This window comes from Enterocloster aldenensis, assembly GCF_003434055.1.
GTDB lineage: Bacteria > Bacillota > Clostridia > Lachnospirales > Lachnospiraceae > Enterocloster > Enterocloster aldenensis.
In genome coordinates, this window is the sequence record NZ_QVEX01000001.1 from 493,495 (window position 1) to 954,867 (window position 461,373).

The 461,373-nt window shown below is 49.8% G+C and carries 447 protein-coding genes, 6 tRNA genes and 9 pseudogenes (1 of these 462 only partly in view); 169 read left to right on the forward strand and 293 right to left on the reverse strand.

The window, feature by feature from the left end; genetic code table 11:
* The 3 genes in view from DWX59_RS02200 to DWX59_RS02210 are tightly spaced (at most 23 nt apart) and all read right to left on the reverse strand, a layout consistent with a single transcriptional unit that may run on beyond the window.
* On the reverse strand, positions 1-604 hold the 5' portion of the coding sequence (locus DWX59_RS02200) for a phosphatidylserine decarboxylase (RefSeq protein ID WP_166460154.1). It extends 224 nt beyond the left edge of the window; only the first 604 of its 828 coding nucleotides appear in the window; it begins with the start codon at positions 602-604; the stop codon falls past the left edge of the window.
* Positions 604-1,221, reverse strand: a complete 618-nt coding sequence (locus DWX59_RS02205; RefSeq protein WP_117555867.1) for a CDP-alcohol phosphatidyltransferase family protein — start codon at positions 1,219-1,221, stop codon at positions 604-606. The genes DWX59_RS02200 and DWX59_RS02205 overlap by 1 nt, the downstream gene beginning before the upstream one ends.
* A 23-nt stretch (positions 1,222-1,244) precedes the next feature.
* Positions 1,245-1,820, reverse strand: coding sequence for a TVP38/TMEM64 family protein (locus DWX59_RS02210; RefSeq protein WP_227116611.1), 576 nt, complete (start codon positions 1,818-1,820; stop codon positions 1,245-1,247).
* Between the two features lie 408 nt (positions 1,821-2,228).
* On the opposite strand from DWX59_RS02210, the gene DWX59_RS02215 reads away from it, so the two are divergent.
* Positions 2,229-2,744, forward strand: coding sequence for a GNAT family N-acetyltransferase (locus tag DWX59_RS02215; RefSeq protein ID WP_117555869.1), 516 nt, complete (start codon positions 2,229-2,231; stop codon positions 2,742-2,744).
* Entirely contained in the window at positions 2,734-3,288 is a 555-nt protein-coding gene (locus DWX59_RS02220) for a GNAT family N-acetyltransferase (protein ID WP_117555871.1), read from the forward strand. The genes DWX59_RS02215 and DWX59_RS02220 overlap by 11 nt, the downstream gene beginning before the upstream one ends.
* Before the next feature lie 362 nt (positions 3,289-3,650).
* Here DWX59_RS02220 and DWX59_RS02225 read toward each other — a convergent pair whose 3' ends face one another.
* The 11 genes from DWX59_RS02225 to DWX59_RS02285 form a co-directional block, all read right to left on the reverse strand.
* Positions 3,651-4,013, reverse strand: coding sequence for a hypothetical protein (locus DWX59_RS02225; protein ID WP_117555873.1), 363 nt, complete (start codon positions 4,011-4,013; stop codon positions 3,651-3,653).
* A 478-nt stretch (positions 4,014-4,491) separates the two neighbouring features.
* Positions 4,492-4,896, reverse strand: a complete 405-nt coding sequence (locus DWX59_RS29145) for a hypothetical protein (RefSeq protein WP_235844881.1) — start codon at positions 4,894-4,896, stop codon at positions 4,492-4,494.
* Between the two features lie 40 nt (positions 4,897-4,936).
* Positions 4,937-5,797 carry a recombinase family protein gene (locus DWX59_RS29150; protein ID WP_227116609.1) on the reverse strand — a complete coding sequence of 287 codons (861 nt, stop codon included), beginning with the start codon at positions 5,795-5,797 and terminating at the stop codon, positions 4,937-4,939.
* A 91-nt stretch (positions 5,798-5,888) separates the two neighbouring features.
* Positions 5,889-6,038, reverse strand: coding sequence for a hypothetical protein (locus DWX59_RS28590; RefSeq protein ID WP_166460155.1), 150 nt, complete (start codon positions 6,036-6,038; stop codon positions 5,889-5,891).
* A gap of 1,077 nt (positions 6,039-7,115) precedes the next feature.
* Positions 7,116-7,400 carry a hypothetical protein gene (locus tag DWX59_RS02245; protein WP_235844883.1) on the reverse strand — a complete coding sequence of 95 codons (285 nt, stop codon included), beginning with the start codon at positions 7,398-7,400 and terminating at the stop codon, positions 7,116-7,118.
* Positions 7,401-7,716: 316 nt separating this feature from the next.
* Complete coding sequence (locus DWX59_RS02255) at positions 7,717-8,724, reverse strand: hypothetical protein (RefSeq protein ID WP_117555877.1); 1,008 nt, start codon at positions 8,722-8,724, stop codon at positions 7,717-7,719.
* 66 nt (positions 8,725-8,790) lie between these two features.
* A complete protein-coding gene (locus tag DWX59_RS02260; RefSeq protein WP_117555879.1) occupies positions 8,791-9,177 on the reverse strand; it encodes a hypothetical protein in 387 nt (128 codons plus the stop codon).
* A gap of 502 nt (positions 9,178-9,679) precedes the next feature.
* Complete coding sequence (locus tag DWX59_RS02270) at positions 9,680-11,131, reverse strand: 4Fe-4S dicluster domain-containing protein (protein WP_117555883.1); 1,452 nt, start codon at positions 11,129-11,131, stop codon at positions 9,680-9,682.
* 268 nt (positions 11,132-11,399) lie between these two features.
* Complete coding sequence (locus tag DWX59_RS02275; RefSeq protein WP_117555885.1) at positions 11,400-12,578, reverse strand: SpoIIE family protein phosphatase; 1,179 nt, start codon at positions 12,576-12,578, stop codon at positions 11,400-11,402.
* A complete protein-coding gene (locus DWX59_RS02280) occupies positions 12,578-14,701 on the reverse strand; it encodes a [Fe-Fe] hydrogenase large subunit C-terminal domain-containing protein (protein WP_117555887.1) in 2,124 nt (707 codons plus the stop codon). The genes DWX59_RS02275 and DWX59_RS02280 overlap by 1 nt, the downstream gene beginning before the upstream one ends.
* Before the next feature lie 2 nt (positions 14,702-14,703).
* Positions 14,704-14,943 carry a (2Fe-2S) ferredoxin domain-containing protein gene (locus DWX59_RS02285; protein ID WP_008719124.1) on the reverse strand — a complete coding sequence of 80 codons (240 nt, stop codon included), beginning with the start codon at positions 14,941-14,943 and terminating at the stop codon, positions 14,704-14,706.
* 165 nt (positions 14,944-15,108) lie between these two features.
* Here DWX59_RS02285 and DWX59_RS02290 point away from each other — a divergent pair, with 165 nt between their 5' ends.
* On the forward strand, positions 15,109-16,278 hold the full coding sequence (locus tag DWX59_RS02290) for an ABC transporter substrate-binding protein (RefSeq protein WP_117555889.1): 1,170 nt from the start codon (positions 15,109-15,111) through the stop codon (positions 16,276-16,278).
* Here DWX59_RS02290 and DWX59_RS29725 read toward each other — a convergent pair.
* Positions 16,211-16,387 carry a DUF6783 domain-containing protein gene (locus DWX59_RS29725; RefSeq protein ID WP_319638825.1) on the reverse strand — a complete coding sequence of 59 codons (177 nt, stop codon included), beginning with the start codon at positions 16,385-16,387 and terminating at the stop codon, positions 16,211-16,213. The two genes, DWX59_RS02290 and DWX59_RS29725, sit on opposite strands and share 68 nt — an antisense overlap.
* On the opposite strand from DWX59_RS29725, the gene DWX59_RS29730 reads away from it, so the two are divergent.
* The 9 genes from DWX59_RS29730 (at position 16,307) to hydA (ending at position 25,189) form a co-directional block, all read left to right on the forward strand.
* Complete coding sequence (locus DWX59_RS29730; RefSeq protein ID WP_319638824.1) at positions 16,307-16,474, forward strand: DUF6783 domain-containing protein; 168 nt, start codon at positions 16,307-16,309, stop codon at positions 16,472-16,474. The genes DWX59_RS29725 and DWX59_RS29730 overlap by 81 nt on opposite strands.
* Positions 16,475-16,496: 22 nt before the next feature.
* The gene (locus DWX59_RS02300) at positions 16,497-17,234 is read left to right on the forward strand and encodes an ABC transporter permease (protein WP_117555891.1); all 738 of its coding nucleotides are present in this window, start codon (positions 16,497-16,499) and stop codon (positions 17,232-17,234) included.
* A 75-nt stretch (positions 17,235-17,309) separates the two neighbouring features.
* Entirely contained in the window at positions 17,310-17,933 is a 624-nt protein-coding gene (locus DWX59_RS02305) for an ATP-binding cassette domain-containing protein (protein WP_117555893.1), read from the forward strand.
* A gap of 349 nt (positions 17,934-18,282) precedes the next feature.
* Entirely contained in the window at positions 18,283-19,011 is a 729-nt protein-coding gene (locus DWX59_RS02310) for an aspartate/glutamate racemase family protein (protein WP_117555894.1), read from the forward strand.
* A gap of 20 nt (positions 19,012-19,031) precedes the next feature.
* Positions 19,032-20,069, forward strand: a complete 1,038-nt coding sequence (locus DWX59_RS02315) for a BMP family protein (protein WP_117555896.1) — start codon at positions 19,032-19,034, stop codon at positions 20,067-20,069.
* A gap of 46 nt (positions 20,070-20,115) precedes the next feature.
* Complete coding sequence (locus DWX59_RS02320; protein ID WP_235844884.1) at positions 20,116-21,633, forward strand: ABC transporter ATP-binding protein; 1,518 nt, start codon at positions 20,116-20,118, stop codon at positions 21,631-21,633.
* Positions 21,634-22,776, forward strand: coding sequence for an ABC transporter permease (locus DWX59_RS02325; RefSeq protein ID WP_117555900.1), 1,143 nt, complete (start codon positions 21,634-21,636; stop codon positions 22,774-22,776).
* 1 nt (position 22,777) lies between these two features.
* Positions 22,778-23,704 (forward strand): ABC transporter permease, encoded by a 927-nt coding sequence (locus tag DWX59_RS02330; protein ID WP_117555902.1) that lies wholly within the window; start codon positions 22,778-22,780, stop codon positions 23,702-23,704.
* A gap of 33 nt (positions 23,705-23,737) precedes the next feature.
* Entirely contained in the window at positions 23,738-25,189 is a 1,452-nt protein-coding gene (hydA, locus tag DWX59_RS02335) for a dihydropyrimidinase (protein WP_166460156.1), read from the forward strand.
* A 29-nt stretch (positions 25,190-25,218) separates the two neighbouring features.
* On the opposite strand, the gene DWX59_RS02340 is transcribed toward hydA, so the two are convergent.
* The 3 genes and pseudogenes from DWX59_RS02340 to DWX59_RS02350 form a co-directional block, all read right to left on the reverse strand.
* Positions 25,219-26,904 (reverse strand): Hsp70 family protein, encoded by a 1,686-nt coding sequence (locus DWX59_RS02340; protein WP_353626741.1) that lies wholly within the window; start codon positions 26,902-26,904, stop codon positions 25,219-25,221.
* Positions 26,901-30,404 carry a tetratricopeptide repeat protein gene (locus DWX59_RS02345; RefSeq protein WP_117555908.1) on the reverse strand — a complete coding sequence of 1,168 codons (3,504 nt, stop codon included), beginning with the start codon at positions 30,402-30,404 and terminating at the stop codon, positions 26,901-26,903. The genes DWX59_RS02340 and DWX59_RS02345 overlap by 4 nt, the downstream gene beginning before the upstream one ends.
* 225 nt (positions 30,405-30,629) lie before the next feature.
* Positions 30,630-30,851, reverse strand: a pseudogene (locus tag DWX59_RS02350) (manganese catalase family protein); the annotation flags it as partial.
* Positions 30,852-31,080: 229 nt separating this feature from the next.
* On the opposite strand from DWX59_RS02350, the gene DWX59_RS02355 reads away from it, so the two are divergent.
* The 14 genes from DWX59_RS02355 (at position 31,081) to DWX59_RS02420 (ending at position 44,505) form a co-directional block, all read left to right on the forward strand.
* The gene (locus tag DWX59_RS02355) at positions 31,081-31,395 is read left to right on the forward strand and encodes a YdcP family protein (RefSeq protein WP_032509787.1); all 315 of its coding nucleotides are present in this window, start codon (positions 31,081-31,083) and stop codon (positions 31,393-31,395) included.
* A 21-nt stretch (positions 31,396-31,416) separates the two neighbouring features.
* Positions 31,417-31,794, forward strand: coding sequence for a YdcP family protein (locus DWX59_RS02360; protein WP_055058888.1), 378 nt, complete (start codon positions 31,417-31,419; stop codon positions 31,792-31,794).
* 2 nt (positions 31,795-31,796) lie between these two features.
* Positions 31,797-32,042, forward strand: coding sequence for a hypothetical protein (locus tag DWX59_RS02365; RefSeq protein WP_032547033.1), 246 nt, complete (start codon positions 31,797-31,799; stop codon positions 32,040-32,042).
* 23 nt (positions 32,043-32,065) lie between these two features.
* Positions 32,066-33,463, forward strand: coding sequence for an FtsK/SpoIIIE domain-containing protein (locus DWX59_RS02370; protein WP_117555910.1), 1,398 nt, complete (start codon positions 32,066-32,068; stop codon positions 33,461-33,463).
* 152 nt (positions 33,464-33,615) lie between these two features.
* Positions 33,616-34,839, forward strand: a complete 1,224-nt coding sequence (gene mobT / locus DWX59_RS02375) for a MobT family relaxase (protein WP_117557197.1) — start codon at positions 33,616-33,618, stop codon at positions 34,837-34,839.
* Between the two features lie 51 nt (positions 34,840-34,890).
* Positions 34,891-35,112, forward strand: a complete 222-nt coding sequence (locus DWX59_RS02380) for a hypothetical protein (RefSeq protein ID WP_002570387.1) — start codon at positions 34,891-34,893, stop codon at positions 35,110-35,112.
* Between the two features lie 126 nt (positions 35,113-35,238).
* Entirely contained in the window at positions 35,239-36,198 is a 960-nt protein-coding gene (locus DWX59_RS02385) for a toll/interleukin-1 receptor domain-containing protein (RefSeq protein WP_117555912.1), read from the forward strand.
* A gap of 89 nt (positions 36,199-36,287) precedes the next feature.
* Positions 36,288-36,782 carry an antirestriction protein ArdA gene (locus DWX59_RS02390; protein ID WP_074133967.1) on the forward strand — a complete coding sequence of 165 codons (495 nt, stop codon included), beginning with the start codon at positions 36,288-36,290 and terminating at the stop codon, positions 36,780-36,782.
* Positions 36,783-36,807: 25 nt separating this feature from the next.
* A complete protein-coding gene (locus tag DWX59_RS02395; RefSeq protein WP_166460173.1) occupies positions 36,808-37,296 on the forward strand; it encodes an antirestriction protein ArdA in 489 nt (162 codons plus the stop codon).
* Positions 37,297-37,386: 90 nt separating this feature from the next.
* Positions 37,387-37,779: a conjugal transfer protein gene (locus DWX59_RS02400; protein ID WP_074134021.1), complete on the forward strand. Its 393-nt coding sequence runs from the start codon at positions 37,387-37,389 to the stop codon at positions 37,777-37,779.
* The gene (gene tcpF / locus DWX59_RS02405) at positions 37,763-40,216 is read left to right on the forward strand and encodes a conjugal transfer ATPase TcpF (protein WP_117555916.1); all 2,454 of its coding nucleotides are present in this window, start codon (positions 37,763-37,765) and stop codon (positions 40,214-40,216) included. The genes DWX59_RS02400 and tcpF overlap by 17 nt, the downstream gene beginning before the upstream one ends.
* Entirely contained in the window at positions 40,213-42,579 is a 2,367-nt protein-coding gene (locus DWX59_RS02410; protein WP_117555918.1) for a CD3337/EF1877 family mobilome membrane protein, read from the forward strand. The genes tcpF and DWX59_RS02410 overlap by 4 nt, the downstream gene beginning before the upstream one ends.
* The gene (locus DWX59_RS02415) at positions 42,576-43,580 is read left to right on the forward strand and encodes a bifunctional lytic transglycosylase/C40 family peptidase (RefSeq protein ID WP_117555920.1); all 1,005 of its coding nucleotides are present in this window, start codon (positions 42,576-42,578) and stop codon (positions 43,578-43,580) included. Before DWX59_RS02410 ends, DWX59_RS02415 begins: the two co-directional genes overlap by 4 nt.
* A 16-nt stretch (positions 43,581-43,596) precedes the next feature.
* The gene (locus DWX59_RS02420) at positions 43,597-44,505 is read left to right on the forward strand and encodes a conjugal transfer protein (RefSeq protein WP_117555922.1); all 909 of its coding nucleotides are present in this window, start codon (positions 43,597-43,599) and stop codon (positions 44,503-44,505) included.
* Between the two features lie 75 nt (positions 44,506-44,580).
* Here DWX59_RS02420 and DWX59_RS02425 read toward each other — a convergent pair whose 3' ends face one another.
* Positions 44,581-45,141 (reverse strand): TetR/AcrR family transcriptional regulator, encoded by a 561-nt coding sequence (locus DWX59_RS02425; RefSeq protein WP_074133959.1) that lies wholly within the window; start codon positions 45,139-45,141, stop codon positions 44,581-44,583.
* A gap of 179 nt (positions 45,142-45,320) precedes the next feature.
* Between DWX59_RS02425 and DWX59_RS02430 the strand changes: the two genes are divergently transcribed.
* The 4 genes from DWX59_RS02430 (at position 45,321) to DWX59_RS02445 (ending at position 48,143) form a co-directional block, all read left to right on the forward strand.
* Entirely contained in the window at positions 45,321-46,016 is a 696-nt protein-coding gene (locus tag DWX59_RS02430) for an Ntn hydrolase family protein (protein WP_117555924.1), read from the forward strand.
* A gap of 285 nt (positions 46,017-46,301) precedes the next feature.
* Complete coding sequence (locus DWX59_RS02435) at positions 46,302-47,213, forward strand: DUF2268 domain-containing putative Zn-dependent protease (protein WP_074133956.1); 912 nt, start codon at positions 46,302-46,304, stop codon at positions 47,211-47,213.
* Positions 47,206-47,973: a MerR family transcriptional regulator gene (locus tag DWX59_RS02440; protein ID WP_117555926.1), complete on the forward strand. Its 768-nt coding sequence runs from the start codon at positions 47,206-47,208 to the stop codon at positions 47,971-47,973. The genes DWX59_RS02435 and DWX59_RS02440 overlap by 8 nt, the downstream gene beginning before the upstream one ends.
* Before the next feature lie 5 nt (positions 47,974-47,978).
* Positions 47,979-48,143, forward strand: coding sequence for a cysteine-rich KTR domain-containing protein (locus tag DWX59_RS02445; protein ID WP_308464100.1), 165 nt, complete (start codon positions 47,979-47,981; stop codon positions 48,141-48,143).
* A gap of 87 nt (positions 48,144-48,230) precedes the next feature.
* On the opposite strand, the gene DWX59_RS02450 is transcribed toward DWX59_RS02445, so the two are convergent.
* Positions 48,231-48,587, reverse strand: coding sequence for a helix-turn-helix domain-containing protein (locus DWX59_RS02450; RefSeq protein WP_103900081.1), 357 nt, complete (start codon positions 48,585-48,587; stop codon positions 48,231-48,233).
* 595 nt (positions 48,588-49,182) lie between these two features.
* Here DWX59_RS02450 and DWX59_RS02455 point away from each other — a divergent pair.
* From DWX59_RS02455 to DWX59_RS02470, 4 genes are all read left to right on the forward strand, one after another.
* Positions 49,183-49,605, forward strand: a complete 423-nt coding sequence (locus DWX59_RS02455; RefSeq protein WP_022615780.1) for an RNA polymerase sigma factor — start codon at positions 49,183-49,185, stop codon at positions 49,603-49,605.
* Positions 49,602-49,841 carry a helix-turn-helix domain-containing protein gene (locus tag DWX59_RS02460; protein ID WP_074133949.1) on the forward strand — a complete coding sequence of 80 codons (240 nt, stop codon included), beginning with the start codon at positions 49,602-49,604 and terminating at the stop codon, positions 49,839-49,841. The genes DWX59_RS02455 and DWX59_RS02460 overlap by 4 nt, the downstream gene beginning before the upstream one ends.
* 501 nt (positions 49,842-50,342) lie before the next feature.
* A complete protein-coding gene (locus DWX59_RS28595) occupies positions 50,343-50,486 on the forward strand; it encodes a hypothetical protein (RefSeq protein ID WP_005427045.1) in 144 nt (47 codons plus the stop codon).
* 78 nt (positions 50,487-50,564) lie between these two features.
* The gene (locus tag DWX59_RS02470) at positions 50,565-52,136 is read left to right on the forward strand and encodes a recombinase family protein (RefSeq protein WP_074133947.1); all 1,572 of its coding nucleotides are present in this window, start codon (positions 50,565-50,567) and stop codon (positions 52,134-52,136) included.
* Positions 52,137-52,220: 84 nt separating this feature from the next.
* Here the strand turns inward: DWX59_RS02470 and DWX59_RS02475 are convergent.
* From DWX59_RS02475 to DWX59_RS02485, 3 genes and pseudogenes are all read right to left on the reverse strand, one after another.
* Positions 52,221-52,628, reverse strand: a pseudogene (locus DWX59_RS02475) (manganese catalase family protein); the annotation flags it as partial.
* Positions 52,629-52,901, reverse strand: a complete 273-nt coding sequence (locus DWX59_RS02480; protein ID WP_117555930.1) for a spore coat protein CotJB — start codon at positions 52,899-52,901, stop codon at positions 52,629-52,631. It abuts the pseudogene before it with no gap.
* Positions 52,898-53,272 carry a spore coat associated protein CotJA gene (locus tag DWX59_RS02485; protein ID WP_117555932.1) on the reverse strand — a complete coding sequence of 125 codons (375 nt, stop codon included), beginning with the start codon at positions 53,270-53,272 and terminating at the stop codon, positions 52,898-52,900. The genes DWX59_RS02480 and DWX59_RS02485 overlap by 4 nt, the downstream gene beginning before the upstream one ends.
* 170 nt (positions 53,273-53,442) lie before the next feature.
* On the opposite strand from DWX59_RS02485, the gene DWX59_RS02490 reads away from it, so the two are divergent.
* On the forward strand, positions 53,443-53,757 hold the full coding sequence (locus DWX59_RS02490) for a hypothetical protein (RefSeq protein WP_165640676.1): 315 nt from the start codon (positions 53,443-53,445) through the stop codon (positions 53,755-53,757).
* A 129-nt stretch (positions 53,758-53,886) separates the two neighbouring features.
* On the opposite strand, the gene DWX59_RS02495 is transcribed toward DWX59_RS02490, so the two are convergent.
* The 4 genes from DWX59_RS02495 to DWX59_RS02505 all read right to left on the reverse strand — a co-directional run bounded on the left by DWX59_RS02495 (position 53,887) and on the right by DWX59_RS02505 (position 56,270).
* Complete coding sequence (locus DWX59_RS02495) at positions 53,887-55,140, reverse strand: recombinase family protein (RefSeq protein WP_353626742.1); 1,254 nt, start codon at positions 55,138-55,140, stop codon at positions 53,887-53,889.
* Positions 55,141-55,164: 24 nt separating this feature from the next.
* The gene (locus DWX59_RS29735) at positions 55,165-55,533 is read right to left on the reverse strand and encodes a recombinase family protein (RefSeq protein WP_319638822.1); all 369 of its coding nucleotides are present in this window, start codon (positions 55,531-55,533) and stop codon (positions 55,165-55,167) included.
* A gap of 58 nt (positions 55,534-55,591) precedes the next feature.
* Positions 55,592-55,810, reverse strand: a complete 219-nt coding sequence (locus DWX59_RS02500; RefSeq protein WP_117555937.1) for a hypothetical protein — start codon at positions 55,808-55,810, stop codon at positions 55,592-55,594.
* A gap of 118 nt (positions 55,811-55,928) precedes the next feature.
* A complete protein-coding gene (locus DWX59_RS02505) occupies positions 55,929-56,270 on the reverse strand; it encodes a plasmid mobilization protein (RefSeq protein ID WP_117555939.1) in 342 nt (113 codons plus the stop codon).
* 214 nt (positions 56,271-56,484) lie between these two features.
* On the opposite strand from DWX59_RS02505, the gene DWX59_RS02510 reads away from it, so the two are divergent.
* The 6 genes from DWX59_RS02510 to DWX59_RS02535 all read left to right on the forward strand — a co-directional run bounded on the left by DWX59_RS02510 (position 56,485) and on the right by DWX59_RS02535 (position 61,977).
* Positions 56,485-57,102, forward strand: a complete 618-nt coding sequence (locus DWX59_RS02510; RefSeq protein ID WP_117555941.1) for a TetR/AcrR family transcriptional regulator — start codon at positions 56,485-56,487, stop codon at positions 57,100-57,102.
* A 104-nt stretch (positions 57,103-57,206) separates the two neighbouring features.
* Positions 57,207-58,982 (forward strand): ABC transporter ATP-binding protein, encoded by a 1,776-nt coding sequence (locus DWX59_RS02515; RefSeq protein WP_117555943.1) that lies wholly within the window; start codon positions 57,207-57,209, stop codon positions 58,980-58,982.
* Positions 58,979-60,709 carry an ABC transporter ATP-binding protein gene (locus tag DWX59_RS02520; RefSeq protein ID WP_117555946.1) on the forward strand — a complete coding sequence of 577 codons (1,731 nt, stop codon included), beginning with the start codon at positions 58,979-58,981 and terminating at the stop codon, positions 60,707-60,709. The genes DWX59_RS02515 and DWX59_RS02520 overlap by 4 nt, the downstream gene beginning before the upstream one ends.
* 1 nt (position 60,710) lies before the next feature.
* A complete protein-coding gene (locus DWX59_RS02525) occupies positions 60,711-60,896 on the forward strand; it encodes a cysteine-rich KTR domain-containing protein (RefSeq protein ID WP_081616014.1) in 186 nt (61 codons plus the stop codon).
* Positions 60,897-61,505: 609 nt separating this feature from the next.
* Positions 61,506-61,775: an RNA polymerase sigma factor gene (locus tag DWX59_RS02530; protein ID WP_117555948.1), complete on the forward strand. Its 270-nt coding sequence runs from the start codon at positions 61,506-61,508 to the stop codon at positions 61,773-61,775.
* Positions 61,762-61,977, forward strand: a complete 216-nt coding sequence (locus DWX59_RS02535) for a helix-turn-helix domain-containing protein (protein WP_117555950.1) — start codon at positions 61,762-61,764, stop codon at positions 61,975-61,977. Before DWX59_RS02530 ends, DWX59_RS02535 begins: the two co-directional genes overlap by 14 nt.
* 271 nt (positions 61,978-62,248) lie before the next feature.
* Here DWX59_RS02535 and DWX59_RS02540 read toward each other — a convergent pair whose 3' ends face one another.
* Complete coding sequence (locus tag DWX59_RS02540; RefSeq protein ID WP_117555952.1) at positions 62,249-63,769, reverse strand: caspase family protein; 1,521 nt, start codon at positions 63,767-63,769, stop codon at positions 62,249-62,251.
* Positions 63,770-64,236: 467 nt separating this feature from the next.
* On the opposite strand from DWX59_RS02540, the gene DWX59_RS02545 reads away from it, so the two are divergent.
* Entirely contained in the window at positions 64,237-64,677 is a 441-nt protein-coding gene (locus tag DWX59_RS02545) for a PaaI family thioesterase (protein ID WP_117555954.1), read from the forward strand.
* Between the two features lie 125 nt (positions 64,678-64,802).
* Here the strand turns inward: DWX59_RS02545 and DWX59_RS02550 are convergent, their stop codons facing one another.
* From DWX59_RS02550 to DWX59_RS02620, 15 genes are all read right to left on the reverse strand, one after another.
* Positions 64,803-65,225, reverse strand: a complete 423-nt coding sequence (locus tag DWX59_RS02550; protein WP_117557199.1) for an amino acid-binding protein — start codon at positions 65,223-65,225, stop codon at positions 64,803-64,805.
* 17 nt (positions 65,226-65,242) lie between these two features.
* Positions 65,243-66,541, reverse strand: a complete 1,299-nt coding sequence (locus tag DWX59_RS02555; protein ID WP_117555956.1) for a phenylacetate--CoA ligase family protein — start codon at positions 66,539-66,541, stop codon at positions 65,243-65,245.
* A 118-nt stretch (positions 66,542-66,659) separates the two neighbouring features.
* Positions 66,660-67,235 (reverse strand): indolepyruvate oxidoreductase subunit beta, encoded by a 576-nt coding sequence (locus DWX59_RS02560; protein WP_117555959.1) that lies wholly within the window; start codon positions 67,233-67,235, stop codon positions 66,660-66,662.
* Position 67,236: 1 nt separating this feature from the next.
* A complete protein-coding gene (iorA, locus tag DWX59_RS02565) occupies positions 67,237-68,985 on the reverse strand; it encodes an indolepyruvate ferredoxin oxidoreductase subunit alpha (RefSeq protein ID WP_117557201.1) in 1,749 nt (582 codons plus the stop codon).
* Between the two features lie 52 nt (positions 68,986-69,037).
* Positions 69,038-70,354 carry a phenylacetate--CoA ligase family protein gene (locus DWX59_RS02570; protein WP_117555961.1) on the reverse strand — a complete coding sequence of 439 codons (1,317 nt, stop codon included), beginning with the start codon at positions 70,352-70,354 and terminating at the stop codon, positions 69,038-69,040.
* A 186-nt stretch (positions 70,355-70,540) separates the two neighbouring features.
* Entirely contained in the window at positions 70,541-71,332 is a 792-nt protein-coding gene (locus DWX59_RS02575; RefSeq protein WP_117555963.1) for a class I SAM-dependent methyltransferase, read from the reverse strand.
* Positions 71,333-71,419: 87 nt separating this feature from the next.
* Positions 71,420-72,007 carry a TetR/AcrR family transcriptional regulator gene (locus DWX59_RS02580; RefSeq protein ID WP_117555965.1) on the reverse strand — a complete coding sequence of 196 codons (588 nt, stop codon included), beginning with the start codon at positions 72,005-72,007 and terminating at the stop codon, positions 71,420-71,422.
* Positions 72,008-72,183: 176 nt separating this feature from the next.
* Positions 72,184-74,151 (reverse strand): FtsX-like permease family protein, encoded by a 1,968-nt coding sequence (locus tag DWX59_RS02585; protein ID WP_235844887.1) that lies wholly within the window; start codon positions 74,149-74,151, stop codon positions 72,184-72,186.
* Positions 74,152-74,177: 26 nt separating this feature from the next.
* Positions 74,178-74,942: an ABC transporter ATP-binding protein gene (locus DWX59_RS02590; RefSeq protein WP_117555969.1), complete on the reverse strand. Its 765-nt coding sequence runs from the start codon at positions 74,940-74,942 to the stop codon at positions 74,178-74,180.
* A gap of 235 nt (positions 74,943-75,177) precedes the next feature.
* On the reverse strand, positions 75,178-76,287 hold the full coding sequence (locus tag DWX59_RS02595; RefSeq protein WP_330668294.1) for a sensor histidine kinase: 1,110 nt from the start codon (positions 76,285-76,287) through the stop codon (positions 75,178-75,180).
* An 18-nt stretch (positions 76,288-76,305) separates the two neighbouring features.
* Positions 76,306-76,980 (reverse strand): response regulator transcription factor, encoded by a 675-nt coding sequence (locus DWX59_RS02600; protein ID WP_117555971.1) that lies wholly within the window; start codon positions 76,978-76,980, stop codon positions 76,306-76,308.
* Between the two features lie 113 nt (positions 76,981-77,093).
* Positions 77,094-77,603 (reverse strand): CBS domain-containing protein, encoded by a 510-nt coding sequence (locus DWX59_RS02605; protein WP_117555973.1) that lies wholly within the window; start codon positions 77,601-77,603, stop codon positions 77,094-77,096.
* A gap of 188 nt (positions 77,604-77,791) precedes the next feature.
* Positions 77,792-78,547 (reverse strand): M23 family metallopeptidase, encoded by a 756-nt coding sequence (locus tag DWX59_RS02610; RefSeq protein WP_117555975.1) that lies wholly within the window; start codon positions 78,545-78,547, stop codon positions 77,792-77,794.
* Positions 78,548-78,587: 40 nt separating this feature from the next.
* Positions 78,588-79,541 (reverse strand): SpoIID/LytB domain-containing protein, encoded by a 954-nt coding sequence (locus DWX59_RS02615; protein ID WP_117555977.1) that lies wholly within the window; start codon positions 79,539-79,541, stop codon positions 78,588-78,590.
* Between the two features lie 260 nt (positions 79,542-79,801).
* Complete coding sequence (locus DWX59_RS02620; protein WP_117555979.1) at positions 79,802-81,298, reverse strand: gluzincin family metallopeptidase; 1,497 nt, start codon at positions 81,296-81,298, stop codon at positions 79,802-79,804.
* A 256-nt stretch (positions 81,299-81,554) separates the two neighbouring features.
* On the opposite strand from DWX59_RS02620, the gene DWX59_RS02625 reads away from it, so the two are divergent.
* The 4 genes from DWX59_RS02625 (at position 81,555) to DWX59_RS02640 (ending at position 86,026) form a co-directional block, all read left to right on the forward strand.
* Positions 81,555-82,202: a GntR family transcriptional regulator gene (locus tag DWX59_RS02625; RefSeq protein WP_117555981.1), complete on the forward strand. Its 648-nt coding sequence runs from the start codon at positions 81,555-81,557 to the stop codon at positions 82,200-82,202.
* A gap of 112 nt (positions 82,203-82,314) precedes the next feature.
* On the forward strand, positions 82,315-83,283 hold the full coding sequence (locus DWX59_RS02630) for an aminopeptidase (RefSeq protein ID WP_117555983.1): 969 nt from the start codon (positions 82,315-82,317) through the stop codon (positions 83,281-83,283).
* Positions 83,284-83,299: 16 nt separating this feature from the next.
* Positions 83,300-84,871, forward strand: a complete 1,572-nt coding sequence (locus tag DWX59_RS02635; protein ID WP_117555985.1) for an AbgT family transporter — start codon at positions 83,300-83,302, stop codon at positions 84,869-84,871.
* 15 nt (positions 84,872-84,886) lie between these two features.
* Positions 84,887-86,026 (forward strand): M20/M25/M40 family metallo-hydrolase, encoded by a 1,140-nt coding sequence (locus DWX59_RS02640; protein WP_117555986.1) that lies wholly within the window; start codon positions 84,887-84,889, stop codon positions 86,024-86,026.
* 183 nt (positions 86,027-86,209) lie between these two features.
* On the opposite strand, the gene DWX59_RS02645 is transcribed toward DWX59_RS02640, so the two are convergent.
* From DWX59_RS02645 to DWX59_RS02670, 6 genes are all read right to left on the reverse strand, one after another.
* Entirely contained in the window at positions 86,210-87,148 is a 939-nt protein-coding gene (locus DWX59_RS02645) for an AEC family transporter (protein ID WP_117557205.1), read from the reverse strand.
* A gap of 127 nt (positions 87,149-87,275) precedes the next feature.
* On the reverse strand, positions 87,276-88,154 hold the full coding sequence (gene lsrF, locus DWX59_RS02650) for a 3-hydroxy-5-phosphonooxypentane-2,4-dione thiolase (protein WP_117555988.1): 879 nt from the start codon (positions 88,152-88,154) through the stop codon (positions 87,276-87,278).
* A 62-nt stretch (positions 88,155-88,216) separates the two neighbouring features.
* Positions 88,217-89,398, reverse strand: coding sequence for a substrate-binding domain-containing protein (locus tag DWX59_RS02655; RefSeq protein WP_117555990.1), 1,182 nt, complete (start codon positions 89,396-89,398; stop codon positions 88,217-88,219).
* An 84-nt stretch (positions 89,399-89,482) separates the two neighbouring features.
* Positions 89,483-90,472: an ABC transporter permease gene (locus tag DWX59_RS02660; RefSeq protein ID WP_117555992.1), complete on the reverse strand. Its 990-nt coding sequence runs from the start codon at positions 90,470-90,472 to the stop codon at positions 89,483-89,485.
* On the reverse strand, positions 90,469-91,488 hold the full coding sequence (locus DWX59_RS02665; protein ID WP_117555994.1) for an ABC transporter permease: 1,020 nt from the start codon (positions 91,486-91,488) through the stop codon (positions 90,469-90,471). The genes DWX59_RS02660 and DWX59_RS02665 overlap by 4 nt, the downstream gene beginning before the upstream one ends.
* Positions 91,489-91,504: 16 nt before the next feature.
* Positions 91,505-93,028, reverse strand: coding sequence for a sugar ABC transporter ATP-binding protein (locus tag DWX59_RS02670; RefSeq protein ID WP_117555996.1), 1,524 nt, complete (start codon positions 93,026-93,028; stop codon positions 91,505-91,507).
* Positions 93,029-93,455: 427 nt separating this feature from the next.
* Here DWX59_RS02670 and DWX59_RS02675 point away from each other — a divergent pair, with 427 nt between their 5' ends.
* Genes DWX59_RS02675 through DWX59_RS02685 form a run of 3 tightly spaced genes read left to right on the forward strand, consistent with a single transcriptional unit; the run spans position 93,456 to position 96,375 of the window.
* Complete coding sequence (locus DWX59_RS02675) at positions 93,456-94,370, forward strand: sugar-binding transcriptional regulator (RefSeq protein WP_117555998.1); 915 nt, start codon at positions 93,456-93,458, stop codon at positions 94,368-94,370.
* A 41-nt stretch (positions 94,371-94,411) separates the two neighbouring features.
* Positions 94,412-95,977, forward strand: a complete 1,566-nt coding sequence (gene lsrK / locus DWX59_RS02680) for an autoinducer-2 kinase (RefSeq protein WP_117556000.1) — start codon at positions 94,412-94,414, stop codon at positions 95,975-95,977.
* A gap of 47 nt (positions 95,978-96,024) precedes the next feature.
* Positions 96,025-96,375 carry a cupin domain-containing protein gene (locus DWX59_RS02685; RefSeq protein ID WP_117556002.1) on the forward strand — a complete coding sequence of 117 codons (351 nt, stop codon included), beginning with the start codon at positions 96,025-96,027 and terminating at the stop codon, positions 96,373-96,375.
* A 91-nt stretch (positions 96,376-96,466) separates the two neighbouring features.
* Here DWX59_RS02685 and DWX59_RS02690 read toward each other — a convergent pair whose 3' ends face one another.
* The 16 genes from DWX59_RS02690 to ruvA form a co-directional block, all read right to left on the reverse strand.
* Positions 96,467-97,441: an MBL fold metallo-hydrolase gene (locus tag DWX59_RS02690; protein ID WP_117556004.1), complete on the reverse strand. Its 975-nt coding sequence runs from the start codon at positions 97,439-97,441 to the stop codon at positions 96,467-96,469.
* The gene (locus DWX59_RS02695; protein WP_117556006.1) at positions 97,396-98,109 is read right to left on the reverse strand and encodes a PHP domain-containing protein; all 714 of its coding nucleotides are present in this window, start codon (positions 98,107-98,109) and stop codon (positions 97,396-97,398) included. The genes DWX59_RS02690 and DWX59_RS02695 overlap by 46 nt, the downstream gene beginning before the upstream one ends.
* Positions 98,110-98,142: 33 nt before the next feature.
* Positions 98,143-99,177, reverse strand: a complete 1,035-nt coding sequence (locus tag DWX59_RS02700; protein ID WP_117556008.1) for an ABC transporter ATP-binding protein — start codon at positions 99,175-99,177, stop codon at positions 98,143-98,145.
* The gene (locus DWX59_RS02705) at positions 99,174-100,886 is read right to left on the reverse strand and encodes an ABC transporter permease (protein ID WP_117556010.1); all 1,713 of its coding nucleotides are present in this window, start codon (positions 100,884-100,886) and stop codon (positions 99,174-99,176) included. Before DWX59_RS02705 ends, DWX59_RS02700 begins: the two co-directional genes overlap by 4 nt.
* A gap of 23 nt (positions 100,887-100,909) precedes the next feature.
* The gene (locus DWX59_RS02710) at positions 100,910-102,079 is read right to left on the reverse strand and encodes an ABC transporter substrate-binding protein (RefSeq protein ID WP_117556012.1); all 1,170 of its coding nucleotides are present in this window, start codon (positions 102,077-102,079) and stop codon (positions 100,910-100,912) included.
* A gap of 34 nt (positions 102,080-102,113) precedes the next feature.
* Positions 102,114-102,836: a GntR family transcriptional regulator gene (locus tag DWX59_RS02715; RefSeq protein ID WP_166460159.1), complete on the reverse strand. Its 723-nt coding sequence runs from the start codon at positions 102,834-102,836 to the stop codon at positions 102,114-102,116.
* A gap of 293 nt (positions 102,837-103,129) precedes the next feature.
* Entirely contained in the window at positions 103,130-103,582 is a 453-nt protein-coding gene (locus DWX59_RS02720) for an NUDIX hydrolase (RefSeq protein ID WP_002567924.1), read from the reverse strand.
* A 182-nt stretch (positions 103,583-103,764) separates the two neighbouring features.
* Positions 103,765-106,083 carry a xanthine dehydrogenase family protein molybdopterin-binding subunit gene (locus tag DWX59_RS02725; protein ID WP_117556016.1) on the reverse strand — a complete coding sequence of 773 codons (2,319 nt, stop codon included), beginning with the start codon at positions 106,081-106,083 and terminating at the stop codon, positions 103,765-103,767.
* The gene (locus DWX59_RS02730; RefSeq protein ID WP_117556018.1) at positions 106,083-106,562 is read right to left on the reverse strand and encodes a (2Fe-2S)-binding protein; all 480 of its coding nucleotides are present in this window, start codon (positions 106,560-106,562) and stop codon (positions 106,083-106,085) included. The genes DWX59_RS02725 and DWX59_RS02730 overlap by 1 nt, the downstream gene beginning before the upstream one ends.
* Positions 106,559-107,353 (reverse strand): FAD binding domain-containing protein, encoded by a 795-nt coding sequence (locus tag DWX59_RS02735; protein WP_117556020.1) that lies wholly within the window; start codon positions 107,351-107,353, stop codon positions 106,559-106,561. The genes DWX59_RS02730 and DWX59_RS02735 overlap by 4 nt, the downstream gene beginning before the upstream one ends.
* Before the next feature lie 236 nt (positions 107,354-107,589).
* The gene (locus DWX59_RS02740) at positions 107,590-109,044 is read right to left on the reverse strand and encodes a peptidoglycan D,D-transpeptidase FtsI family protein (RefSeq protein WP_227116389.1); all 1,455 of its coding nucleotides are present in this window, start codon (positions 109,042-109,044) and stop codon (positions 107,590-107,592) included.
* Complete coding sequence (locus DWX59_RS02745) at positions 109,034-110,380, reverse strand: FtsW/RodA/SpoVE family cell cycle protein (protein WP_117556022.1); 1,347 nt, start codon at positions 110,378-110,380, stop codon at positions 109,034-109,036. Before DWX59_RS02745 ends, DWX59_RS02740 begins: the two co-directional genes overlap by 11 nt.
* A gap of 5 nt (positions 110,381-110,385) precedes the next feature.
* The gene (locus DWX59_RS02750; protein ID WP_117556024.1) at positions 110,386-112,662 is read right to left on the reverse strand and encodes a U32 family peptidase; all 2,277 of its coding nucleotides are present in this window, start codon (positions 112,660-112,662) and stop codon (positions 110,386-110,388) included.
* Between the two features lie 121 nt (positions 112,663-112,783).
* Positions 112,784-113,731, reverse strand: coding sequence for a cell division protein ZapA (locus tag DWX59_RS02755; RefSeq protein ID WP_117556025.1), 948 nt, complete (start codon positions 113,729-113,731; stop codon positions 112,784-112,786).
* 368 nt (positions 113,732-114,099) lie between these two features.
* Positions 114,100-115,107, reverse strand: a complete 1,008-nt coding sequence (gene ruvB / locus DWX59_RS02760) for a Holliday junction branch migration DNA helicase RuvB (RefSeq protein WP_117556027.1) — start codon at positions 115,105-115,107, stop codon at positions 114,100-114,102.
* 114 nt (positions 115,108-115,221) lie between these two features.
* Positions 115,222-115,851, reverse strand: a complete 630-nt coding sequence (gene ruvA, locus DWX59_RS02765; protein ID WP_117557209.1) for a Holliday junction branch migration protein RuvA — start codon at positions 115,849-115,851, stop codon at positions 115,222-115,224.
* A 200-nt stretch (positions 115,852-116,051) separates the two neighbouring features.
* Here ruvA and DWX59_RS02770 point away from each other — a divergent pair, with 200 nt between their 5' ends.
* Entirely contained in the window at positions 116,052-117,134 is a 1,083-nt protein-coding gene (locus DWX59_RS02770; RefSeq protein WP_117556029.1) for a ribonuclease H-like domain-containing protein, read from the forward strand.
* Between the two features lie 4 nt (positions 117,135-117,138).
* Here DWX59_RS02770 and DWX59_RS02775 read toward each other — a convergent pair whose 3' ends face one another.
* The 11 genes from DWX59_RS02775 to DWX59_RS02825 form a co-directional block, all read right to left on the reverse strand.
* A complete protein-coding gene (locus DWX59_RS02775) occupies positions 117,139-118,698 on the reverse strand; it encodes a M56 family metallopeptidase (RefSeq protein WP_117556031.1) in 1,560 nt (519 codons plus the stop codon).
* Positions 118,695-119,066 carry a BlaI/MecI/CopY family transcriptional regulator gene (locus DWX59_RS02780; protein ID WP_117556033.1) on the reverse strand — a complete coding sequence of 124 codons (372 nt, stop codon included), beginning with the start codon at positions 119,064-119,066 and terminating at the stop codon, positions 118,695-118,697. Before DWX59_RS02780 ends, DWX59_RS02775 begins: the two co-directional genes overlap by 4 nt.
* 190 nt (positions 119,067-119,256) lie before the next feature.
* Positions 119,257-120,141: a site-specific tyrosine recombinase gene (locus DWX59_RS02785; RefSeq protein ID WP_117556035.1), complete on the reverse strand. Its 885-nt coding sequence runs from the start codon at positions 120,139-120,141 to the stop codon at positions 119,257-119,259.
* Between the two features lie 219 nt (positions 120,142-120,360).
* Positions 120,361-121,767 carry a lipase family alpha/beta hydrolase gene (locus DWX59_RS02790; protein WP_117556037.1) on the reverse strand — a complete coding sequence of 469 codons (1,407 nt, stop codon included), beginning with the start codon at positions 121,765-121,767 and terminating at the stop codon, positions 120,361-120,363.
* A 34-nt stretch (positions 121,768-121,801) separates the two neighbouring features.
* On the reverse strand, positions 121,802-122,344 hold the full coding sequence (locus DWX59_RS02795) for a hypothetical protein (RefSeq protein ID WP_117556039.1): 543 nt from the start codon (positions 122,342-122,344) through the stop codon (positions 121,802-121,804).
* Positions 122,345-122,399: 55 nt separating this feature from the next.
* Positions 122,400-122,990, reverse strand: a complete 591-nt coding sequence (locus DWX59_RS02800) for an NUDIX hydrolase (RefSeq protein WP_117556041.1) — start codon at positions 122,988-122,990, stop codon at positions 122,400-122,402.
* Between the two features lie 75 nt (positions 122,991-123,065).
* Positions 123,066-123,863 (reverse strand): pyrroline-5-carboxylate reductase, encoded by a 798-nt coding sequence (gene proC / locus DWX59_RS02805; RefSeq protein WP_117556043.1) that lies wholly within the window; start codon positions 123,861-123,863, stop codon positions 123,066-123,068.
* Between the two features lie 185 nt (positions 123,864-124,048).
* Positions 124,049-125,317, reverse strand: coding sequence for a diaminopimelate decarboxylase (locus DWX59_RS02810; protein ID WP_117556045.1), 1,269 nt, complete (start codon positions 125,315-125,317; stop codon positions 124,049-124,051).
* A 165-nt stretch (positions 125,318-125,482) separates the two neighbouring features.
* Positions 125,483-126,919: a pyruvate kinase gene (gene pyk, locus DWX59_RS02815; protein ID WP_117556047.1), complete on the reverse strand. Its 1,437-nt coding sequence runs from the start codon at positions 126,917-126,919 to the stop codon at positions 125,483-125,485.
* 101 nt (positions 126,920-127,020) lie between these two features.
* On the reverse strand, positions 127,021-127,869 hold the full coding sequence (locus DWX59_RS02820) for a hypothetical protein (protein WP_117556049.1): 849 nt from the start codon (positions 127,867-127,869) through the stop codon (positions 127,021-127,023).
* A 16-nt stretch (positions 127,870-127,885) separates the two neighbouring features.
* On the reverse strand, positions 127,886-128,827 hold the full coding sequence (locus tag DWX59_RS02825) for a magnesium transporter CorA family protein (RefSeq protein ID WP_117556051.1): 942 nt from the start codon (positions 128,825-128,827) through the stop codon (positions 127,886-127,888).
* A gap of 365 nt (positions 128,828-129,192) precedes the next feature.
* On the opposite strand from DWX59_RS02825, the gene DWX59_RS02830 reads away from it, so the two are divergent.
* Positions 129,193-133,518, forward strand: a complete 4,326-nt coding sequence (locus tag DWX59_RS02830; RefSeq protein WP_117556053.1) for a 2-hydroxyacyl-CoA dehydratase — start codon at positions 129,193-129,195, stop codon at positions 133,516-133,518.
* A 308-nt stretch (positions 133,519-133,826) separates the two neighbouring features.
* On the opposite strand, the gene DWX59_RS02835 is transcribed toward DWX59_RS02830, so the two are convergent.
* Positions 133,827-134,465: a helix-turn-helix transcriptional regulator gene (locus tag DWX59_RS02835; protein WP_117556056.1), complete on the reverse strand. Its 639-nt coding sequence runs from the start codon at positions 134,463-134,465 to the stop codon at positions 133,827-133,829.
* Positions 134,466-134,695: 230 nt separating this feature from the next.
* On the opposite strand from DWX59_RS02835, the gene ytvI reads away from it, so the two are divergent.
* Complete coding sequence (gene ytvI, locus DWX59_RS02840) at positions 134,696-135,778, forward strand: sporulation integral membrane protein YtvI (RefSeq protein ID WP_117556058.1); 1,083 nt, start codon at positions 134,696-134,698, stop codon at positions 135,776-135,778.
* Positions 135,779-135,828: 50 nt separating this feature from the next.
* Here the strand turns inward: ytvI and DWX59_RS02845 are convergent, their stop codons facing one another.
* The 8 genes from DWX59_RS02845 to DWX59_RS02875 all read right to left on the reverse strand — a co-directional run bounded on the left by DWX59_RS02845 (position 135,829) and on the right by DWX59_RS02875 (position 143,236).
* The gene (locus tag DWX59_RS02845) at positions 135,829-136,746 is read right to left on the reverse strand and encodes an ABC transporter permease (protein WP_117556060.1); all 918 of its coding nucleotides are present in this window, start codon (positions 136,744-136,746) and stop codon (positions 135,829-135,831) included.
* Positions 136,746-137,813: an ABC transporter permease gene (locus DWX59_RS02850; RefSeq protein WP_117556062.1), complete on the reverse strand. Its 1,068-nt coding sequence runs from the start codon at positions 137,811-137,813 to the stop codon at positions 136,746-136,748. Before DWX59_RS02850 ends, DWX59_RS02845 begins: the two co-directional genes overlap by 1 nt.
* The gene (locus DWX59_RS02855) at positions 137,810-139,324 is read right to left on the reverse strand and encodes an ABC transporter ATP-binding protein (protein ID WP_117556064.1); all 1,515 of its coding nucleotides are present in this window, start codon (positions 139,322-139,324) and stop codon (positions 137,810-137,812) included. Before DWX59_RS02855 ends, DWX59_RS02850 begins: the two co-directional genes overlap by 4 nt.
* A 38-nt stretch (positions 139,325-139,362) precedes the next feature.
* Positions 139,363-140,469, reverse strand: coding sequence for a BMP family ABC transporter substrate-binding protein (locus tag DWX59_RS02860; protein ID WP_235844888.1), 1,107 nt, complete (start codon positions 140,467-140,469; stop codon positions 139,363-139,365).
* A gap of 14 nt (positions 140,470-140,483) precedes the next feature.
* The gene (locus DWX59_RS02865) at positions 140,484-141,143 is read right to left on the reverse strand and encodes an HAD family hydrolase (RefSeq protein ID WP_117556075.1); all 660 of its coding nucleotides are present in this window, start codon (positions 141,141-141,143) and stop codon (positions 140,484-140,486) included.
* A gap of 13 nt (positions 141,144-141,156) precedes the next feature.
* Entirely contained in the window at positions 141,157-141,936 is a 780-nt protein-coding gene (locus tag DWX59_RS02870; protein ID WP_117556077.1) for an MTAP family purine nucleoside phosphorylase, read from the reverse strand.
* The gene (locus DWX59_RS29580; protein ID WP_268878097.1) at positions 141,933-142,061 is read right to left on the reverse strand and encodes a hypothetical protein; all 129 of its coding nucleotides are present in this window, start codon (positions 142,059-142,061) and stop codon (positions 141,933-141,935) included. Before DWX59_RS29580 ends, DWX59_RS02870 begins: the two co-directional genes overlap by 4 nt.
* A gap of 149 nt (positions 142,062-142,210) precedes the next feature.
* A complete protein-coding gene (locus tag DWX59_RS02875) occupies positions 142,211-143,236 on the reverse strand; it encodes a LacI family DNA-binding transcriptional regulator (protein WP_117556079.1) in 1,026 nt (341 codons plus the stop codon).
* 286 nt (positions 143,237-143,522) lie between these two features.
* Here DWX59_RS02875 and DWX59_RS02880 point away from each other — a divergent pair, with 286 nt between their 5' ends.
* Positions 143,523-143,981 (forward strand): AraC family transcriptional regulator, encoded by a 459-nt coding sequence (locus DWX59_RS02880; protein ID WP_117556081.1) that lies wholly within the window; start codon positions 143,523-143,525, stop codon positions 143,979-143,981.
* Between the two features lie 41 nt (positions 143,982-144,022).
* On the opposite strand, the gene DWX59_RS02885 is transcribed toward DWX59_RS02880, so the two are convergent.
* The 14 genes from DWX59_RS02885 to DWX59_RS02955 form a co-directional block, all read right to left on the reverse strand.
* Positions 144,023-144,955: a CPBP family intramembrane glutamic endopeptidase gene (locus DWX59_RS02885; protein ID WP_117556083.1), complete on the reverse strand. Its 933-nt coding sequence runs from the start codon at positions 144,953-144,955 to the stop codon at positions 144,023-144,025.
* A 100-nt stretch (positions 144,956-145,055) separates the two neighbouring features.
* Positions 145,056-146,966: a sigma 54-interacting transcriptional regulator gene (locus tag DWX59_RS02890; protein ID WP_117556086.1), complete on the reverse strand. Its 1,911-nt coding sequence runs from the start codon at positions 146,964-146,966 to the stop codon at positions 145,056-145,058.
* Positions 146,967-147,162: 196 nt separating this feature from the next.
* Positions 147,163-148,122, reverse strand: coding sequence for a D-2-hydroxyacid dehydrogenase (locus DWX59_RS02895; protein WP_117556088.1), 960 nt, complete (start codon positions 148,120-148,122; stop codon positions 147,163-147,165).
* 29 nt (positions 148,123-148,151) lie between these two features.
* Positions 148,152-149,054 carry a sugar phosphate isomerase/epimerase family protein gene (locus tag DWX59_RS02900; protein WP_117556089.1) on the reverse strand — a complete coding sequence of 301 codons (903 nt, stop codon included), beginning with the start codon at positions 149,052-149,054 and terminating at the stop codon, positions 148,152-148,154.
* Positions 149,055-149,123: 69 nt separating this feature from the next.
* Positions 149,124-150,035: a sugar phosphate isomerase/epimerase family protein gene (locus tag DWX59_RS02905; RefSeq protein ID WP_117556091.1), complete on the reverse strand. Its 912-nt coding sequence runs from the start codon at positions 150,033-150,035 to the stop codon at positions 149,124-149,126.
* 55 nt (positions 150,036-150,090) lie between these two features.
* The gene (locus DWX59_RS02910; protein ID WP_117556093.1) at positions 150,091-151,026 is read right to left on the reverse strand and encodes a transketolase family protein; all 936 of its coding nucleotides are present in this window, start codon (positions 151,024-151,026) and stop codon (positions 150,091-150,093) included.
* Positions 151,026-151,973 carry a transketolase gene (locus DWX59_RS02920; protein ID WP_235844889.1) on the reverse strand — a complete coding sequence of 316 codons (948 nt, stop codon included), beginning with the start codon at positions 151,971-151,973 and terminating at the stop codon, positions 151,026-151,028. Before DWX59_RS02920 ends, DWX59_RS02910 begins: the two co-directional genes overlap by 1 nt.
* A complete protein-coding gene (locus DWX59_RS02925) occupies positions 151,970-152,635 on the reverse strand; it encodes an aspartate/glutamate racemase family protein (protein WP_117556095.1) in 666 nt (221 codons plus the stop codon). Before DWX59_RS02925 ends, DWX59_RS02920 begins: the two co-directional genes overlap by 4 nt.
* Positions 152,632-153,486 carry a sugar phosphate isomerase/epimerase family protein gene (locus DWX59_RS02930; RefSeq protein ID WP_117556098.1) on the reverse strand — a complete coding sequence of 285 codons (855 nt, stop codon included), beginning with the start codon at positions 153,484-153,486 and terminating at the stop codon, positions 152,632-152,634. Before DWX59_RS02930 ends, DWX59_RS02925 begins: the two co-directional genes overlap by 4 nt.
* Positions 153,487-153,911: 425 nt before the next feature.
* The gene (locus DWX59_RS02935) at positions 153,912-154,901 is read right to left on the reverse strand and encodes a Bug family tripartite tricarboxylate transporter substrate binding protein (protein WP_117556100.1); all 990 of its coding nucleotides are present in this window, start codon (positions 154,899-154,901) and stop codon (positions 153,912-153,914) included.
* Between the two features lie 36 nt (positions 154,902-154,937).
* Positions 154,938-156,446, reverse strand: coding sequence for a tripartite tricarboxylate transporter permease (locus tag DWX59_RS02940; protein ID WP_117556102.1), 1,509 nt, complete (start codon positions 156,444-156,446; stop codon positions 154,938-154,940).
* Positions 156,447-156,463: 17 nt separating this feature from the next.
* Positions 156,464-156,913, reverse strand: a complete 450-nt coding sequence (locus tag DWX59_RS02945; protein WP_117556104.1) for a tripartite tricarboxylate transporter TctB family protein — start codon at positions 156,911-156,913, stop codon at positions 156,464-156,466.
* Between the two features lie 22 nt (positions 156,914-156,935).
* Positions 156,936-157,937, reverse strand: a complete 1,002-nt coding sequence (locus DWX59_RS02950; protein WP_117556106.1) for a PdxA family dehydrogenase — start codon at positions 157,935-157,937, stop codon at positions 156,936-156,938.
* Between the two features lie 227 nt (positions 157,938-158,164).
* Positions 158,165-160,072, reverse strand: a complete 1,908-nt coding sequence (locus DWX59_RS02955) for a sigma 54-interacting transcriptional regulator (RefSeq protein WP_117556108.1) — start codon at positions 160,070-160,072, stop codon at positions 158,165-158,167.
* Positions 160,073-160,364: 292 nt separating this feature from the next.
* Between DWX59_RS02955 and DWX59_RS02960 the strand changes: the two genes are divergently transcribed.
* Together DWX59_RS02960 and DWX59_RS02965 are read left to right on the forward strand one after the other, a co-directional pair.
* Positions 160,365-161,390 carry a 2-keto-3-deoxygluconate permease gene (locus DWX59_RS02960; RefSeq protein ID WP_117556110.1) on the forward strand — a complete coding sequence of 342 codons (1,026 nt, stop codon included), beginning with the start codon at positions 160,365-160,367 and terminating at the stop codon, positions 161,388-161,390.
* Between the two features lie 41 nt (positions 161,391-161,431).
* Complete coding sequence (locus DWX59_RS02965) at positions 161,432-162,607, forward strand: amidohydrolase family protein (protein WP_117556112.1); 1,176 nt, start codon at positions 161,432-161,434, stop codon at positions 162,605-162,607.
* A gap of 108 nt (positions 162,608-162,715) precedes the next feature.
* On the opposite strand, the gene DWX59_RS02970 is transcribed toward DWX59_RS02965, so the two are convergent.
* The 3 genes from DWX59_RS02970 to glyA form a co-directional block, all read right to left on the reverse strand.
* On the reverse strand, positions 162,716-163,855 hold the full coding sequence (locus DWX59_RS02970) for a glycerate kinase family protein (protein WP_117556114.1): 1,140 nt from the start codon (positions 163,853-163,855) through the stop codon (positions 162,716-162,718).
* Positions 163,856-163,967: 112 nt separating this feature from the next.
* Positions 163,968-165,146 carry a CdaR family transcriptional regulator gene (locus DWX59_RS02975; RefSeq protein ID WP_227116415.1) on the reverse strand — a complete coding sequence of 393 codons (1,179 nt, stop codon included), beginning with the start codon at positions 165,144-165,146 and terminating at the stop codon, positions 163,968-163,970.
* Between the two features lie 149 nt (positions 165,147-165,295).
* Positions 165,296-166,543 carry a serine hydroxymethyltransferase gene (gene glyA, locus DWX59_RS02980; RefSeq protein ID WP_117556116.1) on the reverse strand — a complete coding sequence of 416 codons (1,248 nt, stop codon included), beginning with the start codon at positions 166,541-166,543 and terminating at the stop codon, positions 165,296-165,298.
* A gap of 387 nt (positions 166,544-166,930) precedes the next feature.
* Between glyA and DWX59_RS02985 the strand changes: the two genes are divergently transcribed.
* The 3 genes from DWX59_RS02985 to DWX59_RS02995 all read left to right on the forward strand — a co-directional run bounded on the left by DWX59_RS02985 (position 166,931) and on the right by DWX59_RS02995 (position 169,243).
* Positions 166,931-167,272 (forward strand): hypothetical protein, encoded by a 342-nt coding sequence (locus DWX59_RS02985; RefSeq protein ID WP_117556118.1) that lies wholly within the window; start codon positions 166,931-166,933, stop codon positions 167,270-167,272.
* A gap of 179 nt (positions 167,273-167,451) precedes the next feature.
* Positions 167,452-168,714, forward strand: coding sequence for a DUF2157 domain-containing protein (locus DWX59_RS02990; protein WP_117556120.1), 1,263 nt, complete (start codon positions 167,452-167,454; stop codon positions 168,712-168,714).
* Complete coding sequence (locus DWX59_RS02995; RefSeq protein WP_117556121.1) at positions 168,695-169,243, forward strand: GDYXXLXY domain-containing protein; 549 nt, start codon at positions 168,695-168,697, stop codon at positions 169,241-169,243. The genes DWX59_RS02990 and DWX59_RS02995 overlap by 20 nt, the downstream gene beginning before the upstream one ends.
* 169 nt (positions 169,244-169,412) lie before the next feature.
* On the opposite strand, the gene DWX59_RS03000 is transcribed toward DWX59_RS02995, so the two are convergent.
* The 3 genes from DWX59_RS03000 to DWX59_RS03010 form a co-directional block, all read right to left on the reverse strand.
* Positions 169,413-171,203 carry a single-stranded-DNA-specific exonuclease RecJ gene (locus tag DWX59_RS03000; RefSeq protein WP_117556123.1) on the reverse strand — a complete coding sequence of 597 codons (1,791 nt, stop codon included), beginning with the start codon at positions 171,201-171,203 and terminating at the stop codon, positions 169,413-169,415.
* Between the two features lie 94 nt (positions 171,204-171,297).
* Complete coding sequence (gene brnQ, locus DWX59_RS03005) at positions 171,298-172,659, reverse strand: branched-chain amino acid transport system II carrier protein (protein WP_117556125.1); 1,362 nt, start codon at positions 172,657-172,659, stop codon at positions 171,298-171,300.
* Between the two features lie 142 nt (positions 172,660-172,801).
* Complete coding sequence (locus tag DWX59_RS03010) at positions 172,802-173,722, reverse strand: LysR family transcriptional regulator (protein ID WP_117556127.1); 921 nt, start codon at positions 173,720-173,722, stop codon at positions 172,802-172,804.
* Positions 173,723-173,875: 153 nt separating this feature from the next.
* Here DWX59_RS03010 and DWX59_RS03015 point away from each other — a divergent pair, with 153 nt between their 5' ends.
* Positions 173,876-175,219 (forward strand): enolase C-terminal domain-like protein, encoded by a 1,344-nt coding sequence (locus tag DWX59_RS03015; RefSeq protein ID WP_117556129.1) that lies wholly within the window; start codon positions 173,876-173,878, stop codon positions 175,217-175,219.
* Positions 175,220-175,314: 95 nt separating this feature from the next.
* On the forward strand, positions 175,315-176,616 hold the full coding sequence (locus tag DWX59_RS03020) for an SLC13 family permease (RefSeq protein WP_117556131.1): 1,302 nt from the start codon (positions 175,315-175,317) through the stop codon (positions 176,614-176,616).
* 319 nt (positions 176,617-176,935) lie between these two features.
* On the opposite strand, the gene DWX59_RS03025 is transcribed toward DWX59_RS03020, so the two are convergent.
* The 5 genes from DWX59_RS03025 to DWX59_RS03045 form a co-directional block, all read right to left on the reverse strand.
* A complete protein-coding gene (locus DWX59_RS03025) occupies positions 176,936-177,919 on the reverse strand; it encodes an ABC transporter ATP-binding protein (protein ID WP_117556133.1) in 984 nt (327 codons plus the stop codon).
* Entirely contained in the window at positions 177,909-179,093 is a 1,185-nt protein-coding gene (locus tag DWX59_RS03030; RefSeq protein WP_117556135.1) for an ABC transporter ATP-binding protein, read from the reverse strand. The genes DWX59_RS03025 and DWX59_RS03030 overlap by 11 nt, the downstream gene beginning before the upstream one ends.
* A gap of 11 nt (positions 179,094-179,104) precedes the next feature.
* Positions 179,105-180,010, reverse strand: a complete 906-nt coding sequence (locus tag DWX59_RS03035) for an ABC transporter permease (protein ID WP_117556137.1) — start codon at positions 180,008-180,010, stop codon at positions 179,105-179,107.
* On the reverse strand, positions 180,010-180,933 hold the full coding sequence (locus DWX59_RS03040) for an ABC transporter permease (RefSeq protein ID WP_117556139.1): 924 nt from the start codon (positions 180,931-180,933) through the stop codon (positions 180,010-180,012). The genes DWX59_RS03035 and DWX59_RS03040 overlap by 1 nt, the downstream gene beginning before the upstream one ends.
* A 176-nt stretch (positions 180,934-181,109) precedes the next feature.
* Positions 181,110-182,798: an ABC transporter substrate-binding protein gene (locus tag DWX59_RS03045; RefSeq protein WP_117557213.1), complete on the reverse strand. Its 1,689-nt coding sequence runs from the start codon at positions 182,796-182,798 to the stop codon at positions 181,110-181,112.
* 262 nt (positions 182,799-183,060) lie between these two features.
* On the opposite strand from DWX59_RS03045, the gene DWX59_RS03050 reads away from it, so the two are divergent.
* Positions 183,061-183,134 (forward strand) — tRNA-Arg (locus tag DWX59_RS03050).
* A gap of 246 nt (positions 183,135-183,380) precedes the next feature.
* Here the strand turns inward: DWX59_RS03050 and DWX59_RS03055 are convergent.
* Positions 183,381-184,121, reverse strand: coding sequence for a M15 family metallopeptidase (locus DWX59_RS03055; protein ID WP_117556141.1), 741 nt, complete (start codon positions 184,119-184,121; stop codon positions 183,381-183,383).
* A 220-nt stretch (positions 184,122-184,341) separates the two neighbouring features.
* On the opposite strand from DWX59_RS03055, the gene DWX59_RS03060 reads away from it, so the two are divergent.
* Positions 184,342-184,488, forward strand: coding sequence for a helix-turn-helix domain-containing protein (locus tag DWX59_RS03060; RefSeq protein ID WP_227116419.1), 147 nt, complete (start codon positions 184,342-184,344; stop codon positions 184,486-184,488).
* Between the two features lie 161 nt (positions 184,489-184,649).
* A complete protein-coding gene (locus tag DWX59_RS03065; RefSeq protein WP_147325739.1) occupies positions 184,650-185,270 on the forward strand; it encodes a hypothetical protein in 621 nt (206 codons plus the stop codon).
* Positions 185,271-185,399: 129 nt separating this feature from the next.
* On the opposite strand, the gene DWX59_RS28510 is transcribed toward DWX59_RS03065, so the two are convergent.
* From DWX59_RS28510 to DWX59_RS03200, 27 genes are all read right to left on the reverse strand, one after another.
* Positions 185,400-185,678, reverse strand: a complete 279-nt coding sequence (locus DWX59_RS28510; RefSeq protein ID WP_147325741.1) for a hypothetical protein — start codon at positions 185,676-185,678, stop codon at positions 185,400-185,402.
* A gap of 95 nt (positions 185,679-185,773) precedes the next feature.
* A complete protein-coding gene (locus tag DWX59_RS03075) occupies positions 185,774-186,085 on the reverse strand; it encodes a hypothetical protein (RefSeq protein ID WP_117556147.1) in 312 nt (103 codons plus the stop codon).
* A gap of 93 nt (positions 186,086-186,178) precedes the next feature.
* Entirely contained in the window at positions 186,179-187,468 is a 1,290-nt protein-coding gene (locus DWX59_RS03080) for a dicarboxylate/amino acid:cation symporter (protein WP_117557215.1), read from the reverse strand.
* Between the two features lie 56 nt (positions 187,469-187,524).
* The gene (gene rfbD / locus DWX59_RS03085; protein WP_117556149.1) at positions 187,525-188,418 is read right to left on the reverse strand and encodes a dTDP-4-dehydrorhamnose reductase; all 894 of its coding nucleotides are present in this window, start codon (positions 188,416-188,418) and stop codon (positions 187,525-187,527) included.
* A gap of 137 nt (positions 188,419-188,555) precedes the next feature.
* Positions 188,556-189,152 carry a GTP pyrophosphokinase gene (locus DWX59_RS03090; protein ID WP_117556151.1) on the reverse strand — a complete coding sequence of 199 codons (597 nt, stop codon included), beginning with the start codon at positions 189,150-189,152 and terminating at the stop codon, positions 188,556-188,558.
* Between the two features lie 277 nt (positions 189,153-189,429).
* Positions 189,430-189,501: transfer RNA gene (locus DWX59_RS03095), tRNA-Gln, on the reverse strand.
* 37 nt (positions 189,502-189,538) lie between these two features.
* Positions 189,539-189,612 (reverse strand) — tRNA-His (locus DWX59_RS03100).
* A gap of 38 nt (positions 189,613-189,650) precedes the next feature.
* Positions 189,651-189,724 (reverse strand) — tRNA-Arg (locus DWX59_RS03105).
* A gap of 153 nt (positions 189,725-189,877) precedes the next feature.
* Positions 189,878-190,288 carry a PTS sugar transporter subunit IIA gene (locus DWX59_RS03110; RefSeq protein WP_117556152.1) on the reverse strand — a complete coding sequence of 137 codons (411 nt, stop codon included), beginning with the start codon at positions 190,286-190,288 and terminating at the stop codon, positions 189,878-189,880.
* Between the two features lie 65 nt (positions 190,289-190,353).
* Positions 190,354-191,223 (reverse strand): PTS system mannose/fructose/sorbose family transporter subunit IID, encoded by an 870-nt coding sequence (locus tag DWX59_RS03115; RefSeq protein ID WP_117556154.1) that lies wholly within the window; start codon positions 191,221-191,223, stop codon positions 190,354-190,356.
* Entirely contained in the window at positions 191,220-192,005 is a 786-nt protein-coding gene (locus tag DWX59_RS03120; protein WP_117556156.1) for a PTS mannose/fructose/sorbose/N-acetylgalactosamine transporter subunit IIC, read from the reverse strand. The genes DWX59_RS03115 and DWX59_RS03120 overlap by 4 nt, the downstream gene beginning before the upstream one ends.
* Before the next feature lie 18 nt (positions 192,006-192,023).
* Positions 192,024-192,512 (reverse strand): PTS sugar transporter subunit IIB, encoded by a 489-nt coding sequence (locus DWX59_RS03125; RefSeq protein ID WP_117556158.1) that lies wholly within the window; start codon positions 192,510-192,512, stop codon positions 192,024-192,026.
* 14 nt (positions 192,513-192,526) lie between these two features.
* Positions 192,527-193,459, reverse strand: coding sequence for an N-acetylmuramic acid 6-phosphate etherase (gene murQ, locus DWX59_RS03130; protein WP_117556160.1), 933 nt, complete (start codon positions 193,457-193,459; stop codon positions 192,527-192,529).
* Complete coding sequence (locus DWX59_RS03135; protein ID WP_117556161.1) at positions 193,453-194,133, reverse strand: PIG-L deacetylase family protein; 681 nt, start codon at positions 194,131-194,133, stop codon at positions 193,453-193,455. Before DWX59_RS03135 ends, murQ begins: the two co-directional genes overlap by 7 nt.
* Before the next feature lie 15 nt (positions 194,134-194,148).
* Positions 194,149-195,087, reverse strand: a complete 939-nt coding sequence (locus DWX59_RS03140) for a GNAT family N-acetyltransferase (protein WP_117556163.1) — start codon at positions 195,085-195,087, stop codon at positions 194,149-194,151.
* A 36-nt stretch (positions 195,088-195,123) separates the two neighbouring features.
* Positions 195,124-195,969, reverse strand: a complete 846-nt coding sequence (locus DWX59_RS03145; RefSeq protein ID WP_117556165.1) for a MurR/RpiR family transcriptional regulator — start codon at positions 195,967-195,969, stop codon at positions 195,124-195,126.
* Between the two features lie 329 nt (positions 195,970-196,298).
* Positions 196,299-196,610 (reverse strand): zinc ribbon domain-containing protein, encoded by a 312-nt coding sequence (locus tag DWX59_RS03150; RefSeq protein ID WP_117557217.1) that lies wholly within the window; start codon positions 196,608-196,610, stop codon positions 196,299-196,301.
* A 240-nt stretch (positions 196,611-196,850) separates the two neighbouring features.
* Positions 196,851-196,921: transfer RNA gene (locus DWX59_RS03155), tRNA-Gly, on the reverse strand.
* A gap of 26 nt (positions 196,922-196,947) precedes the next feature.
* Positions 196,948-197,022, reverse strand: a tRNA-Pro gene (locus DWX59_RS03160).
* 152 nt (positions 197,023-197,174) lie between these two features.
* Entirely contained in the window at positions 197,175-198,470 is a 1,296-nt protein-coding gene (locus DWX59_RS03165) for a DUF4932 domain-containing protein (RefSeq protein ID WP_117556167.1), read from the reverse strand.
* Complete coding sequence (locus DWX59_RS03170) at positions 198,451-198,951, reverse strand: YfcE family phosphodiesterase (protein WP_117556169.1); 501 nt, start codon at positions 198,949-198,951, stop codon at positions 198,451-198,453. Before DWX59_RS03170 ends, DWX59_RS03165 begins: the two co-directional genes overlap by 20 nt.
* On the reverse strand, positions 198,948-199,568 hold the full coding sequence (gene rdgB / locus DWX59_RS03175) for an RdgB/HAM1 family non-canonical purine NTP pyrophosphatase (protein ID WP_117557219.1): 621 nt from the start codon (positions 199,566-199,568) through the stop codon (positions 198,948-198,950). The genes DWX59_RS03170 and rdgB overlap by 4 nt, the downstream gene beginning before the upstream one ends.
* A 64-nt stretch (positions 199,569-199,632) precedes the next feature.
* Positions 199,633-201,288 carry a lectin like domain-containing protein gene (locus DWX59_RS03180; RefSeq protein WP_117557221.1) on the reverse strand — a complete coding sequence of 552 codons (1,656 nt, stop codon included), beginning with the start codon at positions 201,286-201,288 and terminating at the stop codon, positions 199,633-199,635.
* A 44-nt stretch (positions 201,289-201,332) separates the two neighbouring features.
* Positions 201,333-202,496, reverse strand: coding sequence for a THUMP domain-containing class I SAM-dependent RNA methyltransferase (locus tag DWX59_RS03185; protein WP_117556171.1), 1,164 nt, complete (start codon positions 202,494-202,496; stop codon positions 201,333-201,335).
* 20 nt (positions 202,497-202,516) lie between these two features.
* Complete coding sequence (yfcE, locus tag DWX59_RS03190; protein ID WP_117556173.1) at positions 202,517-203,074, reverse strand: phosphodiesterase; 558 nt, start codon at positions 203,072-203,074, stop codon at positions 202,517-202,519.
* Between the two features lie 49 nt (positions 203,075-203,123).
* Positions 203,124-203,456, reverse strand: coding sequence for a rhodanese-like domain-containing protein (locus DWX59_RS03195; RefSeq protein WP_117556175.1), 333 nt, complete (start codon positions 203,454-203,456; stop codon positions 203,124-203,126).
* Between the two features lie 287 nt (positions 203,457-203,743).
* Positions 203,744-204,022: a hypothetical protein gene (locus DWX59_RS03200; RefSeq protein ID WP_117556177.1), complete on the reverse strand. Its 279-nt coding sequence runs from the start codon at positions 204,020-204,022 to the stop codon at positions 203,744-203,746.
* 620 nt (positions 204,023-204,642) lie between these two features.
* Here DWX59_RS03200 and DWX59_RS03205 point away from each other — a divergent pair.
* The gene (locus tag DWX59_RS03205; RefSeq protein WP_008719434.1) at positions 204,643-204,846 is read left to right on the forward strand and encodes a cold-shock protein; all 204 of its coding nucleotides are present in this window, start codon (positions 204,643-204,645) and stop codon (positions 204,844-204,846) included.
* 165 nt (positions 204,847-205,011) lie between these two features.
* Here the strand turns inward: DWX59_RS03205 and DWX59_RS03210 are convergent, their stop codons facing one another.
* From DWX59_RS03210 to DWX59_RS03225, 4 genes are all read right to left on the reverse strand, one after another.
* Positions 205,012-205,734, reverse strand: coding sequence for an NlpC/P60 family protein (locus tag DWX59_RS03210; protein ID WP_117556179.1), 723 nt, complete (start codon positions 205,732-205,734; stop codon positions 205,012-205,014).
* 192 nt (positions 205,735-205,926) lie between these two features.
* Positions 205,927-206,619 carry a C40 family peptidase gene (locus DWX59_RS03215; RefSeq protein ID WP_117556181.1) on the reverse strand — a complete coding sequence of 231 codons (693 nt, stop codon included), beginning with the start codon at positions 206,617-206,619 and terminating at the stop codon, positions 205,927-205,929.
* A 175-nt stretch (positions 206,620-206,794) separates the two neighbouring features.
* Complete coding sequence (locus DWX59_RS03220) at positions 206,795-207,304, reverse strand: HAAS signaling domain-containing protein (RefSeq protein WP_117556183.1); 510 nt, start codon at positions 207,302-207,304, stop codon at positions 206,795-206,797.
* Positions 207,304-209,241, reverse strand: coding sequence for a fructose-1,6-bisphosphatase (locus DWX59_RS03225; protein WP_117556185.1), 1,938 nt, complete (start codon positions 209,239-209,241; stop codon positions 207,304-207,306). Before DWX59_RS03225 ends, DWX59_RS03220 begins: the two co-directional genes overlap by 1 nt.
* Positions 209,242-209,383: 142 nt before the next feature.
* Between DWX59_RS03225 and DWX59_RS03230 the strand changes: the two genes are divergently transcribed.
* Positions 209,384-210,187 (forward strand): MBL fold metallo-hydrolase, encoded by an 804-nt coding sequence (locus DWX59_RS03230; protein WP_117556187.1) that lies wholly within the window; start codon positions 209,384-209,386, stop codon positions 210,185-210,187.
* On the opposite strand, the gene DWX59_RS03235 is transcribed toward DWX59_RS03230, so the two are convergent.
* A complete protein-coding gene (locus DWX59_RS03235; RefSeq protein ID WP_117556189.1) occupies positions 210,174-211,004 on the reverse strand; it encodes a PocR ligand-binding domain-containing protein in 831 nt (276 codons plus the stop codon). The two genes, DWX59_RS03230 and DWX59_RS03235, sit on opposite strands and share 14 nt — an antisense overlap.
* A 197-nt stretch (positions 211,005-211,201) precedes the next feature.
* Between DWX59_RS03235 and DWX59_RS03240 the strand changes: the two genes are divergently transcribed.
* Positions 211,202-212,131: a nucleotidyltransferase family protein gene (locus DWX59_RS03240; RefSeq protein WP_117556191.1), complete on the forward strand. Its 930-nt coding sequence runs from the start codon at positions 211,202-211,204 to the stop codon at positions 212,129-212,131.
* Positions 212,131-213,276 carry a phosphotransferase enzyme family protein gene (locus DWX59_RS03245; protein ID WP_235844891.1) on the forward strand — a complete coding sequence of 382 codons (1,146 nt, stop codon included), beginning with the start codon at positions 212,131-212,133 and terminating at the stop codon, positions 213,274-213,276. Before DWX59_RS03240 ends, DWX59_RS03245 begins: the two co-directional genes overlap by 1 nt.
* Before the next feature lie 57 nt (positions 213,277-213,333).
* Here the strand turns inward: DWX59_RS03245 and DWX59_RS03250 are convergent, their stop codons facing one another.
* The 5 genes from DWX59_RS03250 to DWX59_RS03270 all read right to left on the reverse strand — a co-directional run bounded on the left by DWX59_RS03250 (position 213,334) and on the right by DWX59_RS03270 (position 219,150).
* Positions 213,334-214,731, reverse strand: coding sequence for a sulfatase family protein (locus tag DWX59_RS03250; protein ID WP_117556195.1), 1,398 nt, complete (start codon positions 214,729-214,731; stop codon positions 213,334-213,336).
* 88 nt (positions 214,732-214,819) lie between these two features.
* Positions 214,820-215,995 (reverse strand): glycoside hydrolase family 88 protein, encoded by a 1,176-nt coding sequence (locus DWX59_RS03255; RefSeq protein ID WP_117557223.1) that lies wholly within the window; start codon positions 215,993-215,995, stop codon positions 214,820-214,822.
* A gap of 22 nt (positions 215,996-216,017) precedes the next feature.
* Complete coding sequence (locus DWX59_RS03260) at positions 216,018-216,779, reverse strand: carbohydrate ABC transporter permease (RefSeq protein WP_264469816.1); 762 nt, start codon at positions 216,777-216,779, stop codon at positions 216,018-216,020.
* A gap of 79 nt (positions 216,780-216,858) precedes the next feature.
* The gene (locus DWX59_RS03265) at positions 216,859-217,776 is read right to left on the reverse strand and encodes a carbohydrate ABC transporter permease (RefSeq protein WP_117556199.1); all 918 of its coding nucleotides are present in this window, start codon (positions 217,774-217,776) and stop codon (positions 216,859-216,861) included.
* Positions 217,777-217,824: 48 nt separating this feature from the next.
* Positions 217,825-219,150 carry an ABC transporter substrate-binding protein gene (locus DWX59_RS03270; protein ID WP_117556201.1) on the reverse strand — a complete coding sequence of 442 codons (1,326 nt, stop codon included), beginning with the start codon at positions 219,148-219,150 and terminating at the stop codon, positions 217,825-217,827.
* A gap of 249 nt (positions 219,151-219,399) precedes the next feature.
* Between DWX59_RS03270 and DWX59_RS03275 the strand changes: the two genes are divergently transcribed.
* The 3 genes from DWX59_RS03275 (at position 219,400) to DWX59_RS03285 (ending at position 224,394) form a co-directional block, all read left to right on the forward strand.
* Positions 219,400-221,187, forward strand: coding sequence for a sensor histidine kinase (locus tag DWX59_RS03275; protein WP_227116427.1), 1,788 nt, complete (start codon positions 219,400-219,402; stop codon positions 221,185-221,187).
* A gap of 14 nt (positions 221,188-221,201) precedes the next feature.
* Positions 221,202-222,821, forward strand: a complete 1,620-nt coding sequence (locus DWX59_RS03280; RefSeq protein WP_117556203.1) for a response regulator transcription factor — start codon at positions 221,202-221,204, stop codon at positions 222,819-222,821.
* Between the two features lie 70 nt (positions 222,822-222,891).
* Complete coding sequence (locus DWX59_RS03285) at positions 222,892-224,394, forward strand: sulfatase-like hydrolase/transferase (protein WP_117557227.1); 1,503 nt, start codon at positions 222,892-222,894, stop codon at positions 224,392-224,394.
* Between the two features lie 15 nt (positions 224,395-224,409).
* On the opposite strand, the gene DWX59_RS03290 is transcribed toward DWX59_RS03285, so the two are convergent.
* From DWX59_RS03290 to DWX59_RS03335, 10 genes are all read right to left on the reverse strand, one after another.
* On the reverse strand, positions 224,410-225,594 hold the full coding sequence (locus tag DWX59_RS03290; RefSeq protein ID WP_117556205.1) for an iron-containing alcohol dehydrogenase: 1,185 nt from the start codon (positions 225,592-225,594) through the stop codon (positions 224,410-224,412).
* A gap of 204 nt (positions 225,595-225,798) precedes the next feature.
* Positions 225,799-226,989, reverse strand: coding sequence for a BMP family ABC transporter substrate-binding protein (locus DWX59_RS03295; RefSeq protein WP_235844896.1), 1,191 nt, complete (start codon positions 226,987-226,989; stop codon positions 225,799-225,801).
* A gap of 2 nt (positions 226,990-226,991) precedes the next feature.
* On the reverse strand, positions 226,992-227,579 hold the full coding sequence (locus DWX59_RS03300; protein ID WP_165640759.1) for a hypothetical protein: 588 nt from the start codon (positions 227,577-227,579) through the stop codon (positions 226,992-226,994).
* Positions 227,580-227,603: 24 nt separating this feature from the next.
* The gene (locus tag DWX59_RS03305) at positions 227,604-228,560 is read right to left on the reverse strand and encodes an ABC transporter permease (protein WP_117556209.1); all 957 of its coding nucleotides are present in this window, start codon (positions 228,558-228,560) and stop codon (positions 227,604-227,606) included.
* Positions 228,557-229,660 (reverse strand): ABC transporter permease, encoded by a 1,104-nt coding sequence (locus DWX59_RS03310; RefSeq protein ID WP_117556211.1) that lies wholly within the window; start codon positions 229,658-229,660, stop codon positions 228,557-228,559. Before DWX59_RS03310 ends, DWX59_RS03305 begins: the two co-directional genes overlap by 4 nt.
* 3 nt (positions 229,661-229,663) lie before the next feature.
* A complete protein-coding gene (locus DWX59_RS03315) occupies positions 229,664-231,187 on the reverse strand; it encodes an ABC transporter ATP-binding protein (protein ID WP_207660393.1) in 1,524 nt (507 codons plus the stop codon).
* The gene (locus tag DWX59_RS03320) at positions 231,187-231,729 is read right to left on the reverse strand and encodes a nucleoside 2-deoxyribosyltransferase (RefSeq protein WP_227116430.1); all 543 of its coding nucleotides are present in this window, start codon (positions 231,727-231,729) and stop codon (positions 231,187-231,189) included. The genes DWX59_RS03315 and DWX59_RS03320 overlap by 1 nt, the downstream gene beginning before the upstream one ends.
* A gap of 38 nt (positions 231,730-231,767) precedes the next feature.
* Positions 231,768-232,742 (reverse strand): nucleoside hydrolase, encoded by a 975-nt coding sequence (locus DWX59_RS03325; RefSeq protein ID WP_117556215.1) that lies wholly within the window; start codon positions 232,740-232,742, stop codon positions 231,768-231,770.
* Positions 232,743-232,802: 60 nt separating this feature from the next.
* Positions 232,803-234,293, reverse strand: coding sequence for a YjjI family glycine radical enzyme (locus tag DWX59_RS03330; protein WP_117556217.1), 1,491 nt, complete (start codon positions 234,291-234,293; stop codon positions 232,803-232,805).
* Between the two features lie 39 nt (positions 234,294-234,332).
* On the reverse strand, positions 234,333-235,343 hold the full coding sequence (locus DWX59_RS03335; RefSeq protein WP_117556219.1) for a LacI family DNA-binding transcriptional regulator: 1,011 nt from the start codon (positions 235,341-235,343) through the stop codon (positions 234,333-234,335).
* Between the two features lie 558 nt (positions 235,344-235,901).
* On the opposite strand from DWX59_RS03335, the gene DWX59_RS03345 reads away from it, so the two are divergent.
* Positions 235,902-237,128 carry a M23 family metallopeptidase gene (locus DWX59_RS03345; protein ID WP_117556223.1) on the forward strand — a complete coding sequence of 409 codons (1,227 nt, stop codon included), beginning with the start codon at positions 235,902-235,904 and terminating at the stop codon, positions 237,126-237,128.
* A 14-nt stretch (positions 237,129-237,142) separates the two neighbouring features.
* On the opposite strand, the gene DWX59_RS03350 is transcribed toward DWX59_RS03345, so the two are convergent.
* The 5 genes from DWX59_RS03350 to DWX59_RS03370 are packed head-to-tail and all read right to left on the reverse strand — an operon-like array spanning position 237,143 to position 242,545.
* Complete coding sequence (locus DWX59_RS03350; protein WP_117556225.1) at positions 237,143-238,570, reverse strand: four-carbon acid sugar kinase family protein; 1,428 nt, start codon at positions 238,568-238,570, stop codon at positions 237,143-237,145.
* A gap of 14 nt (positions 238,571-238,584) precedes the next feature.
* Positions 238,585-240,084 (reverse strand): tripartite tricarboxylate transporter permease, encoded by a 1,500-nt coding sequence (locus tag DWX59_RS03355; RefSeq protein ID WP_117556227.1) that lies wholly within the window; start codon positions 240,082-240,084, stop codon positions 238,585-238,587.
* Positions 240,085-240,094: 10 nt separating this feature from the next.
* Positions 240,095-240,571: a tripartite tricarboxylate transporter TctB family protein gene (locus tag DWX59_RS03360; protein ID WP_117556229.1), complete on the reverse strand. Its 477-nt coding sequence runs from the start codon at positions 240,569-240,571 to the stop codon at positions 240,095-240,097.
* Between the two features lie 18 nt (positions 240,572-240,589).
* Positions 240,590-241,693 carry a tripartite tricarboxylate transporter substrate binding protein gene (locus DWX59_RS03365; RefSeq protein ID WP_117556231.1) on the reverse strand — a complete coding sequence of 368 codons (1,104 nt, stop codon included), beginning with the start codon at positions 241,691-241,693 and terminating at the stop codon, positions 240,590-240,592.
* 57 nt (positions 241,694-241,750) lie between these two features.
* On the reverse strand, positions 241,751-242,545 hold the full coding sequence (locus DWX59_RS03370; protein ID WP_117556233.1) for an HpcH/HpaI aldolase family protein: 795 nt from the start codon (positions 242,543-242,545) through the stop codon (positions 241,751-241,753).
* Between the two features lie 331 nt (positions 242,546-242,876).
* Here DWX59_RS03370 and DWX59_RS03375 point away from each other — a divergent pair, with 331 nt between their 5' ends.
* Positions 242,877-244,781: a sigma 54-interacting transcriptional regulator gene (locus tag DWX59_RS03375; protein WP_117556235.1), complete on the forward strand. Its 1,905-nt coding sequence runs from the start codon at positions 242,877-242,879 to the stop codon at positions 244,779-244,781.
* A gap of 377 nt (positions 244,782-245,158) precedes the next feature.
* Here the strand turns inward: DWX59_RS03375 and DWX59_RS03380 are convergent, their stop codons facing one another.
* From DWX59_RS03380 to DWX59_RS03395, 4 genes are all read right to left on the reverse strand, one after another.
* A complete protein-coding gene (locus tag DWX59_RS03380) occupies positions 245,159-246,730 on the reverse strand; it encodes an NHL repeat-containing protein (protein WP_147325743.1) in 1,572 nt (523 codons plus the stop codon).
* A gap of 66 nt (positions 246,731-246,796) precedes the next feature.
* The gene (locus tag DWX59_RS03385) at positions 246,797-247,765 is read right to left on the reverse strand and encodes a class I SAM-dependent methyltransferase (protein WP_117556239.1); all 969 of its coding nucleotides are present in this window, start codon (positions 247,763-247,765) and stop codon (positions 246,797-246,799) included.
* A complete protein-coding gene (locus DWX59_RS03390; protein WP_117556241.1) occupies positions 247,749-249,530 on the reverse strand; it encodes a thiamine pyrophosphate-binding protein in 1,782 nt (593 codons plus the stop codon). The genes DWX59_RS03385 and DWX59_RS03390 overlap by 17 nt, the downstream gene beginning before the upstream one ends.
* A 12-nt stretch (positions 249,531-249,542) precedes the next feature.
* Positions 249,543-250,967 carry a beta/alpha barrel domain-containing protein gene (locus DWX59_RS03395; RefSeq protein WP_117556243.1) on the reverse strand — a complete coding sequence of 475 codons (1,425 nt, stop codon included), beginning with the start codon at positions 250,965-250,967 and terminating at the stop codon, positions 249,543-249,545.
* A gap of 446 nt (positions 250,968-251,413) precedes the next feature.
* Here DWX59_RS03395 and DWX59_RS03400 point away from each other — a divergent pair, with 446 nt between their 5' ends.
* From DWX59_RS03400 to DWX59_RS03485, 20 genes are all read left to right on the forward strand, one after another.
* Positions 251,414-252,388, forward strand: a complete 975-nt coding sequence (locus DWX59_RS03400; RefSeq protein WP_018112837.1) for a DUF6017 domain-containing protein — start codon at positions 251,414-251,416, stop codon at positions 252,386-252,388.
* Positions 252,389-252,412: 24 nt separating this feature from the next.
* Entirely contained in the window at positions 252,413-252,631 is a 219-nt protein-coding gene (locus DWX59_RS03405; protein WP_004611927.1) for a DUF5348 domain-containing protein, read from the forward strand.
* Between the two features lie 93 nt (positions 252,632-252,724).
* Positions 252,725-253,207, forward strand: coding sequence for a PcfB family protein (locus DWX59_RS03410; RefSeq protein ID WP_069432335.1), 483 nt, complete (start codon positions 252,725-252,727; stop codon positions 253,205-253,207).
* Positions 253,204-254,991: a VirD4-like conjugal transfer protein, CD1115 family gene (locus DWX59_RS03415; RefSeq protein WP_072848542.1), complete on the forward strand. Its 1,788-nt coding sequence runs from the start codon at positions 253,204-253,206 to the stop codon at positions 254,989-254,991. Before DWX59_RS03410 ends, DWX59_RS03415 begins: the two co-directional genes overlap by 4 nt.
* Positions 254,984-255,151 carry a hypothetical protein gene (locus tag DWX59_RS28605; RefSeq protein ID WP_018112834.1) on the forward strand — a complete coding sequence of 56 codons (168 nt, stop codon included), beginning with the start codon at positions 254,984-254,986 and terminating at the stop codon, positions 255,149-255,151. The genes DWX59_RS03415 and DWX59_RS28605 overlap by 8 nt, the downstream gene beginning before the upstream one ends.
* 19 nt (positions 255,152-255,170) lie before the next feature.
* Entirely contained in the window at positions 255,171-255,338 is a 168-nt protein-coding gene (locus tag DWX59_RS28610; RefSeq protein ID WP_162858247.1) for a hypothetical protein, read from the forward strand.
* Between the two features lie 241 nt (positions 255,339-255,579).
* The gene (locus DWX59_RS03420; RefSeq protein ID WP_009906233.1) at positions 255,580-255,795 is read left to right on the forward strand and encodes a Maff2 family protein; all 216 of its coding nucleotides are present in this window, start codon (positions 255,580-255,582) and stop codon (positions 255,793-255,795) included.
* Between the two features lie 18 nt (positions 255,796-255,813).
* Complete coding sequence (locus DWX59_RS03425; protein ID WP_032513415.1) at positions 255,814-256,683, forward strand: VirB6/TrbL-like conjugal transfer protein, CD1112 family; 870 nt, start codon at positions 255,814-255,816, stop codon at positions 256,681-256,683.
* Positions 256,684-256,704: 21 nt separating this feature from the next.
* Positions 256,705-257,109 carry a PrgI family protein gene (locus DWX59_RS03430; RefSeq protein WP_044477104.1) on the forward strand — a complete coding sequence of 135 codons (405 nt, stop codon included), beginning with the start codon at positions 256,705-256,707 and terminating at the stop codon, positions 257,107-257,109.
* Entirely contained in the window at positions 257,057-259,486 is a 2,430-nt protein-coding gene (locus DWX59_RS03435) for a VirB4-like conjugal transfer ATPase, CD1110 family (RefSeq protein ID WP_069432101.1), read from the forward strand. Before DWX59_RS03430 ends, DWX59_RS03435 begins: the two co-directional genes overlap by 53 nt.
* Positions 259,483-260,442 (forward strand): DNA-methyltransferase, encoded by a 960-nt coding sequence (locus DWX59_RS03440; protein ID WP_117556246.1) that lies wholly within the window; start codon positions 259,483-259,485, stop codon positions 260,440-260,442. Before DWX59_RS03435 ends, DWX59_RS03440 begins: the two co-directional genes overlap by 4 nt.
* A gap of 26 nt (positions 260,443-260,468) precedes the next feature.
* Positions 260,469-262,373: a CHAP domain-containing protein gene (locus tag DWX59_RS03445; protein ID WP_069432102.1), complete on the forward strand. Its 1,905-nt coding sequence runs from the start codon at positions 260,469-260,471 to the stop codon at positions 262,371-262,373.
* 31 nt (positions 262,374-262,404) lie between these two features.
* A complete protein-coding gene (locus DWX59_RS03450) occupies positions 262,405-262,674 on the forward strand; it encodes a DUF4315 family protein (protein WP_069432103.1) in 270 nt (89 codons plus the stop codon).
* Complete coding sequence (locus tag DWX59_RS03455; RefSeq protein WP_035394374.1) at positions 262,664-263,392, forward strand: DUF4366 domain-containing protein; 729 nt, start codon at positions 262,664-262,666, stop codon at positions 263,390-263,392. The genes DWX59_RS03450 and DWX59_RS03455 overlap by 11 nt, the downstream gene beginning before the upstream one ends.
* A complete protein-coding gene (locus tag DWX59_RS29155; RefSeq protein WP_005933783.1) occupies positions 263,389-263,571 on the forward strand; it encodes a hypothetical protein in 183 nt (60 codons plus the stop codon). The genes DWX59_RS03455 and DWX59_RS29155 overlap by 4 nt, the downstream gene beginning before the upstream one ends.
* Positions 263,572-263,588: 17 nt before the next feature.
* Positions 263,589-264,293, forward strand: a complete 705-nt coding sequence (locus DWX59_RS03465) for a VanZ family protein (protein ID WP_022621592.1) — start codon at positions 263,589-263,591, stop codon at positions 264,291-264,293.
* Between the two features lie 117 nt (positions 264,294-264,410).
* Positions 264,411-266,501 carry a DNA topoisomerase 3 gene (locus DWX59_RS03470; protein ID WP_069432104.1) on the forward strand — a complete coding sequence of 697 codons (2,091 nt, stop codon included), beginning with the start codon at positions 264,411-264,413 and terminating at the stop codon, positions 266,499-266,501.
* Positions 266,502-266,631: 130 nt separating this feature from the next.
* On the forward strand, positions 266,632-270,645 hold the full coding sequence (locus tag DWX59_RS03475; RefSeq protein WP_069432105.1) for an antirestriction protein ArdA: 4,014 nt from the start codon (positions 266,632-266,634) through the stop codon (positions 270,643-270,645).
* On the forward strand, positions 270,642-270,854 hold the full coding sequence (locus tag DWX59_RS03480; RefSeq protein WP_436970290.1) for a transposon-transfer assisting family protein: 213 nt from the start codon (positions 270,642-270,644) through the stop codon (positions 270,852-270,854). Before DWX59_RS03475 ends, DWX59_RS03480 begins: the two co-directional genes overlap by 4 nt.
* Positions 270,851-271,216, forward strand: a complete 366-nt coding sequence (locus DWX59_RS03485; protein ID WP_069432107.1) for a cysteine-rich VLP domain-containing protein — start codon at positions 270,851-270,853, stop codon at positions 271,214-271,216. The genes DWX59_RS03480 and DWX59_RS03485 overlap by 4 nt, the downstream gene beginning before the upstream one ends.
* Positions 271,217-271,393: 177 nt before the next feature.
* On the opposite strand, the gene DWX59_RS03490 is transcribed toward DWX59_RS03485, so the two are convergent.
* The 6 genes and pseudogenes from DWX59_RS03490 to DWX59_RS03515 form a co-directional block, all read right to left on the reverse strand.
* Positions 271,394-271,813 (reverse strand): nuclear transport factor 2 family protein, encoded by a 420-nt coding sequence (locus DWX59_RS03490; protein ID WP_011861104.1) that lies wholly within the window; start codon positions 271,811-271,813, stop codon positions 271,394-271,396.
* Positions 271,806-272,192: pseudogene (locus tag DWX59_RS29160) on the reverse strand (DUF6050 family protein). The gene DWX59_RS03490 and the pseudogene DWX59_RS29160 overlap by 8 nt, the downstream one beginning before the upstream one ends.
* A 4-nt stretch (positions 272,193-272,196) precedes the next feature.
* Positions 272,197-272,427 (reverse strand): helix-turn-helix domain-containing protein, encoded by a 231-nt coding sequence (locus tag DWX59_RS03500; protein ID WP_011861102.1) that lies wholly within the window; start codon positions 272,425-272,427, stop codon positions 272,197-272,199.
* Positions 272,428-272,519: 92 nt separating this feature from the next.
* A complete protein-coding gene (locus DWX59_RS03505) occupies positions 272,520-273,869 on the reverse strand; it encodes a relaxase/mobilization nuclease domain-containing protein (protein ID WP_069432108.1) in 1,350 nt (449 codons plus the stop codon).
* Complete coding sequence (locus tag DWX59_RS03510) at positions 273,830-274,159, reverse strand: plasmid mobilization protein (protein WP_009905253.1); 330 nt, start codon at positions 274,157-274,159, stop codon at positions 273,830-273,832. The genes DWX59_RS03505 and DWX59_RS03510 overlap by 40 nt, the downstream gene beginning before the upstream one ends.
* A gap of 248 nt (positions 274,160-274,407) precedes the next feature.
* Complete coding sequence (locus tag DWX59_RS03515) at positions 274,408-274,761, reverse strand: helix-turn-helix domain-containing protein (RefSeq protein ID WP_016728880.1); 354 nt, start codon at positions 274,759-274,761, stop codon at positions 274,408-274,410.
* A gap of 161 nt (positions 274,762-274,922) precedes the next feature.
* Here DWX59_RS03515 and DWX59_RS03520 point away from each other — a divergent pair, with 161 nt between their 5' ends.
* The 12 genes from DWX59_RS03520 to DWX59_RS03570 all read left to right on the forward strand — a co-directional run bounded on the left by DWX59_RS03520 (position 274,923) and on the right by DWX59_RS03570 (position 283,036).
* Positions 274,923-275,111 (forward strand): MerR family transcriptional regulator, encoded by a 189-nt coding sequence (locus DWX59_RS03520; protein WP_009905249.1) that lies wholly within the window; start codon positions 274,923-274,925, stop codon positions 275,109-275,111.
* A complete protein-coding gene (locus DWX59_RS03525; RefSeq protein ID WP_021360404.1) occupies positions 275,104-275,796 on the forward strand; it encodes a response regulator transcription factor in 693 nt (230 codons plus the stop codon). The genes DWX59_RS03520 and DWX59_RS03525 overlap by 8 nt, the downstream gene beginning before the upstream one ends.
* Before the next feature lie 6 nt (positions 275,797-275,802).
* Positions 275,803-276,720 carry a sensor histidine kinase gene (locus DWX59_RS03530; protein WP_069432109.1) on the forward strand — a complete coding sequence of 306 codons (918 nt, stop codon included), beginning with the start codon at positions 275,803-275,805 and terminating at the stop codon, positions 276,718-276,720.
* 136 nt (positions 276,721-276,856) lie between these two features.
* Positions 276,857-277,783 (forward strand): ABC transporter ATP-binding protein, encoded by a 927-nt coding sequence (locus DWX59_RS03535; RefSeq protein WP_016728878.1) that lies wholly within the window; start codon positions 276,857-276,859, stop codon positions 277,781-277,783.
* Positions 277,776-278,585: an ABC transporter permease gene (locus tag DWX59_RS03540; RefSeq protein WP_069432110.1), complete on the forward strand. Its 810-nt coding sequence runs from the start codon at positions 277,776-277,778 to the stop codon at positions 278,583-278,585. Before DWX59_RS03535 ends, DWX59_RS03540 begins: the two co-directional genes overlap by 8 nt.
* Positions 278,573-279,364 carry an ABC transporter permease gene (locus tag DWX59_RS03545; protein WP_231303324.1) on the forward strand — a complete coding sequence of 264 codons (792 nt, stop codon included), beginning with the start codon at positions 278,573-278,575 and terminating at the stop codon, positions 279,362-279,364. Before DWX59_RS03540 ends, DWX59_RS03545 begins: the two co-directional genes overlap by 13 nt.
* Positions 279,365-279,425: 61 nt before the next feature.
* Positions 279,426-279,602 (forward strand): hypothetical protein, encoded by a 177-nt coding sequence (locus DWX59_RS28615; protein WP_166460160.1) that lies wholly within the window; start codon positions 279,426-279,428, stop codon positions 279,600-279,602.
* A 58-nt stretch (positions 279,603-279,660) separates the two neighbouring features.
* Positions 279,661-279,918 (forward strand): hypothetical protein, encoded by a 258-nt coding sequence (locus DWX59_RS03550; RefSeq protein ID WP_022621582.1) that lies wholly within the window; start codon positions 279,661-279,663, stop codon positions 279,916-279,918.
* A gap of 542 nt (positions 279,919-280,460) precedes the next feature.
* Entirely contained in the window at positions 280,461-280,901 is a 441-nt protein-coding gene (locus DWX59_RS03555; protein ID WP_018112814.1) for an RNA polymerase sigma factor, read from the forward strand.
* A complete protein-coding gene (locus DWX59_RS03560; RefSeq protein WP_009905237.1) occupies positions 280,882-281,139 on the forward strand; it encodes a helix-turn-helix domain-containing protein in 258 nt (85 codons plus the stop codon). Before DWX59_RS03555 ends, DWX59_RS03560 begins: the two co-directional genes overlap by 20 nt.
* Positions 281,140-281,559: 420 nt before the next feature.
* Positions 281,560-281,763 carry an excisionase gene (locus DWX59_RS03565; protein WP_009905235.1) on the forward strand — a complete coding sequence of 68 codons (204 nt, stop codon included), beginning with the start codon at positions 281,560-281,562 and terminating at the stop codon, positions 281,761-281,763.
* A gap of 79 nt (positions 281,764-281,842) precedes the next feature.
* Positions 281,843-283,036 carry a site-specific integrase gene (locus DWX59_RS03570; RefSeq protein WP_044477098.1) on the forward strand — a complete coding sequence of 398 codons (1,194 nt, stop codon included), beginning with the start codon at positions 281,843-281,845 and terminating at the stop codon, positions 283,034-283,036.
* A 261-nt stretch (positions 283,037-283,297) separates the two neighbouring features.
* Here the strand turns inward: DWX59_RS03570 and DWX59_RS03575 are convergent, their stop codons facing one another.
* The 30 genes from DWX59_RS03575 to DWX59_RS03715 form a co-directional block, all read right to left on the reverse strand.
* On the reverse strand, positions 283,298-283,924 hold the full coding sequence (locus tag DWX59_RS03575) for an HAD family hydrolase (protein ID WP_117556248.1): 627 nt from the start codon (positions 283,922-283,924) through the stop codon (positions 283,298-283,300).
* A 3-nt stretch (positions 283,925-283,927) separates the two neighbouring features.
* Positions 283,928-284,986, reverse strand: coding sequence for an ATP-grasp domain-containing protein (locus DWX59_RS03580; protein WP_117557231.1), 1,059 nt, complete (start codon positions 284,984-284,986; stop codon positions 283,928-283,930).
* A gap of 29 nt (positions 284,987-285,015) precedes the next feature.
* Complete coding sequence (locus tag DWX59_RS03585; protein WP_117556250.1) at positions 285,016-285,483, reverse strand: hypothetical protein; 468 nt, start codon at positions 285,481-285,483, stop codon at positions 285,016-285,018.
* A gap of 57 nt (positions 285,484-285,540) precedes the next feature.
* A complete protein-coding gene (locus DWX59_RS03590) occupies positions 285,541-286,632 on the reverse strand; it encodes a DegT/DnrJ/EryC1/StrS family aminotransferase (RefSeq protein ID WP_117556252.1) in 1,092 nt (363 codons plus the stop codon).
* The gene (locus DWX59_RS03595; protein ID WP_117556254.1) at positions 286,616-287,047 is read right to left on the reverse strand and encodes a sugar 3,4-ketoisomerase; all 432 of its coding nucleotides are present in this window, start codon (positions 287,045-287,047) and stop codon (positions 286,616-286,618) included. Before DWX59_RS03595 ends, DWX59_RS03590 begins: the two co-directional genes overlap by 17 nt.
* A gap of 4 nt (positions 287,048-287,051) precedes the next feature.
* Positions 287,052-289,190, reverse strand: a complete 2,139-nt coding sequence (locus tag DWX59_RS03600; protein ID WP_117556256.1) for a hypothetical protein — start codon at positions 289,188-289,190, stop codon at positions 287,052-287,054.
* Positions 289,183-290,142 carry a DapH/DapD/GlmU-related protein gene (locus DWX59_RS29745; protein WP_117556258.1) on the reverse strand — a complete coding sequence of 320 codons (960 nt, stop codon included), beginning with the start codon at positions 290,140-290,142 and terminating at the stop codon, positions 289,183-289,185. Before DWX59_RS29745 ends, DWX59_RS03600 begins: the two co-directional genes overlap by 8 nt.
* Before the next feature lie 94 nt (positions 290,143-290,236).
* Positions 290,237-291,052 carry a glycosyltransferase gene (locus tag DWX59_RS03610; RefSeq protein ID WP_117556260.1) on the reverse strand — a complete coding sequence of 272 codons (816 nt, stop codon included), beginning with the start codon at positions 291,050-291,052 and terminating at the stop codon, positions 290,237-290,239.
* Positions 291,053-291,069: 17 nt separating this feature from the next.
* Positions 291,070-291,588 (reverse strand): hypothetical protein, encoded by a 519-nt coding sequence (locus DWX59_RS03615; protein ID WP_117556262.1) that lies wholly within the window; start codon positions 291,586-291,588, stop codon positions 291,070-291,072.
* 7 nt (positions 291,589-291,595) lie between these two features.
* Positions 291,596-292,855: a GT-D fold domain-containing glycosyltransferase gene (locus DWX59_RS03620; RefSeq protein ID WP_117556264.1), complete on the reverse strand. Its 1,260-nt coding sequence runs from the start codon at positions 292,853-292,855 to the stop codon at positions 291,596-291,598.
* A 1-nt stretch (position 292,856) separates the two neighbouring features.
* Positions 292,857-294,023, reverse strand: a complete 1,167-nt coding sequence (locus DWX59_RS03625) for an FkbM family methyltransferase (RefSeq protein WP_147325750.1) — start codon at positions 294,021-294,023, stop codon at positions 292,857-292,859.
* Complete coding sequence (locus tag DWX59_RS03630) at positions 293,993-295,897, reverse strand: rhamnan synthesis F family protein (RefSeq protein ID WP_117556268.1); 1,905 nt, start codon at positions 295,895-295,897, stop codon at positions 293,993-293,995. Before DWX59_RS03630 ends, DWX59_RS03625 begins: the two co-directional genes overlap by 31 nt.
* Before the next feature lie 24 nt (positions 295,898-295,921).
* Complete coding sequence (locus DWX59_RS03635) at positions 295,922-298,081, reverse strand: hypothetical protein (protein WP_117556270.1); 2,160 nt, start codon at positions 298,079-298,081, stop codon at positions 295,922-295,924.
* The gene (locus DWX59_RS03640; protein ID WP_117556272.1) at positions 298,074-299,150 is read right to left on the reverse strand and encodes an NAD-dependent epimerase/dehydratase family protein; all 1,077 of its coding nucleotides are present in this window, start codon (positions 299,148-299,150) and stop codon (positions 298,074-298,076) included. The genes DWX59_RS03635 and DWX59_RS03640 overlap by 8 nt, the downstream gene beginning before the upstream one ends.
* A 16-nt stretch (positions 299,151-299,166) precedes the next feature.
* Positions 299,167-299,886 carry an IspD/TarI family cytidylyltransferase gene (locus DWX59_RS03645; RefSeq protein WP_117556274.1) on the reverse strand — a complete coding sequence of 240 codons (720 nt, stop codon included), beginning with the start codon at positions 299,884-299,886 and terminating at the stop codon, positions 299,167-299,169.
* Between the two features lie 78 nt (positions 299,887-299,964).
* A complete protein-coding gene (locus tag DWX59_RS03650) occupies positions 299,965-300,678 on the reverse strand; it encodes an IspD/TarI family cytidylyltransferase (RefSeq protein ID WP_117556276.1) in 714 nt (237 codons plus the stop codon).
* Between the two features lie 69 nt (positions 300,679-300,747).
* Complete coding sequence (locus DWX59_RS03655; protein ID WP_147325752.1) at positions 300,748-301,698, reverse strand: hypothetical protein; 951 nt, start codon at positions 301,696-301,698, stop codon at positions 300,748-300,750.
* A gap of 288 nt (positions 301,699-301,986) precedes the next feature.
* Positions 301,987-302,136, reverse strand: a complete 150-nt coding sequence (locus DWX59_RS28625) for a hypothetical protein (RefSeq protein WP_165640743.1) — start codon at positions 302,134-302,136, stop codon at positions 301,987-301,989.
* Positions 302,137-302,239: 103 nt separating this feature from the next.
* Positions 302,240-303,478, reverse strand: coding sequence for a DUF1015 domain-containing protein (locus DWX59_RS03660; protein ID WP_117556280.1), 1,239 nt, complete (start codon positions 303,476-303,478; stop codon positions 302,240-302,242).
* 116 nt (positions 303,479-303,594) lie between these two features.
* Positions 303,595-304,758, reverse strand: coding sequence for a phosphoglycerate dehydrogenase (locus DWX59_RS03665; RefSeq protein WP_117556282.1), 1,164 nt, complete (start codon positions 304,756-304,758; stop codon positions 303,595-303,597).
* Positions 304,759-304,815: 57 nt separating this feature from the next.
* Positions 304,816-305,901, reverse strand: a complete 1,086-nt coding sequence (gene serC / locus DWX59_RS03670; protein WP_117556284.1) for a 3-phosphoserine/phosphohydroxythreonine transaminase — start codon at positions 305,899-305,901, stop codon at positions 304,816-304,818.
* A 248-nt stretch (positions 305,902-306,149) separates the two neighbouring features.
* Entirely contained in the window at positions 306,150-307,832 is a 1,683-nt protein-coding gene (gene ilvB / locus DWX59_RS03675; RefSeq protein ID WP_117556286.1) for a biosynthetic-type acetolactate synthase large subunit, read from the reverse strand.
* Positions 307,833-307,870: 38 nt separating this feature from the next.
* A complete protein-coding gene (ilvD, locus tag DWX59_RS03680; protein WP_117556288.1) occupies positions 307,871-309,535 on the reverse strand; it encodes a dihydroxy-acid dehydratase in 1,665 nt (554 codons plus the stop codon).
* Positions 309,536-309,590: 55 nt separating this feature from the next.
* Positions 309,591-310,676, reverse strand: a complete 1,086-nt coding sequence (leuB, locus tag DWX59_RS03685; protein WP_117557233.1) for a 3-isopropylmalate dehydrogenase — start codon at positions 310,674-310,676, stop codon at positions 309,591-309,593.
* A gap of 160 nt (positions 310,677-310,836) precedes the next feature.
* Positions 310,837-312,126, reverse strand: a complete 1,290-nt coding sequence (locus DWX59_RS03690; RefSeq protein ID WP_117557235.1) for an HD-GYP domain-containing protein — start codon at positions 312,124-312,126, stop codon at positions 310,837-310,839.
* Positions 312,127-312,432: 306 nt separating this feature from the next.
* Positions 312,433-313,407, reverse strand: a complete 975-nt coding sequence (locus tag DWX59_RS03695) for an N-acetylmuramoyl-L-alanine amidase family protein (RefSeq protein ID WP_117556290.1) — start codon at positions 313,405-313,407, stop codon at positions 312,433-312,435.
* A 100-nt stretch (positions 313,408-313,507) separates the two neighbouring features.
* Positions 313,508-314,143: a GNAT family N-acetyltransferase gene (locus DWX59_RS03700; protein ID WP_117556292.1), complete on the reverse strand. Its 636-nt coding sequence runs from the start codon at positions 314,141-314,143 to the stop codon at positions 313,508-313,510.
* Between the two features lie 44 nt (positions 314,144-314,187).
* Entirely contained in the window at positions 314,188-316,233 is a 2,046-nt protein-coding gene (locus tag DWX59_RS03705) for a M28 family peptidase (protein ID WP_117556294.1), read from the reverse strand.
* Positions 316,234-316,363: 130 nt separating this feature from the next.
* Positions 316,364-316,738 (reverse strand): ACT domain-containing protein, encoded by a 375-nt coding sequence (locus tag DWX59_RS03710; protein WP_117556296.1) that lies wholly within the window; start codon positions 316,736-316,738, stop codon positions 316,364-316,366.
* Between the two features lie 50 nt (positions 316,739-316,788).
* On the reverse strand, positions 316,789-317,271 hold the full coding sequence (locus DWX59_RS03715) for a GNAT family N-acetyltransferase (RefSeq protein WP_117556298.1): 483 nt from the start codon (positions 317,269-317,271) through the stop codon (positions 316,789-316,791).
* A 246-nt stretch (positions 317,272-317,517) separates the two neighbouring features.
* On the opposite strand from DWX59_RS03715, the gene DWX59_RS03720 reads away from it, so the two are divergent.
* Complete coding sequence (locus tag DWX59_RS03720; RefSeq protein ID WP_117556300.1) at positions 317,518-318,066, forward strand: DUF6323 family protein; 549 nt, start codon at positions 317,518-317,520, stop codon at positions 318,064-318,066.
* Between the two features lie 49 nt (positions 318,067-318,115).
* Complete coding sequence (locus DWX59_RS03725) at positions 318,116-318,982, forward strand: DUF6179 domain-containing protein (RefSeq protein WP_117556302.1); 867 nt, start codon at positions 318,116-318,118, stop codon at positions 318,980-318,982.
* Here DWX59_RS03725 and DWX59_RS03730 read toward each other — a convergent pair.
* From DWX59_RS03730 to DWX59_RS03755, 6 genes are read right to left on the reverse strand one after another with little or no spacing between them, the layout of a single operon-like run.
* A complete protein-coding gene (locus tag DWX59_RS03730; protein WP_117556304.1) occupies positions 318,948-319,670 on the reverse strand; it encodes a phosphatase in 723 nt (240 codons plus the stop codon). The genes DWX59_RS03725 and DWX59_RS03730 overlap by 35 nt on opposite strands.
* Positions 319,671-319,712: 42 nt before the next feature.
* Positions 319,713-320,609 carry a metallophosphoesterase family protein gene (locus tag DWX59_RS03735; RefSeq protein ID WP_117556306.1) on the reverse strand — a complete coding sequence of 299 codons (897 nt, stop codon included), beginning with the start codon at positions 320,607-320,609 and terminating at the stop codon, positions 319,713-319,715.
* A gap of 17 nt (positions 320,610-320,626) precedes the next feature.
* Complete coding sequence (gene phnE / locus DWX59_RS03740) at positions 320,627-321,409, reverse strand: phosphonate ABC transporter, permease protein PhnE (RefSeq protein ID WP_117556308.1); 783 nt, start codon at positions 321,407-321,409, stop codon at positions 320,627-320,629.
* Positions 321,406-322,185, reverse strand: a complete 780-nt coding sequence (phnE, locus tag DWX59_RS03745; protein WP_117556310.1) for a phosphonate ABC transporter, permease protein PhnE — start codon at positions 322,183-322,185, stop codon at positions 321,406-321,408. Before phnE (DWX59_RS03745) ends, phnE (DWX59_RS03740) begins: the two co-directional genes overlap by 4 nt.
* Positions 322,175-322,948, reverse strand: a complete 774-nt coding sequence (gene phnC / locus DWX59_RS03750; RefSeq protein ID WP_117557237.1) for a phosphonate ABC transporter ATP-binding protein — start codon at positions 322,946-322,948, stop codon at positions 322,175-322,177. The genes phnE (DWX59_RS03745) and phnC overlap by 11 nt, the downstream gene beginning before the upstream one ends.
* A gap of 23 nt (positions 322,949-322,971) precedes the next feature.
* Positions 322,972-323,886, reverse strand: coding sequence for a phosphate/phosphite/phosphonate ABC transporter substrate-binding protein (locus tag DWX59_RS03755; RefSeq protein WP_117556312.1), 915 nt, complete (start codon positions 323,884-323,886; stop codon positions 322,972-322,974).
* A gap of 235 nt (positions 323,887-324,121) precedes the next feature.
* Between DWX59_RS03755 and DWX59_RS03760 the strand changes: the two genes are divergently transcribed.
* Positions 324,122-324,808, forward strand: coding sequence for a cyclic nucleotide-binding domain-containing protein (locus DWX59_RS03760; protein WP_117556314.1), 687 nt, complete (start codon positions 324,122-324,124; stop codon positions 324,806-324,808).
* A gap of 101 nt (positions 324,809-324,909) precedes the next feature.
* Here the strand turns inward: DWX59_RS03760 and DWX59_RS03765 are convergent, their stop codons facing one another.
* The 7 genes from DWX59_RS03765 to DWX59_RS03795 all read right to left on the reverse strand — a co-directional run bounded on the left by DWX59_RS03765 (position 324,910) and on the right by DWX59_RS03795 (position 331,202).
* Positions 324,910-325,857: a 3-hydroxyacyl-CoA dehydrogenase family protein gene (locus DWX59_RS03765; RefSeq protein ID WP_117556316.1), complete on the reverse strand. Its 948-nt coding sequence runs from the start codon at positions 325,855-325,857 to the stop codon at positions 324,910-324,912.
* A gap of 4 nt (positions 325,858-325,861) precedes the next feature.
* Positions 325,862-326,428 (reverse strand): YcxB family protein, encoded by a 567-nt coding sequence (locus DWX59_RS03770; protein ID WP_117556318.1) that lies wholly within the window; start codon positions 326,426-326,428, stop codon positions 325,862-325,864.
* 2 nt (positions 326,429-326,430) lie between these two features.
* Complete coding sequence (locus DWX59_RS03775) at positions 326,431-327,117, reverse strand: GntR family transcriptional regulator (protein WP_117556320.1); 687 nt, start codon at positions 327,115-327,117, stop codon at positions 326,431-326,433.
* A gap of 63 nt (positions 327,118-327,180) precedes the next feature.
* Positions 327,181-328,470, reverse strand: coding sequence for a TRAP transporter large permease (locus DWX59_RS03780; RefSeq protein WP_117556322.1), 1,290 nt, complete (start codon positions 328,468-328,470; stop codon positions 327,181-327,183).
* The gene (locus tag DWX59_RS03785) at positions 328,467-328,961 is read right to left on the reverse strand and encodes a TRAP transporter small permease (RefSeq protein WP_117556324.1); all 495 of its coding nucleotides are present in this window, start codon (positions 328,959-328,961) and stop codon (positions 328,467-328,469) included. The genes DWX59_RS03780 and DWX59_RS03785 overlap by 4 nt, the downstream gene beginning before the upstream one ends.
* A gap of 35 nt (positions 328,962-328,996) precedes the next feature.
* A complete protein-coding gene (locus tag DWX59_RS03790; protein WP_117556326.1) occupies positions 328,997-330,076 on the reverse strand; it encodes a TRAP transporter substrate-binding protein in 1,080 nt (359 codons plus the stop codon).
* A 10-nt stretch (positions 330,077-330,086) separates the two neighbouring features.
* A complete protein-coding gene (locus tag DWX59_RS03795; RefSeq protein WP_117556328.1) occupies positions 330,087-331,202 on the reverse strand; it encodes a mandelate racemase/muconate lactonizing enzyme family protein in 1,116 nt (371 codons plus the stop codon).
* A gap of 365 nt (positions 331,203-331,567) precedes the next feature.
* On the opposite strand from DWX59_RS03795, the pseudogene DWX59_RS29750 reads away from it, so the two are divergent.
* A pseudogene (locus DWX59_RS29750) lies at positions 331,568-331,873 on the forward strand (DUF6783 domain-containing protein); the annotation flags it as partial.
* Here the strand turns inward: DWX59_RS29750 and DWX59_RS29755 are convergent.
* A pseudogene (locus DWX59_RS29755) lies at positions 331,835-331,933 on the reverse strand (DUF6783 domain-containing protein); the annotation flags it as partial. The pseudogenes DWX59_RS29750 and DWX59_RS29755 overlap by 39 nt on opposite strands.
* A gap of 186 nt (positions 331,934-332,119) precedes the next feature.
* On the opposite strand from DWX59_RS29755, the gene DWX59_RS03805 reads away from it, so the two are divergent.
* Positions 332,120-334,174, forward strand: coding sequence for a hypothetical protein (locus DWX59_RS03805; RefSeq protein ID WP_207660395.1), 2,055 nt, complete (start codon positions 332,120-332,122; stop codon positions 334,172-334,174).
* A 53-nt stretch (positions 334,175-334,227) separates the two neighbouring features.
* Entirely contained in the window at positions 334,228-335,079 is an 852-nt protein-coding gene (locus DWX59_RS03810; protein ID WP_117556330.1) for a hypothetical protein, read from the forward strand.
* A 102-nt stretch (positions 335,080-335,181) separates the two neighbouring features.
* On the opposite strand, the gene DWX59_RS03815 is transcribed toward DWX59_RS03810, so the two are convergent.
* From DWX59_RS03815 to DWX59_RS03835, 5 genes are all read right to left on the reverse strand, one after another.
* The gene (locus DWX59_RS03815; RefSeq protein WP_117556332.1) at positions 335,182-335,541 is read right to left on the reverse strand and encodes a hypothetical protein; all 360 of its coding nucleotides are present in this window, start codon (positions 335,539-335,541) and stop codon (positions 335,182-335,184) included.
* Between the two features lie 200 nt (positions 335,542-335,741).
* Complete coding sequence (locus DWX59_RS03820) at positions 335,742-336,326, reverse strand: sugar O-acetyltransferase (RefSeq protein ID WP_117556334.1); 585 nt, start codon at positions 336,324-336,326, stop codon at positions 335,742-335,744.
* Between the two features lie 101 nt (positions 336,327-336,427).
* Entirely contained in the window at positions 336,428-337,099 is a 672-nt protein-coding gene (locus tag DWX59_RS03825; protein ID WP_235844898.1) for a helix-turn-helix transcriptional regulator, read from the reverse strand.
* 73 nt (positions 337,100-337,172) lie between these two features.
* The gene (locus tag DWX59_RS03830) at positions 337,173-337,550 is read right to left on the reverse strand and encodes a hypothetical protein (RefSeq protein ID WP_117556338.1); all 378 of its coding nucleotides are present in this window, start codon (positions 337,548-337,550) and stop codon (positions 337,173-337,175) included.
* 30 nt (positions 337,551-337,580) lie between these two features.
* The gene (locus DWX59_RS03835; protein WP_117556340.1) at positions 337,581-337,880 is read right to left on the reverse strand and encodes a YciI family protein; all 300 of its coding nucleotides are present in this window, start codon (positions 337,878-337,880) and stop codon (positions 337,581-337,583) included.
* A 314-nt stretch (positions 337,881-338,194) separates the two neighbouring features.
* On the opposite strand from DWX59_RS03835, the gene DWX59_RS03845 reads away from it, so the two are divergent.
* The 3 genes from DWX59_RS03845 to DWX59_RS03850 all read left to right on the forward strand — a co-directional run bounded on the left by DWX59_RS03845 (position 338,195) and on the right by DWX59_RS03850 (position 339,355).
* Positions 338,195-338,353 carry a hypothetical protein gene (locus DWX59_RS03845; RefSeq protein WP_227116318.1) on the forward strand — a complete coding sequence of 53 codons (159 nt, stop codon included), beginning with the start codon at positions 338,195-338,197 and terminating at the stop codon, positions 338,351-338,353.
* 30 nt (positions 338,354-338,383) lie between these two features.
* The gene (locus tag DWX59_RS29170) at positions 338,384-338,611 is read left to right on the forward strand and encodes a hypothetical protein (protein ID WP_235844900.1); all 228 of its coding nucleotides are present in this window, start codon (positions 338,384-338,386) and stop codon (positions 338,609-338,611) included.
* 243 nt (positions 338,612-338,854) lie between these two features.
* Positions 338,855-339,355: a hypothetical protein gene (locus DWX59_RS03850; protein ID WP_117556345.1), complete on the forward strand. Its 501-nt coding sequence runs from the start codon at positions 338,855-338,857 to the stop codon at positions 339,353-339,355.
* Between the two features lie 78 nt (positions 339,356-339,433).
* Here the strand turns inward: DWX59_RS03850 and DWX59_RS03855 are convergent, their stop codons facing one another.
* A complete protein-coding gene (locus DWX59_RS03855; RefSeq protein ID WP_117556347.1) occupies positions 339,434-340,528 on the reverse strand; it encodes a DNA alkylation repair protein in 1,095 nt (364 codons plus the stop codon).
* Positions 340,529-340,858: 330 nt separating this feature from the next.
* Between DWX59_RS03855 and DWX59_RS03860 the strand changes: the two genes are divergently transcribed.
* The 3 genes and pseudogenes from DWX59_RS03860 (at position 340,859) to DWX59_RS29760 (ending at position 342,252) form a co-directional block, all read left to right on the forward strand.
* The gene (locus tag DWX59_RS03860) at positions 340,859-341,419 is read left to right on the forward strand and encodes a YdeI/OmpD-associated family protein (RefSeq protein WP_117556349.1); all 561 of its coding nucleotides are present in this window, start codon (positions 340,859-340,861) and stop codon (positions 341,417-341,419) included.
* A gap of 5 nt (positions 341,420-341,424) precedes the next feature.
* Entirely contained in the window at positions 341,425-341,622 is a 198-nt protein-coding gene (locus tag DWX59_RS03865; protein ID WP_117556351.1) for a hypothetical protein, read from the forward strand.
* Between the two features lie 199 nt (positions 341,623-341,821).
* Positions 341,822-342,252 (forward strand): annotated as a pseudogene (locus DWX59_RS29760) (GNAT family N-acetyltransferase).
* Positions 342,253-342,446: 194 nt separating this feature from the next.
* Here the strand turns inward: DWX59_RS29760 and DWX59_RS03875 are convergent.
* The 6 genes from DWX59_RS03875 to DWX59_RS03900 form a co-directional block, all read right to left on the reverse strand.
* The gene (locus tag DWX59_RS03875) at positions 342,447-343,205 is read right to left on the reverse strand and encodes an ABC transporter ATP-binding protein (RefSeq protein WP_117556353.1); all 759 of its coding nucleotides are present in this window, start codon (positions 343,203-343,205) and stop codon (positions 342,447-342,449) included.
* A gap of 3 nt (positions 343,206-343,208) precedes the next feature.
* Positions 343,209-345,527, reverse strand: coding sequence for an ABC transporter permease (locus tag DWX59_RS03880; RefSeq protein ID WP_117556355.1), 2,319 nt, complete (start codon positions 345,525-345,527; stop codon positions 343,209-343,211).
* Positions 345,517-346,812, reverse strand: coding sequence for an MFS transporter (locus tag DWX59_RS03885; protein ID WP_117556357.1), 1,296 nt, complete (start codon positions 346,810-346,812; stop codon positions 345,517-345,519). The genes DWX59_RS03880 and DWX59_RS03885 overlap by 11 nt, the downstream gene beginning before the upstream one ends.
* The gene (locus DWX59_RS03890; protein ID WP_117556359.1) at positions 346,809-347,453 is read right to left on the reverse strand and encodes a TetR/AcrR family transcriptional regulator; all 645 of its coding nucleotides are present in this window, start codon (positions 347,451-347,453) and stop codon (positions 346,809-346,811) included. Before DWX59_RS03890 ends, DWX59_RS03885 begins: the two co-directional genes overlap by 4 nt.
* Positions 347,454-347,685: 232 nt before the next feature.
* Positions 347,686-348,078, reverse strand: a complete 393-nt coding sequence (locus DWX59_RS29185) for an aldo/keto reductase (RefSeq protein WP_235844909.1) — start codon at positions 348,076-348,078, stop codon at positions 347,686-347,688.
* The gene (locus tag DWX59_RS03900) at positions 348,045-348,959 is read right to left on the reverse strand and encodes a flavodoxin (RefSeq protein WP_227116311.1); all 915 of its coding nucleotides are present in this window, start codon (positions 348,957-348,959) and stop codon (positions 348,045-348,047) included. The genes DWX59_RS29185 and DWX59_RS03900 overlap by 34 nt, the downstream gene beginning before the upstream one ends.
* Positions 348,960-349,306: 347 nt before the next feature.
* Between DWX59_RS03900 and DWX59_RS03905 the strand changes: the two genes are divergently transcribed.
* A complete protein-coding gene (locus DWX59_RS03905) occupies positions 349,307-350,197 on the forward strand; it encodes a LysR family transcriptional regulator (RefSeq protein ID WP_117556361.1) in 891 nt (296 codons plus the stop codon).
* Between the two features lie 112 nt (positions 350,198-350,309).
* On the opposite strand, the gene DWX59_RS03910 is transcribed toward DWX59_RS03905, so the two are convergent.
* From DWX59_RS03910 to DWX59_RS03965, 11 genes are all read right to left on the reverse strand, one after another.
* On the reverse strand, positions 350,310-351,482 hold the full coding sequence (locus DWX59_RS03910; protein ID WP_117556363.1) for an iron-containing alcohol dehydrogenase: 1,173 nt from the start codon (positions 351,480-351,482) through the stop codon (positions 350,310-350,312).
* A gap of 212 nt (positions 351,483-351,694) precedes the next feature.
* Positions 351,695-351,931 (reverse strand): cyclophilin-like fold protein, encoded by a 237-nt coding sequence (locus DWX59_RS03915; protein WP_117556365.1) that lies wholly within the window; start codon positions 351,929-351,931, stop codon positions 351,695-351,697.
* A gap of 248 nt (positions 351,932-352,179) precedes the next feature.
* Positions 352,180-353,733 carry a ribonuclease Y gene (gene rny, locus DWX59_RS03920; RefSeq protein WP_117556367.1) on the reverse strand — a complete coding sequence of 518 codons (1,554 nt, stop codon included), beginning with the start codon at positions 353,731-353,733 and terminating at the stop codon, positions 352,180-352,182.
* Positions 353,734-353,858: 125 nt separating this feature from the next.
* Positions 353,859-354,485, reverse strand: a complete 627-nt coding sequence (locus DWX59_RS03925; RefSeq protein WP_117556369.1) for a regulatory protein RecX — start codon at positions 354,483-354,485, stop codon at positions 353,859-353,861.
* Positions 354,482-355,648: a recombinase RecA gene (gene recA, locus DWX59_RS03930; protein WP_117556371.1), complete on the reverse strand. Its 1,167-nt coding sequence runs from the start codon at positions 355,646-355,648 to the stop codon at positions 354,482-354,484. Before recA ends, DWX59_RS03925 begins: the two co-directional genes overlap by 4 nt.
* Before the next feature lie 303 nt (positions 355,649-355,951).
* Positions 355,952-357,004, reverse strand: a complete 1,053-nt coding sequence (locus DWX59_RS03935; RefSeq protein ID WP_117556373.1) for an acyltransferase family protein — start codon at positions 357,002-357,004, stop codon at positions 355,952-355,954.
* Between the two features lie 251 nt (positions 357,005-357,255).
* On the reverse strand, positions 357,256-358,425 hold the full coding sequence (locus tag DWX59_RS03945) for a ribose-phosphate pyrophosphokinase (RefSeq protein ID WP_117556377.1): 1,170 nt from the start codon (positions 358,423-358,425) through the stop codon (positions 357,256-357,258).
* 120 nt (positions 358,426-358,545) lie between these two features.
* On the reverse strand, positions 358,546-359,526 hold the full coding sequence (locus DWX59_RS03950; protein WP_117556379.1) for an ATP-binding protein: 981 nt from the start codon (positions 359,524-359,526) through the stop codon (positions 358,546-358,548).
* 19 nt (positions 359,527-359,545) lie between these two features.
* Positions 359,546-360,928 carry a DnaD domain protein gene (locus DWX59_RS03955; protein ID WP_117556381.1) on the reverse strand — a complete coding sequence of 461 codons (1,383 nt, stop codon included), beginning with the start codon at positions 360,926-360,928 and terminating at the stop codon, positions 359,546-359,548.
* A gap of 311 nt (positions 360,929-361,239) precedes the next feature.
* Positions 361,240-362,625 carry a UDP-N-acetylmuramate--L-alanine ligase gene (murC, locus tag DWX59_RS03960; protein ID WP_117557241.1) on the reverse strand — a complete coding sequence of 462 codons (1,386 nt, stop codon included), beginning with the start codon at positions 362,623-362,625 and terminating at the stop codon, positions 361,240-361,242.
* Positions 362,626-362,775: 150 nt separating this feature from the next.
* Positions 362,776-363,300 carry a QueT transporter family protein gene (locus DWX59_RS03965; RefSeq protein WP_117556383.1) on the reverse strand — a complete coding sequence of 175 codons (525 nt, stop codon included), beginning with the start codon at positions 363,298-363,300 and terminating at the stop codon, positions 362,776-362,778.
* A gap of 332 nt (positions 363,301-363,632) precedes the next feature.
* Here DWX59_RS03965 and DWX59_RS03970 point away from each other — a divergent pair, with 332 nt between their 5' ends.
* The 3 genes from DWX59_RS03970 to DWX59_RS03980 all read left to right on the forward strand — a co-directional run bounded on the left by DWX59_RS03970 (position 363,633) and on the right by DWX59_RS03980 (position 367,645).
* Positions 363,633-364,928 carry a sensor histidine kinase gene (locus tag DWX59_RS03970; protein WP_117556385.1) on the forward strand — a complete coding sequence of 432 codons (1,296 nt, stop codon included), beginning with the start codon at positions 363,633-363,635 and terminating at the stop codon, positions 364,926-364,928.
* Between the two features lie 45 nt (positions 364,929-364,973).
* Positions 364,974-365,765, forward strand: a complete 792-nt coding sequence (locus DWX59_RS03975) for a response regulator (RefSeq protein ID WP_117556387.1) — start codon at positions 364,974-364,976, stop codon at positions 365,763-365,765.
* Between the two features lie 83 nt (positions 365,766-365,848).
* Complete coding sequence (locus tag DWX59_RS03980) at positions 365,849-367,645, forward strand: sensor domain-containing diguanylate cyclase (RefSeq protein WP_117556389.1); 1,797 nt, start codon at positions 365,849-365,851, stop codon at positions 367,643-367,645.
* 126 nt (positions 367,646-367,771) lie between these two features.
* On the opposite strand, the gene DWX59_RS03985 is transcribed toward DWX59_RS03980, so the two are convergent.
* From DWX59_RS03985 to DWX59_RS04025, 9 genes are all read right to left on the reverse strand, one after another.
* On the reverse strand, positions 367,772-368,158 hold the full coding sequence (locus DWX59_RS03985) for a NifB/NifX family molybdenum-iron cluster-binding protein (RefSeq protein ID WP_117556391.1): 387 nt from the start codon (positions 368,156-368,158) through the stop codon (positions 367,772-367,774).
* Positions 368,130-368,531 carry a DUF134 domain-containing protein gene (locus tag DWX59_RS03990; RefSeq protein WP_117556393.1) on the reverse strand — a complete coding sequence of 134 codons (402 nt, stop codon included), beginning with the start codon at positions 368,529-368,531 and terminating at the stop codon, positions 368,130-368,132. The genes DWX59_RS03985 and DWX59_RS03990 overlap by 29 nt, the downstream gene beginning before the upstream one ends.
* A 214-nt stretch (positions 368,532-368,745) precedes the next feature.
* Entirely contained in the window at positions 368,746-369,162 is a 417-nt protein-coding gene (locus tag DWX59_RS03995) for a type II toxin-antitoxin system PemK/MazF family toxin (protein ID WP_117556395.1), read from the reverse strand.
* A 70-nt stretch (positions 369,163-369,232) separates the two neighbouring features.
* Positions 369,233-369,757 (reverse strand): transcription repressor NadR, encoded by a 525-nt coding sequence (locus tag DWX59_RS04000; RefSeq protein WP_117556397.1) that lies wholly within the window; start codon positions 369,755-369,757, stop codon positions 369,233-369,235.
* Positions 369,758-369,761: 4 nt separating this feature from the next.
* Positions 369,762-371,555, reverse strand: coding sequence for an ABC transporter ATP-binding protein (locus DWX59_RS04005; protein ID WP_117556399.1), 1,794 nt, complete (start codon positions 371,553-371,555; stop codon positions 369,762-369,764).
* Positions 371,542-372,318, reverse strand: coding sequence for an energy-coupling factor transporter transmembrane component T family protein (locus DWX59_RS04010; protein ID WP_117556401.1), 777 nt, complete (start codon positions 372,316-372,318; stop codon positions 371,542-371,544). The genes DWX59_RS04005 and DWX59_RS04010 overlap by 14 nt, the downstream gene beginning before the upstream one ends.
* A 36-nt stretch (positions 372,319-372,354) precedes the next feature.
* Positions 372,355-372,957 (reverse strand): ECF transporter S component, encoded by a 603-nt coding sequence (locus DWX59_RS04015; protein ID WP_117556403.1) that lies wholly within the window; start codon positions 372,955-372,957, stop codon positions 372,355-372,357.
* A gap of 109 nt (positions 372,958-373,066) precedes the next feature.
* A complete protein-coding gene (locus DWX59_RS04020) occupies positions 373,067-374,452 on the reverse strand; it encodes a [FeFe] hydrogenase, group A (RefSeq protein WP_117556405.1) in 1,386 nt (461 codons plus the stop codon).
* 182 nt (positions 374,453-374,634) lie between these two features.
* The gene (locus DWX59_RS04025) at positions 374,635-375,510 is read right to left on the reverse strand and encodes a LysR family transcriptional regulator (RefSeq protein ID WP_117556407.1); all 876 of its coding nucleotides are present in this window, start codon (positions 375,508-375,510) and stop codon (positions 374,635-374,637) included.
* 169 nt (positions 375,511-375,679) lie between these two features.
* On the opposite strand from DWX59_RS04025, the gene DWX59_RS04030 reads away from it, so the two are divergent.
* Positions 375,680-376,720: a YeiH family protein gene (locus DWX59_RS04030; protein ID WP_117556409.1), complete on the forward strand. Its 1,041-nt coding sequence runs from the start codon at positions 375,680-375,682 to the stop codon at positions 376,718-376,720.
* A gap of 6 nt (positions 376,721-376,726) precedes the next feature.
* Here the strand turns inward: DWX59_RS04030 and DWX59_RS04035 are convergent, their stop codons facing one another.
* The 7 genes from DWX59_RS04035 to DWX59_RS04065 all read right to left on the reverse strand — a co-directional run bounded on the left by DWX59_RS04035 (position 376,727) and on the right by DWX59_RS04065 (position 381,245).
* Positions 376,727-377,359, reverse strand: a complete 633-nt coding sequence (locus DWX59_RS04035; RefSeq protein WP_117556411.1) for a hypothetical protein — start codon at positions 377,357-377,359, stop codon at positions 376,727-376,729.
* Between the two features lie 106 nt (positions 377,360-377,465).
* Positions 377,466-377,909, reverse strand: coding sequence for an ATP-binding protein (locus DWX59_RS04040; protein ID WP_117556413.1), 444 nt, complete (start codon positions 377,907-377,909; stop codon positions 377,466-377,468).
* Positions 377,848-378,270: a hypothetical protein gene (locus DWX59_RS04045; RefSeq protein ID WP_166460161.1), complete on the reverse strand. Its 423-nt coding sequence runs from the start codon at positions 378,268-378,270 to the stop codon at positions 377,848-377,850. The genes DWX59_RS04040 and DWX59_RS04045 overlap by 62 nt, the downstream gene beginning before the upstream one ends.
* A gap of 189 nt (positions 378,271-378,459) precedes the next feature.
* Positions 378,460-379,185, reverse strand: a complete 726-nt coding sequence (locus tag DWX59_RS04050) for a LytR/AlgR family response regulator transcription factor (RefSeq protein WP_227116308.1) — start codon at positions 379,183-379,185, stop codon at positions 378,460-378,462.
* A gap of 42 nt (positions 379,186-379,227) precedes the next feature.
* On the reverse strand, positions 379,228-379,446 hold the full coding sequence (locus DWX59_RS04055; protein WP_117556416.1) for a hypothetical protein: 219 nt from the start codon (positions 379,444-379,446) through the stop codon (positions 379,228-379,230).
* A 179-nt stretch (positions 379,447-379,625) separates the two neighbouring features.
* Positions 379,626-380,540, reverse strand: coding sequence for a ketopantoate reductase family protein (locus DWX59_RS04060; RefSeq protein ID WP_117556417.1), 915 nt, complete (start codon positions 380,538-380,540; stop codon positions 379,626-379,628).
* A 15-nt stretch (positions 380,541-380,555) separates the two neighbouring features.
* Positions 380,556-381,245, reverse strand: a complete 690-nt coding sequence (locus tag DWX59_RS04065; protein WP_117556418.1) for a cyclase family protein — start codon at positions 381,243-381,245, stop codon at positions 380,556-380,558.
* Between the two features lie 224 nt (positions 381,246-381,469).
* On the opposite strand from DWX59_RS04065, the gene DWX59_RS04070 reads away from it, so the two are divergent.
* Positions 381,470-382,117, forward strand: coding sequence for a GntR family transcriptional regulator (locus DWX59_RS04070; RefSeq protein ID WP_117557243.1), 648 nt, complete (start codon positions 381,470-381,472; stop codon positions 382,115-382,117).
* A 131-nt stretch (positions 382,118-382,248) separates the two neighbouring features.
* Here the strand turns inward: DWX59_RS04070 and DWX59_RS04075 are convergent, their stop codons facing one another.
* The 8 genes from DWX59_RS04075 to DWX59_RS04105 all read right to left on the reverse strand — a co-directional run bounded on the left by DWX59_RS04075 (position 382,249) and on the right by DWX59_RS04105 (position 390,587).
* Positions 382,249-383,268, reverse strand: a complete 1,020-nt coding sequence (locus DWX59_RS04075; protein ID WP_117556420.1) for a zinc-binding alcohol dehydrogenase family protein — start codon at positions 383,266-383,268, stop codon at positions 382,249-382,251.
* A 55-nt stretch (positions 383,269-383,323) separates the two neighbouring features.
* Entirely contained in the window at positions 383,324-383,776 is a 453-nt protein-coding gene (locus tag DWX59_RS04080; protein ID WP_117556421.1) for a NanQ anomerase/TabA/YiaL family protein, read from the reverse strand.
* A 64-nt stretch (positions 383,777-383,840) separates the two neighbouring features.
* The gene (yiaK, locus tag DWX59_RS04085) at positions 383,841-384,890 is read right to left on the reverse strand and encodes a 3-dehydro-L-gulonate 2-dehydrogenase (protein ID WP_117556423.1); all 1,050 of its coding nucleotides are present in this window, start codon (positions 384,888-384,890) and stop codon (positions 383,841-383,843) included.
* Between the two features lie 36 nt (positions 384,891-384,926).
* On the reverse strand, positions 384,927-385,112 hold the full coding sequence (locus DWX59_RS28520; RefSeq protein ID WP_166460162.1) for a hypothetical protein: 186 nt from the start codon (positions 385,110-385,112) through the stop codon (positions 384,927-384,929).
* Positions 385,102-385,914: a hypothetical protein gene (locus DWX59_RS04090; protein ID WP_117556425.1), complete on the reverse strand. Its 813-nt coding sequence runs from the start codon at positions 385,912-385,914 to the stop codon at positions 385,102-385,104. The genes DWX59_RS28520 and DWX59_RS04090 overlap by 11 nt, the downstream gene beginning before the upstream one ends.
* A gap of 6 nt (positions 385,915-385,920) precedes the next feature.
* Positions 385,921-388,059, reverse strand: coding sequence for a hydantoinase/oxoprolinase family protein (locus DWX59_RS04095; RefSeq protein WP_117556427.1), 2,139 nt, complete (start codon positions 388,057-388,059; stop codon positions 385,921-385,923).
* A gap of 165 nt (positions 388,060-388,224) precedes the next feature.
* Positions 388,225-389,619, reverse strand: a complete 1,395-nt coding sequence (locus tag DWX59_RS04100; RefSeq protein ID WP_117556429.1) for a citrate transporter — start codon at positions 389,617-389,619, stop codon at positions 388,225-388,227.
* Positions 389,620-389,789: 170 nt separating this feature from the next.
* Positions 389,790-390,587: a GntR family transcriptional regulator gene (locus DWX59_RS04105; RefSeq protein WP_235844911.1), complete on the reverse strand. Its 798-nt coding sequence runs from the start codon at positions 390,585-390,587 to the stop codon at positions 389,790-389,792.
* Between the two features lie 377 nt (positions 390,588-390,964).
* On the opposite strand from DWX59_RS04105, the gene DWX59_RS04110 reads away from it, so the two are divergent.
* Genes DWX59_RS04110 through DWX59_RS04125 form a run of 4 tightly spaced genes read left to right on the forward strand, consistent with a single transcriptional unit; the run spans position 390,965 to position 393,940 of the window.
* Positions 390,965-391,699 carry a GntR family transcriptional regulator gene (locus DWX59_RS04110; RefSeq protein WP_117556433.1) on the forward strand — a complete coding sequence of 245 codons (735 nt, stop codon included), beginning with the start codon at positions 390,965-390,967 and terminating at the stop codon, positions 391,697-391,699.
* A gap of 39 nt (positions 391,700-391,738) precedes the next feature.
* The gene (locus tag DWX59_RS04115; protein ID WP_117556435.1) at positions 391,739-392,518 is read left to right on the forward strand and encodes an SDR family NAD(P)-dependent oxidoreductase; all 780 of its coding nucleotides are present in this window, start codon (positions 391,739-391,741) and stop codon (positions 392,516-392,518) included.
* A 50-nt stretch (positions 392,519-392,568) separates the two neighbouring features.
* Positions 392,569-393,084 carry a NanQ anomerase/TabA/YiaL family protein gene (locus DWX59_RS04120; RefSeq protein WP_117556437.1) on the forward strand — a complete coding sequence of 172 codons (516 nt, stop codon included), beginning with the start codon at positions 392,569-392,571 and terminating at the stop codon, positions 393,082-393,084.
* A gap of 10 nt (positions 393,085-393,094) precedes the next feature.
* Positions 393,095-393,940: a M28 family peptidase gene (locus DWX59_RS04125; protein ID WP_117556439.1), complete on the forward strand. Its 846-nt coding sequence runs from the start codon at positions 393,095-393,097 to the stop codon at positions 393,938-393,940.
* A gap of 141 nt (positions 393,941-394,081) precedes the next feature.
* Here DWX59_RS04125 and DWX59_RS04130 read toward each other — a convergent pair whose 3' ends face one another.
* The 14 genes from DWX59_RS04130 to DWX59_RS04195 form a co-directional block, all read right to left on the reverse strand.
* The gene (locus DWX59_RS04130) at positions 394,082-394,909 is read right to left on the reverse strand and encodes a MurR/RpiR family transcriptional regulator (RefSeq protein WP_117556441.1); all 828 of its coding nucleotides are present in this window, start codon (positions 394,907-394,909) and stop codon (positions 394,082-394,084) included.
* Positions 394,910-394,913: 4 nt separating this feature from the next.
* Positions 394,914-395,798 carry an ROK family protein gene (locus tag DWX59_RS04135; protein WP_117557245.1) on the reverse strand — a complete coding sequence of 295 codons (885 nt, stop codon included), beginning with the start codon at positions 395,796-395,798 and terminating at the stop codon, positions 394,914-394,916.
* A 132-nt stretch (positions 395,799-395,930) separates the two neighbouring features.
* Positions 395,931-396,380, reverse strand: a complete 450-nt coding sequence (locus DWX59_RS04140) for a NanQ anomerase/TabA/YiaL family protein (protein WP_117556443.1) — start codon at positions 396,378-396,380, stop codon at positions 395,931-395,933.
* A 92-nt stretch (positions 396,381-396,472) separates the two neighbouring features.
* Positions 396,473-397,975 (reverse strand): sodium:solute symporter family protein, encoded by a 1,503-nt coding sequence (locus tag DWX59_RS04145; protein ID WP_117556445.1) that lies wholly within the window; start codon positions 397,973-397,975, stop codon positions 396,473-396,475.
* 163 nt (positions 397,976-398,138) lie between these two features.
* Complete coding sequence (locus tag DWX59_RS04150; RefSeq protein WP_117556447.1) at positions 398,139-399,059, reverse strand: dihydrodipicolinate synthase family protein; 921 nt, start codon at positions 399,057-399,059, stop codon at positions 398,139-398,141.
* Positions 399,060-399,203: 144 nt separating this feature from the next.
* Positions 399,204-399,890, reverse strand: a complete 687-nt coding sequence (locus DWX59_RS04155) for an N-acetylmannosamine-6-phosphate 2-epimerase (protein WP_117556449.1) — start codon at positions 399,888-399,890, stop codon at positions 399,204-399,206.
* Positions 399,891-400,225: 335 nt separating this feature from the next.
* The gene (locus tag DWX59_RS04160) at positions 400,226-401,413 is read right to left on the reverse strand and encodes a mandelate racemase/muconate lactonizing enzyme family protein (RefSeq protein ID WP_117556451.1); all 1,188 of its coding nucleotides are present in this window, start codon (positions 401,411-401,413) and stop codon (positions 400,226-400,228) included.
* Positions 401,414-401,472: 59 nt separating this feature from the next.
* Positions 401,473-402,831, reverse strand: a complete 1,359-nt coding sequence (locus tag DWX59_RS04165) for an APC family permease (RefSeq protein ID WP_117556453.1) — start codon at positions 402,829-402,831, stop codon at positions 401,473-401,475.
* 232 nt (positions 402,832-403,063) lie between these two features.
* A complete protein-coding gene (locus tag DWX59_RS04170) occupies positions 403,064-403,795 on the reverse strand; it encodes a FadR/GntR family transcriptional regulator (protein ID WP_117556455.1) in 732 nt (243 codons plus the stop codon).
* A gap of 139 nt (positions 403,796-403,934) precedes the next feature.
* Complete coding sequence (locus DWX59_RS04175; RefSeq protein ID WP_117556457.1) at positions 403,935-405,443, reverse strand: AMP-dependent synthetase/ligase; 1,509 nt, start codon at positions 405,441-405,443, stop codon at positions 403,935-403,937.
* Between the two features lie 64 nt (positions 405,444-405,507).
* Entirely contained in the window at positions 405,508-405,735 is a 228-nt protein-coding gene (locus DWX59_RS04180; RefSeq protein WP_117556459.1) for an acyl carrier protein, read from the reverse strand.
* A gap of 23 nt (positions 405,736-405,758) precedes the next feature.
* The gene (locus tag DWX59_RS04185) at positions 405,759-407,165 is read right to left on the reverse strand and encodes a condensation domain-containing protein (protein ID WP_117556460.1); all 1,407 of its coding nucleotides are present in this window, start codon (positions 407,163-407,165) and stop codon (positions 405,759-405,761) included.
* A gap of 4 nt (positions 407,166-407,169) precedes the next feature.
* The gene (locus DWX59_RS04190) at positions 407,170-408,234 is read right to left on the reverse strand and encodes an alpha/beta hydrolase (protein ID WP_117556461.1); all 1,065 of its coding nucleotides are present in this window, start codon (positions 408,232-408,234) and stop codon (positions 407,170-407,172) included.
* Between the two features lie 71 nt (positions 408,235-408,305).
* A complete protein-coding gene (locus DWX59_RS04195; protein ID WP_117556462.1) occupies positions 408,306-408,623 on the reverse strand; it encodes an SCP2 sterol-binding domain-containing protein in 318 nt (105 codons plus the stop codon).
* 209 nt (positions 408,624-408,832) lie between these two features.
* Here DWX59_RS04195 and DWX59_RS04200 point away from each other — a divergent pair, with 209 nt between their 5' ends.
* The 4 genes from DWX59_RS04200 to DWX59_RS04215 all read left to right on the forward strand — a co-directional run bounded on the left by DWX59_RS04200 (position 408,833) and on the right by DWX59_RS04215 (position 414,761).
* Positions 408,833-409,492, forward strand: a complete 660-nt coding sequence (locus tag DWX59_RS04200; protein ID WP_117556464.1) for a TetR/AcrR family transcriptional regulator — start codon at positions 408,833-408,835, stop codon at positions 409,490-409,492.
* A gap of 12 nt (positions 409,493-409,504) precedes the next feature.
* Complete coding sequence (locus DWX59_RS04205) at positions 409,505-411,421, forward strand: hypothetical protein (RefSeq protein WP_117556466.1); 1,917 nt, start codon at positions 409,505-409,507, stop codon at positions 411,419-411,421.
* Positions 411,422-411,601: 180 nt separating this feature from the next.
* A complete protein-coding gene (locus tag DWX59_RS04210) occupies positions 411,602-414,421 on the forward strand; it encodes a transglycosylase domain-containing protein (RefSeq protein WP_117556468.1) in 2,820 nt (939 codons plus the stop codon).
* 61 nt (positions 414,422-414,482) lie between these two features.
* Positions 414,483-414,761: a hypothetical protein gene (locus DWX59_RS04215; RefSeq protein WP_329829716.1), complete on the forward strand. Its 279-nt coding sequence runs from the start codon at positions 414,483-414,485 to the stop codon at positions 414,759-414,761.
* 122 nt (positions 414,762-414,883) lie between these two features.
* Here the strand turns inward: DWX59_RS04215 and DWX59_RS04220 are convergent, their stop codons facing one another.
* The 7 genes and pseudogenes from DWX59_RS04220 to DWX59_RS04250 form a co-directional block, all read right to left on the reverse strand.
* Positions 414,884-415,216: a hypothetical protein gene (locus DWX59_RS04220; RefSeq protein WP_117556470.1), complete on the reverse strand. Its 333-nt coding sequence runs from the start codon at positions 415,214-415,216 to the stop codon at positions 414,884-414,886.
* A 13-nt stretch (positions 415,217-415,229) separates the two neighbouring features.
* The gene (locus DWX59_RS04225) at positions 415,230-416,162 is read right to left on the reverse strand and encodes a hypothetical protein (RefSeq protein WP_117557247.1); all 933 of its coding nucleotides are present in this window, start codon (positions 416,160-416,162) and stop codon (positions 415,230-415,232) included.
* A gap of 227 nt (positions 416,163-416,389) precedes the next feature.
* The gene (locus DWX59_RS04230; RefSeq protein WP_117556472.1) at positions 416,390-417,481 is read right to left on the reverse strand and encodes a Gfo/Idh/MocA family protein; all 1,092 of its coding nucleotides are present in this window, start codon (positions 417,479-417,481) and stop codon (positions 416,390-416,392) included.
* 2 nt (positions 417,482-417,483) lie between these two features.
* Positions 417,484-418,635, reverse strand: a complete 1,152-nt coding sequence (locus tag DWX59_RS04235) for a Gfo/Idh/MocA family protein (protein ID WP_117556474.1) — start codon at positions 418,633-418,635, stop codon at positions 417,484-417,486.
* Between the two features lie 32 nt (positions 418,636-418,667).
* Positions 418,668-419,819, reverse strand: a complete 1,152-nt coding sequence (locus DWX59_RS04240) for a Gfo/Idh/MocA family protein (RefSeq protein ID WP_117556476.1) — start codon at positions 419,817-419,819, stop codon at positions 418,668-418,670.
* Entirely contained in the window at positions 419,806-421,110 is a 1,305-nt protein-coding gene (locus DWX59_RS04245; RefSeq protein ID WP_353626743.1) for a tripartite tricarboxylate transporter permease, read from the reverse strand. The genes DWX59_RS04240 and DWX59_RS04245 overlap by 14 nt, the downstream gene beginning before the upstream one ends.
* Positions 421,103-422,830 (reverse strand): annotated as a pseudogene (locus tag DWX59_RS04250) (recombinase family protein); the annotation flags it as partial. The pseudogene DWX59_RS04250 and the gene DWX59_RS04245, both read right to left, overlap by 8 nt.
* Positions 422,831-423,115: 285 nt before the next feature.
* Between DWX59_RS04250 and DWX59_RS04255 the strand changes: the two are divergent.
* The 9 genes from DWX59_RS04255 to DWX59_RS04295 all read left to right on the forward strand — a co-directional run bounded on the left by DWX59_RS04255 (position 423,116) and on the right by DWX59_RS04295 (position 428,698).
* Positions 423,116-424,099 carry a DUF6017 domain-containing protein gene (locus tag DWX59_RS04255; protein WP_002586632.1) on the forward strand — a complete coding sequence of 328 codons (984 nt, stop codon included), beginning with the start codon at positions 423,116-423,118 and terminating at the stop codon, positions 424,097-424,099.
* A gap of 23 nt (positions 424,100-424,122) precedes the next feature.
* On the forward strand, positions 424,123-424,344 hold the full coding sequence (locus DWX59_RS04260; protein ID WP_002569164.1) for a DUF5348 domain-containing protein: 222 nt from the start codon (positions 424,123-424,125) through the stop codon (positions 424,342-424,344).
* Between the two features lie 41 nt (positions 424,345-424,385).
* On the forward strand, positions 424,386-424,862 hold the full coding sequence (locus tag DWX59_RS04265) for a PcfB family protein (protein WP_002586631.1): 477 nt from the start codon (positions 424,386-424,388) through the stop codon (positions 424,860-424,862).
* The gene (locus DWX59_RS04270; protein WP_002586630.1) at positions 424,859-426,667 is read left to right on the forward strand and encodes a VirD4-like conjugal transfer protein, CD1115 family; all 1,809 of its coding nucleotides are present in this window, start codon (positions 424,859-424,861) and stop codon (positions 426,665-426,667) included. The genes DWX59_RS04265 and DWX59_RS04270 overlap by 4 nt, the downstream gene beginning before the upstream one ends.
* Positions 426,654-426,956: a hypothetical protein gene (locus DWX59_RS04275; RefSeq protein ID WP_002586629.1), complete on the forward strand. Its 303-nt coding sequence runs from the start codon at positions 426,654-426,656 to the stop codon at positions 426,954-426,956. Before DWX59_RS04270 ends, DWX59_RS04275 begins: the two co-directional genes overlap by 14 nt.
* Before the next feature lie 276 nt (positions 426,957-427,232).
* Positions 427,233-427,391 carry a Maff2 family mobile element protein gene (locus DWX59_RS04280; protein ID WP_009243792.1) on the forward strand — a complete coding sequence of 53 codons (159 nt, stop codon included), beginning with the start codon at positions 427,233-427,235 and terminating at the stop codon, positions 427,389-427,391.
* 154 nt (positions 427,392-427,545) lie between these two features.
* A complete protein-coding gene (locus DWX59_RS04285) occupies positions 427,546-427,818 on the forward strand; it encodes a helix-turn-helix domain-containing protein (protein ID WP_002584334.1) in 273 nt (90 codons plus the stop codon).
* On the forward strand, positions 427,778-428,155 hold the full coding sequence (locus tag DWX59_RS04290; protein WP_002584333.1) for a TnpV protein: 378 nt from the start codon (positions 427,778-427,780) through the stop codon (positions 428,153-428,155). Before DWX59_RS04285 ends, DWX59_RS04290 begins: the two co-directional genes overlap by 41 nt.
* A gap of 51 nt (positions 428,156-428,206) precedes the next feature.
* On the forward strand, positions 428,207-428,698 hold the full coding sequence (locus DWX59_RS04295; RefSeq protein ID WP_009266803.1) for a nucleotidyltransferase domain-containing protein: 492 nt from the start codon (positions 428,207-428,209) through the stop codon (positions 428,696-428,698).
* Positions 428,699-428,816: 118 nt separating this feature from the next.
* Here the strand turns inward: DWX59_RS04295 and DWX59_RS04300 are convergent, their stop codons facing one another.
* Positions 428,817-429,623 carry a helix-turn-helix domain-containing protein gene (locus tag DWX59_RS04300; RefSeq protein WP_002584331.1) on the reverse strand — a complete coding sequence of 269 codons (807 nt, stop codon included), beginning with the start codon at positions 429,621-429,623 and terminating at the stop codon, positions 428,817-428,819.
* A 483-nt stretch (positions 429,624-430,106) separates the two neighbouring features.
* Here DWX59_RS04300 and DWX59_RS04310 point away from each other — a divergent pair, with 483 nt between their 5' ends.
* The 7 genes from DWX59_RS04310 to DWX59_RS04340 all read left to right on the forward strand — a co-directional run bounded on the left by DWX59_RS04310 (position 430,107) and on the right by DWX59_RS04340 (position 435,300).
* Complete coding sequence (locus DWX59_RS04310) at positions 430,107-430,295, forward strand: hypothetical protein (RefSeq protein WP_117504549.1); 189 nt, start codon at positions 430,107-430,109, stop codon at positions 430,293-430,295.
* The gene (locus tag DWX59_RS04315) at positions 430,292-430,633 is read left to right on the forward strand and encodes a replication initiator protein A (RefSeq protein WP_117504551.1); all 342 of its coding nucleotides are present in this window, start codon (positions 430,292-430,294) and stop codon (positions 430,631-430,633) included. The genes DWX59_RS04310 and DWX59_RS04315 overlap by 4 nt, the downstream gene beginning before the upstream one ends.
* The gene (locus DWX59_RS04320; protein WP_097786106.1) at positions 430,626-430,922 is read left to right on the forward strand and encodes a DUF3847 domain-containing protein; all 297 of its coding nucleotides are present in this window, start codon (positions 430,626-430,628) and stop codon (positions 430,920-430,922) included. Before DWX59_RS04315 ends, DWX59_RS04320 begins: the two co-directional genes overlap by 8 nt.
* 376 nt (positions 430,923-431,298) lie before the next feature.
* A complete protein-coding gene (locus DWX59_RS04325) occupies positions 431,299-431,520 on the forward strand; it encodes a DUF4318 domain-containing protein (protein WP_006876003.1) in 222 nt (73 codons plus the stop codon).
* Between the two features lie 184 nt (positions 431,521-431,704).
* Entirely contained in the window at positions 431,705-433,285 is a 1,581-nt protein-coding gene (gene mobQ / locus DWX59_RS04330; RefSeq protein ID WP_117556478.1) for a MobQ family relaxase, read from the forward strand.
* 64 nt (positions 433,286-433,349) lie between these two features.
* Positions 433,350-433,994, forward strand: coding sequence for a CHC2 zinc finger domain-containing protein (locus DWX59_RS04335; protein WP_117556480.1), 645 nt, complete (start codon positions 433,350-433,352; stop codon positions 433,992-433,994).
* Positions 433,963-435,300 carry a virulence-associated E family protein gene (locus DWX59_RS04340; protein ID WP_117556482.1) on the forward strand — a complete coding sequence of 446 codons (1,338 nt, stop codon included), beginning with the start codon at positions 433,963-433,965 and terminating at the stop codon, positions 435,298-435,300. Before DWX59_RS04335 ends, DWX59_RS04340 begins: the two co-directional genes overlap by 32 nt.
* A gap of 28 nt (positions 435,301-435,328) precedes the next feature.
* On the opposite strand, the gene DWX59_RS29765 is transcribed toward DWX59_RS04340, so the two are convergent.
* Positions 435,329-435,568 (reverse strand): tweety protein, encoded by a 240-nt coding sequence (locus tag DWX59_RS29765; RefSeq protein ID WP_117557249.1) that lies wholly within the window; start codon positions 435,566-435,568, stop codon positions 435,329-435,331.
* On the opposite strand from DWX59_RS29765, the gene DWX59_RS04350 reads away from it, so the two are divergent.
* From DWX59_RS04350 to DWX59_RS04425, 16 genes and pseudogenes are all read left to right on the forward strand, one after another.
* On the forward strand, positions 435,542-435,739 hold the full coding sequence (locus DWX59_RS04350; protein WP_005930747.1) for a hypothetical protein: 198 nt from the start codon (positions 435,542-435,544) through the stop codon (positions 435,737-435,739). The genes DWX59_RS29765 and DWX59_RS04350 overlap by 27 nt on opposite strands.
* Positions 435,740-437,410 carry a recombinase family protein gene (locus DWX59_RS04355; RefSeq protein WP_117556484.1) on the forward strand — a complete coding sequence of 557 codons (1,671 nt, stop codon included), beginning with the start codon at positions 435,740-435,742 and terminating at the stop codon, positions 437,408-437,410.
* 90 nt (positions 437,411-437,500) lie between these two features.
* Positions 437,501-437,584 (forward strand): annotated as a pseudogene (locus DWX59_RS04360) (Maff2 family mobile element protein); the annotation flags it as partial.
* A gap of 19 nt (positions 437,585-437,603) precedes the next feature.
* Positions 437,604-438,473 carry a VirB6/TrbL-like conjugal transfer protein, CD1112 family gene (locus DWX59_RS04365; protein WP_002584320.1) on the forward strand — a complete coding sequence of 290 codons (870 nt, stop codon included), beginning with the start codon at positions 437,604-437,606 and terminating at the stop codon, positions 438,471-438,473.
* Positions 438,474-438,650: 177 nt separating this feature from the next.
* A complete protein-coding gene (locus DWX59_RS04370; RefSeq protein WP_002569171.1) occupies positions 438,651-439,052 on the forward strand; it encodes a PrgI family protein in 402 nt (133 codons plus the stop codon).
* The gene (locus DWX59_RS04375; protein WP_117534033.1) at positions 439,003-441,441 is read left to right on the forward strand and encodes a VirB4-like conjugal transfer ATPase, CD1110 family; all 2,439 of its coding nucleotides are present in this window, start codon (positions 439,003-439,005) and stop codon (positions 441,439-441,441) included. The genes DWX59_RS04370 and DWX59_RS04375 overlap by 50 nt, the downstream gene beginning before the upstream one ends.
* Complete coding sequence (locus tag DWX59_RS04380; protein WP_002585097.1) at positions 441,438-442,397, forward strand: DNA-methyltransferase; 960 nt, start codon at positions 441,438-441,440, stop codon at positions 442,395-442,397. The genes DWX59_RS04375 and DWX59_RS04380 overlap by 4 nt, the downstream gene beginning before the upstream one ends.
* A 35-nt stretch (positions 442,398-442,432) precedes the next feature.
* Positions 442,433-444,502 carry a C40 family peptidase gene (locus DWX59_RS04385; RefSeq protein WP_002585096.1) on the forward strand — a complete coding sequence of 690 codons (2,070 nt, stop codon included), beginning with the start codon at positions 442,433-442,435 and terminating at the stop codon, positions 444,500-444,502.
* Positions 444,503-444,536: 34 nt separating this feature from the next.
* Positions 444,537-444,815: a DUF4315 family protein gene (locus DWX59_RS04390; protein ID WP_002585095.1), complete on the forward strand. Its 279-nt coding sequence runs from the start codon at positions 444,537-444,539 to the stop codon at positions 444,813-444,815.
* The gene (locus DWX59_RS04395; RefSeq protein ID WP_002585094.1) at positions 444,808-445,509 is read left to right on the forward strand and encodes a DUF4366 domain-containing protein; all 702 of its coding nucleotides are present in this window, start codon (positions 444,808-444,810) and stop codon (positions 445,507-445,509) included. The genes DWX59_RS04390 and DWX59_RS04395 overlap by 8 nt, the downstream gene beginning before the upstream one ends.
* A complete protein-coding gene (locus DWX59_RS04400; RefSeq protein WP_002585093.1) occupies positions 445,506-445,694 on the forward strand; it encodes a hypothetical protein in 189 nt (62 codons plus the stop codon). Before DWX59_RS04395 ends, DWX59_RS04400 begins: the two co-directional genes overlap by 4 nt.
* A gap of 15 nt (positions 445,695-445,709) precedes the next feature.
* Complete coding sequence (locus DWX59_RS04405; protein WP_074033657.1) at positions 445,710-447,800, forward strand: DNA topoisomerase 3; 2,091 nt, start codon at positions 445,710-445,712, stop codon at positions 447,798-447,800.
* Between the two features lie 239 nt (positions 447,801-448,039).
* Positions 448,040-451,366, forward strand: coding sequence for an antirestriction protein ArdA (locus tag DWX59_RS04410; RefSeq protein ID WP_002585091.1), 3,327 nt, complete (start codon positions 448,040-448,042; stop codon positions 451,364-451,366).
* A gap of 3 nt (positions 451,367-451,369) precedes the next feature.
* Positions 451,370-452,323, forward strand: a complete 954-nt coding sequence (locus DWX59_RS04415; RefSeq protein WP_004607964.1) for a hypothetical protein — start codon at positions 451,370-451,372, stop codon at positions 452,321-452,323.
* Entirely contained in the window at positions 452,320-452,532 is a 213-nt protein-coding gene (locus tag DWX59_RS04420; protein WP_004607965.1) for a transposon-transfer assisting family protein, read from the forward strand. The genes DWX59_RS04415 and DWX59_RS04420 overlap by 4 nt, the downstream gene beginning before the upstream one ends.
* A complete protein-coding gene (locus DWX59_RS04425) occupies positions 452,529-452,894 on the forward strand; it encodes a cysteine-rich VLP domain-containing protein (protein ID WP_002585089.1) in 366 nt (121 codons plus the stop codon). The genes DWX59_RS04420 and DWX59_RS04425 overlap by 4 nt, the downstream gene beginning before the upstream one ends.
* Before the next feature lie 177 nt (positions 452,895-453,071).
* Here DWX59_RS04425 and DWX59_RS04430 read toward each other — a convergent pair whose 3' ends face one another.
* The 4 genes from DWX59_RS04430 to DWX59_RS04445 form a co-directional block, all read right to left on the reverse strand.
* A complete protein-coding gene (locus DWX59_RS04430; protein WP_002585088.1) occupies positions 453,072-453,323 on the reverse strand; it encodes a helix-turn-helix domain-containing protein in 252 nt (83 codons plus the stop codon).
* A gap of 63 nt (positions 453,324-453,386) precedes the next feature.
* Positions 453,387-454,733, reverse strand: a complete 1,347-nt coding sequence (locus DWX59_RS04435) for a relaxase/mobilization nuclease domain-containing protein (protein WP_002585087.1) — start codon at positions 454,731-454,733, stop codon at positions 453,387-453,389.
* Positions 454,694-455,023, reverse strand: a complete 330-nt coding sequence (locus DWX59_RS04440; RefSeq protein WP_002585086.1) for a plasmid mobilization protein — start codon at positions 455,021-455,023, stop codon at positions 454,694-454,696. Before DWX59_RS04440 ends, DWX59_RS04435 begins: the two co-directional genes overlap by 40 nt.
* Positions 455,024-455,290: 267 nt before the next feature.
* Positions 455,291-455,644: a helix-turn-helix transcriptional regulator gene (locus tag DWX59_RS04445; RefSeq protein WP_002569186.1), complete on the reverse strand. Its 354-nt coding sequence runs from the start codon at positions 455,642-455,644 to the stop codon at positions 455,291-455,293.
* Positions 455,645-456,028: 384 nt separating this feature from the next.
* On the opposite strand from DWX59_RS04445, the gene DWX59_RS04450 reads away from it, so the two are divergent.
* From DWX59_RS04450 to DWX59_RS04485, 7 genes are all read left to right on the forward strand, one after another.
* Positions 456,029-456,208, forward strand: coding sequence for a cysteine-rich KTR domain-containing protein (locus tag DWX59_RS04450; RefSeq protein WP_002588768.1), 180 nt, complete (start codon positions 456,029-456,031; stop codon positions 456,206-456,208).
* A gap of 23 nt (positions 456,209-456,231) precedes the next feature.
* On the forward strand, positions 456,232-457,221 hold the full coding sequence (rlmN, locus tag DWX59_RS04455; RefSeq protein ID WP_002569187.1) for a 23S rRNA (adenine(2503)-C(2))-methyltransferase RlmN: 990 nt from the start codon (positions 456,232-456,234) through the stop codon (positions 457,219-457,221).
* A 250-nt stretch (positions 457,222-457,471) separates the two neighbouring features.
* The gene (locus DWX59_RS04460) at positions 457,472-457,657 is read left to right on the forward strand and encodes a hypothetical protein (protein ID WP_009243795.1); all 186 of its coding nucleotides are present in this window, start codon (positions 457,472-457,474) and stop codon (positions 457,655-457,657) included.
* Between the two features lie 101 nt (positions 457,658-457,758).
* Positions 457,759-458,199: an RNA polymerase sigma factor gene (locus DWX59_RS04465; RefSeq protein ID WP_002569188.1), complete on the forward strand. Its 441-nt coding sequence runs from the start codon at positions 457,759-457,761 to the stop codon at positions 458,197-458,199.
* Positions 458,180-458,440, forward strand: coding sequence for a helix-turn-helix domain-containing protein (locus tag DWX59_RS04470; RefSeq protein WP_002569189.1), 261 nt, complete (start codon positions 458,180-458,182; stop codon positions 458,438-458,440). Before DWX59_RS04465 ends, DWX59_RS04470 begins: the two co-directional genes overlap by 20 nt.
* Positions 458,441-458,857: 417 nt before the next feature.
* Positions 458,858-459,085: a transposon-encoded TnpW family protein gene (locus DWX59_RS04480; protein WP_004613661.1), complete on the forward strand. Its 228-nt coding sequence runs from the start codon at positions 458,858-458,860 to the stop codon at positions 459,083-459,085.
* Between the two features lie 100 nt (positions 459,086-459,185).
* On the forward strand, positions 459,186-460,862 hold the full coding sequence (locus tag DWX59_RS04485) for a recombinase family protein (protein ID WP_002569190.1): 1,677 nt from the start codon (positions 459,186-459,188) through the stop codon (positions 460,860-460,862).
* Positions 460,863-460,925: 63 nt separating this feature from the next.
* Here the strand turns inward: DWX59_RS04485 and DWX59_RS04490 are convergent.
* Positions 460,926-461,117 (reverse strand): annotated as a pseudogene (locus DWX59_RS04490) (recombinase family protein); the annotation flags it as partial.
* A gap of 54 nt (positions 461,118-461,171) precedes the next feature.
* Complete coding sequence (locus DWX59_RS04495; protein WP_009264998.1) at positions 461,172-461,363, reverse strand: hypothetical protein; 192 nt, start codon at positions 461,361-461,363, stop codon at positions 461,172-461,174.
* Between the last annotated feature and the right edge of the window lie 10 nt (positions 461,364-461,373).

The following is a 461,373-nucleotide window of genomic DNA, read 5'->3' on the forward strand; positions in this document are numbered from 1 at the left end:
TTTGAATCACCTGACCAAAATTTTCCGTGTCAATAATTGTGTACTCCCTGGTGTTTCTTACATAAACCGGATACTTTTCCATGGCAATTGGGCGTATACAGTGCAATATTCCTGGTATCCTTTTTCTGGATTTCACATATCCATTATCTATATAGCAATAGCGGTGATAATCGGACGGCCTCAGCCGAAAAACCATGCACCAACCGCCACGGTATGTACACGCTAGTTCCCGGTTTTCCAGCAAATCCTCAATCCGATATCTTGAATATTTTGCCGGAATCCAATTATGCTCATCAATTTCATATACGCTTAGCAGTCCATCACAGGGACTGATCAGACTTTCTGCCGTCAAATCAATGTTCCGGCTCCCAGGCAGCAATGAACGTTTAAAAAAATCATTAAAGGTTTCATATTCTTCATTTTCAACTTCCGTTAAATCAATATTATGTTTTTTAACAAAAAAAGAAATGTAAGGCCGGGAAAGTCTGCTGTCCAGAACCTTCCCAGCCTGTCTTGAAATCCACGGCATTGTCAATAGTTTTAAACAAAGCCGTCCTGCCATATTTCCATATAAGAAACAGATAAATTTATTTTCATTTCCCATCAGGTACTGCCTCCCGCCAGCAAAAATAAACCACATATACCCAAAAAGGATATTATGATTTTACCTAGAAAATTCGGTTTTTCAACTTTTACCGGAATCAAAAACGCTACGGCCATAATTGACATTGTAAGCAGGGTCCCCTCCCCATTTCTGATTCCAACTATATTTTGAATATAACATACTACAGGGATAAGAATAGCCGATACCGTTACTGGAAGCCCCTGATAACAGGTTCTTGCCTCTTCCGTTGCATCCTGGCGTTTTTCTTCCATCACGTTAAAATATGCCAATCGTATCAATGCACAGAGGACATAAACCGCAGATACCATACTGCCAACCAGGCTCTTTTCAGCCATTCGGTATAAAATAATTCCAGGCAGAACGCCAAATCCGATTAAATCACTCAGGGAATCAATCTGTATTCCAAAGCGTTTTTCTTCTGCCGCCCGTTCTCTTGTCCTGGCTATCGGTCCGTCAAACAGGTCACAGACTCCCGACAGCATAAGGCACACTAACGCTCCATTTATATTTCCATTACATGCCATCAAAATTCCAGTAAATGCCGTGAGCATTCCCATATAGGTCAATACAACCGTATAATTATAATATCCAAGCATCTCTTCAATCCCTTCTATTTATATTAGTTAATTACTACTCCTACTCCAAAACTGTAAAACAAAAGACACCATGGCTTGGCAGATAAAATTATGAGTACATATTTTTTAACAGGCATCTTGATAATACCTGAAAAATAGCATAAGAAATCATCCGGAGCCAATGGGAGTAAAATACATAAGAAAAAAAAACAGGTGTAGCTGCGTTTATTTTGCAAGCGGTCAATCCATGTTTCGTACTGTTTTGCAGGAAATAAATGTTTTACAAATGGTGCCCCGTAACATCTTGCCAAGGCAAATGCTATGATGGATCCCGCACAGATTCCAATATAATTGCACCAGAATCCCCCCATGGCACCAAACAAAACCGCACCTACAATACAGCCTAAAAATCCCGGCAACACCGGTACCACAACTTGAAATGCCTGAATCAGTATCAGGATCATCGGTGCAAGTATTCCAAAACCCTTAATGTATTGCTGCAATGTTTCGACTGAATTGAATTTTCCTTCCAGACCAGCTTTTATCATAAACAGACATAGGATTACAGTCACTACCGTGCCTCCCCTGGCCAGCCATTTATATGAATACGTCTGCTCCACTCATCTCCCCTCCTTTCCTGTTTCCATTTTAAAAAGCACTTCTTAACTGTTTCTGAAGAGAATCTTAAAAGTTCTTATATGTAAAAATCCACTGCCCATATAAATAGTTCCGATTAAGGAAACTAAAAAATAGTACGGCCAACGGCTCTGACGCTCCTGGCAGCGTTCAGCCCATTCCTCTGCCTGTTATTCGGCTTGGTACTCGATATTTGGCATCCCATATATTGTTTTTTTACAGCCTTTATGTTATTATATCTACAATAGTCAGTCACCGGAGGACAGTGTGCCGTAGCACGGGGGATTGTAAATCTAAAAGGATTTGCAGGCCGCCTGTCAGATAAGGTGTCGAGTGCGCTCGATTTTTTCGTAGTAATACTATGAAAAAATCGGGCTTTTTTAGGAGGCAATATGAATCTCAATCTACAACCATTAAAAAAAGAGGAAATCGACCTGTTTAACAGAGAGGACGAACGGGCTTTCAATGTACATGCACGGTATTTTCCCAATGGCCCCATTCCCGGTGCAGCAGATGACGACCGTGATGAATATGAACTGTGCAAGATCATCGACGACCCCAAATTCACAATTTTATCTATCAAGGACGGAGAAAAATTCATTGGAGGAGCGATTATTAAGGATATGGGAAAAGGTGTTCGGGAAATTGGAATTTTCTTTCTCATTGTCGAATACCAAAGCAAAGGGATAGGGAAAACCGCTCTTGATATGGTGGAGGCATATTTTCCCGACACAGAGATATTCCACTTAATCACACCTTCGCAGGTAATACGCAACACGGTGTTCTATATCAATAAGTGCGGCTATCACATTGTAAAGGTCATGGAATTTAATCCTACATCAAACACGGCGGACTATGTATTTGAAAAGAAAAAACAGATTTTAGAGGTGAAAAGAAATGATACTTAAAACCGAAAGACTGATTCTCCGCCCATTCCTTGAAAGCGATGCAGAAGATGTATTTGAATATCTACACGAGCCTGCGGTAAATTGCTTTGCCTGTATGAAGTTGGATACACTGAATGACGCAAAAGCGGAAATGAAAAAGCGTGTCGGTGAAACCGAATATTATTTTGCGATTGTATTGAAGGAAAGCGGAAAGGTCATCGGAGAGATTGGCGGTTATCCTGAGCCAAGCGATTCAGATGCCCCGTCCCCTTCAAATGACACTTTCAGCCCATGTTGGATACTGAATCTGAACTATCAGGGACACGGATATGCTTATGAAGCGGCATACACGTTCTTTGACTTTTTGTTCCGTAAAAAGGGCGCACGACGAATCTATGCCTATACGGAAGATTATAATATTCAATGCCAAAGGCTGTGTGAAAAGCTCGGCATGCGTCAGGAAGGACTGTTTAAGGAATTCATTTCTTTTGTCAAAACTTCAGACGGAATGCCAAAATATGAAAATACTTATCAATATGCCATCTTGAAAAAGGAATGGCATTAAAAATCTTCCTGTTTAGAGAAGTCGACAACTTACAGTTTGTAGGGTTGATTCAACTATATTTTATTACATTTTCAGAATTTCTTAATTTTAAGCAGCAGGCCTATTATTTTGACCTGCTGCTTTCATTTTTACAGAAAAGTGAAAAGTAGCAGGTGGCAATTTCCAAAATAAAACCTCCAAACTGTGTAATTTTATCTTACATCAGTTTGAAGGTATACACAATCTTTGGGATAGTCCCCATACATCCCTCATTCAGCTTATAGTCTGCTCTGAAATTTTCCTGCGGCTGATTTCCTATGCCTGGTTCACTGGATTTCCACCACCTTAGAAAATATAAACTTCACCATATAAATGTTACTCACTTATAAAAATGACTGCTCAATATCCTGCACCGCAGCCGTCACCGTATAATCCAACCGCTCTGCCTCCCTGACAAAGACATGGGCAATATAAAATGTTTCCGGAACATCTGATATGGTACAGACGCTGACACAATAGTTTATCCATGGGAACTTCTTTGTCATCTGATAAATCACCGCCATTGCACTGGCTTCTGACATCGGCATAAGGGAATGATACCCGGACCCTTGTATGTGTTCAAATCCGTTTTTCTCAAAGTGGTTCCTGACTTCATAATAAGCTTTATGCCAGTCCCCTTTTGTATAATGGCGTTTCAATGCCTCAGTATCCAGGTCTAAATTTATTCCCTTCTTCGCGCTATCCATATACTAATTCCTCAGAAACTCTGTAAGCAGGTTTTCCTTTTCTGCACCATTATACCAGATACATTCCTTTAGGTTATCAGCAAGTTCGGATGATTCCTTGAGTGCAAAAATAGCAGCCCAGAAACGGCCATAGTCCTGCTTCCTGCCCTTATCTGCATAGACCCGGACCGATAGTCTGTCAATGCAGTTTAAGTCCTCAGACTCAAAGATTTCATCCGTTTTTTATATAACCGTTCCAGCACATCCTGTTCCAGTCTGTCTGAATCAAAACTAAGCTCAACTCTGTACATGTATATAACTCCTCCATCTTATGCAGTCTATACGTCTGCAAGCCTTAACACCATATTTAATCAATCTTCCGTTAATCCTCTTTTTACATTTTATCATCTAAGACAAGCGTTAGCAACATGAAACAATCATAAATCCACATCCAGCGTGATGCCTGTCCGCAACAGGATCTGAAGTTTATTTTTAGATATCACGCGTATCTCCCGGACCATCTGACGTATGAAAATGTTATCAAACGCCTTTCCTGATTCTTTACCCCCCTATCCATGATCCGGCTGATTTCCCCATCCAGATACATGTAGCCTTCCCTTACTTTCGCCTGCTCCTGTATACTTTCCTTCCTCTTCTTTAATTCCGTTATCTGTAATCCCAGCTTCCGCATCCGGTCGCCGTACCAGGCCTCACAACCATCTTCCCTTGCAGCCATGCCCACATAGTCCATAAGCTGGTCACGCAGTTCATCTATGGTCTTATCAATCTCATCCCCTGTACAGGCCCCTCCCACAACCTTAGCAGCCCGGAGGATATCTTCCTTTACTCCTTTTAAGAAGTTTCCTTCTTCCTGGTCAATTGACAGGCTGTGCAGCTTTCCCATGATTGCTTCCTGTACTACCCCTTCTTTTAATGTAGGCGATTCATGGCAGCGTTCCGTACCATATTCCAGACGGTTGATGCAGCGCCATACGATTACCTTCCTCCCCTTTTTTGCCCAGGTAGTCCGCAGTGAATGTCTTCTGCAGGAGCACGTCCCCCATGATTTTTTCGTTGGTCAGTATGTTGTAGATGGTACCCGTACTCCATGTTTTCTTACCTGTGGCGGTCTCTATTCCTGCGTCCTCCAGCCTGTGCCTGATTCCTTCCAGGCTGTCCCCGTCCAGGAACCATCGGGCCATGCTGCGGATGACCGCGGCTTCCTCCTCCACGATGCACATCTCCCCATCTGATGCCTTCCTGAATCCATAGCTCCTCTGTCTTGTGGATTCCCCTTTCTCGAACTTCCTTGCATAGCCCCACTTGACGTTGGTGCTGATGGCCCGGCTCTCCTCCTGGGCCTGGCTGCTCAGGATGGTCAGTATCATTTCCGTTGAGTCATCCAGGGTATTGATGTTCTCCTTCTCGGAGTACACACTTACCCCTAGTTCCTTCAGATGCCGGACCGTGGATAGGGTGTCCACCGTGTTCCTGGCAAACCGGGTGATTGATTTGGTCAGGATGAGGTCTATCCTTCCTTTTTCACATTCCTCCATCATCCGCTGGAAGTCCTCCCTCCCCCATCTGCTGGTTCCGCTTATACCCTCGTCCGCATAAATCCCGCAGAATTCCCAGTCCGGATTCTTCTGGATAAGGCCTTTATAATACTCCGTCTGTGCGTCATAGGAATGATACTGGCTATCGTCATCCGTGCTGACACGGCAATATGCACACACCCGGATTCCCCGTATCTGGTATCCTGTATGTTCCGGTATGGCCTTTGGAATACATAATACTTCCGCCACTCGCTGTGCCTCCTTTCCTGCGTTTTCAACAAGACACATTACCACACTTCCTGCACCATATCAAGTATCAGTTCTCATATTTCCCAAATTTTCATACAACATGTTGGGAACATATCCTTTGGTACTTCTGTAGGACCATGTCGTAAATGACAGGGTCTATCATCCTTTTGTGCAGCAGTTCGTCCAGTATCTTCTGTACTTCCCTGAAACGCAGGTATTGTAGCAGTTCAGTTGTTTCCATATTTCCTCCGGGAATACCCTATTTCCACCTCACGGATATCCTCATGCGTATACCTTTGGAGCCGTCATGGAAATGCCCGTCCTTTACCCTACCACCCATCCTGGCATCGTTCAATCCCACATCCATGCAGCTGGCCCAGGAGGACTTCTGCATGGTCTGACATTGAAACCACCTTCTTTCTGTTACATATTAGTGCTTCTATTTGATACTAATCCCCGAGGCATGTCCAGAAGGATGCCTGGACAGGGCAGCCAGTCCGCCTGCCTGCGGCTGACAGGCATCATAGGAATCCCACCTCCTCCAGGTTCTCCGGAGGCCGCCCTCATTGCGTGGTCCCCAGCCAAGGGGGCTGTGACTGGACGGAAGTATCATTGTCAGCTACCCGGGGCATGGCGATTCAACCCTGCTTATGGTTGATTTAGAGTCAGGTATGTGCCGCTCCTTCCTTAAGATGTAACACACCTCCATGGACAGGACCATGTCCTGCAGGCAGTCATCGCGCCCCCCTCACGTCGCTTCCGTTCCTCACGACCGGACAGCCAAAGTAACGGATTGGCTGGTCATACCCCTATCCTCCCCTTTTCTTTCTCCCAAAAAAATCCCCCTACTTCTAGAGGTAAAAAATAGGCCTCCTGATAACCGCAAAAATTCAACTTCGTCAAAATACATATATAACTTTAGTTACTTTTACCCAGTTTTTTGCACTGGCATCGCCTTTACTTGATTTTTTTGCCTTGTTTTTTCCATCCCAAACAAAAAGCCGCCATATAATATGACAGCAACGGTAGGGGGGGTACCCCAATCTTGATTCAATTTCTATTGTTAAAATCAATGCTTATTTAAGGCATAAGCCATCCTATTTTACCTCTGGGCGTTTCAACCCCTCCTACACATCCCCCACAGTTTGTCCTCTGGCATTTCCACTGCGGCTACCGGTCCGTCCTTATGAATGACCCTGGACATCAAAGGCTTCCTCCTCCATGCCCCGTACCCTTGACATTTATATCCGTTTTCTCCAGACAGACTGATACATGGACATCCAGGTGGCCGTCATTTGATATGACGGCCACCCTAAAATTATAACATCATATATCCTGAATCATCTTCATCAACCGTATCCCACCCCCCCCCATCCTCATACAGATGACACATCCCATTCCCGTCCAGCATTCCATCGATACAGCCCTCTATCGCATCCCTCTGTTCCATAGTAATTTCATTCATCCAATGATCCATCCGTTCGTTTAGCCTGCGGTCTGCATCCCTCTCTTCCTGTGTCTTTCCTTCCTGCCACCGGTTCACCAGCCATTCCACCCTGTCCGCTATGATATCCTCGCACTGTTCCCCCATACGCCCCTTCATCGGCTCTCCTCCTTCCGCTAACACCATATCGGATATCCTGGCGGAAGTCCATATCCATATGTCATAAAAATCCTGTCCTAAATACGGCAGAACCACCTACAGGGTGTACCTTAAAATCCTCCATTTTACTTGTATTTCCGTACTCTCCATGAGAAACCGGCCACCTGTCAGGTGACCAGGCATCCAAACAGATGCACCTCCCTTTAATCTGCACACAAATCGAACGGGGAATACTGTTTGATTTATGGCTGCGAATGTGAAGTATCGATATTGGTTGTCCTTATACAAAATGTAGAATTTTTCATATTGGGCCGATTTAGCCATATTTATTGTGGTATGGTCTATTTCTCCATTCCGTTTTAGATAATTCCAAGATAATAGGTACAACAAAACCATTATCCACATAGTGTCTAAGAAGTGACACAAAATTTATATTTCTTATCTTTGTGTACGTAGCCAATTTACGGAAAAACAAATCATCGCATAACAGAGTCGCCTTTTCTTTAGCAGACAGAACAAAAGCATCTAAATGAATTACGTGCAAACTTGCTGCTGCCATTAACTGCTCGCCATCTATATATTCCCCTACTTTGTATCCGATTCTTTCATCATCAGAAATTGATATGGTTTTACAGTCTGTACAAAAATCAATAATTCTTTCCCATATTTCTACATGTGCCAAATCATTTTTAATCAAAGTGAGCTGGTTATCTACATTAACCAACTTTCCAGGCGACACAAGACTTATCTGCTTTGCCGTCCTATATCTCTCTGCAAAGAAACCCATATATGATCCTGGCAAGAGCAAACTATCTTTTACTGCAGTTAGTACATTCAACCAGTTCATGGAACTCAGTAATACCATTGTTGACAAGGACGGAACATATTTTTGATTTTCCTCATCCTCATATATTGGATATCCTGTATAAAACGCATGATCCTTTGCGTGTAATAGCATATTTAATGCATCAACATATCTGTCGTAATCACCATTTTTGAACGAATCAATTGGTAATCCTATTTCATTTTTCTTAAAGTGATAGAGATTCAGCAATTCCTCTTTTTGTTCTGTTCTATCCGTCATAGACTTTATTTTCTCGAATAATTCTTCGGGCTTTTCTGAGGATAATACCATAACAGCTCCATCAAATTTATCTGGATGCTGATTAATCTTTTTAAAAATGAACCCTGCTGCAAAATCAGCTCTTGAACAGATCTTTGTGATTTTAAAATTAATTCCGCCAATTTTTAGTACTTGTTTTAACCGGCTACCCTGAATTTTTAAGAACAATGGATTACTCGATGTTATATGTTCAATATCCATGCTTCGATTATTTATATCAGAAAACTCACTCTCCGAATCGAGACATAATACCTTAATCTCAGGATGTCAAGAATCCGCAGGATTATTTTCTTCAAGCGTAACCACAGAATTCCCTTTTACTCTTTCTGTTTTACTCTCATCATGGTATCTGTTGAGGTTTTGATTATAATACCCAAAATAACTTTTATAGATTTCATAATCCTCCGTATCATTCAAGTAATAAAGTGCCTTATATGCATATAGGTCGGCCTCTTCTGTTCTCCCCAAACGCAACTTTGCAGATGCAACAGCCATACAATAGTAAGGATTAGTAGAACTACTCAATGCATGTATATATGGAGCATATGCAGCGTAATCTGTTTCATTACTTTCAAAAAGCATAGCAATAATATTCTTAGCCATAGCAAATTGTGCCCATGTAATGTTTGGATAATGCTTCTCTGTACTTGCCATGCACAAACCTCTCCTTTTTTAATAATTCTTATTTCATAACTTTTCCGAGCAATGCCAAATAGCTGTCTACCACATCATAAATTATACTCTCACCGCTAATAGCATAAAACGCTCTCTTTCGCAGTGAATCTTTGCATCACCAACACCTTTGAGCTCTATCGTATCCATAAATCATTTTATTATTAATCTTAAATCCGTTTAATATTACACCAAAATACTCTTCTGTTTACAATCTTATGGCTTGAAGAAGAATAAATAAAAAAGGCTCCCAGCTCTACTCCTTCGGCCATTATTTGTTCTATATTTATAATAACTGTATACACATTACAGTCTATTATCTGTGTATATAGTTTCTTTTTCCCTAACATTTTTAACGCTATATACACAATTAAAACAATACCCCATTTTAGGGAAACCTATAAACACACGATTTACTAGCAGAAGAACGAAAAAGCCCCAGGAGACTCATCTCCCAGGGCCAAGGCATCTAAACTACCATAGCTTAATGCCGATGCATCGAAAACCCATCCATCGGATACTTCTTCAGGTTCTCCAGCACGCGCCTCTCCTCAGCCGCACCAATCAGCTGGTCCCTTGCCTTCTTGGCTTCCACCTCGGTCTTATGACGGCTGGGTCCGCCTACGCAGCCGCCCACGCAGGCCATGCCTTCCACGAAGTCCTCAGGAAGCCGCCCCACCTTCATGAGCAGCAGGGCTTTCTTGCACTCGGCGGCCCCGTTGCAGCGGGCAACCTTGATGTCGGTGCTCTCTTCCATCTCTTCCAGGCACTGGAGCACGGCAGCGGTAACGCCTCCGCCGTTGCCGAAGCGCTTGCCGAACACAGAGCTTTCCTGGTAATCGTTCTCGGCGGGCTGCAGTTCCACGCCTTTGGCCCGCATCATGGCGCGGATTTCCCCAAAGGTCATGGCATAGTCAGCGTTGCCTTCTATGTTCAAATCCAGGCTTTCGCTTTTTTTGGCAATGCACGGTCCGATGAATACGGTTATGGTTTCCGGATTCTGGCTCTTTATCATCCTGGATACCGCGCACATGGGAGATACGGTTGTGGACATATTATCCAAAAGCATTGGGAAATGCTGCTTAATCATATTGACGAATGCAGGACAGCAGGAAGTGGTCATCTTCTTGCCTTCCTTGTGGGCCTGGGCCCACTCCTCAGCCTCATAGGCAGCCGTCATGTCGCCGCCCAGCCCTACTTCCACCATATCCGCGAAGCCCAGCTGCTTAAGGGCTATCTTCCAGCTGGCCATGGTGATATCAGGCCCGAACTGGCCTTCGGTGGCAGGAGCCACCATGGCAACCACACGTTTTCCAGCCTTAATCAGGCGGATTACGTCCACCATGAAGGTCTTGGAGCCAATGGCGCCAAAGGGACAGCTGTGGATACAGGCGCCGCACTGGATGCATTTCTTCTCGTCAATCACGCAGATGCCGTATTCATCATATGTAATGGCGTCCACAGGGCAGATTTTCTTACAGGGACGCTCCAGATGGGCAATTGCATTATATGGGCAAGCCTGGGAACATTTGCCGCACTCCTTACATTTGGCAGGGTCAATATAGGCGCGTTCGTGGCCCATGCTGATTGCCCCGAAATTACAGGAATTCTGGCAGGCCTTTCCCATACACTTGCGGCAGTTGTCGGTTACTATATAGGAAGCAATGGGACACTCCTCGCATGCAGCATTGATGACCTGCACCACATTGGAGGTGTCTTTGCCGGCCGGACACTTGCCCTCTGCCAGGCGCACCCTCTGTTTGATGATTTCCCTTTCCTTATAGATACAGCAGCGGTAAGCTGCCTGTGGCCCCGGTATCATGGAATATGGAATCTCGCCGCGCTTCTCTTCCAGATTTCCATCCCATGCAGCCTTAGCCACCTCATAGAGAACATCATGCTTCAGACGCAGGATAGTCGCATCATTGGTTACCATCTCTTCTCCTCCTCGTTATGAGTACCTGGCGCTGTGCCGGCAGACCCTGACGGGCAGGTCCCGACGGACATATCCTATGAGCAGGTCCACCCGGACATAGCCTGACGGGCAGCTCCACCCAGACATAGCCGTCTGACGCCGCCCGGCGCATTTACACCGGAGGGCCCAAGTACCTGCCTGGCACGGCACTAGATTGTTAATTTTATATCAACACCTGAAAATCTACTATATTTGTACTGAAAATGCAAGTATTTAATAAGGTACAATCCTAATAATAGGTTACCACCACGGTCTTTCCCATCTCTTCTATCACACGTCCCAGCTGTTCCACCAGGTTCTGGCGGATTCCCAGGTCAAATGGCAGGCCCGGATTCTGGTATGCGCTGTTGATTGCTTTTCCCACATAGAGATGTACCTCGGTACAGTCCTCAATCAATACCTTGGCCACCATGGAGCCGCCGTTGGGCTTATCCAGTTCCTGGAAAAACTCCTCGGACACAGTCTCATTCTTCACATACCGGCGCAGCAGCTGAAGCACACGGTTCAGCGTCAGCACGCCCTCCGTAACCAGGTCCACGCCGTCCATATAAGCAATGGGCGGAATCTCCGGGTCCACATAATCCAGGGATACATCCAGCTTTTTCCCCAATACCCTGGACACAATGGTGGCGCTGGTACCGCCGCACACAATGGTCTTGGCATTGGAATCCGCCATGAAATCGTGGACCATCCGCACATCGTCCTCCGGGTTGCGGGCCGGACCGGTCATCAGATGCACCGGCTTGCTGTCGATGATGCGCATGCAGGCCACCGTTGTATCGTCCCCCGGCCTGAACTGGTATAGTTCATCGCATGCCCTGCTGATGGAGGCGGCCAGACGCATGGCGGATACAGTAAGCGGATACTGGCGCACCGCGTAATCCGCAATATCCTGCCACAGCCATCCAAAGTTTAACAGCTCGCCCACGCCTGCATGGATGGTCCCGTCACTCATGAGAATCAGGGCGTCGCCCTTCTGTACCTTGAACCTGTATTCGTTAATCTCCTTGCCCTGGATGACGCGCACATTCCTCGGTATCTCCATGAGCCTGCCGTCCCGTATGAAAATGCAGCCCGGGTTGTCATATTCCACCAGATAGGCATCACCGTTATGATACACCTGAAGGATGCTGAAGGTGGAATATGCCACCTGCCTCACCTGGCAGATTGGGAGTGTCTCACTGATGGTATCCACACATTCCTCCAGCGTGGCGCCGTTAAGAAACATGGTTCCCAGTATCTTGGAAGTCAGGGTGGACAGAATATTGGCTTTGACGCCGCTGCCCATGCCGTCGGCCAGGATCATGATGTTGGAATCCGCGGTCTGAAGCAGTTCTACCTTGTCTCCACAGAGGATTTCGGTATATTTATTCAGGCTTTTATAAGCAACATCCACTGTAATTCCCATTATCTACCTCCGCTGCCGCCTGGTTTCTTCAAATCAGCGCTGTTCAGATGGACATACCCTGTCTTCCTGCCCGCCGGAGCCGCGCTTCCAATGTGGACATAGCCCTTTTTCTGTTCCGGTGCCGCGGCATTCCCCGATATCCCGGCAGCGCCTGCTGTTCCGGCATTTCCCGCCGTCCCGGTACCGCCTGCCAGTCCGGCGCTTCCTGCCGTCCCTATGCCGCCTGCCAGCCCGGCGCTTCCTGTCATCCCGGTACTGCCTGCCAGCCCGGCGCTTCCTGCCGTCCCGGCGCCAGCCCCGGTATTCCCCGGCGTCATGACGCCGCTTAAGGGCCTTGCCCCGCTGCCAAGGTGCACGTCCGGAAGCGTTATGTCTTCCTCGCCGCCCCCATAGATGCCATCGCTGCCATCTTCCAGCAGGGAATGGCAGAGCTTGGTCAGGGTGGTCTTGGTCTCAGCCGTTGTCTCTCCTAAGAGCCCGGCTATCTCCTGGGCCACCATCATCTGTTTATGGATGATTTTCTGGGCCAGGTCAATAGTCTCCAGTTTTTTCTCATACTCTTCCTTGGCCAGTTCTTCTTCCCTGGTGATATCGATGAAAGTGGCAAGGACAGCGTTTTCTTTTTCTATGTATACAATGTTCTGTAAGGTGGAAAGGCTGTATTCCGGATAATTTACCCGCTTGCCATGGATGTTCTGATGTGTGTCAAACACCCACTGGAAATTAGCCGGGTCAATCAGTTCGTACAGGTACATCTTAAGGGCCTCGGAGCGTGTCTTGCCGAAATACTTCTCACCTACATCCGAGTACTCCAGAATGCGCATGTCATCCCCCACAATCAGCACGATGTTGGGTGAGGTTTCCATTACCAGGTTGGCCATGGATTCCGCCTTCTCATGCATGAACGGGATGCACATGCTCACCTCTGCCTTGTGCTGGAATACGGCAATGGCCTTCTCACGGCAGGTAGGGTAACCGCAGGCTCCGCAGTTCAGCTCGTCTTCCGGCTTAAACTTGTTGGTCATGCGCAGGATTTCACGTATCTGCTCTTCCGTGGGCTGTAAATCCCTGGGAGAATGGTCCTCAAACCGCTTGCCGAAATCCACGTTCTCCCACACCGGCTCCATCTGGCGCCGTGCCGCGGGCTCCCGCGCAATGCTCTCCTCCATGTCCAGCTTGACCTTAAACCTGGAAATGAATTCGTCATTTACCGTAGGTCCCTTGATACATCCGCCGGAACACATATTCATCTCAATAAAGCACCCGTTTATCTCCCCCCGCGCCATGCTCTTGCACAAATCAATGCAGTTAGCCACGCCGTGGACATAGAACTTGCGGTAACCGTCGTTTTCTTCCTCGGTTGCCAGCACCGAGTTCACCACTCCGTTGGTCACTGGGTACAGGCGGTTGACCTTGGGGTCAAATGCTGTAAATGGCCGGTCCTCACAATCCTCAATGACAATGTCCTCTTCCTCCAGCCACTTATTGATATCATTAAAATTCAGCACGGCATCGATGTAGCCTTCATGCCGCGGGTCCTTGGACTCCTTTTTCTTGGCAATGCACGGCCCCAGGAATACCACCCTTACGTCCCGTCCAAGCTCTTCCTTTAAAAGCTTCCCATGGGCAATCATAGGTGACACCACCGGCGCCAGGTACGGCACCAGCTGGGGATAATAAATCTCCACCAGGTCATTGACGCTTGGACAGCAGGTGGTAATGATGTTGTCCATCTTATGTTCCTTAAGGATTTTCGCGTATTCGGCCGTCACGAAGGCAGCGCCCTCCGAGGTTTCCCTCACATCCTCAAACCCAAGGCGCATCAGGGCTCCCCGTACCTGCCCGATTGTCTTATATTTTAAAAGTCCCATGTAAGCCGGCGCAATGGATACCACCACCCGCATGCCTTCCCGCAGGAATCCCTTCACCATATCCAGGTCGCTCCGAAGGGTCTTGGCTGACTGAGGGCATATCTTGAGACAATGTCCGCACAGTATGCACCTGTCAGGCATGATGACCGCCCGCTCATCCTTGACCTGGATGGCCTTTACATCGCAGTAGCGGACGCATTTGTAGCAGTGCTTGCACTTTGTGGCTTTGAAATCAATGATTTCCATGCCCATAATCAAAGTCTCCCTTTTATCTCATTTTCGAAAAATTCCTCGGTATCTTCCGGTTTCAATGAATAGAGTTCGCCCTCCACGGTCACACATACGCCGTGGTCACAGTTGCCTGTGCAGAATGCGCCGTTTAAATCCACCTGGTCAGACAGGCCATTCTCAGCAACCAATTTCTGAAGCTTTGCAATAATCTCCCTGGACCCTTTTAAATGACAGGCACTTCCAATACAAATCGTTACTTTCATCCCTTATTCCTCCACTATCTGCGTGTATTATGAGTTCACCCCAAACGGTATCTCCATTATCTCACATTGTGATATTTATATCAATAATATTTCTCAAATATTTTATAGAAAAGGAGGGCCTGTTGTGCTATAGTAAAGGATATTTACGAAAGGAGAGATTGTATTATGAAACGTTCTATTTCCATACTTTTAACAGCATTTCTGGGCGTCTCCCTGATACTTGGCGGATGCGGCGGATCCGGACAGGGTGCCGCAGTTAAGGACACCTCTGCCAGCGCCGCACAGACAGAAACCCCTGCCCCTGATTCCCAGGAGACCACGAGCGGGACCGAATCAGAGGAAACAGGTCCTTCACCGGCCGATGAATCCGGCAGTCCGGCTGATTCAGCCAAAGAGCTTACCGCCGGCGGATCCGGCGATGAACCGCAGCTGACCTGCCAGGCCGGAATCCGCATCGGTTCCTTAAAAGGCCCTACCTCCATGGGACTGGTGTCCCTGATGGACAAGGCGGCCAAGGGCGAAACCTCCAATGTATATGAATTTACCATGACCGGCAAGGCGGACGAGCTGGTGGGCAAGATTGCAAACGGCGACCTGGACATTGCCCTGGTACCGGCCAATGTGGCCAGCGTCCTTTACAACAAGACCCAGGGAAATGTAACGGTCCTGGACATCAACACCCTGGGCGTCCTTTATGTGGTTGCATCGGATGATTCCATCAAGTCCATGGCAGACCTTAAGGGACGGACCATTTACATGACCGGCAAGGGCACCACGCCTGAATACGTGATGAATTACCTCTTAAAGGAAAATGGCCTTGGCTCCGGCGATGTGGACCTCCAGTTTAAGTCTGAGGCCACCGAGGTCGCCTCTATCTTAAAGCAGGATTCCAGCGCCATAGGCGTACTGCCACAGCCCTTTGCCACAGCCGCCTGCATCCAGAATGAGGATTTGAAAACCGTGCTGGACCTGACGGAACAGTGGAACCTGCTGAACAAAGACAGCGGCAGCATGCTGGTAACAGGCGTCACCCTGGTGCGCAGCGATTTCCTCAGGGAGAACAGGTCTCCCATTGGGGACTTCCTGAAAGACCATGCCGAATCCGCCCGGTTCACTTCCGGACACCCTGAGGAAGCCGCTGCCCTTATCGCTGCCCAGGGCATTGTGGAGAAAGCCCCCATCGCCCAGAAGGCCCTTCCTTACTGCAATATCGTATGCCTCACAGGACAGGAGATGAAGGATGCCTTAAGCGGATACCTCTCCATCCTCATGGAACAGGATGCCAAATCCATCGGCGGACAGATGCCCGGGGATGACTTTTATTATATGCCATAGGGTGTGTTTGAAAGCCGGGTTCCGTCGACTGTGCGTTCCGCTTTGCGGAAGATTTTGTCCCGATGGGGGAGTCATGGCGGGCTGCGTTAACCGAATTGGAACCAAATATGCAGCGAAGCAGGGCGTACAGATGGCGGGAATGAATTTTCAAACAGGCCCCAGGGAGCGGCGGCCTTTAGGGGCGGATACTATATGACTGGTTGTCGGAGACATTTTTCATGAATCAAAATACCCGTATAAGAAAATACTTCATCTGGCTGTTCTGGATTGCAGTATGGCAGACAGCCAATATGCTGATACACAACAACATCATATTTGTTGGCCCGCTGGATATGGTAAAGGCCCTTCTGGAGCTTGTCCGTGACAGCTCCTTCTGGGCCTCCATCTTCAGTTCTTTCGCCAGAATAAGCCTTGGCTTTCTCGGGGCATTTGTACTCAGTATCCTGTTAGGGTGCCTGGCCTATGCATTTCCCCTTATAAGGGAACTGCTGGAGCCGGTAATGCTGTTAATCAAGTCGGTTCCCGTGGCTTCCTTTGTCATACTCGCCCTTATCTGGATCGGTTCCCATAACCTGGCCGTCTTTACGTCCTTTCTGGTCGTGGTCCCCATGATATATGTAAATACCCTGTCAGGGCTGGAACACACGGACAGGAAACTTCTGGAGATGGCCCTGGTTTTCCGGATGCCCCTGTGGAAACAGGTGCGCTATATCTATATCCCCGCCGTACTGCCCTACCTTATCAGCGGATGCCGGACCGCCCTGGGCATGAGCTGGAAATCCGGCGTGGCCGCCGAGGTAATCGGAATACCGGAAGGTTCCATCGGCGAACAGCTCTACTACTCCAAGCTTTATCTGGATACTGCCGGGCTCTTTGCCTGGACCTTTGTCATTATAATTGTCAGCGCTGTATTTGAACGCATTTTCCTGTATTTTTTAGTGAAAGTAAAACATTAGCCATATCAGACAGGGCCTGCAGGAACGCTATTTTCATACACGCGCCTATAAAATGTTTAAGGAGGCATCAATAGAATGATTGAACTCAGACATATCACAAAATCATATAATGGCCTGACTGTCCTCACGGATATCAACATGACCTTCCGGGACGGCGGCTGTTATTGCCTTATGGGCCCTTCAGGCTCCGGCAAGACCACCCTGATGCGGATTCTGATGGGGCTGGAAACGCCCGATGAGGGGACCGTGGCCGGAAACCCGGACCGGAAATCCGCCGCCATATCAGCCGTATTCCAGGAGGACAGGCTGTGTGAATCCTTCTCCCCCATGGATAATGTGATGATGTGCGTTGGCCGCTCCCTGAAAGCCTCCCGGGTCAGGCTGGAGATGGGGGAACTGCTGCCTGAGGAATGCCTGGACCGTCCCGTATCCACCTTAAGCGGCGGCATGAAGAGACGCGTCGCGGTCCTAAGGGCACTGCTCACCCCGTCCGATATTCTTATTATGGACGAGCCTTTTACCGGAATGGATGAGGGCCTGAAACACAGTGTGATTGCGTATATCAGGGAAAAAAAAGATGGGCGGATTCTGATTCTTTCCACCCACCAGGAGGAGGATGTGGCGCTGATTGGCGGGGAACTGGTACGGATAAGCAGCAGTTCTCCTGATTCCTCACAAGTCTGTAAATCCTTTGCATAAAAGCCATGCACATTTCCCATCCAGTATTTCTTTTCCATAAACTTCGGTGTGGCTTCTGTCACTCCAATATATCTGCCAGTTATTATGGATTGGCGTTAATCCGGCTGCGGATATGCAGCCTTTCTGATTTGTCCGGCTCATCCCTATTTTATCCCGGTTTTTATTGTTATGCAAAAAAATTTATGGAAAGATTGTAGCTTTTTCCCATTTTGCAATGGGCAATATGCATATATTTTTGTAAATATTATATAACATTGTTACAATAGACAACAAAAAGTTTGTACGTTATAATATTTATATTACTCACAATAGTTAATATATTCTCAGTTGTTAGCAGAAAGGAGGAGGAATGAACTTATTAGTTATAAATCCCAACACCTCAGATGCCATGACGGAAGATATCAGGAAAACCGTAGAGCGTGTAAGGGCCCCTGACACGTCTGTCACAGTTACAGGATTGGATTTCGGTCCGGAAGCCCTGGAATCGTTCTATGATTATGCCCTATCCAGTTTTGGATTATGCCGCCTTTTAAAAGTGTCCGGAAACGCGTATGACGGAATTTTAATAGCCTGCTACGGGGATCCCGGCCTATATGCGGCAAAGGAAATCTGTGATTGCCCGGTTCTTGGCATTGCAGAGACATCCATTGCCATGTCATTCCTTTTAGGAAACCGCTTTTCCATCCTGGCGGCATCTGAGAAGGCAGTCCCTATGATGGAACATATGGTGGCCCAGTATGGAATGGACCATCGGTTAGCAGGTGTTTTCCCATTAAATATGAGTGTGCTGGATGCCGAAGCTAACAGGGGAGAAACAGTAAGCCGTTTAATTGAGGAGGGAAAAAAGGCCGTTTCAAAAGGGGCTGAAGTTTTGATTTTAGGCTGTGCCGGCATGACGGGATTTGGCGGTCCGGTAAGCCAGGCACTGGGAATCCCGGTGATGGATCCTGTAGAAACATCGTTCCTGACCCTGGAGATGATGTGCAGGGGAGGGTTTAAGACATCTAAAAATGGTCTTTATAAACCCCCGGGGAAAAAGAGAATCAAAAGGGAATACTTACTTACAGAAAATATTTAATGTAAAGGAGAAGATAAGTTATGAAAAAGAAATTAATATCAATTATAAGCCTGACCCTGGCAGCCGCAATAGGTTTATCCGCCTGCTCATCCGGAAGTGCCGGCGGCACAGGCACTGCTGCCGGTAAGGATACGGCAGGCAAAACCGCCGCAAGTGAACATGCCGATTCCCAGTGGGACAACAGCGTTGCCATGATCCTGCCCGGCCTGATTACAGATGAGGCTTTCAACCAGTTTACATATGAAGGCATGGTCAAGGCAAAGGATGAATTAGGGATTAAGACGGCTTATAAGGAAAATGTAACCCAGGACGAGCAGGTAGAGGTGCTTCGCCAGTTTGCCCAGCAGGGTTATCAAATCATCATTGGCCAGGGCGGCCAGTTCGGCGAAGCCGTGTCGATTGTGGCCGGAGAATTTCCTGACCGCCAGTTTATATTCTCTGTAGGCACGGACACCTTTGATCTCCCTAACATGTCTGCCGCCACCATCAGCTACAGCCATGCCGGATTCATCGGCGGGGTTTTAGCAGGTCTGACCACCAAGAACAATAAGGTTGCCATGGTGACGGGCGAATTCTATGACACACACCGCATGATGGAAGCCAGCTTCTACAAAGGCGTGGCCTATGTCAATCCGGATATTGAGACCACCGCCATCACCACAGGCGACTGGGCGGATACCGTCAAGGCGCGGGAGGCATGCCTTGCTGTCATTGCCCAAGGTTATGATGTCCTGTTCCCCTGCCTGGATGCCGCCGGCGCAGGCGTTGCTGCCGCTGCCCAGGATTCCGGGAATGTTAAGGTAGTAGGCGCTGTTGCTGACTACGCAAAGGACTACGGTGCAAAAGACGTCACTGCGGGAAGCGTTGTGTTTGCCTGGGATGAACTGGGATACCTGGAAACCAAAGGCGAGTTATGTGACGGCAAGTCCCATGTTCTTGGCATGAAAGAAAACGGCATCCGTCCGGTCATTAATATAGAACTGACAAGTGAACAGCAGGCTGTTTATGACGCGGCAGTTGCCGACCTGCTTGCGGGCAAGATTGACATTGCTGACTAGACCTCATCTGTTTCCACTTCCCATGCTCAGGAGGGTAAATTTATTTATGAACGATAATAAGTATGCACTGCAAATGCAGGATATCACGGTGGAATTTCCAGGTGTCCTGGCAAATGATCACGTTAGTATTGATTGTAAAAAAGGCGAGGTATTAGGGCTTCTGGGGGAAAACGGCGCAGGAAAGACTACATTGATGAACGTCCTGTACGGCCTTTATCCGCCAAGCAGCGGAAAAATCCTGCTGGATGGCAGGGAGGTACAGATAGGTTCTCCCTCCGAAGCGATTTCCTACGGTGTCGGTATGGTCCACCAGCATTTCAAATTAGTGGATACCCTTTCTGTCATTGAAAATGTAATTCTCGGCATCCCAACCAAAAAACAGAAACTGGATCTGGAACCTGCCAGGCACAGACTGCTGGAATTGTGCAAGGAGTATGAGCTCTATGTGGACCCGGATGAAATTGTATGGCGTCTGCCAGTAGGCAAGCAGCAGTGGGTGGAAATCCTGAAAGCCCTGTACAGGGACTGTAAGGTCCTAGTGCTGGACGAACCCACGGCTGTCCTGACTCCCGCGGAAAGCGACCAGCTCTGCTGCGCAATCCGGCATATCACGGAAAAGGGGCGCTCTGTCATTTTCATAAGCCATAAGCTGCGTGAGGTAATCCAGATTACCGACCGTGTGACAGTCATCCGCGATGGCAGATACATCGGAACCGTGGACACAAAGGATGCGACGCAGCTGACATTTGCCCAGATGATGGTTGGACGTCCAGTTTCCATCGAACGGAAGGAACGCCCCGCCTTTGCAGACAGGGAGCCGGTTCTGGTCATGAAGGATGTGAACGCGGTTGACGACCGCGGCATCCCGGCCCTTAAGAACTTTAACCTCACCGTACATGCCGGCGAAATAGTCGGCGTTGCCGGCGTCGACGGAAACGGCCAGAGGGAGCTGGCTGAATGCATCTCCGGAATGCGTAAGCTGACCAGCGGTTCCATTACCATTCAAGGGCATCCCGTTACCGGTGTCATCGCGGACCCGTCATTCCTGGGCTTTATTCCGGAGGACCGGCAAAAAACCGGTCTGGTCATGGATTTCAGCGTTGCAGATAATTTGATTATCAAAGATTATTACAATGATCCCTTTGCCCATAAAAATATTTTAAACTATAAAATCATTAAGAATCATGCCCGGAAGATGATTAAAAAATACCGTGTCAAGACACCATCCGAGGATGTGCGTGTACGCAATCTCTCCGGTGGAAATCAGCAGAAGGTTGTCATTGCCCGCGAACTGGATCCCGAACCTGTCCTGGATCTTGTTGCGCATCCAACCCGTGGTTTGGATCTGGGCGCCGTGGACAATGTCCTTGATATCCTGTTAAAAGAGCGCAACCGTGGTGCGGCCGTCCTCTTCATTTCCGCGGAGCTTCAGGAAATCATGGCTTTAAGCGACCGTATCATTGTGCTTTTCAGCGGTGGGAGTATGGGGGATCTGGACGGTGAAACGGCAGATCAAAAGATTATTGGCCAGATGATGTTGGGACAGGTTCCGGAGGTGCAGTAGATGAAAATGTTGAATAAAACGAAAATTGTAAGGCTTCCCTTTCTGGGAGATCTGGCGGTGTCATTTGGCCGCACGGTATTCGGAATTGTACTGGGATTGATTGCCAGCGCCGTCTTAATCGGAATTTCAGGCGTTAACCCATTTGTTGCTTACGGCGCCCTCATAAGAGGAGCCTTTGGCAATGGTCAGGCCCTGAGCAATGTCCTTGTCCGCGCGTCGCCTCTTTTGCTTGGCGGTATCGGGGTTTCCCTTGGAATCAAGGCCGGTGTCTGGAATATCGGCATGGAAGGTTATATGTACCTGGGAGCCATCGGTGCTTCCCTGGCAGGTGTTTTGGAATTGGGTCTGCCGCCCATTCTTCATATCCTGCTCTGTTTCCTCTGCGCTGCCGCATTCTCCGCGGTCTGGGGAATAATTCCAGGCTATCTGCGGGCATACAAAGGGGTGAATGAGGTAACCGCAACCATCATGATGAGCTATATTGCTATTTATCTCACTAACTGGGTTGTCTCCTGCCTGCCCCTGGTTGCGGAAGTGGGCGCGTTCTATCCCATGAGCAAAAAATTTGCCCCCAGCGCCTTGCTGCCGATCCTGATGAAGGGATCCAGCCTTCATCCCGGCCCGTTTATAGCGGTCCTTCTGTGTGTTGTCTTCTATTTTATATTAAATTATACATCCTTCGGCTACCGGACCAGGATGCTGGGCGCAAATCCCAATGCCGCCAGGTATGCGGGCATTGATGCGAAAAAGCAGATCATGATTATTATCATGATTGGAGCCATCCTTGGCGGTCTGTCCGGCGCGGTCGAAGTCATGGGCCTGAAGCGGCGTGTATATATGGAATTTGTAACAGGCGTGGGCTATGAAAGCGTCGCGGTTGCCCTTCTGGCAGGCGGCAATCCTCTGGGAGTGGTATTTTCCGCGCTGTTCTTCGCCGCACTGAAAGCAGGCGGCGCGACCATGTCCATTGAAACCGGTGTTATTTCATCCATGAATTCCATCATTATTGCCATGTGCATGCTGTTCGTGATTGGCGTGGGTGTTGTTGACAGCCGCCGTTTTGCAAAGATTGTGGACAACAGCAAGGATGATGACGATACAGAAGGCAGATCCGCGTCTTCTGCCGCAAAGGAGGGGAACTAATATGGCAATTGAAATTATTATGGATTGGCTGCAGGCAACCTTGCGGTGGGCGGCGCCTCTGCTCATCGTTGCGGTTGGAGAGGTATATGCCGAGCGTTCCGGTGTGATTAATATGGGAATCGAGGGCATCATGCTTTTCGGCGCCCTTACCGGTATTGCCGCTGGCTTTTATTTGGACAGCCTGGTGCTGGCTGTCATTTTTACAATTGTAATCGGGGCTTTTATGGGGCTTATTGTTGCTTTTCTGACGGTTTCCCGGCGGACGAACCAGGTTGTGACCGGTCTGATGATTAACATGATATCCCTGGGCGCCACGGACGCGCTGTTTTCCCTGATGTCCGAAACAAGGCAGTCCCGTGTAGCCACCTTCCCAATCATTTTCCCCAAGGGCATGCAAAGCATACCGCTAATCGGTCCCCTGCTGTTTGCGCAGCCGGTAAGCACATGGGTGGCTCTGATTCTGCCTGTCTTTGCCGCTTACATCCTTTACAAGACACGGTGGGGCTTAAATGTACGGGCCGTTGGCGACAATCCCAAGGCGGCCGCTACAACGGGCCTGTCGGTTATCAGGCTGAAATACCAAACCGTGATCCTCTCCGGCATATCCGCCGCTTTGGGCGGCTGTGTACTCACATTGGGCGAGGTTGGGTATTTCTCTGCCGGCGGCATGGCAGCCGGCCGTGGATTTATCGTAATGGCTGCCTGTGTGGTAGGCGGCTGGGATCCCATCCGGACAGCGGTTGTCTGCCTGGCATTCGGAGCGGCGGACGCGGCCCAGCTCCGGTTCCAGACCACCGGTTCTGTTATTCCGTATCAGTTCCTGCAGATGCTGCCCTATATCGTTACAATTATCGCGCTGACCATCATGGTAAAACGTTCCTGCGTTCCAAAGACCTGGGGTTCGGCGTATGACCCAAAGGATGTATAAGAAATGTCACATATTCACGAAAGGATGGATTTTATGTTGGATCTGATTGTCAAAGGCGGGACTGTTGTTACGGCATCTGAAACATTTAAGGCGGACATCGGCGTGGAAGGTGAAAAAATCTCGTATATCGCAGCGGCCGGGAAGCTTGATTACCTGGTAAACAAAAATGCGGATAAAGGAAACATCACCAAAGTGGTTGACGCCCAGGGCCGGTATGTAATGCCCGGCCTGATTGAACCTCATATGCACGTAATGGCCCCATTTAATAATACCATTGATATCCTTGATTTTTATACTGCCAGCATATGCGCGGCTTTCGGCGGCGTCACCACGTTTATGGATTTCAGTACCACTACAAAAGAGGTGCCCGTATTACAGGCAGTGGAGGAACGGAAAGCAGAAATGGCTGATTCGGTACTGGATTACAGTGTGCATGCCAAATTCATTAACGCAGGGGACAGCCGGGAAGACCTGCAGGGAACCGTTAAAAAACTGGTGGAGGACGGTATACCCACATTCAAGATGTTTACCATCTACCCCGGTGTCATGATAAACGACGCCGACATCCTCAAAATCATGAAAGCCGCAAAGGAGGAAGGCGCCCTGTGTGGTTTTCACGCTGAGAGCAATGCCATCGCCGATTTCATGAAACAGAATCTTCTGGATGAAGGCAAGCAGGACTGGGAGTTCTTTAATAAAGCCAAGCCCAATGCATGTGAGGCAGAAGCGGTGAACCGTATCCTTACATTTTCCGAACTGCTGGATGTTCCGGTATATTTTTACCACCTTTCCACCAAAGAGGCGGTTGAAATGGTCCGCCAGGCCAAAAAGCGCGGTGTCAAAGTCCTGGCAGAGACCTGCGGCCACTATCTGATGTTAACGGATGAAAAAAATAAAGGCGAAGATGGCATCAACTACCTGATGAGCCCTCCGCTGCGCAGCGAAGAGGACCGGATTGCCATGTGGGAAGGGCTGAAGGACGGCACCCTCAGCCTGGTTACCTCGGACAACGAGGTATTCTCCCGGAAGATAAAGGAACAGAATCTTAAGGAGGATGCCCTGACCAATGGAAAAATCCCGGACTTCAGTGTCCCGGTTAACGGTATCCCCGGCCTTGAAGAACGGTTTGGACTGCTGATGATTGGCGTCAACCACGGCATTATCTCCCTCAACAAGCTAGTCGAAGTGAGCAGCACCAATCCTGCCAAAGTGTTTGGATGTTATCCTGAAAAGGGCACCCTGGAGGTAGGAAGCGATGCTGATATCATCGTGGTGGATCCGGAAAGGACGGTTCCCTTGGTACGGGGAAACCTCCACTACCCCGCGGATCTGGATTATGATCTCTATGAAGGCTTTACCTCCAGAGGCTGGCCGGTGTGCACCATCCGCCGCGGTGAAATCCTGATTGAGGACGGCAGGTTCAAGGGTAAAAGAAAATCCGGCAGGTTTTTAAAATGCAGCCTGAAGCTCCAAAAAGAAGCTTAAGCATTTAAAAAAGTCCCCGCCGCATCCGTTCACCCTTCCAGGCATGCCTTCAGCCTGTCCCCTGCATCCCGTATACGCTCTCCATCCCGGCTGTCAAGCGCTGCCTCAAATGCCTGCATCAAGCGTTCAATCCGGCTCCGCTGTTCCCCCGTACTCTTCTCGTAACACTGTTCCCCCAACAAAAGCAGGAGACGGTTTTCTTCCTGGTCCCTGGGAGGGACTTTCAGATAGGAAAGTTCCTCCATCCTGGCCTTAATCTGCTCATCCGTCATGGTGTTATGTCTCCCCTTAATAATCTGTTTCTTCACCTTTCCGGTGGAAACCACCTTCACCTCCACTTCCAGGATTGAATTGATGTCATAGGTATAGGTCACGTCCACTGCCTCCTCCCCTGCCTTGTTCTTCGGCACCTGTATATCCAGGCTTCCCAGCAAAAGGTTGTTGGCGGTAAGACGGCTCTCCCCCTGGTAAACTTCAATGCGTATCCTGTCCTGGTTATTGCGGATTGTGTAAAACCGTTCCGTGCGGCTGGCGGGAATGACCGTATTGCGCTCAATGATAGGGCTGAAATGCCCGGCCTCATAGACGCCCTCCCGGCGCTCCCTCACCACCTCGGTCCCCAGGGTAAAGGCGCATACATCAGTCAGGATCATTTCCCTGACTTCCCTGTTCCTGCTTTTCATGGCCCCCTGTATGGCGGCCCCCAATGCCACTGCCTCATCCGGATGCACGGACACATCCGGGAACTTATGGAACAGCTTCACCACAAAATCCTTTATCACCGGCATGCGCGTGGCCCCGCCCACCAACACTACCTGGTCAATGTCCTGCAGCTTCAGATGTGAATCCGCAATGCTCTTCTGGATAGGTCTGCGTATGCGCTCCAGCAGCGGCAGGCAGAGTTCTGCATATTCCCCAGGATTCAAGGACAGGTCTTTTTCTTCTCCCTTTATCCTGCAGCGCATCCTTACCGTCCCATCCAGGCTGAACCGTTTCTTGGAATTCTCCGCCGCCTCATGGACAGCCGCCCGCTCCTCCCATTCCAGACCATCCTCATCCAGCCCGTTTTTATCGTAAAACTCCTGCTCCAATACCCTGGTAAAATCCTCGCCCCCAAGATAGTTATCCCCGGCCACGGCCCGCACCTCCAGGATGGGTCCGCATAGTTCCAGGATGGATACGTCAAATGTACCTCCGCCCAGGTCAAATACCAGGAATCTTGTGTTCTCTGTTTTATCGTACAGGCCGTATGTGATGGCGGCGGCAGTGGGTTCGCTGATAATCCGCTCCACCTTAAGCCCGGCCAGTTCTCCTGCCAGTCTCGTGGCCCTTCTGCGCTTATCGTCAAAATACGCGGGCACGCTTATGACCGCCTCATGGACCTGACTGCCCAAAAAAGCCTCCGCATCCTCCTTCAGGGAACGCAGGACCATGGCGGACAGGTCTTCGGGCCGGAATTTGTGACCGCCCAGGTCATACTGCCGCTCACTTCCCATAAAGCGTTTAAATACCTCCGCCATGCGCTCCGGATGAAGGCGGCCGTATTCCCGGGCAGTCTCCCCCACCAGTATCTGCGCCTTTTCATCCACCGCCACCACGGACGGGGTCAGGTTCTTCCTCAGGCGGTTAGGGATGATGCACGCCCGGCCATCCTGAAAGCAGGCGGCCAGGCTGTTGGTTGTCCCCAGGTCAATTCCGATTATCATTGTATTCATGTCTCCTTTTCCAGCATCTTAACAGCCATCCGGGCATCTTTGTTGCATCCCAGCCAGATTACCTGGTCGGCCCTTAAAAATGCCTCCAGCGCCTCATCCTTCTTATGGTCCAGCATAAGCAGGAATCCTCTGGCTTCCATCAGTTCCGTACATCCATCCTCATCGCACCACCAGCACATGCCCCGTTCCCTGTCCATCAGGCGGAAATATTCCCGGGCAGCCTCAAAACGTCCTGTAAAGTAAGACCAGCAGAACAGATTATAAAGCACCTGCCTGGACTCCGTGCTGGGCCTGGTCAGCAGTTCTTCCACGGAAAGGCCCAGGTCGGAACACTCCGTATAGTCCGACTCAAGCCTGGTCCTGTATAAATCCCCGAATTTCCTTGCCTGTTCCAGGTCATTCCTCCAGTAATGGGTCCGAATGAGCATCTTGGTCAGGCTCCGGTAATATCCGTATTTCTTCATCTGGCTGGCTATTTCATAGGCCTTTTTAAGATATTCCAGTGCCTTATCCAGATTGCCAAGATAATACCATGCCTCCCCCACATTCTGGCACACCAGGGCCCGGCCTTCTTTGTCCCCTGTCCTATCTGCCAGGGCCTCCAATGCAATGCCCTCTGCCTCACGGCATTTATCCCAGATTTCCCTTCCAGGGTCTTTCCGGAATTTCAGCCAGATATTTAGTATGGCTTCAATCCGCTTACCTTCTGTCTCCCAATCACTGCAGCATCTTTTATCCAGGTCCCTGCTTCCATATTGCTGCTTTATCCAGCCAAGGGCATTGTCATGGCGGCCGGCCTCCGCTTCCAGGTTCATCAGGCTTTCCAGGCATTTTTCCCGGCCGTCCGGCGTAAGGTTCCTGCCCAGGGCTTCTGTAAAATATGCAATCCCCTGGTCAAACTGCTTTCTTCTCAGAAAGCACTGGAATACCCGCTTAAAGCATTCCTCTTCATCCGCCCCGAACTGGTCGCCGGCATCCAGGCTTTTCCCGCAGCATTCAATGGATTCCTCATACCTGCCCAGGACCCGGAGGATTTTTCCCTTTAAAAGCCACATGCCGCTGTCCCCGTCCATTTCAATGCCCTGTTCAATCTCCTTGAGGGCCTTGTCATATTCCTTCATGTGCAGGTAGATATCTGCGCGCCGCCGGAAGTTTTCTGCCCCAGGGCCGAACTTTTCTTCCAGCAGGTTGGTGTAATACAAGGCTTTGTCACCATATTCCTTCTGAAGGGTCCTGGTGTATTTCTGCTTGTAAAGCACGCTGAGCCTCCAATAGCAGTTGGAGGATTCCGGATTCTTCTGAAGCGCCTTATCATAGTATCCGATGGCCTTATTCCATTCCCTGAACCGTTCATGGCACCTGGCAATATAATAATACAGCCTCTCGTAATCCATTCCCTGCTTCTCGCACTGTTTTAAATGCAGGTACGCCTGTTTCGGCCGGTTCCCATATTCAATCCAGTATCTTCCCAGTGCATATCTGGCTGACAGCGATTCCCTGAGCCTCAGCGAGATTTCCGCATACCTGCAGTCCAGTCCCAGTTTTTTATATTTATTGAACGGATTGCCGCTGTCATTTAGGAATGCCCTCTTCAGATACGCCTCTGCCAATATCTCCCGGGGCTCCTTGTTCTGTTCCAGGTGCCGGATTACCGCTGCCGCGTACTTATCCGCCCGGCGCCAGTCCTCTGCGTCCTTTGCCAGCCGGTCCAGCACCCCGATCCGCTCTACCAGCAGCTCACTGCTGTTTACCCCTGCCCGGCCCGCATCGTCAATGACCCTCAGGGCATTTTCATATTTCCCGTATGCTTTAAACACCCTTACTGCCCTTATGTATATCTCCGGATGTCCGTCATATATCTCCCTGGCACGCAGGAAGGCGTCCACCACCTCCTGGTCCTTGCCCAGCTGCTCGCAAGCCTCCTGAAGATAGAAGATGGCCCAGTAGACATCCTCGTCCAGCCGGAGGATTTCCCTGCACTGTTTTTCCATTTCCCGGTAATCCTGTCTGTCCCGCAGGACCATGACCTTGTACAACCTGTAGTCCACATTGTCCGGATCCAGCAAAACAGCCTGATTGTGGGCAGCCAGCGCCCGGTCTGAAAAGGTCCCTGCCTGCTCCTGGCTTTTTCCTTCCCGCCTTATCTCCTGATGATAGAGGTCACGCCATACGCGGCCTTCCACGTGATAACTCCCGGCCAGGCCCGCTCCCTGTCCGCCATCCTCCTCTTTCAGGCACCTGCGCCACAGCCCTATCTCCTCAAGGGCCTCCCCGCACTTGCCGTCCAGCATATGAAGCATGGCCATCTGCTCATGAAAATCCGGCGTGTCCAGCATGCATTCCGGATGTAATCCAAAAAACTGCCTTCCCTCCCCGCCCTTCCCTGAATGGACAAAGCAGCGGGCAAGAAGCAGCGCCTCCTCTGGGGCTGGTCCGTCTGTTTTGGATGTGTAAAGCCGGATTATCTCCTGGTCCGCCTTTTCCAAAAGCCCGCGCACCTCCTGGGTCTGCTTAAGCTTCCCTGCATTCCACCCATGTTCCCGGGCATTTTCCCAGTGCCCCTCCTCTGCCTCCAGCCTGGCCAGGCCCATAAGGGCTTCGTAAGCCCCATCGGACGTCTTCCTCTTCCCGCACAGATAGGCGGCATACAGCCCTCTGGCCTCCGTACGGCATCCGCAGCTTATGAGGATGGAAACAACCGGCATATAAACCTCTTCATCCTCCCGGTTTTCCATGAGCAGGGAACGGGCCATCCGGGCAGCCTCCTCTGTCTTCCCTGTCAGGGCCAGATATCCGGCCTGTTCCACGCCATACCATGGATGGGTTATGCCCAATGACGCCATCTGCAAAAGCGCACTGCCTCTTTCCTCCAGTTCCTCCGGGGTGCCTGGCTTGTCCTGATTGCGTAGTGTAAAAAGAGCACTGATGAAACGGTCATAGTCAGCCTCAGTGTCTCCTTGCAGCTTGTCCATGGGAAATTCCCGGCTTTCGTCCGTCTCCAGCCGCTCCAGCATAAAGTCCACGAACCCCTCCGGCAGATGTTCTTTAAACTCATGCTCATTCCTTTCAATGTGAAAGGTCCTGTCCAATATCTTCCATATTTTTACAGGCAGTCTGAAATGCTCTGACAGATATGAGAACATGGCCCATTTGGCAGTTTCCCCGCTGTCCACGCTCCCAAGCACCGGCTCCCTTAAAAGGCTGTCCCATTCCGCAGGGTCCAGACGCCTGGGCAGGCTGGTATAAATGTCTGCCAGCTGTCTCAGGAAAACCCCTTCCGGCCCGCTCTCCTCCATCCACTCTGCCCTTTGTATTTCCTCATTGGCAGGTGTCCTGGCATACTCAACCGCTTCCTCATAGGCCCGCCTCAGCCGTTTAAAGCCCTCTGCATCATCCTCCGGATTAGCGGCCAGCAGAAGCTTACGGTAGGCTGCCCGGATTTCATCCTCATCCCTTGTCTCTTCAATTCCCAAAATCCCGAATATCTCATCTACGTTCAAGCTGCTCCTCCTTATGGTTTCCCCTGATATTGTACTCCTTAAAATTATAACTGAGTTTTCCGGTATCTGCAAGATATCATGAACCCATGGACGGCAGCCGTTTTCCCAGACAGCGCATTTCCCGGGCAGCGCATTTCCCGGACAGACTCCAACAGAAAAATGGGGATGCCCCAAGACCCCCCGGTCTTCTGCATCCCCATCTTCCCCTGGTCCGATATCTATCCCTTACTGCTGGCAGGGATCGGTATGCATATCAAACTCAGGGTTAAACGCATAGAAATTCCGGCTGTCCAGTTTATCCTGGGTAATCCTCAGGCACTCGCCAAACCGCTGGTAATGGACCACTTCCCTCGCCCGTAAGAACTTAATCGGCTCGCATACATCATAGTCCTTGACAACCCGAAGGATGTTGTCATAGGTGCTCCTGGCCTTCTGTTCTGGGGCGACCTTGTAAGTACAACATATACAAAAATATAGAGGGTAAAGCAGATATTCCGCCTTTCCAGTGTATCAATTCAGACGTTCAGAAATGAGCGTCTATTTTTTTACCCTAAAGCCAGAAAGGATGTGATACCACGAAAAAATCACCACCGCCGGAGCGTTCCCCTCCGGCTTCCAGACCGGAACCCGAAACCAACCATCAAACACAACATTCAGAAAGGACAGGTACATCTATATGGAATTAAAATTCGTTATCCCCAACATGGAAAAGACATTCGGCAACTTGGAGTTTGCCGGAGAAGACAAAACAGAACAAAGAAGAATCAACGGACGCATGGCGGTACTCTCTCGCAGCTTCAACCTGTATTCGGACGTACAGAGGGCGGATGATATTGTGGTTATCCTCCCTGCCGAAGCCGGAGAGAAGCATTTTGACTTTGAGGAACGTGTGAAACTCATCAATCCCCGTATCACCGCAGAGGGCTATAAAATCGGCACAAGGGGCTTTACCAACTACATTTTACACGCTGATGATATGGTAAAAGCGTAAGGAAAAGGAGGACATCAGACTATGAGATTAGCAAACGGAATCGTGATTGACAAGGAAGCAACATTCGGGGCATTGAAATTTTCTGCCCTCCGCCGTGAGGTTCACCTCCAGAATGAAGACGGCTCGGTATCAGAAGAAATCAAGGAGCGTACCTATGACTTAAAATCCAGAGGACAGGGGCGTATGATTCAGGTTTCTATCCCTGCCAGCGTGCCATTAAAGGAGTTCGATTACAACGCAGAGGTGGAAATTATCAATCCTGTGGCAGATACCGTGGCAACGGCTACCTTTCAGGGAGCAGAGGTGGACTGGTACATCAAGGCGGATGATATTGTTCTGAAAAAAGGTGCTGCCATGAATCCGCAATCATCAAAGAAAGAACCGCCAGCAGAAAAATAAGTATGGACGCAATTACTGGATATGAAGAATACGAACAGGACTTCCGGCTGGTTTCTCTGCCGGAATACTGCTGGATGGCAGGTCAGCTTCTTATCGAAGCCCTAGAAGATTATCAGCCGCCGGAAAATCTGGCAGTTTATATGCCGGAATGTCTGTGCAGGGAGTCATCCGGCTATACTTTTTTATTTCAAGCCCATATGGAAGACAGCAAGAAAGGATATTCGCTGCTTTATATGGGCTATTTTTAATCATGGAAAGGAGGATTGTTCCCATGAAGCAGCTTTTCCCCCGTGGAAAACGTATCCGCCCCACGGATAAAGACCTTGTGTTCCATACTGCCCTTGCCGCCCTGTTCCCTGTCTTCCTGCTGGTTGTCCTGCTGTTTCATATCCGGCAAATTGCCGGAACCGACTGGCAGGAAGTGTCCCCCTCCCAGATAGTACAGGATGTAAATATCCCTTACCTGTTATTCAGCATGGGCGTGGCAGGGCTGGTGTGCCTTACAGCAGTTCTTCTGTTCTGGCGATACCGCAGGGATGAAGTAAAGCAGCTCATCCACCGCCAAAAGCTGGCAAGGATGGTGTTGGAAAACAAGTGGTATGAATCGGAGCAGAGAAAGGAGGACGCTTTTTTCAAGGACTTGTCTTCCAGCCGTTCCAAGGAAACCATCACTTACTTTCCAAAAATCTATTACCGGATGAAACAGGGTTTGCTCCATATCCGTGTGGAAATCACCTTGGGTAAATATCAGGAACAGCTCTTAAACTTGGAGAAAAAGCTGGAAAGCGGCTTGTACTGTGAGCTGACGGATAAAGAATTAAAGGATTCCTACGTGGAGTACACCCTGCTCTATGATACCATTGCCAACCGTATCTCCATTGAGGACGTACAGGCAAAGGACGGCAGGCTCCGGCTTATGGAAAATGTCTGGTGGGAGTATGACAAGCTCCCCCATATGCTCATTGCCGGAGGAACAGGCGGCGGAAAGACCTACTTCATCCTGACCCTTATTGAAGCCCTGCTCCGCACCAACGCCGTCCTGTCCGTGTTAGACCCGAAGAACGCCGACCTTGCGGATTTACAGGCGGTTATGCCGGATGTGTACTACAAAAAGGAAGATATGCTCGCCTGCATTGACCGTTTCTATGAAGAAATGATGAAACGCAGCGAAGACATGAAGCTCATGGAGAATTACCGGACAGGGGAAAACTACGCTTACTTGGGGCTTCCTGCAAATTTCCTTATCTTTGATGAATATGTAGCATTTATGGAAATGCTCGGCACAAAGGAAAACGCCGCTGTCCTCAACAAATTAAAGCAAATCGTTATGCTTGGGCGGCAGGCTGGTTTCTTCCTGATTCTCGCCTGCCAGCGTCCGGACGCAAAGTATCTGGGGGACGGAATCCGTGACCAGTTTAATTTCCGTGTAGCTCTGGGGCGGATGTCGGAAATGGGTTATGGAATGATGTTCGGGGAAACCACAAAGGACTTCTTCCTCAAGCAGATAAAAGGGCGTGGCTATGTGGATGTGGGAACCAGCGTTATCTCGGAGTTTTACACGCCCCTTGTCCCAAAAGGACACGATTTCCTCAAAGAAATAAAAAAACTGACAGACAGCAGGCAGGGAGTGCAGGCGGCGTGCGAAGCGGAAGCCGCAGAAACGGACTGACCTGCTGTGGCTGGTGTGCCGCAAGGCACGCCAGCATAAACCCCTCGTATCTAACAGAGGGGTACAAATCGACAGGCAACAACCAAACAACAGGGCAGAATCCCACGGTACACAAGGGATTTTCCCCATATCCGGCGTGTGTCAACAAGGCTCTGAAAGTTGACATACGCTTTTTTAGACAGGAGGGATTTTCACTGAATGAAAAAACATGGGTACGGGACATCAAAGAGAAACGGGAAGTTTACGGTATCTCACAACAGAAACTTGCCCTAGCTGCCGGAATCACCCGTCCGTACCTGAGCGATATTGAAACGGGCAAGGCTCACCCATCCGAAGCATTACAGGAAACCATCACGGAAGCTCTGGAACGCTTCAATCCAGACGCTCCTCTTGAAATGCTCTTTGACTATGTGCGGATTCGTTTTCCCACTACGGATGTAAAACATATCGTGGAAGACGTGCTGCGGCTAAAACTTCCCTACTTTATCCATGAAGACTACGGCTTCTACTCTTACACAGAGCATTACTATCTGGGTGATATTTTCGTTCTGGTATCGCCGGAACTGGAAAAAGGGGTGCTGCTCGAACTGAAAGGGCGTGGCTGCCGCCAGTTTGAAAGCTATCTGCTGGCACAGGAACGGAGCTGGTATGAATTTTTCATGGATGTTCTCATGGAGGACGGCGTGATGAAGCGGCTTGACCTCGCCATCAATGACAAAACGGGAATCCTGAACATTCCCCATCTGACAGAGAAGTGCCGGAATGAGGAATGTATCTCGGTCTTCCGCAGCTTTAAAAGCTACCGCAGCGGCGAACTGGTACGGCGTGAGGAAAAAGAATGTATGGGGAACACCCTGTATATCGGTTCCCTCCAAAGTGAGGTGTACTTCTGCATTTATGAAAAAGACTATGAGCAGTACAAAAAGCATGATATTCCCATTGCGGACGCAGAGGTAAAGAACCGCTTTGAAATCCGGCTGAAAAATGAGCGTGCCTTTTACGCCATCCGTGACCTGTTAGAACATGACAATCCAGAACGGACAGCCTTTCAAATCATCAACCGCTATGTCCGGTTCGTGGACAGGGACGATACGAAGCCCCGTTCTGACTGGCGTATCAATGAGGAATGGGCGTGGTTTATCGGGGAACACAGAGGAATCCTGAAACTGACAACCAAACCGGAGCCCTATTCCTTTGAACGCACCCTGCACTGGCTCTCCCATCAGGTAGCACCCACGTTAAAGCTGGCTCTCCGTCTGGATAAGATGAACCACACCCAGATTGTCCATGACATCATCACCCATGCCAAACTGACGGAGAAACACGAAAAAATCCTGAAGCAGCAAGCCGCCGCTGCAAAGGAGGTGGTGCTTTAACGGCGGCAATCTTGGAACCTAAGAACTCTTACAGGAAAGAAAGGAGCTTTTATGAATTTCGGACAGAATCTTTACAACTGGTTTTTATCCAACGCCCAGTCCCTTGTGCTGCTGGCAATCGTGGTGATTGGACTGTACCTCGGATTTAAGAGGGAATTTTCCAAACTTATCGGCTTTTTAGTAGTGTCCCTTGTAGCGGTCGGTCTGGTCTTCAATGCGGACGGTGTAAAGGACATCTTACTGGAACTGTTCAATAAGATTATCGGTGCATAGTTTACTACGATAAACATTTCTCTCTATAACATCTTCTCTATACGTCAAAACATTTTTATGTTATAATCTCATTAATATAATTTGTCTAAATTTATCAAAAAATGTTTTGTAAAGGGGAAGTTTATTATGAAAGTATTTGTTAGTTGGTCAGGAGAATTAAGCTGTCAAATTGCAGAAGTTTTGAAAAAATGGATTCCATGTATTATTCAATCTGTAGACGTCTTTTTTTCACCTGAGGATATTGAAAAAGGCGATAATTGGGATAAAACTATTTCTTCTGAATTATCAGAATGTAAATATGGCATTATTTGTCTTACATCAGACAATACTTCTGCACCGTGGATTAACTTTGAAGCTGGTGCAATCGCAAAATCTCTAGATTCAAAAGTCACAGCTCTAATGGTAAACATTAAGCCATCTGATATAAAAGGACCATTGTCGCGTTATCAGGCTACCAGATTTGAAAGAGCAGACTTTTTTCAACTTATTGAATCTATTAATAAAGCGTTAGATACTCCACTAGATAGCAAAGTACTTGAAAATACCTTTAATGCAATGTGGGATTCACTAGAAGCTGAGGCTATGGATTTAATCAACAAATTTTCACAAAAAGGAGATTCACAAAATAAAAAAGGACACATTACTGAATCAGAAGAAAACAATCCCCTTGAAGAAATTTTACAATTACTAAGGAAGCAAAGTGCTATATTATCTAACCCACAGCAGCTCCTTCCTCCTGACTATATGGAGCATATTCAGATGAGTATGTATAGCAGAAATAGAGAAATGTACACTGAGAATCAAATGATTTTTGAAGAATTAATAAATGTATTAGAAAAAACCTTAATAAGACTTCAAAGTTTCCCAAACCATCCTGTACTTAATCAATTTATTGAAATATTTAATTATGAAGAAATATTAATGGTTTTATTGCATAATGCTGATATGTCAAGAAATAAACGTTGGCGTATGAAATGTAAAAATTTATATGAAAAATATAGGTCTATAATTACTGAGAAGCATAATGATTTATCCCAAATTGATGAGGACTCTTACAAAAACTTTATTCAGTTTGAAAACAACTAAATAAAAATCAAGCAGCTAACCACATTTTTAATGATTAGCTGCTTTTTTATTTGAAAAGTAAAAGAAAGGACGTGATACTGATTGAGGAAATGAGAATCTACATCCTGAACACCACAAGGTTTTACCATGAGGATTTTGAGGAATACCCTGGGGCATGGTTTTCCTGTCCTGTGGATTTTGAAGAAATCAGGGAACGTCTTGGCGTTCAGAGTGAGGAAGAAATCGAAATTGAAGACTATGAGCTGCCGTTTCCATTGGAGGGCAACACAAGGCTCTGGGAAATCAACGCCCTTTGCCGGATGGTACAGGAAATGCAGGGAACGCCCCTCTATTATGAAATGGATGTGGTACAAAAGCGGTGGTTTCCCAGCTTTACAGAATTTATCGACCACAAAGACCAGATACGCTGCTATCCGGTGCAGGACGGGGAAGCTCTCGCCCGTTATCTGGTGCAGGAGGTACAGCTATTTGGAGAAGTACATCCAGACCTGTTGAACCATATCGACTACGCTGCCATTGGTCGGGAACTGGAAAATAGTGAACACTACCTGTTTACGGACAATGGTATCTTTTATTACCGCTAAAAGGAGGTGGAGGAACTTGGAGGAAATGCGGATTTACATTGCCAACTTAGGCAAATACAATGAGGGCGAACTGGTAGGGGCATGGTTCACGCCACCTGTGGACTTTGAGGAAGTCAAGGAACGTATCGGCTTGAATGATGAGTATGAGGAATACGCCATCCATGATTATGAGCTGCCCTTTGCGATTGACGAATATACCCCCATTGAGGAAGTCAACCGCCTGTGTGAGATGGTGGAGGACTTACCGGAATATATTCAGGAGGAACTATCGGAGCTGCAATCCTACTTTGGCAGTATCGAAGAACTCTGTGAGCATGAAGACGATATTATCTGCCATTCCGGCTGTGACGATATGGCGGATGTGGCTCGCTGCTATCTGGAAGAAAGCGGACAACTTGGGGAACTTCCGGCACACTTACAAAACTATATCGACTATGCCGCCTATGGGCGTGACATGGAATTGGAGGGAACCTTTGTTGTCACAAACCACGGCGTATATGAAATCTTACGGTAGACCCGTCTGTATCTCTTTCAGGAAATACAGGCGGCTTTTTTGATTCAGGGGTGGCTTTTGCTGCCCCATCTTTTAGAAAGGACGGATAACATGAAAAAAATACGAAGCTATACCAGTATCTGGTCGGTGGAAAAGGTACTCTATTCCATCAATGATTTTAAACTGCCATTCCCCATCACGTTCACACAGATGGCGTGGTTCGTGATGTCGGTGTTTGCGGTTATGCTCTTGGGGAACCTCCCTCCTCTTTCGTTCATTGACGGAGCATTTTTGAAATACTTCGGCGTACCCTTTGCCCTCACTTGGTTCATGTGCCAGAAGACCTTTGACGGGAAGAAGCCTTACGGCTTCCTGAAATCCGTACTGGCATATCTGGTACGCCCGAAACTGACCTATGCAGGAAAGCCCGTGAAGCTGGAAAAGGAATATCCGGCACAACCCATCACGGCAGTAAGGAGTGATATTTATGGCATATCCGATTAAGTATATCGAAAATAACCTTGTATTCAACCATGACGGGGAGTGCTTCGCTTACTATGAGCTGCTTCCCTACAACTATTCTTTTTTAAGCCCTGAACAGAAATATCAGGTACACGATTCCTTCCGGCAGCTTATCGCCCAGAACAGGGACGGGAAGATTCACGCCCTGCAAATCAGCACCGAATCCAGCATACGGGCAGCACAGGAACGCTCCAAACAGGAAGTGACGGGCAAGTTAAAGGACGTTGCCTGTGCAAAGATTGACGCACAGACCGAAGCCCTCATTTCCATGATAGGGGAAAATCAGGTGGACTACCGCTTTTTTATCGGCTTCAAGCTGCTTGTCAATGAGCAGGAAGTCACCATGAAGCAATTTCGCAGGGAAGCAAAGACCGCCGTTTCCGATTTCCTCCATGAAGTCAACCACAAGCTCATGGGGGATTTTGTTTCCATGAGCAATGAGGAAATCTGGCGGTTTCAGAAGATGGAAAAACTGTTGGAGAATAAAATCTCACGCCGCTTCAAAGTCCGGCGGCTTAACAAGGACGATTTTGGCTATCTGATTGAGCATTTATACGGACAGACCGGAACTGCCTACGAAGATTATGAGTATTATCTTCCGAAGAAACGGTTTCAGGAAGAAACGCTGGTGAAATACTATGACCTCATCAAACCCACCCGTTGTCTGATAGAGGAAAACCAGCGGTATCTGAAAATCGAACAGGAAGACGGGACGGTCTATGCCGCCTACTTTACTATCAACAGCATCGTGGGGGAACTGGACTTCCCATCCTCGGAAATCTTTTACTATCAGCAGCAGCAATTTACTTTTCCCATTGATACCTCTATGAATGTGGAGATTGTCACAAACCGGAAAGCCCTCTCCACGGTGCGGAACAAGAAAAAAGAGCTGAAAGATTTGGACAACCACGCATGGCAGAATGACAGTGAAACCAGTACAAACGTGGTGGACGCTTTAGACAGCGTAAATGAACTGGAATCCACCTTAGACCAGAGCAAGGAATCCATGTACAAACTGTCCTATGTAGTGCGTGTGACGGCTCCCGACTTGGAAGAACTGAAACGCCGCTGCAATGAGGTGAAAGATTTTTATGATGATTTGAACGTGAAGCTGGTTCGCCCCTTTGGGGATATGCTGGGGCTGCATGGGGAATTTCTCCCTGCCAGTAAACGGTATCTGAACGATTACATCCAGTATGTCACCAGTGACTTCCTCGCTGGTCTTGGCTTTGGGGCAACCCAGATGTTGGGGGAACCGGAGGGCATTTATATCGGGTACAGCCTTGATACAGGAAGAAACGTGTACTTAAAGCCTGCCCTTGCCAGTCAGGGAGTAAAAGGCTCTGTCACCAACGCCCTTGCTGCCGCTTTTGTCGGCTCCCTCGGCGGTGGAAAATCATTCAGTAACAACATGATTGTTTATTATTCCGTTTTATTTGGGGCACAGGCACTCATTGTTGACCCGAAAGCAGAACGGGGACGGTGGAAAGAAACCCTGCCGGAAATCGCCCATGAAATCAATATCGTAAACCTGACCTCGGAGGAACAGAACAGGGGCTTGCTCGACCCGTATGTGATTATGGATAACCCAAAGGATTCCGAATCACTGGCAATCGACATCCTGACCTTTTTAACGGGCATTTCCAGCCGTGACGGGGAAAAGTTCCCTGTTCTTCGGAAAGCCATTCGTGCAGTGACAAACAGTGAGGAACGGGGACTTTTCAAGGTGATTGAGGAACTTCGGGCGGAGGGAACCACCATCAGCACCAGCATAGCCGACCATATCGAATCCTTTACGGACTATGACTTTGCACACCTGCTCTTTTCGGATGGGGATGTCACACAGTCCATCAGCCTTGAAAAGCAGCTCAATATCATTCAGGTGGCGGATTTGGTTCTGCCGGATAAGGAAACCTCGTTTGAAGAATACACCACAATGGAGCTGCTTTCCGTGGCAATGCTCATTGTAATCAGCACCTTTGCCCTCGACTTCATCCACACCGACCGCAGCGTGTTTAAGATTGTGGATTTGGATGAAGCATGGAGCTTCCTACAGGTGGCACAGGGCAAGACCCTTTCCATGAAGCTGGTTCGTGCCGGACGTGCCATGAACGCAGGCGTTTACTTTGTGACCCAGAACACGGACGATTTGCTGGATGAAAAGCTGAAAAACAATCTGGGCTTGAAGTTTGCATTCCGCTCCACGGACATCAACGAAATCAAGAAGACCCTCGCCTTTTTCGGGGTGGATTCCGAAGATGAAAACAACCAGAAGCGGCTCCGTGACTTGGAAAACGGACAGTGCCTTATCAGTGATTTGTACGGGCGTGTGGGGGTGATACAGTTCCATCCTATCTTTGAAGACCTGTTCCATGCCTTTGACACCAGACCGCCTGTTAGAAAAGAGGTGGAGGAATGAAGATAAGAAAGCCCATCCAGCAGGGGACAGCTCTTGTCCCTTGCCGGACAAAGGGAGAAAACTCTTTTAAAAAAATCGGGAGTATAGCAGGAAAAGTGCTTCTGGCACTCCTGCTCATCCTCCTGCTGCTGGCAGTCTTCGGCACAGCCGCCCACGCTGCCGGACTGGTGGATGATACGGTAGACGCTGCCAACGAATACAGCAAATATCCTCTGGACAACTACCAGCTTGATTTTTATGTGGACAGCGGATGGGACTGGCTCCCGTGGAACTGGCTGGACGGTATCGGAAAACAGGTGATGTACGGGCTGTATGCCATCACAAATTTTATCTGGACAATCAGCCTGTACCTTTCCAACGCCACGGGGTATCTGATTCAAGAAGCCTACTCGCTGGACTTTATTTCCTCTACGGCGGATTCCATTGGAAAAAATATGCAGACCTTGGCAGGCGTTACCACAGGCGGCTTGTCCTCGGAGGGATTTTATATCGGGTTCCTGCTGATTCTCATTCTGGTGGTGGGGATTTACGTTGCCTACACAGGGCTTATCAAACGGGAAACCACAAAAGCCATCCATGCCGTTGTCAATTTCGTGGTGGTGTTCGTGCTGTCCGCTGCCTTTATCGCCTATGCTCCTGATTATATCGGGAAAATCAATGAATTTTCCGCAGACATCAGCAATGCCAGCCTGACCCTTGGTACAAAGATTGTGCTGCCGAACTCGGGAAGTCAGGGAAAAGACAGTGTGGATTTGATACGGGACAGCCTGTTTTCCATTCAGGTCAAGCAGCCGTGGCTCCTGCTGCAATACGGCAACTCGGATGTGGAAAGCCTTGGGGCTGACCGTGTGGAACGCCTGCTCTCAACCAGTCCAGACGAAAACAACGGGCAGGACAGGGAAGAAATCGTAGTGGAGGAAATCGAAGACAGGGAAAACACCAACCTTACCATCACAAAGACCATCAACCGCTTGGGAACCGTCTTCTTCCTGTTCATGTTCAATATCGGTATCTCCATTTTTGTATTCCTGCTCACGGGGATAATGATTTTCTCACAGGTACTTTTTATTATCTACGCCATGTTCCTGCCTGTGAGCTTCCTCCTTAGCATGGTTCCCTCTTTTGAGGGGATGTCAAAACGTGCCATTACAAAGCTGTTCAATACCATCCTTACCAGAGCCGGAATCACCCTGATTATCACGGTAGCGTTCAGCATTTCCACCATGCTCTACAACCTGTCTGGGGAATACCCGTTCTTCCTGACGGCGTTCTTGCAGATAGTGACCTTTGCCGGAATTTATTTCAAGCTGGGGGATTTGATGGGGATGTTCTCCTTACAGAGCGGGGATTCCCAAAGCATGGGAAGCCGCATCATGCGAAGACCCCGTATGCTCATGCACGCCCATATGCACCGTTTACAGCATAAGTTAGGACGTTCTGTGGCGGCTCTTAGGGCTGGTACGGCTGCCTACCACGCAGGAAAACAGGCTGGCTCAGACCAGAGAACTGCTTCCAGCTCCGGTTCTTCCAAACGAACACAGGCAGACCACAGCAGACCAGACGGGCAGGCAGCACCGGAAAAGGAATCCGCATGGAAACGGGCTGGCTCTGCGGTAGGTACGGTGGCAGATACCAAAGATAAGATAAGCGATACTGCCGGACAGCTCCGGGAGCAGGCAAAGGATTTGCCCGTCAATGCAAAGTACGCCCTTTACCACGGGAAAACACAGGTATCAGAGGGAGTACGGGATTTTACTTCCAGCGTGACCCAGACCCGAACTGCCAGAGCCGAACAGCGAAACGCACAGGCAGAAAGCCGCAGACAGACCATTGCAGAACGCAGGGCGGAACTGGAACAGGCAAAACAGCCGCAAAAGACAGCTTCCGAAGCACCCAAAGGGGCGGCTCCTGTCCATGAACGCCCTGTTACTGCAAAGCAGCCAGAAGATTTCCGACATCATGCAGGAAAACCAGCCATGCAGCCAGCTTCCCCATCCATCAGGGAACGGGGACAGGTTTCTTATGGGGGAACTGTGGCGGAACGGGCTTCGGTTCCGGTGGTAAAAGCAGCTTCCATCCACCATGAGCAAACACCGCCAGTAAGGACGGAACGCCAGATACTCCCTCCGGTTTCACCAGACAAACCAGAGGAAAGACAAAAGACAAGTCCCACCATCACCCCTGCTGCTCCCCATCCGGCAAGACCTGTCCAGAATGATACGGCTCCTGTGATACCGGAAAGAAAACGGGCTGCCCCTGTGGTAAAAGAATCGAACTTTACCATCCGGCGTACCACCGTCAGAAAGGAGTGGACAAAAACGGTAAAAGCGGCTGCCAAACAAAAGAAAGGGGAGAAACCATGAAGTTAAGACACCTTTTCTTTGCTTGTTCCGGCGTGTTCGTGATGATGTTCTCCCTGCTCCTTTTGGTGGTAATTGTCTTCTCGGATGAGGAAGACGGCGGAAGCGGCGGAAACCTTATCTATGGGGGCGTGAGCGTATCACAGGAAGTCCTCGCCCATAAGCCTATGCTGGAAAAGTATGCAAGGGAATATCGCATAGAGGAATACTTAAATGTGCTGCTCGCCATCATTCAGGTGGAATCCGGCGGCACGCTGGAAGACGTTATGCAGTCCTCGGAATCTCTGGGGCTTCCCCCGAACTCCCTTAGCACAGAGGAATCCATCAAACAGGGCTGCAAATATTTCTCGGAACTGCTCGCAGTGGCAGAAACAAAGGGCTGTGACTTAAACAGTGTGATTCAGTCCTACAACTACGGCGGCGGTTTCCTAGACTATGTGGCAGGACGTGGGAAAAAGTACACCTTTAAACTGGCAGAGAGCTTCGCAAGGGACAAATCCGGCGGAAAAAAAGTCACCTACACCAACCCTGTTGCGGTAGAGAAAAACGGGGGCTGGCGGTATTCCTATGGAAATATGTTCTATGTCCTCTTGGTATCGCAATACCTGACCGTGGCACAGTTTGATGATGAAACGGTACAGGCTATCATGGAGGAAGCCTTAAAGTATGAGGGCTGGACGTATGTGTACGGGGGCGATTCTCCCTCCACTTCCTTTGACTGTTCAGGACTGGTGCAGTGGTGCTATGGCAAGGCAGGAATCGCCCTGCCACGGACAGCACAGGAACAGTATAATGTGACGCAGCACATCCCCCTGTCCGAAGCAAAAGCAGGGGATTTGGTCTTTTTCCATTCTACCTACAACGCTGGAACCTACATCACCCATGTGGGGCTATATGTGGGAAATAACCGGATGTACCATGCCGGAAATCCCATTGGTTACGCAGACCTGACAGGCTCCTATTGGCAACAGCACCTTGCCGGAGCCGGACGAATCAAAAAATAAGAAAGGATGACTTGATATGATTCAGATTAGAAAAGAGGAAAACCAGAAAAAGCAGAAAGAAAAGAAGTTGAAAGTTTACAAAGTCAATACTCATAAAAAAACCGTGATTGCCCTGTGGGTGCTGCTGGCAGTGAGTTTCCTGTTTGCCGTCTATAAGAATTTCACGGCGATAGACATTCATACTGTCCATGAAACCAAAGTGATTGAGGAAACCATCCTCGACACCCACAAGATAGAGAATTTTGTGGAGAATTTCGCAGAAATCTACTATTCATGGGAACAGTCCGCCGCTTCCATTGATAACCGGACAAATGCTTTAAAAGGCTATCTCACCGGAGAGCTGCAAGCCCTGAATGTAGATACTGTCCGAAAGGACATCCCCGTATCGTCTGCCCTGACTGATTTCCAGATATGGGAAATTACAAAAGAAAAGGAGCAGCATTATCAAGTGACCTATACAGTGGAACAGCGTATCACAGAGGGAGAATCCAGTAAAACCGTCCGTTCCGCCTATCAGGTGACGGTCTATGTGGACGGCTCTGGAAACCTGACGATTATCCAGAACCCAACCATCACCAGCGTTCCTGTAAAATCCGGCTACACCCCAAAAGCGGTACAAAGTGACGGTACGGTGGATTCCATCACCACGGAGGAAATCAACGAATTTCTCACTACCTTTTTCAAGCTGTACCCTACGGCAACCGCAAAGGAGCTGACTTATTATGTAAATGAGGGTGTGCTGAAACCTGTGGGAAAAGAATACATTTTCTCGGAACTGGTGAATCCGGTCTACAACCGAAACGGAAATCAGGTGACCGCTTCCCTAGCAGTAAAATATCTGGATAACCAGACCATGACAACACAGGTATCGCAGTTTGACCTTGTGCTGGAAAAGAACGGGGAAAACTGGAAGATTGTGAAATAGTTATAGAAAAACGTGCATTTCTCATTTGAGATTTGCACGTTTCTCTTATAAAGTATTTCTTTTTAAAATTTATCATTAGTCTTTATATTTTTGATTAGCTCCCAATAGTAGTGTGTCAATTGCTTCGGATAATTCTTTTCTTACTTTATCAGGATTAGAAAAAGCATATCTTAATTGTAAAGTTGTATAACCATGAAGCATACCTGTTACCATGCTCAAAATTTCAGTGGTCTTATCTGGATTAAAGCCACATGAGCAAATAAGTGTTTTAAGTAAAGATAGATAATCATTAAAAATGATTGCTGTTTCCTCTGTTCCATTCCAACTAGCCCATTGAATTATTTCATAAACACCGGGATGTTCAATCATATAATTAAGATATTCAACTGCCACTAATTTTAACGCTGAATCCCCTGTCTTACCGATTGCTGCACGAATCATTTTTTCATTCATAGTACGCATACCACTATGTGCTATCTCCCTAAGAAGTTCATCCAAACTTCCTATATGATTATATAAGGAGGGGGTACGAATCCCTAAATTTTCAGCAATAGCTTTCAAAGAAACATTATGAAGTCCATTTCTATCAGCCATATCAGAAGCAGTTTTTATAACTTCGGCTTTTGTAACTCGCATATTCATTTTCCTCTTTCTACACATCATTTACTTCATTTTAATTAATCAAATTAATGAAGTCAATAATTTGGTTAGAAAAAATGAACTCTTGTATTGACAAACAGTCTTATAATATTTAAAATTACTAATGTGGTTAGTTTTTATACTATTTAAATTAGTTTGTGAAAGGAAATACAAATATGTGTACAAGATTTGTGTATAATGGAAAAGAAACCATTGTTGGGTTCAATTTTGATATTGACCTTTCTGAATGGGAACATACTGTAATTACCGAAAAAGACCGTTTTTTTATAGGGATAAAAATGTCCGATAATAAGTACCACTCTTTTCACGGAATCAATAGAAATGGGAATGTTGGCACATTGTTGTATGTACATGGAAATGACAATGCACAATTTTGCGGTAATGAATCATGCTATACAATAGCTGATTTGACAGAAAACTTTATAAAAGGCAATCTCTCTTTTGACGATTCATTGGAGATAGTGAAAAAAAAGAAAATTACTTATGCACCTGACACTACTATGCAGGCTATGTTTTCGGATAGAAATGGGCGTGTTCTCATTATTGAACCGGGGATTGGGTATCGCTTGGAAAAAGAAAAATATTCCTTAATAACAAATTACTCCATTCTAAAACCAGAATTGACTAATCCATATGTTTTATCTGGGGATAACAGATATGAAAAGGCAAAGGATTTACTGCAAGGATATGGAGAAAACTTCTCTATTTCCAACGCCTTTGATGTACTTAGGTCAGTACGTCAGGAAGGACTTTGGGCAACCAGAGTTTCTCTTGTATATTCCGTTGCTAAAAATAAGGTATATTATGTGTTGAACAATGATTTCAAAAATATTGCAGAGTATCAATTCTAATATCACTGCAATTATAAACAAAAGTGGAGAATTTACATTTCCCCCACTTCCTTAGATTTGACAATACCATCTGCCTATTGCAATTTTTATTTACTTTTCCATCAATATTTCAAACAACAATTTCTACTTCGACAATCAAGTTAATTTATGTTGTTTAACCTCTATTTCCTTTGTCTACTAAGACATTTAATTATTTACCATACATCTGTGATAATTTTTAATTTGCCTATTGACTTTAACGTTACGTCATAGTATATGATAAACCCAAAAGGAGGAACTAGAATTATGAAAATATCCGCTATCCGTTCTGACAAAGTTTATTCAAAAATTATGAATGCACCGTTAGACAAAAAAAATGACATTTATAGATATGAACTTATGAAGCCTTTTGAAAAAAAGTGGGCTTGTTATAGTGTTCCTATGAAAGCTCTAACGCCTAATGGATATGATGTAATTATGGCAAGCGAAATGCTTGGACATATCGCCCCAACCGCTGTTGACCAAAAGCAACAAAATAATATTAAGCTAATTTCTGATAATACACTCTGGGAAAAATGTGAGTTATCCATTCAGCAGTCGTTGAATTGCTTTGTTGAACACGGTGTTAATCTACCCATTAAAGAATATGCGTTTACAATTTTACTTGCAAATGCTAAAAATCCTTACATTATTTTAAATGATGGTTACTGTGGTGATGGTGGTATTCCAGGATATATTTTTTCTTGGTTACTACCTAATGAATACACTTTATCACATCTTCATGTAGCATTAGCACATGAAACTAATCACAACGTACGATTTCAATTTATTAAATGGAAGAATGACATCACTCTTGGTGAAATGATAGTCAATGAGGGATTGGCAGAAAACTTTGCAACATTTCTGTATGGTGAAGATAAAGCAGGTCCTTGGGTAACAAAAACTGATATAGAAACCTTAAATGAATATATTAAGCCTATTATTCGGGACGGTTTAAATGTTCAAGGATTAGAAAATCTGAATGCATACCTTTATGGTGATGAAATGGCAGCATTACAAAACTATCCTCAGGTCGGATTACCCTATTGTTCCGGATATGCGTGTGGCTATCACTTGATTAAACACTACTTGCAAAAGACTGGAAAAAACATTGTCGAAGCAACTCTATTACCTGCAAAAGAAATTTTAAATGCTACGGAGGATTTTTGGAATGAATGAAAAAGCTAAAACAGTCCATGAAGTTGCTAAATTAACAGGTATTACTGCTCGAACACTACATTATTATGATAAAATTGGTTTATTAAAACCATCTATTATAACCGAAGCAAAATACCGTCAGTATACAGACGACGATTTAACTAGGCTTCAGGAAATTTTGTTTTTTAGAGAAGTTGGATTCGCCCTAAAAGAAATTAAGGAACTGCTGGATTCACCTCATTATGTTCGTTCAGAAGCATTAGAGCGTCATGTACTGATTTTGGAAGCTCAGAAAGAACGAATAGAAGCTTTGATTTCACTTGTAAAAGACACAATCAACGGAAATAAAGAAATTAAATTTTCTGCATTTTCAAATGCAAAAATACTTGAGTTACAATCGCAATTTCAAGAAGAAGTATTAGAACAATGGGGAAATACTGAAAGTTTCAGAGAATACAAGACTATGTTTTCTTCCCATTCAAAGCAAATACAAGAGAAAGAAATAGAATCTTTTTATTCAATGGCTCGCAATATTTTTGAAAAACTAGCTATGTATGAAAATAGTCCTGCGGAAAGTTCAGAAGTACAAGCAATAGTACATGAATGGCAACAATATATTTCTGAACACTTTTATGAATGTAATAAACAAATTTTATCTAATTTGGGAGTTCTCTATATTACAGATGAAAGATTTACCACTTTTATAAATAGATTTAGTAGTGGAAATCTTGCAGCTTTTTTTAATGAAGCAATACAAATTTTTTGCAGAGGTTCAGAATGAATATGATGGAGTGGGTTATTTGTCCTATATGCAACAATAAAACAAGGATTAAAATACGAAAAGATACACAGCTAAAAAACTTTCCGTTGTATTGTCCAAAATGTAAAAAAGAAAGTTTGATATGCGTAAATAACTTCAAAATAGAAATTATCAAAGAGCCAGACGCTTAGACGCAGAGCCGATAATTTATAAGCTATTACAGCTTATAGACTATCGGCTCATTTTAGTTTCAGTCCTATTCTTGCAGACAATAGAAGTTATTTATCTTCCATTTCCTTGTATTTGACAATACCATCTGCAACGCTTTCCATGATAACAAGGTCTGCGTCTGTAAAATTGTCAATTTTGCTTTCAAGCTGTCTTCGTCTGCTGCTTTTTGCCAGACTATCAGAGGATAAAAAGAACTCATCCACTGATACATTCAGCAGAGATACAAGGTCGTAAAGCACCTGTAAACTGGGGTGCTGCCCTTTATTCTCAATATTAGTTAAATAGCGTGGGTCAATTTCAATCATTGCTCCCACCTGTTCACGGGTCAAACCCTGTTTTTTACGGGCTTCTTTTATGGCAAGCCCAAACGCCCTGAAATCATATTTATCTTCTTTTTTACGCATAATACACCACCTCTGTACATTTTACTGTTCCTGTTGTAATAGTGACAGGTATAGAAAAACGTATTACATGGTTGTACAGTTCCTATTATGCGTATCAAAGATAAAACTATACTGCCGAAACGGAAATAAAAAAAACCGTTATTTGGCAGCATACTTTCCCTGCGTCAAAAATTATATCATTATTTCCAGACGACGGTTTAACAAAAGCCGCCGTCTTTTTTTTGCCTGAAATATAGATGATTTTTAAAGTCCACTACTTGATACAGACAGCGGCTTACAGGAGGAAGCCGCTATGCAAAATATTTTCTTAAATATATCTACATTCGGTAAACCGTTAAAAAAAGCCATCCACCTACACTAGAAAAGTCTGACCCTCAATGTGGTTTTTCAGAATACATAGAAAGAACTATCGAAGCACACAAGCAGAAATATCGTCTGTTTGCGTGCTTTTTTAGTTGGAAGAAAAAGGTTTTAAATTTTTCTTCTCAAAACGCAACTGCACCCCCTGTCCTGTCGGGACTAAGAGCGAAAAGGGGGAAAGAAGCAGAAATTCCTATCAACTCGCTCCCTTTCAAGGCTGGAAAGGGGGTGAGTAATGATGAAGCCATCTGAATTTCAGACAACCATAGAGAACCAGTTTGATTACATCTGTAAAGTCGCTATGGAAGATGAACGCAAAGACTATCTCAAAGCGTTGTCCAGACAGTGCAAACGGGAAACCCTGTTCTGTGATATGGACGATTACACCGTCAACTTGTTTTCTTCCGAAGACACCTATCCATCCCACTTCCATACTTTTGAAATGGATGGATTTACTGTCCGTATTGAAAACAGCCTATTAGCAGAAGCATTAGAAAATCTGGATGGAAAGAAACGTGATGTTATCCTGAGATATTATTTTCTTGGATTTGACGATACGGAAATTTCAAAAATTCTGGAAGTCAACCGTTCTACTATCCAGAGAAGAAGACACGCCGGACTGGAATTTATCAAAAAATTTATGGAGGAAGAAGCATGACAGCAAAGCACCCTATGATTCCGTTTCCTGTGATTGTAAGGGCTGCGGACGGTGATATTGAAGCAATCAACCAGATTGTACGCCATTACAGCGGTTTTATTGCCAGCCGTTCCATGCGTCCCATGAAAGACGAATATGGCAATACCCACATGGTTGTAGATGAAACCCTACGCCGCCGGATGGAAACACGTCTGATTGCAAAGATTTTATCTTTTGAAATCAGGGAACCAAAGTAAAAATAACGCTCTCCTGTGGAAGCATGGACAAGCCCATGCTTCCCAGACAGAGCTTGCCAGCCTATTAAAGTGCATTATCACCAGTGCATTTTAACAGGCTGACAAAGCCAGATTGTTCATTGAAAAAGAAAGCGTCTAATCAACGCAGCATAAAGCAGCCGAATACGTTTCGATAGAAAGAGAGCCGTTGGGCTGGCACGCCGTAACCCACCAAAGGAGGGATGAAACCGGATAGCGATTCCTGCCAGCGTTCCATAAGCAGCTTACCGCAAAAGCTGCCGCCATGACCTTTCTATCGTGATAATGATACTTCCGTACAGCCTTAGTCCGTGTGATGATGTAGCACCGCTGGCAAAGGGTACGGCTGGATGAGAACCATGCAGGGGTGAGATTCCCATGAGCTTTAGCGAAAGCTGTTCGGTTTGCTAAGGATGATTCTTTCATAATGAACAAGCATTTTTGCATAGTCTGTAAACATAGTAAAGACTGTGAGGTGGAATTATGCCAAAAGAAGCAGAAATTTCCTGCAAAAATGTATTTAAGTGTGAAGATAAGTCGGCATTAAAAAAAGAGTTCAATCAAAAATGGATAGAACTTATCAATCAATTAGAAAAATCCAAAGGGCAGGTATTACCTGTAAAATGATAGACAAACATTTCCCAACACGGTATAATAAGTGTAGGTGGAATGTTTGTTTTATCTTCTCTTTAAGGGAGATAAAATATGATGAACACAAAGTCAAAAGTTGCTATTTATTGCCGCTTATCAGAAGAAGATAGAAACAAACAACATGAAACTGATGATAGTAACAGTATTCAAAATCAAAAATCCATGCTGATTCAATATGTATTGGAACAAGGCTGGGAAGTCTACAATATATACAGTGATGATGATTATACTGGTTCAGATAGACGAAGACCAGAATTTAACAAACTGTTAAATGACGCTGAACACCGAAAATTTGATATTATCCTCTGTAAAACACAATCCAGATTTACCAGAGAGTTAGAGTTGGTAGAAAAATACATACACGGATTGTTTCCTATCTGGGGGATTCGTTTTATCAGTATTGTAGATAATGCAGATACCGCTAATAAAGGAAACAAAAAATCAAGACAAATCAATGGTCTGGTTAATGAGTGGTATTTAGAGGATATGTCAGAAAACATCCGCAGCGTATTGGCTGACCGCCGGAAGAATGGATTTCATATTGGTGCATTTGCTCTTTATGGTTATAAAAAAGACCCTGAGCAAAAGGGACACCTGATTATTGACGAAGAAGCTGCTGCTGTTGTCAGAGAAGTTTTTACTTTATTTTCACAGGGATATGGCAAAACAGCGATTGCCCGTATGCTGAATGACCGTGGGATTCCAAACCCTACGGAATATAAACGGCTTCATGGTTTACGCTATAAGCAGCCTACCAGAAAAAATAGTACCTTATGGAAATATTTTGCTATTTCCGATATGCTGACAAATGAAATTTATATCGGAAATATGGTTCAAGGAAAATATGGCAGTGTTTCGTATAAGACAAAACAAAATAAGCCTAGACCTAAAGAGGAATGGTACAGAGTAGAGGGAACACACGAACCGATTATTGACCGTGAACTTTGGGATAGAGTACAATCTATGGTAGCTGAAAAAGCAAAACCATTTACAGTAGGAACCATAGGGCTGTTTGCCAGAAAAGCTCGCTGCATGAACTGTGGCTATACCATGCGTTCTAATAAACAGACAGATGGAAGACATTATTTACAATGTTCAAATCGCCATGTTGCAAAGGACGCTTGCATAGGCTCATTTATTTCTGTGAAGAAGTTGGAGCAGGCAGTTATTTCTGAACTGAACAAGTTATCACAAGAATATCTTGATAAAGATGAATTGGAACAGAACGTGGAATTTCACTCCAACGTAAAGGAGAAAAAAACTGCTTTAGAAACACAACTTGCTACTTATCAAAAAAAGATTGAAGAAGACGCAAAGGTAATCAGAGAACTTTATCTTGATAAAGTAAAAGGGATTCTTTCCGAAAATGATTTCCTGAATTTGTCAAAAGACTTCACAAATGACAGAGAACGGCTTGAAAAGCTGGTGATTGAAACGCAAAAACAGCTTGATGTAATTGAGAGAAAAATCCAGACAGGCGATAATCGCCGCCAGCTTATTGAGCAATACACAAATCTTGAACATTTAGACAGAGAAACCGTTGAAACTCTAATTGATTATATATTAGTAGGAAAACGGATTCCAGGGACAAGAAATGTCCCGATTGAAATACATTGGAATTTCTAAGTTCTGTAAAATCTGGTGTCTGGCACACCAGATTATATAGAACTTCTACTTAACACTTCTATGTTGCACTTATGTAGTTGCACCATCCGCGGCCAGGTCTTCATGAAGGTCCGTAATCACATCGCCCTTGGACTGGAATTCACATGCGTTAAATGGGATTCCTCCTGCTGCCTGAGGCCAGATGCCGGTTGCATGGTCAATATAGTAGGGGCCAAAGCCCTGCTCTACCAGTTGCTCCGCTGTCAGGTTCCTGGTCAGCTGATGGACGATGGCTGCCACGATTTCAAGATGGGCAAGCTCCTCTGTCCCTATATCTGTGAGCGCTGCCTTGCACTCTTTGTAGGGCATGGTATAGCGCTGGGACAGATATCTCATGGAGGCTCCCATTTCCCCGTCAGGCCCGCCGTATTGGGACATTATGAACTGTGCCATCTGTGCATTGGGTTCTTTAATATTAACAGGAAATTCCAGTCTTTTTTCATATATCCACATTTATGAGCACACTCCTTCCCAAGGCCATGGATCATTTACCCAGGACCAGTAATCTGTATCCTTGTTGGCGCCTGCGGTCAGGGGGCCGAACTGTGCCTCATAAGCCGCTGCCGCACTCTTGTACGCCGCCAGCATCTGATTATAGTAATCAATGGCCGCCGCGTCACAGGGATGGGTGTCTAAATAGAGGTTGGCGTCAACCACGGCAAACCCTGCCTCATCTACCTGGCGCAGCATGGCTCCCTGTGAAACATTATAATCGAAGTTGGTCATCTGCCGCACCTCCCATAATTAAATTGAAGATCCAGGTCAGGGAAAATGGTCCCCTGCACCAGTCCCCTTTCAGGGGCATAGGTAGTCTGCCACTGCTGCCACGGAACATAGGCCATTGCAACCGGATACTGCTGTTCCAGACATCCCGGTTCCGTTGACACACAGTCCATCTGATTCATGCCTGTGTACTGTCCGCCCGCAAAGGATTCAGCGGGAGCTACATTATAGTCATTGTTTACAGCCCAGGGAAATGTGTTCATATCCGGATAATCCGTCTGCCTGAAAGAACCGCGGCCGCTTGGTCCGGAGGTGTTGCAGGACACGTGTCTGCAGCCGCAGCACTGTCCCCTTACATCTGTATAAGAGTCCATATGATGGAAACTCCTTCCATTAACTTTTCTTTATTAATAGTTTATGTGATTCCCAAAGGACCGTTACAGAAAAATCTCCTGCGGCAATCAGTAACACTTTGTCTGACTGTCCCATATGATATAGTACAAACCAATAAAAAAGGAGATGCGATATATGTGTTGTTTTAGATTTGGATGTGGATGTAGATGTCATCGTTGCTGTTGTGGGTGTGGTTGTGGAAATAACGGCTGTGGCTGTGGCTGCGGCAACAACAGCGGATGTGGCTGCGATAATAACAGCAACTGCGGCTGTGGATGCGGTTGCGGCAATAACAACAATTGCGGCTGCGGCTGCAGGCATGATATCTGTGCCGGCGAAAGACGCAGGGCATATAGGGAAGGCTTCCGCAACGGATATTGGGAAGGCTTCAATGACGCAAGCTGGGGAAGACCCTGTGGATTCCCTCAGCCCCGTGGCGGCGCTGCCCAGGCACCGGTTGCCGTAGATGCGGGCGGGTGCGGTTGCAACAACTAAACAGCTGGACTGACAGCTGATAAAAATACAAGGGGGCTCCGGTTAGGGCGGCACTCATAAAACAGCATAAGATTGTTTTCGGGAAACGGCGTAGCTTCGGCTATGCCGTTTCTCCGTTTGATAGGTTACCCAGCAAGGACGCGGGGAGTATTCCCACAAGGTCATAGGATATATCAATCTGCTGTTCCCTATGTCCGCTTGATTTGTCGGGAGCGTGAACATATACCGCCTTTACCATGTCATTCAAGACAGTGGGCGTCAGCTCGTCCAAATCGAGATACTTCCGTACCTTGCCGATAAACTTGTCAATGTTTTCTGCCTGTTCTTCCTGCTGTATAATTTCTTCATTCAGTTGCAACAGTTTTTCCCGCAGTTCTTCCTGCTCCTGTTCGTAATCGTCGGAGAGCATTTGAAATCTGCTGTCAGAAATCTTTCCGTTGGCGTTATCTTCGTAAATACGCTTAAATAATCGGTCAAGTTCTTCAATACGCCGTTCGGCTTGCGTCAGTTTCCGCCGCTTCGCCGCGAGTTCTTTTTTCGCTTCGGCTTTCTGCTTCGCTTCCATAGCTTTTCTAAAGCGTTCCTCATGAGTAGACACACAGGCAATCACAAGCCGCATATGAGCAAGTACACCCTGCTCCAGTACAACGGCGCGGATAAAATGCGTCGGGCAGACCTCTTTCCCTTTGAGCCTTGAAGTGGAGCAAACAAAGTGGTCTTGTCGCGCTTCAAAATTCTTGCTTGTGCAGTAATACAGCTTTTCCTCACAATCAGCGCAGCGGACAATGCCGGAAAACATATTGGTTTTTCCTGTCCGTGTCGGGCGGCGTTTGTTGCGGCGTAATTTCTGCACCCGTTCCCATATGTCAAGGTCGATAATCGCTTCATGGGTATTCTCAAACACAAGCTGCTTTTCTTTGGGATTGTAACAGGTCTTTTTGCTCTTGTACGACTGCTTGTAGGTCTTGAAGTTTACCGTATGCCCTTGATACTCTGGACGCTCTAAAATATCGGCTATGGTGTCGCCCGTCCAGTTGTACGGATTGTCCGGCGGCGTGTTCCTCGTTGCTTTGCCTGTCCGCTGAAAATGGATAGTCGGCGTTATGACTTTTTGCTCTTTCAGAATCCGGGCAATCTGTGACGGCCCGTAGCCCTCTAAACAGAGAGCAAATATCCGCTTGACTACTTCGGCGGCTTCTTCGTCTACAATCCAATGCTTTTTGTTATCAGCATCTTTCATGTAGCCATAGGGCGGGTTGGTACAAAGATATTCCCCTGCTTCGCCTTTGGACTTCATCACAGCGCGTATCTTCTTGCTTGTATCACGGCAATACCACTCGTTGATGATATTCAAAAACGGGGTGAAGTCATTTTCCTGTTAATCCGCGCTGTCTACGCCGTTGCTGATAGCGATAAACCGCACACCCTTTTCAGGGAAAAGAACGTCCGTATAAAGCCCCACACGCAGATAGTCGCGTCCAAGACGGGACATATCCTTAACAATCAAGGTCGCCACTTCGCCATTTTCGATTTTCTCAACAAGTTCGTTCCAAGAGGGTCTATCAAAGTTTGCCCCAGAGTACCCATCGACCACAAAAAACAAGGTGTTTTTAAAGCCGTTTTCCTTTGCGTATTTACTTAAAATCGCCTTTTGATTTACAATGCTGTTGCTGTCGCCCTGCAACTCGTCATCTCTCGATAAGCGGCAATAAAGGGCGGTAATTTTGTTGTCAGACTGCCTTGACATAGAATGTTCCTCCTTTATCGGCGGGCAGTCTGCCAATACAGGATTGCATATTCCCATTTTAACGCTCTTTGTTTCCATTGTCATCATCTTTCTGTAAATTATCTTGGTCCATAAGCCGTAAAACCTTGCTCGGCAACGCTCTTTGTCCGTCATAATTGCCCGTAAAACGGTAGAACGTCCTGCTGGATTTTATCACGACTTCACGCTTTGGCAATTCATAGGAAAGCGGATTTTTCACCACGATATGTCCATTTTTCATAATTCGTTTCCAGTCCATTCATTTCCCGTCCTTTCCTTTGAAATCGGTGTTTATAGTTTCGTAGCAAGCATAGGGAACGGATAGCCGTTCCCGTAAAATGCTCCGCATTTTGCTTGTTGGGAAGTATCCCAAACCCTCATTTTGTCAGCCCCTTGAATTGCAGAAGCAGCCGCCTTTCCAATCTCCAGACTTCTTCCATAATCCGCTTTAGCTCGTCCATATCGTTGTCATAAATACGCCCTGTTTCGTTGATACGCTTTGCAATCTGATTGAGATTGCCGCCGATTTTCTGAAGCTGCGCCGTATGCGCTTTGACATCTTGCAAATCTAAAACAATGATGTACCCGTCAATCAGCATTTTACGGGAGTAAGCAGATAGGTTCATGGTCGGTATCTGCTTCATTTTTTCCTCAATCAACGCCCGTTCGTCCTCCGTCACTCGGACAATGATATGCACGTTCCGTTTTCTATTTTCCATTCGCAGTTCTCCTTCCACTACCTACAACACCGCAGGGGCGATTTTGACGAAGATTTGAGAAAGATTTTTCAAATTTTTTCTCAATTCTTAATACGGAGAAAATCCAAAGATGCCAATTCTATAATGCAAAATTTTCAAACTATTGACAAAGCTCCCTCTTTACTGTATCATATAACAGTGATATATAACGATGTTATATGAGAGGAGTGAGTTAATGAATGAAGTAGAGCAGACGACATTACACTTAATTCTTTCAGCCGCCATGCAGGAATTTCTTGAAAAGGGTTTCAAGTCTGCTTCCTTGAGAAACATCGTCAAAACAGCAGGGGTAACAACAGGGGCGTTATATGGCTACTACGACAGCAAAGAGGATTTATTTGAAGCATTGGTAGATGAACATTACAGCTTTTTGTTAGATTGCTTTCGCAAGGCGCAAAAAGAATTTGCAGAAATCCCACCAGAGGAACAGCCCGACAATCTTACCTCTACTTCCGGCGAATGTATGTATGAAATGCTCTTGTACGCCTATGAACATCTGAATGAATTTAAGCTCATTCTTTGTTGTTCCGAGGGAACGCGCTTTTCAAAGCTGATTGATGAAATGGTGGAAATAGAAACAAAAGGCACACATGATTATTTAATAGTTCTTGAAAAGCTCGGCAGACCTGCCCCACCCATTGATGAACGGTTGGAGCATATCTTAATCACAGGAATGTTCAACACTTTTTTTGAATTGATTATACATGAAATGCCGCTTGAAGAAGCAAAGCATTATCTAAAAGAAATGAGAGCCTTTTACACCGCAGGGTGGATGAAAATTATGGGGCAATAAGCCCTATAATTTTTACATGCAAGTTAGTTGTTGCTAACTCAAAAAGTGGATATTTGAGGTTTCCATAATCTCTTTTATCATAAAAATTTTAAGGAGGTTTTTCAATGAAAAAACAGTCTAATCTATCAAGATTGATGGGTTATGCCAGAGGGCATAAAATATTGACCTATCTTTCCTGGGTACTGTCAGTCATGAGTGCGCTGTTGGCTCTTGTGCCGTTTTGGTATATATGGCGTATCATTCACGACATACTGGAAGTTTCCCCGGACTTCTCACAGGCGGGGAATGTCACAAGCTACGGCTGGTCTGCGGTATTGTTTGCGGTACTCTCTATTGTTGTCTATATCGCCGGTCTGATGTGTTCGCACATGAGCGCATTCCGGGTTGCCGCCAATATCCGAAAAGAGCTTATGCGGCACATCACAGCCCTGCCGCTGGGGGTAACAGAAAAGTACGGAAGCGGCAATCTGCGAAGGATTGTCAACACCTCAAGCGCTGCAACGGAAACCTATCTTGCACACAGGCTCCCCGACAAAGCGGGAGCGATTGCCACCCCCATAGGGCTGCTTTTCTTACTGTTTGCATTTGATTGGCGGTTAGGGCTTTTGAGCCTTGTTCCTGTTGTGCTTGGCTTTCTCATCATGATGAAAATGACCGGAAAAGACATGGCGCAGAGAATGGAGCAATACCAAAATTCACTTTCCGATATGTCAAATGAAGCTGTTGAATATGTAAGGGGCGTACCCGTAGTAAAGACTTTCGGGCAGACAATCTTTTCTTTCAAACGCTTCAAAGACGCGATAGACAATTACGAAACATGGGTAATTGCGTACACAAAGGGGCTGCGTCTGCCTATGATGTTCTATACAACGGCAATCAACGGTGTATTCGCGTTTCTGATTGCTGGAGGTATTCTCTTTACAAGGGGCGGCGTAACAAATGAACTGCTGCTAAACCTTATCTTCTATATTGTGATTACTCCTGTCATCGGTACAACACTCACAAAAATTATGTTTATGAGCGAGGACGCAATGATTGTAGGGGACGCATTAGGCAGAATTGATGAAGTGCTAAACGAAAAACCATTGTCTGAAAGCAGCGTGAATAATACCCCTAAAGACAATGGAATTACATTAGAACACGTTAGTTACAGCTATGACGGAGAAAAAAACGCGCTGAATGATGTGTCACTTCGGGTTGCACCGGGACAGGTGATTGCATTGGTAGGTGCATCCGGCGGCGGCAAGACGACCCTTGCAAATATTGTAACAAGATTTTTTGACCCGCAAAAAGGGCGCATACTGATAGGGAATATCGACATACGCAACATTCCAAAGGAAACATTGATGAATAAGGTGTCCTTTGTATTTCAGAATAGCCGTCTTATCAAAGCGTCCATATTGGAAAATGTGCGTATGGCAAAGCCTAACGCTACACGTGAAGAGATCGCTCATGCACTGGAAGTTGCACAATGCCTGGATATTATCGATAAATTACCGAATGGCATTGATACGGTTGTGGGTACAAACGGCGTGTACCTGTCCGGCGGTGAACAGCAAAGAATAGCGATTGCCCGCGCAATTTTGAAAAATGCGCCTATCCTAATTCTGGATGAAGCGACCGCATTTGCTGACCCCGATAATGAGGTGCGTGTACAGAAGGCTTTATCTGCTCTCTCAAAGGGAAAAACTGTTATTATGATTGCACACAGGCTATCGTCAATCACAGGTGTTGATTGTATTTATGTAATGCAAGACGGCGAGATTGTCGAGAGCGGCACGCATAATGAGTTGATAGAGAGAAACGGCATATTTGCAAGAATGTGGAAGAATTATTCCGAAGCAGCAGAATGGAAAATTGCAAAGGAGGTAACAGCATGATTAAAACATTGCAAAGACGATTTGCGTTATCAAGACAAGGAGCTGTCGATTTGATAAAAGGTTGTATTGCCTGCGTTTTGCAGGATATATCGTTTATGCTTCCGGTGGGGCTGCTCTATAATTTTGTCATTGACACCATGAACGGGGGCGTAAATGGAAGCCGCATTGCTTTCTATGGGGTTGGCGTTTTGGTTTGCTTATACCTTATCTTTGTTGTAACTTGGTTTCAATATAACGCCACCTATTTAGCGACTTATGTGGAAAGCGGAGTAAGACGCATTTCGTTAGCAGAGCAGCTCCGCAAAATCCCCTTATCCTTTTTCGGAAAAAAAGACCTTGCCGATTTAACAAATTCCATTATGGGCGATTGTGCCACACTTGAACAGGCATTTTCCCATTATGTACCCGCTTTGGCAGGCTCCCTTGTTTCAACAACGCTGATTGCAATTTGTCTTTTTTCTTATGATTGGCGTATGGCTCTTGCGGCTGTTTGGGTTTTGCCGATTGCATTTACAATCGTATTCTTTTCAGCCCGCATACAGGAATATTTCAACCGTAAATCCGTAGCGGCAAATGTCGCGCTTGAAAGTGGCGTACAGGAGTGTATCGAGAGTTTACAGGACTTAAAGGCGAACAATGCAGAAGAAAGCTATCTGAAAGGACTGGACAAGAAAATTGATGATGTGGAAAAGCGGCACATTATAACAGAACTTGGAACGGCACTTTTTGTTGTTTCCTCAACATTGATATTAAAGTTTGGAATTGCTACGGTTGCGCTTGTAGGCTCTGCGCTGCTCATTCAAGGGGAGATTGATATTCCGCTGTTCTTTCTGTTTCTGCTTGTAGCCTCAAGGCTGTATGCCCCGCTGGAGGGCGCATTGCAAAACCTTGCCGCAGTCATATCCACAAAAACGAACATAGACCGCATGAATGAAATCCTTGACCAGCCAATTCAGACGGGCGGCAATACACTAACAAATAAAGGCTATGATATTGTGTTCGACCATGTAGGATTTGCTTATAATACCGGGGAAACCGTATTGAAAGATGTGTCCTTTACGGCAAAGCAAGGAGAAGTTACCGCTTTAGTCGGACCGTCCGGCGGCGGCAAAACTACGGTGTCACGTCTTGCCGCCCGGTTTTGGGATATAAGCAAAGGCAATATCACTGTCGGCGGTATGGATATATCGAAAATAGAGCCGGAAACACTGTTATCACTGTACTCTATCGTGTTTCAAGACGTGACGCTGTTTAACAATACAATCATGGAAAATATCAGAATAGGCAGAAAGGACGCAACAGATGAAGAAGTGATTGCAGCGGCAAGATTAGCAAATTGTGAAGAATTTGCGGCAAAGCTCCCGGACGGTTATCACAGTATGATTGGTGAAAACGGCTGCGAACTGTCCGGCGGTGAAAGGCAGCGTATTTCAATCGCCCGCGCTTTCCTCAAAAATTCCCCTATCATCTTACTTGATGAAGCAACGGCAAGCCTTGATGTGGAAAACGAAACATTGATACAGGCTGCTTTGTCAAGGCTGATAAAGGATAAGACCGTACTTGTTATCGCCCACCGTATGCGTACCGTAAGCGGCGCGGATAAAGTAGTTGTTCTTTCGGACGGTTCCGTTGCTGAACAGGGATTGCCGGAAGAACTGATAAAAACAGGAAAAATATATCCTCACATGGTAAAGTTGCAGATGATTAGTAGGGATTGGGGTATTTAACATGAGTACCGAATGGGTAATATGCCCCATATGTCAAAGTAAAACGAGGTTGAAAATACGGGAAGATACAATACTTGAAAACTTCCCTCTATACTGCCCGAAGTGCAAGCAGGAAACCTTAATCAATGTAAAACAACTAAATACGTCAGTTATCAAAGAGCCAGACGCAAAGACGCAGAGCCGATAACACGCAGATATAAAATGCGGTTGTCGGCTCTTTACTTTTTTGACAACCTATGTGATTGCTGACAGATTGCAACTTATAAAACCGTTGCTTGTTGGCAAATTGCGGTTGCAGCATTAGGCGACAGTTTTATGAAAATAAAGCCGCCGTTCTCCTTTTGCAGAATTGAATTTGCGGGGACGTGATAAAGTCGCCCATTTTTAAGGACATGGCGGTATCTTAGGAGGTATCGTCATGTCCGTTTTATATCAACACGGTTTTCCAATCAGTAGTTTGTCAAAAAAAGTCTGTTCCTGTCTACGGGGTATTGCGGCTATCAAGAGGAACTCTTACATCATCATAAATGCCCTATTACATCATATAGCATAACCGCCTGTTCAGTTTTACGCTGCGCAGGCAGTTTTTGTTATAGCCCTCATTCCAAACGGAAAGGGGGTGAACATGATGTTATCCATAGAATACAAGGAAAATATCGAACGCCGGTTTCACGCATTTTGCAAAGCCGTATTACACAATGAAGTTTGTAATTATTAGAGGGAACGAAAGCGCAAGGTACAGCGTGAAATATCCTTTGAGTATCTGCAAGAGAATACCTCTTTTGCACCTCGCAGTATGGACGAATACTTTGTCTTGCAGGACAAGCCGATTGCCTTTGCAGTCAACGGACAGACGGTAATTGTTGACAGTGAGAAGTTAGCAAAAGCCTTGTTGTGCTTATCGGAAGGTTGGCGGGAAATTATCCTTATGCGCTATTATCTGCAACTACGTGATAGGCAGATTGCGGCGTTATTGGGAAAACCGTGCACAACGGTCAACTATCAGAAAAATGCAGCCTTGAAGCAGTTGCGGACAGAAATGGAGAAGATAAATGATGAAGAATAGCAAATACAACCTTGTTCCCTATGAAGTGATTGAAAGAGCAATCACAGGCGATACCGCCGCGCTCCTTACGGTACAGGAACAACACAAAGCCTACATAGGTAGATTAAGCGGAGGAAACGCCGATATGCAAGAGCGATTAAATGCAAAGCTGCTCATAGCTGTTTTGAAATTCCGATTGGAGTATCAGCCGCCGCGCAAGTAGCAAAGCCAAAAACAGCCGTCAAGGATAAACTTCGCGCTTCGCGTCCTTGACGGCTGTTTCCGTCTTTGCTGTTTGGTAATCAAGAGGGCGCAAACGGATAGACCGCTTGCGCCCTCTCTAAATTATGAGGTTCTCTGTCACGCAATAGAGGTTGATAAAGCCTGTATTCATGCGGCTTTGCGAGCGCAATAATGGTGGGATAAGGGTTTTATATTTGTACCCCTCAAAATGGCGTTCTATTGCGTAACAAAACAGGCTAAATTTCATTATTTTAAATTATCTTATCTGCAACTTTCAGCTCTTCTAATTCCAATTCATATTGCTTAATTGCATTTTTCAATAACCATTTGCGATTTTCACTTTTCCATGTCTGTAAGTTTTTTCTATCATAAAAAAGAGAGAAATCATGTATTGTGCAGGAAATTTTTGTATGTATATGCGCCCAATCGTGTAGCTCTTTTGTGGGTATTGGCAACTCACTTTGTTTAAAAAACCATTTTGAAATTTCAATATTAAGAGGGGCAACGCTATCTATGAGTTGTTCCTCTGTTATAGTGTTGTTAAGGTATTCTCTAAATATTTTGATATACTGCTCTGCCGCCGATATAATATTTGCAGTGTATTCTCTTGTGATTTTAATTAATTCGTCTTTGCTCATGGTATCTTCTTTAAGGCTCTTGATTAATTCATATGAACCATGCACATCTATGTGAACCCCTTTTGCAACAATGGTATTCTTTGAACTATGATACCACCATTTTTTGTCCTGCAAATCATCAACCCATGTGGTGTGGCAAATATAATTACTATCTACCATATCGTCCTCATCATATCCGAAATAACACCATACAATATTTGCCGCATGGCCTTTATGATGTGCTTCAGCAATTTCATTCTGGTGCACTTCATAATAACAAACTTTATCCTTAATTTCTTTTGCAATTTCAGCAATTTGTTCTATCGAACTTTGAAAACGCAAAATCACTTTAACCGATAACCTTTTTGCTCCCGCATGGTGTACTGGTTCAACAGCATAGATAATATACTTGTCTGTTTCTTCATAAATTCGCGCAACTTCATAGGGGTTGTATTCCTCAACATCAAAAAACACTGTACCGCCAATACTCGAACGGAATATTGGCTGTTGAAAGTTACGCCCACTTTTTTGATTTGACACTTCTGCAAAGCGAAATATTGCTTCATTTATGGTTTCAAGAGATTTCTTTCCTTGTCTAATCAAAAAATGCGAGGTCAGAGCGTCACATACAAAACTTGTATATAAACTTATTCCTCTATCGTCATTAAAGCCAGAAAATTGTTCCACCCCGCACGAAGCCAGGACAGCAAATCCACGTCCAGCAAAATGTTCAACAGTTTCGTCAATGTCTATTTCAGGAACACCAGCAAGCGCAAAACCACCCGAATGACAACTATCTAATATTACTATTTTATTCCTTGTTTGTATTTGTTCTATTGTATCAATGAGGTCTTGCAAATCGATTAAGCTATCACTTAACACTAAGCAATTTTTACCGCCGTGACCAGAGAAGTAAAAAACAAAAGTATCCTCTTCTGTTGCACCATTAAGCACAGTATGTATTGAGGCAATAAGTTCGCTTTTTGTTACTATCCCCGTTTCGCCACACAAGAGTATATTGTCGGCGTTTACATTTAGCCCTTGAATAAGCGCAGCCCTCATTGCAAATAAATCGTTTTTACACAAGGGCAAAGAAGGACACTTAACTGTCAAATATTCACACACTCCTACTAATAAAGCTCTTATTGTTCCCATATATACCGCCTGTCTTTTAAATTTAGTTTGTTCAAGAATTTCCACTTATTATCTTAACACAAAATTATATGTTTTCCTATCCGTATTGTAACAGAACACTATATGCGGTCACCCAATAGAGTGCTAAATAGCCTTGTGCTATGCGGCTTTACAGGCATAGAAACGGGGTAGGCAATGGTTTTATACTCATTCCCTCAAAGCAGCCTTCTACTGCGTGACAAAGCGGGCGTACCGTCTTTTCTGACGATACGCCCGCTTTGCTTTGCACCCTGTATGGCAGCTACCCTTTTCAGTTGTTTGTGATACTGTCTTATGAGTAGCTACCTTCGGGGCCCCCTTTTTCATGATAGGTCCATGATTATCCGTTTCATGGCATTGACAACCCCTGCCGCCCTGGTTTATAGTGTTCTTTAGATTATTTCAGCCAGCTGTATATTATCATACATAAAGGATACGGAGGAAAAAACATGAACGCACAGAAACTTGAACAGGTACAGAAGGTCTTTGCAAATGACCGGTTTGCCACTGAAAACGGCGTTGTCATTGATGAAGTAGATGATGGATATGCAAAATGTTCGTTGGAAATACAACCGCACCATCTCAATGCCGGGGGGACTGTCATGGGCGGCGCCATCTTTACCCTGGCTGATTTTGCCTTCGCAGTGGCCTCTAACTGGAATAAGCCGTTAAACGTGTCCACTACTTCCCAAATCACATTCCTTGGCACTGCAAAAGGCGCCCGTCTGGTTGCAGAGGCACGCAAGGTAAAAGAAGGGCGGAGCACCTGCTATTACCTGGTGGACGTGTCCGATGACCTGGGCAATCCGGTAGCCCATGTGACTGCCAGCGGTTTTGTAAAAAGCGGCACCCGGCTGGTTCAGGATATGCCCACTGCCGAAAAAGGATAATGCGGATATATATCCTCTTTATAATCCCCCATTACGGCGCAGAAAGGCCGGACATTCCTCACCAAAACTGTCCGGCCCTTTCCATTGCAATGCTGATGCCATATTCATTTTAATGTAATCCACACCTACCAGCACATCTCCTCATTGGTGTACAGCACCAGTCCGCCGTCCTCCACAGCCTTTGCCGCGGCCACCCCGTCGGACGCCTTTACAATCATGGCCCTCCTGTTTGCGGATGCCAGGGCATACATATATTCAATGTTCAGTCCCTGGCTGCACAGTATATGGGTCATCTTATGCATCTCGCCCACCTTGTCCTCCAGCTTCACTGCCAGCACATCGGTCAGCATGGCGGAAAAACCCTTGCTCCTCAGACCCGCTTTGGCCTTCTCGGGGTCGGATACAATCATCCTCAGCATACCGTACTCCGTGGTATCAGCCATGCTCAGCGACAGGATGTTGATGTTCTCCTCCTTCAGCACTTCTGTTACCTGCTCCAGCCTTCCTTCGCGGTTTTCAATGAATACAGACAATTGCTTTACAAACATATCCATACCTGCCTTTCCTAAATCAGTTTCCTGTTATCAATTACATGCTTTGTCTTTCCCATGCTGCGTTCAATGCTCTTTGGTTCCACCAGCTTCACCTTGACCGCCAGCCCGATGGCGTTCTGGATCACATGGGCAATCTTGCCTGTCAGGTTCTCTAACTCCCTAATCTCATCGGAGAAGAAACGCTCTTCCACCTCTACCTGTACTTCCAGTGTGTCCAGGTTATTAATCCTGTCAACAATCAGAAGGTAGTGGGGCGTGGTCCCGCCCATTTCCAAAAGGGCAGATTCAATCTGGGACGGGAATACATTGACGCCGCGGATGATCAGCATGTCATCCGTCCTTCCCGTAAACCTTGCAATCCTGGCAGTGGTCCTGCCGCACTCACAGATTTCGTGGTTGATGCTGGTCAGATCCTTGGTACGGTAACGGATAAGCGGCAGCCCCTCCTTGGTCAGTGTGGAGATGACCAGTTCGCCCTCCATGCCGTCCCGCAAAGGTTTCAGGGTCTTCTGGTCCACGATTTCCGGCAGGAAATGGTCCTCATGGATATGAAGTCCCCTGTGGAACTGACAGTCCGTTGCCACACCCGGTCCCATGATTTCACTCAGGCCATAGATATCGTGGGCATGGATTCCCAGCTGATGCTCAATCTGGGCCCTCATCCCGTCCGTCCAGGGCTCAGCCCCGTTGATGGACGCCTTCAGCTTAATCTGGTCCCTAACGCCCATCTCTTCAATGGTTTCCGCGATGTGCAGCAGATAGGAAGGGGTGCACATGATGCCCGTCACGCCGAAATCCACCATCATGGTCACCAGCTTCTTGGTGTTTCCCGTGGACATGGGCACAACCGTGGCCCCCATTTCCTCGGCGCCGTAATGCGCGCCCAGGCCGCCGGTGAACAGGCCGTAACCATATGCCACCTGTATGGTATCCTCCTTGCCCAGGCCCGCCATGGTGATGCATCTTGCCACGCACTCGCTCCACACATCAATATCCTTCCTCGTATATCCCACCACAGTTGCCTTTCCCGTGGTGCCGCTGGATGCGTGGATACGGGTAATCTGGGAATTATCCACTGCAAACATGCCGAATGGATAGGTATCCCTCAAATCATCCTTGGTGGTGAACGGCAGCTTATCCAGGTCCTCAATCCCCTTGATATCGCCTGGCTCCAGTCCCTCTGCCTGCATTTTCTTCCTGTAATACTCCACGTTGTGGTACACACGGTCCACCAGTTTTGAAAGCCTTGCGCCCTGCAGGTTTGTCATCTCATCCCTGCTCATACATTCCTTTGTCTCATTCCAAATCATCTGACTGTAAACCCTCCGTATTTTTTAGGATGTCTGAATCAATCATCCTGCCTAGGGCGTGTCTGAAAATTCATTCCCGCCATCTGCACGCCCCTAAAACAATCATACAGCAGGACCTCTATAGTGAAAGCGCATACCCAATCTCAAAGGCCTGCTTATTCACTTCAATGGTCTTTGGCGGGACTGTTGTCTCAATCACGCGCAGCCAGTCTTCCTTCTCAAAGCCCATGTGCCTTGCCGCCGCTCCCAGGACAATGATGTTAAATGCCTTTGGCGCGCCCAGCTTCTTGGACTCGGCCGTTGCTTCCACCACAATGGCCCTGCGTTTCTCCTTCAGTGTTTCAATCACATCCTCAGGATAGGCAGCCACCCCTGTCACCACCGTGATGGGGTCGATGCGCCAGTCATTGACAATCACCACGCCGTCCTTTTTAAGGAAATGCAGGTAGCGCAGGGCTTCCAGACGTTCAAATGCAATGAGTACGTCCGCCTGCCCCTCCTCCACAATGGGTTCGTTTACCTTGTCGCCGTAGCGCACAAAGGTAACAACGCTGCCTCCTCTCTGGGCCATGCCGTGTACCTCAGATAATTTTACATCATATCCCGCATTAATTGCAAGCTTTCCAAGGATACGGCTGGTAAGAAGGGTACCCTGGCCGCCAACGCCTACAATCATGATATTCTTTGAAGTCATATTATTCACCTGCCTTTATCTGCTCGATTGCATCAAATTTACAAAGCTGCATGCACAGTCCGCAGCCGTTGCACATGGTTTCATCAATGGAAATGGTCCCGTCCTCATTCTTAGTCAGCGCTGGACATCCTGGACGTAAGCATGCGCCGCACTTCTTACATTTATCAGACAGCGGCCTGCACTTGTTGGGGAACTTGATGCCTTTTAACAGGGCGCAGGGCGCCTTTGTGATGATGACGGAAACAGCTTCCCTGGCCGCTTCGCGCTTAATGACCTCTTCCAGTTCCTTCTGGTCAAACGCATCTACCTCATAGACATGTTCAATGCCAAGGGACCTGCACAGCCCCATGATATTGATGGCCGGCACCACCTGGCCCTTTAAGGTCTTGCCGGTGGCTGCGTGGTCCTGATGCCCCGTCATGCCGGTGGTGGAGTTATCCAGGATGATGACAGTGCCGGTGGCCTGGTTATAGACCATGTTCATCAGCGAGTTGATTCCCGTATGCATAAAGGTGGAATCGCCAATCACAGCCACCCAGCTGTGGATATAATCCTTACCCTTTGCCTTCTCCATGCCATGAAGGGTGCTGATGCTGGCGCCCATGCAGATGGTGGTATCAATGACGCTAAGCGGCGCCACTGCGCCCAATGTATAGCAGCCAATATCCCCGGCCGCGTGTATTTTCAGTTTGTTCAGCACGGTGTATACGCTTCTGTGGGGACATCCCGGACAGAGGATGGGAGGCCTTGCAGGAACCTGCGCCGCCGGGTCAACCTCCAGTGTCTGGCCCAGCACGCGCTCACGGATCAGGTTTGCGCTGTACTCGCCCTGGACCGTGAATATTTCCTTGCCCACTGCCTTCTGGATTCCCCATGCCTTGACCTGTTCTTCCACAACCGGCTCCAGTTCCTCGAATATGTAAAGCTTATCAACCTTGGAAGCAAACTCCTCAATCAGCTTTCTTGGAAGAGGATTCACAAGCCCCAGCTTTAAGACGGATGCCTCAGGCATTGCCTCTTTCACATAGTTGTAGGCAATCCCGCTGGTGATAAAACCCACGGACAGGTCGTTGTATTCCACCCGGTTGATGGGCAGCCCATCTGCGTCCTCTGCCAGCTGTTTCATACGCGCTTCCACCGCCACATGACGCTTGATTGCATTGCCGGGCATCATCACGTATTTTGCAATATCCCTTTCATATGGGATATCAAAGGGTTCCGCCCTGTCCTCCAGTTCTACCAGCCCCTGGGAATGGGACAGCCTGGTGGTGCTGCGCAGAAGGACCGGGGTATCATATTTTTCACTTAAATCATAGGCATATTTCATGAAGTCTTTTGCTTCCGCACTGTCGGAGGGCTCCACCACCGGAACCATGGCAGCCCTTGCAACCATACGGCTGTCCTGTTCGTTCTGGGAACTGTACATGCCGGGGTCGTCCGCCACCACCAGCACCATGCCGCCTCTGACGCCGGTATAGGCCGCCGTATAAAGCGGGTCTGCGGCCACATTCATCCCCACATGCTTCATCACGCACATGGAACGCACGCCTGCGATGGAGGCGCCGATTGCCACCTCTGTTGCCACCTTCTCATTGGGAGCCCACTCCGCGTAAATCTCATCATACTGCACCAGAGCCTCGCTCACTTCCGTGCTGGGCGTTCCCGGATATGCGGCCGAAACCTTTACCCCTGCCTCATAGGCACCTCTTGCAATGGCTTCATTGCCAAGTAATATTTTCTTTTCAGACACTTTATCTTCCTTCCTTTCACTGTAATCTCCAATGGTATGTGTCAGCATTTCATCAGATTCCGTCCTTGTTGGCGCGAAGGTCCGTTACCCTTTTTGCCTTGCCCTCAAAACGCTGGAGGGTATTGGGGGATACCAGCTGTATCTTGGCATCCAGGCCCAGCATCAGGCGCATTTTCTCCCTCAGGCTGTAATCCAGCTTTTCCAGGGCTGCGTAGGAATCCATCATGCTTTCTGCCTCTACTTCTACTTTTATGGTAAGGAGGTCGGAGTGGTTCTTCCGGTCCACCACGATTTCATAGTTGGGTCCAATGCCTTCTGTGTTAATCAGCACTTCCTCAATCTGGCTTGGGAACACATTGACGCCGCGGATCTTTAACATGTCATCCGTACGGCCTGACAGGTTCTCCATCCTGGCCGTGGTACGGCCGCATGGGCACGGCTCGTACATGAGCCGGGTAATGTCCCTGGTGCGGTAGCGGATTAAGGGAAGGGCTTCCTTGCTGATGCAGGTGATGACCAGCTCGCCCTTTTCACCTGCCGCAAGCACCTGTTCTGTCTTGGGGTCAATTATCTCTGCGATGAAATGGTCCTCGTTGATGTGCATTCCGTTGAGCTTAAGACATTCCCCTGACACCCCGGGGCCCATCAGTTCGCTCATGCCATAGTTCTGGGTCAGGTTCACATCCTCCCCCCATACCTTGCGCAGCTCGCTCCGCATGGCCTCTGTCATCAGTTCGCTTCCCAGGACCAGGCTTTTTACATGCAGGTCCTTTTTAGGGTCAATCCCCATCTCCAGGGCCACCTCTGCAATCCTCATGGCATAAGACGGGGTGGCCACCAGCAGCGTGGTCTCAAAATCCTTCATGTACATAAGCTGCTTCTGGGTATTGCCGGTGGAGGAAGGCACAATGGCCGCGCCCACCTTTTCCAATCCGTTGTGAAGGCCAAGGGCGCCTGTAAACATGCCATAGCCAAAACAGATCTGGGCCACATCCTCGTCCGTTGCGCCGCCGGCAACCGCAAGCCTGGCCACGCACTCCTTCCATACTTCCAGGTCATTTTCCGTATAACCCACAACCGTTGGCTTGCCGGTTGTCCCGCTGGACGCATGGATCCTGCGCAGCTGTTTTCTTGGCACCGCGAACAGGCCATAAGGATAATTGTCCCTCATATCCTGCTTTGTTGTAAATGGAAGTTTTTCCAGGTCCTTCAGGGTCTGTATGTCTTCCGGCTTCACGCCGGCAGCTTCCATCTTGGCACGGTAAGCGGGCACCCTCTCATAGTTGCGGGTCACCGCTTCCTTCAGGCGGGCTAACTGAACCGCTTCAATTTCCGCTCTGGACATTGTTTCCTCTTTTGCCCATATCATTTTGTCTGACCTCCTTTTCCCTGCGTCCCTGTCTCTGTCGCACTTTGACGTATCAACGAATTGGCGCAGCGTAATGTCTGGCGATATTATATCATCTTTTTGGTGGTTTGTCTGCTGTTTTGATGCAAATTTCATGAATGAGGGTGGGAGGGTGAGGGTTACGTCCGGGAAACGGGGCAGGGTGTTTTATTTTTGGAAAATGTCCAGGGCATGGCTTGTCACGCCCAGGAGGTCTTCGCGTTCGCAGGTGGCGAAATGGTATTTCATGTATAGGTCGAATTCCTGGTCGTCCATGGCGTCTATGGATTCGCGTATGAGCAGGGCACAGCCGTCGGATGCGATGTAGTGGAGACGGGTTGTGGGGAATGTGGCCATTATGCGGTCGATGTCTTCTTTGCGGACCAGTTCGAACAGGTCTTTGGGCCGGGACCTGGCGGCGAATGTGCGGGAGTCAATCAGGCCTTCTTCTATGTATTGCGCAACATTGATGGTCTGGCGTTTGAAGCCTTCGTCCATAAGGCAGCCGTCGGATATGACGTAAGCCGCAAATATCAGGCCGCCCTTTTGGGTTACGCGGATTGCTTCGCTTAGGGCCTGGCGCTTGTCCTGTGTATTGTAAAGGTGGTATAAGGGGCCTAGCAGAAGGGTGATGTGGTATTGGTTGTCCGGGAAGGCGGATAGGTCCATGGCATTGCCCTGGGTAATGGTTATGTTTTCGCCTGGCTGCGTGTTCCGGCGGAATATTTCTATGTTGTGTCCTACCAGTTCTACTGCGTCAACGGTGTAGCCCTGGCGCGCAAGGGCGTGGGAATAACGACCGGTTCCTGCTCCGATTTCCAGTATGCGAAAGCCAGGCTTTATGTAGGTCTGGATGTACCGCATGGTGGTGAAGAATTCCACTGAGCCGTGTCTTAAGGATAGACGGGCGTCCTCGTCGTAGTGGTTGTAAAAGTCTGTTATGTATTGGTTTGTTTCCATGAACTGCTCCTTTCTTGGCGGGTGCTCCCCGGCGTAAACAGGACCACGGGCAGCACCTGCTGTCTGCGCCGTATGGTGCCGGGCCGGTCAGATGGCTGGATTCCAATCCGGGTTTTCCTGTTTTATGAAGGCGGATAAAAAATTCTTCAGCATTGTCTCGGCGGAGGTCCTGCTTAATGCAAGCTTGTTTGTTGCTGTTAAGACTGCCATGCCGTGGGTGTAGAGGAATAGGTCTAAATAAATTACTTTTGCCTGTTCCGGTCCTACTCCTATGGCTTTGGAAAAAAGGGCTGCCTTTTTTTCGTTTCCGGCTTCTTTGTAAAAGTCTTTCGCATCCGACATGTTTAAATCCATGTCGTTTATGAACAATAGCTTGAATAGATGGGTTTCCTCCCGGGCGAAATCAATGTAGGAAAGCGGCAGGAGCAGATAGGGGGTGTCTTTCACGGAATCCGCATAATTAGCTACATATTGCTCGTAGTATCCGTATGCATATTCCAGAAATCCTGCCTTTAATTCGTCCATGTTTTCGTAACAGGTGAAAATCGGACGGGTGGAGCATTGCAGACTGGCTGCAATGCTCCTGGCATTGACTGTCTCAAATCCTGTTTCTCTTGTAATGTCTAAGACAGTACGTAATATCATGTCTTTGCTTATTTTGGCTTTTGGCGGCATGGATGCCCTCCTTTCTTTGTTAGTCCAATATGCAACAATAGTTACACAACATATGTTGTGTAACTATTGTTGCATATTATTTTAGATATGTCAAGAAGCTGAGGTAAATATCTTATTGTTTTAATTGCTTTGTCCACGCAAGGCTTTACCGCATATCTGATTGTCCTGTACCTGTTTCATGAACTGACAATCCTCAGATAAACCCTTGAGGTCAGCATATATACCGCTGTATAAACCACGGCGAACACGGCCAGTGTTCCGGCTGTTGCGGCCGCGAAGAGCCTGACATTGGTCAGGTTCATGGCTGCCAGCAGTTTTGTGATGATGGGAAAAGCGGCCGTAATGTGCATGGCGGCGGCTGCCAATGGCAGGAAAAACATCAGAAGCATCTGGGAATGGATGGACTCCTTGATTTCAGCCCGGGTCAGCCCTACCTTCTGCATGATTCCGAACCGGCTCTTGTCCTCATATCCTTCCGTTACCTGCTTATAATAGATAATCAGTACGGTAGCCATCACAAACAGGGTGCCAAGGAATATTCCCAGGAATAAAAGCCCTGCGTTCAGGGAAAAATAGGAGGCCCTTCCCTCTGCCGCGCTCTCGCCCTGGATTCCTTCCGGAATAACGGATGCCTTGTGCATGATTTCATTATAAATACGGATCTGTGTGTCCTGGTCCGTATCCAGGTCGAAACCGTAGTGGTAGCGGATACTGGACACACGGCCTCCTTCCCCTGCCTGCTGGCCGGCCTCCAGAAGCTGCATTTCTTCATCGTCCGGCACAATCAGATAATAGACCTCGCTTCCAAATGTATCAGCCCCGTCCCACAGTCCATAATCCCCGGCAGGCACTGCCTGGTATGTCCTTCCAAGAACTGTCAGGCTGTCCTCCTCATATGGGCTGTATTGGGTAACCACCATACACTGGCCCTCTGACAGTTTTGCCTGATTGCCGGTCACGCGGCCGTAATCTTCCTGGGTCATCACATACATGGGCTGTATTTTTTCCAGATCCGCAGTTGTATAGGTTGTCTTTATGTCAAAGACGCCCGGCTTTTCCTCCACTGCCAGAAGTGATAAATCGCTGTAGGAGAGATGGTTCTCCTCCCCAAGGCCATTTGCTGACAGCACCTCCTGCACGGCCCCTGCAATCACTGCTTCATCTGCCGGTGAGGCATGTACGGCCTCCAGCAGGATATTGCGGGGATAACGGTTCCTTGTCACATCATCCATTCCCACATAGAGGGCCACTGTGCTGGACAGCATCACCAGCACCGAGGTGGACAGGATACAGATTCCTGCCAATCCGGCCGCATTCTGCTTCATGCGGTATAAAAGCCCGGATACCGATATAAAATGTTCTGTCCTATAATAAAAACCTTTCTTTTTCTTCAGTAACTTCAGCAATGCAATGCTGCCCGCCGTAAACAGGCAGTAGGTGCCAATCATCACAAGGATTGCCGCATAAAAAAACGCGCTGATTGCATAGGCCGGATTAGAGGTGGTAACCGCCAGATAATAACCGCCGCCCAGGGCTGCGGTACCTATGATGGCAATCCACCAGCGGGTTTTCGGTTCCCGTTCCCCCTCCTGACCGCCGCGCAGCAGTTCCACCGGGCTGCTTACATGCACCCTGGCCAGATTGCCTGCCAGTATCAGGAGGAACACGGTTCCGTACAGCAGGACGGACATCAGGGCAGCCTTCCCTGAAAAATAAAGCCCCCACTGCACCGGCGCCTGGGCCAGTCTTAACAGCAGCAGATGGACTGCCTTTGACAGGACAAATCCGCCCGTAATCCCGGCTCCAAGACTGACAGCCCCAATGATGGCGGTCTCAAAAAACAGGATGAAGCCAATATGCTTTTTACCCATGCCAAGGATATTAAAAAGCCCGATTTCCTTCTTCCTGCGTTTCATCAGGAAGCTGTTTGTGTAAAACAGGAACACGGCTGTGAACAGAGCAATGGTATAACATCCAAGCCCCAATATGGTGCGCATGTCCGAACCGCCGTGCATGGCGGCAATTTCCTTGTTATCGGCCAATGTCAGGATTATGTCAAACATCATCACAGAACCAATGCAGGTCAGTATATAAGGCACATAGGTCTGTGCATTCTTTTTGATATTCTGTAAAGCCAGCTTCATATAAAATAAACCATTCGTCACACCATTCATCGTCTGTCACCGCCTGTGGTAATCATGGTAAGCGTATCCGCTATGTTCTGATACAGCTCATCATTGGTCTTCCTGCCCCTGTAAAGCTGGTGGAACACCTCCCCGTCCTTGATGAACAGGATACGGCCCGCATGGCTGGCCGCACGGACGCTGTGGGTCACCATCAGTATGGTCTGTCCCTCCCTGTTAATCTGCCCGAACATCCGCAGCAGACCGTCCGCAGCCCTGGAATCCAGCGCCCCTGTGGGTTCATCTGCCAGAAGGATATGGGGATTGGTAATCAGGGCCCGGGCAGCAGCCGTCCTCTGTTTCTGTCCGCCGGATATCTCATAAGGGAATTTATCCAGCAGTTCCGTCAACCCCAGTTTATCTGCAAGAGGCGCAAGCCTGCACTCCATTTCCAGATAAGGGACCTTGGACAGAACCAGCGGAAGAAGGATATTGTCCCTGACGGAAAATGTATCCAGAAGGTTAAAATCCTGAAATACAAATCCTAGATTATCCCGCCTGAAAGCCGCCAGCCCGCTTTCCTTAACCGTGCTCAGGTCCGTGCCGTCCAACAGGACAGACCCTGATGTGGGCCGGTCCAGGGCAGCCAGTATGTTTAACAACGTGGTCTTTCCTGAACCTGATTCCCCCATGATTGCCACATACTCCCCCTGCTCCACGGTAAACCCCACATCGGACAGGGCCTGCACCCGGTTACCGCCAAAGCGTGTGGTGTATATTTTCTTTAAATGCTGTACTTCCAAAACAGCCATCCTCTATTCCTCCTGTCTCCGTCTTAGCATCCGAGGCTCCGGACATCCGCCGCTGCGGACACCCGCCGCTACGGTCATCCGCCGCCATGGTCATCCGCCGCCATGGTCATCCGCCTCTGCGGGCCTCTGCTATATGATACATGCATTATACAAAACCGGCCGGGAACCTGCCATTGATACGGCTTACATTTTAATATGGAAGCTTACATTTTTGTAAGGAGGCGAAACACAGGCATCACTCGACCTCCAGCCGCTCTTTTGCAAACCAGATCCTCATTATGGTCCCCTTCCCGGGTTCGGATTCCACTGTAATCTCATGGGACAGACGGTTCAGTATGCGTCTGCACAGATAGAGGCCGATTCCCGTGGACCGCTTATCCGCATGCCCATTGTATCCTGTAAACCCTTTCTCAAAAATACGCGGCTGGTCCTCCAGGGCAATCCCGGTTCCTGTATCCCTTATGGCAAGTACCGTATCTGGGCCTGGTTCCAAATAGATGGAAATACCGCCCTGCCCCGTATATTTCACTGCATTGGAAAGAATCTGTTCCACCGCGAACACCAGCCACTTCTCATCCGTCAATACCTTACGGTTTAAAGGTTCATAGGACAGGGACAGCTTTTTCCGTATAAACATACCTGCGTATCTGTGCACTGCCTGCCGTACCATCAGATCCAGGTCATTCCACTGCACAACCAGATCATTATCCCCGTCCACCCTCAGGTACTGAAGCACCATATTCACATACTCCTCAATGCGGAAAAGCTGTTCCGACAGCTCAGGGTCCTGCTCCTGGCCAGGCTTTTGCAGCAGCAGCCTCATGGCTGCGATGGGTGTCTTAATCTGATGGACCCACATGGTATAGTATTCCGTCATCTCTTCCCTGGCAGTCTCGGACAGGCCGCGTATACGCTCCCTGTCCCGTCCAAGGAGCATGAGGAAATGCTGGTATTCCTTTTCTAACAGTGACCCGGATTCAGGAAAATGCTCCAGGTAATATTGGTCCGGATTGCCAAGCAACGCATCCTGCATCCGGAACAGGATACGCATCCTTTTCCTGAATCTCCTGTAATTTAAGACCAGCACCGGGACCGCCAGGCAGAAGCACAAAACCATGCCATAAAAGACCGCCTCTGCCGGAAGACGGTACCCATATAACACGGCTCCGAACACGGCCCCCAAAAGCAAAAAGAGGACCAGCCGTCCCCTGTATTCCATCAGATACTCCATGAAGCCGGGAAGCCGGCGCCCCTTGTCCGTTTCCCGTGCCTTATAAGCCTCCTGCTCCCTATGCATTTCCCGCGCCTTATGAGCTTCCTGCTCCCTATGCATTTCCTGCCCCATCACCATTTTCCTCCTAAATCAGTCAGCAATCAGATAACCGCTGCCTTTTTTGGTCGTTATAAAATCCGTGAGCCCGTTCTCTTCCAGTTTTTTTCTAAGGCGGGTCATATTCACGGTCAGCGTGTTGTCATCCACATAGCTGTCCGATTCCCACAGGCGCAGCATCAGCGTGTCGCGGCTTACTATCCTGCCCTTATTCTCCAGCAGCACCTGAAGGATCCGGTGCTCATTCCGTGTCAGGTCAATCCTGCCATTGCCCGCATTCAGGGTTCCGTCATCCACGTTCAGAACAGCTCCCCTGTGCTCCAGCAGGCGGCTCTGTCCTGCAAAATCATAGGTACGCCTTAGCATGGCCTGTATCTTGGCGGTCAGCACATCCAGGTCAAATGGCTTGGCGATAAAGTCATCCCCGCCCATGTTCACGGCCATTACAATATTCAGGTTATCTGCGGCTGAAGATATGAATATGACCGGGACCCTGGAAACCTGGCGTATCTGGCCGCACCAGTGATAGCCGTTATAGCTGGGCAGGGAAATGTCCATCAGGACCAGCTGGGGGTCAAAGGCAGCAAACTCAGCCAGTATATTCCCAAAGTCACCCGCGCACCGCGCATCCCAGCCCCATGACCGCAGATGCCCTTCCACTGCAGATGCAATCACAGCGTCATCCTCCACAATAAAAATCCTGTACATAAGCACGGCTCCTCCCATTTGCTAAAATATGGCCGAAGAAAAACCGGCGGCCTGTTTCGGACCACCGGTTCTGCTTCCCTTCTATGTATGATCATTGTACCCATGCACAATCATCATACCAAAGCCCTTTCCTGACTGCGAAGCTTTACCACCTCGGACAGGTCTGTCTTTTTATGTTCCTTTTCCCCCTTATCCAGGCAGCTCTTTGCCTGTTCCTTTACCGTCTCACACTTCTGATAAAAATATTTGATAATATCTTTCCTGGTAATGATTCCTATAAAGCACTTCTGATCATCCAGAACCGGTACAAAGTTCTGGTTCAGGGCCTTGCCGATCAAATCCTCCATATCCGCGTCTGCCTTCACCGGACGGTTATCACACCGGCGGCGGATAGCGGTCACAGGTATCCGCTCTGCCCCTTTCAAATCCAGATTGAACTGGTTCTTAATCCCCCATAACAGGTCCCCCTCTGTCAGTGTGCCCACATACCGGCCTGTCCTGCTGACAATTGGTACGGCGGAATACTTATGGTGTTCCATCTTCTCCAAAGCCTGTCTTAACGTATCATCTTCACTTATATACGCCACGTCACTTTTAGGAGTCAGGAAAAATAATATATTCATATTTTCACTCCTTCTTCCTGTATTCTCTTTCCAGTATAATGGGTGCCTCTGAACCGAATATGAACAAATTATTATAAAACTCTGAAATTTCTTAAGAAGCGTCAAATAACCGCTCCCATCAACGGACGTGGAACGGAATAAAAACCGGCTGGTTTCCCTGCCGGTTTCCTGCACACACATTGTCCGCTTTACTGCATGTAATCCAGTGGATCCACTGTCTTATCCTGATGCTTCATCTCAAAGAATACATTGACGCCCTCCACGGAATAATACTTGGTAGGTTCTGACACATAACCAAGGGTCTGTCCCTCTTTCAGGTACTCACCCTGGGCCACGCATACTTCCTTCAGCTGTCCGCAGGTAGCAGTGTATTCATTGCCCAGGTCCATGACAACATAGTTGCCGATTTCCTCATTGCTTCCCACTTCCAGAATCCTTGCATTGGCTGGTGCCGCCACCGGCGTGCTTACATCAGACTGGATGACAATTCCAGGGTTGCATTTGTACTGGTCAAGGGTGGGGAAATAAATGGTCTGGTCCATGCTGTAATCCAGAAGCACATTGCCCCTTACCGGCCACTGCATCTTGCTGGCGTCTGAAAAGTTAAGCACCAGCGCATCTGCCGCATCTTTGCCGGCGCCTGCTTCTGCTGCCAGGTCATTGCCCTGGTTCTCGTTCTTTGCCACAGCTGCCTGGGTGGGAGCCGGGGTAACCTTCTGTGAATCCTTGACTGCATCGGATGCGCCTGCCACCTGAGCGGTTTCCGGCGTGGTCTCCTGGGCAATCATTTCTGGCTGGGGCATTTCAAGGTATGGATTTGTCTCAGTACCTTTTCCTCTTTGTACGGTAATGACACCTGCTGCGGCTACAATAGTCAGCAGGCCTAACACTAGCATGACAAGAAATAACTTATCCTTGAGCATCTGGTTTACTTTCTCTTTCACGTTTATCACCTCGGTACTATTCTTACCAAACCAGGGCGACTTATTCAGAAATGTAAGTAATATTTTTATAAAAATAACTCAGGATATCTTCTGCCTTCCAGCCTGCCTCTGCCTTCTCGTTGGCGGACTCCTGGCTCATGCCGTAGCCGTGTCCGATTCCCTTTGACACTGCCCGGATCTGGTCCTCATAGCTTTCCATTGTAAAACAGGCGGACTGGAGTCCCAGGGCATACTGCACCTCCTCGCCGGAAAAGCCGGCATTTCCAATCTGTATCTGGTCCACATAACCCGCCGTGTCCCTGGACACAATCTGTATGGTATCCGGTATCTGTGACACGTCCACTGTGCGGGCCCCTGTTTCACCTTCCGGGATCCCATTGATACGGGACACAAAGTCATCCTTGGAAAATGTGGCAATCTGCATATATCCTTCGGCTTCCACATCTCCCGGACAATCCACGTTTTCCAGATAAGGATGGGTAAAGTCACCCTTCCTTGTCATGCCGGCCGTGGCCCGGCAGAACATGGGGTCAATGCACCGGTTCTCATAGGTCATCACAATGCCGGAAGTGGCCTTTACCGCGTCCTCCAGCTTCCTGTAATACTCAGGAAAACGGCTGGAGCCCCACAGGCTTTTTAACTGGTCCGCCTCCACATAGTCCATGTCCAGGGCTGACTCCGCTATCTCATCCCCTTCCCCGGACGCCTCCATCTGACGGCAGATATAGGTGCGCGCAATGATTGCCTGGGCCTTTAATGCCTCCGGCTCATAGTCAACCGGCATCTGCCTGGCAATGACCCCCGGAAGATACTCCTCTATATCCATATAATAAGAACCGCTGCTCCGGTCCAGCAGGATCCTGCGTCTGCCGGATACTTCCTTTTGCTGTTCATAGTGCAGTTCCTCCCCCCGTATGGTGCCTGTCCATGCAAGGGTGCCCACATAGGGCACCATAAGCCCGGTCAGGGCTGCCCATAGGATGCGTTTATTCATGCCTTATCTCCCTCCTCTCCCTATGCGTGTACTTTCGTATCCCCGGCACCCATCTTAGCGGCTGGTTGTCCGCCAGGGTGTGTTTGAAACTTGCTTTCCGTCAGCCGTGCGTCCGGAAAATCCCTCTGTCATCAATATATGTCCGGGCCGGACGCCCTATGTGCCGCCTTTTGGCGCACAAAAAAATATCGCCGCACCGGGCCGGGCCCATGGGCGATATTTAGGGTATTATATGGTTTCCTGCGCATTGCGCAGCCAGGTCACTTTAAACCGTAAATCCTGGTATATTTTTCCTTCAGATACCGCACATAATATTCCGGGTTAAAGTCCTCCCCGGTCACATCCTTTAATATCTGGCGGCTGGTCTTTAATTTTCCATACTGGTGGATGTTTTCCTTCAGGTACTCACGGATGGCGTCAATGCCGCCGTCGGCCAGAAGTCCCTCGAAGTCCATGGTCTTCTTCATATGATAATACAGCTGTGCCCCGAAGGCGCTGCCCAGGGCATAGGACGGGAAATACCCAAAGGACCCCTGGGACCAGTGGATGTCCTGGAGCACGCCCTCTGCCGGGTTCTCAGGGCGTATGCCCAGATATTCCTCATATTTATCCGCCCATATATCGGGCAGCTTCTTCACATCCAGGTCCTCTTCAATGAGCATTTTCTCAATCTCATAACGGATCAGCACGTGAAGGCTGTAGCTCAGTTCATCTGCCTCGGTGCGGATCAGGCCCGGGGTTACTTTGTTGATGGCCTCCACGAACCGGTCCAGGTCCACCTGCCCCAGCTGCCCGGGGAACATCTCCTGCACCTTTTTATAGATGGGCACCCAGAACGCACGGTTGCGGCCAATGATGTTCTCAAAGAACCGGGACTGTGACTCATGCATTCCCATGCTGGCCCCCTGTCCGGCCGGGGTAAGGGTCAGGTCATCCCGGATTCCCAACTCGTAGATGCCGTGTCCGGCTTCATGGATGACGGAAAACAGGGAACTGTCCACGCTGTCCGTGTAGTGTGTGGTGATGCGCACATCCTTATTGTGCAGGTTGGTGGTAAAAGGATGGGCGCTGACAGCCATGACACCGCAGTCAAAATCAAAGCCCACATACCCTGCCAGGAAACGGGCCAGCTCCTCCTGCTTTTCCTCCGGGTAATCCCCTTTCAGGAAACCATCCTCAATCTTCTTTCCTTCCTCCATTACCTTTTTGAGGAACGGAACCAGTTCCTTTTTCAGGAGTCCGAAGAATTCATCCAGGTTCTCCATGGAGAAGCCCTTCTCATAATCATCCAGCATGATGTCGTAGGTCTTTTTCCCGTCCTTTGCCCGGTAGCCTGCAAACTTTTTCTGGAACCCGATTACCTTTTCAAGGGTTGGGGCAAATGCCTCAAAGTCCTGGTCTTTCTTGGCCCTGGCCCACACGCTGGTGGCCCTGGCCGTCAGACGGGCAAATTCCTGGTACTCCTCCTGGGGGATGCAGATGGTCTGCTCCAGTTCCTCTGACAGCTCCCGCACGTTGGCGGCCTCTGCCTCTGTCAGACCGCCCTGCTCCCGGCATTCCTTTAAAAGCTTCTTCATGCCATCGCAGGTCACTGCCTCAAAATACTCCCCTGACAATACGCCGATGACCTGGCTTGTCAGTTCCCCTGCCTCCTTTGGTGCAAGTGTCTCATTGTCCCACTCAAATAAGGTCATGGCTGTCTTGATGGCCATGGCTTTGTCCATGTATGTTTTTAATTCTTGGTATGGCTTTGACATCTTCTCTCCTTCCTGTCCGACTGTCCATGATACCGGAACAGTGATGGGACTGGAAACGTGGCTGAAACGCGCTCCCATAAATATGATACCCTGTGATTATACATCAATATACATGGGTTCCGCAAATTTAATCTGTAAAAAAATGCCTTCACGTTTTTTACTTTTTTTCGTATCAACGCATTAAAGTGCTTGCACCATTGCCTTTCATATAGTACTATATATTCTATAGAATATAAAATAAACCGGAGACCCATCCATGATAGAAGATTTAAAAGCAATCGGCAAGACCCCGCTCAGTGAAAAAGTATACAGCACCCTGGTGGAATCCATTGTTAAAGGCACCCTTCCCCCCGGGACCAAACTCCAGGAACAGCACGTGGCCAAACAGCTGGCTGTCAGCGCCACACCGGTGCGGGAAGCATTCCGGCGCATGGAACGGGACGGTTTCATTGAAAGCGTTCCTTACTGCGGCGTTGTGGTAAAGGAACTGGATTATGAGGAAATCATGGACGCCTATGCATGCCGGGCCAACCTGGAGCTGATGGCTGTCCGGGAAGCCATACATAAAATCACGGACCAGCAGCTGGATCTTCTGGTCCATCTTTCCCACAGCGCTGCCAGCGAAGATGACTTTATGAAGACTTCGGAAAACAGCAGCCGTTTCCACCAGACCATCTACCAGGCAGCGGACAATAAGGTCCTGATCCGCCTGATGGATTCCCTCAGCACCGTCATCCTCCGGGACATGAAGTACTCGGCCATGGACCCCAAACGCGAGCAGGAGATACTATCCGAACACCAGCGCATTGTCCAGGCCTTCCTGGACTGTGATGAGGATAAGGCGGTCAGGGCCATGTCCGTCCATCTGGACAACGGGCTTGCCTATATGAAAAAGAGAAGGTAATCCTTCTTTTTTTATCCTGTAATATTCTATAGAATATTTAATATTGAATATCCATCCTGAAATCCATATCAGGAAGGCACATATATAATATCATTGGAATGGAGGTAACAGAATGAAGAAAATACTGATGGCCCGCGGGGCCGACAAGGTGGTATCCACCTGTGTCAAAGTAAAACCGGGCGAGAAGGTGCTGATCATCACGGAAGCATCCCGCCTGTCCATTGCAGAGGCCATTGCCGCAGCCGTATACCGGGTCCAGGCAGAGCCCATCCTGCAGGTCATGGTCCCCCGTGACACGGACGGCCAGGAGCCGCCGGCTCCGGTTGCAGCTGCCATGAAGGCCAGCGATGCGTTCATATCCGTGGTGGGCAGGTCCATCACCCACACCCACGCCGTTAAGGACGCCATTGCAGGCGGTTCCCGGGGCGTGGTGCTGACCCAGTTCACAGAGGACATGATGATACACGGCGGAATCGAGGCTGACTTCGAGGCAGCCAGGACAGAGTGCAAAGCCGTGGCAGCCGCACTGGCCGGCTCGGAAAAGATCCATCTCACCACTGCCATGGGCACCGACCTGTACTACAGCGCGGCGGGCAGACGCGGCAACGCCCTTTACTGCATGGTGGAAAAAGGGGAATTCTCAACCATACCCACGGTAGAGGCCAATGTCTCGCCTCTGGAAGGCACTGCCAACGGGGTCATTGTGGCGGACGGCAGCATTCCTTACATAGGAATCGGCGTCCTGGACGAACCGGTGCGCTGTGTGGTTGAAAACGGAATGATCACCTCCATCGAAGGCGGCCGCCAGGCCAGGATGTTAAAGGAGGACCTGGACAGCAAACAGGACCCCAATGTCTATAATGTGGCGGAGATGGGCCTTGGGTTGAATCCAAACTGCCGCTTCATGGGCTTCATGCTGGAAGATGAAGGTGTTTACGGCACTGCCCACATCGGCATCGGGACCAGCATCACCCTGGGCGGCACGGTCAAGGCAGCCTGCCACTATGACCTGATCATGAAGGATGCAACCGTAACAGCTGACGGAAAAATGATTTTAAAAGACGGAAAAGTCGTACTGTAGGAGGAGGATGTGGAATATGACAAAAGAAAAAGCAAAGGAAAAAGCAAGGAATAAGTCCCTGTTCAACCGGTTCCTGGACGTGGTGGAACGGGCGGGCAATAAGCTGCCCCACCCAATCGTGCTCTTCGGCCTCTTCGCACTGGGCGTGGTGGTCATCTCCGGGCTGCTTCACGCCATGGGCGTTTCCGCAGAAGGCGAGTTGATCAACAGCAAAACCGGTGAAGTGGAGCACACCATCGTTACCATCAAAAGCCTGTTCAATACCAACGGCATTGTCTACATGATGACCAATGCAGTGAAGAACTTCACCGGCTTCGCGCCCTTGGGCACCGTGCTGGTGGCCATGCTGGGCGTAGGCGTGGCGGAACAGAGCGGCTGGATATCCTCCCTGCTGCGCAAAACCGTGGAAATCACACCGGCCGCCCTGATCACACCTGTGGTGGTCTTCCTGGGCTGTATGTCCAATGTGGCGGGAGACGCGGGTTATGTGGTGCTGATTCCCATCGGCGCCCTGATGTTCATGGCTTATGGCCGCCACCCCATGGCCGGCCTGGCGGCAGCCTTTGCAGGTGTTTCCGGCGGGTTCTCGGCCAACCTGCTGGTGGGCACCCTGGATCCCCTGCTTTCCGGGATTACCAATGAGGCCATCCGCATCGTGGATGCCAATTATACGGTGCAGCCCACCGGCAACTGGTTCTTTATGTGCGCCTCCACCTTTGTCATCACCATACTGGGCACCATCATAACAGACAAGATCGTGGAACCGCGTCTGGGGAAATTTCATGGCGGGACAGACACTGCCGGCTTTACCTCCAGTTCCATGTCACAGGAAGAAAGCAAAGCCCTTAAGACAGCCAATATAGTCCTGGTAATCATGGTCATTGGAATGATTGCACTGCTGATTCCCCAGTCCTCCTTCCTCCGCAACCCTGAAACAGGAAGCCTGGTGGACGGCTCTCCCTTCATGGACAGCATCATCATCCTGATTGCACTTTACTTTTTCGTGCCCGCTGTTGTTTACGGAAAAAAGGCGGGGACCTTTAAGGACCACCGGGACGTATGCGGCTCCATGAGCAAAAGCATGGCTTCCATGAGCACCTATATCTCGCTGGTATTTGTATCCTCCCAGTTCATCAATTACTTTAAATACACCAACATCGGCACCATCATCGCATTAAAGGGCGCAAACTTCTTTGGGGCCTCCGGCATCGGACCCATACCATTAATCATCCTGTTTGTCATCTTCTCCGCATTCGCCAACCTGTTCATGGGTTCTGCCTCCGCGAAGTGGACCATACTGGCGCCTGTGTTCATACCCATGTTCATGCTCCTTGGCTTCTCACCGGAGCTGACCCAGGTGGCTTACCGCATCGGTGATTCATGTACCAATGTCATCACCCCTCTTATGTCCCAGTTTGCCACCATCATCATCTTCGCAAAACGGTACGATGACAATGCCGGCATCGGCACCCTGGTGGCGACCATGCTTCCGTACAGCCTGATCTTCCTCATTGGGTGGACCGTCCTCCTGGCACTGTGGATGGTTCTTGGCCTACCGCTGGGCCCCGGCGTTTCGCTGATGCTGTAGGAAAGAGGGGCGTACATGGTTAACCGGAAACGATTATTGGAAACATTTATGGAATACGTCAGGATTGACAGTGAATCAGGAGATGAAAGGGAAATGTGCCTGAAGGTGGAAAAGGACCTGAAGGACCTGGGCGCGGACGTGATACGGCAGGGACATGGGCAGGACACCCATTCCAATGGGTGGAACCTGCTTTGCACCCTGAAAGGCAGTCCCGGCCTGTCTCCCCTGATCCTCTCAGCGCACCTGGATACTGTTTCCCCCGGAAAGGGCATCGAACCTTTGCTGGGACAGGACGGCGTCCTGCGCAGCAAAGGCCCCACCATCCTGGGCGGGGATGATAAATGCGGGGCAGCGGCCATGGTGGAACTGGCCAGGTCCTTAAAGGACCACCCGGTTCCCCACCGGACCGTCCAGCTCATCTTCACGGTAGGGGAAGAAAGCGGGCAGTACGGGGCAAAAGCCCTGGAAAAAGACCGGCGACTCCTGGCAGCGGACAATGCCCTGGTACTGGACTCCAGCGGTCCCCCAGGGCGCATGGTCATATCTGCACCCGGCCACGCCGTAATCCGTGCCGTGATTACCGGTAAGGCATCCCATGCAGGGAACCGCCCCCGGGAAGGGATCAGCGCAATCACCACGGCCGCACGGGCCGTGGCCGCCATGAAACTGGGGCAGGTGGATGATGAGACCACTGCCAATATCGGCACCCTAAGCGCCGTGGGCGCCACCAATGTGGTGAATCCCCGCATGGAGTTCATTGCCGAGGCCAGAAGCCGGAACAAGGAAAAACTCAGGGCCCAGACCGGCCATATGACGGACTGCCTGAAGGCTGCCTGCCATGAATCCGGCGCAGCGCTGGATTATGGGATTGAACAGTTATATGAGGGGTTTGATATCCCGGAGGACCACCCCTTCCTCTTGGAACTGTCCGGAATCTTCCGCTCCATGGGCATCTCCCCCTTCACCGCTGCCTCCGGCGGGGGCAGCGACGCAAACGCGCTGAACGCCATGGGAATCATGGCCGTGAACCTGGGCGTGGGGATGACCAGGGGACATTCAACAGAGGAGGAACTGGCAGAGACGGATCTGTATGATACGGCGCAGTTTCTATGGGAGGCCACCACATTCCCCGGACACGCCCCTGCCCCGGACTGAGCCGCATTTTCCAGACACCCCTGCCCCCGGATCGGGCCGCATTTCCCAGACAGACGCATCACCAGGCTGGGCCGCATTTTCCAGACACCCCTGCCCCCGGACCGGGCCGCATTTTCCAGACAGACGCATCACCGGGCCGGGCCGCATCTCCACATACACATCCCCGGACCGCCAGACCAACCATCACGCGGCGCTGTAAGCCGCAATCCCGATAAAGAACACCACGGTCATCAGCGTGCCCACGGAGAGGGTGGTGGATATATAGGCCCCATCCTCCCCTGTGTCCGCAAACAGCGGTATGATAAAGGGCGCCGGCAGGGCGTATATCAGCAGCATTGCCATGAAAAGTTCCTTATCAAAAGGTGTTGCCGCAAATATGACGGCGCTGCCCGCTGCCAGCACTGCCGCCAGTACCGCCAGGCGCAGCAAGACCGTCTTCACCACCGGGGCCATCAGTTCCCGCCGCAGTTCCAGTTCATATCCCACCACAATCAGGATTACCCCTGCGGTGGGCGCCGTGATGAAGTTTATGAGGCTTGTCACAATCCCTCCTATCTGCGAACCCAGGACGGCGCTCCCGGCCCCGGATACCCCCAGTATGATACCGGCCGCCATGCCCAGGCACGCCTTATTGGACACAAGGCCCGCAAGCACGTCCCGCGCCCCTGTCTTCTGCCCGTCCGTAATCTTCAGGGCCGACAGGTACACCGTATACGCAAACATGGTCTGGCCGATATCAACCGTTGCAAACACGGAGGTTGCGCCGCTGCCCCCAATCAGGGCAAAGAGCGCATATCCCAGCATCCCTCCCTCTGCCGAGCTGAGCAGGAAGGGCATGAAACGGTCATATGGCTTCACAAAACGCCTGGTCAGGAAACCAAATCCCAGGGCAATGCCAAATCCCACATAGACCACTGCAAACACAAGCAGTACCCGCATGCTGTACGAGGCTGTCAGGAATGCGTTGAACAGCACTGCCGGCAGGGTGATATTCCCAATCAGCCCTTTCAGTCCGGCCAGCCCCTTATGGTCAATATACTGTTTCTTCATGCACAGGCATCCCAGTCCGATCATGGCAATCACAGGCGCCACCATCTGGGTTATTTTTAAAGCCAGTTCCATTATCCATCCCCCATTTCCCTTAAAATCCTGAAACAAAAGGCAGGCCAACAACGCAGCCTGCCTTTTTACAGCTCATCTGAATCCTCTCATGTCTTAGGGCATGTTTGAAGCGCGCCCCAGCAAACCTTTAGTGGATTGCATCCTCAAAGAATTCATATGCTTCCCTATCCGTAAACCCTTCATGCACAATCTTGCCGATGGCTGCCGCCATCTCCAGGGAATGGGGGCTCTGGAAGATGTTCCTTCCCATATCCACGCCATGGGCCCCTCCTTTGATGGCATTGTAAGCCAGGGTCAGGGCATCCTTCTCCGGAAGCTTCTTGCCGCCTGCCACTACAATGGGTACCGGGCACGCAGCCACTACCTCTTCAAAGTTCTCACAGTAATAGGTCTTGATGATATTGGCGCCCATCTCCGCAACAATACGGGTGGCCAGCTTAAAGAACCGGTCCGTGCGCTCCATCTGCTTGCCCACAGCCACAACACCCATGGTTGGGATGCTGTATTTCATACCCAGGTTGATTGCCTTCGAAAGGTTCTCAATGCTGGACAGCTGCCCGTCCGCGCCGATAAAGGTCTGGATGGCCATGCAGTCTGCATTCATACGGATTGCGTCTTCAATGTCAACTGCCAGGATCTCATGGGATAAATCATCGTTGAGCATGGAGGAACCGGAAGTGGAACGCAGGGCAATGCCCTTGCCGCAGTCCGGTGACACGCAGGAACGCAGCGCTCCCCTGGTGCCCATCAGCACATCCACATAAGGAACCAGCTTGGGAATCACCAGGTCCAGGCGCTCCAGGCCCGCGGTGGATCCCATAAAGTATCCATGGTCAAATGCAAACATGACTGTATTGCCGCTTTTGGGGCTGAAAATGTTGGACAGATGTTTCTTCATGCCCCAGTCCAGATGGTTGGCCCCCTTTACATAGAATCCTTCATTATTGGCAAAAGGAACGTCCACATGATAATCCTTTGCAACCTTTACGCCTTCCAAATCAGCCATAATCAAAAATCTCCTTCCAAGTCTTTTCTTACAGTTTAATCAATTTTGTCCTTTTTTTCAACTTAGAAGTTATAATCGTTCATGTTGTCTGCATTGAATACGGTACGTTCCGGCAGCAGCACAACGCCGTTGTTCACTTCTGCTGTGGATGCGCCTTCAACCAGGCAGTCATTTGGCATAACTTCTACTTCGCCGATGCTGGGGATATCAATCTTGTCGCCTACATGTACTTCGTTGCCTGCCGCAAGGTAAGCTGCAAGGTAGCATCCCATTGCGCCCTGTACGCCGCAGTCCCAAAGGCCCCACTGCTCAATAACGCCTGCAGCGCAGTAATCCTTGATGGACATTGGGGAAGCAAAACCGGTAATTGTAACGTCATCCTTTGTAAGTCCCTTGTTCTGGGCAGCTTTACACTGTCCCGGAAGCGCGGTGGAGTCGTTACAGATGATCAGGTCAATGTCAGAGTGGGCTTCCAGGATGGATGCACCGATGGAAACAGCCTTCTCTGCATCCTGCTCTGAGTAATAGTTATCAGGAGCAACATTTTCCCAGTTGGGGAAGTTTTCCTTGATGTAAGCTTCGCCTGCAACCTGCCAGGAGTTCTGGTCAGCAACCGTTGCCTGTGAATAATGCCAGCAGTATTTGATTGTATCAGCCTTAACGTCCTTGCCGCGGTTGGTCAGGGAATCAGCGCCCATGTCAACCAGCATCTTGCCTAACAGGTCCGGTGTTCCCTGGCTTACCATCAGGGTACGGGCGGTATCGGAAACGTCTGAATCCCATGTAACAACGGTAACGCCTGCATCCTTTGCCTCTGTCAGCGCTGAATCCAGTCCGGTGGCATCCACGGAAGATACGCAGATTGCATCCACACCGCTGGCTACTGCGTTGTTGATTACGTTAACCTGGTCAGCAACCGCTGCATTGGCGCTGCCCTGGTAATCAACGGTAAAGCCCCACTCCTTGGAATATTCCTGGGCGCCGTTATTAGCGGACTCGAAGAATGCGTTGCCTGTCAGCTTGGGAATGAATGCAACGGTCAGGCCGGATACGTCTGCGCCTGCTGCCGGGGCCTCAGTTGCAGCCTCTTCCTTTTTCTCTTCTGCCTTTGTCTCTGCTGCCTCTGCCTTTGTCTCAGCCGCTGTTGTGGGCGCTGCCGTGGTAGGGGTGCTTCCGCCGCCGCAGCCTGCCAGTGAAACGGTCATTGCTCCTGCGAGAACCACTGATAACAATTTTTTCTTCATAATCTTGTTCCTCCTTAATAAATTATTATTGTTTTTTAATATGTTCGTATTTACAGGGAAATCCTGTTCCCATAATACCTTGCTTTATTTTTTCTTTTTATGGACCAATGCGATGACCTTCTGGTTATTTACCAGGGAACGTCCGATTACAACCACCAGCAGAATCAGCCCCACCGGAATATCCAGATACTGCTGGCTCACCTTAAAGCAGAGGGGAAGCCCGAACCTTAAGACGCCGATTACCACTGCTGCCAGGGCTGTTCCAAGGACGCTTCCCTTGCCGCCCGTGCTCAGGGTGCCTCCAAGCACCACTGCCGTGATGATGGGCATGGTCAGTGTTGCGCCGATATCGCTCTTGGCCGTTCCCAGATAGGAGGTCAGGACAATGCCTGCAACCGCAGCGCTCATGGCGGACAGCACATAAGTGCTGAGGATGACCAGCCTACTGTTAATGCCTGAATACTCTGCCGCGTTCTGGTTCACGCCGATAAGGAAAATCTGCCGTCCGTACTTGGTCTTATGCAGCAGTATGTAGGCAATGACGGCCAGGGCCAGGAAGATAAGCACCTGGTTGGGTATGACGCCGAACAGCTTAAACTTGGTAATCCTGATAAAGCTGTCAGGGAACCCGTTAATGCCTTTGTAGCTTTCCGTGGCCGACAGGTTGGATACCAGCAGAGCAAGGCCGGAGAACAGGAAGCTGCCTCCCAGCGTCACCACCATGGGCTGGACCCCGCAGTAAGCCACGAAATATCCGGAAAGGGCGCCGCACAGCGCTGCCACCACAATCCCCAGGCAGGCCGCTGCCCAGATGTTAAGTCCCCAGTCCTGCCATGACACGCCCAGGACAATGGAGGTCAGGCCCACAATGGATCCGGCCTGTATATCGATTCCTCCTGTTATCATTACGAAGGTGACGAACAGGGAAATGATACAGATGGAAATCATATCGTTGATGCTTCCGAATAATACGCGGGGCATCAGGAACTTGCTGTTAGCTGTTGCAAATATGATAAACTCAAGGACCAGGATACAGAGCAGGACGGTCTCCCAGCTTTTTAATGCCTTTTTCATGACTGAACCCCTCCTTTTTTATCCGCATCCGCCGCTGTCCTTGCTGACAGTATATGATGCCGGTTCTTCAGGATGGCCCTGTTCTGCGTTACGGTGTTGATGACCACGATGGTAATCAGCAGGATGCCTGTAATGGTATTGTCGTAATCAGAGGAGAAGCCCAGGAATACCAGGATCCTGCTGATGCTGGACATGATGATGGCGCCGATGGACGCGCCGATCAGGCTTCCCTGCCCTCCTGTCAGGGCAATTCCTCCCAGGACACAGGCCGCGATTGCCTTCATCTCGTAGCTGTTGCCCGCGGTGGGGGTGATGAAACCGATACGGGAGGTATAAATCATACCGGCCGCGGCAGCGAATATACCGCTCAGTATGTACGCCATGATCTTGGTCTGGGACGCAGGTATGCCTACAAGGGTTGCGCCTGCGGCGTTGTCACCCACGGCAATGAAGTATTTGCCCTTCTTGGTCTGTGTCAGTATGAGATGGCCCGCAATCACAACCAGGATTGTCACCGCGTAAAAGGCAGTGAGCTGCCCGGCTATCAGGGTATTGGACATCCTTGTATACTCAGCCGGAAGGTTCTCCACCCACGCCCCCTTTGTATACACATAAATCAGTCCGCGCACAACGCCGTTCACGCCAAGCGTAAATATAAGGGATGGAATCTGAAGCACGGAAACCCCAAGTCCATTGACGAATCCAATCACGGCCCCAATGGCCAGGGCTGCCAGTATGGCTGCCATCCAGTTGGTTCCGTCCCGGAGCAGGGTGGCACCCACCGCCGCGGACATGCCCAGGGTGGCGCCCACCGATACGTCAATCTCACCCGTCAGGATGACGAAAGCGCTGCCCACTGCCAGTAATGTAAACACCACGCTGTCGTTAAAGCAGTTCAGGATGGATGTCGGCTGCCAGAAATCCGGGTTTACACATCCCACAATGAATATCAATGCCGCCAGAAATAAAAAGCTGCTCATTTCATGGGATTTGATTATCTTTTTCATTTGATTCATGTCTCTCCACCTGCTTTCATTCTTCTGCCACACCAAAGGATGCCGCCATCAGGCTGGCCTGGCTGATTTCCGATTTGGACAGTTCTCCCTTGATACGCCCGGAAAATACCACCACTGCCCGGTCGGAAAGCTCCACAATCTCTTCCATATCAGAAGATATCAGCATGATTGCAACGCCCTGGGCCTTCAGTTTATGGATAATGGAATACACATCGCCTCTGGCCGCAGCGTCAATGCCGCGGGTGGGCTCATCCAGGATGACCAGCTTGGGATTGGTGGAAAGGGACCTTCCGATTACGATTTTCTGCTGGTTTCCTCCGGAAAGGCTTCCGGCTGTCTGGTCCTGGCCCGTGACCTTGATGCGGAAATCATCGATGTAGCGCTGGGCAACTTCTTTTTCCGCTTTCCTGTCCAGGAAAAACCCGCCCATCTTCTTATCCCTTAATAAGGAAGAGGTTGTGTTGGCAGCCACGTCGCTGATGCCGAACAATCCGTTCAGCCGCCTGTCCTCAGGCACGTAATTGATGCCTGCCTTCAGCACCTCTGCCGTGGAAAGACCGGTTACATCCTTTCCGTCCAGGATTGCCTTTCCCTTCAGCACCTTATCCCTTCCGAATATGGTGGTGGCCAGCTCGGTCCGTCCTGCCCCCACCACTCCGGCCACTCCCAGCACCTCGCCGGGGTACACCTTCAGGTTCACGTCCTCAAACCCATATCCGGAATAATGCTTCAGTTCGAACACCGGTTCCAGCCCTTCATAGTTCAGGGCCCCGGCCGTGTCCCGGCCGTCTTTTAACTCAGATTCATCCATGTTGGGAGGCAGGAGGCCCTTAACCAGCATCTCCCTGGTAAAATCAGCAACACGACCTTTTAATGTGATGATACCGTCCCTCATGATTGCCACATGGGTGGCTATCTGGAATACCTCTGCCAGACGGTGGGTTATGTAAATGATGCCAATGCCCTTCTGCTTTAAATCCTCCACTATCTTAAAAAGGCTTTCCACTTCGTCAAATGTCAGGGCGCTGGTAGGTTCATCCAGTATCAGGACCCTGGCATTCCTCAAAAGCCCTCTCAGAAGTTCAACCAGCTGCTGCTCTGCAATGGAAAGGCTCATGGCTTTCCTGGTCAGGTCCAGGTGCCAGCCGATGTCGTCCATAATCTGAATCAGCCTTTTTCTCAGGGCACCTGTATTTTCCTTAAAGCCGATCAGCACATTCTCCTCAACCGTCATGTTGGGAAACAGCATGGGTTCCTGGGGCACCATGTAAACCCCCTTTGCAAGTATAGCCGAAGGCTTGAAGGAACTTATCTTATCCCCTGCAATCACAAGCTCCCCTTCATCGGGCTGGTAGATACCCATGATGATCTTCATCAGGGTGCTCTTTCCGGCACCGTTCCCGCCTATCAAAGCCAGCACCTCGCCCTTGCCGACATCCAGGTCAATTCCTTTTAATACTGCGTTTAAGCCAAATGTCTTAAAGACGCCGCGGGCAGAAAGCAGCATGTCTTTCGGATCACATGTTCCTGCTTGACTCATGTTTACCCTCCTTAGCGCATCTGTTTTTATTGTTTTTCATAATCTTGATATTTTTGTTTGCTCACAAAACATTTGTAACACTTGTAAGTATACGGGAATGACATAAGTTTGTCAAGTGGTTTTCAGCATTTTAACATGTTTTACATGTCTGGCCCCTGTTTATTTTTAGTTGTTTATACGGTTCATTTTTCTTTTTTTCTCTGTTTTTTATCGAATTAGTGCACATCAATTCCGGTTTATCCCCCTATTTCATATGTATTTCCCCCAATTTTGCATATTGACATTAATGTTGCCCTTTGATATACTAATGTCAAAGTTAAACATTTTATTCGAATCAAAACATTTGTTTCATACAATTTCTAATGTTTGATTCCAAATGTTTTGCTTCCTAATATAACTCAGGATACAGGAGGTGTGTACGGCCGGTATGGATTATGAAGATTCCTTAATCGTTAAAACAGCCTGGTACTATTATATAGAAAACATGACCCAGCAGAAGATTTCCGAGAAGCTTGGGATATCCCGTATGAAGGTCATTAAATTGCTGGAAAAGGCCAGACAGACAGGGGTGATCCAGTTTAAGATCTCTCCGGAGCGGAGCCAGCAGCTGATGCTTGAGCAGAAGCTTACCACCCAGTGGAACTTAAAGGATGTCTTCGTGGTCCCCACCCCGCCAAACGGCTCCAATCTCAATGAGACCATTGCCCAGGCAGCCGCCATGTACATCGGAGACAGGCTGACGGAGAACATGTTCATCAATATGGGATACGGGGATACCCCCAGCAGGGTGCTGAACCATCTGGCCACCATTGCCGAATCCCCGATCTCCGTGGTGTCCCTCACAGGCGGGGTCAGCTATTACCTGCCCAACATCCGTTCCAACATCTTCAATGCCAAGCTTTACCTTTACCCGGCCCCACTTCTTGTGTCCTCTAAGGAGATGTGCAAAGCCATGCGTGACGAGCCGCCCATCCAGGAGATTGCAAGGATGGTCCGCCTGGCAACCATGACCGTTGTGGGAATCGGGGCCATGAACGAGGATGCAACGATCATCTCCAACGGTATTCTAAATCCCAATGATTTCCTGTACCTTTCCATGCAGGGAGCGGTGGGCGATATCCTGACCCACTTTTTTGACAGGGATGGCAGCCCCATCCACAGCGACATCGAGGAACGGCTGTTCAGCACCTCGCTAAATACTTTGAAGAGCCTGAACAATGTAATCGGCATATCCGGCGGCCCCCAGAAGGTGGAGGCCATACGGGCCGCCCTCAGGGGCAGTTATCTGGATGTGCTGATTACGGATGAGGATACCGCGCTGCAGCTGATTGACGCGGATTGATGTAAGCGGAATATAAAAGAATTGAAAAGGAGGAGCTACATATGTCAAAGAAATACTTTCTTGCTGTTGACGCCGGCACCGGCAGCGTCCGGGCAGTCCTGTTCGACCTGGAGGGCAGCCAGATCGCATGTGTGCAACAGGAATGGGAGCATAAGGAAGACCCCAGGTATCCGGGCAGCATGGATTTTGACTGGACATACAACTGGGAACTGACCTGCGGATGCATCAGGGGGGTTCTTAAGGAATCCGGCATTGCACCGGAAGAGATAGCGGCCATTTCCACCACCTGCATGAGGGAGGGAATCGTACTTTACGACAGGGAAGGAAATGAAATCTGGGCCTGCGCCAACGTGGATGCCAGAAGCAACGATGAAGTGGGCCGCCTGCGTGAGGCCTATCCGGGACAGGAAAAGGAACTGTATCTGGAGTCCGGACAGACCTATGCCCTGGACGCCCTTCCCCGCCTTTTATGGGTCAGGGACAAGATGCCCCAGGTCTACGAAAAGCTGGCCTATGTGGGCATGTTTAATGACTGGCTCATCTATAAGATGACCGGGGTCCTGGCCGTGGAACCCAGCAACGGCTCCACCACCGGCCTGTTCAGCCTTAAAAAGAGGGACTGGGATCCTACCATTGCCCAGCGCTGCGGGCTGCGCACCGATATTTTCCCCGAGGTACGTGAATGCGGCTCCACCGCAGGGACCGTAACCGCCCAGTGTGAGGCGCAGACCGGGCTGGCCCAGGGCACGCCTGTGATTGTGGGCGGCGGCGACGCGCAGCTGGGCTGCATCGGCGTAGGGGTGGTGAAACCGAACCAGGCAGCTGTCTTTGGCGGCAGCTTCTGGCAGTATGAGTACAATACAGGGGACGGACACACAGACCAGGACTGCCGTGTCCGCGTCAACTGCCATGCAGTGCCAGGCGTATGGCAGTATGAGGCCCTTGCATTTAAGCCCGGCCTTGTGATGCGCTGGTTCCGGGACGGCTTCTGCCAGGCAGAGAAGGAGCTTGCCAGACTGGAGGGCACTGACCCTTATGACGTGATGAACCGGTATGCCAAGGATATACCGGCCGGATGTTACGGCATGATGTGCGCATTTTCCGATGTCATGAACTTCATCAGCTGGAAGCACGCCTCACCCACCTTTACCAATTTTGAACTGGATCCGGCGCGTTTCTCCAAGTATACGTTCTACCGGGCCATCCTTGAGAACACCGCCCTGGTCACCAAGGGCCATCTGGACCTGGTCCGGGAAGCCACGGGCAACCAGCCGGAGGAAATCATTTTCGCAGGAGGCGCTTCCAAGAGCCCCCTGTGGTGCCAGATCCTCTCCGATGTGCTGGGACTCCCTGTGAAGGTCCCGGTTGTCAAAGAGGCCACTGCCCTGGGCGCCGCCATCCTGGCAGGCTATGGGGTGGGCATATACGACGACATGTCAAAGGCAGCTGAAAAGCTGGTGAAATGGGACACCACCTATGTCCCTGATATGGAAAACCATAAGATTTACTGTGAAATGTACGGACAATGGCGCAAGGTTTACAAGGCTCAGCTGGATATCTGCAACCAGGATTTAACCAAGAGCATGTGGGCCGCCCCAGGATTATAGAACCAAAATGACAGAACCAAGGTCATAGAATAGGAGGATATAGTAGGATGTTTATAGTAAATGAAAGTGAAAAAGAGTACCGCTTTGGCAACAGCGGCCCAAAATACCTGATGAAAGGCCCAAGAATGAATTTTGCAGTGGTGCAGTTCCAGCCAGGGGAGGATTTCAAGGCGCATTACCACAATATCATGGAGGAGGATTTCTTTATTCTGGAAGGGGAAATCGATATTGTGGTTGACGGGACCGTGCATCATTTAAAACAAGGGGATTTGATTCATATAGAACCTTCTGAAATCCACTACTGCGTCAACTCTTATGACAAGACCGTAAAAATGATATCCACCCTGGCTCCATATCAGGAAGTGGATAAGGTGGAGATTGAGGATTATACTTATTGATGGGATACCTTTTAGGGAAGGGCCCGGCTGTGGATATGGCCGGGCCCTTTTTCGCTGCTTTTATATAGCTGACTATTCTCTCCCATCCACTTTATATGGGAACGCACAAAACCCCCTCCCATATTGCATGCAGGGAACCAGTAGCAAGGACACTGCACCCCTTCCAAAAGTCATTCCACCGAGTCCCATACAGTCTGCAGTTATCATCCGTATTGGTAATGATTATGGTTTCAGGACTCAGGCTGTTGATAAAATCCGGGGTAAAATAAACATGACCCTTGTCATTGCGACCATGATGGGACAACTTGATAAGCGGGACAGAACCTGTAAATCCCGCCCTTTCCATGGCCGCCTGCAGGCTGCTTTCAAATATATCCCCGCAGAACAGGGCCGCTGCCTCTGTCCCGTGATTCAGCAGCCAGACAGAACTGTCACCGTTGAGATACCTGGCTGCCCGGCTCCAGGCATCCCTGACAGTTCCCGGTCTGCATTGGCCCGCGCAAAGACAGAACTCTTCAAAAGCAGTTGTCCCATGACATAAATCCGCCGGAAAAAGCTCTCTTAATGTATAGCTTCCAAAGGAAAATACAAAGGGAGCTTCCTTTCTCCCCTCCTCTCCCAAAAGCCCCTGAAAGGCCGTATGCACCACTGTATCCTGTCTTTTCAGATGCTTAATCAGGCGGCGGTAATCCATGACTGTCTGGCAGAATTCCCTTTCCATCCCTTCCCTTTCCAGATAATCAGAATCCAGACCCAAAGGTCCGTAGGGAAGCACTGCTTCTGTTACAGGAACAGAAAGGACCACCTGATCCAGCCAGCCCAGATGATCCCCGTGGAGATGGGTAAGAATCAGAAGGTCAATGGATGGAATTCCCAGTTTCTGCAGATAATCCATAAGAGGCGGATATTGCGTCTCCTTCCTTCCTCCGTCAATCAGAACATATCCGGGTGATGAACCTCCCTTCTGCAATTCCAGGAGAAAGCAATCCGCCTGTCCAAAAGGCAGGGACAGAAGGCGGCTCACAGAACACCTACCGGTTTCAAATCCGGGGTAAGTAACATACATTTGTTCTTTAGAAGATATTCCCTGTCCTTAAGAATCCGGAGCAGGCCGTCATCCGAGCAGATTGGTCTCTCTGTGATGATTCCTGCCAGGCCTGTATCTTCAGCTCTATGGCTATCACTGCCTGCCGTTGCAATCAGGTCAGGATGTTCCATGAGTATATTCTGGGTTTTCTCATTTCCGTTATCGTGCCTCGGGCTTGTGTTGAAAGCTTCCATACCATGAAGCAGTCCTGCTGCCGCCGGTTTGCAGTTGTCCTGACGGTTTGGGTGGGCCTGGATTATCAGAAACCGTTCCCTGTAACGGCGGTAGAAGGATTCTAAATTCATGGTAATCCATGTCTCCCCTTCGGCCCTGAAAAGTTCTTCCGATACCCCGTAAAGAAGATAATCATTGGGATTGCCTAGGAAGCGGATTTCAATACCAAACCCCAGATAAAAATCATCCCTGCACAAATCCTTTCCTTTTTTCCATGGCATCAGAAAACTTTCTGCCCTCTCCTTCCAAGATAGCTGTTCTGTTTTTATGAAAAATTCCTGGTGGAAATGGTTGGTAAGGCAGAAGCCCTGATACCCCCGCTCCTTATACCGCTGTATCATTTCCCCAATTGTCAGCCAGCCGCAGGGGCTGACTTCCCTGCTGTGTACATGCAAATCATAACAATAAGACATAATGCCTCTTCCTCACTTAGATGAATCATAGTTTCATGCTGTTTCCAGCTTAATCCCAAAGGTCTGGCCAGGTTTTACAGGGATACGCGAATCCAGAAGCGCCTCTATTACCGTATGGTCCTCCAGCGCCAGAAGTATCTTACTGCGAAATCCCTGATATTCCGTACTCTCCACGGTTGCCAGAAGGCCTGACTGCCCTGCTTCCACCAGGTTAACCTGCTCCGGTTTCACCGGATAGCAGTCTGCCTTGTGAAATGAATGGGGAACATGTCTATTGCGGATGACCTCTCCCTTTCCGCAGATAAAGCAGTCATCCTGCCATTTTCCCGGAATGAGATTGGTCTGTCCTACAAACTGGGCCACAAAGGGATTGGCCGGATTTGAGAATATTTCCTTTGGGGTGCCAATCTGCTGCACCACACCATCCTTCATGATGACAATCCTATCCGCCATCCCCATTGCCTCTGACTGGTCATGGGTAACATATAAAATGCTGCTGTGCGTCTCCCTGTGGATACGGCTGATTTCCTTACGCATCTCAATTTTCAGCTTTGCATCCAGATTGGACAGGGGTTCATCCATAAGAAGAAGCCCCGGTTTATCCGCCAGCGACCTGGCTAAAGCCACACGCTGCCTCTGGCCGCCCGAAAGCTCCGAGGGGTAGCGTCCAGCCAGATGGCCCATCCCTACCAGACAAAGCATTTCCATGGCACGCTCTTCCATGTCTTTCTTTGTCCAGGTCTTAATCCGGCTATGGCGCAGGGGAAACAATATCTGCTGAAATACGGTCATATGCGGCCACAGCGCATATGACTGGAACACCATGCCTATATTCCTTTGATTCGGGGAACTTCCATATCCATTTTCGGCTACCACACTCCCGTTCATGGATATGGTCCCTGCCGATGGGATGAAGAATCCCGCCAAAAGGCGCAGCAATGTGGTTTTGCCGCACCCAGATGGTCCGAGAACAGCCACAAATTCCCCTTCCCCAATATCCAGATTAACATCGTCCAAAGCGCGGTAATCGCCGAATTTCATAGAAAGATGTCTGACTGAGGTAATCATGATTGCATACTCCTTTCATTGGTAAAACATGCTGCCCTGACCGCCGGCCGCACCCGTACCCACTCTGCCAGCCAGCCGGAAAGCTTCAGTAAACCGAAACCAATAGCGGCCAAAAGCAGGATGACGGTTGAATAAGCCGAAGCCATATTGGTTTTTCCGGCAGAAGTAAAGTTAAATATCACAACGCCTACTGTTTCCGACCCGGCTGACCAGAGAATGGAGGAAGTGGTCAGCTCCATCAGGCTGCTGAGGAACACAAGTCCCATTCCCGATAACACCGGGGCGCTGGTCAGGGGCAGGATAATCTGTTTCCAGATAGAAGGCGCCGCGGCCCCACAGGACATGCCTGCTTCCTCCATGGCCGGGTCCAGGGTGGCAAAGGCGGAATTACACGCACGCAGGATAACCGCCGTGAAGCGGATGATATAAGCCAGCAGAAGAATCCAGATACTCCCATATATACTTATCCCAAACACAGGCTTTGCAAAGGTCAGGATCAAGCCCAGCCCAAGGATGATGCCCGGAATGGAATAAGGAAATGTGAGCAGATGCTGCAATATGCCGCAAAGCTTTGATTTCCTGCGTAAGGTCCCATAGGATACGGTAATTCCCAGCACGGCACACACAGACACAGACCCCATGGCCAGGACCAGGCTGTTTTTCAACCCGTTCAGGCACTTGCTGTTCCTGAATATTTTTTCAAAATTAGCAAGCGTAACTGTATCCGGCCGGAAGGGGACTCCCATTGCCTTTGTAAGGGATGTCATGACCAGCGTCATCAAAGGCATGATGTTAATCAGGGCCAGGATTAACAGCGCTGCGCACAGAAGCGGTATCCTAAATTTCCCCAGGCTGCATCGGACTGACATGTCCTCCTTTTCCGCCATCACCGAATGCAGTCCTCCTGTAGTCCTGCCGGAAGCCCACATCAGACCGAAGGCAATGAGGGACAGGAAGATTGCCCGTATGGCAGCAGAACCGAAGCTGTCATGGGAGAAGGAAGTGACGGCCTTGTAAATATCCGTGCTGAGGACCGTAATATTGGCCGGAATCCCAATAAACGCAACCGTACCAAAATTATCCAGACAGGAAAGGAATATCAGCAGCATGGCATTTATCAGGATTCCTGCTGACAGCGGAAGGGTCACATGGAAGAATACAGACCATTTCCTGCAGCCGGACACAGTTGCAGCTTGTTCCAGTTCCCGGGAAATCTTCCTGAAATTGTTCAGGGCCAGAAGATATAACAAGGGATAATTACATACCCCAAATATAAGGATGATTCCCCAATGGGAATACAGCGGAAAATGGGTCAGCCTATAAATAAGGCTGCCCTGCCCAAGGGTCTGCATCCATGCCAGGGTTATAATGTATCCCGGAATCACCAGGGGAACCAGCAGCAGGTTATGAATCAGCGGCTTGCAAGGCAGGTCCGTATAAGCAATGAGAAATGCGAACAGAATGCCCAAAGACGCTGCCAGAAGCGTACCGCCTGTATTTACAATAATTGTATTGGCAATAACCCGGTAAAAGGACGGATCCCCTAAAAGCTGAACCAGATACGCCAGCGTAAACCTCCCATCCGGTGTTTTAAACCCATCTGAGAACAGATACACCAGCGGCCAGGTAAAAACAAAAAACAGAAGTATTCCGGCTCCCGCAGCCGGTATGGACAGACGGCGGGAACGGACAGATGACATAGATGACATAGCTTACGCCTTTCTTCTTAGGGTTACTGATTGAACATGACATCGAATTTCTGTTTATCGGCTTCCTTGGTCCCCAATAGGTCCCTGGGGTCAATATAGAGCATCTTCCTATCTTCAACCGAAAGGGCTCCCTGGGGAACGGCCACATCCGTACGAGGAGCCGTCTTATAATAATTCTGTGCAGCAAACTCACGCACTTCCCTGGAAAGCATGAAATCAACAAACAGCCGGGCCATGTCACTATTAGGAGCATCCTTCATGATGGCAATGGGGTCGCAGATGGAGGAACATCCTTCCCGGGGATAAACAAAGGCCAGAGGGGAGCCATCGTTCATGGCTGACAGCGTATCTGTATCCAGACACATGCCGTAGGTGCGTTCACCGGTGGCAACAGCCTTAATAACACCACCGTTTCCATTGACTACCTGCATATCATTCTCCTTCATCTGCTCATAAAAATCCCAGCCCAGGTTATCCAGTTTTGTGTAAAGGCTCAGGTTATAAGCGGCCGTTCCTGAATACAGAGGGCTTGGCATGACACATTTTCCCTTGTTGGCCCCATCCGTGAACACGGTAAACGATTCAGGCGCCTCTGACACAAGGTTAGTATTATAGATGATTCCCGTGGATGCAATAGCCGTCCCATAATACATGTGGTCCTTATCTACAAAATCAGGGTAAAGCTTATCAATCTCCGGATAATCATAGGCTTCCAACAGCCCGTCTTCTTTAAACTTTTCAAAGGTAGGGGTATCGGCCAGCATGATTACATCACACTGAATCTTGCTGGATTTCGCCTCTGTCATCATCTTGCTTACCACTTCCTCTGTTCCGCTTCTGAAGTACTGAAAATCTATGTTTGGATATTTCTCCTGAAACATTTTACTGATATCTGTCATATAATCATCACCGGAAGAAGTATATACCATCAGTTCTCCCTGGATATCCTCCGGGGCTTTTCCATTCCCTTCAGCGCCGTTCCCTTCCCGGACCGCATCAGAGGACTTTGCTCCGGAAATATCTGCCTGCGCTGCTGCCCCTGTCTGTGCGGCCCCATCTGCCTGTGCTGCTTCATCCGTCTGTACAGCCGCTGCGGACGAAGGAGCAGAGGTTCCGGCACCTGCACTGCAGCCCGCCAGAGCCAGGCTGACAGCAGCAGTCATACCAACAAATCCAAAATATGTCTTTTTCATAACGTAATCTCCTTTTTTACCTGTGCCTGCAGCATCAGTCAACCCGCTTCTGAATTAGCTGCAGTGCCACAAAATCAGTCTGAACATAGTTGCGGGATAAAAATACAGGATAATAATTTTGATCGTAGTGAAGCTGTTCCAGCATAATCGCTGGCTCCTGTAATATTTCATTGGCCATTGCATCCCAGGGAAGCTCTTTATTCATTGCATGAATCCGCGTAATGGCATATTGAGGGGAAATGTTCCAGTTTTCTTCCAGATAATGAAATATACTTCCCTCAAATCCCTGGTCCATTTTCTGCCCCACCAGGCTTTCTGAAAAAATATTCACTGCAAAAGATACACAGCGCCTGCCTGCGAAGCGTTTCCGCCCCATTACCACAACCTCTTCCCCCGGATTCAGGCACAGTTTCTGACTCCAGGCAGCTTCCGGCTGCTGGTGGCGGACCCACTCAATATGGGCACTTGCCTTAAAACCCGATGCCTCAATCATGGTTCCGATGGAGGTCAGCAGCGTAAGCGGATTCGCAATGGCCCGCCGGGGCGCAGCCACAAAGCTTCCCACACCATTACGGACCTCTATATACTCCGACTCCTGCAGTAGGCGGAGGGCATCCCGAATCGTAGAACGGCCTACATGAAAGTCCTTTGCCAGCTGATATTCGCCGGGCAGCCTGTCCCCTGGTTTTAGATTCCCAGAGGAAATCCGCTCTATGAGTTGTTGTGCTATCCTTCGATATAGGGTATTGCGTTCCACGGCAGACCTGCTTTCCTTTTTTGTATTTGGGCACATATAAGGCGGGAATGAAATCCAAGATATGTGCCAGCGCTTTTTATCCCGCTGTCTGACAGCTTACGTATTTTATTATAAACATTGTAAAGTGCAAAAAAAAGCGAGGATAGGTTAAGGTTTGGTATACGGTGTGTAAAATAAAACCGGGAGCTGTCCGGACAGGAGATTTGTATTTTCATCCCCCTTCTGCACTCCCAATCGATGTCAAAAGGGCGCCCCGGTAATCCCGGAGCGCCCTTAAATACGTCACGATTCAATTAAAAATACTTCTTGCTTCCCCAAAGATTACTCTTCTTTAAGTCCAGATACTCATTGTATGCTTTTTCCAGTATCTGCTTCTCATTCGAAAACTTCAGCAGATGGTATGCTTCATAGAACTTATAATATCCGGAATCCAGAAAGTACTCTTCCCGCTGTGGTTTGCTGTAATAGCTGTCGGCCATCATCAGATACCAGTGTACGTCCTTTTCCACCACGTCCTGGGGGGTGTTGAACGAATATTGGCTCTTGCCGATATACTTGATAATGGATGCACTGACACCGGTCTCCTCCTTTACCTCGCGGAGCGCCGTTTCCTTATACTCTTCGCCAGCTTCTACTGTTCCCTTAGGCAATACCCATCCTTCATATTTATTCTTATAGTTCTTATAAAGGACGAGGATCTTCCCTCGAAATATAACCACACCGCCGCAGCTCGTTGCCTCAATCATTGCAATCCCTCCTGGTGTTGGTGTGAACCTGGCCGTGCTGCAGCTGTACCCGAAAATACGGCGGCACTGACCATAACTGGTCTTAGTATACAACTTTTGGAAGGGATATGCAAGGTTTATCTGTGTTTTGGGACTGGGAGGTAACTGGTAATCCATTTTAATCCATGATGGCTGTCTTCCCTTTAATCCAGTCCTTTCATACCCATAAATACCTTCTCAGCCGTGATGGGCAGTTCCCTGATTCTCACGCCCACTGCATGATACACCGCATTGGCAATGGCCGGCGACGGCGTATTGATTACAATCTCGCCAATGGATTTGGCGCCGTAAGGGCCGGTGGGTTCATAGCTGCACTCGAATTCCACCTGTATGTTTCCCACATCCTGGCGGCTGGGCACCTTGTACTGCATAAAGGAATTCTCATACACCCGTCCTGTGTCTGAATAAGTCACATCCTCGTACAGGGCCATGCCGATTCCCTGGGCCAGGCCGCCCTCGGTCTGTACCCTTGCCAGATTGATGTTAAGCGGGGTGCCGCAGTCCACCGCGGCCACGAACCGCAGCAGCTCCACCTTTCCTGTCTCTGTATCCACTTCCACCTCTGCGGCTCCTGCCATGAAGGGCGGCGGCGATACAGGCGAGGAATGGGACTCTGTTGCCTGAAGCGCATCTTCGTTGCTGCACATGATACGGTTGCCGATGTCCTTAATGGTAATCTCTTTCCTGCTTCCATCCTCCTCGCAGGACACCCGGTACACCCGCCTGCCGTCAAATTCCAGCTCATCCTCACTGCATTCCAGATATTTGGCTGCCTTATGCAGTATCTTTTTCTTTAACGTCTCACATGTCTTCACCACTGCCATGCCGGTCAGGTAAGCCGTACTGGAGGCATAGGAACCGGAATCATAGGGTGAAATATCCGTATCCGTCCCGTATACCACAATATCGTCCAAATCGCAGCCAAGGCATTCCGCCGCAACCTGGGCCAGGGTGGTGTCGCAGCCCGTTCCCATATCCGAGGCGCCGATCATCAAGCTGTAGAACCCGTCGTCATTGACCTTCATGCAGACGCTGGCCACGTCCACGCCCGATATGGCAGATCCCTGCATGGCCATTGCAAGGCCCACGCCGCGCACCTTTGAACCGCTTACCTGCTTCCTGGGGTATTTTTCATCCCAGCCAATCATTTCCTTTACCTTTGCCACGCAGCGGTCCAGGGCACAGCTGTTGGCCGGCTCGCCGTAATAGGCAGGCATGATGTCGCCTTCCTTTACCATGTTGAGCTCCCGCATCCTCACCGGGTCCATTCCTATCTCGGCTGCCAGTTCACTGATAGCGGATTCCACCGCAAATATGCCCTGGGTAGCCCCATAACCCCTGTATGCCCCGGCTGACATGCGGTTGGTGTAGACCACGTCATATCCGAACCGGAAAGCCTTGGGGGTGCGGTACAGCGGGATGGACTTGTGTCCGGAAAGCCCCACGGTGGTTGGGCCGTGTTCGCCGTAGGCCCCTGTATTGGACAGTGTATACACGTCCATGGCCTGGAGGATCCCGCTGCTGTCGCACCCGATTTTCACCCGCACTTCCATCTCATGGCGGGGGGATGAGGCAATCTGGGATTCATAACGGCTGTAAATGATCTTGGCCGGCTTTCCTGTCTTCATTGTGACAATCGCAGGATAAACCTCTGCCACCACGGTCTGCTTGGCCCCAAAGCCGCCTCCAATCCTGGGTTTGATGACCCTGATCCTGGATTTAGGCACATCCAGCGCATGGGCAAGGATCCTCCTTGTGTGGAAAGGAACCTGGGTGGACGCCACTATATTCAGTCTTCCATATACATCCATATAGGTGTAGGCGCGGAATGTCTCCATCATGGCCTGCTGGTTGGCCTTGGTATGGTAAACCCGCTCAATGACATGGCTGCATCCTGCAAAGGCCGCGTCCAGGTCCCCATGGGCCTCAGAACCGGATGCGCACAGGTTGCGGAGATTGTCAGCGCCCACGCTGCAAAGGCTCTTCCAGCTGTCCTCCGGATGCACCAGGATATGGCCGTCCTTGGCATCGTGCATATCCAGCACCGGCTCCAGCACCTGGTACTTAACGCGTATCAGACGCATGGCATGGTCCACTGCCGCCTCATCCACACCGGCCACAATGGCAACCGCGTCCCCCACAAACCGCAGACGCCGGTCCAGGAGCAGCCTGTCATAGGGGCTGGGCTCAGGATAGGTCTGTCCGGCCATGGTAAACCGCTTCTGGGGCACGTCCTTCCATGTCAGGATACACTCAATGCCGGGCATCTTAGCCGCCACCGCGCAATCTATCTCTGTAATCAGGGCGTGGGCATAAGGACTTCTTAGGACCTTGACGATCAGGCAGTCCTTTAACGCCAGGTCGTCCGTATATACGGGCTTTCCCGTAACCAGTGCCTTTGCGTCCTTCTTCACGACCGGAGCCCCCACAACGCGGTAATTCCTCTTCTGATTATTCTCCATCACCGTGCACCTCCTTCTGTGTCCGCGGCGTCCTTCCGCTCCAGGTACTTCTTCACAGCCCGAAGCTGGGACATATATCCGCTGCACCGGCACAGATTGCCTGCCAGGTATTCCTTAATATCCTCCTCATCCGGATGGTCCAGCTCCCGCTCCATGGCCAGCACATTCATGATGAATCCCGGGCTGCAGAACCCGCACTGCTCCCCGCCCTCCGCGGCCAGGAACATGCCGAATTCTTCTGCTTCTTTCTGAAGCCCTTCCAGTGTTGTCACATGACGTCCGTCCACGCGGACGGCCAGGGTGGAACAGGATAACACGGTCTTTCCGTCCAGCCACACCGTACACAGGCCGCAGTTTGCAGTCTCACAGCCGCGCTTCACGCTGTAGCATCCCAGCTTCCTCAGCAGATCCAGCAGGATTACATCCGGCTCCACATCGGCCTGCACATTCTTTCCATTTAACCGGAACTGTATATTCATCCTCTGTTCACACTCCTTCCTGTGAGACGTTCCATCAGACGGCGGGTATAGACCGAAGCCAGCTGGCGGCGGTATCCGCTGCTTCCCCTGGTATTGGTTCCATAGGAAAATGAATCAGCTGCTTCACGCGCCATCTGGGCCAGGCTGTCAAATCCGTCGTCATTGACCTTCACCACCTGGGCCCTGGATGGCCTGGCCCCCACTGACACATACCAGACATTGCCTCCGCGGGACACGCAGCATGCTATCACCGGAAAATCCGTTTCCGTATTCCTCTGGGTGGCATAGGCGGCCTTGCGTCCGTCCTTCTTTATGATGATGCGTACCAGGATGTCCCTGTCGTCCCGGCGCACAGGCCTTTTTGCAAATTCAGCCAAAGGTACGATGCCTCCATGGTAAAGTTCCACATAGGTATCCAGGGCCATCATGCAGGTGAGGATATCAGAAAATCCAAAGCGGGCAAAAATACTTCCTCCCACGGTTGCGCAGTTGCGCATCTGCACCCCTACGATATGACGGGTGCATTCCTTGAAAATGCCGCCAAAATACTGGTTCAGCCCCTGATGGACCTCCAGCTGGCGAAGGGTGCATATACACCCGATCCTGAATTCATCCCCTGTCTCCTCAATCTTATCCAGTCCCAGGCCCGACAGGTCCACAATGGTACGTTTTGTGACACCGGTCATCTTCAGCCATACATTGCCGCCCACCACCAGGCTGCTGCGCTTCTGGCACAGTTCATAAGCTTCCGCCAGACTGTCCACTTTTACATAATCTTCCGCTCGGAACACGCAAGTTCTCCTTTCTTATCATGTGCACCAGGTCAGCCGCAGTTCGGATGCCTTTGTGCGGTGTTTTCATGTAAGGTTAAAACATTGTTTCCTGTAATGTCCATATCCTGTAATGTCAATATCCTGTAAAACCAAAACAAACAGGGAGATTATAGCATGAAATCCCCCTGTTTTCTACAAATATCGTTATTCTTTTACAAGATATATACCGCTTCCCACACGTTATCTGCCATGTATTACCTGGCCATATAAATATCAAACAGCTGCCTTGCAATCGGCGCAGCCGCCTTGCCGCCGCTGCCTCCTTCTTCCACAAGGACCGTAACCACCAGTTTTGGGTTTTCCACGGGCGCAAACCCGGTAAACCATGCATGGGTTTCCTTTCCGGTCTCAAATTCTGCCGAGCCTGTCTTGGCCGCCACCGTATATGCATCGGTGCGTACCGCGGATCCGGTCCCCTCTGTCACCACTGTGCGCATCAGTTCAGTCAATCCCTCTGCCTCTCCCGCCGTCATCAGGCTGCCGTAGGAGGCTGGCATGAATTTCTTAATCTCCTCGCCGCCGGCTGTCTCAACCGAGTTCAGGAAATACGGCTTCATCAAGGTCCCGCCATTGGCAATGGCCGCTGTTATCATGGCATTGTGCATGGGCGTGACCTGCGTGGTTCCCTGTCCAATGGAGGTCTGGAGGATTTCCCAGGTATCTGCCCCGGGTCCCATCTGAAAGGAGCTCTGCTTATAGGGCAGGCCTGTTATGGGGAGCGGGGAGTTAAACAGCAGGCTTTTAGCCGTATCCCGAAAGGCGCCCAGGTTAAGCCCCAGCCCCAGACTGGAAAATGCGCCGTTGCAGGAATTGGCAAAGGACCGGGTAAAATCCTGATGCCCATGGGCCGTGCCGTGATAGCATTTTATCCTGTAGTCCCCGTTTACGTACACGCCGCTGCAGTCAAACTGATAATCCCGGTAACCGCCGGGATGTTCCCGCATATATTCCAGGGCAGTCACGATCTTGAAGGTGGAGCCCGGCGGGTATAGGCCCTGGGTGGCCCGGTTTAACAGCTGGCCTTCCCCATTGCCCCCATCGGTCAGCCAATCCCAGTCCTGGAGCAGGGTATTGGGGTCATATCCGGGCTTGGATACCATGGCCAGCACCTTTCCCGTATCAGGCTCCATGGCAATGACCACGCCTTTCCGGTCGCCCAGGGCAGCATATGCTGCCTGCTGAAGTTCCGCGTCCAGGGTGGTATAGACATTATCCCCCGGATTCTTCCTGCCTGACAGCTCATTGCCCACTTGTTCCAACAGGTTCACATGGGAGGTCAGCAGGTAAAAATTAGCCAGCGCCTCAATTCCTGTCTTACCCTTGGCGGAATAGCCCACCGCATGGTCAAACACGCTGCCATAATAATACACCCGGGTCTCATTGCCATCTGCGTCCACCTGTGTCTCAGCCAGCACCGTTCCATCCCCTGCCATGATTTTCCCCCTTACGATCCGGTCGGAAAACCTGTCCAGGCGCGCATTATAGGAATTATTAATCACGTCCTCGCTTCTCACCTGAAGGAAATACCCCATGTACACGGCCAGTCCCAGGAACAGGGCCACCATCAGGTAGGTAATGCCCAGGATGCAGCTATTCGCCTTTGGATTCGGAGCTGCTTTCCTTGGCGTGTTCTTTTTATCAGACACCATCCAGTTCCTCCTCGTCATTTCTCTTTAATATATACAGCCCCTGTATGATTCCGAAAAGGATGAACGTGCTGAGTATGGAACTTCCCCCATAACTCACAAAGGGCAGCGTCACGCCGGTGGATGGTATGAATTTGGTCACGCCTCCCACGGTCAGGAACACCTGGCTGATATATTCAATTCCAAGGCCAAATGCAATAAGCTTATAGAACACAGCCTGCATGCTGGCCGCAATCATCATGAACTGGATAAAGCAGCCCAGACAGATAAGAAGGACACAGATGGCGAAAATCCCGCCCATTTCCTCTGAAACAGCCGCGAAAATGAAATCCTTTTCCACCACGGGAATCTTGCCCGGCATGCCCTGACAAAGCCCCATCCCAAACCATCCCCCTGTTCCGATTGCAAACAGGGACTGGGTAATCTGATATCCCTTGTTGTCAATATCAGCCCATGGATTGCTCCAGGCCAGGACCCTGCGCCGCACATGGGCAAACATCTGATAGGCCCCCACTGCGGCCCCGGTTCCCAGGAGCGTTCCAAGGCCCAGATAAAACCAGTTGCTGGTGGCCACAAAGAGCATCAGCAGGTACGTGGTAAAGAAAATCAATGCCCCGCCCAAATCCTTGGACAGCACCATAATCAGCACATGGACAGCCGCCACCGCCGTTGCGGCCGCCACTGCCCGGAAATCCGTGGACTGATAGAACATGGACGCAGTGAAAAACACAAAGGTAAGCTTAACAAATTCGGAGGGCTGTATGGAAATCCCTCCTATGGTCAGGGACAGCTGTGCGCCGAAGCTTTCATTTCCAGCCGCATATACGGTAAAGAGAACCAGGATCCCCACCCCTGCATACAGCCACTGAAGCTTATAAAGCTGCCATACCCGTTCCATGATATAAGGAATGGCCCAGGCCAGGCATGCGGAAATCACCACGATGACATACTGGCGCACCGCCTTATCCAGCCCCTTATCCAGGGACAGCCTGGATAGCATGATGAAGCCAACGCACAACAGCATGCATGTATTATTGACCAGAAGCCTGGATACGTTTCTGTACAAAAAACGGTAAAGGTAGATATAACAGAGAAAAAACACCACCTGGGCAACATAAAATGCAATCAGCATCAGCCGCACGCCGTCATTTTCCGTCTTCAGGTACATGACCGCATAAGCCAGGAAATGAATGGCGTACATGGCCCGGTTCTGCCCTGCGCACACCCGCTGCTTCCGGCCCATATCCTTCAGGGAAAAGTACCGGAAGTTGGCATAGGTATAAACTGCCATCAGCAGAATCATCAGGTATTTTGAAACTTCAACAATAAGATTGGTCATAGGCGTCACTCCACTCCGCGCTTAAAATGGCCTCTGGTAAAATCCTTGAACGGCGGCTCTATTGTCTTCCCGCCCATAAAGGATGCAGAAAAGGCTTCCAGCACCTTCTCTGTCTGCTGCGCATCCTCCACCGTAAACTGCAGGCGGATGCGCGCCAGCCCCATGCGCCGTATTAAATCCTCATTGCCAAGCAGGGACACGGGGGACGGATTATAAATGGTATTGTAGCAGAACCGGCAGTGGTTCTTCACCGGCAGCATGGCCCCGGTCCGGTCCTTCAGCATCAGCAGGCCCCGGTCATGGGTGCATGATTTGACGGTCCTGGTGATGCATTGCGCCGATACCATCATGGGCGCATGCCCATATACCACCAGTTCCCCCGGAATATGGGCCTGACAGCAGGCCTGGACCACAGGCCCCATCTCCCGGCTGTTAAGCTCCCATGGCATGGTGACTGCCACGGGATTCCTTGACGCCAGTTCCTCCAGCGTCCCGCTGTTCCAGGCATAAACGGATGCGTCTGTTATGAAGGGCAGGGCAATCCGGTTATCCTCCAGCCACTGGATTTCCTCCAGCGCACGGACCAGTACCCCGTCAAAGCCAGCATCAGCAAGGAGCGCCCTGCTGTCCTTAAAGAACCTTAAGGCATGGTCCCGGAAAATGTGGGGAAGGGCCAGGTAACATGCCCTGCCTGCGGCGTGGCACCGGTCCGCTGCATCTTTCCATGAAGCCGGCCCAAAGCCGGCCGCATCCAGATATACGGCGGATACGTCCTTTTGGTTCAGTACAGGCTCCAGCTGCCAGGGCTCTTCCAGGGAGGCGGTGAGGGTGAAGGGGGCGGAGGTTGGCTGGGCGGCTGCGGACGGCTGGCCGAATCGGGCGGGGGCTGTGTCATCTGGCATCAATTGATGGTCCACTTCCCCGCTGCCTGACAAGCCTGCCAGCTCCCGTCCCGACCTATATGGCTGGAGCAGGGCGGATTCCAGGGCCTTAAGGCCGGACCTTCGCAGCTCGTTGAGTGCCTGTACAGGCAGGAACATTTCTCCTTTTAACTCTGCGCTCAGATGTTCAAAGAAAAACGGGGTATTGCCTGTCTTATTCAGCTGCTTTAACACCTTTTCCTCTGTCATGGGCTGTTTCTGCGCTGCTTCCGGCGCCTGCCCATTGACAGTCACCTCCACTCCGCTGCAGCTCAGGGTCATGACAGACGGCTTTCCCGTCTCCAATATCACATGGCCCATGACGGATTCTTTTAATTCCGCTTCCACATAGGCGCGGTCCAGGTAATCAAACAGCTTCTGGTTTCCTTCCCTGAATTCAGGCTTTTCCTTAAGGGCCACCATATCCCGCCCATTGTGCTCTTCGTAGCAGCCGGAAGTAAAGCCTCCCCTGTCAAATAAATCCAGAAGCATCTTCCGGTCCTCCGGCTCCACATGGTATCCTTCCCTTCCATGGTCCAGATACCGGTCCGTATATTTGCGGTAAATGCTTACAACTCCTGCCGTGTACCTGGGACTCTTCATCCTGCCTTCAATCTTCAGGGAATATACGCCGGCTTCCAGGATGTCCGGCAGGATATCCAGGGTACAGAGGTCCTTCAGGCTCAGGACGTATTTCTCATTCTCCCGGTTCATGACAGCTGGCTTCCCCTGGCCATGCTGTCCTTCGTATACCCGGTAAGGCAGACGGCAGGGCTGGGCACAGCGCCCGCGGTTTCCGCTTCTCCCGCCAATCAGGCTGCTCATAAGGCACTGGCCTGAGTAACAGTAACACAGGGCGCCATGGACAAAGCTTTCGATTTCCACATCCACTTCTTCGCGGACACGGCGTATCTCATCCAGGGACATTTCCCTGGACGTCACCACACGGCTGCAGCCAAAGTCTTTTAACATCCTGGCCCCGTATACGCTGGTTATGGTCATCTGGGTACTGGCATGCAGTTCAAGTCCCGGGAAATTCTCCTTCATGATTCTCAAAGCCCCCAGGTCCTGTACAATCACGCCGTCCAATCCCTGATTGTAGTAGGGCGTCATGTATTCTGCCAATTCTTTCAGCTCGGATTCCTTAAACAGTGTATTGACCGTCATATACAGCCTGCGTCCATGCAGATGCACATAGTCAATGGCTTCCAAAAGCCCCTTTTCATCCGGATTATCCGCATAGGCCCTGGCCCCGAACCGGGTGCCGCCCATGTATACGGCATCTGCCCCGGCTGCCACCGCAGCCTTCATGCTGGCCCAGGAACCTGCCGGTGCCAGTATCTCTGCCTGTTTTTTTTCCATTTTGTCCCAACCTTTCCTGAAAGAAAAGATGCCTCACGCATCATCATGAGACATCCCCCTTGTATCTGTTACAGCATTGCTCAAATGAATCTTCTGTCCCTTCTTGCAGCGCAGGATGGTCCTATCTGCGCCCGCCTCTGTGTGAATTTGCCTTTTTAGCTGCCTGCAGGGCCTTTTTGGCCAGCTCTTCATCTGATATGCCTTTGGTATGTAATGTTGCCGCCGCTTCTGTCCTGGCTGTTTCTGCAGGAGATGCGGCCTGTGTAACGGATGCGGCCCCTTTTATCGGCTGGCCGGCTGTTGCTTTGATTCCTTCTGATATCTTTACCGTGGATGTGGTTTCCCCGGATTGGGTTGCTTCACCGGCCTGGATGGTTCTTGTGGCCTGGGTGGTTTCTGTGGCCTGGATGGTTTCTGTGGCCTGGATGGTTTCCGTGGTTTGGATGGTTTCACTGGCACGGATAGTATCGCTGGTTTGGATGGTTTCCGCGGCCTGCATGGTCTCACTGGCCTCAATCTTGTCTTCCACAGTCAGCGTCTTATCTGCCCGGATGACTTCCGCCGGGATGGACTGGCCTGCGTGGGTGGATTGGGCTGCTGACGGTTCCTTGGCTGTTTCTGCCTCCCTGGCTGCTTCTGCCTCCCTGGACGCTGCCGCCTCTGCTTCCCTGGCCGCCCTTATTTCTTCTTCCATTCGGGCCGTCACCTTGGTGAGCCGGTCCAGCTCCCTTTGACGCTCCTCCAGGTCCTTTAATACTGCCTCCAGCTTCATCTGGGTACTTACTAATTCATGCTTTAAACTGTAGGTTTCTTTTTCCAGGTCGTTTTTCTGACGTTCCATGCCTTCTGCCCACTCCAATGCCTTGAAGTAGTCGTCTGCTATGTTTAACTGGATCATGACGGTCTGATAGTCCGCACTCTGCTTCGAGAAGCCGGGCAGCTTGCGCATCTGCATATTTTTGTCGTTGACATAGCTGGCTGCTTTCTGGAGATAGGCTTCGTCTTCACTTCCGCCTAAGGTGTATATTTTTCCATCTATTAATACTTGGGTGTAATTTTTTGAGTCCATTTTGTTCTCCTGTTTTTTAGGGATGGTGGGATGGAGCTTGGGCCTTGGCCGCTTTGGGACACGGTCCTGTACCCGGGTGTTCGGATGGGCGGTTGGGTGTTGTCCCAATTGCCGGTGTGTGGCTGGCTTTGGTTGGCTTGCCCGTAAGTCCGCAGTGCCCGCTCGATTCCGCTGCGCCCCATCTCGCTCACGGGCTTCGCCCTATGGAAAAAGACAAATGGAAAATTCCTTATGTGCAAGCACAACGAAATTTTCCATCCGCCTTTTTCCGCACTGCTCATTGCCTGCGTGGATATTATACCACATCCCCCCCAAAGCCTCAACCCTGTGTGTACGGCGTTTTTCTACATTTCCTGATTTGGTTTGTTTTAGGGTGTGTTTCCTTCTTTTGGACATCCCAGGTGCCGGTAGGCTGATTGGGTGGCGGTGCGGCCGCGGGGGGTGCGGTTGATCAGGCCGTTCATCAGGAGATAGGGCTCGTATACTTCTTCCAGGGTTCCGGAGTCTTCGCCAAGGGCCGCTGCAAGGGTGTCCAGGCCCACAGGGCCTCCGGAGAATTTCTCTATGATCATGAGAAGGATGTTCCTGTCGTTCTGGTCCAGGCCCAGCTTGTCCACATCCATGATATCCAGGGCAAAGTCCGTTACTTCCCTGGTGATGACCCCGTTGTATTTGACCTGGGCAAAGTCCCTGACGCGCTTTAACAGACGGTTGGCAAGCCTGGGGGTTCCTCTGGAACGCCTTGCCAGCTCCAGCGCGCCCGCTTCCTCAATCTCCACTCCCAGCACACGGGCTGAGTGGAGGATGATGGTGGTAAGCTCCTTTGGGGAGTAGAATTCCAGCCTCTGCACCACGCCGAAACGGTCCCTTAAGGGAGCTGTGAGAAGCCCGGCCCTGGTGGTTGCCCCTACCAGGGTAAAATGGGGCAGGTCAAGACGGATGGACCTGGCTGTGGAATCTTTTCCCAGCATGATGTCAATGGCAAAATCCTCCATGGCCGGGTACAGCACTTCTTCCACCTGACGGTTCAGGCGGTGGATTTCGTCCACAAACAGCACATCCCCTTCCTGGAGATTGTTAAGGATGGCAGCCATCTCCCCCGGCTTCTCAATGGCCGGGCCGCTGGTCACCTTCATGCTGCTTCCCATCTCGTTGGCTATGATTCCGGCCAGGGTGGTCTTGCCCAGCCCCGGAGGGCCGTAGAACAGCACATGGTCCAGCGCCTCATTCCGGTTCCTGGCAGCCTCTATATATACTTTCAGGGTGGATTTAAGCTTTTCCTGCCCCACGTAATCCTTAAGACTCTGAGGGCGCAGCGTTGTCTCTATACGCTCATCTTCCGCCGTTACATCTGTGGTTATAATCCTGCGTTCCATATACACCTCAACTAATCATATATCAATCTGCTGTCCCCGGGCTTTGGGCGTGTCTTAAAATTGCTGTTTGGCCCCACGGATGCCTCGCCGTGGGAGGACCCGTCCCTGATGCCCCTACAGGAAGGACAGATGCTTTAAGGATGCCTTAAGCACATCCTCGGATGTCATGCCATCTGCCACTTCCACCTGCTTCACGGCCCTGGAGGCCTCTGTGTTGGTATATCCCAGGGCCACCAGCGCCTGGACGGCTTCCTTTGCAGCCTCGGCAAGGCCCGCCATGGACGGGGCCGATGGGCCCATGCCGCTGTCCCCGGAAAGGGCCATACTGCCTAATACATCGTCCATGGATATCTTGTCCTTCAGGTCCAGGATCAGGCGCTGGGCTGTCTTATTGCCGATTCCGGGCGCCTTGGCCAATGCCTTTACATCCTCGCTCACAATGGCCAGCCGCAAATCATCCGGCCTGAGCACGGACAGGATACCAAGGGCACCCTTTGGCCCGATTCCATTGACCCCGATCAGCTGCCTGAACATGTCCCGGTCCTGGCTGTGAAGGAAACCGTACAAGGTCATGGCATCCTCCCTTACCTGGAAATAAGTGTAAATCGTCACTTCCTCCCCCAGCCGGGGCAGCTCCGGCTGCAGGGATGCAGGCACGCGGATTGCCAGTCCCACATTGCCTGCCTCCACTATGATACTATCCTCATCAATGCCCATAAGGGGCCCTTTTACATACGAAATCATAAACTGTTCCCATTCTTTCCGTGAAGCGCTGATGGCCCGCGCTCCTTCATCATTACCTGCCATCCATCATAACATACCGCTTAACCCAATGCAAGCAGGTCGAACAAATATTCTGTTTCAGGCACTTGCGCCAAAGCCCGATATAGGCTAAACTAACGGGTGTACAAACACATACTGCCATGATAAAAGGAGTGACCTGCATGATTACCATCAAACATCCCGTTGACCTTCCCGATACATATCCCCTGGAGCGCATCGGCGCCCTGAAGGATCTTTTGTTTTTTGACATAGAAACCACTGGTTTTTCCGGGGACACATCCCAGCTCTACCTGATTGGATGTACCTATCATGACGGCTTTGGCTGGAAATTAATCCAGTGGTTTGCCGACACAAGGGAATCGGAAGCCCAGCTGCTGGAAAGCTTCTTTACCTTCATGAAGCGGTTCCGCATCCTGGTGCATTTTAACGGGGACGGCTTCGACATCCCTTATCTGCTGAAATGCTGCCGCCGTCTGGGGCTTAATTATGATTTTGATTCCATCATAAGCCTGGATATCTACAAAAAAATAAAGCCCTACCGAAAACTGCTGGGCCTTGAGAACATGAAGCAGAAATCCATTGAACGGTTCCTGGGCGTGTCCAGGGAAGATAAATGCTCGGGCGGGGAACTGATCCAGGTTTACAGGGACTATCTGATGTGCCATGAATCCTTTTTATATGACCTGCTGATCCTGCACAATGAGGACGACCTAAAGGGCATGCCCTCCATCCTTCCCATACTGAATTATGCGGATATGTTTAAGTCCCCCTTCACCCTGGAGTCCCAGGAGGTCTGCGGTTCCAATCCATTCCTCAGCCTGACCTGGAAGAACCCGTATTCCATCCCTGTTCCCCTGGAATATGACAGTGCCCCGGTGAGCATGGAGCTGCACCGGGACACCCTTACCTGCAACATTTCCCTGTATCAGGGGGAACTTAAATTCTTCTATCCTAATTATAAGGATTATTATTATCTTCCCATGGAAGATACGGCCATCCACAAAAGCGTGGGCGGATACGTGGACAAGGACGCCCGCAGGAAAGCCACTGCCCGCACCTGTTATACCAGGAAATGCGGCCTGTTCCTGCCTCAGTTCGGCCCGCTGTGGGCCCCTGCGCTGAAGGAGGATTATAAGGGCCTGCTGGACTATGTGGAATACAGCCCCGACCTGTTGGCCGGTCAGGAGGCAGCGGATTCCTATGCGCGGCAGATACTGGATTACGTGAGCAGGAAGCAGGACTGAAGCCTCAGTCCCCATCCCCCCTCCAGCCGTCCCCTGCCCTGTACACGCCTATCTGCTGGCTGAGGATTCCTGACATTTCCTGTGCAGGCACCTCCTTCATATCCACGACCGCGCCATTCCCATCCCTCTCCACCAGAAGGCCGATGGTATCATCCATCCGGGTCATTGCGCCATTTACATAAATTCCGCATCCCGAGGTGTCACGGATTGCCTCCACCAGCTTCCCATGGAAGGACAGGTAACCGGTCCGGGTGTCATAAGCCATGCCATAAGGGCCATACTCCTTTATGTATCCCCTTAAGGAAGCCATGCTGCGCTCCGCGTCCGTAGCCTGTTTCAGGAAATCGGTTTCCCCTGTTTCCCGGAATCCGGCCAGGTTCCCGCTTTCATCCCGCACCGCTTCCAGGCACAGGCTTCCGGCCAGGTCGTCCATCCTGTTGGTACCGTCCCCATAATCATCCAGGAAGTACCCAACGCCCCAGGTGTCATAGAAAATGCGGTCCAGTTCGGGACTGTAACTCATTCCCAGCGCCTCGTATTCCTTAAACTGCGGCGTCCCAGCCAATATCCTGGCCGGACTTTTGCCCTCTGTGCCCAGGGACCCGGTGTTTGCCTCCCCTGCAGATGTCCTGCCTGTGGAGGCAAACACGGTCATTGACATGGTAAACACCAATATGCTGCAAACCATTCCTATCCTGGTCCGTTTATCATTTTTCATAAGTATCATTATCCTTTCTTTAACAGAACTTTTCCCAAAACCATTGTATAATAATGAAACCTTATGATTCTTCTCCGAATACCGCAGCAGGGTCATGGCGTAAGCCAGCCGTCCGTTCCTGTCCATCCCCAGCACTGCTTCCTGGTCGCATGCCAGCTCCATGTCCCGGTTAAAACAATGCCACATCACCCAGACAAGAGGGTTAAACCAATGTATGCATGCGGCTGTCAAAGCCACCATCTTCCACAGATTATCATGCCTTCTGATATGTACATATTCATGGCGCAGGATATGGTCCAGGGACCGGGCATCCTCCAGGTCCATATCCTTTGGAAATATAATCCTGGGATTCCATATGCCATAGGTGACCGGGCTTGTTATCCTGTCATAGACCAGGAATCCCACGCCGCGGCGCCGGGGATGCGCTTCTTTCCACTGCCCCAGGTATCCCCGGTCCGGCAGGGGTAAGGATTCGTTCAGATACCTTGCCTGTCTGATATAGGACCATGCAAAGAAAAGCAGCAGCCCAAGGCAGACATCCAGCCAGACCAGAAATACAATCTTCCCGAACAGCGCGTCCGTCCCCGTCCCAGACAGCCCATACGCACCCGCGTCAGGGGCCGGCTCCTGGATAAACAACATCTGCCCCTCATCCGCCCAGGCAGCCTCAGGCCCCATGGACGGCAGCTGCACAGGCAGTTCAAGGGGAAGCAGCAGCCTGGCCAGGACAACAAACCACATAAGGTACAGGAACCGTGCCGGGAACAGCCTTCTTCCTGCCCGGCGCAGGATCAGGATTGCCAGGATCAGGATTCCGGCCGAAACGCTCATCTCTAATAATCTCATGCTTCCTCCTGTCCCGCCTGCCTTAACACCTGCTTAAGCTCCTCCAGTTCCTCCTTTGACAAGGACTGGCCTGAAAGGAATGCGGCAAAAAATTTAGATTTTGAGCCTTCGAACATACGGTCAATCAGCTCCTCTGTCTCCGCTGCCTGTATCTCTTCCCTCCTCACCGCTGCCCTGCACATGAAATTAGGTTCGCAGCGCTCAATGGCGCCTTTCTCAATGCACTTCTTAATGACCGTGTAAGTGGTGTTGCGGTTCCAGCCAATCTCCTCCTTCAGAAGCTTTGCCATCTGTCCGGCCGTGCAGTCCCCATGTTTCCACAGCGTCTCCATTACCTTCAGTTCAGAGTCGAATAGTTTCAGTTTCATAAAATCTCCTTTCAGTGACTATTGCAATAGTTATCACACTTATAGACTATCACAGTAGTCACAACATGTCAATGACTATTTTGATAGTCATTTTATTTTAACATAGACGAAAAAAAGGAATCCCTTTAAAAGGAATCCCTCAGGCTTTCTATTTTCCATATGGCTATGCTGCGTCAGCAGGTGTTTAACATCACTTCCTCGGCAGCGCCGCCCTGTAATTCTCCCTCACCGTATTCCCCGAATAAGCTGCGTACATCTGGGCGGTAGTGGAGTCCGAATGTCCAAGCATGGCCTGGACCGCATGGATGTCAGCTCCCCCGCGGATCAAATGGGCTGCAAAAGAATGGCGGAGCGTATGGGGCGTGATATCTGCCTGGATACCGGCCTTCTCCCCATAATACTTGATTATCTTCCAGAATCCCTGCCTGCTCATGGCCCTGCCGCTGCAGTTGGTGAACAGCCACGGGGATTCCTTGCCCTTTAACAGCTCCCGGCGCCCCCGCTCCAGGTACAGGCCCATGGCCTGGCTGGCGGTCTTGCCAAAGGGCACCAGCCGCTCCTTCACACCGTCCCGGCAGGTAATATAGCCAATCTGCATATTCAGATCCGCCAGTTCAAGCCCAATCAGCTCGGACACCCGGATACCGGTTGCATACAGAAGTTCCATCATAGCCTTGTCCCGGATTTCCTTGGCCGATGATGTTCCAGGCTGGTCAAGGAGCGCATTGACCTCATTGACACTCAAAATAACAGGCGCTTTCTTCTCAATCTTAGGCGCTTTCAGAAGTTCGGACGGGTCCCTGCGGATGATTCCTTCCCTGAACAGATAACTGAAAAATGCCTTGATGGAAGCAAGCTCCCTTGAAATCGTTGTTGTGGCCTTGCCCTCCTTTTCCAAATAAAGGATATAGGAGTTCAAACTGGTCCTGGTCACTTTCTCAACATCCGTAATCCCTTTCCCTTCCAGGAAGGCAGCCAGCTGCTGCAGGTCCCTTTGATAGGAAATCTCTGTATTTTTTGAAGTTTGCCTCACATCCCGAAGGTAGCTCACAAAACTCTTTATCTCAGACGTCATCTCTTTATATTACCCCTACCCGTTTCTACCATAAATCACGAAAAATCCGTGTGCTGACTATCATTATATCCACATTTTCTTATAAAATCAAACACATTTTTCCCACTTTTACCCCCATTTCACGCTACTTAACATAAAACATACAATATGTTGGAAGGGGGAATTTTGGCGTGTCAATATCTTGTAAAAACAGCCGAAAACTTTTTATGTCCCAATGCCTTAAAATCCTTTATGTTTCAGTTCTTCCACCAGTTTTACGTAAAATTCCACCACGTCAAAGCCACGGTAGTCCTCCCGCTTCAAATCAATCATGTCCCCATGGGAAATACCGCGGTGTTTCCTGTTGGTGACAATCCCCCTGAACTCTCCCCACATGGCTGACTCCGGCGTCACCAGGCCGTCGCTGGCCCCGTCCACTGCCCGGATCAGCAGGTACGGAAGCCACAGCAGCGGGTCGCTTAGGCAGTCCTTCATCAGGGAGGTATAACTCTGGTAAAATACCCCGGGCATATCCGGCACGGTTTCATTGAACCGGCGGCTTAAATCCGTACTGAACTGATGGGTGGCAGTGTAAAAATCAGGATGGGAATCCCCGAAACGGCCAAACCACCGGTCAAAGCATCCGGCAATGAACCGGTACAGTCCTTCCGGCAGACGGCATGCGTAATCCACGAACCTGCATCCCCGGTGGGGCGTATTGATGGTGGTCAGGGAAGCCACCATGGGTGCTGCCCCCAGGTTGGATATGGCGTAACGTGAATCCAGCCCGCCTTTGGAGTGGGCAATGATATTCACCTTGCCGCAGCCTGTCTCTTCCACAATCCCTTCAATCTTCTTCCTGATATCCCCGGCATTATAGGCCACGGTGGCAAATGCCTCCTGGTTCCCATAGTACACTGCTGCCCCGTACCTGGCTAGTTCCCTTGGGATCCTGCCCCAGTAATTAAAATACCTTAAGTCCCTGAAGCCCACGCCGTGGACCAGAAGAAGGGGATATCTGGTCCTGCACATGTCCGACTCTGCACGCACGCTGCGGACCGACTGCTTATAGCATTCAAAGTCATACTCCTCATGGACCAGCCTCATGGCATGAAGAAGGACCAGCAGGTTCACCACCGGAACCCACATGGCCAGGACCATGATGACGCGCATCCTGAGCCTCAGGCGCCTGGAAGTAAAGAATATGCGAAGGATCCCGTTCCAGAGAAGGATCAGCAGCATGATAACCGAATAAATCCCGCCGGCCCATAGGATTTTCTTTTGGACCAGACCCTGGCCCAACCCGGGATATACCTTTAAAAGGACCAGGACCTGGACAAAGATGCCATAGATGGCGGTATAGCAGAGGCACCGGCCTCCCTCCATGATTGTAACCCTCCAGGAGGCATAGGCGTCCTTCCTCTTTGGCATGATCTGGAACACCATCCAGATGACCCAGGTAACCGCCAATGTCATGACCAGCAGCAGGTTCCTGGCAGCCGGCCCCGGGGGGCTTACGGTCTGAAAGCCCGGCCATATTCCCATATGCCAGACATAAGCAGCCACCGGGATGTTCACTGCAAAAGGAATATAGAACGCCAGAAACAGCCGTTTCAGATATGTATGTCCGTTTTTCCTTTCCTTCATCCGTACGTCCTCCTGCATTTTCCTCTAAATGTACTTAAAAGAGCCCTGACAGCAGCGGAGATACCCATATCTCCAGGAACGCCCCTGCCCCCGACATGGCTACCAGCAAAAGTCCGGGCAGGATATGGAGTTTCTTCTGCGCCTGGCCCGACCAGACAGAAAGCACATACCATATCAGAAGGTAGACAATGCCGTGGGGAAGCATGCTGCACAGGAACGCGGCAATGCCCAGGATCCCTTTCCTCATGGTCCAGATTGAAAGCACCACGGCCAGGGACATGCCTGCATAGAAGGTCAGGAAACCAAACAGCATCTGGCTGCACACGGTCAATCCGGCCAGCCAGCCGGCCCCGGTCTCAAACGCCCGCTGCTTCCACACAGCCAGGAAATCCTTGGCCCCATACCGGTTCCCGGCCCCCGCTGTCCCTGCCGCCCCAAGGATACAGCCCTGCACCACAGGGCCGCCGAAGGCCAGGGCTGCCGCCGTCCCTCCCAGCACCCCCAGCACAAAGCAGAACAGCAGCCAGTCCTGATATGTAAGCATTGCAAGGCCCAGCCTTAACCGTCTCAATCCCAAGCCCGTATCCTCCCCATGAATATCTCTAAACTACTGTATTCCGGGGAGGCGGGCATTATGCCAAGTCGTCCTTTTTATCCACGCTGCGGTATTTCCTTGCATAGGCCATGATGGCCGCAATTGTTTTGCCGTCCGTGATCTTCCCTGTGTAAATCATCTCTTCCAGGTCTGAAAGTTCACATGGCTCCACATTGATGACCTCGTCCTCATCCAGGTTCTGGTGGGACGGAATCAGGTTATGGGCAACGAAGATATCAATGGCCTCATCGCAGAATGCAACGGTGGTGGTAAGGCTCATCAGATATTCCAGCTTATCCATGGACTCCACCCTGAACCCCGTCTCCTCCTCCAGTTCCCTGAACGCACAGAGCACCTTGGGCTCACCGGGATCATCCAGCTTGCCGGCCGGGATCTCCAGCGTAAAACGGTTCAGCGCATTGCGGTACTGGCGCACCATGAGGATCTTCCCGTCTGCAGTCACCGGCAGGACGGCCGCCGCCCCGTCGTGGTGGATAAAGTCCCACTTTGCCTCGTGTCCGTTGGCAAGGACCGTGTCCTCATATATCTTAAGGATGTTTCCCTCATACTTAAGCTGTCTGTCCAGACGCACTACGGGCATGCCTTCATTCTCAACTTTGTTTCCCATTGTCGTTCAATCCTTTCCTAATCCGATTATGATCTTATTTACTTATGGCCCTGCATCCGGGCCCGGTTTCACCGCCTATTTCATGCGCTGGGTCTTCTCATAACACGCATCCGCCGCCTTGATGACAGCGCTGCGAAGTCCATGCTCCTCCAGGGCCGACACACCTGCAATGGTGGTGCCGCCCGGCGAACACACCTCATCCTTTAGCTGCCCCGGATGTTTTCCTGTCTCCAGCACCATCCTGGCGCTGCCCATAACGGTCTGGGCAGCCATGGCATAGGCGGTCTTCCTGGGAAGGCCGTACTTCACGCCGCTGTCGGCCAGCGCCTCGATGAACATATACACAAAGGCAGGTGAACTTCCGCTGACACAGCCCACTGCATCCATCAGCCGCTCCTCCACCAGTTCCATACGCCCGCAGGATGAGAAGATAAGGCTGATTTCCTCCTTTTCCTCATCTGAATACATGCCGGCCTCGTATGCAACCCCGGTCATGCCCTCTCCCAGAAGCGCCGGTGTGTTGGGCATGGCCCTGACCACCCTCACACCGCCGCCAAGCCTTGCGCCGATATCCTGTATGGAAATGCCGGGCGCCAGCGAGATGATTACCTGGTCTTTGGTCAGCACATCCTTTATCTCCTCAAACACCACATCAAAATACTGGGGCTTCACCGCAAGGACCAGATACTTTACCTGGGCCGCACATTCCCGGTTGGAGGCAGCGTGGGCCACCTTTGTCTCAGATGTGACCTGGTCCATCTTCTCCTGATGGGCCGCGGTAAACATCATGTCCCGGGGCGCATACACCTTCAGAAGCCCCTTCAGGATGGCGCTTCCCATATTTCCCATTCCGATAAATCCGATCTTAGCCATTATCAATCCTCCTAATCATGAACTGCTGGTATCCTTTTGCTCCCCGAAGCCAAAGCCGCGGGTACCGGCAAAAAACCGGCAGGCTGCGCGCTGGTGCTTCCGGTAAATACCCCGGCAGGATCCGCGCCGCTGCTTCCGGCAAAAACCCCGGCAGACTGCGCATTGCTGCATGCCGGGGTTTTTCATCAGTCAATATCTTTGAGTATATCACAAAAATCAAAAGTAGCAAAGTAGTCCTCAGGAGTTTCTGCCCTCCGTATCATTTCCACGGAACCGTCCTGCTTTAACAGCAGCTCTGCTGACTTTAACTTGCCGTTGTAGTTATATCCCATGGCAAAGCCGTGGGCGCCCGTGTCGTGGATGAACAGCAGGTCGCCTTTGCATATCTCAGGCAGCATGCGGTCAATGGCAAACTTGTCATTGTTCTCGCACAGGGAGCCGACCACGTCGTACATGTGGTCGCAGGGTCCGTCCTCCTTCCCCATCACCGTTACGTGATGGTATGCCCCGTACATGGCCGGACGCATCAGGTTCACGGCGCAGGCATCCACCCCCACGTACTCCTTGTGAGTATGCTTTTCATGGATGGCCTTTGTTATAAGGGCGCCGTAGGGTCCCATCATGAAACGTCCCAGCTCGGTGCAGATTGCCACGTCATCCATGCCCGCGGGTACCAGGACTTCCTCATAAACCTTGCGCACGCCGTCCCCAATGGCCAGTATATCGTTGGGTTCCTGGTCCGGGCGGTAGGGAATGCCGATGCCGCCGGACAGATTGATGAACTCCACATGGGCCCCTGTCTCCTCCTGGAGCCTTACCGCCAGTTCAAAGAGGATTTTTGCAAGCATGGGATAGTACTCCAGGGTCACCGTGTTGCTGGCCAGGAAGGCATGGATGCCAAAATGCTTCGCACCCTTGTCCTTCAGTATCTTAAATGCCTGAAACATCTGCTCTGTGGTCATCCCGTATTTGGAATCCCCGGGATTGTCCATGATGTCATTGCTCACCTTGAACACGCCGCCCGGATTAAAACGGCAGCTGATGGTCTCCGGGATATATCCCAGGGTCTGCTCCAGGCACTCAATATGGGTTATGTCGTCCAGGTTGATGATGGCTCCCAGCTTCTCAGCATATGCAAATTCCTCAGGCGGAGTGTCATTGGATGAGAACATGATATCATGTCCCTTAAACCCGCATGCTTTTGACATCATAAGCTCTGTCATGGAAGAACAGTCCGTGCCGCATCCCATTTCCTTTAACAGGTTTAAAAGAAAGGGATTGGGGGTTGCCTTAACTGCAAAATACTCCTTATATCCCTTATTCCATGCAAATGCCTGCTTCAGCCTGGCCGCGTTCTCCCTGATTCCCTTTTCATCGTAAAGATAAAAGGGGGTGGGGTATGTTTTCTCAATCTCTTTCAGCTGTTTCAGTGTTACAAATGGTTTCTTCTCCACTTTTTATACTCCTTTCCCTTTTTGAGCGTGAATGCCACAGTTCCTTAGATGCAAAAAGTCTGTCAGGAAGCACAATCATCCTTGCTGTATTAAGGAACGTCCATGATGCAACGGATCATGGAAACGTATTGTACTACCTGCCAGACTCCTTTGTCCAGTACTATTTTACTCGATATTGATCACACGCATGATATTGGTCTGTGTGGCTGCTTCGTGGCGCCTTGCGTAGGTCACCACGCCTGCTGTGATGACTGCCAGTTCGCCCTCGGTCACAAGACCTCTTTCCTTAAGCTCCTGGGCGGAATTCTCAATCAGTTCATCCGTGGATTCAGCGCGGCGTGACCATATGGGCACAACACCCCACTGCAGCTGCATCTGGCGTACGGTTGCCATGCTTGGGGACATGCCGATGATCCTTGCCCCCGGCCTCCACTTGGAAAGCATCTGGGTGGTAAAGCCGGTGATGCTGGGCGCGATGATTACATCTGCGCTCAGGTCATGGGCGGTGGATACGGATGCAAAGCAAACTGCGTTGGAAACATTCTTCATGTTCTGCTTGGATACCTTCCTCTGGCGGTATGCGGCATAGTCCAGATAGGACTCTGACTCCTCGGCAATGGAAACCATCATCTTGAGGGCTTCAACGGGATACTTACCCATGGCGGTCTCCCCGGAAAGCATCACTGCATCGGTTCCGTCATAAACCGCGTTGGCCACATCCGTCACCTCTGCCCTGGTAGGCCTTGGGTTGCGGATCATGGAATCCAGCATCTGGGTTGCCGTAATAACAATCTTGCATGCCTCGTTACACTTGCGGATGATTTTCTTCTGGATATGGGGAACCTTTTCAGCCGGAATCTCCACGCCCATGTCGCCGCGGGCAACCATGATGCCGTCCGCCTCCTCAATGATGGCGTCCAGGTTCTCAATGCCTTCCGCATTCTCAATCTTGGCAATCACCTTCATGCTGGAACCCTGCTCATCCAGCATTGCCTTGATTTCCCTGATACAATCCGCGGTACGCACAAAGGATGCCGCGATAAAATCAAATCCCTGCTTGATGCCAAAACGGATGTCTTCTTTATCCTTGTCGGTCAGGGCCGGAAGCTTAATCTTCACATTGGGTACATTGACGCCCTTTTTCTCCCCCAGCTCGCCGCCGTTAATCACCTTACATACAATATCCGTGCCGTTGACCTCCATCACGTCCATTTCAATCAGGCCGTCGTCAATCAGGATTTTGTTGCCTGGTACCACATCCTCGCCCAGTCCGCTGTAATTGATGTATCCTATATTCTCATCGCCAATCAGTTGGCGGGTGGTCAGCGTATAGGTCTGGCCTTCCTTTAATGTTACCTTCCTGCCGTCCTTCAGCTGTCCGGTACGGATTTCAGGGCCTTTTGTATCCAGGAGCGCCGCAACAGGGATATCCAGTTCCTTGCGGACCTCCTTTAACAATTCCAGGCGGCCCTGGTGCTCCTCATAATCGCCGTGGGAAAAGTTGAAACGCGCCACATCCATACCATTCTTAGCAAGTTCCATCATGACGTTCCTGTCATTGGTATTGGGGCCCATGGTACAGATAATCTTGGTCTTCTTCATTTTAAATCCTCCATAAACGTTGTACAGTGTGATAAGTGAATGATCTGCCGGTTCTTAAGGCCTGTCTGTGTAAATGATTCCACAATGCAGCGCTCATGATACTATTGGGGGGAATCCGGCTTTTTCACGTGCTGATGTGTATACAAATGATCCATGCAGTATTCGTAACTGCCTTCACATTTTGAACAATAACGGAATTCCATGCCCGGGCTGTCCTTGTCCGTCCTGCCGCACACAGCGCACTTATGGCCGGTCTTGTTGGAAACCATGGGCTTAATCTTTTTCTGGAAATCCTTCTGGCGCTTTTTCTGTTTGTAACTGGTCTCCCCGGCCAGCACCATCCAGCCAAAGAAGATGAACATGTGCAGGATGCAGACAAATATCTGGACCCTGGTATATATGTCGCCCTTAACAAAATAATAGATATAAACCGCTGCCTCGGCGTACGCAATCCACTTGGCCTTCAGGGGAAGGACCATCATCAGCAGGACCTGCATATCCGGGAACATGAGCGCAAATACAAAAAAGAAGGAATACACCAGGTAAACAGGCGTAAGCACCATGGGGAAGCCTACCACCAGATACATGAACAGCGATGCAGCCACGTTCAGCAGCACGCCCAGTATGATGTAGCAGTTAAAACGGAACTTTCCCCATACCTGTTCCACAATCATGCCAAAGGAACGGATGCAGTAGATGGCAAGGGCGTTAAACAGGATGTAGCCCATGGGGTTTCCTCCTGTAAATGCAGGCGGATATACAAAAAAGGTCAAAATCCTCCAGACCTGCCCATGCATGATGGCAATGGGGTCTAAAATCAGGTAATTCAGGAAACCAGGCGCCACAAGGTACAGTACCGTGCCCATGGCCAGCATGGCGCATACGTAGTTGATGATCCCGCCGATTGCAAACCGGTTCATTTTCTGCTCAAACTTCTTTAGAAAATTCATGAATACTCCTTTTATGTCAGAATAAATCCTTCTTATTAAATATATAAGCTACCAACAGTGACAGGGCCAGGGCAAACCCAAGGACTATGACAAACCCGTAGGGATGGTTTGCAAAGGGCATTCCCCTGGAATTGACATTCATGCCATAAAAGCTGGCCACCATGGTTGGGATTGACATGACAATGGTTACGGTTGCCAGGAACTTCATGACAATGTTCAGGTTATTGGATATAACCGATGCAAACGCGTCCATGGTCCCGCTCAGGATGCCGCTGTAAATGCCCGCCATCTCGATTGCCTGTTTGTTCTCCACGATGACGTCCTCAAGAAGGTCCGTATCCTCGGGATACTTTTTAATCTTCTCGGTCCTTAAGAGCTTCTCCAGCACCACCTCATTGGAACGCAGGGACGTGGTGAAATACACCAGGGACTTCTCCAGCTCCAGTAGTTCAATCAGTTCCTCATTCTTCTGGGACTGATGGAGCTTGCGTTCAATGACTTCGCTCTTCTTGTCAATGATGCGAAGGTATTGAAGGTACTGGGTTGCATTTTTATAAAGGATCTGCAGGATGAACCTGGTCTTCATGAATGTATGGAAATCCCTTACCCTTCCGTCCATAAAGGACGTGAGCACGGGCGTCTCCTCCAGGCAGACGGTTATCAGCACATCATTGGTCATGATGATGGCAAGCGGGATGGTGACAAACCAGTCCTTGCCGCTGCGCTCCTCTATGGACGGGATATCCACCAGCACCAAGGTGTATTCCTCCTCCACTTCTATACGGGAACGTTCCTCCTCATCCAAAGGCGCCTTTAAGTGGTCCGGGTCAATCTGGTATGCATCCGCAATGTCGATGATTTCCGAGGCTGTAGGGTTTGTTAACGCAATCCAGCAGCCAGGCTGCATCTCTTCTTTTTCGTGCATAGCACCGTCTTCGGTCTTAAAAATCCGTATCATGCGAACTCTCCCCCATTTTGAAATTATACGTTCTCATTATAGTGACTGCCCTGCGGTTTGTCAAATAAAATAGCCTTTCATTTTTAACAAACAATAAGATCTTACAGGAATCATGCACAATTTTTCCCATTTCTTCACGATTTTTTAACGCCTGTCCCCAATTGTATTCCTACCTAATTTATGCTAAACTTTACTATGACCATTCGCGGCTTACTGCCGTAAATTGTTGCATAAATCACAGTTTTTTCCATAAAACTGTATTATGATGAACGCAAAACAACTTCTCAGCCCGGCACACCATTACACGGATACCCTGCGTGCCGCTGCTGTAAGTCACAAAGGAGGTTAGGGTAAAACCCACGTATATGAGCTTACATACAAATACCCTTACGCTGGGAATCGATATCGGTTCCACAACCGTCAAAGTAGCATTGCTTGATCAGGACTACCATATAGTATTCTCCGATTATGAGCGTCATTATGCCAATATACAGGAAACTCTGGCAGGACTTCTGAAAAAGGCCTGCCCCATAACCGGCCCCGCCCAGGTCATTCCCGTGATCACGGGATCCGGAGGCCTTACCTTGTCGTCCCATCTGGGCATTCCATTTGTCCAGGAGGTGGTGGCGGTGGCCTCTGCCCTGCAGGACTATGCGCCCCAGACAGATGTGGCCATTGAGCTTGGCGGCGAGGATGCAAAAATCATATACTTTACCGGCGGGATTGACCAGAGGATGAACGGGATCTGTGCAGGCGGCACGGGTTCCTTTATCGACCAGATGGCCTCCCTGCTTCAGACCGATGCCAGCGGCCTCAACGAATACGCCGCCCATTACAAGGCCATCTATCCAATCGCGGCTCGCTGCGGCGTATTTGCCAAATCGGATATACAGCCATTGATTAATGAAGGCGCTACCAGGGAAGACCTGGCCGCGTCCATTTTCCAGGCAGTGGTGAACCAGACCATCAGCGGCCTTGCCTGCGGAAAGCCCATACGGGGCAATGTTGCCTTTTTGGGCGGTCCCCTCCACTTCCTGCCCCAGCTGCGTGAAAGCTTCATCCGTACCCTCCGCCTTACCCAGGAACAGATTATTGCGCCGGACCATTCCCACCTGTTTGCCGCTGTGGGCGCTGCCATGAATCCTCAGGAGAACCAGTCCACTGTTTCCCTGGAATCCATGATTGAACAGCTGTCCTCGGGTATCCAGATGGATTTTGAGGTAAAGCGCATGGAACCGCTGTTCAGGGACCAGGCTGACTACGATGTCTTTTCAAGACGCCATGCCAGCAACCACGTTAAGTCCGGGGACCTTTCCTCCTATGAGGGCAACTGCTACCTGGGCATTGACGCCGGTTCCACCACCACCAAGGCGGCCCTGGTGGGCGAGGACGGCACCCTGCTGTACCGGTTCTATGACAACAACAACGGAAGCCCCCTTGCAACTGCCATCCGCGCCATAACGGAAATCCGCAGCCAGCTTCCAAAGACAGCCCATATTGCATATTCCTGTTCCACCGGTTACGGCGAGGCCCTTTTAAAGGCGGCCCTGATGCTGGATGAGGGGGAGGTGGAGACCATTTCCCACTATTATGCGGCTGCTTTCTTTGAGCCAGATGTGGACTGTATCCTGGACATCGGCGGACAGGACATGAAGTGCATCAAGATAAAGGACGGCACCGTGGACAGCGTACAGCTTAATGAGGCATGCTCCTCGGGCTGCGGCTCCTTTATCGAGACATTTGCACGGAGCCTGAACTTCTCAGTGGAAGATTTTGCCAGGGAGGCGCTGTTTGCCAAGAACCCAACAGACCTGGGCACCCGCTGTACCGTATTCATGAACTCCAATGTAAAACAGGCCCAGAAGGAAGGGGCCACGGTGGCTGACATTTCCGCGGGCCTGGCTTATTCCGTCATCAAGAATGCCCTGTTTAAGGTAATCAAGATTACCAATGCCTCTGACCTGGGGGAACATGTGGTGGTCCAGGGCGGCACGTTTTACAATGACGCCGTGCTCAGGAGTTTTGAGAAAATATCAGGATGCCAGGCAGTACGCCCAGACATCGCAGGCATTATGGGAGCCTTTGGCGCGGCCCTGATTGCCAGGGAACGCTACCACATGAACGGGGAGGCGGAAACATCCATGCTGTCCCTGGATAAAATCATTGCCCTCAAGTATACCACCTCCATGACCCGGTGCAAGGGCTGCAATAACCACTGTGTGCTCACCATCAACCAGTTCGGCAGCGGACGCCGCTTTATCTCGGGCAACCGCTGCGAGCGGGGCCTTGGACTTGAGAAGGCCAAGAAGGAAATCCCCAACCTCTTTGACTATAAGTACCACCGCATGTTTGACTATGACCCCCTGCCCCTGGACCAGGCGGACCGGGGCACGGTGGGAATACCAAGGGTCCTCAACATGTTTGAGAATTTCCCCTTCTGGGCGGTTTTCTTTAAGAAGCTGCGCTACCATGTGGCGCTCTCACCCCAGTCCTCCAGGCAGCTCTATGAGCTGGGAATTGAATCCATTCCCAGTGAATCGGAGTGTTATCCGGCCAAGCTGGTCCACGGACATATATCATGGCTCATCAAGCAGGGAATCAAATTCATTTTCTATCCCTGTATTCCGTATGAGCGCAATGAAAGCCCGGATGCAGGCAACCATTACAACTGCCCCATGGTCACGTCCTATGCTGAGAACATCAAGAACAACGTGGAGGAGCTGGCGGAAGAACGGGTAAGGTTTGTCAACCCCTTCATGGCCTTTACCAATGAGGAGATCCTGACCCAGGCCCTGGTAAGGGAATTTGCCATGAACCACCAGATTCCCGCAGACGAGGTGAAAATGGCTGCCCACGCAGCATGGCAGGAGCTTCTGGCTTCCCGCCGGGACATGGAGGCCAAGGGTGAGGAAACACTGGCATGGATGGAGAAGAACAATAAGCGGGGCATCGTGCTGGCAGGCAGGCCCTATCATGTGGACTCGGAAATCCACCACGGTATCCCGGAGCTGATTACCTCTTATGGCTTTGCGGTCCTCACAGAGGATTCCATCTCCCACCTGGGCAAGGTGGAACGGCCCCTGGTGGTAACCGACCAGTGGATGTACCACTCCCGCCTCTATGCCGCGGCCAGCTTTGTTAAAACCAGGGATGACCTGGATTTAATCCAGCTCAACTCCTTTGGCTGCGGCCTGGACGCCGTGACCACGGACCAGGTGGCCGATATCCTGACCCGTTCCGGCAAGATATATACCGTGCTTAAGATTGATGAGGTAAATAACCTGGGCGCTGCCCGTATCCGTATCCGCTCCCTGATTGCGGCCCTGAAGGTCCGGGACCAGAAGCATTATGAGCACAAGGTGGTTTCCAGCGCCTATAACCGGGTGTATTTTACCAAAGAGATGAAGAAGACATATACCCTTCTCTGCCCCCAGATGTCGCCCATCCATTTTGACCTTTTAGAGCCGGCCATCCGTTCCTTCGGATACAGGATTGAAGTATTGCAGAACCACAACCGCAACGCGGTGGACGTGGGACTCCAGTACGTGAACAATGATGCATGCTACCCTTCCCTGATTGTCATCGGACAGATCATGGACGCCCTGCTTTCCGGCAGGTATGACCTGGACCACACAGCTGTTTTGATGACACAGACAGGCGGAGGCTGCCGTGCATCCAACTACATAGGGTTCATCCGACGCGCCCTGGAAAAAGCAGGAATGCCCCAGGTGCCCGTTGTGTCGGTCAATGCCAACGGCATGGAGACCAACCCCGGTTTTACATTTACGGTCCCCCTTATTACAAAGGCCATGCAGGCCATTGTATACGGCGATATTTTCATGCGCGTGCTCTATGCCACCAGGCCATATGAGGCAGAACCCGGCAGTGCCGATGCACTCCATGGGAAATGGAAGGCCCGCTGCATTGCCTCCCTGTCCAAACGCAGCGCCGCCATGATGGAATTTGGCCGCAACATCAGGGGAATCATACGGGATTTTGACAATCTGCCAAGAACCGGTGTCAGAAAACCAAAGGTGGGGATTGTGGGAGAAATCCTTGTAAAGTTCTCCCCCCTTGCCAACAACCATGTGGTGGAGCTTCTGGAGTCAGAGGGAGCCGAGGCCGTGATGCCTGACCTGATGGATTTCCTTCTCTACAGCTTTTACAACAGCAATTTTAAGGCAGAACACCTGGGCACAAAGAAGTCCACGGCGCGGCTGTGCAACGCCGGGATTGCCCTGCTGGAATACCTGCGCAGGACTGCCAGGAAGGAACTGTCCGCCAGCCGGCACTTCACGCCTCCGTCCTCCATCAACGAACTGGCCGAGATGGCCAAGGGCTTTGTGTCCCTGGGCAATCAGACAGGCGAGGGCTGGTTCCTTACAGGAGAGATGCTGGAGTTAATCCACAGCGGCGTGAACAACATTATCTGCACCCAGCCATTTGGCTGCCTGCCCAACCACATCGTGGGCAAGGGCGTCATCAAGGAGCTGCGCCGCCACTATCCGCAGTCCAACATCATTGCAGTGGATTACGACCCCGGCGCCAGCGAGGTAAACCAGTTAAACCGCATTAAGCTGATGCTGTCCACGGCCCAGAAGAACCTGAAGAATGAGAAGGCGCCGGAACAGCCCCGTCAGATGAAGAAGCAGAAAAAGGCCTCCAAGGCAAAGACACTGCAGACCGCCTGAACCTTGGGGCGTAGGCTGAGGCCTGGGCTGCGGCCAAGAGCGTGGCCTGGGGCCTGGGCGCGGACTGGGGCCTGGGTTGGACGTAATAAATATGGAAATCCATGTCAACCACAGTAAAAGGAGTTGCCGCAATATGAAAAACCTCATACAAGATATGGCTTCTGGTTTAAAGGCCAGCGCCAATATCCTGTAGGGGAAATTCACTTTGCGGCAACTCCTTTCATTTAAATTAAAAAGAACCTCAGACCGGAACCAAATGTTATCAGCTGCATAAAAATGCCGCGCTGCTGCTGCGCCATCCGCTGCCCTTACTTACGCACCGGCCTGATATACTTGAAGAATTGCTCCGGGTTAAAGTACATGTAGATAATCCTTCCCGGGGCAGTATCATAACAATAGCCTGTGCCTGTAAAGTCAAAGGCTGCCATGGCTTTTTCTATCTGCTCCTCCACGCTGCGGTTTTCCTGCTCATAATCAAACGGCCCATGCTCAAAAACAATATATTCCGCTTCGGGAACATCCGCCATAAGCATCTGGGGCGGCACCCCGCCTTTGTAATCCATGGGAAGGCGCACGCCATAACACTCCGTCCGCTCAATCCCCCAGTCACAGAGCCTGCCCTCCGGGTCATTGATGTACGCCATGACCTGGCCGCTGCCGCTGTTGCATTCGCTGCCCCCATGGTCGTCCAGTTTACCCACGATACTGTACAGCATGCTTTTATCACTGTCCCGCACCTCTTTCAGCGCAAAGGCCAGTTTTCTGCGCCGCAGATAATCCCTGAACTGCATACCCGATATCTCCTTGAATTTCCTGGTGGTATGGAATTCGGAATAACCCAGCCTGCCGGAAAGGCAGTGAAGGGTCAGCGCTTCATCATCATGGTTTTTTATGCATTGGTCGATTTGGTCAACAATGACCTGTATCTGTTTCTGCCATTCGTACATCCGTGTTTTCACCTCGTTTCGGCCACCCTGGACATATTATAGCAAAGCCAGGGGACCTGCGCTTGATTTTACTTGCTGTAATGATATGTTTCCCCCATCCGCATAAAGATTGTATTAAAGTTGCGCCCCCATGGCCCAAACATCTTGAAATTCTCAAAATTTTCCTTTATATTGAATGAATCAACGTAAAACATACAGGACAGCCAATCATTCAATGGAGGATACACGAATTGAAAACTGAAAAACGCAGGGCATTCATCATCCACTTTTTATACTTCATCATCATACTGTCCGTTTCCTTTGCCGTCATCAAATACGGACTTCCCATGCTCTCGCCCTTTGTCATCGCCTTCCTGATAGCGTACGGGCTGAAGGGCCCGGTCACCTTCCTTTCCAGGAAAATGAACCTGAACCCGAAGATAACCGCCATCCTTTCCGTACTCCTTTTTTACTGCACCATCGGTCTGCTGATTACCTTGCTGAGCGTCAAGGCATTTTCCTCCTTCAGTCTCCTGATAGGGAATCTTCCCGGTATCTACGCCTATCATGTGGAACCGGTCCTTAAAGGGCTGTTTGACACCGTTGGGCAGTCCGCGCTGCACATCGATGCCTCGCTGCTGTCAGCCTTTGACGAGATAGAGGGGCAGTTTGTACAGTCCCTGGGACAGATGGTCTCCAATCTTTCCATGGAAGCCATGGGATGGATATCCGGCTTTGCCTCCTCCCTTCCCGGCCTGTTCATCAAGATGCTGCTTATGATCATCTCCACCTTTTTCATTGCCGCTGATTATGACCAGCTGACCGGATTCTGCCTGCGCCAGTTTGACCAGAAGACCATGAATATCATCCTGCAGGTCAAGGAGTATGTGGCCGGGACCCTTTTTGTCTGCATCCGTTCCTATGCGCTGATCATGAGCATCACCTTTTTGGAACTTGCCCTGGGCCTTACCGTGATTGGCGTGGATCGCTCCCTGCTGATTGCATTCCTCATATCCGTATTTGATGTGCTGCCGGTACTTGGAACCGGGGGCATCATGATTCCCTGGACCATCCTTACCGCGCTCCAGGGCAATTACCCCCTGTCCGCAGGGCTGCTGACCGTATATCTTATCATAACGGTCATCCGCAATATCATTGAACCTAAAATCGTGGGCAGCCAGATCGGCCTTCATCCCGTGGTGACCCTCTCCAGCATGTTCGTGGGCGCCCAGCTGTTCGGGGTCCTGGGGCTGTTCGGCTTTCCCATCGGCCTGTCGCTGCTCAGGCATCTGAATGATAATGGGACGCTGCGGGTGTATAAGACAGGACTTTAAGAGGCGCCTGGTATATTCCCGTATCATATCCTGTTCCATCCATCTTTTCCCTAAGCAGTCTCCACCGCTCCCTTCTTCACCCTTCCCCGTATCCCGGAAACCAGCAGCACTGCTATGGTCATGAAATAAGGCAGGGCCAGGACAATCTGGGACGGGATCCCGAAGTTCTGCATGCTGGCCGCAAGGGCCTGGGCATAGGCAAACATGAAACTGTACACCGCTGCCAGCACCGGATTCCCTTTTGCAATCATGATGGCTGCAACCGCCAGGAACCCCCTGCCCGCCGACATATTCTCCGTGAATATGGAGGTGCCTCCAAGCGGAAGGACTGCGCCCGCAATCCCCACGAAAAATCCGGTAATCAAAACAGAATACCATTTATAGCGCAGGACATTGGTACCGGTTGTCTGGGCGGCCTTTTCATTGATTCCCACGCTGCGCAGCCTCAGTCCAAAGGGCGTCTTGTACATGGCGATCCAGGTCCCGGCAATGGCCAGAAGGGTAAAATACACCACCGCATTGTGGGTTCCAAGTACCTCTCCTATATAAGGGATCCTGCTTATGACAGGCAGCTTCACAGAGGGCAGGCTGACCAGCCTGGAATCCATGAACGAACCCCGCTTCCCAAAAATATTCAGGAGGAGAAAGGATGTAAACGCATCCATTCCCAGGTTCATGGCAATACTGACCACCATGCCGCTGGAGCCAAGATGGAACACCAGGATCCCGAACAGGACAGAGCAGGCCAGCCCTGCCAGGATCCCGCAAAACACCCCTGTGTATGGATTGCCGGAGTAATAGGTGCCCAGTGTGGCAAAGAATGCGGCGCACAGCATGAAGCTCTCCAGGGCAATGTTAAAGATTCCCGTCCTGTCCCCGAAGCAGCCGCCAATGGAAGACAGGATAAGGGGCACGGCCAGACGCAGGGCCGCTGCCATGGTTATGGTTCCCAGTAAAATAGAAAGCATTATCCCACCACCGCCTTCCTCTTAACAGCACCAAACAATTTACGGTAATCCACAGTGATGAACAGCACGAACAGGGCCTGGATCAAAAGCACGGTCAGGCGGTTCACATCACACATCCGTTCCATATGAAGGGACCCGGCTTTGAGGATTCCCCAGATAACGGCTACCCCAAGGACCGTTATGGGATGATTGCCCGCAATCATGGCAATCATGATGCCGTCCCAGCCCAGGTTATTGGAAAAGCTGGCAGTGAATTTCCCGTAGGTGCCCTGGACTTCAATGCTTCCGCACAGACCGGCCACGAATCCTGACAGCAGGAAGATGGCCAGAAATGTCTTTGTCACATTCACGCCCCCAATCCTTGCAAACCTGCGGTTCTCCCCCACCTGCTTCAGCTCATACCCAATCACGGTGTACCGGTAAACCATGAAAATCACGATTACCAGGGCCACGGCAATGAGGATGCCCGTGCTTGCATTGGTCTTGGGTATCAGGTTGGTCAGGCGCGCCGTATCTGCTATGGGCGGTGTTGACAAGGCTAGTGAATCCCCGGCAGCGCTGATTCCCATTACAATATAGGTGAAATACTCGGTCAGCAGCACGGCAATATAGTTAAGCATCAGGGTTGTAATCATTTCATTGACATGGAATGTAAGCTTCATCACGGCCGGGATCAGTGCAAACAGCATGCCCGCAATGCCGGCTGCCAGAAGACAGCCCGTGACATGCAGCGCTTTTGGCAGGTGCACGTAAAAGCCGAACAGGGCTGCCGCGTATGCCCCAAAGTAAAGCTGTCCTTCAATCCCCAGGTTCATGACCCCGGATTTAAACGCAATGGTGGCCGCGATACCCGTCAGGATGCAGGGCGTGATCCAGCGCAGCGTGTTGCCGAAATTGCGGATGCTGCCAAATGCGCCCTGGAGGATATACTTCATGGCCGTGGCCGGGTTTTCTCCCTGCCAGAGGATCAGTAAGCTGCCGATTACCATGACAGCCAGGAAGGAACAGGCGTATTTCATCATGTTCCACAGGGCGTCCTGTCTCATAACCTTTGCCTCTTTGTTCATGGGCAGCCACCTCCTGTCATCAATAGCCCAATATCAGTCTCTGTCTTTTCACCGTGAAGGCCCCCGTCAAACAGCTGTCCGTCGTACATTACCAGTATACGGTCCGATACCTCCATGACCTCGTTCAGTTCATGGCTGACCAGCAGGATTGCCGTGCCAGCGGCAGCCAGGCTCTCTATCTTTTTCCATATGAACTCAATGGCCCCTATATCGATTCCCCTGGTGGGGTCTTCAATGATCAGAAGACTGTTATCCTGCAAAAACTCCCTTCCCACAATCAGTTTCTGGATGTTTCCTCCTGAAAGGGTATGTATCTTAAGGTTTGCCGATGAAGCCTTCACATTAAATTCATGGATGATGCGTTCTGTAAATGATATGGCCTGTTTCCGTTTCAGGATGAACCGGTTCCCAAACCCTTTGACAATATGGTATCCCATAATGGCGTTCTCCCAAAGGGACGCTTCCCGGTTGATTCCCTCGCTGATGCGGTCCTGGGGCACATATCCGATGTGGCGCAGCCTGTGTTCCCGGCAGCCCAGATGGGTGATGTCCCTTCCGTCAAAGGCCACCTCCCCCTGGCTGCATTTCCTGAGCCCGAACAGGCCTTCCACCAGTTCCTGCTGGCCGGAGCCTGCGACGCCTGCGATTCCAAGTATCTCACCTTTCCTGATTTCAAATGAGACATCCTTCAGCTTGTCCCTTCCCTCATGGTCAGGAACACACAGATGCTTTACCTGAAGCAGCACATCCCCCTGTTTCTTGTCCTGCTTCTGGGCGGTAAGGATGACCTCCCTTCCCACCATCATGGTGGCCAGGCCATGTTCGTCTGTTTCTTCCGGCTTCACCGTGCCGACGTAACGGCCATTTTTTAAAACCGTAATGCTGTCGGATATCTCCATGACCTCTTTTAACTTATGTGTGATGAAAAGCACGGTCTTACCGTTCTTAACCAGGAAACGGACTGCCTCGAATAGTCCCTCGACTCCCTGGGGCGTAAGGACCGAGGTGGGTTCGTCAAAAATAATGATATCCACTCCCCGGTACAGTATCTTTACGATTTCCACCTGCTGGAGCATGGAGACGGAGAGGTCCTGCACCCGCTCATCCAGCGGTATGTTAAAATGATATTCCTCACAGATATCCTCCACCTTCCTGCGGGCCTTGTCACGGTTCAGGAAAATGCCCCATCTGCGCTTTTCGTAACCCATCATGATATTGTCCAGCACTGACAATTCCGGGAACAGCATGAATTCCTGGTGCACCATTCCGATACCGGCCCGGCTGGCATGGTTGGGGTTCCTGAAATCCATCTTTTTCCCATGTACAAACAGTTCTCCTTCATCCGGCCGGTAAAGGCCGCTGATGACATTCATCAAAGTACTTTTGCCTGCACCGTTTTCCCCGATAACCGCATGAACCGTCCCTTTCCTGACGGACAGGCTGATTTTATCGTTGGCCGTCAGGCTGCCGAACCGTTTGGTAATTCCCTTTAATTCCAGCACAAAGTCCATAAATGCCTCCTTTTGTACCATCGGCCCTTCTGCAGCTCCTATTTCAGCAGATCCTCCAGTTTAAGGGAGCCTGATTTTACGTCTTCGATTAATTTGTCCAAATCAGTCTTCACATCCTCTGGAAGCTTATTATAATCCCTGTCGTCAAAAATGGCTGACTGGGTCTCTATGCCGTAATTGGTCCGTCCGGATACGAACTGCCCGTTCTTATAAGCGGTAAAGGAATCAAACACAGCGCCCCGGATATCGGTTAAGGATGACCAGAACACACAGTCGTCAATATCCCCCTGCCACTCATCTACCCCGATGCACTTGATTCCCGCATCAGCACAGCCCTGGATCACGCCCAGCCCGGCCAGGTTGGCTGTCTGGAAAATCACGTCCGCGCCCTGGCTGACCATGATTTTCGTCTGCTCCCCTGCCTTTACCGTGTCGCTGTCATCCCCCACGTATGCGGTCTGTACCACCACGTCCGGGTCCGCATATGCGGCTCCGGCCAGGTATGCGTCACGGAACCGGTTGATGACAGGAATGTCCAGGCTTCCTATCCATCCAATGGTCTTTGACTGCGTGGTCCTGGCTGCCACGAAACCGGATACAAAGGCAGGCTCCAGGGAATCCACGTACACATTGGCCACATTGTCATATTTTGTATCCAGGCTGCTGTCAATGAGACAGAACATGGTGTCCGGATACTCCGGGGCCAGTTCGATGGCCACTTCATTTACCGTGTCAAACATGGTATAGATGGGATTGGCGCCCATTTCCGCCATTGCCCTTATCTGCTCTGAATATTCAGCTTTGTCCAGGGCCTCAATCAGCTTGACCGAAGCCCCGTACTCCTGTTCAATCTGTTCAAATCCGGTCCATGTCAGGTCGGTGAAAGGAACCCCTGCCGGCGCTTCGCTGATCAGACAGGTGAATAATTCCTTATCCTGCTCCCCTGTCCCTTCCTCTTCTTTCCCAGTCTCTGCTTCATCCCCTGCCTGAGCCTGTCCGGTCTGGGTCTGTCCGGTTTGGGTCTGTCCGGTCTGGGTCTGCCCGCCCTGGGACGTATCCTTTGCAGCCTCCCCTTTGCCTCCGGCACAGCCGGCCAGTACACACATGACGGCAGCAGCAGTTAAAAACAGTTTTATTTTCCTCATATCTTTCTCCTCCTTCATGACTTATCAAAAATGGAACACAAGTCCCTGATATCGTTAATCACACAATCCGGCTTCTTTTCCTCCAGGGACTTAAGAGGCCAGTTCCCCGAGGGCACCCCTACCGTATAAATCCCCGCAGCCACCCCTGCCTCTATATCAAAGGGGGACTCCCCTATGTATACACATTCCTCCCTAAGGCAGCCGCACACAATGGCCCCCTTAAGGATTGGCTCCGGGTCCGGTTTAAAGCGTACCACATCATCCCTTGTGACCAGCAGGCTGATATACCGGTCCAGCCCCATCTGCTTCAGGATATGGGACGCGTTTTTCCTTCGCTCCGATGTAATCAGGCAGATCTGACAGCCCAGATCCCAGATATGGCCCATGGTCTCCAACGCCCCGTCAATGAGCCTGGCCCCCTCCATGTGGATTGGGTACTGCCTTTTATATTCTTCTATGAAATCCCCTATGGTCCCATGGTCATCCGGGCTTATATCGGTTAATGTGGTAAGCATCACTTCCACCGGAAGCCCGAACATGCCCATGATATCCTCTTTGGCGGGCCTGCCCCCGCTTACCTTTTCAAATGCTTCTGCAAGGGCGTCACAGATACAGTCCTGGGAATGGATCAAGGTCCCGTCCAGGTCCGTGAGCAGCGCCTTATACCGCGCCATCCTCCCTCACCCCTTACTTCTTAAGGACTGCATGGTCCAGCGCATGGCTGCACGGGCAATCCCTTTCATCCGCCAGGTTTGGTATGGCCAGATATAACACCTGCTTGAAATCCTCAATGCCCTGCTTTAAAAGCCTTGGGAAATCGTCTGCCTCAATCTGCTCTCCCAGGCACCAGTTGGTGGGGACGCAGATATGCGCGTAGCAGATGGCTGCTTCCCTTGCAAAGACTGCTTCCGGAAGCGTGGTCATCCCTATCAGGTCAGCCCCCAGCTTCCGGAACATGGTAAGCTCAAAGGGAGTCTCAAACCTGAGTCCTTCATTGACAAAAATCACTGCCTTGTCATGGACATGCCCGGGTTTTACCTGGTTTGCAGCCTCAATCAGGGCACGGCGCAGGTCCGGACAGTAGGCGGGCGTCATATCCACATGGTACGCCTCCACCTCGTCGTCATACAGGGACCGGGGGAACCTTCTGGTCCAGTCGCAGAAATCATGGGGGATTACCAGGCTGCCCAGCTCTATGTCCGGATTGCTGCTGCCCACACAGTTGGTGGCCAGGATCTGTTCCACCCCAAGTTCCTTAAAGGCCCAGATATTAGCCCTGTAATTGATGCGCGGAACAATGATTTTGTGTTCTTCCCCATGTCTGGGAAGGAAATACACCTTCCGCCCCTGAATCGTGCCCTCGAAAATCTCAGAAGAACGTCCATATCTGTTATTGTGGACAAACATCCTGGGATGTTCCAGAAGTTCATAGAAGCCACTTCCTCCGATAATTCCAACTGGTTTCATTTGCATTTCTCCTTTGCATGTTTAATATTTGGAACTGAAATCGTTTTCAGTTCCTGTAAAAAAAATGTTGCCTTTGCCATGACCACATTTTTCATACTTTCATGTTTTATACTTCCATTTCCCATAAAACGTATTAACTGCAGGCGTATCCGGGGCACCGTATCGGTTATCCATGTGTCCCGGACACACCTGCCATCGCTTCCCGTCAGGCAGGCTTCCTCCCACCGGGGCGTGTTTGCCCGGCGTAAACAGCGGACGCTATATACCGGCGCATTTACGCCGGGTGGTTTAGTTTCTTTACGGACGTCCGTTCGATGAACTTCAATTCCAGGGCCTCGGTCCTTGCCCCGCCTTTTTCGCCGGGCTGCTCCATCCGTTTCAGTAAAAGCCTGACCGCGCCAACGGCAATGGCCGACGTATCCAGGCGGAAGCTGGTAATCCCATGGCGTTCAAAAGCCATGACATCCTCATCGCACTCCTCAAAGCCAATCAGGGAAATGTCCTCTCCCGGCTCCAGCCCATGATTCCTGACCGCTTCCAGCATTCCTGTGGTCAGGGTATTGTTGCCTGCTATGATGGCCGTAGGCGGTTTTTCAAGCCCAAGAAGCTGGGATGTATAGCGGATGCCGGCCTCTGTCTTCCAGCAGTCCTGTATGAAATACCCGCTCCGCCACGGAAGTCCGTACGCTGCCAGACAGTCCCTGAAACCGCGGATGCGCTCCTCTGCAATCCCATGTCCCTCGGCCCCCACCAGAAAAGCAATCCTGGTGTGGCCATTTTTTATCAGGTATTCTGTTCCCTGATACAAGGCTTCATAGTTCCGGTTCATGATGCAGTCCAGGGATGTATTTTCCTCAAAATACCGGTCAATGAGCACCACAGGTTTCTTTACCTGCTGCAGCCGCGTCAGTTCCTTTAAGGAAGTGGCGTCCAAAATGCCGTCTGCCATCTGACAGATGGAACTGCTTAAAAAGCTGCATTCCTCATCCGCTGATTCCGTTGTATAGACCACCACATAATAGCCGTATTTCTTCATTTCCTGAATCACGGTGTTAATCAGCTGGGTGAAAAAATGATTATCAATCACAGGGACAATCACCACCACCACCTGGCTTCGGCCGCGGACCATGGCTTTGGCCGTGAAGTCAGGGACATAGTGAAGCTCATCAATGGCCTTCTGCACCCGCTCTTTTACCTCTGTATTAATCCATTTATAATCGTTCAGCACACGTGATACGGTGGATGGGGATACCTGCGCATATTCCGCCACATCTTTTATTGTGATTTTGTTCTTCTTCATGTGCACTTTTCCCTCTTTTCCGAAACTGAAATCCTTTTCAGTATATCAATATTACCATATATGAATCTGTTTTGCAAGAGGTGCGGGGGGATATTCCAAGAAAATATGCATAAGGCGGAAATGGATGATACTTCCTATCAGATCCGACAACGTACAAGGCCCTGTGTCCAACCAGGATTATTTCAGATAGGGATGCCGCATAGGCCCAAAAAAGTACTGCCACCCCTATCCTCCTGTGTTATAATAAGTAAGAAACATAATTCATATATGATTAGGAGGACAACAGATGTCATACACATTAACCAGCGTAACAATCCGTACAGATAATACCCCGGAGGGCATGAAAAAGATTGGGGAATTATGGGACGACGTGACGGGCGGAAAGCTTCCCATCCTCTTTGACAGCGCGCACAACTTCCAGACCGGGATATCCCCTGTCTCCAGGTACAGCAGCTATGCCAGCGATGAAACCGGCTCCTACGACCTCTCTGTCATGGGTGTGACAGCAGACTTCTTCCAGCACATGGAACATCTGGTCAGCGAAGGCGCGTACCGCAAATATGACGAGGGCGATGAAAGCGGCGACCTGGGCGCATGTACCAGAAAGGCATGGGAACGCGTGTGGGCCGAACAGAAAGACGGCGCCATAACGCGGGCCTTTACAGTGGATTATGAAAGCAGCGTCCCTAAAGGATATGCAAAAGACGGGAAGGCCCATTGCTATCTGTATATTGCGGTGCGGTAAGGCTGCGGGGGCCTGTTGCCGCTGCGGCTTATTGCTGCTGTTTATTGCTGCGGCGGCATGAACCTGCCCTTTTTCCCGCGGTAATACCACAGTACACCTCCAATGGCCAGCAGGGTCACCAGGGTTGTGAACAGACCGCCTTCCGGTCCGAATAATCCGCCGTTCAACAGGTTTGCCTTGCCTATAGCCGTTGTAAACATGTGGGGCGTATTGATTCCGCTTACCTCAAATCCATATACAGGGCCCTGGAAATAATTCCAGGCAATGTGAAAACCGATGGGAATCCACAGCTGGCCCGTGTACCAGAAAAGAAGGCCAAGGAAAATCCCCACAAAGCAGATATTGATAAAACCCAGAAGGCTGAAATTACTGTTGGTGGAATGTGCGATGCCAAACAGCAGCGCCGGCAGGATCAGGGCCAGCCAGCCCGGTCTGGCCTGCCGCATGGCATCCATGGCATATCCCCTGAAAAAGATTTCCTCGCCAAATCCCACTGATATGAACATGACAAGATAGCCTATGAGCCACGGGTCAAAACCATCTTTCCCAAAACCCATGGACGCATTGCCGGTCAGGCAGATTCCCGCGGCAACCAATGTAATCATGACAGCGCCAAGGAGAAGGCCTTTGCCCATATCCCTCAGCCATGTCTTGCCATGTATGCCAAGATTTTTCCAGGATGAATGGAACCCCCATTTCCACAGGGCAAAGGGCAGGAATATGATGACCAGGTTCTGGATACACATCAGGATAACCATATACCAATTGTCCGCCTGCCCCCTGTATGACTCCATCAGGACGCCGTCCCCGTCCATGATTCCCATGTTCATAAGCAGGATCCGGAAGGCGAGGGTGAATGCCAGGGCAATCCCCAGTATAATTACAGGTATGACCATATCCCATATCAATATAAGACTGAAGAACTTATAGCCCCATCTGACCTGGCCCTGCTGGTTCTTAAACGGATTTTTCATTGTAATCTCCTATGCTTTCATTCATCATTTTCTTATCTGGAATCCATCACATACCGGCTGTTTCCAGAATACATCCAGTATACCATGATCTTCCTGCATTTTACAGGGGCTGGTTTTTTTCATTCTTTTCTTTTGCCATCCGCTCCATGCGCCACAGGGTTGTCCTGCTGACCCCCAGTTCCCTGGCAATATCCTGTTTTTTCTTTCTGGGTTTCAGGGATGAATATAGGTCCTCCGGTTCAGGGGGCTGGCTCCTGGCTGTTTTCTGCCCGGCAGGAGCCGTGTTTTCCCCAGGGCGGAAGATTTTAAGCATCTGTATCTCCTTTAGCCCGATTTCCTGGGAATCGCTGAGCACTACCAGACGCTCGCAGATATTGCGAAGCTCGCGCACATTGCCGGGCCATTGGTAATTTATCAGGCACTGGGCCGACTCCTGGGACAGCTTGGGTATGGGTTTTCCCATCTCACAGGCAAACCTGGTCAGATAAAAGTCCACCATTTCCTGGATGTCCCCGGACCGCTCCCTGAGAGGAGGAATGGTGATATCCAACAGGTTCAGCCTGTAATACAGGTCTGCCCGGAACCTCCCCTCCCGGATTTTTTCCTCGATGTTAATATTGGTGGCCGAAATCACCCTTACGTCTACCGGCTGAAGGCGGCTGCTTCCAATGCGGCGGATTTCCTTTTCCTGAAGCACGCGCAGAAGCTTGGCCTGGAGCGCAGTCGGTATTTCCCCGATTTCATCCAGGAAAATGGTCCCTTTGTGCGCCAGTTCAAACAGGCCGGCCTTACCGTTTTTGGATGCCCCGGAAAATGCGCCCGGTTCATATCCGAACAATTCGCTTTCCAGCAGGTTTTCAGGCAGGGCCGCGCAGTTTAAGGCCACAAAGGGTTCCGCATTCCTCCTGCTCTCCCTGTGGATGCTGTGGGCGAACAGCTCCTTGCCGGTTCCTGTCTCCCCCACAATCAGCACATTGGAATCCACCCTGCTATAGCGCTTTGCCATAAGGATATCCTCCCGGATTGCCTGGCTGGAGCCAATGATATCATCAAAGGAATACTTTGCGGTAAGTCCCTGTCTCACAAGGCTGTGGCGAATCTTTGTCTCAGCCTCCATGATCTGCTCCGTATAGCGCACCACGATGATGGCTCCTTTGCCCATCTTATCCACCACCACGGGTTTATACTCCGTGTAAAGCTTCCTGTCCTCCCACTGGATGATTTCTTCCTTTTCCCTTCCGTTCTCCACAACGTCCTGCCACTTGAAGGCGGAACAGACAGCCGCCACAGGACATCCCGTGAAATCCATCCTGGTGGACAGGTGGAATGTCCTGTATGCCTGGTTATTCAGGGCCTGGATCCGGCCGGCTGCATTGACGGCCACCAGGGCATCGGAACTGGTATTAAGGATGGCGCTGGTCATGTTGAACCTGGCCCTTTCCATATTAATGGTCCTGGCCGCGTCCATGGCCTGTCTCAGGGCCTGGTCAATGGCAATATCCTTGGTGTGGATATGGACCCGCCTCAGGTTCTCCTTGTCACAGAGCCCGCACATGGTGCCTGCCCCCACGAAAACGTCTGCCCCGCTTTCCTTTGCCATATGGATGGCCTCCAGGGTGGAAGCCTCATCGTGGATTGCATAGTATTTAATCTCAGCCTGGCACAGGCGCTCAAGTTCTGTCACGGCGCCGTTGTCCATGTAGCGGACACACAGCGCAATCTTCTTTGGCGAAAACTCCTGCCTGGCCTTTATAAGCGCCTCCAGGATATCAAAGCTGGACAGCTGTATTTCCACCACATGCTTCTGCGGAAACAGGGAGACCAGCCTGTCATATGTCATGCCCCTGGCCACCAGGATTTCCGCGTCTCCATGGCAGGACAGGGATTCAGGGGTCCCGAACACATGAAGCAGCTCAATCCTTATATCATCCTGGCCCTGGACCCGGCTGACAGCTGCCTCAAACCTGTTTTTCATATTCAAATACGGTATGAACATACGTATCGTAACCATTGACTGTCTTCCTCCTGTTCCCTTCACGCAAAAATGTACCCAACTATGAGACCATGCCAACGTGAACATTATATCATAATTGAGTACATCCGTGTACTTACGTTTTCGTGTCTGCAGATGGCAGCCTGCAGCCTTTTTCTGCCCTTTTTGTCCGCTGCCTTTTATCGGACGCCTTTCATTGGACGCCTTTCATCCGTCAACGGTTCACCACATTCTGTGGCTTCCCATCCACAAACCGGCGCAGGTTATCCACCGCGATATCCATGAGCCTCTGCCTGGATTCCCTTGGCGCCCAGGCAATGTGGGGTGTTATGATCATGTTTTTGGCGCCCAAGAGGGGATTATCTTCCCTGATGGGTTCCGAGGAAACCACATCCACGGCTGCCCCGCTTACTTTTCCACTGTTTAACGCTTCTTTCAGGTCTTCCTCCACAATCAGCGGGCCTCTTGAGGTATTAAGGATCTTAACCCCATCCTTCATCTTTGCAATGGTGTCTTTGTTGATGATTCCCTGGGTGGACGGGAACAGGGGGCAGTGGAGGCTGATGACATCCGACTGGGCCAGCAGCTGGTCCAGGGATACGTATCTGCAGTTTTCTGTTTCCAGGGCCTTGTTGGGGTACTCGTCAAAGGCCAGTATCTTCATCCCAAAGGCCTGGGCAATCTGCGCCGTCCTCTGGCCAATCCTTCCAAAGCCGATTACGCCGAAGTTCTTGCCCGCCAGCTCCACCAGGGGATGTTTCCAGAAACACCAGTCCTGGTTGTGGGTCCACTCTCCTGCCTTGACGCAGTCGGAATGCTCGCCCACATGATGGCACAGCTCCAGAAGAAGGGCCATTGCATACTGGGCCACCGCATCCGTCCCATAGGTGGGGATGTTGGAGACCACCACGCCCTGTTCCTTGGCAGCCGCCGTATCAATCACATTATACCCGGTTGCCAGGACACCGATAAATTTCATTCCGGGGCACTGGCGTATGGTCTCTGCCGTAATAGGCGTTTTATTGGTATACACGGCCTGGGCATCCCCAATCCGCTCCGCCACCTTGTCTGCCGGGGTCCTGTCATACACGGTCAGGGAGCCAAGGGCCTCAAGCCCCTCCCAGCTTAAATCCCCGGGATTCTCTGTATATCCGTCCAATACTACAATTTTCATGTTCCTGTTCCTCCTCAATTGAAATTATGTTAATCCTCTACCAGTGCCCAGGCGCGGTTAATCACACGCTTTGTGCCGGCGAGGATGATATCCCCGTCCTCATTGGCCCATGGCTTTACTTCCAGCGACAGTACATATGGATTTTCCTTGCTGAAAAATCCCTCTTCCTTTAATACGGTAAAGAAATCAGCCAGCTGCTCCGTGTCATTGGCGCTTTCCGGGAAACCGAACCTGGGATGCTGGTCCCCGTATGCCTGGCAGCCTTCCTTTACAACGGCATTGCCGATGTGCAGGTGGGTGATATATGGGCGGAGGGTCCGGATCACAAATCTGGATGTCTCGTATGTGGTGGGGAAATGGGACAGGTCCACCAGCAGCCCGAAGTTATTATGGGTAGTGCGCATGTCCGCTGCAAACCTGGCCGCATAGGGCGCTGGTCCGATAAGGGCAGCCTTATCCATGTCAAAATCAAACACCTCCAGTTCCACCGTCATTCCCAGGGATGCGGCATGGCTGCATACGGCCCTGGTGGTCTTAAGCAGCTGGGCATACGCCTGTTCTTTTGTCTCAGGCTCCCATTTTCCTGCCAGGAATGCAATCCCTCCAGCCCCCATATACTGAGCTTCATTAACAGAGTCAATGAGCACTGCCTCGGCCTTTTTCCTGCCTTCCTCATTAAGGTCATTGGGATTCAGCTTTGGCCCCAGCAGGCGGGGCTGGGCGCCATAACACACCTTCATATGGCCCTGGGCCAGCATGTCCTTTACCTTATCCCTGGTCTCCTGGTCCTCGATATGGGTAATTTCCAGCGCGCTGAAATATTCATCGCAGCAAATGGCCTTAACGGATTCAAGCAGGGGGTAATCCACCGGGGGATGGGTCATCCACTGAATGGTCCCCACCTGAAAATATTTCTGAATCGGGTCTTTCATCGGTCAAAATCCTCCTATTTCTATTTAAATTTTTATATTAAAATCTGCCATGTACTGATCCACCGTCCCTTATACCAGCTCCCAGGCCAGGTTCAAGGTGCGTTTTGCATTGGCAATCACTGCCTCCGACGGTTCATCCTTCCACGGTTTTACCTCAAAGCTGACAATGGGCCGGGTCTTCTCATTAAGGAAACCGGTTTTCAGCAGCAGCCTCAGATACCCTGCCAGCTCATTTACGTCATTTTCACTGTCCGGGAACCCGAACCTTGGATGGTTGTCACCATATGCCTCACAGTCCGGGCTTTTAATGACCGTATTGCCCATATGGGCGTGGATGATATAATCCTTTACCGGCAGGATGCTCTCCTCTATTGTCTCATGTATCATGGGAATGTGGCTTAAATCTGCCAGCAGTCCGAAGTTCCCAAACTCCTCCCTGATGATGCCTGCATATCTGGCCGCCAGGGGCGCAGGCCCTATGAGGGCTTTCTTGTCAATATCGTAATCAAACACCTCACAGCAGATGGGCATGTCTCCCTTATCCCGCGCATGGGCGCACAACTCCCTGGTGGATTTAATAAGCTGGCAAAAGGACTGTTCCTTTGTCTCCTCACAGTACCTGCCTGACAGGAAGGAAAATCCTGCGCAGCCCAGTTCATATGCCTCGTCAATTCCTTCCTTCAGGGTGTCCACCGCCTTTTGCCTTCCCCCTTCATCAAGGTCATTCAGGTTCAGGCCCGCGGACAGCGTGCGTCCCTGCCCGCCATAGGCAGAGACCATATGTCCTGTCCGTATAAGCCCTGCCGCCGCCCTTCTGACATCCGGGTCGTGGATGTGGGCCACCTCCACCGCGTCAAAGTAGTCATCCTGCACCACCTTGCCGAGGCATTCAAGTATGGGGCCGCCTCCGTCCCCCAGGCCTCTGTAGGCAGCATGAAGGACCAGTCCCACTTTCATGAACCTTCTCATGGATTGTTCCATATCCGTACCTCCTTTTGGCATTTCCCAGCCGGCGCTTTGATGCCGGGCCGCCGGTCTATCTGCGCTTCATGACAGCCCTGCACTTATCCGCAATGGCCTCTGGACTGTATCCATACTTTGCCAGCAGCGCCTCATAGTCCCCTGACTCCGCAAAATCAACGGCTCCGATCCGCTCCATGGGCACGGGCATGTGTTCTGCCAGCACCTCTGCCACCGCGCTGCCCAGGCCGCCGTAAATACTGTGTTCCTCCACCGTGACAATGGCTCCTGTGCGTCCTGCGCACTCTATGACCAGATTCCGGTCAATAGGCTTGATGGTGTGCATATCCACCACCGTTGCCCGGATACCCTCTGCCCCTAAAAGGTCCGCTGCCTGAATGGCCTTGTGAAGGACGGTTCCCGTGGTAATGATGGTCACATCCCCGCCTTCCCTTACCGTAATCCCCTTCCCGATCTCAAACTCCATGTCAGGCTGATAAATTACAGGCGCCTCCGCCCTGCTGAGCCTGAGGTACACCGGTCCCCGGTGTCCTGCCAGGGCAAATACGGCCTTCCTTGTCTCCGCCGCGTCCGCCACCGTGACAACGGTCAGGTTGGGAATGGACCGCACAAAGGCCAGGTCCGTAATGGCCTGGTGGCTGGCCCCGTCATAGGAGTCCGACAGGCCGCAGTAGGTGCCGCACAGTTTCACATTCAGGTTGTCATAGGCAATCAGGCTCTGGATGGGGTCCGCTCCCCTGGTGGTCATGAAAACCGCAAAGGTATTTACATAGGGAATCATCCCTTCCCTGGCAAACCCGGCTGCCATGGACACCATGTTAAGCTCGCTGATGCCCACGTTAAAATACCGCTCCGGAAATGCCTTCCCGAATATACCGCTTTTGGTGGAAGAAGCCACGTCTGCCTCCAGGCACACAATATTGGGAACCTGTTCCCCCAGTTCCTTTAACGCCGCGCCGTATGCATCGCGGATTGCTATCATTTCCCCCATTACCGAGCACCTCCTAATTCTGCCTTTGCCCTGGCATATTCCTCATCGTTAATGGCCTTTCCATGCCATGTGTTCCTGCCCTCCATAAAGGAAATGCCTTTGCCCTTTACGGTTGCCGCCAGGATCAGGGCCGGCCTTCCCGGCAGCCGTCTGCCGTCCGCCCCGGTTCCTGCCCCGGCATCGGTCCCGGCATCGGTCCCGGCGTCCGCCCCGGCATCGGTCCCGGCAACCGCCCCGGCATCTGTCCCGGCGTCCGCCCCGGCTGCGGCCTTTGCCTCCTTAACCGCCCTGCAGATATCCGCCACATCATGTCCGTCGCAGGGGATTACGTTCCAGCCAAATGCCTCCCATTTTGCCCGGATATCCCCCATGGGCATGATTTCTTCCAGGGTTCCGTCCAGCTGCACCCCGTTGTTGTCCAGAATGCCAATCAGATGGTCAGCCTTGAATTTTGATGCGGACATGGCTGCTTCCCAGACACAGCCTTCCTGTATTTCCCCATCTCCCATAATAACATAAGTATAGGAATCCTGTCCTTTTATTCTTGCGGACAGTGCCATGCCAAGCCCTGCCGACAGCCCCAGGCCAAGGGGGCCGGTGGACAGCTCCACTCCCGGTGTTTTGTGGACGCAGGGATGCCCCTGGAGCATGCTGTCAATGCGCCGCAGGTTCTTTAATTCTTCCCTGGGGAAGAAGCCCTTTTCAGCCAGGGCCAGGTACAGCATGGGGGCCGCGTGGCCTTTGGAGAGCACCAGACGGTCCCTTCCCTCCATATCCGGATGTTCCGGATCCACATTCATTATCTCAAAGTACAGGGCGGTCAACAGTTCCGTACAGGACAGGGAACCGCCCGGATGCCCGGTCTGGATGCTGTGAAGCAGATCAATGAGCTGGTTCCTGAACCGGCTGCACAGCAGCTCTAATTCCTCTTTTCTTTCATTTGTCATTGTCTTATTTCCTCCAACTTGTTCTTGATTTCCTCTACGCACAGCCTGGGGCTGGTAAGGACCGGACACCCGGTAACGGCCCCTATCTCCTCCTCCAGGTGGGCCATGGATGCCTGGGCCAGCACAATACAGTCATAGGCAGGAAGGGTTCCCGCCTTTTCCTTAAGGATACGGTCGTGCAGTTCCATGTCCATGGCTTTCAGGGCCATAAATGCCTCTGCGCACACACAGGTGTCAATGGAAAGCTGCCGCCCGGCCATTTCCCCTTCCCTCTGAAGCTTTGATACCGTGGGGCCCACCGTACTTCCCGCTGTTGCCATCACCAGCACACGGTCCCCATATGTAATGCCTTTTTTCGCCATGGCGTCGTCAATGGCAATGACCGGGACCTTGATGAAGGGCCGGATCATCTCCACTGCCGGGGTCAGGGTGGAACAGGTGGTAACAATCAGGTCCGCCCCGGTCAGTTCCTGGGCCTTGATGTCCAGAAACAGCCGGTTCCTGTTGTCTGCCGTAAACTCGCCGGTTTCATTGGGATTGTCAGCCAGAAAATCATCCCACAGGTTATGTACTTTCACCTCCCGGCCAACGCCCTTCCTTACCATCTCCTCAAAGCTTACCGCCACGCTCTTTACCGTGTGGATCAATGCGATACGTTTCATGTATCCCTCCTGTCTGCTGCTTTTCTTCCATAAACCCGTTCCGCAGCCGGTCCCAGACATGCCATGGCGCCCCTGGCGGCTTCCTCCATGGACGGAAGCTGGAATATTTCCGTACAGAAATTCCCATCATAACCGCATTCCTTAAAAGTGGTAAGGATTTTCTCAAAATCCAGCCCGCATTGGCCGGGATAGCGGCGGTTGTTGTCAGCCAGGTGTACATGGATGTTGTAGGGACTGTACTTCCTGATGGCTTCATACAGGTCCTTTTCCTCCAGGTTCAGATGGAAAACATCCATCATCAGCCTGAAGTTGGGCCTGTTTACCCGCTCCACCATGTCCGCGGCCTCTGCCAGCGTATTGATGAAATTGGTCTGCATGATGGTCACTGTTTCCAATGCAATCTTCACGTTCTTAGGCGCCCCATAATCTGCCAGCTCCCGGAATGCATGAACTGCCAGTTCCTCGGTCTCCTCACGTGAGAGCTGTCCGCAGTACTGTCCCCGCACCCTGCCGATATTGATATTGGCGCCAAGGTAACTGGCAAAGTCAATGATTTCCTTGCTTCTGCGGATGGCCTCCCTGCGGTTGTCTTCCACCGGACTTGTATAACTCAGCCCCAGCTGCCCGAATATTTCCCCTGTACACACCAGGACAACGTTCAGCCCGTATTTATCAGCTGTCTGCTTCACTTCCTTCCAGTCAAGGGCTCCGGGATTCAGCGTCATAAGCTCCACGCCATCATATCCAAGCCTGGACAGGCCGCCAAAGCTTTGGTCCAGCGTCCCCTGGTAGGCTGTGACGGAATCAGCAATGGCCACGTCCGGGGTGGCTGCCTGATAACATAATTTCATCTTGCTTATCCTCCTTCCATAATGTCCGGCATTTTTTTGGCAATGCCTTTCTGACCTATTTAAAGAGCAAGAAACGTGCCAACCTTCCCTGCCCGTCCATCCATTGATAAAGCGGAATGAATCCCCTGGGAATTGAAATATTCCTGTCCAAATACAGCCACAGCCCTTGTTTCATCTGTGATATGTTTCATAAACGTTTCGTTTTGTTTCCCATATATGGCTTTCAAATGTTTCATGATGTTTCACCCCATCCATTTCCCATGAAACTCCATTAAAATGCCATTGTGTCCTGCCAGAAGCGGGCCCATCACGGAATAAAAATACAAAAGCCATGGGCAGGGAACTGACCATCCGTTCCCTGCCCGTGACTTTTATCTTCCATATATATTATGGCGCCAGCATAAAACCTGCTGCCATGCCAAACCTTACTGAACGCCAATACTCTCCATATATTCTTTTTCATAGGCAGTCACATACTCTGTTGCGGCCGCCATATCCATATAGTTACCAATCAGTTTGTTTTTCTCCAGGTAATCCGTCTTCCAGGCATCTGTCTCAGACACCTTTTTAAGCTGTTCACTCCAGAATGCGGCCGCTGAATCACTCATGTCGGCCGGTGCTGCCACGCCGCGCCATACAGGTACTTCCACATTTTCATAATCACCGATTTCACTGAGGGTCGGGGCATCGGCCAGGTTGCCGGTGTAACGCTCCGTGGACAGGGCCAGGACCGGAATTAACGAACCTGCAGCCACATACTCCGTGGCAGCCGCGGGTTTGGAGATGACAAATTCAATGTGGCCTCCCAGGGCTGCCGTAATGGCATCGCCTGTGGAATCGTACGTGATATAGGACATGACATCCTTGCTGATTCCCAGCTCTGCTATCAGGGCGTCATAGGTAGCGATATCATCACCCTTGGAACCGCCGATTACTACCTTTGTACCGCTCTTGGCCGCCTCTACGGCCTGGCTGAAATCCGCATATTTTGTGTGGTCGCCCTTGAAGATAAGCTGTTTATCCACTGCCAGGATGGCCAGGATCCTAAAGTTGGAGGAGCGGTTCTTCGTGTTCTGCACCATGGGCATCAGATCCCCGCTGTTAAAGGTCAAAAGGGTATAATCCGCCTTCTTACCCTTTGTGTTGGCCACTTCATTCCTTCCTATCTCACCGCTTCCGTCTGTCTTGTTTGTAACAATGATGGTCTGTCCATTTACAAGATTTTCCTTGGTCATAATGTCAGATATCATTCTTGTATAGATATCACTGCCGCCGCCCGGGCTGGAGGTGACAATCCAGTTAATGTTATCCTTTGGCTCAAAGGGCCCGCCGCTGCCGCTGCCTTCCCCGCATCCTGTCACAAGCGCCGCTGCCGCCATCAAGGCCGCTGTCAGTAAAATACTCCTTTTTTTCATTTTGTTAACCCTCCTAATATTATTATGATAAAGCCATCAGGCCTTTGCCGATCTGGATTTCTTCCAAACTGCTTTTATGACAGGTGTAAATATAAATGCCATGAATATAAGCATCAGTACGCATGTAATCGGTCTTGTAAAGAAAATGTCCAGGCTGCCTCCGGAGATAATGAATGCCTTGCGCATATTGGATTCCAGAAGCTTTGCAAGTACAAAGGAAAGCAGCATGGGCGCTGTGGGGAACCCGCTCTTTGTAAGGATATACCCCAGGACTCCGGACAGGAACATCACAATCACTCCGTACATGGAATAGCTTGAGCTGTAGGACCCCACCACGCACACCGTGATGATGATGGGTATCATGAACTTCACCGGTACGGACAGTATCTTTATCAGGAACGGAATCACGGCAATGGATACAATCAGGGTAAATATATTGGACAGGAACAGGGATGCTATCAGCCCCCACGTGAACTCCGGTTCATTGGTAAACAGCAGCGGCCCTGGATTCAGCCCCCACATCATAAGTCCGCCTAACAATACAGCGCCTGTTCCGCTTCCCGGGATTCCAAGGGCCAGCAATGGCGCAAATGCTCCTGCCGCCGCCGCATTGTTTGCCGCCTCACTGGCAGCAATCCCCTCAATGGCGCCTGTCCCTAACTCCTCCTCGCTCTTAAACTTCTTCTGGGCCGCATACCCCATGAAAGCGCCTGTGGTCGCGCCTGCTCCCGGGAGCACACCCACAAATGTACCCATGAGTCCGGAGCGTATGGACGGGGGCAGGAGCCGTTTAAAATCATGCCTGGTCAGAAGGCTTCCCCGGATTGTCAGTTTTACATCCCTGTTCGCCTTTGTGTCCGCCCCTCTTTCCATTACCAGGTTGATGACCTGGGAAAATCCAACGGTTCCGATGATGAACGGTGTAAACGGAATGCCGCCCAGCAGATACATACTGCCAAAATCATATCTTGGCGAACCGGACAGGGTGTCCATCCCCATGCTTGCCAGAAGGATTCCCAGCATGGTGATGACAACACCTTTTATGGGGTTCTCACCCACCAGCCAGCTGATGGAGGTCATGGCAATAAACAGAAGGGCCGTCATTTCCGAAGGACCAAACTTAAGGCCCACATTGGCCAGGGCAGGACCTGTGAACGTCAGGATGATGATACCGATGGTCCCTCCGATAAAAGAAGCCATGTTGGCAGTAAACAGCGCCTGGCCCGGCCGTTTTTTCTTGGCTGCCATGGGATAACCGTCCATGGCCGTACAGATGGCCGGGGAGTCCCCGGGTATGTTCAGCAGGATAGCGCTGAATGCACCGCCGTACATATTGGAATAATAGAGCGCCCCCAGCATGATGATTGCAGTGGTGGGGTTGAACTTATAGGTAAGGGGCAGCAGCAGGGCAATGCCTGCAAGGCTTCCGATGCCGGGCATGGCGCCCACTATCAGTCCCAGGACAGCGCCCAGCATGGCGGCGCCTATGTTGCTGAACGTAAACAGGGTGGAAAAGCCTCCTAACAACAGTTCTATATTTTCCATTTTCGATTGCTCCTCTCCTATAATATGTAATCCAGCAGGCCCATGGGGAAATATACCCCCAGCCACAGGCGGAACACGCCCACGGAAATCGCCACACAGACAGCCAGCACAATCACCGTATCCTTCCAGCTTGTATGTTCAAACACCTTCAGCCATAATATGATGAACAGATAGCAGCTTGGAAGAAGGCCGATGATATAACTTCCCACTATAATCCCCGCGCCTCCCGCAATGACTAAAAGTTCATTCCTCTCATATCTGGCAGCTTCCTTATCCTTCAATGACTGAAAAAAAGAAACAATACTGGTCAGGAACATGACAATGGCCATGATGGCCGGGAAAAAGCCCGGCTGCGGACCATCCACATGGCTCCAGAACCCTAGCTGTGCGAAACCAATCACTGCAAATACCACTGCAAATACAGCAAGCACCAGCGGTACAATCTGTTTCGTCCCTATCCTCTTCATATAAACCTCCCTTTTCTATCCATTATCCCCTCAGGTGGTTGGCCATCCTTGCCGCCATTTTCACTGCATTTTCAAATGCAGAGGTTTTTACAATCCCCTTGCCTGCTATGTCATAGGCAGTTCCGTGTGCACAGGTGACAATGGGCGCCGGAAGCCCGCCGGCAATGGTGATTCCCTGGTCAAACCCCTTCAGCTTCAGCGCAATCTGCCCCTGGTCATGGTACATGGTCACCACGCCGTCAAAATCCCCGTTAAATGCTTTGATAAACAATATATCTGAAGGGAACGGGCCATTGGCATCAATCCCCATTTCCCTGGCCTTTTCAATAACAGGCCCGATAACATCAATCTCCTCCCGTCCGCATTTGCCGCCCTCGCCGCAATGTGGATTGAGGGCTGCCAGGGCAAGCCTTGGCTTTTCAATTCCTGAATTCTTCAGGGACACATTGGCAAGGCGCACAGCCCTCATGATGGTTTCTTCCGTCAGGTTCCGGCTCACCTGGCTGATAGGGATATGGCTGGTTGTCCGTGTGGTCCACAAATCCCCCAGAACATTGATTTCCCCAAAAGGCTCTGTATGGTTAAACAGGTGGGCCATGTAATGATGTTCACTTTCAAAGGGGCATCCGGCCTTAATCATGGCCTGCTTGTTTAACGGCGCAAAACAGAATCCGTCAATCTTCTCTTCCAGGTAAAGCCCGATGGCAGTCCTCAGCATGTCCAGGCAGGCCTGACCGCTTTTTATATGTATCTGCCCATAGGGCACTTCCTGAGGGTCTAAATCCTTTTGGTCCAGCACGGGGATGCCCTGATTCCAGTCCGCGTCCTCCACCTTCCCAATCACCTGCATGGGGATTTCCAGCCCGCAGACATCAGCGCCCCGCTCAAATATCCTTACATCCCCAATCACCACCGGACGGCAGTATTCCTCATAAAACCCGGATGCTGCAAGCTTTGCTATGATTTCAGCACCCACCCCGGCTCCATCTCCCAGGAGTATTCCTAATATTGGTTTTCTGTTCATATAATCATCCTTCCTTTTGATTTTACTTTTGCTTTCATGTCAATATTATTAAGCAAATACCGTGCCAACTTTTTCAAAAGGATTGATTTCTTACATCCAACCTGTTTTATCCCTTAACTGCGTTGTGTATTCTGTATATTTTCATGGATTGAAACCTGAATCCATAAGTTATTTTTTTGTTTCAGCGTTTCATCCCATACTTTTGTTTCCAAAATGTTTCATTCTGTTTATTTGTTACGTTTTGTTTCATCCAGCAGATTATACTTTTTCATTTTCCTCCACAGAGTACTTTTATCAATCTCCAGATAGGCCGCTGTCCTGGCACGGTTATAGCCAAACCGCTCCAGCGCCTCAACCAGTGCTTGGCGCTCAGCACCCGCAAGGCCGGTGTCCTTATGCATCATGCCTGCCGCGTTCTCTTTTACGGGTATGCCGGGAAGCGCCTGTCTTACCTCCACGTCCCCTGCCACAGGCTGCTCACAGAGAATGCAGATGCGCTCGCAGAAATTGCGTATCTCACGCACATTTCCCGGCCAGTCATGACGCTTGAGCAGTTCCATGCCCTCTTCTGATATCTTCTCCAGCATGCATCCGGTCCGCTCATGCTCAAATCCCGTCATCTTCCTGACCAGATAAGGTATGTCCTGTCTCCTCTCCCTAAGAGGCGGTATATGAAGCTCCAGCACATCCAGACGGTACAAAAGGTCCCTGCGGAAATTCCCCTGTTCCACCTCCTGTCTTAGATTCCTGTTGGTGGCGCAGATGACCCTTACATCAATGGGGATCACCGTGTCATTTCCCAGACGGACGATTTCCCTTTCCTGAAGCACCCGTAAGAGGCGGCTCTGAAGCTTTGGGGAAATGTCACCAATTTCATCCAGGAAAATAGTCCCCCTGTGGGCAATCTCGAAAAACCCCATCTTCCCGCCCCTGGCTGCCCCTGTAAACGCACCTTCCACATAGCCGAACAGCTCGCTCTCCAGCAGATTCTCAGGAAGGGCCGCACAGTTAATGGCTACAAAAGGGTACTTGCGCCTGGGGCTGGAGTTGTGGATGCTCTGTGCAAACAGCTCCTTGCCGGTGCCTGTCTCCCCGTGGATCAGTATATTGGAATCAGCATAGCTGTATTTTTCAGCTGTTTGAATCAGTTTTTCCATCACAGAGCTTTTATATAAGATATGTGTAAAATCATACTTAGCCGTAAATCCTGTGGAGTATATCCGTTTTCGCAGTTTCCCCTCCTCCGCCTGAATCTGTTCCGTCCCCTGGAAGGTGATGACCGCCCCAAAGTCCTGGGACTCGCCTGAAACGGGAACACAGTTCACCATAACCGGGCGGCCTGAACAGTCACAGACTTCCGAGAGTATCTTTTTCTTCTGATGGATGACCTCCTCAATCCTGATGCCGGGAAATACCTCCCTTATATCAGCTCCTGTCAGCGGCTCCTTGCGTTCTTTCATGTAGGAATAGCAGCAGCTGTTGGCAAGGGTGATCATCCCCTTCCTGTTTACCGAGATGATTCCCTGAAAAGAATAGTTCATGATACTGGCTATCTCATCCCGTTTCTCCCGCTCATACACCGTAACCGCAGCCAATGCCAGGGCTTCCGTGATGGCCTGGTTCACCGCCTCCCGGCCGGAACGTATCATGACGGCCGGGACATCGCACTGCTTTGCAAGCTCTACCGTCGAATATCCCCCTACAATGACCTGGTTTCCGTCCTCCTTTGCCCGCAGGACAGCGGTCTTGAGCATTATCTCATCGTCTTCCGCATAGCAGCTTACCCTCAGGCCCGGGTATACCTGGTTCACCTGCTCTGCCCCATAGACCATGTTAAAGGCGCCCACCACCGCAATCCTCTTTACATCCCACTGATTCAGGCACGTCTTAACCGCGGCCAGCACATCATAGCCAGTGGTTTTAAGTTCCACACACGGAATTTTCCTCCGTTTCAGGGTATGGGCCGTGAATCCCCTGGCAATGATTACATCCCCATCTACATGCTCCAGCTTATTATTGTAATAATCCTGCACCACCTGGTATTGGATGTCCTTTGATTCCGGCCGTTCGCTTATAACCCGCTGTATGACCGGCAGTATATTGGGATATGGCGCAAAAAATACAAGTTTAACCATAACACTCCTCCTGGCATTTTCATTTATTCTATCCTATCGATTGCATTAATGGAATTAAAAAGTTGCATATATTGTAAAAATGCAATCATTCCAAATCGGCACGTTTGCATCATCTCTTTTAACAGGCGGATTTTTTTATGCATACCTACTGATTTTCCCTATTAATTTTCATGTAATTATCACAAAAAACCGGATTGGTTTTTTCCATCCGGCGATTTGGCATGGGGCTTGCTTTTATAATCTGGCAGAAAACATTGCAATGGTTCGAGAAAAAAACAAAGGAGATTCGATTATGAGATTACTGGCAACTATGAAACGTTTTCCCGCAGGTGTTATGGTAATCCCCCTGCTGCTTGGATGTACCATGAATACATGTTTCCCGGATGCCCTTGCCATTGGAGGCTTTACCACCGGCCTGTTTAAGAACGGCGTGCCCACTTTAATCGGCCTGTTCCTGTTCTGCAGCGGCGCTACCATTGACGTGAAGATGGCCGGGGCCACTGTATGGAAGGGTGTTGTGCTCACCGCGCTTAAATTTCTCATCGGCTTTGGTTTGGGGATTTTATTAAATGCCCTGTTTGGGGAAGCTGGTTTCCTCGGCCTGGCGCCTCTGGCTGTTATCGGTGCCGTAACCAACTCCAACGGCGTCATCTATGCAACCCTGGCCGGGGAATACGGCGATGAGACCGATGTCGGGGCCACCTCCATCCTGGCACTTAATGACGGACCCTTCTTCACCATGATTGCACTGGGCGCCGCCGGAATGGGGAATTTCCCGGTCACGGACATCATTGCAAGCATCATCCCCATGATAATCGGATTCATCATAGGCAACCTGGACCATGAATGGAGAAAAATACTGGCTACAGGTATGATCCTCCTTCCTCCCTTTAACGGTTTTGCCCTTGGGGCAGGCATGAATTTCGGCAACATCTTAAGCGCAGGCATCTCCGGCATCGTGCTGGGCCTGTTAACAGTCCTGGCCACCGGCCTGCTTTCCTTTTTCCTCTACAGCGCGCTGCGCAGGAAGGCAGACCCCATGGGCGCGGCCATCGGAACCACGGCCGGCGTAGCCACCACCACCCCCACGGCCGTGGCAATGGCTGACCCCTCCTTCCAGCCCCAGGTAGAGACAGCCACTGCCCAGACAGCCGCTGCCGTGGTCATCACAGCCGTGCTCTGCCCGCTCATGGTATCCTGGCTGGCCAAGGTGTCAAAAAAATGGAATGAATCCCATGGAATCACAGAGGCGGTCCCTGCCATGGAATCAGGGGCCATGCCGGCAGAAGCAGGCCCCAATGTTTCCCGGCAGCCTTAACGCGCGCTTGGGATAATGACAGACGGAGGTAATGAAAACAAATGGAACGCATTATATTAAAAGCTGATTTAATCCTGCATGGAAGGGAACTGGCTCCCATGGAGAAAGGATCAATTGTGATTGAAAATGGCCGCATCCTGGATATACTGCCTCAGCATGCCCTGGCGGACTTCCCCATTGCGGATGCCTGTGAACTGTCCTTCCCCGGCCAGACCCTGATGCCGGGCATGATAGAATGCCACAACCATCTCTGTATTGACGCCACATTGCCGGAGCACCTGGAACTGCTGGCATGGAGCAATGAATGCCAGCTCACCATCCTGGCCCTAAAAGGGCTTGAGGAAGACCTGCTAAGCGGCGTCACCACAGCCAGGTGCATGGGCGATAAATATTACATTGATACAACCATGAAAAAGCTGATTGAGGACGGCAAGGCCACAGGCCCCAGGCTTCTGGCCGCAGGCACGGGCATGAAGGGAAGCCATGGCGCAGGATACATCGGAAGCCCTCACTGCGGAACAGAGGAAATCAGGAACACCTGCCGGCAGAACCTGAAAAGGGGCGTTGACCTCCTGAAACTTTTTGTAACCCCCGGAGTCCCTGACCCCACCTCATCCTTTGTCCCCAGTTTCTTAAGCCTGGAGGAAATATCCATGGCCGCCAGCGAGGGGGCGCGGCTGGGAGTCCCTGTGGCCGCACACTGTATTGGCGGACAGGGTCTTAAAGACTGTATTGACGGAGGGGTAAAGGTGATTGAGCATATGTATATGGCCACGGAACAGGACGTGGAATGGCTGGCTGCTTCTGACTGTGTGGTGGATCTGACCTCCGGCATTTTCCTGGATTCCAGCCGCGAGGCATTCCTGTCCCCTGGCAATGCAGAAAAAATCCGGCGCAACCGCCCACGCGTACGGGAAAATGCTGCCCGCATCATCCGTGCCGGCCTCCCCTTTGTCCTTGGCACGGATGCCTACCATGGGTATCTTTACCGGGAAGTGGGGTACGCAGTGGAACTGGGCGCTGATACGGTGACAGCCCTGCAGGGAGTCACTTCCCATGCCGCTGATGTCTGCGGGCTGGGCCATAGGCTTGGGCACCTGTCCTCTGGCATGGATGCGGATATCATTGCTGTAAACGGCAATCCTTTGGAGAACGTCTCCTGCCTGTCACAGGTTGGATTTGTGATGAAGGAGGGAATTGTCTTTAAGCAGATGTGATTTGGTACCGCTGTATCCATAATGCAAAAAAGGCTATAAGCACCATCATCCGGTGACTTATAGCCTTTTTTCCTTACAAACACATCCCCGTCAAACCAACACCAGACCTTACCGAAGCCCCATCCCGGCCTTTAAGATCCGGAACATCCGGTCAGCAGCGCCCGCATACAGCTCTTCGGACCGCTCAAGGGCTTCTTCCAGTTCCATGGCGCCGTTGATGGTGGTCATGATACTGTCCACGCCGTAATCAAAGATGGTTTCTGCCTTCATGCCCATGCCGCCCACAATTGCCACCACGGGTATCCCGCGTTCCTTACACCGCTGTCCGATTCCGCTGGGCACCTTTCCAAAGGCGGACTGCCAGTCCATCCTGCCTTCCCCGGTCACCACCAGGTCCACGCCCTCTAACAGTTCATTAAAATGCACCAGGTCCAGCACGGTATCAATACCGGACTTCAGGGTGGCTTTCAGGAACACGCAGAAGGCTGCCCCCAATCCACCGGCAGCGCCTGAACCAGGAATCTTATCCACATCCACGCCCAGCTTTTCCTTAATCAAAGCAGCATACCGGATCATGCCGCCTTCCAGGATATCCAGGATTTCGGGCGTGCCGCCTTTCTGCTTGCCAAAGGTAAAGGTGGCCCCGTCCGGTCCGGTAAGAGGATTCGTCACATCACACATAACCGTGAACCTGGCCTGGGACACGGCCGGATGGAGACCGCCCACATCGATATCCGCCACCTTTGTCAGGTCTTCGCCCTTACCCTCCAGCTCATGGCCCTGGGCATCCAGGAACCGCACCCCAAGGGCGCGCATGGCCCCCATGCCGCCGTCATTGGTGGCGCTTCCCCCAATGGCAATGGATATCTTCCTGTATCCCCTGTCCAGGGCGTCCTTAATCAGTTCCCCTGTGCCGTAGGTAGATGTGTTAAGGGGATTGCGTTTTTCTGCCGGAACCATGGGAAGGCCTGAGGCCGCAGCCATCTCGATAATGGCGCTGTCTCCCTCGAATTCCCCGTAAAAAGACCTGCATTCCTCCATCAGGGGTCCGTGGACCATAAGCCTGCGGTATGTCCCGTTCAGGGCCGAGATGACCGCGTCAATGGTTCCCTCCCCCCCGTCAGCCACCGGTACCCCGGCTGTCTCACAGCCAGGAAAGATACGTCCGGCGGATTCCTCCAGCAGGGCCGTGATGCGTTCCGATGATAAGGTTCCCTTAAATGAATCAGATGCAAATAAAAATTTCATGTCACGCCTCCTAAATAGTAGTAGGTTAAACCGTTTCCTTATCTACTATTTTAGCTGCCGCGGCCCCCGGCGTCAATGTTCCGCAGAACAATCATTCTGCATTTTTTATATTCTATAGCACCTCTTCCATCCCGTCCTTCACATCCCGGAAAAACAGCATTGCCATATAAAATACAGTTGACTGGCTCACAAGCCGCACATCATACCCGGTCAGCTCCTCCAGCCGCTTCAGCCTGTAGGTCAGCGTGTTCTTGTGTATATGGAGTATTTCCGACGCAGCCTTAAGGGAACCTTCCGACTGGAAATACGCTTCCAGAAGCCCCATCCACTGGCACAGCTCCTCATAACCGCATTTTTTGAATAACTTCCGTATATACTCAGCCTTCACGCCATCCCCCAGGTCCTGTGTAAACAGTTCCAGGGTAACGCTGTCATATGCAAGGATGTCCTTTTTGGCCAGGCCTGCGGAGCGCCATGCCTGATTGGCCTGGCCATAGGCTGCGTGGATGTCCTCCGCCCTTCCGTCAATCCCCACCACCATGCGGATATTGAACTTCTTAAGGACTGCCGTGCGGATACGCCCGGCCAGCTGTTCCATCTGGCGGTCCGGACATTTCTTCACCAGGATGATCTGCCTGCCGCCGCTTCTGAGCACAAGGCTGCCCCTGCCCGCAAGGGCGGCGGCCTCACGCTCCACCTGCTCCAGCAGCTTCTGCCCTGAGGCAGTGGATGCATATTCCTCCAGCTCCCTGGCGCTGGCAACCATGATGCGCCTGGGCACTGCAATGTCAATGCCAAGGGCAAACCCCCGCTCCTCCAAAATCCCTGGCTGCATCAGTCCGTTTCCAATCACCCAGTCTTCCAGGAACCGGTTTAAGACCCGCTGCCCCATACGGCGCTCATCCTGTTCTGCATTTTCCCGTATCAGGATTTCCACCATCTTCTTCACAACCTGGCCATAACCCACCACCTCGCCGTACAGGCCTGTGATCCCGATGACGCCCACAATGCTCCCGGCATGGGTAATGGGCAGGTTCAGGCCCGGCCGGGACGTGGGCGTGGCGTGCCCAACCTCCACATACAGTTCCGGCAGATGTTCCTCAATCAATTTCCTGGCGCCTTCATGGAGGCTGCCGATCCTGGTCTCATCCGTGCTGGCAATCACATATCCCCTGCGGTCCATCATGTTGATGTTCTGTCCCACCACGGCCCCTACTTCCTCCACAATGGACTGGGCTCCCTGTCTTGAGAGCTTAAGCCCGCTCTCCATTTCCAATTCATATTGTTCCATACGCCTGCCCCCGGACATGGTGGAATCCGTTTCTCCGCCATATCCCATACCTTATACCGTATCTTACTTGTCAAAATGGCTGCCCCCGAATACTTCCAGGCGCAGCCTTTTATCCATTTGTATCTGTGAATGTGTTTTAGGAATCTTTATTATTTATAAATCGGATACTTGTCGCAGAGCTTGGTAACCTCGCCCTTGATATAATCAGCCTGGTTCTCAAAATCCGTGGCTGCCAGCCAGATGCACTCTGCAATCTTAGGCATATCCTCTTCCTTCAGGCCCCTGGTGGTGATGGCCGGTGTCCCGATACGCACGCCGGATGTGACAAAGGGGCTTCTGGGGTCACCCGGAACCGTGTTCTTGTTCAGTGTGATGAATACCTCGTCACAGCGGTTCTGCAGTTCCTTGCCGGACACGTCCATGCCCCGAAGGTCAACTAACATCAGATGGTTGTCCGTGCCTCCGGTAAGCAGCTTAAAGCCCTGCTCCAAAAGAGCTTTTGCCAGCGCCTTTGCATTCAGTACCACCTGGTGCTGGTATTCCTTAAACTCAGGCTTAAGGGCCTCCCCAAAGCAGATGGCCTTACCTGCAATTACATGCTCTAAGGGACCGCCCTGGGTTCCCGGGAATATGGCCTTGTTGAAATTGAACTTCTCAGCAGCCTCCTTGTTGGCCAGGATCATGCCGCCCCTTGGCCCCCTCAGGGTCTTGTGGGTGGTCGTGGTCACAACATCCGCATAGGGGATGGGGCTTGGGTGCTCGCCCGCTGCAACCAGCCCTGCAATGTGCGCCATGTCTACCATGAGGTACGCGCCTACCTGGTCAGCTATCTCACGGAATCTCTTAAAATCAATGGTCCTGGCATATGCGCTGGCGCCTGCCACAATGAGCTTTGGTTTCGCCTCTTTGGCAATCCTCTCTAATTCGTCATAATCGATGTATCCTTCGTCATTGACGCCGTAAGGCACGATATTGAAGTAAAGGCCGGAAAAGTTAACTGGGCTTCCGTGTGTCAGATGGCCGCCATGGTCCAGGTTCATGCCCATCACGGTGTCCCCCGGCTTTAACATGGCCACGAACACAGCCATATTGGCCTGGGCGCCTGAATGCGGCTGCACATTGGCATAATCACAGCCGAACAGCTTCTTGGCGCGCTCAATGGCCATGGTCTCCACCACGTCCACGCACTGGCATCCGCCGTAATAACGCTTTCCTGAATATCCTTCCGCATACTTATTGGTAAGTACGGTGCCCATTGCCATCATGACCGGCTCAGATACGATATTCTCAGATGCAATCAGCTCCAGGTTGCGTCTCTGACGCGCGCACTCGGCCTGGATGGCTTCGCCCACTTCCTTGTCATACCCGGTGATAAAATCCATTACTTCATTAACCATTGGTCTTACCTCTTCCTTTCGTTTTAACCTATTAACGTGACAGCCTTTTGGTGCTGATTATAACCTATATGGAGGTAAAAAGCAAGACATTGAAGAAACAGCGCCCCGTTAAAGCCTGCGTTAAAATCCTGTTATTTTTTTATTCTGGGGAAAAAATATAAATTGTTCTTAATTTTTTCACATACCCCTTTGTTTTCGGGCTTTTTCAGGCAAAAGACTGACAACTCCCCGCCTGCCTTCTTAATAATTTCGTAATAAATATAGTACTTTCTTTATATTTTGGACACAATTTGGTCACAATTATAGTCTATTATCAATCTCGTTCCAGAAATTTACGTTTTATGGAAAACCTCATCGGGAGGTTTTCAAAAGGAGAGGAGAACTATTATGAAAAGATCTATCGTAAAATCCATGACAGCCATCATGGCAGCAGCAATGGTAGCAGCAGGCATAACAGCTTGCGGCGGTTCTGACAACAAGGCAGAGACCACCACAACCGTAGAGACTACTGTAGCTGCAACAGAGGAAGAGACCACCACAGCAGAGGCTTCTGAGGAAGAGACCACGGTTGCTGAGGAAACAAGCGAGGAAGCTGACGCAGAGGCTTCTACAGAAGAGGCTGCTGACGCAGAGGAATCCAAGGATGCAGAGGCTTCCGAGGAAGAATCCACAGAGGCTGCTGATGCTGCCGCTGCTCCTGTAGAGGAGACAACCGAGGCTGCTGAATAATCAGTACCAGGTAAATGGTAAAGGCCGGGGCTTAATCTGCCCCGGCCTTTTATTATCCCTTCTCCTCCCGGATTACCTATCCAAAATCGTGACAAATGTCATCCCATCCATGACAATCAACATCTATCCCATCCCCCCAAAACCAGCTATAATCATTATAACAGAAAGGGGGATGCCCAATGAATTCCAATGAACTTTACAATGAACTAAAACAGCTTACAAAACTTGGCTATCTGGAACAGGCCCAGCTGGAACGCATCCAGGATGAATACATGATATCCAGGAAGGAACACACCAACGCCTTTCTGATATTCGCCCTCATAGGCGTGGTCTTCATAGGTGCAGGAGTCATATCCATGTTTGCCTATAACTGGTCCATGTTTTCCAGGGAGATGAAGGCTTTCATTGCATTCCTTCCCCTGTTGGGTGTCCAGGGTCTCCTTTTCCTGAAAATCCGCGCCCAGGCATCTGATGTGTGGATCCAATCCCTGACCTTGGCCCTTGGCATTGCCTTCTTATCCGCACTGGGGCTGATATACCAGGCCTACCAGATTTCCTACAGCCTCCAGTCCATGCTGCTCACCGGTTTTGTGCTCATGCTGCCAGCAGTGTACCTTCTGGACGGATACTATCTGGCCCTCTTATATATGGGTGGAATCTGCTGGACCGGATGGAACAGCGACTATATGCTCCTGGCCCTCCTCCTGCTCCCCTATTATATAAAATGTGTCAGGAAAGGCAGGACCTGCCGTCTGCTGTCCCTATGCTTTTTTATCTGGATGCTGTATCTGGCAATCCTGTATGTGCCCTATGGCGCCTTTTACGCCTGTATCCTTGTGCTTCTGATTAACATGACCATTGAACGGCCGGCCCTTTATCCGGTGCTGGCAGGACGGCTGTTATATATCATGCTGTTTACAAAGGCTGTTTTCTACCTGTCCTTCAACTATTTTGCGGATTTCTTTGGTTACGCGGGCCCAGCCCCGTATTCAGACCGGCTGCCCCAGTTCCTCTTATTGGCGCTTCTGGCAGGGGTCTTAATCCGGATGTATATCTATGATACGAAAAAGGCCGGGAAGGAGCGGCTGGACCTTCTGCTGTCCGCCATCCTATGCGGGCTGCTGGCAGCCGATGTGGTTATTGCCCAGTGGACAGACATCCGCGTGTATCCTCCTGCATATGAAATCCTTGTCAACCTCTTCTTCATTGCATTCAGCCTGTATAAGCTGCTGTACGGGATAAAATCCGCCAGTCTGGCCTCTGTACGCCGTTACACGGCCGCCATCATACTGTATATCGTATTAAGGGTATCCTTTGGCAATTATCAGCTGCTGGTGAAAGGAATCGTCTTCCTGACAGCGGGCCTGGCATTCCTTGCCGTGAACTACAGGATGACCTTAAAGCTGAAAGGAGGGAATGTACATGAAAATACACCGCAATAAGATGATTCTGATTGTATTTGCATTGCAGCTTCTGATGCTGCTGGCTGTCATTGCCATGGTCTGCGCGGTATCCGGCAGAGGGAGGACCGTGACCCTGGAAATGGCCGGTTATGACCCCTATGACGCCCTGCGGGGCCGCTACCTCCGGCTCAGCAGCCCGGACAGCAGGGTCACGCTGGAACCTGGTTCCATTGAACGCTACGAAAACAGACGCCAAAGCACCATACCTGTATATGTGGTCCTGGATACGGACCCGGACAGCGGTATATCGGGCTTTTCCTATGCATCCCTGGATTGTCCGGACAGCAATACCCCCTATATCAGATGTTCCTCCCAATATCTGCGGATTTACGAAGATGGGGCACAAATCAGCATCCAGCCAAGGATTGAGCAGTATTACCTGAATGAAAGACATGCCGATGCACTGGAACAGTCCATTACCAGGGACAGTAATATCCTTCTCAGGCTTAAGATATGGCGCGGCATGTATGTGGTGGACGGCCTTACGGTTGACGGGCAGGCTTATTGAGGATGTGCCGGTTCATGATCCTTCGTTACCGGCAGTTCCCTCCTCATGTCCCTCCCTTCATTTCCGGCCAGGCGTTCCAATGCCGCATGTCTTTAGCGCGGTCTGCTTCCCGTCAATGTCCATAATTACAGGATTTTCCATGATACACAGGGCCTTCATGGCTTACATCTCAATGGAACTTCCAGTCCTTCACCACTATCTGAAGATTCCTGTTCCCATTATATTCATTTACCCCAGGATAATAGATGATATCCATGACCCTGCTGTTTCCTTTTTCCTCCATGAACAGGTCGCCTTCTGTAAATACCACCCCATTCATGGAAACACCGCGTTCATTGACCAGGCTCAGGCGCACCACATTCCGGTTCCTGCCCATGACGCTGGCGCTCCGTATCACCATATCCTTCTGTGCGAACTGCGGTTTCTCATTGCCCTGTCCGTAGGGTTCCAGCAGTTCCAGTTCCTTTACAAAGGATTCTGATATATACTCAAAAGGCATGGCCACATCAATCCAGACCCGGGGGATGAAATCCTCCTCTGTCAGACGCTCCCTGGCATTTTCATTCAGACGCCGCCGGAATTCATCCACATCTTCCTCTCTCAGGGAAAATCCTGCCGCCATGGGGTGGCCTCCGAACTTAAGAAGCAGGTCCTTAACCTCCACCAGGGCATGGAACATGTGGTAGGCCTCAATGGATCGCCCTGAACCTTTGGCGCAGCCTTCCGCACGTGTCAGGACAAAGGAGGGCTTGCCATACCGTTCCCTCAGCCGCCCTGCCACGATTCCTGCCAGGGATTCATGACAGTCCGGCAGGAACACCACCAGCACCTTGTCATCCTGGTACAGTTCATCCACCATGGCCGCCGCATCGTCAATGCCGGCCTGGGTCATATCCTTCCTCTGGTCGTTAAGCTCCTTAAGTTCCTGGGCCATGCGGTCCGCCTCCGCCTCATCCTCACAGAGCAGAAGCCCCAGAGCCAGCTTGGCGGTCTGAAGCCGTCCGCTGGCATTGAGGCAGGGTCCGATGACAAAGCCGATATGGTAGGCCGTAATGGAGTCCGCTGCCAGGTTATTTTTCTCTATAAGCTTACGCAGACCAAGATTGGATGTATGGCCCAGGCGGCAAAGACCTTCTTTCACAATGATGCGGTTCTCGCCCTGAAGCTTCATCACATCCCCTACCGTTGCAATGGCCGCAATCTCAAGCATATCCAGCCATTCCTCCATAGGTACGCCGCATTCCTCAAACAGCACCTGCACCAGCTTGTAGGCCACCATGCCGCCGCATATACCGGGAAATGGATACCGGCAGCCCCTCATCTTGGGATTCACAATGGCGTCCGCTGGCGGAAGCACCTCTGTTCCCTGACAGGAGTCCTCTGCATCCCCATGGCTCCCATCCCTGCCATCTGCATCCTTTCCCGCGCAGCTGTCCTGGCTTTCCTCCACCAATATATCATGATGGTCCGTGACCACCACGGTCATCCCCAGTTCCTTGGCCCTGGCAATCTGGCTGATTGCTGCAATCCCGTTATCACACGTAAGTATGGTATCAATCCCATCCCCTGCCGCTGCCTCAATGATCATTTCATTGATTCCATACCCATCCTTAATCCTGTCAGGGATCTCAAAATCCACATTGGCCCCAACCCGTTTCAGCGCCCGGTAAAGCAGATAGGTGGAGCAGACCCCGTCAATATCATAATCCCCCACAATGCGGATTGGTTTTCCTTCCCGCACCTTGCCGCGCAGGATTCCAACCGCCTTCTCCATGTCCGGCAGAAGGCGCGGGTCATGAAGGTCCTTTACGGAGCCATGCAGGTAATGCCCAATTTCCTCCATCCCCTCAATCCCACGGTTGCGGATTATCCTGGCCGTTACCGGACTAATCCCATATCTCTCTGCAATCTTATTAAAATCTGCCTTTTTCGCGTGAAGCATCCATTTCGTCTGTGCCATGTCCTATCCTGTCCTTTTCTATATCAATCACGTCTCTGTCGGTCACAACTCTATCTGCCATTCCATATCAGCCGTACTCCCATCAACCATACCCCTACGGCTCATTTTCCTCCTCCCGCACGGAGGAGACAACAATTCCCGCCGCCATCCCTGCCAAAGCCGGCACAACCCATCCCAGGCCGGCCCCATATCCCGGAAGGTATGTGGTGGCCTGGCTTAGGAAAGGTATGGTAACCTTACTCTGTTCCAGGGCATACACCACACTTACAATCCCTGTCAGCAGGATGCTGCACGGGAACATGGCAGGCCATCTCCTGGTCAGCGGACCTAAAAATGCCAGCACAATCAGCACGATTGCCACCGGATATATGGCGTTCAGCACTGGCTCCGATACGGTCAGTATCCTGTTAAGCCCTGCACTGGATATCACCAGGCTGACGGCTGCAAACACAAACACCCACGCCTTATAGCCAATCACCGGGATGATTGTGGTAAAATACTGGCTGCAGCAGCTTAACAGCCCCACGCATGTATTAAAGCACGCAATAAGGAAGATGACTCCCAGGATCATCATTCCTGCTTTTCCAAACAGGCTGCCTGCCACATAGGTAAGTATCCTTGCGCCGTTCTTTGTATCCGCCGCAACCGCGCCCGCAGGTGCCCCGATGTGGGCCAGGGTCCCGTATATCAGGGCCAGAAGGATGCCTGCAATCACTCCCGCCTTCACGGTTTCCCTGACAACCGCTCCCTCCTGTTCCACGCCCTTGGCCCGGATATTGATGGCAATGATAATGCCGAAGTTAAGGGCGGCAATGGTATCCATGGTCTGGTATCCTTCCAGGAAGCCCTTTACCACCGGCCCTGCGCTGTAAACCGCCTCAGGCGCCCCATATGGTCCCATGGGCCATACCAGGCACCCGGTAAAAATCACCCCAATCAATATTAAGAGAGCAGGGCAGAGCACCTTCCCCAAACGGTCTGTAAGCTTGTCAGGCCGGAAGGCCACCGCCATGGCTGCCATAAAGAACAGGGCTGAATATCCGAACTGCGCAGCTGTCTGAAGGGTAAAGCCTGTCCCTCCCGCCAATTGGCCCATCTCAAGCTTCATGCCGGTCAGGACAGGAAGCACCGTCATCTCAAAGGAGGTGCTGGCTGTCCTTGGAATGGCCAGACAGGGGCCGATGGACAGGTAAATCAGCAGCGTGAACACGAACGCAAAAACAGGATGGACCTTCTTTGCCAGGCTGGGAAGCCCGCCGGAAAGCGCAACCGCTGCCACGCCTAATACAGGAAGCCCCACCGCGCTCATAAGGAAGCCCCCCATTGCATGCCATGTAAGGCTGCCTGCCTGTGCCCCAAGAAAAGGCGGGAAAATCAGATTCCCCGCGCCAAAAAACATGGAAAATAATGTAAATCCAACAAGCAGCAGATTGTGCTTTGATAATTTCTGTCTCATATGTACGTCCCCGCTCAATACAAAATAAGAGATAAGAGCCTATCCCCCGATTTCTCTTATCTCTTCCTTTTCCTATGATACCACAAAACAGGACATGTTTCAACACCAACACCGCGCCCTTGCACACACCCGCACACACGGCTCAGTCTGCCGGTCCGTCTTCATCCTGCCGTTCAAAATATCCGCGTATGTGCTGGAACAGCGCTCTCTCCGGCTCATTCTGAATCAGGTTCTTCCTGCGCACCAGGGCATTGTAACGGTACATCCGGGGATTCAGGGAATAATAGGCAACATTTTCCCTGTCACTGACGCAGGACCTGGCAATGAACGTGACACCTATCCCTTTTGCCACCATGGCCCTGGTGGCAATGATACTGTTAGTCTCGCACATGGTACTTGGCTGGAAGCCGGCGGATGCAAATATCCTGTCAGCCAGTTCCCTCAGGGTAGATCCTTTCTTAGACAGCATGAAATTCTCATCCTTAAATTCATGGATCAGTTCTTCCCTGGTCATGATTCCGGTCCGGTTACGCAGGCAGTAACCATGGGCCGCAGGCACTGCAAAAAGCACCTCTTCCTTCCGAAGAAGGGATACCTGTTCCTCTGCAAATGCATCCGCGCAGTTCAGCGCCATGACCGCACAGTCAATGCCTTCCTCCAGGATCATCCTTGTAAGCGTGGGCACATTGGATTCCGTAATCTCAATGGTAACCTGGGGAAACACCTTCTTATAGGCAGGTATGATTTCCGTCAGCATCCTCAGGCCGAACTGGGAAGTCACCCCAATGGTGATATGGCCTTTATGATTCAGCCCCCGGATGTTATGGTAAAGGTCCTTCTGGATCTGGATTACCTTCCTGGCAGCCTCCACATACAGCTCCCCTGCCGGTGTCAGAAGCAGCTCCCCCTTGGCCCGTATGAAAAGCGGGACACCAATCTCCTGCTCCAGCCTGGACAGGTACTGGCTCAGGGAGGACTGGGATACATAAAGTTCTTCCGCCGCCTTTGTCATATTCTTTTTCCTGGCAATTGTCAGCACATATTTCAGATATTTTGTATCCAATGTAAATCCCTCCCACACATGTATGATTGGATATATTCACGATAAGCAAATGTGATTGCGCCCATTATTTTTACATATTGGCCTGTTTCTCCTAACTGTATTATAATGAAAACCGTCAGAAAAACAAGAGTTTCAAGAAAAGGAGCAGATGATATGTTAAATAATACGCCGGTCATCACAGACATGAAAGTCATTCCCGTGGCTGGATATGACAGTATGGAAATGACCTTAAGCGGGGCACACGCACCCTATTTCACGAGAAATATCGTAATCCTAAAGGACAACTCCGGCCATACGGGTATTGGAGAAATACATGGCGGGGAATACACCTGTGAATGCCTGACCAGTTACATCCCCCTGGTCATCGGGCAGGAAGTCGGTAAATACCGCTCCATTCTTGGAACCATCCACCGGGGCGGCAGGAAAGCGCCTGGTGATGACGGGGAAGGGATACAGACCCTGGACATCAGTAAGCTCAAGTTCGTGGTACAGGCAGAATGGGCCATTGAATGCGCGCTGTTAGACCTGCTTGGACAGCATCTGGGGGTTCCTGTGTGTGAACTTCTGGCTGAAGGAAAGCAGCGCAGCCAGGTAGAAGTGCTGGGATACCTGTTCTACGTCTCAGATAAAGGCAAAACCGACCTTCCTTACATAGATGAATCCCACAGCAGCGATTCCTGGTTCCGGATGAGACGCAGGGAAATGACCAGCCATGAACAGATTGTGGAGCAGGCCTGCTGCCTTCAGGAAAAATATGGTTTCCGCAACTTCAAACTGAAAGGCGGCGTATTCTCCGGCGAATATGAGATGGAAACCATACGCGCCTTAAAGAAACACTTCCCAAACGGACGCATCAATATAGACCCTAACGGGGCCTGGGGCCTTACAGAGGCCATCGGCCTGTGCCGGGGCATGGGCCATATCCTGTCCTATGTGGAGGACCCCTGCGGACCTGAGGCAGGATTCTCCAGCCGTGAGATTATGGCTGAATTTAAAAATGCAACCCATATTCCGGTTGCCACTAATATGATTGCCACCAACTGGAGGCAGTTTTACCATGCAGCCGCATTAAAATCAGTGGACATCGTGCTGGCAGACCCGCATTTCTGGGGACTTGATGGAAGTCTTCGCATGGCGGCGCTGTTAAATGACTGGGGACTTACCTGGGGCAGCCATTCCAACAACCATTTTGACATAACCCTTACCACCTTTGCCCATGTGGCAGCCGCCGCTCCCGGTTCCCCAACCGCGCTGGACACCCACTGGATCTGGCAGGACGGGCAGAACCTGTTAAAGGATACGCCTGCTATCCGGGACGGTTATCTGGAGGTTCCTGACCGCCCGGGTCTGGGCGTTACCCTGGATATGGAGAAGGTGATGGAGGCAAACCGGCTCTATCATTCCATGCCGAACCATGACAGGGATGACGCAATGGCCATGCAGTACCTGATACCAGGATGGAAATACGATTCCAAAAAGCCCTGCCTTGTAAGATAGGCATGAAACAGGCATACTGCCCCGGCATGGGGCAGGCAGCGCCTGACAGCAGACTGTGCCTGCGGCAAAAACAAATATCGGGAGGATAATGAAACATGAGTTATACCGCAATTATAGGCTTCGCGATGATGATATTAATCACCACGCTGCTCTTAAAAAAGAAAGTCAGCACCTTGTTTGCATTTACAATCATTCCCATCATTGGCGCTTTTTTAATCGGCGCCAGTATCCCGGAGATATGCGGCTATATTAATTCCGGCCTGGGAAAAACCAGGGACCTGATGTTCATCATCTTCTTTTCCCTGCCATATTTCTCCGTCATGTCGGAAGCAGGACTGTTCGACATCATGGTCGAATTCCTGTTAAAGCACACCAGACTCAGCGTGACCGTAATCTGCATCATCACGGTGCTGGTATCCCTGATTACGGAAATTGACGGAAGCGTCACCTCCACGTATCTGGTTACCATTCCCATGATGCTGCCCCTTTACAAAAAGCTGAAGATTGATCCCAAAGTCCTTCTGCTGCTGTGTTCTGCCACCATGTGCGCACTGTTCGTGACACCGTGGAACGGCAGGACCTTAAGAGCGGCCACGCTCTTAGAAGGAATTGAAAGTCCCCAGAACTATATTTTCATGAAAATGCTTCCCATGATGCTGATTTACATTGCGCTCTGCATTGTCCTTGCCGTAATCCTTGCACGGATACAGATAAAGAAAGGCGCTGGCAAGGTAAGCGCAGATGTGGATACCCAGACAATGATACAAGCCTCTGAACTGAAACGGCCTAAGCTGTTCTGGTTCAACCTGATCTGGACGGTCCTGCTTATTATCGGACTCAGCGTTGTCCCCTGCCCGGACTACTTTGTATTTGCCATCGGCCTGATTGTGTCCCTCAGTGTCAACTACCCTGACCTAAAGCTCCAGGGCAGCCTGTTAAAGAAATATTCCCAGGAAATGTATTCCACGGCCTGTGCCGTGTTCCTGTCCGGTGTAGTGGTCGGGGTGCTGTCTGAAAGCGGAATGATGGATGCCATGGTAGACTTCCTTATCCGTATCATCCCCGGTACCATGGGGCCATGGGTTTACCTTATCATTGCGCTGTTTTCCACCCCGCTCATGCTTATTTTCACCAACGATATATGGCAGTATGCCCTGGTCCCCATTGTTGCCGGGGTAAGCAGCAAATTCGGCATTCCCAATGAAATAGTGGTGCTTACACTCCTCATGAACATGGGCGCCATGATTTCCCCGGTTGCCCAGCCTCAGATTTATCTTGCCTGCGACCTGGCCGACGGCACGGAATTGGCGGATTATGTGAAATTCTCATTTGTACCGCTGTGGATCCTGTCCGTGCTTTGGGTGGTAATTGGGTATTGTATCGGGGTGTTTAGGTGATGGCTTCTGCATCCATTAAATCTGTTCCGGCAGGATGGCCAGCCGGCTCGGGCGCTTCCAATTGTTGTGTGATTCCGGCTTTGATTTTATTGGATGGGTTAGACTGTCAGAAGTTTTATCCATACTAGAAATATTAGAATGCCGCAGACCCGCAAAACGTAGTTGTGTTTATGTGGGCCTGCGGCATTCTGTCTGTTGGGATTTCTTTGAGTTTTATTTGGAATCTGACCTGCTTTTGTATCTGTCTTATTCTGTATCCGTTCTTCACTGTATCAGCCTTATTCTGTACATGTTTCATTCCCAGACATCCATGACTGCCTCATTTCCTTTCCATTAGGGGAAAATGGCAGAACACCTGGCGTTCACCTACCATTTTCCCTTCCGGCACCATCTGGCTGCAGATATCTTTTGCATAGGGACATCTTGTATGGAAGCGGCAGCCCGAAGGCGGATTTACCGGGCTGGGTATCTCGCCTGTGAGCAGCTCCTTTTCATCGCTGCGCAGCCTTGGGTCTGCTTTTGGTATGGCGTTAAGCAGGAAATGGGTGTATGGGTGCAGGGGATGGGCATACAGTTCATGGGTGCCCCCTATCTCGCAGACCATGCCCAGGAACATGACACAGACACGGTCCGATATGAACTTCACCACGCTCAGGTCATGGGAAATGAACAGGTAGGTCAGCTGATACTGTTCCTGCAGATCCTTTAACAGATTCAATACCTGGGATTGGATGGATACGTCCAGGGCGGATACCGGCTCATCGCATATAATCAGCCTGGGATGCAGGGCAATGGCCCTTGCTATGCCAATCCTCTGGCGCTGCCCGCCTGAGAATTGGTGGGGATACCGGTTGATGAACTCCCTTGGGATCCCCACCTCGTCCATCAGTGCCTTTACCTGGCTTTCAATCTCGTCCTTTGTCCTGGCAAGACCGTGGGTGGTAAGGGGTTCTGAGATGATTTCCCTTACGTTCATACGGGGATTTAAGGACGCATACGGGTCCTGGAAGATGATTTGCATCTGACGCCGGATTTCCGTGAATTCCCTGTCCTTCATCCTGGTGATGTCTGTCCCGTCAAATTCAATGGTGCCGGATGTGGCCTCTATGAGCTTAATCAGCGTGCGCCCCAGTGTGCTCTTGCCGCAGCCGGACTCGCCTACCAGGGCCAGCGTCTCACCCTCGTATATCCTTAAATTCACGCCGGATACCGCGTGCACCACATTCTTTCCTTTTTTGCCGCCTTCAAGGGCAAATTCCTTTACAAGGTCCCTGGCCTCCAGAAGTATCTTCTTACCTGCCATCTTCTGCCACCTCCCCATCCGATGATGCTGCCTGTGCGTCCGGTCCGCCTGATTCCACGGCGCCGGCGTCCTCCATGCCCCTACCTTCGTAAAGGAAGCACCTTACCTTATGGCTCATACCGTTCCCATCAGCACCAATCCCATAAAGTCCGGGCTTTTCCTTCAGGCACCTGGCTTCTGCCTTCCCGCAGCGGTTGCAGAAATTACAGCCCTCGGGCAGCCTCAACAGGTTGGGCACCACGCCTTCAATGGTATACAGCCGTTCTTCCCTGCTGTCCAGCTTGGGTATGGACTTTAACAAGCCCTGGGTGTAGGGGTGGCTGGTATTTTCAAACAAATCAAATACCTCAGCCTGCTCCATTACCATGCCGGCATACATGACGTACACATAATCGCATACCTCCGCCACCACCCCCATATTATGGGTTATCAGGATGATGGATGTGCCCTGCTCGTCCCGAAGGCGTTTCATCAGCCGCAGGATCTGCGCTTCTATGGTAACGTCCAGGGCCGTGGTGGGCTCGTCCGCAATCATCACCTTGGGCTTGCACACCATGGCCATGCCTATCATCACCCGCTGGCGCAGACCGCCCGAAAGCTGATGGGGATAGGAATTGTAGCGTTTCTCCGGCTCCGGGATACCGACCTCTTTAAAGATCTCAATCACCTGCTGCTTTGCCTCGGCCCTGGACACCTTCTGATGCAGGAGAATGGCTTCCTGGACCTGACGCCCCACCGGATACACGGGATTTAAGGAGGTCATGGGTTCCTGGAAAATCATGGATATCTCATTGCCGCGGATCCTGGCCCTCTCCCTGGGATTAAGGTAAGTAATATCCCTGCCGTCCAGGGTAATCCTTCCTCCCACCACCTTGCCGGGGTGGCGCAGCAGCCCCATCACGGACATGGCTGTCATGCTCTTTCCGCACCCGGACTCTCCTACCAGGCCGATTATCTTTCCCGCCGGCACCTCGATGGTCACATCATCTACTGCCGGGACCGTGCCCTTGGCAGTAAAGAAATAGGACTGCAGGTTCTCAATTGTCAGTACGTATTTCCCGGTCTGAGCATTGTCTCCGGTCCGGGCATGGTCCCCGGTCCGGGCATTGTCCCTGGTCCGGGCATTGCCCCCGGTCAAAGCATTATCTTGTGTCAAAACATGTTCCCTGTTCATCTGCCCGCCTCCTATTGTTCTTTTAAATACGGGTCAAGCACATCCCTGAGGCCGTCGCCAAGGAAGTTAAATGCCATAACCACAATCATGATTGCCACGCTGGGGGCAATGGAAAGCCACGGTTCGGAGAAAAGGTACTTCTTGCCCCGCACAACCGCAAGTCCCCAGCTGGCGGACGGCGGCTGGAGCCCGGCCCCAAGGAAGCTTAAGGAGGATTCCGTCAGTATGGCAGCCGGTATGTTAAGGGTAAACAGCACAATCAGGGACGGCAGGCAGTTGGGAAGGATGTGGCGGAACATGATTTTCCACTTTTTCACCCCAATGGAACGGGCCGCCTCCACATACTCCGCCTCTTTCAGGGAAAGGGTCTGGGAGCGGACAATACGGGCCGTGCCTGCCCAGTTTACCAGAATCAGGGCCGCGAAAATACTCACAAGGCCGCCGCCAATGGTATAGGTAATGACCAGAGCCAGAAGCAGGGAGGGAAATGCAAGCATCACATCCGCAAGGCGCATGATTGCAAAGTCAACCCTTCCGCCGTAAAAGCCGGCCAGAAGCCCCAGGACGGTTCCGATTGCCATGGAAATCAGCGTGGGGACAAGCCCCACCAGCAGGGACACCCTTGCCCCGTATATAATACGGCTGAACAGGTCGCGTCCCAGCTCGTCCGTTCCCAGAAGATGGGCCGCGCTGGGGGCCTGGAGCCGGTCGGTCAGGGTCTGGGCATAAGGGTCATAGGGCGCTGCCAGCGGTGCGAATATGGCTGCCAGGGCAATCACAATGATCACAACTGCCGCGAATGCGGCCAGCTTATTCTGGCGGACCATGGTTTTCATCTGGTCCAGAAGGGTCTCCGATTCCCCTATCTGTGATTCCACATCCAGGGAATTGATTGTTGTTATTTTTTCCTCATTCATCATGCGCCCTCCCTGATTCTCGGATCCAGTACCGAATACAGTATATCCGCTACCAGGTTTCCTGCAATTACAAGAATGGTTGTAAAGATGACCGTGCCCTGCAAAAGGGGCATGTCCCTTGTCTCAATGGCATTCACAGCCAGGCGTCCGATTCCCGGGATACCGAATACGCTCTCTGTCAGCACGGCGCCTGACAGCATGCTGGAAACCTGCAGCGCCATCATGGTGACCACGGGCAGCATGGCGTTCTTCAGGGCGTGATGGACAATGACGCCCCATTCCCGAAGCCCCTTGGCCCTGGCCGTGCGAATGTAATCCCCCTGCATGGCCTCCACCAGGTTGGAGCGCGTCATGCGGGCAATGCTTCCCGCCGAGTTCCACCCAAGGACAATGGCCGGCAGCACCATGGCGGCCAGTGAATCATAACCGGACACCGGAAACAATTTAAGCTTGAACGCAAACACATACTGAAGCACAAGGGCTGTCATGAATACAGGCATGGAAACCCCCAGCAGGGCGCATCCCATGAACAGGCGGTCTAACAACCGGTTCTGCTTCACAGCCGCCACGATTCCGGCAACAATCCCTATGATCCAGGCCACCACGGCCGCACACACGGAAAGCTTGACCGTGTTAGGAAATGCTTCCAGAATGATTCCCGTCACATTCCGGTTCAACCGGTAGGAGGTTCCAAAATCCCCCTGAAGGGCATTGGCCACATACCGGAAAAACTGGATATACAGCGGCTGGTCCAGCCCCATTTCACGGCTTACCTTGTCAATAACCGCCTGGTTCACATGCTCGCCCAGCATGGTGGTGACCGGATTGCCGGGTATGATCCTCAGCATGATGAAAATAATCAGGACAACGCCTATGAGGACCGGTATGGATATCAGGATTCGTTTCAGACATTTATTAAGCACTGGATTACCCCCTTCTTCCTTTTGGGAGTACTCTCAGAAACCACCTTGCCGGGCAAAGAGGTTTCTGAGGGCACTCCGCATATCTGCCAAAGGTGCCGCAGTATATGCGGCACCCAGGCATCCCGGCAGATGCCGGACTGATATCATATGTATGGCCGCGTCACGGCAGCCGTTATTTACTCTGAGATGGACAGCGGATAGAAATCATTGTCGCTGAGGCCGTTCCAGGCAACCTTAAAGTTCTGCACGCGCTTGGAAACAGCAAAGAGGTGGAGTCTGGAAAACATGGGAACCCATGCAGCATCCTCTGATATGATTTTCTCCTCCAGTGCATTATATTCCTTCATGCGTTCATCATTATCCAGAATGGTCCTGGCCGCTGCCACGCGCTCCATCACAGCTGTGTCCGGATAGTTCAGGGAACGGGCCGTGGTCTTCTCAGCATTGCCGAAGAAGGTGTAGATAAAGTTATCCGGATCATTGTAATCAGCCGTCCATGTGGAAATAAAGGAACCAAGCTCACCTGATTTCCTTGTTTCCAGCCACGTGGACTCGTCATAGTTCTTAATCTCAGCATTGATTCCCACCTGGGCCAGCTGCTCCTTGATAATCTCAAGGGCCATGGTCATGGTATCGGAGGCCGACATATCAGCCGCAATCTCCATGGTGAATCCATCCGGGTATCCTGCCTCTGCAAGCAGGGCCTTGGCGCCTTCCGGGTCATATTTGATTTCAGGCATATCCGGGTTAAAGCCAATCAGGCCGTGGGGGAAGATACCATTCTCCAGCTGGCCCCTGCCTCCGTAAAGTGTGTCAAGGATTACCTGACGGTCAATGGCCATCTGGACCGCTTTCCTGACCTGCAGGTTATCAAAGGGCTCAATCTTCTGGTTCATGGTAAAATAGGTGGTCCCAAGACGCGGTCCGGAAACCATCTGGTCCGGATATGCCTCCTGGAAACGGTCAATCTGTTCCGTCATATAGTCCATGTCCAGAAGATCCAGCTGGCCGCTCTCAAACATCATGGTCTGCGTTTCAGTATCAGGCACGATTTTAATCACAACACCCGGAAGGGCGCTGGCTCCCTGGAAATAATCATCGTTCCTTACAAGTACAAGCTGGTCATTATAAGTCCAGCTGGCAAACTTAAAAGGTCCTGTGCCAATGGTCAGGGCCGGGTCAAGGCCGAACTGGTCCCCTGCTTCCTCGGTGGCCTTTTCATTGTAAATGCACACGGCCGGGGTGGAGATACAGGCCAGGAAACCGGAATACGGTTCCTTAAGGGTAAGCTTAAAGGTGTAATCATCCAGGATTTCAAAGCCTTCCAGCTCAGTTGCCGTTCCATCAAAAAGCTCCGTGGACCCCTTAATCTGGTCCAGGAATTCGGAGTTGGTTCCTCCCTGTACCGTAAGCATACGCTCAAATGTATATTTCACATCGCTGGCCTTCAGCTCCTCGCCATTGTGGAACTTCACGCCCTTTCTCAGATAAAATGTATATTCCATACCGTCATCGCTGATATCCCACTTCTCTGCCAGACACGGTTCAATGGAAGAGGTCCCGTCATCCGCAACCTTGATTTCACAGAGACTGTCATAGATATTAATGGGAATCTGATAATCCTTGGATGTTTTCTGCATGTCCGCTGTCTGGATATCGGCATTCAGGGCAACGTAAAGGAAACCAGTTGTGTCAATGCCTGTATCGCCCACGCTCTGCCCTGCGCCCTGGGCATTTCCCGAAGCCCCGCCCTGCGCTGCGCCGGGCTCGGTTGCAGGTGTGCCGCCGCCCTGACCGCCGCAGCCCGACAGCCCCAGACCGGCTGCCATCATCAGTGCAAGTACCAGGCTTAATTTTCTTTTCATAAATTCTCCTCCTTTTTGTTCGGCCTCATACACAAAAAGACGCAGTACACCCTTTTTCTGCGTCATTTCATCCTCTTCCGAATTAATTGACTTATGAAAATAATAATACCATAGGGGATTTCTCTTTTCAATGTTTTTGTTGCAGTTCTTCATTTACCATAAATATTTTCAACCATAAATATTTTTAAAAAAGTCATTGACATTTATCTCCAAAGGGGCTATAATAACTCTTGCGCTGTTAGAGATAAACAAGCAGCAGCATGCGTCAGTAGCTCAGCTGGATAGAGCATACGGCTACGGACCGTAGTGTCGGGAGTTCGAATCTTCTCTGGCGCATGAAGAAAACCCTGTAAGCATAAGGCTTGCAGGGTTTTTGTCTTTCCTAAAATAAACCGCGGAAAATAGATACAGGGACTTTTTATTGACTACTTCCTTCTATAATTATAATAGGCGGGGACGGCTGCGGCACAGCGTCATCCGGAACAGTATAAGATTCTCCCTAAATCAAGCCTCTTTGACTATCTGGGTTTACAACTAATTGGTCTCATGTTACATCAGTCCCTCAATGCTCCCCGTTTCTTTTTAAATACTATCCAGGGCATCCACGTACCATACCCCCTGTGCCCCGTTGTCCCTGCTATGCCAGCAGGCGCCCTCCACCGGCCCATCCGGTGTCGGGTCGAAATAGTACCAGTCGCCGGAGCCGTCCTCCGGGTCGCATACGCTGCCATTCCAGCGGTGCCAGCCGGTGCAGGCATACCCATCCCGGTTAAACAGATACCAGTGATGATTGATGACATACCAGGCATTGGCAGGATAGGTCCCATCCTGCCTGCGGTACCACCAGCCGTTGTTATCCTTAATCCATCCTATGCGTTTTTCCGTGGTCCAGGTTTTCATGAACGCCTCCGGATTGGCGTATATCTTTTTAATCCCGGACGTGCTGCTTCCCCAGTCCGGAAGCTGGAAATGCGGTTTGTCCACAATGGACTTCCAGTTCCCGCCCCATTCCAGGCCCAGGGCCGCGCCGATGGCTCCCACACGGGTAAAGAAATTCCCGGAATCGTTATAGGGCCCAGCGCCGTCATTCCTGAAAATGTCGAATGCAGTGCCCCACTGATGGTAAGAACTGTAACTGCTTCCGGGCGCATTGGTCACAATACTGCCCGGCTTAGTGCGTCCCTGGGCATACAGGGCGTCCTGCTCCGCCACGGTCCGCAGCGTCTCACCGATTTTTATCATCAATCCCTGTTTTCCGCTCTCCTCCACCAGCTGCACTGCCAGAAGCTGCAGACGGGGATGGCATAATGTTATATCTCTCATAGATGGCCTCCTTGTCCCTTTTAATATAATATGAAGAAAGCCCTGGATTGTCCCAGGGCGTGAATGCATCATGGTAATAGTCAGTCCCGTGCCCAGGACCATCATACAGGGATTTAGTGGTGTCATATTCCGGCGTACCCTTCGCAGCCGCAAACTGTGTCATTTTTCTTTGCACTATTCACATTGTGTGACATCATTTAGTTAGAAACAAGGTGTGAACATGGGAAAATTTAATAATATTTTTAAATCACTACGACAGACCCATGGATATTCTCAGGCTGATTTATCAGAAGCATTGGATATTTCAAAAAGCTCTATTAGTATGTACGAAAACGGTAATAGAAAGCCGGATTATGAGACTTTATAACAAAACCTTTAACAGGTAAATTGGATGTAAATGGAGTGGAAACCCCAACAATTAAACCACCGTTTTATTCGCAAACCTGGTTTATCGTTCTAATGATGTTTTGTTGTTGCTTTCCTGTTGGTTTATTTCTCATGTGGAAATATAAAAAATTCAATAAACCTATGAAAATTATTCTTACTGTGCTATTCGCACTTGGCATTATAGCTGCAATAGCTATTAGCAATAATTCCTCCACTGAAAAACCAACCTCATCAGTTTCCTGTGAAAAAGAAGTGGATAATATAACTGATTCCCAATCAAATGAAGCCGAAACAGAAACTGAAAGTACTGTTGCCGGCAATCGGGAGGCTGCCACTGAAGCTGACAGGCAGATTTACGATATCATAATGTCTGCGGACGCAGATTATCAGACCCTTACCAGAATAATGAGTACGGATGGTGTGTCAATTGTAGATTTATATGATACAGCTAAAACTGCTGAAAATAATTTCAGGATATATTGGGGAAACATCGATTCTGTTAAATGTGATGGTATAAAGGAATATAAAGAGGCAGCTAAAAATTATATCCTTAATCTGCAATCCATTGCATCCTCAACAAAAAAATATGTGGATAAACAGAACATACAAGATTTATCTGATGCAAAAGCAGGTATGGAAAACTCAACAAATTATGCCATATTAGTTGTTGGCGCACGCCTAGGTTTTTTAACTGCTTCCGGATTTAGTGATGAGGAGGCCATGCAGATCATAGCCCCCGAGTCTGAGGATACAACAGGATAATCAAGTTCGGCCGGATGCCTGTGGGGCCATCTAAGGAATTCCAGATTGTCTGGGTTCTGCCCTATGAACCGCTGCAATCCTGAACATGAAAAATAAATAAGCGGCCCCTGTTACCGGCAGGAGCCGCCCTCACATCGATTTTCCCTTACCAGGGTGTGTTTGAGGCCCGCTGTAAGGATGCCAGGGTGTGTCAACTGAAAACCGGCCACATGGTTCCCGAATCTCCCGACCGCCTTCATAAGAGCTAAAGGATGCAATGGGATTGTCCGGTGTCACATACCGCATCCCGTCCCTGGTGGTAATCATAAGGTAAACCTCATAACGCATCCTGTCTCCCTGGGGAATATGTACACCCCGGCTGCCATTGACCTGGCAGGTAAGCAGATTGTCCAGATATATCTCGTCCAATGTTTCCTGCCTATCCCTTCCGGGGAATTGATGACAAAGGACGGTGTAATGGAATCCATCAGGCCGGTGACCATGGCGCCTCCTTTGCCGCGGCATCAGCCATTCTCATCCAGAACCTCCCGCACCACTTTAAGTATCTCAGGCGTAACCTTAATCATCCGCTGGCGTTTGGACACCTTAACCACTGCATCCTCAAAATCCATTTCATCCCGCCCTGTCATGGCGTCACGCATAAGAACATAATAGAGCATCAGCCCACGTATTTCCACCCAGGGCAGCTTAGAAGCCAGCTCCTTTTCAACCGCTTTCTTCTGCTCATTCCCTCCGGGAAAGATGCGGTACAGATAATCCCGCTCATCCCTCTCCCGCTCTTCCCTGCTTTTAAATTCAAGTCCAAATAAACTCATGGTTCCCTCCTGTGTATTCTCTGATATGCCGTGCACCAGCCCTATGACCTAATATCAGTATAAAATCCACGGCAGGGAACGTCAAGGACATCTTTACTCCCCCTCCCTCGCCGTCTCTGTTGCGTAGAACACATCACGGTCCAGTGAACCGTCCTGGCTGGCCACGATGGTGGTGCATACCGCATCCCCAGTTATATTGACAGCTGTCCTGCTCATATCCAGGATACGGTCAATCCCCATAATAAGCGCAATGGCTTCCACAGGAAGCCCTACGGATGCAAATACCATGGAAAGTGTGATAAGTCCCACCCCCGGCACGCCTGCTGTCCCGATGGAGGCCAGGGTGGCGGTGAGTATGACGGTCAGGTAATCCGCCGCCGACAGGTGGATTGCAAATGCCTGGGCCGCAAACACCACGGCCACACCCTGCATGATGGCCGTGCCATCCATATTGATGGTTGCCCCTAAGGGAATGGTAAATGAGGATACCCGCTTGGACACGCCCATTTTCCTGTGAAGGGTCTCAATCGACATGGGTATGGTTGCATTGGAGGTGGCTGTGGAGAATGCAAATCCCATGACCGGCAGGAATTTTTTCAGGAACACCCTTGGGCTTAGGCCTGTAAACATCCTGAGTATGACCATATAAACCACCACACACTGTATGGCCAGGGCAAGGATCACACCTGCCATATATTTAAGCAGCGGGACAAACGCGTCAAAACCAATTCCGGAAAATGTCCTGGCTGTCAGGCAGAACACGCCGTATGGCGCCAGCTTCATGACCATCACGGTCATCTGCATCATCACATCATTGAACTGTCCGAAAAAGTTACCTACTGTCTCAGCGCTTTCGCCCAGACCTGCCAGAATGATGCCCACAAACAGCGCAAACAGGATAATGGACAGCATGTGACCGCTTGCCAGGGCATGGATTGGGTTGGTGGGTATGATGTCCAGAAGGGTGTCTGCCAGCCCGGCCCGATCCGCAATGGATACATCCGCCACCTCAATGGATGACATATCAAGCCCCTGTCCCGGATTGATCACATTGGCGGTAAGTATGGCAGCCGTTATGGCCAGGGCGGTGGTGGCCAGGTAAAAGCCCAGGGTCTTGACGCCTATCCGCCCCAGCTTCCTGGTATCACCCATGGCCATGCTGCCGCAGACCAGGGAGCAGAATACCAATGGGACCACCAGCATCTGCATCAGCCGCAGGAACCCATTGCCAATTACATATAAAATGCCGTCTATCATCAGGGCGTCCCTGAAAGGTCCTGCCGGCACCAAATAGTGGAACAGGATTCCGGCAGCCGCCCCCAGGAGAAGGCCGATGAAAATTGCAGTGGTAAGCCCCGGTTTCCGCCTCGCACTATCTTCCATCTCCTGCCTCACCCCATCATCCGTCTCCCGCTTCAAACCATCATCCATCTCCCGCCTCATCTTCCCTGCCTCCCATCCATACCGGCCGCCCCGGGGGCCGGGCGCCTGTTCCTCCACTGCTCCATATATGCTTCCAGCATGACCCTCCAGTCAGGCAGCAGGGAAATGCCGGAAATCCGCAGCATCATGTTATCCAGTACACTGTAGGAAGGCCGCAGGGCATTCAGGCGGTCATGGCCTCCCCGGACCTGTACCACCGCTGCGCCGGTTCCTGACAGGCGCACGGCCTCCCTGGCAAATTCGTATCTGCTGCAGCTTCCCTGGCCTGTCACATGGTACAGACCGTCCTCCCCATGATACATCAGTTCCACTGCCTTTGCAGCCAGTTCCTCCGCCCCTGTGGGCGCCGCGTACTGGTCCGGGTCCGCCTGTATGACCTGACCCTGTTCCGCCATTTGGAGGATCTGCCCCAGGTAGGGGCTCCCTGCCCCAAATATCCAGGAGCTTCTGATGATAATATGCCTGCTGCAGAATTCCCTTACAAAGTTCTCCCCTGCAAGCTTTGATTTTCCATAAACGGTCTGTGGATTGGGGGTATCAAATTCCGTATACGGCACCTGGCTGTCCCCGTCAAATACATCATCCGTGGAAAACTGCACCAGCCTTGCCTTCCCCATCCTGGCGGCCACGCTGAGATTCCTTGCGCCCAGGGCATTTACCTTATACGCAAGCTCCGGATCCTGCCGGCACTGGTCCGGGTCCGTAAGTCCCGCGCAGTTAATGATAAAATGCGGTCGGTTCATCCCCGCATACTCCATCACGTCCCCGGATACCGTAATATCCACTGAATCCACATCCGTCAGGAGAAGCTCCACCGACCCTGACCTTAATAGACCTGTCATCTTACGCCCGACCCTTCCGTTTGCACCGCATATCCATATTTTCTGCATATCTTCTCTGCCTTCCTGTACTTTATCTTACTATTATTATGTACCAAAGGCGTAAAAAAACGGCATCCGGAGATAATTTCCCCGGATGCCGGTCTATATGCCGGATGGATGGCTGGTTCCAGCTGTCCCAGGCCAAGTCATTTCCTTTCATTGTGTATTTCAAATTCATTTTCAATCTCTTCCAATATATGCGCGTAACGGCAGAATTCCGCTTCCAGCCATTCCCTGTTCTCCGGCTGTTTTTTATAGCACACCCTGTGCTCCATACTGGCCCAGAAGTCCATGGCCATGGTCCTGAACTGCACTTCCACTGGGAAATACTCCATGGTATCCAGGCAGTACACGGGTATGCCTAAAACCAGGTGCAGGCTTCTGTAGCCATTGGGTTTGGGTGATTGTATGTAGTCCTTTTCCTTTATTACTACCAGATCCGTCTGCCGTTTCAGGATATTTACCATATTATAGATATCATTCACAAAATAACAAATCACACGTATGCCTGCAATGTCCTGAAGTTCATTCCTGGCATTGACGATGCTGTCCGTAAATCCAAGACGCCTGAGCTTATCCTCAATACTCCTTTTTTCCTTGAGCCGGCCCTGGATATTATGGATGGGGCCGGAAACGTTTTTTTCTTTATACAGGCTGTGATTTAAAACCTCCAGACGGGTATTCATCACACGCCTTGCATCCTCATAGGGCTTGATTAAATCATAATATTGCTCATTGGTCATCTTGGCCCCTGCCTCCCTGTCATTTTCTTTTCACCGGCATGCCTTAACACGCCCTTATCATCCACATATCCTGAACGTAATTCTGTCATTTCCATATTAAATCAGCATACAGGGGATTTGTGAGTATTTTGTGATAGGATTCTGAAATTTTCATTAGGATTCTATGGAAAAACAAAAGAAAAACAGTTGCCGCCTGTTACTGCTTAATACCACTTACAGCAAATCAAAAATAGCCGCAGCCCCTCATAAACAGGAGACTACGGCTATTTTTCCATAACTGGGCCGGCGGGATTCGAACCCTCGAGTGCAGGAGTCAAAGTCCTGTGCCTTACCGCTTGGCGACGGCCCAATAAATCCGGATAAAAAAAAATTCCCGGTAAGGGAAGGGTGAGTAGAGGGATTCGAACCCTCGGCCTCCAGAGCCACAATCTGGCGCGATAACCAACTTCGCCATACCCACCATAATGATTTTATTCGCTTTTCAGAGCTTGCGCTCAATGAGCCTGAAGGGATTCGAACCCCCGACCCACGGCTTAGAAGGCCGTTGCTCTATCCAACTGAGCTACAGACTCATGCTCGCTGACAACTTACCATGATGCCACACTTTGTCCGTCTACCGTTGTCAACGAGTCATAGTTTACCATAGGTTCTGTAAGATTGCAAGCACTTTTTTAATTTTTTTCCGGGTTTTGCCGGGAATACGCTGCCGGACAGCTTCCGCTCCCCTATATTGTTCCTTCCATCATGGCAGACACGTCCACAATCCCCTCTTTACCTGCCTGGATTACCTCTGCCGGCAGCTGTTCAAAGGGAACATTCCCACGCATGAACACGGCCTGGACAATGGACGCCATGTTGGCTCCCGCCACCACCTTGAGATTCCTGCCCATTGGTTCTGCCAGCAGCTGCACCGCCACGTTAAAGGGCGAACCGCCCAGAATGTCCGTCATCAGGAGCACGTCCTCTGATTCCAGGGCATTTATGGCCTGGATCATGTGGGACTTAAGTTCCTCCACGCCCTCTCCCTCTGTAAAGTTAACAACCTGTACCTGCTCCGGCGCTCCGGCCACCAGCCGGATGGCGCTCATCACGCCCTCCGCATACTGTCCATGGCCTGTCACTACAATCCCTGTCACTTGAATTCCTCCTGATATCTATTGTATTCTCCCCTTTTTTGGACAGCTGCCCTGAGGGCAGCCGGTTATGCGTAGAACCCGCTCATGTATCCGATACCGGTCAGTATGGCTGCCAGGAACAGGATTAGTCCCATCAGCTTAAGGGGCGACCATTTCTTCTTGGCATACAGCCAATACACGCCCAGGGTCAGCCCTAAAGGCACAAGCCGCGGGAAAATGTTGTTGATGGTAGCGTCCGCATTAAAAATTACCTGTCCTGCCAGTACCTCCCCGGTAGCGGCGTCAAACACATCCTTCACAATCTGGAACGGGATGGAACAGCTGACAAAGGACGCGGTAAGGGCGCCCACTACCAGAAGCCCCATGAAGTTCATGGAATTGGTGAGGATATCCATTTTTCCGGTTGCCATGAATCCGGACATGCCCTCCAGACCAGACTTATATCCAAAGTAGAATAATTTTCTGGACAGGATGCAGGTCAGTACCGGATAGGCCAGCAGGTATATGGCGGCGCCCACCCATGCCATGGAGCTGTCCAGACCCTGTGAAATGGACATGCATATGGTCAGGAGGATGGGGATGATGGTGGCCACCCACAGGGAATCGCCGATAGCGGATGTGGGACCAATCAGGGCCACCTTAACGGTGTTAATCACATCCGGCGTGCACTGGCCATTGGCATTGGCTTCCTCCATGCCGCATACAATGCCGTTACAGATGGAGCCTACCTGTGCCTCTGTGTTGAATAGGGTCACGTGGCGTTTCAGGGCCTCGGCTTTTTCCTCTTTGCTGTCATACAGTTCATCCACAACAGGAGCCATGGCCTGGCCAAAGGCCAGCCCCAGCATACTCTCTGCCTGCTGGGAGCAGCCATTCCAGAAAAACCAGTTCCAGAAAGATTTATCCAATGTTTTTTTACTTAACTGCCTGCTCATGCCCTTGCCTCCTTCTGCCCAATCTGAAACACATAGTAAATCACTGCCAACAGGGTTGCGATAACAGCCACTGCCATGGTGTTTAAGTTAAAATACGTTACAAGTACAAAACCCAGCAGGAAAATGCATATCTGCCACTGCTTTTTTAACAGGAACGAGATGATGATCCCCATTCCAAGGGCAGCCATCATGCCGCCGAAGGTGCTGAGCAGGGTCGTAAGCCAGCCCGGTATCATGGATGCAAAGTCAGCCTGTGCCGATGCAGCCGTCATGGTGGTAAGAAGGATGACGGCCGGGATAAAACGGCATGCCAGGCCAATCAACTGCCCGCACACAACGTTGGGGATATACATCTTTCCTGTTTCCCCTGCCTCAGCATATTTGTTGGCAAGGCGGTTTAAAGGCAGGTTCAGGGCATAGGACAGGTTCCACACCATCTGTCCCACCAGGCCGCCGATTCCCGCGAATACCACGGCCAGGCCAATTACCTGTGTGCTTTCCATACCCTTTCCGAATACCAGGGCTCCGGCCGTGCCTATGTAGGTGGCATAGGATAAATCCCAGGCCACTGCGCCGCCCGGTGTCACATTGCCCATGTACATGATCTGCAGGGCAATGCCCACAATCATGGCGGTCTGAAGGTCCCCCATAATCACGCCCACCACAAAGGATGCAACCAGCGGCCGCCCCAGGGTATACCAACCAATGGTATTGCCTACAATGGAGCCAATGGAACCCAGATACACGAACAGTGAAATTGCTATAATCTGTATGACGCTCATTTCTTCCCCTCCTATAAGCTATATTGTTTTCTTAAATGCTTCCCACGTTGTCCTGGCCGATGTGGGCAGCTGATGGAAAAATACCTCCAGTCCCTGATCTGCAAACCCGTCCAGTATCTCCACATCCTGGTCGCTTAGGTAGAATATCCCCGTGGCCCCGTCCAGCTTATGCCTGGAATCCTCCTTTTTAGCCAGGTTTCCCAGCATGATAGCCTTGGCCCCTCCTATCTCTTCCTTAAAGGCTGTCAGGACCTGGGGCTGCTTCACAATCATCAGCCGGTTTCCGCTTCCCGGGGTTTTCAGTATTTCCTTTGCCTCCTGTGTTGTGACAATGTGTGTCTTGTAGGTGCTTGGCACGCCCATGGTCATGATGGTCTTGAGCATGGGATTCTTGGCGCTCACATCGTCCACTGCCACGATTTCCTTAATCTGCAGTGTGGGGCACCATGCCACGATGGTCTGCCCATGTATCAGCCTGTCGTCAATTCTTACATACAAATCTGCCATTGCAGTTCCTCCTTTCAGGCACGGCCGTGCGCACCATCCAAACATTTCCTGACAAATCCTTTGTGGATTTCCAGACGTTCCTTTGCTTCTTTGGCGTTTATTCCCGCCAGGATCATGACAATGGCAGCTTTAATCCCTCCATCTGCCTCTAAAAGGGCTGCCTGCGCAGCCTCCTCCGTGCAGCTGCATGCCATGGATACAATCCGTTTGGCCCGCTCCACCAGTTTCAGGTTAGTGGCCCGCATATCCACCATAAGGTTACCATATACTTTTCCGATTCCCACCATGGATGCAGTGGAAATCATGTTCAGGATCATCTTCTCTGCCGTGCCCGCCTTAAGCCTGGTGGATCCTGTGAGGATTTCCGGACCAGCGTCCACCTCGATGGCAATATCCGAATACGCCGAAAGCTCTGCCGGGCGGTTGCAGGAAAGCCCCACGCAGCACGCGCCTGCCTCCCGGGCATATTCCAATGCGCCGATGCAGTACGGGGTGCGGCCGGAGGCAGAAAGGGCCACCACCACATCCCGCTCATCCACCTTCAGGTGTTCCAGGTCTTTCCTGGCTTCCTCCTTGGAATCCTCCGCCCCCTCCTGGGCGCGGACAAAGGCCTTCTCACCTCCTGCAATGATTCCCACCACCTCGTCCGTGGTGGAAAATGTGGGCAGGCACTCAACCGCATCCAGGATTCCCAGCCTGCCGCTGGTCCCTGCCCCGGCGTAAACCAGCCTTCCGCCCTGATTCAGGGCGCGGATTACAGCTTCCACGGTTTCCCGGACCTGGGGCAGCACCTGCTTTACGGCCTCAATTACATTCTTATCCTCTTCATTCATCACGGTCAGCAGTTCCCCCACACTCATAAGGTCCAGATCCAGTGTCCTGGGATTCCTGCTCTCTGTCTTTAAACCGGATAATACTTCCTTATCCTTTCCCTTCAGTCCTACCATAAGCGTTCCTCTATCTGGCTTGCATACATGTAGCCCACTGTATTGCAATCATTTCCTGATTCAATTCCCCTTACCTTCAGGTTGGTGGTATAGTAAGGGATATACGGGAAATCATTGATTTCCCCCTTAAATACCTGGTACTCCTTAAGGGCCCTGAACCACTGATCCGTCTCCTCGCCGCTGAGGCTGTAATATGCCTGGGGGATAAAGCCCTGCAGGTCCTCGAAGGTCTCGCCGTACACAAGCCTGATGGGATTCCCCTTTTTCCTTAGATGCTTTACGGCCAGGGTCACTGCGTCATGGGTATTGATATGTCTTGGGTGCATGGAACCGCGCCAGTGGGTAATCACCAGTTCCACCTTTTCCTCTTCAAAATATGCCTCCAGCCTCCCAGCAAAATCCTCCAGGGAAGGCATGCTGCTTGACACATAACCCAGCCATATGGTATCGCCGCCCAGGGCCCTGGCCGCCCTTTGGTTCTGGTCCAGCAGCGATTCAAGATACGCCTGTTTTTCCTCTTCCGTTGCATCGGGGTCCTCCAGCCTGCCCTGGGTTACATGAACCAGGGTACAGTGGCTGCCCTGCTTAGCATATTTTAAGATCAAAGGGCCGCCAAGCAGTTCCGCATCCAATGAATGTGCCCCAATACTTACCACACGTTTTGCAATTTCCATTTCCTGTTCCCTCCCTTATATATCCTTCCGGTAATCCTTAAATGTCCTGAACACATGGACCCCATGGCGTTCATAGAACCTGCGGCCAGGGTCGTCCGTGGACACAAAATACAGATGATAAATCCCCCTCTTTTCCATCTCCAGCTGGGCCAGGTCAAAGAGGATGCTGCCAAGTCCCTGGTTCCTTACACGCTCCGCTGTTCCTATGGGTCCAAAGCGCATGGGATTTTCATCAATCATCCTGGTACAGAACCCGCATATCCTATCCTCTTTATCCAGGACCAGCAGGATGCAGTCCTCGGCCCGGTCATGCTGCATGGTCAGCAGGCAGTTGCGCTTCCATCCTCCGCCGAACTCATCGCGGGCAAAATTCAGCAAATCCACCGCGTACTCATAAGAAAACATCTTAAAATGGAATCCCGCCTCATTGGCCTTTTTCAGCCTCTCCTTTGTCCCATCCGACAGCCGGTAGCCGTGCAGGTCCTTGCACATGGAATAGCTGGTCTTCCCCTGCACATAACCGTGCTTTTCAAAAAATGCCGCCCCTGCCGCATAATTTTCAGTATCCACGCCAGGGAAAAAGTAACTTGGGCTGTAGGCCGCCAAAGTGATGTTCTTTGCCCCCCTTGCCTTCAGATCCGCCTCCGCCCTCATGAGGAGCTTTGTGCCGATTCCTTTGCCCTGGTATTCCCCTGCCACGAACATCGCGTTAATCCATCCGCGCTCAGGCTCCGTGCCACGTTCCAGATACGGAAACTTCCGTTTGGTGGCCAGCAGAAATCCCGCTGTCTTCCCATCCTCCCGGGCCACATAACACAGATCCGAATCAAAGTTGTCGTCCAAAAGCGCCTGCTGGCGGAATTTATGTACGGTTATGGGGTCTGCAAAAAGCTCCTGGTTCCAAAGTTCCACCACCTGGGCTTCATATGCCTGGTTATAGGTTAAGAGTTCCATGATAGTCCCTTCCTTCCTTAATATAATTAGAAATGTTCATATGATATCCTTTGTTATTACATTGCTTTTGAGCCTGGATATATTTTTCTCATAATTATTCTTCACATATGCTGTAAACAGTATGTCAATGATGTTCAGCTGGGATATCCTGGACGCGGTTGCCGCCGTCCTCACCAGCAGTTCCTTGGCCGACACATACAGTTTGCAGTCAGCCAGACGGGTCAGTTCATTCTCCGCAAACCTGGTCACCGTGATGATTGGGACATCCTTTTCCTTCAATATCCTGGCACAGGTCAGCATTTCCTTGGTAAGGCCTGAGTAACTGAATATGACAGCCACATCCTCCTTGGTAAGGTTCCTGGCGCACACAAGCTGGGAATGCCAGTCATCATTGCAGATGCAGGGCTTGTTGAGCCTTAGGAACTTAAGATACATGTCCCTGGCAGCCAAAAGCGATGAGCCGATTCCAAACAGACCTATGGTCTTTGCCTTCTCAAGGATATCCACACAGCTTTGCAGTTCATCCAGATCCACTAATTTACGCGTGTCCTCCAGAGCCTGTATGCTTCTGTATGTGACCTTATCCACAATATCCTTCAGTCCGTCATCCCGGCTGATTTCCGTGCTGATATCCTTACGCGCCTCGCTGCGCAGTGCAATTTCATAATTCAGGGAGCTGCTGAATTCCTTATAGCCCCTGAATCCCAGCTTCTTGCACAGGCGGATGATTGTGGCTGCCGAGGTATAGGTCCTCTCAGCCAGCACATGGATGCTGAGCTTGGATGCTTCCTCCGGCTTTTCAAGCAGGTACCGGACCAGGTCCTTCTCCGCCCCGTTGGCCTGCACCCTGTATTCCTGCAGTCTTACCAATACATTTTTCATCGTATCCCCATCCTTACTTTTAATTATAAGAAATGAAACTAAATTGTCAATAAATCTATTATATAACGAAACTTTGTTTCAATCAATGTAACAATTATTCCTTTCGGAATAAATTGTTTGAAACTTCTTAACAATTCCTCCCCCTGTCAAGGCAATACCATTGTATCCCAAGCAATAAAAAACAGACAGTGGGATTCCCTTCTGTCTGTTTTCCAATCAAAGTATAAGCGCCGGCTTCACCGTCATCTGCGCGGCGGTGCAGGCCTGTCTGAACATTGCTTTCCGTCAGATACGCGTCCCACGGTCCCGGAACCGGGCATGTGGATGTCTCATTTATAAAGCAGGTATAGGAGGATAAGCACTACAATAGCTATCAGGATCACATTGGCATAGGATTTTTTCTCCTCATAACGCGTACCGGGAACGTAATCATACCTGCCGCGTCTTCTGCCAGGCGCGGGCGGCTGTTTACGATCCTTTTTCGGTCTTTCCTTCATCCTGGCCGGCCGCTTCTCTTCCAGTTCTTTTTTAATCTTCTGGCGCAGGAGAAAGTCTTCGTCAATTATATGGTCGCAATTAACACAATAAACTGCATTTTTGTCATCCGGAAGTTCGCTTCCGCAGTATGGGCATTCTCTCATAATCATCCGGGCATGTGCACAGCTTCGGTTATCCCCGTATTTCCCCTTTCCTATATTCATGTTTCAGCGTATACCATTAATACAGATAACGAAAATCTTATATCACAAACAATCCAATTATATAAAATTATACATCATATAACCGCTATTTACAATCAAAAGAATCCTGCGGATTTTCTGGGAGCGGTTTAAAAAAACGGCTTCCGGCGCATAAAAAAAAGCCCATAAGGCTTTTCCTAAAGCAGGTGATGGGAATCGAACCCACGTATCTAGCTTGGAAGGCTAGTGTTCTACCATTGAACTACACCTGCATATATGCAATTCATGCTGCTGTAAATCGGGGTGACAGGATTCGAACCTGCGACCTCCTGGTCCCAAACCAGGCGCTCTAGCCAAGCTGAGCCACACCCCGGCACCGGCATGATATACCTGTTATTCTCTCCCGTCTCACGACGCAAGGATTATTATATACTATGCCGGTAAGAATGTCAATGTGATTTTTATTTTTTATCAGCCCTGCAGCTGCCGCATCTGCCTGCTATCATCTGCCGCATCTGCCTGCTGTTATCTGCCTTCCAGGTACAGGGGAATTAAAACCTGCAGGTAATCGTCAATACACGGATATTCCTCCCGATTGCTTTCATACTCCGCCAGGCTGTCGTATATGGGATACAGATTCGCAATACCGGTCTGCCTGTCCAAAAGCTGTTTTGCCGCGGTCCCATCCCCGTGTCCGGCTTCCCTGTAAATCCTGGCCTGCACCGCACGGACAATGGCCTCGTCCGTTATCCTGTACCACGGCATATTTACATAGATGGAAGAAGTATAATCAGCAGGGTTTTTATTGCCGGCCAGCGACTGGATCAGCTCCTGCTGCAGTTCCACCCCCGGATTGATGAATGGGTGAAGGCTTTCATGGATGGTCGTTTCCAACATGTCCTGAATATGAAAGTTTCCGTCATAACCCAATGGGGACTGATAACTCAAAAAATACATGTCCCCATTGACAGGAATCTGGTGGAAGGAAGCATTATTCCGGGATTTGTATACGGAAAGGCATGTGGCGTAATGCAGGGTCTGTTGTGGAAACAACTTGTCCTTTGTTCCCGTATATGATTCCGCCGCATTAAAATACGTGATTACAGGCACGCCTGCCATCCCGCTTTGGATATGCTGTTCCAGCTGCCGGTGAATGGCCGAACGCTCAAAAAAAGCAGCGGCATGCGTGTCATCATAAAACTGGTGCAGGTTCTCCAAAAAATTATAGAATGCCTCATCGGTCTGAAAGACATAGGACTGGATGTTCCCTATGCATTCACCTTTTTCTTTTGACGACACTGCATATTGAAGAAGGGGCACATATACATTCATGGATGCATTCATCCCCTGTCCGTCCACAAATGCTCCCAGGTCCCGTATGAAGGCATGGTCTTTATAGGGCGAAAAGTATTCTATGGTTTCCTCATAGTCAACCATTGCATCTGCCGGAAAGAGATATGGGCTGCCAAAATCAAAATATAAGCCGCAGGCAATCAGATAGGTATCAATCAGCTCGCTGTAAGAGACGGAATAAGGAGCCTCGGTATACAGATCCTTCATCAGCGCATCGCTGTCCCACAAGGCGGTAGTCCTTGATTCCGGGCTGCTGTCTGAATGACCGGTGTGTGGTTCCGGGCTGCTGTCTGAATGACCGGCGGTCAGTGATGGGGCGGCAGTTCCTCCATGATTCATCTGACTGCAGCCTGTTAACAAGACCATGAATGCCAGTATCACCGAAACCATCATTCTTCTCACCATGCATACCTGCCTTTCGTCATATTGTCCGTCAGCCGCGCCGGCCTTACAGGAAATTAAGCGCAAAGTGGGCCTCCCCTTCCTTATCAATCTCCATCAGCATGTAGGATGGCCGGTGTCCGTCCTGCCTTGGATAGGAAAGACTTCCGGGATTCAGTACTATCAGGTCCTTATCCCCGGGCTTTCTGCTAACCTCATAAAAAGGCCGGTGTGTATGGCCGTACATGGCAATGTCAAAGCCCCTGGCCCTGGCCTCCTCGGCTAGATATTCAGCGCCCACGGAAACATTATAGTAGTGCCCATGGGTCAGAAGGGTCCGGTAGCGTCCGATCATGATATCCTTTTCCCTGTCCAGACAGGAGAAAAAGTCATTGTTGCCCAGGATCATCTCCAGGTCGCAGCCTTCATTGACCCAGGTGGCAATCATGTGCTCGCTGCCTTCCGCATCCCCCAGATGGATCAGCATATCCAGGGGACCTGACCGCGCAATAACCTGCTTCAGGTTTTCATCCTTTCTATGGGTATCACTGACAATTAATATCTTCATCCTGCGTCCTCCCCATCTTTCTTAAGCACTTCTTCAAGAGCCGTCTTCATGGCCCTCAGCGCCTTTCCCCTGTGGCTGATTTTATTTTTCTCTTCCATGGAGATTTCAGCCGAGGTCATGCCGTATGCGGGAAGATAAAGAATCGGGTCATAACCAAAGCCTCCCTGTCCCGCAGGCTCATCTGCAATCAGGCCTTCCATGGTCTCCTCTGTGTGGAGCACCTGGCCGCCCGGCAGGACCGCGGCTATGTTGCACACGAACCGTGCACTCCGCTCCTGCCCCGCTGCGTGCTTCAGCCTGTCAATGATATTCCTGTTCTTTATCTCATAGGAGGTATCCTCCCCCATATATCTGGCTGAGTAAATGCCCGGTTCCCCGCCGAGATGGTCCACCACCAGGCCGGAATCATCCGCAAGCACAATGTCCCCTGTCAGGTTCCACACCGCCCTTGCCTTAATCTCGGCGTTCTCCCCGAAGGTCGCCCCATCTTCCACAATCTCAGGCTCTGCCCCGGCCTCCTTCATGGACAGCACAGGCAGTCCCAAATCCGCCAGCAGCACCCTTATCTCCCGCATCTTCCCTTCATTGCCGGTTGCAAATATTATTCTATGTCCCATTTCCTCAATCCTCATCTGTTATTCCACCCTGCCAGCCGCTGGCGCGGCCCTGTGCAGCGCCACGCTAATCCGTATATGCCTTCAGGCAGAGATTGCACTTCTGTGTTTCTTCCACATGTTCCCAGACACTGCCGTTATGGCTCAGATACCCCTCCCCGTCCGACAGGTCCACCTGGGCAATGCCGTCCCCTGCATCGTATTCAATGGCAACCGGATGAACGGTTCCCGGTGTTTTTATTTTTATAATTATAGCAAATTTTTCGTTATCATCCAATCTTATTTTTTCTTTCAGGGGCACGGTATAATAACCTGCGTTGGCAAGCTTTCCCCTAACCACCGCAGTCCGGTCATTAAGGGCCCTCTCCATCCCGCGGCTCCCTGCTTCCGGCAGGTTCCGGGCCACGTATATCTCATATTCCGTATCCTTATCCGTTGCGTAGAATCCGGCAGCAGCCAGTTCTTCCCCTTTCCCGGCCTTGTAGGTATTGGCAAACCATGCCTGGTCCTGGCCGTATCCGATCTGCCCAACCCAGCCGCACAGGTCGCTTTGGTATATCTTTTTATAATTGTCCACCGGTTCCACACCTGTGTAGACAATGTTGTGCACACCGATATTGCTGTCATAGTAGGATACATAAAAATATCCCTGTTCCCCGAAATCTTCTCCCCAGCTGTTCGTACAGATAAACGCCCCATCCCCCTCAAGCTCCATGTTAAAATTTTCTTTTGGGAAATTGTCGTCCCAGCCCACGATTACAGAATCGTGATTGGGCTGTTCATTGCCAATGTAGCAGTATGAATTGGTTTCCCGGTTATAGTACACAGACTCACTTTCATAATCCCGCATGGATGTGAACAGGGAACTTTGGACACCTCCTTTTAAGTATACGGCGCGTTTAACCGCGTCATAATCCTTTGGGCCAAGGACCTGTATCTCCTGTACATGCTTTGAGGGCTTCAGATTGTCCGGTGAATACCCATCCCCATAGGGATCCTCCGATTCCGGCACAGGCCCCTGCCATGCCAGCAGATACGCCATGGACATGGTATATTCCCCGCCCTCGTCCTGTCCCAGCAGAAAGCTGTTGTGCATGGTCATATGGTCCACGGCAAAGGTCTCCCTGTCCGTTGGCAGAAGCGAGGATTCCAGAGCTGTAAGGGAGGCAAATGCCCAGCATGTGCCCAGTGAACCCTGGTTGCCGATCTGGGGCGCCCGGCCCGTTTTCCTGTAGTCATAGGACTCCGGAAGTCTTATGTCAGCTCCCCTGCCCCGGTTCCAGGTGTAGGGGAATCCGTCCCCCCGGTCCCCGCCGGATGGTCCGCCGGCTCCCGGCAGTCCATCCGTGCCAAGACTTCCCTGGCCCTCCGGTCGTCCATCCGTGCCAGGGCTTCCCTGGCCCTTCGGTTGTCCATCCGCGCCGGATATCCCTTGACCCTGGCCCTCCGGATATCCATCCGCGCCGGATATCCCCTGTCCCTGGCCCTCCGGATATCCATCTGTACCGGATATCCCCTGTCCCTGGCCTTCTGGCCCTCCTGTACCGCCATGGCCTGAATCCGCTGGTCCTGAATCTTTGTTTTCGTTTGAACCGCTGCCGTTTTCGGCCGCGCCTTCAGCTCCTGAGCCGTCCGCCGGTCCCTCTAACCCCTGCCCTCCCCCAAAAAGACGTGAACATCCGGCCGAGTTACCTGCCAGGATCAGGCCCAGCAGGATCAGCATCAGCCGTTTTCTCTGTCTGTATGATAAAAAGGTATTGCTGTGTCTCAATTCTCTCTGCTCTCCTGACTTCGTCTGGGAGGTTTGGGACCCATAAACTGGTAAAAATATGTTTTCATCATTCCATTATAAATTTTACGGTTCTTGTCCGCTTTCCGCCCGATGTATTTCTCAGCATCCTCATAGGAAGTGATAAGATACATGGACCATGCGTCAAGGGCAGCATAGCGCTCCCCGATTTCACGGTACAGCGCCGGAAGGTTGGATTTATCCTCAATCCGCTCACCGTAAGGCGGATTCGTTAAAATGAAACCATACTTCTTAGGATGGCTCAGGGCGCTGACCGGCCTCTGCTGGAAGTGTATCATATCAGCCACTCCCGCGGATTCCGCATTGGACCTGGCCGCCTTCACGATATCGCCGTCAATGTCATATCCCTGGATATCCACCTTTATATCCGTATCCACCAGTTCATTGGCCTCATCCATGGCCTCATACCAACATTTACGTTTAATCAGATTCCTCCATTCTTCTGAAAGGAAGGAGCGGTTCATCCCCGGCGCCATGTTGGCTGCCAGCATGGCCGCTTCAATGGGAAATGTCCCGCTGCCGCAGAACGGGTCCACCAGAATCCGGTCCCTGTTCCACGGTGTAAGCATAATCAGGGCAGCGGCCAGGGTCTCCGTAATGGGAGCCTTGCTGGTCAGTGTCCTGTATCCCCGCTTGTGCAGGGAATCCCCGCTGGTGTCAATGCCCACCGTCACCATGTCCTTGTACAGGAAAACGCGCAGGGGGTAACTGGCTCCATTTTCAGGGAACCAGGTGACGCCGTAATGCTTTTTCAGCCGCTCCACCATTGCCTTTTTCATGATGGACTGGATATCTGACGGGCTGAACAGCTTACTTTTAATAGAAGATGCCTTGGCAACCCAGAACTTGCCATCCTCCGGGATATACTCCTCCCACGGTATGGCCCTTGTGCCCTGGAACAGCTCTTCGAATGTTTCCGCTTTAAAACATCCTGCTTTTAACAGCACGCGTTCCGCGGTGCGCAGGAAAATATTTGCCCGGCATACGGCCTCGTCGTCCCCGATAAAGGTGACGCGTCCGTCCTCCACCTGGGAAATCTCATATCCCAGATCCAGTATCTCTTTTTTCAGCACCGCCTCCAGGCCGAAATGGCAGGGTGCAATCAGTTCATATGTCTTCAATCAATTATCCTCTCCGCATATTACAGCTTAATTTCTTTTACCATAGCCCCGTCCAGGGTAAGGATGGAGAAAACGCCGTCCTCCAGCATGGCATAGGTGTTGGGGTTGCCTCCCTTGGGTATGGAAACCGATCCCGGGTTCAGCACCGTGATGGTCCCGCAGGCCCCGGTGTCCACCCTCTCTGCCTTCAGCAGATGGGTGTGTCCATGGACCAGTATATCGCCCGCCTTCATGGGCGGCAGGTTATCCTGGTTATATACATGGCCATGGGTTGCATACAATGTCCTGCCGTCTATGACAAACAGTCCGTAATCCGCCATGATAGGGAAGTCAAGCACCATCTGGTCCACCTCCGTGTCACAGTTTCCCCTGACCGCGCAGATTTCATTCTTCATGGGGTTTAACATGGCAATGACTTCCTTGGGCGCATATTCCTTTGGCAGGTCATTGCGGGGACCGTGGTACAGTATGTCACCCAGAAGGACCAGACGCCCTGCCCCTGACCTTCCATATATATCCAGCAGCCGCCTGCAATAGTACGCAGACCCGTGTATATCTGATGCAAACATTATTTTCATAGGTTCATCCTCCAATAACAGGGTTTTGTCCTGAAATTTCAATGCATTTCTATTCTATAGCCGATGCAGGCCTTCTGTCAATGTATTTCCCCCGGTAATTCAACATTCCGCCGGCCAGATCCACTGCCTCATACCCCATTCTCCACAGGTCGCGGCAGGCCAGCATGCTCTTGGCCCCCCTGTCGCAGTAAAACACCACGGCGCCGTCCTTTCTTATCCGGTCCAGACAGCTTTCCAGGTCCTCAAAAGGAATGTTCACGCTTCCCCATATCCGGTCCCTCTCAAACATCCATGGCTCGCGCAGATCCACAAGCTGCGCCACCTTTCCCTGCTCCATCCATTCATCAAACTGTCTATATGATATCATTGGAAATGTCGTCATTTCCCATTCACCTGCCCTTTCCTTTACGTCCGGCAGGCCGGGTACCTTTCAGGATAAGCTCCTGTGAATCCGGGGCCAGCCTGTCAGACGTGTCCTATTACCAGTATATGCAGCCAGGTCCCCAAGGTGCCGGACAGGCTGCCTGGAATCAAAAAAAGCCCGGCAGGATTATGGTGATTTCCTGTTCAGGCAGCTGGATTAACAGTAGGTATACAACAGAAAAGGCCACCGTTTTCAACCGGTAGCCTTCTCCTTCCATTCCGGTATGCACCGGAATGCAGCCAATCTTAGTAGTTTGAGTCGTTTCTGCTGCTGTTCTGGCTGCTGTTCTGTGAACTGTTCTGAGAATAGTTCTGGGAGTTGTTCCTGGAGCTATTCTGAGAGCTGTTCTGGGAATTGTTCTGGGAGCTGTTCCTGGAGCTGTTCTTAGAACTGTTCTGGCTGTTGTTCTGTGAACTGTTCTGGCTGTTGTTCCTGGAGCTGTTCTGGCTGTTATTCTGCTGATTCATGTTGCTGCTGTTTCTTGAGCTGTTTTCCATGTCGTTGCTGTAGTTATTATTAGACATTTTCACTACCTCCTAAAAACACTTTTTTTGTTACAGGCTTAGTATGGCAGGAATCCGGACTGATTATTCTTAAAAATAAAAAAATCCGTCCGCGTCTGGCCCCGTCTAAGTTAAGGACCTTAAGTGACAGCGGGGATATTATGACTTTCTCACTATCATCATCCATTTTCCAACATCAGAATTCATCCATACGTGCGCGGTTAACAGCCAGATTCATCCTGTTCCGGGCGATTTTTTATAAACCGGAACAGCATCATCACACATTTCATGGGCATATCATCAAAATAAGGTTGCATTTTTCCAAAAAATATATTATAAATAATATGAGGTAAAATGGTTTCCCTTAAACCATGACCTCATCCTTATTAATTATTTATACTCCCCTTGAGTAAACACCGGATAGCTCCCCTATCCGGTGTTTCTCTGTGAACCGAACCATGGTTTTAAATTTTTTTGATTATCCCATTGACTTTTTCTCCCCCCTGTGTTATAGTGATAAAGTATTTTTGATTAAATTCTGATTTCACATATTTTTGTAAGTCATGAACACGATTGATGATTTACAAAAATATGTGATTTTATTTTATTCAAAAAAAATAATATTACAGGAGGTATCTTTCATGAACAAAGGTACAGTTAAATGGTTTAATTCACAGAAGGGCTTCGGCTTTATCACAAACGAGGAGAACGGCGAGGACATTTTCGTTCATTTCTCAGGAATCGCATCCAATGGCTTTAAGTCATTAGAGGATGGACAGTCCGTAACATTTGACATCACCAACGGCAACCGTGGTTTACAGGCTGTTAATGTCTGTGTAGCTTAATCCGGTATAGACAAGGACTTTGACTGAGGACCTGCAGGATGTTACATCCTGCAGGTCCTTTTTTGTTTCATCCAAGGCACTGCCCGCCAAAGGGGCAGGCCGGACGGAAAAGACGCGCCCCGGAACCATTCATCCCGGGACGCGTCTTTTATCTATTTGAAAATCTTATCCTAACACATTCACTATCTTAACCGGATTCCTGTAATTCCAGTTCGATATGGTAATACCTGTACGCTCAGTGGAGGCATGTACAATCTGTCCGTTGCCAATATACATGGCCACATGGTTGATTCCCCTGCCGCTTCCGTAAAACAGAAGATCGCCTGGCTGCATCTGGTCCGCGCCGATGGCCACACCCTGGCTGGCCTGTCCGCCCGAAGAACGGTTCATGCCGATGCCTGCCGAGTTCTGAAGCACGTATCTTGTAAATCCGGAACAATCCACGCCTGTGCGCGGGTCGCTGCCGCCATACTTATATCTTCCGCCCACAAACTGCAGGGCATAATCCACTACCTGCTGGCGCTTATAGCTGTTGGAAGACTCCAGTGCGTCCTGCTGCACTTCTGCAATCTCATCTTCCGTCACCTGCTTCACCGTTGCATTGCCTGATACAGGAAGGTAACCTTCGGTGTCATTCACCCGCACCTTCATCCATCCATTGCCTAAATCCTCTAATACCTCGTATGTATTCCCTGTCCGGGCGGTCATAAGCACTTCTTCGCTGTCCATGTTCCGGTTGATGTTCACACTCTCCGATGTAATGGTCGCCACATATGTACCGGCTGTAAAACCAGGTCCGATGGACGCCATGGATGTAAACGGGTTCATAATCATCAGCATACCGCACACAGCGCCTGTTCTTATCAGTTGACCTAACATACTTCTCATTAAGGAAATCTCCCATCGTGGTTTAATTTCGAATGAATGACTGTATCCTATTTGTTACATAAATGTTACATTCATTACAGATTTATTATAACACGTTTTCACGTTTCGTCAACATCTTTATATATTTTTAATATTTTTTATATCATTTTTAACAAAACCGCCATGAATCCTAACAACATAAAAGCCTGCGTCTTATGACAGCAGGCTTACAATCTTAACCGGTGTGCGGTAATCATATGGTGAAGTCTTGATTCCCGTTTTTTCAGTTGACGCATGGACAATCTGTCCGTCGCCAATATAAAGGGCAACATGGTTGATGCCGCCTGAACCGCTGTAGAACAGCAGGTCGCCTGGCTGCATCTCATCCTCGGATACCTGCCTTCCATAGGAAGACTGCCCCTTGGAAGAATGGGGAAGGCTGATGGATGCGGACTTGGAAAGCACATATCTTGTGAATCCGGAACAATCCGCGCCGCGGTTCGGGTCAGCGCCTCCATACACGTACCTGCCGCCCACGAACTGCATGGCATATTCCACTACCTGACGGCGCTTTTTTATGTTCTCATCCACGGATTCACGGGCTTTTTCCACCACCGTGGCATTGCCTGCGGTTCGGATGAATCCTTCCCGTCCGCCGGTTCGGATCTTGACCCAGCCCTGATTTGCGCCGGACAGCACCTCATAGGTCTGTCCCCTCATGACCTGCCCCTGTCTGCCTGAAAACTCACTGGCATATGTATAGACATCCACGCTGGGCGCCTCTATCTTAACAACATAGGAAGAGCGGGTCTTTACCTCGGCCTGCCTGGCCGCTGCCTGGCTGTCCTTTGGACAGGCAAGCACCAGTCCCGTACACAGGCATAATGCTCCTGTAAACTTCAACATCCCTTTACAAATCCCACTGAAATCCACTGAAAATCTCCTCACTTCGTCCTCTATATCCTGCTTCAATATGTTACGTAATTATTACATTTATTAAGATAGAGTATATAATTAATTCACATATTTGTCAATATAGGCACGGGAGATTCTCTTAATGCCGCTGCTCCTGCCAATCCTCTTATCTGCGGGGCCCCCTGAACATCCAAACCACCATCATGACTAAAAGTATGGGCCAGATATAGGACAGGATCCATCCCGCCAGGCCCATGATGCCAAAGAATACGGTCATGATCAGGAAAATGACCAGCAGCACCACAAGGCCTGCAATCAGTCTCACATACCACTTGCTGAAGTCCACATAGTGCACATGGGGGTCTGTCTGCTTACTGTGGGACGGCCCGCTTTCCCTCTGGCCATGGCTTCCCTGTCCCTCATCAAAGGCAGGGCCTGAGCCAAATGTCTCAAAGCCGTCCGGCCGGTCCTCGGTGTCCAGGGCCGCATCCACGATGGTCCTGGCAATGATCCTGGGCCCGCCCAGGCTTTCAACCACATCCTCCTCAGACTGCCCCTTGGCGGCCTCGTCCGATATATAGGAGTCATAATATCTCAGGTTCTCCTGAATGATGGAATGGGGCACACGCCCCTCCAGCTCAGCTTTCAATCCCTGCAAAAATTCTAATCTGTTCATTACTCAACCCTTTCTTTTATAGTACCTTCCCGGTAGGCAGCCGCCAGTTCCTTCAGATCGGCAATCTGCCCTTTCAGTTCCCGTCCCTTATCCGTATCAGCCACCATGACCCTGGTCTTCACCTTTTCCACCACAGATACCTTAGGCGTGCTTTCTTTCCTGGGGTCAAAGGGCATGTGTTCCGCCAGCGCCAGGTGATGGGAATTATAAATCAGGGTATATCCCGCTATCCCAGTGGTACTTTGATATGCTTTTGACAGCCCTCCGTCAATGATGAACAGCTTTCCGCCCGCTTTCACGGGCTTTTCGCCGTCCTTTAATTTCACAGGCACATGTCCGTTGATGATATGGGAACCATCCACGGGAAGGCCGAATTCCTCCAGCAGCCTGTTGCAGAATTCTTCTTTTACACTTAACTGGTAGTATGGGTTCATAACCTCTTTGTGGGTGGCTTTGTCCCCCACGAAATAATGTTCGAACGTGGTCATCTTATCCTTGCCGAACACCGGCGACTTGGCCCCGCACCAGAGATACCACATCATATCCACGGCCCTCTCCCTGCCCTCTGCCCCCTCGGGCATGAAGTATGCGTTCTGCATCTGTCTGTCAAAATAATCCATCAGGGACTTTCCCCCATAGGAAATGCCGTCAATGGTTATGGTGTCAAAGGAACCGTCCTTCTTCATGGGAATACAGCCATGGTACAGAAGATTGGAATTATAACATTTATACATGCCTCCATGGGAATATAGGAAACGGACATGCCGGTGGAGAAGCCCGCTGTGCATAAAGGAGGCCTGAAGGGTCCGCAGCAGATCCTTTTCCCCACGGCTCAGTTCCAGGGGATTCTTTGGATCCACGGTGGGAAGGTTCATATCCATCATGGGATACGCCTTACCGTCAATGTCCACTGTTCCTTTTTCATAGTCCACATTGGCCAGCATCACACGGTCATCCATCTCATATTCCGGGTGGCGCCGTATCATGGCGCCCTCCACCTTAAACTGGATAACAGCAATGGCCTTGTGCATCTTGGCTGCCAGGCCGGGGTCCACTGCGTCATAAATATTCTCGTCCAGGATTTTGGGCATGAACCTGGTACAGGGGTCATCCTGGTATACCTTGGCCGCGAACATGGACAGGGGGCGCAGGTTGATGCCGTAGCCGTCCTCCAGTACGTCAAAACTGTTGTAGCTGATTGCAATGCGCAGCACATTGCAGATACATGCCAGATTGCCTGCCGCGGCCCCCATCCAGGAAATATCATGGTTCCCCCACTGCACGTCCACATCATGGAAACACATCAGCTCATTCATGATGATATCCGCCCTTGGGCCCCTGTCATATATGTCCCCAATAATATGCAGATTATCAATGGTAAGGTTCTGGATCAGATGACACAGCGCAATGATGAACTTGTCCGCAATACCGTTATCAATGATGGAATGGATGATTTCATTATAGTATAGCTTCTTATTGTCGTCATTATAGTCCACGTGCAGCAGTTCATCAATAATGTAGGCAAATTCCTTGGGCATTTTCTTGCGGACCTTGGAGCGGGTGTATTTGGAGGATACCTCCTTGCAGCCCTGGACCAGGCGGTAGATGGTTATCTTCTGCCAGTCCTCCGTGAAATGTCCCTGTTTTATCATTCTTCCCAGATTCCGCTCCGGATAGTAGATAAGATTGGCCAGCTGCACCTGTTCCTCTTCCGGAATCAGATGTCCGAAGGTATCCTTAATCTTCTCCCTGGTAATGCCCGAGGACGAACGGAGGAGGTGGATGAACGCCTCATGCTCCCCGTGCAGGTCGCTGAAAAAGTATTCCGTTCCCTTTGGAAGGCTGCAGATTGCCATCAGGTTCACGATTTCACTGGTCGCCGCCTTTACCGTAGGGTATTCCTTTGCCAGAAGCTGTAAATATGCCAAATCCCTCATTGTCATATTCTCCCCAATCACAATTGCATTTTATTTAAAGTTATAGTAACATATTCTTAACTAAATGAAAAGTTTTTCCAGCTGAACAAAGGGCTGATATTGCTTAAGAAAATCTAAATTTTTTATAAGGAAAGGGGAATCTATGGAAAAATTGTATGTATTCGGAACCGGGAATGCCCAGGCCACCCGCTGCTACAACACCTGCTTTGCAATCCGGGATGAGGATGAATATTTCATGGTGGACGCGGGGGGAGGCAACGGCATCCTGCGTGTCCTGGAAGATATGGATGTGGATTTATGCCATATCCACAACATTTTCGTGACCCATGAGCACACGGACCACATCCTGGGCATTGTGTGGATGGTGCGGATGATTGCCACCGCCATGAGAAAGGGCACGTACCAGGGAGAGCTGCAGATCTACTGCCACCAGGGCCTGACGGATACCATCTCCACCATATGCCGCCTGACCATGCAGGGTAAATTCTTCAAGATGATAGGAAGCCGTATTTTCCTGGTTCCGGTGGAGGATGGGGAGACCGTACATATCCTGGACTATGACGTGACCTTTTTTGACATTCTGTCAACCAAGGCCAGACAGTTCGGCTTCACCACCGTATTAAAGAATGGTTGCAGGTTCACCTGTGCAGGGGATGAGCCGTATAATCCTGACTGCCGGGCCTATGTGGAGGGAAGCACATGGCTTCTCCACGAGGCTTTCTGCCTGTATAAAGACCGTGAAGTTTTTTCTCCCTACGAAAAGCATCACAGCACGGTAAAGGAAGCCTGCGAACTGGCCCGGGACCTGGGGATACCCAACCTGGTGCTGTGGCACACGGAGGACAGGCACCTGGAGGAACGGAAGACCCTTTATACGGCGGAGGGCCGTGAGTATTACAAAGGCAACCTGCTGGTTCCTGATGACAGGGAAATCATAGCCCTTTAGGGGCGTTGCACTCCCGCATCCTGCTGGGGGATATCCCATAATACTGTTTGAACCGTTTACAAAAGTAATTCTGGTCAGGAAAGCCGCATGCCACCGCTACTTCCCCCACCTTCCTGTCTGTACGTCTTAAAAGTTCCATGCCCCGCTCCATACGGCGGCTGGTGAGGTATTCCATGATGGAGGTTCCGCTGCTTTTCCTGAATGCAGTTGTGAGGGCTGCCCGGCTGCAGTAAAACTCCCTGCACAATAAATCCAGGGTTATTTCCTCCCCCATGTGCTGCTCCAGGTACATGCACACATGGTCGGCCAGGTTCTTTCTGTCCGTGCGTATATAGTTGGACAGGGACAGATAGGCTGCGCACAGCTCCATGATGGCTGCGCAGGAACGTATCTGCTCCTCTGATTTCACAGGGATGGACTGGGCTGCCCGTTTCAGCATTTCCCCGTCCCCTGTATAGCGGGATGCAAGCCTCACCGCCTCCCCCCTTCCCGGACGGACGGTATCCGTCACCTGCCCCATCATCAGGAATCCAGACAATATGCCGAAATCATACAGGGGAGCCACTGCTTCACAAAGCCCGCAGTGGCATTTGTATATGTACACTGTCCCGGTTTCCCTGGCCCGTTCAAATGCCTCGCTGTCAAATGTCCTGCATTGCCCAAGGGCCTCCCTGTTCTTCTGTACCATGGTGCAGAAGGGATTTAATTCCCTGGGATAGACGCAGACCTGTTTTCCCGAGGCATCGTATAGGCTCATGCGGAAGCCGGATACCGTATGCAGTTCTTTGAGTATGTCCGTCAGTTTCATTTCTTTCATCCGCCATTCCTCTTCTTTCAGTGGTGATTCTTCTTATCTTCTTGAATTGCTGCTTCCCCAAAGGGTGCTCCTCCCATTGGTATTTCCATTTCAGATCATCCGATTTTACTACTTATCCGGCTGATATTCCATGGCAACCCTGCACTGGTTTTTTTATAATATCCTTAACAGACAAAAACGCAAAGGAGTGTGCTACAGTGAAGAAAAAACCGGTATTGGTAATTATGGCTGCTGGCATGGGAAGCAGGTACGGGGGACTTAAGCAGATTGACCCGGTGGATGCCCATGGAAACCTGATAATTGACTTCTCCATCTATGACGCAATTGAGGCCGGATTCGAGAAGGTCATATTCATTATTAAAAAAGCAATTGAAAGTGACTTTAAGGAGCTGATCGGTGACCGTATGTCCAGGCATATTAAGACCGGATATGTGTTCCAGGAGCTGGACCAGCTTCCAAGGGGCTTCCAAAAACCCCAGGGCAGGGAAAAGCCATGGGGCACCGCCCACGCCATCCTGTGCTGCGAACCTGTGCTGGATGCTCCCTTTGCAGTAATCAATGCAGACGATTATTATGGGAAAAGCGCCTTCCGGTCCATGTACGCACAGCTTTCCTCCATGGTGGATGATGAGGTATACCACTACACCATGGTGGGTTATGACCTTTACAAAACCCTCACAGACCATGGCCATGTGGCCCGCGGGATCTGTACCGTTGATTCAAAGGGACTGCTGGCCGGCATCCATGAGCGCACCAGGATTGAGAGCCGCGACGGACAGGCTGCCTATACCGAGGATGGGGGCGCTGCCTGGGTTCCCCTTTCCCGGGGTACGGTTGTATCCATGAACCTGTGGGGCTTTACCCCCAGTATTTTCAGGGAGCTGGATTCCCGTTTTTCCGCCTTTCTTGAGGATAACCTGCCGGTAAATCCCCTGAAATGCGAATATTTCCTTCCCTCCGTGGTGGACAGCCTGTTAAAGGAGCATAAGGCCCGGGTCCAGGTGCTTACCTCCCAGGATAACTGGTACGGGGTCACCTACAGGGAAGACAAGGAACAGGTCATGAAGGCCATTAAGGCCATGAAGGAACAGGGACTTTACCCTGAAACATTATGGGAGGACAGATAATGGACTACGAAAGACTGGCAACCGGCCCATGTGCGGGCATAAGGGAGGCCATAACGGCCTTTCTTCATAAAGGCGCGGCCGTGGGCTGTGAGCGCTACGGCAACGGCCACATTAACGACACCTTCCTCCTTACCTGCCTGGACGGGGAAGAAATGCACAAATACATCCTCCAGCGCATGAACACCCATGTGTTTCAGGATCCCCGGGGCCTGATAAAGAACGTCTCCGGCGTCACATCCTATCTGCGCAGCCGGATTCTGGAGCGGAAGGGGGATCCTGACCGGGAAACCCTGACCCTTGTAAAAACCAGGTCCGGCGATGTGTGCTACACGGATTCCATCGGGTCCTGGTGGAGGATGTACCTTTTCATATCAGGGGCCACCACCTATGACACCGTGGAAAATCCGGAGGATTTTTACCAGAGCGCCCGGGCCTTTGGCCATTTCCAGGGCCTGCTGGCCGGTTATCCGGTCAGTGAACTCCATGAGACCATACGCGACTTCCACAACACCCCGGTGCGCCTTGACACCCTGAAACGGGCCGTCAGCCAGGACCGCATGGGGCGGGCCTTGGATGTAAAGCGGGAAATCTCCTTTGTCATGGACCGGGCCCTGGAAATCCCCCTGATCATGGAGCATCTGAAAAACGGCTCCATCCCTTACCGCGTGACCCACAATGACACAAAGCTGAATAACATCATGATTGACGATGCCACGGGTCAGGCCCTGTGCGTCATTGACCTGGATACCATCATGCCCGGCGCTTCTGTCTTTGACTATGGGGATTCCATACGGTTCGGCGCCAACACAGGGGCGGAGGACGAAACAGACCTGACAAAGGTGTCCCTTTCCCTTCCCCTGTTCCAGGTGTTCACAAAGGGCTTCCTGGAGGGCTGCGGCGGCAGCCTCACGGAAACGGAAATCTCCCTCCTGCCTGCCGGCGCAAAGCTTATGACCCTGGAATGCGGCATGCGGTTCCTCACCGACTATCTGGAGGGGGACACCTACTTTAAAATACACAGGGAGCACCATAACCTGGAACGGGCCAGGTCCCAGTTTAAGCTGGTATCTGACATGGAACAGAAATGGTGCCACATGGAACGGATGGTAAGGGAAGCTGCCGGCCAGGCAGCTGCCAATGTTTAAACCGCCTGGAGGAACCAGGCAGCCCTTCCATCCTCCCCTCCGCATGACAGGCAGCCCTTAAACCGGCTGCCTGTCCTTATCCCAGAGGAATGGATCCTGAATCATTTCCAGATACCCCTTTAAACATTTCCTGAAGCCAAGGATCTCAGGCGTCCGGCATCCGGCCTCTATGAGGCGGGGGCTTATCTGCCAGGGATCCTTTTCCTGGTCGTAAAGCAGCTCTGTCTGCCGGCCGCCAGGTGCGTACCCGTTGGAAACCACATAGGTATACCGGGGCGTCCTTATGCCCCTCCATCCATAGGACTTGTGGTTCAGCCCCTTTTGGGTGAAGGCCGCCACCATCTCCTCCCCGCCGGGATAAGAGCAGATGAACATGGACCCGGGGCTGTCCTCCTCCTGTCCAAGGGCGCTGTTTTTATGGCTTACCCCCTGGCAGGTTCCGGGCACCGCAAGCCCCAGCAGCTCCAGGAGGGTGGGCATATGGTCCGGGCTGGCAAAGATGACCGGATTCTCCCCGGGAGCAATCCGCCCCTTCTGGCGCAGGATCAGGGGGATGTGGAGGGATTCCTCAAACCACACATTCTTGCTCATAAGCCCGTGGGAGCCCATCATCTCCCCATGGTCTGCGGAGAGCACCACCAGGGTATCCTCCTCCATGCCCCGGGTCCTCAGATACTCCATGATCCTGCCGAACTGCCGGTCAATCCCATTCACCGCCGCAAAATACTGCCGGGCAATGACCTCCATCTCAGGCGTCCTCATGGATTTTGGCACATTGGGCCTCCAATTGATTTCCAGATTCCGGAACCTGTCATAATACCGGTCAGGCACCAGCTCATAGGGGAGATGGGGCGGATTGTAGGAAAGGAACAGCGCAAAGGGATCCTCCCCGCCCCCATGTGTTTCCATATACTCAATTGCCTTGTCTGTCTCAAACTCCGGGGACCATCTGCCCGGCCGTATCTGCTCCGGACCGTCCATCCAGTAATGGGGATCCAGATGGTTGTCACAGGCCCCGTAGGACAGCCAGTAATCAAACCCCTGCCTGCGTTCCCCCGGGGGCGTGTAGGCATCCCAGTCCCTTGCCCCGGACAGGGGATCCTCCTGGAAATTCTGCTCCGGGGCGTCCAGATGCCATTTGCCTATATAGGCCGTGCGGTAGCCATTGTCCTTTAATACATTTCCGATACAGGTCTCCTGGGGCTTTAACATGATTTTCTCCTCCAGCCCCGTCTTGCAGTTGGTCCAAAGGCCAATGGACAGCGGATACTTTCCGGTCATCAGGCAGCCCCTGTGCGGGGTGCAGAGGGGAAAGGTGCTGTAGGCATTGGTAAACACCTGCCCTTCCCCTGCAAAGGAGTCCATGGCCGGGGTGATTACCTGGTCCTGGCCCGTCACGCCAAGGGCCTGGTATCTCCATTGGTCAGCAAATATGTACAGCAGATTTGTCTTCATAGATTTCGATTCCTTTCTGTTCATGGGTTAAAACCCCGGCCTCCGTAAAAAACCGGATGGCCGGGGTTTTTGTCCGTCCTTTATGTATTTACCAGTAAGGCTCCCAGTTCCCCGTCATCCTTGTCAATGCTTCCATGTAGAAATAATCACCCCATGTATTGCATTCATCCACGCCCCTGTCCGTGCAGGTGTTTTCCTTGGAATCCCTTGCATAGGTGCCGTGAAGGAGAAGGCCGTTGGATTTGCTGTAATCCTGGTTGGCGCAGTGGTCTATAAGGGCCCTGAGCATCCTGAGGGCTGCATCCATGTATCTGTCCGCCCGTTCCCTGTCCAGATACCGCGCCATCTCCATGATGCCGCACACCGCAATGGCTGATGCAGAGGAATCCCTTGGCTCGCTGCTGCCTGTGTCAAAGTCAAAATCCCAGTAAGGCACCAGGTCCTCCGGCAGATGCCCTATGAAATAATCCGTCACACGGCAGAACAGGTCAATGTAGGAGCTGTCCTTTAAATACCGGTAACTGAGGGCAATGCCGTAGATGCCCCATGCCTGTCCCCTGGCCCAGGCCGAGCCGTTCCTGTTGCCCTGGTGGGTGACCCCGTAAGTGGGTTCCCCTGTTTCCATGTCAATAAAATAGGTATGGTAGGTGGAATCATCCGGCCTCAGGATGCATTTCATGGCTGTCTTTATATGGTTCCTGGCCTTCATGGCGTAGGAATCATCCCCTGTAACCTCAGTGGCCCAGTAAAGGATCGGCAGGTTCAGCAGGCAGTCAATGATCAGCCTGTATTCCGAGGCCTGGCCCGGATTCCCCCATGCCTGGAGGAACTGTCCCTTTTGCCTGTAGCGTCCAGCCAGATGGTCTGCCGCCAGGATGGCGGCTTCCTTTGCGTGGAGGCTGCCTGTAAGCTTATAGGCAGCCACACAGGACAGGCTGAACAGGAAGCCCATGTCGTGATGGTTTACGTCCGTCTTGTTCTTTATCCGCTCAAGGAAGCTTTCAACCTGCACTTCCCCTGCTTTTAAAAATCCCTCATCCCCTGTATGCTCGTAGGCCAGCCAGATTACGCCGGTCCAGAATCCCGTGGTCCATTCCACGTTCTCCGTTGGCTCATAAAACCCGCCAAAGCTGTTGGAGGACTGGAAATGATCCGTAAACTGCCCTAAATTGGCTTTCACAATCCTTACCGCGCTGTCAAGGGCCGCCGCTGCGCCCTTTTGGTCCAGGCCCGGATACTGTTTCAGATGTTCAAATGTCTGCATATTCTTTATTCCCAATCCTTTCTTATCCCTTAATGCCGCTGGCGGCAACGCCTTCCACGAAGAACCTCTGACAGCTTAAGAATACAATCACAACCGGAATCAGGGAACAGACCGAGGCAGCCATGATCCATGCATAGTCGGCGCCGTACTGTGAGATAAACATACGGATTCCAAGCTGCACTGTTTTCAGTTCCTTTGTCTTGAGGTAAATCAACGGCCCCATGAAATCGTTCCACACATTGGTAAAGGTGAAAATGGTAAGGGTGGCCATGGCAGGCTTTCCAAGAGGGAATATGATCCTTCTGAAAATGCCGAACTCGTTAAGCCCGTCTATCCTGGCCGCCTCACACAGCTCATCCGGTATACTGATATAAAACTGGCGTATGAGGAACACGCCGAAGGCTGAGAAAGCCTGCATGAGGATCAGCCCCAGGTGGGTGTCGTTAAGCCCCATTTTTGATACCATGATGAACTGGGGAACCATATATACCTGCCACGGCACCGCAATGGTGGTCACATACATAAGGAACAGCGTGTCCCTGCCCTTGAACCTGCACTTGGTGAAGCCGTAGGCCGCAAAACAGCTGGTGCACAGCTGGATGATGGTGGTGCACACCGTAAGCTTCGTGGTATTGGCAAAAAAGGTGACCAGGGGAAGCTTTTTCCATATCACGCTGTAGTTCTCAGGATGCATGGTTTCAGGCCACCACCTCATGGGAATTGAGAACACGTCCTTGTTCAGCTTCAGGGATGATATCACCATCCAGTAAAAGGGCACCAGCATGAACAATGACAATGCAATCAGAAGGGCGTACAATACGATTTTTGTCAGTTTCTTTTTCTTTTCCACGTTTTCCCCCTCCTTACAGGTCCTTTGACCACTTCTTCTCACCCCGGAACTGAATCAGGGTGATAATCAGTACAATCACAAACAGTATGATGGCAGCAGCGCTGGCAGGGCCGAACTCCCAGGTAGTAAATGCCTTTTCATAGATAAAGTTTACCAGGGTCTTGGTGGCATTGCCCGGGCCGCCTCCTGTCATTACGTACACAAGGTCAAATACCTTAAAGCACTGTATGGTCAGCATGATCATCACAAAGAAAGTAGTGGGGGTGAGCATGGGGATCGTTACGTACACCAGCTTCTGCCAGCCGTTGGCCCCGTCAATCCCCGCTGCCTCATAAAGGGAATTGGAGATTCCCTGGAGGGCTGCCAGGTACACGATCATATAGTAACCCATGTATTTCCATATACTGACCAGGGACACCGCCACCATAGCCCAGTCCTTGTCCACCACCCACCTGGGCGGGTTGGCAATGCCGATAAACTTAAGGAATTCGTTTACCGGGCCGAAGTCAGGCTGGAACAGCATGTTCCACACAGCGCCCACCGCCACGATGGATGCAATATAAGGAAAGTAGAATGCGGTGCGGAATATTGCAACCCCCTTGATTTTGCTGTTCAGCAGCACGGCCAGCAAAAGGGCCAGGACCAGGGTTGGCAGCACGGTCATAAGGGCGTAGCTGAGTGTATGCACCAGGGAGCCCCGAAACACCCTGTCCCCAAAAATATCCACAAAGTTCTGGAGTCCCACAAACTCCATGGGGCGTGTGGAACCGTCCCAGCTCATGACACTCATGACAAAGGAAAATATTACAGGTATGAAAACAAATACCGTATACCCAATCAGATTAGGCATGATGAATGCATACCCGGTGAGATTGGCCCTGATAGCCCGTTTCCGGCTGGATGTCAAACCTTTCGTCTTTTCTTTACTCATATCCATCCTCCTTGGAAAGGGGACCCTCCGGTCCCCCTTTGCCGGCTGTTACCAGCCCTTTATCTCTGCCACGCGCTCTTTTAATTCATTGATTCCGTCATCCACCGAATACCCATGGATCATAATCATCTCATGCACTTCATTGAGCACGGTGCGGATTTCCTCTATCTTGGAATCCAGGGGACGGTCAAATACGTAGTGGCTGTAGTTCAGGGCCTCCACATTGCCCTCCCCCTCCGGGAAAAACTCCGCGGATGCAATTGCTTCCAGGGAAGCTTCTGTCTGTATTCCTGTAAACACACCCTGCCGGGCCAGGATTTCAGCCGCTTCCTCTGATGCTGCAAACTTGACGAAATCCCAGGCCAGCTCAGGCTGGTCGCTGAATCTGCTGATGGTAATGGGGGTAAGGGCGCCGACCGTATAGCCGGCTTCCGTGTCAGAGGGATGGGGGATGGCGGCCACGCCCCATCTGAAATCCGTCTCCCCTTCTGCCTGTGACTGCATCATGGTGGCAATGAACCAGGTTCCCATGGGCATCATGGCGCACTGCTGGTTCTTGAACACAGAGATATAGTGTATGTTGGCTGTCTTAAGGGTGGAATAATCCTGTATGTATCCGTTATCCTGAAGCTTTAAGGTGTTCTCATACCAGGGCTTCAGGAAATCATAATCTGTTTCAACCACGGTATGCTTTCCGTCCTGGACCGCCCAGTTGGTTACAAGGGCCTGCCATGTGTGGTGATGGGAGCCGTAAACCTTGCTGCCGCCCTCCCCGCTTGTAAGCCTGGCAGCCAGGTCATAGTATTCATCCCAGGTCATGTCATTGGACGGGTACTCCACGCCTGCCGCATCAAACAGGTCCTTGTTGTAATAGAGTACATACCAGTCATTCCTGTATGGGAGGGAGTAGGAAATGTCATTGTAACGAAGCTGTTCAGCAGCTCCCTTATACACGGACAGGTCCAGGTTGTCCTTCTTAATAAAGTCATCCAGGGGAAGGAGCTGTTCCTTATCCGCCATCTGCAGCAGGGCTCCCATATCCTTAACCCATATGACGTCCGGGTCCGGCTGTGCGGCAGAAAGGCTGATTCCCACGGAATTGTTATACTCATCCGCAGAGGTGTCAATCACCTTTATCTCCACATCCGGGTTCTTGGCCTCGTAAGCATCAATGATGGCAGAAAACTGGGGTGTGGATTCATTGTCCCAGGTGGTTACGGACAGGACCGCCTTTCCCTCCCCTGTCTTGGCCGCGGATTCCTTACCGATTTCCCCTGCGCTTCCTGTTTCCTTGCTGCCTGAACCGCAGGCCGTAAGGGCTCCTGCCGCCATTACGGCTGCCATTGCTGCTGCTATCAACTGTTTCTTCTTCATGGTTACCTCCCGATTTAATCAGGGTTGTCTATCCCATCCCTGTACTTGTGAATCCAGCTTACCATATCCCATCCCAATTAAAAATCAAGGATTTTCTGGTTTCTGTTACAATTCTTATGTGGCGGAAATACCCCAAAAACAAAAAGATATATTATTTTCATATTGTATTACATTTTATATATTGCGGGTATTTCCGTGTTGTAAACTTGCTGCTTTTTGTGTATGATACCGTTGAGGAGGGGATGGAAAATGGAAAAAAACATGCCAACCACATTCCGCAGACGGATCATATGGTGCAATCTTCTGATTATAATCTGCATTGCAGCATCCATCAGCTTATACAATTATACATCCTACAAAAGGGATGTGATACATAATGAAACAGCCAATGCAGCCAGCCGGCTGAGCTCCCTGTCCGCGCGCCTGGGCGTTGCCTGCGAGGAGATGATTAATATTGTGCAGAACTGTGCGGAACGCAAATCCCTGTTCCTCACGGCTTCCTTCCATACCTCCCCCCAGGAGGCGGACAAGAAAACCGGGATCCACGCAGCCAATGTACTGAGGGATTTCTGCGCCATTTCCGGCTACAGCCAGTACATTTACAAGCTTACCGTATACAGCAAGGGAAGTCCCCTGCTCCAGGCGGGAACCTCCCACGGAAGCACGGACGATGTGGAGCGCATCATCCAGGCGCCGTGGTTTCAGGATCATCTGGACAAATCCATGAATGAATATTTCCTCACCCTGGAGTCCAACCCATTTTCCCTGGGGGTGTCCACGGAGCCAAGCATCCTTCCCCTGATCCGTCCCCTGCGCTATTCCCCCAGGACTGCCAGCCGGGATGCCTGGGTTTTCCTGGCCGTATCCCCCAAGCTGTTCCGGGACGCGCTGGATGTGGTTCCTGACAACAGGACCATAATGGTCCTGACCTCTGAGGGGGATCTTGTGGCCGGCCGCAACACCCAGGGCACGGACCCCCGGCTCCTGGCCCAAATGCTGGACGGACGGCCCGGGACCGGCAGCCAAAGGACCGATTTTAACGGTCTTGACAGCGTGATTGCCTGGGAAAAGCTCCCGGTAAGCGGCCTTACGGTCTGTGAGGTGGTTCCCATAAAGGATATGCCCCTGGACCAGGGCGTAATCCAAAGCACCATTGCCATTGTATTCATATTCTGCCTGGCCATCGGCCTGCTTTTGTCCCTGCTGTTCACCAGATACCTTACGGCGCCCATCAGCCGGCTCCTGGGGCACTTAGGCAGCATTTCCTCTGGGGACTTTTCAAGGAACCCTTCCATTGAGTCCGATGATGAAATAGGAATGATTGGCAAACAGATCAATGAGATGTCCGGACACATCAATGATTTGATTGAAACCCGTATCCAGGGGGAAAAAGAAAAAAAAGATTTGGAAATCCAGATGCTCCAGGCCCAAATCAATCCACATTTCCTATACAATACACTGGATTCCATCAAATGGATTGCCACCATGCAGCACAATTCAGGCATTGTCCAGGTGGTCACCGCCCTGTCAGCCCTGCTCAAGAACATGGCAAAGGGCTTTAATGAAAAGGTCACCCTGGGCCAGGAACTGGATTTCCTTGACAATTATGTGACCATAGAAAAAATCAGGTATATCGAACTGTTTGACCTGGAAATCCAGGTGGATGACCCCATGCTCTACCAGGCCGGGATCATCAAGCTCACCCTTCAGCCCCTTGTGGAAAACGCCATCTTCTCCGGCATTGAGCCAAGCGGGAATCCGGGGCTGATTAAAATACATGCCTATTCCAGGCAGGATGTGCTTTACATTACAATCACGGACAACGGGGTGGGCATATCCGAGGAGGGCATACAGGAACTGCTGTCCGACACCTCCCGGGTGGGCAGGCACTATATGAGCGGCATCGGGCTTTCCAATGTGGACCGCAGGCTGAAGCTGGTTTATGGGGAGGAATACGGACTGACCATTGAAAGCCGGCCCGGGCAATATACCACTGTTACCATTGCCCTTCCGCTGGAATTTGATTTGGACAGGTAAAAAGGAGGATTCATATGTACCGGATCATATTGGTAGATGACGAGCCTTTAATACTGGCCGGGATAGCGTCCCTGATCCAATGGGAAAGCCTGGGCTGCACCCTTGTGGGAAAGGCCACCAACGGCCCCAATGCCCTGGAGCTGATCCGTGAAACCCAGCCCGATATCGTTATCACGGATATCCGCATGCCTGTGATGGACGGGCTGGAGCTCATTGGCAGATGCAGGGAGGAGGGGATGGAATTTTCCTTCATCGTGCTTACCAACCTGGAGGAATTCCATCTGGCCAGGCAGGCGGTACGCCTGGGGGCCGTGGACTATCTGGTAAAGCTGGACCTGTCCCCGGATTCCCTTATCTCCGCCCTAAAACGGGCCAAGGAGGAATGCGGCCTGCGGGAGAGCCACCGCAACCGGGAACTGTACGACCTTTTAATTAAGGACAATGCAAAGCAGCTGGATACGGATTATTTCAAACATCTCCTGCTGCCCCGGAAAGCCGGCCCGGGGCACATGCCGGAGGGCCTGATAGGGCGTTACACCAGGCCCTTCATCATCCTCTTTACCATGGTGCCTGATACCATACAATTCGCGCAGGGAGGGGGAACTTACGATTTCCTCTTCATCCGGCAGCAGCTCATGGACATACTGTCCGGGATCATTTCCCGCTATTTTAAAGCCTGCACCATACTGGAAACGGAAAAGGACACCCTTGTGCTCATTGTCTCTTCCAAGGAAAATACCTCTGACACAAAGTCCGTCCAGGACTTCTGCCTCAAGGTGAACGGGGCATTGAAAACCTACTTTGGGCTCACCGCCGTGTTCGGTCTCAGCCCGCAGGCTGAAAGCATCGCAGGGCTGCCCCTGGCCCTTGCCCAGGCCCGTACCGCCAGGGAGCATTACTATTATAATTCCCAGACCCCGGTGGTATTTTACAAGGGACAGACCAACAGCGGGCCTGCCAAACGGGATTTTAACATCAATTTCCTGAAGCGTCCCCTGTCCTCCGCCATCAGCCTCAACGACAGCGCCCAGCTCCGGGAAATCTTCAGCCAGCTCCTGTCCCTGTTTGCCCAGTATAAGCCGGACAAATCCCAGGCCGTAAGCGCCTGTATCAACCTGTACACCTACCTTTACAGCCTTTTCCAGGCAGAGGGGGAGTCCTACACCCATATATTTCCCTGCACCATGGACATTGCACAGTATCTGGACCACCTTGGCAGCCTGGAGGACATCCTTACGTGGCTGGACAGTTTCTGCCAAAAACTGTGCAACCTCCTTCCTGAACGCAGGGAAAACCGCTCCGACAAGCTGGTGTACCTCACCAGGCAGTATGTGGATGCACATTACGCGGAAAAACTGACCCTGTCCGATATTGCAGAACATCTGAAAATCAGCTCCGGGCATCTGAGCACCACCTTCAGCAGATTCATGGACATGACCGTGTCGGATTACATTGCCCAGGTGAAGATTGAACATGCGAAACAGCTCATTGATTCCCACCAGTACCTGATTTACGAGGTGGCGGACATGCTGGGATTTGAAAATGCATATTATTTCAGCAAGGTTTTTAAAAAGGTGACCGGCATGTCCCCAAGGGAATACGAACATTGCCCAAAATGGGAGGAAGGCAGATAGGAAGGCCCGGCCGGGAATGACAGCCAGGCAGCCCCAGCTAAACGAAAACAGACAAAAGGAAGGTTATTATATGAACAAGAAAGTAATTCTGATCATGACAGATACCCAGCGCACCGATATGCTGGGCTGCTACGGGGCAGGGGACATGCGCACCCCCAACCTGGACCGGCTGGCAGGGGAAGGCATCCGCTTTGACCAGGCCTACACCACCCAGCCCGTGTGCCAGCCTGCCCGCTCCGCCATCTTTACAGGAAGCTATCCCCATTCCTGCGCAGGGTGGTCCAACTGCATGGGCCTCTCCGACAATGTGCAGAACATAGGACGCCGCCTCACGGACCACGGAGTCCACGCAGCCTATATCGGTAAATGGCATCTGGACGGCGGCGACTACTTTGGCCTTGGCCGCTGCGCTGACGGCTGGGATCCTGATTACTGGTATGATATGCGCAATTACCTGGATGAACTGACCCCGGAGGAGCGTTACCTGTCCCGCCAGACAGAGAGCATGGAAAAATACGACATCAGGGAGGAATTCACCTATGGGCACCGCTGTTCCGACCGGGCCATTGATTTCCTGAAAAACCACAGCAACAGGGACCAGGACTACCTCCTGGTGGTATCCTACGATGAACCCCACGGCCCCTTCCTCTGCCCAAGGCGGTTCTGGGAGCCATATGAAAACCACGAATTCCACCGCAAGGCCAATCTTCTTGACACCCTGGAAAACAAGCCGGAGCATCACAGGCTGTGGGCAGGGGATGACTATATGGCCGCCACCCGCCCCGGCTTTTCCATGAATTTCAAATACTACCTGGGCTGCAATACCTTTGTGGACCATGAGATCGGACGGGTGCTGGATGCCATTGACACATATGCAGAGGACGCGGTTGTGATCTATACCTCGGACCACGGGGACATGCTCTACTCCCATTCCCTGACCCAGAAAGGCCCGGCCATGTACGAGGAGATTACCCATATCCCCCTGATCATAAAAGGCTTTGGAAAGGGACTGGCTGACCCCCATCCCGTATCCCATATCAACCTGGCCCCTACCATCTTTGATGTATTCGGCATCCCAAAGGCAAAGACCTTTGAGGGCGGCAGCATCTACCAGGAGCTGCTCACCGGACAGCGGACCAATGATTATGTGTTCATGGAATTTGGCCGCTATGAGGTGGACCATGACGGCTTTGGGGGCTACCAGCCAATACGGTGCGCTTATGACGGGCGTTTCAAGCTGGTCATCAACCTGATGGGGACGGATGAATTCTACGACCTCCGGGAAGATCCCCAGGAAATGGAAAACCTAATCCAGGACCCCTCCCTCCGCACCCACAGGGAGAGGCTGCATCAGGCCCTTCTGGACAATATGTATGACACCAGGGACCCCTTCCGGGGATATTACTGGGAGGACCGCCCCTGGAACAGAATCAGGGAATACAGGACCTGGGACAGCCGCCTGATGACCCGCCAGCGGGAAAATGAGGAGTATGAGCCAAGGCAGCTGGATTATGGGACCGGGCTTCCCATCACAAAGGCCGTGAGGAAAAAGGGCGGGTGTGTTTCCAGGTAGCACAGGGACTGCTTCCTATACCCCCATGGCCATCCTGTAGATTTCCATCATCTCCTCCTTGCCCAGCTCAACAATACCGGGAAGGGTGCGTTTGCCCATATTGGTGCATTTCTCGGCCATCTCCGGGATGCGGTCCGCTTCCACGTCCAGCTCCTTTAAGGATGTGGGCATGTCCAGGCTTTTGAAAAAGTCCTCTGTTGCCTGGATGCCGGCCAGGGCCGTATTCATGGGATTCTCAAAGTCCATGTCCAGGTTCCATACATTTACCGCGTACCTGGCAAAACGTTCCACATCCCTGGGACACACATACCTGGCCCAGGACGGCCACAGGGCGGAAAGGCCTGCTCCGTGGGCAATACGGGGGTACATGCCGGAAAGCTCATGCTCCATCTGGTGAACCTGCATCATGAAGGTCCTGCCGGCACTGGTGAGCCCGTTGTGGGACAGGCTTCCCGCCCACATAAGGGTTGCCCTGGCTTCATAGTTGTCCGGCTCCCTGTCAGCTGTTTTCCCGGCTTCCACCGTGGACTTTAAAATCCCCTCGGCAATGCGGTCTGTAAGCACGGTGTCCTTTGTAGGGCTGAAATACCGTTCCAGGGTATGCATCATGATGTCCACGGTGCCGCAGCCGGTCTGGAACCGGTTCACACTGTAGGTCAGCTCCGGGTTGCAGATGGCAAACAGGGGGCGGTGGGTGACGCTGTTAAAGCCTCTCTTAAAGCCGTTCTCCTCATTGGTGATGACACAGGAAGCGCTCATCTCGCTGCCTGAGGCGGAAAGGGTAAGGATGACCCCCACAGGCAATGCCTTTTTAGGAGCCCCGCCCTGGGTAAAGTAGCTCCACACATCCGCCTCAGGGTTACCGGCTCCGTCTGCAATGCATTTGGCTGAATCAATCACGCTTCCTCCGCCCACGGCCAGCACAAAATCCACCTCTTCCTTCAGGCACAGCTCAATGCCCTGCCTGGCCATGGATAAGGTTGGGTTGGCCTGTACCCCTCCCAGGGTCACACAGCTGATTCCCTGGGCCTTAAGGGCATCCAGGACCGTGTCTAACAGCCCCGTTTTCCTGGCGCTGGCCCCACCGAAGTGTACCAGCACCTTCTTAAAACCATATTCCTTTACAATTGTCCCAACCTGCAGATGGGTGTCTTTTCCAAAAATCATTCTGGTTGGTGTGAAAAATTCAAAATTCTCCATAAATATAGTTTCTCCTCTCTGGATGTGGATGATTCCCTGGGCGTACCAGGGCATGTCTACTGGTATTTTAGCATGAAGTATCCCTGGCTTCAATCCATTATCAGCTGAAACCACGGAAGATTTCCATTTATGCCATCCGCCTTATCCCAACCGCGCGGACCGGGCCAAAAAAAGAGAGGGCCGAAGCCCCCTCAAACCCAGCCATTACTGGCAGTTCTCATTTATAAATGCCTTTACCTCATCCTGTCCCTTGCCGATGGCGCTCTTAACCTCGATGGAGCCATCTATAATCCCGGCCTTTGCTTCCTCTAATTTTGCCTTGCCCTCATCTGACAGAAGTCCGTTTAACTGGTCGCCTTCCACGATGCCTACGGCGCCGTCGGACAGGCCCAGGATTTCATACTCGCCAAATGGCAGTGTGCCGTTGTCCAGGTACTGGCCGATTACATTGTATACGGCATTGCCCACTTCCTTGATGACGGATGTGGCAAATTTTTCCTGGATGGCCTTGTCATCCACGTACTGCAGGGACTGGTCGCTGTCCACGCCAATCACGAATTTCTGCGCTTCTTCCGCCGCATTATGGACACCGTTGCCTGAACCGCCTGCACATGCGAAGATTACATCCGCGCCAGCGTCATTGTACTGGGTCATGGCCTGTGTCTTGGCCGTGTCAGGATCGTTCCATGCGCCTACGTAGTTGTAGACAATCTTAACATCCGGATTATAATACTTCGCGCCCTGGATATAACCCCACAGGAATTCCTGGATGACCAGGGACTCGTCCATACCGCCGATGAATCCGATCACATTGGTTGGGTCCATGCCCTCAGCGCCATTGGCAGCAATATCAGCTGCGGCAATGCCGCCCAGGAAAGCTGCCTGGCTTGTGGCAAAGTCAACGCCGTATGCATTGTTGTTCTCACACTGGTCAATGACATCCTCGCTGATAATGGTAAATGCAATGTCAGGATACTCATTGGCAACCTCAACCAGGTTGTCCTTGAAGTCAGAAGCAGTGATGATCAGGTCAGCGCCCTTGTCGGCAGCCTCGTACATGGCCTGCAGGTTTGCCTGAAGGTCGGCGGTGGTCTCCACCACATGCACATCCGCCCTGTCCGCATAATCCGTCACTGAACGGTCACCGCCGGCCGCCATGCTGTCCCAGTAAGACAGGTCGCCCCTGTCGCGGATGAATACATAAACCTGTTTCTTCTCCCCGCTGTCAGCTGACGCTTCCCCTTCGTCCTTGCCGGCCTCCGCGCCTGCCTCTGCCTTTGGCGCATTATCCTTGGCCGCCTCTGTGGAGCCGCCGCCTCCGCCGCAGCCCGTGAGCATTCCGCCCACCATTACGGCTGACATTGCCAGTGCTGCAATCCTCTTCCAGTTCTTCATAATTACTTGTCCTCCTTTTTCTGTTCTGCTTCTTTCTTGCACATCTCATAAAGCTTTAAACGGTAGGAATCATCATACTCATCCCAGAGGGGCTGTACCTTGCTGGCCTCATCCAGGAAATAGAAGACATCCCTTCCCATTGCCCTTCCCTTAATGGTATGCATGTCGATTGCATACTCCGGAATCTCAGGAACGTATCCGTCCGCAAATTCTCTCATGATGATATTCTTGATATGGTCGGTGGAGCGCTCCTTCTGGCACCTGCACATGTAGCGGATTGCGTGCATGAAAAAGATCGGCCTGTCGCCGTCCATGTATGGATACTCCTTGTGCAGGTCATACATGGTCTTTACAAATACCGGCGCCTGGGTGTCGCCAAAGCCCACATCCTCCACGGAAATCACCAGCAGGCGGTTCCACATCTTCTCCTCATGGAATGTGGATGTGATATAGAGCTCATATGCCATGCGCAGGGCCGTGTCCTCCTCCGCCCTTCTGATGCACTTCTGCATTGCCGAGATGACCAGGTCTGCCTCCAGACCATTTTTTGTTCTTGTGTTTGACCACGGATCATAATATTCCTGTGCCATTTTCATTGTCCTCCTTGTTATTTATCATGCGGCCTGTTGCGAGCGTAACTGCTCAAGGCTTGCAAGCTTTTCTTTTCTGCGCGCCACCATCTTCCTGATGGACTGGATGATTACCAGCACAACAATGATGAACAGGTATGGGAACGCTTCAATCAGTTTCAAATCTATCTTACTGTAGAGCTGTAAATAAACGGTGATGGTATCGGAAAATCCATAAAGCAGGGAACTTAAGCAGCCCACGATGGGGTTACCCTGGCTCATTGCATCCATTGCAAGGGACATGTATCCCCTTCCCGCCACCATTCCGGTTGTAAATGATTTCAGGGCGCCCATGGAAAGGTACATGCCCCCAAAGGCGCAGGACACGCCGCAGATGGCAAGGGCTGCAAACTGGTGCTTTAACACGCTCAGCCCCGCTGCCTTGGCAGCTGCCGGGTTCTCGCCCACGGCCCTGATATTGATGCCCAGCTTTGTCTTATAGAGCATCCACGCCGTCACTGCCACAATGGCCCATGCGATGTAGGTGACCAGGTTCTGCCCTGAGAATATGGTTCCCAGCACAGGGATGTCCTTAAGCACCGGTATATTCACAACCGGGAAGGTAAGGCTCTTTAAGGCGCTGGAATTCGCCTTGCTGCCGGTCAGCATGACCAGCACGAACACGGTCCCGCCGGTTGCTATCAGGTTCACCGCAACACCGCAGGCATTCATGGCGCCTTTCATGACCAGGGCAAAATACCCGAATATGAAGGAAATGACCACGCCCATGACCACGGCTGTCAGGCAGCCGATCCAAAGGTTCTGCGTAAACGCGCTGGCAATCACGCCGGTAAGCGCGCAGATCAGCATGGTTCCCTCGATTGCCAGGTTGAATATTCCCGACTTTGTCATCATATTAGCCGCAAGAGTTGCAAGCATAACCGGTGTTGTACTTGCCAGCACTGTTTTCCAGAATGTTGGTGATAAAAAGAACTCCATCATGCTGCCGCACCTCCTTCTTCTGCTTCTGCCTGTCTAAGGGACATTTTCTGGTCATGCCGCTTCTTTATAAAGTACAGGAACCGCTGGGATGCAACCAGAAGGATGATGATTCCCTGTAAGAAGGTTACGATCTCAGGGTCAAGGTCCGTGGACCTGGACATGATTTCCGCACCCACCCTCAGATACGCAATGAAGAATGCGGTCAGGGGTATGAAAGTGGGGTTGCCGTTGGCAAGCATGTAAATCAGGAGTCCGTCCCACACATAGGCTGTCTGGGACTGCCACTGGAACCGTTTGTAAACGCCTACAATCTCGATGGCCCCGCCCATGCCGGCAATGGCCCCGCCGATAAACTGCGCCATCAGGATGACAAAACCCGTCTTGATGCCGGAAGCCTTGGCAAACGCAGGATTGCTTCCTGTCACACGCACCTTATATCCAAAAGAGGTCTTGTTCATCAGGAAGATGACAAACAGCGTCACCACAATGACAATGACAAAACCATAGTGGAGGGTGGTGCCTTTGATCATGGTTCCCAGTTTTGCATGGTCCGGGAACTTGTAGCTTCCCCAGCTTCCGCTTTTCTCAAGAAAAAAGGAGCTGATGATGGAAAGCCCGAAATAGTAGAAGATGGAATTGGCCATGATGGCCAGCACCACCGGGTTTACCTTGGTATACTTATTCACAATGACAGGAAGCATGGAAATCACGCCTCCCACCACGGCTGCCGCCGATATGAGGGCCAGCTGGTGCAGGCCGTTGGGGAGGGGGCAGGCAATGGCAATCGCGCTGGCAACAACAGCGCCCATGTAAAAGGACGCGTCAGAGCTGATATTGAAAATACCGCTCTTCAAGCACAGGGTCAGGCCCAGTCCGGTAAACACCAGGGGGATTGCCCGCACCACCACGTTAAAGAAACTCCTCTTGGTCTCCAGAGGCCCTAACATCAGCTTCTGGATGGCAAGCCCAGGCGTCTGGCTCACAAAGAAGATGATGGTAAATACAATGAGGATGGACAGCAGCAGGGCTGCGCCGATTCTCATGACACTGAAATAATCCATTATGTCAAATCGTTTTTTATTTGGTTTTATATTCTCCATGATTTATCCCAACCCCTCCTGCTTTTTGAGGCCAAGCATGTAGAGCCCAAGCTCCTGCTCGGTAACCTTTGGCGTGTTGCTAAGGGCGCCCACCACCTTTCCCTTATGCATGACAAGAATCCGGTCACTCAGTGAAATCAGCTCATTTAAATCCGCCGATGATAAAAGGATGGCCTTGTTGTGGCTGCGCATTTCCAGAATCTTGGAATGGATGAAGGAGATGGCCCCCACATCCACGCCCCGGGTTGGCTGGTTCAGCACCAGCAGGTCGCTGGGCGCCTTAAATTCCCTTGCCACGATGGCTTTCTGGATATTTCCGCCTGACAGGCTTCCGATGGACTGGTTTTCATCCTTTGTCTTGACCATGAACTCCTTAATCTGTTCCTGGCAGTGTTCCTCTACCCTGCCCGCCTGGACCATGCCGAACTTGTTGGCAAAGGTATCGATATTGGAGACAATCAGGTTTTCCTGAAGGCTCATCTCAGGGGCGCATCCTTCAATCATACGGTCCTCCGGCACATGGGACATGCCGTTCTTACGGATGTTGGTAACGGATTCGTGGGTAATATCCCTGCCGTTCAGGGATATCTTCCCCTCCAGGGCCCGCATATTGCCTGTTATGATGGAAATCAGTTCGCTCTGCCCATTGCCCTCCACGCCGGCAATCCCCACGATTTCCCCTTTGTGCACCTCAAGGCTGACGCCTGAAAGCTTGGGGATCTTGAACTTGTCCACATATACCAGGTTCTCCACCTTTAATACCGGTTCCCCCGGCTTCACATCTTCCTTATCATATTCAAAGGATATCTCCCGGCCAACCATCAGGTTGGATATGTCTTCCTCCGACACATCCCTGGTCAGATATGTACCCTTGGTAACCCCGCCCTTAAGGACCGTGATCCTGTCGCTGATGCGCTTCACCTCGTTGAGCTTATGGGATATGAAAATAATGGTCATGCCCCTGCTTTTCAGTTCCAGCAGACGTTCAAACAGCTCCTCTGTCTCCTGGGGCGTCAGCACGGCGGTGGGTTCGTCCAGGATGATCAGCTTGGCGCTGCGGTAAAGGATTTTCAGGATTTCCAGCTTCTGCTTCATCCCCACGCTCATATCCCTGACCCTTCTGGACGCGTCAATCTCAAAGTTATACTTTTTTGCCACCTCATCCGTAATCTGGATGTCCCGTTTTTTGTTGGATACAAAACCTGTCTTATCCAGTCCCAGCATCATGTTCTCCGCCCCTGTCAGGGAATCCACCAGCATGAAGTGCTGATGCACCATGCCGATGCCGTGTTCAATCGCCTCTTTACTGGACTGCAGCTTCAGCTCCCGGCCCTTCATGTAAATGTGGCCGGAGGTAATGCTCTCCAGGCCGTAGAGCATTTTCATCAGCGTGCTTTTACCGGCCCCGTTCTCCCCCACCAGCGCATGGATCTCACCCTCGTCCACCGTGAAATTCACATTGTGGTTGGCAAGCACGCCGCCTTCATAAATCTTTGTTACGTCCTTTACTTCCAGCAAATGTTCCATCAGTTTCTCCTTTCCGCCTCTTCCCGCTCCCGCGGATTTCCCTGATGCACCACCTGGTCCCGGACTTTTGCCAGGTGTCCCTCCCGGTCCCGGATTACCCTCAGGCAGTGCTCCAGATTACCGGTGACCACGGTCATGCTGCAGCCAAGCATCAGGTTCACCGGCAGGTCAAAATCCTCCACCGTAAATCCGTTTGCGTCTGCCCTGGCCCCCACCTTTTCAAGCATGGTCCGCCCGTCATCCAGATAGCCATATATCTTTTTCCCAAGGGCATAGGCATATCCGATTTCAAAGCAGGTCCCGCTGTCCGGCTCCATTCCCCGGAAGGTATTAAGGTTGGCCACCACATACTCACAGTTGTCCAGGTAATGGATATTCTTAAGGAATATCCGCTCCCCCAGTGTCTTTCCCTCATCCGCTGCAGCCTTCTGGGCCTGCATCTCGAATCCGTATTTACTGCACAGCTCCTGGTACACAAAATACCGTTTTTCTTTCCAGTCCGGATAAAACACATCAAATCCAGCCACATAGATACGATCCATACACGCTTCTCCCTCTTTCGATACAATCCATACGCACCCTAATGTTCCCTCAGCAGCGCTTCCACTTTCCCGAAGAATTCCCTGGAAAATGCCTCTACGTCCACAAAGAGCGCAGCCTCCATCTCATAATTCCTATCATTACAGCGCAGCACGTTCTCCGTTGTCTTGCCTGCCTGTGGCCCCTCTGTAAAGCACATCATATGCATGGGTATGGTGGTCAGGATCTCCGGATGGACCGCAGCCACCGCAGCCAGCGGGTCATGAAGCCCGCAGCCGCCCAGATACGGATGGAACTTCTGGTAAGCGCCCAGATAATGCTTCAGCGCCTCGTACAGGAACAATGCGCTCTTAGTTCCGATGTCATGCCAGCGCTCATGGTCCTCAAAGCTGAACAATGTCTTGCGTGTCACATCCAGCCCCACCAGCACAACCGGCAGCTTTGAATCCAGCACCTCGGCCGTGGCCGGGATGTCCAGCCTCACATTGGCCTCACTGAGGGCTTCCGTATACGTCCCTGTATTCCCGGGGGAAGCAATGGCCCCTCCCATCACATAGACCGCCCCTGCTTTCACCGCCGTGGCGCTGTCTTTCCTCAGCACCCTGGCAATGTCGGTAAGAGGACCGCTTGTAACCCAGTACAGTTCCTGACCGTACCGCTCAATCATGCCAAGGATGAAATCCGTGGCTTCCCCGGGCTTTGCCCCGGAATGATCCTCAGGACTGCTTGGTCCCAGCACGCCCCCAAGCCCCTCACATCCGTGAAAACGGCTTCCGCCGCTGTAATCATTGGGAATGCCGCTTAAGGGCGTCTCACTTCCCATGACCACAGGGATATCCTCCCTGCCAAACAGCTTAAGCACTGCCATGGTATTCCGGTACACATTGCCGATATGCCCCATGCCGTAGGATACGGTTATCCCCACCACCTCGCATTCCTTTTGCGCCAGAAGGTAGGCAATGGCCAACGCGTCGTCGATTCCTGTGTCACAGCTGTATAATATCTTTTTTCCCATGTTAAACCCCCGGTTCCTTCGATTCTTTATTTCCTCTTATGGCATCCGCAGCCGGACCGCTCATGCCTTCCTCACACTGCGCTCAAATATGTGAAGTCCTTTGCTGGCCCCGCTGCCCAGCACAGTGGAATTGCCCAGGCAGGCCTCTCCTGCCTCATACCGTTCCATGTCCGAGCGTTTCACCAGATAACCGGTCACGCGCACCACATCGGAATTGCTGGAGTAAAATGAAAAATACCGCATCCCTTCTTTGAACGCTCCCTTTATGATATCCAGCACCGCCCCGGGATTCTTCTTTGCGGTTTCCTCAAAGGGAAACAGTTCCCCGATTCCCGCTGCAAAATGCTTCTGGGTCCTGGCGGTAAACAGAAGCTGCTCCGGCAGGGCCGGTTCCTCCCCCACCGGTATCCTGGTGTTGGGGGTCACCCCGGTATCCGTGGAAATCCCCACCTGCCCGTGCATTGCGAAACTGCCGTATCTGGGCTTATAGGCAGACACCTGGTCATGGATCCGGTCCAGGACCATGAGCGCGAAGTCCTCTGCCTCCCTGCCATGACCGTAGCGTTCTTCAGGCTTATCAAGCTTTTGCACCGTGTTCACGCACTCAGCCAGCCCCACCAGCCCGAACATGCCCACGAACCTGTCTTTATGGATCAGGCCTTCCTGGCTGAGGAAGGTATTCTCAAGGAACCGCGCCTCCTCAAATATGTATGTATCCCGTTTGTCCATCTGCTCACACTGGGCGGCCACTGCTGCCGGCAGCAGTTCATTAAGGAAATGCTCCCTGTCCACTGCCGCCTCCCCAAGGGCCCTCATATTAAGCCTTCCAAGGGTCAGGCCGCCCCCGCCGATGGGAAGGGCGTTATAACAGCTCACAATCGCATAATCCGGCCCCCAGTCAGCCGCATACATGGCATCGTTGACAAAGCTGGGCTTTGCGGTAATAAGGCCTGTCTCAATGGCCATGCAGGCAAAATCATCCGTGGTGTGCCCATTATAAATCAGGGACATGTTGGGCACCGGACGCTGCATCTGCGCGGACAGCTCCAATATAAGCCTTCCTGCCTTTGTGTCATAAGGTCCGATATCCGCATGGCAGAAGGAATCGCTGATGGTGCGGTCCACATGGGTCAGGAAAATACGGATGGCGTGTCTGGCCTCCTCCTCATCCCTTACAAAAGGCTCCAGCAGCCTGTCAATGTGGCCGATGTACACAGGTCCCCCGATAACGGAAGGCACATGCCTGTAAAGGATTAAAAGGTTGGAAACCGCGTCCCATATGTCCTCAGGCGGTTCCAACATCAGGAACCTGCTGCCCTGCTTCATGAATTTATCATAGTCAGGAAGCACGTACCTTGGGCGGTAAGGCGCATTGCCCTCCCCCATGTCAAATATAATTCCCTTATCCGCAAACCACCGTGCCTCCCTGCTAAGAGGCACCGGATCCGGCGTGTTCTCGGCCGCCTGCGCCAGGGCCGTCAGCCTCTGGGGATATGTAAGCCTTGGATCTGATAATATGCCTTTGATGGTTTCTTCGATTCCCTGTGTCATGAATAATCCTCCTAATTAAAGTACAGCCTCCTGGACGTCCTACCGCTTCTCACTGCCGCGGATGATCAGCCTGGTCCGCAGCATCACTTCCCTGCGGCGCTTTTTAGCAGCCGGTCCCTTCATGCGGTCAGTCAGAAGCCCGAAGGCAATCTCCCCCATCTCCTGCATGGGCCTGTCCATCACGGTAAGCTCATATCCAATGGAATTGAGAAGGGAGATGTCATCAAATCCCACCAGCCCCAGATCCTTGCCGGGCAGTAAGTTATGCTCATTCATAAAGCGGATGCAGCCCAGGGTGCACGAACTGCAGGTTGCCAGCACGGCCGTGGGAGGATTGTCAAGCCTCTGGAAGGCCTCGCATGCCTGGTATCCGCTTTTCTCATCAAAATCACCCGGGTAGATATATTCGTCCCTTATCTCCAGTCCATGGTCCTTCAGGCACTGTATGTATCCCTCCAGCCTTGTCCTGCCCTTTTTCACCACTTCCGGGCAGGTGATGATCCCTATATCCCGGTGTCCTGATTCAATCAGCAGTTCCACGCCGTCATACACTACTTTTTTATTGTCAATCAGTACAATATCAAAATCGCCCTCCTGGAAGTCCCTGTCAATCAGGACCACCGGGATCCCGGACTCTTCCGCGTTCCACAGAAGTTCCTCGGTCCGGATATCCGGTTCAATGACCGGAAGCAGCAGGATTCCCGACACCCGGTGTTCCATGGCCTGGGCTACCGCATTCCGCTCCCGTTCCTTGTCCTCGGAGGTATTGAAAAACAGGATGCTGTATCCCTGCATGGCTGCCTGTTCTTCTATGGCATCCAGCACATTGGCAAAAAACGGATTGAGCCTGTTTGACATAATCACGGCAATCATGGAAGTGTCATTGCGCGTCAGGCTTCTGGCCACTGCGTTTGGCCTGTATCCATTCTCTTCTATTACCGCTTCAATCTTTTTGCGGGTTTCATCCTTCACATAACCTTTGTTATTAATCACACGTGATACCGTTGCAACCGAAACCCCTGACAGCTTTGCAATATCGGATATTGTCATATCAGTCCCTCCCCCTTCTGCTGGATTTTATATTTACAGCTATCACTATGGCCTGTTTTGTGATAGCGTTTACATATGTTACCGCTTACACATTTCTGTTGAAAATCGTCCCCCTCCTGCGATTATCCTGAATAAAATGGTAGTTATGGGACTATTTTCAATCAATTTGGCGAATTCGGCAACTTGCTCCTGTAAATAGGTAACCGCTTACATATTTTCAATCATGATTCTAGCACAGTTTGCGGTTTTATTCAATAGCAATTATGCATTTTGTATATTTTTTTCATGTGCCGGCCCTGATTTTTACCCAATCCACAACATTGTACCGGCCCTTATGCCTGATTGGCAATCCATATATGCCCCCTGCATGCGCCAGGGTGTGTCCGGAAATCATGTCGGGCCGGCCGTCGGGATATCATGTCGGAGCGGCCGGGTCGGGATATCATGTCGGGCCGGCCGTGCCGGGATATGGGGCCACGGTCATATTCCAGCCCGGACCATCATAAGATTAACATAGAAGCCCTTTATATGGGGCCCCTTGTCAGGAGGCGGTATATCATGAAATTCATCGACATGCTTAAGAAGCATTTACATATCAGTACCAAGACTGTCATCTATCTGGAGATGACAGCCCTCAGCGCGCTGTGTCTCAGCATCTTCCTGTACAGGACAGACTCAGGCCAGGCCGTGATGAGCCAGGCTGCCAGGCTTGCAGGTTATATCAATCCCCTGGAGGACGCAGGCACCCCCGGCCAGGACAATGGGAAGGAAAAGAAAAAAGAGTACATTAAATGGGTGGAGTTCCATGTGACCGCGGAGGCCATGAACCAGGCCTTCCGGTATGATGTGGATACCTGCCAGGCGGAAAGGCACCTGAACTGGGTGGACCTTTTGGCTTATCTCGGCGCCAGGTACGGGGGTGATTTCAGCAAATATAAGCCGGAGCATATGAGGGCTGTGGCTGAGAAGCTGAAGACCGGTGAGACCACCATGGAAGAATTGACAAAAGACATGAAATACTACGCTTATTACAGGGAAGCCTACGGCGCCGTGTTAGACGGCATGGTGGGCCAGTTCCAGGCCGAAATACCGGCCAGCGAGGCGCCTGCGGCCTATCTCCCCTCAGGAGTGGCGGGAGGCGCTCCCGGGGACCCTGCCACTGTCTGGGTGACAAAGTACGGGCTAAAGGCATTTTCTCCCATTGCAAAGGGATTTCCCTACAGTGATTTTGATGATTTCGGGGTATCCAGAAGCTATGGCTTCAAGCGCCAGCACCTGGGACACGATATGATGGGGCAGGTGGGCACGCCTGTGATTGCAGTGGAATCCGGCTACGTGGAAGCCATGGGCTGGAACCAGTATGGCGGCTGGCGGCTGGGCATCCGCAGCTTTGACCACAAACGCTACTACTATTACGCCCATCTGCGCAAGAACTATCCCTACCAGTCAGGCCTTAAGGAAGGATCCGTGGTCCAGGCAGGGGATGTGGTGGGGTATCTTGGACGTACCGGATACAGCAGGACGGAGAATACGAATAATATTGACGAACCCCATCTCCACTTTGGGCTGGAGCTGATATTTGACGAATCCCAGAAAGAGAGCAACAATGAGATATGGGTCAGCTGCTATGAACTTGTAAAGTTCCTGAACATGAACCGCAGCGAGACAGTAAAAGTGGAGGGCACCAAGGAATGGAAGCGTCTTTACCAGACAAAGGATCCCCTGGCGCCCGCCACGCCTTCCGAGGCAGCGCCTCCGGCGCCGTCAGCCTCACACGATGAATAGGGGGGCGTCTTCCGCTATCCCATCAGGGTCTTCACCACATCCCGCAGCAGGGTATCCCCGCCCACATTCCCCGGGAAAATAATATAGGGGATGCCCGGGAACCTGCTTTCCGGCCCGGTCCGCCACACAGGCACGCCGGGCCCTATCTGCCCCTGGACCCAGGCCCGTTTCACATGAAGGGCCTTTGTGCCCACATCGCTGGAGGTAATACCTCCCTTTGCAACAATGAACCCGGGAGCTGTCCTTAAGCGGCCTGCCAGCTGCTGTACTGCCTCCGATATCCGGACCGAACGTTCCAGCGCCTGTTCCGGCGTATCGCCTTTTACGGACAGTAGGCGGCGTTTGGTATACACGGCAACGGTCATCCCCTGGCGGATGTATGCCTCCTCCTGTTTGACGACAGAATTAATCTCTTCTTCCATGGCGGCATCATCCGTCACCTTGTCTGAGTCAAACTCAATCAGACGGATTCCCGGCACTTCCTTTAGCGCTTCCAGCTGCGCCGTGGTTTTCTGCGTATGGGACCCCACCAGGATCAGGCCGCCTGACCGGCTGCGGCTTCCCATGACCTCTTCACCGGTAAGAATCCCCCGGTCCTCCACTGCCCCAAACTCCTTTAAAAAACCGGCCGCCGTCCGGAACAGGAACCGTTTTCCCCGTCCCATTGCCCGGTAAAGCGCAATGCAGAACACCTTCAGGTCCAGCGGCGTCAGGGCGTTCACCACTATTTTCCCAAAACCGGCCGCCGACATCAGCTGCCGCTCCACCCCGTCTAAATCCATGGCCCGCAGCTGCGCCACGGATATGCAGGTCACATCCTCTTTTTTGTATGCGCCCTTGGTTTTTTCCTCAATATATTTCCTTAAATCCGAGGCTTGGTAACCAAAGGTCTTATCCTTTGCAAATTCCGTCATGCCGGCCGGGACCAGCCAATCCCCTTCTTTCACATAATGCACATTCCCGTATGTATACCTGCCGCCTTCACTGAAAAACGGGCAGAACACCTCCCCGTGGATTTCCTCTCCGGTACAGGATTCCAGCGTCTCCTTAAGCACCTCGGTTTCCAGGGGATAATGCCCCCTAAGGGTAGAGTCCCCCCTGCTTACCACCGCAAACCCAATTCCCAGTTCTTTCCCTGCCGACGCCAGCTCCCGCCCGATTTCCCGGTGCACCTGCCGGGTCCGGTCCGGGCAGAAGCTTCTGGAATTGGTCAGGAGGAAAAACATTTTCCCCGGTTCCAGGAATCCCTGGCGGATGCTGTCCCGGCTCCAATCCGTATACACAGGAACATCATGTACGGTCTGCACCCCTGTGGGGTCGTCATCCAGGACAATGATTTTATGCCTGTCCTTCTTTGCCTCTTCCTTTAAGTAAAGCCGGATGGCCTGGGAATCCAGGCCATCCTTCCAGGGTAAATCATCATAATATAACTGCTTATCCATATCCGTCTCCTCCTCTATGGGGCTGTCTCCTGATTTTTCTTTTTCCTTTCCTTCAGCTCACTGCGCATGGAAAGCACCACCATGACTGCTGTCAGGATAAAGAACACCAGGGCAATGGGGGATGACAGGATGGGAAGGAAACTGCCCTCGGTGCGCATCAGGGAGCGCCGTACATTTTCCTCCAGCAGGGGCGCCAGGATGAATCCCACCACCATGGGCGCCAGCGGGTATTCCCAGCGCTTAAGGATATACCCCACCAGCCCGAAGATGACCATGACCAGTATGTCAAAAATACGGTTGTTGGCTGAAAATGAACCCACAAAGCAGCATGCAATCACCACAGGCAGCAGATAGGAGCCCGGAATGCTTAAAACCTTGGAAAACAGCGGGAGCCCCAGAAGTTCCGATACCATCATCACCAGGTTTGCGATTATAAATGCCGCAAAGAGCGCATAGACCAGGGCGGCGCTTGTTTTAAACAGCAGCGGGCCCGGGGTGATGCTGTGGATCTGGAATCCGGCCAGCACCATGGAGGTGGCGTTATCCCCAGGAATGCCCAGGGTCAGAAGGACAATCAGGGCGCCTCCAATCGTGGCATTGTTGGCTGTTTCCGAAGCCACGATGCCGTCCATTATCCCGGTCCCGAATTTCTCCGGATATTTGGAACGTTTTTTACAGAACGCGTAAGCCAGGAGATTGGAGGCATTCCCTCCGATTCCCGGAAGCATCCCCACTGCCAGGCCGATAAAAGCTGCCGGGATGGCATTTTTCAGCTGATATACAAATTCCCTGAAGCTTAACCCGAATCCCTTAACCCTGGCAGCCGGCGCCCTCTGGATGGACGTGGGGCCCTTGGCAGCGGTATCTATTATCTGGGATACGGCAAAGGTGCCGATGAGCAGCGGGACCAGGTTGAATCCAGCAGCCAGGCTGGATATACCGCCCGTGTACCTGGTATAGGAACTGAGGCGGTCAATGCCCACAAAGGAAAACCCAATGCCAAGGAGACAGGACAGGAGTCCTTTATTGATATTCCCTGCCGAAAGCCCCGACACGGTGGTAAGCGCAAACAATATGACCGCAAAATACTCATAGGGCCCAAACTTCAGCGCCACCCCTGCAATGGCCGGCCCCAGATAGGTCAGCACCAGGGCGCTGAATATACCGCCCACGAATGAAAAAACAATGGCGGTCCCCAATGCCTTGCCTGCCTCCCCTCTCTGGGCCATGGGATAGCCGTCAAAGCAGGTGGCAATGGATGAGGGTGTTCCGGGAATCCCAAGCAGGATTGCTGAGATCAGTCCCCCTGAAAGGCCGCCCACATAGATAGCTATCAAAAATGCAATGCCGTTAACCGGTTCCATGCCAAATGTAATGGGCAGGAACAATGCCAGCGCCGTAAATGCCGATAACCCCGGTATGGCGCCAAAGACAATCCCGGCAACCACGCCTCCGATAATGAGAAACAAGGTGGCGGGATGGAGCACTGCCATAAATCCTTCAATAAGCTGCATAATCTCCTCCTTATCCTAATAATCCGGCGGGAAGGAAAATGCTGAACGCACGATAAAACAGCTGGTAGATAAATATAGGCGCCACGATTGACAAGGCCGCTGTTATCAGGATTCCCTTCCTGGACTTCAAACTTTTTTCAGGCAGAAGCAGCAGGATCTGCACCATCAGATAGAAGGCAGTCATGATGATGAAGCCCACTGTCTGTACCAGCAGGGCATAGGCAAACAGGATTGCCATGGTGGCTGCCGCCCTTATGCTTATGCCCCCCTTTTCCCCATCCCCATGTTCCTTCTTCTCCTTTTTCAGGCCTCCCGCCACCTGTACCACGGCCAGAAGTCCCATGAGGACAGCCACGGTCCTGGGGAAAAACTGGGGCCCCATGGCGTCATTGGTGGTGACAACAATGGCATAAGAACCTGCATACAAAGCAACTGCAATGAGAAAAAATATCACGCCTGATAGTATTTCCTTTTTGTTATGTGACATTTTGCCTCCTTCCCAGACCTATTTGCTGCTGGTTGCCAGGAACTCGTCCTTATAGGGCACCAGTGTTTCCTCATAGAATTTATCAGCATACTCCTGGGCGTCCTTCTTGGCAATGTATTTGACCGTCAGGTAATTCTCTTCCATTGTCTTTACAAAATCCTGGTCCTTTGTCACCTGCTCCAGGGCATCTGACAGGATATCCACGATTTCATCCGGGGTATCCGGGTGTACGCCCAGCCAGAACCATTTGCTGCAGTCAATATCCTTTAACCCATATTCGGATGGCAGGGGCACGTCCGAAAGCAGTTCATTCTTTTCACTTCCCAGCAGGCAGAGCGCCTGGAATTCCCCTGTTGCAAAATAATCCTTTGCCAGTGCATAAGCCAGGACCGCCGTATCTGTCTGCTGTCCTAAAAGGGCTGTCATCTTGGCTGCATTGTTCCCAACGTCCATGGGTTTGAATTTTGCATCCCACTCCGTGTTCATGGCAATGCCGTATACCTGGTTGGCGGCGCCGATCTTCATGCCATACTCAATGGTGCCCGGGGCTGCCTGGGTGCGTTCCACCAAGTCCTTGATGTCCTCATAACCAGAAGCCTTATTGGCAACCAGGACCGTTGTATTGTCAAACAGCGGAATCCCTACGGTCTTAAAGCTGTCAATCACAATATCCGTTGTCCCCATCATGTTAGGGATATACGCATCCAGCCCGTTAATGACCATGGTATACCCATCCGGCTCACTGTCCAGGACCTGCTGCATGCCAAGGATGGTTGCACCGCCCTCCACATTGGTCACCACAACATTCACACCCAGGTATTTTGAAAGATACTGTGCAATGACGCGGGTATTGTAATCCGTGTCCCCTCCCGCCTTTACAGGGCATATGATCTGAATGGGCTTTTTAGGGAAATCCGCCCGGGCTGCGGTCCCGCCTTCCTCCTTTGGGCTGCCGGTTCCTTCTGCTTCCTTGTTCTCACTGGCTGGATCTGCTTTTTCCCCTGCCCCGGTTCCTGCCGCTGTTTCTGCGGATGTTGCCTTTGCAGGTCCGTTCCCCGCGCATCCTGCCATGGATATTGCCATGGCTGCTGCCAATGTGACTGCCACGATTTTTTTCTTCATAGTCTCAATCTCCTTCTCCTTGTGATTTATTCCTTGTGATTTATGATCAATTCCTGTTTACCGCTGCGGATACGCTTCCCTGAACCGGTCCGTCTGTTCCATTGCCATCTTGCCCAGGGTAGTGGTATCAGACATCATGACTACCATGCTATATCCTTTTTCATACAGTTCCCTGGCCTGCTCAAAGCTTCCTGCCACGGTTGCAAGGAACTTATCGGATTTGAGCACAACCGCTTCCACCCTGCGGATTGCCTCCTGCACCTCCCTGTCCCCCGGATTGCAGAAATGTCCAAAGGAAGTAGCCAGATCCATGGGGCCGATGAAAATACCGTCCAGTCCATTGGTACCCACGATCTCCTCAATATGGTCCACCGCTGTTTTGGTTTCCACGGCCACAAGCACATCCAGTTCCTCATTGGCATAATCCAGATAATCCCTCTGGTTCATGCCATATCCTCCCGCCCTTGGGCTGGGGGCAATCCCCCTGATTCCCTCCAGGGGATACTTGCATGCGCTCACTGCCCTTGCTGCCTCCTCAGCATTGTTTACATAAGGAACCAGTATGCCGCTTACGCCTGCATCCAATATCCGCTTAATTGTCACAAAATCATTCCACGGGGCCCTTACAAAGGGCACTGCCTCATAATGGGAAATGGCCTGCATCTGGCTTATAAGGTTCATTATGTCCCCTGGCCCATGTTCCATATCCACCATCAATATGTCGAACCCGGCCTTTGCCATGATTTCGGCAGTAATGGGACTGGCTGCCTGAAGCCATGCGGCCGACAGCTTCTTTTTCTCCGCCAGCAGCCGTTTTGCCCGGTTGCGGAAAGCTTCTCCTCTTCTCAGCATTTTCATCATCCTCCTGATTCTTACCGGCCAGATACAGGCACCGATGTCTGACCTGGCTTCTGCCTTTATATGAAGCAATTTCCATGCCAATCCCTGAACCGGGACAAAAACCAATCTTATTTATATAACCTGTACAAAAAAGCCCCTTTACTTTTGGCACTAATCCCATATCTTACCCTCCCTCCCCCTTGGGCACTGCCATCCATATCCTCCATAATGTTGCAACATTTTCTTTCATATAAAATATTTCGTTTCATTCCTCCGGAAAATGTGGTATCATGGTAAAAAACAGATGGGAGCATAACCGCTTTCCGGAAAGGAACAGGAAATCATGGTAAAAATAGCCCTTGTGGTGCCCTGTGAAAACTTCATAGCAGATGCCGCCCAGATATTAAGCCAGCACAACCAGTTTCATGAACAGGAGGACTCCGAAACCTATGTCATGGACGAAATCATCATGAACAATTCCGATACCGGACACGTACAGATTGACGCCGACATCATCCTGACCCGCGGCCTTCTGGCCCAGATACTGGCCAACCTTCCGGGCGACATCCCCGTGGTCCGCATATCGGTCCCCACAGCAGATATCCTTCGGACCATCCGCAAATGCACGCAGCTCTACGGGCAGAAACAGATTGGGATCATCGCTGCCGGAAACATGCTGGCAGGCATTACGGGATTAGCCGACCTGTGCGACGCCCCCATCCAGACATACCTGCTCTCCCCCAACTGGAACAACGAGGCCCTGGTGGACCAGGCTGTCCGCGAAGGATGTGAGGTCATCATCGGAGGCCTGAACACCTGCCGGTACGCACAGATGGTACATATCCCCAACATGCTGATTGAAACAAGCAAGGAAGCGTTCTGGGACGCCCTGTCCTCTGCCAAACGGTCCCTGCTCATCTTCCGCAAGGAGCAGGAGAAATCCATGCGCCTTCAGACCATACTGGATATCTCCCACGACGGCATCATCTTCATCGATCCTTCCAGGCGTGTGACCACGGTCAATAAAAAAGCCCAGTCCGTCTTCGGCCTGGACAGCAGCTGCATCGGGAAACGCATCATCGATTTCCCCTTTCCCCTGGAGCTGAAAAACATATTATCCGACAACAACGAGTACACCAATAAAATACTCCAGCATAACCGCACCCTGCTGAGCATCAGCAAAACCTTTGTAAGGACCCAGGCCTTCTTATCCGGTTCCATTGTAAACATCCAGCTGGTCAATGAGATCCAGTCCCTGGAAGGCGATATACGCAAACAGATATATGACAAAGGCCTTGTAGCGAAACTCACCTTTGAGGACATGGTGGGGACCGCCCCTGCAATGGCATCCGTGATCCGCACCGCCAGGAAATACAGCCAGACCAATTCCAATATACATCTTATTGGGGAAAGCGGGACCGGCAAGGAAGTGCTGGCGCAAAGCATCCACAATTCCAGCAGCCGCAGCCTCTGCCCTTTTGTGGCCGTAAACTGCGCGGCCATTCCGGATACCCTGCTTGAAAGCGAACTCTTTGGTTATGTCACGGGAGCGTTTACCGGAGCCCGCAAAAACGGAAAGGCAGGATTGTTCGAGCTGGCCCACACAGGCACCATCTTCCTGGATGAAATCGGCGAGATCCCCCTGCCCCTTCAGGCCAAGCTCCTGAGGGTGCTTCAGGAACGTGAAATCATGAGGGTGGGCGGTGATTCAGTCATCCATGTGGATATCCGCATCATTGCCGCCACCAATCAGAACCTGGAAAGCCTGGTCCGAAACAACCAGTTCCGTGAGGATTTATTCTACCGGCTGGATGTTCTGAGGATAAACATACCGCCCCTGAACCAGCACAGGGAAGACATCCCCCTTCTGGTTTCCAGATACATGAACAGGAACTTCCCCGGCATCATCACGGAGCCTGAAGTCATCCAGTTCCTGTGTCAGTCAGACTGGACCGGCAACATACGCCATTTATTCAATATCTGCGAGCGCATGGCCGTGTTATGCAGCGACGGCCGCATTGACATTGAATGTGCCAGACTGGCCTTTCCTGCCACGGCCTCACCTGGCACACCCGCCTCAGGCACGGCCTCCCTTGTCACGGCTGCCACAGATGCCTCCACGGAGAGACGCCAAATCATGGAGGCCCTGTCCTCCTGCCGCTTCAACAAGGGGCAGACAGCTGCCATGCTGGGCATGAGCCGGTCCACTCTTTGGAGGAAGATGAAGGAGTATCACATAGAGGGATGATCTTGACGGGATAAAAGATGGGCGGATAGAAACATTATTTCGGGATTTAAAGTATACAATTGGTCTGTTGCATTTTCACTCGAAAAAGGTGGAGTATATACTTCAGGAAATCTATGCCAGATTAATAATGTATGACTTTTCTGAACTGATTATCTAGCACGTAGATAGAAAAGAAAGATAGAAAACATGAATACAAAGACAGTTTTTCTGTTGCAGCACACATATGTCGGGAAATTCTATTAGGTAAAAATACTCCTCCTGATATTGAATCGTTTATGTTATAAATAAAACAAGGGCTGAACATCCCAAAAGGAACTTTCAGCCCAGTTATTATCATAGAAAATCGTATTTTCAGACTTTTCTTCACACATTCAAAATTATAGTTTACGTTCTTTTATCATCTTCCACACATTCCTCCCACAATTAAAATATTGTTTATCATCGTTTAAAATATTAATCGTTTTATCCTCCTTAACATTATCTTCACAAACATCTCTTACAAAGTCCTGAAGACAATCCTTAAATAACTCCAATTCTGCATTCTGCAGCAAACGCTTCTGCAAATCTGATAAATCTAAACTCAGATAGAACATATCATCTGTTTCGGTATCCAGGACAAGCTCTCCATTTGTTCTTGGAGACGTTATTAATATTTTTTTTTGACTTAATTTTATCACATCACAAAAACTTGACTGATTAGCATTGTTCTTTATAATCAATAACTCTTGAGGATAAGAAGCTAGCTTAGTGAGTTCATTTGAATCCGTCTTGATTTTTAAAATATATTCAGACGCTCCTGGAATCATCCAAACATATCCATTATAAAAATACGAATCATAAAAATACTTTCCATGTTTCAACTCTAATTCCAAAAAATCCAATTCTACCTTTTCATTACTTATTGGATTCCATTTCAATACTTTATGATAATTATATGGCGTAAACCACATCCATTCTCCATCAAATTCTATAGATGAGAAAGAGGCTACTGGGTATTCCCAAGAATATGCTGACATGGTTCCAGTATCCGTATCTATTTTTACGATGCATTGTGCTTCATATGGATTAAGCCATATTTCTTTTCCCCTCAGTGTGGCACCTGCAAAATTGTGACGTTTAAAATCCCATTTAAAAGAGTCTGGCCAACAAGAAAAGCACTGAACAATTTCCTCTTCCAAGTCAATTCTTAATACTGAAGCCGCATATGCTGGAATAACCCAGGCATATTTCCCCTGTTTAATCGCTGTATAAAATTTAAATAACGTATTCATAATTTGGCATTCTTCAGGTATTTCCAAATATGATATTTCTAATGTTTCAACATTTATCTTTGATATATAATTACCACCTTGAGGAATAAACCAGCAGTCCTTTTCATATGCTACCGCACATCTGTGAATTCCTACTGCCACCGAAGTCTCTTTGCTAAAGGTTTTCAAAAACAAAATTTCTTTAGTCAGGAAATCATACCTAAAAAAGCCATTTATATTATAACCACTAAAATAAAAATATTTTTCTATTTGAACGCCTGCAATTGTTTGTACAAACTCTATCTTTTGAATTGTTGTTAATGGATATATCGGCTTTTGAGTATAACCATAAAGAGATGTCAACGAACTTGTACAATCTCCTATATATGCATCAGAAGTTTGAAAGGCCTGATTGATATTAGGGGTATTATCATAGATTCCATTATCCATATTGGCGAAACGCCTCAAAATCTGTTGATATTTATTTTCTATTTGATAATTCAGAGAATAAATGGTTTCTAAACTTAAAGGATGTGGTCTCCATAATAAAATAACATCTTTTTTATCTTCAAAAATATCCAATATTATACACAATCTTTGAATATGCAATTCAGCTTCGTTCATCAATCCATACAAATGAGTATTCAGCAAAAAGACCTTTTGGCGTTTTAAACTCGTATTTTCTTTTTCTACTTTCACGTCAATCTCCATTCCGTTATTGATAATAAACACGCTAAACCAGAAACCTCATCCGCAGCGTAGACATTACCGTTTATAACGCAGGGTACCCTTTTTGATAACAAATACCGCCTCATCCCCATTCCCTTCATCATTCGCTTTTTCCGCAATCTTATCATATTTTATTTTTCTACTCCGTGGATAAAAATTGCATAATTCCGCATGGGACTTCTCTGTTTTTTTGTAGCCATCACTTATATGCAAAATTCCCCCCTTGGAATCATAATATATCTGCTCCAATACCAATCCAGCGCTATCGCATAAATGCTTCATGCTTTGAGGGGTATACAAATACCAGTGTCTCGGAGCGTCGATTTGACAATAGTCTAATCCAAACAGCTTCCACGAGATCCCACCACACAACGGAATTGATATTATACAAACACCTCTATCTGATAACAAACTATATACTTTCCGCAGTACTTCTAATGGATTCTCCATATGCTCAAATGAATGATTAAAGGTGATACAGTCATAAACCTGGTTATGAATTGAAAATATATCTCCGGAAATAAATTTCCACTTCCTGTCACATGAAGCTATCTCCGGACAATATAAATCAATACCAGTTACATGTTTCCACCCCATATCATATAAAGAATACAACCACCCGCCTGTAGCGCATCCAACATCCAATATTTCTGCCTTTTTTGATAAAAATAAACCATATAGACGTTTAAACTGTATATCTAAATTTTCCAGCCTGACTATATATTTAAAAAATCTTTTTCCTTTCATATGAATAATCAATTCAACCAACAATTTATTACGAAGCCGTATCCCAGTTTCCTTTTCCCGTTGCCTCCTCTTTATAAACGGATTATAATCAGGAGCATACCACCTTGACATATCCTCTATCGGCTCGTTCAACATTAAGGTACCGCAATGTGCACAATGCAAATATGCAAATACATCCCCCTTATTTAATATTCTTTCTTTTACATTGTAGATGATATTTCCATCTATGTTCCCACATATTTTACATCTGTGATTCATAAATACCTCCAAAGCTGCCTTCCAGCTCCTGTTTAATATTTTCCATTTCAGCAATAGACAGGTACGGTATCTGATTGTCCAACCTATCCTTACCTAAAAGTTCTGGCCTGACAGTTGTGTCTTGAGATAACAGACAATTAATAATATATGGCTTATCGTCTTTTATAATAGCAGATAAGCGACCTATATCTTCATATTTGGCTACTTCGAAATACCCAAGATTATATGCCCTTGCAATATATTTAAATTGGGGTTGATAAAAACCTTCAACTGAACCTATATACCGCCTACCATAATACTTTTGATGGATATCACGTATTAGACCTAACGAAAAGTTATTCATTAATATTATTTTTGCAGGTATTTTCCTACTTCCAATTAGGCAGAGTTCCTGTAGGTTCATCTGCACTCCGCCATCACCAGTAAAGCAAATGACTTTTGAAAACAATCCGCTAAAGTAAGCCCCAATACCGGCAGGCAGCGAAAACCCCATCGCGCCAAGCCCACCTGAATTTAATATACGGAATTTATTCACATTTAAACGGAGAGATTGAGCTACCCACATCTGGTTCTGTCCTACATCTGCAGTAAATATTGTATTATCCTCTACAAGTTTTCCAACTTGACCAATAAACCAATTGGGAGAAATCCCCTCTCCATTCAAATTCTGCTCTGAGTATTTCTCTTTCCAAGTTTGAAGCAATTTAAGCCATCCCTGATAATCAGGAAACATAACCGAATTTTTAATTTCACGAATAAAACAATGCATGAATGCTTTTAAATCACAGCATATGGAAATATCACTTTTCACCTTATGATTTATCTCATTTTTATCAATATCAATATGTACAATTCGTGCATGTTTTGCAAATTCCCTATAGCACTTTCCAGTTTGCCGGGTATCCAGGCGGGATCCCAGCACTAAAATAACATCCGCATTTTGTACCGCCAAATTGGCAAACCGATTTCCATAAACCCCTATAAAACCGTAAAAAAAATCATCTTTATGGCTCAACACATCTAATCCCATCAGAGTAACAACGGTTGGAATCTTTAATAATGATATTAACTCGCGAAATATACATATGGTTTCTCTCCCGGATATACCTCCTCCTGCTAACACAACCGGTCTTTTTGCTGTCTTTAAGCATTCTATCGTCCTTACTATACCTATCTTTATATCAATAGCACCATTAAATCCCTCATCTTCAATATGTTTATAGTGCCTTATCACATCTGTTTCAACTTCCATTCCCTGTACATCAACAGGTACATCAATCAGAACCGGTCCCGGCCGTCCATGAGTTGACAAGAAAAAGGCTTTTTCCAATTCATAGGCTATATCTTCTGGCTTCATAATAATAGTGGCATACTTGGTGATGCTATTCACAATTTTAGTAATACTAATTTCCTGAAAACTTTCCTGACGAATCTTTTCAGTCTTACGCATAGCATATGTACAAACTTGTCCGGTAATAAAAATCACCGGTATCGAATCGCAAAATGCATCAGCAATTCCCGTTATCAAGTTAGTTGCTCCTGGTCCGTTGGATGCGATTGCCGCTCCTACCCCCTCATTAGATACCCTTGCATATGCGTCTGCGCATAATGCAGAGGCCTGTTCATGATAATTCTGAATATAGTTTATATTAGGATTTCTCGCAACTGAATCTATTAAATGTGTCACAGAGCCCCCCTGATACCCAAAGATATGCTTTATACCTACAGACGCTAAAAAATCAATTATATAATCTGATACTAACATTCTCTACCTCTTTTATTCCGCTCCAAATCTGCTGTTGGTCAAAAATCGGATTTTATAATATCTTGAAAATTCATCTACTATTTTCCTATAAATATAGCATTCGCGTTCTGTTGCATAAGTCCCATCAAAACCTGCAATATTAACACTGAAATTAATCTGGTATTTATCTTTTAATACAAACAAAAGATTTAAAAATAAAATAACCGTATCATTTGCCAATATTCTTTCTTTGTATACAATATCCTTCAAATTAACTTCTATAATATCTGCTGTGTCTTCCTTAATATCCCAATCTGTCCGGCTAAGAATAATTTTAGGTATATTCATATTATTCTTCACTTTATTTAAATGCATCGGGCTATTTAAGAAAGCATAGCTTCTTATTGAATAATCTGTAAAATTTCCTGCATAGTGCCCATTCATAAATACCATCACTGATTCATCAAATATCATTTTCTTTATTTCGTTAATATACCCTGATACGCTTGACCCCCCAGCAATAATAAAAATATCTTTTCCATTGAATATCTCCGACAGGAATTCAAGGTTATTCCTACTATTCTCTTTATCATAAGAATGTACCATGCGATATACATCATCTAATTTGTTAATGTCACCATTCATTGGACACATGTAATAAAATAAACGCCTCTCTTCGGCTGTTAAATTGCCATAATAATTTAGCAAATTACTAATTACCAGGGATGCTATCCAACGATCTGCAATAGCAGCCGTTAAATGATTACCTGACCAGGAAAACTTGGACTTAAATATCTTAACATATCTATCTGTTAAAGCACATAACATTTCTATATCATAGGGATAGCCCCTTTTCATTAATAATTCCGAAGCCTCCTCTGTACAAAGATTCCCCGCGCCCATCCCTATTCCTCCTAGCGTGGCATCCAGTATAACCGTGCGTTGGGATTCGCCAAACATGGCAATAAGCAGTTCTGCAAAATGTAATGTTTTCCCTTTATTATTGTGTCCATGGAAGTCAATTGCAATCCCTTCATCCAAACCTGATTCTATCTTTTTAAAAATATCAAGAAATGGCCCATCCTCCATATCTCCGTATGTATCCACAACCGACACGGCAAATGGATGTATTTCATTCATTACGTTGATATAACTCATTAATTCTTCATCTGAATATGCCATTATATTAATAGCCTGGACATAAAGGTCAAATCCATTCTCCTTTATCAAAAGCATTGTCGGGATTGCTTCCTCTAATTCTTCTTTCAATATTCCTAATCGGATTCCCTGTATCATATCAGAACGCCTTAAGGGTATTGTATGATTCTGCCTTTTAAATAATACAAATTCCAGATATGCTACATAATACCCATTTTTGTTTAAAAACGGAGCCATCTCCTCCATTTCCCGAAACAGCGTAGTATTAACCCTGAATACCCCGTCAGCAATATACCACAAAAAGCCTATTTCAACTATATCAATTCCTGCATTTACTAATGAATTTGATATAAATTAGTTGATTGTCTTGAAAAATGCTTGATTTACGGGCATATTCGCAGGTTTGCAGATTGATTTTACTACTCATTTACTACTTTTAACGAATTGAGCCTTGATATGCAAAAGCACCTGCGAAGCTGCCGGATAAACCACTACACCACCTTACGCGGCACGTCGAAAAGAAAAAATAAAATAAGCACCACCTATAAGGCGGCGTTTCTCACTCCCACACAGGAGAACAGGAACGCTGCTTTTTTTATGCCCTCATGTTACGCAGTAAGGGCAAATAAAGCCTTGATTTATGCGGCTCTTAGAGCGCGGAAATGAGAAAGGCAAGGGTTGATACCTTTTCCCTCAAAACCGCGTTTCTACTGCGTAACAAATCCAACCAAAGGAGTGATGAAGCTATGGCAGTTTTCCGCGTGGAAAAGAACAAAGGTTATACGGTTATGAGCAACCACCATTTACGCAACAAGGAACTTTCCCTAAAGGCAAAGGGCTTGTTGTCGCAAATGCTCTCACTTCCCGAAGATTGGGACTACACCCTTGCAGGGCTGTCCCTTATCAACCGGGAAAGTATCGACGCTATCCGCACCGCTGTATGGGAGCTTGAAAAAGCCGGATATATCACAAGGCGGCAGGGACGCGACGAGAAAGGCAAAATGACCGCTATTGAGTACACCATTTACGAACAGCCACAGCCCCCGGCATTGGATTGTCCGGTATTGGAAAATCCAACAGCGGATAAGCCGATATTGGAAAATCCGACACCGGATAACCCGACGTCGGAAAATCCAACGCAATTAAATAAAGAGATACAAAAAACTAACTTACCAAAAAAAGAAAAATTAAATACAGATATATCAAGTACCCATTCCATTCCTTTCCATTCCCTAAATCCCTCTCCCTTAGAGGACGCGGCACAGCTGCCGGAACGGAAGCGAAAGGAAGCGACAGACGCATACAGCGTGTATGAGGAAATCATCAAGGACAATATCGAGTACGACTATCTGATACAGGACAGATACCTTGACCGGGACAGGATAGAGGAAATCCTTGCCCTTATTCTTGAAACCGTCTGCACCAAACGAAGAACAATCCGTATCGCCGGGGACGACCACCCGGCAGAGCTTGTAAAAGCAAAATTTATGAAACTGAACAGCGAACATATCCGCTTTGTACTGGACTGTATGCAGGAAAACACCACCAAAATCCGCAACATCAAGCAGTACATGAAAGCTGCCCTTTTCAATGCTCCGTCTACGATTGGCAGCTATTACACGTCCCTTGTATCTCACGATATGTACGGCGGGCGCACTATCCAGTCGGCAAGAAGCAAGGGCATACCCGATTACACCTGCAACGAGGGCGAAAGCCTGTAAACCAACCCAAAGGAGGATTTTATGATGACACAGAAAACAGGAGCTTTGATTTTTGATGAAACCGCTGACCGCTACGACATTCGCTTTGACGTAAACGACTATTACGGGGGATTGCATTGCGGCGACTGCATGGAGGTCTTTGTGCGGGGCAAATGGAAGCCGACCCGTATGGAGTACGGGGACAACTGGTATCTTGTGGGTATTCGGGCGGCAGACCTTTCCGGGCTGCGGGTACGGATTTAACAGGGCGGCGTGAAAGCGGATGCTCTTTTTTCATGCCCGTCCCGTTTCCCGGCGGCGGGCATACCACCATAGAACACGAAAGGAGGACACCCATTGCAGGAGGAAACCAACGAAAAGACCATAGCCCTTTACATCAAGACCGGAAAGCTGACCGCGCAGCAGCTCCAAAAGGCTATGAAAGCCCTGCTTGCACAGATGAAAAAGCAGCATGACAAACAGAAAATCCCGCATGGCAAGCAGACCCTAAAGCAGCTTATGAAGCAGAACGCGGGCGTTTCCAACATTGAAATCACAAAGGACAATATCAAAGCCTTTGAGAGTACGGCGAAAAAATACGGGATTGACTTTGCCTTAAAGAAAGACAGCACCGAAACCCCGCCCCGCTATCTTGTGTTTTTTAAGGGACGGGACGCGGACGCACTGACCGCAGCTTTCAAGGAGTTTTCCGCAAAGAAGCTGACGCAGGAACAAAAGCCCTCTATCCGCAAGCTGATTGTTTCCCTCAAAGAAAAGGCGGCGGCTCTGAACGCACAGAGGGAAAAAGTGAAGAAAAAGGACAGGGAGGTATCGCTATGAAGCCGGAACTTAAAAAGCTGCTTATCCTAAATGCCCCCTATCTGCTCTTTGTCTATCTCTTTGACAAAATCGGACAGGCGGTGCGGCTCTCTCCGGGGGCTGACCTGTCCGGCAAGGTGCTTTCCCTTGCAGACGGCTTTTCCGCTGCCTTTGCAAACCCGCTTCCGAGCCTTGCACCTATGGATTTGCTTATCGGTATTGTAGGGGCTGTCCTTATCCGGCTGATTGTCTATGTAAAAGGCAAGAATGCGAAGAAATACCGGAAAGGTATCGAATACGGCTCTGCCCGTTGGGGCAACGCCGAAGATATAAAGCCCTACACCGACCCGGTATTTCAAAATAACGTGCTGCTCACACAGACGGAACGGCTTACCATGAACAGCCGCCCAAAGCAGCCAAAGTATGCAAGGAATAAAAATATCCTTGTTATCGGGGGAAGCGGCAGCGGCAAGACGAGATTTTTCGTAAAGCCCAACCTTATGCAAATGCACTCAAGCTACGTTGTAACCGACCCGAAAGGAACGGTTTTAGTCGAGTGCGGGAAGCTCTTACAGCGGGGCGGGTATCGGATAAAGGTGCTGAACACGATAAACTTCAAAAAAAGCATGAAATACAATCCCTTTGCCTATCTCCGCAGCGAAAAAGACATTTTGAAACTGGTAAATACTTTGATTGCCAACACCAAAGGGGACGGGGAAAAAGCAGGGGAAGATTTTTGGATAAAATCGGAACGGCTCTTTTACTGCGCCCTTATCGGCTACATTTGGTACGAAGCCCCGGAGGAAGAAAAGAATTTTACGACGCTGCTTGAAATGATAAATGCCAGTGAAGCCCGCGAGGACGACCCGGAATTTCAGTCCCCCGTTGACCTTATGTTTGAACGGTTGGAGGAAAAAGACCCGGAACACTTTGCTGTCCGGCAGTATAAGAAATTCCTGTTATCTGCGGGAAAGACAAGAAGCTCTATCCTCATTTCCTGCGGGGCGCGGCTTGCCCCTTTTGACATTAAAGAGCTGCGCGACCTTATGGAAACCGACGAAATGGAACTTGATACCATAGGCGACCGTAAGACCGCCCTGTTTGTCATTATCAGCGACACCGACGACACTTTTAACTTTGTTGTGAGTATTCTTTACACGCAGCTTTTCAATCTTCTTTGCGACAAGGCAGATGATGAATACGGCGGCAGGCTGCCCGTCCATGTACGCTGTCTGTTAGACGAGTTTGCAAATATCGGGCAGATACCGAAGTTTGAAAAGCTCATAGCCACTATCCGAAGCCGGGAAATCTCTGCTTCAATCATTCTGCAAAGCCAGTCGCAGCTAAAGGCGATATACAAAGATAACGCCGATACCATAGCCGGCAACTGCGACACCACCCTTTTCTTGGGCGGCAAGGAGAAAACCACCCTCAAAGAAATGTCGGAAATCTTGGGGAAAGAAACCATTGACAGCTTCAACACTTCCGAGAACCGGGGGCGTGAGGTATCACATGGGCTGAACTATCAGAAGTTAGGCAAGCAGCTTATGACCGAAGATGAAATTGCAGTCATGGACGGCGGGAAATGTATCTTACAACTACGAGGGGTACGCCCGTTCTTCTCTGATAAGTATGACATTACAAAGCACCCCAACTATAAATATCTTTCCGACTATGACAAGAAAAATACCTTTGATATGGAAAAGCATTTAAGGCGCAGACCCGCCCTTGTAAAGCCGGACGAACCCTTTGACTATTACGAAATCAGCGAAGCAGATTTGCAGGAGGACACCGACCATGAATAGACGTATGCAGAAGAAAAAAGATAAGAAAATCACAGAAGCCATAAACGGGCTTGTTTTCATTGCCGAGCGACGGGAACAGCAACGGCAGGCAGCTATCCAGCAGTTTGTGAAACGGTGTGAAGCCCTGTATGAGCAGAAACGGGTGCGGCGGGAACTTTGATTTTACGGGAGGTTATACTATGAGCAGACAGAAAACAAAAACTGATGATATACGTCGTGAACATTATTTTACAAAGATGATAGAAAATGCAGAAAACGCTCTGCGGGAGTATTTGCAGGAACGCGGAGGGGAACAGACCCTTTACGTTACCGAGTATATGCAGCGTAGGAGCTATCTTTTGGAATGACGAAAAATGTGTGTTCCCGGCTGAAAAGAAAGGAGGAATTGACGCAGTAACAAAGAAAAAGACAACTTGCATGATACGCGCCCCTACAAAAATTCCTATCGCCCACACTGACAACTGAATACCGCCGCGCGGCAGAACTTTAGGCAGCGCGGGGACTTATGACCGCGGCAGTTTGAAAACTGACCGCCGTTTTTTATGCCCTTTTATAGGGCAAGCCGCATTTGCGGCAGAAAGGAGCTTTATGGAATTTTTTAACTCTGCTATCGACGTATTACAGACCCTTGTTATCGCACTGGGCGCAGGCTTAGGCATTTGGGGCGTTATCAATCTCTTGGAGGGATATGGAAACGACAATCCGGGTGCAAAATCACAAGGCATTAAGCAGCTTATGGCGGGCGGCGGCGTTGCCCTTATCGGCACTATCCTTGTACCGCTTCTTTCCGGTCTGTTCGGATAAGATTACGGAGGGTAGCCTATGGAGAGCATACTGGAAGCGATTAACGAATGGATAAAAGAAATCCTTATCGGAGCCATTAACGGCAACCTTTCCACTATGTTCGGGGACGTAAACGAAAAAGTAGGCACCATTGCAGCGGAGGTAGGCAAGACCCCGCAGGGGTGGAACGCAAACATTTTCAGCATGATACAAAACCTGTCGGAAAATGTGATTGTACCCATTGCGGGGCTTGTCATTACCTATGTCCTCTGTTATGAGCTTATCAGCATGGTAACGGAAAAAAACAATATGCACGACATAGAAACATTTATGTTTTTCAAGTGGTTTTTCAAAGCCTTTGTTGCCGTTTTCTTGGTAACACATACCTTTGATATTACTATGGCGGTGTTTGATATGGCGCAGCATATTGTATCCGGCGCGGCGGGGGTAATCGGCGGCGATACGAATATCGACGTAACCGAAGCCCTTGCCGCCATGCAGGAGGGACTAAAAGATATGGAAATCCCCGAACTACTGTTACTTGTCATGGAAACGAGCCTTGTAAGCCTTTGTATGAAAATCATGTCCGTACTGATAACCGTTATCCTCTACGGCAGAATGATTGAGATATACGCCTACTGTTCTGTTTCCCCTATCCCTTTTGCTACCATGACAAACCGGGAATGGGGACAGATTGGGAACAACTACCTAAAGGGGCTGTTTGCACTGGGCTTTCAAGGCTTCCTCATTATGATATGCGTCGGCATTTATGCGGTTTTAGTAGGCGAAATGGTCTTAGCGGACAATCTGCACAGCGCGATTTTTTCCCTTGCAGCCTATACCGTTATCCTCTGTTTCTCCCTGTTCAAATCCGGCGCACTGGCAAAATCCATATTCAACGCCCACTAAGGGCAGAAAGGAGGTTTTTTCTTGGCGTATGTACCTGTACCCAAAGACCTATCCAAAGTCAAAACAAAAGTCGCTTTCAATCTAACAAAGCGGCAAATCCTTTGTTTTTCAGTGGCACTTCTTATAGGACTGCCGCTTTTCTTTTTGCTCAAAGACAGCGCAGGGACGAGCCTTGCGGCAATGGTAATGATTGTCGTCATGCTTCCCTGCTTCTTGGTTGCCATGTATGAAAAGCATGGGCAGCCCCTTGAAGTGGTAATAAAGAACATCATTCAGACAAAATTTACCCGCCCCAAAGTGCGACCATATCAGACAGAAAACCTATATGCACTCTTGGAGAAACAGCGGGCATTAGAAAAGGAGGTATCAGCGATTGTCAAAAGGACAGACAAAAAAGACGCGGGAAGCCGCAGGAAACAGGCGTAAGCTGACCCGCGCGGAAAAGAAACAGATAGCGGCGGTTATCCGGCAGGCAAAGGGGGACGGCAAAGCCCACACCGCACAGCAGACCATTCCCTACCTTGCCATGTACCCGGACGGTATCTGCAAAGTGGCACAGCGGAAATATTCAAAGAGCATTGCCTTTGAGGACATTAACTATCAGCTTGCACAGGCAGACGACAAGACCGCCATTTTTGAAAACTGGTGCGATTTTCTCAATTACTTTGACGCAAGCGTAAATGTGCAGCTTTCGTTTATCAATCAAGGTTCACAGCAGGAACAGGCAGCGCGGGCAATCCATATCCCGCCGCAAAATGATGATTTTAACTCTATCCGCACCGAATATTCCGATATGCTGAAAATGCAGCTTGCCAAAGGGAACAACGGGCTTGTAAAGCACAAGTACATCACGTTTTCCATTGAAGCGGACAATCCGGCGGCGGCAAGGGCGCGGCTTTCCCGTATCGAAACGGACGTACTCAACAATTTCAAGGTGCTTGGCGTATCGGCGCACCCCTTATCCGGCTATGAACGCTTAAAGGTGCTGCATGGGGTATTCCACCCGGCAGGCGAGCCGTTCTCATTCTCCTATGACTGGCTGACCCCGACAGGGCTTACCACAAAGGACTTTATCGCCCCGTCCTCTTTCAAGTTCGGGGAGGGACGCTACTTTGCTATGGGGAAAAAAACGGGGGCGGTATCGTTCCTTGAAATCCTTGCCCCGGAGTTAAACGACCGTATTTTAGCGGATATGTTGGACTTGGAAACAGGGGTTATTGTCAATCTCCATATTAAAAGTATCGACCAGTCGGAAGCAATCAAGACCATTAAGCGCAAAATCACTGACCTTGACAAGATGAAGATTGAGGAACAGAAAAAAGCAGTTAGAAGCGGTTACGATATTGACATACTCCCGTCCGACCTTGCCACTTTTGGGAATGAAGCAAAGAATTTGTTGCAGGATTTACAGAGCCGCAACGAGCGAATGTTTCTGCTGACGTTCCTTGTGGTAAACATGGCAGACACGAAGCGGAAACTGGAAAATGACATTTTCGCGGCGGCGGGCATTGCACAGAAATACAACTGCGCCTTGACCCGTCTTGACTATCAGCAGGAAGCGGGGCTGATGTCCTCTATCCCTTTGGGGGAGAACCTTATCCCTATTCAGAGAGGGTTGACGACGAGCAGCACCGCTATTTTTATCCCGTTCATCACACAGGAACTATTTCAGACTGGGGCTGCCCTGTATTATGGCTTAAATGCCCTGTCAAACAACATGATACTCTGCGACCGCAAGCAGCTTAAAAATCCAAACGGGCTTATCTTGGGAACACCGGGCAGCGGAAAATCCTTTGCGGCAAAGCGGGAAATCACAAATGCTTTTCTCATTACCGACGACGATATTTTTATCTGCGACCCGGAAGCGGAGTATTTTGCCCTTGTAAAACGGCTTGGCGGGCAAGTGATACGGTTATCCCCGACAGGCAAAGGTATGGACGGTACGCCCCAGTATGTGAACCCTATGGATATGAACCTCAACTATTCCGAGGACGACAGCCCCCTTGCACTGAAAAGCGATTTTATCCTTTCTCTCTGCGAGCTTGTCATTGGCGGCAAGGAGGGCTTACAGCCTGTTGATAAGACCGTCATTGACCGCGCTGTAAGAAATGTGTATAGGGACTACCTTGCTGACCCCGACCCGGAGAAAATGCCTATCTTGGGCGACCTTTACGACGAGCTGTTAAAGCAGCCGGAGCCGGAAGCTGCCCGCATTGCCGCAGCATTGGAGCTGTATGTTTCCGGCAGCCTTAACGTATTCAACCACAGAACCAACGTGGAGCTTTCTAACCGCCTTGTCTGCTTTGATATAAAGCAGCTTGGAAAGCAGCTCAAAAAGTTAGGTATGCTCATTGTGCAAGACCAGATATGGAACCGCGTTACCATTAACCGGGCAGAGAAAAAGTCCACCCGCTACTATATGGACGAATTTCACTTGCTCTTAAAAGAGGAACAGACCGCAGCTTACAGTGTGGAGATTTGGAAGCGTTTCCGTAAATGGGGCGGCATACCGACAGCTATCACACAGAATATTAAGGACTTGCTTGCTTCACGCGAGGTGGAAAATATCTTTGAAAACTCTGATTTTGTCCTCATGCTCAATCAGGCGCAGGGCGACCGGGCTATCCTTGCAAAGCAGCTTAATATCTCCCCGCAACAGATGAAGTATGTAACCCATACCGAAGCAGGCGAGGGACTTATCTTTTATGGAAATGTGGTGCTGCCCTTTGTAGACCATTTCCCGAAAGATACCGAGCTTTACCGCATTATGACGACGAAGCCGGAGGAAGTGAGCAGCCTATGAAAACAGACGTGATTATCAACCGGGACGCGCTTTGTGCTTTGCAGGAATTACCCAGTGAAAGCGTCCATTGCTGCGTTACAAGCCCGCCGTACTTTGCGCTGCGGGACTATGGGCTTGACGCACAAATCGGACAGGAGGATACGCCGGAACAGTATATTGACAGGCTGACCTCTGTTTTTCGCGAGCTTTACCGGGTGCTTAGAAAGGACGGTACGTTATGGCTGAATATCGCAGACACCTATTGCGGCACAGGAAATAAAGGCGGCTATGCTGACCCAAAAAAACCAAAGGGACGCACCGGACAGCGGATTGCAAGGAACAGCCGCGTTACCGGCTGCAAACAAAAGGACTTAATCGGTATTCCCTGGCTCTTGGCGTTTTCCCTACGGGAACAGGGGTGGTATCTACGGAGCGATATTATATGGCAAAAACAAAATCCTATGCCGGAAAGCTGCAAAGACCGCCCGACCCGCTGCTATGAACATATCTTCCTGCTTTCAAAGGAAAAGAAATATTACTATGACGCTGCCGCCATTGCAGAACCCTTAGCACCTACTACCGCAGAACGGTATCGCAGAGCGCGCAGCACCAACAGCAAATACACACAGGAAATACCCGGACAAGGAAAGGTGCAGGGACTAAACCGACCGCGGGACGGTGGCTACTATGACGACGCGCTCATGCCGACCACGCGGAACAAGCGGGACGTGTGGCTGATTAACACTGTCCCATATAAAGGGGCGCATTTTGCAGCTTTTCCCCCGAAATTAGCGGAAACCTGTATCTTGGCGGGCTGTCCCAAAGGTGGGATTGTCATAGACCCGTTTTTCGGAAGCGGAACCACAGGATTTGCAGCAAAAAGCCTTGACCGCCATTATATCGGGATTGAATTAAATGCAGAATATTGCGCCCTTGCGAGGGCGCGGATTGGAGGTGCAGGACTATCAAGCAATTAAAACCACGCGATAAAATCACACAGAAAATGACCCGCGACGGGCTTATCGAGGTAAACGAAACACAGCAGACCGCCGAGCGTATCAGCAGCCGGGAAGCAGACAGCGACTTTTCACAGCCGGACAGTGCCGCAGCGGAACGCGTCATAGAACATCTTGACGCAGCACATACCCGAAAAGCAAACAAAAAGGAAGTCAAAAAAGAGCAGGAAGCTACTGCTTTGCGTACTTCCACTTCCCGCTTACAGTTTACCGAGGAAGAACGGGCAACGCCGGAACTGGAAACTTACATCAAAAAATCGGAAAAAGCCGCTGACCGACTGGACGCAGCAAAGGCAGCTATCCCAAAGCAAAAGAAACTGGTTAAGGAGCGCACCTTTGACGAAGCCGCAGGAAAGGCAAAGACCCGCCTGCACTTTGAGGAACAGGAAAAGCCGATACCCGGCGGCAAAGCCCACAGCAACCCGTTATCCCGCCCCGCGCAGGAAGCGGGTATTTTTGTTCACAACAAAATCCACAGCGTCGAGAAAGACAATTCCGGCGCGGAGGGCGCGCACAAATCGGAGGAACTTGCCGAGCGCGGCGCAAGGTACGGGACAAGGAAATTCAAACAGGGCTACCGCAGCCATAAGCTGAAACCCTACCGGGAAGCAGCAAAGGCAGAAAAGGCAGCGTTCAAGGCAAATGTGAACTTCCAGTATCACAAAGTCTTGCAGGAAAATCCTCAGCTTACAAGCAATCCCTTTTCCCGGTTTATGCAGAAACAAAAAATCAAACGCCAGTATGCAAAAACTGTAAAGAAAGGCGGTGCAGCCACCGCCAAAGCAACCGCCGGAGCGTCACAGACAGCAGCAAAGAAAGCGGCTGCCTTTGTAGGGCGACACCCGGCGGGCGTGATAATCGCTATCGCCGCGCTGCTTCTGTTCATCATGGTATCAGTAGGGCTTTCCTCTTGTGGGGCAATGTTTTCCGGCAGCATGAACAGCGTGTTAGGGACTTCCTACACGTCCGAGGACAGCGACCTTGTGGCAACGGAACAGAGCTATGCTGCAATGGAAAACGAACTGCAAAGTGAGATTGACAATATCGAAACCACCCACAGCGGCTATGATGAATACCGCTATGACCTTGACACTATCGGGCATAACCCACACGAACTTGCGTCTTATCTGACCGCCCTTTTACAGAGCTACACCCCACAGAGCGCACAGGCAGAGCTAAAACGGCTGTTCGGCTTACAGTACACCTTGACGCTGACGGAAGAAATCGAGATACGCACCACCACCGACGAGGAGGGCAACGAGGAAGAATACGAATACCGTATCTTGAACGTGAAGCTGACAAACAAGCCGATTGCTTCCCTTGCGGAAGAACTGCTGAACCCACAGCAGTTTGAAATGTTCAAAGTGTACTTACAGACACAGGGCAACAAACCGTTGATTTTTGGCGGCGGCTCTCCCGACGGCAGCCCCTCCGAGGATTTAAGCGGCGTGGAGTTTGTAAACGGCACACGTCCCGGAAACCCGGAGTTTATGGAGCTTGCAAAACAGCAAGTCGGAAACGTGGGCGGTTATCCCTATTGGAGTTGGTATGGCTTTAACAGCCGCGTGGAATGGTGCGCCTGCTTTGTGTCATGGTGCTACAATCAAGCCGGAAAAAGCGAACCCCGCTTTGCAGGCTGCGAATGGCAGGGCGTTCCTTGGTTCCAGTCAAGGGGACAATGGGGCGCGCGGGGCTATGAGAATATCGCACCGGGCGACGCTATCTTTTTCGATTGGGATTTAGACGGTGTTGCAGACCATGTGGGGCTTGTGCTTGGCAGGGACGGAAGCCGCGTCTATACCGTTGAGGGCAATTCCGGCGACGCCTGCAAGATAAAGAGCTATGACCTTAACTATCAATGTATCAAAGGCTATGGGCTGATGAACTGGTAAAGCAGCCCCAAAAAGAAAGGAGAAATGACCTATGGCAAACAATAAAATCGACCGTATCAATAAGGAAATCGCAAAGACCCGCGAGAAAATCACAGAGTATCAGAACAAGTTAAAAGGACTGGAAGCGCAGAAAACCGAAGCGGAAAACCTTGAAATCGTGCAGCTTGTACGAGCTATGCGTCTGACCCCGCAGGAACTGAACGCTATGCTGTCCGGCAGCGGTATTCCCGGCATGAACGCCGCACACGCTACCGAAGCGGCAGACTATGAAGAACAGGAGGAAAATGCAGATGAAGAATAAACTGAAAAAGACCATGACTGCCCTTTGTGCCGCCCTTATCCTTATGGGCGGTTTTTCTGTCCCTGCCTATGCACAGGGCGCAGCCACAGAGCCGCCCGCAGGGGACGCGACCAACGACAGCAACGTAGTTGTGGAGGAAAAAGAGGAAACGCCGCCCCTTACCCCAAAGGGAAACGCAACACTGGTTGACGATTACGGCGGCAATAAGCAGCTTATCACTGTTACCACCAAAGGCGGCAACTATTTCTATATCCTCATTGACCGCGCCGCCGAGGGCGAACAGACCGTACATTTCCTAAATCAAGTGGACGAAGCCGACCTTATGGCACTGACCGAAAACGGCGAAGCTGCCAAAAAGCCGGAAATCTGTAACTGTACGGAGAAATGCGAAGCCGGAAAGGTAAACACGTCCTGCCCGGTATGTGTTACCAGTATGACAGGCTGCACAGGCAAAGAACCTACCCCAACACCAACCGAGCAGCCGGAAGAACCGAAAGGAAAAGGCGGCAATCCCGGTGTGGTGCTTGCCTTAGTCCTCTTTGCCCTGCTTGGTGGCGGCGCAGCGTTCTACTACTTTAAGTTTCTAAAGCCGAAGCAGAATGTAAAGGGCGATACCGACCTTGAAGATTTTGAATTTGAGGACTACGACGAGGACGAGCCGGAAGCAGATACCGGGGAAACTCCCGAAGATGAAGAAACGGAGGAAGAAACCCTATGACCCTGTTTACCGACAATCCCTTTGAAAAGATGATGATACAGAAACCGAACGGGCGGCGTGATAATGCTCCGCCTGTTCCTTATCCCCCGGCTTGCGCTTCCTGCCCTTACAAGGGACAGTCCCCTTGTGTTGGGTATTGCATTAGAAAGATTGAAGCAAAACGACAGCCGGAACGATAAAAAGATGTACTTTCGATATGGAATATGATATAATTGTTCCAACCATAGGAAATGATAGAGTTAAACAAATTTTTAGAGTAAGCAAAGGAGATAAAAATATGTTACCCATTTCTGATATTCTTATTCGCTCAATAAGTGGATATGTGTTTATAGTTCCAGTTTTTATATTGTATTTCTTATACCTTAAAAAATCAGGAAGAAAGCAAAGCCTTCTCCATATTACTGCTGTATTTTTATTCTATTATTATCTTTTCGGGATTTTGACCGTAACAGGTATTGGTTATACAAGCACAATATCATTTCGTCCGAGGATTTCTCTGATTCCGTTTCTCGGTATGATAAGTGGACCAATAGATACCATACTGAATGTTGTTTTATTTGTTCCTTTTGGATTTTTTCTGCCGTTGCTGTATAAGAAATATCATCACATAAAGACTGTTGTATTAACTGGTTTTCTGTTCTCTTTATCTGTTGAAATTGTTCAGATGTTTGGTTGGGGTTCAACAGATATAAATGACCTTATTACAAATACAGTTGGAGTCTGTTTAGGATATTTGGTTTATTATTTGCTATCAAAAGTCTTGCCTAATAATTTAAGAAAACAATTTCAATCTGAGAATGTCAATGATATGGTCGAAGTGCCTTTGTTTGCAATTTACACATTTATAATCATGGTTACAGTTCAACCTTGGGTAATCCATAGTTTACTCAATATTGGATAAATTTTAGTTTTGTCAAATCATTTTACTATTTCATATCGCACAATTTTATACAATCACTTGTAGGAGCAATCGAAAAATCGGTTGCTCTTTTCTTTTACCCGAAAGGAGGATTTTTATTTGATTTTAGTTATCGCAGAAAAGCCCAGTGTGGCGCAGACAATCGCTGCCGTACTTGGGGCAAAGGAAAAGAAAGACGGATTTCTCACAGGAAGCGGCTATATCGTTTCTTGGTGTGTGGGACATTTGGTAGGGCTTGCGGAAGCTGCCGCTTACGGGGAGCAGTATAAAAAGTGGAGCTATGACAGCTTACCGATTTTGCCGCAGGAATGGAAATACACCGTTTCCGCTGACAAGGAAAAGCAATTCAAAACCTTAAAGGAGCTTATGCACCGGGCAGACGTTTCCGAAGTCGTCAATGCCTGCGACGCAGGGCGCGAGGGAGAACTCATTTTCCGTTTTGTCTATGAAATGGCAGGCTGCAAGAAACCTATGCGCCGCCTTTGGATTTCTTCTATGGAGGACAGCGCAATCAAAGAGGGCTTTTCCTGTCTGAAGAACGGCAGGGATTATGACCCTCTCTTTGCTTCCGCATTATGCAGGGCAAAAGCAGACTGGCTAATCGGTATCAATGCCACCCGCCTTTTTTCTGTCCTTTACAATCATACCTTGAACGTGGGGCGCGTACAGACCCCGACCTTAAAAATGCTTGTTGACCGGGACGCAGCGATTACCACTTTCAAGAAAGAAAAATACTACCATGTACGCCTTGCATTATCCGGCGCGGAAGCTGCAAGTGAACGAATTTCAAATAAGGCAGAAGCCGACGCATTAAAAACGACTTGCGAAGCGTCGCGGGCAGTATGTACTTCCCTTGTGAAAGAGAAAAAGACCGCAGCTCCGCCGAAGCTCTTTGACCTTACTTCTTTACAGAGGGAAGCAAACCGCCTGTTCGGATATACGGCAAAACAGACCCTTGACCTTGCACAAGCCTTGTATGAAAAGCGTTTGCTTACTTATCCGAGAACAGACAGCGCATTTCTGACCGACGACATGGGCGACACAGCGGCGGGCATTATCAAGCTGCTTTGTGGGAAGTTTTCCTTTATGGCGGGAAAAGACTTCACGCCGGAACTTGGAAAGGTGCTGAACAGTAAAAAGGTATCAGACCACCATGCCATTATCCCAACTATGGAGCTTGCAAAGACCGACCTTGCCGCGCTGCCGGAAAGCGAAAGGAATATCCTTACCCTTTCCGGGGCGCGTCTACTTATGGCGACCGCTGCACCGCATACCTTTGAAGCGGTTACGGCAGTCTTTGAATGTGCCGGACAGTCCTTTACCGCAAGGGGAAAAACGGTGCTGTCCGACGGGTGGAAAGAGATTGACCGAAGATACAGGGCAGCCTTAAAGAACAAGCCCGAAACGGACGACGCAGACAGCGACACAGAAAAGACCCTGCCGCCGTTTACCGAGGGACAAACCTTTGACAATCCGGCTGCAACGGTAACGGAGCATGACACAACACCGCCAAAGCCCCACAACGAAGCGTCGCTCCTTTCTGCTATGGAACGCGCCGGAAGTGAGGACACCGACCCGGACGCAGAACGCAAAGGGCTTGGAACTCCCGCCACCCGCGCCGCTGTCATTGAAAAACTGGTAAAGGGCGGCTTTGTGGAACGAAAAGGCAAGCAGCTACTTCCCACAAAAGACGGTATCAACCTTGTGTGCGTCCTGCCGGACACCTTGACAAGCCCGCAGCTTACCGCAGAATGGGAAAACAATCTGACGCAGATTGCAAAAGGCAAGGCAGACCCCGCCGCATTTATGGAGGGTATCGAGAATATGGCGCGGGAACTGGTAAAGACCTATCCGTTTCTTTCTGATGATAAAGCGCAGATGTTCAAGCCGGAACGGGAAGCGTTGGGAAGCTGCCCCCGCTGCGGTTCTCCTGTCTATGAGGGAAAGAAAAACTACTATTGCAGCAACAAAGAATGTATCTTTACCATGTGGAAAAATGACCGTTTCTTTGAAGAACGAAAAGTAACCTTTACCCCGAAGATTGCCGCTGCACTCTTAAAATCCGGCAAGGTAAATGTGAAAAAGCTCTATTCCCCAAAGACAGGCAAAACCTACAACGGAACTATCGTATTGGCTGATACGGGCGGGAGATATGTCAACTACCGCATTGAACTGCCGAAGAAAAAATAACTGAATAGCAAGCATAGGAAAAGAGTACCCTTTTCCGTAAAATCCCTGCTTTCTCTACCGAGAACGGCGGGGATTTTTGCTTGTTGGGAAGTTTCCCAAACCCTCTGAAACCGAAGAAAGGAGGTTACACATGGCAAGTTTACGGGACACCGTAAAGGACTATCAAGAAGAATTAAGGGACGGTATCGCTTGGGTGGCGTTTTGGAAAACGGGACGCTCTTGGAACGCAGAATATTTCCACCTTGAAATGAGCGATATTCTCTACCCGGAGGACAGAAGCCGCATGGAAGAAATCAAACAGGCTGACCCTGCCGCCGTTGTGGTAAACGGCTATTACTCCGGCTATCTTGGCGAGGATAGGAACCTTGACGAGCTGACCGCCGGGGTGCGCCGCCACTACGAAAACGGATATAGCAATATCGGGGAATTTATCGAAGCCCACGACGACAGGCTGCCGCCGGAGCTTATCGAGGAAGCAAGAGCCGCCGCCCACGCTGCGGGGCTGCCTTTCTCTGAAAAAGCCTACCGGGACGGCGAAGAACCCGACCCCTATCTATTTGACGGGAGCATGAGCATGGAGGACTACGAGCTTATGCACCGCATGATTGAGAAAGAAAGGAGCGAACACATGGAACAACCGATTTTAAGCGGGTATCTTTCTAATCTTGGAAAGTACACCGAGGGCAGACCTGCGGGCGAATGGGTATCATTCCCCACGACTGCCGAGCATTTGAAAGAAGTCTTTGACCGTATCGGCATAGACGGCAAAAACTACGGGGAGCTGCATATCACAGAATACCAGTCCTCTATTGCGGGACTGGCAGGAAAATTGACCGAGCTTGAAAGCCTTGACGAGCTGAACTATTTGAGCGAACTTTTGAAAATGCAGTTTGACGACGACAGGGAAAAATTTGTTGCAGCTATGGCATACGGCGACCATACAAGGGACTTGCAGGACATTATCAACCTTGCACAAAACCTTGATTGTTACTGGCTTTATCCGTCCGTACAGAGTGAGGAAGATTACGGGCATTATCTGATTGAAGAACTGGACGAGTTGGAGCTGCCCGAAGAAGCAAAAAAATATTTCATGTATGAGGAATACGGGCGGGACGCTGCTATCAATGACGGGGGCAGATTTACCGAGCAGGGCTATATCTACAATAACCGTAATACCTTTACAGAATGGTATGACGGGCGCGACGTGCCGGAGGAATACCGGGTAACGCCGCAGCCGCCAGTACAGGAAAAGGAACAGGCAGACCTTGACGCTTCCGCAGCTATACCGACCACCGCCACAGAGCAGCCCCCGGTTCTCCCGATTATCCTATCTTCTGAAAAGCCCGCTGACAAGATGAAAGAGATTACCGACCGACTGGAACAGGGGATTTTAGGACTGTATGAAAGCGACCGTTACGCCGACTATCTGCGTACTATGTCAAAATTCCATGATTACAGCCTTAACAATACAATCCTTATCGCCATGCAGGGCGGCAATCTTGTGAAAGGCTATAAACAATGGGAAAAGGAATTTGACCGCCATGTAAAGCCGGGAGAAAAAGCTATCAAGATACTTGCGCCGTCCCCGTTTACCGTTAAGAAACAGGTGGAAAAAATCGACCCGGACACCCAAAAGCCTGTTTTCGATAAGGACGGGAAACCTGTTACCGAGGAAAAGGAAATCAAGATACCCGCCTTTCGTGTGGTATCTGTCTTTGATATTTCACAGACCGAGGGAAAGGAGCTTCCTGCCCTTACCTATGAGCTGACGGGCAACGTGGAACAATACAAGGATTTTTTCGCTGCCCTTGAAAAGACTTCTCCCTTTGCTATGGGATTTGAAGCACTAAGCGGCGGCGTAAAAGGACGCTGCAATTATGAGGAAAAGCGTATCATCATCAACGAGGGCATGGACGAATTGCAGAATATCAAGACCGCAATCCATGAAATCGCCCACGCCACGCTGCATGATACTGCCCTTGCTATGCCGGAACGCCCCGACCGCCGTACCCGCGAGGTACAGGCGGAAAGCGTCGCCTATGCTGTCTGCCAACATTACGGGCTTGATACGTCGGACTATTCTTTTGGATATATCGCCGGGTGGAGCAGCGGAAAAGAACTTGCAGAACTGAAAGGCTCTCTTGAAACAATCCGCAGCACCGCCGCAAATCTGATTGATACCATAGACGGACATTTTGCAGCAATCCAAAAGGCACAGGATAAGGAACAGACCACCGAACAGGCGCAGCCCGCACAGGAAGCTACCAAACAGCCCGAAGCAGAAGCCGCCACGCCGGAGCTTCCCGAAGAAACAGCCCCGGTACAGGAAAAAGAAACACAGCCGGAACAGGCTGCACCCGCCGCCCCTTATTATCCTATCAATGAAGCTGCCGCCAAACGTGCAAAGGATATGAACAGCTTTTCCGATTATAAGCAAGGCAGCGCGACGGCTGAATACAGGCATTATGTAGATGAAGCCGTACAAATCGCAGAAAGGCAAAAACAGCGGGTAGACCCGATGTACCATGAGAAAATCGACAGCCTGCTTGACACCTATGCCCGGAAACTGGCGGCGAACATGAATAAAGGCTATGAGATTGACGCGCGTGTTCCCTCTATCCTGATTGCGGGCGGCTCTAACTTCCCCACAAGGAAGAAAGAAAAGCAGAACGCAGCCCGCGACAGCAATTACCGGGAATGGCAGGACATACAAGGGCTTCTTGATAAAATCCGCAGTACCGGCATGGGCGGTATCAGCGCAGACGACCCGCAGGCAGTACAGAAGTTAGAAAAGAAACTGGAAAGCCTTGAAAAATCACAGGAAACCATGAAAGCCGTAAACGCCTATTACCGTAAGCATAAGACCCTTGACGGCTGCCCGCATTTACCGCCGGAGGAACTGGAAAAACTGAAAGCAGACATGGCGAGCAGTTGGCATTTGGAGGACAAGCCATTTGCGACTTGGGCGTTATCCAACAACAGTGCAGAAATCCGGCGCGTGAAAGACCGTATCAAATCTCTTTCACAGCAAAAAGAAATCGGTTTTGTGGGTTGGAAATTTGACGGCGGCAAGGTGGAAGCAAACACCGAAGCGAACCGACTGCAAATCTTCTTTGAGGATAAGCCGGACGAAGCCACGCGGGAAGCCCTAAAAAGTAATGGCTTCCGTTGGTCGCCCAAAGCAGGGGCATGGCAGCGGCAGCTTACCAGTAACGCCTATTATGCGGCTGATTATGTCAAGGCGATTGTACCCCTTACGGGGGAAAAGCCTACCGAGTTACAACGGGCGCATATCCGGGCGCAAAAGGTAGATGCACAGGAGCAGCCGGAACAGGAAGCCCCACAGGACAAAGACACCTTTTCCATTTATCAGATAAAAGGCGGGGACGAAACAAGAGATTTGCGCTTTGAACCTTACGACCGTCTGACTGCCACAGGACACCGGGTAGACGCGAAAAACTATACACTTGTCTATTCCGCAGAGCTTACGCCGGGGACTTCCCTTGAAGATATTTACACCCGCTTTAATATCGACCACCCGAAAGATTTTAAGGGACACAGCCTTTCCGTTTCCGACGTGGTGGTGCTTCATCAGAACGGGCAGGACACCGCCCACTATGTAGACAGCTTCGGTTATAAGGAAGTGCCGGAGTTTTTCAAGGAGCAGGAAAATGCCCTCATTCCCGCCGACTTGGAAACGGGCGAAACAATCAAAACACCGAGAGGGACTTTCTATGTAACCGCCATGAGCCGCGAGCAAATGGAAGCTGCCGGATATGGATTGCACCACCAGTCCGACGACGGAAAATATCTGATTATGGGGAACGGCACTAGGGCTTTTGCTGTTCCCGTTCAGCCAGAGAACTATCTGAAAGCTGCCGAGCAGACCACAGAGCAAAACTACAACATGATTGACGGGCAGATAAACAACACCCCGACTACCGCAGAACTGGAAGCAAAGGTAAAGGCAGGAGAAACCATTTCCCTTGTTGACCTTGCGGAAGCTGTCAAGGCTGACAAGGAACGCGGCAAGGCAGCAAAAACGGAAAAGAAGCCCTCTATCCGGGCGCAGCTTAGAGCAGACAAAGAAAAAACCGCACAGAAAAAAGCGGCAAAATCAAAAAATCACGAATTGGAGGTATGAGCATGATTAGACTGACCGTTGAAGAAACAAACCTGTTGAGCATTTACAATGAGGGCGGTAAGCGCGGGCTTATGGAGAACATCAACGCTGCGCTGCCGTTTATGGACGAGGATATGCGGGAACTGGCGAAGCGCACCCTTGCGAAAATTGCACCTCTGACAGAAAATGAGTATACGGAGCTTGCCATTTTCGCCGCTGATGAGGTATGACCGGGCTAAAGCGGCTTACGCCGCCCCAAAGCCGGAAAGTCAACAGCCTTGTAAAAAAGGAGTGCTGCAACTGCGATAACGGACACTGTATTTTACTGGACGACGGGGAGGAATGTGTCTGCCCGCAGCTTATTTCCTATTCTCTTCTATGCAAATGGTTTCAGACCGCCGTACTTCCCTTTGATAAGCTGCTGTATGCAGAGCTTTTCAAGACCGAGGATAAAAAGCGTTGTACCGAGTGCGGAGCTTCTTTTGCGTCCACCTCTAACAGCGTCAAATACTGCCCGGACTGCCGGAAGCGTATTACCCGCAGACAGGCAGCGGAACGCATGAGGAAACGACGCGCCCTTGTTACGCAGTAGGGGCAAAAAAAGCCTTGATTTACAGGGCTTTCCGGGTGTGAAAATGACGCGGCAAGGGTTTTATACCTTTTCCCTCAAAAATGGCGTTCTACTGCGTAACATTTTATCGCTGTACCCATAAGAAAGCCGGGGCGCGGATAGTCTTTACCGACTGTCTGCGTCCCGGCTTTTAAAACTTCAAAACCACTTTGTTTTTTCATCTCTGAATTGTGGCATATCATTTTGGGCGTATGGATTATAGGTATTGAGATTACAACCAAATTCTTTCAACTCCATTATTTTGTTATTTTCCGTCCATACTATTAAAGAAATTCCGTCAAATTCTTCAATATTACCATTATTCATTTTGTTTTTGAAATACCATTCTACAATAGTTTGATTTTCCTTATGAAAAAATTGTTTAATATCCCACACTAAGACTTTTCCACGAGTATTCCATTCATCAAACCAATGTTTTACTGTTTTTCGACTTTCATACTTAGGACTCCAACTTTCAGTGTAAATCACATCTTCTGTAAAAATACTATCAATCCCTAAATCTTGTTGTTTTAGCCACATATCAAACCATAAATGAATAATTCTTTCTCTTTCATTCATAACTTTTAAATCCTTTCTCTATATTGATTTGAGGGGTTGCACTCTTATCTGCGGTAAGTAAACGGTATATCGTAAGGGGGATATACCACGTAGCAACGACAAGCCGCCATATTAAAATGCCCCCGCCGATAATGCCGTCCAAAATGAAGTTAATGGCAACGATACCCACCGTTCCAGCTATGTCATATCCATGCGGTACAAGCCATACGAACATACGGCGAATGCCAAAGGGGATACCGCAGCACAGCCATACATAAAAGTAATTGGTCTACCCGTCCTCTGTAAAGATGTTCTTGAACATGAAGAATAAAAACAATGCAATAACGGCGGGCAAAACGTTTCTCTTGAAAAAGTCTTTCCAAATTTCTCCGCGTGTCATGGTATCACTCCTTTTCCATTGGAAATTGTGGGATAGCTTCTAACAGTTTCATTATGAGTGTTTGCCGTAAATCTTCGTCGATTTCCTCTTTGATAGTCCCGTCCGGCTGACACTTTTTTACCATTGCAAGGCGGTTGATTTCGTCGCCGTAACAATCAAGCACCTTTTCCAACGCCCATTTTTCGCCCACAACGGCAGCGCATATCGTTTCATAGTCCGGCATTTCCTGTTCCATTTTCTGACACTTCCTTTGCTGAAAATGTATCACTTTAGTATGTGGCTACTGTCTTTGATAGGAACTATTATATCACACAAGTATGAACAAAACTACTCCCCGCGTTCTTTCCCTTTTTCCCGTTCCGGCTCTCTTGGCTGCCGTAAAATGCTGTCTATGTTCTGTTTGATAACGTCGTACTCTTTGACCTGTTTTTTCAGTTTGCCATAGTCCGCGTAAAGGGCTTCTTTCTGTTCCCGGAGCTTTTCATAGTCTACTTGTAGCGCGGCGACATTCGGGAGCTTGGAAACGCCCGCCGTTTTTAGTGCCTTTGCCGCTGCTTCATGGAGTATCAGACTGCTTTCCTGCTTTGCCCGGTATGCGTCCTTATCCTTTGCCCTGCGGTATGCTTCATAGACAGGTTTTGTCTTTTGGTAGGTGGTAACGTGCTTCATCAGCACCGCCATGTTTGCAAGACGTTTCTCCACGCTCTTTAATGCGTCTGCTGTCTTTTCATTTTCCGCATTTACTTCCTCAATCCGGCTGACTAAATCTGCGTACTGCTCAATCTTATGTTCTGTCAAGAAATTCATAGTCTTTGCAGCCAGTTTCAGATTATGGATTTTCGCCCACTGTTCATAGCCCCGGCTCTGCGCTGCCTTGATACTGTTTTCAATGTCAATAAGCAGCGATACGCCGCGCTGCTCTTTGGGAGCTTTCGCCGCCTTTGTGCGCTTGCCCTCTATCCGTTCTTTGATTGCTTCCTCTGTATAATCTGCACCGAGGGTTTTTAAGCGGGTAAACCGTTCCTGTCCCGGAGCGCGGCAGGAGATATATTTTCCCGGCTTTATCTCATAGCCCGCTGCCTGTAACCGCTGCAACAATTCTTCAAAACTTGCCACTTGGGGGATAAGCGTATCAACGGTAATTTTCAGCTTGCCTTTCCAACTTGCACCGACCTTTTCCGCTTGATATTCTGCATAGCTTTTTCCCTTGCTGCCCTTACCCGGAACGACAACGGACAGCCCGTTTTCCCGGCACAGCTTATCGCTCATGTTCCGTATGCCATAGTAGCTGCGTTTATTGGAATTGTATTTGTGGTAGTCAACAAAATTGACCGCACAAAAAATGATATGGTTATGGATATGCCCTTTGTCTATGTGGGTAGTTAAGACGTATTCATGCTGTCCCTTTGTTACCGCGTCGGCAAGCTGTTTCCCGATTTCGTGGGCTTTCTCATAATCCACTTCCCCCGGCTCAAAGGACTGTATCAAATGGTGGGCGAGATTGTTCCCTTTCTCTATGGCTTGTGCAAGCGTAAATCCAAACTCAATATCTGCCGTTTCATAGCTGCACCCAAAGGAGGACACAAGCGTTTTCCCGTCTGTTTTATCCGGGTTTTGGATATAGTCAAGGGCTTTGCTCAACGTGCTTTTAATAGGCTTAATCTTTGTAACCGCCATATCTCCGCAAGCACCCCCTTTATTTCCTCTATGTCCTCTTGGTAGACGCTGCCTGTCGCGTTGACACGCTTTGCAATCTGATTGATATTGACCCCGATTTTCTGTATCTCCGCTGTCATGGCTTTTATGTCGCTATGGTCTGTCTGAATGATATACCCGTCAATGGCAATCTTGCGAAGATACGCCGCCATGTTCCGGGTGGGGACGAGCTTCATTTTCTGCTCAATCAATGCCCGTTCTTCCTCTGTTACATAGAATTTGATTTGTACTTTTCTTTTGCGTCCATTCATGCAATCACTCCTTTCCGTTCCGAGGGTTTGGGACACTTCCCAACAAGCAATTTTCAACCGACGCACCGCAGGACGGGAGGGAGAAAATACGGAAAAGGGTACTCTTTTCCTATGCTTGCTACGAAAGTTTTTTCCTCACTGGTTACTACAACGCAATGCTCTATATGCCAAAAAAGAGCAAAAGAAAAACGCTGCAATCTGTAAAGATTACAACGCTTCCTAAATCATATTCAATTTGCCGGACACATTTATTTGTCCTCTTTTTCGACTTCTGAAATTTCTTTTGCAGTTGCCGTTACAATCCGTATGCCATTATCGCTCATATCATCAAGGAGAGCGTCGAGCTGCCGCCGCTTTGTATCTTTTTGGGTGGGCGTATCTAAAAGAAACTGGTCTACGGATATATTGTAACGAAGCATAAGCTCAAAAAAGATTTGCAGACTGGGGTGCTGTCCTTTGTTTTCGATATTTGCAAGATAGCGAGGAGAAATATACATTTCATCACTTACCTGTTTGCGGCTTTCTTTGCGCCCCGTCCGCGCAGCTTTTATAGCTTCTCCAAATGCCTTGAAGTCATATTTTTCTACCGGTCTTTTTGCCATATTTATTCACCCAGTTACATTTTACTGTTCCCCTTTCTCTTTGGATATGTCTATACAGTTCCACTAAATAGCCATAATAATTCATATTTATATACTTGCTATTGTTCGTGTGTCCGACTATAATTATTATGATAAGATTTTCAGAAAGGACGGGTGTTGTTATGGAATATATGTCTTGCCCCGAAGCAGCAAAGAAGTGGGGAATTTCTGAAAGGCGGGTACAGATACTTTGCAGGGAGAAACGCATACAGGGTGTTTCAAAACTTGGGTATATGTGGTTGATACCAAAAGACGCGGAAAAACCGATTGACGGTAGAACCAAACAAGGAAAGGAGCTATACCATGAATAAAGTTTTGATTATAGATGATGATAAGGAACTTTGTGCGCTGATTAAACGCAGCGTGCTATCAGAAGATATAGAAGCTGATTTTTGTAATACGGGAAAAGAGGGATTACAAAAATTAAAAGAGAGAGAATATCAACTTGTGATACTGGACGTTATGATGCCTGGTATGGACGGATTTGAAACATTGGAAGAAATTAGAAAAGAAAGCAGCCTGCCGATTTTGATGTTTACATCAAAAAATGACAGTGCTTCTAAAGTACGCGGTTTAAGGGCAGGAGCTGATGATTATTTGACAAAACCTTTTGACATGGACGAACTGATAGCCCGTATCGTTTCCCTTATACGCCGTTATACCCGTTTCAATCAACAGGACGGAATATCACAGCAACTTGAATTTGACGGGTTGAAAATTGATATTGAAAATCGTTCTGTTACTACGGAAAATGGAACTTTTGAATTGCCTCCAAAAGAATTTGACTTACTCTTATACTGCGCGAAAAATCAAGGGAAAATTCTGACAAAGCAACAGATTTATGAAGAAGTGTGGAGAGAGGAATATTTCTATGATGACAGCAACATTATGGCGATTATCAGCCGACTTCGCAAGAAATTAGAGGTAAATCCCGGAAGTCCAAAATATATTCAAACGATTAAAGGTATCGGTTATCGTTTTAACAAGGAGGTTTGATTTTCTATGGAAGCAGTCATTTTTCTATCCATAATAATTGCACTTTTCTCTATTCTTGTTTCCTGCTTTGCTATTCGACGTGTTAAAAAACAGATAGCCGAGATAACAGACGCATTGATTGATGTAAAAAACGGAAATGGAAACAGACGTATTTTATCTGCAACAAATGAACTGGTAGCCCCTCTTGCCTATGAAATAAATGAGATTGTTGTGTCTTATGAGAGCAGGCTTTCTACTGTCCGGCAGACAGAAGAAACAAACCGACAGCTTATGACAAGTCTTTCCCATGATGTTCGGACACCGCTTACAACGCTTATTGGGTATCTTGACGCTGCACATAAAGGAATTGTTACAGGAAAAGACAGGGACGACTATATCGAAACAGCCCGCCGCAAAGCTCACGATTTGAAAGAATATATTGATGTTCTTTTTGACTGGTTCAAATTAAATTCTAATGAGTTTGCTATGGATATAAATATTGTTGAAGCTGCGGAGCTGACACGAAATATCTTGATTGACTGGATACCCATATTTGAAGATAAGCAGATAGATTACAATATTGATATTCCCGAACAGCCTTTCCGGGTAAAACTTGATACGGACGGCTATATGCGGATATTGAACAATCTTATTCAGAATGTAATTTCTCACAGTCATGCGGATAAAATAGAAATAATCCTATCAAAGCAGGAAAAAAATATGCAAATCCGATTAGCAGATAATGGAATAGGGATTGAAAAAGAAGATTTGAAGCATATTTTTGAACGGCTCTATAAATGCGATAAGGGACGGTCTGAAAAAGGCAGCGGTCTTGGGCTTTCTATCGCACACCAACTTGTAGAAAAAATGAACGGCACAATAACAGCAAATAGCACACAGGGAACAGGAACGGAATTTACTTTGCTTTTTCCCTTAGCAAATTAAGGTTCTCCCGTTCTTTTGACGGGAGCCTTAATTATTTTTGGGACAATATTTCAAATTGCAAGGTTAATGCAAGGTTGCGGCAAGGTTAATGCAAGGTTGGTATGATAGAATAGTTTACAGAACAGGAGGTTTGAATATGGACAAAAATTATATCATTGAAACAAAAAATCTTACCAAACAGTACGGCTCACAAAAGAGTGTCGCTGACTTAAATATTCATGTGCAGAAAGGGAGAATTTACGGACTGCTTGGAAGAAACGGAGCCGGAAAAACGACCACTATGAAAATGCTACTTGGATTGACAAAGCCAACTTCCGGCGAAGTTAAAATATGGGGAAAGTCTTTGCAGGGGAATGAAAAGAAATTGTTGCCCCGTATCGGTAGTCTGATTGAGTCACCCGGTTTTTACCCTAATTTGACTGCTACGGAAAACTTACAAATTTTTGCTACCTTACGGGGCATACCCAACCGTCATTCAATTAAAAACACATTGGATTTGGTAGGATTGCCTTATAAAGACAAAAAACTGTTTTCCCAGTATTCTCTTGGTATGAAACAACGGCTTGCGATTGCACTTGCAGTTATGCACGACCCTGAACTTCTGATTTTAGATGAACCTATCAATGGGCTTGACCCGATTGGAATTGCAGAAGTACGTTCTTTTATTCGCGAGCTTTGCGATACAAAGGGAAAAACAATTTTAATTTCCAGTCATATCCTTTCGGAGATTTCTTTGCTAGCAGATGATATTGGAATTATCGACCATGGCGCACTATTGGAAGAAGAAAGTCTTGCGGAACTGGAACAAAAAAGCAGCAAACATATCCGATTTACTCTTTCTGATACCGCACAGGCAGCAAGAATTTTAGAGCGTACTTTCCATGAGAGTCATTTCTCTATACAGGACGACCACAATTTACGCTTGCATAATCTTGATTTGTCCGTAGGAAAAATCGTGACTGCTTTTGTAGAAAATGGATTGGAGGTATCAGAAGCCCATACTTGTGAAGAAAGTCTTGAAGATTACTTCAAGCGTGTGACAGGAGGCGAAGGAATTGCTTAAACTGATTAAGTGCGAATTTTGGAAATTAAAGCGAAAAAGACTGTTGTATGCACTGATGTCATTGTCGTTATTTTTTCCGTTGATTTTGGCATATATGGCAAAGGCGGGAACTGGTGCAGATACAACAGAACACTATCTTCAAACCCGATTTGATTATGTCTATACAATGATGTTGGGATATGGTTTAGTTTTTTTGCTTCCATGTCTAATTGGTATCATTGCCGCTATTTTGTTTTTTATAGAAAGAGATTGTGATACTTCCAAAAACCTTAGAACAATTCCAGTTACAAATACACAACTCATTATGGCAAAAATTTCTATGCTCTTTATTTTCAGCGTTGCATTTTGTCTGATAAGCACATTGTCTGTTGCGTTGTTTTGTAAATTGTTTCATGTAGGAATGGTTTACGGTATGACTTATAAGATATTTATGAGCCTTATTTTTGGAGTTCTTATCGTAGCAGCTTCTTTACCGATTGTATTTTTAATTATTTACTTTAACAAAAGTTTTTTACTTTCTATCCTGCTTGCTTTTTTTTATTCCATTTTTAACTGGGGCATACTGGGAACGATTGGGACATCTATAAGTGCTGCCAAAATTGCTTTCTTAAATTCTTTTCCGGTTATATGTGTTATGAACTGGACAAGCGGCTTAATGATGGATAATTTGCAAAAAGATAATCTTTTGCCGGAAGCCTATGCGATTGTACCAACTACTTTCCATACAATTTTTATTATGGCAATTACAGTTGTACTTTCTTTGTGGCTGATAATTCGCTTTTATAAAAAATGGACGAGGTAAAAGATATGAGAAATATAATAAAAACTGAATTTTTAAAATTAAAACGATATTCTGTAATAAAAGCCGGAATTATTATGACAACACTTTCTCCGTTGCTGTCACTGTTTTATTCCACAGCCAACGGTGGACCGACATGGACGTTTGACTATTTTATGCAACAGGTTATGATTAGTAATTGTACCTTATTTTTTCCGATTATTATTGCACTGATTGCAGGTTATATCATAACAAGGGAATATACAGACGATACTATGAAGAATATATTAACAATTCCTATTCCATATAAACAGTTACTTTCTGGAAAATTACTTATTCTATTGCTGTTGACAATCAGCTTTAGTCTTATAGGTTGTGTGATAGCATTAGTAATCAATATTATTGTCGGATTTCCGGGAGTTCATTTTGGCAATCTACTCAATATGTTTATTCGTGTTACTGGGGCGAATATAGGAATTTATATTTCAGTCTTGCCGATTATTCTGATATTCTGTTGTTCGGCAAATAATTTTTTGGGTGGAGTTGCACTAGCTTTTGTGTATGGATATTTTGGAACTTTTGAAGGAACACTGTTAAATTATTATCCGATTAAAGCAAGCATGATTTTAGTAGACCCTACTTGTGGTGCGGAATATGGTTATACTTATCACATTTTCCCCGCTTTCATTACAATAGTTTTGACTTTCTTGATTTCTATGATTATTCTTGCAAATAAAAAGAAAGAACCCGGTACATTGACTGTTGGTAAGAAGAAAAAAGCAGTTAGAAAAAAAGGTTGGTAAATACCAAAAAGATTGAACCGAAAATATGTATCATCTATTTAATAATTATGGAGGTAAAGATATGATGTATAGGACAGAATTATTAGAAGAAATTACTATTGAAAATGCGACAGTGAAAATCAATGCCAAAATAGAGGAAATGGAAAAGGAAAGCTATCGCCTTGTCACAATGTCATTTTGGGGAACCGAAAGGGCTGTATTGGTTTTCAAAAAAGGATTAAAGGGCAGTTTGCTTTAATATGTAGCTATCTAAATAGAAAATTACTCATTCTAAATTAACATCGGAGGTATAACTTATGGAAAAGGAAACAACAGGAACTGTAATTTCAGTTACAAAACAATGGTGGTTAAAAGTAAATCGTAAACCTGTCCGTACCCATGCTATGGATGGTGCAGCTTTTCCACATATTATCAAGGTCAAATACACGATAGGCGTCAAAGATTACACCTGCCAAAAATGGATTGGCGCAGGAAACAAAATTCCTGACAAGGGAACAACGATTAAAGTTATCTATTGTGAAGATAAACCATCAAAAGCAAGAATTGAACTCTGATTCAAATAGCTTGATATGGTAGGTTTTATTCGGTGTGGAGTAACAAGTTTTGGTAATTTGGATTCCTCACTACTGAAAAAATAGTGTCTTTTATGCACACTTCCTAATTCTACGCTACGACAGCAAAAGAAAAAAAGCCGTCGTAGCGCAGACATATTTTCACGCGCATTTGAAGCGGTGGCTTTAATTTTTAGAGCCGCCGCTTCTTTTTGTCTACTGCTAACATAAATTAGCGGCATTTAGGAGGGCTGCCGCTATGGGGATTTCTTTGTTGCTATACAGCATACATAGGTTACATTCATTAAAAAAAGTATAGCTCCCCCACCGGACAAGTCCGACTATACAGATGAACTATCAAATCAATTAAATACTGCTGTTATTTCCTATGCGTCGGTCTGCGCCTTGCAGATGGGCGCATTTTGCATTTTACAGAAGATTTTTCAAAGAAATTTTCGCTTTCGTCCGGCGTTTAAAAAAGTCGTCTGTATTATCCCGCGAAAAGGGGAGGTACTACCGCCTTTCGGCAGAAAGGAGGTGATTACATGGAACCTAATCGCAGAGAATTTCAGAAGCAATGTGTCTTTCAAAGTTTCTGTAAACGGGTGCTACACAACGAAGCCTGTAACGCCCATGATGAAATCCGGCGACGCAGGAAACGGGAAGTTTCTTTTTGTGACCTTGCCTTGCATGAGGAACGGCAGCTTTACACTACGGATAAATATTTTCAAGCTGAAACAGCCGAGCCGACTTATCAAATGGCAGGAAAAGAAATAACCCCGAAGTTATTGCTTGAAGCAATACGCACCCTGCCGGAAGAAAAGAGAACTGCTATACTTCTGTACTATTTCGAGGGCATGACTGACGTGGAAATCGGAAAAATGTTCAATACGTCGCGCAGCACGATACAGTACAGACGGACAAGCTCTTTTGAACTGTTAAAGAAATATTTGGAGGAACACGCTGATGAATGGAACGAATGGTAATCAAAACGACTACCCGGAAAATGCCCTTGTTCCCTATCCCGTTATTTTGGCGGCGAGCAAAGGCGACCCGGACGCTATGAAAATGGTCTTGCAGCATTTCAGCGGCTACATAGCAAGTCTTTCCATGCGGAAGCTCTACGACGAGCGCGGCAATGTCTATTATGGCGTTGACGAGGATATTCGGGAACGGCTGCAAGCAAGACTGATGAGGGCTATCCTCACTTTTCGGGCTGAATAACCTACGCGATATTGGAACGCTTCTTTCCCCTTTTCCGTTCCATACCGCAAGACAGCCCCCTGCTCTTTGATAAAGAAAGCGGCGCAATAGAACGGCGACGCAGCATAAGGCAAATCGGATACGTTCCTTTTGTGCCGAGCCATGCGGCGGGTACGCCATGACCTTTCTCTTAACAGAAAAGCGAGCGAGAAATACCACACCGTAAAGCAGGGATAGCAGCCTGCGGGCGATAACGCACAGAATACATAATGATACTTCCTTACAGCCATAGTCCGAGCGTTAGAAGCGTCGCAGGCAATGGGTAGGGCTTCGGCAGACCGCCGGAGGGGTGCAAGTCCCATGAGGTTACGCTAATAGCCGTCCGATTAAAGCCTATGTTACAGATTGATTTTTGACCCATTAAGAAAGGGGGACGACAAATTGAACAATAACGACGTGCCGATTTGGGAAAAGTACACTCTTACCATAGAAGAAGCAGCAAAATATTTCCGTATCGGAGAAAGCAAGCTGCGGAAACTGGCAGAAGAAAATCCCGTCCCGGACTGGGTAATGATGAACGGAAACCGTATTCAGATTAAGCGTAAGCAGTTTGAAAAAATGATTGATACGGTGGACGCAATCTAATAGTGAAATCGAGCCTTGAATGTGGTACAATGTAGTCAAGCATATCAAGGCTCTTTCCATTATGGAAAGGAGCATAACGATGTCGGAAAAAAGACGGGATAATAAAAATCGTATTCTCCGCACCGGAGAGAGCCAGAGAAAAGACGGGAGATATGCCTACAAATATATAGATACCTTTGGGAAACCGCAGTTTGTTTATTCTTGGAAGTTAGTGCCTACGGACAAAACCCCGGCAGGAAAGCGCGACGATATAGCGTTGAGGGAAAAAGAGAAAGAAATCCAAAAAGACCTTGACGACGGTATCGACCATATCGGAAAGAAAATGACGGTCTGCCAACTCTACGCAAAGCAGATACGCCACCGGGCAAATGTGCGGCATGGTACAAAGCAGGGGCGAAAACAGCTCATGCGGATTTTGCAGGAGGATAAACTTGGAGCCTGCCGGATTGAAAATGTGAAGCTCTCCGACGCAAAGGAATGGGCGTTACGCATGAAAGAAAAAGGTTACGGCTTCAAGACTATCAACAACCACAAGCGTTCCTTAAAGGCTGCCTTTTACACAGCCATACAGGACGATTGTATTCGTAAAAATCCATTTGACTTCCAGTTGAACACAGTCCTTGAAGATGATACGGAACCAAAGGAACCTCTATCCCCTACGCAGGAAGCGGCTTTTCTGTCCTTTGTACAGCATGATAAAGTCTATCAGAAATACTACGACGAGATTATCATACTGTTAGGGACAGGGCTTCGCATTTCGGAACTCTGCGGACTGACGGAAGCTGACATTGACTTAGACAAACAGCTTATCAATGTAGACCACCAACTTTTGAAGATTGCAGATGTGGGCTACTATGTGGAAACGCCTAAGACGAAAAGCGGCAACCGGGTTATTCCTATGAGTGAAAAAGTGTTGGAAGCATTTCAACGGGTGCTAAATAAACGGAAATATGTACAGCCTGTTATTTTAGAGGGCTACACAAAGTTTCTGTTCCTTAACCGGAACGGCTTGCCAAAAGTGGCAGTCAACTATGAAAGTATGTTCCGGGGGCTTGTAAGGAAATACAACAAAACGCAAAAGGTCGCATTGCCAAAGGTAATGACACCGCACACCTTACGCCACACATTCTGCACCACGTTAGCAAATGCGGGAATGAACCCTAAAGCATTGCAATACATCATGGGACATTCCAACATCAATATGACGCTGAACTATTACGCACACACAACTTCCGAAACGTCAATAACCGAAATGAAGCGGCTGATTGCATAGTAGTAAATGGAGAATTTACTACTCCACATACTACTTTTGAACACAAAAACATACGGGGATATAAGAAGATTTGAGAGTATCTTCCACAATGAAAAATGCCGGAAAAGCCTGTAACAATAGGCTATACCGGCATATAAGAACTTTTGAAAAGATAGTCAAAAATTACTTTGTGATTTAAATAGACATTTTATAACTTCATCCCCCCAGGAATTCCCAAATCCTCTCCCACCATCACGTAACGTACAATCCAATAATTTAAAATTATTCATCCAAACCTCCCCCTAACTTTACCAGATATAATTCTTCATATGAATCGGTACCGTTAAAAACATCTGGTGTGCGCAGGCCATTCGATATTCCAACAAACTCAATGTTCAACATTTCTGCTGTTCTCCTATCCGCCTCTGTATCCCCTATCAAAATTGCTTTATTGTACTCTAATTTAGATAATATTTGAAATTTCGAATCTACTTCTGATGACTTTGTACAAATTATTTTATCAAAGTTATACTTAATTCCAAATTTCTCCAACTGCCTATCCAAAGAAGATTCCTCAAACCTATTCGTTACCAACCATAACTTTTTTGTATCTTTTTTCAATCTGGATAGTGTTACTTCAATATTTGGTTTGAGGTAATCTAACATTAAATATTCGGCTTTTTCTATTCTTTGTTTCCAAATTTTTAAAAATGTTTCCTTATCACCTCTAAGGTCGGAATACTCTAATATCTTATCAAGACTAACCCTTTTCCTTTTCATTTCCCAATAGATATTAATATCTAAAGGAATTCCTTCCAATATATTCACAGTATCTGTATAACATTTATAATGCTTGTATTTTCCTTCTAATATCGTACCGTCTAAATCTAAAAAAATATAGTCATACATAATCTACACCCTGTTAATTAATTGCTTAATTTGAATTTCAGTCGTTAATATCGGTTCTCTATCCATCCCTCTAAGCCACAAAAGGCCATCAGGCAATGGATTCTTCTTTTTTTCTAAACAAGGGAATTTTTTATATAACGCTATATCTTTGTAAATTTTAGGCATATTCAACCCTGCCTCTGTAAAAAAATAAATAGTTGTAAAAAAACGGGAAATATTTATTTCTGTAGGATTGGGAAAACCAGATTTGTCATATGTCATATCAACTCCATATATACCATGGGGCCTTGAATCAATTGACAATATGGCATCTTCAGCTACTCTGTCTACAATTATATTCGAATACGTTTCACCCACCTTCGTTATACCCGTAACTCCAGATAAGGTTCTGTTTCCGAAATTCCAAAGCCTGCGTTTTCTTGTCTGGGCCACTACCAATTCCCCCTCAAACCAAATAGAACTCCAAGTAACCGTATCTGATGTTAGTAACTCCGCAGCCATAAAGTTACCCCAGCCCTGAAATCTATCAATCCATTTTTTTGCGAATTCATAGTCATTCGTAGGCAGAGCTCCTTTTCCTCCACCTCCAACAGTTGCCCGCAGCCATATGGAACCATCATTATTCCCCAAACTGTCAAATGCCTTTTTTAAATCTTTTTCTGTATGAACCAACATAGACTTCGGCAAACGTAATCCCGACTTTACCCATATTTCATAAGATTTAGATTTATTGACACAATTTTCTATCGTTTCATGAGATGGCATATAAACTTTTATTCCCATATTTGAAATATCATCTCTAATTTTAGATATCTCCCATATCTCAATATCATTTTGGAAATGGATAAAATCCGGCCGCTCCTTTTCAAAGACATGAAACAGTTTCTCTTTATAGCCCTCTTCTCCAGCATAAGGAATCTGATATTTTCGTTTTGCGGCTGACAACATCAAATCATACGGCTCACTGCCGACCCCAACCACTTCCTCCGGCTCCTGGCATATTGATTTAATAACATTTTCTGAAGGAGCGCCTCCCGCTCCGCCTATAATAATTTTAGACACCTTCATTTCCTCCCACAGCAAATAGCAGACTACAATTCACACAAAATGTCCGCCAGAGATAAAATCGGACAACTAACCCTGGCTTTCAGAACCTTCTCAATTGAATCAAAATAAGAAACCGGAGTAACAACGATAGCATCAACGCCAGACACAATCTCTCCTATTCCTTTCATCTCAATATCTCTCGTAATACAGGATGCATTTTTATCGATTCCATATACAACTTTTATATCCGTATCCCTCAACTCATTCAACAAAATTTCGCCCAAAGCGCCCATACCATAAATTGCAATAGAATTAAAATTATACTTTTCAAAGTACTGTACGATAGAATTTCCTTGCTGTTTAGCCGCAAACCAATGCTGCATTAATTGAAAAAATTCCTGTTCCTTATAAAACAGTTCTCTATAAGTCCTTGCCTTTTTTTTAATAAATTCGCCTAAAATCAACAAGCTTGTAATTCCAGTTAAAATAATTGCCTGTTCTTTTTTTTTCATGATTATAATCCTCTTCAAAAGCCTTTTAAAGCGTATTACCACTATATATGCCTAACATTAGTATCGGTTTATTACCTGTATGACATATTCCACTTCTTCATCTGACATCCCGTCATATAAAGGTAACGAAAGGACCTGTCTAGCATACTGTTCTGTAATTGGAAGTTGTCCTTCTTTTATTCCTAAATAAGAATAAGCTTCCGATAAATGAGGGGGTATCGGGTAATGTACCAAAGTCTGTATTCCATTCCTTTTTAAAAAATCAATCAAACATTCGCGCTGGCATGTCCGTATAACATATTGATGCCAGACGGGCTCCGCTTCTTTCTGGATAAGAGGTAATTTAATTCTATCATTTTTAATTTTTTCTGAATATCTTTTGCATATATCCCTTCTCCTTTTAATGAGCGTTTCCAGATATGACAGCTTTATCCTCAATAGTCCAGCCTGAATTTCATCCAATCTGGAATTTATTCCAACCACCTCATTATAATATTTAATCTTGCTTCCGTAATTCCTGTAACACTTCGCTGCCTCTGAAATTTCGCATAAATCAGTAGCCAATGCGCCGCCATCCCCAAATCCTCCCAGATTTTTAGTTGGATAAAAGGAAAAGCAGCTAATATGCCCAAATGAACCTGTCTTTTTTCCCATATAATCTGCCCCATGAGATTGGGCACAATCTTCCACTACCTTCAATCCATAATTTTGCGCTAATTCCATCAGCGAATCCATTTTTGCTGGCTGCCCATATAAATGGACGGCTAAAATAGCTTTTGTATTTTTTGTTATATGGCTTTCTATCTGATCAACATCTATATTATAATATTCATCCGGTTCTACAAAAATAGGTATGCCCCCATTTCTTGTAATGCCCATCACGCTGGCAATAAATGTATTTCCCGGAACCAAAACTTCATCCCCCGGCCCAATTCCTAATAAATAAAAAGCCATTGTCAGCGCATCCAGCCCATTTCCAACGCCAACACAGTATTTGACGCCTAAAAACTGTGCAAACTCCATTTCGAATCTTTCAAGTTCCTCACCCAAAATATATCTTCCTGACCGCAGTATCTCTATCGCCTTTTCCTCAAGTTCTTTTTGGTGCTGGAAAAACCCATAATCCAAGCGGTTACAATCTATCTCCATTTTTTTTATCCTCGCTCATTTCATAGGTATAAGATAAAAACTCTTCATAACTACGTATGTAATCCTCTTCCCTATAATAATCTGATGCCAATACCATCAAAACCGCATCTTTAGAAAAATCATACATTTCCCGCCACATATTATTAGCAACATATAGGCCTTCATATGGCTTTTCTAGATTAACCACCTTTTTCTCGGAACCATTATCCAACAACACCTTACAGCTTCCGTGAATGCATATCATAATTTGCTCAAGGAACTTGTGAGCATGAAACCCACGGCTGACGCCATCCAAGGTATCGTACATATAATATACTCTTTTAATCACAAAAGGAATATCCTTGAATTCCTCTAAAGATACCAATTGTCCTCTTTCATCTCCATGCTGTTGGAATGAATATTTTATTACCCGCATAAACTTAACCTCCAATCTCCTCATAATTGTTATAGAATTCATGGTAAGTTAAGCGTCTAATATACCCATTTATAAATTCTTCGCTGTCAACATCTTCCATGTATACATCAAACTTTGTATTTCGCTTCAATAGAATATTCAATAGCTCTTGTCTAAACTCCTGCTCCGATATTAGCAAACTTTTAAGCTTCTGTTCTTGCTTTTCCCGATATCCAGGCTCTCGCATCAGCCTATCAAGTTCTTTCATCAAGTTTTCTTTTTCCTTAAATTCAAACTGTACCTCACAGTTTTTTCTCAGAAGCAGTTCTTCCATCGACTGTCCATATACTTTCAATCCTATGGGGATTTTTCCCTCTGCAATTGCCTGTTGAAACATTAGTCCACCGTTTATAGGGTATGTCATTAAATACAAACAGCAACGCTTCATTATTTCCGGTAAGTCTAATCGTTCTTCGATACAGTAAACTCTCTTTGGAAATAAATAACTTAATTCCAATAGTTTACTATTAACTTCTGCATTGGACACGTCCCCAGCATACAAAAAATAGACTTCAGAATATTCCTTCAATATATCCTTTACAATTTCATAGTATAAATTATCGTTACTAATAGTTTTGTATAATGCACCGCCCGAAAAAATAAACCTTGTTGAATCCGGAAATGGTAGTCCTTGATATTTTTCCTTCCGAATAACAGGATAGTAAGGAAGCATCAATATCTTTTCTTTCTCAATTTTTCTTTTTTGAATTGAAATATTGTAACCGTAGACTCTAAACTCAATGCAATAGTCAAATGCAAACCGCCCAAGCCAAAACGCATGATCTGTCAAATTTATTTGGAACCTTACTCTTTTTTTGTGATACAAGGAAAAGACAGTAAGCCCAATGACATCATATGGAGTTGTATACAGAAACATATATTTAGCGGAAATTGCCTCAATTATGTCACGTAATTGTATAATACCGTCTTCTATTTCTGATGATATATACATAATAGATGAACCATTATGGGAAGCTTGTATTTCTTCTCTCAATACATCCATCCCCTCTTTTTTATCCTCAAACGTCACATAAAAAACAATAAATCCCAGACTTATCAGAGCCCTTAAATAAATCAAAGCCAATCCTCTGTATGAAAGCGCAAACGCATCATAAAATATAATATATCTGTCATTAATTCCCTCTGTGATTTTTAGATTTAAACCATATGCGGACTGCAACAATTCATTTTCCAATTCTTCGTCTAAATACTGATAATTTGTAATGTATTCAACTTTTCCTAATCGCTCTATATGTTTTAGAGCTTCTATATATTTTTCTGTTTCGACTAATAAATTTACTGTTTTACGCCCGTTTTCAATTTCCTGTTTGTATATATAATATTTCTTAAATAAGTAGTCGAGTTTAGTAATCAACGAACCCGCCAATGAATCATCTGTTCTTTCTTCAAAATGTAAATAGTTTTCATCAATCTTCTCCGTCCTCTCCATGTCCAAAATCCTACTCGCTACGTAGGATACAGAAGGGACCAGCCACCAATATGGCACATAATCATATTGTTCCTCAAGACCATATTGAGCCAGTTGTTCTTTCACCGGCAAATAATATTTTGTTCCAATTATAAAAAAGTATTTTTTCCATTCCTGATGTAATAGTTCTGACGGATGAAATATTCTAATTCCCAAAATTTCCATTCCACTTATTGCTTTGTTATTATCTAAAATAAAACTTATATCTAGCCTTTTTTTTAGATACGGGAGTATCTGATTAGCTATTTTCCCCGCGCCCCAAAAGACAATTATCCTACTTTTACTGTCCACTATCTTTTTATCCAAAAACTCAAAAATATTTTCAAGATACACATATTTAACTTCGGAATCAAAACGGGCACTATTCTGTTTTTCTACATTTAATAGTTCTTTTCTCTTTCCAATAATAATCCCTTTACATTTATTACTTTGAAATTCAGCAAAAGAGTAAACAGGTTTTCCATTATATTCTGCTAAATTAGGGGAGTCTGTAATATAGCCCCTTATATATACGTCATAATACAGAAGATTAAATGTCTCCCATATACTTGCATCTCCGAAAATCCATATATCATCTTTCTCTGACCATGGATAACTTTGTATTGATTTATACATATCTCCTTGTGTCCTCAAAAAAAAATCTCTCAACAAATTTATCTGTTTGATAGAACCACTCAATATTCTTTTCAATTTCCTCTGTCGACCAATCCCACCACTTAATTTTTAAAAGCTTAACTCGTATCCCCTCTTCAAATCTAAAACGGATTAACCTTGCTGGATTCCCACCCACAATCGAATAAGGAAGTACATCCTTAGTGACAATAGCACCGGCAGCCAGGACAGCTCCATCCCCCACGTTAACTCCCGGCAGGATAATCACATTTGCGCCTATCCAGACATCATTTCCTATGAGGACCGGCCGGTTCTTTCTCAACTTGCTGTTTTCGAATAACGCGTTTTCTTCATACTTCCCATATTTCTCTATATACTTTTCCCTATCTATTGATTGTTCATAAGAATAAAACATCCTATAATCCAGCATGGGATGTGTTGTTACACAATCAAGCGGATGGTTATTCCAAATCCTTGCAGTAGAATTAATAGAACAATATCTTCCAATTTCAGAAGCTAATGGATACGATTCCAATAACCCCTCATATCCATACGTATATCTTCCAACTTTGCATCCCCGATAAATGATGTCCGTTTTAATATATCCTTCATTATCAAATAAATAAAAATAATCGTTATCCTGATAACCTTTTACCTTTCGCAAATAAGACTCAATCTCCGTATAAACTTTTACAATACTGACAATTACATAGTCTGTTTCTTTATTCAATTCCTGTGGAGATTTTACTCTTTTTCCATACCGTTCTATAATTTCTTCATAATTGGTATCAACAAAATATGTAATATCTAACCCTAAGCGTTCCAATTTCTCCTTAACAACTCTGCCGCCTTCCCCACTCCCCCAAACCACAATGTTTTTTTTACCTATATCTGCTATTATGTCAGGAATTTTTCTATCGCAGATACTTTCAAAATCGCGGATAATATCAAGCATTATGAATCCTCCCAGCAATTTTATGGATAATGATATGTTTAATCCTGCAATTCTCCACACTGCACATTATCTGTACGATTACACATTCATACTTTCAACAAATCCTTTTGAGTATGGAAAACGGCAACATAGATACAATCAAAAGATGCTTCATGCTTTTTACAATATAGGCAAATGCCCTCTGGTTTGTATAACTAAGTTGGGACGCTCTTCCTCCCTTATGGTATAGCTCTGCACCATTGACCTGTACCTCTCTTAAACCTGCCTTTGAAGCCAAAACATCTATAATATTCTCTTCACAGTACAAAAATGTATATGGATAAAAGCCGTTATAGTATCTGAAAAAATCAGGTGTAAACATGATTGCACATCCATGTATGACCACATGTGATTCTACTTTTTCTATTTTTTGTACAAATAGTTCTGATAGCCAATTCCATTCATGGGCATTTGCTAAAAATATCAAGTAGTGCAGAATGAATCCGGACACTCCCTTATAATTTCGAACCTTGTTTTCTCCTTTTAACCAATACGATGTGATTCTCGGACCAATCACCCCCACACCAGGACAATATGACTGAAATAGTTGGGAAAAAAAATCTTCTTGATAAAATATAGTGTCATTATTTACAACAAGAACAAATTTTGCTCCCATTTGTTTTCTTGCATAGCAGATTCCTATATTATTTCCCTTTGCATAACCTAAATTTTTACTGTTTTTCAGTATAACTACAGACGGTTCCTTATTAAATCGATTCATAAGCCTGACATAAGACTCATTATCTGAACCATTTTCAACAATTACAATTCCTTTTAAACTGTAACTATTATTCAGAATAGACTCCACACATTCTATGGTATCTAAATAGTTCCGATAATTTAATATTACAGCAGCAACGTTGCACTCCATTATATTTCTCCCTCGTATTACTGATGTATCTTCGAATAATACATTATAACCTCAGATATGGGGATAATTGGAATTTCAATTCCAACATGTCGCAAACTTTTTTTTATATTATCTATCTGAGAAATAACTGTCACAATAATAACATCAATATTACCATGTATTATGGCCCCCTCAATTCCAACCACATCTATTCCAGCTCTCGTTGGTTCTCCAGATTTATCAAAATTTTTATCTATAAAATATTCAATATGTACATCTGTATCCTTTAACTCTTCATACAGGCAATCTGCTAAAGGCGTCATACCATAAACAGCTATTCTTTCGTAACCATTATGTTCAAAATATCCTGCCATCTTTGAAGCATGGTATTTTAACATAAGCCACTGAAGCAACACATTATAGAGCCCTTGAAACTTTTTTCTAGAATTCATTTCATACCTGATAATTTGCTTTAATATATAAATATACATTCCACCAATTCCAAAAGCACCCAATAGCGTTATCGATAATCTTAGTTTTCTCATTTTTATTTTCATTTCTCTTCTATATCCTAGCTATAATCTGTCCCTGATATCTATGATCTTCTAAAAACCCAGAAACCCGTCCGCCAAGCACCTCATTGACATATTTATCTGCTATGATAACCCGTTCCTTCACATTCCGCAGAAACCACTCATATTCAAGATCAATATGCCCTGTATCAACCGCCTGATAGCCTGCTTTCGCAAGGTCATATGCAAGAACCGTAGCAGAAGGGCCAAGCGATATCAAGAACATTTTGTCTTTCGTAACTGTTTTTGCAGCCGCCAGGATTTCATCATAACAACCAAAGGCATTTTCAGCCGGTCCTATTATCCTCTGTATACTTGCAGAGTTATCTAATAAATCGTTCCCAATCCCCATTCCTGTTCCGCTGCCCTCAATAATTACCACATTTTTCTTACTCCATATCTGCTTTATTTTTTCGAAGCGTTTCAAAGCATCCTCTTTATCCTTATATATAAAATACGGCCTGGTTAGATAGGCATCACAATACGTTTTATCATAGTCCATAACACTGTCCAGATACTGCCTTACCTCAGAATTCATATATAACCGGATATCATATGCAGCCTCATCTGTATATCGCTCCAGGCTTCCAAATTGATCCGGTATTCCAATCAATATTTGTTCCGAATTACTGTCAAATACCTCTTTTAACCGTTCTGATAATTTTCTGTTATATTTTTGGAATAATGGTCTCTCTTTACCTCTCATTATTTCAAATTCACCATCTCCAAACCTACATAACGAGCATCCTTCATTCATGATTTTATGTATCACTTGGTCTGTATCCAAAATAATCGGAAAACGGATGCTTTGGTTACGGATAAAATCCATGGCCTCATACATAAAATTATCCTTCCACAACCTTATTTGATTCTCCAGACGCTTAATCTGATACTTCGATTCTAAACAAGCCGCATCCCTTCCCCATCGTTCAATATCAATAACCTCCCCCCCTTCTTTTCTCTCCATCTCTGAAGGAAAGAAAAATGGGATTACCGCATAATCTGGTACACCCAGAAGTTTTAACTGCTCCTTTATTTGTTGAATATGATTTAGAAGCGAAATTATAACATAATCAAAGGATTTATTTTTAATCTCGATTGGTTCCATAACAGGCACACCGTCTAAAGGGCCTTTTTCATGACAATCCTTTTTGTTATCCAGATAACCCAGCAGCTCCACATTTTCCTTTAAATCAAATCTGACCATCTGTGATTCTTCCATTGTGCCAAATATAAATACCTTGTATTTCAATTTATGCCTCCATATCCACGCATGGTTTATACCCTCTCACAATCCCCCTGACGAATACTCTTGGAGTAGGATCCTCCATATTATCTCCATGTATATTAACCATATAACCCTTTGTACATGATATATAATAGCCATATTGCTTCATTACCATCTCAATTTTTTCCCTGTCATCCGGTTTATGATAAGAGCAGACTTCCAAACGATACTGTTTATCTGCCATGCTTTCCCTAGCGCCGTTTAGAGCCATGATTTCGGCCCCTTCAATATCCATTTTCACAAAGTCAATCCGTTCTGTCTTCATTAATTCATCAATTGTTATATGCTGATTGTCTACTGTATCTGACAGAAACCTGTTAATATAAACCACCTTGTTATCAAAGGGCAAAAATGTATATTTTAAGGCCTCCATCCAGTCTTTATCCGGCTCAACCAAAATCACCTTTTCCGCTTTTTCAATTACAGACAGCGCGAAGTTGCCTTCCGCCACCCCAGCATCCAATACCACACTCCCCCGCTCCACCTGGAAACCATCATCAAAATAACAATGAGGAGAACATCTGTCCTGTTCTACAAATAGCTGATTGCAATACATTCTAACCTGGTATTCCTGCTTAAATTTACGGCTCATATACATCCGCTTCCCCTGAAATAAAATATAATACAGGCCATTTGTATCATCATAAAACACATCAAAATCATCTTCTGTATATCGGTCTACAAACTCATAATTAAAAACATCCAGAGGGTTTGTTTTCAGATAGCAAAGAATATTGCGCATTTCATCATCCAGTCGGCTTTTATGTTGTTCATAAAATTGGAGCAGTCTTATTTTGTGAAACAGAAATGCATTCTCTATTTTTCCGACCGGAACACCTAATTCATAAACCGCCTGACTGTAAACCTGACGCCAGCCTCCCATGCAAAGAATCAGCATATCAAACGAGACATTCCCATATGACAATATCTCAGGTTTTTCTATATCCCATCTTCCAAATCTTTTGCCCTGGTTCCCGTTATTATTATCTACAAAAAATAATATTTCATAGGTGTCCAAATCAAGGCGTCTAATAAACTGTCCTGCTATATTACCGGTTCCCCATATTACAACTTTAATTGTTTTTTTACTGCATATCCCCGTCATGATATCCCTTCCATCACGCTGATCCAATTTCGGAATCCCTGTTCATCCATCTGTTTTTCTACAGCTTTCTGGTTACCCGGATTCAGTGCAAGAATGATTCCGCATGTCTGTTTTTGCTCCATTATCTCTGACAGTTCATACACTGGCATTCCCTCCATAAGCGGCTTCCTTCTGTGCCCGTCAGAAACTACATACCCCACAGGCCTGATGCCTAATCCGCAGAGCAGTTTACCGCATTTATGCCCATATGTCCCAGCTCCGTAAATATAGACCTGGGGATATCTTCTGCAAAATAATAAAATGCGTTCTTTTCTTTTTTGGTAATCCGTAATATCATCTGGTCTAAGAACAGTTGTTTCTTTTCTTATTTCGTTTAAAGCAGAAACCAATAACATTTGGAGACAATTCCCCCTAAGGGAAGCATATCCTTCATTCATCACAACCGCCGTATAATAACCTTCTGACTGTGCAACATAACCCAGGATACGTTCCACCGCATGGCTGAATGTTCCATCTGCGGCCATTGGTTCCGCCGGAAAGTCTGTATATTCAAATCTGTATGCAAATAACTTCATCATAGCTTTTGTCCTGCACCAAAAGGTGGTAGACAAAGTAAATGGATTCCGGTCTTCTCCTATATTGACATTTAATTTTAGTAAATCAGCCAATCCCTTTGCAGGTTCAAAGCATGTCCCCCATGAGTCCCCCAGACAGCCTAATAGAGAAGCATAATATGGCTCAGGCGGTACTAAAAGCCCCAGTCTTGGATTTTCTCTAAAACACTGGAAAATATGATAAAGATACATGTCACTCTTAACAATGTTTTCCCATACATTGTACTGGAACGCACCTGACGCGGATTTCACGCTTAATGAATGCCCGCTCTTTTTATCATGTACAAATCCCAGATACTCATAATCCAATAAAATATCATGGCATGCAACCAAAAGAGAACTGACATCCCTTCCACGGTTTTCCTTAAACCTTACAAAGCAGCGCTGCCTGCCCCATTGCTTAACAATACCTTGAATCTTGTCCCATGTGGCCCGGCTGCCCGTTGTGATATACAAATCTACCCATTCAGGGACCTGCCTTAAATACCAGACGCATTCATCCACCATATCCTCATAATGCAGATGCGCAATAAGAGCTGTTTTATGCGATGCGGCTTCCTCCTCATCACCATTAAAATACTTCCACGGAAAAATATACTCCAGATGCAATGCATCCTTTAATTCCTGTATATTGCAAATGCGCAGCAGATGGGCCCAAATCAAATCCACATCAAACCGGGTATATTCTTTTATGTATTCCAAAGTCCTTCTGGGTATCTCACCGGAAGACAAATTCAAGTCCACACCAAGAAATATGTTTTTATCGAGAAATACTGGTACCGGGTTGATTCCCTCCTCCGGTTCCCCTAATACCCCTCCCCTTCGTTTTTCTCTGTACAGTTTATCCGTTAATCCCTCAATCCCCAGCGACCCATCTAATATGCCTGCCCAGTCCTGATCAGATATTATATCCGCGTGATTAATCATAATAAAATGGGAAGGCACTACCTCAATAAAATCCACTGTACAGTCCTTTAGTTCCTCTAAAAAATCCTCTTCGGAATACAAAGGCCCAAAACAATTATCGTCTAATAACCATACTTCATCGTATCTTTTGTAAGCCACATCTCTAATGCCGGAATTCTTTGTATACAGCTTCTTCGTGTATAGCTTATCCGTATACGATAGCAATCCAGGAATATTACTTTCCTCAATAGCCGTACAAACTACAGCCACATCCTGTGCATATTCTTTTAAGAACCTTAGCAGACACCATATATAATCATCTATGATACCATCTTTATCATTTATACGGAGTACTCCAAGAATTGTTTTGTCCTGAACCATCTTTCTCCTTTATATGTTACAGGTTCAACCGAATATTTCATAAAACCGTGTTGAACGCCCTTCAAACCCATTATCAAAAACCAATCCATTGATTGCATCATCCATAACCCAGATATACTTCTTATCCAAAAGCCCCAAAGCCCAATCTGTATAGGCCAGGCTGATTCCCTCTTCTGAATCGCTTCCTTTAAGCAGCAAGTACCTCCTGAAATAATCCTTTACCGCATCCTGCATTGTCCCCATAGTCCTTATCTGCCCTGCGGACCGCGATTCATCTTCATAAACAGGTGTTCCATCTGCTTTAAAGCAGCGTAGGGAAGGTTCCGGGGAACTAAGAAGAATTTCCAAGAACGGGAATTTTGTGGTAAACGATAATCCACTATGGTAAAACCCCTCTGTATCATCATATAAAGCTTTAACTTTCAATCCGTCAGTTTTAATACCATCACTTAAATTCCTGTAGAAAAAGTAGAGTCCTAAAGCGCTTCTGCCAGTAATAGAAGTAAAATTTCTTTGGCATGTGCCTCTGGACATCATATCTACAAATGCCAGGCGCCGATTATCTTCATTTAGTTGTTTTGCCGCATAACTCCTGCATCCCTGCCGTTCTTCCTCTGATTGCCTGATTATTTTTTCCTTATGTTTTAAAATATAGTTATAATAACCATTCCCCTTGTCTTCATAGCCAGGAAGGATGTCTTCCTGCTTAAGGTGGAACCTCTCTTTTAGTAAATCTTCAGGCATACCGGAATATCCTTCGGCTGCCGGCAGGATGTCTTCCTCATCTGTTATGGACGCCAATACACTGGATGAACGGGAAATCAAATAGTAAACGGCTTCCGGTCCGGCCTCTATCTTATAATGCTGCATCATCATCTCAAAAAGCTGCTTAAGAAGATAACCATCCCTTGCCGAAAAAAGAATTACATCAATGGAATTTTCTTTAACCTGCCTCCACATCCAAAACATATATTTTGTAATAACAGGAGCTGCGAAACAATATGCCATATCATATGCTGTCCTTATACTAAGCTTTCCTTTCGACTCACATAATGCAAAAGGATTTTCAAACAATTGTTTTACCAATATCCCCTCCGCAATCCTGTCATCCAACGGGCATGTGCTGCCTGCAAAAGCTGCCCCTATTGCAGCAGCCTCCATATCCCTGCCACTCATAATATAAAAAGTGTCAATCCCAGCTTCTTTACCCGACTTTATATCCGCAGTCTGATGATCTCCGATATGAAGAATCCGGCAGCCTTCACCATATTGTTCATATGCCTGTGCCTTCATCACCTCGAATAAGCCCTGATTTTTCGGCATTCCATATTCACAAGAAACAAATATTTTTTCATAACCCTTTATACCGCATATAGAAAGCAATGTCTCCAGGTCCTTTGAGGTTAAATACATATCGGATACCAAATATACACACTTCCCAATACTTCTGGCATACTCAAGCGCGTCTTTTATTTGAATTCTTGAAGCCAAAAGAAGTTTTTCTGTTTCCAGTTCCAGATTTCTCCATGTATCTTTCTGCTCATCTGTAAGCTGAAAAGCGAAGGCTATCCTATCATAAATCTCATCCAATGTAGGTTCTGAAAATGCTTTCAGTTCTTTCTCTGCTTTTATGCGTTCCTTTGCAAATTCACATTTCTTTCCACTTATCTGTATGATTTTTTTTTCAGTTAAATCATACACGTCCGACGGATATAATATGTTCCTCATGATTAATGTATCAAAAATATCAAAAGAAATAACATCATAAAGAGTTATCTCTGTTTTTAGCATCTGATCATCAACATAAATGTAAGAGGATTCTGCATGGCAATCATTCATCTCTGTTTTGGTTAGCAGATTACCATTCACATCAAATACCGGAATCCCACATCTGTCCGCAAATCCCTGGATTCTACGGTATATGACTTTTACAGATACCAGATTTGCTACAATTATAATTGCATCTGTTTCTCTCTCTTCTACCTGGCTCTCAGAAAGTATTTCCTTCCCCCATAGAACTTCCCCAGTCAGCTTGGAATCCATCAAGCCAATAATTTGAAACTCATAATCCAGCTCCAAAAGCGCCTTTGTATTTGGCCCTACCCCATACAATACAATTTTCTTATTCCGGTATTCTGAAAAATTAGAAAGAAATACCTGACAAATCCCGTTCTGTTCACTCATCTGGCAATACCTCGGAATATCTCATTATTTGAAGAGTCGAATTTATACCATCTTTTAAACTGAAACGGCTTCTCCATCCAAGTGCCTTGAGTTTTTCAGTGGATAGAACTGCTATATCCATTGGGTTGAAATTCTGATTTTCCTGCGTAGGTCTTAGTTTATAGATAACCCTTTTGCCTGCAATATCAGCTATCGTTTCTGCCATCTCTGATATCGTAAAAGCATCATCCGGAGCAACATTATATGCCTCTCCGGCTTTGCCCTTAAGCAATATGGAAAAAAGCCCGCTTACGCAATCCGCCACGTAACACCAGGATCGTCTCTGTCTTCCTTCACTTTTCAATTCAATTGTTTCTTTATGTAATGCCGCATCCATACACAAGCCTGCTATCCTGCACTCCTCCGGTAACGCGGTTGGGCCATATGTATGGCTTACCCTGGCAATTATTGTCCTGATATTTCTTTCTTTTCCATAAGAAATCCATATGTTTTCCGCTGTTCTTTTCGCTACAGGGTAACAAGAGCGTGGCAAAAGATGGTCCACATATCCTATATCTCCCTCTCCATAAGCAGCCACATCCGTTTTTCCGCAGCCGTATATTTCCCCACTTGATATGAACAGGCTTTTTTTGGTACCGGCAGTCCTGGCATAGTCTAAAATGTCATAAGCCCCAGCCACTGTATTCTTTACAAATTCAGCCGGCCTTTCCATAAAAACAGAAGGCGAACCGCTGCCCGCACAGTGAATAATATAATCAACTTTAGCCGGAAACCCAACCATTCCATCTGTAAGTCCCAACTCATAATGCAAAAGATGAAGCCTTTCTTTTATCTTCCACCCCTCAAACCGATTTTCAAGCCTTTTTATATCTCTTCCCGTTGCATAAATCTGGCACTCATATCCCTTACATTCTATGCAATATAACAATAAATCCGTGAGGAAAGAACCAATAAGTCCTCTGGCTCCGGTTATCATAATACTCGCCTGAGACAGTTTTTTTAATTCAGGAACAGATTGGTATGCAATTTCAAGACTTTCTCTATATTCAGGTCGTGAATAAATCCACATCTGCCCGCCCTCCCAATCAGTTCTTATATTTTATCCAATCTTCGCGTTCCGTTGCATACAATGCTTTAAATATATCCAAATCATCTAAAGACAGAATCTTTAAATTCTTATCTGACCCTTTTGAAAAATATATTTGTTTCCCCAATCGTGTCAGTATCGTATTTGCATGAATTACTCCTCTTATCCCCTTTTCTTCCGCTTCTTTATATAAGTTAAGAAGCTGTCCATAGGGGTAAGCCTGGGGCGTCTGTATTTTCATCATTTCAAACCGTTCAAAGCTTTCTATACCCTTTAGCCCGTCCATGCTGCGGACAACAGGCTCCTGACAACGGACCGCCGCCACACCACACCTATACTCCCGGCAGACGCGGATACAATCACTTATTATGTCTTCAGTCACCATAGGCCTGATTGCATCATGAATGACAACTATATCATCTTCTTTACACCATTTATGCATATCTAATAATCCATTGACTGCTGAAGTCTGTCCGTCAGGGCCGCCAGTCACCACATCCATAAGCTTGGTAATCCCAAATTGCCTGGCATAAGCTTTGCACATTTCCTCCCAGCCATCCAGACATGATATCACAATTCCATCTATCTCTGCATGTTTCTGAAACACCTCAAGAGCATAGATGATAATAGGCTTATCATATACATTTAAAAACTGTTTTGGGATGTCCTGCAAGAGTGTTTGTCCCAGCCCGCCTGCCATTATAAGTGCAATATTCATTCTACAATCATCCTATCCAATCCAAGTCTATAGTTCGTATCTTCACAATAAAGGAGTTCTATGATTTATTTACATAACTCACTTCATCCACCCTATCTGCTTCACCGCCAGCAGCGCCCGGAAGATATCCACATCCGCAGTCGTCGTAAGCTTAATATTCTTCTCCGACCCCGCTGAAAAATGCAGTGTCTCCCCCAGCTCCAGCAACATGGTGCAGGATGCTACCGCATTGGTGATTCCACGCCTCAACGCCTCTTCATGAGCCCACAAAAGCTTACCTAAAGAAAATGCCTGGGGTGTCTGGGAATTCATCAGTTTGTCTCTATCGTAGTAGGAAGACGTAATCTTCCGATCTTCCGTGGTCAGCATCGCCGTATTGCAGGGCACTGCTGATACCGCCGACCCGAACAAACTGCATTGGCGGATACAGTCTGAGATTACCTCCTCGGAAACCATCGGGCGTATGGCATCGTGTACCAGTACAATATCATTTTCATCCATCCCTTTCTCTTTCAGGGCAAGAACCCCGTTGCGGATAGATGACTGCCCATTATCCCCGCCTTTCACAATCCCCATCAGCTTAGTGATATTAAACTGTTTCGCGTAGGCCTTCAAAATTTCTTCCCAGCCGCTTAGACAGACCACTTCAATCGCATCAATGGAAGGGTGCCGTTGAAATGCCTCCAACGTATAGATAATAACCGGACGGTTCTCAATATTAAGAAACTGTTTTGGTATATCCTGGTTCATCCGCTGGCCGCTTCCACCCGCTATAATAAGCGCTATGTTCATATCCTCCCGTCTCCTTCCATCTCACATATCCCAGCACATATCAATTCCGGACGCTCTGTCAGAAGGACACTACTCCCCATATATCTTCTCCCGCCACTCCTCCGGCAGCACAACATCTTCTCTACGGGTATTGAGCACCTTATCAATCTTGGGAGAGCCCAGCGCCTGGACCTTATCATACAGCCCTGCTTTCCTGGCCGTTTTCTCATCCCATCCAAATTCCTTGCTGAGTACACGAATATAAGTCTGCCTTACCTTTTCCGACTGCACAATTACCAGATTGGAATGGATGACCCCCGGAACCAGACAATGCCAGTCCGGCACATCATCAATACATATAAAATATGGTATATATACCAACAAATCTGTATAATTTTTTATCCGGGATGAATAAAACGCAGGATGCACGCTGGTCACATGATTGCATTCATCATAAGGATTATGTATGAATATCACATCCGGGTGTCTGGCCTCAAGATTATATTCATTAAACGACGTCACCGGCACATACTCCGGGTAAAGATTTCCTTCATAGTGAATACTTCCAAAACTATTATCCTGATTTCTGTCATAATATGGGATGGGTATCACATGACAGTCCCAATCCTTATCTTCCCTGGCTGCCAGCCACACGCTTTCCAGACTGTCCCACATACTGGCCTTATACGGAAGAAAGACCGCTTCATAACGAACCGGCACATTCTTTTTAAGTCCTTCTTCTATTTTTTCCCAACCTTCAAGAAGACTTTCAGCTATTCTCTTCCGGTCTTCGTCTTCTGTTTCCAGGCTACACTGCGCAATTAAATCACAGTGTTTCCTTAATTGCTTTACTGCCGGATGTCCCTCGCCCTCAGACTGCGCAACAATCTCAGCCATCCTCAGGGCAGACTGCCGTACATCCTCAAGGACTGACTCTGACTGGACTGCCTGACCCCGCTCCATGCAATCCACGATATAATGGCCGGCTTCCTCCACGGTGGCCGCAAGCGTTATGATTTTCTCCTTAATATGTTTACGCATACATCCTCCAAAGCTATAATAAATTGTTATAATCTGCTTTGTCTCAGGCACATCCGCTTTTCCTCCTGTTTTTGAAAAGATATACTTTTAGAAAGGCGAATAATTAAAACTTACATGTATTATTATCGACCCGATTCGACAAAATATAATAGCAGCAGCTTCTTTTTCTTTTTCCATATTTTCCCTAAAGTGTGCATTTTCAAAATAAAAAGAGCCTTAAATCTGCAATAAGATATGATACAGATTTAAGACTCTTTTGGCACTTATCCTCTATGCGTTTTTGGCTATCTATGTCATTGGGTTGCCCCACTGTTTTGCCATGCGCTGCCCCAGTCCGTCCAGTTTGGCAAGGTTTACACCTTCCTGGGCCAGTATACGGATGTAGATATCGGCGCCGTTTTGGAAACGGGATACGGAACATTTATAGCATGGCCCCATATATGCCTTACATCACACTGCAGACATGGCATCCATTATATACTAATCCCGCAGAAGCCCGTGTCCTTCAACCGCCGGCCCCTGCGGGAACTCCCTCATTTTCCTATCCCAACCTATGTATAAACAGCCCGCTCCTCAGCTTCGGCTCAAACCACGTGGACTTCGGCGGCATCAGCATTCCCGCGTCCGCCACGTCAAGCAGTTCCTGAATGGATGTGGGATACATGGAAAACGCCACTTTCATGTCCTCACGGCATCTGCGTTCCAGCTCCTTAAGCCCCCGGATCCCACCGATAAAATCCACCCTTTTATCCGTGCGCGGGTCCCCAATCCCAAGGACAGGCCCCAGTATATAATCCTGTAGGATGGACACATCCAGCCCTTTTACCGGGTCGCTGTCCAAACACTCTTCCTTTGCCCGGAGGCTGTACCACACATCCTCAAGAAACATTCCGAACAAACCTTTCTCTTCAGGCGAAAAGGCCTCCTTCCCCAGTTCCACAACATTGAACTTCCCGGAAACAGCTTCCAGGAATCCCTCTTTATCCATCCCGTTCAGGTCCTTCACCACCCGGTTATACGGCAGTATCATCAGCTCCTCATCCGGGAACAGCACGGACAGGAAGTAATTAAAGGGTTCATGTCCAGTATACCCCGGATCCTCCTCCCGCCTCTTAAGCCCTACCTTTACCGCGGAGGCCGCCCTGTGATGTCCGTCCGCAATATAGGTGGCCGGTATCTGAGCAAATGCATCCTGCACCGCCCCTACCATCGCCCTGTCCCCAATCACCCACACCCTGTGCCCGATTCCGTCATCCGACACAAAATCATAGATGGGCAGGCCGGACTTGACCTGGGTCACCAGCCTTTTGACGGTTTCATCCTGCCTGTAGGCCAGGAATATGGGACCGGTATGGGCATTGGTAGTATCCACATGGCGGATACGGTCAATCTCCTTATCCTCCCGTGTATTCTCATGCTTCTTTATGATGCCGTTTACATAATCGTCAATAGAGCAGCAGGCCACCACCCCGGTCTGGCTGCGCCCGTCCATGGTCAGCTCATACAGATAATAATTCTCCTCAGCGTCCGTCACATAGACGCCTTCCTCAATCTGCCTGTCCAGTGTCTCCCTTGCCCTTACATATACCCGGTCATCATATGTATCCACATCCTCCGGGAACTGGGTCTCAGCCCGGTCAATGTTTAAAAAAGAAAGGGGGTTCCCCTTCACAGCCTCACATGCTTCCTTCCTGTTATACACATCATAGGGAAGGGCAGCTACCTTATCCGCCTTCCCTGCCTCCGGCCTGACACACACAAACGGTCTTACAATCGCCATTTCCTCTCTCCTTTTCCACCAAGGCCCCCACAGCAGGTTTCCCAGCCATGAAGGCCCTAGAGTGTGTTTGAAAATCATACGAAACCGTGGCTTTTCCTGTCACGGACTTACAGATTTTATTTTACCACGCGCACCCGGAGGACTCCCTTGATTGCCCTCAGCTTCTCAATGGTTGATTCCTCCGCCTTGTGCTCCAGATCCAGCAGCGTATAGGCGTATTTATCACGGCTCTTATTGGTCATGTCGGAAATATTCACGCCCTGGGAAGCCAGTGTTCCGGTAACCTGGCCAATCATGTTGGGGATGTTCATGTGCAGGACGGCCACGCGGCTTTCCGTCTGGCAGATTCCCATGTCGCAGGACGGATAATTCACGGAATTCTTGATATTGCCGTTCTCCAGGTAATCCGTTATCTCCTTCACGGCCATCACTGCGCAGTTGTCCTCGGACTCCTGGGTGGATGCGCCCAGATGGGGCAGCAGGATGACATTCTTCATATTGGCAACCTTGGGGTTGGGGAAGTCGCTGACATAGTAGCGGACCTTGCCTGACTCCAATGCGGCAGCCATATCGTCGTCATTAACCAGCGTATCCCTGGAGAAATTGAGGATTACCACACCGTCCTTCATCATCTCCAGTTTTTCCGAATTAATCATGCCCTTGGTGGAATCCAGCAGCGGCACATGGATGGTGATATAATCGCAGTCCTGGAAAATGGTGTCCACGTTGGTAATATGCTTTACGTTCCTGGACAGTCTCCACGCAGCGTTGACCGATATGTATGGGTCGTATCCATAAACTTCCATTCCCAGATGGGTGGCCGCATTGGCAACCTCTGCGCCGATAGCGCCCAGGCCCACGACGCCCAGCTTCTTCCCCTTTATCTCACAGCCTGCAAATGCTTTTTTGCTCTTCTCAGTATCCTTAGTGATATTGTCATCTTCCGCATTGGCCCGGCACCACTCAATGCCGCCCACAATATCCCTGGACGCCATCAGCATGCCTGCAATCACCAGTTCCTTTACGCCGTTGGCATTGGCGCCCGGTGTGTTGAATACCACGATTCCCGCCTCTGCGCACACATCCAGCGGAATGTTGTTCACGCCCGCGCCCGCGCGGCCGACCGCCTTTAAGTTTTCAGGGAACTCCATGTCGTGCATGGATGCGCTGCGGACCAATATGCCGTCAGCCTCAGCCACATGGGCTGTCAGCTCATAGTCAGCAGGAAATAACTCAGTGCCACATTTTGCTATTGGATTTAAGCAATGGATCTTTTTCATAATGATTACTCTCCTCTTTACCGAAACTCACTGCCAGCACCTGCACCGCGCCGGCTCCTATCTGCCATGTTTCTCTTCAAAATCAGCCATGAACGCCACCAGCTTTTCAACGCCTTCCATGGGCATTGCATTGTAAATGCTGGCGCGCATGCCGCCCACGGTCCTGTGTCCCTTCAGGTTCTCAAAGCCTGCTGCCTTGGATTCCTTTACAAACAGGGCGTCCAGTGCTTCGTCTCCCGTGACAAAGGGAACGTTCATCAGGGAGCGGTCCTTCTTCTCCACGGTTCCCTTAAACAGCCTGCTCTGATCCAGGAAATCGTACAGGATTTTCGCCTTTTTCTCATTGAATTCCTTCATGGCCTCCAGGCCGCCCCTGGCTTTCAGCCACTTAAACACCTTGCCGCACATGTAAATGCCGTAGGTTGGCGGTGTATTGTAAAGTGATTCTGCGTCCACATGGGTTTTGTAGCGGAGCATGGTGGGGGTTCCCGGTAACACATCCTCACCCACCAGGTCTTCCCTTATGATTACGATGACGGTCCCGGCCGGTCCCACATTCTTCTGCGCCCCGGCAAAAATCAGGCCATACTTTGTCACGTCAACGGGTTCGGACAGGAAACAGGATGACTGGTCGGCCACCAGAAGTTTTCCCTTGGTGTTGGGAAGGGTCCAGAACTTGGTTCCGTAGATGGTGTTGTTCTCACAGATATATACATAGTCAGCATCCTCCGACACATCCAGGTCGGAACAGTCCGGGATATAGCTGAAGGTCTTATCCGCGCTGGAAGCAATGGCATTGGCCCTGCCATACATCTGGCCTTCCTGGTACGCCTTCTTGGCCCACTGTCCGGTCACGATGTAATCCGCCGCCTTGTTCTTCATCAGGTTCATGGGCACCATGGCAAACTGCTGGGATGCGCCCCCCTGAAGGAAAAGCACTTTGTAATTGTCCGGAATATGTAAGAGATCCCGCAGATCTGATTCAGCATCTTTAATGATGGCGTCATAAGCCTTAGATCGATGACTCATCTCCATCACTGACATTCCTGTCCCCTTGTAATCCAGCATTTCTGCTGCGGCTTCCTTCAGGACGTCCTCCGGCAGCACGGCCGGTCCTGCTGAGAAATTGTAAACTCTGCTCATCTTGTTCTCCTCCTTAAATGGTTGTGGCTACTGCACATTTCCTCTTTATATATATACACAGATGACTTCCACCTATGCAGCCCATTGGGGATTGTGCCCGGAAATCCATTCCGCGGCACGCCCCGGCCAGCATAAGAGGAAGCCGTCTGAACGTATACACCATCGTACATCCGTCCCATTACCCCGCGCACTTTACCAAGGTAATCTGATAACGTTCCCGAAGTATTAAAGACTACTATACACTGTTTTTAATTAATTTTCAAGTCCGTATCGTCAAAAGCATCCGCAATCGGCGCTCCCGGCGATACCATGGGGAATACCTTGTCATCGCAGCTGATCTGACAGTCAATGACAACCGGCGCATTCAGGGAAATGGCTTCCCTCAGGGTCGGCTCCAGCTCCTCCTTCTGCGTTACCCTGTACGCCTTTGCGCCCATGGCCTCTGCAAGCTTCACAAAATCCACGGAATCATTGAGTATGGTCTGCGAGTAGCGTTTGCCGTAAAAGAGGGTCTGCCACTGGCGCACCATGCCCAGCACATGGTTATTCACAATCAGTTCCACCACAGGGATATTGTAGCGGGCGGCCGTGGCTATCTCATTCATGTTCATGCGGAAACAGCCGTCCCCGGCAATATTGATGACCGTCTTATCCCTGCAGCCCATCTTGGCTCCAATGGCGGCCCCCAGGCCGTAACCCATGGTCCCCAGGCCGCCGGAGGTAAGGAGGGTCCTTGGCTGGCGGTAATTGTAATACTGGGCAGCCCACATCTGGTGCTGTCCCACCTCAGTGACAATGACCGCGTCGCCCTGGGTCACCTCATTGACCGTCTGTATGATAAACGGTCCGGTGAGCATGTTCTTGTCATAACGCAGAGGATACATATCCTTCATGCGCTCAATATGCGCAATCCACTCATCATGGTTAATGGGGTCAAGGCGTGCGTTGAGCTTGCGCAGGATTACCTTCACATCGCCGATGATGCTGGCATCCACCTTAATGTTCTTATTGATCTCAGCCGGGTCGATATCCAGCTGGAGTATCTTTGCATTCCTGGCAAACTTGGAAGCATTGCCGGTCACGCGGTCACTGAACCTGGCTCCCACCACAATTAAAAGGTCTGCCTCCGTGATGCCGAAGTTGGAGGTCTTTGTCCCATGCATGCCCACCATTCCGGTGTACAGCTCATCGCATCCGTCAAAGGCGCCCTTGCCCATCAGGCTGTCTGCCACCGGGGCCTGAATCTTGTGGGCAAATGCCCTCAGCTCCTCAGCCGCATTGGACAGCACTGCGCCGCCGCCCACAAAGATGAACGGCTGCTTGGACTTGCGGATGATCTCAATGGCCCGCTCCATGTCCTCCTCACGGATGGTGTCGCTCTGGCGCACGATTTCCTCCGGCTCCTCCTTCTCATACTCGCAGGGGGCCGCCGTCACATCCTTGGTGATATCCACCAAAACCGGACCCGGACGCCCTGTCTGGGCAATGGTGAATGCCCTGCGGATGACCTTTGCCAGCCGGTTCACGTCCTTGACAATGAAATTATATTTGGTAATGGGCATGGTCACGCCCGTAATATCAATCTCCTGGAAACTGTCCTTGCCCAAAAGGCTGTTGGTCACATTGCAGGTAATGGCAACCACAGGCACAGAGTCCATGTAGGCGGTCGCAATACCCGTAACCAGGTTGGTTGCCCCGGGTCCCGAGGTTGCCAGGCACACGCCCACCTTGCCCGTGGCCCTTGCATAACCGTCCGCTGCATGGGCAGCGCCCTGCTCATGGGATGTAAGGATATGGGTAATCTCATCCTGATGCTGGTACAATGCGTCATATATATTCAGGATGGAACCGCCCGGATAACCGAACACAGTGTCCACTCCCTGTTCCTTCAAACACTCAACTACAATCTCTGCCCCCGTCAATTTGCTCATAATTACCGCACTCCTTTTCTTGTTATCTGTTCCGTGCCCTACTTTACCTGCAGCACAGCGCCCCTGTCAGCAGATGTCACAAGGGATGCGTACCTTGCCAGGTAGCCGGTTGTCACCTGGGGTGTCCTTGGCTGCCACTTTGCCTTTCTCGCAGCCATCTCCTCCTCTGAAACCAGGACATTCATCTGATGGTTGTCAATATCAATGGAAATGATGTCGCCTTCCTCCACAAGGGCAATAGGGCCGCCCACAGCTGCCTCAGGAGAAGTATGTCCGATGGATGCCCCCCTGGATGCCCCAGAGAAACGTCCGTCCGTTATCAGGGCCACGGATGAGCCAAGTCCCATGCCTGCAATGGCGGAAGTGGGGTTGAGCATTTCCCTCATGCCCGGGCCGCCCTTTGGTCCCTCGTAACGGATGACCACCACGTCGCCTGCCTTAATCTTGCCGCCCTTGATGGCGTCAATGGCATCTTCCTCGCAGTCAAACACCCTTGCAGGCCCTTCATGCTTAAGCATCTCCGGGGCCACGGCGGAACGTTTCACAACCGCGGAATCCGGCGCCAGGTTGCCTCTTAAGATGGCAATGCCTCCTGTCTCACTGTACGGATCCTCCACCGGACGGATGACATCCGGGTTCTTGTTGACACAGCCCTTTATGTTCTCGCCAACGGTCCTGCCCGTGACGGTCATGCAGTCCAGGTTCAGAAGGCCTTTCTTGCTGATTTCATTCATGACCGCGTAAATGCCGCCGGCTTCATTCAGGTCTTCTATATAAGTGGGACCGGCCGGTGCCAGATGGCACAGGTTCGGTGTCTTTGCACTGATTTCATTGGCAATATCCACATTCAGCTCAACCCCTGCCTCATGGGCAATGGCGGGAAGGTGGAGCATGCTGTTGGTGGAGCAGCCCAGGGCCATATCCATGGTAAGGGCGTTCATGAACGCTTCCTTGGTCATGATGTCCCTTGGGCGGATGTCCTGCCTGTACATCTCCATCACCTGCATCCCGGCATGCTTTGCCAGCTTGATGCGCTCGGAATACACGGCCGGTATGGTTCCGTTGCCCTTAAGCCCCATGCCCAGCACCTCTGTCAGGCAGTTCATGCTGTTGGCCGTATACATGCCGGAGCAGGAACCGCAGGTAGGACATGCCTTATTCTCAAATTCCCTTACGTCCTCCTCCGACATATTGCCGGCAGCATATGCGCCCACAGCCTCAAACATGCTGGAGAGACTGGTCTTGTGGCCCTTAACATGGCCTGCCAGCATGGGGCCGCCGCTGACGAACACGGTGGGGACGTTAATCCTGGCCGCTGCCATCAGAAGGCCCGGAACATTCTTATCACAGTTGGGAACCATGACCAGGGCGTCAAACTGATGGGCCAGGGCCATGCATTCCGTGGAATCCGCAATCAGGTCCCTGGTCACCAGGGAATATTTCATCCCGATGTGGCCCATGGCAATGCCGTCGCACACCGCAATGGCCGGGAACACCACCGGGGTTCCGCCTGCCATGGCAACCCCCAGCTTTACCGCTTCCACAATCTTATCCAGGTTCATATGGCCGGGAACAATCTCATTATAGGAACTTACAATGCCCACCATGGGCTTCTTCATCTCTTCTTCCGTCATACCAAGGGCATTGAACAGGGACCTGTGGGGCGCCTGCTGCATACCTGTCTTCACTGCATCACTTTTCATGTTGTATCCCCTTTCATTTATCTGGTTCCATACTAGGAAAATTCATTGCCACCGTCTACCGGATCCGCTCCGCAATCAGATCCCCCATGGCCGTGGTTCCCACCCGGGTGCATCCCTGGGACATGATATCCCCTGTCCTGTACCCGTCCGTAAGCGCGGACTGTACGGCTGCCTCAATGGCGTCCGCTTCCTTATCCAGGTCAAAGGAATATCTTAAAAGCATGGCTGCCGACAGGATGGTCGCCACCGGATTGGCTATGTCCTTACCCGCTATATCCGGGGCAGATCCGTGGCTTGGCTCGTAAAGCCCGAACCTGCCCTCATTCATGCTGGCGCTGGACAGCATTCCGATGGAACCGGTAATCATGCTGGCCTCATCCGAAAGGATATCGCCGAACATGTTCTCTGTAAGGATCACGTCAAACTGTCCCGGGTTCATGACCAGCTGCATGGCGCAGTTGTCAACCAGCATATGGGAAAGCTCCACCTGCGGATAATCCTTTGCAACCTCTTCCACCACCTTGCGCCATAACCGGGAGGAATCCAGCACATTGGCCTTATCCACGCTGGTTACCTTCTTCCTGCGCTTCATGGCAATGTCAAATGCCTTGACAGCAATGCGCCGGATTTCCTTTTCATTGTATGTAAGGGTGTCGGTCGCCGTCATCACTCCGTCCACCTCTTTGGTCCACCTGTCCCCGAAATAAAGGCCGCCTGTCAGTTCCCTCATGATGACCATGTCAAACCCGCTGCCTATGATTTCCTTCTTAAGGGGGCAAGCCTCCGCCAGTTCCTTATAGAGGTAAGCGGGACGGATGTTGGCAAAGAGCCCCAGTCCCTTGCGGATGGCCAGAAGACCTGCCTCAGGCCTCAGGCTGGGCGCCACATCATACCACCTGGAGTTGCCCACATCGCCTCCTACCGCGCCCAACAGCACCGCGTCGCTCTTTCTGGCCGTCTCCAGCGCCTCCTCTGTCAGCGGGACCCCATAGGCGTCAATGGAGCAGCCGCCCATGAGTATTTCTGTATAATCAAAGGTGTGTCCATAGACCTCACCCACCTTATCCATGACTTTCTTTGCTTCCCTTACAATCTCCGGTCCGATTCCGTCGCCCGGAATCAACGTAACATTATAATCCATCTTGCACATCTCTCCCATTTTCTATTCTCTCTGGTTATGGTTATCCAGAATAATACGATTTCTTACAATCATATATCATTTAAAGTCTTATTTCAACCTTTCACGATTATTTTCCCCATAGTGGAATATACAAGTTTGGAATTATTGACATGAGCAAAAGTTATGGCTTCTCCTCTTTTTCCTCTAACTGATACAGAATATCCCAGTATCTGTCCTGCATTTCCTGATACTTTTCAAGAAGCGGCCCTGTCTTTTTCCGCACCGAATCCATAATCTCATCATAGCGTTCCACCAGCAGCCCCACAATTCCGCTGTCTAACAGTCCCTGCTGCGCCATTCCGGTCAGGACGCCCAGGGTCCTGTTCTTGGAATAAGCCCCTTTGTAACTCCTGGTGCCTGTAAGGGCGCTGACGATATCTGCAATGGCCACAATCCTCTGGGGGACATTCAGGTCAGCTGCCTTTAGTCCCCTGGGGTATCCGGAGCCATCCAGCTTCTCATGGTGGCGCAGCGCGATGTTCTTCACCGTGCCGGAAACACTGTTCCCCAGGATATACTCTGTCAGGTTCACATGGTTCCTCATCACGTTCATGGCCTGGGGACTCAGCTTCCCCGGGTATTCCAGGATTTCCACCGGAATGCCGATTTTCCCCAGGTCGTGCAGCATGGCCCCGCACATGACGTCATTTACCGTATCCTTCTGCCCGCACAGAAGGATGGCCAGTTCGGAGCTGATGACTGAGGTGGTTATGGTGTGGGTAACCGTGTGGGGGCTTCTGAAATCAATGGCGTATATCAGCATCTGGAGGATGGACTCCTTTTCCTCCTCTGTAAACGGAACTGTTTCCATTATCCTGTCAAACTGCGGGAAAATCCCTATGTAATCGCAGGAAGGAGGGACCAGGGGTGTATCCAGCAGCAGATTGATGACCTCAGAGGAGAACTTTTTGCCCCTTTCCCGTTCCAGGTAGCTGAGGAACGATTCCCTGCCCATGCGGTTTTTAGGATTCTCAAAGTAAAAATCCAGACGGTCTGCCAGCTGCAGCAGCTGCGCGGCCTTTTTCACATGACCGGGCACATCGTCCATCTGTTCCAGCTGCTTCCAGGAAGAATGGTGGAACAGGACCACCCTGGACAGTTCCTTAAACAGTGAAAAATAATTCAGGAACAGATAACCGTAAATGGAATGGTTCCAGACATGTTTTGTCTCAAATTCCACCATATGGTCGATTTCTTCTGTCTTGTACGCCCCAATGTCATGAAGAACGGCCAGGGTGAGGAGGTTCCTCATCTGTACAGGGGTATACCCTCCTTCCGCCTCCATGATCTGGAACATGATGTTGGCAACCCGTTCCCCATGGCCCATGAGCCTGGGATCCACCAGATTGAATGCGCGCTTTGCAATATTCACGATATCCTTGTTGCTTACCGGAAGAATGTAATCGTACATGACCCCCTCTTTCTGCCTGTGCCGGCCCTTGGCTGCCGGCAGCCTTTTTTTCGTTTCCCTCCCTGTATTCTTACATAAAAACAGGTATAAATCAACTGATATCAGAAAATATGACCAGGATTTCCAACATATGGAAAATGCTGCAGGAGATGGAATCCATCCCTGCAGCATCCTGTCCGTAAAATATTTTTATCAGGCTGAACCTGTCCGTCCCTTAAACATTGGGGCGATGGGGGCTTATCTCAGCCCCGTCCCCGCCTGCCCGGCGCTACCGGCTTATCTTAGCCCGTCCCCGCCTGCCCGGCGCTACTGGCTTATCTTAGCCCCGTCTTCGCCTACCCAGTAATTATCCGGTGTCATGCAGTTGACCTGCATGTCCCCGTTCTCAGAACAGTAATACTCCTTACCGTCCCACTGGATCCAGCCGGTCTGCATATAACCCTGGGCGTCAAAAAAATACCACTTGCCCCCAATCAGCTTCCAGGCATTGGCGGGATAGGTCCCGTCGCCGTTGTCATACCACCATCTGCCGTTTTCCGGTGACTGGGCCCAGGCGCCGCTTCCGCCGGTGGGGTTATCCCTGAACTGCGCGGCCTTGTCCCCGGTTATATAAACACTGGCAGATTCAACCCATTCGCCTCTTTCCCCATCCTCAAACCGGCTGACCGGACGTACCTTTACCGTATAGGAAGAGTCTCCCTTTGTCATCCGGTCACGGCAGTTGCAGGTGTTTGTATCCACCACCATGGAGGCCCCCACGGCCTTATCATCCCGGTAAATCCTCACCTCATAACTTCCCGCCGCGCTGATGGCATCCCAGGTGGCAATGCCGTTGTCTGAAAGCTTCAGGTTCTCCACATCGCGGATAGCGGTCTGGAGGGAGGGAAGCTCCACATCCATAAGCAGGGTGGAACTGGAGTCCTGGCGCGTGGCCTTCAGGAACGTGGCGCCCCCTTTTAAGGTAATCTTATCCTTTGGAAGGGACTGGAAATAATAGTCCTCCTCCGCAGTCAGCGTAATCTGGATCCTGGGCACCGAATCATCCCGCCATTCAAAGTCGTCATTCAATATGTCATATCCGTCCACGGAATACTTATTGCTATTGCTCTCAATCTCGATTTCCTCCTGGCCAAAATCCGTGTCCGGCTGGATATTGGCTTTAATGGTAAGGGCAATGGACTTGATGGGCTTCCGGCTGGCAGCATAGGACGGCACGGCCAATGACGCGGCCAGCACACCTGCCAGCAGTCCCAGGACCACTTTTTTCTTCATACGAATCATCATATTCCTCCTTCACAAACTCACTCATACCCTTACTTTATCCAGATTCATATGGTATGTCAATAAATATTTCCTTACGATTCCCACAGGATGGAAAGCCTTACTGGACCTCCCTTATAAGGCAGTACTGCTTCAATGAAAAATGCTTCTGGACCACTCCAAAGACCTTGAACCCAAAATGCTCATAAAGGGGCACATTGTCCGGGTTATGGGTTTCCAGGGATATCATCAGGTCATGGCTTGTTGCATACCGTATCACCTCGCCAAGGAGCATGGCCGCCAGCCCGTGGTGCTGCATGCTGGGGCGCACTGCCAGATAGATGATATGCAGCCGGTTCTCCTGGTGCAGCTGGGCTGTCCACCTGGAATTCAGGTAATCCCTTCCCTGGACAAAATTCCACAGCGTCTTAAGGCTGGGGTCCTCCTTAATCAGGTACTCGTCCGTGCGGATACGGGCCCATGCCTCTGTCAGATAGTATGTAAACGGATTATACGGTTCCGATTCATCCGAAACCACCAGCAGGGCGTTCATGTCCTGGCTGTCCGAATAGATTTCACAGGTTTCAAAAAACTCTTCCAGGTCACATTCAAACAGCTCCGGCATCAGCCGTATCCTTGTCTCCCGGTCCGGTATCAGCTTGCAGTACAGCGGATCACTTAAAAAGCATTGGGTCAGCAGTTCCTCCAGTTTAGGGAAATCTTCCTTCCTCACCCTGTAAAGCTTCTGGCTTTCCATAATAAAATCCTACCTCTTTTCCTCTCTTCGTATCATCCGGCGGGTCAGGCCAGGTCCATGCAGGCCAAAAGCGCCCGGGTCAGCTTTTCCACACAGGATGTCATATATTTGATATCATCCCTATAGCAAAGTTCCTGCCGGTTAGCTGCCTGCACAAGGATCTGCCGTTCCGCCTCCAGGTCCGGCGTTCCCTGCCCAAGTTTATCCTTAAGCCCTGTTACCAGTCCAAACAGGTTCTCATGGCGGACAATCCTGCCGGCTCCCCATTTCAGCCTGCAGGCGGGCTGGTTCAGCACGTATTCCGTAAAATAACAGAACACCTCCCTGTCAAAGAGGAACGCGTATCTGTTATTATCAATCCCATACACTGCTTCCAGCGCCCCCCTCACGTCCCCGGTCCCAAGGCATTCAATTGCCTTTGAGACACACTTCAGGTTGTTCTGGACCGCTTCCTGGGGGAACAGCACCTCATCCTGCCAGTTCAGACGGACAAAATAATCCTGTTCCTTCCTGAACGCCCCCAGAAGGGCCCTGTTCAGTTCCCGGCAGGACGCGGCAAAGCGCCCTGCCTCCTCCTCCCTGCCGGACCTGAGCATTTCCCTGTAGCAGCGGTTCTTATCCTTAATGATACCATACAGGTCCCCGCCCAGTCCGGCGGCCCGGTCAATGGCGGCAAAAAGTTCCTTTTGGTCCGCGCCTGTCCCTGCGCATACCCCAGGATCCACGCTCTCCTTAACCGCTTCAAAAAGGCGTCTGAAGTCCAGGGGCGCCACTGCCGTCTGGTCCAGGGCAAGCACCAGCCTGCCATACAGCTCATGATGGAACCGGTACACCGGTTCCTGATAAAAATCCTCATTGTCATATTGGGAATGGTAATGGGTTTCCATGAACTCCCCTGAACTGAAGTCATTGACCATGGATGGGATTCCCGCAATGGCCATGGAAAAGTCATCGGACCAGGTCTGGATGGGATACACCACCTCCACCCCGTCCGGATAGGCCTGGCCATCCACCTGTACCCTGCTGAGGAAATCCTCCAGGAAATCCACATATTCATAGGTACAGCGCACCCCGTCCTTCCTGCCGTGGGCATGGGCAGGCAGCTCAAAGTTCAAATCCGCAATTACCTGTCCCTGCCAGCCGGGGCAGGCCGAAAACACCTGCTCATAAGCCCCGGCGGACCAGTCGTACTTGGATCCGGCCACGCCCCACTCCTCCGCTGCCATGGCGCAGAATATCAGTGTCTTCCTGGGCCTGTAGCCAATGTCCAGAATGGCCCCTGCAATCCCCAGCATCATGGCCACAGCCGCATTATCATCCTGAAACCCGCTGAAATAAGAGTCATAATGGGCGGTCAGGAGTATTTTTCCCTCTTCCTCCTGCCCGGGTATGCATCCCACGATATTATAATCCTCACACCCACGTTTTACCGTGGATTGTGCGTCAAATAACACCTGGGCTTCATTATCCTTCATGGAGGCCCGGATGATATCCGCATCTGACCTGGAGATGGAAAATGCAGCCGCATCCTCAGGCCCTGCAATGTCCTGGGCATTGAGGGCCGTGTCATGAATCTCCCCATACCCCTGATCCTGAACCGCAACCAGGGCCGCTGCCCCCTTAAGGCGGGCCTGGTACACCGGAAAATTAATCCACCACCCGTCCCTCTGATTTATATCAACCAGGACCAGCTTCCCCTTAACATCCGCATCCCGGTAGGACTCCGCCGTCCCGTTGCCCAGATAAACCATGGAAAACCGTTCAAAGCCATGGGTATGGAAGTCTGTCTGGTACGCCCCCAGCTGAAACTCATGTTCCCGCCCCTTTTTATCCGTGAAACGCATGACGGCCTTCTCAAATTCCCAGCCATCCACCTCTATCCTGTCCTTATGCACGTCCGACAGTCCCAGGGCCTGCATTTCCCGTAAAATCATTTCCCCGGTTTCCCATTCCGCCCTGGAACCCGCGGTCCTGTAGCCCAGCGCGGCATTGGATTTATATCCCTCCATCCGTCTGGCCAGCCCGTAGGAATAATCCGTGTCCACGGCCTGGGACAGGGCCTTTTCCCATTCCCTAAGTGTCTTCACCATCCATCACTCCTAAATCAAAGGGCGCAGGAAATAATCCCTATTTCCTGCGCCCTCCCAATCATTCCGGTTTTAGTTTACGCCTGCCTGATGTATTGGTCAAGTGTTTTGTCCTGCTTTTTACATCCAATCATCATGCCGTGGGGCAGGCCTGATATCCCTCCTCTTCCAGGGCCTTGAGGGCCCGGCCAAAATCAGCGCCTTTGGTCAGCACATAATCCGTGTTGTAGGTTGATACCACAAAAATACCGATTTCCCGCCTGGCAAGTATGTCCGATATCCTGGCAAGTATGCCAATCAGGGAGAAATCCAGTTCTCCCTGAATCCGGAAAGCCTTAAAGCCATCCTCCCTGGACACGGTGCCCGCGGGTACGTCCCCGGTCCTGCATACCAGCGACAGTTCCTCATCTGTTTTCCCAATGAAATAAAAATCCTGGTTCAGGTTTACCTGGGATAAATCCTCAACCTTGCATACTGAAAAATCTCCGTCAATCACTTTTAGTTCCATTTATACTTCCCTCCATTTCCTGTACCTGCTGTCCGGTCCGGTGATTCCCCTCATCCCGCGTCCCAGGCCTCTTTTGGCAGTTCCATCTCATCCCGCATTCCCACAAAGCCGTACTTTTCATACAGCGGCCTGCCCATGCTGGTGGCTTCCAGCGTAATGAATGGGATACCGGCCTGCCTGGCCTCCTTCACCAATAAATCCAGCGTATGATAAGCGATTCCCTGCCTCCTGTAATCCGGGTGTGTATACATGTTCATGATATACGCCTTCCAGCCCGTGGGATTATGGTAAGTGGGCATGACCCGGTAGAAGCTGACTCCCCCGGCCCCTGCAAACCGGTCCCCGTCAAACACCAGATAGGCTGCGTGGGTGCCGTCCTTCAGGGCCCGCGCATAATAATCGTAGGATTCCTGCCTGACCTTTGACATATCAGCTGTTTCATCCAGATGGTTGGCTGCCCGCAGCACCTGGATCCTTGTTTCGGTCAGCATGTCCAGGTCCCGGATGCCGGCCCTTCTATATAATAGGTCCATTGATATTCCCCTCCTGCACGCCTGATTTTGTCATTTCCTTATTATACCTGATAACCAGGGAAATGCATAGTGCCGGCTGCATCATACAGGACAAAAAAACACCCAGCCGCCTGCGCACTGGATGAACCTGCCTGATTTCCTTATGTTTTCTGTCTTTATATTACCACAAAAACAGCCAATTTTCAAGACTTGTAATGACATCGCGGCAGCCGTATAATGAGTTTCCAACATAAGGAGGAAGCATATATGCAGGAGAACAGGACCATCTATGAAATACTGCTTCAGGAAAATAAGAAGCAGGAAGTGGCAGACCTTGTTTCATTCAATGAGAAGACAGAATCCTTCGGACTGTCCCTGTCGCCCAAAGAGGCCGGGGAGCTGGCAGCGTGCAGGAACGAAAGCCTTAGGAAATGGCGGCGCGTGGAATTCGGACAGGGCATCCTTAAGTCCCTTATCTGGACCTTCTGCGATTCCCCATATCTGAATCAGGACAACTATGCCGAAACCCTCAGACAGCTTCAGGATATCTTCTATGAATTCAAAAATGAGACTTCGGACCGGATGACGGACCAGGAACTTCTGAATTTCATGCGGGAACAGTTTGACGACGTGTGTTTTGGCGATACCGGCTATCTGGAGGAAACCTGCCTGGACCGTCTGGCCGCCGGGGTAAGGTCCGGATACACTGGCTTTCATGGCACGGACGGACGCGGCTCCTATCATGACTTCAGCCAGGAAACGCGCTGGGACGCGGACTTGTATATGGAAGCGCTGAAAGACCTGTTCTGGCGGTAACCGGGGAAATGCTCCCATTTCCCATGACCTGACAAAAGGAGGAATGCCATTGGATTACAAGATTGAACAGCTTCTGCCCCTGGCAGCTGAACTGGCTGACCGTTACACGTCAAAAGAAAGCACCTCCGTGACCTACGAAACAGCGGGCGCCCTGATGGAAGCCGTGCTGTACTGCATGAAAGAATGTGAGGATGAGGGAAATGCCGTCATCCGCCAGGGCAGTATGCCCGGAGTGCGGGAGATTTACCGCCGTGGCGCAGGACTTGTCATAGAAAAAGCGCGCAGGGCCAGGGTTCTCCATGACGCCATCATCCGGGATTTTGAGGACTACGGGTGCATGAATTACCGGGATACCATCCAAAAGGGCATGCCGGGATTCTTCCTGCATTATGACCCGGTCTTTGCGCCCGGCCGGCATATCCTGAGCCTGGATTATCCCCTGCTGTGCGGCAATCCGCCCTTATGCGGGGTTGACCTGATATTTGAATACCTGAAAGGCATATGGACCGAGATGCAGTTCCTGAACCGCTTCCATCCCGACATGGTCCGGCGTCTCCTCAGCCAGGTATCACCGGAATACAAGGAGCTGTACCTGGATAACCTGTGCGACCCGGTGCTTTTCCATGTGGTGGGATGCGTGCTTTCAAAACAGGCCCCCGGTGACCCGGTGCCGCCACAGCCCCATCCCGGCAGGATCCATGCAGTGTTCAGCCGTGCGGACAGGGAAGAAATCACTGCCCGGGTCATCTCTGCAATCCATGAGGCCATACACCCGTATCCAGCCGGATATTTTGGCAAAGCCGCCCCAGGTTACGCTGCCCGCATCAAAAACGGAATTGACAACAACTGTCTGGACACGGTATTTTTCATGGACCTGCCTGTCATCCCCGCTTCTTCCGGTCCAGAAGCGCCATAAATGCCTCCACTGAGGTATTAGCCACCAGTTCCAAAGGAAAGTCCACTTCCCGAAGGACCTCTGCCGCCTGGTCAAATACCCCCACCGCCCCTGCATAATGGGCGTCCGTGCCAAGGGAAACATGAACCTCATGCTGTCTGCACAGCTTTAGCATGGCCTTCATGTTCTCCCTGGTATTCAGGCGGTAAAATGCCGTCTTTATAGATGAATTGTTGATTTCAAGCAGGACCTTCTGCTCCTTTGCCTTTTTCACCAGGCGTTCAAAATCCACCGGTACATAACCGTCTTCCGGATGCCCGATGATATTCACATAAGGGTTTTCCATTGCCTTTAAATAAGCCTGGGTATTCTCCTCCATGGTGCCTGCTTTGGTGCAGGCCGTATGAAAACTGGCAATGCATATATCCTGCCGTTTCAGGATATCCTCATCCAGATCCACATTCCCCTCAAAGTCCAGTATGTTTAGCTCCGCCCCGTAAAGCATGCGGACCCCCCGCATCTCCTTTGGAAGCACATGGTAGTTCATAAAATGCAGCTTGTGGCTGGAGTCAGCAAGTGCAGGCCCATGATCCGTGACTGCCAGCAGTCCAAGCCCCCTGTCCCCGGCAGCCTTTGCCATTTCCGCTACCGTGGAATAGGCGTGGGCGCTGGCAATGGTGTGCGTATGTGTGTCTAAAACAAATCCCATTTCTTTTACCTCCCGAAATAAAAAACCGCACCCTGACATACTTTAAAACGTCAGGGTGCCCAGGATCCGGCCATTTGCATAGGTTTCGCTTCTGCACATCCTGACCATCCCCTCTTCCATCCTGTAAAAATTAAAACCATACTTTTCCTGGAAACGCACCTGCCCGCCACCCATATCGTCCCCGCAAAAGGACAGACTGTCCGCTATATGGCAGGGACGTCCTGCAGCCAGACCGGCGTGATGATGGTGGGTGTGGCCGCAGAGGATGCATGAGACCCCGCTGTGTTCAAGCAATGACAGCAACCTCCTGCTTTCAGGAAGGGGTGGGATCTGTCCCTGTTCAGGTAGCAGATGATGGTGGGTCACCAGGATGGACGGCCCCTTGCCTTCTGCTTTGAGAACCGACTCAAGCCACGCTGCCTGGCTGTCATCCATCCGGCCGTCCGGTACTCCCTGAACCGAGGTATCAAAGGAAATCACGGCCGTGTCCTCCAACCGCCGGATTGTATTGTATGGGGCAGAACCTATTTCTTTAAGCCCGCAGGGGCTGTCCGCGTCCTCCTCCAGCCAGCCTTCCCGGAAATTCCTTTTATTATCGTGGTTCCCCAATGTCACCACCAGGGGGATATCCCCTATCCGCTTCCGGATATGGTGTTTCAGGCATCGGTAATCCTCCGCAGTGCCATCTTCGGTCAAATCGCCGGTAATGACCACAAGGCCAATCCTTTCCCAGTCCCCTGCCACCCGGTCCAGACAGTCATCCAGAAAAACCAGAGGGTTCTGCATGGCGGACAGCATGGCCTGATATCCGTCAGGCCCGGCTGCCCGGTCAACACCCCCATGCTTCTTATTTGTACCGTCCAATGGGCCCTGGTCCGCCTTTTTGCGGCATCCTAATTCCCTCCGGTAATGGATGTCCGACAGATGTAAAATGTACATTTCCTACAACCTTCCTTTTATTTCAGCTTCTTGCGGATAAACCCGGCCAGGCTGTCAATGGCAAATACTGCCACAATCACACCCATGAGGATTACACTCACCTTATCCCAGTTCCTGGCCTGGATGGCAAATACCAGCGGCGCGCCGATGCCTCCTGCCCCCACCAGTCCCAGGGTGGAAGCGCTTCTCACCGCAATCTCAAAATGGTTCAGGGAAAGGGAACTGTATATGGGCATCAGCTGTGGTATCCTTGCAAAGAACATGGTCTGCCAGAATCCTGCGCCCACAGCGGTCATGGCCTCCACCGGGCTTTCCTCCATGGCTTCCATTTCCTCCGTGTACAGCTTGCCCAGCATTCCAATCTGATGGACGCCTATGGCCAGCACGCCTGCAAAAGGCCCCGGCCCCACCATCTTCACAAAAATAATGGCATAGACCAGTTCGGGAAATGCCCTCAGCACATTGCACACAGACTTTCCCGCCTTAGATACCCACGGGCAGGAGCGCCACAGGTTGGCGGAACTTAAAAGCGTGATGGGAAGGGCCAGGACCGTTGCAATGGCCGTGCCCAAAAAGGCAATTCCCAGCGTAAGCAGCAGGAGACTTATTAAATCCTCCCCGCTTCCGTCATAAACATATCCCCAGGCCGGTTTTGCCAGCCCACGGAATACATCTCCTGCCATGGAAGGCGAGAAATACGCCAAGCCCGAATAATCAATGCCAGCAGCAGAATAAACCAGGACTGCCAGCACCACCGCGGCAATCATCCACTGTTTCCTTGTCCTCTTATCTGTCATCATGCCAGCCTCCTTCTGATTGCTTCGCTGAGGCCATCCACTGCAGCCACCACTGCCAGGATTAATAGAATGATGACGGATACCCGGTCATACTGGAGCAGGGCCAGGGATGAGTTGAGGATGATTCCGATTCCTCCGGCCCCCACATATCCCAGCACCGCGGAAGCCCGCACATTCACTTCCAGGGCATAGAAGGTATAACCAGCCACCTGGCTCATGATTTGGGGCGCCACGGACCAGAACGCAACCTGCACCTTGTTGGCGCCCACGGACACGGCCGCCTCAATAGGTCCCTCGTCAATGGCTTCAATGGCCTCATACACCAGCTGGGATACCAGGCCGAAGGTAAACACGGCAATGGTCATGACACCGGTAAACTCCCCGATTCCCACAATGGCAACCATCAACGCTGCCAGCAGCAGGTTGGGTATGGTTCGCACAATATCCAGGAAAAACCGGATGGCCGAGGTGACCAGGCGGTTTCCTGTCACCACCGTTGTGCCCAGGAATGCCACCGGCACCGCAAACAGCACCCCAAGGGCGGTCCCCGTCACCGACATCTGAAGGGTGGAGATCATGGGGCCTATGAGTTTAGGGATATATGCAAAATCCGGTCTCAAAAAGCGCGACAGGAATCCTGACATCTGCTCCAGGTTCCCTAACACATCCAGGATATCCGCCTCTGTCACAGCCGCGCTTGCGGTAACGCACAGACCGATGACAAGCACGATGAACAGATGCTTATACCAGTTAAAATGAATGGTATCCTTAAGCTTCATCGCCAGCCCCTTCCTTTTCTTTTCCAATATCCTTACCGTAAATCCGTTTCAGTTCCTCTGGCGTAAGCTCCTCCGGCGTCCCGTCAAAAATCACCCGTCCGCCCTGAAACCCCAGTATCCTCCCCGCAAACTCCTTTGCCAGCTCCACGGAATGGATGTTAATGATTACCGTTTTTTCCATATTCCGGTTAATCTGCCTTAAGTCCTCCAGGATTTTCCTTGTAGTCACCGGGTCTAAGGATGCCACCGGCTCGTCGGCAAGGATGATATCCGCCTGCTGAACCAGGGTCCTGGCAATGGAAACCCGCTGCTGCTGTCCGCCGGACAGCTCATCGCTTCTGGAGTGGAGCTTATCCAGCAGCCCCACCTTTTCCAGGGCCTCGCTGGCCAGCCTGTAATCTTCCTTGGAGAATATCCCCAGGATGCTTTTCCAGGTGGGGTAATATCCCAGACGTCCTGACAGCACATTTTTCTGCACCGTGCTCCGTTTAACCAGGTTGAATGTCTGGGAAATCATACCGATATGGCGGCGGATGACCCTGAGCTGCTTTTTCCCGGCGCCTGTCACCGAGACACCGTTGATACGGATATCCCCCTCCGTAATATCGTGGAGGCGGTTGATGGCCCTTAAAAAGGTGCTCTTGCCTGCGCCGCTGAGGCCGATGACAGCCACAAACTCGCCGTCCCCAATGGTTAAGTCCACCTGGTCCAGTCCCTTCACCCCATTAGCGTAAGTCTTGGATACATGCTCAAATGTAATCATGACGCGTCCCTTTCCAGCCAATCCTACTCAGCTGCCTTTGCCGTATAGTCCTTAACCGTATCGTACACGGAATCATCCGCTTCCTCATATCCCTTGTGGTTCCACAAAGACATGGCCTCCTGGCCCGCCTCATCATTCTTCATGTTCAGGAACACTTCCTTTACCTTTGCCTTTAACTCCGGCTCCATATCGGTCTGGACCGCAATGGCGTCATTGGGGATGTCCCCCTTTGTGAGATAAAGCACCCTTAAATCCTTAAGCAGGTCCTGGTCTGAGAACTTGGACGCAAACACATTCCTTGCCCCTTCAAATACAAAACACGCATCCTGCTGCCCGCTTAACACAGCCGTCATCTCGCTGGGGATATCATTGACCGTGGTCAGGGTGCAGTCCTTGGCCGGGTCTATGCCCAGGTCCTTCATCTCCGCGACCGGATATATATAGCCGCTGGCTGAATTGGGACTTAATGTGGCAATCCTTTTGCCCTTTAAATCCTCCAGTGTCTGAAGGCTGCTGTCTGCCTTCACCAGTACCTCTCCCTTAAATGTGCCGCTGAGCTTCCCCTCCTCAGGAAGGCCTGTTTCATGGTTGTACGCGCCCAGCTGGGAAGTGAGGATTGCTTCGGCCGCCTTTTGGTCCCTTGCCTGCACGTACGCGGCAGGAGGCATGATTCCGATATCCACTTTTCCCGAAGCCATGGCTTCCACAATCGTAGAGTAGTCCGTTGCCAGCGTTACATTTACCTTGCATCCCAGTTTCTCTGACAGATATTGTGCAAATGGCTTTGCCTTTGCCTCCATGGAACCGTCATTATTGGTTGGCACGAACTGGACATTCAGCTCCTTTGCATCTGCCGACGCCTCCTTCTTACCGCATCCTGCCAATGCCAGCAGACCCAGCCCCAATACCGCCATACAGACCACAACCTTCTTTTTCATGTCCCTGTTTCTCCTTTCGATGATACCGCTGTTTTCTTTGTCTGTTTCAATGTAGTTCACAGCAAGTATACCAGACTGTCTCAGGAACGCAAAATGACCTATGTCACATTTTGTACAATGTTTACCGGCATTTTACCCCAATTTACCAAAAAACGCCTTCCCGCTCTTGCGGCAGGACCCGGCGTTGACTATAATGGGAGAAGCAGATTCATGGAACTGAAAGGGGAGGACAGATATGAAACGGGATCTTAATGAGAAAAAACTGCATTCCTATATCCGGGACAACCATCTTGAGACATATATGTCTGCTGATATTTTCTCCATCTCGGAGCTACTCCTGTTTGACAAGAACGAATACCTGGTGGAGGCCGGTTACCCGGCCGGATATCTGTGCTTCCTTGTGAACGGCGAGGTCATCATCTCCTCCTGCTCCACCAATGATAAAAACACCTGCATCAGCTACTGCCACCAGTTCACCATTATCGGCGAGGCCGCTTCCCTCTGGCAGATGGCGCCCTGCCGCAGCGTCAGGGCCCTGACCCCATGCACCTGTATCGGCATCAACCTGACAAAATACCGCCAGCTCCTGCTTAACGACCTGCTGTTCCTCCAGAATATATGCCAAATCCTCACCTGCAAGCTGAACACGGAAAATGAACTGTCCCAGACCTTATCCGACCCGCTGGAGGTACGGCTTTCCCGCTTTATCCTGGAATACTCAATTGACCAGATATTCACCTTCCAGCTGACCAACTGCGCGGATATCCTCAATACCAGCTACCGCCATCTCCTTAGGATGCTGAAATGCTTCTGTGCCATGGGGGTCTTAAAGAAGGCCAGGAACTGTTATGTCATCATGGATGGGACACGGCTGGGCGAGATTGCAAACGGGACACTGGTGATTGGAAATCCCCAGCCCTAGTAACATTTTTCCAAGGTATTTAAGCGGTACTTCGGCGTTGCGCCTTCCGCATATAAGCCGCCGGCCCATTAAGAAGGACGGCGGCTTATGTATAAAATCCCCTAAACACTGCGATTCAGTTCTGATGTTATTTTTACTGCTTCGATGATAAACTTATCACGCTTGGCCATATCCTCCTCCAGGCTCAGCTTTGACCAGTCATAAAAGCCTTTGCCGGTCTTTGCCCCCAGATTCCCATCTTCTACCATATGGCGCAGGTATTCATTGGCCTGCCTGTCCGCGCAGATATCCGGCAGCACTGCCTCCTGTACGGCAAGCCCAAGGTTTAAACCGATTGCGTCCAGATGCTTTAATGGCCCCCACTCCGGAAACCGCATTGCCATCCCACAGCTGATTGCCGTATCCACATCCTCAGCGCTGGCCAGACCGGAGGCGACAATGGCAACCGATTCCCGGATAATGGCCTGGAACACACGGTTTGCCAGCTGGCCCGGCAAATCCCGCTGTACCAGCACAGGTGATTTCTTCCATTTCTTTAGTTCGTCCCGAACGCCCTCTGCAACCACCCGCTCTGTCTTTTCCCCCATCACCACCTCCACAAGGGGAACCAGGTGGGCCGGCAGCCAGAAATGTGTGGTTACGGTGCGCTCCGGCTTCTTACATGTCCCGCTGATATCCGTAATTCTAAGGCCGCTGGTATTACTGCATATGGGTACTTCCACAGGAAGTACCTCATCCAGTTTTGCAAACAGGGCCTGTTTGACCTCCAGCTGTTCCACAACCGCCTCAATTACCATTCTTGCAGAAGCAGCGGCTTTTAGCATATCGATGCTTGTCTCCATCCGCTTTTTTGCTTCCTCTGCTTCCTCTGCTGTATTGAGTCCGTTTCCCACCCTCAGGTCAATACATGCCATTGCCTTTTCCATACCGGACCTGACGTGGGCTTCATCCACATCAACCAGTATGGTCCTGTTGCCTGCAAGGGCGCTCATGGCGCCAATGCCGCTTCCCATCATGCCGCTGCCCACAACCATTATACAGTCTCTCATTTTTTCATACCTTTCCGCTTTCAATCACATTCTTTTTTATCAGACGCAGCTTCATAATCCGCAGGAATACTCCCTGTTCGTGTTCCGCCGTCAGGCCGGTACGCGCTTTTAGAAACCCTTTAAACGCTTCTGTGCCATGTTGGTCCTTCAGATGCGTCCTTAACAGCAGAAACCCGGAATATGGGGTCAGGAACACACAAAACCCCTCTTTTGCTTCTATGATTTTGTGGATCCGATCATAGGATATACTATTTCTGCCTGCACTGCTTTCAACGCAGATTCCATCCTGACGAAACAGATATGTGAATCCACGGCTGCAGGACCCCATTTTCTTATGTATGCTTCTTGACAGATACTGGGCGGGATAGGTCAGGCTGATGCATAGCCAGCAGCCGGCCGCTGCCAATAAGGCTGTCAGCTGGCCGCTGTTCACCCAGGTCAATGATACGCCGATCAGGATCATGCCGGACAGCAGCATCATTATCAGTTTTTTCCAATAATATGTGTGGACCTGCACACGGGCCAGGATTCTTATATTATCTCTTGTATAGATGGTTTCAAACCTGTACATGTTTATTCCTTTATCAGATTGCTGATGATGCTCATGGGATTCTTCCTGCTTTTATCCAATTCCTGCAGGGACTCATTCAAATGGTTATGGAGCTTGTCCACTGCGTCTTCATATTTTCCGTCTTTAATCGCCTGATATATTTCCGTATGCTCACGGATTGTATGTATCATCCTTCCCGGGAGCTGGACCGCAAGGAACCGGATTCTAAGCTGGTGGTCCCCAAGGTTTTTCAATAAATCCTTCATAATGGAATTATTGCTGCAGCTGGCGATAATCTGGTGGAAATGGTTATCTTCCACAAAGGACTCATACACCTGGTCATTTTCCACATTGTATTTCAGGGCTTCAATACTTTGGTATAAATCTTCCAGGAAATGCTCCGGTCTGTAGTTTTTAATGTTTTCAATTGCATGGCCTTCAAGGACCATACGTGCATCAAAAAGGTCACTGATAAACGACCATGTTATCTGAGATACTCTGAATTTGCCTCCTGTGGCCTCTACAAGCATATCCTCTTCACGCAGCCTTACCATTGCTTCCCGGACCGGTGTACGGCTAATCCCGAATATATTTGCCTGTTCCTGGACCATGAGAAGCTGGCCCGGCACAAGGTCAAAGTCGAGGATTTTTTTCTTTAAAGCAGTATAGACCTCATCAGACAATGGATTTGCAGTATCTTTTTTTTTCATTCTGAGCACCTCACTCTATTGTTTGCCTCTTATTATACATCAAGACCATGTATAAGTCATGTACTATCCGATGCTTAATCCCATGGACCTGGGGATATACAGTGAAATTTCAGGAATGAACGTAATGAAGGCCAATGCAATCAGTAAAGCCGCAATCCAGGGAAGCAGGGCTTTTGCCATCCTCTGGACAGGCACCTCCCCTATCCTTGACGTAACGAACAATACCAGCCCAAAGGGCGGGGAAAGGACTCCTATCATCAGGTTAAGCACCATGATAATGCCAAACTGGACTAAATTCACATCAAATGCAATTAACAGCGGCATCAGGATGGGCGTCAGGATTGTAATGGCGGAAGTGGTTTCCATGAACATCCCCACAACAAGCAGGAATATATTGACAATGATCAGCAGCTGGGTCCTGTTGGTTACTGACTGGGTAACAATCCCAAGTATTGTCTGGGGAATCAGCGCCCTGACAATACACATGCCGAACAAGGTTGCCGCTGCAACCAGGATGCCAATGGTTGACGCATCCATCACAGAATCCACAAGAATTGCATATAGATCCTTTAACGACAATTCCTTATAGATAACAATCCCCAAAAACAGGGAATAGAACACCACAATGGCCGCTGACTCGGTAGGGGTATAAACGCCTGTGTAAATCCCGACTAAAATAATGACCGGGGCCATCAGCGGAAGGAATCCTTCTTTTAACGCCGCTACAATCTCTGAGAGGCATGGGAATTTTTCTTTGGGATAGTGTTTCACAATGGCAAAAATAAATGCAACCGCCATCATGATGATTGCCATCAGTATCCCCGGCAGGATGCCTGCCATAAATAAAGCGCCTACCGAAGCCCCTGAAATCGTGCCATAAACCACCAGGGGCAGGCTGGGAGGGATAATCGGGCCCACCGTAGAGGAGGCCGCCGTGACGCTGGCGCTGAACTCTTTATCAAACCCGGCCTTATTCATTGCCCTAATCTCAATAACTCCCAGACCGCTGGCATCGGAAACAGCCGTGCCGGACATACCTGCGAAAATAATACTGCTTACAATATTGACATGGGCAAGGCCGCCCGGAAGCCATCCCACTAATTTCTTTGCAAAATCGAACAGCCGGTCTGTTGTCCCGCTTGAATTCATAAGCTTTCCCGCAAGCAGGAACATGGGAACGGCAAGCAATGTAAATGTATTCAGACCGCCAATCATCTGCTGGATGATCGTGGCCCACTTGACGCCGCCTTTTGCGAACATCATGACCACGGAGGTCAGGCCCAGGCTTACCATGACCGGGATTCCCAACATGAACATTGCTATCAGCAATAGTAAAAATACAATCTGGCTCATAGGCGGTTCCCCTTTTCTTTATCTGGCAGCACATCCATGATGATATTGATACAGGACTCCAGGCACATGAAAAACAGACAGCACAGGATTAGCCCATATAGATAGTTCAGCTGGAACCACACAAGGGAATTGGCATGCACCCCTGCGGCCGACCCCATGAGCAAGATACTGCCTTTCATGGCAAACAGGCCAAACAGCAAGGTCAGGATATCAATTGCAACATCAAATATTTTCCTTGCAGTACCCGGCAGATAATCCAGGAGCAATGTAATTGTTATATTCTTTTTTCGGGATACCGCAACAATATTCCCAAGGAAAACCAATGCAACATACGCGAACCTGGACATTTCATCCGGCCATTGAAGCCCAATCCTAAGCCCCCGGCTTATTACCTGAATCAATATCATAACTGCAATACTGGCCATCAGGATTGCAGCCAGACATTCAACCGCCTTAAGAATCTTATTATTTAACGCTTCCATCTTTTTCATAGGACACTCTCACCTTAGCATACGTATCACATCATTTACTTTGCATAGCTCATGACTTCATCATAGTCTGTAACGGTCCATTCATCGGCAAACCATTTATCATAGGATGAAAGCGCTTTTTCCTGAAAAGCCTCCCTGTCCGGCTCAATCACTTCCATGCCATTGTCCACCAGTTCCTGAAGATACGAATCCGCGGTTTCCTGATTCAGTTCCGTACAATAATCCCCAAAGCTGGACACTGCGTATTCGCTGAGGATATCCTGAAGATCTTCCGGCAATTTCTGATATGTCTTTTCACTGATAAAAACCGCAACCCACTCATACACATGATTTGTATTAATCACATAATCCTGGACCTCATAAAATTTATTCGTGGCAAGCTGCTCATAAGGCCCCTCGGAGGCTTCCGCAGTACCATTCTGAAGCGCGCCGTACAGCTCGCCTAAAGGCATTGTGATTGCAGTTGCCCCAAGGGTATCCGGTCCCCATATAGATACCCATGAGGACATCTCGGACACCCTCATCTTAAGGCCGTTCAGGTCATCCGGGGTGCGGACAGGCTTGTTGGAGGACATCACCCGCGGGGTCCTGTACCCGATTCCCAGCATCCTGAGGTTATCTTCAATAAAGTCCTCTTTCATCCCATCCCCGATTTCACTGTCCACCACTGCCTTTATATGGTCCGTATCTTTAAACAGGAACGGAGCTGATAAAAAGCTGTATCTTGGTGCATACGCATCCAGTCCCTGCACACCGGCGCACGTCATTTCCAGTTCATCACCGGCCACTGCAATGTAGGAATCCGTTTCACTCCCCAGGGCACTGTTTGTGAATAAATTAATGACCAGTCTTCCATCGGAGGCCTCCTTCACATCATCGCTGAACTTTTGCGCAGCCACTGCCATGGGGGACTTTACATCATAGGTCATGCTCAGTGAAAACTCATAGGTTTCATCACTTGAAGCAGCTGCCGCGGATGTGTCTGCTGCCGCGGATGTGTCTGCCGCTGTCTTATCCGCCCCAGCGGCAGCTGCAGGATTGGAATTAGAAGAACCACATCCTGCCAGGGATAATACCATCATACCAGCCATTGCCAACGCTACTCTCTTCATCATTTTCTTCCTCCTATAATGTGATTTTATATTTTCTTAATGTATCCTCATTCAGTTCAATGCCCAGGCCAGGCTTATCTGAAACCTTGACAACGCCGTTTTCCATCTTTAACGGTTCCATGCCAAGCTCATCCCTCAGCGGGTTCTTATCAAGTGTATATTCCATATATTTACAATTATGTACGCCCATCCCAAGATGGATATTGGCAATCAGGGAAACAATCCCGGCGGAAAAATGAGGGATGATGGTTTTATTCCACGTACTGGCCAGTATGGCTGTTTTCCTGCATTCCGTCAGGCCGCCAGACCAGATTGCATCCACCTGTACGATATCCACTGCATTGTTTGTTATGAAATCCCTCATGCCATATCTGGTAAGCTGTGTTTCATACCCTGCAATGGGAACATCCACCGCATCCGCAAGCCTTTTGCTGTCCTCCATGAATTCAGGTGAAAGAGGTTCCTCAAAGAAGAAAAGATCCTCCTTTTCACAAAACCTTGCCATTTTAAGCGCATCGTTAAAGTCATATGCATTATTTGCATCAACCGCAAGCCTGAAATCATCCCCGGCCGCTTCCCTGACCGCATGTATCCTTTCCTGGTCCTCTGCCATGGACGCCCCGCCAATCTTCATCTTCATGACGCCAAACCCCATCTGCCTGTAGGACAATGCTTCATGCGCAAGATCCTCCACGGTCTTGCCTTCCATATAATATCCAGCGCTGGCATAGGGAATCAGTGAAGGATTCGCCCCGCCAAGAAGTTTGTAAACAGGAAGGCCTGTTTTCTTTCCTAAGATATCCCACAATGCAATATCGATTGCGCTTAATCCGGCAATCAGGATACCCCTGCGCCCATACCGGAAGGTCTGCTGGTACATGAGATTCCACAGTTCCTCAATCATCATTGGATCCTTCCCAATAATGAGCGGCGCCAGTGTTTCTTCCACAAGGACTGCTGTTGACTTAAGGGAACTTAATGCGAACCCTTCCCCAATTCCGGTAATCCCCTCATCTGTATGTACCTTAACCAGAAAGACATCCCGGGTAGGAATATTAGCCAGTCCATCCCGGGGAGCTGCTTCGGGTTTATAACAAAGCATGATTGGTTCTACCGCTGTGATGATCATAAAATACCTCCTCTGATTCCTTTCTCCTTAACCTATGATTAGAATAACATTTGCATTTATTTTTGTCAACAAAAATGTATACATTTTTGTTGACAAAATATGAACTGTTTTCAATGTGCTGTCCCATAAGTGCAGTTGTATCCCTCCCCCATCATCCCGCCCTGCAATATAGGGTTATTGGGCGGAGGATTTAGCGGAGTTGGATGGTCCAGAAACCTCTTGACAAATAAAAAGTATAGGAACATACTGAATATAATTACTGCACAGCAATGCCATTCAACGCATGGGAAATCCACGTTGTGGAGGACGGTTCCCTATAAGGCCATGGACCAAAAATTAAATGAAACGTAAATCAGGAGGTGTCCATGCGATTCATTCCAATCATAAGCCTAAGTATTCTCATACTTCTTTTAACCGCCTGTTCCGCGGATACGGGTTCATCTGTAAACGCATCCGCAAACCTGTCCCAAGACCAGCCCCATCAGGATATACCGGCATTGCCTCTGACAGACAGCGGTTTATCCTTGCTTGTTAGGGACTATACATATACCCCCAAGCCCCAGGCGGATCCTGGGGTGTGTTTGAAAATTGCTTTCCGTCAGCTGTGCGTCCCACTTTGTGGGAGATTTGGTCCCGATGAGGGAGGCGTAGCGGGCTACGTTGACCGAATTGGGACCAAATATACCGCGAAGTGGGGCGCGCAGATGGCGGGAATGAATTTTCAAACACACCCTACGCCAGCTGAAAACTCTTTCGGGTTTCCAATTGAATTAGTCAGTGATTTAAAGGAAAGGATGTATCAGGAAGACGCCGATAGCTGCATAAGATATTTAAATCATCTGAATGACAGGGATTACCGTATTACCCATGACGAATTTTTCTCATTGCTTGATATGACGGATGAAACAACAAAATATATGTTCAATACAAACAGATCCGGATATGTATTCTATGGCTGTGATACGGACGGTGACGGAATTGATGAGTTGATTGCGTTTGAAAAGGACGGACGTGGGACCAGTTCCTATATTTATATGCTGACCAAGGGCGAGGAGGGCTATACTTACCTTAACAGCAATTATCTTGATGACGTCCGACTTTTTTCGTTATTTCAGTATGAAAATGCATTTTATTATGCTGCAAGCTGTTATGATGATTCTGCCGGGACAGTCAATCTGCAGATGTTCATGCTGAACCGCAATTGCTTCAAGCTATCCAATATCGTAGACAGCATATGTTTTAACCGGACATTTGATATATCAGAACCAGACCTCCTTTACCGCAATGAAAATAATCCGGATATACGCCTTGTCCAGGACTATCTTGGAGACATTCTATATGACGTTGTCTATGCAAACAGAGCAAAAGAAACGTTTCATGGGGATGAATGGGCATACCTGAATGAGGAGCGGCCATTCCCGAATGAGGATACGGACAGTTGGGATTATGATACGGAAGGCCAGGCCATAGACTGGAGCCGTATGTATAGGATGGATATAAACAATGATGGGAACGACGAGATATTCACAAAATCCCCTCCAGGTTACCAGCAGCCATTTGCACATAGGGTCAATTGGTATGACGGGGATTTCCGGCCATGCCCGGCATCGGTGGAGGAATGGGAGGATGAGGACTATCGGTCCGTTGATATGTGGTTTAAAAACATCAATGGGAAAATAGTCACATTTACTTTGTACCAGGAAATTCAATCCGGCTTGCAGTATCTTATTGATGCCAGAATACAGGAACGTGATGAACACACCATCCTAATGGATTATATGGTTGTATTGGAACCCACGGATATCCGGGTTACGGAGTTCGGCATTGGTACGGATGTTTCCATCTATAAACCTTTGATATACCAGGATCCGGATCTGGACAAGGCATTTCCTTATAATCTGCAGGATATGGCTGAAGTATTTTTACTAAAAGTACAGGGACCTTCTGTTACCATTGAAAATAATTGTGATATACCTGATGATTTCACAGAAATCCTGGAAGGTTTACTGACAGATGGCTCCCTGGACGATTTAAACAGTGAGCTGGGAATGGAACTGTATCGGATGAATGAGAATACTTTTCACAGCAGATATGGAGCATACACCGGATATGCCGAAAGCACACTTGAAGGCGGTACACAGTCTGTGTATCAGATAACCCTTGGCAGTACTGATTACTTTCTTTTATTGCAGTATAATGCTGTGGGAAAAGTTGGGGATTTACATATCTATCAAAAGGCTGCCGGCCGTCTGACCTATGTAAGCACCTATCAGCCTACGCATCTGTGGGCAAAGGTGATTGAATATTCCGGCAGATTATATATTGCCGAACGGCCGTCGCCGTGGTATGAATCCCCGCGCTATCTTGACCGTACCCGTATCCATCAGCTGATACCAGAAGGCGGACAGGATATCCTTATCGATGCGGTCCCCAAAACCTATCAGTGGCAGAAAATATATGATAATCAGGCTTATTACGGACCCGCTGTTACCGGATACCTGGAAGGGATAAAAACAGAATTGATGGACCTGCCATACCTGACCAAGGAGGATGCAGTCTATTTGGGTGATGAAACGCCTGAGATTGACCAGGATAAGCTCCTAAGGCTAGGTTCCGTTACATCCCCTTATGATACTTTTTATAAAATTGACTTCAATAATGATCAGAAAGATGAGTATATCTCAAAAAGTAAGTCTTACAACAGTATTTACACCGGCATATATCAATTCACCCATAAGGGGATTGCAGGATTGGGATACGATGAGAAGGCGGGCGGGACTTTGGGCCGGCCGGTCCAGCTCTGGTTTAAGGAAATAGAAGGAAAGGTTTTTACATTCCGGCTGTATTATGATGAGGAATCATACTACTATATATTAAATGTATCCTTGATAGAAGGGACTGGCATTACACAGGTCCAGACTTATATGATCGTACCCAAAGTCGATTATATTGCTTCTTATGGCTGTGAGTAAGAGCCCGGTAGGGAAAACCGTTTGGATCGGCAACCAGGACAAAGGAGGATGGAATGGATTTAAATTATCAGGAAATTGCGGACAGGGCCGCTGCACATGCCTTAAAGAGCGGCATCATACTTGATTATTCGGAAAAAAGCATTGCGGAAGTGGAATCTATCTTAGGGGAGTATTATAACCATCTTGCAGAATACGACGGCAGGGAAGGTGCGGATACATTGTGGAATATTGCTGTCCACTATGGTATTTACCTGGGTGAGACCATGCTGCGCCTTCAGTTAGGTGAAAAGGGCTTTGCGTGGTACATGGACAACGGAATGCCGGTCCTGAAGAACCGGACAAGCGCTCAGATATCCCCCATTACAAAGGCCCACAAACGGATGTTAAATGGGCCTGAGGACAATGTAAAAAGCTTCTTCGATGTGGCACTCCTGTTCGCAGATGGTAAATTCCCCACCAAACACGTTGTCCACCGCGCCATCAATGTCCAGCTTCCCTCGGGTCAGGTCATAGAAAATGTGCCATACCGGGATATCACTCCTTACATCATGATGATTGAAGAGGGCAGGGAGGATTTCCTGATATTGGAGTCCCAGGATGGATTTTTCCAGTTTTACGGGATAGACAACCAGTTTGTCGCAGAGGTGCGTGTCAATCTGCCAAACGGCGATTTCCAAACTTATTCCATCATTGATAAGGAAAAAGAACAGCAGATGGAACGGATCCGCCTTTCCACCCCCTATGGGCAGTTTACGCCTACGGAGCGGGCGGTGGTGTCCTTAGGACTGGTCCAAACAGTAGTTAAGGCATACTATGAACATATAAATGCAGAAGACTTCCTTAAATCCATCCCATGTGTTGACACCACAGAGGAAACGAAACGATGTATGGGGCTGATAAAATAAGATAACGGTTCATTTGCATGGCAGTCAGACAATTTTTTAGGATGCTGCGTCAACAAGGGCAGTTTATGCCAGAATCCGCAGCATCCTTTTTGTAGAAGTGTATCAGCTAACCGTCACCTTAAATCGGCAATCATCCGCCCCGCCTAATACAGTATGTATTATTTCAACTTGTATATCCTTGTCCGGCATCAAATCCTGTAAAATATATAGAACGCTGTTCCTTGAGCATTCACAATGGGACACATCCGTTACCTTGCCGGATAAAACCTCATCACAAACACATTTAGGATATCCTATTTCATAGATATGTCCAGGTTCGATTACTCTTGCAATGAGCATTTCCGTGTTACCATATTTTTTATACTGCTCATCTAAGCTGCATCCACATTCTTCAAATTGCGCGCGCTGAATGGGCAGAACCGTGTCCTTTACACAATCAATTGCTTTTTTCTTATAGTCCAATATTAATTTCTCCTTTACAAGTACAGATTTACTAAAAATAGGATACACGAAACATTACAAACTATCAATAGGTAAATATCAATCTACAGTTTTTGCTATTATTTCCATTTTCTTCCAGTATGTCCATTTTTTCAGTTTCTGTATGTACACAGCTTATCCATACATTTTCTCCATGCATGAAGAATCCCCAACACGTGAATTTAGCTGTTATCCCTCATCACCCTGCAAGGATTCCCATATGCAACGGTGTTATCCGGTATATCCTTTGTGACAACGCTGCCTGCCCCAATCACGACATTATTGCCGATTGTCACCCCAGGCATGATGATGGCTCCTCCGCCTATCCAGACATTGTCTCCAATTATGACCGGAGCTGTCTGGGTTTTGCAAAATTCAAACGTCCCATCTTCTTTTGGGCTTCCAAACCGTTCCATGGCATTGGTTGGGTGAAAAGCAGTATATATTTGAACATTTGGAGCAATTAAGGCATTATTCCCAATCATGATCTTGTTATCATCTAAAAAAGTACAGTTCATATTTACTTCGCAATGATTGCCAAAATAAATGTTATTCCCATAATCCACATAAAAGGGCGCCGTAATCCACAGGTTCTTTCCCCTTCCGCCTAACAGTTCATTCAGGATGCGCTCTTTTTCTTCTGTGTCCGCAGAATCAGTCTGGTTATAATCCCTGACCAGATCCTTTGCCTTGTGCCATTGTGATAAAAGTTCAGTATCCCCACAGTCATAAAGCTGTCCGGCTAACATTTTTTCTCTTTCAGTCATGATTCCCTCCACGTATACAGCCAAATCCATTTTTTATTTATTATACCATACCCGCGATGGCTAAAACAAAAAACATTACGAAACGCTGCGCTGCCTGCCATTTATCCGTACATAGAAAATATCTTTCCTGCCTTTTCTTTTAATATATCCCTGGCTTTGGCGGGCTCGATTATTTCCACATACTCCCCAAAGGAAAGCAGGTAAAGGAATGTCCAATCACTGAGCCGGTATCTGAATGTCACTTCCAGCGTACCGTCATCCAACCTCTTAATATACTTCTCTTGAAATTCGTCGTAGACTTTATAGGCTATCTTTTCAGAAAAATGCAATTTGAATACAGGTATATCGTTTTCTTCTTTACAGGCAGGCGTAATGGAAAAGTCCTCCGGCAGTTCACGGTCAAACAACGCATCTGTTATTTGAAGATTTCTTATGCGGGACATCTTATATGTACGGATAGCATTTTTGTGCCTTGAATAAGCAACAAGATACCAGGCGTGCGATTTAAAAACCAATTTTAACGGCTCGGCCAGCTGATTGGTTACCGTCAGTTCAGAATTAAAATAAGTAAATGCAATCACATACTTATTGATGATTGCGCGCTCTAAAACAGTGATATTGTCCCGTTCCTTTTCAGGGCTGCCCCAATAGGAAAAATCAATCTCCAGCCACTGCGGCTGCAAATCATGGCTGAACAGCCCGGCAACTTTGTTTAAGGCCTTATCCGCATCCGGATAATTTGAGGATTTCAGGATCTGCAATGCCTGAACCATATTTCTCTGCTCCGCTTGCGTGAAATAGGACTTATCCAATGAAAAACCTTCCAGTAAGGAAATTCCCCCTCCATCATCCGGCAGGCGGTTGGGCTGGTGTTCCGCTAAACAGCGGCTCTCCTAAATATTTGTCATGCGGAACTATCAGACATTTTTCAATGGGTTTCCAGTAGCTGTTGTAAAGATTCTTTTGCGCCGCCCCATAGTTTTCTTTCGTATCAAATTCCCAATAGAGCATATACTTAACGCTTTTTACAATACGGGTAAGTTTAAGCGGCGCAAGCCCCTCTTTAATTTGTTCCATATCTATATGATACCCTCTTTTGATAAGACGAAGGAAAAGCATTCCCTCCTGTTCTTCCAGAAAACTTTTCGCTTCAAGCATCAGCGCTTCAAATTCCTCCGTCTTTTGCGGTTTGACCTGGTAAATACATAGTTCGGTAAATGGCATATCAGATTTCTCCTTTGTTTTATTCCCAGCTTACAGCAAATAGTTATTTTCCCGATCCGCAATCTGCAGGGCAACCAATTTACAGGCTGCATATCCTCCCATAACCAAGGGTTCCCTATCACAAAGCGCTTCTGCCTCCTCCCGGCTGTCTGTTTTCAGGATATACATACCTGCCATGCCCGGATATCCTTTAAACACGCCGCAGATTTCCAGCTTTCCCTCATCATCCAGCCTTCTTATATTCTCCACATGCTCTGTAACAACCTTCTTTGTCATCTTATTATAGGTCTTGCTCTTTTCAAGCATGACCATGTACATCAGCTTTTCCATCTTGTATCCTCCTCCGGGATTTGATTTTTACAGCATGGTTCATTGTTCCCTTCCATTATATCATTAGGAATGCGACATGAGCATGTCATATTTTGGGGAAAATATTTTCGGGTCCTCAAAATCCCCTTGCCTGATTTCCGGGAGGCAGGAATATCCATTCCTTATGGTACGAATCCATACCTTCGCATTACCGCCAATGGAATTCGGGCGCCTGTGCGCAATGTCTGCTTTCCGGACAGGCAAAACTTATGTCGGAAGGGGACAGCCTATGGTATAATGGGCCTGTCAAATGAGCGTTAAGTGCAGGAGGTTTTATGAAAAAAACATTTATGATATGCGTGCTGATTGCCGGTGTGCTGGCGTCCACCGGATGTTCCGGGAGCCGTGTGAAGGCGCCCAAGGAGGTGTTTGCGCCGGAGGAGGCATTTGCAGAGATTCCCCACACGGTGTCCGGAAAGCTAATCCAGACCTGAGGATATGACCCCTCTGAGGGCACCTGGGATGTGGAGCCTGTTGAGGGCCAGGAAATGACGGCCAGGTCAGCTAAAGGCATCTATCTGAAGGAGCAGCAGCTTGTGGACGGGGAAATGCAGACTGTACGTGAAGGCTTTTTCCCGGAGGATGAGGCGGATTTGTTACTGAAGCAGTATGGAAGCGGGGAGCCATGGCAGCTTGATAGTCCCAGATGGAACATGTACGGGGGCCATCATGCTGATCCATGGTTGGAATAAAAACACGGTCTAAGAATACCTTTCCCCATTTCCTGCATCCGTTTGCAAATGACGCTGTCAGTTCACACCATGACCGGCCAAACTGCTAAAAAGGATAACATAAAAACGGGTTCATTGTAAATCCTTTCATTATATGTTATACTACAAAAACCGCAGCTGTCCGGCAGGGATGCAATCCAAGCTTCAGCCGGAAGACTATTTTGAATCGTATTGAACCAATCGGGATTTAAGAGAGGAAAGATAATGGTAAAGGAAAAAGTATCATTCAAAGAGTTTCAATCGGCAGTTGCGCCAGAACACCAGGCGTTTGTCGATAAACTTAATAACAAGCTGATAGAACTAGGCTGTAACCTTGTAATCAAGGAAGCAAAGAGCGGTTACACTGCTTCATACCAGCTGGAGAAAAAGACTGTGATGAATTGGGTGTTTCGCAAATCAGGCATTTTAGCGCGTATTTACGGTGACAATGCCGGTAAATATGAGGATGTGATTGCTTCCCTTCCTGCTGATATGCAGAAAAAAATGACTGCTTCCCGTGACTGTAAGAGGCTTATTGACCCTAATGCCTGCAGTGATACCTGTGTTAAAGGTTTTGTTTATGACCTGGATGGCGGAACATATAAAAAATGCCGGAATGACGGAATGTTTTTCCTGCTGACCAATGAAACAGCGGAGCATATAGCTGAACTGATCTGTGCCGAAGTTACTGTGCGTCAATCGGCTTCACAGCCACAGGACAGCTAAGTCTTATCAATTTCAGTTTATGGGCTGCTTTGGCAGCAGCAAGCACAGGACGGCCGGCCGCTGCTGTCGAAAGCCATTTCAAGGATTCAGCCTAAAATCCCTTGTGTCCCGCTCCGTCCCATTTACAATCAGGGCAATGGAATGGATTCCCGGATAATGCTTCCTTACACCCACATCTGCAAAGGAGTGTTTCTTCTTATAGGCCTTTCTCTCATTTTTCCCCAATGAAATTTCAGATATCTTAAATAGTTTCCGGTTTCTCTTTCCACTGGCTTTTACATAATCAATCCCGTATTCCAGCCTTATTTTCGATGCTTCTTCTGCAAGGATTTCAAATGAGAATGTCACATCCTCCCCAATCGAAATAGCTGTTTCCCCCAGTCTGAAATCCTGAACCTCCACTGAAGGCGCGCACTCATAGCCAAAGAGGGCCAGTACCTCACTGCTGCCTTTTTTAAGCAGGGTCCTGCACCCGTGCTTTACAATCCAGTCCGTATATGCATTCTTCCCATACCAGTCCTTTGCAAGTTCCATAACAAGGTCCGGATGGGTTTTTGAAATATCATTCAGATTATTGGCCACGCTTTTACGCACATGCAGGGAGGAATCGGCCTTCAGCTGCCTTAATATGGGCAGGATTGGAGCAGGGTCCTTTTTAAAACCGGTTAATGCCTGCCCCCACGGCAGCGCCGGGCGGCAGCCTTCGCTTGCAAGTCTTCGGATACATTCATTTTCGTCCTTTGACCAGGCGTACATCTGCTTCATCATACGCTCCTCATGGTTTATGATAAACCATCTTACCGCAAACTCCGATGACGCGTACTGCGTATATCTTGCCAAAGCCGCCATGGAAATATCCCAATTGGCTTCATCCCGCCCGTAAAGTTCAACAAAACCAGGAAAGAAGCCTGCGTAATTATCAAGCCATGAGCCATAGTTCATGACAATCTGATCCATAATACCAACAGCCGTTTCAAAATCCGCGGGCAGGTATTTCCCCAGATTTTCACTGATCCTTGTAATCCGGTCCTTTAACTCCCGCGCCTCCCACGTTTCATCGATTGTTGCCTGCAGAAAACCATCTGTTTGGAAATCACTGTAAACTGACTTAATATCCAAGGCCAGTTTGCGGAGCGATTCGTAATTGTATCTGTCTTTTATTGCGTTTCCCATATATGGTTCCTCGATTCTTTTGACAATCTCCCACAACTTTTTTAGTATAACATTACTTCACATATTTTTCAGCAAAAATAGCAAAGGCTGTTAAGGCTGGAAAGAAGGCAGAATTCCGAAGCGGACATACAGGGTTATACACAATAACAGAAAATAATGGGACGAAATGAGCTGTTTGACATTTTTATGAGTGGATAGTAAAATAAGAAAAACCAGTTATGGGTTTGTCCGCCTTAGGGTGTGTTTGAAAATTGCTTTCCGTCAGCTGTGCTGGAATGAATTATAAAGCACCCCCTAGGCAGAGACGGCGGACGGGAGGAGGTGCACATAGTGAGTGACATAATGGAATTTGCCAGCAGGGAAGAATTCAGACAATGGCTTTCTGACCATTGCCTGTCCAATGCCGGTATCTGGCTTCTATTTGGAAAAGCGGGCGGGCCGAAAACAATAAAGGCAGGCGAAGCGCTTGAAGAAGCCCTCTGCTTTGGCTGGATTGACGGACAGATGAAAAGCATTGATGACAAAACTTACAAGAAATATTTTTCTTCACGCAGGGAAAATAGTAAGTGGTCGGAGAAAAACAAGGCATTGGTTAAAAGCCTTGAAGAACAAGGACTTATGACCGATTGGGGCAGGAAGAAAATAGAGGACGCCAAAAAGAACGGACAATGGGATACCCCCAAATCCCCGGCGGTGACAGAGGAACAGATAGCCCTTTTATCTGGTTTACTAAAAGTGTACGGGCCCGCTTATGATAATTTTCAGGCGATGTCTTTATCAGTCAAGAAAACCTACACGCGGGCATATTTTGACGCAAAGACAGAGGCCGGGCGGGAAAGGCGGATTGCATGGATGGTAGATAGGCTCAATAGGAATCTAAAACCGATGTAAATCTTATGAGCGAGAGCTATATTAAAAATCATTTTCATGACATAAAAAGAAATGCGAATGCTATAGAACACCGTTTAGATGATACGTATTGTACTTTGGAACGTGTGTTGGAAGAGAATGCACAAGTCTTAGAACTTGCTCAAAAAAACAGGGCAAACTATATATTGATTGATGATGAGTACAAAATAAACATTGATTTATAACCGCTGAGGTAAGGTTTAATGAAAAAGGGGAATATCATTTTTCTAAATGGCGTATCAAGTTCTGGAAAGGCTACTTTCCGTTGACTGGAAAAAGCAAACCCGAATATACCGCGAAGAGGGCCGCGCAGATGGCGGAATGGATTTTCAAACAGGTCTTAGGCGGATAAGCCGCTGCAAACCGGATTTTTGAGAGGGAAACATGAATACACCAACACTTGAAACAGAACGGTTTATATTAAGGAAATTTTCTGAAAACGATTTGGAAGCCTTGTTTAAAATTTATAGTGATAAAGAAGTCAATCGGTTTTTGCCATGGTATCCCCTGAAAACCATGGACGAAGCAAAGCAGTTTTAGAAAGGCAATTTGCAGTTAAGTACGCTCAGAAATGTGCATATAACTACGCAATCTGTATAAAAGAAGACAATTATCCGATTGGATATGTCAACGTTACTACAAATCATAGTCATGACTTGGGCTATGGACTTCGCAAAGAATTTTGGCATAAAGGAATTGCTGCAGAAGCAGGCCGGGCGGTTGTTGGACAATACAGCAAAAGACTTGGAATGGAACGGGCAAACGCTGCCTGCTGGTTTTGTCAATCATGTATACATGGCTTCATTGAATGGTAAATTTGCTGCGGTTATGCCAAGCACAGATTATCTGCCTTGATCCGGACGGATGGCGGGGCAGGGCACAGAAAACATCCCCATGAAAGAACCGGGCTTGGCAGTCAGGAATTGGCTGCCCTCCCGGTTCTTTTTAAGTTGGATTCCGTTCCGCAAACAAAAGTTATCACTTCTTAATACTTCTTAAATTATATCTATCAAACTTCCATCTTCTGCATCCTTCTTATGATTTCACTTACTCTTTTATCAAAATCCCTTTCCGTATACTTTGATAATCTGCATTGGTCAAGGATTTCCCCATCACTCAGGAACAGCACCCGCTCGGTCCTGGCTGCTATATTCGGGTCATGTGTAACCAGAAGGATTGCAATGCCATCCTGGTTGATTTTTGTAAAAAGCTCCATTATCTCTTTTGCCGCCTTTGTATTCAGGGCCCCGGTGGGCTCGTCGCCAAACACGATTCCCGGTTCACCCATTAAGGCGCGGCAGATACCGGCCCGCTGAAGCTGGCCGCCTGAAGCCTGGGTAATATCCCTCTCCTCCAGATCCTCAATCCCCATCTGCCTCATCAGGAGCCTGGCTTTCGCAGTCAGCTGCTTCACGTTCCTTTTGCGGTCCCGGGTCTGGGGTAAAATAATATTGTCTAAAATATTGAGGTTTTTCAACAGGGTTGGCTGTTGGAAAACAAAACCCATCCTGTTCCTGCGAAGATCAGACAGCGCATCGTCTGACAAACCGGACAGTCTGCGCCCCTCAAAGGCCACCTCCCCGCTGTCAATACCGTCCATTCCGCTGAGGGCATAAAGCAGTGTGGATTTTCCCGAACCCGAGGGCCCCATGATGGATACAAACTCGCCGCTGCCGATTGTAACGGATACCTCATTTAAGACCCTGTGTTTTTCTTCTCCCACACCAAAGGTTTTTATGATTTTCTTACCGGATAATAACTGTTTCATGGCTTACTCCTTTATGGATTGGCATAATTTCACATGGCCTGCATCAGCGGTTCCCCATATGGTTGCCAGCAGACCGGAACAGACCAAAATCAGCGGGGAATATAAATAAGTGGACAGCGGATCAATGGCAAAACGGAATGCCGCTGCCCCAAACCAGGACGCTGCTGCAGCGGACAGCTTTTCTCCCAGGGTCCCCGCCAGTACCGTTCCCAGTAATATCCCTGCGGACAGTACCAGAAACGCGCGCCATGCATACTGCCGTTTAATGTCTGAGCCGGTAAATCCAATGGCCCGCAGCACAGCAATGGAATACCGGTCTTTTGCCGTCAGCATTTTCATGAACAATAATGTTACCAGTAACACAATGACCGCTGAGACAAGGCCTGCAATCCGCGACGCTGCCTGCACCGACTGCAGGGTCCCTCCAAAGGTCTGCTCCATGTATTGGTCAATCCCTGAAACTTTTGCATAGGAAAAGCGGGCCGCATACTCCGTAATTTTGTCAGATAACCTGCTTTTGTCTGCCAGATCCGCACAGACCAGGCTCCAAACCGGTGCCGTGGAGGTATCTGTAAAAACCGCTTTGGCGGTCTTACCTCCATTGGTGATGTCAGAATAAATCCCGCAGACCGTCAGCTGTTTTTCCCCGTCAAACGTCAGTAAGGTAATCTGATTGCCCACATGCTTCTCCATTTCATCCGCGCACATGGCCGAAATAGCAATTTCATTTTCCTTAACAGGCAGGCGGCCCTGTGTATATTGAAGCGGGAATACGGCATGATTGCCCAGCTCCACCTTAAGGTTCCCGGTTCCCCCACTGTCCAGCCTGACCTGGAAAATCTTGGAGACAAACATGGCATAGTCAGTAATATCCGGGTCATTTTCCATATAGCGGCCAATATCCCCTGTCTTTTCGGGGATTTGCCCGGTCTGCTGGATGTCCATGCGCAGGTCGCATTTTCCCACCCCGATGTTTGTGACAAAATCATCCCCGGAAATGGTATGGAACAGATTCTGCGGTACAATCATAATGAAACTTGCCAGGATGATTACCGCTGTCATCGTAAGATAGAGCCCCTTTCTTGCCAGGACATCCTTCAGCCCAAGCATGAAATTGGAGGAAAAGACGCTGTTCCCAGACAGCCTGACCGTCCTTAAGTTGTGTGGTGGGTCGGCCTGTGCGCCAAACCGGATTGCCTGCGCCGCAGAAATGGTCCGAAACCGCCTCAGGCTTCCATTTACATAAAGCAGAACCAGCAGGAATACAATCGATGCGCCCGCGCCGCCAAACAGCAGGGCCGTGACATGATTCCCGCTGCCGCCTAAATTCAGGCGGATGCTTTCCAGTAATACGTCCTGAAACAAAAGGGAAAGGAGGAATCCAAAAACACTTCCAATGGCTGCCACGACCGCATAGACCCCCAGGTAGATTCCCCTGATATCCGATACCCGCATCCCGACTGCCTTCATGACTCCGATTTCACGGTAATCGTCCTCAATTTTGGCTAAAAGCGTAAAACGGACGCATAACAGTGAAACAACGATTACAAGGAGCCCAATCAAGATAAGGATTGCAATCATGATGCCCTCTGAAATCCCGCTAATCATCTGAAACAACGGCCATGTAAGCGCAGGCCCGTTGGCCGGAAGTCCGGCCGCGCTGTAAGCAGTCTCAAAAGCGCTCAGTCCTGACAGGTCATGCAGGCGGAATTCAATCAAATATTCCACATTGCCAAAGGTTACAAGCTGGGAATAATCCTCTTCGCTTATCACAAACCGTTTGGAAGAAGCCAGGGTGGAATTCATTTGTGAATCACGGATAAAGCCTGCCACGTAAAAAGGCCTGCCGCATATAAAAGCCGGGTCACCCACGTCTGCAGTCCCATCCTTAAAATAACAGACAGGCACATATAATTCACCGCTCTGCGGTTTTACCGGCCGCCCTTCCAAATCAAGGAGGAAATCAAACTGTCTGCTTTGGGTGCAAAAACCATTGTCCTGGACGCTGTCCGTAAGCCTGTTCCCATCTAAGATAATATGGGTATTTTCCACATTCAAAAAGGGAACCACCTGGAAATCCGCCACATTACCGTTATGGTCCGCAAAGTCCTCCAGCCTGGTCATGTCAATGTCCCCTGTATGCATCTGCATAAAATGGGGCGTCCTTGCATCCGTCATGAGCCGGCCAACCGCACCACACAGGTTTACGGTAAGGATGGCGGCAAGTGACAGCAGCATAGCGGCCACGGAAATAAAAAGGATTGTGATAAGCGGCACTGCTTTGCCTCTTACAAGGTTTTTCCATATCATTTTACGGTTCATATAATCCTCCGTTTTCCAGGCTGCGGATGGATTTCATGCAAAGCAGGATGCCTGAGGTGACGCAAAGCAGCAGCCCGGCAAGGATGATTAAAAGTCCGATGCCCCGGCCCGGCCCTGTGCCAAGGATTTTTCCAACGCTTTCTGAAAGCGGGCCCCCGTCCAGAAGCAGAGGCGTGAACACGTAATCCGCCAACAGTCCGGAAACCGCATAGGCCGCCACGTATCCAAGCTGCGAAATCAGCCCAATCATGCCCCAGGCGCGTCCCTGTAAGCGGTTTTCAATATTGGTGCGCAGCAGGTAATCCAGGCTGGCATTGGCAAACGGCAGCATGGCGAAAAAAAGGAAGCCGGCCGCGCCCATGAACACAACATTTTCCCGCAGCCCGAATAAGGCCATGAAGATCCCGGCCCCAAAAAGGGACAGGGAGAGAAGCCCGGCGTATCCATTTTGGATGCTGATCCCGCCAAGGACCGCGCTGGACACCAGCATTCCCAATGTGATAACCGTCATCAGCGTCCCAAGGGTGACGCTGTCTGAAAAGCTTAAGACCATCGGTGAGGCAAGGGTCTGTATGACCCCCAGACAAAAGGTAATAAGCGCGCCCATGACAACCAGGGTGAGTATCCCCTTTTTGCCGGTCAGGGCGTCCCAGCCTGTTTTCAGCTCTGCAGAAAACGAGGACCCTTTTTCCGCTTTCCTGCCCTTAAGACCTTTTTTCACTGCCAGGGTTGTGGAAACCGTTACAAAAAAGGTGCAGATATCAAGGAGAAGCAGCAGCCGGATATCGGAGATGGTGAGAAGGAAACCGGCCAGAACAGGCGAAACCAGATATTTGGCAGAGCCGGCAATCTGTACCAGGCCGCTGGCTTTGCTGTACTGTTCCGGATCCAGCAGGTCTGTGATGGTGGCTTTATAAGCGGGTTCCAGGAGGGACGCGAACACGGAGCTGATGGTTACTCCCACGCAGATTTGCCAAAGCCGCGCCTCACCCTGCATCAGGCTCACCAGGATGAACAGCAGGCCCACCGCGGAAAGGCTGTCTCCCAGAACCATCAAAAGCCTGCGGTCATGCCGGTCAGCTAACACCCCTGCCACGGGGCCTAACAGAAGCGAAGGCAGGAACGCAAGCAATGTGACCAGCGCCATCTGGGACGCTTTCCCGGTTTGCTGAAAGATATAAACGCCCAGGCCAAAGGACGTGAGACCGCTTCCAATGGCTGAAATAAAACCGCCGGACCAGAGCAGCATGAATGCCCCAAAGGATTTACCTGTATTATTTTTCATTCACCCTGCCTTCCTGTAAATGCTTGTTCAAATGCTGCGAGTTCACCTTCCCCTACCCCAAGAAGCCTTTCCAGGTGATAGATGAAGGCCTGGATTTTTTCCTGACGTTGGGCCTGTGTCAGCCCCAACACATTGTCATCCAGCATGACATCCAAATAACACAATGCCATCTCCATGCATTCCAGAGGATGTGAGGTTTCAAAAATCCCCTGTTGGACCCCTTCCGCTACCATATCGGCCAGGATTGGCGGGACACCCATGAAAACAATCTTTTTGGTTTTTTCATGCATCTGTGTATTCTGCGGCTTGTGCAGCTGTTCCATCATCTTCTGCCCCTGGGTCTGCGAACGGTCCACATGAAGCGCCAGGATGGTCCGGATGATCCTCTCCTTTACAGGAATGCTTTTATCCTCTGCTATTTTCTTAGCGCCTAAAAAAATGGCATCGGTTTGACGTTTAATCAGCGCATCCATAATATCTTCTTTTGACTTGAAGTGATGATAAAGGGTACCCTTTGCAATCCCCACGGCATTCATAATGTCTGTGACGCTTGTATTGTCGTATCCTTTTTCCGAAAATAAAATCCCGGCTGCATCTAATATCTCGTTCTTGCGGACATTTGCTTCCTTTACAATCCTCATGGTAAGCCTCCTTTCTTAGACCGACCGTCGGTCTATTAATAAGGATACCATATCTTTTCTTGTCCGTCAAGTTTATTAAAGCTCAAAGTTTACAATCCGTTCGGCACGAATTTTCCCCCTCCTGATTCAATTCCTTCAATACCCGTTTTATCAAAATGGCCGTATTGCCATTTTTTCTGGCGCTTCCATTGATACCGATTCCTTTTATTCCATACCTCCATATGGAGTTGTCTTAATACCAATCATGTTTTTCTCCCCTGTCAAGGGCATTGATTCTTGCCATTTCGTCAGCGTCCAGTTCAAAATGAAACAATTCTGTATTTTCCTGGATATGTTCCGGATTGCTTGAACCCGGGATGACCACGATTCCTTTTTGCAGGTTCCAGCGGAGGATTACCTGTGCCGAAGTCTTTCCATGTGCCGCGGCAATCTCAGTAATCACAGGGTCGCCAAGCAGCTCTGCCGTATGTCCTCTGCCTCCCAGGGGATACCACCCCTGCACTACAATACCACGTTCCTGGATATATGGAATTACATCATTTTCCTGATAGTATGGGTGAATCTCATTCTGTATCAATGCAGGAGTAATGCTTATCTGCGGCAGGAATGCTTCCAGTTCATCCACATACCAGTTTGAAAGTCCGATTGAGCGGATTTTTCCATCAGCCGGACGCCACTGCCTAATGCCGCCGTAACGGAGTTCACACACGTTTCATCCTTCAGGCTGTACGTACCCAGACCATAAATCGGCATTTGATAGCCGCTGTTTAAGGTTACGGTCTTGGTTTCAAAATCAAAGGGACGCCGGAGGGCGGCAGGATTTGTTTCAGGCAGGTTAAGGCCGCGGACCCACTCCTCTATCGCACCTTTTGAGGTGCCGCCTGCAAAACGTCTGCCGGATAACCAGTCGGCCCCGGCTGCCAGAGCGTGAAGATCCGTATCACTGGAACCGATGCCGCTGCTGTGGGAAGTGCAGAATGGGACAATGGTCTTTCCTGTAAAATCATAGCTTTCCAAAAAAGTGCTGATGATTTTAGGCGCCTGCCCATGCCATATCGGGTATCCCAGAATTATTACATGATAGCGGGACATGTCTAAAGCGCTGCCGGAAATCACAGGACGGGCCAACGGATTGCTTTGCTCCCTGTCTGCACGGCCATCGGTATAATAAGCTAAATCTTCCTGTGTATACGGCTGTTCCGGTACAATCTCATAGATATCCGCCCCCAAAGCCTCCGCCGCGTATCCTGCCAGAGTCCGTGTCGTGCCCGTGGCAGAGAAATAGGCTACTAACGTCTTGCCCCCGGTAGCCTCCCCGTTTTTTTCAGAATCATCCCGCGCTTTCTCCGGCACATCGGTAAATGCGGTCACATCGGAAGATGGAGGTGCTGCGTTCATGGTTTCCACCCCTGTCTCCCTTAGCTGACTGGCAGCGGCCGCGCTCCCGCAGGCCGAAACAGGGATAACACAAATAGCGGCTAACAGAATAGATATCATCTTTTTCATATACTTGCTCCTTTCCAGATCATCATGCCAGATAAAGCTGACATTAAGCAACAATTGGAACCGTTCCATACATGCCATCACCTTTCTCAGCTTCATTATATGCCATGATACATATAATATCAAATGCCTATAGTAAATACAGTTCCATACTTATTAAGCATATATACGGCAAAAGAGGGGCTGCCTGGTTCATTGTAAGTCCAAACCCAGCTCATACTAAATACTCATATTAAATATGAATCCATACTTGACAGGCATGGTTTTGCTTATCTATAATAGAGGAAGGATAATAAGAGGAAACATAACAGGCGTGGCCGGAATGGCGATATCAGATTGGAGGTAATCGGTTGGATATACGTGTTTTAAGATATTTTATGGCCGTCACCAGGGAAGAAAGCATATCAGGGGCCGCGGAGTCCCTCCATATGACGCAGCCTACCCTGTCGAGGCAATTAATGGATCTGGAAGAGAAAATCGGCAAGAAGCTATTAATCCGCGGAAACCGCAGAATCACACTGACAGAAGATGGGATGCTTCTGCGCAAGCGGGCGGCCGAGATTCTTGACCTGGTGGACAAGACAGAGGCCGAGCTGACAGCTCCGGATGAGGTTGTGAGCGGGGATATTTACATCGGCGGAGGTGAGACCAACGCCATGCGCTTAATTGCCAGGATTGCCAAGGATTTACAAACGTCCTGTCCGGATATCTGCTACCATTTATACAGCGGTAACGCGGACGATGTGACGGAACGGCTGGATAAGGGACTCCTGGATTTTGGAATCCTGATTGAGCCGGCGGACATGAAAAAATATGATTATATCCGGCTGCCCGCCACAGACACCTGGGGGGTTTTAATGCCCAAAGACTGTGCCCTGGCTTCCCACGATTTTATCCGGCCGGAGGATATCTGGGAGCTGCCCGTCATCACTTCCCGCCAGAGCACTGTCAGCAATGAATTTTCCGGCTGGCTGAAAAAGGACTTTGGGAAGCTGAACATCGTGGCCACCTATAACCTGATTTACAATGCCTCCCTTATGGTGGAGGAAGGCCTTGGATACGCCCTGTGCCTTGACAAGCTGGTGAATACTTCAGAAAACAGCCGCCTGTGTTTCCGCCCCTTAACCCCAAAGATGGAGGCCCATCTGGATATTGTATGGAAAAAATATCAGGTGTTTTCCAGTGCGGCAGAACGGTTTTTGGGCAAGGTTCAGGAAGCATTTCATGGCAATATATCGTAAAGGCAGATTTCATTTCCAAACAGTAAAAGGGCAGGTTTTTATTCCTGCCCCTAACGCCTTAAAGCCTGTATGGACATTTGTTCCCCATCAGTACGCCATATCGGGAGGTCTTTTACATACTTTCTTTGAAAATCCCCAGGATTTCCTCCTGGGTCAGCACTTTATAGCCGCCCTCCATGATGAGGGTACTCTCCACCAACCCCGCAAGCATCTCTTCTGTCACGCCAAGTTCCCTGATATTCATGACAACACCGATTTCTTCCATCCAGTGTTCCATTGCAAGTAAGCCTTCTTCCGCCACTTCCCTGGCTGTCTTTCCGTCCGGATCCACATTCCATACATTTACCGCAAACCGTTTGAACTTTTCCAGCCCATAAGGCATGATATGGCGGTAATAGGCAAGAGAAACAGCAGACAGGGTCATACCATGGGTTGCGTCCGTGTGGGCGCCAACCGCCTGCCCCAGCATATGCACCATCCAGTCTGTTGACTTTCCCATTGCCACCAGGGTATTAAGCGCCCATGTTGCAGTCCACATGATGTTGCTTCTCGCCTCATAGTCCTCTGGATTTTTTATTGCAATCAGGGAACTGTGTATCAGGGACCGCATCAGTCCCTCCATCAGATAATCGGACGTATTGTCATCCTCCCCGGAAAAATACTGCTCGCATATGTGGTTCAGGATATCGTAAAAGCCCGCCGCCATCTGGTATCTGGGCAGGGAATAGGTAAATACCGGATTTAAAATGGAGAATTTGGGGAATACCCTGTCTCCAAAAACATGCCCGATTTTCAGCCTGCTCCCATGGTTTGTAATCACCGCTCCCCCGTTCATCTCAGAGCCCGTGCCCGCCATGGTCAGGACGCAGCCTACGGGGATGATTTTTGTATCCGGGTCCACATCCTCAAAATCCAGATAATACTTCTTCCAGGGGTCTTCCTTACAGTGGGCCGAGACTGAAACAGCCTTGGCATAATCGCAGCAGGACCCCCCTCCCACTGCCAGGATCAAATCCACATTTCCTTCTTTTGCAATCCTGCAGCCTTGGTAAAGCTTTTCTACCGTAGGATTCGGCATAACGCCGCCATCCTCAACAATATTTTTTCCATTGGCCTTTAAGATGGCAGCCACCTTGTGGTAAATCCCATTTTTCCTGATGGAGCCTCTCCCATATACCAGCTGTACATTTTTTCCATATTTTGGCAGTTCCTCATTGAGATACTTAAGCGAATCCTCTCCAAAATATAATTTTGTCGGGTTTGAAAATACAAAATTTCCTAACATATTTTATTTCCTCCTTCTTATAAGCAGCTTTTGTCTGTTTTTAAACACTTTATGGCTGCCCTGAACCCAACCGGGTCAATCTCCCAACTAAATTCCGTCATCATCAGATACGGATTGGCATGCCCTCTGCAAACCCCGGCCTCTCCTCCTGCAGACTGCTGGTCTGCGATGGTTTTTGCATTCTCCCCGGTCCGATCCGCTTCGTCCCCTGGCTACACACCTGAACAGGATGACGTTTCTGCGGTCTCAATAACGATTTCACCGGACAGGTCCGGGATCCATCCACTGCCGGATACAGCGGTTCCCAGGTCATATAATCCGCTGTAAGGACCATATGGCCCATCATACATAACCACGTCGCCCCAGGGGGAAAAATAGGCCAGTCCACCCTTCCCTCCGCCCTCTGTCAACGGCGTATCGCCTGTGTCCAGCTTATCCGATATATTCATTGTAATACATATTTGTTTTTATATCCAATGCTTATATCGGATACTATTCCATGCTTTTCTTCTATATCTTGCAGATTGCTCCCGCCTCCTGTATCATAATTTCCCGCTTTTATTTTCACCAAGTTTACACTACTCCAGGTTAAAAATACTAAAATTTTTAATAAGTCCCAAGAAATAAAAAACACCCCAAACCCGTATGAATACTGGATTCATACGGGTTTGGGGCATTTATCTGCATTTCTGGATAATTATTTGGCGTAATCCGTAACCCTGCTCTCGCGGATTACATTTACCTTAATCTGTCCCGGATACTCAAGCTCGTCCTCAATGCGCTTCGAAACATCCCTTGCCAGCAATACCATATCGTCATCGCTGATCTGTTCCGGAACAACCATGATACGAACCTCACGGCCTGCCTGAATAGCAAAAGATTTATCTACTCCCTTAAAGGAATTCGTTATATCTTCTAATTGTTTTAATCTGTTTGTATATGTCTCCAACGTCTCACGTCTTGCACCAGGTCTTGCAGCAGATATGGTATCGGCTGCCTGGACAATACAGGAGATAAGGTTGGTGGGTTCAACATCGCCATGATGGGACTCCACTGCGTTCAGCACGGTTGCAGATTCCTTATACTTCTTACACAGGTCTGCGCCAAGCTGTACATGGGTGCCTTCCATATCATGGTCAACGGATTTACCAATGTCATGTAATAAACCGGCACGTTTTGCTAAACGTACATCCACACCAAGTTCTGACGCCAGAAGCCCTGACAGCTGGGACACTTCAATGGAATGCTTCAGCGCATTCTGTCCATAGCTTGTCCTGAACTTCATCTTACCAAGTAACTTAACCAGTTCCGGATGAATTCCATGGATACCAACCTCGAGACAGGCGGCCTCGCCCTCTTCCCTCATGTTGTTCTCCACTTCTTTCTGTGCCTTCTCTACCATTTCCTCAATTCTGGCCGGATGAATCCGTCCGTCCACAATCAAACGCTCCAATGCAATTCTTGCAACTTCTCTACGTATTGGATCAAATCCGGATAAAACTACTGCTTCCGGGGTATCGTCGATAATCAGTTCCACACCAGTCAGTGTCTCAAGGGTACGGATATTGCGGCCCTCGCGGCCAATGATGCGGCCTTTCATCTCGTCATTTGGAAGCTGTACAACGGAAACCGTTGTCTCGGCAACATGATCTGCTGCACAGCGCTGGATGGCTGTAACAACCAAATCCCTTGCCTTCTTGTCAGCTTCTTCTCTTGCCTTGTTTTCAAGTTCCTTAATTAATTTAGCTGTGTCATGTTTTACATCTTCTTCAACAGATTTTAAAAGATATTCTTTTGCTTGTTCGGAGGTTAGACCGGATATCCGTTCCAGTTCCTGTATCCCCTGTTCATACTGGGCTTCCACTTCAGCTGTACGCTTACTGAGGACGTTCTCCCTTCTGACCAGGTCAGCCTCCTTCTTTTCCAGGGCATCTGCCTTTTTCTCAACGTTCTCTTCTTTACTTAATACACGTTTTTCATAACGTTGAAGTTCTGCTCTTCTTTCCTTGGTTTCCTTCTCTAATTCATTCTTCGTCTTTAAAGATTCTTCCTTGGCTTCCAGGAGAGCTTCTCGCTTCTTTGTCTCAGCGGTTTTTAATGCCTCATCTATTATTTCCCTTGATTTTTCTTCTGCACTTCCTACCTTACAGTCATACTGCTTACGCTCGTAGTTGCGTGCTGCAAACCAAGTAATAATAATAGCCACAATTATCACAGCGATAATTACTATAGGGACCATTATCTCTGACACAGGAGCACCTCCTTATTAAATTTTCATTGTACTAACTACAACGTATTAATTTTATACTTTTTTCAGAATTATGTCAAGTATCTTCCCCTTATTTTCGCTGCAATACAGTCAATATAGACAAAAGTTCATTCCTGCCATTCTTCCGTGTCCTCTGTGCCGATTTCCCGCATAACACGGTTGATTACATCGTAAGAATATCCTTTTCTTCCCAGAAATGCAGATAAACGGCCCTTTTCCTCATAGGAAATCCCAGTTTTTCCCTTCAATCGTTTGCGCAGAAGCTGCCTGGCATTTTCCACATCATCTACCTGGTTTTGGGAAAATGCCTCGCTTATCTCCTCCTGGGACACACCCTTTTGGGAGAGTTCATAGACCAGCTGCCTGCGGCTCTTCCTGTTTCCATAGGAGCGGACATAGCTTTCCGCATAGGCCCTGTCATTGATAAAACCATACTCCTTAAGGAAATTCATGGCATAATCCACTGCTTCCTCAGGATATCCGGCCTCCTTAAGCTTCTTCTTCATCCAGGCCTCTGTCTTGCCCGAGGACTTAAGCAGATATAGGGCGCGCTCCTTGGCCCGCCCTAACAGTACTTCAGTTAATATGCGCTGGTAAACATCTGCTTCCAGCTCTTTTCCCTCTTCAATCCCAAACCGCTCCACCTCACCCCTGTATAAAACAAAGGCAAAGCCTTCCTCAAGGAAGACTTTGCTTTTTCTCTTATCTACAGGGAGGATGGATGTGACCATCATGACAGCCTGGGAGCATCGGGTGTGTCAGCCCCCTCGGTCTTGGCTCCAGGCGCCTTGGATGCTTCTGCCCTGGTTCCCTTCTTTAATTCCTTTGCCTTGGTTTCCTCTGCTTCTGCTGTTTCTTCAGAGCCCGGCAGCTCATACCTTGTCCTTACCTTTGCCTCCACCTCTGCACACATCTCAGGGTTATCGGAAAGATACTGCTTGGAATTCTCCCGGCCCTGGCCAATCTTGGAACCATTATAAGCAAACCAGGCGCCGCTCTTCTCTATGATATTCTCCTTAACAGCCAAATCCAGGATATCCCCGACCTTGGAAATGCCCTTGCCAAACATGATATCGAATTCAGCTTCCTTAAACGGAGGCGCAATCTTATTCTTAACAACCTTGACCCGGACACGGTTGCCAATCACTTCGCCGCCCTGCTTCAGGGTCTCAATCCTGCGCACATCCAGACGCACGGAAGCATAGAACTTAAGGGCGCGTCCGCCGGTGGTGGTCTCGGGGTTGCCGAACATGACGCCCACCTTTTCACGCAGCTGGTTGATGAAAATCACAATACAGTTGGACTTGCTGATCACCGCTGTCAGTTTGCGCAGTGCCTGTGACATCAGCCTGGCCTGGAGTCCCACATGGGAATCCCCCATCTCACCGTCAATCTCCGCCTTTGGGACCAGGGCCGCCACGGAGTCCACGATAACAATGTCAACCGCGCCTGAGCGCACCATGGTCTCGGTAATCTCCAGGGCCTGCTCTCCGTTATCCGGCTGCGATATGTACAGGTTATCGATATCCACGCCGATATTCTTGGCATACACGGGATCCAGGGCATGCTCTGCGTCGATGAAGCCTGCAATCCCGCCTCTCTTCTGGACCTCGGCCACCATGTGCAGTGCAACCGTGGTCTTACCGGAAGACTCCGGTCCATAGACCTCAATGATCCTGCCCTTGGGTACGCCGCCCAGGCCCAGCGCAATGTCCAGGCTGATGGAACCCGTGGGAATGGTCTCTATATTCATGTTGGCCCTGGAATCCCCCAGCTTCATCACGGACCCTTTGCCGTAAGCCTTCTCTATCTGTGTAAGGGCCGCATCCAGGGCCTTTAACTTCTCATCTTTATTCATATCTCTGTTGATTATATTACTCTTCTCTTCTCTGGCCATGTTATCCTCCGATTCGAACAAATGTTCCCTAACAGTTACAATCATAGTATAATTAAGCTAAAATGTCAACCACTATTTTTCCCGGTCCCCCCCTTTCCATCCCTTACTTTACTTGTGAATACCGGGCGAACTGCCCTTCACAGGTGCCTGTGCATGCACCCACTGACCGCGCATCCGGCGCAGACAAAGCCATCGCAGACAGAACGCCTGCGGAACAGGTTAAGGATAGCATAGAATGGCCTAAAATGCAAGGGGGAGCAGGCATTGGGGGGCCGGCGGCCGGAATGGATTCCCTTCCCCTGCTTAGCGGTTGCCGGACAGGACACGGTAGACCCCCGGGACAACAGACTGAAGGCATTTTCTTAAAAGGCTGCTTATAATCACCATGAACAGGGGCATCAGCAGGAACATGGACAGGGCCGATGCAGGAACAGGTGGAAGGAGGATAGCACCTGCTTTATTGAAGAGCCTGACCCAGGCAAAGTGGATGGCATATAGGAAGAAGTTATGTTTCATCCAATCCCGGGCCATGGGAAGAGGGAGGCCTGACAGCAGGAACCAGACAGCGCACACGCCCCAGATGCGCTTGAGCACGGCTGACAGGGGCCTGGCGTAAAGAGGCGCCATGGGCCGGCTTAAGAAAAGGACCAGGGCCAGCAGCAGGACGGCTGCCCCCCAGCACAGGACGCGCCTCCCGCCCCTGGGGGGCAGGGACTCGGCAAACCTTCCCCAGCCGTCCCTGTGAAGGCTTATATAAGCAGCCCCGCAGGTGTAGAACAGTGCGTCCATATTAAGATGAGGGAAATCCCAGCCATGCCACAGCGCAAAGGCAATCACCCCAAGGGCCGCTGCCCCGGTCAGGGTGCGCTTCATGACAGGATAAACCACAGGAGCCAGGGCAATGAGGAGGATTAACTGATATAAATACCAGAATACGGGATTGTAGGCATAATTCACAAGGGCGTCCACGGACTGCATGATGGTGACAGGCACCGGAGGCTTTCCTATAAGACCGGATATGGCGGGAATCCGGGTCGCGGTTACATATCCCGCATAATACAGGAAGTTCCAGATCAGATAGGGCACCAGGATACTCCTTATACGCGACTTCCATTTGGGGAGTAACCTGGACCAGTTAAACCTGCGGTAAAACAGGTAGGAGGACACCATGAAGAAACCCGGAACCGATATCTGCCCCAGCCCTTCTCCCAGAATCCACTCCAGCCTCTTAACCCCGGCCGCTGCCTGCGTGGCTCCCAGGTATAGCTCCGCATTAAAAGAATGTACCCATACAACCAGAAGGCTGAACAGGAATGTAATCCAGTAAACCTGGTTATGAAACTGCTTTTCTTCCATATGATATATCCTCTCCCGCAGCAGAACCAAACACAACATGCACAGAAATCAAAAGGCCGCTTCCCGGAACGCTACTGTCCTCATTCAGGGAAACGGTCTTTCTTATACGGACACGGATTGCATGGCGCTCCATACCGCGCCCGGGGCGTGTCCTGACATCCGCCCCCGTATGCTTAGGGCGCGTCTGATAATTCATTCCCGCCATCCGCACACCCCTGGGCGTGTCTGAATGTCCGGGCAAGCCCCTGCCATCAGCTGCGGTACTGTGCCAGCAGTTTATTAATCCGCTTGGTAGGTGTCAGCAATTCGCTTAAAGATGCATCGTGATTTAAATTGTCAATGATAAGGGCAATGTACTTGCTCATGTCAACATCAATATAGTAAGGCCTCTCAAGCAGGGACGGCGTCTGGTAAACCAGGTTGGTTGTCAGGATCCTGTCGATAATGCCCTTTTCATAATACTCGTCAAACTTGTTAAGGCCGCCCGTGAACAGGCCGAAGGTGGAGCATACAAATACCTTTCTGGCTTTCCTGCGCTTTAACTCCTTAGCCACATCCAGCACGCTCTCGCCTGAGGATATCATATCGTCAATGATCAGCACATCCTTGCCTTCCACGCTGGCTCCCAGGAACTCATGGGCCACAATGGGATTGCGTCCATTGACAATCTGGGTGTAGTCGCGGCGCTTGTAGAACATGCCCATGTCAAGTCCCAGCATGTTGGCAAAATACACGGCGCGGCCTGTGCCGCCCTCATCCGGGCTGATGACCATCATATGGCTGCTGTCAATCTGAAGGTCTGTCTCGTTCTTCAGCAGATACTTAAGGAACTGGTAAATGGGCTGGACCGTCTCAAATCCCCTTAAGGGTATGGCGTTCTGTACCCTTGGGTCATGGGCATCAAATGTGATGATGTTCTCCACGCCCATGTTCACCAGCTCCTTAAGGGCCAGTGCACAGTCCAGGGACTCCCTGCCCGAGCGCTTATGCTGTCTGCTCTCATATAGGAAAGGCATGATTACGTTAATCCTGTGGGCCTTGCCGGCGGCTGCCGCAATCACACGCTTTAAATCCTGGAAATGGTCGTCCGGCGACATATGGTTGGTCATGCCGAACAGGGAATAGGTAAGGCTGTAATTGCAGACGTCAACCATGATATACAGGTCATCGCCCCTTACGGACTCAAGTATCAGCCCCTTTCCCTCGCCGGAGCCAAATCTTGGTGTAATGGCATTTAAAATATAAGAATCCCTCTGATATCCGGAAAATGCAATGGTGGATTTGTGCTCGCTCTCACGCTCACGCCTCCAGTCTACCAGATAGGCATTTACCTTGTCGCCTAATTCCGTGCAGCTTTTAAGGGGTATAAGACCCAGGGGGCCAACTGGAATTGTCTCAATGATTTTTTCCTCATATAACATGGTTTTTATCCTCCTGTTTTTGGCTGGCGGCCTCTTTGCCATAACCAGCATATACTTTTATACCATCATTCTCCATGATTCGTCAAGGGCATATCCTTCAGGAACCGCCATGTTCCACATTTATTTTTTTAACAGTCTGATATCTCCCCCATATAATGGAATCATCCTGTATCCGCTCATGATCCTGGACGTGACGCGGTCCGTATAGGAATCCCGCAGCCGGGCCGGTGAAAGATTGGTGGAGATAATGGTGGAACGCTTCATGTTCATCCTCTCGTTAATGCAGTAGAACAGCTGGGAGGAGGTAAAACTGTTATTTAGTTCAGTGCCCAGGTCGTCAATGATCAGCAGGTCGCAGTCCAGGATGAACCGGTACATATCCCGCATCTCCTCTGCGTTCTCATAATCAAACTTATTCCTGGAAAATATCTCGAACAGGTCGCTGGCCGTGAGATAGATGACCGAGTGGTAGGTATTCATCAGTTCCTTGGCAATACAGTTGGTTAAAAATGTCTTTCCAACCCCGGTGCTGCCTGTAAACAGCAGGTTCTCATGGTTTTTATCAAACTGCTTCACGAATTCCCTGCACTCCCTGACCACACGCCGCATATAATCCGCATTGGTCATGCCAATCTGGGGCAGTATCTCCTTATTGTCATAGTATTGGAAGGAAAGGGCTGAAAAATTCTCCTGCTCCAGTATATCCTCCAGATTGGACTGGTCATGGAGCAGCTTCATCTGCGCCTTCAGGAAACAGTGGCACTTCCTGCCCTCAATCAGGCCCGTATCCTGGCAGTCCGGGCACTTATACCAAAGTTCCAGGTAATTGTCCGGATATCCTGCCGCCCGGATGATAAGGGCCTTCTGCTCCCTCAGGTCCTGAAGGTCCTCCTTCAGCTTGTCAAGGGCGCCCGGATTCCCCTCCAGAAGCTTTCTGGCGCAGGCAACGGAACGGCCGGCAATCTCGGCTTCCAGTTCCTTTACCACCGGAAGCTTCCTGTATATCTCCTGGCGCCGTTCCTCCAGCTGGTGGTGGTCCTCAATCTGCTGTCTTCCATACGCCCTCATGATTGCGTCATACTGGGAATTGCTTAATGCCATTATCTGCCCTCCTTATACATCAGGGCTGCTGCCCCACCCATTCCTTAACCTGCTTTAACATCAGGGCGTCATAGTCCGTGTCCCTCTGTTCAAAATTATGGAACTGGTTAGGCGCCCCTTTCCTGGTACGGTTTCCCTGGCCGGACACGGCTGTGTCATACGTTTGAAGGCGCTTGTCCCTGGACCTGGCCGTATCCTCCTTGGCCGCCATCCGCCTGGTGTCCAGTTCCATGATATCCCCAAGGCCCCTGACCCCGGCTTCCTTCCAGTCCGTAAGTATCTTGTCCGCATACTGGAAGCTGGGGTTGTGGATGGCCGTGATGGTCCTGTTGCAGGCCTCCAACACCACATCCCGGCTAAAACCGTAGTCCTTAAACCATTTATCCATCAGCTTCTGTTCCGGCGCGGCCGGTTTCCTGCTGTTTATGCCAAATGCCTTCATCACCGCAAACGAATCCCTGTTGTAGGAAGCCGAATAATCCTTTGCCTCCTGGGCCGTACGGATTCCCTTCTCATGCCAGCTCCTGGCCACCGCCTCAATATAGCGCATGGACGTGTGGCCGTTCTGGACACAGTATTCCACCAGGTATTCCAGCACTTCCTCATTCATCCCCAAATCCTCATACAGATAAGCGAAAACCTGACAGTCCCTGGGGGTAAATACCTTGTTCAGGTACTTCTGGGCAATATAGAGGAGCTGTGAAAAGCCTTCATCCTGGGAAAGGCGGTTCACCTGTTCCGCAGAGTATACAGGCTTGTCCCTGTCCTCCCGGGACGTCTGGCCCTGTTCCCTCCGTCCCTGTCCCACCGTTCCCTGTGCATGGGCATCCTGGATTCCTGTGCCCTGCCCATGGGTTCCCCGGACTTCCGGGCCCTGTGCATAGGCTGCCTGGATTTCCGCGCCCTGTGCATGGATTTCCCGGACTTCCGGGCCCTGTGCATAGGCTGCCTGGATTCCCGCGCCCTGCCCATGGATTTCCCTGGACATGGCGCCATTGGTTCCATATCCCCCAAATCCCTGGTCATGGGCAGGCGGTTCGTGAACCTCCAGGGACCTGGATGCCTGGGTCCTGGCCGGCTGTGGTCCGGCAGACGCATCCCTGGGCTGGGCCGGACCGCTGTCCTGCCGTCCCATGGCTGCGCAGGACGCAGGCGCTTCTTTCCTGGTTCCGGCAAGTATTCCCAGCTTCTCCCAGTAAGCCAGGGCCCTGCGCACATCGGACTCCGTATGGTCCAGGGCATCTGCGATTCTTTCTATGGTGATATCCTCACCCTGATGGCGCAGCACGAACAGGTACACCTTAACATATTCCCCATTGGCCACGGCCATGTATTGATCAATGAATTCATGAGCCACCGCAGTGGACGGCACGCTCCATCTGTCCTTAAAATTCACACCCATCTCACCACTCCTTACATCAATCGGCCGGCAGACATGACTTCTCCGGCCGGGCGGCACATGTGTTACATTCCATATCATAACACATCCACATACAAAAGAAAATAGGCGCATTTTTACACAATACGACTTGTGGATAATGTGGATAATGTGGAAAAATAGTGGACATAATTATTCACGGACATGCCCAAATCCCCTTTTTTCCGTATAAATCCAAGAAAATCGGAATTGATTGACATTTTTTTATGTTAATCAAAAAATCCACATAGCTTCTTTACATAAAATGTTGAAAACTATGTGGATAATGTGGATAACTACCGGCCTAACAGCTTTTCCCCTACTTTTACAATGTCTCCGGCACCCATAGTTATCAACACATCGCCGTTTATACAATTTTCTAAAATAAATGTCTCTATATCATCAAAGGACGGGATATAGTGGGCTTTTGTCCCAAGCCGCTCAATCCGTTCTACAATATCCAGCGAGCTGACGCCCAGGGTATCGGTCTCCCTGGCAGCGTAGATGTCGGCAAGTATCACCTCATCCGCAGCCGACAGGGTCTGTGCGAACTGGTCCAGGAACGCCTTGGTCCTGGTGTAGGTGTGGGGCTGGAACACACACCACAGCTTCCTGTGCGGATAGTTCTTTGCAGCGGACAGGGTTGCCTTAATCTCCTGGGGATGGTGGGCATAGTCGTCAATAATGGTGACCCCGCCTATCTCCCCCTTTTTCTCAAACCTTCTGTCCGTGCCCGTGAATTTCTTAAGTCCTGCCATGACAGCGTCAAACCCTGCCCCCAGTTCCATGGCCACGGCAATGGCTGCCAGGGAATTATACACATTATGCTCCCCTGTCACGCCCAGGGCAATGCGGTTCACCACTTCCCCCTGTATGACCAGGTCATAGGAAGGCCTCCCAAACCCGTCATATGTGATATCCTTTGCCGTATACGTACTGGAACTGTCCTTTCCAAAAGTGACAACCCTGCATCCCAGCCCCTTTGTAATCTCCTCAACAGAATCAATGCCGCTGTTAATCACCAGCAGCCCCTTGGCGGGAAGCTTCTCTGCAAACAGCCGGAAGGAATGGCGGATATCCTGGATATCCTTAAAGAAATCCAGGTGGTCCTCCTCAATGTTCAGTATGACCTCCATGGTGGGATGGAATGACAGGAAGCTGTTGGTATATTCACAGGCCTCCGTGACAAACAGATCCGGGCTCCCTACCCGGATGTTGCCGCCAATGTCCTGAAGGATGCCGCCCACGGAAATGGTCGGGTCCAGATTCCCTGCCAGCAGGATATCCGTTATCATGGATGTGGTGGTGGTCTTGCCATGGGTGCCGGATACAGCCACTGCCTGCTTATAGTTGCGCATCATCTCCCCTAAAAGCTCTGCCCTGGAAAGCATGGGAATCCCCTTTTCCTTGACAGCCATGAACTCCGGGTTATCCTCATGGATGGCGGCTGTGTACACCACCACGTCAATGCCTGGTTCCTTTTCTATATTAGCCGCCCTCTGCCCATAGTATACCCTGGCGCCCCTGTCTGTCAGGTGGTCCGTAAGCCCTGTCTCATGGGAGTCAGAACCCGTAACGGTAAATCCTTCTTCCAGGAGGATTTCCGCCAGGCCGCTCATGCTGATGCCTCCAATCCCTATAAAATGAACATGTGACCGTTTTCCAAAATCTATCTGATACATAATCAATAATCCTTCCCTGTGCCCGTAGAGCTGTCCACAGCGCTGTCTGCACAAAAATATCTCTTCCTTATTATATCAAAAAAACACTGAAAAGCTATATAAAAAATGGAGAATTACCGCCCCCGCGGCAACTCTCCGTCATGTATCTTACTAAAATATATTATGTTCGTGGCGTGTCCGGGCTGTCCGGCCTCTGAATATCAGGTCCTTATACCTGTCCAGGGTTATCAGCAGTACATTTCCAAGGACACCGATGGCCAGTATCTCACCGACCCCAACCGTTCCCATGGCCACAAGGATTAAATCCTCAGAACCGTACGCGTACCGCAGCACCCATGGGATGATGACGGTATTGGCAAGGATGGGCGGGACGCACACAAACCATCTGTGCTTCCTCACATACCATGAACCGGCTGCCCCGATCAGCGTTGCCAGGCTTCCGAATACCACGTCCAGGGGCATGGCCCCGCAGAGCAGGTTGGAAAGCAGGCACCCCACAAACAGTCCCGGCACTGCCGCCGGCGTGAAGAAGGGCAGGATGCAAAGGGCCTCTGCAATCCTGAACTGGACCGGACCAAAGCTGATGGGCGCAAACAGGATGGTAAGCACCACATAGATGGCTGCAATCATGGCCCCCTGGGCCAGCACATACAGCCTGTTGTTTCTCTCTCTCATATTCTGTTCTCTCCTTTAGTTTTGTTTTAGGTGTGGAAGGTCTCGAACACACCGTCTTTTATGTCATATTGACTGATAAAGTATAACACCGGATGCCATAATTATCAAGACTTATTTCTTACGCCATTTTGTCCGGCGGCCGGTTTGGGGATTGGCCGGTTTGAGGATTGGCCAGCATGGGGATTAGCCGGCCTGTATGTCCCTCTGTGTCAGATGCCCTATGGATATTTTCTATCTGAAAGATGTGCACAGGCTGATTACTTTATGCTATACTCACCATATGGACCGCAGTCTGCGCCCCATACACCCTGCATAGGAACGAGGTCACTTCCATGAGTACGATTGGTTACATCAATATATCCCTTGAATTATTTGGAGGCCTGCTCTCGCTGATATTCATCCTCTGCCTTTCCCTTGGCAGCCCCAAAAAAGAAGAGCTGGAGCATCTGTATATCCGCGTGCTTTCCATCAACACAGCCGTGCTGTTCTCCGATGCCGCGGCATGGCTTTTCAAAGGGCACCCGGATGGGTTCAGCTTCTGGATGGTACGGATAGCCAACTTCCTGGTTTTTACATTTGGATATATCCTGTTAGCTGTGTTTACGGATTATCTGGTCTGTTTCATATCCGCAAAGGGGACCGGGATATCCAGGGCCCCATCCCGTCTTATGTGGACACTGACCCTTGCAGCCATTGTCCTGGTAGTCATATCACAGTACAACCACATGTACTACCTGATTGACAGCCAGAACATCTACCGCCGCCAGCGCTGGTTCTGGATATCCCAGATGGCTGGCATTATCTGCATGCTTATCAACGGGACAATCCTGATACGTTACAGGAAGTATCTGTCAAAAAAAGAATTGACCGGACTGGCCGCCTACATAGTGCTGCCTGTCATGGCCATGCTGGTCCAGGCGTTCGTATACGGCATAGCAGTCCTCTATATTGCCACCACGGTTTCAGCCCTCTGCATCTACATCAGCATCCAGGTAGAACAGTCGCGCAAATTCAGCCAGGAAGAACTGGAACTGGAGAAAAGCCGTACAGCCATCATGCTGTCCCAAATCCACCCCCATTTTCTCTACAACTCCCTGTCCGTTATCAAGGGCCTGTGCCAGACCGACCCCGGGAAGGCAGAACTGGCCGTAGACCATTTCTCCGGCTTTTTAAGGGGAAACCTGGATTCCCTCACCGCCGGCTCCCCCATACCGTTCAGCCAGGAACTGTCCCATACACGGCATTATCTGGAACTGGAGCAGATGCGCTTTGGCAGCAGGCTGAACGTTATCTATGACGCGCCTGTCACGGACTTTTTAATCCCTCCACTTACCCTGCAGCCCATTGTGGAAAACGCGGTCCGCCACGGCATCGTCAAGCGCGAGGAAGGCGGGACACTGACCATCTCCACTGCCGGGACCAGCGAGGCCTGCACGGTTACCGTGACAGATGACGGAATCGGCTTTGACCCTTTAAAACCAATGCAGGACGGAAAAAAACACATAGGCATACAGAATGTCCAAAAACGCCTCCAGACCCAGTGCCATGCCATTCTGACCATACGGAGTGCCCCGGGATGCGGCACCGTTGCAGTTATTACCCTTCCCAGGAACACTGCTGGGAAATAACTTTACTTTCAAACATACTCCAGCAGAAAAGAGAGGATTGAAACCATGAAATTAGTGGCTGTTGATGATGAGCCCCTTGTACTGGATGTCCTGGTAAAAGCCATCCGCAAGGCGGAAGCAGGCTGTGAAGTCCAGGGTTTTGTGCGTTCCCGCGACGCCCTGGCCGCTGTCCAGGACGGCCTGCGGCCAGATGCGGCATTCTTAGATATCGAGATGGCAGGCATGAATGGTCTGGAACTGGCCATGAGGATACGCGCCATTTCCAACCACACAAAAATCATTTTTGTCACAGGATATCCCCAGTATGCGCTGGAGGCATATTCCATTCATGCCAGGGGATACCTGCTAAAGCCTCCCACTGCTGAGAATGTCCGCAGTGAACTGGACGAGTTAAAATGCCCTCCGCTCCATGTAAATGGCCGTATCCGTGCACAGACCTTTGGGAACTTTGAGATTTTTGTAGATGACAAGCCGCTTCACTTCAGCCTGTCCAAGACCAAGGAACTGCTGGCTTATCTTGTTGACCGCCGCGGGGCGGCCGTCAACACAGGCGAGCTGTGTGCAATACTGTGGGAACAGCGGCCGGACAGCCTCTCGGTAAGAAGCCATCTGCGTACCCTCATATCCGATTTAAGCCGTACCCTTTCCCTGGCCGGCGCTGGGGACATACTGATTAAAAGACGCAACAGCTTTGCCGTTGACTGTGAAAAACTGGACTGTGACCTTTATGGCTTCCTGCGCCAGGAACCGGACGCCATCAACACATACATGGGCCAATATATGATGCAGTATACATGGGCTGAGATGACCCTAGGCGAACTGGAGCGTCAGAAATAGGATTTAATTTGCGGTTTCTTTGCGGTTTACCTGCTATAGTAAAAGGAGGATACCCAGCACTGCTTTGCCAAAAGGAGACCCCTATGAAATCCATACAGACAAAATTCATTACCCTGATATTAGGCTGTGTCCTGCTTTCCTCCCTGGTCATCGGAGGCGCGGGAATCATGAATGCCAATCAGGTTGTTGACAAGGATTCCGCCTATATCATGAATCTGATGTGCAGCGAAAAAGCCAATGAACTGAACGGGCTGTTTTCCTGTATTGAGCAGTCAGTCAATACAGTAGCGGTCTACGCCAACCGGGAACTGAGGGATGTCAAAAGGTTTAAGACCGACCCCGGATATGTCAGGGAATATACCGGACATATTCAGGACATTGCCATAAACGCCGCCAACAACACCCAGGGAGCGCTGGCTGTCTATGTGCGCTACAATCCAAAATTCACCTCCCCTACCTCAGGCCTTTTCTGGAGTAAAACAGCGCTGGACGGGCAATTCCAGGAACTGCCGCCAACAGACTTTTCCCGATACAGCCCTGACGATGTGGAGCATGTCGGCTGGTATTATCTTCCGGTCAAAAGCGGACAGGCCACCTGGATGGCTCCCTATATGAACAAAAATATCCAGGTTGAGATGATTTCCTATGTTGTTCCCCTGTACGCGGACAACACAACCATCGGCGTGGTGGGCATGGATATTGATTTCAACCTTATCAAGGATTCAGTGGATACGATACACGTTTATGACACCGGTTATGCCTTCCTGACGGATGAACAGGCCAATATTATGTACCACAGGGAAATACCGGCCAGGACTCCCATGGACAGCTTAGAAAGCAGCCTGCTCCCGGTTGCAGACAGACTGCGCAGCGGCGGTATCGGCAGCCAGCTGTTTTCCTATGAATGGCGGGGGCACAGGAAACAGATGGCCCTCTGCAGTCTGAAAAATGGGATGCGGCTGGCCATCACGGCGCCCTCCAGTGAGATAAACGCGGCCAAGAATACGCTGATACTGCAAAGCAGCATTGCCCTGATTGTCATATCCACCCTGGCCGTGATTCTCACCATCCTGATGACCCGGCGCCTGATAAAACCCCTTAAGGAATTAAACGAAGCAGCCAGGAAAATAGCCGAAGGCGACCTCTCTGTCTCCCTTTCCCACCAGACAAAGGACGAGGTGGGCATGCTGGCCGACAGTTTCCAGCAGACTGTCAGCCATCTGCAAAAATACATTAATTACATCAACGGCCTTGCTTACAGGGATGCCCTCACCGGGGTAAAGAATAAAACCGCCTATCAGGAAACAATTGCCAACCTGGAGGAAAGGACCAGGACCGGCCGGCCGGAATTTGCAATGATTGTATTCGACATCAATAACCTGAAAATAATCAACGACACCCTGGGCCATGACTTTGGCGACATACTGATCATTGATTCCTGTAAGCTGATCTGTAAGGTATTTAAGCGCAGTCCGGTCTACCGCATTGGCGGGGATGAATTTGTGGTGATTCTGGAAAATGATGACTTTAATAAATATGAAGAGCTTCTGGCCCGCTTCAAAACAGCGTTGGATGATTATAACAGACATGCCGGGCCTGACAGCAGGATATCCATTGCCAGAGGCATTGCTATCTATGAGGAAAATGTGGACCTGACGGTCAGCGACGTATTCAAGCGCGCGGATGATGCCATGTACCAGAATAAAATGCAGGTAAAAAAGCAGAAGGAAACCACAGACCGGAACGCATCAGGCAGTAAACCCTGCCATAAATCAGATGGCTGTCCAAACAGTTGTCCGGATGACAGTCCGGATGGTAATCCAGATAACAGTCCAGATAACAGTCCAAACAGGGATACAGGGAATCGGTTAAAAACTTAAATATCCGGAATCATTTCCATTCCATTGTTCAGATGCATTGTCCAGGGTCCAAAAACAGGCAGACGGCGCAAATCCCCGTCTGCCTGTATCTTATTGCCTTATTATCCTATAACTTCCAAACAGACCCTAGTGCCCGCATGTGCCTCCATGCCCATGACAGCTGTGCTCCCCGCCTTCATGGTGATGGTTGCACATGGTATCCGGGTCATAATCCAGGCTGCCCTTTAAGAATGCATCCACAGCCCGATCTGCATTGCCGGCTGCTCCGGGATACAGTTTGATTCCCGCCTGGTCCAGGGCAATCCTGGCGCCCCCGCCGATTCCTCCGCAGATAAGCACTTCCACGTCCAGGTTCTTTAAAAATACGGCCAGGGCCTCATGACCGCTTCCTCCGGTCCCCACAACCTGTGATGACACTACCTTGCCATCCTCTGTCTCATAAAGCTTAAACGCTTCACAATGTCCAAAATGCTGGAATATCTCCTCATTCTCGTATGTTACAGCTATCTTCATTACAATCTCCTCCTGACTTGTTATTGCAGCGGCGTCTCTGGCACCTGCGCTTCCCGCAGTCCTTGCCGCAGCAGCTGCCTGCATCCGGGCACAGGCTGTAATTGCCGCCCCGTATGGCTAACTGCCGCCCATTGACCAGACAATCCGCCAGTTTCTTCCTGGCAGAATTATAAACCGCCTGGACCGTGGTCCTGGCCACTCCCATCTGCCCGGCACACTCCTCCTGGGTGCAGTCAAGCAGGTCAATGAGCCGTATTGTCTCATATTCCTCCAGTGTCAGTTCCACCCTTGTAGCCGCATCCTGGTCCAATGGACCGAATACTTCCACCATTGGCTGGGAGCAGACTCTTCTGGCTTTAAAGGGCCTTGCCATGCGCATTCTCCTTATCCGCTGCCGTTACCGCATTGTTTTTGACTTATGTCATTAACTATACAATCATTATTGACATATGTCAATATCTTTTTATGAATTTATGTACCTGACAAGATTGATTTACTGCCTCCCGCCCCTGTTCCCGGAAACAGGAAAAGCAGGGGCTGCGTACCCAAAACGCATTACCCCTGCCCCTAAAAATCCTCTATCCAAATCACACACAAGAAGGCACAAACACCTGTCCCCTGCCGCCAACCAGATGCCCCAGCCCCAGGCTGGTAACCATGGCCTGCTCAATCCCTTCCATCTGACAGGAATCCAGGTGCCCTATGTATTCCTTTAAACGGTTCCTGTCAATGGTGCGTATCTGCTCTGCCAGAACAGTAGAATCCTGCTTCAGCCCTCCCCGCATCCTCCGGATACACACATGGGTTGGGATGGCTGCCTTAGTGGAACGGCTGGTGATGGCTGCTACGATAACCGTAGGGCTATACTTATTCCCCACATCATTCTGGATTACCAGGACAGGACGGACGCCTCCCTGCTCAGACCCTACCACCGGTGACAGGTCTGCATAATATAAATCCCCTCTCAGGACATTCTGACTGATATTTTTATTCTCTCTATACATAACATTACCTCGCTCAATAAAAATGGTGTTTTCTACTGGAGAGTATCACCATTTTTGAGGTAACTAAACATCAGTCCTGCATAAGATAACCTTTTTTATCCAGCGCTTCCTCAATAAGATCCAGATTCCGTTCCCCAACCGCGGCAACGGTGTGGTAATGGCAGCCGCCTGTCAGGGCTTTTAACGGCTGGTCATGGGACTGTTCCATCTGCGCCACGAACTCAGACGCATCCAGACGGTTATTGATGATCAAATCCACGGTTATGTGCCCGTAAAGTCCATGTTCCACTGATACATCCAGAACCCTTCCCCCGTAATCCACAATGGTCTGCAGTTCATCCAGGGTATCCTCCGTGCCATGGTTCACCCGCAATACCCGCATATATTCCCTGCTGTCCTTGTCAGGGCTGTGAAGGATGTATCCTTTATAAGTTGACATGATTTCCTTATTATCCGCCCTTAAAAGAGCAATATCCTGTACAATCACCTGCCTGCTGACCCCCAGTTTCCCTGCCAGTTCGGTTCCCGATACAGGAGTTGTCCTGTTGTTCAGTATCTCCAGGATATTCATCCTGCGCATTTCGCCGTCCGTCATCCTTCTACTCCCTGCCTTCCTGTCTGCCTTCCGTGTTTGCGCATCTGCAGTATGCGCCGTGGATTCCGCGGCATGTGCTTCCGGCATGTGCTTCCGCCATATCCTCCGCAGCTTCCGCCATATCCTCCACCGTCAAAAAGCTCCCCTCATACCCCAGGCAGCTGCACAGCCTTGCCACATGGGGCTGTTCCAGTCTTGCCTCTCTCAAGGCGTCCATTTCATAGTACGTCTGGTCCTTTGGTCCGTCAGCCAGGACACGGCCATGGGCCATCACGATAATCCGTTCAAAATACGAGGCCGCAAAATCCATGTCGTGCAGGATAGCCAGGACCGTTTTCCCCTCCCGGGCCAGCTTCCTCACAATACTTCCCAGCCGTCTGCGCCCTTGTGCATCCTGCGCAATGGTGGGCTCATCCAGGATCAGCACCTGCGGTTCCATGGCAAGCACGGATGCGATGGCCACCATTTTCCTGTCCGCCAGATCCAGGTCATAGGGATTCTCGCCCTGCACCGCCGACAGTCCTACTATCTCCAATGCCTGGACCGCGCGCTTCCTGGAATCAGCCTTACCCATCCCCAGGTTTACCGGTCCCACCATGACCTCGTCCAGCACGCGGTTCTTAAATATCTGGTCATCCGGATTCTGGAACACGTACCCGACCCGGCCCGCCAGACCGGCCACGGTTTTACCGCCCATGTCCTCTCCCTGAAGCAGGATCCGTCCGCTGTCAGGTTTGAGAAGCCCTTTCAGCAGCTTGACAAGGGTGGTCTTTCCCGCGCCGTTCTGCCCTATGATGGCGGTTGGCCGCTGGTCCAGTTCCAGGTCCAGCGCCTTGATGACCGGTCGGTCTTTGGCGTAGGAAAATCCCAGGTCCTGTATGGAGAACATGGGGACGGGGCAAGGTATTCCTTTTATATTGCTTCCTGCATTGTCATCCCTTTTGACTGTGCGGCACAGCTTTCCCGGAAACCGTTCCCGCACCGCCTGGGTCTGATCCAGTGTCACAGGATAACAATCCCCGTATTTCACGGAAAATACCCTTGCCGCCTGTGTATACACAGGTGGTTCAATACCGAACGCCTCCAGGTCCTCCCTGGCAAATATATGCTCCGGGCTGTCATATGCAACCTGTTTTCCCTCATGCAGCAACAGCAGACGGCTGCAGTAAGCTGCCAGCTTTTCCATCTTGTGCTCCACCATGATGATGGTAATTCCCGACCCGGCCAGGCGGTCCACCACCCGGAACACTTCCTCGCTGCCCTGGGGATCCAGCTGGGAGGTAGGTTCGTCTAACACCAGTACTTCCGGCTCCATGGCCAGGATGCTGGCAATGGCCACCCTCTGAATCTGGCCGCCTGATAAATCGAATGGGTTGCGTTCCCTGTATGGGCTGATTTCCAGCAGTTCCAGGCTGCGCTCCACCCGCTTAAGGATTTCCTCCCTGGGCACGCCCAGGTTCTGCAGCCCGAATGCCACCTCTCCAAACACAGTGTCCCTTGCCCCGGAAAGCTGGTTAAAGGGATTCTGGAACACCAGTCCTACCTTCTTACAGAGTACGGATACAGGTGTACTGGAAGCTTCCATGCCGTCAATCATGACCTGCCCCCCGTATGCGCCGCCAAACATGCCTGGCACCAGTCCCATGAAGGCCTGGCACAAGGTGCTCTTCCCTGCTTTATTTTTACCCAGTATCCCGATGAACTCGCCTTTCTCCACATTAAACCCCAGCCCGTCAAGGGCCAGCTTCTCCGTACGGGGATACCTGTATTTCAGATTCCTAACCTCAATAAATGACATGGACTGCCCTCCATCCAACGGCGCATACAATGAAAAGGACCATGGCTGCCATGAAAAGCCTGTCCCCTCTTCCCATCTTCCCGTCCGTCAGGAACGTCTTTTTTTCTTTTGAATCAAATCCCCTGACCTCCAGGGCAATGGCCCTTTCCCTTGTATTAATCAGGGAACTGCTGACTACCGGCACAATCAGCGGAATGAAGGCCTTAGCCCTTACAAACAGGTTCCCCTCCATCTCCATCCCCCTGCTTCTCTGGGCGTCCATGATGGTGTTCATGGTCCCCATCATCTGGGGGATGATCTGGAATACGGAACTGATCATATATCCAAACCTGGGCGGAAATCCAATCTGCTCCAGGTCATCCACCAGTTCGGCCGGCTTGGTGGACAGCACAAACACGGAAAACGCCAGCAGCATGTTCAGTATGTTCAACCCGATACCCGCCGCGTACCGGATGCCTTCCCGGTAGAATTGGAGCGGCCCCAGGGCAAAGAGCACATTCTGGTTGGCCCGGTTGAACAGACCGTGGATCAGGAACACCGTTGCAATGATGGTAAAGGAAAATGCAATCAGCGGAAAGACCCTGGCTGCAATCTTCCCGCCGGCCAGAAGGCACAGGCTGACCCCGATGGATACCATGAACATCCAAAGGGATCCTGCAATCAAAGGAACGCTGACCGCGGCCAGGATATAGGTTAGTTTTGCAAATGGATGGAGCCTTGTCAGGTATGTATCCTGCTCCACATAAAGGCTTATGTTCTTCATACCGGCACCCTTTCCCTCCTTATCCCATCCCTGCGGTCAGTCCAGCCGCTCCACCTTATTATCCACATCATACATGGACGTAAGCTTGCCTGGCAGGCCCTTTACAATGGCGTATACCACAAGGATGGTAATCAGCTTGTCCGGCACATCCACCACCACTTCATCCAGAAGCGATCCAAGGAATACCGGCATCCGGGATGCCTGGGACCATGCAAATACAGCATCCCCCCATACATTGCCCGTGGTTCCGCCCCAGAAAATGATGTTAAGGGGCGTGGAAATCACCACCGCGGTCAATCCTGCCACGCAGGCCGAAAGGATTGCCCCCGGCAGCTTTTCCATCTGTCCCAGCCGCGCCATGATTCCAACTGCCACGCCGATTCCAAGGCTGGTCAGGGCGTATACAAGCGTAATGGTATCCCCGGTGGTAAAGCCGTAAATCAGGTTATTGGCAGCGCCGCACACAGCGCCGATGATTGGCCCGCCAAGGACAGCGCCAATACAGGTTCCGATGGAATCCAGCCACAGCGGCAGCTTCAGCACGGATGCAAACAGCTTACCAAGATAATTAATCCCGATACATGCCGGGATCAGGACAACACAGGCTGCGTTAAACTTTGTCTTAAATAAATGGTTCATACTCAATCCTCCCTGGTTTTATACTATCCAGAGGATTTTAACGCAAATATACTGTCTTGTCAACCAAATGTCAGCTGACAAGACAGTATCCTTTCCTGGTGCCGCGGAATCAGTCTATCCCTTCCCCATCCAGCTGTCCCCTCTTATCCGTGTAGCTGGTATGCAGCATCTTCTCAGCCAGTTCACTTAAGGGTTTTCCATAGAATTCACTGTACAGCGCCTTAATCTCCTGGTTTTCATGGCTCAGGCGTACCTTCATGGCGCCGTCCCTCTTATAGAGGCTGTCAATCCGCTTCTGCCGCAGTGCATCCCCTTCAAACTTCTTATCCTTGGGCTGTCCGCCTCCGCCGATGCATCCGCCCGGACAGGTCATGACCTCCACAAAATGATACTGCTTTTCCCCATCCTTCATGCGCTCCAGGAACCGGCGCAGGCTGGCGGTTCCATATACCACTGCAACATTTACCGTCCTATCGCCCACCTGCAGGCTGGCCTCCTTTACTGCTTCCATCCCCCGTACAGGCTCTAACCGGTAAAGCACTGCAGGCGCCTTATCCCCGGTCATATACTCATAGGCCGTGCGCAGGGCCGCCTCCATCACCCCGCCCGTATTGCCGAAAATGACGCCGGCGCCGGAGCCCTGGCCCATGAGCCTGTCATAATCAGAATCCTCCAGGGCCGCAAAATCAATGCCCTTCATCCTGGCCCACTGGGCCAGTTCCCTGGTGGTGATTACATAGTCCATATCCCGCATGTCCTCAATACCAAGATACTGTCCGGCCGCATTCATCTCCTGCCTGCGGATTTCATACTTCTTGGCCGTACACGGGGTAACTGCCACGTTCACGATCCGCTTCGGGTCAATACCCATTTTCTGTGCAAAATAAGTTTTAATGGTAGGTCCCTGCATACCGATCGGGCTCTTGGCCGAAGAGATATGGGGGAGCATTTCCGGATAATAGATTTCCGCAAACTTCACCCATGCAGGGCAGCAGCTGGTAAACTGGGGCAGCGGCCTGTTTCCCTCTGTAATACGTCCAATCAGCTCACTGGCCTCTTCCATGATGGTCAGGTCCGCCGCAAAGTTGGTATCCAGCACATAATCCGCGCCCAGCGCACGCAGCAGCGCCACCATCCTGCCCTGGACAAAGCTGCCGTCCTCCATGCCGAATTCTTCTCCCAGCGCAGCGCGCACAGAAGGTGAGGTAGATACAACCACCACCTTTTCCGGGTCCATGATCTCAGCAGCCACCATGCCGTATTCAGGCTGTTCCCGGATGCTCTCCACCGGACAGACATTGGCGCACTGCCCGCAGTTGATGCAGATGGCCCTGTCCCCTGTCCTTAACAGGTCATATGTCCCCAGGACGCCGATGTAATCCCGGCACATGTCGCGGCATTGCCCGCACTTGATGCATCTGGATTCCTCCCTGAATATGGAAACATTCTCCTTGTCAATGGGTACCCTTACTTCCGGCGATAAATGTTTACTCATAGCTTTTACCTCACACTTTCTCTGTTGTATTATTGGTGGTAATTCCATATAATCCTAATATTAATAATAATTACTATTATTGTATTTGTCAACCACTTTTGCCGTCTTTTTACATCTGCTCCCCAAAAAAAAGTGTCCTGGCCGGGCAATAAAAACAATTGCCAAGCCAGGACACTCCAATCCTATTGCAGCTCCCTGCAGATTTCCCTGTAAACATCCCCGTATATGCTGCCTTTGTTCCATATAAAAGCAAAATCATGCTCCATCTGGAAATCCCTCAGATGCAGTTCCCGGATCCTGCCGTCCTCAATCCCCTCCTCCACCGCGGTCCTGTAAAGGAAGGTGACGCCCGCGTCCTTTTCCAGCAGCTGAAGGATTACATGCATGCTGCCGATTTCAGTCATATGGGAAAAATCCGTCAGACGGATATTCTTTATCTCCAGGTTCTTTTCCAGTATATCCCTTGTCCCTGACCCAGGCTCCCGAATCAGGAGATGCTCCCCCAAAAGATCCTTAAGCTGTTCCGGTTCCCGCTTAAACCGGTGACAGGAAGCGCACACCGGGATGAACGGCTCGGTCCGGTATACCAGTGAATCATAGATACGCTCATCATAATACCCTTCCACCATGGCAAACTGGATATCCCCATTTGAAAGCTTATGGAGAAGCTCGTCCGTATTGCCGATGGATACCCGGATATCCGCGTCCGGATGCCGGTGTATGTAGGAAGCCAGGGGCGTGGATATGACCGATTCACCAATGGTCCTTGTTGTCCCAAACCGCAAGGTAGGCGCCTGTTCCGGCACACAGGAAAGAAGTTCCTTTAAATAGGCCTCATCATTCTTCAGCGTGGTGGCTGCCTGGAGCAGTCTTTCACCTGCTGGCGAAAGATGCACCTTCTTCCCCTCACTGACAAACAGCCTGACTCCGTAAAGCGTTTCCAGATACCGTATATGCTGCGAAACAGCCGGCTGGGTAATGTGCAGCTCTTCAGCAGCCTTGGTATAGTTCATATGCCTGCACACGGCAAGAAATGTGTGAACCCTGAAATCCAGCATGATCCAAATCCCCTTTATCCATCTATATTCCCAAACAAAAGCTTATACCCTATCATAACATAACTTTATCAAAATATAAATATATATAATTTTACTTTATGCTTTCCATAAGTTACCATGTATTCCAGGTTACACCAATCTATACTGATATTTTTAGGAGGAAAAAGGAATGATAGGTTTGAAACAAAAATGGAAGGGACTGGTCCTGTGCCTGGCCATCGCACTGCCGTCCTGGTTTTTAGGGAAAATATTCCCCATTGTGGGAGGCGCCGTGATTGCAATCCTTGCGGGCATGGTCCTCACAGGATTCATCCGGCACAAGGAACATCTGGAACCGGGAATCAAATTTACATCAAAGAAAATACTTCAATGGGCCGTCATACTTCTTGGCTTTGGGATGAATCTGAGCGTTGTCCTGGAAACGGGCAAACAGTCCCTGCCAATCATAATCTCCACCATTACAACCTCCCTGATCATTGCATATGTCTTACATAAAGCCATGAATATACCATCTAAGATATCCACCCTGGTGGGCGTGGGCTCCTCCATCTGCGGGGGTTCCGCCATTGCGGCCACTGCCCCGGTCATTGACGCTGACGATGAGGAGGTTGCACAGGCAATTTCCGTTATCTTCTTCTTTAATGTGCTGGCGGCAATCCTGTTCCCGTCCTTTGGGAAAATGCTGGGATTCGACACCCTGTCCGGCAATGCCTTCGGCGTATTCGCAGGCACTGCCATCAACGATACCTCATCCGTAACAGCTGCCGCATCTACCTGGGACGGCATGTGGAACCTTGGCTCCGCCACCCTGGACAAAGCAGTTACCGTAAAGCTTACCAGGACCCTGGCCATCATCCCCATCACCCTGTTCCTGGCCTTCATCAGGACCAGGAACGAAGAAAAATACGACAGGGCCCAGGGACAGTCCGTAAGTTTCAAGGATATATTCCCATTCTTCATCCTTTACTTCATGGCTGCTTCCATCCTCACCACCATCGCCCTTAAGGCCGGTGTGCCCATGTCCTTTTTCCAGCCCATCAAGGAACTGAGCAAATTCTTCATTGTACTGGCCATGGCTGCCATCGGCCTCAACACCAACCTGGTAAAACTCATAAAGACCGGCGGGAAGCCGATCTTCATGGGCGCCTGCTGCTGGGCAGGCATCACAGCCGTGAGCCTGTTGCTCCAGAGCGTATTGGGAATCTGGTAAATATGTTCATGAATACTGCGCATGGCTGCGCCGGTAAGAATCATTATCCTTCATCTGGAGTTCGCGCTCAGTCTGCTGCAGCTGCGTCTCCAGCCTTTTTTTCTCCTCCGGGCCGTCGGACCGGGCGAGCTTCTGTTCCAGTTCTTTTTTCTTTTTCCTCAGCTCCCTGATTTCCCTGTCCACCTTATCTGTGTTGGTTGTGCATTCTTCTGTTTTTTCTGACTTCTCAGGGGAAGCGGAAGCACGCTTTTCCTCCGCTCCCTCAGGAGGACCAGATGCATGCTTTTCCTCCGCCCCCTCAGGGGAGCCGGAAGCACGCCTTTCCTCCGTTCTCCCTTCCGCCAGGACATTCCTGCCTGCATCCTGCCTGCCCGGGTCATCAAACCGGATTCCCGGCTCCCCGTTCCCATCAGCAGCAGGGCAATAGATGTCTGTCCTGGCAGGCGCATCCCCATGGACGTATACATCCCTGCGGACAGGCGGAATCCTGTTTTCCTGGCCACCCCCTTCATTTTTCCCCTTTGCCTTTTCCACCGCTTCCATCTGCCTGGCCCGGCCTGTCCCTATGTCCCCTGATCCGGCGGTCATGGAAAATGTATGCATGCCTGGCCTGATTCCCATGTCTGTTGTCATACCCATGCGTTTATTCCTCCTGTCCCTGACAAAGCCTTCATCACCAGCGCCCTCCGGCGCCGGGACCTTCGCTGTATTTCACCCTGGATTGTAGTCCTCCCATTCCTGCATTTCAAGGCATTTGTCCTGAAATGCCATCCGGCCGTACTGAAATGTCCAGCAGCACATGAAGCCGGAACAGGGCGCCGGACGTTTCAAAGGTCATGGCCCCGCCGTATTTTTCCGCCACGGTTTTTATGTTTGAAAGCCCTGTACCCATGGCCGGACTGGCTTTGGGAAGACAGGTATTCTCAAATTCAAGCAAATAAAAGCTGCCCTGCTGTTCTCCTGCCATACGGATTGACGTGGTCCCCTCCATCCCGGCGCAGGCCTGGATGGCGTTATCCAGCGCATTGGCAAAAATCACGCACCAGTCCAGGTCGCTGACCCCGCAGGGCCGCGGCAGTACAAGGGAGGAATCCACCTCTGCCCCGCATGCCCTGGCAAGTTCCAGCTTATCCCCCAGCAGGACATCCATCACAGGATTGCCTGTCTGGATTGGAAATGAAAGGCCCATGGACACTGCCTCCAGCTTCTGCAGGTAACTCCCGCGCCCGTTCCGCCTGACCGCTTCTCAGGAGCCCATCCAATACGGCCAGGTGGTTCTTTATGTCATGGCGGAAAGCCCTGGTCTGGCCATAGCGCATCCTGGCCTGTTCCACATAGGTCCTCTGTGCGTTTGTCTCCTGCTCCAGGGACGCCAGGGATGACCGGAGACGGAAGCCGTCACAGACGCGTTTATAGGCGCACAGGGTGCATACCAGGGCGGCCAGGCCAAGCATCTGCAAAACCAGAAGGGAAAACTGCTTCCCTATTTCCTTCGGAAAAGGCATGGTCGTTGTATTCCCGTAATGGCTGCTGAATATGTAAAGCTCCACAGCAAAAAGGAATACCCCGGGCCAAAGCAGCATCCATATATACGGATCCAGGCCCTTATCCTGCATAGGGAACCATTTGGGGGATACAGCGCAACGTGGCGCGCCTGCGGTCTTTTCCCTGTAATCCTGCCGGAAAAAGACACCTGAAGGAGCCCTTGGACAGCTATGTTCACGCCGTTAAACCATAAGCTAAACCAATCCATCCTGACACCGCCTCCCTTTCATATGCATCAGAAGCGCCTGCTTAAGCTCACGTCCGCGCAGCCTGGATACAGGAACCTGGCTGCCGCCCCACAGGGCCGCAAGTCCTCCGCTGTATCCGCACACATAATCCAGGTTCACGAGGTAGCTTCTGTGGCACCGGAAAAACCGGCTGTCCAGACGTTTTTCCAAATCCTCCAGTTTATCATAGTAATCCATAACCATCCCATCCTTCTGGTGGATATAAACCTTCCGGCCAAGGACCTCACAGTAAATGATCTGTGTAAAAGGGATTGCCTGACACAGATTCCCCTTTTTGACCACCAGACAGTTCCCCGGTTCCTGCACAAGGGCCGCAAGGGTACGCCCCATGGTACGTTTAAACCGGCTGTCCTCCAGTGGCTTTACAAGATAATCAAAGGCCCGTACCTCAAAAGCCTCAAACACTTCCTCCTTTAACACCGTGATGAAAATAAGCATCCCGCCGTAGCCCCGCGCCCGCATCAGCCGTGCCGCTTCCATGCCGTCCATGCCCTCCATCTGAATGTCCAGGAACAGTATGTCAAATGCCATGTCACTGCCAAGGATCTCCCCTCCGCCCCCAAAGCAGTGAAGCTGGCAGGGGATTTTGTTCTCCTCCATATATCCTGAAATCCGTGAAGCCATTTCTGCGCGCATAAATGGTTCGTCATCACAGACAGCGATTTTTATCATTTTCATCCCCCTGTTACCTTACGTACTCATCTTATCAGGATACTAAATTTCCGGAACAAACACAATGCTGGCAGCGCAAAATGACAGGATCCTGTAATGAAATGCAGCCGCTCCCCGCCCCGAACACCTCTTTGTCATGGACACGCGCCCATCTGCTGACGCGCAAAAAGAGGGCTGCGATATGCAGCCCCCCTTATCTGTCAGGACAACGCTTCCCATCAGGGCGTCATTCCCTGTCAGGCATTCTTTTCCGTCAGGCATCCTTTCCCGTCAGGCCCCTTCTCTGTCAGGCATTCTTCCCCGTCAGGCATCCTTTCCCGTCAGACAATCATCCCTGCCAGACATCCTTCTCCGTCAGGCATTCTTCTCCGTCAGGCAATCATCCCTGCCAGGCATCCTTCTCCGTCAGGCACTCATCCCCGTCAGGCATTCTTCTCCTGTCAGGCATTCTTCCCTTCCAAAGCATGGACCATATTCACCACAAACTCGTGGCATGGCACCGGTACGCCTACCTTTGCCGCGGCACGGACAACCGAACCGCTGATGGTATCCACCTCGCTCTTCCTGCCGTCCCTTAGGTCGGCACGGATGGAGGTACAGCCATTGGGTGACATCTCGGATGTCTTCCTTACCTTAGCCGCAATGGCTTCCTCGTCAGCTTCAAGCCCCATGGCGTGGGCAACCGCAACCGCCTCTTTTATCAGCCTGCGCGTCATTGCCCAGGCATGTTCATTGGACGCGATGTAGCCCATGTCCACCTGAAGGATGCCTGTCACTGCGCTTAAGGAAACATTGGTAAACAGCTTATTCCAGATTAACTGCTGGATATTGGCATGGATTTTCACATTGAATCCGCAGCAGTCAAAGGCTTCCTTTAATTTTGGCAGGAAACCGTCCTTATCCTCAACCAGCATGCCCACATTGGTGTTTCCCTCACCGCCGCGTCTGATATGGCCCAGGCCAAGAACCGCGCCATTATCCTCAGTGGTCCCAATCACAATGTGGTCCTGGCCAACAAATTCACCCAGGATGTCTTCATGGCCGGAACCATTCTGAAGGGTCATCACATAGGTGTCCGGTCCAATCAGGCCCTTATTGCCGGAAAGGGCTGCACGTGAGAACAGGGACTTCACGAACAGGATGACCAGATCCACAGGTTCAAGACCTTCTGTGGATGTGACGGCCTGGGGATGATATATCACATCCTCACCGTTCTCCTGTATCTTAATGCCTTCTTTCCGGACATGCTCCACCACCTGAGCAGCCGTATCTACAAGATATACTTCATTGTTCTGTGACAGATGTCCGCCATAGATGGAACCCATGGCTCCGGCGCCGATTACAGCTATTCTCATATTTTTCACCTTCTATTATGCAGTAAATCCTGGCAGGCCCTCGATTGCATATGCGCGGACCGGCATGGAGTCAGCACCGATGAGCGGTAATGGGGTATAGGACATGAAGAAGGTATCGGTAGAAAGCTCCTCCAGGTTCTTTAATACTTCCAGGAATACAATGTCAACTTCCATCAGGATATCATGGAACGGCTTAACATCCTCGTTACAGTTCTCAATGGAAACGCCGTCGCCAAAGCCCACACATTTCACTTTGTGGTTGCGGAACCACCATGCGCTCTCGGCATTGATGAACAGACGCTTGTCATCCGGGCTGTTGGTAGCTGGTGTGAATGGAGGGAACTTCCAGTTGCTGTCCAGAATCACAATATCCCCTTCCTTGATGCGGTCCCCGCATGCACGGTCCAGATCGGCTGCGCCGATATGTGCATTGGGCTCCAGGAAATCAATGTTCACATAGATTGCACGTCCCATGAATGTGGTCAGTGGAAGGTCACCAACCGATTTCCCATCCTCAAAATGATGGTAAGGACACTCGCAGTGGGTTCCCAGATGTGTGGTCAGATCCAGCGCTGTGTGGAAATCCGGAATCGGGCCGCCTGTGTTGTAGCGGATCAGATGACATCTTCTGGACTCTGTTGCAGGATCCAGGACCTTTGTTAAATCAACCAGTCTCAAACCATTGCCTAATTCGTATACGCTCATTGCTTAATACCTCCTGTTATTGCGATTCGTTGTCGTTGGGTTCATTATACCAGTATACCGGTATACCGGTCAAGCACTTTTTCATTGACTTTAAAGAATATCTGGGGTATGATTATCCCAATATTCCATATGTCATTTTGTTGTTTCAGATACCTGTTTACAGAATCCATACCCATGGGCATGTTATTAGGAAGCCCAGGAACAAGAGTAAGGAGTTTTTTATGATGGTTGTCAAAAATTCACTGCAGTCCCAGGCTTACAATACACTGAAGGAGCAGATCCTCTCCAATATCCTGACACCGGGCACGCTCTATTCCGAAACAAGGATATCAAAGGAGCTGGGCATCTCGCGCACCCCCATGAGGGAAGCGCTCCAGTGCCTGTCCCAGGACGGCTATATCACTATCATTCCCAGCCGCGGCTTCATGATACGCCAGCTGAGCAGGGAATCCATGCGGGAATCCATACAGATACGCTGCGCCATAGAAGGGTTCTGTGTCCATCTGATTGCGTCCCAGCCATCGGAGAAACGCTGCCAGAAACTTTTAAAGGACATGGAGCGCTCTTTGGCCCGGCAGAAAAAAGCCCTGGATTCCCCCAATACACGCAATTCCTTTATTGAGGAGGACCACCGGTTCCATCTTCTGCTGGTCCACTATGCGGATAATGACGAATTCAGCCACCTGTTCCAGCGGCTGATGTACATGATCCACCTGACCACTGCCAACGCCCTGGCCATTGACGGCCGCGCCCAGGCCACCTATGATGAACACGAGGAGCTTTACAGAAGCCTGAAGGACGAGGACGGCGACAAGGCTTACCGGATCCTCATCGCACATCTGCTGATGCCCCTTAACATGGACCTGCTTTGATAGGATGGGCCTGCGGTGCCGGAACCGCCCCAACTAAATCCGAACACTCATCCATCCCCAAAAACAAAAATGCATCTTACACCAGTGCTCTTTGCCGGTGCAGGATGCATTTTACAGTTGCCAAAGGACGATTAATCCATTTTTACAACTACCTTCATATAATTGCCGGGATTTTTCTCAATATCCCTGATTGTCCCGGGCGCTTCCCCAAGTCCGATGGTCTTTGTGAGGATCCTGGCCACATCTACCTTTTTTGTGTAAATGAGCTGGATTGCCTCCTCAAATTCCCCGGCACTGGTGCGCGCGCCGCGGATGTCGATTTCCTTGCGTGTGATCAGGTCGGTTGGGATTGACGTCTCCTTTGGCGGCCACCCGGTAAGGGTAACCCTGCCAGCATGGCTTACCAGGTCAAGACTTAGACGGACAGCAGCATTGGCGCCGCTGCATTCCATTACCTGCTGCGCCATCACGCCTCCGGTAATCTCACGGACGCGCCCTTCCGGGTCCTCGCTGCTGGAATTGATGACATACTCAATCCCCAATTCCTTTGCAAAATCCAAACGTTCCTGCACCAGATCCAGCAGGATGGCATGGGCGCCGTAGGCCTGGGCAATCATGCCGGCCAGCAGACCAATCGGGCCAGCGCCGATGATGGCACAGTACTCCCCTGCCTTTAATCCGCCTCTGTGGATGCCATGGAGGGAAATGGTCAGGGGCTCAGCCATGGCTGCATCCGTCCAGTCCATATCCTCCGGCATTTTCACAAGCATGTCTGCCGGATGGCAGAAATACTCCGCCATGCCGCCGTCAATGTGCACGCCCAGAACCTTCAGGTCCGTACAGCAGTTGGTGCGCCCGATACTGCATGGGTAACATTTTCCACAGTAAAGATAAGGATCTACAATCACCTTATCCCCCGGCTTTAATCCTTTTGGGTTATCAGCCGGAACCTCCTCAAGGATGCCGGCCAGCTCATGGCCGATGATTCTTGGATAAGACACCAGCTTATTGGTGCCTCTGAAGGCGCCGATGTCACTGCCGCATATGCCTGCTGTCTTAATCCTTATCAGGGCCTGTCCGGGACCCGGCACCGGCTTTTCAAGTTCCACGCAGTCCACCTGTCTCGGCTCCTGCAGTTTAATTGCTTTCATTGCTGTTTCCTCCTTGCCGCGGGCATTGTCATCCACAGGGACCCGCGCTCCGCTATTACAGGGCTACTTTCACAACTACCTTCTTAACCGCACATGGCCCGCCTGCCTGGCATCTTGGCTTATGGGCATCCTCAGGCGCAACCACAATCAGGTCGCCCTCCTCCAGGAATACGCTTCCTGAAAACTCCGGCTCCTCATAAAAGATTAAGTCGCCGGCCTCGTTGCGCTCTTTTTCCACCAGGCCGTCGCGCTTGCACACGCCGAACTGCTCCCTGCCTGAAACCATGTACTGGATATCAAAATATTTCTCATGTGTCTCAAAGGAACCCTGGCTTGCAGGGAAGGTGGTATATTCCTGGACATTGGCAACCACGGTGTCCCCCATGATGGGATAGCTGCCCACGGCAAGGGACTGGATGTCGGTCTCAGCCAGCCACTTGTAGGCACAGGTGAATTTCTCTTCCAGGTAATTGTACTTCTCTGCAATACTTACATTTGAAAAAAACATGGTCATTACCTCCCTATGAAAAACCTCAGCGCTGTCCGCACTGTGTTATATTGGTATATGTATCTTATCTGCTTGCGATGTCTTCTGTCTCCAGGTTGCCTGCCGCAATGGCCTGGACCTGTTCCCATACCAGCTCATCCACATTCACACCGTCAGCCATACTCCTGGCGCGTGTGGAAACCGTGCGCTCGCCCGGACAGGTCACATGGCTGCCCTCGCGCTCCGGATGGCTTGCGTCTGCCGCCTTGACACGTCTGTTAAGCATGCCCTGGATTTCCTCCTTGGAGCCAAACATATATGGGTCAAATGCAATGAAGATCTGGCAGCAGCCAGTACAGCTGCCCTGGCCGGCCTCATCCATATCAGTTCCGCAGCTGCCGTTTGCCAGCAGGGCTGCTGCCAGGTCAAGGGCAATGGCCATGCCGCTTCCTTTCCAGTATCCGGTGGGGAGGATGCGCTTGCTTTCCTCAATGGCGCCCGGGTCGCTGGTCAGGTTGCCGTCCTTGTCAAATCCGCCCGGGAACGGAAGTTCCTTGCCGGCCAGACGGTAAACGCCCAGCTTGCCGTATGCATACTGGCTCATGGCCATGTCAAGCACAATGGGTCCGTCCTCTCTTGGGATGGCAATGCAGAACGGGTTGTTGCCAACGCCCGGCTCATCGCTTCCCCAAAGAGGCATGCAGCTCTCAGTGTTAATCCAGCTGATTCCCATGAATCCAGCTTCTGCCATACGCCATGCATAGGTGCCGCCCCTCATCCAATGGGTCGTGTTCTTAAGGGCCACGCAGCCGATGCCGTGTTCCTTGGCCAGTTCCATGGCACGGTCCGCACAGAACAGGGCGTTGGTAATCCCGATTCCAAGGTGGCCGTCGTAATTCTCCACCGCGCCCCTGGCTCCCACCAGCTCCGGCTTGCCATCCAGGTTAATCCAGCCTTTCTGCACATATTCCACAAAACGAGGGATACGGTTAAGTCCGTGGCTCTCAACACCGTCCGCGCTGGACTGGGTGTGGATGGTTGCACAGACCTCTGCCTGCTCTTCGCTTAACCCCACATTTAAAAATGCCTTCTTAACAGTTTCCTTAATTGTATCATAGGGGATACGTAAACTCATAGTCCTTCTCCTTTTTCCGCACATTAATTGCTCTTTTTACACATTACATACAATTCGGTTCATATCAATCCGTATCAGACCTCCGGCCCAAGCATCCGCCTGGCCGGCAGCCAACATCCGGCTTGCCTCAGCCGCCATCCGGCCCGCCTCAGCCGCCATCCGGCCCGCCTCAGCCGCCATCCGGCCCGCCTCAGCCGCCATCCGCCTGGCCTCAGCCGCCATCCGGCCCGCCTGCCTCCAGTTCCTCCACGGACGGACACGCCTTACGCCCTGCAAACTCCATCATTTCCTCATAAAGCCCGCTGGCTTCTTCCGGGGAATAACCATAGACCAGGAACACATCCATGACATAGGGGGCATAGGGGATGCCCGTTATCTCCCTTGCAAATGCCATGGCCGCGATCTCGCTTAAGGCAATGATGGTGGAATCATTGTGCAGGGGCCCAAGGGACCAGAGCCTGACTTTTTCGGTCTTGGTGTATATCTCATGCTTGTATTTTTCTTCCACATAATGGAAGAGTTCATGGGCCAGCAAAAGCTTGCTTATATTCAGGCTGTCCGTAAGCACATCCCTGATTTCCGGTCTTTCCAGGTACTTTTTTGCCTTTTTCACAGCATCCATGTAGATGCAGATGGTATCCGGCACCCGGTATTCGGCAAAAAGCACACGGTCCGTCTTTTCCGGGTAAGTGGGGTAGGATACCTTCATACCCATGGCCTTGGCAATGACCTCGGGGTCAGTGCTTTTATATTCCTCCATGACCTTTACCGCATATTCCCTGCCGCAGGCCATGGCGTGTTCCATCCAGTCCCTGCGCTGTCCGTCGTTGAATTTGCCGTTCAGGGGTTCCCGTGAGAACACATACCGGAACCATTCCACCGCGTCAATGGAAGCCAGGTCCCAAAGCATCCGGTCCAGTGGACGCAATGGAAAATGGGGACGCTCATAGCGCCTCGTCCCCTGTTTTCCAAACAGCCCGTCTGTTATGGGCTTTAAAGCTTTCTGAAACTCTTCCTTATTCATAGTAGGTTAAATCTCCGTCACTGATGCCACAATAATGATATCCTCATCCGGTTCCCTGTCTCCCAGATCCAGGTCCATCAAAAGGAAGATCTGCTCTAAATCAACCGCGCTGTAATCGCCCACGCGCGGGCCTACGCATACGAAGAAGTCGGGCCTGAGAACCGTATCCGTCTTGAACACAGCGCCGTCCTTCCACATCTGCTCAACCACTTCCTTGTACTCGCTGACCTTACACTTGGTTACCTGGCCGTTGGAGCACTGGACCTTGATAAAGCCCTTTTTATCAACGATACGCAGAGGCGTCTTGTCGCCGCGCGCGCCCTCGTATACATAGAACTTGTCGGTCTTCTCGGAAAGCTTGATCTGGCTGACCTTCGGGCCGAAATCCTGGGTTGCCAGTTCGCATGCTTCTGCCTCGTCGCATTCCTTTAACAGGTCCGTGGTCTTAACCTCAGTGGAGCCGGTTGCAATGGCAGTTACCTTACCGGTCTGGTTGTCAATCTCAATATGGACCTCAACCGTGTCAGGTGATGCGCCTGAACTTACAGCCATGTCGGCTGCTTCTTTCTTAAGCTCCCTGATATCGTCCTGGGATGGGTTGGGGATTACACGCTCTACCACGTCGCGCACCATGGAAAGGGCAACGCCGATGGATGAGATGACCTCTGCATTCTCGGGAATGCTGTACTGAAGCCCCATCTTTCCTGCGCAGTACGGCACAAGGGAAGCAGCACCGCCGCCGCAGCCCACCAGCTTCATGCTGTCATGGTCAAGCTGATACTTATCTGCCAGGGCGTTGATGGTTGCGTTAACCTTTTCAAAGTCCTTATCCAGGATCTGGGTCGCCAGTTCCTCCACCGTGATGCCTAACTTATCAGCCACCGGCTGCATGGCCTTGCGGGCCGCGCCCGCATTGCCGTGTGCAAAGTACTGCTCTTCAATCAGTCCCAGTACATTGGCCGCGCATGTGTTGGTAAAGCAGATGCGCTTCCCGTTCTTTAAGCGGATGGTAACATAGTCGGCCGGGTCGCCTGGCTTGGGGCTTACCATCTCAATCTGCGGGTCCTCAATCTCCTCCTCAGGAGTAAAGCACGCATACTCACATCCTGCGATATGGGCGGAACGCGGTCCTACGTCCACAACCGCCTTGTCGTTGATACGCACCATGGATCCGCCTGCGCAGCCCAGGATACGCACATCCAGGGAACTGATATAGGTGTCATGTCCGCCGATCTGGGCATAGTCAACGCCCGGACGGCCATTCTTGATAACGCCGATGTTGGTGGTGGTACCGCCCACCTCAAAATAGATGGCGTTGGAAGCACGCAGGTACATAAGGGAACCCATGACCGAAGCAGCCGGTCCTGAAAGTGCTGTCAGGATTGGACGCTTACGCATCTCGCTGATTTCCATAACGCCGCCGTCGCCTCTCATGATCATCAGGGGAACGGTAACACCTGCCGCGCGTACGGATGACTCGGTTGCATTGGCAGTCATCATCATCTTTGGCAGGATGGAAGCATTGATTGCAGCGGTACGAGTACGGCGGGTAAGGCCGTACAGCTTTGTAATATCAGAAGCCATGGTAACTGGCACATTTTTCTTCTCCGCACAGTTATGGATCATCATTTCCTCATCCATACTGTCTACACCAAAGGCCATGGAGGCAACGATTACCTGTGAGCCCTGGTTCAGTAATTCATCAATATTCTGGTTGATTACATCTTCGGTCAGCATTTTCTTCTTGATGAAGGTGTTGTATACCTTAATCATCCTGCCTACCTTTTCATCCAGGACAATATCTTTAAGGGCAAGCTGGCGCTTTGCAAGGAATCCCTCCAGGCCGCCGCCTGCAACACCGACTACACCAACACTGGCCACATCGCCTTCAATAAAAGCGTTGGTAGCCTGGGTGGTAGAGTGGGCAACGAACACAACATCCTCAGGAGCAATGTTATTCTCGCGCATACAATTCTGAAAACTCTTCACAACACCGGCAGCAACGCCACTCTTGTCATCATGTGTAGTCTTAACCTGATTTTTACCTATTATTTCATGGGTTTCATTATCCATTGCCACGCACTTGGTGTAAGTCCCGCCTACGTCAATACCCATACGAACAGCCCTGCTAATACGCTCTGCCATAATTTTCATTCCTTTCACTCTACAATACATGCCCGCGATTCTTTTATCGGGGATTTCCATTCATAATCTAACGAAACATTTGTCAGGGGATGGCGGGCGCGCATGTCACGCGCCCGCTTATATAGAATAAACCTTTATATTTTAAGAGAGATCCACTGCTGTTAATTAGATGAACCAAGCAGCTCCAAGTCCGCCTAACAGGATAAATGCAGCCACATACTGGATTACACCTGTCAGATAAGCATTCGGGATTGACAGTTTCAGGAAGTCTCTGGATTCTACCTTGGTATAAGCAAGACCCCATGCAACCCATGACTGGGTGATACAGCTTCCAATATTAACGGTTATGGTCGGGATTGCAAATACAGCGTATAAGAACGGCACTGAGAAGGATGCAACATTAGAAAGCACACCCAGTGTAGCAGCACCGCAGCCAACCAGTGTCATAGGTCCGCGGAACAGGCCCATGAAAAGCAGTACGGCAAAAATCACACACACAGCCAGTTCACTCTTAGGCATTACATTTCCTAAAATCGCCTTGAAATAAGGAGATGCATAGGTTGCAACCTGGTTGAACATGGGCAGGGTAAGAAGGAAGCCTACCAACGGGGCAGTATCGACCACGCCGTCATAGTACAGCTTATTCACTAACTGACAGTTCTCTTTAAAGGTCCCTTTCATCCTGCCGCAAAGGAACAGGGCCAGGAAACCTGCAATGATGAATCCGCCGATAACGGAGAAATCCAGCCAAATTTTCAGTACAACCGGAACGATTGGGAGGATTAATGTATACATTGGCGCATTCTTCTGGTCAGGAGAGGAATTGCGGCTCTGGGCTGCCCAGGAATGTACTGTCTTTGACCTCTTAAGATAGATTGCAGCCAGTACGGTTGTTGCCACCAGCATGATGATCAGCGCCGCATAACCCCAGTGAGCTGCATACCATCCCAGTGTGAAGTCCGGCATCTCATCTGGAGTGATGTAGAATGCGCGGTACTGTGCAAAGTTAACAGGGTTCAGGTAGATACCTGCTGCAACAGAGCCCATGAAGGAGAACATTGCAATTGCCTTTGGTACGCCAAGGGACATTAAGATAGGAAGTACGATAACGCCGATAGCGATAACAGGGCCTGCGCCGGTCATGGCTGTGAAGATCAGTGCCGTAACGATGTTTAACAGTGCGATGGTAACCATTGGCTTGTCTCCGCCAAGCTCAACTGTCTTGCGGATCAGGGTGGACGCAATGCCTGTGTCCATCAGTACACGTCCGAACCACGCGCCCCAGCACACATTAACCAGGGTGGTGCCCCAGCCTTCAGGAGCGCTCTGGAAAATCTTGTTCAGAATGGAAACCAGCTTTGTATCCGTGCCCGCGCCGAACTGAAGTACGGGGTTGGATTCGATGAATGCCGGGCTGGCAAACAAGGTTCCAAACAAAGGCAGAACGGTCCAGATTACGGTGATAATCAGGAATCCGATCATCAGGTTGTGGCCTTTAATACAGTAATATGCCAGGCCGAAGAAAGAAAGTAACAAAATTATACCAATTATGTATTCCATGGTATTCCTCCTCATATCTTTTTTTATAATCCTACACTTGTGGAACTGTTCCGGAAACCTGTTATCAGGCTCCCCTCTCTCAAACTATCAGAATATCCTAAATCCATCCCCCTTCATCATGTAATTAAATATATTTCCATCCAGATTATGGAACCGGATTCCCGCCGGGCCTATCTGGAAAAGAACTGTGGGTAAATCCCCTGGAGCGTATCCGTGTTCCAGAGAACCGCGTTAAAATGGTTGGAGCAGATAAGCGACGCCGCCTCAGCATCACCGCGCATGATATTGTCTAACAGCAGGCGCGTTTCCACCTGTGTGTGCTCCCAGCGTGTAAGGCTTGACATGTACACCTTGAAATTAAAGGTGCTGTACTGAAGGTAATTGACCCGCATCATGTCACAGTCCAGCGTCCTGAAATAATCCCAGATATGTTCCTTGCCGCAGAAGGTGGACAGGAGATACCGCATGTGCCGGTCCGCTGCCAGCAGTTCCAGCACATCACTGTCGCCCTTTACCTCTTTCTGCTTTTCCAGGCTTTCTTCCAGCAGGGCCTTCTGCTCCGGCGTCAGCCCCTGCCTGCAGACCTCCTCAATCACGGCCTGCTCCAGCACGATATGCGTATGTACGGACTGTTTGATTCTCTCAGGGTCAATCATGGTGACCACGGTCCCCCGTTGGGGATAGACCACGATATAACCCTCTTCTGTCAGACGGGCCAGGGCGTCCCTTACCAGTGCGCGGCTTACGCTCATCTGGGAGGAAAGGGAATTCTCGCTGAGCATCTCCCCTGGTTCGATGACCAGGCTCAATATCTGATTGCGTAAAAAGGAATAAATGTCATTCCTGGAATCAATTTTCGCTACCTTATCAATGACCTCGGGCATCTCCCCATCCCCTTTCTGTCTGCCCTGACTTCTCCCCGCCGGGTGTCTGCCAAGATTGCATACAAGTTGTTTTTTCTTTTGCATACCAGTTCTGGCTAAAATTGCATATCAGTTGCTCTTTTCCGCCTCTCCATTGATTGTATCAATTTCAAGACATATACAAGATATCATATTTATCCAATGAACGCAACTGTTTTTTTATCATTTTCCACATGTTTATTGTTAAAATTTTGTTTACCAGTTGCTTTTTTCACAAATAATGATAAGATAATAGTAGAAATTACAAAGCCACAAATTGCATACAAGTTTACAACTGGAATTTTTTTACATTTAAATCTTCCGCTTTTATTAAGGAAGAAAGGGCAAATACATACTTATCAGACAGGACCTTCTATGCTATAATTTGATTTACTGCAGCATTTTGACCGGATATTTTACAGAAAACAAGAAAGGTGATTGCCATGTCACTACTACCCTTTGATGCCAATAACCGAATGATTGCAAGGCGCCCCACGGAAGACGCGCGCCAGTACGCGTACCGCGTAATAAAGAATTGTATATTAGAACTGTTCCTTCCGCCGGGGCAGAAGATGAACGAGGCAGACCTGGCTTCTTCTTTAAATGTAAGCCGCACCCCGGTACACGATACATTTACCAGGCTCTCCCGGGAAAAGCTGGTGGATGTAATCCCGCAGAGGGGGGCCTTTGTGTCCAGGATTGACTCAGAGCGGATTGAACATGCCATATGGCTCCACACCCGGCTGGGCACGTCCATGCTCCACACCATCTTTATCAAGAATGTGAAGAAAAGCGACCTGGAGGTGCTGTACTACCACCTCCGCCAGCTGGATGACTACCTGTACCAGGGCAATTTAAACCAGGCGCCCAAGCTGCTGACGGATTATTACCACCAGCTCTACATCCTGGCCGGGGACATGGACCTTGTATGGGAATCCCTGCAGAAGGTGGACATGGACCTGCAAAGGCTTTTATACCTGGCCACCAGCAGTTCTGCCATGGTGGAGGGGTTCCTGTGTGAGCTGACCAACCTGACCGATGCCCTGGCTGACCGCAACAATGACCAGGCCTGCCTGATTTACAGCCACCACATGTCAAGGATGCTTTTACTTGTCCCGCCGTTAAAGCAGCACAACCCGGAATATTTCATCTGCGGCAGCACGGACGCCGCATCCTGATAAAAGGATTGGATTGAAACGAATAAGGAGGATATATCTATGGAGAATTACCAGAACCTGTTTTCCCTGGACAACAAGACCGCCCTGATCACAGGCGGGACCGGAGGGCTGGGCAGCGCTATTGCCCTGGGCTTTTTACAGCAGGGCGCTGATGTGGCTGTGTGCGGAGGCCATCCGGAAAAAGCAGCCGGTCTGGCGGATTATGCGGCCCAGGCCGGCAGGAAGTTCCTTTCCCTGCGCTGTGACATCCAAAAACAGGCTGATATTGACCGGATGCTGGATGAAATTGAGGAGCAGTTCGGCACACTGGACATACTTGTGAACAGCGCGGGAATGAACCGCCTGCTGCCTGCCGAGGATTATGGCGAGGAAGCATTTGACCAGGTCATGGGCCTGAATGTCAAAGGCCTCCACCTGGTAACAAAGGCAGTGGGCAAACGCTTCATGATTCCCAGGAACTATGGCAGGATCCTGAACCTGTCCTCGGTAAAGAGCTTTATCGGTACAACGGAAAACTACATTGCATACTGTGCCAGCAAAGGTGCGGTGAACATGTACACCAAGCAGCTGGCCTGCGAATGGGGCAAATACAGGATTACCTGCAATGCAATTGCCCCCACCTTTGTCCGCACCCCCATCAATTCCTTCCAGTTAGACGACCCTGCATTCTATAAGAAGCTGACAGACCGTATCCCCCTTGGCCGCATCGGACAGGAAAAGGATATTGCGGCCGCCGCCATCTACCTGTGCAGCGATGCGGCTGATTTTATAAACGGCCAGGTACTGGCCGTGGACGGCGGGCTTACATCCATGCAGTGACCATGGACATGCCCGGTTCCCATAACCATTAATAAGTCAGGAGGCACCCTATGATATTTGGAAATGTTAACAATGAATTCTTTGACCAGCAGACAGCAATCCTTCCCGCTCCCCTTAAGAGCGCCCTCTGTTTTCTAAAGGAAACAGACCTGGCAGCCCATGAGCCGGGCAGGTTTGAGATTGAACTTGGAGGCGTTCCCATGGTCCTCCAGGTCCTGGACCTGACCACGTCCCCCCGCCAGACCCTGCGTCCCGAAATCCACCGCAGAAACATCGATGTCCAGTTCCTGGCCGCCGGAGGGCCTGAGCGGGCCGGATACTATAATGACGACAAAACCAGCGTGGTGGACGAGGACCTTTTAGACACCCCAAGGGATATCCTGTTCTATAAAGATAACCAGGACGCGCCCGAGGGCACCATCGAGATGGTTCCCGGCACCTATGCGGTGTATTTTCCATGGGATGTGCACATTCCTGCCATCCAGACCGGGGATGTGCCGGCAGCCATCCGCAAGATTGTAATCAAGGTGCCCATGGACGCCTGTCTCGGCACAGGGAAGGACTGAGGACCTGATTATGGAGATGAAACGCCATCTGGAAACCCTGGCCCAAAAAGATCCGGACCTGCGCCGCCAGGCGCTGGCAGATGTCCTGGACGCAGAAGGCCTGTCATACTGCCTTCAGGAGGACGGGCCAAACTTCAAGAACCCCCGCGGCACGGTGAATTATATCCTGGATCCCTGGCAGGACGCGCCCAGCCTCCTGTTCTGCGCCCACTATGACGCTGTCCCAGGAAGCTTTGGCGCCAACGATAACGCCGCCGCCCTCTGCATCCTCATTGACCTTGCAAAGGACCTGAAGGAAAAGGGACACCCTGCGCGCTTCGCCTTTTTTGACGGCGAGGAAACCGGCTGTTCCGGAAGCAGGCTTTATGTGTCCTGTCTGGACAGCCAGGACCATCGCAGGCAGGACCTTACCGGGGTCGTGAACCTGGACGTATGCGGGTTCGGCGATACCATTGCCATCTGCGGCAAGGGCAATGAAAACAAACCGGTCTTCCGCCCTTTCTGCCAAAAGCTCCTTTTGGACAGGTACAATGCCCAGGTATTAAAATACCTGCCGAAAAGTGACGAGGCATCCTTTGCTGGCAGCCGCATCCCGGCCCTCAGCCTCTGCGCCATCCCCCGCTGGGACATCCAGTACCTGAAGGCCATGGCCACCTACGGAGACGGCTTCCTAGGCCGTCCCCCGGAATTTGACATGATGATGGGACAGATGGAAGTATCCACCACCATGCACGGCGGCTACCGGGACCATCCGGATTACGTGGAATCCGAGGCCATGAGCCAGATATATGGATATCTTAGCGAGGCCGTGGCAGCGCCTCCGGCCGGCCGGAAAAAGCTGTTCGGATTACTGTAAGCACGGAAGATAAGATAAAATCCTCCCAAACAAAAAAAGAGCTGATAACCACGGACATTGATTGTCATAGAGCCCCATCCAGTCAGACACCGTACTGGATGGGGTACTAGGTTACCGGCTCTATTTTTTGTATCTTCCCGCTTACACCAAGGGCCTCCCTGCCTTCCCCAATGCCCGCAGCGTACTGTCATGAAGGATTTCCTTGGAATACTTATCCTGGGACACATAACAGGAGTAGAAGATATCGGTCATCAAAAGGATGGGGAACTGGGGGGAGATGACGTTGCCGTGGTTCAGATGGATAAGGGAGGGAAGGAGCATGACCTCATCACAGAACGAGTCAAATTCCGGCTTGTTCTTGGCTGTAAGCAGCACGGTCCTTGCCTTTTTTTCATGGGCCTCCTGGAGCAGGAAGGTCACATCCTCCGTATCCCCGCTGATACTGACGCCGAACACAAGGCTCCTCTCATTCAGGAACACGCCCCTCATACGGATCATATCCCCATAATCCATGGACGTGATATCCACGCCAATCCTCATGAACCGGAGCTCCATCTCCCTGGCAGCCAGGCCTGAACTTCCCATGCCGCAGACAAACACGCGGGCAGCCTTTGACATGGAACGGCAGATGCGCTCCACCTGTTTTTCGTCTACCAGGTTGTAAGTCTTATTGAGCAGTTCCTGATAGGTGTTAAGGACGGTCCTTGTATTGCCTGTCATGGACTCCTGCTTGACCACGAAGTTTTCCCCGTACTGGTAAATGAACTCACGGTAACCTTTAAAACCGCACTTCTTGGCAAAGCGGGACAGGGAGGCCTCTGACACAAACAGCTTCCCGGCCACTGCCTTGGCTGAGAAGTCCATTTCCTCCCTGTTATAAATAAAGAAATCCGCAATGCTGCGTTCCACCGTGGTAAAATTGTCATAGTTGGACTCAATCACCGGTATGACTGATTTCAGATATTCCATGGCTTCATCCCTGTCTCTCTTTGAAATGATAATAGGCGCCCCTCATTCCGGCGTCATTGCCGTGTCTGGCAAAAGCCAGGGCGGTCTTTTCACGGATGCTGGAAACCAGGTATTTTGTGAGGGCAGCCTCAATCCTGGGCCTCAGGTATTCTTCCTGGGCCATGATCCCGCCTCCCAGTACAACTACCTGTGGATTCATCACATAACAGATATTGGCAATCCCTTTTCCAAGCACGTCACACATGCCGTCAATGGCCTGGACGCAGACAGCATTGCCCTGCTTTGCCAGTTCAAAGATGCGCAGGCCGTTCCACTGCTGTTCCGGTTCCCCAAACCCGGCGGCCACCCGCTTTGTCAGGATGCTGGCAGCGCCCAGGGTCTGGAAGTCGCTGCCATCCATATGCATATACCCAACCTCGCAGGCGCTGTTGCTGTATCCATGGTATACCTTTCCGTCAATGAGGATGCAGCCCCCAATCCCGGTTCCCACGGTCAGGCACAGCGCCGACCTGCTGCCTGCCGCTGCCCCGGATGTGGCCTCTGCCAGGCCTGCACAGTTCACATCATTTTCCACTTCACACGGAAGGCCGAACTCGGATTCCATCCTGGCCTTGATTTTCGTGCCCGCATAATCCGGAATCAGGGGGGCTGCATAGAATATCTCCCCCTTCTCCACATCCACCATGCCGGCCGTGGAAACGCAGATTCCATCTGCTTTCCAGACCTTTAAGTATTCCCTGACAATCCCGGCCGCCTTTTCCAACAGGCATGGACCGCCCTTTGATGCCTCGGTGGGCGTCTTGTCCTTGGCCAGGAACAGTTCCGTTTCATCCATGATGCCATATTTAATTTCGGTGCCGCCGATATCGATACATATATACTGTTTCATTCTGACGCTTCTCCTTCCATCCCCGGTCCCCTTATGACTGCTGCCTGCCGAAAATGGCAGACCTGCTGTCTGACCGCTGCCTGCCGCAAAAGGCAAACCCGTCCTCTGACCGTGGTTTGCCTTTTCTGATTCTTAAATCCCCACCTTAAAGATGGCTTTCCTGATTTTCTCCGGCCCGTCCACAGCCACGGCTGTGCGGTGTCCGTCATTTGGATAGCAGATAAGGAAATCCCCGGGCCTCAGCACCACATGGCTGTTGGCCTCCCCCTCAAGAGGAAGGAAATCATCCTTTTCCACAAATTCCTTCTGCTCCATGTTCTCTATAAAGTTTAAATCAATCTGTTCCTGTCCGTCAAGCATTAAATGGACATCCAGATACTTTCTGTGGGCTTCCCAGAACCGGTTCTCCGGCAATGTGGTTTCATATTCAACTATATTAACAAAGAAACGTTCCCCGTCAATGGGATGGCTTCCCTTTTCATAACCGGCCAGTTCATGGCTGGCCGCATATACAAAGAATTCCTTTAGGTCTTCAGGAAGGAACCCGTAGGCTGCCTCCTGCCTGATATTTCCAAAAATCATATGCTTCCCTCACATTCCATCCAAAGGCGCGGATGGCAGGATGGACCATGCTGTCCGTGCAGTTCCCGCGCCCCTGGACTTAAGCCGGTTGATTAGTTGTGGTAAATCGTGGAGTCAGCCACGGGTTTGGAGTCATCCCCATCCATTTTCCTGGTAATGATGCTGACCGGGATTCCAACCACCAGCGAGATGGCAATGGAAATGATGGAATAGGACCAGATGGATACCGCACCGGCCGGCGCCATGTATTTAATGCATACCATGGTGATGGCTGCCACAAAGAATGCCACGTAAGCGCCCTTTGCATTGGCTATCTTTGTGAATGTGCCAAGGGCAAAGGTACCGCCCAGCACGCCCAGCACCAGACCCATGAATCCGTTGAACCACTCGTATGCGGATTTGATTTCACCGTTTGCCAGTACCATGGAAACGCCGATGGCCACGATGCCCACGCCCAGGGATACATACTGTGCAATCTTAGTCTGGAGGGCGAAGCTCATTTCCTTCTTGGAGAGACGCTCCTGGATATCCAGGGTCCAGCTGGTTGCCACGGAGTTAAGACCTGTGGACAGTGTGGACTGGGAAGCCGCGTAAATGGCTGCAAGGAGGATGCCCGTGATACCTACCGGAAGCTGGTATGCAATGTAGGAAGCGAAAATCTGGTCCTGCTGCGCTGCCGGCGGAAGGGCATTCTGGCTATAGAACACATACAGTCCTGTACCGATTAAATAGAATACGGTTGCGATGAAGATGGACAGTGCGCCGTTGGTCAGCATCATCTTATTCAGTTTCTTCATATCAGTAGTGGTGGTGAAACGCTGTACAATATCCTGGCTGGATACATAGGAAGAACATGTATTCAGACCGGCTCCCACAATCAGCAGGAAAACGCTGTCTTTTAATATATTTGGATTGAAAATGGGCTGGTCCGCGGCCAGGAACTTCCCCTGTCCCATGGTGGAGAAAATAGCCCCGAAACCGCCGTCAATCCCGTGTGCAAGATAGAGAAGGGCAAAGGTAACGCCCACAAGAAGCACGCTGCCCTGGATGAAATCAGTCCAAAGCACGGATTTGAGGCCGCCTGTATAGGAGTAAATGATTGCAATCACACCCATGGCGATAATCAGTATATTTACATTGATTCCTGTAAGGTTGGATAATACCATGGACGGCAGGTACATGATGATGGACATACGCCCTACCTGGTATACGATAAACATAACAGCGCCGAGAACGCGCAGGCCCTTGCTTCCGAAACGGATTTCAAGGTAGTGGTAAGCTGTGTCGATGTCCAGCTTGCTGTAGATGGGCAGGAAAAACCTGATAGTGATGGGGATTGCCACAATCATACCTAACTGTGCAAACCACATAATCCATGTTCCCGCATATGAATTCCCTGCCAGGGACAGGAACGATATCGGGCTTAATAAGGTGGCGAAGATGGAAACCGATGTAACCCACCATGGGATTGTTCCATCTCCCTTGAAAAACTCCTTTCCCTTCATCTCCTTTTTGGAGAAGTAGAGACCGGCAAATAATACTGCCCCAAGATATACAATAAGAATGATCAAATCAATTGTTGTGAATCCCTGCATTGTCAAACTCCCTTTCTTTCATACATACCATTGACTTCCTGCGCGCCCTCCGTCCCTCCCGGAAGGCGCCGGATAAATCAGTTCCCTCTGTCAGATTCCCTTTCGCGGATATCTATTGCGGATATCCACTGCAGATTTTGCTGCGGATATTCCTAACAGGCATTTAGCAGCAGAATCCTGCAACTGCTTCTTTTACCATGCGCGCCGCTTCCTGTGCAATGGGCAGGTCCGCCTCTTCCAGCTGGGGAAGCGGCTCCCTTACGCCCCCAAGGTCCAGGTTCTCGTTGATGCGGAGCATTTCCTTGATGACGCCGTACATATTGCCGCGGCAGGAACACATTTTGTAAATGATGTCGTTGGCAGCGTACTGGACTTTCTTTGCTTCCTCCAGCTTTCCTGCGTTTACCAGCTCATCCATCTTTAAGAACAGCTCAGGCATCACGCCGTAGGTGCCGCCGATTCCGGCTTCCGCTCCAATGACACGTCCGCTGATGAACTGCTCGTCCGGGCCGTTAAAGATAATGTAGCCGTCTCCCGCCGCGGCCTTGAACATCTGGATGTCCTGTACCGGCATGGAAGAGTTCTTTACGCCGATGACCCTTGGGTTCCTGCGCATTTGTGCAAACAGTCCCTGGGTCAGCGCAACGCCGGCCAGCTGTGGGATGTTATAGATGATGAAGTCTGTGTTTGGGGCTGCTGCGCTCATGGCGTTCCAGTAAGCCGCAATGGCATGCTCCGGGAGGTGGAAATAAATGGGAGGAATGGCTGCGATGGCATCCACGCCCAGGCTCTCCGCATGTTTTGCCAGTTCCACACTGTCCTTTGTGTTATTGCAGGCCACATGTGCGATGACGGTCAGCTTTCCTTTTGCAGCTGCCATGACATTTTCCAGGGTAATCTTGCGGTCCTCCACGCTCTGGTAGATGCACTCGCCGGAGGATCCGCCCACATACACGCCCTTAACGCCTTTCCTGATATGATATTCAGTCAGCGCCCTTACACGCTCCGGGCTTACATTGCCCTCCTCATCGTAACATGCGTAAAATGCAGGAATGATACCTTTGTACTTTTCTAAATTTGCCATGATTGTTCTCCTTCTCCCTTTGGGGGGTTGCTTTGTTTATATTAATATGGGATCTGTTTCCTTGTCTGTCTCCCGGACCGGACGGCTTTGCAGCCTTATCTGCCCCAGATGCGCCTGAAAACCGCGTTCTGTCAGATGTACGTCCTACTTAAGCGCCTCTGCAAATGATTTCGTAATCAGCTGGGGCCTTGTGATGATGGAGCCCACAACCACGCTGAACGCTCCCAGTTCAATGACCCGCCTTGCCTTTTCCGGCGTGTTGATGTTGCCTTCTGCTATTACCCGGTGTCTTGCCTTTGCCACTATCTGGCGGATGATGGCGAAGTCGTCTGCTTCTATTTTAAGTCCCCTGCTCTGTTCCGTGTATCCCACCAGCGTGGTGCCTATGAAATCGAATCCAAGTTCATCTGCGTGAAGCGCTTCCTCCACCGTGGAACAATCCGCCATAAGAAGCTGTTCCGGATATGCGGCCCTGATTTCCCTGTAAAACCCATCCAGCGTCTTCCCGCCCGGTTTTAAATCAACGGTGGCGTCCAGGGCAATGATTTCAGGTTTTACCTCCATCAGTTCCTCGATTTCTTTCATGGTCGGCGTGATGTATACCTTGCTGTCCTCATAATCCCGTTTTACAATCCCGATGATTGGCAGGTCCACCTGGGCCTGTATCTCGGCGATGTCCTCTTTGGTGTTGGCACGGATGCCGGCAGCGCCTCCCTCCTTTGCGGCCAGGGCCATCCTTCCCATGATGAAGGAAGAGTGGAGCGGTTCGTGCGGCAGTGCCTGGCAGGAAACAATCAATTTTCCTTTCAGGTTTTCCACTTTGTCATTCATGTCTGTTTCCTCCTTGTAACAATCACTTGGTTATGTCTCATGTCCTTGTAGCCTTAGTATAACAGGTTTGTTTTTATTTTCAATAGCTTATGCATGTTCTGAAAGTTCTTTCACAATCTTTGATTTCCCCCTGCCTTTTCGCACAATTTTATGGATTAGTATTTGTATAATATGCACAATTATCCGAAGGTTGTTTCTCTTAAAGTACAAAGGTTCATTGATACGCCGGCAAAGAGGATTGAAATAGGGCAGAAAAATAGCTAAAAGTCCGGACAGGGCGGTCTTCCCGCCCGTTCCGGACTCTTAGCTGATATTTATAAATTCTTTTTTAATCTTTATTTTACTGTGCAGAACAAGGACTTCTCCATGGTCTCTTCGGTCAGTTCCTGGCCAATACCCGGCTTATCCGGAACAGAGAAATACCCGTTCTCAGGCTGGTAATTGTACTTGCACATGTCAATATTTTCCTGGATCAGCGCTGCCTGATGGTGTTCATGGATGACAAAGTTAGGAATCACCGCCTCCAGCTGCAGGGCCGCTGCCGTGGAAATCGGGCTGCCGCAGATGTGGATCTGTACGCCGATATCATAGGTGTGGGCCATGTCACAGATCTTCTTGCCCTCTGTCAGGCCGCCTGTGTTGCACAGGTCTGGCTGGATGATGCTGAGGGAGCGGTCCTCGTAGAAGGGACGGTAGCCCCATCTGGAGTAAATCCTCTCACCGGATGCCATGGGGATCCTGACATTGTTTGCAATTTCCCTGAATAAGGAAGGATTCAGGGGCTGGGTTGGCTCTTCATAATAGAAGCATCTGTATTTTTCCAGTTCGCGTCCCAGCTGGATGGCCGTATTGGTGTCGGTAAGGGAGTGAAGTTCAATGATGATGTCAAGTCCGGGCCCGCCTGCTTCACGGATTGCTGCCACGCGGTCAACCGCCGCCTTCATCTGGTCATATTCCAGAAGGCCATAGTTACTCCACTCCATCCAGTTGCCCTTCATATTGAAGCCAACCGGGTCTACCTTTACCGCGGTATATCCTTCTGCCATGGCTTTCCTTGCAGCACTTGCATAGTCCTCCGGCGTCACCATGGGCGCACAGATCGGGCCCCAGTCAAACTGGATCTGGCTGGCATAGGCACGGAGCTTATCGTTGGTCTTGCCTCCGAGAAGCTGGTATACAGGAACGTTAAGGGCCTTTCCACGGATATCCCAGAGGGCGATATCAATGGCGCTGATGGCTGAAAATACAATGGTCCCTCCGCCCATGCCCCAGAATGTATCCCGGTGCAGCTTATTCCATATCTGCTCATTGTTCATAGGGTTCATTCCAATGATGGACTGGGCATAATCTTTTAACAGTCCCAGGGCTGCGTCGCTGCCGCTGCTGTAGCATACGCCTGCCTCGCCAAAGCCCGAAATCCCTTCATCCGTGTTGATCCGGCAGATGGATGCCTTCCAATATGTACCTGCCACGCTGGGCTTTCCGCTGGTCACCTGGTAAAGGTCTACGCTGGTAATCTTCATGATAAAATCCTCCTCATAATTAATTTTTATAGTTATATATTGGTTATATGGTTGCCATATCAGTCGTCCCAGACAGACGATTCAATGTGTACGTAAGGGCTCTTGCTGCGTATAAACCCAAAAGCAAAGCAGCCGCCGATAATGATCAGGTTGGCAATGGTAATAAGCGGTGTCAGTGTAAGGCAGGAGTTGATGAACACACATGTATAGGCAATGACGCTGATGGTAACCATCACATAATACAGTCTGTCGGGCATATGGAGCCTGGATTTCTTCCATGCCTCAGGGTACCGCTTCGGAAGCTGGTAATATGCAAATGCATACAGGAATGACAGGGACGAGTTAATCAGCATGATGTTGTTTGTAATGGTGGTGACGCTGAAGTTCAGCAGCAGCGGTATCAGCCCAATCAGATACACAATGGTAAGTATCCTGTAATAGGACCCTCTCTTATTCTTCTTGGCCAGGGACCTGGGCAGCCACCCGTCGGTACATGCCTGCGCAATGGGCACACAGTTGTATGCCAGGGAAGAATTCATGGTTGTCATCAGCGCCATGATCGGTCCGCCTACCATGAATACCACAAACAGGATCGGGGACAGAGCGGTCCGTGCCACAAGGGTAAGGGGCTGGTTCTCCACCATCTCCAGGGGAAGGATGCCTCCGGCAACAATGGCAACGCCGCAGTAAAGGATGACCAGGGTCGGCACTGACATCAGGATGGCCCAGGGTATATCCCGCTTTGCATTATGGGCATCCCGGCCGTAGTTCATGGTTAATGAGTATCCGTTGGTGGAGTATACGAACAGGAAGATTGCTGCAATGAAGCCCTTGCCCCCATGTTTGATGAAATCCGGGGAGGAAATCTGCAGGACAGGCGTATCCAGTTTCGTCATGCCCACGATGATAAACATCAAAAGCGCGGCAATCAGCATCCAGGTCATTACCTTCTGAGCCTTTGCCATGATGTCCACGCCGCCCAGGTTAATCACATAAAACAGGGTCAGGAATACGATTCCCACAATACGCGGATTCAGCTGGGGCCACAGGGAATTGGCATACACGCCCAGGGAAACCCCGAACAGGGAAATGCTCATGGTCTGCCACAGGAAGGCCACTGCGTACATCCCTGCCGCCTTCTCATTGGCAAGACCCGCCAGCATGGAGTAATACCCTCCTCCCAGCCTCAATGTGGACGTCACCCACACCACCGGCATGATCATCAGGAACCCCCATATGATGGCTGCCCCATATGCAAGCCAGGCAGAGTATCCTGTCAGCGCCATGGCCGGACCCACAAGGGTGATGACTCCTGCCCCGATTACCTGTCCGATGGACAGGGCGTACAGCTCCGGCTTCTTAAGGATACCTGGCGGGGGCGCTGGAACGTATGTAACTTTGCTGCTTTCCTTCTGCATAACGAATCCTCCTTTTATGAATTTCCTATCTATCTATTCACTTGTTCGCTAGGTTGATAATACATCAATTCACTTAATAATTCAATAAGTTTTGTATATTATTTTATTTTTCATCATTATGAACGAATCCAATTGTGACATATACACAAAAAAGGTATTGTGCCAGGAATACAGTTCCTTTGCACAATACCTTTTCTTCACCATGTCTTTTATTGTCATGTATATCTGCTTCTCACTCGTCCAGCGCAGGTATCAGCTGGATCTTAAGCATTCTCTCCCGCGCCCTCTTTAGCGCCTCCATATCTCCATTGCAGATGCCGCTGATGATTTCCATGTGCTCATCCTCACGCTTCCCGCTCTTTTCCTCCCATAGGATTTCCTTGCGGATCCGGCTCTCCAGCAGTTCACGTATGTGGCTGACGATTGCCTTTTTTGTCATCAGGTAAATATCAATATAAAGATCGTTGTGGCTCATGCGGATGACCTGATGGTGGAATTCAAAATCCGCCTCAGCCAGTTCATCCATTAACCGTTCATTGTCCACATCCTCTTTTAGCTGGGAGCGTTTTTCTTCATACTGTTCGTAACACTGTCTCAGTTCCTCCCGTTCCTCCTCAGTGGAACTGGACACCGCAATCCGCATGGCCTCGCCTTCCAGCAGGTTCCTTAATTCCCGCACATCATTCAGGTGCTTCTCATCCATATAGATATCAGCTATCTCATTCATATAAGGAGCCATGGAGAACTTCCTGACATAGGTGCCGTCCCCTACCCTGGTCTCTAAAAGCCCCAGCGTGTTCAGCTTCTGCAGCGCCATACGGACACTCAGCCGGTTCACGCCAAAGGTATCCGCCAGGTCCCCTTCTGAGGGAAGCTTATCCCCTGGCTCCCATGTATGGTTCAGGATGTTATCCTTCAAGGCTTCGCTTACCTGGTCAACCACCGATACTTTCTTTATCTTCATACTTTCCCTTTCCGTACATCAGGGCATGCAAATCATGCCCTTAACCTATATTTATACAATATATGGTCTATTCATCTGCTCGATAGATATACATATATTTACATTATATGGCACAGGGGAAAATATTACAAGGGGTTCCTTAAAACCGCTTAATCTTCTTGGAAGGCGTCTTCTCAAACTCCGTCTCCCTCACAATCAGGCTGTAAATCCGCTTATACACAGGCATATCCTGGTTGAACCCATCCACCAGTTCCTGAAGCTTTCCCTGAATGTCCTTCACATGTTTTTTCTTTGCATACTCATAATCAGGGAAGATTTCCGCCTCAATCACCTTGTCCTTTTCCCGCACCAGGATTTCCTTTACCAGTGCGGAACGGCTCAGCTGGTTCTCCAGTTCCTCCGGCGACACATTCTCGCCGTTGGCAAGGATGATCAGGTTCTTCCTGCGTCCCGTGATGTAGACGAAATCATCCTCATCCACGTACCCCAGGTCCCCGGTCTTCAGCCATCCGTCCTCCAGGGTTTCGGCGGTCTGCTCCGGCATCTTATAATACCCCTGCATCACGCTGGAGCCCCTGACCCAGATTTCCTCATCCACCACCTTGGCCTCACAGTTGGGAAGCAGCTTGCCCACCGACCCCTTTTTGTTCTCCCACTCCAGGTTGGTGCTGATGACAGGAGAACACTCCGTCATGCCATACCCCTGAAGGATGGTGATGCCATACTCCTTGAACTTATCCACATAATCCGGGTCCAGGTAAGCGCCGCCGCTGCATATGATCCTCAGGTTCCCGCCAAACGCGGCCTTTGCCACCATTTTCTTGGGGATAAGGCTGCCGGCATCCTTGAGCTTGCCGTAAATGGATTCAATCACAAGGGGGACCAGCAGCACGATTTCCGGCTTGAACAGCTTCATGTTCCTCTGCACATGCATGATGGAATCATTGATACAGATCACAAGGCCGATGTGAAGCCCCTTGATGATGTCCATGGTCAGGCAGTACACATGGTTAATGGGCAGCAGTGTCATGGAAATGGTCCCGGCCGGAATCTTCATATCCAGGCACACTGCATTGTCCACCAGGTTCCTGTGGCTCAGCATGACCCCCTTGCTCTTGCCGGTGGTTCCTGACGTGAAGAGGATGGTGGCCAGCTGGCCGCCGTCCAGTTCCTTCTCATACTCCCCTGCGTGCAGGGCCATGAGCATGGACAGGGACTGTACCCCATCCGCGGCTTCCTCTGCCTGCATGGAGAGAATGTACCGGACAGACGGACATTTTTCCTTCACGGCCTCCGCCACATCCCTGCGGATTTCATCAAAGACAAGCATTTCCACGTCTGCCCGCTCCAGCAGTTCACACACAGCGTCCGCGGGAAGCTGGGCGTCAATGGGCACTGCCACGCTGCCGCTGCCAACAATCCCAAAGTAGCTCACGATCCACTGGTAGGTGGTGGTCCCTATAAGGGCAATGTGCTTTCCCTCCATGCCCATGGATTCCACCATACGGCTTACGGCCATGGAATCCCGGTCCACATCCAGGTATGTCCTGTCCACGATTTCCTTTTTCACTTTATAGCGGAATGCTGTCTGGCTCCCATAGGCCTCTGCCCCATGGCGTATAATATCCCTCAATGTCCTTACCGGCATAGTTTCCTTCCTCTCTGGCCCTTAAGCCCTGCTCCCTTTCATCAGACCTTCATCAGTCCTTATATCAGTCCTGAAGCGACCGGATGTATTCCACTGCATCCTTTACGGTTTTTACATTGACCACTTCACGCTCTTCCACTTCCACATCAAATTTCTCCTCGATTTCACCCACCATGCTCATGAAGTCATAGGAGTTAAACCCAAGGTCCTCGATGAACCGGGACTCCTCTTTGATATCAGACGGGTTCACATCCACATACTCACATATTAATTCCTTCAGTTCCTCAAACATTGCCGATCCTCCTTAATCTATTGTTAAACCATTTCCATAATTTCGCCTACCGTGCGCTCCGGGTCTTCCACCCCGCGGAATATGATCCTGCACAGGTAGTAATAGATATACTCCAGTTTTTCCGGCGTCACCACGCCGGTCTGATACTCAAACCCAAAGTCCAGTCCATTATCCATGGTCCGGTGGCTCACGGTCAGGTACAGGGTATGGGCCGCCACCCCGTTGGAATAGCGGGCTGTCTTATATTTGATATCGCCCAGCTTATCAAGGCCCGGACCATCGTATTTCATGGCCAGGGGCTGGTAGGTCAGGCTCAGGGGTTCGTAGGTCTGCCCGTCCTTCAGCTTATAATAGTCATGGCGGAAGTTAAAATACTCGGACGGACTGTAGCTGGCATGGCGGAAATACTGGTTCTGGGCATCCCTTATCTTAAACAGCCCTTCCATGAAGGTATCATCCTTTGGCACAATGGTCCTGAAGGGGAAACAGTGGATCCTGCTTCCGCCGCACCGCTTTTCCAGCAAGGTGGCCCGCCTTGCAATGGTGGTGGTGACGGAAATGTCGTCCTCGTCATTTTCCTTCTGAAGGAACGTCCTGAGCCCCATCAGCAGAAGGCAGGTCATGGAAATGCCCTTTTCCTCGCAGAAATCCAAAAGGCGTTTGGACGGCTCCCCCTCCAGATGGAAATTGGTGATGTTGGCCTCCACGTTGTCCGAGGTGTTGGTGGCTGCGCGCAGCTTTTTATTCCGGCTGGCCCTGCGTTCCTTCCGGAGCTTTTCCGGCCCATAGATATCTGCAAAGATGGGTTCGGATGAAGCAATCAGGCTTTCAAAGAATTCCCTGTCCCTCTGGCTGGCCTTGCTGCCCGCCTCATAGGCCAGGTCTTTTTCCAGCTGTTTGATGTAGGAGGACATTTCCTTTGGATAATTAACCTCTTCATACAGCCTGCTGCAGTAGAGTTCAATCACATCCTTAAAGAACACAATCAGGGCCTGGGCGTCCATGGTCATGTGGTCCACGCAGATATAAAGCCCCTGGTACCCGTCCGGCATTTTAATCATCACAATGTGATGCATGGGGGAATCATAGCGCTCAAACGGTACCTCGGTCCACTCCCGCAGCTTTTTCTGTGCGTCTTCCTCCCGCCAGCCCGTGAAGTCAAAGTGCTCAATCTCCTTTGTCTCCTCCTTCACCACATACTGGTAAATATTCCCATCCCTGTCCCTGGCAAACCTGAGGCGCATGGAGTCGCAGCGCGCAATGGCTTCCTTTATGCATTCCCTGAGCACATCCCAGTCCAGATTGCTCTCAATGGTAAGGCTGGACCCTATGTTTAACACCTGCTTTTTGGGACAGTACTTAAGACAGTAAAAATGCAGCTTCTGGGCAGCCGTCAGCGGGTATACCTTGTAGCCTTTCCTGGTCTTCATCTCTCTATTCCCCTTTCTCATCCCGGGAGTCCGGGCCTTCCTGCCTGTCTCCCAGCGGTTCAGCGCCGCGCTCAAGTACCGGTTCAATGGCATGGCCAAGCGCTGGTTCAATGGTATGTTCAATCACCGGTTCAATGGTACGCCCAATCAGTGCGGTTACCGCATCCTCATAGCTCTTTGTATCTTTATAGTAGGCTTCTGCATGGGATGCCCCGCTTATGACCAGCAGTTCCTTCCCGGAAGCACATGCGCCGTAAAGCTGGTACACCATGGAACATGGCACAAAAGTGTCCGCGTCCCCGTGTATGAACAGGATGGGGATCCTGGCCTTCTTCACCTCATCCCTGGCATTGCACTCATTCAGCCCGTACCCTGCTTCCCGCCTTGCCATGCAGTCCGCAATCTGCAGGATGGGAAAAGAAGGCATATGGTACATGGATTTAAGCACAAAGCTGAACACCTCCCAGGCAGAGGTGAAGCCGCAGTCGGAAACAGCTGCCTTTACCTGCGGCGGAAGCAAAAGACCGGTAGTCATAAGCACCGTGGCCCCTCCCATGGAAATGCCGTGAAGCATGACCTGGCAGTCCTGTCCCAGACGTTCAATCACATACCCGATCCAAAGCCTTGCGTCCATCCGGTCCAGGCATCCGAATCCGATATAGGTGCCCCCGCTCTTACCATGGGCCCTTTCATCCACCACCATCAGGTTGAACCCCTGCTCCAGATAGAACTTTGCAATGGAGGAAAAATCATTCAGCCCTTCGCTGGTGTATCCATGGAAACAGACCACGGCCCGGTCCGAACCCGGGCACGGGAAGAACGTGCCGTGAAGCCTCAGGCCGTCGTCTGAGGTAATGTACACGTCCTCCTGGGGCTTTCCCGACAGCCATTCCTTGCTGGCCCTGATGGCCGGGATATAGGCATCCCAGTCCGTGCCCGCCATTTTCCGGGTCCGCTCACGCTTTGCATTGCCGCGCATGACCGTCCTGCAAAAAAAGTATCTGGCAATCCCGTATTCCCCTGCCGCGCCTGCGGCGGCCAGGCCGAATAATAATCCAAACTTACCCATATGTACTCCTTTCATATCAGTCCCGGGTCACACGTATCTTTGCCCCGGCCTCTTCCCGCGCCAGTCCCGGGTCACACAAACTTCTGGAGTTTCAGCGCCTTTTCCAGGCTTCCCTCCACCTTAAGCTTTCCTGTGGTGAATGCAAAAACAGGGTCCAATTTTCCTGCTGCCAGCTTTAACAATGTGTCCGCAGAGCAGATGAAAATTGCATCCCTGTCATAGTATTCGTAAGGCTCCACATAAAGCCTGCCGTCCTTTGCTTCCGCATAAAAGATGCCTTCGCCTTGTCCTGTGATGTTAAACTGAAACGCCAGATGCTCATCCACCTTGCTCACATCAGCCTTCATGAATATTTCCTTTACGGTTTGAAATACTGTCTCGAATGTCATGATTGTCTCCTTTATCTGATTGCAGGGTCCGGCTGGAAAACAGGTTCCTGTATCAGGATTCCAGGCCCATGCCCCTTCTTTTTTCGACCAGCGGTCGAATCAACATTAAATTAACCATAACACTTTTTCGACCGCCAGTCAAGTATGGCTTTTTCCATTGGCATCTGTTATACTGGGAAGTATTCTAAAGAGAAAACCGAGGTTTTTTTATGCAAAACAATAACAAACGGGAACGGATCCTGGACGCCATGCAGGAACTGATGCGCACCGCCAGTGCCCAGGCCATTTCCGTCAGCGATATTGCCCAAAAAGCAGGAATCGGGAAAGGAAGTATTTATTACTATTTTCCCTCTAAAAATAATATCATCGACGCTGTCATCGAGCGCTCCTATTCCCGGGTGCTGGACGCTGGCAGGGAGCTGGCCGCCTCCTCACACATGGATGCGTTTAAGAAAATGGAGATTATTTACAATGCCTGTCTGGACTCTTCCACGGAACTGCGGCGCCAGGAAGCCATCGGCACCTTTAATGAACAGCAGGAAAGCGCATTCATCCACCAGAAGTTTGCCCGCATCATCATCACCAAGCTCAAGCCCATACTGACCGATATCATACGCCAGGGCATGGACGAGGGCTCCATCCAGTGCCAGTACCCGGAAGAGACGGCCCAGATCGTACTCACCGTGCTGACCATAACCCTGGACAACCACCTGGTTCCGGCCGGGCCTGAGCAGATTGGACGGGTCCTGACCGCATTTACGCAGATGCAGGAAAAGAGCATGGGCATGCCGGCGGATACCCTGCAGTTCCTTATGCGGAAAAATGAAGCGGAGGCAGCCCGCCCCATGAAAGAGACTGACAACCGATAAAAGGGGACTGGTATGGATGAGATACAGCTGATTCATGAACTTTCGGGAAGATTAAGGCCGGGTGGACATAAACCGGATTCCAGGCACATCAGGTACCTGATATACAAAGACAGCTTTCTGGACAGCGTGTACCCGGATACGCCTGCCTATTATATTTACAGCGGAAACCTGGATTCCTCAGACCGGCCGGACGGGAATGGCATACGGCTTCTGATTGTGGAGGATGAGTCACTGGATTATGTAGTTGCAGAAGAATGCCAAGGCATATGGGAAGGCGGTGTAATCCGTGAAGGTATCCGGGAATGCTGGTTTGATACCTTCTGGCCGCACTTACATTGGATTCATGAAACTGTCTGGTATCGGTTTTATCTGTGCAATATCCTATACGCAGAAGATAATCCAGGAAAAAGGGCGTTCAGCGGTTCGGTCCGTTATGAAGGCGCCTTTAACCGCTGCGGCTGCATGGAAGACCCACATGGATGCGTGACCATACATTTCCATATTGATTACATCAGAAAGCTTCTCCGCGAAGAGGGCTCCATGGTACTGAAAGGTGAATTCAAGGATGGAAAACTGCTAGAGGGCAGCTATAAAGGGCCTTTCTGGGGCTTTAGCAGCCTTATGGATAAGAATGCCGTTTACACGGGCACATTTAAGGATAATGTAATCGAAGGAATGGGAGTCCTCCATTACAACTTAGGCGGGGGATATACGGTACAGGACCGTATGGAGTGTACCTACCATGGGCATATGGTATCCGGGAAAAAGCAGGATGACAATAGCTCTGAAGAAATTCACGATACGGATTACGGCACAATCCTCACAATTGAGGGATGCCGTTATGCTGAAAACATGCTGACCGGTTTCAGGAAAGCATACGTGGTAAATGAAAATGCCAGCGTGGTTGGATTTGAACCCTGGCTTGATGCATGTAGGGCTGCAGAATTCCGTAAAATGGAGGACGGAGAAAGGGAACATATCATACCGGATGACATCCAGGATATCTGGGGCATCGGGGCATTGGCCATAAATGTCAATGGCAGGTCCTATCTTTACAAAAATTATGGTTTGGATAAGCTTGATGGGAATTTCCGGTACCAGCAGGGACGATTCATCTTAAACGGTACCTTCATGGTGCTGGACGAAACAGAACATAGCCTTTATTTAGAGCAGTGGCGGGGAGGTTACTGTGTTGGCGCTTCCGCCAGATGCAGCGGCACAGTTAACGCGGAATCCAAAGAAGCCCATTCCCTCTTTCTCAGTTTCCTGGACAGCCAAAAGGAATATTGGCAGACATCCGCCCTTTCCCTCCCCGCGGATAACGGGACCTCTTGGGGACCGTCCTGGGTCCTGCACTCCCTCATAGGGTTGATTGCATTCCTGATAAAAGAAAAGGCCGCGCCCGGACAGCTGAACAGAAAAAAATACCGTCAGATTCAAAGAGAGCTTGATTATGCGGTGAATCATATAAAAGGGATTCATAAAGAAATCCAACTGTTCCGGCATCACTCCAGGGAATGGGACAGCCAAGCCAGGGACACCGGGAATTTTATGGGAGGCAAAAAGGGGGAGATTTATCTGGAATACATGGAGCAGGCGTCTTTTCATGACTTCATACATTTCATGTTAGATGAATACCGGGAGTGCGATGATATCTTCCGTTCCCTGACCCGCCAGTTTCTCCGGGAACGGGACTTTTTTGAGAACTGCATCCATATCTCGGTTGATGATTTGGAACGCAGCTGGGAGGACTATCATGAGGACTATGGCCATTTTAGCGCGTTCCATGATTTACACCGCAATGACCTTATGAAACACAGGGACAGCCTTACATCAGAGCTTAAACAGGTGGAGGCTTCATTTGAAAGGATGCTGGCCGGGATCAGCGACAAATTAGTCCGGATGCAAACCTTTTACTCCTGCGGTTAAGCCGCAGGATACGTCAAAAATATACTCTTTTTTCACATTTTCACTACCCTTTTTCCCCAATCTGACTTATAATATCATATGGCATGACGGCCTGGTAAAATTATCCAGGCCTTTCTATGATTTGCGCCCTTTCATCCATCTTGCAAACAGATCCGGGCGCGGAGAGGATAATCAGGAATTATGAAAGAATCACAAAAGAAGGCCCTTATCCAGGTACTCCTTTGCATACGCAACACAGCCGTCGGCCTTTTGGGCATCATTGGATGGCTTCTCCACACCCTGCTGGCAGTCCTTACCGTGGGACTTTTAAGCGCCGCCCTGGTGTGTATCCTTATCTATGCAAAGGTCAAACCACAGCTGGATGAATGCCGTGAGCTTGCATATGACAAGCTGGCCCAGATGGAGAGGACGGATTTCTCCATGCTCTCTGATACGGTCATTTACGACAAGGACGGCAGGCAGGTGGGACTCATCAATGCCGGGCACTACCAGTATGTGGACATTTCCCATATCAGCATGAATATCCAAAATGCATATATTGCTCAGGAGGACAGGCGCTTTAAGAGCCACACAGGCGTGGACTGGATTGCCACCTTGCGCGCAGGGCTGGCCCTTATAAAGCACAACGGGCAGGTGACCCAGGGCGGAAGCACCATCACCCAGCAGGTAATCAAGAACACCTACCTGACCCAGGAACAGACCTTTACCCGAAAGATTGTGGAAATCCTGCTGGCCCCTGAGATTGAGAAGAAATACTCCAAAGCAGATATCATGGAGTTCTACTGCAATACCAATTTCTATGGCCACCAGTGTTACGGCGTGGAAGCTGCCAGCCGGTATTATTTCGGCAAGCATGCAGCTGACCTGCGTGTGGACGAAGCCGCTGTCCTGGTTGGAATCAGCAACAGTCCCTCTGCCTATGACCCGGTATCCCATCCAAAGGCATCCCTTGAAAAACGCAATGACGTATTAAAAAGCATGCATGAGATCGGCGGACTGTCCGATGATGAATACAGCGCAGCCATAGAACGGCCCCTTACGGTGGTAAAACAGGAATCCGAGGGAACGGACGAGAACTACCAGAGCAGCTACGCCATCCACTGCGCCGCCCTTGAGCTTATGAAGCTGGACAACTTTGACTTTCAGTACACCTTTCAGGATAAAGACAGCTACACCGAATATATGGACCGTTACAAGACCGTATATACAGAGAAGTCCGACCTGATACGCGCAGGCGGTTTTAAGATATACACCTCCCTTGACAGCAATCTTCAGGAAATGCTCCAGGCTGATATTGACCAGGGCCTTGCCTCCTACACTGAGCTTCAGGAAAACGGCAAGTACGCGCTTCAGGGAGCCGGCGTCATCGTGGACAACCGTTCCAATTACGTGGTTGCCATCGTGGGCGGCCGCGGCAGCGAAGACCAGTTCAACCGGGCCTACCTAAGCGCCAGGCAGCCAGGAAGCACCATCAAGCCCCTGATTGACTACGGCCCTGCCTTTGACACCGGGGAGTACTATCCCACCCGTATGGTAAATGACCACAAATGGGAGGACGGTCCCTCCAACAGCGGCGAACATTACTACGGCAATGTGACTGTCCGGGAAGCCTTAAACCGCAGCCTGAACACCGTTGCATGGCAGATTCTTGAAGACATCGGGGTCAACTATGGCCTGAATTACCTTGGGGAAATGGAATTCCAGAAGCTGACCTATGTGGACAACGGGGTGCCCTCCTTAAGCATCGGCGGCTTTACCAACGGGGTCCGGGTTGTGGACATGGCCAAGGGATACAGCACCCTGGCCAACAACGGCATATACAATGACCGCACCTGTATCACCAAAATACTCCACGAACATGACGGCGAGATTACCAAGGACATGAAGGCCTCCACCAAGCAGATATACCGCGACGACTCAGCATTCATGCTGACCGATATCCTCAAAGGGACGCTTACAGCCCCTTACGGCACCGGACGCGGTCTGGAACTGGACGGCGGCATGCCTGCCGCAGGCAAGACAGGGACCACCAACAGCAGTAAGGATACGTGGTTCTGCGGTTATACGCGCTACTATACCGCCGCTGTCTGGGTTGGTTATGATATACCAAGGAATATGCCGGGCATCTACGGCGCCACCTATGCCGGGAAAATATGGAAGAATATAATGAACCAGATCCACACAGGACTGGAGCCATGGGACTGGGAACAGCCCCAGTCAGTGGAACGCCGGGCAGACCCCAAAAACGGCATTGAGGATTATTTCAGCACCACGGCTGAGATGCGGGCCCAGCAGAGCCTGCACGACAAGGAGCAGAAAAAGCTCACCGATGAACTGGAAGCAGACGTGGCAGACTTCACCACCCGGGAAATCAGCACGGTAGAAGATACATATGCGGTCAAGAGCCAGTATCAGGCCATCACCTCTAGGCTCCCCCTGCTGGATGACGGGGATTTAAGGGCGCGTCTGCTGGATCAGGTGGAAAACAGATACGACTACTTTGAAGGAATCATGGGACAGATGTCAGACACCATTGCCCTTTATGAAAAGCAGAAAGCCATCGATGCGGCCAAGGCACAGGAAAAGGCCATGAAGGACGCGGAAGAACAGCGCAGGCAGGCTGAGAAGGACACCAGGAAAAACGAGTTCCTCCAGGCGCTGCAGACAGTGGAGGCCCTGGAATACCAGCAGCCCAATGCCCAGGCACTGGTCCAGGATGCCATTGCAAAGCTGCCCCTGGTGGCCGGGGACCCGCAGCAGCAGGCCCTGGCGGACCGGCTCCAGAACGCCATCAGCCGGATCAGCACCCTGCCTACCCAGGATGAGTGGACTGCGTCCCAGGCCGCGAAGCAGGCCGCTGAGGAACAGGCCCAACAGGAAGCGCAGCAGCAGGCCCAAATCCAGCAGAACCAGCTCCGCTCCACCCTGGACAGGGAAAAATTTAAATGGAACAATCTGGAATACTACGGACCGGGAGGGAGGCCAGAAAATGACAAATAAAAAAAACAGTATTTTGAAAATAGCCTCCCGCCCAAGGCGGCTAAAGGACAGAAGCGGCGATATGGAAGAAAGCAGGGACAAAGGGTTGAATGAAGGTTACGCCATGCCGCCCCGCACCTGGTTCTTCACCTTCATGTGCATGAACATCCCTGTTGCAGGCTGGATTTACCTGTTACGGCTGGCCTTTGGAAAAAAGGACAACCAGCTCCGTGATTTTGCCAGGGCTTATCTGCTGTACAAGCTGGTATTCCTGATCATCAGCCTTATTTTACTGGGAATCTTAGTCTATATAGGGTTGGATATTGTTGATAAAGTACTGGCTTATATGGAAATGCTGTAATTAAGAAGTGAGATAAAATGAAGCGTACAACGCATTAAAACACCCCCTGTTATATCCCATCCGGGCCGGCGGGCCTGGCGGATATGCAGGGGGTGAACTCTATTTCCCATGTCCGGAACAGCTTAATTTCCCAATTTCATCCATTCCTCCCTGCGCCAAACTTCCTCTCCCCTATCCCGGATAACCCTTCGCCTGCCTCCATCTGATACACCAAATGCCTTCTCATGTGCATCCCCGCCGCTGACATATATCTCATTGCCATCCCATTCCAGGTCTGTCAATTCCCGCCCGTACCTGATTACGTGCTCTGTATCAAGGCCGCAGAAATCACCTGCGCCCCAGAAGGGATTCCCATCCAGTGTTTTTGCTGTCCACACCTGGTATTGATAATCCGGCTCCACATCCTTAGGATGTCTGGAGGCCATAAGGCGCTCCATTTGAAAATTATATACCATTTACATCTTCCTCCTACACTACCTCCACACAGAACAGACGCTCCCCTCCATCCGCAAACGCGGCCCGCGCACTTCGGAAACAATACATCTCCATGGGCACGGTGTCCCCGTTACAGACAAACCCGGCATCCTCCGGCCTGCCTAACCGGTTTCCCAGGATACGGAGCATTTTCATCTTTCCATGTTTTCCGTATCCACTGTCCATAATAATGCCCATATGGCTTTTCATGATCAGGAAGGAACTGCTGCCCTTGACATCCGGGCGGAACACCCACTCTGAATCAAAGTCTGTTTTTACCAGATTAAAATCATCATAATAGTAATACCACAGATTATCCTGTTCATCCACATTCATGGCATAGCAGTCCGCGATGAAATGCTTTGTATTCTCCCATACCTTCTGTCCATCCCGGTTCCAGACCACAAGCCCCTTATCCCCCAGCGGCTTATCCCATCCGAAATTCCCAAACACTCCCTCGTCAAAATAGCCGGTGACAATCCTGCCGTCCCCCAGCACCATGCAGTCCTGGATTCCATCCCCAAAACATGTGACGGACAGGATCTTGCCATGGCGGGTCAGGAACACCGCATTCTGGTCCGGTATCCCATTTTTATACATCATGGACCTGGCGCCCAGCAAAAGGATGTCATCCCCAATGGGCTGTATGAAATGGAAATTCATTTTCCGCACACCGAATTCCAGAACCTCCTCCCCCAGAAGGCTTCCATCCTGCCAGTCAATAAACAGGCACAGCGCGCGGTACTCCGTGTTGGCCTGGGTATCCACGAACATGCCCTGGATGCGTTCCGGCACCCGGGCTGAAAAAAGCAGGTATAGGGCGTCGTCATACCCGATCTGCATGTTCACCATGGTGTATGGTTCCAGTCCGTACCTGCGGATGATACTGTTTAGATTGATGCATTCCTTAACCGGTATCCTATTCATTTCCATTCCTCCTGCCCGCCTGATCCATTTCCCTGCATATCCTTTCACCCCATTATACCGCCAAACCCCGGCCGGGACCAGGGCCTGTTTGGAAATCCGGCCAGTAACCATAGTGACAGGCCGGATGGAGCACTGGCAAAACCGCCGGGAATATAAAAACCAGGGCGTCCCCGGGGCATGATGACCAGCCCCGTGAACCGCCCTGTACTTATATACCCTGTTTATTATCATGGAATGATTTCCGCACATTCCTGGGCCTCAATGGCAACCTTCATGGTATCAAATATATGCTCCTGGGTGATGGCGTGTTCGGTCCGGTCCAGGCAGTCCCTGATCAGCTGTCCGAAAAATACGAATCCCACCTTTCCGGTTACCTGTTCCCTGTGCTCCCCTTGCCGGTCCACCCAGATGACATGGTCGCCTTCCGGGGAAGTTCCGGGGTCAATGTATTTGCGTATCTCAATGCTCCCCTCCGTACCCATGATGAACACGCGTCCGTCCCCCCAGGCCCCAAGCCCATCCGGCGTGAACCAGTCCACCCGGAACCAGCAGGTGGCCCCGTTATCAGCCAGGAGGGAGGCTTCACCAAAATCATAAAAGTCCTTTTTATCCCTGTTCCCATAATTGGCAACCGCACTGTGAAGGACCCTGGCGGTTTTGGCGCCGCAGTAGGTCAGGAACTGCTCTATCTGATGGCTTCCCAGGTCCGTGATGATCCCGCCGTTCTCCTGTTTCTCAAAAAACCAGTCCGGACGGACCGGGCGGTTCAGACGGTGGGGTGCAAGGATGGTTACCTGAAGCACCCGCCCAACCGCTCCCTGCCTGATCAGCTGCTCTGCAAAGACCGCGCCTTCCACGTGGATGCGCTCCCCATAATATACCACATATTTCCTTCCCGTGTCCCTGCATGCCTGGGCCGCCCGCCCTATCTCCTCCATGGTCAGCATCCCCGGCTTATCCACAAAGTAATCCTTATTGTGCCCCAGCACCCGGATTCCCAGGCTGCACCGCCTGGAAGGGCGGATGGCGCTGGCAATCATCTGGATGTTCCCGTCCTTAAGTATCTCTTCCTCACCCGATGCCATGACAGCCTGGGGATACCGTTTCATGAACTCCAGACATTTATCCGGGTCCGGGTCCCAAACACTGGCCAGCTGGGCCCCTGCTTCCAACAGCCCGTTGCAGATTGCATATATATGTCCATGATCTAATCCGATTACACCAAACCGGAACTCCCCCGGTGCGCACACCTTCTCAACAATTCCCTGTGATACGGGCGCATAATTCATTCCGTCTGATTTCTGCATCCTGCTTTCCATGTTTACAGCGTACCGCCTACCTTTATTCCCGTGTCAGCATAATTTTCAACGCTTTTTTTCTTTTCATTGAACCTGGTTGCCTTCCCAAGAAGCCCTTCCCGGGTATAGAAAGGATCTTTTGCACTCATGGGCAGCTGAACCCTGGTTCCTGTAAATGCAGACTGGTATACAGCTGATATGAATTCCACGGTCTTGCGGCCCTCGGTTCCGCTTATCAACGGGTCTGTCCCTGTTTCTATGGCATGGAGCATGTTCTCAATCTGTCCGCAGTGCTCTGTGTAGCGCAGGGCTTCCCCGCTGTCAAACGCCGTTTCAAGGGCCTGTCTTGCATCCTCGTCATCCTCCGGATATCCGTTTGGCATCTGCCTGCTGACACTGACCTTGTGCGGAATCTCAATGGAACCTCTTTCACCGTCAATAATGATCTTCTGCTCCTCCCCGTGATGAAGAAGGGAGGCAACCATAAATCCCACGGCACCGTTCTTAAAACGCAGGGTGCTCAGGGATACATCCTCCACCTCGCTGTTATGGTGGTTCTGGTTGGCAACCATGGCGGATATCTCCTGAAGATCCCCCATAAGCCACAAGAACAGGTCAATGTGATGGACCGCATGGATGAAGGTGCATCCGCCGCCCTCCTTTTCCCAGGTCCCGCGCCACCACAGGTCATAATAATTATCGCCCCTCCACCAAAGGGAATCCGCCTGGGCAAAATACAGCTGTCCCAGGACACCGCTCTCAAGCATCTGCTTTGTTTTCATGATGTCAAGCTTGAATCGGTTCTGGGCCACCACTGACAGCTTTGCCCCGCCTTCCTCCGCAGCCCTGATCATGCGGTCGCATTCCTCCAGGGACGGAGCCATGGGCTTCTCACACAGCACATGTTTTCCCGCCTTCAGGAAATCCACTGCAACGCCGCAGTGGGCAGCCGGAGGCAGGCAGACGGATACCAGGTCCACATCCTCCCTGCCCAGCAGTTCTTTATAATCCGCCACCACGTCACAGTCCAGCCCGTATTTCTGTTTCTTTGCCTCTGCCTTGTCCGTATATATGTCTGCCAGCGCCACAATGCGGCAGCGTCCGGCCAGCTCCTTATATGCTTCTATATGTACATTGGCGATATCGCCCGCACCTAATATTGCTACTCCAACCATACTTACACCTGCTTTCTGTCTTGTCTGTTCCTTCAGGCCCAAAGCGTGTCTGAAAGTTCAATCCTGCGTCCTTCCCTGGCCGAACAGTACGCACCGTAGATGATCCGCACCGTGTCATATGCCAATGAAAAGCCGGACTCAGGTTCACCCTTCCTGCCTGCTGCACACAACAGGAAATCCCTCAGTTCCCCCACATATCCCCTTGCCATGTCCTCGCACAGGAAAATGCTCTGCCAGCCCTTTTTTGTCTCCACCTTTTCCGTAAAATACTGGCCGGACAATTTCTCATCCTCCACATGATACGTGGTCATCTGGTCACTTGGCGCAATCCTGCACTGATACACGCCTCCGGTGGTATATACCTGGATTTCATTGCGCACCCCGCCAAGGATCATGTCCCCGGCCGTTATGAGGGCCTTTGTCCCGTCCTCAAAGGTAAGGATTACATTGGCCAGGTCCTCCACATCCTTTGGCCTGGCCTGGATGTTCTTACGTTCCTCCTCATTCAGGGTGGGCACGATGTATCCCATATCCGCCGTCACGCCCACTGCTTTTGCACCCTTTCCATTCTCCAGCTGTTTCAGATACAGAAGGGCGGACAGCGGATGGCAGCCCTGACGGATCAGGGAGCCGCCTCCGTTCATGCTCCACAGGGCGGCATGCCCTGCATGGGAACCGCTGTGGGACTCCTCCCCTCTCATGAACAGGATGTGTTCGCCGGCCGCCCGGATAAGGGAAGCGCTTTTCTGCACCGCCGGGGCGTATATGAAATTCTCAGCGTAAAAGAACTTCCTGCCGCTTCGTTCCACCACGCGGCGCAGCTGTTCCAGCTGTTCCATGACCTTTTTAGCCATGTCCGGTTCAGCGCTGTCCCCAAACCACCCGGTCAGCGGTTTCTCACAGATAACATGGCAGCCAGCCCCCATTGCAGATCCTATCATGGGCGCGTGAAGGCTTGGAGGGCTGCATATGTCCACCACATCCGGCCGTTCTTTCCGTATCATCTCTTCCATACACCGGTACACGGACGGTATGCCGTATTCCCTTGCAAAATCCCCTGCCCGCTCCGATGGGGATGCCACTGCCGCCACCCATGGTTCAATCCCATAAACCTGTTTATATGCCTCCATGTGGAGGGCGGCGGCAAACCCGCTTCCCACAAGGCCGATCTTAACCCTGTCCATTGGCCTTCCTCTTCTTAAACCGGTCAAATACATGGAACTGTGAAAGGATCAGCACCACAATCACAATGAGGAAAATAACACTGATTGGCCGCTGGAACATGGGCAGGAAGCTGCCTTCGCTGATTGTCAGCGCCCTCCTTAAGTTGGAATCCGTCATGCTTCCCAGGATGACGCCTAACAGGAAGGGCGCTGCCGGGAACTCTGCCGCGGAAAGGAAGAATCCGATGATGCCGAATACGAACATAACCTTCACATCAAACATGATGTGGTTGATGACAAAGGAACCGACCACGCACAGCACATAGATGACAGGCATGAGGATTTCCTTTTTAACGCCCAGGATCTTAACGGAAAACTTGGACACGATCTGCGCCAGCACCCACATGGCCAATGCCGCCAGAAACAGGTCCACGCATATCTGGTACAGGAATTCCGGACTCTCATTCATAAGGAGAGGGCCGGGGCGGTATCCATGCATCATGAACGCAGCCAGAAGCACGGCGGCCGGAGCGCTTCCCGGAACCGCAAGGGACAGGATGGGGATAATGGCGCCGCCGATACATGCATTGTTCCCGGCCTCCGCGGAAACCACCCCCGCGGTCTCGCCGTCGCCAAAGGTCTCCGGATGTTTGCTGGTGGATTTAGATGCCCAATAGCTGAGCCACCCGCCCACGTCCTCGCCCACGCCCGGGATGATTCCCACCCCCACGCCGATAAAGGCGGAGCGGATCAGTTCAACCGCGTGGTTCTTCAATACGCCGAATCCCTCTTTCAGCTTAAACGGCGAGAACTCCAGTACATGTGTCTCCGTCTTTTTAAATGCCTTAATGATTTCAGGAAATCCGAACAGTCCAATCATGATGGGAATAAGGGCAAGGCCTGCCATGATGTTTACATTGCCATATGAAAATCTTGGATACGCGTCCAGCTGGTCCAGCCCCACCTGTGCAACCATCAGCCCGATCACGCCGGATATCCAGCCCTTGACCGCATTGCCGTTGCTTGTCAGGTTGCCGCAGATGATGACTCCGAACAGGCTCAGCAGGAAGAATTCCCAGCTTCCAAACTGCAGGGACACCTTGGTCAGAAGCGGTGTCAGGGTCAGGACACAGATAACACTGATCAGTGTACCGATGCAGGAAGCAGTGGTTGCCAGGAAAATCGCCAGGCCGCCTTTGCCCCTGTTGGCCAGCGGGAATCCATCCAGCGCCGTTGCGGCGCTTGCAGGCGTGCCGGGAATATTTAACAGTACGGCAGCCTGGCAGCCGCCTGAAATGGCCCCCACGTACACGCCGATCAGAGAGATGATGGCGCTGGTGGATGAAAGTCAGTCGGTCATTTTTTGCGGACAGTTCAATACATGCCTGTCTGTTTCGCTCCCTGCTCCTGCGTTTGCTCTCGTTTGATTTCTCCCTCTGTATCTTCTTGGCACAAGCAGGACAATACTTCGATATGCCAGAGCGGGGAACATATTCAACACCGCACACCGTACAATTCTTAGGCTTTAACGCTGTCCACCGCTTTGTGGGCGTGATATGTAATTCACCGACAAAGCCGATGAATTTATAATAAATCTTGATTTCCTGTCTTACTGTCCCGTCTGCAAGTTTCTCACGTTCCGAAACAAGTATCTTGTCTATGAGTGCGTTTATGATGGTTGCGTCCAGTTCCTTAATTCCTTGATAGTTGCGGATTAGGGAGAGGAAATCACGGACACCCTGCGACTTCTCATAGCTGTCGCCTAGCGTTTCCGTTACCTCTTTCAGCCTTGCTACAATTTCAAGCTGTTCTTTCTGGTATTTCCCCGACATCATCTCAAAATTCCGCTCCGTAATACGCTCCATCACCTTATCTTCATAAAGGGAAGAAAACAGCCTGTCCAGTTCCGCAAGGCGTTTGTTCAGCTTTCTCTGCTCCTTTTCCAGTGCCTTTGCCCTGCTATGGTCTGTTTCCGTGAGCCGCTTTTCAATCGCCCTCACCGCCTTTTCATCATTGACCGCCATATCCGCAAATCGGTTGATGTCGGTGAGGACAGCGTTGAACAAGTCCCTCGCTTCAATGCTGTGTGCGGTACACATGATATTACCGTATCTGCCATAATTATTGCAGGAATATTGTACGCAGTCGATGATGTCGGGGCGTTTCCTCCTGTTGGCACTCATAGCCCGCATGGCATAACCGCAGTCCGCACACTTAATAACGCCTGCAAAGATGTTCTCAAAGCCGCCCTTGTTTTCTGGTAATCTGCGGCTTGTAATAAGCTGCTGTACGGTATCAAATTCCTCCTGCGTGACTATCCCCTCATGGGTGTCTGGTATCACTTCCCATTCTTCGGGCAGCTTAGAGGGGCGTTTCTTGCTTTTCATGTTGGCGGCAATCCGCTTGTAGCCTGCAAGGTTTCCCGCATATATCGGGCTTCTTAAAATGCCCCTTACGCTGTTCTCGCTCCAAATATAACGGTTTTCCTCGTTACCCTCAAAGTACCGCTCATAGCCTGTTGCCCCTTGCTCCACTGCATAAGCGGCAGGGCGTAGGATATGCTGTTTGTTGATGTGCTTGCGGATTTTGGCGATTCCGTTGCCCGCTAATGCAAGGTCGAATATCTCCCTTACCACATGGGCAACCTTGTCATCTATCAGCAGGTGATTATGGTCGGCGGGGTCTTTGACATATCCGTATGGTGCTGTCGTCCCCATGAATTTCCCCTGCTGAAACCTCGCTCGGTACGCCGATTTTATCTTGACCGACACATCGGCAGAGTACATTTCGTTTAGGATGTTGCGGAAAGGCGTGATGTCCATCGCTGATTTATTGAGCGTGTCCACGCCGTCATTGACCGCTATATACCTCACGTTATGCTCTGGAAAAAACACTTCCAGATACAGTCCGCAGTCAAGATAGTTCCTCCCCAGACGTGATAAATCTTTCGTAATCACGCAGTTTATCAGACCGTTTTCAATGTCCTTAATCATGTTCTGGAAACTTGGTCTTTGGAAAGCTGACGTTAGATAACGATACTTTTGAAAACACTGGAAAATCAAGGTTTTTCGAGCGACGGACAAGCAGGGTATTGTACTAAAAACTGAATACGACGCAGAAGCGGCGTTTCTTACTCTCTACATGGGAGAACAGGAACGCCGCTTTTTTCATGCCCTTTGTTACGCAGTAGGGGCAGAAAAAGCCTTGCTACAAGCGGTTTTCCGGGCGCGTATCTGGTGCGGAAAGGGATTTATACCTTATCCCCCGAAACCGCGCTTCTACTGCGTAACAAATCCAAAGCAAAGGAGTTATGAACTATGGCAGTTTTCAGAGTGGAACGGAACAAGGGCTACACCGTAATGAGCAACCACCACCTACGCAACAAGGAGCTTTCCCTAAAGGCAAAGGGGCTGTTGTCGCAAATGCTGTCACTCCCCGAAGATTGGGACTACACCTTGAAAGGCTTATCCCTTATCAACCGGGAGAAGATAGACGCTATCCGCGAAGCCATTAAGGAGCTTGAACGCGCCGGGTATATCGTCCGTTCAAGGGAGCGCGACGAGAAAGGACGCTTGCGGGGCGCGGACTATGTGATATTCGAGCAGCCGCAGCCGCCTACGCCGGATTTACCTACATTGGAAAATCCAACATTGGATAATCCAACACAGGAAAAACCTACATTGGAAAAACCTACGTTGGAAAATCCAACGCAATTAAATAAAGATATACAAAGAACTGACTTACCAAAAAAAGAAAAAATAATTACTGATGAACAAAGTACCCATTCCATTCCTATCCTTTCCCCTAACCCCTCTCCTTGCAGAGAAGCGGCTACGCCGCCGGAACGGAAAGGAACGGAAGCGGCAGCACAGAGCGCAGTTGATATATACCGGGAAATCATCAAGGACAATATCGACTACCACATTCTCAAACAGGACATGAAGTTTGACAGTGACAGGCTTGACGAGATTGTAGACCTCATGCTTGAAACCGTATGCACCGCCAGAAAGCGGGTACGGATTGCGGGGGACGACTACCCGGCAGAGCTTGTGAAGTCAAAGTTTATGAAACTGGACGGCGAGCATATCCGCTTTGTGCTTGACTGTATGCGGGAGAACACAACGAAAATCCGCAACATCAAGCAATATCTGAAAGCAGCCCTTTTCAACGCCCCGTCCACTATCGGCAATTATTACACTTCCCTTGTCGCCCATGACATGGCAAGCGGCGCACTGTCACCGAAGAAGCCGCAGTACGGCGACCCGGACTATTATTCATGCAAACCGGGCGAAAGCCTGTAAAACAACAAAAGGAGGATTTTATTATGGCACAGAAAATGACAGGAGCATTGGTATTTGACGAGCGCACCGACCGTTACGACATTCGCTTTGACTTAAACAGCTACTATGGCGGGCTGCATTGTGGAGAATGTTTTGACGTATTCGTGCGGGGCAAGTGGAAGCCGACCCGGATTGAGTACGGCGACAACTGGTATCTTGTGGGTATCAGAGCCGAGGACTTGAACGGGCTGCGGGTGCGTATCTGACCGCCGCCCCATAAAGAAACGCGAAAGGAGGACGCGACAAATTGCAGGACGAAGTAAACGAAAAGACCATAGCCCTTTACATCAAGACCGGGAAGCTGACCGCCCAGACGCTCCAAAAGGCAATGAAAGCCATACTGTCAAAGGGAAAAAAGCAGCTTTCCAAACCGCCACAGGGCAAGCAGAGCTTAAAGCAGCTTATGAAGCAGAACGCGGGCGTTTCCAACATTGAGATTACCGAGGGCAATATCAAAGCCTTTGAGAGTACGGCGAAAAAGTACGGTATCGACTTTGCGCTGAAAAAGGACGCGACGGAAAGCCCGCCCCGCTATCTGGTTTTCTTCAAGGGGCGGGACGCGGACGTGCTGACCGCAGCCTTTAAGGAATTTTCCGCAAAAAAGCTGACACAGGAGAAAAAGCCCTCAATCCGAAAGCTGCTCTCTACCCTCAAAGAAGCTGCACAGGGCAGAAACGCGGAACGGGCAAAGGTCAAGAACAAGGACAGGGAGGTATCGCTATGAAGCCGGAAATCAAGAAGCTGCTTATCTTAAATCTCCCGTATCTGCTCTTTGTCTGGCTCTTTGATAAAGCGGGCGCGGCTGTCCGGCTCTCCCCCGGCGCGGACGCAAGCGCAAAGCTGCTACATCTTGGGGACGGTTTTACCGCCGCCTTTTCCAGTATCGCGCCGAGCTTCCACCCGGCAGACTTAGCTTTAGGCATTGCGGGGGCGGTCATTGTTCGGCTGATTATCTACACCAAAGGCAAGAACGCGAAGAAATACCGCCGCGGGACAGAATACGGTTCGGCGCGTTGGGGCGGGGCTGACGATATAAAGCCATACACAGACCCGGTATTTGAGAATAATATCCCCTTAACGCAGACGGAACGGCTCACCATGAACAGCCGCCCGAAGCAGCCGAAATACGCAAGAAACAAAAATATCCTTGTAATCGGCGGTTCCGGCAGCGGCAAGACCCGGTTCTTTGTGAAACCGTCGCTCATGCAATGTACGTCAAAGGATTTTCCAACGTCGTATATCGTCACTGACCCGAAAGGAACACTGATTTTGGAAACCGGAAAAATGTTGCAGCGGTACAAATACCGTATCAAAGTGCTAAATACGATTAACTTCAAAAAATCCATGAAATACAACCCCTTTGCCTATCTGCGGAGCGAAAAGGACATTTTGAAGTTAGTCAATACCATTATCGCCAACACCAAAGGCGACGGGGAAAAATCCGGCGAGGATTTCTGGGTGAAAGCGGAAAAGCTCTACTATACCGCACTAATCGGCTATATCTGGTATGAAGCCCCGGAGGACGAGAAGAACTTCACGACGCTGCTTGAAATGATAAATGCGTCGGAAGCCCGCGAGGACGACGAGGACTTCCAGAACCCGGTTGACCTCATGTTTGAACGTCTGGAAGAAAAAGACCCGGAACATTTTGCAGTCAAGCAGTACAAAAAATACAAACTTGCGGCGGGCAAGACCGCAAAAAGCATACTTATCTCATGCGGCGCGAGGTTAGCCCCATTCGACATTAAGGAGCTGCGGGAGCTTATGGAAACCGACGAAATGGAGCTTGACACCATAGGCGACAGAAAGACCGCCCTTTTCGTGATTATCAGCGACACCGACGACACCTTTAACTTTGTCGTGAGTATTCTCTACACACAGCTATTCAACCTCTTGTGCGACAAAGCAGATGATGAATACGGCGGGCGGCTTCCCGTCCATGTAAGGTGCTTACTTGATGAATTTGCGAATATCGGGCAGATACCGAAGTTTGAAAAGCTCATTGCAACGATACGGAGCCGGGAAATATCCGCGTCAATCATCTTGCAGAGCCAGTCACAGCTAAAGGCAATCTACAAGGACAACGCCGATACCATAGTCGGCAACTGCGACACCACGCTTTTCTTGGGTGGCAAGGAAAAAACGACGCTCAAAGAAATATCGGAGATTTTAGGCAAGGAAACGATAGACAGCTTCAACACGTCCGAAACAAGGGGGCGGGAGCTTTCGCATGGGCTGAACTATCAGAAATTGGGAAAGCAGCTTATGACGGAAGATGAAATCGCAGTCATGGACGGAGGGAAATGTATCTTGCAGCTACGCGGGGTGCGCCCGTTCTTTTCGGACAAATTCGACATAACGAAGCACCCGAAATACAAGTACCTGTCCGACGCAGACCCGAAGAACGCCTTTGACATGGAAAAGCACCTTAAACGCCGCCCCGCCATTGTCAAGCCCGACGAGGTTTTTGACTATTACGAGATTGACGCGGCAGACTTACAGGAGGACGCAGACCATGAGGAAACGTAGCGCAGAGGAAAAACAAAAGCAGCTTGAACGGTTTTTAATGAATGTTGCGGAAGCCGCCGACGCTGCATTATGGGAGTATTGGCGGGAAAAGGAAGCGGAACACCGCCGTTTTGCAACGGAGTATGTCACGCGCCGGGGGGCTTATCCCGCAACAGTGACAGCATGGCAGACCGCCGGGGGACAGGGGAAGCTACACTTCCCCTACGCTGCCTTGCGGCAGCTACCCCTTTGTGAACTTGCGGGAAGCGAACACCTTGCTACGCAAGCTATTCACTTCCCGCAAGTCTGAAAAAAACGTCCGGCAGCACAGCGGGACACAGAAAGGAGCGATTGAAGCAATCACATCTATCCATACCGGCTACATGATACGCGCCCCCACTTTCCGGCGCAGTACACAGCGGCAGGAGCCGCACCCCCTACAACTGAATACCGCCGCGCCGCAGAACTTACGCAGCGCGGGGACAGCCGCCTTTACCAGAGGGCGGTTTTTTTGTGCGGCGGCATATGCTGACCGCCTTTTGTCCGCTTGCCGGACAGCCGCAGACGCGGCAGAAAGGATATATTTATGGCATTTTTCAATAGCGCAGTAGACGTTTTGCAGACCCTTGTTGTAGCACTTGGAGCCGGGCTTGGTATCTGGGGCGTAATCAATCTGATGGAGGGCTACGGCAACGACAATCCGGGCGCGAAAAGCCAGGGCATGAAGCAGTTCATGGCTAATTAAAGGGAACAAAAAGAAAGGAAAAGCCAATCCAGACGGTATCAGCGGCAGGCTACAAGAATAAATTGTGATTTCACAAGATTGGTGCTATAATAAGAGAAAAGTTCCTGCCGGGGCAGCCGCTCCGGTGGTATGGATAGAAAGGCAGGAAAACAATATGCACATCAGCTATAAACCACTCTGGCACACACTGTTAGAGCGTGATATGAGAAAAGAGGATTTAAGGCTTGCTGCTGGTATGACAACAAATATGATTGCCAACATGAGCAAAGAGGGAAAGCACATCAGCATGGATACATTAGCCCGTATCTGCGAAACGCTGAATTGTGAGATTACCGATGTGATTGAGTTAGTACCAGACGAGCCTGCTTCCACAGGAGGTAAGGAACATGAGCGAATTGAAACCAAGAATAAAAGAAAACGGAATTGATTATATCCTTGTTGGAGATTACTACATCCCGGACTTGAAGTTGCCGGAGGAACACCGCCCCATCGGAAAGTACGGACGGATGCACCGGGAATATTTAAGAGAAGTCTGCCCAGCCAGATTACACACATTGACCCTGACCGGGGAATTGTGGACATATCTTGCAGACCTGAACGAACAGGCACAGAAACGGTTAGACACCATCATGGAGCAGATGAAAGCTGCCGAGGGCGTGACCGAGGAATTGAAGCGTACCCGTCAAATGGAATGGGTGCAGCGTTGCAATAACATTCACAACCGGGCAGAAGAAATTGTTTTACATGAGATGATTTATTCATAACGGTATGGTAGAATGATTATTACAAATTAGAAGTTGTAAAGGAGACTTTGTATGGGTAGAAAAGAAATAACAACAAAAGAAGATTTAATGAAAGTAATAGAATTATTCGAAAATACTGGAATTACATACTGGTTGGATGGCGGATGGGGTGTAGATATTTTAGCTGGTAAACAAACAAGAATTCATAGAGATATAGATATAAATTTTGATGCTCAACATACGGAAAAATTGTTAAATGTGCTTTTGAATCTGGGCTATAAAATTGATACAGACTGGAAACCGGTTAGAATAGAGTTATATAGTGATGAACTTGGTTACTTAGACATTCACCCGTTCGTTTTAAATGAGGACGGAACTTCAAAACAAGCTGATTTAGAGGGTGGCTGGTATGAGTTTGAAAAAGATTACTTTGGTAGTGCTTTTTTTGAAGGAAAAACAATTCCTTGTATATCCTTAAAAGGCCAAAGAGTTTTCCACTCAGGTTATGAATTAAGAGATAAAGATAAGCATGATATTTCAATTCTTGAAAGTTTATCAAAATAACATTGCTGTAATTTCTAAGATAAATTCCACTTTATCGCTTTGAAATTTTAACTGAATAAGTATAGCACCAACCGCTGCTACATGGAAGCAAACACAACCATGCAACAGCGGTTTTTCTTTACCGTTTTTTCCTTTGACTGATAGGAGTTCCTGTTTTCTTTGATTTTTGTAGAATCCGAATGAGCCAGCGAAATTCTTCGTCTGACAGATTTTTATAGTTGATGCCGAGCTGCTTGCAGTAAAGGACAACCAGCTTTTCATCCCGACTGCCCTTGAAATTTTCAACCGCTTCCAAATTTTCTTTCAATTCATCGGCAACGGTGGTCTGGGGCGCACTCTCGCTGTCCTTTTTGTGGGCTTCCCGAATATCCCGGATAATGAGATTGAGGTCATCAAGAACCATGTGGCTGAAATATTCATCATCGCTGATATGGGCGGCTTGCAGCACTTTCAAATGCGGGTCGTCTTCGCCGGGGCGATACCGTTCAATGATTTCATGCCGGACAGTATCGACAAGGGCGTTGAGGTTTTGAATCTGCATGGTGGCAATCCCATCTACATAAATCTCAATGTCCGCAAGAAACTTGATAAAGTCCTTATGAGTGGCAAGCTCACAGAGCAGACGGTTGTTAATCCGACCGCCTTTCAGAAGTGCCACCATCTCATCATTCAAATGCAGCTCTGTTAGTGGCGTGTTGATCTGCTCCCGGTTCTCTGTCCGGCACAGCAGATAATCAACGGAAACCCCATAGAAGTCTGCCAGCGTGATAAGGTTGCCATGATTGATTTCCTTATAATCCTCTTTTTCATAACTGCCAAGAGCTGATTTGGAAATGCCCGTCAGCTCTGATAATTCTTCCAGATTTAAGCCTTTGTCCTTGCGGAGTTCCCAAAGGCGTTCCTGTATGCTTGTCGCTCCTTTCATGGGCGCACGCTCCTTTCCGGCGGTTTCATTACTGCCGCTTAACTGGATTATATCATACTTTCCGCAATCGTGGAAATTTCTGATTTTTACCCTTAATTCCTACTTTGTGGACATACGGCACAGGGCACAAAAATGTTCTATGATACAGGTAGTTCATCGATGGATTATTCCAATCGAATGACCAGCCTGTGTGGGATATGCTTCCCCGGCGATGTAGCGCCATGACTTTTGGCAGGGATATGGAGGAACCCTGACCGAAACGAGCGTACCAAAGGGAGCGATACGCCGCTGTGAGATTCAGGGGAGGAACGACACCGGGGAGAACTGGCGAACTGATACCGAAATGATACCGAAACACGACAATCTGATAGGGGGATAGTCTACCCTATCGCTGATACTTCGGGAGATTTTAGGCGGCTCTATGGCTGTAATTTTGCCGAAAATCGCCCCGAAACCATACACTAAAACGGGAGGAAGTGCAATATGCCGAGAATGAGCAAAAAGAGGAAGCATGAGCTTTCCTTTTACCTTAATGACCGGGGGCGTGTCACTTACAACGAATTATGCCGGAAATGCCAGCATGGGTGCAAGCAGAGCTTCCGGGCGGTTGTGATTGACTGCCCCCGTTATTTATCCAAACGAGCAAAGAAAAAGGAGGGACACACCGAATGAATTTTGAATTTATGACGATAGACACACCATTGCCGCCATGTATGCCATTTCCCAGAGCGTTGACAGGATTTCCAGTCGGCAGCACCGCAAAGGTCATGTACTGCCGGATGTTGGATGCTATACTCTCTAAAGGACAGGAGGACGAGAACGGAATCCTGTTTGTCTGCTTCCCTGTCACAGCCATTGCCGCAGTCCTGTCCCGCAGTCCCATGACGGTCAAGCGTTCTTTGAATGAACTGGAAGCCGCCGGACTTATCATGCGGGTGCATCAGGGTGTTGGAGAACCGAACCGAATTTATGTGCTGATACCGGGAAAGGAGGACGCTGCCCTTGCCTGATACCTCAAAGCTGGAAAAACTCAACCGGGAGCTGGAAAAAAGCGAAAAGAAACTGCGGAAAGCCATCAATGATGAAAAGGCATTGCAGCACCAGTTGAAGCAGCTTACCCGAAAGGAACGGACGCACCGGCTCTGCACTCGTGGCGGTATGCTGGAAAGTTTTCTGCAAGAGCCGGAACGCCTGACAGACGATGATGTCATGCTGTTGTTAAAACTCATTTTTCACAGGCAGGACACGCAGGAACTATTGAAAAAACTGCTGGAACGGAAGAAGCCGGAAACCCCTTAGTTTACTAAGGGCGCAATTATACACCACCCAGAGGTTGGTGCATTGCGTTCTCCGAAGGCTCCTCGCCGGAGGGCTGTGATTTTCCGCAGTCATGGTCTGCTCCAAATCAAACAGGGGACGCTACGCTTCCCCTGCGCTGGCTTTCGCCAGCTACCCTTTTGTGGACTTGCCATCTGGGGACACCTTGCATTGCAAGCTGTTCCCAGCCGACAAGTTTTATAAAATATACTATCTTTTCGATAGGCAATGCAGTATAATAAAGACAGCAACAAATTAGAAGTTATAAGTGGACTTTTGCGAAGTTGTATGATACTATTATTTTACAAAGATTTGAAAATTCGTGGATTATTTAACAAATTAGAAGGAGGTATTTTATATGTTTAAAAAGGCTTTTTGGGTTCCTTATGAGGATAGTACCAATTACCCAACTCTTGCAAAAACTATGGAAGCAATTTCAAAATATTGTGAAGAAAATGGCGAGTCTTATACATTTATTAACGATGACGAAGTGGAGATAAATGGAAAAAGATATGAAATATATCGGGGCTACGAAAATGGTAGTAGGGGAAATTACGGTATAAAATGCAAAGAAAAATAATTTCCAGTTTTTCATTCCCTACACATCGGGTCAACTTGCCCCGAACTTTCACAACTAAATACCCGCCGCCTACACAGTGGCACACCAAGCAGGAAATCTGAAAAGGTCTCCTGCTTTTTTTCTGCCCAAGGTGGGGTGGCAAAACGCCACCCCATCAGTCAATCACAGGAAGGAGGGACACGAAATGCCCTGTCCACACAACGAAATTTCTATTGTGCAGCGCAGCCAGCGGCAGTCTGCTGTTGCCGCCGCTGCTTACCAGAGCGGCGAAAAGCTGTTCTGTGAATACGACCAGGAAGTGAAGCACTACCCGGAAAAGCGTGGTATCGTCCACAATGAAATCCTGCTCCCGGCAAATGCCCCGCCGGAGTACGCAGATCGCAATACTTTATGGAACGCCGCCGAAGCTGTGGAGAAGCAATGGAACTCCCAGCTTGCAAGGAGGTGGGTGCTTACCATCCCCAGAGAGATACCGCCTTACCAGTACGCCGCCCTTGTCCGGGAGTTCTGTAAACAGCAATTTGTTTCCAAAGGCATGATTGTTGATTTTGCCATCCATGACCCAAATCCTCCGGGACACAATCCTCACGCCCATGTCATGCTGACTATGCGGGCAATGGACGGGCATGGGAAATGGCTTCCCAAGAGCCGCAAGGTCTATGACCTTGACGAGAATGGGGAACGGATAAAACTTCCGTCCGGCAGGTGGAAAAGCCACAAGGAAGATACGGTTGACTGGAACGACAGAAAGTATTGTGAAATCTGGCGGCATGAATGGGAGGTCATTCAGAACCGCTATCTGGAAGCCAATAACCGCCCGGAGCGTGTGGATTTGCGTTCCTATGCCAGACAGGGGCTTGATATTGTCCCCACTGTCCATGAGGGTGCTGCTGTCCGGCAGATGGAAAAGCGTGGTATCCAGACGAATATCGGCAATCTGAACCGGGAAATCAAGGCTGCCAACCGCCTGATGCAGTCCATCCGGCAGCTCATTAAAAACCTCAAAAGCTGGATTACCGAACTGGGAGAAAAACGGAAAGAGCTGCTTGCGGAAAAAGCTGCGGAGGAAGCGGTCTTTCTTCCCAATCTGCTGATGAAATATATGGAGATACGCAAGGCAGAACGAAGCGGCTGGACACGGGCAGGACAGAACCGGGGGACTTCACAGGACTTAAAGGCAGTCAGCGAAGCCCTGTCTTATCTCCGGCAAAAGGGGCTTTCCACCGTGGAGGATTTAGAAAACTTTCTGGAAGCTTCCGGGCAATCTGCCGCTGACTACCGCAGCCAGATGAAGCCAAAGGAATCCCGCAGCAAAGTGATTGACGGGATTCTTGCCGCCCGGACAGACTGTAAGGAATGTAAGCCCGTCTATGAGAAGTACCAGAAGATATTTTTCAAGAAAACAAAGGAAAAATTCAAACAGGAACACCCGGAGGTTGCCCGGTATGCGAAAGCCGCCGCCTACCTTGCCAAGCACCCGGACGATAAGGATAAAACGAAAAATGAGTTACAACAGGAGCAGGAAACGCTTCTCAGCGAAATCGCAGAGCTGAAAGTACCGCTGACTGAAGTACAGGAGGATTTGAAGAAGCTGCGGGACATCCGCTACTGGGTACGGAAAGCCACACCCGGCACAGAGGAAAGCAAAGAGCCGCCCAAGAAGCAGCCCATCAAGGAAGTCTTGCAGGATAAGGCGGACGAGAAAAAGGCTCAAAGAACTACTCCGGCACAGGCGAAACACAGACAACAGGATATGGAACTTTAACAGGCACTTGCCATTTTCAATCAGAGAATGTCAGGTGCTTTTTTCTTTTTAAGGAGGGATAGATTTGAATGTATTTGAAGCTGTGAAGCAGTCCGTCACAACAAGACAGGCTGCGGAGCATTATGGAATCCATGTAAACAGGAACGGGATGGCTTGCTGCCCGTTCCATAACGATAAAACCCCAAGTATGAAGCTGGATCGGCGTTATCACTGCTTCGGCTGCGGTGCAGATGGGGATGTGATTGATTTTACCGCCACCCTGTATGGGCTGGGAAAGAAAGAAGCCGCCGTACAACTGGCACAGGACTTTGGGCTTTCCTATGAGGACTGGAAGCCGTCGGGAAAGGCAAAAAAGCCCAAGCCCCGGCAGAAATCCCCGGAGGAACAGTTTCAGGAGGCAAAGAACCGATGTTTCCGTATTCTTGCCGATTATCTCCACTTACTCCGAGCATGGAGAAAGGAATATGCCCCGCACTCCCCGGAGGAAGCCTTTCATCCCCGGTTTGTGGAAGCCTTACAGAAGCAAGCCAAAGTGGAATATCTGCTGGATATATTGCTGTTCGGGGAGACAGAGGAAAAAGCGGCTTTGATTACGGACTACGGAAAGGATGTGATACAGCTTGAACAGCGAATGGCAGAGCTTGCAGCCGCAGACGCAGCAAGAACTAAAAAACACCATGAATGCCATGCAGCCGCCCCAGAGCATTGAGGAAATCAAGGCGGGGCTGGAAACCACCGAGAAAGGCGGCGTCCGGCAGAGCATACGGAACTGCCTGACCGTATTCCAGCGTGACCCGCTGCTTTCCGGGGCTATCGCATACAACATCCTGACCGACCGCAAGGACATCATAAAGCCCATCGGTTTCCACAGGGAAAGCACCGCCCTGAATGATACGGACATGAAGTATCTGCTTCTCTATCTGGAAGAAACCTACGGGCTTACCAGTGAGAAAAAGATTGATAACGCCATCGGTATTGTGGCGAATGAAAACAAGTACCATCCCATCCGGGATTATTTAAGTTCCCTTGTGTGGGACGGGACGGAAAGAATCCGCTTCTGCCTGCGGCACTTTCTGGGGGCTGACGCAGACGATTACACCTATGAAGCGTTGAAGCTGTTCCTGATGGGCGCTATCTCACGAGCCTTTCAGCCGGGGTGCAAGTTTGAAATCATGCTCTGTCTGGTCGGCGGTCAGGGGGCTGGCAAGTCCACCTTCTTCCGTCTGCTGGCAGTCCGGGACGAGTGGTTCTCCGATGATTTGCGGAAGCTGGACGATGACAATGTGTATCGCAAGCTGCAAGGTCACTGGATTATCGAAATGTCGGAAATGATGGCAACCGCCAACGCCAAGAGCATTGAGGAAATCAAGTCATTTTTAAGTCGGCAGAAAGAGGTTTACAAGATACCCTATGAAACCCACCCGGCAGACCGCCCCCGTCAGTGCGTATTTGGCGGCACTTCCAATGCCCTTGACTTCCTGCCCCTTGACCGTTCCGGCAACCGCCGCTTTATCCCGGTCATGGTGTACCCGGAGCAAGCCGAGGTTCACATTTTGGAGGACGAAGCTGCTTCCAGAGCCTATATCGAGCAGATGTGGGCGGAAGCGATGGAGATTTACCGAAGCGGCAGGTTCAAGCTGGCTTTCAGCCCCGCCATGCAGCGGTATCTCAAAGAACACCAGCGGGATTTTATGCCGGAGGACACCAAAGCCGGAATGATACAGGCGTATCTTGATAAGTACACCGGGAGCATGGTCTGTTCCAAGCAGCTCTACAAGGAAGCCTTGAACCATGCCTTTGACGAACCGAAGCAATGGGAAATCCGGGAAATCAACGAGATAATGAACCAGTGCATTTCCGGCTGGCGGTACTTCCCAAATCCAAGAATGTTTTCCGAATATGGCAGACAAAAGGGCTGGGAGCGTGAAAATCCGGCAACGGACTTATGCAACCCGTCTGAAAAAACGATGGACGGTTTTGTGGAGGTCACAGAACAGATGGAGCTTCCATTCTGAAAATGACAGCCCGTTGCACCCCCTGTTGCTATCCCGTTGCCGAGCCGGTTGCCGGGGAAAATCCCTTATTTCCGGGCTTTTCTCCCCTATAACAACCAAAACAACAGAAAAATAAAAGAAAAGTATAAATAGTAACTAATGCCAGACTGAGATTGTTTGCAAGGTCTTTTGAAGCCCGTTGCCGGACTTCGTTGCCGACACCCTCTGTCTGGCTATTTTCATGTATGGAGGATAACTGCCTATGGCAAAAAACAAAACAGAGATTCATGTGACCACTGTATTTGACGGGGAGCTGGACGCAACCGATGTGTTCGTCAGCCTGATTTCCCAGAAATACGGAAAAACAAATACAAAAGAATATCTTGCTAAAAAGAAAGATATTGACTATAATGAAGATGAGGTTCAAAAGAGCCAGATACCGTCTGGATTGTGTGGGTAAATGGCTATGATGAACGAAATGGAATACAGAACAATCGGTTCGGCACTTGCCGGGGGCTATCGTGCGGCGGTCTATTGCAGGCTGTCAAAGGACGATGACCTGCAAGGCGAAAGTGCCAGTATCGCAAACCAGCGAGATATGCTGGAAAAATACTGCGAAAAGCAGGGATGGGAGGTTGTGGCAGTCTATCAGGACGATGGCTTCACAGGTCTTAACATGGAGCGTCCTGATTTACAGAGAATGTTGAGAGCCATTGAGCGCAGGCAAATCAACCTTGTTATCACGAAAGACCTCAGCCGACTGGGGCGTAACTATCTGCAAACCGGGCATTTGATTGAGGACTTTTTCCCAAGAAACGGTGTCCGCTATATCGCCATGAATGACGGTATCGACACCCTGCGGGATAACAACGACATCGCCCCGTTCAAGAATATCCTGAACGAGATGTACAGCAAGGATATTTCCAAGAAAGTCCATTCCTCTTATCTTCTGAAAGCGCAGAAAGGACAGTTTACCGGGTGTCTTGCCCCGTTTGGGTATCGGAAAGACCCGGAGGACAAAAACCATCTGCTCATTGACGAGGAAACCGCCCCGATTGTGCGGCTGATTTTCGGGTATGCCTTAAACGGTCATGGTCCCAACTATATCCGCAGACGGCTGGAGGAAGAAAAAATCCCCTGCCCCACATGGTGGAACCGGGAACGGGGGCTTCGCAATACCCGCACCAAATGGGAAAAGAAAGACCCGGAAAATGGGCGGTATATGTGGGACTTCTCCGTTATCAAAGACCTTTTGATGAATCCCGTCTACACCGGGGCGATTGCTTCCCAGAAAAAGGACTACCGTTTCAAAATCGGCACGATTGGGGAAAAGAAGCCGGAGGACTGGATTGTGGTGGAGGGACAGCATGAACCGCTGATTGATCGCATGAGCTTTGATATTGTGCAGAACAAGCTGAAATCCCGCCAGCGTCCGGGGCAGACCAATGAAATCAGCCTGTTTGCCGGACTGATAAAATGCGGCGAGTGTGGGAAGTCGCTGACGATACGCTACACAAACGCAAAACATCCCCAGCGGATTTACTCCTGCAAGACCTACAATGCCTTTGGAAAGAACCACTGCACCCAGCACCGGATTGACTATGACACCCTTTACAGCCATGTGCTGCGGAAAATCCGGGAATGTGCCAGAGCTGCCCTGATGGACGGGGAAGCGGTTGCTGACCGCCTGACCAATACCTGTGAAGCCGAGCAGCGGGAACAGCGGGAAGCAATGGAACGCTCCCTTACAAGGGACGAGGAACGGATTGAGGTTCTGGACAAAATGGTAATGCGGCTTTATGAGGATATGATTGCAGGGCGTATCAGTGAGCAGAACTTCAACACCATGCTGGAAAGGACACAGACCGAGCAGACGGAGCTTAAAACAAAAGTGTCCGAGGGCAGAAAGCGGCTGTCCGATGAAGTCCAGCTTGCCAATGACGCAAAACAATGGGTGGAAGCCATTCAGGAATACGCCAACATCACAGAGCTGGACGCAGCCACCCTCAACCGCTTAATCAAAGAAATCGTCGTGCATGAGCGCATTGACGAAGATAAAACAAGACACATTTCTATCGAAATTCATTTTAATCTCAAACCCATCCCGGAGGTGGAACAGGTCACTGCCTGACCTGTCCCGCCGGGACGGTTCTCTTAAAAACACCATATGGATTTTTTGTACGCCGCCGCCCGCCATCGAGCAGAGTTTTACACCTAATTGGGGATAAAACAGCTTATGGCGGGCGGCGGCGTTGCCCTTATCGGCATGACCCTTGTACCGCTGCTTTCCGGGCTGTTCGGTTAAGAAGCGCGGGTAAAGGCTTATGCAGAGCATACTTGACGCGATTAACGAATGGATAAAGGAAATCCTCATAGGAGCCATAAACGGTAATCTGTCAACTATGTTCGGGGACGTAAACGAAAAAGTCGGCACTATCGCCGCAGAGGTAGGGCAGACCCCGCAAGGGTGGAACGCAAATATATTCTCCATGATACAGACCCTTAGTGAGAATGTAATCGTACCCATTGCGGGGCTTGTCATTACCTACGTCCTATGCTATGAGCTTATCAGCATGGTAACGGAAAAGAACAATATGCACGACGTTGACACTTCCATGTTCTTCAAGTGGGTGTTCAAGGCGTTTGTGGCAGTCTACCTTGTGACGCACACCTTTGACATCACTATGGCGGTGTTCGATATGGCGCAGCACGTTGTTTCCGGCGCGGCGGGGGTAATCGGCGGCAGCACAGAGATTGATGTTGCCGCCGCCCTTGCTTCCATGCAAAGCGGGCTTGACGCTATGGAAATCCCCGAACTGCTCTTACTTGTCATGGAAACAAGCCTTGTGAGCTTGTGCATGAAAATCATGTCCGTACTGATAACCGTTATCCTCTACGGGCGTATGATAGAAATTTACCTTTACTGTTCGGTATCGCCTATCCCGTTTGCAACTATGACTAACCGGGAATGGGGGCAGATAGGAAACAACTACCTAAAATCCCTGTTCGCTATCGGTTTTCAAGGCTTCCTCATTATGATATGCGTCGGCATTTACGCGGTTCTGGTAAACAACATGATAATAGCGGACAATCTGCACAGCGCGATATTCTCCCTTGCAGCCTACACCGTTATCCTCTGTTTCTCCCTGTTCAAATCCGGCGCACTGGCGAAGTCGATTTTTTCCGCGCATTAGCGGCGTGTCAAGGGCAGGGTGGAGATTTTCAGAGCGAAGCGGCGAAAATACGACCCGACCTTGACGCGGATAACCCCCATATAATACGGGCGGGCAAAGGGCATAGATTGACCTTTGCCTTGATTACCCTTATGGAAAATTACAGCAACACCAAACCCAGAGAAAGGAGGTTTTCACTTGGCGTATGTACCCGTACCCAAAGACTTATCCAAAGTCAAGACAAAAGTAGCGTTCAACCTTACCAAACGGCAGATTGTATGTTTTGCGGCGGCTCTCCTGTTCGGCTTGCCGCTTTTCTTTCTGCTCAAAGACAGCACAGGCACCAGCCTTGCGTCTATGGCTATGATTGCCGTCATGCTGCCCTGTTTCCTCTTTGCCATGTATGAGAAGCATGGACAGCCCCTTGAAGTGGTGGTGAAGAACATCATTCAGACAAAATTCATAGCCCCCAAAGAACGACCATACAGGACAGACAACTTTTATTCCGTCTTAGAACGGCAGAGAAAACTTGAAAAGGAGGTATCAGCGATTGCAAAAGGAAACACGAAGAAACAGCGCGGCGGGAAGCGCAAAGCCTAACCCGCCCCGCAAGCTCACCCGCGCCGAGAAAAAGCAGATTGCGGAAATCATCAGACAGGCAAAGGGCGACGGGAAAGCGCACACCGCGCAGCAGACAATCCCCTATATCCAGATGTACCCGGACGGTATCTGCAAGGTTACGCAGCGCAAATACTCAAAGACCGTCGCCTTTGAAGATATTAACTATCAGCTTGCACAGGCAGACGACAAGACCGCCATTTTTGAGAACTGGTGCGACTTCCTAAACTACTTTGACGCTTCCGTTTCGGTGCAGCTTTCTTTCATCAATCAGGGGACGCAGCGGGGCGAAGCGGAAAAGGCGGTCAATATCCCGGCACAGGAGGACGCTTTCAATTCTATCCGCACAGAATACCGGGATATGCTGAAAAACCAGCTTGCAAAGGGCAACAACGGGCTTGTCAAGGCGAAGTATATCACCTTTGCCATTGAAGCCGACAGTCTGGGCGCGGCGAAATCCCGCCTTGCCCGTATCGAAACGGACGTGCTGAACAACTTTAAGCTCTTGGGCGTAGCTGCCCGCCCCATGACAGGCTATGAACGCCTTAAAATGCTGCATGGCATTTTCCACCCGGAGGGCGGGCAGTTTTCCTTTGATTTTTCTTGGCTTGCCCCGTCCGGGCTTTCCACAAAGGACTTTATCGCCCCGTCCTCTTTCCGTTTTGGCGAGGGGCGTTATTTCCGCATGGGGCGCAAAATCGGCGCGGTTTCATTCCTTGAAATCCTTGCCCCGGAGTTAAACGACCGTATCTTATCGGATATTCTGGACTTGGAAACGGGCGTTATCGTCAATCTGCATATCCACAGTATCGACCAGACCGAAGCCATAAAGACAATCAAGCGGAAAATCACCGACCTTGACAAAATGAAAATCGAGGAACAGAAAAAAGCGGTACGCAGCGGCTATGACATGGATATAATCCCGTCCGACCTTGCCACGTTCGGCAGCGAAGCGAAGAACCTCTTACAGGACTTGCAGAGCCGGAATGAAAGAATGTTCCTCTTGACGTTCCTTGTGGTGAACATGGCGGACACGAAGCGGAAACTGGAAAATGACGTATTCGCGGCGGCGGGCATAGCACAGAAGAACAACTGCGCCTTAACCCGCCTTGACTACCAACAGGAAGCGGGGCTTATGTCCTCTGTACCGCTTGGGGAGAACCTTATCCCCATTCAAAGAGGGCTTACCACGTCAAGCACCGCTATCTTTATCCCCTTTATCACACAGGAGCTTTTCCAGACGGGCGCGGCTTTGTACTACGGCTTGAACGCCCTGTCTAACAACATGATACTCTGCGACCGCAAGCAGCTAAAGAACCCCAACGGCTTAATCTTGGGTACGCCGGGAAGCGGGAAATCCTTTGCCGCCAAACGGGAAATGACAAACGCTTTCCTCATTACAGACGACGACATTATTATCTGCGACCCAGAAGCAGAGTATTTTTCCCTTGTGCAGCGGCTTGACGGGCAAGTGATACGGTTATCGCCTACGGGCAAGGGCATTGACGGGAAGCCCCAGTATGTGAACCCTATGGATATTAACCTCAACTATTCCGAGGACGACAGCCCCCTTGCGCTGAAATCCGACTTTATCCTCTCCCTCTGCGAGCTTGTCATAGGCGGTAAGGAGGGCTTGCAGCCTGTCGATAAGACCGTCATTGACCGCGCTGTTAGGAACGTGTACCGCCCTTTCCTTGCAGACCCCGACCCGGAGAAAATGCCTATCTTGGGCGACCTCTACGACGAGCTTTTGAAGCAGCCGGAGCCGGAAGCGGCGCGTATCGCGGCGGCATTGGAGCTTTACGTTTCCGGGAGCCTTAACGTATTCAACCACCGTACCAACGTGGAGCTGAACAACCGCCTTGTCTGCTTTGACATCAAGCAGCTTGGGAAGCAGCTCAAAAAGTTAGGTATGCTCATTGTGCAGGACCAGGTATGGAACCGCGTCACCGTCAACCGGGCAGAAAGGAAATCCACCCGGTATTTTATGGACGAATTTCATCTTCTCTTGAAAGAGGAACAGACCGCCGCCTATTCCGTTGAAATCTGGAAGCGTTTCAGAAAATGGGGCGGCATACCCACAGCCATTACGCAGAATGTCAAGGATTTGCTTGCTTCCCGCGAAGTGGAGAATATCTTTGAAAACTCTGATTTTGTCCTCATGCTCAATCAGGCGGCGGGCGACCGGGCTATCCTTGCAAAGCAGCTCAACATCTCCCCGCAGCAGATGAAATATGTCACCCACACCGAAGCGGGCGAGGGGCTTATCTTCTACGGGAACGTGGTGCTGCCCTTTGTAGACCGCTTCCCGAAAGACACCGAGCTTTACCGGGTAATGACGACGAAGCCGGAGGAAGTAGGCGAAGCATGAACGGGCTGAAAACTGACACCATCATCAACCGCGACGCGCTCTATGCCTTGCGGGAGCTTCCAGAGGAAAGCGTACACTGTTGCGTCACAAGCCCGCCCTACTATGCGCTTAGAGATTATGGGCTTGATATGCAGATTGGGCGGGAGGACACGCCGGAGCAGTACATTGACAGGCTGACCGAGGTTTTCCGCGAGCTGCGCCGGGTACTGCGTTCTGACGGTACGCTCTGGCTGAATATCGCGGACACTTACTGCGGCACAGGAAATAAAGGCTACCATGCAGACCCGAAGAACCCGAAAGGCAGAAACGGACAGCAGATTGCAAGAAACAACCGCGTTTCCGGCTGCAAACAAAAGGACTTAATCGGTATCCCTTGGCTTTTAGCCTTTGCCCTACGCGCTGACGGGTGGTATTTACGGAGCGACATTATCTGGCAGAAAGAAAACCCCATGCCGGAGAGCGTGAAAGACCGCCCTACCCGCTGCTATGAACATATCTTTCTGCTTACGAAGTCAAAGAAATATTTCTATGACGCAGCCGCCATAGCCGAGCCGTTAGCCCCCACAACGGCGGCGCGGTACCGCACCGGGCGCAGCGCGGGACAGAAATATGCGGACGAAATACCCGGACAGGGGAAAGTACAGGGGCTTAACCGGGCGCGAAGCGGCAGCTACTACGACGAAGCCCTCATGCCGACCATGCGGAACAGGCGGGACGTGTGGCTTATCAATACCGTTCCCTACAAGGGCGGGCATTTCGCCGCGTTCCCGCCAAAACTTGCCGAAACCTGTATCAAGGCGGGCTGTCCGAAAGGCGGCGTTGTGCTTGACCCCTTTTTCGGCAGCGGCACGACGGGGGCAGCCGCAAGGCAGCTTGACAGGCATTATATAGGCATTGAGATAAACGCCGAGTATTGCGCCCTTGCAAGGGCGCGGATTGGAGGGACAGAAAAATAAAACAGTATCGAGCGCGTGAGAAAGTCACGCAGAAAATGACCCGCGAGGGGGCTGTCGAGGTAAACGCCGCCACCGGGAAAAAGAAACGTATCAGCAAGCGGATAAGGGACGCGGACTTTGCAAAGACCGAAGCACCGCAGCCGCCGGAACAGGCAGCGCAGCCCCTACCGGGCGGCGCAACTTCCCCGCCCTTAACCGACACGCCGCCACTTCCCCATGCGCCGGGGGCAGAACGGGAACAGGACACCGCCGCAGCCGAGCGCGTCTTGGAGCGTATCGACGGGGCGCGTACCAGAAAGGCGAGCAAAAAGGCGGCGAGGAAAGCACAGGCAGAAGCCACAGCAAAAGAAAAATCTTCCCGCTTGCAGTTTACCGACGAGGAACGGGCAACGCCGGAGCTTGAAAAGTATATCCGAAAATCGGACAAAGCAGCCGACCGTCTGGACGCGGCAAAGGCGGCTATCCCCAAAGAAAAGAAACTTGTACGGGAGCGCACCTTTGACGAAGCTACCGGGAAAGGCAAGACCCGCCTACGCTTTGAGGAACGGGAAAAGCCCATAGGAAAGAATAAGCCCCACAATAACCCGCTATCCCGCCCCGCACAGGAAGCGGGTATTTTCGTCCACAACAAGATACATTCCGTTGAAAAGGACAATTCCGGCGTTGAGGGGGCGCACAAATCCGAAGAACTGGCAGAGCGCGGCGCAAAGTACGGGGCGAGGAAAGTCAAGGAGGGCTACCGCAGCCACAAGCTGAAACCCTACCGGGCGGCGGCAAAGGCAGAGAAAGCGGCGTTCAAGGCAAATGTGGATTTCCAGTACCACAAAGCCTTACATGACAATCCGCAGATTGCGAGCAATCCCCTTTCCCGCTTCATGCAGAAGCAGCAAATCAAGCGGCAGTATGCAAAGGCAGCGAAAAAAGGGGGCGCAGCCACAGCAAAAAAGGCAGCGGAGAATACAAGGAAAGCGGCAAAGAAAACCGCCGAGGAAACCAAACGGGCAATCGCTTTTGTAGGGCGGCACCCGGCGGGCGTATGTATCGCCGTTGCCGCGCTGCTCTTATTCATCATGGTATCGGCGGGGCTTTCCTCTTGCGGCTCCATGTTCTCCGGCTTGATGAACGGCATACTTGGGACTTCCTACACGTCGGAGGACAGCGACCTTGTGGCGACGGAGAACAATTACGCCGCAAAGGAAAACGAGCTTCAGCAGCAGATTGACAATATCGAAAGCACCCACCCCGGCTATGACGAATACCGCTATGACCTTGACAGTATCGGGCATAACCCCCATGAGTTAGCGTCCTACCTCACCGCCCTTTTACAGACCTACACCCCGCAGAGCGCACAGGCAGAACTAAACCGCGTCTTTGCCATGCAGTACACCTTGACGCTGACGGAAGAAACGGAAATCCGCTACCGCACAGAAACAAGCACCGACCCGGAAACAGGGGAAACGACCACCGAGGAAGTACCCTACGAGTACCATATCCTTAATGTGAAGCTGACGAACAAGCCCATTTCCGAGATTGCGGAGGAACTTCTAACGCCACAGCAGCTTGAAATGTACCGCGTCTATCTGGAAACAAGCGGAAACAAACCGCTGATTTTCGGCGGCGGCTCCCCCGATATGGGCGCGTCCGAGGATTTAAGCGGCGTACAGCTTGTAAACGGCACACGCCCCGGCAACACCGCCGTTGTAGACCTTGCAAAGCGGCAAGTCGGCAACGTGGGCGGGCGACCCTTTTGGAGCTGGTACGGATTTAACAGCCGCGTGGAATGGTGCGCCTGTTTCGTTTCATGGTGCTACAATCAAGCCGGAAAGAGCGAGCCGCGCTTTGCCGGGTGCCAGTCACAGGGCGTACCCTGGTTCCAGTCACGCGGGCAATGGGGCGCGAGGGGCTATGAGAATATCGCCCCCGGCGACGCTATCTTTTTCGACTGGGACGGGGACGGGAGCGCAGACCATGTGGGGCTTGTTATCGGAACGGACGGGGAGCGCGTCTATACCGTCGAGGGCAATTCCGGCGACGCCTGCAAGATAAAGAGCTACCCCGTCAATTACTCCTGTATCAAAGGCTATGGGCTGATGAACTGGAATTAACATATTTTTGAGCAAAGAAAGGAGAAATTTATTTATGGCTATGAACAAAATTGAACGTATCGACAGGGAGATTGCAAAGACCCGCGAGAAAATCACCGAGTACCAGAACAAATTAAGGGGGCTTGAAGCGCAGAAAACCGAAGCGGAAAACCTGCAAATCGTACAGCTTGTGCGCTCCATGCGCCTTTCCCCGCATGAGCTTTCCGCTATGCTTTCCGGGGGCGGTATTCCGGGCATGGAAGCCGCGCCGGGCTACCCCGCAGAACCCGCAGACCATGACACCGAAGAAATGGAGGACACCGAGAATGAATAAGAAAATCCTTAGAACCTTGACCGCACTTTGCGCCGCCCTTGTACTTATGGGCGGCTTTTCCGTCACCGCTTTTGCACAGACCCCGGAGGGAGAGGACGACACCAACGACAGCGGCGTTGTCTACGAGGAACCCCAAAAGGAAGAACCCCTTACCCCGGACGGGAACGCGACCCTTGTAGACGATTTCGGCGGCAACAAGCAGCTTATCACCGTAACGACCAAAAACGGCAATTACTTTTATATCCTCATTGACCGGGACGACGAGGGCGAGGACACCGTACATTTCCTTAATCAAGTGGACGAAGCCGACCTCTTAGCACTTATGGAGGACGGAAGCACCGAAGCAGCCCCGCCCGCCGTTTGCAGTTGCACCGATAAATGCGAAGCCGGAAAGGTAAATGTGAGCTGCCCTGTCTGCAAGGACAACATGACCGCTTGCAGTGGCAAGGAAGCGGAGCCGGAAACCGAGAAACCAACAGAGCAGCCCAAAGAGAAAGGCAATACAGGCGGGCTTGTGCTTTTCCTTGTCGTGGCACTTCTTGGCGGCGGGGGCGCGTTCTATTATTTTAAGTTTATGAAGCCAAAGCAGAACGTCAAGGGCGACACCGACCTTGAAGATTTCGATTTTGACGATTACGACGAGGACGAGGGGGACGGGCTTTCTGATGAAGAACAGGAGGACGAGGAAGCATGAGGCTTTTCACCGAAAATCCTTTGGAAAAAATGATGGTACAAAGACCCACCGGGCGGCGTGACAGTGCGCCGCCCGTTCCAAAATCCCCGGCGTGTGTGCGCTGCCCTTATAAGGCGCAATCCCCCTGTATCGGCTATTGTCTGAAACAGGCACAGGAGAAGAAGCACACCGCGCCGGAACGCTGAAAGGAGGATTTTTTCATGGCACTTAGACTTGTGATTGCAGAAAAGCCGAGCGTGGCGCAGACTATCGCCGCCGCGCTTGGCGTTAAGGAAAAGAAAGACGGATATATCGAGGGCGTCGGCTACCTCATTTCATGGTGCGTCGGGCATTTGGTACAGCTTGCGGAAGCTGCCGCCTACGGGGAGCAATATAAAAAATGGAGTTTTGACAGCTTACCCATTCTGCCGGAGGAATGGCAGTACGCCGTTGACCCGGACAAGGGGAAGCAATTCAAGACCTTAAAAGAGCTTATGCACCGCGCCGACGTTTCCGAAGTGGTGAACGCCTGCGACGCGGGGCGCGAGGGAGAATTGATTTTCCGCTTTGTCTACGAAGCGGCGGGCTGCAAGAAGCCCATGCGCCGCTTGTGGATTTCCTCAATGGAGGACGGGGCGATTAAGGCGGGCTTTGCTTCCCTCAAAGACGGGCGGGACTACGACGCGCTCTTTGCGTCTGCCCTCTGCCGCGCAAAGGCTGACTGGCTTATCGGCATTAACGCCACCCGGCTTTTCTCCTGCCTGTATGGAAAGACCTTGAACGTGGGGCGCGTCCAGACCCCGACCTTAAAAATGCTCACCGACCGGGACGCGGCTATCTCCCATTTCCAGAAAGAAAAATATTATCATGTTCGCCTTGATTTATCCGGCGCGGAAGCGGCAAGCGAAAGGATTTCAGACAAGGCAGAAGCCGACGCGCTGAAAGGGGCTTGCGAAACAGAAACGGCGGTATGCGTTTCCCTTACCAGAGAGAAGAAAACCGCAGCCCCGCCGAAGCTCTTTGACCTTACCTCTTTGCAGCGGGAAGCGAACCGCATTTTCGGCTACACCGCGAAACAGACCCTTGACCTTGCACAAGCCCTTTATGAAAAAAGACTGCTTACCTATCCGAGGACGGACAGCAGCTTTCTTACTGACGACATGGGCGGCACCGCAGCGGGCATTATCGCGCTGCTTTGCGAAAAGCTCCCCTTTATGGCGGGCGCGGACTTCACGCCGGAGGTTGCAAAGGTAACAGACAGTAAAAAAGTATCAGACCACCACGCAATCATTCCCACTATGGAGCTTGCAAAGGCTGACCCGGACGCGCTGCCGGAAAGCGAGAGAAATATCCTCACCCTTGCGGGGGCGCGTCTGCTCCTTGCCACCGCCGAGCCGCATATCTTTGAAGCGGTTACGGCGGTTTTCTCATGCGCCGATACGGAGTTTACGGTGCGGGGAAAGACTGTTATTTCTGACGGTTGGAAAGAGATGGAACGCAGATACCGGGCGACGCTGAAAGATAAGCCCGAAGCGGAGGACGGGGAAAATGCAGACGTGACGCTGCCGGAGCTTTCCGAGGGACAGGGCTTTCCTAACCCCGCCGCAAAAGTAACGGAGCATATCACAACGCCGCCGAAGCCCCACAGCGAAGCAAGCCTTTTGTCGGCTATGGAACGCGCCGGGAACGGGGACACCGACCCGGACGCGGAACGCCGGGGGCTTGGCACTCCCGCCACCCGCGCCGCCGTCATTGAAAAACTGGTAAAGGGCGGCTTTGCAGAGCGCAAAGGCAAGCAGCTTATCCCCACGCAGAATGGAGCCGCCCTTGTATCAATCTTGCCGGATATGCTCACTTCCCCGCAGCTTACCGCAGAATGGGAAAACAATCTGACGCAGATAGCAAAGGGAGCCGCAGACCCCGGCGAATTTCTGTCCGGCATTGAAGCTATGGCGCGGGAGCTTGTGCGGACACACGCCGCAGCACTTGACGGGAAAAAGGATTTGTTCCGGGAGGAAAAGCCCTCTGTCGGCAAATGCCCCCGTTGCGGTTCCCCCGTCCATGAGGGGAAGAAAAACTATTATTGCAGCAACAAAGAATGTGCCTTTGTCATGTGGAAGAACGACCGCTTTTTCGAGGAACGCAAGACCGCTTTTTCCGCGAAGATTGCCGCCGCGCTCCTTAAATCCGGCAAGGCAAATGTAAAGAAGCTCTACTCCCCGAAAACAGGCAAGACCTACGACGGAACTATCGTTCTGGCTGACACTGGCGGAAAATACGTCAACTACCGTATCGAAGTACAGAAGAACTAAAAACTTGAATAGCAAGCATAGGAAGCGGGTACCCACTTCCGTAAATCCCCGTTGCGACGCTGACGCGCCGGACGGGGATTTTGCTTGTTGGGAAGTTTCCCAAACCCTCTTTTGCGGAGGGCTTCACCCTCTAAAAATTTTCAAAAATATTTGGCAGAAATGCGGGCGTACCCGTAGTAGACCATGCAGCCAAAAAATGCAGCTTATGACGCTGCCGCAGAGAAAGGAGGTTTTTCACTATGGCAAGTTTACGGGACACCGTAAAGGACTATCAAGACGAGCTTAGGGACGGTATCGCATGGGTGGCGTTCTGGAAACAGGGGCGTTCATGGAACGCGGAATATTTTCATCTTGATATGGACGATACGCTCTACCCGGAGGACAGGAGCCGGTTAGAGGAAATAAAAAGCATTGACCCCGCCGCCGTTATCTTAAACGGCTACTATTGCGGGCATTTAGGCGAGGACATGAGCCTTGACGAGCTGACCGCCGGAGTGCGTTACCACTACGAAAACAGCATGAACGACATTGACGGTTTTATCGGAGCGCATGACGACAGGCTTCCCCCGGAGGTTATCGAGGAAGCGAGGGCAGCCGCCCATGAAGCGGGGCTTCCCTTTTCCGAAAAGCCCTACCGGGACGGGGAGGATTTTAACCCCTATGTATTTGACGGGAGCATGAGCATTGAGGATTTTGAGCTTATGCACCGCATGATTGAAAAAGAAAGGAGCGAACAAATGGCAGAACCGATTTTAAGCGGCTATCTTTCCAATCTTGGGAAGTACACCGAGGGCAGACCCGCGGGCGAATGGGTGACATTCCCCACGACTGCCGAACATCTGAAAGAAGTCTTTGACCGTATCGGGATTGACTTCAAGCACTATGAGGAATGGCATTTCACAGAATTTCAATCCACTATCCCCGGCTTGACGGAGCATTTAAGCGAGTATTCCCACCCCGACGAGCTGAACTATTTAGGGAAGCTCTTGGAAATGCAGTTTGACGACGACCGGGAGAAATTCATTGCAGCCATTGAATACGGCGACCATGCCGACAGCTTACAGGACATTATCAACCTTGCACAGAACCTTGACTGCTACTGGATTTATCCGTCCGTCCACAATGAAGAAGAATACGGGCGTTATCTGGTTGATGAACTGGAAGAACCGGAACTTCCCGAAGAAGCGAAAAAGTATTTCATGTATGAGGAATACGGGCGGGACGCTTCCATTAACGACGACGGTATGTTTACCGAAAAGGGCTATATCTACAACAACCGCAACACCTTTACAGAATGGTACGACGGGCGCGACGTGCCGGAGGAATACCGGGTAACGCCGCAGCCCCCGCAGCCGGAAAGACCCGACCCGTCAAAGGTAGAAATGGACGCAGCCGCGCCGGGGCAGAGAACGGCGCAGACCGCAGAGCAGCCACAGGAGCCGCGCCCGGTTATCCCTATCGTGCTGACGAGCGAGAAGCCCGCCGAAAAGCTCAAAGAGATTACCGACCGTCTGGAACAGGGTATTGCGGAACTCTTTGACAGCGAGCGTTACCGGGAATATCTGAAAGTCATGTCAAAATTCCATAATTACAGCTTCCGAAACACCGTCCTTATCGCCATGCAGAAGCCGGACGCTTCCCTTGTGGCGGGCTTTTCCGCTTGGAAGAACAACTTTGAACGAAACGTGATGAAAGGGCAAAAGGGAATTAAAATCATTGCTCCGTCACCCTATAAAATCAAACAGGAAATGCAGAAAATCGACCCGCACACGCAGAAGCCCGTTATCGGCAAGGACGGGAAGCCCGTCACCGAGGAAAAGGAAGTCACCATACCCGCCTACAAGGTGGTATCCGTCTTTGACGTTTCCCAGACCGAGGGAAAGGAGCTGCCGGACATTGCGGTTGACGAGCTGACAGGCGACGTTGACCGCTACAAGGATTTTTTCGCAGCCCTTGAAAAGACTTCCCCCGTTCCTATCGCCTTTGAGAATATCGAGGGCGGCTCTCATGGCTACTACCACTTGGAGGACAAGCGCATTGCTATCAACGAGGGCATGAGCGAATTACAGACCTTAAAGACCGCTATTCACGAAATCGCCCATGCGAAGCTGCACGACATTGACCTCAACGCGCCAAAGGACGAGCAGCAGCCCCACGTTGACCGCCGCACCCGCGAAGTCGAAGCGGAAAGCGTCGCCTATACTGTCTGCCAACATTACGGGCTTGACACGTCGGACTACTCTTTCGGCTATGTCGCCGGGTGGAGCAGCGGGCGGGAGCTGTCCGAGCTGAAAAGCTCCCTTGAAACGATACGCAGCGCAGCCGCCGAGATTATCAATTCCATAGACGAGAACTTAGCGGAGCTGCAAAAGGCACAGGACAAGGAGCAGACCGCCGGACAGGAGCAGCCCACCAGAGAGGGACAGGAAGCCGCGCCGGAGAAGCCGGAGCCGGAAGCAGCCGCACCGGGAAAATCCGGCGCACAGGAAAAAGCGGGCGCAGCCCCGAAAGAAGCCTTTACCCCGGAAACGATTTACAGAGTGCGCCGGAACCTTTACAGCGACAGCCGGGAAAACAGCTACCTCTTGCAAGCCTATGTGACACAGGAGAACGGGCGGGCGAAAATGGGCGACGTGCTTTATACGGGAACGCCGGAGAAATGCCGCGAGCTTATGGGGCAGCTCAAAAGCGGCGAGCTGACCGAGGGCGACGTGAAGCAGCTTTACGCAAAGGCACAGGAAACGGCGCAGACCGCCGGACAGGACAAAGACACCTTTTCCATTTACCAGATAAAGGGCGGGGACGAAACAAGGGATTTCCGCTTTGAGCCTTACGACCGCCTGCAGGCGGCGGGAAATGTGGTTGACAGGGCGAACTATGAGCTTGTCTATTCCGCGCCCCTTGCGCCGGAAACTTCCCTTGAAGATATTTACACCTGTTTCAATATCGACCACCCCAAAGATTTTAAGGGACACAGCCTTTCCGTTTCCGACGTGGTAGTGCTTCATCAGGACGGACAGGACGCGGCGCATTTCGTTGACAGTGTAGGTTTTCGGGAAGTGCCGGAGTTTTTACAGGAGCAAAAGCAGCTTACCCCGGACGACTTGGAAACGGGCGAAACTGTCAAGACACCGAGGGGGACTTTCCATGTGACCGCCATGAGCCGGGAGCAGATAGAAGCCGCCGGATATGGCTTTCACCACCAGTCGGACGACGGAAAGTATCTGATTATGGGGAATGGGACGCGGGCGTTTGCCGTTGCCGCAGAACAGGCGCAGCGGGACAATCCCTTGAAAACCGCCGAGCAGACCACAGAGCAGAACGGGAACATGATTGACGGTATCATCAACAACACCCCCACCGTTGACGAACTGGAAGCAAAGGTAAAGGCGGGCGAGCAGATTTCCCTTGTTGACCTGGCTAACGCTGTCAAAGCCGACAAGGAGCGCGGCAAGGGAGCGAAGCCGGAAAAGAAACCCTCTATCCGGGCGCAGCTTAGAGCCGACAAGGAAAAGGCACAGAAGAAAAACGCAAAGCAGAAGTCACAGGACTTGGAAAGGAGCTGACCCATGCCGGAACAGAGCAAATTTGAAAACATGGATTTGTTTGCTTCCCTTGAAGCGATTATGAAGCAGAACACAGGCTTTTACCAGAGCGACTTAGACATTGACAAAGAGATTATCGCAAAGGCGGCGGCAAGCCCCCACAGGGAGGACAAAACACTTTTGTGGTTCTGCCGCCCGTCCGGGACGCACTGTTTCCGGGAGCGCGACGTTTTCCTCAAAGACACCGCGCCCCACAACACATGGCGTTTCTACATGGAGCAGACAAGCGACCGCGTTCTTGCCTATGCAATCGAGCTGACGGGAAAGGAGCGCGGGAAAATCAAGGGCAATCTGTACGAACTGGACTACTCTAAACATTATGAGCGCGTCAAGGAAAAGGAGCTGCCCGCCGATACGGTGAAGCTGATTTATGAGCATGGGGAAAGGGTACAGGAAGCCGGGAGATATTTTGACGGAACCCCAGACCCGCAGCTTGGGAAATTTGAACGCTTTGAAGCCGTACCCAACGACCCGGACGCGCTGCAATCGCTCTTACAGGAAGAACGGCGCAGCCGGGAGCAGCTTTCGCCGGGGGATTTCAAAATGCATATCGCAGCTTTGCGGGACGGGCTGATTGAAACGGAAGCGCGGCGCATTGTGCGGGAAATGAAGCGGCATTACGAGCCGAACAGCCCGAACAAGACCCATTTCATGGCAGAGCTTTCCCCGGCGTTCATGCGGCTTGCAGCCACAAAGGACACTGACCGCCTTTTCTCCATGCTGCCCTACAAGACCCTTTCCTTTTCCAAAATCGAGGGCAGACATGGGACGTATGCGCTGATTGACAAGGGGGAGAACCGGGACAGGGAGATAAGGAAGCCCCGCCCCTCTATCCGGGCGCAGCTTAAAGCAGACAAGGCAAAGACCGCCCCGAAAAAGGCGGCGGCAAAAACAAAAAATCACGATATGGAGGTATGAGCATGATTAGACTGACTGTTGAAGAAACAAACCTTTTGAGCATTTACAACGAGGGCGGCAAGCGGGCTTTGATTGAGAATGTCAACGCCGCGCTGCCCTACATGGACGCGGATATGCGGGAGCTTGCAAAGCGCACCCTTTCCAAAGTGGACGCTTTGACCGAAGCGGAATTTGCAGAGCTTCCCATTTACGCCGCTGATGAAGTATGAACGGGGTTAAGCGGCTGACGCCGCCCCAGAGCCGGAAAGTCAACGCCCTTGTGCGCCGGACGTGCTGCAATTATGATAACGGGAACTGTATCTTACTGGACGACGGGGACGAGTGCGTATGTCCGCAGCTCATTTCCTATTCGCTTCTCTGCAAGTGGTTCCGGGTTGCGGTGCTTCCCGCCGACAGGCTGCTTTATGCGGAGCTTTACCAGACAGGGGATAAGAAGAAATGTACCGAGTGCGGCGCGTTCTTTGCGTCAACCTCTAACAGTGTCAAATACTGCCCCGTCTGCCGGAAACGTATCACCCGCAGACAAGCCGCCGAGCGCATGAGGAAAAGACGCGCCCCTGTTACGCAGTAGGCGCGGAAAATCCCTTGATTTACAGGGCTTTCCGGGCGTGAAAATCGGATAGGCGATACTTTATACCTTTACCCCCAAAAATGGCGTTCTACTGCGTAACATTCACGAAAACAGCACCCATAAAAAGACAGGGCGCGGAAGTCATATACTGGCTTCCGCGCCCTGTTCTTTTTTTGCCTATCTGACATTTCCCTTTTCCATTTCTTCAAGCGGGAACTGCGGGAGGGCTTCTATCAGCTTCTTTGTGATGGACTGGCGCATATCTTCGTTGATTTCCTGTTTCGTGCTTCCGTCCGGCTGTCTGACCGCTACCGTCGATAGCCTGTCGATTTCGTCCTTGTAGCACTCCACGACTTTCTCCACCGCCCATTTTTCCCCGGCAACGGCGGCGCGTATGGTTTCATATTCCGGCATTTTCTGGTTTTCCATGCTCAACGCTCCTCTGCTTTTTGATAGCCCTATCATAGCACAGCGGCGGGGATTTTGCTATCCTTATCCGCGCTCTGTTCCCTTTTCCCGTTCCGGCTGCCTGTCTGCCTGTAAAATGCTGTCAATGTTCTGCTTGATAATATCGTATTCCCGGACTTTCTTTTTCAGCTTCCCATAGTCGGCATAAAGGGCTTCTTTCTGCGCTTGGAGGGCTTCATATTCCGATTGCAGCGCGGCAAGGTTCGGGAGCTTTGCAATGCCCGCCGCTTTCAGCGACCTTGCGGCGGCTTCATGTAGGATAATCGCCTGTTCCTGTCCGGCGCGGTACTTCTCCCTGTTCCTTGCCTTGCGGTATGCGTCATAGACGGGCTTTGTCTTTTGGTAGGTGGAAACATTCTTGATAAGCACCGCCATGTCCGCAAGCCGCTTTTCCGCGTCCTTCAATGCGTCTGCCGCCTGTCCGCTTTCCGCTGCCATTTCTTCAATCCGGCTGACTAAATCCGCGTACTGTTCAATCTTATGTTCCGTCAAGAAATTCATGGTCTTTGCTGCCTGTTTCAGATTGTGGATTTTCGCCCACTGTTCATAGCCCTTACTCTGCGCCGCCTTGATACTGTTCTCAATGTCGATAAGCAGCGAAACGCCGCGCTGCTCTCTGGGGGCTTTCGCCGCCTTTGCCCGTCTGCCCGCTATCCGTTCCCTTATGGCTTCCTCTGTATAATCCGCGCCGAGGGTTTTAAGACGGGTGAAGCGTTCCTGTCCGGGGGCGCGGCATGACACATATTTCCCCGGCTTTATCTCATAGCCCGCCGCCTGTAACCGCTGCAACAATTCCTCAAAACTGGAAACTTGGGGGATAAGCGCGTCAACGGCAATCTTTAGCTTGCCTTTCCAACTTGTACCCGTCTTTTCTGCCTGGTACTCCGCATAGCTCTTTCCCTTGCTGCCCTTGCCGGGAACGACGACGGACAAGCCATTTTCCCGACACAGCTTGTCGCTCATGTTCCGTATGCCGTAATAGCTCCTTTTGTTGGAATTATATTTGCGGTGGTCTACGAAATTTACGGCGCAGAAAATAATGTGATTGTGGACGTGTCCTTTGTCAATGTGCGTCGTGAGTACATATTCATGCTGCCCCTTTGTTACCGCGTCGGCAAGCTGCTTTCCGATTTCATGGGCTTTCTGATAATCGACTTCCCCCGGCTCAAAGGACTGTATCAGATGAAAGGCTAAATTGTTCCCCTTTTGGAGTGCTTGGGACAAGGTATATTCAAATTCAATATCTGCCGTTTCATAGGAGCAGCCGAAAGAGGACACAAGCATTTTTCCGTCCGTCTTGTCCGGGTTTTCGATATAGTCAAGGGCTTTGCTTAGAGTGCTTTTAATAGGCTTAATCTTTGTAACCGCCATATCTCCGCAAGCACCCCCTTTATTTCCTCTATGTCCTCTTGGTATGCGTTCCCCGTCGCGTTTACGCGGCGTGCTATCTGGTTGACGTTGACACCGATTTTCTGTATCTCTGCGGTCATTGCCTTTATATCGGCATGGTCTATCTGAATGATATACCCGTCAATGGCAATCTTCCGCAGATATGCCGCCATGTTCCGGGTGGGTACGAGCTTCATTTTTTCCAGTATTAAATCCCGTTCCGCTTCCGTCACTCTGAATTTGATTTGCACCGTTCTTTTGCGTCCGTTCATGTATTCGCTCCTTTCCTTTCCGTTCCGAGGGTTTGGGACACTTCCCAACAAGCAATTTTCAACCGACGCGCCGCAGCGCGGGAGGGGAAAATACGGAAGTGGGTACCCGCTTCCTATGCTTGCTACGAATGTTTTTATCCTTTAGGCTCTTATCACCTACTACGGAGAAAAAGCGATTTTGCCAAACTTACGCAAAAGAAAAACGCTGCAACCTCAAAAAAGATTACAACGCTTTCTAAATCCTGTTCAGTTTTAAGTCGGACATTCCTATTCGCCCTCTTTTTCGACTTCGGAAATCTCCTTTGCCGTTGCGGTTACAATCCGTATGCCTGTATCGCTCATACCGTCAAGAAGCGCGTCAAGCTGCCGCCGCTGCGTGTTCTTCTCCGGCGGCGTTTCTAAAAGGAATTGGTCTACGGATATATGGTAACGCTGTATCAGCTCAAAGAATATCTGTAAACTTGGGTGCTGCCCCTTGTTCTCAATGTTCGCAAGGTAGCGCGGCGAGATAAACATTTCGTCGCCTACTTTCTTGCGGCTCTCCTTGCATCCCTCACGCGCTGCCTTTATCGCTGCCCCAAAAGCCTTAAAGTCGTATCGTGGTACTGGTCTTTTTGCCATAGTTATTCACCCTATTACATTTTACTGTTCCCCTTTCTTCTTGGATATGTCTACGTAGTTCTATCAGTTAGCCAAAATAATTCATATATATATATGTTGACAACAAGCTGCTTTTGTATATAATATTATATAAAAGGGGGGGAATGTTTATGTTACATAGCATGCGTATTCGATAAGCATTGAAATCAAAAAAGATTTTTCCCATTTTCAATATGGGCTTTTTTGTCATGCTTATTTTGCGTATGCTATACAACAAAACTAACGACGTATAGACATAGTATAAAAACTATGCCTTAATTTTGTTGTAGTATTATATGTATAAATGCAGGTCAATGCTCATGTTGAGAATTGACCTGCATTTTTTTGCGCAAAAGGAGAAATATTATGCTTGAAAAATATTGGATAAAATGTCCAATTTGTAACGGAAAGACGAGGGTTCAAGTATTTTATAATACGGTATTAAGAAATTTTCCTCTTTTCTGCCCTAAATGTAAATTAACGCATATCGTTGATGTTGAAAAACTAGAAATCATAATCAAAAACTCTGAAAAACAAACTTTTTAATTTTGAAAAGGAAGGATATTTAAATGAAACACTTACCTAAAAGTACACCTACGGAAATATTGAATGACCCATACGGATTTACTTACAAAGAAATGTCGGAAGTAATTGGAGAGGATAAAGCAAGAGCCTTATATACGGAATTGTATAAACAGCCATTTCACAAAGAAAATCTATCAATATCAACAAAAAAAGTCTATAAAAGTAGCGATACTGAAAAGTATGTTTATGAATTGAAAGATAACAGGTATATTGAAACGGTTTTTATTAAACGGCGAGATGGTGGGACTGTTTGCGTAAGTACGCAAGTTGGTTGTTCTGTTGGCTGTATTTTTTGTGAGTCCGGACGCAATGGTTTTGTTCGTAATCTAACACCGTCTGAAATTGTGCAGCAGGTTGTATTGATACGTCAAAAAGTAAATCGTATCGTTTTTATGGGAATGGGAGAACCTTTATTCAATTACGACAACTTGATTGCAGCAATCCATATTCTTCGAGATAGAAATGGACTTAACTTTCCAACCGACGGCATTACCGTATCAACAGTTGGTCCAGTTAATCAATTAAAAAAATTGCGCGAAGAACATCTAAAAATTCAGTTGACAATATCTTTACATGCAGCAACACAGGCTGCGAGAAACTGTATCATTCCTCATATGCACATGTACGCTATTGAAGATGTTGTTAAGCAAGCATTGTCCTATTCTCAAAGGCATAATCGAAAAGTGGTATTTGCGTATTTGCTTTTACCAGGTATAAATGACCGTTCCTCAGATATAAGGCAACTTGCAAAATGGTTTAAGGGCAAAAATGTTATGATTAACGTGCTGCAATACAACCCGACGAGTAATTCAAAAATTAGAGCACCACAAAAACAAGAAATGGTTGCGTTCAAACATCAATTAGAGCAAACAGGACTTGAAGTTACCATGAGAGTTTCTCATGGTAGAGAGATTAAAGCAGCTTGTGGACAGTTAGCTAATACATATAATAAAGCCAAAAAACAACAGAAATAATTTAATTAAAAGAGCCAGACGCACAGACGCAGAGCCGATAATATGCAGTTTGAAATACTGCTGTTATCGGCTCTTTTTTGATTTTAATTTGTGCCCCTAATAACCATATTGGAGCAAAATCAGAACTGTTGCTTGTCGTTCTTTGATTTCCGCAGCAGCTTTGAAAAATCAAAGCCGCCGTTTCTTTTTATCTTCTAATGAAATGACGCGGTATCACTGTTGAAATCGGCGGCTAAAGGAGGTAGCCGCCATGAAGCAAAAAGCATATCGACAAAATCCGACAGTTATTGACTTATCAAAAAAAGCCCGCCCACCACCGGGGGAAACTACGCTTATATATATGAACTGTCTAATCATCTGGATACTGCTTACAATGCCTATGCGCCCGTCCGGGCTTTTCGGACGGGCGCATTTTGTACGTTCAAAAAATTTTTGAAGAAATTTCAAAAAATCTTCGGCGTTTTTGAAAAACGCCGTATTGCCCCGCGAAAAGGGGGGAAGCACCACCAACTTTCCAACGAGAAAGGAGGTGAGAATGTGGAACCTAATAGCAGGGAGTTTTACAAACAGTGTGCTTTTCAGAAGTTTTGTAATACGGTATTGCACAATGAAGCTTGCGACACCCATAGAGAACTTCGCAGACACAAGGCAAAGGAAGTGACCTTTTCCGACATGACCTTAGACGAAGCGCGGCAGCTTCATACGTTTGATGAATATTTCAAACGTGAAGCCGCCGAAACCGTCTTTGAGAAAGCCGGGAAGAAAATCACGCCAAAGCTGCTTCTTGAAGCAATCCGTACTTTGCCGGAAGAAAAGCGCAAAGCCATATTGCTGTATTACTTCGAGGGAATGAACGATACCGAGATTGCGGAGCTGTTCAACACGTCGAGAAGCACGATACAGTACAGGCGGACAAGCTCTTTTGAGAAATTAAGAAAATATCTGGAGGAAAATGCTGATGAATGGGACGAATGGTAACGAACCCGGCTACCCGGAAAATGCCCTTGTTCCTTATCCTGTCATTGTGGCAGCGACAAAGGGCGACCCGGACGCCATGAAGATTGTCTTGCAGCATTTCAGCGGCTACATAGCCCGCCTCTCCATGCGGAAGCTGTACGACGAGCGCGGGAACGTCTATTTTGGCGTAGACCACGACATTCGGGAACGGCTGCAAGCAAAACTGATGATGGCTGTCCTCACCTTTAAGGCAGAGGAATAAACCGCAGCGGCGGCGGGACGCTTTCTCTCTCCCCCTTTTCCGTTCCGCTGCTGACGCGGCAGCAAAGCCATTCTGAACCTTGACAAAGAAAGCGGCGCAAGATAACGGCGGCGCAGCATAGGGCAAATCGGATACGTTCCTTTTGCGCCGAGCCATACGGCGGGTGCGCCATGACACTATCCGGGAGGGATTACCCCGCCCGGACAGCCGAGCGACCAACACCGCGCCGGAAAGCAAGTGTAGCGGCTTGCGGGCGACGACAGCGCAGAATATACAATGATACTTCCTTACAGCCACAGTCCGAGCGTTAAGAGCGTCGCAGGCAATGGGTAGGGCGGCATGAGAACCATGCCGGGGTGAAATTCCCATGAGGTTATGCTAATAACCGTCCGATTAAAGCCTTTGTTTTATTGAATAGTGGACTTGCTGCTATTCATAGACTATATTATATGTTTGCGAAAGAAAGGGGGATTTTCTTTGACGCAAAACCAAACGCCCGTTACCACAACGGAGCATAAAATAGGAAAAGTTACTTACCTTGTATGTTCGTCCGCAAGTGAACGCGCAACGGACACACTGGATAAAAAGATAAAAAAACTCATTCGCAAAGACATGGAACTGAACCCCGCAAACGCCCGGAAATAGGGCGTTTCTTCACATTTTATACATGACACAGGCAGCGGTATGTGGTATAATATAGACAGTACAAATACCATGCTTGTCTGTCGTCGGAAAGGAGGACAAAATGTTACAGACAGACAAGATTACCGCTTTATATTGCAGATTGAGCCAGGAAGATATGCAAGCCGGGGAAAGCGAGAGCATACAGAACCAAAAACTGATTTTACAAAAGTATGCTGACGAACACCACTTTTTCAACACGCGCTTTTTCGTAGACGACGGATTTTCCGGCGTGAGCTTTGAGCGTGAGGGGCTTCAAGCCATGCTGCATGAGGTTGAAGCCGGGAACGTGGCGACCGTCATAACAAAAGACCTTTCCCGTCTGGGACGTAATTATCTGAAAACCGGGGAGCTGATAGAGATTGTCTTTCCCGAATATGAAGTGCGCTACATTGCCATTAACGACGGTGTAGACACAGCAAGGGAAGATAACGAGTTTACCCCTCTGCGGAACTGGTTCAACGAGTTTTACGCCCGCGACACCTCAAAGAAAATCCGGGCTGTCAAACAGGCAAAGGCGCAGAAAGGCGAGCGCGTCAACGGCGAAGCTCCTTACGGCTACCTTATCGACCCGGATAACCGCAATCATCTGATACCCGACCCGGAAACGGCGCACGTCGTAAAACAGATTTTTGCAATGTATGTACGGGGCGACCGTATGTGTGAAATCCAGAACTGGCTGCGGGACAATGAAATACTGACCGTCGGGGAACTGCGCTACCGCAGGACAGGGAGCAAACGCCACCCCCGCCCACAGCTCAACGCATGGTACAACTGGCCGGATAAGACGCTGTACGACATTCTGACAAGGAAAGAATATTTAGGGCATACCATAACCGGGAAAACCTACAAGGTATCTTATAAGTCGAAAAAGACGAAAAAGAACCCGGAGGAAAAAAGGTATTTCTTCCCCAACACTCACGAACCTTTGATTGATGAAGAAACCTTTGAACTTGCACAGAAGCGGATTGCCACCCGGCAACGCCCGACAAAGGTTGATGAAATTGACCTGTTTTCCGGGCTGCTCTTTTGCGGGGACTGCGGCTACAAAATGTATGCAGTACGCGGAGCCGGGACGCTTGAACGGAAACACGCCTACACTTGCGGCAACTACCGCAACCGGGCAAGAAATGATATGCTCTGCACTACGCATTATATCCGCAAAAGCGTATTGAAAGAACTTGTCCTTGCAGACTTGCAGCGAGTAACGTCTTATGTGAAAGAGCATGAACAGGAGTTTATCGAAACAGCCAACGAGTGCAGCGCAAAGGCAGTACAAAAGACGCTGACACAGCAGCGGAAAGAGCTTGACAAGGCGCAGAACCGTATTAACGAGCTGAACATCTTATTCCGCAAGCTCTACGAGGACAACGCTTTAGGGAAACTTTCAGATGAACAATTTGCTTTTCTGACTTCCGGCTATGATGAAGAAAAAAAGACGCTGACCCGGAGGATTGCGGAGCTGTCACAGGAAATCGACAACGCCACCGAGCGCAGCGCGGACGTAAAAAGGTTTGTCGCACTGGTACGCAGATACACAGCGATTGAAGAACTGACCTACGAAAACGTCCATGAATTTATTGACCGTATTCTTATTCACGAACTGGATAAGGAAACGAACACCCGCAAAATCGAAATCTTTTATAGCTTTGTCGGCAGAGTTGATACAGGTGACAAGCCTACCGAAAGTATCTCCTATTTCAGACAGATAGGAGCCGACGTAAAGAGTTATGCTATCTAACATACATCAAAAAGAGGTAAGATAACACCCTCTGCAAAAAAGGTATCGTTATCTTACCTCAACAAAATTCGTACCAGAGTAACCATCGTCCACATACGTTTTTGCTAAGTGCCATCCCTGCTTTTTCACATAATCCGTGAGGATGGATTTCTGTGTCGCAATGCTCGCACTCTCGTTATCCGTGCCATCGTCCTTTGACAAGCGGCAGTACATGCCGACTTCATAAATCTTGTTCTCCGTTCTTATTCCTGCCATACTGTAAAACCTCCGTATCTGTCCTATCTGTTTTCATGTCCCATTGCGTACATTCTAAGCGGATATCCCCTCATTGTCGAAGGTGTCACCCTCGGCAATCTTCTTCCGAATATCCTCGGAGATAATCGGGATAAATGCTTCTGTGACTGTCTGTGTGCCGACATATTCACGGCTGATTATCATCTGCACTGGTGCTTTCGGCACGACACGCTTTCTCTTTTTATCTGTTTTCTTATCCTCACCCATACTTAAATCT

Excerpts from the sequence above, each read along its gene's own strand:
- DWX59_RS02205 (WP_117555867.1), bottom strand. The coding sequence starts at position 1,221 with ATGCTTGGATATTATAATTATACGGTTGTATTGACCTATATGGGAATG.
- DWX59_RS02215 (WP_117555869.1), top strand. The coding sequence starts at position 2,229 with ATGAATCTCAATCTACAACCATTAAAAAAAGAGGAAATCGACCTGTTT.
- DWX59_RS02220 (WP_117555871.1), top strand. The coding sequence starts at position 2,734 with ATGATACTTAAAACCGAAAGACTGATTCTCCGCCCATTCCTTGAAAGC.
- DWX59_RS02225 (WP_117555873.1), bottom strand. The coding sequence starts at position 4,013 with ATGGATAGCGCGAAGAAGGGAATAAATTTAGACCTGGATACTGAGGCA.
- DWX59_RS29145 (WP_235844881.1), bottom strand. The coding sequence starts at position 4,896 with ATGGGAAAGCTGCACAGCCTGTCAATTGACCAGGAAGAAGGAAACTTC.
- DWX59_RS28590 (WP_166460155.1), bottom strand. The coding sequence starts at position 6,038 with ATGGAAACAACTGAACTGCTACAATACCTGCGTTTCAGGGAAGTACAG.
- DWX59_RS02245 (WP_235844883.1), bottom strand. The coding sequence starts at position 7,400 with ATGAAGGGGCGTATGGGGGAACAGTGCGAGGATATCATAGCGGACAGG.
- DWX59_RS02255 (WP_117555877.1), bottom strand. The coding sequence starts at position 8,724 with ATGGATATTGAACATATAACATCGAGTAATCCATTGTTCTTAAAAATT.
- DWX59_RS02260 (WP_117555879.1), bottom strand. The coding sequence starts at position 9,177 with ATGGCAAGTACAGAGAAGCATTATCCAAACATTACATGGGCACAATTT.
- DWX59_RS02270 (WP_117555883.1), bottom strand. The coding sequence starts at position 11,131 with ATGGTAACCAATGATGCGACTATCCTGCGTCTGAAGCATGATGTTCTC.
- DWX59_RS02275 (WP_117555885.1), bottom strand. The coding sequence starts at position 12,578 with ATGGGAATTACAGTGGATGTTGCTTATAAAAGCCTGAATAAATATACC.
- DWX59_RS02280 (WP_117555887.1), bottom strand. The coding sequence starts at position 14,701 with ATGGGCATGGAAATCATTGATTTCAAAGCCACAAAGTGCAAGCACTGC.
- DWX59_RS02285 (WP_008719124.1), bottom strand. The coding sequence starts at position 14,943 with ATGAAAGTAACGATTTGTATTGGAAGTGCCTGTCATTTAAAAGGGTCC.
- DWX59_RS02290 (WP_117555889.1), top strand. The coding sequence starts at position 15,109 with ATGAAACGTTCTATTTCCATACTTTTAACAGCATTTCTGGGCGTCTCC.
- DWX59_RS02300 (WP_117555891.1), top strand. The coding sequence starts at position 16,497 with ATGAATCAAAATACCCGTATAAGAAAATACTTCATCTGGCTGTTCTGG.
- DWX59_RS02305 (WP_117555893.1), top strand. The coding sequence starts at position 17,310 with ATGATTGAACTCAGACATATCACAAAATCATATAATGGCCTGACTGTC.
- DWX59_RS02310 (WP_117555894.1), top strand. The coding sequence starts at position 18,283 with ATGAACTTATTAGTTATAAATCCCAACACCTCAGATGCCATGACGGAA.
- DWX59_RS02315 (WP_117555896.1), top strand. The coding sequence starts at position 19,032 with ATGAAAAAGAAATTAATATCAATTATAAGCCTGACCCTGGCAGCCGCA.
- DWX59_RS02320 (WP_235844884.1), top strand. The coding sequence starts at position 20,116 with ATGAACGATAATAAGTATGCACTGCAAATGCAGGATATCACGGTGGAA.
- DWX59_RS02325 (WP_117555900.1), top strand. The coding sequence starts at position 21,634 with ATGAAAATGTTGAATAAAACGAAAATTGTAAGGCTTCCCTTTCTGGGA.
- DWX59_RS02330 (WP_117555902.1), top strand. The coding sequence starts at position 22,778 with ATGGCAATTGAAATTATTATGGATTGGCTGCAGGCAACCTTGCGGTGG.
- hydA (WP_166460156.1), top strand. The coding sequence starts at position 23,738 with ATGTTGGATCTGATTGTCAAAGGCGGGACTGTTGTTACGGCATCTGAA.
- DWX59_RS02340 (WP_353626741.1), bottom strand. The coding sequence starts at position 26,904 with ATGAATACAATGATAATCGGAATTGACCTGGGGACAACCAACAGCCTG.
- DWX59_RS02355 (WP_032509787.1), top strand. The coding sequence starts at position 31,081 with ATGGAATTAAAATTCGTTATCCCCAACATGGAAAAGACATTCGGCAAC.
- DWX59_RS02360 (WP_055058888.1), top strand. The coding sequence starts at position 31,417 with ATGAGATTAGCAAACGGAATCGTGATTGACAAGGAAGCAACATTCGGG.
- DWX59_RS02365 (WP_032547033.1), top strand. The coding sequence starts at position 31,797 with ATGGACGCAATTACTGGATATGAAGAATACGAACAGGACTTCCGGCTG.
- DWX59_RS02370 (WP_117555910.1), top strand. The coding sequence starts at position 32,066 with ATGAAGCAGCTTTTCCCCCGTGGAAAACGTATCCGCCCCACGGATAAA.
- DWX59_RS02380 (WP_002570387.1), top strand. The coding sequence starts at position 34,891 with ATGAATTTCGGACAGAATCTTTACAACTGGTTTTTATCCAACGCCCAG.
- DWX59_RS02385 (WP_117555912.1), top strand. The coding sequence starts at position 35,239 with ATGAAAGTATTTGTTAGTTGGTCAGGAGAATTAAGCTGTCAAATTGCA.
- DWX59_RS02390 (WP_074133967.1), top strand. The coding sequence starts at position 36,288 with ATGAGAATCTACATCCTGAACACCACAAGGTTTTACCATGAGGATTTT.
- DWX59_RS02395 (WP_166460173.1), top strand. The coding sequence starts at position 36,808 with ATGCGGATTTACATTGCCAACTTAGGCAAATACAATGAGGGCGAACTG.
- DWX59_RS02400 (WP_074134021.1), top strand. The coding sequence starts at position 37,387 with ATGAAAAAAATACGAAGCTATACCAGTATCTGGTCGGTGGAAAAGGTA.
- tcpF (WP_117555916.1), top strand. The coding sequence starts at position 37,763 with ATGGCATATCCGATTAAGTATATCGAAAATAACCTTGTATTCAACCAT.
- DWX59_RS02410 (WP_117555918.1), top strand. The coding sequence starts at position 40,213 with ATGAAGATAAGAAAGCCCATCCAGCAGGGGACAGCTCTTGTCCCTTGC.
- DWX59_RS02415 (WP_117555920.1), top strand. The coding sequence starts at position 42,576 with ATGAAGTTAAGACACCTTTTCTTTGCTTGTTCCGGCGTGTTCGTGATG.
- DWX59_RS02420 (WP_117555922.1), top strand. The coding sequence starts at position 43,597 with ATGATTCAGATTAGAAAAGAGGAAAACCAGAAAAAGCAGAAAGAAAAG.
- DWX59_RS02425 (WP_074133959.1), bottom strand. The coding sequence starts at position 45,141 with ATGCGAGTTACAAAAGCCGAAGTTATAAAAACTGCTTCTGATATGGCT.
- DWX59_RS02430 (WP_117555924.1), top strand. The coding sequence starts at position 45,321 with ATGTGTACAAGATTTGTGTATAATGGAAAAGAAACCATTGTTGGGTTC.
- DWX59_RS02435 (WP_074133956.1), top strand. The coding sequence starts at position 46,302 with ATGAAAATATCCGCTATCCGTTCTGACAAAGTTTATTCAAAAATTATG.
- DWX59_RS02440 (WP_117555926.1), top strand. The coding sequence starts at position 47,206 with ATGAATGAAAAAGCTAAAACAGTCCATGAAGTTGCTAAATTAACAGGT.
- DWX59_RS02445 (WP_308464100.1), top strand. The coding sequence starts at position 47,979 with ATGGAGTGGGTTATTTGTCCTATATGCAACAATAAAACAAGGATTAAA.
- DWX59_RS02450 (WP_103900081.1), bottom strand. The coding sequence starts at position 48,587 with ATGCGTAAAAAAGAAGATAAATATGATTTCAGGGCGTTTGGGCTTGCC.
- DWX59_RS02455 (WP_022615780.1), top strand. The coding sequence starts at position 49,183 with ATGATGAAGCCATCTGAATTTCAGACAACCATAGAGAACCAGTTTGAT.
- DWX59_RS02460 (WP_074133949.1), top strand. The coding sequence starts at position 49,602 with ATGACAGCAAAGCACCCTATGATTCCGTTTCCTGTGATTGTAAGGGCT.
- DWX59_RS28595 (WP_005427045.1), top strand. The coding sequence starts at position 50,343 with ATGCCAAAAGAAGCAGAAATTTCCTGCAAAAATGTATTTAAGTGTGAA.
- DWX59_RS02470 (WP_074133947.1), top strand. The coding sequence starts at position 50,565 with ATGATGAACACAAAGTCAAAAGTTGCTATTTATTGCCGCTTATCAGAA.
- DWX59_RS02480 (WP_117555930.1), bottom strand. The coding sequence starts at position 52,901 with ATGACCAACTTCGATTATAATGTTTCACAGGGAGCCATGCTGCGCCAG.
- DWX59_RS02485 (WP_117555932.1), bottom strand. The coding sequence starts at position 53,272 with ATGGACTCTTATACAGATGTAAGGGGACAGTGCTGCGGCTGCAGACAC.
- DWX59_RS29735 (WP_319638822.1), bottom strand. The coding sequence starts at position 55,533 with ATGTCAAGGCAGTCTGACAACAAAATTACCGCCCTTTATTGCCGCTTA.
- DWX59_RS02500 (WP_117555937.1), bottom strand. The coding sequence starts at position 55,810 with ATGGACTGGAAACGAATTATGAAAAATGGACATATCGTGGTGAAAAAT.
- DWX59_RS02505 (WP_117555939.1), bottom strand. The coding sequence starts at position 56,270 with ATGGAAAATAGAAAACGGAACGTGCATATCATTGTCCGAGTGACGGAG.
- DWX59_RS02510 (WP_117555941.1), top strand. The coding sequence starts at position 56,485 with ATGAATGAAGTAGAGCAGACGACATTACACTTAATTCTTTCAGCCGCC.
- DWX59_RS02515 (WP_117555943.1), top strand. The coding sequence starts at position 57,207 with ATGAAAAAACAGTCTAATCTATCAAGATTGATGGGTTATGCCAGAGGG.
- DWX59_RS02520 (WP_117555946.1), top strand. The coding sequence starts at position 58,979 with ATGATTAAAACATTGCAAAGACGATTTGCGTTATCAAGACAAGGAGCT.
- DWX59_RS02525 (WP_081616014.1), top strand. The coding sequence starts at position 60,711 with ATGAGTACCGAATGGGTAATATGCCCCATATGTCAAAGTAAAACGAGG.
- DWX59_RS02530 (WP_117555948.1), top strand. The coding sequence starts at position 61,506 with ATGGACGAATACTTTGTCTTGCAGGACAAGCCGATTGCCTTTGCAGTC.
- DWX59_RS02535 (WP_117555950.1), top strand. The coding sequence starts at position 61,762 with ATGATGAAGAATAGCAAATACAACCTTGTTCCCTATGAAGTGATTGAA.
- DWX59_RS02540 (WP_117555952.1), bottom strand. The coding sequence starts at position 63,769 with ATGGGAACAATAAGAGCTTTATTAGTAGGAGTGTGTGAATATTTGACA.
- DWX59_RS02545 (WP_117555954.1), top strand. The coding sequence starts at position 64,237 with ATGAACGCACAGAAACTTGAACAGGTACAGAAGGTCTTTGCAAATGAC.
- DWX59_RS02550 (WP_117557199.1), bottom strand. The coding sequence starts at position 65,225 with ATGTTTGTAAAGCAATTGTCTGTATTCATTGAAAACCGCGAAGGAAGG.
- DWX59_RS02555 (WP_117555956.1), bottom strand. The coding sequence starts at position 66,541 with ATGATTTGGAATGAGACAAAGGAATGTATGAGCAGGGATGAGATGACA.
- DWX59_RS02560 (WP_117555959.1), bottom strand. The coding sequence starts at position 67,235 with ATGACTTCAAAGAATATCATGATTGTAGGCGTTGGCGGCCAGGGTACC.
- DWX59_RS02570 (WP_117555961.1), bottom strand. The coding sequence starts at position 70,354 with ATGATATGGGCAAAAGAGGAAACAATGTCCAGAGCGGAAATTGAAGCG.
- DWX59_RS02575 (WP_117555963.1), bottom strand. The coding sequence starts at position 71,332 with ATGGAAACAAACCAATACATAACAGACTTTTACAACCACTACGACGAG.
- DWX59_RS02580 (WP_117555965.1), bottom strand. The coding sequence starts at position 72,007 with ATGCCGCCAAAAGCCAAAATAAGCAAAGACATGATATTACGTACTGTC.
- DWX59_RS02585 (WP_235844887.1), bottom strand. The coding sequence starts at position 74,151 with ATGAAGCTGGCTTTACAGAATATCAAAAAGAATGCACAGACCTATGTG.
- DWX59_RS02590 (WP_117555969.1), bottom strand. The coding sequence starts at position 74,942 with ATGGCTGTTTTGGAAGTACAGCATTTAAAGAAAATATACACCACACGC.
- DWX59_RS02595 (WP_330668294.1), bottom strand. The coding sequence starts at position 76,287 with ATGGGGCAGGAAATGCATAGGGAGCAGGAAGCTCATAAGGCGCGGGAA.
- DWX59_RS02600 (WP_117555971.1), bottom strand. The coding sequence starts at position 76,980 with ATGTACAGGATTTTTATTGTGGAGGATGACGCTGTGATTGCATCTGCA.
- DWX59_RS02605 (WP_117555973.1), bottom strand. The coding sequence starts at position 77,603 with ATGAATATATTATTTTTCCTGACTCCTAAAAGTGACGTGGCGTATATA.
- DWX59_RS02615 (WP_117555977.1), bottom strand. The coding sequence starts at position 79,541 with ATGAATAAACGCATCCTATGGGCAGCCCTGACCGGGCTTATGGTGCCC.
- DWX59_RS02620 (WP_117555979.1), bottom strand. The coding sequence starts at position 81,298 with ATGTCAAAGCCATACCAAGAATTAAAAACATACATGGACAAAGCCATG.
- DWX59_RS02625 (WP_117555981.1), top strand. The coding sequence starts at position 81,555 with ATGATAGAAGATTTAAAAGCAATCGGCAAGACCCCGCTCAGTGAAAAA.
- DWX59_RS02630 (WP_117555983.1), top strand. The coding sequence starts at position 82,315 with ATGAAGAAAATACTGATGGCCCGCGGGGCCGACAAGGTGGTATCCACC.
- DWX59_RS02635 (WP_117555985.1), top strand. The coding sequence starts at position 83,300 with ATGACAAAAGAAAAAGCAAAGGAAAAAGCAAGGAATAAGTCCCTGTTC.
- DWX59_RS02640 (WP_117555986.1), top strand. The coding sequence starts at position 84,887 with ATGGTTAACCGGAAACGATTATTGGAAACATTTATGGAATACGTCAGG.
- DWX59_RS02645 (WP_117557205.1), bottom strand. The coding sequence starts at position 87,148 with ATGGAACTGGCTTTAAAAATAACCCAGATGGTGGCGCCTGTGATTGCC.
- lsrF (WP_117555988.1), bottom strand. The coding sequence starts at position 88,154 with ATGGCTGATTTGGAAGGCGTAAAGGTTGCAAAGGATTATCATGTGGAC.
- DWX59_RS02655 (WP_117555990.1), bottom strand. The coding sequence starts at position 89,398 with ATGAAGAAAAAATTGTTATCAGTGGTTCTCGCAGGAGCAATGACCGTT.
- DWX59_RS02660 (WP_117555992.1), bottom strand. The coding sequence starts at position 90,472 with ATGAAAAAGGCATTAAAAAGCTGGGAGACCGTCCTGCTCTGTATCCTG.
- DWX59_RS02665 (WP_117555994.1), bottom strand. The coding sequence starts at position 91,488 with ATGAATCAAATGAAAAAGATAATCAAATCCCATGAAATGAGCAGCTTT.
- DWX59_RS02670 (WP_117555996.1), bottom strand. The coding sequence starts at position 93,028 with ATGAGTCAAGCAGGAACATGTGATCCGAAAGACATGCTGCTTTCTGCC.
- DWX59_RS02675 (WP_117555998.1), top strand. The coding sequence starts at position 93,456 with ATGGATTATGAAGATTCCTTAATCGTTAAAACAGCCTGGTACTATTAT.
- lsrK (WP_117556000.1), top strand. The coding sequence starts at position 94,412 with ATGTCAAAGAAATACTTTCTTGCTGTTGACGCCGGCACCGGCAGCGTC.
- DWX59_RS02685 (WP_117556002.1), top strand. The coding sequence starts at position 96,025 with ATGTTTATAGTAAATGAAAGTGAAAAAGAGTACCGCTTTGGCAACAGC.
- DWX59_RS02690 (WP_117556004.1), bottom strand. The coding sequence starts at position 97,441 with ATGTATGTTACTTACCCCGGATTTGAAACCGGTAGGTGTTCTGTGAGC.
- DWX59_RS02695 (WP_117556006.1), bottom strand. The coding sequence starts at position 98,109 with ATGTCTTATTGTTATGATTTGCATGTACACAGCAGGGAAGTCAGCCCC.
- DWX59_RS02700 (WP_117556008.1), bottom strand. The coding sequence starts at position 99,177 with ATGATTACCTCAGTCAGACATCTTTCTATGAAATTCGGCGATTACCGC.
- DWX59_RS02705 (WP_117556010.1), bottom strand. The coding sequence starts at position 100,886 with ATGTCATCTATGTCATCTGTCCGTTCCCGCCGTCTGTCCATACCGGCT.
- DWX59_RS02710 (WP_117556012.1), bottom strand. The coding sequence starts at position 102,079 with ATGAAAAAGACATATTTTGGATTTGTTGGTATGACTGCTGCTGTCAGC.
- DWX59_RS02720 (WP_002567924.1), bottom strand. The coding sequence starts at position 103,582 with ATGATTGAGGCAACGAGCTGCGGCGGTGTGGTTATATTTCGAGGGAAG.
- DWX59_RS02725 (WP_117556016.1), bottom strand. The coding sequence starts at position 106,083 with ATGGAGAATAATCAGAAGAGGAATTACCGCGTTGTGGGGGCTCCGGTC.
- DWX59_RS02730 (WP_117556018.1), bottom strand. The coding sequence starts at position 106,562 with ATGAATATACAGTTCCGGTTAAATGGAAAGAATGTGCAGGCCGATGTG.
- DWX59_RS02740 (WP_227116389.1), bottom strand. The coding sequence starts at position 109,044 with ATGGTGTCTGATAAAAAGAACACGCCAAGGAAAGCAGCTCCGAATCCA.
- DWX59_RS02745 (WP_117556022.1), bottom strand. The coding sequence starts at position 110,380 with ATGACCAATCTTATTGTTGAAGTTTCAAAATACCTGATGATTCTGCTG.
- DWX59_RS02750 (WP_117556024.1), bottom strand. The coding sequence starts at position 112,662 with ATGGAAAAAAAACAGGCAGAGATACTGGCACCGGCAGGTTCCTGGGCC.
- DWX59_RS02755 (WP_117556025.1), bottom strand. The coding sequence starts at position 113,731 with ATGGACTCAAAAAATTACACCCAAGTATTAATAGATGGAAAAATATAC.
- ruvB (WP_117556027.1), bottom strand. The coding sequence starts at position 115,107 with ATGGAACGCAGGATTATAACCACAGATGTAACGGCGGAAGATGAGCGT.
- ruvA (WP_117557209.1), bottom strand. The coding sequence starts at position 115,851 with ATGATTTCGTATGTAAAAGGGCCCCTTATGGGCATTGATGAGGATAGT.
- DWX59_RS02770 (WP_117556029.1), top strand. The coding sequence starts at position 116,052 with ATGATTACCATCAAACATCCCGTTGACCTTCCCGATACATATCCCCTG.
- DWX59_RS02775 (WP_117556031.1), bottom strand. The coding sequence starts at position 118,698 with ATGAGATTATTAGAGATGAGCGTTTCGGCCGGAATCCTGATCCTGGCA.
- DWX59_RS02780 (WP_117556033.1), bottom strand. The coding sequence starts at position 119,066 with ATGAAACTGAAACTATTCGACTCTGAACTGAAGGTAATGGAGACGCTG.
- DWX59_RS02785 (WP_117556035.1), bottom strand. The coding sequence starts at position 120,141 with ATGACGTCTGAGATAAAGAGTTTTGTGAGCTACCTTCGGGATGTGAGG.
- DWX59_RS02790 (WP_117556037.1), bottom strand. The coding sequence starts at position 121,767 with ATGAAGGAAAGGAAAAACGGACATACATATCTGAAACGGCTGTTTCTG.
- DWX59_RS02800 (WP_117556041.1), bottom strand. The coding sequence starts at position 122,990 with ATGGGAAACAAAGTTGAGAATGAAGGCATGCCCGTAGTGCGTCTGGAC.
- proC (WP_117556043.1), bottom strand. The coding sequence starts at position 123,863 with ATGGCTAAGATCGGATTTATCGGAATGGGAAATATGGGAAGCGCCATC.
- pyk (WP_117556047.1), bottom strand. The coding sequence starts at position 126,919 with ATGAAGAAGACCAAGATTATCTGTACCATGGGCCCCAATACCAATGAC.
- DWX59_RS02820 (WP_117556049.1), bottom strand. The coding sequence starts at position 127,869 with ATGAATTTTCTAAAGAAGTTTGAGCAGAAAATGAACCGGTTTGCAATC.
- DWX59_RS02825 (WP_117556051.1), bottom strand. The coding sequence starts at position 128,827 with ATGATACGGATTTTTAAGACCGAAGACGGTGCTATGCACGAAAAAGAA.
- DWX59_RS02830 (WP_117556053.1), top strand. The coding sequence starts at position 129,193 with ATGAGCTTACATACAAATACCCTTACGCTGGGAATCGATATCGGTTCC.
- DWX59_RS02835 (WP_117556056.1), bottom strand. The coding sequence starts at position 134,465 with ATGTACGAATGGCAGAAACAGATACAGGTCATTGTTGACCAAATCGAC.
- DWX59_RS02845 (WP_117556060.1), bottom strand. The coding sequence starts at position 136,746 with ATGCTTTCTATTTTACTGGGAACCATAACCATGGCAGCGGCCCTGCGT.
- DWX59_RS02850 (WP_117556062.1), bottom strand. The coding sequence starts at position 137,813 with ATGAACAAAGAGGCAAAGGTTATGAGACAGGACGCCCTGTGGAACATG.
- DWX59_RS02855 (WP_117556064.1), bottom strand. The coding sequence starts at position 139,324 with ATGGACTTTGTGCTGGAATTAAAGGGAATTACCAAACGGTTCGGCAGC.
- DWX59_RS02860 (WP_235844888.1), bottom strand. The coding sequence starts at position 140,469 with ATGAGGAAAATAAAACTGTTTTTAACTGCTGCTGCCGTCATGTGTGTA.
- DWX59_RS02865 (WP_117556075.1), bottom strand. The coding sequence starts at position 141,143 with ATGGCGCGGTATAAGGCGCTGCTCACGGACCTGGACGGGACCTTGATC.
- DWX59_RS02870 (WP_117556077.1), bottom strand. The coding sequence starts at position 141,936 with ATGAAACCAGTTGGAATTATCGGAGGAAGTGGCTTCTATGAACTTCTG.
- DWX59_RS29580 (WP_268878097.1), bottom strand. The coding sequence starts at position 142,061 with ATGGGAAATGGAAGTATAAAACATGAAAGTATGAAAAATGTGGTCATG.
- DWX59_RS02875 (WP_117556079.1), bottom strand. The coding sequence starts at position 143,236 with ATGAAGAAGAACAAAATCACAATAAAAGATGTGGCGGAATATGCGCAG.
- DWX59_RS02880 (WP_117556081.1), top strand. The coding sequence starts at position 143,523 with ATGTCATACACATTAACCAGCGTAACAATCCGTACAGATAATACCCCG.
- DWX59_RS02885 (WP_117556083.1), bottom strand. The coding sequence starts at position 144,955 with ATGAAAAATCCGTTTAAGAACCAGCAGGGCCAGGTCAGATGGGGCTAT.
- DWX59_RS02890 (WP_117556086.1), bottom strand. The coding sequence starts at position 146,966 with ATGGTTACGATACGTATGTTCATACCGTATTTGAATATGAAAAACAGG.
- DWX59_RS02895 (WP_117556088.1), bottom strand. The coding sequence starts at position 148,122 with ATGAAAATTGTAGTATTGGACGGATATACAGAGAATCCCGGGGATTTA.
- DWX59_RS02900 (WP_117556089.1), bottom strand. The coding sequence starts at position 149,054 with ATGAAAGACCCGATTCAGAAATATTTTCAGGTGGGGACCATTCAGTGG.
- DWX59_RS02905 (WP_117556091.1), bottom strand. The coding sequence starts at position 150,035 with ATGGAACAATCCATGAGAAGGTTCATGAAAGTGGGACTGGTCCTTCAT.
- DWX59_RS02910 (WP_117556093.1), bottom strand. The coding sequence starts at position 151,026 with ATGGGGGAAATGATAGCAATCCGCGATGCATACGGCGCGGCGTTAAAG.
- DWX59_RS02920 (WP_235844889.1), bottom strand. The coding sequence starts at position 151,973 with ATGACAAATGAAAGAAAAGAGGAATTAGAGCTGCTGTGCAGCCGGTTC.
- DWX59_RS02925 (WP_117556095.1), bottom strand. The coding sequence starts at position 152,635 with ATGAAACGTATCGCATTGATCCACACGGTAAAGAGCGTGGCGGTAAGC.
- DWX59_RS02930 (WP_117556098.1), bottom strand. The coding sequence starts at position 153,486 with ATGAAATTATGTTATCAGGCAGCCACCCCGGACGTGGCCATTGCTGAT.
- DWX59_RS02935 (WP_117556100.1), bottom strand. The coding sequence starts at position 154,901 with ATGAAAAAAAGGAGTATTTTACTGACAGCGGCCTTGATGGCGGCAGCG.
- DWX59_RS02940 (WP_117556102.1), bottom strand. The coding sequence starts at position 156,446 with ATGGAAAATATAGAACTGTTGTTAGGAGGCTTTTCCACCCTGTTTACG.
- DWX59_RS02945 (WP_117556104.1), bottom strand. The coding sequence starts at position 156,913 with ATGAAGAGGATAGGGACGAAACAGATTGTACCGCTGGTGCTTGCTGTA.
- DWX59_RS02950 (WP_117556106.1), bottom strand. The coding sequence starts at position 157,937 with ATGAACAGAAAACCAATATTAGGAATACTCCTGGGAGATGGAGCCGGG.
- DWX59_RS02955 (WP_117556108.1), bottom strand. The coding sequence starts at position 160,072 with ATGGTTAAACTTGTATTTTTTGCGCCATATCCCAATATACTGCCGGTC.
- DWX59_RS02960 (WP_117556110.1), top strand. The coding sequence starts at position 160,365 with ATGAGATTACTGGCAACTATGAAACGTTTTCCCGCAGGTGTTATGGTA.
- DWX59_RS02965 (WP_117556112.1), top strand. The coding sequence starts at position 161,432 with ATGGAACGCATTATATTAAAAGCTGATTTAATCCTGCATGGAAGGGAA.
- DWX59_RS02970 (WP_117556114.1), bottom strand. The coding sequence starts at position 163,855 with ATGAAATTTTTATTTGCATCTGATTCATTTAAGGGAACCTTATCATCG.
- DWX59_RS02975 (WP_227116415.1), bottom strand. The coding sequence starts at position 165,146 with ATGGAACAATATGAATTGGAAATGGAGAGCGGGCTTAAGCTCTCAAGA.
- glyA (WP_117556116.1), bottom strand. The coding sequence starts at position 166,543 with ATGGTTAATGAAGTAATGGATTTTATCACCGGGTATGACAAGGAAGTG.
- DWX59_RS02985 (WP_117556118.1), top strand. The coding sequence starts at position 166,931 with ATGAAAAGATCTATCGTAAAATCCATGACAGCCATCATGGCAGCAGCA.
- DWX59_RS02990 (WP_117556120.1), top strand. The coding sequence starts at position 167,452 with ATGAATTCCAATGAACTTTACAATGAACTAAAACAGCTTACAAAACTT.
- DWX59_RS02995 (WP_117556121.1), top strand. The coding sequence starts at position 168,695 with ATGAAAATACACCGCAATAAGATGATTCTGATTGTATTTGCATTGCAG.
- DWX59_RS03000 (WP_117556123.1), bottom strand. The coding sequence starts at position 171,203 with ATGGCACAGACGAAATGGATGCTTCACGCGAAAAAGGCAGATTTTAAT.
- brnQ (WP_117556125.1), bottom strand. The coding sequence starts at position 172,659 with ATGAGACAGAAATTATCAAAGCACAATCTGCTGCTTGTTGGATTTACA.
- DWX59_RS03015 (WP_117556129.1), top strand. The coding sequence starts at position 173,876 with ATGTTAAATAATACGCCGGTCATCACAGACATGAAAGTCATTCCCGTG.
- DWX59_RS03020 (WP_117556131.1), top strand. The coding sequence starts at position 175,315 with ATGAGTTATACCGCAATTATAGGCTTCGCGATGATGATATTAATCACC.
- DWX59_RS03025 (WP_117556133.1), bottom strand. The coding sequence starts at position 177,919 with ATGGCAGGTAAGAAGATACTTCTGGAGGCCAGGGACCTTGTAAAGGAA.
- DWX59_RS03030 (WP_117556135.1), bottom strand. The coding sequence starts at position 179,093 with ATGAACAGGGAACATGTTTTGACACAAGATAATGCTTTGACCGGGGGC.
- DWX59_RS03035 (WP_117556137.1), bottom strand. The coding sequence starts at position 180,010 with ATGAATGAGGAAAAAATAACAACAATCAATTCCCTGGATGTGGAATCA.
- DWX59_RS03045 (WP_117557213.1), bottom strand. The coding sequence starts at position 182,798 with ATGAAAAGAAAATTAAGCCTGGTACTTGCACTGATGATGGCAGCCGGT.
- DWX59_RS03055 (WP_117556141.1), bottom strand. The coding sequence starts at position 184,121 with ATGAGAGATATAACATTATGCCATCCCCGTCTGCAGCTTCTGGCAGTG.
- DWX59_RS03060 (WP_227116419.1), top strand. The coding sequence starts at position 184,342 with ATGGGAAAATTTAATAATATTTTTAAATCACTACGACAGACCCATGGA.
- DWX59_RS03065 (WP_147325739.1), top strand. The coding sequence starts at position 184,650 with ATGAAAATTATTCTTACTGTGCTATTCGCACTTGGCATTATAGCTGCA.
- DWX59_RS03075 (WP_117556147.1), bottom strand. The coding sequence starts at position 186,085 with ATGAGTTTATTTGGACTTGAATTTAAAAGCAGGGAAGAGCGGGAGAGG.
- DWX59_RS03080 (WP_117557215.1), bottom strand. The coding sequence starts at position 187,468 with ATGGAAGATAGTGCGAGGCGGAAACCGGGGCTTACCACTGCAATTTTC.
- rfbD (WP_117556149.1), bottom strand. The coding sequence starts at position 188,418 with ATGCAGAAAATATGGATATGCGGTGCAAACGGAAGGGTCGGGCGTAAG.
- DWX59_RS03090 (WP_117556151.1), bottom strand. The coding sequence starts at position 189,152 with ATGACCAATGAGCAATATTATGATTTAATCAAGCCCTATGAGGATGCA.
- DWX59_RS03115 (WP_117556154.1), bottom strand. The coding sequence starts at position 191,223 with ATGAGCAGGCAGTTAAGTAAAAAAACATTGGATAAATCTTTCTGGAAC.
- DWX59_RS03120 (WP_117556156.1), bottom strand. The coding sequence starts at position 192,005 with ATGAGCGTCATACAGATTATAGCAATTTCACTGTTCGTGTATCTGGGT.
- DWX59_RS03125 (WP_117556158.1), bottom strand. The coding sequence starts at position 192,512 with ATGGCAGATTTGTATGTAAGAATTGACGACAGGCTGATACATGGGCAG.
- murQ (WP_117556160.1), bottom strand. The coding sequence starts at position 193,459 with ATGGTAGGACTGAAGGGAAAGGATAAGGAAGTATTATCCGGTTTAAAG.
- DWX59_RS03135 (WP_117556161.1), bottom strand. The coding sequence starts at position 194,133 with ATGGAAATTGCAAAACGTGTGGTAAGTATTGGGGCACATTCATTGGAT.
- DWX59_RS03140 (WP_117556163.1), bottom strand. The coding sequence starts at position 195,087 with ATGGAACTCTTAACCTATAACCAGGCATATGAAGCCCAGGTGGTGGAA.
- DWX59_RS03145 (WP_117556165.1), bottom strand. The coding sequence starts at position 195,969 with ATGAAAAATGTATTGGTAAGACTGCAGGAATACAGGGTGCAGGCCAAC.
- DWX59_RS03150 (WP_117557217.1), bottom strand. The coding sequence starts at position 196,610 with ATGAGAGAATGCCCATACTGCGGAAGCGAACTTCCGGATGACAAAAAT.
- DWX59_RS03170 (WP_117556169.1), bottom strand. The coding sequence starts at position 198,951 with ATGAAGATATTAATTGTCAGTGATACCCATAGAAAGGATGAAAACCTG.
- rdgB (WP_117557219.1), bottom strand. The coding sequence starts at position 199,568 with ATGGGACATAGAATAATATTTGCAACCGGCAATGAAGGGAAGATGCGG.
- DWX59_RS03180 (WP_117557221.1), bottom strand. The coding sequence starts at position 201,288 with ATGCTGATCCTGCTGGGCCTGATCCTGGCAGGTAACTCGGCCGGATGT.
- yfcE (WP_117556173.1), bottom strand. The coding sequence starts at position 203,074 with ATGAAAATAATGTTTGCATCAGATATACACGGGTCTGCGTACTATTGC.
- DWX59_RS03195 (WP_117556175.1), bottom strand. The coding sequence starts at position 203,456 with ATGACGACATTTCCAATGATATCATATAGACAGTTTGATGAATGGATG.
- DWX59_RS03200 (WP_117556177.1), bottom strand. The coding sequence starts at position 204,022 with ATGTCTAATAATAACTACAGCAACGACATGGAAAACAGCTCAAGAAAC.
- DWX59_RS03205 (WP_008719434.1), top strand. The coding sequence starts at position 204,643 with ATGAACAAAGGTACAGTTAAATGGTTTAATTCACAGAAGGGCTTCGGC.
- DWX59_RS03210 (WP_117556179.1), bottom strand. The coding sequence starts at position 205,734 with ATGAGAAGTATGTTAGGTCAACTGATAAGAACAGGCGCTGTGTGCGGT.
- DWX59_RS03215 (WP_117556181.1), bottom strand. The coding sequence starts at position 206,619 with ATGTTGAAGTTTACAGGAGCATTATGCCTGTGTACGGGACTGGTGCTT.
- DWX59_RS03220 (WP_117556183.1), bottom strand. The coding sequence starts at position 207,304 with ATGAACAGATTAGAATTTTTGCAGGGATTGAAAGCTGAGCTGGAGGGG.
- DWX59_RS03225 (WP_117556185.1), bottom strand. The coding sequence starts at position 209,241 with ATGAGGGATTTGGCATATTTACAGCTTCTGGCAAAGGAATACCCTACG.
- DWX59_RS03230 (WP_117556187.1), top strand. The coding sequence starts at position 209,384 with ATGGAAAAATTGTATGTATTCGGAACCGGGAATGCCCAGGCCACCCGC.
- DWX59_RS03235 (WP_117556189.1), bottom strand. The coding sequence starts at position 211,004 with ATGAAAGAAATGAAACTGACGGACATACTCAAAGAACTGCATACGGTA.
- DWX59_RS03245 (WP_235844891.1), top strand. The coding sequence starts at position 212,131 with ATGGACTACGAAAGACTGGCAACCGGCCCATGTGCGGGCATAAGGGAG.
- DWX59_RS03250 (WP_117556195.1), bottom strand. The coding sequence starts at position 214,731 with ATGAAGACAAATCTGCTGTACATATTTGCTGACCAATGGAGATACCAG.
- DWX59_RS03255 (WP_117557223.1), bottom strand. The coding sequence starts at position 215,995 with ATGCAGACATTTGAACATCTGAAACAGTATCCGGGCCTGGACCAAAAG.
- DWX59_RS03260 (WP_264469816.1), bottom strand. The coding sequence starts at position 216,779 with ATGCTGGTGCCCTTTTACTGGATGGTGATATCATCCCTGAAGCTGAAC.
- DWX59_RS03265 (WP_117556199.1), bottom strand. The coding sequence starts at position 217,776 with ATGAGTAAAGAAAAGACGAAAGGTTTGACATCCAGCCGGAAACGGGCT.
- DWX59_RS03270 (WP_117556201.1), bottom strand. The coding sequence starts at position 219,150 with ATGAAGAAGAAACAGTTGATAGCAGCAGCAATGGCAGCCGTAATGGCG.
- DWX59_RS03275 (WP_227116427.1), top strand. The coding sequence starts at position 219,400 with ATGGAAAAAAACATGCCAACCACATTCCGCAGACGGATCATATGGTGC.
- DWX59_RS03280 (WP_117556203.1), top strand. The coding sequence starts at position 221,202 with ATGTACCGGATCATATTGGTAGATGACGAGCCTTTAATACTGGCCGGG.
- DWX59_RS03285 (WP_117557227.1), top strand. The coding sequence starts at position 222,892 with ATGAACAAGAAAGTAATTCTGATCATGACAGATACCCAGCGCACCGAT.
- DWX59_RS03290 (WP_117556205.1), bottom strand. The coding sequence starts at position 225,594 with ATGGAGAATTTTGAATTTTTCACACCAACCAGAATGATTTTTGGAAAA.
- DWX59_RS03295 (WP_235844896.1), bottom strand. The coding sequence starts at position 226,989 with ATGAAGAACTGGAAGAGGATTGCAGCACTGGCAATGTCAGCCGTAATG.
- DWX59_RS03300 (WP_165640759.1), bottom strand. The coding sequence starts at position 227,579 with ATGGCACAGGAATATTATGATCCGTGGTCAAACACAAGAACAAAAAAT.
- DWX59_RS03305 (WP_117556209.1), bottom strand. The coding sequence starts at position 228,560 with ATGATGGAGTTCTTTTTATCACCAACATTCTGGAAAACAGTGCTGGCA.
- DWX59_RS03310 (WP_117556211.1), bottom strand. The coding sequence starts at position 229,660 with ATGGAGAATATAAAACCAAATAAAAAACGATTTGACATAATGGATTAT.
- DWX59_RS03315 (WP_207660393.1), bottom strand. The coding sequence starts at position 231,187 with ATGGAACATTTGCTGGAAGTAAAGGACGTAACAAAGATTTATGAAGGC.
- DWX59_RS03320 (WP_227116430.1), bottom strand. The coding sequence starts at position 231,729 with ATGGATCGTATCTATGTGGCTGGATTTGATGTGTTTTATCCGGACTGG.
- DWX59_RS03325 (WP_117556215.1), bottom strand. The coding sequence starts at position 232,742 with ATGGGAAAAAAGATATTATACAGCTGTGACACAGGAATCGACGACGCG.
- DWX59_RS03330 (WP_117556217.1), bottom strand. The coding sequence starts at position 234,293 with ATGACACAGGGAATCGAAGAAACCATCAAAGGCATATTATCAGATCCA.
- DWX59_RS03335 (WP_117556219.1), bottom strand. The coding sequence starts at position 235,343 with ATGACAATATCCGATATTGCAAAGCTGTCAGGGGTTTCGGTTGCAACG.
- DWX59_RS03345 (WP_117556223.1), top strand. The coding sequence starts at position 235,902 with ATGAAATTCATCGACATGCTTAAGAAGCATTTACATATCAGTACCAAG.
- DWX59_RS03350 (WP_117556225.1), bottom strand. The coding sequence starts at position 238,570 with ATGGATAAGCAGTTATATTATGATGATTTACCCTGGAAGGATGGCCTG.
- DWX59_RS03355 (WP_117556227.1), bottom strand. The coding sequence starts at position 240,084 with ATGCAGCTTATTGAAGGATTTATGGCAGTGCTCCATCCCGCCACCTTG.
- DWX59_RS03360 (WP_117556229.1), bottom strand. The coding sequence starts at position 240,571 with ATGTCACATAACAAAAAGGAAATACTATCAGGCGTGATATTTTTTCTC.
- DWX59_RS03365 (WP_117556231.1), bottom strand. The coding sequence starts at position 241,693 with ATGAAGAAAAAAATCGTGGCAGTCACATTGGCAGCAGCCATGGCAATA.
- DWX59_RS03370 (WP_117556233.1), bottom strand. The coding sequence starts at position 242,545 with ATGCTGAGAAGAGGAGAAGCTTTCCGCAACCGGGCAAAACGGCTGCTG.
- DWX59_RS03375 (WP_117556235.1), top strand. The coding sequence starts at position 242,877 with ATGGTAAAAATAGCCCTTGTGGTGCCCTGTGAAAACTTCATAGCAGAT.
- DWX59_RS03385 (WP_117556239.1), bottom strand. The coding sequence starts at position 247,765 with ATGAATCACAGATGTAAAATATGTGGGAACATAGATGGAAATATCATC.
- DWX59_RS03390 (WP_117556241.1), bottom strand. The coding sequence starts at position 249,530 with ATGTTAGTATCAGATTATATAATTGATTTTTTAGCGTCTGTAGGTATA.
- DWX59_RS03400 (WP_018112837.1), top strand. The coding sequence starts at position 251,414 with ATGGCAGTTTTCCGCGTGGAAAAGAACAAAGGTTATACGGTTATGAGC.
- DWX59_RS03405 (WP_004611927.1), top strand. The coding sequence starts at position 252,413 with ATGACACAGAAAACAGGAGCTTTGATTTTTGATGAAACCGCTGACCGC.
- DWX59_RS03415 (WP_072848542.1), top strand. The coding sequence starts at position 253,204 with ATGAAGCCGGAACTTAAAAAGCTGCTTATCCTAAATGCCCCCTATCTG.
- DWX59_RS28605 (WP_018112834.1), top strand. The coding sequence starts at position 254,984 with ATGAATAGACGTATGCAGAAGAAAAAAGATAAGAAAATCACAGAAGCC.
- DWX59_RS28610 (WP_162858247.1), top strand. The coding sequence starts at position 255,171 with ATGAGCAGACAGAAAACAAAAACTGATGATATACGTCGTGAACATTAT.
- DWX59_RS03420 (WP_009906233.1), top strand. The coding sequence starts at position 255,580 with ATGGAATTTTTTAACTCTGCTATCGACGTATTACAGACCCTTGTTATC.
- DWX59_RS03425 (WP_032513415.1), top strand. The coding sequence starts at position 255,814 with ATGGAGAGCATACTGGAAGCGATTAACGAATGGATAAAAGAAATCCTT.
- DWX59_RS03440 (WP_117556246.1), top strand. The coding sequence starts at position 259,483 with ATGAAAACAGACGTGATTATCAACCGGGACGCGCTTTGTGCTTTGCAG.
- DWX59_RS03445 (WP_069432102.1), top strand. The coding sequence starts at position 260,469 with ATGACCCGCGACGGGCTTATCGAGGTAAACGAAACACAGCAGACCGCC.
- DWX59_RS03450 (WP_069432103.1), top strand. The coding sequence starts at position 262,405 with ATGGCAAACAATAAAATCGACCGTATCAATAAGGAAATCGCAAAGACC.
- DWX59_RS03455 (WP_035394374.1), top strand. The coding sequence starts at position 262,664 with ATGAAGAATAAACTGAAAAAGACCATGACTGCCCTTTGTGCCGCCCTT.
- DWX59_RS29155 (WP_005933783.1), top strand. The coding sequence starts at position 263,389 with ATGACCCTGTTTACCGACAATCCCTTTGAAAAGATGATGATACAGAAA.
- DWX59_RS03465 (WP_022621592.1), top strand. The coding sequence starts at position 263,589 with ATGGAATATGATATAATTGTTCCAACCATAGGAAATGATAGAGTTAAA.
- DWX59_RS03475 (WP_069432105.1), top strand. The coding sequence starts at position 266,632 with ATGGCAAGTTTACGGGACACCGTAAAGGACTATCAAGAAGAATTAAGG.
- DWX59_RS03480 (WP_436970290.1), top strand. The coding sequence starts at position 270,642 with ATGAGCATGATTAGACTGACCGTTGAAGAAACAAACCTGTTGAGCATT.
- DWX59_RS03485 (WP_069432107.1), top strand. The coding sequence starts at position 270,851 with ATGACCGGGCTAAAGCGGCTTACGCCGCCCCAAAGCCGGAAAGTCAAC.
- DWX59_RS03490 (WP_011861104.1), bottom strand. The coding sequence starts at position 271,813 with ATGAATGAAAGAGAAAGAATTATTCATTTATGGTTTGATATGTGGCTA.
- DWX59_RS03500 (WP_011861102.1), bottom strand. The coding sequence starts at position 272,427 with ATGGAACAGGAAATGCCGGACTATGAAACGATATGCGCTGCCGTTGTG.
- DWX59_RS03505 (WP_069432108.1), bottom strand. The coding sequence starts at position 273,869 with ATGGCGGTTACAAAGATTAAGCCTATTAAAAGCACGTTGAGCAAAGCC.
- DWX59_RS03510 (WP_009905253.1), bottom strand. The coding sequence starts at position 274,159 with ATGAATGGACGCAAAAGAAAAGTACAAATCAAATTCTATGTAACAGAG.
- DWX59_RS03515 (WP_016728880.1), bottom strand. The coding sequence starts at position 274,761 with ATGGCAAAAAGACCGGTAGAAAAATATGACTTCAAGGCATTTGGAGAA.
- DWX59_RS03520 (WP_009905249.1), top strand. The coding sequence starts at position 274,923 with ATGGAATATATGTCTTGCCCCGAAGCAGCAAAGAAGTGGGGAATTTCT.
- DWX59_RS03525 (WP_021360404.1), top strand. The coding sequence starts at position 275,104 with ATGAATAAAGTTTTGATTATAGATGATGATAAGGAACTTTGTGCGCTG.
- DWX59_RS03530 (WP_069432109.1), top strand. The coding sequence starts at position 275,803 with ATGGAAGCAGTCATTTTTCTATCCATAATAATTGCACTTTTCTCTATT.
- DWX59_RS03535 (WP_016728878.1), top strand. The coding sequence starts at position 276,857 with ATGGACAAAAATTATATCATTGAAACAAAAAATCTTACCAAACAGTAC.
- DWX59_RS03545 (WP_231303324.1), top strand. The coding sequence starts at position 278,573 with ATGGACGAGGTAAAAGATATGAGAAATATAATAAAAACTGAATTTTTA.
- DWX59_RS28615 (WP_166460160.1), top strand. The coding sequence starts at position 279,426 with ATGATGTATAGGACAGAATTATTAGAAGAAATTACTATTGAAAATGCG.
- DWX59_RS03550 (WP_022621582.1), top strand. The coding sequence starts at position 279,661 with ATGGAAAAGGAAACAACAGGAACTGTAATTTCAGTTACAAAACAATGG.
- DWX59_RS03555 (WP_018112814.1), top strand. The coding sequence starts at position 280,461 with ATGGAACCTAATCGCAGAGAATTTCAGAAGCAATGTGTCTTTCAAAGT.
- DWX59_RS03560 (WP_009905237.1), top strand. The coding sequence starts at position 280,882 with ATGAATGGAACGAATGGTAATCAAAACGACTACCCGGAAAATGCCCTT.
- DWX59_RS03570 (WP_044477098.1), top strand. The coding sequence starts at position 281,843 with ATGTCGGAAAAAAGACGGGATAATAAAAATCGTATTCTCCGCACCGGA.
- DWX59_RS03575 (WP_117556248.1), bottom strand. The coding sequence starts at position 283,924 with ATGTATGACTATATTTTTTTAGATTTAGACGGTACGATATTAGAAGGA.
- DWX59_RS03585 (WP_117556250.1), bottom strand. The coding sequence starts at position 285,483 with ATGAAAAAAAAAGAACAGGCAATTATTTTAACTGGAATTACAAGCTTG.
- DWX59_RS03590 (WP_117556252.1), bottom strand. The coding sequence starts at position 286,632 with ATGGAGATAGATTGTAACCGCTTGGATTATGGGTTTTTCCAGCACCAA.
- DWX59_RS03595 (WP_117556254.1), bottom strand. The coding sequence starts at position 287,047 with ATGCGGGTAATAAAATATTCATTCCAACAGCATGGAGATGAAAGAGGA.
- DWX59_RS03600 (WP_117556256.1), bottom strand. The coding sequence starts at position 289,190 with ATGTATAAATCAATACAAAGTTATCCATGGTCAGAGAAAGATGATATA.
- DWX59_RS29745 (WP_117556258.1), bottom strand. The coding sequence starts at position 290,142 with ATGCTTGATATTATCCGCGATTTTGAAAGTATCTGCGATAGAAAAATT.
- DWX59_RS03610 (WP_117556260.1), bottom strand. The coding sequence starts at position 291,052 with ATGGAGTGCAACGTTGCTGCTGTAATATTAAATTATCGGAACTATTTA.
- DWX59_RS03615 (WP_117556262.1), bottom strand. The coding sequence starts at position 291,588 with ATGAAAATAAAAATGAGAAAACTAAGATTATCGATAACGCTATTGGGT.
- DWX59_RS03630 (WP_117556268.1), bottom strand. The coding sequence starts at position 295,897 with ATGGTTCAGGACAAAACAATTCTTGGAGTACTCCGTATAAATGATAAA.
- DWX59_RS03635 (WP_117556270.1), bottom strand. The coding sequence starts at position 298,081 with ATGAGTGAACAGAACGGGATTTGTCAGGTATTTCTTTCTAATTTTTCA.
- DWX59_RS03640 (WP_117556272.1), bottom strand. The coding sequence starts at position 299,150 with ATGTGGATTTATTCACGACCTGAATATAGAGAAAGTCTTGAAATTGCA.
- DWX59_RS03645 (WP_117556274.1), bottom strand. The coding sequence starts at position 299,886 with ATGAATATTGCACTTATAATGGCAGGCGGGCTGGGACAAACACTCTTG.
- DWX59_RS03650 (WP_117556276.1), bottom strand. The coding sequence starts at position 300,678 with ATGAACATAGCGCTTATTATAGCGGGTGGAAGCGGCCAGCGGATGAAC.
- DWX59_RS03655 (WP_147325752.1), bottom strand. The coding sequence starts at position 301,698 with ATGCGTAAACATATTAAGGAGAAAATCATAACGCTTGCGGCCACCGTG.
- DWX59_RS28625 (WP_165640743.1), bottom strand. The coding sequence starts at position 302,136 with ATGGGGCCATGCTATAAATGTTCCGTATCCCGTTTCCAAAACGGCGCC.
- DWX59_RS03660 (WP_117556280.1), bottom strand. The coding sequence starts at position 303,478 with ATGGCGATTGTAAGACCGTTTGTGTGTGTCAGGCCGGAGGCAGGGAAG.
- DWX59_RS03665 (WP_117556282.1), bottom strand. The coding sequence starts at position 304,758 with ATGAAAAAGATCCATTGCTTAAATCCAATAGCAAAATGTGGCACTGAG.
- serC (WP_117556284.1), bottom strand. The coding sequence starts at position 305,901 with ATGAGCAGAGTTTACAATTTCTCAGCAGGACCGGCCGTGCTGCCGGAG.
- ilvB (WP_117556286.1), bottom strand. The coding sequence starts at position 307,832 with ATGAGCAAATTGACGGGGGCAGAGATTGTAGTTGAGTGTTTGAAGGAA.
- ilvD (WP_117556288.1), bottom strand. The coding sequence starts at position 309,535 with ATGAAAAGTGATGCAGTGAAGACAGGTATGCAGCAGGCGCCCCACAGG.
- leuB (WP_117557233.1), bottom strand. The coding sequence starts at position 310,676 with ATGGATTATAATGTTACGTTGATTCCGGGCGACGGAATCGGACCGGAG.
- DWX59_RS03690 (WP_117557235.1), bottom strand. The coding sequence starts at position 312,126 with ATGTACGATTACATTCTTCCGGTAAGCAACAAGGATATCGTGAATATT.
- DWX59_RS03695 (WP_117556290.1), bottom strand. The coding sequence starts at position 313,407 with ATGATTCGTATGAAGAAAAAAGTGGTCCTGGGACTGCTGGCAGGTGTG.
- DWX59_RS03700 (WP_117556292.1), bottom strand. The coding sequence starts at position 314,143 with ATGGAAAGCCAGAAGCTTTACAGGGTGAGGAAGGAAGATTTCCCTAAA.
- DWX59_RS03705 (WP_117556294.1), bottom strand. The coding sequence starts at position 316,233 with ATGGTGAAGACACTTAGGGAATGGGAAAAGGCCCTGTCCCAGGCCGTG.
- DWX59_RS03710 (WP_117556296.1), bottom strand. The coding sequence starts at position 316,738 with ATGGAACTAAAAGTGATTGACGGAGATTTTTCAGTATGCAAGGTTGAG.
- DWX59_RS03715 (WP_117556298.1), bottom strand. The coding sequence starts at position 317,271 with ATGGACCTATTATATAGAAGGGCCGGCATCCGGGACCTGGACATGCTG.
- DWX59_RS03720 (WP_117556300.1), top strand. The coding sequence starts at position 317,518 with ATGCAGGAGAACAGGACCATCTATGAAATACTGCTTCAGGAAAATAAG.
- DWX59_RS03730 (WP_117556304.1), bottom strand. The coding sequence starts at position 319,670 with ATGGGATTTGTTTTAGACACACATACGCACACCATTGCCAGCGCCCAC.
- DWX59_RS03735 (WP_117556306.1), bottom strand. The coding sequence starts at position 320,609 with ATGTACATTTTACATCTGTCGGACATCCATTACCGGAGGGAATTAGGA.
- phnE (WP_117556308.1), bottom strand. The coding sequence starts at position 321,409 with ATGATGACAGATAAGAGGACAAGGAAACAGTGGATGATTGCCGCGGTG.
- phnE (WP_117556310.1), bottom strand. The coding sequence starts at position 322,185 with ATGAAGCTTAAGGATACCATTCATTTTAACTGGTATAAGCATCTGTTC.
- phnC (WP_117557237.1), bottom strand. The coding sequence starts at position 322,948 with ATGATTACATTTGAGCATGTATCCAAGACTTACGCTAATGGGGTGAAG.
- DWX59_RS03755 (WP_117556312.1), bottom strand. The coding sequence starts at position 323,886 with ATGAAAAAGAAGGTTGTGGTCTGTATGGCGGTATTGGGGCTGGGTCTG.
- DWX59_RS03760 (WP_117556314.1), top strand. The coding sequence starts at position 324,122 with ATGAAACGGGATCTTAATGAGAAAAAACTGCATTCCTATATCCGGGAC.
- DWX59_RS03765 (WP_117556316.1), bottom strand. The coding sequence starts at position 325,857 with ATGAGAGACTGTATAATGGTTGTGGGCAGCGGCATGATGGGAAGCGGC.
- DWX59_RS03770 (WP_117556318.1), bottom strand. The coding sequence starts at position 326,428 with ATGTACAGGTTTGAAACCATCTATACAAGAGATAATATAAGAATCCTG.
- DWX59_RS03775 (WP_117556320.1), bottom strand. The coding sequence starts at position 327,117 with ATGAAAAAAAAAGATACTGCAAATCCATTGTCTGATGAGGTCTATACT.
- DWX59_RS03780 (WP_117556322.1), bottom strand. The coding sequence starts at position 328,470 with ATGAGCCAGATTGTATTTTTACTATTGCTGATAGCAATGTTCATGTTG.
- DWX59_RS03785 (WP_117556324.1), bottom strand. The coding sequence starts at position 328,961 with ATGAAAAAGATGGAAGCGTTAAATAATAAGATTCTTAAGGCGGTTGAA.
- DWX59_RS03790 (WP_117556326.1), bottom strand. The coding sequence starts at position 330,076 with ATGATGAAGAGAGTAGCGTTGGCAATGGCTGGTATGATGGTATTATCC.
- DWX59_RS03795 (WP_117556328.1), bottom strand. The coding sequence starts at position 331,202 with ATGATCATCACAGCGGTAGAACCAATCATGCTTTGTTATAAACCCGAA.
- DWX59_RS03805 (WP_207660395.1), top strand. The coding sequence starts at position 332,120 with ATGTTCAATACAAACAGATCCGGATATGTATTCTATGGCTGTGATACG.
- DWX59_RS03810 (WP_117556330.1), top strand. The coding sequence starts at position 334,228 with ATGGATTTAAATTATCAGGAAATTGCGGACAGGGCCGCTGCACATGCC.
- DWX59_RS03820 (WP_117556334.1), bottom strand. The coding sequence starts at position 336,326 with ATGACTGAAAGAGAAAAAATGTTAGCCGGACAGCTTTATGACTGTGGG.
- DWX59_RS03825 (WP_235844898.1), bottom strand. The coding sequence starts at position 337,099 with ATGGTTCAGGCATTGCAGATCCTGAAATCCTCAAATTATCCGGATGCG.
- DWX59_RS03830 (WP_117556338.1), bottom strand. The coding sequence starts at position 337,550 with ATGCCATTTACCGAACTATGTATTTACCAGGTCAAACCGCAAAAGACG.
- DWX59_RS03835 (WP_117556340.1), bottom strand. The coding sequence starts at position 337,880 with ATGGAAAAGCTGATGTACATGGTCATGCTTGAAAAGAGCAAGACCTAT.
- DWX59_RS03845 (WP_227116318.1), top strand. The coding sequence starts at position 338,195 with ATGAAAAAAACATTTATGATATGCGTGCTGATTGCCGGTGTGCTGGCG.
- DWX59_RS03850 (WP_117556345.1), top strand. The coding sequence starts at position 338,855 with ATGGTAAAGGAAAAAGTATCATTCAAAGAGTTTCAATCGGCAGTTGCG.
- DWX59_RS03855 (WP_117556347.1), bottom strand. The coding sequence starts at position 340,528 with ATGGGAAACGCAATAAAAGACAGATACAATTACGAATCGCTCCGCAAA.
- DWX59_RS03865 (WP_117556351.1), top strand. The coding sequence starts at position 341,425 with ATGAGCGAGAGCTATATTAAAAATCATTTTCATGACATAAAAAGAAAT.
- DWX59_RS03875 (WP_117556353.1), bottom strand. The coding sequence starts at position 343,205 with ATGAAACAGTTATTATCCGGTAAGAAAATCATAAAAACCTTTGGTGTG.
- DWX59_RS03880 (WP_117556355.1), bottom strand. The coding sequence starts at position 345,527 with ATGAACCGTAAAATGATATGGAAAAACCTTGTAAGAGGCAAAGCAGTG.
- DWX59_RS03885 (WP_117556357.1), bottom strand. The coding sequence starts at position 346,812 with ATGAAAAATAATACAGGTAAATCCTTTGGGGCATTCATGCTGCTCTGG.
- DWX59_RS03890 (WP_117556359.1), bottom strand. The coding sequence starts at position 347,453 with ATGAGGATTGTAAAGGAAGCAAATGTCCGCAAGAACGAGATATTAGAT.
- DWX59_RS03900 (WP_227116311.1), bottom strand. The coding sequence starts at position 348,959 with ATGAAAAAGATGATATCTATTCTGTTAGCCGCTATTTGTGTTATCCCT.
- DWX59_RS03910 (WP_117556363.1), bottom strand. The coding sequence starts at position 351,482 with ATGTTAGGAAATTTTGTATTTTCAAACCCGACAAAATTATATTTTGGA.
- DWX59_RS03915 (WP_117556365.1), bottom strand. The coding sequence starts at position 351,931 with ATGAATATATCGGATAAGCTGGACACAGGCGATACGCCGTTGACAGAG.
- DWX59_RS03925 (WP_117556369.1), bottom strand. The coding sequence starts at position 354,485 with ATGATGGTCACATCCATCCTCCCTGTAGATAAGAGAAAAAGCAAAGTC.
- recA (WP_117556371.1), bottom strand. The coding sequence starts at position 355,648 with ATGGCCAGAGAAGAGAAGAGTAATATAATCAACAGAGATATGAATAAA.
- DWX59_RS03935 (WP_117556373.1), bottom strand. The coding sequence starts at position 357,004 with ATGGAAGAAAAGCAGTTTCATAACCAGGTTTACTGGATTACATTCCTG.
- DWX59_RS03945 (WP_117556377.1), bottom strand. The coding sequence starts at position 358,425 with ATGTTATATGAGGAAAAAATCATTGAGACAATTCCAGTTGGCCCCCTG.
- DWX59_RS03950 (WP_117556379.1), bottom strand. The coding sequence starts at position 359,526 with ATGGCATTAAGCAATTCCCAGTATGACGCAATCATGAGGGCGTATGGA.
- DWX59_RS03955 (WP_117556381.1), bottom strand. The coding sequence starts at position 360,928 with ATGGGTGTGAATTTTAAGGACAGATGGAGCGTGCCGTCCACTGCGGTG.
- murC (WP_117557241.1), bottom strand. The coding sequence starts at position 362,625 with ATGTATCAGATAGATTTTGGAAAACGGTCACATGTTCATTTTATAGGG.
- DWX59_RS03965 (WP_117556383.1), bottom strand. The coding sequence starts at position 363,300 with ATGAGAGAGAGAAACAACAGGCTGTATGTGCTGGCCCAGGGGGCCATG.
- DWX59_RS03970 (WP_117556385.1), top strand. The coding sequence starts at position 363,633 with ATGAGTACGATTGGTTACATCAATATATCCCTTGAATTATTTGGAGGC.
- DWX59_RS03975 (WP_117556387.1), top strand. The coding sequence starts at position 364,974 with ATGAAATTAGTGGCTGTTGATGATGAGCCCCTTGTACTGGATGTCCTG.
- DWX59_RS03980 (WP_117556389.1), top strand. The coding sequence starts at position 365,849 with ATGAAATCCATACAGACAAAATTCATTACCCTGATATTAGGCTGTGTC.
- DWX59_RS03985 (WP_117556391.1), bottom strand. The coding sequence starts at position 368,158 with ATGAAGATAGCTGTAACATACGAGAATGAGGAGATATTCCAGCATTTT.
- DWX59_RS03990 (WP_117556393.1), bottom strand. The coding sequence starts at position 368,531 with ATGGCAAGGCCCTTTAAAGCCAGAAGAGTCTGCTCCCAGCCAATGGTG.
- DWX59_RS03995 (WP_117556395.1), bottom strand. The coding sequence starts at position 369,162 with ATGTATAGAGAGAATAAAAATATCAGTCAGAATGTCCTGAGAGGGGAT.
- DWX59_RS04000 (WP_117556397.1), bottom strand. The coding sequence starts at position 369,757 with ATGACGGACGGCGAAATGCGCAGGATGAATATCCTGGAGATACTGAAC.
- DWX59_RS04005 (WP_117556399.1), bottom strand. The coding sequence starts at position 371,555 with ATGTCATTTATTGAGGTTAGGAATCTGAAATACAGGTATCCCCGTACG.
- DWX59_RS04010 (WP_117556401.1), bottom strand. The coding sequence starts at position 372,318 with ATGAAGAACATAAGCCTTTATGTGGAGCAGGATACATACCTGACAAGG.
- DWX59_RS04015 (WP_117556403.1), bottom strand. The coding sequence starts at position 372,957 with ATGAACCATTTATTTAAGACAAAGTTTAACGCAGCCTGTGTTGTCCTG.
- DWX59_RS04020 (WP_117556405.1), bottom strand. The coding sequence starts at position 374,452 with ATGAGTAAACATTTATCGCCGGAAGTAAGGGTACCCATTGACAAGGAG.
- DWX59_RS04025 (WP_117556407.1), bottom strand. The coding sequence starts at position 375,510 with ATGCTGGATTTCAGGGTTCACACATTTCTTGCCGTGTGCAGGCATATG.
- DWX59_RS04030 (WP_117556409.1), top strand. The coding sequence starts at position 375,680 with ATGATAGGTTTGAAACAAAAATGGAAGGGACTGGTCCTGTGCCTGGCC.
- DWX59_RS04035 (WP_117556411.1), bottom strand. The coding sequence starts at position 377,359 with ATGGGTATGACAACAGACATGGGAATCAGGCCAGGCATGCATACATTT.
- DWX59_RS04040 (WP_117556413.1), bottom strand. The coding sequence starts at position 377,909 with ATGGGCCTTTCATTTCCAATCCAGACAGGCAATCCTGTGATGGATGTC.
- DWX59_RS04050 (WP_227116308.1), bottom strand. The coding sequence starts at position 379,185 with ATGATAAAAATCGCTGTCTGTGATGACGAACCATTTATGCGCGCAGAA.
- DWX59_RS04055 (WP_117556416.1), bottom strand. The coding sequence starts at position 379,446 with ATGCCTGACGGAAAAGAATGCCTGACAGGGAATGACGCCCTGATGGGA.
- DWX59_RS04060 (WP_117556417.1), bottom strand. The coding sequence starts at position 380,540 with ATGAGAATAGCTGTAATCGGCGCCGGAGCCATGGGTTCCATCTATGGC.
- DWX59_RS04065 (WP_117556418.1), bottom strand. The coding sequence starts at position 381,245 with ATGAGCGTATACGAATTAGGCAATGGTTTGAGACTGGTTGATTTAACA.
- DWX59_RS04070 (WP_117557243.1), top strand. The coding sequence starts at position 381,470 with ATGGTTGTCAAAAATTCACTGCAGTCCCAGGCTTACAATACACTGAAG.
- DWX59_RS04075 (WP_117556420.1), bottom strand. The coding sequence starts at position 383,268 with ATGAAAGCAATTAAACTGCAGGAGCCGAGACAGGTGGACTGCGTGGAA.
- DWX59_RS04080 (WP_117556421.1), bottom strand. The coding sequence starts at position 383,776 with ATGTTTTTTTCAAATGTAAGTATTGCAGAGAAGTACAATTACCTGGAA.
- yiaK (WP_117556423.1), bottom strand. The coding sequence starts at position 384,890 with ATGAGTTTACGTATCCCCTATGATACAATTAAGGAAACTGTTAAGAAG.
- DWX59_RS28520 (WP_166460162.1), bottom strand. The coding sequence starts at position 385,112 with ATGGCGGCTGAGGCCAGGCGGATGGCGGCTGAGGCGGGCCGGATGGCG.
- DWX59_RS04090 (WP_117556425.1), bottom strand. The coding sequence starts at position 385,914 with ATGAATAAGGAAGAGTTTCAGAAAGCTTTAAAGCCCATAACAGACGGG.
- DWX59_RS04095 (WP_117556427.1), bottom strand. The coding sequence starts at position 388,059 with ATGGCAGAGCGTATTAGCAGGGCTGTTCGTATGGGTATTGACGTAGGC.
- DWX59_RS04100 (WP_117556429.1), bottom strand. The coding sequence starts at position 389,619 with ATGGAATACATAATTGGTATAATTTTGTTACTTTCTTTCTTCGGCCTG.
- DWX59_RS04105 (WP_235844911.1), bottom strand. The coding sequence starts at position 390,587 with ATGCAAAAGAAAAAACAACTTGTATGCAATCTTGGCAGACACCCGGCG.
- DWX59_RS04110 (WP_117556433.1), top strand. The coding sequence starts at position 390,965 with ATGTCACTACTACCCTTTGATGCCAATAACCGAATGATTGCAAGGCGC.
- DWX59_RS04115 (WP_117556435.1), top strand. The coding sequence starts at position 391,739 with ATGGAGAATTACCAGAACCTGTTTTCCCTGGACAACAAGACCGCCCTG.
- DWX59_RS04120 (WP_117556437.1), top strand. The coding sequence starts at position 392,569 with ATGATATTTGGAAATGTTAACAATGAATTCTTTGACCAGCAGACAGCA.
- DWX59_RS04125 (WP_117556439.1), top strand. The coding sequence starts at position 393,095 with ATGGAGATGAAACGCCATCTGGAAACCCTGGCCCAAAAAGATCCGGAC.
- DWX59_RS04130 (WP_117556441.1), bottom strand. The coding sequence starts at position 394,909 with ATGGAATATCTGAAATCAGTCATACCGGTGATTGAGTCCAACTATGAC.
- DWX59_RS04135 (WP_117557245.1), bottom strand. The coding sequence starts at position 395,798 with ATGAAACAGTATATATGTATCGATATCGGCGGCACCGAAATTAAATAT.
- DWX59_RS04140 (WP_117556443.1), bottom strand. The coding sequence starts at position 396,380 with ATGATTTTTGGAAATATCAGGCAGGAGGCAGCCTACGGGTTCCTTCCT.
- DWX59_RS04145 (WP_117556445.1), bottom strand. The coding sequence starts at position 397,975 with ATGCAGGGATTCACAACAATTGATTTGATCATTCTTATTGTATATCTT.
- DWX59_RS04150 (WP_117556447.1), bottom strand. The coding sequence starts at position 399,059 with ATGGCAAATTTAGAAAAGTACAAAGGTATCATTCCTGCATTTTACGCA.
- DWX59_RS04155 (WP_117556449.1), bottom strand. The coding sequence starts at position 399,890 with ATGAATGACAAAGTGGAAAACCTGAAAGGAAAATTGATTGTTTCCTGC.
- DWX59_RS04160 (WP_117556451.1), bottom strand. The coding sequence starts at position 401,413 with ATGAAGATTACCAGCGTAGACCTTTACCAGGTGACCAGCGGAAAGCCC.
- DWX59_RS04165 (WP_117556453.1), bottom strand. The coding sequence starts at position 402,831 with ATGCAGAAGGAAAGCAGCAAAGTTACATACGTTCCAGCGCCCCCGCCA.
- DWX59_RS04170 (WP_117556455.1), bottom strand. The coding sequence starts at position 403,795 with ATGAAGATAAAGAAAGTATCGGTGGTTGACCAGGTAAGCGAAGCCTTG.
- DWX59_RS04175 (WP_117556457.1), bottom strand. The coding sequence starts at position 405,443 with ATGCCGGTAAGGACATTGAGGGATATTATACGCCATGGGGCAGAGGCC.
- DWX59_RS04180 (WP_117556459.1), bottom strand. The coding sequence starts at position 405,735 with ATGTTTGAGGAACTGAAGGAATTAATATGTGAGTATGTGGATGTGAAC.
- DWX59_RS04185 (WP_117556460.1), bottom strand. The coding sequence starts at position 407,165 with ATGAAGACCAGGAAAGGCTACAAGGTATACCCGCTGACGGCTGCCCAG.
- DWX59_RS04190 (WP_117556461.1), bottom strand. The coding sequence starts at position 408,234 with ATGGGTAAGTTTGGATTATTATTCGGCCTGGCCGCCGCAGGCGCGGCA.
- DWX59_RS04195 (WP_117556462.1), bottom strand. The coding sequence starts at position 408,623 with ATGACATTCGAGACAGTATTTCAAACCGTAAAGGAAATATTCATGAAG.
- DWX59_RS04200 (WP_117556464.1), top strand. The coding sequence starts at position 408,833 with ATGCAAAACAATAACAAACGGGAACGGATCCTGGACGCCATGCAGGAA.
- DWX59_RS04205 (WP_117556466.1), top strand. The coding sequence starts at position 409,505 with ATGGATGAGATACAGCTGATTCATGAACTTTCGGGAAGATTAAGGCCG.
- DWX59_RS04210 (WP_117556468.1), top strand. The coding sequence starts at position 411,602 with ATGAAAGAATCACAAAAGAAGGCCCTTATCCAGGTACTCCTTTGCATA.
- DWX59_RS04215 (WP_329829716.1), top strand. The coding sequence starts at position 414,483 with ATGGAAGAAAGCAGGGACAAAGGGTTGAATGAAGGTTACGCCATGCCG.
- DWX59_RS04220 (WP_117556470.1), bottom strand. The coding sequence starts at position 415,216 with ATGGTATATAATTTTCAAATGGAGCGCCTTATGGCCTCCAGACATCCT.
- DWX59_RS04225 (WP_117557247.1), bottom strand. The coding sequence starts at position 416,162 with ATGAATAGGATACCGGTTAAGGAATGCATCAATCTAAACAGTATCATC.
- DWX59_RS04230 (WP_117556472.1), bottom strand. The coding sequence starts at position 417,481 with ATGGAAAGCAGGATGCAGAAATCAGACGGAATGAATTATGCGCCCGTA.
- DWX59_RS04235 (WP_117556474.1), bottom strand. The coding sequence starts at position 418,635 with ATGGTTGGAGTAGCAATATTAGGTGCGGGCGATATCGCCAATGTACAT.
- DWX59_RS04240 (WP_117556476.1), bottom strand. The coding sequence starts at position 419,819 with ATGGACAGGGTTAAGATCGGCCTTGTGGGAAGCGGGTTTGCCGCCGCC.
- DWX59_RS04255 (WP_002586632.1), top strand. The coding sequence starts at position 423,116 with ATGGCAGTTTTCAGAGTGGAACGGAACAAGGGCTACACCGTAATGAGC.
- DWX59_RS04260 (WP_002569164.1), top strand. The coding sequence starts at position 424,123 with ATGGCACAGAAAATGACAGGAGCATTGGTATTTGACGAGCGCACCGAC.
- DWX59_RS04270 (WP_002586630.1), top strand. The coding sequence starts at position 424,859 with ATGAAGCCGGAAATCAAGAAGCTGCTTATCTTAAATCTCCCGTATCTG.
- DWX59_RS04275 (WP_002586629.1), top strand. The coding sequence starts at position 426,654 with ATGAGGAAACGTAGCGCAGAGGAAAAACAAAAGCAGCTTGAACGGTTT.
- DWX59_RS04280 (WP_009243792.1), top strand. The coding sequence starts at position 427,233 with ATGGCATTTTTCAATAGCGCAGTAGACGTTTTGCAGACCCTTGTTGTA.
- DWX59_RS04285 (WP_002584334.1), top strand. The coding sequence starts at position 427,546 with ATGCACATCAGCTATAAACCACTCTGGCACACACTGTTAGAGCGTGAT.
- DWX59_RS04290 (WP_002584333.1), top strand. The coding sequence starts at position 427,778 with ATGAGCGAATTGAAACCAAGAATAAAAGAAAACGGAATTGATTATATC.
- DWX59_RS04295 (WP_009266803.1), top strand. The coding sequence starts at position 428,207 with ATGGGTAGAAAAGAAATAACAACAAAAGAAGATTTAATGAAAGTAATA.
- DWX59_RS04300 (WP_002584331.1), bottom strand. The coding sequence starts at position 429,623 with ATGAAAGGAGCGACAAGCATACAGGAACGCCTTTGGGAACTCCGCAAG.
- DWX59_RS04310 (WP_117504549.1), top strand. The coding sequence starts at position 430,107 with ATGCCGAGAATGAGCAAAAAGAGGAAGCATGAGCTTTCCTTTTACCTT.
- DWX59_RS04315 (WP_117504551.1), top strand. The coding sequence starts at position 430,292 with ATGAATTTTGAATTTATGACGATAGACACACCATTGCCGCCATGTATG.
- DWX59_RS04325 (WP_006876003.1), top strand. The coding sequence starts at position 431,299 with ATGTTTAAAAAGGCTTTTTGGGTTCCTTATGAGGATAGTACCAATTAC.
- mobQ (WP_117556478.1), top strand. The coding sequence starts at position 431,705 with ATGCCCTGTCCACACAACGAAATTTCTATTGTGCAGCGCAGCCAGCGG.
- DWX59_RS04340 (WP_117556482.1), top strand. The coding sequence starts at position 433,963 with ATGAATGCCATGCAGCCGCCCCAGAGCATTGAGGAAATCAAGGCGGGG.
- DWX59_RS04350 (WP_005930747.1), top strand. The coding sequence starts at position 435,542 with ATGGCAAAAAACAAAACAGAGATTCATGTGACCACTGTATTTGACGGG.
- DWX59_RS29765 (WP_117557249.1), bottom strand. The coding sequence starts at position 435,568 with ATGAATCTCTGTTTTGTTTTTTGCCATAGGCAGTTATCCTCCATACAT.
- DWX59_RS04355 (WP_117556484.1), top strand. The coding sequence starts at position 435,740 with ATGGCTATGATGAACGAAATGGAATACAGAACAATCGGTTCGGCACTT.
- DWX59_RS04365 (WP_002584320.1), top strand. The coding sequence starts at position 437,604 with ATGCAGAGCATACTTGACGCGATTAACGAATGGATAAAGGAAATCCTC.
- DWX59_RS04380 (WP_002585097.1), top strand. The coding sequence starts at position 441,438 with ATGAACGGGCTGAAAACTGACACCATCATCAACCGCGACGCGCTCTAT.
- DWX59_RS04385 (WP_002585096.1), top strand. The coding sequence starts at position 442,433 with ATGACCCGCGAGGGGGCTGTCGAGGTAAACGCCGCCACCGGGAAAAAG.
- DWX59_RS04390 (WP_002585095.1), top strand. The coding sequence starts at position 444,537 with ATGGCTATGAACAAAATTGAACGTATCGACAGGGAGATTGCAAAGACC.
- DWX59_RS04395 (WP_002585094.1), top strand. The coding sequence starts at position 444,808 with ATGAATAAGAAAATCCTTAGAACCTTGACCGCACTTTGCGCCGCCCTT.
- DWX59_RS04400 (WP_002585093.1), top strand. The coding sequence starts at position 445,506 with ATGAGGCTTTTCACCGAAAATCCTTTGGAAAAAATGATGGTACAAAGA.
- DWX59_RS04405 (WP_074033657.1), top strand. The coding sequence starts at position 445,710 with ATGGCACTTAGACTTGTGATTGCAGAAAAGCCGAGCGTGGCGCAGACT.
- DWX59_RS04410 (WP_002585091.1), top strand. The coding sequence starts at position 448,040 with ATGGCAAGTTTACGGGACACCGTAAAGGACTATCAAGACGAGCTTAGG.
- DWX59_RS04415 (WP_004607964.1), top strand. The coding sequence starts at position 451,370 with ATGCCGGAACAGAGCAAATTTGAAAACATGGATTTGTTTGCTTCCCTT.
- DWX59_RS04420 (WP_004607965.1), top strand. The coding sequence starts at position 452,320 with ATGAGCATGATTAGACTGACTGTTGAAGAAACAAACCTTTTGAGCATT.
- DWX59_RS04425 (WP_002585089.1), top strand. The coding sequence starts at position 452,529 with ATGAACGGGGTTAAGCGGCTGACGCCGCCCCAGAGCCGGAAAGTCAAC.
- DWX59_RS04430 (WP_002585088.1), bottom strand. The coding sequence starts at position 453,323 with ATGGAAAACCAGAAAATGCCGGAATATGAAACCATACGCGCCGCCGTT.
- DWX59_RS04435 (WP_002585087.1), bottom strand. The coding sequence starts at position 454,733 with ATGGCGGTTACAAAGATTAAGCCTATTAAAAGCACTCTAAGCAAAGCC.
- DWX59_RS04440 (WP_002585086.1), bottom strand. The coding sequence starts at position 455,023 with ATGAACGGACGCAAAAGAACGGTGCAAATCAAATTCAGAGTGACGGAA.
- DWX59_RS04445 (WP_002569186.1), bottom strand. The coding sequence starts at position 455,644 with ATGGCAAAAAGACCAGTACCACGATACGACTTTAAGGCTTTTGGGGCA.
- DWX59_RS04450 (WP_002588768.1), top strand. The coding sequence starts at position 456,029 with ATGCTTGAAAAATATTGGATAAAATGTCCAATTTGTAACGGAAAGACG.
- rlmN (WP_002569187.1), top strand. The coding sequence starts at position 456,232 with ATGAAACACTTACCTAAAAGTACACCTACGGAAATATTGAATGACCCA.
- DWX59_RS04460 (WP_009243795.1), top strand. The coding sequence starts at position 457,472 with ATGAAGCAAAAAGCATATCGACAAAATCCGACAGTTATTGACTTATCA.
- DWX59_RS04470 (WP_002569189.1), top strand. The coding sequence starts at position 458,180 with ATGAATGGGACGAATGGTAACGAACCCGGCTACCCGGAAAATGCCCTT.
- DWX59_RS04485 (WP_002569190.1), top strand. The coding sequence starts at position 459,186 with ATGTTACAGACAGACAAGATTACCGCTTTATATTGCAGATTGAGCCAG.
- DWX59_RS04495 (WP_009264998.1), bottom strand. The coding sequence starts at position 461,363 with ATGGGTGAGGATAAGAAAACAGATAAAAAGAGAAAGCGTGTCGTGCCG.